Raw genomic sequence first — 447,353 nt, forward strand, 5'->3', positions numbered from 1 at the left:
CGCCGACCACGCAGGCCGGAATCGCCAGCAGCACCAACTGCAGCGCCATCGCGCTCAGGATGTCGCGCTGGCGCGCGCCCAGGCAGCGCAGCACCGCCACCTGGTCGATCCGACGCAGCGCGAAGCGGTTGGCCGCCAGCGCCGTGGCCACGCCGGCCAGCAGCACCGCCAGGAGCGCGGCAAGCGACAGGAAGCGGCCGGCCAGGTCGAACGCGCCGCGCACGCCGCGCTGCGCGTCGGCAATGCCGACGATGCGAAGGCCCTTGGCGCGCGGCTGCAGCCAGCCGCGGAAGTCGGCGATCGCCGCGCTGTCGCCGGCGAACATCATCCGGTACGACGCGCGGCTGCCCGGACCGAGCAGTCCGGCACGGTCCACGTCGATCCGGTTGACCAGCAGGGGCGGGGAGAGCTGCATCAGCTCGCCCGAGGTGTCCGGTTCGGCCTGCAGGATGCGGGTCACGGTCAGCGTTCCGGCGCCGAACTCCAGTGCGTCGCCCACCTTCAGCCCCAGCGCCTGCATCAGGCGCGGATCGGCGTAGGCTTCGCCGGCGGGCGGGGTACCGGCCACTTCATCCGGTGCCCCGGGCGCCCGGCTCACGCGCAGCTCGCCACGCAGCGGATAGCCGTCGCTGACCGCCTTGATGTTGGCCATCTGGCTGTCGTCGCCATGGAACAGCACGCTGGGGAAGCTGACCATGCGCGTGCTGGCCAGCCCGCGCGCGCGCGCTTCGTCGGCGAACGCCTGCGGCACGTCTTCGCGCCCGCCCAGGCCGAGGTCGCCGCCGAGCATTTCCGCCGCGCTGCTGGTCAGGGCCAGTGTGACCCGGTTGACCAGCGTGCCCACCGCCGTCATCACCGCCACGCCCAGCACCAGCGCGGCGAACACGGTCAGCAGGTCGCCGGCCAGGAACTCGCGGCGCAGCGCGCGCGCCGCATGCCGGATCACGTTCATGCGCGCACGCCGGCAGCGTCGACCAGGCGGCCGCCGTCGAGCTGGTAGATGCGTTCGCAGCGTTGGGCCAGGCGCAGGTCGTGGGTGACCAGCACCAGGGTGGTGTCGCTGGTCGCATTGAGCGCGAACAGCAGGTCGCTGATCTGCTGGCCGGTGGCCTGGTCCAGGCTGCCGGTGGGTTCGTCGGCGAACAGGATCCGCGGCCGCGCCACGAACGCGCGCGCCAGCGCCACGCGCTGCTGCTCGCCACCGGAGAGCTGGCGCGGGTAGTGCCGCGCACGATGGCCGAGCCCCACCTGTTCCAGTACCTCGCGCACCCGCGCGGCATCCTCGCGCCCGGCCAGTTCCAGCGGCAGTGCGATGTTTTCCTCGGCGGTCAACGCCGGCAGCAGGTGGAAGCTCTGGAACACGAAGCCGACCTCGCGCGCGCGCAGCTGCGCGCGCGCTTCTTCGTCCAGAGTGCCCAGGCGGGACCCGGCCAGGTCGATCTCGCCGCGGCTGGGCAGGTCCAGTCCGGCCAGCAGGCCGAGCAGGGTGGTCTTGCCCGATCCGGACGCACCGACGATCGCCACGCTCTCGCCTTCATGTACCGTCATGTCGATGTTGTCCAGTATGTGGACTTCACCCTCCGGGCCACGCGCGGATTTGCCCACGTTGTGGGCGGCGATGGCGACGGACGCGCTGCGGGGGGACAGGCTGTCGATGAGGATTCTCCAATGTACCGAGCAAGGATGGGCCATGTGGCCCGGATGATGTGGCTGCTGGCAGCATTGCTGCTGTTGCCTGCGCTGGCGTGTGCCAAAGGTGCCGATACCCGCAACGCGGTGCTGGTGGTCGGCGACAGCCTCAGTGCCGCCCACAATATCCCGGCCGCTTCCGGCTGGGTGAACCTGCTTCAGCAACGGGTCAACCAGCAGCTCAAACCGCCGCCGGCGGTCATCAACGCCAGCATCAGCGGCGAGACCACGGCGGGCGCGCTGACCCGCCTGCCGGCGCTGCTGGAAAAGCATCGGCCGTCGGTGGTGGTGATCGAACTGGGCGGCAACGACGCCCTGCGCGGGCTGACTCCGGCGCAGCTGCGCGGCAACCTGGAAAAGATGATCGTGGCCAGTCAGAAGGCGGGGGCCCGGGTGCTGCTGCTCGGCATCGACGTGCCGCCCAACTACGGCCCGGCCTACCGCGACCGCCTGCGCCAGGCCTACGCGGGGCTGGCCAGCCAGTACAAGGTGCCGCTGCTGCCGTTCCTGCTGGAAGGGGTCGCGCTGAAGCCCGGCCTGATGCAGTCCGACGGCCTGCACCCCACCGCCGCTGCGCAACCGCAGGTGCTGGACAACGTCTGGCCGCTGCTCAAACCCCTGCTGAAAGCGCCTGCGCCGTAACCTGTGAGCGGCTTCACATCGCGTCCACCGTCGATCCGGCATGTTTCACAAAGCTGAAGAAAGAGGGACTCCCATGCGTCAGACAAAGGAAACCTCCGGCCTGGTGCTGGTGGTCGAAGACAACCGCAATATCTCCGAAATGATCGGCGAATACCTGGAAGGCCGCGGCTTCGAGGTCGACTACGCCCAGGACGGTCTGGACGGCTATCGACTGGCTGCGGAAAACAGCTACGACGTGGTGGTGCTGGACCTGATGCTGCCGCGCCTGGATGGCATCGAAGTCTGCCGCCGGTTGCGCAACGACGCCCGCAAGTCGACCCCGGTGCTGATGCTGACCGCGCGCGACACGCTGGACGACAAGCTCACCGGCCTCGGTTTCGGCGCCGATGATTACCTGACCAAGCCGTTCGCGATCCAGGAGCTGGAAGCCCGCCTGCGCGCGCTGATCCGCCGCGAGCGTCGCCAGGTCGGTTCGGAAGTGCTGAAGGTCGCCGACCTGGTGCTGGACCCGGTCAGCATGCGCGCCACCCGTGCCGGTACCGAGCTGCAGCTCTCGCCGATCGGCCTGCGCCTGCTCACCATCCTGATGCGCGAATCGCCGCGCGTGGTGACCCGACAGGAAATCGAGCGCGAAATCTGGGGCAACGGCCTGCCGGACTCGGACACCCTGCGCAGCCATCTGTACAACCTGCGCAAGATCATCGACAAGCCGTTCGACCGTCCGCTGCTGCACACCGTGCAGAGCGCAGGTTACCGTATTGCCGATATCGCCCAGCCGATGAGCTGATGCGACACGATGCCCCGGCGCTTGCCGGGGCATCGCCGTTTTTGCACTGGACGTCGTAATGCCGCACGGTCTGCCGCGCAAGATCAGAATTGCCTTCATCCTGCAGGCCGTGCTCGCCAGCCTGGGCATCCTGCTGGGTGCATGGCTGGTCTCGCTGGTCATCAAGCATAGCCTGGTCAGCAGCGCATTGCAGGAAGAAGCCACCTATTTCTGGGACCTGCACGCGGCCTCGCCCGTGCAGCCGCCGCCGAACACGCGCAACATCCGCGGGTACCTGCTCGAAACCGGGCAGTCGGCATTGAGCCTGCCGGCCAACCTGCGCGAGCTTGCACCGGGCTTCCACGAACTGAAGGCCGACGACCAGCTGGTGCTGGTCGACGCGCGTCCGGAAGGCCGGCTTTACCTTGTCTTCCTGCGCTCGCGCGCGGAGATGCTGGCGTTCTGGTTCGGCATCGTCCCGGTGCTGCTGACCCTGCTGGCCGTCTATGGCGCCTCATGGGTCACCTACCGCGCCTCCAAACGGCTGGTCTCGCCGGTCAACTGGCTGGCGCGCCGGGTCTCGCGCTGGGATCCGGGCCACCCCGAAGCGTCCGATCTTGCCCCGGACAAGCTGCCGGCCGACATGCAGGGCGAAACCCGGCAGCTGGCCGCCGCACTGCACTCACTGGCGACCCGGGTCACCGCGCATGTCGCGCGCGAACGCAACTTCACCCGCGACGCCAGCCATGAGCTGCGCACCCCGCTCACGGTCATCCGCGTGGCCAGCGACATGGCGCTCGGCGACCAGGACATGACGCCGCGCCTGCGTCGCGGCCTGAACCGCATCCAGCGCGCCGGCCGCGACATGGAAGCGGTGATCGACGCTTTCCTGATCCTGGCCCGCGAAGCCGACGTGGAACCGCAGATCGAACTGTTCGACGTCAACGACATCGTGCAGTACGAAGTGGACAACGCCCGCGAACTGCTGGCCGGCCGCCCGGTGGAAATCCACGTGCACAGCACCGGGCCGGTGCAGCTGCACGCACCGCCGCGCGTGCTGCAGGTAGTGATCAGCAACCTGCTGCGCAACGCGTGCAGCTACACCGACGAAGGCCGCATCGACGTCGACGTGCTCGACGACCGCGTCGTGGTCCGCGACACCGGCATCGGCATGTCGCCCGAAGCGCTGTCGCGCGCCTTCGAACCGTTCTACCGCGCCGAACCCAGCCGCCCCCAGGGCACCGGCCTGGGCCTGTCGATCGTGCGCAGGCTCTGCGACCGGTTCGGCTGGAAAATTGGACTCAGCAGCGAGCCGGGCGTCGGCACGCAGGCGACGATTGCTTACCGTTGAGCCGCGGGTGAGGTAGGGGCGGTTCCCAAACGGCCGCCGACTCTGCCCGTCGGCACGGTGACGCATGGACCCTGACCGGACCTACGCTCTTCGGAGCCGGGCAGAGCCCGGCTCTACCGCGAGATTACGGGCCTTGCGATTGCCGGCACTGGACTTGCGAGGCCGACGCCTTGTGCCAGATCGCATAGCCTTCCGGCTGTATGTGCAGCTTGTCCTCGCGGAACTGCGACGCACGCGGCTGGCCGTCGTCGCCCAGCATCGGCGTGTTTACATCGGTGAAACCAGTCTTGGGCAGGTTCGCCAACGCCTTCTCGATCAACCCATTTGCTTCCACCAACGCAGGCAGCGACTGCGCGCGCCAGGGGCTCAGCTTGATCGGAATGCCTTCGACGATAGTCTTCGGCAGATCGCGGTTCACGCGCTGCACGAACTCCATCACCTCGTCGCGCAACTGCGCCGCGTCGCGGCTGCCGTCGAGGTGAGTGTCGCCGGCGCTGAAGAACACGTATGCACGGCAAGCACGTGACAGCGAAACGGTCGGCGTACCAGGTGCTGTCGCCCATCTCCTAAGTGCCGAAATCACGGTGACCCCTTTTTGTCCCCAAATGCTCATCCGCTCGACGCTTGGGTTGGGAACTTGCGCTCTGATTGGAGTCCTGGCGGGCAATTAAAACGTGGGATCGTCAAGTTCCGAAGTTGATGCCAGTCTCGCATGGAAGTTCGAGTCCCGGGTTTACCAATATTGCTGCTCAATGCAAATGGCGGCGTTGATTGTTTATTTCTATCAATTTTTATTTTGTGGAGTGACGCTCAATTAGTCGTGCATCTCTATCGTTAGGATCTAAATCGCGGATCCGGTGGTTCGCGTGTATTTGCTTTTTTTCTGACGAATTATTCTTGTGGAGGTTGCTCGGTGAACCTATTGAAATTTGTTGTAACCCCTGTAGTCGTGCTCGCTTTCGCTGCTGGAGCTGCCGCCGCTGGTCAGGGAGGGGAGCCTGTTTCTGATGAGATTGTCCTGGCTCAGTTAGAGCGAGGAGCGTATCCAGTAAAGCCGACGGCAATAATGGAGCGACGAAAAATTAACGGGCACTGGGGTGATATGTTTAGCGAGAACTCGACGTATGTCGGGGGCGGTGACTGGCCCGAGGGCGGGTTTATGAACAACATTGGGCTCATTGCCCGCCATCCTTTCGAAGGTGCAAATGCACTGTATCAGTGCATTTCGAAGGCTGCGAAGCGATGGAACTACTTCACCTCAAACGACAAGAATTGCGAGGGCCATTCAAAGCCAAAGAAGCGTGCACTAATTGGCTACCTCTATGCATATCATCACCCGGGAACCTCTCCGCTATATCGTTGCCGTCAGGATCTGCCTGAAAAGGTGGATCACTTCGATAGTACCTTGGAGAACTGTGAGGGCTACGGAAGCACGGTTAATGAGGGGATTCTCGGATACCTCTGGGCTTACTGATCATTACGCTCTTTCGTAATGGCGGCGTGGCTACGTCGAGATTCTTAACTTATTGTGCCCGACAGGAGGCGTGCCGTTACTTGGGTAACGGCACGCATTTTTGTAATGGGTGTTCATCGTCCCAAATTCTCGAAGGACACGTCTCGTCCGACTCAGGTGCACTGCACCTTCGGTGTCAACGCCTTGCGCCAGATAGCATAGCCCTCGGGCTGCATGTGCAGCATGTCTTCGCGGAACAGCGACGCGCGCGGCTGGCCGTCATCGCCCAGCATCGGCGTGTACACGTCGGTGAAACCGGTGTTGGGCAGCTTCGCCAGCGCCTGCTCGATCAACCCGTTCGCTTCCACCACCGCCGGCAGCAGTTGCGCGCGCGACGGACTCGGCTTGATCGAAATGACGTCCACCGTGGTCTTCGGAAGGTCGCGGTGCACGCGCTGCACGAACGCCACCACATCGTCGCGCACCTGTGCCGGGCTGCGGCCGCTGTTGAGATCGTTGTCGCCGGCGTAGAAGAACACCTTGCACGGCGCGTACGGCACCACGATCTGGTCCGCGTACCAGGTGCTGTCGCGCACCTCCGAACCGCCGAAGCCCCGGTTGAACACCTTCTGGCCCGGGAAATCCGCCGCCAGCGTGTCCCACATCCGGATCGACGAGCTGCCGATGAACTCGATGCCCCCGCGCGGCGGCGGATTGGCGGCGTCGGCCTTGGCGAAGGCGGCCATGTCCCCGGCCCAGGCCACGTTGGACACCTGCTCCGGTACCTGCGGCGGCGGGACCGGGGTGGTCTTCAGGGCGAGGGCGGGCAGGCTGGCGGTCAGCGCCAGGGCGAGCAGCAGCGGACGGGCGACGCGGTGGGTCATGCGGAACTCCTGAACGGGTACAACGTCATCTTAGGCGGGCAGGGGGTGGAGGGGTTGTCCGGGTGTGTCGGGAGCCGGCCGGCGGCCGGCACTACGGATGTGGGTGGCCGGTTCGACGGGACCTTCGGGTGGGTCCGGCCGCCCTGTGGCAAAATGGAGGATTGTCCGTCGCTTACCGCGCTGCCCATGACCCGTTGCCGTGCCCTGGTTCTGCCGTCGTGCCCCCTTGCCAGCCATGGAGCGTGCCTGCGTGGCTGACGAATTCGGGCACCTGCCGCGCGGCCCCAGGCGCATCTTCAAGGCGGCCGTCTGGTCCTGGCAGGGCCTGCGTGCCGCCTGGCTGCATGAGTCCTCGTTCCGGCTCGAGGTCTACCTGCTGGTCGTGCTCGCACCGTTGGCGCTGTGGCTGGGCCAGACCCCGGTCGAGCGTGCCCTGATGATCGGCTCGATGCTGCTGGTGCTGGCCATGGAACTGGCCAACTCGGCGATTGAAGCGGTGATCGAACGCTATGGCCCCGAATTCCACGAACTGGCCGGCCGGGCCAAGGACATGGGCTCGGCCGCCGTGTTCGTGCTGATGATGAATGTCCTGGTGTGCTGGGCCCTGGTCCTGGCACCGCGAATCTTCTGACGCGTCCGCGCGTCATTCCCCCCTTGTAAGGATGTATCCATGTTCCTCGAGCTGCTCTCCGATCCCAACGTCTGGTTGACCCTGCTGACCCTGAGTGCACTGGAAATCGTGCTCGGCATCGACAACCTGGTGTTCATCTCCATCGCCGTGAGCAAGCTGCCCGAAGAACGCCGCCCGTTCGCCCGCAAGCTCGGCATCGCCGTGGCCTGCATCACCCGGATCCTGCTGCTGGTGTCGCTGGCGTACCTGGCGCACATGCAGACCAACCTGTTCACCGTAGCCGGCATGGGCATTTCCATCCGCGACCTGGTGCTGATCGTCGGCGGCCTGTTCCTGATCATCAAGGGCGGCATGGAAATCCGCGAGCTGATCACCGGCGGCGAGGACGAAGACCCCACCACCACCAAGGCCTCGGCCGTGTTCGGCATGGTGATCCTGCAGATCGCCATCATTGACATCGTGTTCTCGCTGGACTCGGTGATCACCGCCGTCGGCATCGCCCAGCACGTGCCGGTGATGGTCGCTGCGATCCTGCTTTCGGTGGCCGTCATGCTGCTGGCCGCCAACCCGCTGGGCCGCTTCATCGACGCCAACCCGACCGTGAAGATGCTGGCCCTGGCCTTCATCCTGCTGATCGGCGCGGTGCTGATCCTGGACGGCCTGGACGTGCACGTGCCCAAGCCCTACATCTACGCCGCCATGGGCTTCTCGGTGCTGGTCGAGTGGCTGAACCTGCTGATGCGCCGCCGCGCGCTGGCCCACCACGTGCCGGGCGCCGGCAACTGGTAAGGGGTCTCCGGGTACCGACCCAGGGTCGGTACCCGACCATGACGGGGAATTAACCCCTATTCATGCCATTCTCCGGCCGCGTCCACCCCGATCCGGAGCCGGCCATGCGTACCTCCATCCGCCTCATGCTGCTGGTCCTGCTGGCCAGCCTGTTGTCTGGTTGTGGCTACAACGCGATCCAGCAGAAAGATGAACAGGTCAAGGCCGGCTGGTCCGAAGTCGTCAACCAGTACAAGCGTCGCGCCGACCTGATCCCCAACCTGGTGCAGACCGTGGAAGGCTATGCCAACCAGGAACGCCAGGTGCTGACCGACGTGACCAACGCCCGCGCGCGGGTCGGCCAGGTCAACGTCAACGCCGACGACGCCGAGTCGCTCAAGCAGTTCCAGCAGGCCCAGGGCGAACTCAGTGGTGCGCTGTCGCGGCTGCTGGTGGTGACCGAGAACTACCCGAACCTGAAGTCCGACCAGGGCTTCCGCGACCTGCAGGCGCAACTGGAAGGCACCGAAAACCGCATCACCGTCGCCCGTGGCCGTTACATCCAGCAGGTGCAGGACTACAACACCTACATCCGCTCCTTCCCGCAGCTGATCACCGCCAAGATCTTCGGCTACGCGGCCAAGCCCAACTTCACGGTCGAGAACGAAGCGCAGATCGCGCAGCCGCCGGCGGTGAAGTTCGGCTCGCAGCCGGCCGCGCCCGCGCCGCAGCCGCAGCCGCAGCAGGCCCCGGCGCAGTAAGCCATGAGCGTCCGCCCGCTGCTGCGTGCGCTGCTGCTGTGCTGCCTGTGCCTGGCCCTGCCGGCCTGGGCGCAGCGCGACGCCGCGATTCCGCCGATGGCCTCGCCGGTGGTCGACACCACCGGCACCCTGGACGCGGCGCAGAAGCAGGCATTGGAAGCGCAGGCCCTGGCCCTGCAGCAGCACAAGGGCAGCCAGCTGCAGATCCTGATGGTGCCCAGCACCCAGCCGGAAACCATCGAGCAGTACACCCAGCGCGTGTTCGAGCAGTGGCAGGTCGGCCGCAAGGGCGTGGATGACGGCGTGCTGCTGGTGGTGGCCAAGGACGACCGCAAGGTGCGGATCGAGCCGGGCTACGGACTGGAAGGCGCGATCCCCGACGCGATCGCCAACCGCGTGATCCAGGAATACCTGGCCCCGAAATTCCGCACCGGCGACTACGCCGGCGGCCTGGCCGACGGCACCGCCGCCCTCGTCAAGCTGGTCGACGGCGAGGCGCTGCCGGCGCCGGTCAGCGACAACCGCGCGCCGCGCGGCAACGGCAGTGACGGCTTCACCGTCGCCCTGGTGATCGGCTTCTTCGTCGGCACCTTCGCCCGCGCCCTGCTGGGCTGGCTGCCGCGCCCGGTCCGCGCGCTTCTCGGCGGCGGCGCGGCAGCGGCGGCCGCGTTCCTGTTCACCTCGCTGCTGCTGGCCAGCGGCCTGGCCGGGCTGATCGGCCTGTTCGTCGGCTTCTCCTCCGGCCGCGCCGGCCGCTTCGCCCGCAACACCGGCTGGGGCGGCGGTGGCTTCGGCGGCGGCAGCTGGGGCGGTGGGGGCGGGGGCTTTGGCGGTGGCGGCGGCTGGGGTGGTGGCGGTGGACGTTCCGGAGGCGGTGGCGCCTCGGGAGGCTGGTGATGCGCATCTGGCGCCACCTGTTCGCTCCCTCGTTGCACCGCACCTTCAGCGAAGACAAGCTGCAGGCCATCACCGACGCGATTGCCGCCGGCGAGCGCCGCCACGGCGGCCAGGTCATGTTCGCGGTGGAAGCCGACCTCCCATGGCTGGCGCTGTGGCAGGGCGTCACCCCGCGCCAGCGCGCCGAGCACGCCTTCGCGCAGCTGCGCACCTGGGACACCGAACAGAACAACGGCGTGCTGGTTTACCTGCTGCTGGCCGACCACGCCATCGAACTGATCGCCGACCGCGGCCTGCGCGGCCGGGTCGGCGAAACCCAATGGCAGGCGATCTGCGAACACATGCAGGGCCTGCTGCGCGCCGACGACCTGCAGCAGGCGGTGCTGCTGGCCATTGCCGAGGTCTCCGACGTGCTGGCCGGGCACTATCCGCCCGGCAGCGGGTCCAAGGCTGACGCCCTGCCCAATACCCCCCAACTGCTCGGTTGAGGTAACGCGGCACTGGGCCGAGAATAGCCGCTTACCTGCAAGGCGCCGCCCATGATCTATTTCCACGATATCGACCCCATCGCCCTTTCGCTCGGGCCGGTCAAGGTGCACTGGTACGGCATCATGTACCTGCTCGGCTTCACCGCCGCCTGGTGGCTGGGGCGCAAGCGCATCGCCGCGGGGCGCCTGCCGGGCGTGGACGGCAATGGATTCTCCGACCTGCTGTTCTACGCCATGCTCGGCGTCGTGGTTGGCGGCCGCGTCGGCTACATGCTGTTCTATGCCACCGCCGATTTCCTGCACAACCCGCTGCTGCTGTTCAAGGTCTGGGACGGCGGCATGAGCTTCCACGGCGGCCTGCTCGGCGTGCTGTTCGCCTGCTGGTACTGGTCGCGCAAGCACCGCCTGCACCTGTTCGACACCCTCGACTTCATGTCGCCGCTGGTCCCGCTCGGGCTCGGCTTCGGCCGCCTCGGCAACTTCATCGGCGCCGAACTGTGGGGCAAGTACACCGACGGCACCTGGGGCGTGGTCTTCCCCAGTGGCCTGCCGGCCGCCTTCAACGGCGTGGACATGGACACCCTGCGCACCCAGTTCGCCAGCGGCGCGCTCAACCCGTACGCCCGCCATCCCTCGCAGCTGTATGAAGCGCTGCTCGAAGGCCTGGTGATGTTCGCCGTGCTCTGGGCCGTCTCGGCCAAGCCGCGCCAGCGCTACCTCATCTCCGGCCTGTTCGCGCTGATGTACGGCGTGTTCCGCTTCGCCGTCGAATTTGTGCGCATGCCCGACAACGGCGTCTACCTCGCCTTCGACTGGTTCACCCGCGGCCAGCTGCTCAGCCTGCCGCTGGTGGCGCTGGGCGTGGTCCTGCTGGTCCTGTCGCGCCGCGCACCGGTCCTGCAGCCGGTGCTGCCGGTCGCACCGGCCGCCGCCGGGAGCAAGGCATGAAAGCCTACCTCGACCTGCTGCAGCACGTGCTCGAACACGGCACCGAAAAGTCCGACCGCACCGGCACCGGCACCCGCAGCGTGTTCGGCTGGCAGATGCGCTTCAACCTCAACGACGGCTTCCCGCTGGTCACCACCAAGAAGCTGCACCTGCGCTCGATCATCCACGAGCTGCTGTGGTTCCTGAAGGGGGACACCAACATCGGCTACCTCAAGGACAACCAGGTCCGGATCTGGGACGAATGGGCTGACGAAAACGGCGACCTCGGCCCCGTGTACGGCAAACAGTGGCGCAGCTGGGCCACCGCCGACGGCGGCAGCATCGACCAGATGCAGTGGCTGGTCGACGAGATCAAGCGCAACCCCGACTCGCGCCGCCTCGTGGTCAGCGCCTGGAACGTCGGCGAACTCTCGCAGATGGCGCTGATGCCCTGCCACAACCTGTTCCAGTTCTACGTGGTCGACGGCAAGCTCAGCTGCCAGCTCTACCAGCGCAGCGGCGACATCTTCCTCGGCGTCCCGTTCAACATCGCCAGCTACGCCCTCCTGACCCACATGGTCGCCCAGGCCACCGGCCTCGGCGTCGGCGATTTCGTCCACACCCTCGGCGATGCGCACCTTTACTCCAACCACTACGACCAGGCCCGCGAACAGCTCGCCCGCGAACCGCGCGCACTGCCCACCCTCTGGTTGAACCCCGAAGTGACCGACCTGTTCGGCTTCCAGTTCGACGACATCCGCATCGACGGCTACGACCCGCACCCCGCCATCAAGGCGCCGGTCGCGGTATGAAGCTGTCCCTGATCGTCGCCCTCGACCGCGACCATGGCATCGGCCAGGACAACCAGCTGCCCTGGCAGCTGCCAGACGACCTGAAGCGCTTCAAGGCCCTGACACTGGGCAAGCCGATCCTGATGGGACGCAAGACCGCGCAGTCGCTGGGCCGCGCGCTGCCGGGGCGGCCGAACCTGGTGCTGACCCGTTCGGGCGAAGTGCCGTTCGACGGCATGCAGGCAGTTGCGTCCATCGAAGAAGCAAAGCAGTTCGCCGCCGCCACGGGCGCAGACGAGTTGTGCGTGATCGGCGGCGGTGAAGTATTCCGCCTGGTCATGGCGCAGGCCACCGACATGCACCTGACGTGGGTGGATGCGCAGGTGAACGCGGATACGCATTTCCCGGAATTCGATGCGGAGCAGTGGGTGGAAGTCGCGAGAGAGCATCACCCCGCGGATGCAAAGCACGCGTATGCGTTTGATTTCGTGGATTACGCGCGAGACCGATAGCGCCGCGCGCTGAAAGATCAGACACGCATGGCGTGTCTCTACGCATGGCCACCGACCCACTATCGAGGGGTCGGCGGGGGTGGGTTTGAGGGGGCACGAGCCGCATGGATGCGGCGATGAGCCTACATGGATGTATTTACGGCGTCCCCCACAAACCCACACCCGACGGCCCCAGCCAGGGAACGCCTGCAGCGCACGGTTGTTCGCCTGAATCCAACAACAGCCGGGCAGAGCCCGGCTCTACGGATGCTGCGCAATCAAGCGCGTTACGCGGTGGTGGGCGAGCTGTCGCCGCCGCTGTTGCCAGCCGGCTCACGCGGTCGACGTGGCTGCTGCTGGCGCGGCCCTCGGTCGCGCTGCCCTTCGCGCGGACCGCGCGGCGGCCGCCCGCTCGAAGGGCCACCTTCATTGGAAGGGCGACGCGCCGGCGGACGTGGCGGCGTGACCGGCTTGGGCACATCGCGGCCCGGTACCTGCACCACGCGCAGCTCCTCCGTATCCAGCTGCAGCGCCGTCAGCTTCCCGCCCCACACCGCACCCGTATCGATCGCATGCACGCCCTGCGTGATCGTCAGGCCCAGTGCCGACCAGTGCCCGCACACGATCTTCAGATCGCGCTCCACCCGGCCCGGCACCTCGAACCACGGGTACAACCCCTGTTCCTGCGTGCCCGGCGTGCCCTTGTCCTCGATCCCGATCCGCCCGCGCGGCGTGCAGTACCGCATCCGCGTCAGCAGATTGATGATCGCCCGCGACCGGTCGTAGCCCGACAGCCCCGGCGACCACACCGGCTTGTCCCCGTACATGTTGCGAAACAGCTTGCGGTACCCACCGCCATGCAACTGCTGCTCCACCTCCCGCGCATGCTTCTCCGCCAGCTGCGTCGTCCACTTCGGCGCCAGCCCCGCATGCACCATCATCCAGCCCAGCTCACGGTCCACGTGCACCAGCTTCTGCATGCGCAGCCAGTCCAGCAGCACATCCCGGTCCTCCGCCTGCACGATCCGAAGCAGGTCCGGATTCACCTTGCGCTGCTCCTCCTCCGTGCGCGCACCCACCGCCAACAGCGACAGATCGTGGTTGCCCAGCACCACCACGCTGTGCTCCCGCAGCGAATGCACCAGCCGCAGCGTCTCCAGCGACTGACCGCCGCGGTTCACCAGGTCGCCACAGAACCACAGCGTGTCCACCGCCGGATCGAAGCGGATCTTCTCCAGCAGACGCTGGGTCACCTCATAACAGCCCTGCAGGTCCCCGATGGCCCAGACACTCATGCGTGCGCCTCCATCAGTGCAGCGTGCGCGGAATGGTCAACACGAACGGCGCGATCGGTGCAGCGAACTCGGTGCCATCGTCGGCCACCATGTCGTAATGCCCCTGCATCGTGCCATGTTCGGTTTCCAGCATGACACCCGACGTGTAACGGAAGTCTTCACCCGGGCGCAGCCGCGGCTGCTCCCCGATCACCCCGTCACCGTCCACATGCTCCACCCGCCCGTTGCCATCGGTGATCCGCCAATGGCGCGCCACCAGCCGCGCCGCAACGCGGCCGCCGTTGTGGATCCGGATCGTATACGCGAACGCAAAGCGCCCGTCTTCCGGCGTCGACTGCTCATCCAGGAAGCGCGGCGCGACCTCCACCGAGATCGCATACTGATCGGCGTCGCTCATGCCGACTCCGCGCGCGGCACATTGGCCAGCGCAATGAACTGCGCCACCTCCAGTTGCTCCGCACGTGCATCGCTGCGCACTCCCGCCGCCTCGAACTGCTCCGTCGTCACCACCCCGTTCAGTGCATTGCGCAGCGTCTTGCGGCGCTGCCCGAATGCCGAGCGCACCACCTCCGCGAAACGCTTCCGGTCCAGGATCCCGACCGTCGCCGGATCGCGCGGCACCAGCCGCACCACCGCCGAATCCACCTTCGGTGGCGGGCGGAACGCCCCCGGCGGCACCACGAACAGCGACGTCACCTTGCACCAGGCCTGCAGCATCACGCTCAGCCGACCATAGACCTTGCTGCCCGGGTCGGCCGCCATGCGGTCCACCACTTCCTTCTGCAGCATGAAGTGCATGTCGCGGATCACCGCCGCATGCTCCATCGCATGGAACAGGATCGGCGACGAAATGTTGTATGGCAGGTTGCCGACCAGCCGGATCTGCCCGTCGCCGGCCAGCGGCGTGAAGTCCACCTGCAGCACGTCGCGGTGCACGATGGTCAGCTCGCCCAGCGGCTCGGCCGCAGCGGTCAGCGGCGCGATCAGGTCGCGGTCGAACTCGATCACCGTCAGGCGCGGGTGGCGACGCAGCAGCGGCAGGGTGATCGCACCCTGGCCCGGGCCGATCTCGACCAGCCGGTCGTCGTCCTTCGGATTGACCGCCAGCACGATCTTGTCGATGTAGCTGCGGTCGGCCAGGAAGTGCTGGCCGAGCTGCTTTTTGGCCGGGGCGGTGAAGCCGGGCGCAGAGGGGGAGTGCGAAGAAGTCATGTCGGCATTTTACGTTGCCGGGCCAGCCGCGCGCACAGCGCCGTGGCGGCCAGCAGGCTGGAAGGATCCGCGATGCCGCGGCCGGCCAGATCCAGCGCCGTGCCATGGTCCACCGCCACCCGGGGGTAGGGCAGGCCCAGGGTGATGTTCACCGCCTGTTCGAAGCCGCTGTACTTGAGCACCGGCAGGCCCTGGTCGTGGTACATCGCCAGCACCGTGTCGAACCCGGCAAGCTTCTGCGGCAGGAACGCCGTGTCGGCCGGCAGCGGCCCGACCAGGTCCATGCCCTGCGCGCGCAGCCGCTCCAGCAGCGGAATGACCACGTCCAGCTCTTCACGGCCCAGGTGCCCGTCCTCGCCGGCATGCGGGTTCAGCCCCAGCACCGCGATCCGCGGCGCAGCGATGCCGAATTCGCGGCGCAGCGCGTCGTGCACCGTGTGCAGGACCGTCGCCAGCCCATCGGCCGTGATCGCATCGGCCACCGCGCGCAGCGGCAGGTGGGTGGTGGCCAGCGCCACCCGCACGATGTCGTTGGCCAGCATCATCACCACCTGCACGCCCGCCTGGTCGGCCAGCAGCTCGGTGGTCCCGCTGTAGGCGATCCCGCCCTGGTTGATCACCGCCTTGTGCACCGGCCCGGTCACCACCCCGTCCAGGCGCCCGTCCAGGCAGGCCTGGCCGGCCTGGAGCAGGGCATCGATCACCGCCCCGGCATTGGCCGGGTCGGTCTGGCCAAAGCGCGACGGCGTCGCATTGGGCACTGGGCACAACGGCAGATCGCCCGGCTGGCGGGCGATCGCGTCTTCAGGCAGCAGGTTCAGCGGAAGCGATAGCGCTGCCGCGGCCGACCGCAGCGTGTCCGGGTCGGCGAACGCCAGCAGCCGGCAATCGGTGCGCGGCTGCTGGATCAGGCGAAGGCAGAGTTCCGGGCCGATCCCGGCGGGCTCGCCCGGTACCAGAGCGAGCTGCGGGATCATCGGCGCGGGCCTCAGGGGTTGGTCGGCGCCGGGGCCGGAGCGGCCTGGCCGGGGGTAGCGATGCGCAGGTCCACGTACGCTTCGCCACGCAGTTCCTGCAGGTAGCGGTTGTATTCCTCTTCCAGCTTGCGACGACCGATGGTCTCGCGGATCTGGGCGCGCTTGTTGTCGGTGCCGGCGTCGGTCTGGCGGGTGCCTTCGCGCAGCACGATATGCCAGCCGGCATCGGTGCGGAACGGCTGGCTGACGCCGCCGTCGGTCAGCGCGGTGACCTGCTTGCCGAAGTCCGGACCGAACGCGTCGGCCGGGAACCAGCCGAGATCGCCGCCCTGGCCCTTGCTGTTGCTGTCTTCGGAAGACTCGCGGGCCACGGCCTGGAAGTCCGCGCCGCCGGCGATGCGCGCCCGCAGGGTGTCGGCCTTGGCCTTGGCGGTGGCATTGTCCTGCTGGTCGTTGACCCGCACCAGGATGTGGCGCGCGTGGTATTCGGTGATGGTCTGGCCGCCGGCGCTGGCGCTGGCGTCACGTACTTCAACCAGCTTGAGCAGCTGGAAGCCGCTCGGGCCACGCAGCGGGCCGACCACGTCGCCGGCCTTCATGCTGGTCATCATCTGCGCGAACGCGCCGGGGATTTCATCCAGCGAACGCCAGCCCAGGTCGCCGCCTTCCAGCGCGTTGGGGCTGTCGGAATAGCGCACGGCGGCGGCATTGAAGTCCAGCTCGCCCTTGTCCAGCAGGCCCTTCACGCCGTCGGCCTTCGTCTGGCCGGTGGCGATCTGCTCGGCGGTGGCGCCTTCCGGCAGCGCGATCAGGATGTGCGCCAGGTGGTATTGGGTACCGGCGGTGGCTTCCTGCTTCAGCGCGGCATCCACTTCGCCCTCGCTGACGCTGATGCGGCTCTGCGCGAAGCTCTGGCGCAGGCGCTGCACGGTGATTTCGTCGCGGACCGAGCTGCGGAAGTCATTGAAATCCAGACCGTCGGCGGCCAGACGCTGGCGCAGGGCGTCCAAGTTGGAACCGTTCTGCTGGGCGATCGAATTCAACGCCTGGTTCAGTTCCTGGTCGCTGACCTTGATCCCGCTGCCTTCGGCGCGGGCCACCTGCAGCTTGACCAGCACCAGGCGCTCCAGCACCTGCCGGTTCAGCACGTCATCGGGCGGCAGCTGGTTTTCCCGGCCTGCGTACTGGGCCTTGATGTTCTGCACGGCGCGGTCCAGCTCGCTCTGCAGCACCACGTCTTCGTCGATGATCGCGGCAATGCGGTCCAGCGACTGGGTCTGCTGGGCCAGCACCTGCAGCGGCGCGGAAACGGTGGTGACGGCGAGGACGGAAGCGAGGAGGACGGGAAGGGTCTTGGTCATGGGATCAGGTTCGGATCGTAGTCGTCGCGCGTGGGCGCACCGGTAGTGCTGGGCGGCACGAGATAGAGGTCGTCCCGGTAATAGCCGAGAATAGCACGGCGCAAAGTGCGGTCCGTGTTCTGGCCGATGGAGCTCAGGCCCTTGAGCACGAACTCGATCTGGAACGAATTGTTCAGCTCACCCTCGCGGTTGCGCACGTAGCGGCGGGCCAGGGCGCGCACGGCCAGGCAGCAGCTGTCCCACTGCACGCCGCCGATGATCTCCAGCGGCGCCTTGTCCTCCAGCGAGTAGTAGTAGCGGCCGACCACGCTCCAGGAGGCATTGATCGGGTACAGGAAGGACAGGTCGACCTGCTCGAGCAGGGTGCGCTCTTCCTTGGTCGCGGTTGCCGGCGCGGCCGCATTGATGCGGTAGCGGTAGGTCAGGTTGACGATGCCGTCGTTGGACATCAGGTAGCGTGCGCGTACGCTGGCCAGGTCCTCGCGCTTGTACTTGGGGTCCCACTGGTAGGTGGCGCCCAGGTTCCAGCGGTCGTTGATCGCATAGTTGGCGTCGGCGATCCAGGCCGACTTGCCCTGCTCGATCTGGGCCTGCTGGCCCGGCAGAGTGACCCGCGAATCGTCGAAGTACAGGATCTGGCCGATGCTGCCGGAGAAGCGCTCACGGCCGGTCTTCTGGTCGATGAATCGCGTGCTCAGCGCCATGGTCAGCTGGTTGGCGTCGTTCTGGCGGTCCGCACCGGTGTAGCGCGAATCGCGGAACAGCTGGCCCCAGCTGAAGGTGAAGTCGCGCGTGTCGAAGATCGGCAGGTCGCTTTGGTCGCGGTACGGCGTGCGCAGGTAGAACAGGCGCGGCTCCAGCGTATGCAGGAAGCCCTTGCCGCCGATGGTGGTCTCGCGGTCGAAGTACATGCCCGCGTCGAGGCTGGCGATCGGCACGCTGCGGTGCGGCGAGGTGTTGCCGCGCAGCTGGTCCGGGGTAAGGGTGCTCAGATCGACCTTCGCGTCGTTCAATGCCTGCAGGCGGGTCTGGTCAGCCAGACCCTGATCCAGCTCGTAACCGGTGTACCGATAGGCCAGGGTCGGGGTGACATACCACGCGGCGCCGGCGAAGGGCATGCTCACGAATGGCTTCACGTCCAGGCGCGAGCCGTTGTAATACGGCGTGACCACGCCGCTGTCGGCGTAGTCGTCCTGCTCGCCCAGCTTGCCGTCCACATCATCATGGGTAAAGCGCACCGCCTCGGCATACACACCCACGTCCAGCCACGGCAGCACCGGCTTCTCCCAGGTGCCGAACAGGCGCGGCTGGCGCGCGTAGGGCAGGGAAGCGTCGGTCAGGGTGTAGTCGGTGTTCTGCCAGCGGTCGGCCATCAGGCCGCCACTCCAGTTCTCACCCGTGCCGTAGATGCCGATCTGGCTCTGCAGCGAGGAGGTGGTCACGCCCAGCAGCTTGCTGGAGAAATCCTCGGTGTAGCGTTCGTCGGTGACCCAGGCCAGGTTGGCACGGGCCTGCCACGTCGAATTGATGTTGTGGTAACCCTCGAACTTGAACTCGCCACGGTCGCGGTCGCGCAGCTTGTCGTTCGGCAGGTAGGCGGTGTCCAGCTGGCCGCGGCCGCCATCGTACAGATAGCGGAACTCGTTGTCGAGCATCAGCCCGCGCTTGCTCATGTAGCGCGGGGTCAGCGTGTCGTCGTAGTTCGGCGCCAGGTTGAAGTAGATCGGCTGCGCGTAATCGAACCCGTTGCGGCCGGACATGCCCAGCTGCGGGTAGAGCAGGCCGGTCTGGCGGCGGTCGTCGATCGGGAACTTGAAGTACGGTGCCCACAGGATCGGCACGTTGCCGATCCGCAGCACGGCGTTGCGGGCGGTACCGAAGCCTTCGTCGTTGTCCACGTCGATCTGCGGCGCCGACAGCTTCCAGATCGGCTGCGAAGGGTCGCAGGTGGTGTAGGTGGAGCGGTGCATCTGCCCGACCGAGCCCTGCAGGTCGATCGAGTCGGCGCCGCCATGGCCGCGCCGCGAAACCAGCTGGTACTGGATGTCGCTGATCTTGTGGGTGTCCGACTCCTGGTTGCCTTCGGCCCGCTTGGCGGTCATCCGGATCGACGAGTCCTGGTAGCGGACATTGCCTTCGGCGATGTAGTTGCCGCTCTCGGTGTCGAAGCTCAGGTGGTCGGTGCCCAGGAACTGGTCGCCGCGCTTGAGCGCCACGTTGCCCTGGTACTGCGGCACGGTGCTGGTGCCGAACAGACTGTCGCCTTCGATATCGGTCGGTTGCTGGTCGCGGGTTTCAGCCGCGGCCTTGTCCGCCGGCGGGGCGTCCTGGAAGACGGGCAGGACGTCGGTGACCGGGCAGAGTCCCCAGTTGACCGGTTTCTCGTCGGCCATGGCCGGCAGGCAGATGGCGATGCTCAGGGGGAGGGGCAGCAGGCGGAGGGCTCGGCGCACGCGGGCTTCGGATTCAGGCGAAAACGGATCACAGCTTGCCCCATCCCTTGCATAGGGGCAATGAAGGGAAATTCCTACGAGGGGTTCAGGTTCATGGATCCAGCAGCGCCCCGACGTGCGCGACGCTGCATTCGGCCAGCGCCTGCAGGTCGTATCCGCCCTCCAGCATCGACACCATGCGGCCGGCCGCATGGCGACGGGCGAGCCCGCGCAGCTCGGCGGTGATCCAGGCGAAATCGTCGGTTTCCAGCATCAGGTCGGCCTGCGGATCGCGCAGGTGGGCGTCGAATCCGGCCGAGACCAGCAGCAGCTGCGGGCGGAAATCGTCGATCGCCGGCAGCATCTCGTCGGCCCAGGTGTTGCGGAAGCGGAAGCTGCCGCTGCCCGGGGGCAGCAGGATGTTGAGCAGGTTGCCGGCGCCACGGTCGCGGCGCAGCCCCGAATGCGGGAACAGGCCGGCCTGGTGGGTGCTGTAGTAGGCCACCCGCGGGTCGGCCGCGAAGATGTCCTGGGTGCCGTTGCCGTGGTGCACGTCGAAATCGACGATGGCGATGCGCTCCAGCCCATAGCGGTCGCGCGCATAGGCCGCGGCGATGGCGATGTTGTTGAACAGACAGAACCCCATCGCCGTGGTGGCGGTGGCGTGGTGCCCCGGCGGACGGACCGCGCAGAACGCCAGCGGGTCCTTGCCCAGCATCACCGCATCGACCGCCGCCACCCCGGCGCCGGCCGCATGCACGGCGGCGCTGGCCGAGCCGGGCGAGGTCAGGGTGTCCATGTCGAGCTGGCGCAGGGGTTCGGTCTGGGTGGCCAGCACCTGGTCGATCAGCGCGCTGTCGTGCACCCGCGCCAGCTCGCCGAACTTGGCCGGCGGTGCCTGGCGCCAGTCCAGCTGCGCCGGGAAGGCCGCGTGCAGGGCGTCGAGCACCACCTGCAGGCGTTGCGGGCATTCGGGGTGGCCCGGGCCGGGATCGTGCAGCAGACAGTCGGGATGGGTGAAAGCCAGCATGCGGACGGGGTTCCGGGGCGGTAGGGCGGCTCAGCCGTGGCGGCGGGCGTGCTGCCAGAGCACTTCGCCGTGGCCATCGGCGCGGGCCAGCACCCGGGCCAGCACGAACAGCAGGTCCGACAGCCGGTTGAGGTAGTGCAGCGCTTCGGCGCGGACGGTTTCAAGCCGCGCAAGGGTCACCGTTTCGCGCTCGGCACGGCGCACGATGGTGCGCGCCAGGTGGCAGCGCGCGGCCGCTTCGCCGCCGCCGGGCAGGATGAACTCCTTCAAGGCCGGCAACGTGGCGTTGTAATGGTCCAGCTGCTGCTCGAGCGCGCCCACATCGCTGGCCTGGATGGCGGCATGGCCGGGAATGCACAGCTCGCCGCCGAGGTCGAACAACTGGTGCTGCACCGTGGTGAGCAGCGTGCGCACGTCGTCGGGCAGTGCCACCGCCAGCAGCACGCCCAGCGCCGAATTGGCCTCGTCCACGCTGCCGAAGGCGTTGACCCGCGCCGCATCCTTGGCCACGCGGCTGCCATCGCCCAGGCCGGTGCTGCCGTCATCGCCGGTGCGCGTGTAGATCCGCGAAAGACGGTTGCCCATGCGCGCCGGTCTCAGCGCAGCGCGTCGCGGCGGGCCTGCTGCAGTTTGACCACCTGTTCGGTGGCCAGCTGCAGCGCGGCGGCCAGCCCGACATAGATCGCGGCGGTGCGCAGGTACGGCAGGAACCAGTCTGCATAGTTCGTCGCCCAGCCCTGCAGGGTGGGCGCGGCGACCACGTCGCTTGACCAGTAGAACCCGCTCTGCGCGAACAGATGGCAGACCGCAACGGCACCCACCAGCAGCGCGGCGCCCTTGGCCAGCGCGGTCCAGTCGGCGCCGGTATAACCCTGGCGCAGCCACGCGCCGCCGCCCCACATCGCGAAGTAGGCCGGCACCAGCAGTGCGGTACCCGGCGACACGCAGTAGTGCTGCCAGTAGCCGATGCCGCTGGCGCGGATCACCAGCACATCGATGACGATCGCCAGCACCATCAGCAGCGGGAAGGCCCAGCGCGACCAGCTGCGCAGGTGGAAGCCGCCGATGAAGAACACCGCCCAGGACGCGTCGGGGATGGCGGCGAAGTGATTGACCCGGGTCGCGGCCATCAGCAGCACGAGCACGAACAGGATGAAGGCGCGTTGGGCGGTCGGGGTCATGGGCACGGGCAGTGGTGGTCCAGCGTTCATTCTAGCGCCTGCCGCCACGGGGCGTTGCCGGCCTGCACGCACTATCATGGCGGCATGAGTGAACGTCATGACGTAGTGATCGTGGGCGGTGGGCTGGTCGGTGCCAGCCTGGGCATCGCCCTGGACCGGGCCGGCCGCGATGTCGGCCTGGTCGAAGCCGCTCCGGCAGGCGCGTTGCCGCCGGTGTTCGACCAGCGCAACCTCAGCTTCGGTGCGGCCACGGTCAACGCGTTGACCGCGCTGGGCGTGATGCAGCTGCTGGGCGCGGCCCCCGGCCCGATCACCCGCATCCAGGTCACCCGTGCCGGCGACTTCGGCCGCGTGCAGATGGACGCGGCGGAGTACCAGCGGCCGTGGTTCGGCCAGGTCGTGGTCGCCCGCGATTTCGGCCAGGCGCTGGAAGCGCGCCTGCAGGGCCTGCAGCACCTGACCCGCTACCGCCCGGCACGCTTCGTGCGGTTGGGCGCGGTCGAGGACGGCTACCGGCAGGTGGTCATCGCCGATGACAGCGGCGAGCGCTGCCTGCTGGCCCGGCTGGTGGTCGGCGCCGATGGCACCCGCAGCGGCGTGCGCGACGCGCTGGGCATCGAGGTGGACGAGCACGACTTCCAGCAGAACCTGTTCGTGGCCCGCGTCCGCGCCGCACGCGCGCCGGACGGCACCGCTTACGAACGGTTCACCGACACCGGCCCCACCGCGCTGCTGCCACGTGGCGACCGCCATTTCGGTGCCGTGCACGGCGTGGCCCGCGACCAGGCCGACGCGGTGATGGCGCTGGACGACGCGGCCTGGCTGGCGCGGCTGCAGCGGGCCATCGGCTGGCGTGCCGGTCGTCTGCTGGAGAGCGGGCCGCGCAGCGCCTACCCGCTGGTGCAGGTGCTGGCGCGCGGCCTGGTCGGCGAGCGTGCGGTCCTGCTCGGCAACGCCGCGCAGACCATCCATCCGCTGGGCGCACAGGGGTTCAACCTGGGCCTGCGCGATGCGCTGACCCTGGCCGAACTGCTGGAGACGGCGACCGACCCCGGCAGTGACTCGCTGCTGCAGGCGCACGTGGCGCGCCGCGAGGAGGACCGCCGCCAGACCATCGCCTTCTCCGGTGGGCTGGCCCGGCTGACCAGCAACCCGGCACCGCTGCTGCGGCCGCTGCGCAGTCTCGGCCTGATCGCCGCGCAGGCGACCTCGATGCAGTCGATGCTGGTCGGCGGAGCGATGGGCTTCCGCGGCGAGGTGCCGGCGCTGTGCCGTGGGGTGGGCGCATGAGCCGCCGGACCCGCGATGCGATCGTGGTGGGCGGCGGCGTGGTCGGTGCGGCCTGCGCGCTGGCCCTGGCCGATGCCGGGCTGGAGGTCACCCTGGTGGAAGGCCGCGAGCCGGCCGGCTGGCAACCGCAGCAGCCCGACCTGCGGGTGTACGCCTTCGCCCCGGACAATGCGCAGCTGCTGCGCACGCTGGGGGTGTGGCCGTCGGTGCTGGCGGCCCGCGCCTGCGCCTACCGGCGCATGCGGGTCTGGGACGCCGCCGGTGGCGACGAACTGCAGTTCGACGCCGACCGCCTGGGGCGTGAGCAACTGGGCTGGATCGTGGAAAACGACCTGCTGGTGGACCGCCTGTGGGCGGCGCTGCCGGCCGCCGGCGTGCAGCTGTGCTGCCCGGCACGGGTGGAGGCGCTGGAGCAGGACGCCGACGGCGTGCGCCTTCGCCTGGACGATGGCCGCCGGCTGGAGGCCACGCTGGCGGTCGCCGCCGACGGTGCCGACTCGACCCTGCGCCGCCTGGCCGGGCTGGAGGTCAGCCGCCAGGATTACGGGCAGCGCGGGGTGGTGGCCTATATCGACACCGAACAGGACAACCAGGCCACCGCGTGGCAGCGCTTTCTGGTAAGCGGCCCGCTGGCGGTGCTGCCGGCCGGCACGCACCGGAGTTCCATCGTCTGGACGCTGCCCGATGCCGAGGCCGAACGCGTGCTGGCGCTGGACGAGCCCGCGTTCAACGCCTCACTGACCCGCGCCTTCGCCGGCCGCCTGGGCGCGATGACGCTGGCGTCGCGCCGCGCCGCGTTCCCGCTGCGTCGCCAGCTCGCCCAGGCCTATGTGGCCGGCCGCGTGCTGACCCTGGGCGATGCCGCGCATGTGGTCCATCCGCTGGCCGGGCAGGGCGTGAACCTGGGCCTGCGCGACGTGGCCGCCCTGCACGCGCAGGTGCTGCGCGCGCAGCAGCGGCGGCAGGACTGGTCTTCGCCGGAGCGCCTGCAGCGCTGGGCCCGCGAGCGGCGCAGCGACAACACGGTGTCGGCCTATGGGCTTGACGCAATCAACACCATTTTCTCGAATGACGAGATGCACCTGACCCTGGCGCGCGGACGCGCGCTGGGGTGCGCAGGCAAGCTGCCGCCGCTGGTCTCGGCGTTGTGGAAGCGCGCCGCCGGGCTTTGAGCCCGGAATGATCGAAAACTGGAAGTGCAGCCGTTCGCGGCTGCGCAGACTTTGGCGCGGCTGGCTCCATCCGGGTATCCGGTGACACGCCGCGCCCTGTCTCTTTCCGGAAGCTCCGTCAATGAATCTCTCCACATTCGCTCATCGACTGGCGCCTTTTGCCAGGCAGACTGCACGCAAGCAGGATCCGGCTGTTGCTGAGAAGGACGCGATCAACCGCGCGCTGGGAACGGCGAAGGGCATCAGCGAGGTGCTGATGGTGGTCCGTAATCTCCCGCTCAGCCTGGGCAATCGTGCCTTCAAAGAGGAGTTGAACCTCCAGAGGTTCATCCGGCAGCTCGATGTGAGGCTCCCGAGCGAGCAGGACTACGCGGCGGTGGAAAAAAGCGTGCGCTGCATCGACCGGGACCTTGAAGGCATGGAGAAGATCCTGTGCCTCGAACAAGGCAAGCCGGGGAGCCGGAACCACAGCGACTATGTCCACATCCTCAACAGCAGGAAGCAGGGCATTCCATTGAAGGCGCTGATGCGCACGAAATGAGGCGCGAGCCCGTCAGTACGTGCTCGAAGTGATCGATTCCTGCAAGTGATCGCCCCCGGCGCCCGGGCAGACTGAACGGGCGTTGCCGCCCCGGTGTGGAGGGTCTGGCGATGCGGAACCGTCGTCCCAGACCCTGCGGAGCGCCATGACCTTTCCGATCCGTCCTGTATCACCGATCAGCGCCACGCAGCGGAGCATGCGCACACGGCAAGATCCCGAACTTGCCGCTGCGGCAATGGAGAAGAAGCCCAGCGAAGCGACCGCCCTGCTGGGCGAACTGCTCGATCGCATCGAAAACGAGGGAAGTCGGCCTGGCGTCAGCCACTTCATCGATCCGGCCGCAGAGGCAAGTGCCCAACTCAGCCGCTTCGTGGAGAGCGCCTCGAACGGTCCCCCGCCATCGCGGGAGAGTTTCGCCCGCCAGCTCATCTATGTTGGTGAGGTGGAGAAAAACCTGCGCGAACAACTGGGCGCCGCCAGGACCGACGAAAAGCGGGAAGAACTGCGCGAAGCGCTCCAGACGCTGGTGAAAGTGAAGCGCTTCCGCGGCGATTGAGGTAGCGTAGCGCCACGCCATGCGTGTCCTCGCGGCCTCCACACCCTCACATCACCACGCCAGAACCGTGATCTCCTCACGATCGTGATACAGCTGCTTGGCGCGCACGTTCAACGGGCGGCCGGCCTGGTCCTGGAACAGCTCCAGGCACAACCGGGTTTCGTCCCAGCGCTTCTTCATGGGCAGCTTCAGGTTGAAGATCGCATGCCGGCACCAGCCCTCGCGGAACCAGGTCGCCATGCGCTCGGCCACGCGGCGCGGCTGTTCGACCATGTCGCACACCATCCAGTCCAGCGGTGCCTCGGGTTGCCAGTGGAAGCCGTCGGCGCGCAGGTGCTCGACCAGGCCGGTTTCCAGCACGTGCTCGCGCAGCGGGCCGTTGTCGACGCTGATCACGTGCATGTGCTGGCGGGTCAGCACCCAGGTCCAGCCACCGGGTGCGGCGCCAAGGTCGGCGGCGCGCATGCCCGGCCGCACCAGTTGTTCGCGTTCGTCCGGGCTCATCAGGGTCAGCAGGGCTTCGTCCAGCTTCAACGCGGAACGTGAAGGCGCTTCGGGCAGCAGCTTCAGGCGCGGAATGCCCAGCGCCCACGGTGCGCTGTCGCGGGTGTCGGCGACGCACACGAACGCGTGGCGGCCGTCGACGAACACCACATGCAGTCGCGGCAGGGCGGTGTTGGGTTTGTCGGTGAGCAGGCCGGCCTTGCGCAGCGCCGGGCGCAGCGCATTGCCGAAGGCGCGGGCCAGGCCGGCCAGCGGCTTGCCTTCATCGGAATCGGGGTGTTCCACCCACATGTCGCCGAAGCGCTGCTGGCCTTCGAGCGCGGCCAGGATCGGGGTGATGCGGTCGGACGGATCCAGCTCGCGCAGTTCGGCCAGTACCACCAGCTTCTGCCGGGCGAAGATCAGCGACCGCCAGGGCAGCGCCTTCGACAGCGCGGCGCCTTCGTCGGTGGCGAACAGCACATAGCCGTCGTTGCGCTGCGTACGCGCGTAGCCGGGAATGTTGGCGTAGGCGGCGCGCTCGGACAGCTCACCGGCCAGTTCCGGCTCGAAGCCCTGGCGGCACAGGCACAGCAGGCCGCTCATCGACGCACGCCGGTGGCGCGGGAATCAGTAGTGCGCACCGTTGAGCTCCCCGTACTGGCGCAGGACCACGCGCGCGGCGTCGCGCTGGATGCCCTGCACGACCTCGATGCCCCGCTTGTTGAGTTCACCGACCCAGTCGGCCGGCAGCGGGCCTTCGTCGAACGCGGTGAGTTCTTCCACGTCCTGGGCGCTGGCGCCGATCAACAGGCGGTCGATGCCGGCCCAGACGGTGGCGCCGTAGCACTGGCAGCACGGCTGGGAGGAGGTCGCCAGGGTGATCGGGGAAAGCACGGCGTTCAGGCGCGGGGTCTGCAGGCGCTGCTGGGCCAGCATGTAGGCCATGTTCTCGGCATGCGCGAGCGAGGTGTTGTGCGGGACCACGCGGTTGACGCCGGCGGCGATGACGCGGTCGTCCGGACCGAACACCACGGCACCGAACGGGCCGCCGGTTGCTGCTTCGACGTTCAGGCGCGAGAGCTCGATGGCCAGCGCGACCTTGGCGTCGCCGCCGGGATAGGCACGGCCGAGGTCGATCTGGTCGTGGATCCAGGCGGGCAGGGTGAGATGGACTTGCGCGTACAGCATTGAACAGGCCTTTCGAATACGGTGGGGCTTACGCCGACCAGGTGTCGCGCAGGGTGACGCTGCGGTTGAACACGGGGGCGGCGGCGGTGTGGTCGCGGCGGTCGGCCACGAAGTAGCCCGTGCGCTCGAACTGGAACGACTGTTCGGGTTCGGCGGTCGCGGCAGCGGGCTCGACGTAGCCGGTGACGGTGCGGCGCGATTCCGGGTTGAGGTAGTCGCGGTAGGTCTTGCCTTCGGATTCGTCGTCCGGGTTGGGCACCGAGAACAGGCGGTCGTACAGGCGGATCTCGGCCGGCACGGCGTGTACGGCACTCACCCAGTGGATGGTGCCCTTGACCTTGCGGTTGGCACCTTCCATGCCGGGGCGCGATTCGGGGTCGAGCCAGCCGCGCAGTTCGGTGATGGTGCCGTCGGCGTCCTTGATGACCTCGTCGCAGCGGATGATGCCGGCGCCGCGCAGGCGCACTTCGCCACCGGGTACGAGGCGCTTCCAGCCCTTGGGCGGGACTTCGGCGAAGTCTTCGCGCTCGATCCAGAGTTCGCGTGCGAATGGGACCTCGCGGTTGCCGAAGGCTTCATCCTTGGGATGGTTGGCGAACGCAAGCGTTTCGGTGTGGCCGTCGGGCAGGTTGGTCAGGACCAGCTTGACCGGGTCGACCACGGCCATGCGGCGCGCGGCGGCGCTGTCGAGGTCTTCGCGCAGGGCGCCTTCGAGCACGCTGAAGTCGATCAGCGAGTTCTGCTTGCTGATGCCGACGCGTTCGGCGAACAGGCGCATGGCGGCGGGGGTGTAGCCGCGGCGACGCAGGCCCTGCAGGGTCGGCATGCGCGGGTCTTCCCAGCCGTCGACGAGCTGTTCGGTGACCAGCGCCATCAGCTTGCGCTTGCTCATCACGGTGTAGTTGATGTTCAGGCGCGAGAATTCGATCTGGCGGGGCTTGGCGGCTTCGCGCGGCAGGCCGCGTTCGACCAGCGGTGCGGTCAGGGCGTCGTCATGGGCGAAGTCGACGTTGTCCACGCACCAGTCGTACAGGGGGCGGTGGTCTTCAAATTCGAGGGTGCACAGGGAGTGGGTGATGCCTTCGAGGGAATCGCCCAGGGCATGTGCGAAGTCGTACATGGGGTAGATCGGCCAGGCATTGCCGGTGTTCTGGTGTTCGACGTGCTTGATGCGGTACAGCGCGGGGTCGCGCAGGTTGATGTTGCCGCTGGCCATGTCGATCTTTGCGCGCACGGTACGGGCGCCGTCCGGGAACTCACCGGCGCGCATGCGGCGGAACAGGTCGAGGTTTTCCTCGACGCTGCGGTCGCGCCACGGCGAGGGGCGGCCGGGTTCGGTGAGGGTGCCGCGGTAGGCGCGCACTTCTTCGGCGGAGAGGTCGCAGACGTAGGCCTTGCCGTCGCGGATCAGCTTTTCGGCGGCCAGGTAGTAGGCGTCGAAGTAGTCGGAGGCGTGGCGCAGTTCGTTCCATTCAAAGCCGAGCCAGCGCACGTCGTCCTGGATGGCGGCGACGTACTCGGGGTCTTCCTTGGCGGGGTTGGTATCGTCGAAGCGGAGGTTGCAGACGCCGGCGAACTCACCGGCGATGCCGAAGTTCAGGCAGATCGATTTGGCATGGCCGATGTGCAGGTAGCCGTTGGGCTCCGGCGGGAAGCGGGTCTTGATGCTCGGGTGCTTGCCGCTGGCCAGGTCCTCACGCACGATCTGGCGGATGAAATCGCGCTTTTCGTGGGTGTCGGCGGTGGCGTCGGTGGGGGCGGCGGTAAGCTCGGACATGATGCGCTGGCGTAAGGCAAAGAGACGCACAGTCTAACGCGTCCGCGTTGGACGTAGTGCCGGCCGCCGGCCGGGGTATGCGCCATCGCATGCGCGCTGCCGCCCCACGGTTGGCTGCGCAAACCGTGGGCCCCTTCTTACCAGCACCCAGACCCCCGCCGCTTCGCGGCCGCCCCCTGACTCAGGGGGCTGTCCTCCAGACCCTTACCGGTGAAATTCCGGCCCGCCGGGTTCATGCCTGCGGAGTATGCTGGCCCCAACTTTGCCCGGAGGCCCGCCCATGCACGTGATCTACCAGGCCGACAACCTGTTCGACGCCCATCTGGTCAAGCATGCGCTGGAGGATGCGGGCATTCCGGCGTTCGTGTTCGGCGAGCAGCTGCTTGGCGGGATGGGCGAGCTGCCGCTGTTCGGGGTGCTGCGGGTCTGTATTCCCGACCTGGCCAGGCCGGAGGCGGAACAGATCGTGGCGGGGCTGGACTTGGGCGGGGCGCCGGACGACCCCATATTCGACGGTGACGAAAGCGCCGGCCTGTTGCCGGCCTAGGAGACCGCCATGTTGGGAATTTCCACTCTGCTGGGCATTGGCGCGTTCAAGCAGCGCCTGCCGCGCGCGGAAGAGGCCCTGCCGGGCCGCGAGCACCCGCTGCCGCTGCACAACCAGCATTACGTGAACAGCCATCCGCTGAAGGACGGTTTTGCGGGCCTGGAGCGGATCCGTTTCGCAATGGGCTGTTTCTGGGGTGCGGAGCGGAAGTTCTGGACGCTGCCGGGGGTGTATTCGACGTCGGTGGGTTATGCGGGCGGGAGCACGCCGAACCCGACCTATGAGGAGGTCTGTTCGGGCATGACCGGGCACACCGAGATCGTGGAGGTGGTATTCGACCCGGCGATCATCAGCCTGGCTCAGCTGCTGCAGGTGTTCTGGGAAAACCATGATCCGACCCAGGGCATGCGCCAGGGCAACGACACCGGCACGCAGTACCGCTCTGCGATCCACGCGACCAGCGAGGCGCAGTATGCGGCGGCCGTCGCCAGCCGTGAGGCCTACCAGCAGCGCCTCTCCGAGAAGGGGTACGGTGCGATCACCACCGAGATCGCGTTCCCGGCGCCGGAGTACTACTACGCCGAGGATTACCACCAGCAGTATCTGGCCAAGAATCCGAACGGCTACTGCGGCATCGGCGGCACTGGCGTGAGCTGCCCGATCGGCGTGGACGCCTGATATCTGGATTGGGCTGGATTGCCTACCCTTTGGATCGCCGGATTACCTGCACTCCGGATCCCCGGATTACCTGCACTCCGAATCCCCGGATTGCATGAACCCCGGTAGAGCCGGGCTCTGCCCGGCTGCTGTTGGATTCAGGCGAACAGCTGCAGGGTGCGCGGTTTCCCTGGCTTGGGCCGCCCGGTGCCGGTTTGCGGGGTCGCCGTAAACCCATCCATGGAGGCTAAGCGGACGCCATCCATGGCGCCGATTCCCCCGCAAACCGACCCCGGTCGACCCTTTGACAGTTGGCCGGTGGCCACGGGAAACGCGGATGCCGGGCAGAGCCCGGCACTACTTACCGCATACGACCATGTATGGGGGCGGCCGCCGGGTAGCCCCCGGAGGGACGCTAGAAAACATGGATGTTTTCTAGCAGCCCCCATGGATGGGTTCACGGCGTGTCCCGGAGCGGGGCTACCCGGCGGCCGCCCCTGCACGTAACACTGAGACGCTGCCTTACGCGCGAATCCAAAAAAAGAACGGGACGGCTGCAATGACTGCAACCGTCCCGCTTCTACTCTCGAAATTACTGGATTACAGCCGTTCGCGAATCGTCTGGCGCAGCGCTTCCAGATCCTTCGCAAACGCATCGATACCGGCAGCCAGCTTTTCAGTAGCCATCGGATCCGCAGCCAGGTCGGCAGCAAACTTCGCCGCATCGATCGGCGCTACCGACACCGACTCCGCCGCACCGGCCACCAGCTTGCGGGGAAGGTCGCCGTGGTCGGCGTCGAGCTTTTCCAGCAGGTCCGGGGAAATGGTCAGGCGGTCGCAGCCGGCCAGCGCTTCGATCTGCGCGGTGGAGCGGAACGAGGCGCCCATCACCACGGTCGGGGAGCCGCGGCGCTTGAATTCGGCGTACACGCCGCGCACGAACACCACGCCGGGGTCGGCGTCGATGTTGGCCGGGGCCTGGCCGTTGGCCACGTACCAGTCGAGGATGCGGCCGACGAACGGCGAGATCAGGAACGCGCCGGCTTCGCTGCAGGCCAGCGCCTGGGTCGGGTTGAAGATCAGGGTCAGGTTGCAGTCGATACCCTCGGCCTGCAGCTGGCGGGCGGCTTCCACGCCTTCCCAGGTGGCCGCGATCTTGATCAGCACCTTGCTGCGCGGCACGCCGGCCGCTTCGTACATGGCGATGAACTGGCGCGCCTTGGTCACCGTCGCCGCGGTGTCGTGGGCCAGGTCGGCATCGACTTCGGTCGAGACGCGGCCGGGAACCAGCGTGCTCAGCAGCGTGCCCACGCCCACGGTCAGGCGGTCGGCCACGGCGTGCACCACGGTCTCGCGCTCGCCGGACTGCTCGCGGCCCCAGGCCAGCTCGCGCTCGATCAGCTCGGCATACACCGGCAGGTCCAGGGCCTTCTTCACCAGGGTGGGATTGGTCGTGCAGTCGACCGGCTTCAGGCGCTTGATGGCCTCGTAGTCGCCGGTGTCGGCGACCACCACGGACAGTTCGCGCAGCTGTGCAAGTTTGGACGGGGTTGCAGTACTCATTACGGCTCCTGGAACGTTATCGGGGCCCTGCGCGATGCGCGGCAGGGACGATCAATGCTTGGGCGGATTGTGGACGGCGGTCACCCGCAGGCGCAATTTGCGGCCGCCAGGTGCGTCCCAGTCCATGGTCTGGCCGACCGCCAGGCCGAGCAGGGCGGTGCCCACCGGCGCGAGGATCGAGACCTTGCCCTGGTCGACGTCCGCTTCGCGCGGGTACACCAGGGTCAATTCGTGTTTTTCGCCCTGCAGCTCATCTTCGCACTCGACCCGCGAATGCATCATGACGACGCCCTCGGGCATCTGGTCACGGTCGACGACGGTCGCGCGCTCGAGCTCGTGCGCCAGGGCTTTGCCGGCGGGGCTCTGTTCTACAGCGGGGGATTCAAGCATGGCTTCGAGCTGGTTCATGTCGAAGCTGGAAACGGTAATGGACGGCGGCAGGCCGCTGGCGGTGGACATCTGAAACTCCTGTGGCGTGTGGAAGACCCATGCAAAAGGCGGCGCCTGCTGGCACCGCCCTGGCCTATTGTGCGGCGTATCCGCAGCGGATGCGACTGTCCCGCCGGGGCCGGTTCAGGGGGGGCGGTCAGGCCTGCGCGTGCAGGACACGCGGCGGGGCCGGGTCGCTTTCGTCGCGGTCCAGCGTGAACAGGGCGTCGGGCAGGCGCTTGAACTGCTCGGCCAGCTGCTGCAGGAACTCGGTCATGGCCGAGCTGCGCCGCCAGACCATGGCGATGCGGCGGCTGGGCCGGTCGTCGCCCTCGAAGTCGAGCAGGGCGATGTTGGTCGAGCGCGGGACGGGCGGCTTCACCGACAGGGTCGGCAGCAGGGTGATGCCGACGTCGGCGGCGACCATCTGGCGCAGCGTCTCCAGGCTGGTCGCGCGGAATTCGGACTTTTCGTTGGCGCCGAACAGGCGGCAGACCGCCAGCGCCTGGTCGCGCAGGCAATGTCCGTCTTCCAGCAGCAGCAGCTTGTGGGTGGACAGTTCCTGCACGTCCAGATGGAGCCGGCGCGCGAGCGGGTGCTGCCCGGAGACCGCCAGCAGGAACGGTTCTTCGAACAGGAACTCGGCGTGCAGCTGGTCGTCGTCCAGCGGCAGCGCCAGCAGCGCTGCGTCCAGGCGTCCGTCGCGCAGGCGGTGCAGCAGCTCGTCGCTCTTTTCCTCGACCAGCAGCAGCTCCAGCTGCGGGAAGCGGGCGCGGATGTTGGGGATCACGTGCGGGAGCAGGTACGGGCCCAGCGTCGGGAAGATACCCAGGCGCACCGCGCCGGCTTCCGGGTCGACGCTGCGCCGCGCGGCTTCCTTCATCTGTTCGATCTCGGCCACGATGACGCGCGCGCGCGCCGCCGCCTCCACCCCGGCCGGGGTCAGCATCACCTTGCGGGGGGAACGCTCCACCAGCGGCAGGCCCAGCTCATCCTCGAGCTTCTTGATCTGGGTCGACAACGTCGGCTGGCTGACGAAGCAGGACGCCGCCGCGCGACCGAAGTGGCGATGGTCGGCCAGCGCCACCAGATATTTCAGATCACGTAGGTTCATTTCCTTGTACCTCTAAACGGTAATGGACCGGGTGATGGCGTGGTTTACCCAGCAGGCAAAAGGGTCCCCGGCGAACCGGGGACCCCGACGTTTCAGGCAGCTTCGGCGACAGCGCCGCTGCTCTTGGGAACGTTGGTGCGTATCAGGTGATCGAAGGCGCTGAGCGCCGCGGTCGAGCCTGCGCCCATGGCGATGATGATCTGCTTGTAGGGGACGGTTGTGCAATCACCTGCGGCGAATACGCCCGGAACACTGGTCTGGCCACGGTCGTCAATGACCACTTCTCCGCGTGGCGACAGCGCCACCGAATCCTTCAGCCATTCGGTATTGGGCAGCAGCCCGATCTGCACGAACACCCCCTCCAGTTCCACCCGGTGCGCGTCGCCGCCCACGCGGTCCTTGTAGACCAGGCCGTTGACCTTCTGGCCGTCGCCCAGCACTTCCTGGGTGAGTGCGCTGGTAATGATGGTGACGTTGCCGAGGCTGCGCAGCTTCTTCTGCAGGACGTCGTCGGCACGCAGTTTGTCGTCGAACTCCAGCAGGGTCACATGCGTCACCAGACCGGCCAGATCGATTGCCGCTTCCACCCCGGAATTGCCGCCGCCGATCACCGCCACGCGCTTGCCCTTGAACAGCGGACCGTCGCAGTGCGGGCAGTAGGCCACGCCCTTGTTGCGGTACTGGTCTTCGCCGGGCACGTTCATCTGGCGCCAGCGCGCACCGGTGGACAGGATCACCGAGCGCGACTTCAGCGACGCGCCGTTCTCGAGCTTGATCTCGACCAGGCCGTCGTCGCCTGCCGGCACCAGGGCACTGGCGCGCTGCAGGTTCATGATGTCCACGTCGTACTCGCGCACGTGCTGTTCCAGCGCCATCGCCAGCTTGGGGCCTTCGGTTTCCTTGACCGACACGAAGTTCTCGATCGCCATGGTGTCCAGCACCTGGCCGCCGAACCGCTCGGCGGCCACGCCGGTGCGGATGCCCTTGCGCGCGGCGTAGATCGCGGCAGCGGCGCCAGCCGGGCCACCCCCGATCACCAGCACATCGTACGGTGCCTTGGCGGCGATCTTCGCGGCATCGCGCTTGGCCGAACCGGTGTCCAGCTTGGCCACGATCTGTTCCAGGCTCATGCGGCCCTGGTCGAACACTTCACCGTTGAGGTACACGGTGGGCACGGACATGATCTGGCGCGCTTCGACTTCGGCCGGGAACAGCGCGCCGTCGATCGCCACGTGCTGGATGCGCGGGTTCAGCACCGCGGCCAGGTTCAGTGCCTGGACCACGTCGGGGCAGTTCTGGCACGACAGCGAGAAGTAGGTTTCGAACCTGAACTCGCCTTCCAGGCCCTGCACCTGCTCGATCACCTCGGCGGTGGCCTTGGAGGGATGGCCGCCAACCTGCAGCAGGGCCAGCACCAGCGACGTGAACTCGTGGCCCATCGGTAGCCCGGCAAAGGCCAGGTGGATGTCCTGGCCCGGGGTGGTCAGGGCGAACGAGGGGGTGCGCTCGGCGCCATCGCGGCGCACGTCCAGGCTGATCTGGCTAGAAAGGCCGACCAGGGTCTCGAGCAGCTCCAGCATTTCCTGCGACTTGGCGCCGTCGTCGGCGTGCGCGGTGATCTGGATCGGACGGGTGACGCGTTCCAGGTAGGTCTTCAGCTGGGACTGGAGGTTGGCATCCAACATCGAAAAACTCCTTGATTCAGGCAAAGGAACGGCGTCGACGTACCGTTACGGTACATCTGGGCGACGTGGGGGAGAACCCAAGCCGGCGCGGCGGGCACCGGCTTGGGTTCACCCCCACTCCCGTCGGAACGGGAATGGGGATGGGCTGTTGCTTTAGATCTTGCCGACCAGGTCCAGCGACGGGGTCAGGGTCTTTTCGCCTTCCTTCCACTTGGCCGGGCAGACCTGGTTCGGGTTGGCGGCGGTGAACTGGGCAGCCTTCAGCTTGCGCAGGGTCTCGGAGACGTCACGGGCGATCTCGTTGGAGTGGATCTCCAGGGTCTTGATCACGCCTTCCGGGTTGATGATGAAGGTGCCGCGCAGCGCCAGGCCTTCTTCTGCAATGTGCACGCCGAAGGCGTTGGTCAGCTGGTGGGTCGGGTCGCCGACCAGCGGGAACTGGGCCTTGCCGACGGCCGGCGAGGTTTCGTGCCACACCTTGTGCGAGAAGTGGGTGTCGGTGGTGACGATGTAGACCTCGGCGCCGGCCTTCTTGAACTCGGCGTAGTGGTCGGCGGCGTCTTCGATCTCGGTCGGGCAGTTGAAGGTGAAGGCGGCCGGCATGAAGATCAGGACGGACCACTGGCCCTTCAGGGTGGCGTCGGAAACCTTGATGAACTCGCCGTTCTGGTAGGCGTTGGCTTCAAACGGCTTGATCTGGGTGTTGATGAGCGACATCGAATTTCCTCGTGGTGAAGGGGGATGGGTGAAGCGACCAACACAGGTTAGCGGCTTGCTTCCGATAAGGAAAATGCATTGATTCCATCAAATCGATAGGCACAGTCTATTGAAATGGGCTGATCCGCGAATGAACGGTGCGACGGTTTCAGGGCAGAAGGCTTGCGCTGCAAGGGTTCCTGGAAAATCCGGGGCGTCAGCGCTGATAGCCATTGCTTATCCGTGTGATGGCCAGGCTGAACAGACTTTCAGGAGGGCGGGCACGCTGCAACACCGTGTCGCGGTGGTCGGGCGATGCCGTCATTGGCCTACACTGCGCCCCCACCATCACCCAGGCCCGACATGACCCTCGCCCCCCAGGAGATCCGCCAGCTGCTCGCCGACGCTGCCCGCGACCTGCCGGGGGTGGAGGGCCGGCATGAGGCCGAGCTGCTGCTGCTGCACGTGCTGGGGCGGGAGCGTGGCTGGCTGTTCGCGCACGCGACGGACCTGATCGACCCGGCCAGCGCGGCGGCCTTTGCGGGTCTGTTGCAGCGCCGCCTGGCGGGTGAGCCGGTGGCCTACCTGCTGGGCCGGCGCGGGTTCTGGACGCTGGACCTGGCGGTCAGTCCGGACACGCTGATTCCGCGCCCGGAAACGGAGCGGCTGGTGGAGCTGGCGCTGGAGCGGCTGCCGGAAGACACGCCATTGCGGGTGGCCGACCTGGGCACGGGCAGCGGGGCGATCGCGCTGGCGCTGGCCCGCGAGCGGCCGCAGGCGCGGGTGCTGGCGACGGACATGAGCGCGGGGGCGCTGGCGGTGGCGTCCGGCAATGCGCGCGCGCATGGGCTGGACAATGTGGCGTTCCGCGAGGGCAGCTGGCATGCGCCGCTGGCGGGGGAGCGTTTCGATCTGATTGCGAGCAACCCGCCGTACATCGCCAGTGGCGATCCGCACCTGGTGCGGGGGGACCTGCGTTTCGAGCCGGCCAGTGCGCTGGCGTCGGGCGACGATGGACTGGACGACATCCGGGTGATCATCGAGGGCGCGCAGGCACACCTGCTGCCGGGCGGCTGGCTGCTGCTGGAGCATGGCTGGGACCAGGGCGGGGCGATCCGCGCGCTGCTGGATGCGGCGGGGTTCGTGGAGGTCGACACGGCGGTGGACCTGGAACAGCGCGACCGGGTGAGCCTGGGCCGGCGGCCGGCAACGTTAGAATGATGGACCGCTGCGGCTGGTTGCCGGGCGGGCTGTCATTCCACCTGGAGCTCTGCCCATGCGCACGCTGTATCCCGCGATCACCCCTTACGACGTTGGCAGCCTGAAGGTCGACGACCGGCATACGCTGTATTTCGAGCAGTGCGGCAATCCGCACGGCAAGCCGGTGGTGATGCTGCATGGCGGCCCGGGCGGCGGCTGCAGCGACAAGATGCGGCAGTTCCATGATCCTGCGAAGTACCGGATCATCCTGTTCGACCAGCGCGGTGCGGGCCGTTCGACGCCGCATGCGGACCTGGTGGACAACACGACGTGGGACCTGGTGGCGGACATCGAGAAGCTGCGCGAGCACCTGAAGGTGGAGCGCTGGCAGGTGTTCGGCGGAAGCTGGGGGTCGACGCTGGCGCTGGCGTATGCGCAGGCGCATCCGCAGTGCGTGACCGAGCTGGTGCTGCGCGGGATCTTCATGCTGCGCCGCTGGGAACTGGAGTGGTTCTACCAGGAAGGGGCGAACCGTCTGTTCCCGGATGCGTGGGAACACTACCTGGCGCCGATCCCGGCGGTGGAGCGGCACGATCTGATTTCGGCCTTCCACCGTCGCCTGACCAGCGACGACGAAGCGACGCGGTTGGCGGCGGCGAAGGCATGGAGTGTGTGGGAGGGGGCGACCAGTTTCCTGCACGTGGATGCGGACTTCGTGAACAGCCATGAAGACCCGCGCTTCGCGCTGGCGTTCGCACGCATCGAGAACCATTACTTCGTCAACGGCGGTTTCTTCGAGGTCGAAGAGCAGCTGCTGCGCGACGCGCACAAGATCGCCGACATCCCGGGCGTGATCGTGCACGGCCGTTACGACGTGGTCTGCCCGCTGCAGAACGCCTGGGAACTGCACAAGGCGTGGCCGAAGTCGACGCTGGAAATCAGCCCGGCGTCTGGACACTCGGCATTCGAAGCGGAAAACATCGACGCGCTGGTGCGCGCGACGGATCGTTTTGCAGGTTGATTGCGGCTTTGCTTGAAATCGCGGTAGAGCCAGGCCCTGCCTGGCTGCTTTTGGGATCGCACCGCACCCGTGTCGCCGGGCTCTGCCCGGCTGCTGTTGGATTCGTGCGAACAGCCGTGGGTTGCGGGGTTTCTCTGGTCAGGGCCGTCGGGTGCGGGTTTGTGGGGGACGCCGTAAATACATCCATGTAGGCTCATCGCCGCATCCATGCGGCTCGTGCCCCCTCAAACCCACCCCCGCCGACCCTCCGAGAGTGTGTCGCGGGCCACGGGAAATGCGGGTGTGTCGACCGATGGTCGACACGAATGCGTGCTTTGACGGTTTACGGCTGACACGCATGGCGTGCCACTACGAGGCGGGCATGCTCCGGTAGGGTTGGTTCCCAAACAACCGCCATGAACCAATCAACGTGCGGTTACGCATGAAAATTGAACGAATCAACGCGTCGGCCAACGGCCGACATCGGCGTTTCCCCAGGCCACCGGCCAACTGTCAAAGGGTCGACCGGGGTCGGTTTGCGGGGGGCTGAGCCGCATGGATGCGGCGACGCAGCCTACATGGACGTACTTGCGGCGACCCCGCAAACCGGCACCGGGCGGCCCAAACCAGGGAGCCGGTGCGCCTGCGGCTGTTCGCCTGAATCCAACAGCAGCCGGGCAGGGCCCGGCTCTACCGCAGATCGATTCCCGAGCAATCAACAGCGACTACAGCGCAGTCAACCGAGGTTCCAGCGCACCAAACACCCGCGCCAACCGCTCGGCCCACGCGTGCTGCCCGGCCGCATCCGCAATCAGATCCTGCCGGATCTCCAGCTCCACATGCACCAGCCCACGGCCTTCGCCGTGCACCGGCACCGCGTAATCGCTGGTGCTGCTGACCGAGTAGGGTTCGTTGTCGCCCACCACCAGATCGCCTTCATCGCGCAACGCCTGCAACAGCGCATGCGCGAACCGCGTGTCGCGGTGGTACAGCACGCCCGCATGCCACGGGCGCTGCATGCCGTTCATCGCCGGCGTGAAGCTGTGCATCATCACCAGCAGGGTGGGGCGGTGCGCGCTTGCGCGCGCTGAAAGTTCCGCCTCGATGCGCGCGTGGTACGGCGCATGGATCGCGTCGATGCGCTGCTGGCGTTGCGCATCGGAAAGACCCGCATTGCCGGGAATCACCGTGCCATCGCTGACCTCCGGAATCAGCGTGGGCGACGCCAGTGGCCGGTTGCAGTCGATCAGCAGGCGCGAATACGTCTGCTCGATCGCCCACGCATCCAGCCGCTCCGACAACGCACGCGTGACCCCGGCGATCCCGATGTCCCAGCCGATGTGGCGATCCAGCTCCGCCTGCGGCAAGCCCAGGCCTTGCAGCGAACGTGGCACCTGCTGGCCCGCATGGTCGGCCAGCACTACATACGGCGAAGCGCCCTTGGCCCGGTGGATGGTGTAGATCGCCGGATCCTCGCTGCCCAGCAGCGCCGGCAGCGCCTGCTCGCCCGAATCAGCCACGGGGCGTGCCGTCCAGGTGGTGCTCGATCATCCACAGGCCCGCCCACAGCTTCGCGTCCAGCTGGTAACCCTGGCCCATCTTCTCCACCAGCCACGCCGCCGCGCGGGCGCGCGGAATCTCGTGCACCGTGATGTCTTCGCTGGCATCGCCACCGCCTTCGCCCACCTTGCGCAGGCCGGTGGCGCGCACGAACGCGATCTTCTCGCTGCTCGCGCCCGACGAGGTCGGCCCGATCATCAGCACCTCCGCGTGTTCCGCAGTCCAGCCGGTCTCTTCCTCCAGCTCGCGCACCGCAGACACTTCAATCGTTTCGCCCGCATCGATGTCGCCGACCAGCCCGGCCGGCATCTCGATGGTCCTCGCCTGCAACGGCACCCGGAACTGTTCCACGAACAGTACGTTGTCCTCCGGGGTGACCGCGATGATGATCGCCGCCAGCCCACCGGCGTGGGTGCGCTCGCTGTATTCCCAGCTGCCGCGCACCACCATGCGCTGGTACTTGCCTTCGTAGACGACCTTCGGGGCTTGCGTGTTGGGACTCATGCGAACTCGCTGGCAGGTGAGGAATGGTCGGACAGGCCGGCCGCCGCGAACAGCCGGCGCCGGGTCAGCGGGCCGAAGCGCAGCGCGTCGCACAGGCCCTGCAGCATCTGCGCGTCGGCGCTGGCGCGGCTGAAATCGGCCTGCGTCGCGTCCAGCGGCGCGTCCAGCGCGATCGTGGTCAGCTGCCGCCACAGCAGCGCGTGCTCGCGCTGCTCGCGCAGCCGCACCGCCATCTGCGCCGCGCCGCGCAGGCGCAGGAAGGGCACTTCGTCCAGTCGCTCGTACAGGATGTCCAGGCTGCCGAAGTGGGCCAGCAGCACCGCGGCCGACTTCGCACCGACCCCGGTCACGCCCGGGATGTTGTCCACCGCATCGCCGCACAGCGCCAGGTAGTCCGCGATCTGGTGTGCATGCACGCCGTGGCGTGCCTTGACCCCGGCCATGCCCCAGCGCTGGTTGCGCGCGTAGTCCCACTGTTCGTCATGCTCGAACAGCAGCTGCGAAAGGTCCTTGTCGGCCGAGACGATCACCCCGCGCATGCCCGCCGGGCGGCGCGCATGCAGAGCGCTGCCGATCAGGTCGTCCGCTTCGTATTCGTGGTGGGCCAGCACCGCCAGGCCGAGCGCGCTGCACAGGGCCTTGCAGTGCGCGAACTGGCGGCGCAGCGCCTCCGGCGCCGGATCGCGGTTGGCCTTGTACGCCGCATACAGGCCATGCCGGAAGCAACTGTCCAGCGCCTCGTCGAAGGCGATGGCAATGTGCTGCGGGCGCTCGCGCTCGAGCAGGTCGAGCAGGAACCGGGCAAAGCCGTGCACGGCGTTGGTCGGCCAGCCCTGCTGGTCCTGGAACTCGTCGGGCATCGAATGCCAGGCGCGGAAGACGTACAGGCTGGCGTCGACCAGATACAGCGGCGTGCGCACGGGAACGAGGTCGGACACTCAGCCCACCCAGTCGTGCAGCAGCGCGGCCGGATCCGGGCGCTCGCGCTCGGGGACCTCGATCAGCGGCGTGCCGATATGGATGAAGCCGGCGATGCGCTCATGTTCGGCCAGGCCCAGGTGGGCATGCACGGCCGGGTCGAAGGCCATCCACGCGGTCAGCCACTGCGCACCGAAGCCCAGCGCCTGCGCGGCCTGGAGCAGGGCAAAGCAGACGCAGCCGGCGGTCATCAGCTGCTCCTGCTCGGGCACCTTGGGGCTTGGGGTGGGGCTGGCGATGACAGTGATGATCAGCGGAGCGTGCGAAAAGCGCTGGCGGTCCTTGTCCACCTGGGCCTCGGACGCGGTCGGGTCGCGCTCGCGGCTGCGCCGGGCCAGGAACTCGCCCAGGCTGTGGCGGGCGTCGCCGGCAATGCGCAGGAAACGGAACGGGACCCGCTTGCCGTGGTCGGGCACGCGTACGGCCGAGGCCAGCATCCGCTGCAGGGTCGCCGGGTCCGGTCCGGGGGCGCCCAGTTGCAGGGCGGGGACCGAACGGCGGGCGTCCAGGGCGTGCAGCGCGGGGGAGTCGAGCATGGGGTCGTAGGTCAGGCGTTTGGAGTGCCCTGAGTATAGTCGCGGCGGTTTGTGACACCGCTTTGGGGCATCTCCGGCCCATTTGCGACAAAGTGTGATGAACCGCACTTAATTAATGGCACTCCTTCAGATCCCTGTACTCGCTTCCCACCGGCGCTGGCCTTACGATACGAGGCCTGTCAGTACCCCGGTCATGAGGTTGAAAGTGCGGACTGAATCACTGTCCCGCACGGGCGGGCGGTCCTACCATCCGTGTGCTGGCGTCTTGGGGACGCCCGCTCCGGTCTTATCCATGCTGCATCCTGTACCAGCGAGGGTGGGGAGCCTTTTCGCATGATCGCCACGCCCACCAATCCGGGGCAACCGGGTCGCGACCCGGCGCTGTTGAAGCTTGCGCGCGAGGCCGCCCTGCCGGGCCTGGCCGAGTCGTTCGCGACCGTGCTGGCCCGCTTCGACGACGTGCTGTTCGACCGGGCCGGCACCGCCGGTGCGTCGCAGCTGCTGTTCCTGGATGGCATGCGCGAACTGCGTCGGCGCCGCGAGGAGATCGTGGCCGGGTTCCGTGGCCACCTGGCCCAGGCGTGGGAGGCGCTGGAGCGCGGCGAGCCGCTGTCGGCCGAGGCGACCCTGGCCGGCCAGGTCGAGGAAGGGCTGAGCCTGGTCCCCGAGCATGTGCTGGAATCGCGGCTGGCGGTGCGCAACTTCGCCACCGTGCTGCTGCGCGACTGGAAGCCGGTGCTGGGCCGGCTCGACCGCCGCCTGGGCTGGATCGCCGGCGGCTTGGAGCTGGATGCAGACAGCAATCCGATCAGCCCCGAACATATCGGCGTGGCCATCCATGAGGCGTTCGCCGTGTGCGAACTGGCCCCGGAAGTGCGCCTGGTGCTGATCAAGCTGTGCGAGCGCGACCTGCACGGGCCGATCGGTAAGCGTTACGAGAAGCTGGACGAACAATTGGCTGCTGCGGGGGTGATGCCGCAGATGGCCGCACCGCGTCGCGCGGCGCCGCGCCCGCCGTCGCCGCGCCAGGAGCTGGATGATCTGGTCGACGCGCTGGAAAACCAGCAGGCGGCCGCCGACGACGGCGCGGCTCCAGCCTGGGCCCAGCGTTTCGCCAACCGCTGGGCGGCGAGTCGCGGGCGCATGCAGTCGGCGCAGGCGGCGCACGAGCAGGCCGGCGATGGCGCCGATGGCATGAGCGGCAACCAGGGCATGCTGCTGGAGGCGCTGCATGAGCTGCTGCAGCAGACCCGCCATGTGCGCGAGGACGCGACGTCGGCGGCCAGCGTGGCGGTGGGGCAGCAGCGGCCGCTCAGCCAGCGCGAGATGATGTCGGTGCTGTCGCTGCTTCAGGCGACGCCGAGCGCGACGCTGCGCGCGGCGATTGGCGAAGATGGCGAGTCGCTGGCGCAGCGGCTGAAGAGCGAGGTGCTGTCCGGGGCGACCCGGCTCGGGGTGGATCCGGCGCAGGCGCGCCTGGATCCGCAGGACGAGGACGCGATCGATCTGGTCGGGATGCTGTTCGACGTGATGCTGGACGAGCGCGACCTGGAAGGGCGTTCGCGCGAGCTGATCGGTCGGCTGGTGGTGCCGTTCGTGAAGGTGGCGATGCTGGACCGCCGGATGTTCGTGCAGAAGACCCACCCGGCGCGCAAGCTGCTCAATTCGCTGGCCGAGGCCTGCGAGGGCAACACGGGCGAGAGCCAGGCCGAGCGCGTGCTGATGGGCAAGGTCGAGGAAATCATCGAGCGGCTGGTGGCGGAGTTCAACGAGAACCTGGCGATCTTCCTGACGCTGGAAGAGGAGTTCCGCGATTTCCTGACCCAGCATCGGCGCCGCATCGAGATTGCGGAGCGCCGCGCGGCGGAGACGCAGCGCGGGCAGGAAAAGCTGGAGGTGGCACGGACACGTGCGGCCTCGGAACTGGATTGGCGCATTGCGGATACGACGCTGCCGCAGGCGATTGGCGAGTTCCTGCGCCAGCCGTGGCAGCACCACCTGACGCTGGCGGTGCTGCGCGAGGGCGACGACGGTGCGTCGGTGAGCGAGGCGCTGGCGTTGGCGGACGGGGTGCTGGAAGAGGTTTCCGAGGCGCGCCGGCATGTGGTCGGCAAGCCGTGGCTGCAGGCGTGGCATCCGGTGCTGCGCAAGGTGTTCGCGAGCGTGGGTGTGCATGCCGACGGTGCGAGTGCGGCGATCGATACGCTGCACGATACGCTGCAGTCGATCGCCGAGTCGCGGCCAGAGCTGGAGCGTGCGCTGCCGGAGCTGCCGCAGGTGGTGTTGCCGGCGCCGCCGGCGGCGGAGAGCGCGGGGGTGGAGCTGGGCGGGAAGGTCGATGTGACCGATTTCGACAATGCCGATGCGGACCGCTTCCGTGGCCTGGAAATTGGCAGCTGGCTGGACTTCGTGGACAAGGACGGCAAGGTGCAGGCGGGCAAGCTGTCCTGGGTGAGCCCGATCTCGTCGCGCCTGCTGTTCGTGAACCGCCGCGGGGTGCGCTTCTGCGTGGCGTCGCCGGAAGAGCTGGCGGTCATGGTGCGCCTGGGTCGCCTGCGCGCGCACATCGACGATGGCGCGTTCGACAGTGCCATGCAGGGTGTGATCGACCGTCTCGACACCAAGGGCGCTACGGTTCACTGACGGTTCTGCGCCAAGAGCCGAGAGCCTTGGTTTGCAGGTTTCGCCTGGCTTGGGCCGGCAGGGGTGGGTCGGAGGCCCTGGGTAGAGTCGGTTCCCAAACGACTGCCGACCACGCTTGGCGCCCCGGTAACGCATGACCCTGATCGAAATCGCGCTCTTGCCGTTGCCACTCCCCTCAGACCCCGCATGCGGTTAGGATCGACCTCTATTCCGCTACCCGGGGTCGTGCATGGCTGTCGAGGTGTTGGTGGTTCGGGAACGTGCGTCGGGCGAACGGCGCGTGGCGATGACGCCGGAGACGGCGCGCAAATTGATCGCGCGGGGCGCTACCGCCTGGTTTGAACCGGGTGCAGGTCGCGCGGCGGGATTTCCCGATGCGGCGTATCTGGAGGCCGGTGCGCAGCTGGCCGATGACGCTCGACTGGGCGTGGCCGATATCGTGCTGTGCGTGCAGCCGCCGGAGACGGCGCGGTTGTCGCAGCTGAAGAATGGCGCCGCGCTGGTTGGCATGCTGCAGCCACAGGCCGATGCCGAACGGGCGGGGATGATCCAGTCGCGTGGGCTGCAGGCATTCCCGCTGGAGCGCTTGCCCCGCACCACGCGTGCGCAGTCGATGGACGTGCTGAGTTCGCAGGCGGGCATGGCCGGCTACAAGGCCACGCTGATCGCGGCGCAGCTGGCGCCGCGCTTCTTTCCGATGCTGACCACGGCGGCCGGTACGATCCGGCCGTCGCGGGTGCTGGTGGTGGGGGCGGGCGTGGCGGGGCTGCAGGCCATTGCGACGGCGCGGCGGCTGGGCGCGCAGGTGGAGGGGTTCGATGTGCGGCCGGAAACGCGGGAGCAGATCGAGTCGCTGGGCGGCAAGTTCCTTGACCTGGGGGTCAGTGCGGTGGGCGAAGGCGGCTATGCGCGGCCGTTGACCGACGAGGAGCGCGCGGAGCAGCAGCGCCGGCTGGGCGAGCACCTGCGGCTGGTGGACGTGGTGATCTGCACGGCGGCGGTGCCGGGTCGGCCGGCACCGAAGATCGTGACCCGCGCGATGGTGCAGGGCATGCGCCCGGGCAGCGTGATCGTGGACCTGGCGGCGGAGACCGGCGGCAACTGCGAGGCGACGGTGCCGGGCGAGACCGTGGACGTCGATGGGGTGGTGGTGGACGGGCCGGTGAACCTGGCCAGCCAGGGCGCGGTGCATGCCAGCGAGATGTATGCGCGCAACCTGTACAACTTCGTCGCGCTGTTTCTGAAGGACGGCGCGGTGGCGTTTGATTGGGACGATGAGCTGCTGGCGAAGACGCGCTGGGTGGCGGGGTGACGGTGCAGCCACGCAGGGCGTGGCTCTACCGGTAGATTCACGCCCTGCGTGGATGCACTCCCAATCAACGCGGCAACGCCGGCGGCGGCACGTCCTTCACCGGATTGGCCTTCAACCACTCCTGCCGCTGCTCCGGGGTCATCTTTTCCCACCGTGCGCGCAACGCGTCGCGCTGGGCCGGGGTCATCTGCCGCATCTGGGCGAACAGCGCACGCGCCTGTTCGCGCTGCTCCGGGCTCATGTTCTCGAACCGGTGGCGTCCGCGCCGGGCCAGCTCGCGCTGTTCCGGGGTCATGTCCTGCCAGCGCTGGCCATGCTGCAGCATGCGTTCGCGCTGCGGCGGGGCGGCGTTGTTCCAGCGGTCGCGCACCGGCGCGACCAGCGCTTCACGCTGCTGCGGGGTGAGCTTGTCCCATTCCGGCAACGCCGAAGTCTGGGCCCAGCTGGCTGCGCTCGACCAGAGCAGCACCAGCGCCAGGATCAGTCGCGGTTTCATGTTCACTCCATTGCCAGGTCGGTGGCGCCCAGCCACACGTACATGTCGGGATTCTCGTCGAGCAGCGCGTCGCTGTCATCGGCAAGCGTGGCCGCCACCTGCACCGGCGGTGCCAGCGGCGGATGGGCGGTGAAGCTGATGCCCAGGCCCAGCGCGACCACCAGCGAGGCGGCGGTGGCCAGCCACCAGCCGTGGTGGCTCGGGCGCTGCGACGCATGCCGGGCAGCGCGCAGGCGGGCCAACGTGGTCGGCGACAGCTGGCTCACGGCCTGCGCGTGCAGCTGCTGCAGGGCGGCGTCATCGGGAAGGCGGGAAGACATGGGGCGGCTCACAGTTCGATCTCCAGATGCAGCTGCAGCGCCTGCCGGGCGCGCGAAAGATGGGTTTTTACCGCGCCCTCGCTGCAGCCCATGGCCGCTGCGGTGGTGGCGCCGTCCAGCTGTTGCAGGACGCGCAGGCTGAAGGCCTCGCGCTGCCGGGCGGGCAGCGCGCGCAGAGCCTTGACCAGCGCGGCGTACTGGTCGCGTTGTTCATGCGCCTGGGCCGGGCCCGGGCCGGGGTCGGCCCAGTCGATGTCATGCTCGGCACCGGCGTCGTCGCTGCTGCGCCAGAAGCGCAGGCGGAAGCTGCGGCGGCGCTGCAGGTCGACCACGCGGCGGCGCAGGATGCTCCAGAACAGCGGCGACCACTCGGCGGCCGGCTTTTCCCGGTAGGCCAGCATGCGCAGCATCGCGTCCTGCACCGCATCCAGCGCGTCGTCGCGCTGGCGCAGGCCGGCTTCGGCGAAGCGGAACGCACGCGGGCCGATCCCGGCCAGGAAGGCGTCCAGCGACACCGGCAGCGCGGCGTCGGCATCGTCGGGCAGGGTCGGCAGGGAAGGGCTCACCAGCACAGGGTAGCGCTCGCGCAGGGGGGACACGGTGAGAACGTGCCGGCGCGGCATCGGTTGACCGCGCCTGCAGAACGGTTCAGCGCATGGTTATGATGCAGGGACGGGAAGACCGCCTGGGAGAGAGACTGCAATGAGCGACGGGTTCGTGGCGTTGTACATCTTCATGCTGGCCGCGATCGCGGGCCACGTGATCATTTCGCGGGTGCCGGTGATCCTGCACACCCCCCTGATGTCCGGGTCCAACTTCATCCACGGCATCGTGCTGATCGGCGCGATGGTGGTGCTGGGCCACGCGCAGACCCCGCTGGAGAAGATCATCGGCTTCATTGCGGTGGTACTGGGCGCGGGCAACGCCGCCGGCGGCTACGTGGTGACCGAACGCATGCTGGACATGTTCAAGCCCAGCCAGAAGCGCGACAGCGGGGAGAAGGCGCCTTGAACGTCTCCACCGCGCAACTGCTGCAGTGGCTGGTGCAGGTGAGCTACCTGGTCGCCGCCACGCTGTTCCTGCTGGGACTGCAGCGCATGGCCTCGCCGATGACCGCGCGCAGCGGCATCCGCTGGGCCGGGCTGGGCATGCTGATCGCCACCGTGGCCACCTTCTTCCTGCCCGACCTGCACAACGTGCCGCTGATCCTGGCGGCGGTGGCGATCGGCACCGGCGTGGCCTGGTGGTCGGCCAAGCGCGTGGCGATCACCGACATGCCGCAGATGGTAGCGCTGTACAACGGCATGGGTGGTGGCTCGGCCGCGGCGATCGGCGCGGTGGAACTGCTGCGCTTCTCGTTCCTGGGCAACCGCGATACCACCCATTGGAGTGAGCAGGCCATTGCCGAGCTGGCCGCGCGCCAGCCTTCGGCCACGGTGCTGGCGCTGGCCGTCATCGGTTCGGCCATCGGTGCGGTCTCGCTGTCCGGTTCGATCATCGCCTGGGCCAAGCTGGACGGTCGCCTCGATCGCCGCGTGACCTTCCCCGGCCAGCAGGCGTTCAACCTGGTGGTGGCGCTGGCCATGGTGGTGCTGGGGATCTGGGCGGCGGTGAGCCTGAGCCCGGTGGCGATCATCAGCTTCTTCGTGGTCGCGCTGGCACTGGGCGTGTTGATGACGCTGCCGATCGGCGGCGCCGACATGCCGGTGGTGATCTCGCTGTACAACGCGTTCACCGGCCTGGCGGTGGCGTTCGAAGGCTATGTGCTGGGCAATGAGGCGCTGATCATCGCCGGCATGATGGTCGGTGCGGCGGGCATCCTGCTTACCCGGCTGATGGCCAAGGCGATGAACCGGCCGATCAGTGGCGTGCTGTTCTCCAACTTCGGCGGCGGGGGCACCGCGCAGGAAATCAGCGGATCGCAGAAGCCGATCGAGGCCAGTGACGTGGCCGCGCTGATGGCGTTTGCCGAACGGGTGGTGATCGTGCCGGGCTACGGCATGGCCGTGGCCCAGGCCCAGCACAAGGTGTGGGAACTGGCGCAGCGGCTGATCGAGCGCGGGATCAAGGTGAAGTTCGCGATCCACCCGGTGGCCGGGCGCATGCCCGGGCACATGAACGTGCTGCTGGCCGAAGCGGGGGTGCCGTACGACCTGATCGCCGACATGGACGACATCAATCCGGAGTTTCCCAACACCGACGTGGCGCTGGTGATCGGCGCCAACGACGTGGTCAATCCGGTGGCGCGCACCGACCCGGCCAGCCCGATCTACGGCATGCCGATCCTGGACGTGGTCAACGCGCGCAACGTGGTGGTGATCAAGCGCGGCAAGGGCACCGGCTTTGCCGGCATCGAAAACGCGCTGTTCTACGCCGACAACGCGCGCATGCTGTACGGCGATGGCGCAGGGGCGGCAAGTGCGCTGGTAAGCGAGCTCAAGGCCCTCGACGGAACCCATTGACGGTGGTGCCGGCCGGCGGCCGGCACCACGCGATGCTGGATTCGTGCAGAGCCGGCCGGCGGCCGGCACTACCGGGTTACTTCGCCACCCACCAAGCGACCACCAGCGCTACACCGAGCCACAACCACTCGCCGACCCCGTTCGCGAGCTGGATCAGGGTGGCGGCCATGAACGGGCCCATGCGCAACGCTGAATTCCACGGATCCAGGCCCAGCGAGCCGCCCAGGTAGGCCGAGGCGATGCCCCAGTTGGCCGCCAGCGCGACCACCAGGGTGAACGCCACGGTCAGGCCGACCCGCAGCGGACCGGCCTGCAGCCGGCCCAGGCGCAGCATGAAACCCAGCTCCAGCGCGGCCAGTACGGCCATCCAGCCGACCTGGCGACCGCTCAGCAGGGCGATGACCAACCAGGCCAACGTGGCCGTGACGACTCCAAGCAGCAACAGCGGGGGCCAGAGCCAGTAGGCGGACCTGGCGGGCGCGGACGTGGGCGACATGCATTCTTCCTTTGGATCGCCACAGGATACCGGCTTGCGGGGTGACCGGCGCGTGGGCGGCCGCTGGGCTAAAATAGCCACCTTGCGGGAATTGGCCGCGACCCCATATCGATCCACATGTACTCCCGTAGCAGCGAACCCGTCCACTTCGAACGCGACTGCGAGGCCGTCATGGTCCCGCAGGGCGAAACGGTCACCCTGCCGGCCGGCAGCTATGGGTACATCACCCAGGCACTGGGCGGCAGCTACACCGTGTTCGTCGAAGGCAATCTGTTCCGCATCGCCGGCAAGGACGGCGACGCGATCGGCAAGGAACCGCCGCCGGCGCTGGAACTGCCCGCCGACGCCTCCGACGAGGAGGTCGAAAAGCTGGTGTGGCAGCAACTGCGCACCTGCTTCGACCCGGAAATCCCGTTCAACATCGTCGACCTCGGCCTGGTATACGAAGTCGAGCTCAAGCACCTGGACGATGGCCAGCGCGAGGTCGACATCAAGATGACCCTGACCGCGCCCGGCTGCGGCATGGGCGACATCCTGGTCGACGACGTGCGCAGCAAGCTGGAAATGATCCCCTCCGTGGCCGAAGCCGATGTCGAACTGGTGTTCGACCCGCCGTGGAACCAGCACATGATGTCCGAAGCGGCCCGGCTTGAAACCGGCATGCTGTAATTGATGTGCTCCCCGTAACCAGAACAGGAATCATCCGGTGTCCCAGTCTTCCGTGAACTTCACCACCACCCGTTCCGCCCACCCGCGCAGCAGCGAGGAGCGCGAGCGCATCCTGGCCGCGCCGGGGTTCGGTCTGCACTTCACCGACCACATGGTGGAAGTACGCTGGGACAAGGACACCGGCTGGCATGACGCCAGCGTGCGCGCCTACGGCCCGCTGCAGCTGGACCCGGCCGCTGCGGTGCTGCATTACGGCCAGGAAATCTTCGAAGGCATCAAGGCCTACCGCCACGCCGACGGTTCGATCTGGACCTTCCGCCCGGATGCCAACGGCCGCCGCCTGCAGCGCTCGGCGCAGCGCCTGGCGCTGCCGGAACTGCCGGTGGAGATCTTCGTCGAATCGCTGAAGCAGCTGATCGCGGTGGACGCCAGCTGGGTGCCGTCGGCCGACGAATCCAGCCTGTACTTCCGTCCGTTCATGATCGGCGATGAAGCCTTCCTCGGCGTGCGTGGCGCGCAGAAGGCCGGTTACTACGTCATCGCCAGCCCGGCCGGTCCTTACTTCGCCAAGGGCGTGGCCCCGGTGGCGATCTGGCTGTCCACCGAATACGCGCGTGCGGCCAAGGGCGGCACCGGTGCGGCCAAGTGCGGCGGCAACTACGCGGCCTCGCTGCTGCCGCAGCAGAAGGCGCAGGCGCAGGGCTGCTCGCAGGTGCTGTTCCTGGATCCGGTCGAAGGCAAGTACCTGGAAGAACTGGGCGGCATGAACGTGTTCCTGGTCTACAAGGACGGCACCCTGGTGACCCCGGAACTGTCCGGCAGCATCCTGGAAGGCATCACCCGCGAAAGCATCCTGCAGCTGGCCCGCGACCGCGGCATGAAGGTGGAAGAGCGCAAGGTCAGCATCGACGAGTGGAAGCAGGGCGTGGCCTCGGGCGAGATCGCCGAGGTGTTCGCCTGCGGTACCGCGGCGGTGGTCACCCCGATCGGCCAGCTCAAGGGCGAAGGCTTCTCGGTGGGCGACCTGAGCGCGCCGGCCGGTGAAGTGACCATGTCGCTGCGCAAGGAACTGACCGACATCCAGTACGGCCGCCTGCCGGACCGCCATGGCTGGCTGGTGCGCCTGGACGGCTGATCCAGCGATCCCGTGATGAATAAGAGGCCCGCCTGGTGACAGGCGGGCCTTTTGTTGGGGATCGTCGAGCAGCCACGCAGGGCGTGGCTCTACCGCCTCCGTCCAACGCGAATCGTGCGAGCCGTGTCCGTCACCCCTGTGAACCGTGTCCGTCACCGGTAGAGCCACGCCCTGCGTGGCTGGAGCCTTCCCGATAACCCCGCATCAGAACGATCAAAACCCACCTAACCCATTGTTGCGCAAACAATGTCTTGCCAATGACGCACAAGACAGTGACGCAGGACACGAATTACACGCGCATTGACCATTTCCCTACCCGAAAGTTTCTTCACATTCACAAACCCTTGACCCGAAAAGTCTCAGATCGAACTTTTCACAACCCTGAAAGCGCGCTGAAACATTGTTGCGGCAGGGCCGAACCACTAGCGTCCGGGGTCGGGCGGTTGCACAGGGGAAACCGATCCGTCTTCCAGGTTCGATACACGCCGTCTTTCATCGCGCTGCATCGAACCCACCTCGCCGCATCGACGGCTCCTCACGACTTGAAGGGAATTCCGATGTCTCATGATTCGCAGCGTCTGCGTCAGCGTGCAGTGGTTGTACTCGGTGGTTCTGTTCTTTCGACCCTGCTGCTGGCCGCCCCGGCGTTTGCCGGCGACGTGCAGCTCAGCGGCCTGGCCTCCGCGCCGACCCATCAGCGCTTCATCGTGAAATACAAGGACGGCGCCACCGACGTGGCGACCCCGAGCGTACTGGCCAGCTCGCTGAAGGCGGCGGCCGCCGCCGTTCCGGCCGCCCAGGGCCGCGCGCTGGGCCTGCAGAAGCTGCGCACCCTGGCCATCGGCCCAACCGTGGTCAAGGCCGACCGCCCGCTGGACGCAGCGGAATCGGAACTGCTGATGCGCCGCCTGGCCGCCGACCCGAACGTGGAATACGTCGAAGTCGACCAGCTGATGCGCGCCACGTTGACCCCCAATGACGCCCGCCTGTCCGAGCAGTGGGGCTTCGGCACCAGCAACGCCTCGATCAACGTGCGTCCGGCCTGGGACAAGGCCACCGGCACCGGCGTGGTGGTGGCCGTGATCGACACCGGCATCACCAACCATGCCGACCTCAACGCCAACATCCTGCCCGGCTATGACTTCATCAGCGACGCGGCGATGGCGCGCGACGGCGGTGGCCGCGACAACAACCCCAACGACGAAGGCGACTGGTACGCCGCCAACGAATGCGGCGCCGGCTATCCGGCCTCCAACTCCAGCTGGCACGGCACCCACGTGGCCGGCACGATCGCCGCGGTGACCAACAACAGCACCGGCGTGGCCGGTACCGCGTACAACGCCAAGGTCGTGCCGGTGCGCGTGCTGGGCAAGTGCGGCGGCTACACGTCCGACATTGCCGATGCGATCGTGTGGGCCTCTGGCGGCACCGTCAGCGGCGTGCCGGCCAATGCCAACCCGGCCGAAGTGATCAACATGTCGCTCGGTGGCGGCGGCACCTGCTCGGCCACCTACCAGAACGCGATCAACGGCGCGGTGTCGCGCGGCACCACCGTGGTCGTGGCTGCCGGCAACAGCAACACCAACGTGTCCTCGGCGGTCCCGGCCAACTGCGCCAACGTGATCGCGGTGGCGGCCACCACCTCGGCCGGCGCGCGCGCCAGCTTCTCCAACTACGGTGCCGGCATCGACGTCTCAGCCCCGGGCCAGGCGATCCTGTCCACGCTCAACACCGGCACCACGGTACCGGGCAGCGCCTCCTACGCGTCGTACAACGGCACCTCGATGGCGGCCCCGCACGTGGCCGGCGTGGTCGCGCTGGTGCAGTCGGTCGCGCCGACCGCGCTGTCGCCGGCGGCGGTTGAAACCCTGCTCAAGAATACCGTCCGTCCCCTGCCGGGCGCGTGCAGCGGTGGCTGCGGTGCGGGCATCGTCGACGCCGATGCGGCAGTGACCGCAGCGCTGGGTGGGACCAACCCGAACCCGGGCAACGGGACCCTGCAGAACAACGTGCCGGTCACCGGCCTGGGCGCGTCCAGCGGTGCGTCGCTGGCCTACACGGTCGCAGTGCCGGCGGGACGTTCGCAGCTGAAGGTGACCATTGCCGGTGGCTCGGGTGACGCCGACCTGTACGTGCGTTCGGGCAGCGCCCCGACAGACACGGTGTACACCTGCCGCCCGTACCTGAGCGGCAACAACGAAACCTGCACGATCACCGCTCCGGCGGCGGGTACCTGGCATGTGCGGGTGAAGGCGTACACCACCTTCTCCGGCGTGACCCTGACCGCGCAGTACTGAGGATGAAAAAAAGGCCCCGGCACTGCCGGGGCCTTTTTCATGGACGCGCGATCATGCGTCTTCGAATCGGTTGGCTGCCACGTTCTTGCGAACGTGTTCGGGGTTCCAGATGCGGCCGTTCATGGCGATGTACACGCCCGGCTGCAGCGACTGCACCGCGCCGATCGCGCAGCCGATGTTGAACTCGGCATCCGAACCACGGAAACGGGCCGGGCTGAGTGCGCCGGTCATCACGATGGTCTTGTCGGGAATGCTCTTGAGCACGCGGCCGGTCTGCACCATCGAATCGGTGCCGTGGGTGACCAGCACGTGGCGGGTCGGCTGCGCGGCGATGGTGGCGCGGATCAGCTCGCGGTCCTCGTCGCTGATGTGCAGCGAGTCCTTGCGCAGGATCGGGATCACGTTGAAGCGGAAGGTCACGCCCAGTTCGCGCAGGATCATCCCGATCTGCGGATCGCCGATCTGGTAGTCCGACTTGTCGTCGAAGTAGATCTTGTCGATCGTGCCACCGGTGGTGATGATCAGTAGTTCTTCCATTGCCGCAATCCTGGTGTGAGCGTGAGCCGCGCGGAACAGCCCGCGCCAGGCCGCCATGATACCGCGCGGCATCAGCCCTTCGGGCCGAACCGTTTCCGCAGCCCCGGTGCGCTCGACACTCCGATCACCGCCAACGCCAGCAGAAGCTCCGCCCAGGCCCAATGCGCGGTCTCCGGGTGGCTCCAGGCGCTCATCACGCCATGGCTGAACCAGAACAACGCCAGCACGCCCACCCAGAACGGCGCCTTGCCGCGGCCCAGCAGAACCCCGATCGCCAGCAGCAGCGGCGGCAGGGTGAAAACCAGCTGGCTGGCCAGCCAGTGCCGGTCCTGCGCGAACCACACCGCATACACCGCCGCCAGCGCGAGCAGCACGGCGGCCAGCATCCCCCTCTGCGCGCGCGGGCTCATCCCAGCCGCCGTGCGATATCGGCCACGCGCCGGCCCAGCGCGCGGGCCAGAACCGCTTCGTCCTCGCTCGGTACCGGGTTGTCGTCCGCGCCGGCCACATGGCTGGCGCCATAGGGCGTACCACCGGTCGTGGTGTGGCTGAGCGCCGGTTCCGTAAAGGGAATGCCCACGATCAGGCAGCCGTGGTGCAGCAGCGGCACCTGCATCGACAGCAGCGTGGACTCCTGTCCGCCGTGCAGCGACGCGGTCGAGGTGAACACCCCGGCCGGCTTGCCGGCCAGGGTGCCGTTGACCCACTCGGCGCCCAGCCCGTCCAGGAAATGCTTGACCGGCGCGGCCATGTTGCCGAACCGGGTCGGACTGCCGAGCAGCAGGCCGCTGCATTCGGCCAGGTCCTCCACGCTCACGTACGGGGCACCGTCTTCGGGCACCGGCGGTCGCGCGGTCTGGGTCACTGCCGCCACCGGCGGCACCGTGCGCAGGCGCGCGCTCATGCCCGGCACTTCGCCGACGCCACGCGCGATCTGGCGCGCGAGCCGCGCCACCGAACCGCCGCGGCTGTAGTACAGCACCAGAATCTCCGCCATCTTGCTTCCGTTGTGACCCATCCGGCCCGCAGTATGGCATTGCCTCCACCCGGCTTCAGGTACGCTTGCCTGGATGGAACCCCTGGATACCCTCAATCTCTGGTTGGAACGCGGGCGCGACCGGGCCCGTACCGCCAGCTTCGGTCGCTTCCTGTGGCGCCGCTTCCTGGACGACCGCCTGTTCCAGGCCGCCGCCTCGCTGGCCTACACCACGGTGTTCGCGCTGGTGCCGCTGGCGATCGTGGTGTTCGGGGTGCTCTCGGCGTTCCCGGTGTTCGACCGCTGGAGCGACACGCTCAGCGACTACGTGTTCTCCAACTTCGTGCCCAACGCCGCGCGCGCCGCTGAAGGCTACCTGCGCCAGTTCTCGGCCAGTGCCGGCCAGCTCACCGCCGCCGGCTTCATCGCGCTGGTGGTGTCGCTGCTGATCACCCTCAACAGCGTGGAAGAAACCTTCAACCAGATCTGGCGGGTCAGCTCGACCCGGCCCAAGCTCACCCGCTTCCTCGTGTACTGGACCGTGCTCACCCTGGGCGCGATGCTGGCCGCCGCCTCGCTGGCGGTCTCGGCGCGGGTGTTCGCGCTGCCGCTGTTCGGCACCAGCGAGGGCCGCCTGCTCGCCGACGCCTCGTTGACCATCGCCCCGATCCTGATCGAGTTCGTCTGCATCATGCTGGTGTACCGGGTGGTCCCGCACCACACGGTGAAGTGGCGTCACGCCATTCCCGGCGCGATCCTGGCGGCGGTGATGCTGGAGCTGGTGAAGTGGGGCATGGGCGCCTACCTCGGCAGTTTCCAGTCCTACCAGAAGCTCTATGGCACGGTGGCGTTCGTGCCGATCCTGCTGCTGTGGATCTACCTGTGCTGGGTCTCGGTGCTGCTCGGTGCCTCGCTGGCCTCGTCGATCGCCGCCTTCCGCTACCAGCCGGCCGACCTGCGCCTGCCCACCGGCTACGAGCTGTACGGCCTGCTGCGCCTGATCGGGCGCTTCCACCAGGCCCGCGTGGACGGACGCGGCCTGGACGAGGATGAAGTGCTGCGGCTGGAGCCGATGCTCACCGACTCGCTGCTGCAGAGCATGCTCTGCGACCTGGAAGCGATCCGCGTGGTGCGCCGCGACGAACAGGGCGAATGGCTGCTCGCGCGGGACCTGGACAAGCTCACCCTGGCCGACCTCTACGAATCCACGCAGCTGCGCATTCCGGTCAAGGAAGCTTACCTGCCGTACCGCGACGACAGCCTGGGCATTGCCTCGGTGGCGGCGCTGGACGCACTGCGCCTGCCCCTGCGCGAGTTGCTCAAGCGCCGCGTCAGCGACATCTATACCCCCCACGGAGATACGCCATGACCGCCAAGCCCCTGCTGCTTGCGCTGGGCCTGCTGGCCCTGGCCGGCTGCAACAAGCCCGCCCCGCAACCGGAAGCCGCTGCGCCCGCACCGGCGCCGGTGGCCGAACCGGCTACGCCGGCCGACAGCGCCAGCCCCGACCTGGAGCGTGCCACCGCCGAGCAGCCGCGGCTGGTGCTGCCGGCCCTCGATGGCAGCACCTACGACCTGGCCGCTCACCGTGGCAAGTGGGTGGTGGTGAACTTCTGGGCGACCTGGTGCGCCCCGTGCCGCAAGGAAATGCCCGAGCTGTCGGCGCTGCATGCGATGCGCGAGCAGATCGAGGTGGTCGGCCTGGCCTACGAGGACATCGACCCGGCGGAGATGAAGGACTTCCTCAAGAAGCTGCCGGTGACCTATCCGATCGTGCTGGTCGACACCTACAACCCGCCGGAAGATTTCGCCGTGCCGCGCGGCCTGCCGATGACCTACCTGATCGCTCCAGACGGCAAGGTTGCCAAGCAGTTCCTGGGTCCGGTCACTGCGGCTGACATCGAGAAGGAAATCGCCAAAGGCGCGTAATCCGCGCCTTCAACCTTCGTCTTCGAATGCCCTGATCGGTTTCAACACGCCGAACTGTTCTTCATGCAGCTTGCCCTTCAGTGGCGGCAGCTCCGGTACCGGGTCGTCCACCTGGGTGTCGGGCAGGCGGTCGAGCAGGTTGCGGATCAGGCCCAGGCGGCCGCGCCGCTGGTCGTTGAAGTCGACCAGTGTCCACGGCGAGGCGTCGCGATGGGTAGCGCGCAGCATCGCCTCGCGAGCCTCGGTGTAGGCGGTGTACTTGCTGCGCGATTTGAGGTCCACCGGCGACAGCTTCCAGCCTTTCAACGGGTCCACGTGGCGCTCGGCGAAGCGTTCTTCCTGCTGCGCCTGGTCGACCGTGAGCCAGTACTTGAACAGCAGGATGCCGTCGTCCACCAGCAGTTTTTCGAACACCGGGGTTTGTTCCAGGAACGCGCGGTACTCCGTCTCCGAGCAGTACCCCATCACGTGTTCGACCCCGGCACGGTTGTACCAGCTGCGGTCCATCAGCACGATTTCACCGGCCGCCGGCAGGTGGGTGACGTAGCGCTGGAAATACCATTGCGTGGCTTCGCGCTCGGTCGGCTTGGGCAGCGCCACCACCCGGCACTGGCGCGGGTTGAGGTGTTCGGCGATGGACTGGATCGCACCGCCCTTGCCGGCGGTATCGCGGCCCTCGAACAGCACCAGCACGCGTTGCCCGGTGTGCTGCACCCAGCGCGCCATGGTGGTGATTTCCAGCTGCATCGGTTCCAGCAGTTCCTGGTAGGCCTTGCGCTTGAGCTTGCCCATGGGGACCTCGTGGCGGGACGGTGGACCTCAGGGTACACCGCGCCGTGTCAACGCCCCTGCCACCCGCGTTCCGTGGTCATGGCCTCGACCTGGGCGGTGAAATCAACCGCGAAACCCGTCATGTCGAACAGGCCGCTGTCTGCCCGCGCCTGCGCCAGTTTCGCGCGCAGCGCCGTCATCGCCCGCGGGTCGTTGCCGAGCGCGACCGCCGTGGCGACAAAGGCCGCGTCATCGGCAACGTTCAATTCCGCCAGCCCCAGATGATGGTTGAGCGAGCCGGCGACACGCGAGGCGAAGGTCGCGCCGGGAGCCGTCAGCACCGGGCATCCCGCCCACAACGCGTCGGAGGCGGTGGTATGCGCGTTGTACGGATGGGTATCCAGGAACAGATCCGCATGCTGGTACCGCGCCAGATACACCGGATGCGGCAGCTTCGGCATGAACACCAGCCGCGACGGGTCCACGCCGGCCTCGCGCGCGGCCGCCCGCAACCGCGCATCGGCGTTGCCCGGACCGGACAGCAACCACAGCACGCTGCCCGGTACGCCCTGCAGCACCGCGAAGGCGCGACGCATGCTGCGCGGGTTGAGCTTGTAACTGTTGTTGAAGCAGCAGAACACCACGCCCCGTTCGGGCAGGCCGCACGCCACACGGTCCGGCACCGCTTCCAGCACGCGGGTGTTGTCCGACGGCTGGAAGGCGCGTGGCAGGTAGCGGACCTGCTCGCTGAAGGCCGGTGCCAATGCATCGGGCAGCACGTAGCGGTCGGCGAGCACGTAGTCCATCCACGCCGCGCCGGAGGTGCCGGGATAGGCCAGCCAGGTCACCTGCACCGGGGCAGGGCGCATCGCCAGCACCGCCGGAGTGCCGCCGCCGCCCCAGCCGCGCAGGTCGAACAGCACGTCAACGCCCGCCGCGCGAATGCGCTCGGCGATGCCGGTGTGGGGCAGGGCAGATACATCGTGCAGCGTGCTGGCGGCCGCCTGCAGGCGCGCGCGGATCGCGCTGCCGTCATCGCGGTTGAGCGCGAACAGGTGCAGCTCCAGCCCGCCCAGCAGGCGCAGCTGCTCGAACAGCGCCACGGTCAGCAGGCCGGTCGGGTGCGCACCGAAGCCATTGGAGAGGAAGCCCACCCGCAGCGGACCCTGCGCGCGCACGCGCGTGGCCGGCAACGCGCGCACGCCGCTGGCAATACCGGCCGCGCGTTGCCGCGCACAGCCCAGTTGTTCGGCGGCACTGCTGTCTTCGTTGAGGAAGGCAAAGGGCTCGACTACCGCAGCGCCCTGCGCAACCGCCTGCCTCAGCTGCTGCGCCAGCGCGTCCAGCCCGCGCCAGTCGCACAGACGACGCTGCCAGTTGAGCAGCTGCGCGGTGATGTAGGGTTCGCCCGGCAGCAGCCGGTGCGCGTGCCGGTAGGCGTCAGCGGCCGCTTCGGGCTGGCCGGCGTCTTCCAGTGCATGGCCCAGCCACAATGCAATGCCCGGATGCTGCGGCACCAGGTTGGCCGCCTGCCGCAGCAGCGCGGCTGCTTCGTCGTGGCGGCCCTGCATCCAGCGGGTCCGGCCCAGCCGTGCCAGGGCCTCGGGATGGCCGGGGCGCAGCTGCAGCGCGCGTTGGGCAGCGAGGTCGCCGGCCCCGGTGTCCCCAGCTTCCAGCTCGGCATCGGCCAGCATCACCCAGGCAATGAAGTCCTGCGGCTGCCGTTGTACTGCCATGCGCAGCTGCGCGCGCTGCGGGTCCATGCTCACGCCCCGGCGGACAGCTGGGCCAGTTCGTCGGCCTGGTGTTCGTGGATCAGGCGTTCGACCAGGCCATCCATTTCGCCGGCGATGATGTTGGGCAGGTCGTACAGGGTCAGTCCTTCCACCCGGTGGTCGGTGATCCGACCCTGCGGGAAGCTGTAGGTCCGGATGCGCTGGCTGCGGTCGCCACTGCCGACCTGCAGGCGCCGGCTTTCCGCGGTCGCCGCAGCCTGCTTGCTGCGCTCGCTGTCGAGCAGCTGCGCCTTCAGCCGCTTCATCGCCTTGTCGCGGTTGGCGTGCTGGCTGCGTTCGGTCTGGCATTCCACTACCACGCCACTCGGCACGTGGGTAATCCGGATCGCCGACTCGGTCTTGTTGACGTGCTGGCCGCCCGCCCCGGAGGAGCGGAACGTGTCGACCTTCAGGTCGGCCGGGTTGATGACGATGTCATCGACCTCGTCGGCCTCGGGAATGATCGCCACGGTGGCCGCCGAGGTGTGGATGCGACCCTGCGATTCGGTGGCCGGCACGCGCTGCACGCGGTGGGTGCCCGACTCGAACTTGAGCTTGGAGTACGCGCCACGGCCCACCACGCGGGCCACGATCTCCTTGTAGCCGCCATGCTCGCCGGGGCTGTCCGATTCGATCTCGACCTTCCAGCCCTGGCGCTCGGCATAACGTGCGTACATGCGGAACAGGTCGCCGGCGAAGATCGCCGCCTCGTCGCCGCCGGTGCCGGCGCGCACTTCCAGGAACAGGTTGCCGTCATCGCGCGGGTCGCGCGGCACCAGCAGCAGGGCCAGGTCGTGGTCGAGCTGCTGCAGGCGCTCCTGCGCGGCGGCGATTTCCTCGTCGGCCAGCTCGCGCAGGTCGGGGTCGGCACGCATGGCCTCGGCCGCCGCCAGGTCGGCCAGCGCACGCGCTTCGTCGGCCAGGGCAGTGGCGATCGGCTGCAGCTGCGCGAACTCGCGCGAAAAATTGCGGAAGCGCTCGTTGTCGCCGACCACGTCCGGGTCGGCCAGCAGGCGTTCAAGTTCTTCGCGGCGCTCGGCCAGCGCTTCCAGCTTACGGCGCAGGGTCGGCGTCATCGGTCCTCTCAACAGCGTGGTGGTAGCCCGGCTTGGCCGGGAACAGGCGCTCGGCGGCGCGGGTCAGCTCAGTATCGCCGCTGAGCGCGGCCGCGCGCAGCGCGGCGGTCGGCGGATGCAGCAGGCGGTTGGTCAGGCCGTGCGCGAGCAGCTCCAGCACTTCTTCCGGCGACTTGCCGTGCGCCAGCTGCTGGCGGGCCTTGTCCAGCATCTCCACCCGGGTCGCTTCGCCATAGGCGCGCAGCTGCCGCAGTGGCGCCTGGTGCGCGCTGGCCTGCTGGGTCTCGACAAAGCGCGACACCTGCAGCTCGATGATCGCTTCGGCTTCGGCGGCGGCCTCGCGACGACTGCGGCGGTTGTCTTCCACCGCGCGCTCCAGGTCGTCCACGGTGTACAGGAAGGCGTCCTTCAGCTCGCCCACGCCGGATTCGATATCGCGCGGTACCGCCAGGTCGAACAGCAGCATCGGCTTGTGCCGGCGCGCGCGCAGCGCGGCGGCGACCTGGGCGGTGCCGATCACCGGCTCGCGCGCGGCGGTGGCCGAGAACACCACGTCGGCCTCGCCGAGGTGCCGGTCCAGCTCGCTCAGCGGCAGCGCCACCCCGCCGTGGCGGGTGGCCAGTTCCTGCGCATGGGCCAGGGTACGGTTGGCGATCAGCAGGCGCCGGACCCGGCCTTCGCTGAGGTGCCGGGCCGCCAGCTCGATGGTTTCGCCGGCGCCGACCAGCAGCACGGTGGAGTCTTCCAGCCGCGCGAACGAGTTCTGCGCCAGGCGCACGGCGGTGGAGGCCACCGAGATCGGATTGGCCCCGACCCGGGTGTCGGTACGGGCGCGCTTGGCGACCGAGAAGGTCTGCTGGAACAGCCGGTCCAGGCGCTGGCCGAGCAGTCCGTGGTCGCGCGCGGTGGCCCAGGCGTCCTTGACCTGGCCCAGGATCTGCGGCTCGCCCAGCACCATCGAGTCCAGCCCGGTGGCGACCCGGAACAGGTGGCGCACCGCATCGGCGTCGGCATGCTGGTACAGGTAGCCGTGCAGCTGGCCGGCATGGCGTTCCAGCCAGTGCGCCAGCGCCTCGGCGGAATCGGCCACCGCGTACAGCTCGGTGCGGTTGCAGGTGGAGAGCAGGACCGCTTCGGCCACCTGCGGGGTATCGCGCAGCGACGCCAATGCCTGGGGCAGGGCGTCGCCGCCAAAGGACGCGCGTTCGCGCAGCTCCACTGGCGCGGTCTGGTGATTCAGTCCGAGCACCCACAGGGTCATTGTTCAGTTGCTTGCGATAAGCTGCTGGCCATTCAAGTCGTCATTTTAAGGCCAGAAGCCCCCGATGCCCGCATTGATTCGCATCTCCAGCGTTCTGTTGCTGTCCCTGGCCGCCGCCAACGCCCTCGCAGCGGCCGTAGCGCCGGGCTCTGCCCGGCTGCCGACCTCCAAGGCGGCCACGGCCGAACCGGCCTCACTGACCCCGGTGATGGCCGGCGAGTTTGCCCTGCAGGCCGGCAAGCTGGCCGATGCCGCGCGCTGGTACCTGGAGGCGGCCGAGGCGGGCCGCGACGATGCCGGCCTGGCCGAACGGGCCACCCGCATCGCCATGCTGGCCGACGACGACAAGCGCGCCAGCCGTGCGCTGGCCCTGTGGGAAAAGCGCGCCCCGCGCTCGCTGGCCATGCGCAGCAGCGCCGCCGCGCTGGACCTGCGCAAGGGCGATGTGAAAGGCGCCCGCACCGAGCTGGCCGCGCTGCTGCGCGACCCGGACCCGCGCGGCTGGAAGTTCGCGCTGGCCGCCCTGGTCGGTGGCGGTCGCGACCCGGCCGCCGCGGCCGACGTGCTGGGCCAGCTGGTCGACGACAATGCCATCCCCAACCAGTTGGAGCCCTGGCAGGAATTCGGCCGCCTTGCCATGCGCATGGACCGCCCCGAGCTGGCCCGGCGCATGGTCGACGAAGTGGTGCGCCGGTTCCCCGGCGAACCGCGGGTGGCCTTGTTGAATGCCAGCCTGATGTTCCAGGCCGGCAAGGCCGACGAGGCGCTGGCCGCCCTGCGCGCGGTCGAGCCGCGCACCGTCGCCGACCCCGAGCTGCGCAACGCGGTGGCGATCGCCTACGACGCCATGGGCGATGCCAAGGCCGCCGAACGGGTGCTGTCGGTGGGCCCGCAGGACGTGCAGACCTGGGGCATGCGGGCCTCCCTGCTGGCCAAGCAGAAGGACGACACCGCGCTGCTGGCGCTGTACACCGACCTGTCGAAGCAGGCGACCAAGCCGGATCCGGCGCAGCGCCTCCTGCTCGGCAAGATCGCCGAGTACCTCAAGCGCCATGCCGAAGCGGTGGACTGGTACCTGAGCGTGCCTGGCGGCGAAGAGCGCGCCGAAGCGCGCCTGCGTGCGGCCAGTGCCGAATACGAACTGGGCCGCACCGACAAGGCGTTCGCCGGCGTGCATGCGCTCCAGTCCGACGCCAGCATCGACGACGAAGCGCGACGCGATGCCTACCTGCTTGAAGCCGAACTGCGCCAGCGCGGCAACGACCTGCCGGGCGAGCTCGACGCGCTGGCCCGTGGCCTGGCCGCCTACCCGGACGAGAATGCGCTGCTGTATGCCCGCGCGCTGGCCTGGGAGCGTCGCGACGACGTGCCGCGCGCCGAGGCCGACCTGCGCAAGATCCTGGTGACCGAGCCGGAAAACGTGGCCGCGCTCAACGCGCTGGGCTACACCCTGGCCGACCGCACCACGCGCTACCAGGAAGCGCTCGAGCTGATCGACCGCGCCCGCGTGGCCGAACCGGACAATGCCGCCATCGTCGACAGCTATGGCTGGGTGCTGTATCGCCTCGGCCGCAAGGAAGAGGCGCTGGTGCAGCTGCGCCGGGCCTGGACCCTGGCCAAGGACCCGGAAATCGCCGCGCACGTCGGTGAAGTGCTGTGGGTGCTCGGCCGCAAGGACGAGGCCCGCCGCTTCTTCGACGAGGCGCGCAGGCTGGACCCGGACAACCGTGCGCTGCAGCGCGTGATCGAGAAATACGGCGTATGAAGTGGATGTCGATGAAGGCCGCCTGCGCGGCGGCCCTGGCCCTGTCGTTGTCGGCCTGTGTGTCGCTGGACGCACGCAAGGCGCCGGCCGCACCGGAAGTGGTCAGTACCGTAAGTGCCGAAGCGGCGCAGGCCGAGGCGCTGCGGGTGGAGCAGGTGCGCGCCTGGCCGGCCTGGTCGTTCGAAGGCCGGGTCGCGGTCAGCAAGGGGCGCAATGGCGGCAGCGGCCGCATCGACTGGCGGCAGCAGGCGCGCCAGTACGTGGTGTCGCTCAGCGCGCCGGTGACCCGGCAGAGCTGGACCCTGACCGGCGACAGCGAACAGGGCGGCGGCCGGCTGGACGGCGTCGACGGCGGACCGCGCCAGGGCGCGGACGCGCAGCAGGTGCTGCTGGAGGCCACCGGCTGGGATATCCCGGTCAACCAGCTGCCGGACTGGGTACGCGGCCTGGTCGCCGAGGGTGCGAGCGCCGCCGGACAGGTCGATCGCGACGCGGAAGGGCGTCCGCGCCGCTTCCAGCAGATGGGCTGGGACATCCAGTACCTGGACTGGTACCCGGCCGAAGGCGACCGCCCGGTGCTGCCACGCCGGATCGAAGCGGTCAAGGGCGACGCCAAGGTGCGCCTGCTGGTGGACGGCTGGGTGCTCGACGCCCCATGAGCGCTGCGGACCTGAATGGCAACGGGGCATGGTGGCCGGCCCCGGCCAAGCTGAACCTGTTCCTGCAGATCACCGGTCGCCGGGCCGACGGCTATCACGCGCTGCAGAGCGTGTTCCGCCTGCTGGACTGGGGCGACCGGGTGCGGCTCGGCGTGCGTGAAGATGGAAAGGTGCGCCGTGACGGTCCCTCGGTGGCCGGCGTGGCGGAGGCCGACGATCTCGCCGTGCGCGCGGCGCTTCTGCTCAAAAAACATGCGAACGTCGCCCAGGGTGCTGACATCAGCATCGAAAAGCGAATTCCGGCCGGTGGCGGCTTCGGCGGTGGCTCGTCCGACGCTGCGACCGTACTGGTGGGCCTGAACCACCTCTGGCGCACCGGCCTGGACGTCGACACCCTGGCCGCACTGGGCCTGCAGCTGGGCGCGGACGTGCCGGTGTTCGTGCGCGGCCACAACGCCTGGGCCGAGGGCGTGGGCGAGCAGCTGACCCCGCTGGCCCTGCCGCCGGCCTGGTATGTGATCGCCGACCCCGGTGTCCACGTGCCCACCGCTGCGCTTTTCAGCTCGCCGGATTTGACGCGCGACGCCCCAGTGGCGAAAATAGCGGACTTCGCTTCCGGGTCTTTGCTCGGGAATGCGTTCGAGCCGGTACTGCGCCGTCGCGAACCTGCCGTAGAGGCAGTGCTCATCGCGTTGGACAGCATCGGCCGGGCACGACTCACCGGGTCGGGAAGCGGTTGTTTCGTCGAGTTCGACACGCGCGCTGCTGCAGAGCAGGGCCTGGCGGAGTTGCCGGAAGGACTGCGGGCATGGGTGGCTGCGGGCGTGGAGCGCTCGCCACTGCTTGATGTACTCGAGCGTTATTGATTTTGATGCAGGGGCGTCGCCAAGAGGCCCAAGGCACCAGGTTTTGATCCTGGCATTCGGAGGTTCGAATCCTCCCGCCCCTGCCACTTGCGGACGTCAACCGCGTATTCCAGCGCAGGCCTGCGCGGACACGGTTGATCGGCCGCAGTGTTGTCGCCAGTTCTCCGCCAATCGCTCCCGCCCGAGACCGCCATGATGCAAGAACACCCGAACCTGCTGGTATTTTCCGGCAACGCCAACAAGCGCCTTGCGCAGAGCATCTGCAAGGAACTGGGGGTCCGGCCGGGCAAGGCATTGGTGTCGCGTTTCTCCGACGGGGAAGTGCAGGTCGAAATCGAAGAGAACGTCCGCAAGCAGGACGTCTTCGTGATCCAGCCGACCTGCGCGCCGAGCGCCGAGAACCTGATGGAACTGCTGGTCCTGATCGATGCGCTCAAGCGCGCCTCGGTCAACAGTGTCACCGCCGTGGTGCCGTATTTCGGCTACTCGCGCCAGGATCGCCGCATGCGCTCCTCGCGCGTGCCGATCACCGCCAAGGTCGCCGCCAAGATGTTCAGCGCCGTTGGCGCCGACCGCGTCCTGACGGTGGACCTGCATGCCGACCAGATCCAGGGGTTCTTCGACATGCCGGTGGACAACGTGTATGCCTCGCCGCTGCTGCTCGCCGACATCTGGCGCGCCTACGGCACTGAAAACCTGATCGTGGTGTCCCCGGACGTGGGTGGCGTGGTGCGTGCGCGCGCCGTCGCCAAGCGTCTGGACGACGCCGACCTGGCGATCATCGACAAGCGCCGTCCGCGCGCCAACGTCTCCACCGTGATGAACATCATCGGTGACGTCGAAGGCAAGACCTGCGTGATGGTCGATGACATCGTCGACACCGCCGGCACCCTGTGTGCGGCTGCCGCGGCGCTGAAGGCGCGCGGCGCCCTCAAGGTGGCGGCGTACTGCACCCACGCCGTGCTCTCGGGCCCGGCGGTGGACAACATCAACAACTCCCAGCTCGACGAGCTGGTGGTGACCGACACCATCCCGCTGCGTGAAGAGGCGCGGGTGTGCAGCAAGATCCGCCAGCTCAGCGTGGCGGAAATGCTGGCCGAGACGATGCGCCGCATCGCCTTCGGTGAGTCGGTCAGCTCGCTGTACGTGGACTGAGTTTTTTCCGGCACGTCTGGTCGCGGACGTGCCTTTCACCGCCAAGCCATCCTGGCAAGGCAACAACTGGTAGAACGAAAATGTCGAAGACCCATGAAATCAAGGTCACCAAGCGTGAACTGCAGCGTAAGGGTGCGAGCCGCCGCCTGCGTCACGCCGGTGTGATCCCGGCCATCGTGTACGGCGGCAACGCCGAACCGGTCGCCATCAGCCTGGACCACAACGCTACCTGGCTTGCCCAGCAGCACGAGTGGTTCTACTCGTCGATCCTGAGCCTGAACCTGGACGGCCAGATCACCAAGGTCCTGCTGCGTGACATGCAGCGCCACCCGCACAAGCAGCTGATCATGCACCTGGACTTCCTGCGCGTGGACGAGAACCAGGCCCTGACCGCCAACGTGCCGCTGCACTTCATCAACGAAGACACCTCGCCGGCTGGCAAGGCTGCCGACGTCGTGGTCACCCACGAACTGAAGGAAGTGACCGTCAGCTGCCTGCCGAAGGACCTGCCGGAATCGATCGACGTCGACCTGGCCGACCTGAAGGCGGGCGACGTGGTCTACCTGTCGGACATCAAGCTGCCGAAGGGCGTTGAGATCCCGGCCCTGGCCCAGGGCAAGGACCACGACGACGCCATCGTCACTGCCAAGCACGGCAAGGGCGAAGCGGCTGACGAAGAAGCGCCGGCTGCAGAGTAATACCCATCGGTGCCTGCCTTCGGGCAGGCACCGTGCTGGAAGGGACAATGGCAGGATTGCGACTTATCGTCGGTCTGGGCAACCCCGGATCGGAACACGCCCGGACCCGGCACAATGCCGGGTTTCATTTCGTTGAGGCCCTGGCTGAGAAAGCGGGCGCACGCTGGAGCGTGGACAGCAAGCTGTTCGGTGAGACCGCCAGGGTCGACATCGCCGGCCAGCCGGTGTGGCTGCTCAAGCCCGCCACTTTCATGAACCTCAGTGGCAAGTCGGTCACCGCCGCACAGCGGTTCTGGAAGATCGAGCCGGAGGACACGCTGCTGGCGCACGACGAACTGGACCTGGCTCCGGGCGTGGCACGCCTGAAGTTCGACGGGGGCCACGGTGGCCAGAACGGCCTGCGCGACACCATGCGCCTGCTGGGCCACGGAAAATTCCATCGGTTGCGCATCGGCATTGGCCATCCCGGTCACAAGGACCGCGTGGTGGGCTGGGTGCTGGGACGCCCGTCCAAGGAGGACGAGATCCTGACGGCCCGTGCCATCGACGATGCGATCGACGTGCTGCCGCTGGCGGTGCAGGGCGATTACAACGAAGCCATGAAGCGGCTGCACACGCCGCGCTGACGCGAAACGGATTGGCCAAGCGGCGCGTGCGCCGTTTCACCAATCACTTTCACCCCAGAGGTTGTCAAAGATGGGTATCAAATGCGGCATCGTCGGCCTGCCCAACGTCGGCAAGTCGACCCTGTTCAACGCGCTGACCAAGGCGGGCATCGCGGCGGCCAACTTCCCGTTCTGCACCATTGAGCCGAACGTGGGCATCGTGCCGGTGCCGGATCCGCGCCTGAACGAGCTGGCGGCGATCATCAATCCGCAGAAGGTCATTCCGACCGCGGTGGAGTTCGTCGACATCGCCGGCCTGGTTGCCGGCGCGGCCAGCGGTGAAGGCCTGGGCAACAAGTTCCTGGCCCACATCCGCGAGGTGGACGCGATCACGCACGTGGTGCGCTGCTTCGAGCATGGCGACATCATCCACGTGGCGGGCAAGGTGGATCCGATCTCGGACATCGAGACGATCGACATCGAGCTGGCCCTGGCCGACCTGGACAGCGTGGAGAAGGCGCTGAACCGCGCCGAGCGCGCGGCCAAGGGCGGCGACAAGGATGCGGCGGCACGCAAGCCGGTGCTGGCCAAGCTGCAGGCGGCGCTGGCCGACGGCAAGGCTGGCCGTTCGGTCGGCCTGGACGAGGAAGAGAAGGCGCTGGTGCGCGATCTGTTCCTGCTGACGCTGAAGCCGGTGATGTACATCTGCAACGTGCTGGAAGACGGCTTCGAGAACAACCCGCACCTGGAAGCGGTGCGTGCGCACGCAGCGGCCGAGGGCGCGATGGTGGTGCCGGTTTCCGCGGCGATCGAGGAAGAGCTGTCGCAGCTGGACGACGAAGACCGCGACACGTTCCTGGCCGATCTCGGCCTGAGCGAGCCGGGCCTGAACCGCGTGATCAACGCGGCGTACAAGCTGCTGGGCCTGCAGACCTACTTCACTGCCGGCGTCAAGGAAGTCCGCGCGTGGACCGTGCGCAAGGGCGCCACCGCGCCGCAGGCGGCCGCAGTGATCCACACCGACTTCGAGAAGGGCTTCATCCGCGCCGAAACCATCGCGTATGACGACTTCATCAAGTACAAGGGCGAAGCCGGTGCCAAGGAAGCAGGCCGCCTGCGCCTGGAAGGCAAGGAATACCGCGTCCAGGAAGGCGACGTCCTGCACTTCCGCTTCAACGTCTGATCCGCGCCCGCGCAGATCGACCCGAACGCCCCGCCTCGTGCGGGGCGTTTGCGTTCTGGCCTGGACAATAATTCACCACGCTTCGAAACCATTGCAGCGCAGTCTTCAACGGAGTTGTCCACAGCAAACTCCCATGGCTTTCCACGAACGGTGTGGAAAACCCGTGCAGCTTCTGGACAAAAAATCACCACCGTTCGAGAGCGTTGCGCCGCGTGGCTTACGTGACTTGTCCACAGCAAACCCCCACTGCTTTCCACGCGTAGTGTGGAAAACCTGATCGTCCGCGAAGAGCAGCGTCTCAGTCGCTACGTGCAGGGGCGGCCGCCGGGCAGCCCCGCTCCGGGACACGCCGTGAACCCATCCATGGGGGCTGCTAGAAAACATCCATGTTTTCTAGCGTCCCTCCGGGGGCTACCCGTCGGCCGCCCCCATACAGGGTCGTGTGCGGTCGGAAGAAGCAGACACGCATGGCGTGTCCCTACGCGGATGGTCTGACGGCGAAATGGGGTTTCCCCTGGCCACCTGCCAACTATCGGAGGGTCGGCGGGGGTGGGTTTGAGGGGGCACGAGCCGCATGGATGCGGCGATGAGCTTACATGGACGTACTTGCAGCGTCCCCCACAAACCCGCACCCGACGGCACTGACCAGGGAAACCACACAGACGAGGGCTGTTCGCCTGAATCCAACAGCAGCCGGGCAGGGCCCGGCGACACGGTACAGCGTGCAACCCAAAAAAAAGGCCGCCGACAGATCTGTCAGCGGCCTTTCAAAACAACAAGGCTTACAGCGCAGTACCACCAAACTTATGCGTGTACTGCAGGTTGATCGTACGCCCCACCGTGTCGAACCAGGACACGTCGTAGTACGGGTACGGCGTGTAGGTCGCGTCCTTCGGCGGCATCTTGTTGAACAGGTTCACCACCGACAGCGACAGGCGCGAATGGTCGTCGAAGCGGTACTGCAGCGACAGGTTGTAGCGGTACGTCGCCTTCATCCACGGGCTGTCGCCGCTCTCCCAGTCGAAACTCTGGTCGTAGCTGTCGTAGGTCGGCAGCCTGCCCAGGCGCGACCCGTACAGCGTTGCCGACCAGGCCGCGTTCTCCCAGGTCAGGCTCGCACTGGTCTTCGTGCGCGGAATGTCGAACCCGCTGTTCACCGCGAACTGGTCCTCCACCACATCGCCCGCGAACTGCTGGAAATCGTGGCGCTGCACCCACGTATGGTTGCCGCTCAGGATGAAATCGCCGATCCCCGTGCCCAGCCGGTAGCGCACCCCCACGTCGATCCCGCGCGTCGTCTCCCGCGCGATGTTGATCGGGCTCACATGCACCCCGTACAGCCGCCCATCGTCGGTCCGCGTGACCCGGTTCACCGCGTCCACGCAGGTCGGCGACGCCGCGTCCGCGTCGCCCAGGCGGCAGGCCGCCTCGTCGCGCAGGATCGTGCTCACGTCCATGTCCTGCACCTGGTCGCGCATGTCGATGTCGAACCAGTCCACCGACAGGTCCAGCCCGATCGCCGGCGACCACACCAGCCCCGCACTCCACGACGTGCTGGTTTCCGGATCCAGCTGGCGGTTGCCCTCGCGCGTGCGGATCAGGTTCTCCTCGTAGTCCGAACAATCGTCCGCACCGTCCACCGCGCACGCGTAGTAATCGTTCGCGCTCGTCTCATCATTGCCCGGGCCCGCGTACACATAGTGCAGGTCCGGCGCACGGAACGCCGTGCCGTACGAACCGCGCACCAGCAACGTCTCGATCGGACGCCACTCGATCCCGCCGCTCCACGTCGCCTTGCCGATCGTATTGCCCGAATAGCGGTACTGGTCGAAGCGGCCCGCCACGCTCACGTTCAGCGTCTCGTGCAGCGGCAGGCGCAGTTCCGCCGCCGTCGCCCAGCGGTTGCGGCTGCCGTGGCCGTCCGAATCCTTCCAGCTGTAGTAGTAGTACTGCGTCGCCAGCGGATCCGGATTCAGCGCGTACGACTGGTTGCCGAACTCCGCCGTCGCCGCGAACCCGGCCTTGCCGCCCGGCAGCTCGAACAGCTCGCCGTTGGTCAGCGTCAACGCCGCCGTGTCCGTACGCGACTTCGGCGTATAGGTCGTGCGCGCCGCGATCGAATCGTATTCGGCGCGGCTCAGTGGCCGGTACAGGCGTGCCGGGTCCGCGTTGTAGATCGGGAAGCCGTCGTCGTCCTCGCCCAGCTGCGGGCCCAGGAACAGATCATTGGCCTTGGCCGCGATGATCTGCGGCCAGCGGATCGACGACTGGTACTGCGAATGGCTCAGCGACGCCTCGTAGTCCCACGCTGCGCCCAGCGAGCCCTTGAAGCCGGTGGTCACGCTGAAGGTCTTCTGCGTGCTGCGGATCATCCCCCTGTCCAGTCCGCCCATTTCCTCCGGCGAGAACTGGCGCTGCCAGAATTCCACCTGGTCGGTCGCCTGGTTGAAGAAGTAGCCGTCCTCGTTGCCGTCGGCCGCCATCAGGCCCCACTGGGTCACGTCGCGCATCAGCGCGATGTCGTGGTAGCCCAGCTGCACGTCCGCGAACCACTCCGCACCGTTGTCGAAGCCGTAGCGCAGCGACGCGTAGCCGTTGGCCCCGCGGCGCTTGCTCAGGATCGTGCCGTAACCGATCAAACGGTCGCTGCCGCAGTAGAACCCGTAGCGCGGCCGCTCCGCGTAATAGGTGCTGCCCTTGTTCTGCCCGGCCAGCGCATCGCAGGTGGCCTGGCCCGGATCCAGGTAGTCGTCGTTGTAGTCCGTGCGCAGGTAGGCGCGACGGGCCGCACGCGCGCTCTCGGTAGGTGCGTCCAGGGTCGAATCCTGCTGCGCACGCTCATACGCCCACAGTGGCGTCTGCGACTGCAGTTCCAGGCTGTATACCGCGCTGAAGCGTCCGCTGTCGAAGCCGCTGGCGATGCTCATGTCGAACGACTCGCCGCCGCCTTCGCTGGTGGTCCCCATGCGCACATCGACCGTGGTGCCATCGACCTGCTTTTTCAGGATGAAATTGACCACGCCGGCAATCGCGTCCGAACCGTAGATCGCCGACGCACTGCCGGTCAGGACCTCGATCCGCTCGATCATCCCCAGCGGGATGTTGGACACGTCGGTGAAGTTGCTGCGGCCCTGGAACGGCATCGGGAAATCGGCGATGCGCCGACCGTTGACCAGCACCAGGGTGTGGTTCGGGCCCAGCCCGCGCAGGTCGACCTGCTGCGCGCCCGGCGAGAAATCGGCACCGCTGGACGACTGCTGGCTCTGGGTCTCACCGCCGTTCTGGGTCATCGAACGCAGCACGTCCGGCACGCTGGTGAAGCCGTTGGCCTGGATCTGCTCGGCGGTGATCACCGTGACCGGCGCCGGTCCCTCGACCTGCGCGCGCGGGATGCGCGACCCGGTGACCTGCACCGTATCCAGCTGCTGCACCCCGGGAGCGGCCGGGGACTGCGCGGCCGCCGTTGCGGCCACGCCCATCAACGCCAGCTGGATCGACCACGCCATCGCCTGTTTACGCATGAGAATTCTCGGAAGAAAAGTGGGCCTCGAGGGAGGCCAAGACCCCCATTCACATTCGGTGGATGGGCGGCGCGCATTTAACGCCTTTTTTACGTAGGCCGCCAGTCGCCGGGCTTCAGGTAGCGCATGACGCGTCACCCATGACGAACAGGCGGTGCCTGCCGGGCCGGGGCTGGGCCATGATGGCCGCTTCACCCCTTGGTCCGGACTCTCCCTCATGCGCCTGCGCTCCGCCCTGCTGTTTGCCCTGTGCCTGTCTCCGACGGTGGCCCTGGCTGCCGATCCCGTCCTGGTCATCCATGGTGGGGCAGGGGTGCAGCGCAAGGATCTCTCGCCGGCCGAGGAAAAGGCCGCACGCGACGCCCTGCGCCTTGCCCTGCTGCAGGGTCACCAGGCGCTGGTCGCCGGCAAGCCGGCCCTGGAGGCGGTGACCGCAGCGATCACCGTGCTGGAGGACGCCCCCACCTTCAATGCCGGCAAGGGCGCGGTCTTCACCCATGACGGCCGCAACGAACTGGATGCCGCGCTGATGGACGGCGCCACCCTCAAGGCCGGCGCCGTGGCCGGGGTGCAGCGCGTGCGCAATCCGATCCTGCTTGCCGAAGCGGTCATGCAGCACTCCCCGCACGTGATGATGGTGGGGCAGGGCGCCGAAGCGTTCGCCACCCGCCAGGGCATGACGCTGGTCGATCCCGCGTACTTCCGCACGGAAAAGCGCTGGCAGCAGCTGCAGCGTGCGCTGAAGGAAGAAGCCAGCGGCCAGGCGCATGCCGACCTGGAGACCGCAAAGCACTTCGGTACCGTCGGTGCGGTCGCGCTTGACGCAGAAGGCCACCTTGCAGCCGGTACGTCCACCGGCGGCATGACCAACAAGCGCTACGGCCGGGTCGGCGATGCGCCGATCATCGGTGCCGGCACCTACGCCAACGCCACCTGCGCCGTGTCCGGCACCGGCTGGGGCGAGTACTACATCCGCACTGCGGCCGCGCATGACATCTGCGCACGCATGGAATATCTCAAGCAGGGACCGGAACAGGCAGCGCGTGACGTGATCAACACGCGCATCCCCGCGCTCGGCGGCGACGGTGGTGCGATCGTGCTCTCCGCCGATGGGCGCGCGGCCACGCCATTCAATACGCAGGGCATGTATCGCGGCTGGATCGGCGCCGACGGCGTGCCGCACGTGGCCATCTTCGACGATGAAACGCTGCCGCTTCCCGGCCAATAGGCCGTATTTGCGGCATTTGCGCGATTGGTGTGAAAAAATTCAAAAAGGTTGTTGACAGAACCCGCATTCACCCCCAAAATTCACGGCTCTTCCACCCCACACCGAAAACGCTTCGGCGCCAGGGACAGGGTGGTAAGGAGGGATACCCAAGCGGCCAACGGGGGCAGACTGTAAATCTGCTGGCTTACGCCTTCGGTGGTTCGAATCCACCTCCCTCCACCAGTTTCACGTAGTTTCAGTTGTGGCAAGAGCTTCCGTTGCGGGAGTAGTTCAATGGTAGAACCTCAGCCTTCCAAGCTGATGGTGCGGGTTCGATCCCCGTCTCCCGCTCCATTGAATGAGTTTGAATATATTCAAATTCGTGCCATAATTCAAAACTCGCTCACGTAGCTCAGTCGGTAGAGCACCTCCTTGGTAAGGAGGAGGTCGAAGGTTCGATTCCTTTCGTGAGCACCATCTAAGTGCCACCATTCAGACGATTTCGAGATAAGCAGCCATGGCCAAGGGTAAGTTCGAGCGCACCAAGCCGCACGTCAACGTCGGCACCATCGGTCACGTCGACCACGGCAAGACCACGCTGACCGCCGCACTGACCAAGATCGGTGCCGAGCGCTTCGGTGGCGAGTTCAAGGATTACTCCGCGATCGACGCCGCGCCGGAAGAAAAGGCCCGTGGCATCACGATCTCGACCGCACACGTCGAATACGAATCCCCGACCCGTCACTACGCCCACGTCGATTGCCCGGGCCATGCTGACTACGTCAAGAACATGATCACCGGTGCCGCCCAGATGGACGGCGCGATCCTGGTCTGCTCGGCTGCTGACGGCCCGATGCCGCAGACCCGCGAGCACATCCTGCTGTCGCGCCAGGTCGGCGTGCCGTACATCGTCGTGTTCCTGAACAAGGCCGACATGGTGGACGACGCCGAGCTGCTGGAACTGGTCGAGATGGAAGTCCGCGAGCTGCTGAGCAAGTACGACTTCCCGGGTGACGACACCCCGATCATCTCCGGTTCGGCCCGTCTGGCGCTGGAAGGCGACCAGAGCGACATCGGCGTGCCGGCCGTGATCAAGCTGGTCGAAGCCCTGGACACCTGGATTCCGGAGCCGGAGCGCGACATCGACAAGCCGTTCCTGATGCCGGTGGAAGACGTGTTCTCGATCTCGGGCCGCGGCACCGTGGTGACCGGTCGTATCGAGCGCGGCATCATCAAGGTCGGCGACGAAATCGAAATCGTCGGTATCCGTCCGGTCCAGAAGACCACCGTGACCGGCGTGGAAATGTTCCGCAAGCTGCTGGACCAGGGCCAGGCAGGCGACAACGCCGGTCTGCTGCTGCGCGGCACCAAGCGTGACGACGTCGAGCGTGGCCAGGTCCTGGCCAAGCCGGGTTCGATCAAGCCGCACACCACCTTCGAAGGTGAAGTGTACGTGCTGTCGAAGGACGAAGGCGGCCGTCACACCCCGTTCTTCAACGGCTACCGCCCGCAGTTCTACTTCCGTACCACCGACATCACCGGTAAGGCCAACCTGCCGGAAGGCACCGAAATGGTGATGCCGGGCGACAACGTGAAGATGGTCATCGAGCTGATCAACCCGGTCGCCATGGACGAAGGCCTGCGCTTCGCGATTCGTGAAGGCGGCCGTACCGTCGGCGCCGGCGTGGTCTCCAAGATCGTCGCGTAATCTGCAATACCGGCGGCAGCACAGCGCTGCCGGTCTCGCGAACGGCGGGCCGGGAACCTCGGTCCGCCTTCGCCGTCTAAGGGAAGGCAGTTTTCTAACGTACGCCAGTAGCTCAATTGGCAGAGCAGCGGTCTCCAAAACCGCAGGTTGGGGGTTCGAGTCCCTCCTGGCGTGCCACTTCTCCCTTCCAGCGGCCATGCCGCCTCAGCAGCCAGAGCCGGATGAACAGCAAGATCGAGCACACCAAGGACACCTCCACCGGGGGTGACATCGTCAAGTACGCCGCCGCAGTGCTCCTGGCACTTGCGGGTCTTTTTGCTTGGTTCTGGTTCGGTGCGCCCGAACATGCTGCCCAGAATGCCTGGTCCGGCCCCCTGCGTGGTCTGGGCGTCGCCGTTGGCCTGATTGCCGGCCTTGCGGTGTTCATGCTGACCTCCAAGGGTCGCGACACCCGCGAATTCCTTTCCGAATCCCGCTTCGAGCTGCGCAAGGTGGTCTGGCCGACGCGCCAGGAAGCCATCCGCATGACCTGGGTGGTGATGGTCGTGGTGATCATCCTCAGCCTGCTGCTTGGCGGTTTTGACTTCGTGATTCAGAAAGCGATCCAGTGGTTCCTGGGTCGATAAGGAGAAACCTGTGAAGCGTTGGTATGTTGTTCACGCCTATTCAGGCTTCGAAAAGTCGGTGGCGCAGGCCCTGCGCGACCGCATCGTCTCGCATGAGAAGCAGGACCTCTTCGGTGAAGTCCTGGTTCCGACCGAGGAAGTGATTGAAATGCGCGCCGGCCAGAAGCGCCGTTCCGAGCGCAAGTTCTTCCCGGGTTACGTGCTGGTCCAGATCGAGACCCACGAAGAGAACGGCATTCCGCGCATCGACAACGAAAGCTGGCACCTGGTCAAGGAAACCTCCAAGGTCATGGGCTTCATCGGCGGTACCGCCGATCGTCCGCTGCCGATCAAGGATTCCGAAGCCGAGGCCATCCTGAACCGCGTTCAGGAAGGTGTCGAGAAGCCGCGTCCGAAGGTGCTGTTCGAGCCGGGCCAGATGGTTCGCGTCACCGAAGGCCCGTTCAACGACTTCAACGGCGTCGTGGAAGAGGTCAACTACGAGAAGAGCCGCCTGCGCGTCTCGGTGCTCATCTTCGGTCGCGCCACCCCGGTCGAGCTCGAGTTCGGCCAGGTCGAAAAGGCCGTCTGACCCCCTTGGCGCCAATTCATACTGGCGCCTGAAAATCTGATATAGTGCGCGGCTTCCTGCCAGGAAGCTGGCAAAAGCATGGGGCCGCCGCAAGGTGGCCTTCTGCATGAATTCAAAACGCGATGCCGGGACGCGACATTCCCGGTCCGATGGGGAGCCTGTGGTCGCAAGGCGCTAGCACCCGGAGAGTATTCACATGGCAAAGAAAGTAGTTGGTTACATCAAGCTGCAGGTGAAGGCCGGTCAGGCCAACCCCTCGCCGCCGGTCGGTCCCGCGCTGGGTCAGCGTGGCCTGAACATCATGGAATTCTGCAAGGCCTTCAATGCCGCCACGCAGAAGCTCGAGCCGGGTCTGCCGGTTCCGGTGATCATCACGGCCTATTCGGACCGTACCTTCACCTTCATCACCAAGAGCACCCCGGCCACCACCCTGCTGAAGAAGGCCGCCGGCATTTCGTCCGGTTCCAAGCGCCCGAACACCGACAAGGTGGGCAAGGTCAGCCGTAAGCAGCTGGAAGAGATCGCCAAGGCGAAGGAACCGGATCTGACCGCCGCCGACCTGGACGCCGCCGTGCGTACCATCGCTGGTTCTGCCCGTTCCATGGGCCTTGTGGTAGAGGGTTAAGAAGATGGCACAGACCAAGCGTGAGAAGGCCATCAAGGCCGCCGTCGTCCCGGGCAAGGCTTATGCCTTCGAGGACGCGATCAAGATCCTGAAGACCGCCACCAAGGCCAAGTTCGTCGAGTCCTTCGACGTTGCCGTGCGCCTGGGCGTGGACGCCAAGAAGTCCGACCAGCAGGTCCGCGGTTCGACCGTGCTGCCGGCCGGTACCGGCAAGAGCGTGCGCGTTGCGGTGTTCGCCCCGGCCGGTGCCAAGGCTGATGAAGCCCTGGCCGCTGGCGCCGAAGCCGTCGGCATGGACGACCTGGCCGAGAAGATGCAGGCCGGCGATCTGAACTACGACGTCGTCATCGCGACCCCGGACGCCATGCGCGTTGTCGGTAAGCTGGGCACCGTGCTCGGTCCGCGCGGCCTGATGCCGAACCCGAAGGTCGGCACCGTGTCGGCCAACCCGGGCGAAGCCGTCAAGAACGCCAAGTCGGGTCAGGTCCGTTACCGCACCGACAAGGCCGGCATCATCCACTGCACCATCGGCAAGGCCGACTTCGCCGAAGACGCGCTGAAGTCGAACCTGCAGGCGCTGCTGCAGGACCTGATCAAGGCCAAGCCGGCCACCTCGAAGGGCACCTACCTGCAGAAGGTTTCGGTCAGCTCGACGATGGGCCCGGGCGTCACCGTCGACCAGTCGTCGCTGAGCCTGAAGTAATCGTTTCAAGCGGGTGCGTGGCCCAGGCCACGTACCCGTGACATTTGAAGGCAATCCGAGCGGGCCTGCCCGTGACGATAGCCGTCAAAGACCGCAGGGGCGGTGGGCGCAGGCCGACCGCTTAATCGATTCCCCCGGGAACCGCCCTGCGTAGATGGTGCCCTTCTGGAGTTTTTCTGGTTTTCGCACGTCTGGGTTCACCCAGGTTGGCCATCCAGGTCTAGAACGGCCCACCCTTGGAACATCGTCCCGATGTTCCCGGCGTCCAGGAGGGATGCCGCCCAGGACCGCACACGGCAGGAGCCGTAAGCGGAGTTCAATTGGAGGAGTGCAATGGCTCTCAATCTGTCCCAGAAGCAAGAAGTAGTCGCCGAGGTCGCGGAAGTCGCTGCCAAGGCTCACTCCTTGATTGCAGCACACTACGCCGGCACCACGGTCGCGCAGATCACCAAGATGCGCGAACAGGCCCGTAAGGAAGGCGTGTTCTTGAAAGTTGTCAAGAACACCCTGGCCGAACGTGCGGTGAAGGGTACTGAATTCGAAACCGCAGCGGCCAAGTTCACCGGCCCGATGCTGTTCGCGTTCTCGCTCGACGAGCCCGGCGCTGCCGGTCGCGTCATCAAGGAAGCTACCAAGACCAACGACAAGCTGCAGCCGCAGCTGGTTGTGATCGGTGGCGAAGTGTTCCCGGCAAGCCACGTTGACGTGCTGGCCTCGCTGCCGACCCGTGATCAGGCCCTGGCCATGCTGGCCCGCGTCCTGTCCGAGCCGGTCACGATGTTCGCCCGTGCCGTCAAGGCCGTTGGCGAGAAGCAGGAAGGTGGCGCTGTCGCCGCCGAGCCGGCTGCCGAAACCGCCTGAGTCGCTGTTTACGTGGTTCCTGACGGAACCTGAACCCAGAAAATTATCCAAAGGTATTCAAAATGTCCCTTACCACCGACCAGATCGTTGAAGCCATTGCCGCCAAGTCCCTGATGGAAATCATGGAACTGGTGAAGGCCATCGAAGAAAAGTTCGGCGTCTCCGCCGCTGCCCCGGTTGCCGTTGCCGCCGCTGGCCCGGCTGCTGCCGTTGAAGAGCAGACCGAATTCTCCGTGTCGCTGAAGAGCGCCGGCGACAAGAAGGTCGACGTCATCAAGGCCGTCCGCGCCATCACCGGCCTGGGCCTGAAGGAAGCCAAGGACCTCACCGAAGCCGGTGGCGTCCTGAAGGAATCGGCCACGAAGGAAGAAGCCGAGAAGATGAAGAAGGACCTGGAAGCTGTCGGCGCGACTGTCGAAGTCAAGTAAGCAGCTCCTTGCGTCGCCACCGAATCACGGCGATGCAGCAAAGGCTGGGGGCGTAAGCCCCCGGCCTTTGGTCGTTGTTGTTCTACCGGCCTCGGGCCGGCTACTTACCGGTCCCTGACCGGCAAGTTGGCAGTTGGAAGTAGCGGGAGAAGGCGTGCTGGTGCCGGCAATACCAGCGACTTCCAACTGACAATTTTCATGTTCCCTTCGGGTCGCGCCTGCATGGCGGGGCCCGCACAGCCAAGGTGAGACCCCATGACGTCATACTCGTTCACCGAAAAAAAGCGTATCCGCAAGGACTTCGGCAAGCAGCGCTCGATCCTCGAAGTGCCGTTCCTGCTGGCCATCCAGGTGGATTCCTATCGCGAGTTCCTGCAGGAGAACATCGATCCGGCCAAGCGCCGTGACCTGGGCCTGCATGCCGCACTGAAGTCGGTGTTCCCGATCGCCAGCTACAGCGGCAACGCTGCGCTGGAATACGTGGGTTACAAGCTGGGCGACCCGGTCTTCGACGAGCGCGAGTGCCGCCAGCGTGGCATGAGCTACGGCGCGCCGCTGCGCGTGACCGTGCGCCTGGTCATCTACGACCGCGAGTCGTCGACCAAGGCCATCAAGTACGTGAAGGAGCAGGAGGTCTACCTCGGCGAGATCCCGCTGATGACCGACAACGGCACCTTCATCGTCAACGGTACCGAGCGCGTCATCGTGTCGCAGCTGCACCGTTCGCCGGGCGTGTTCTTCGACCACGACCGCGGCAAGACCCACAGCTCGGGCAAGCTGCTGTACAGCGCCCGCATCATCCCGTACCGCGGCTCCTGGCTGGACTTCGAGTTCGACCCGAAGGACGCGCTGTTCACCCGTATCGACCGTCGCCGCAAGCTGCCGGTGTCGATCCTGCTGCGTGCGCTGGGCTACAGCAACGAAGAGATGCTGGCCGAGTTCTTCGAGATCAACACCTTCCACATCAATCCCGATGAGGGCGTGCAGCTCGAACTGGTCTCCGAGCGCCTGCGCGGCGAGACCCTGAACTTCGACCTGGCCGACGGCGACAAGGTCATCGTCGAAGCCGGCAAGCGCATCACCGCGCGCCACGTGAAGCAGCTGGAAGCCTCGGGTATTGCCGCCCTGGCCGTGCCGGACGACTACATCGTCGGCCGCATCCTGTCGCACGACGTGGTCGACGCCGCCACCGGCGAACTGCTGGCCCAGGCCAACGACGAAATCACCGACGAGCAGCTGCAGGCCTTCCGCAAGGCCGGCGTGGATGCCGTGGGCACCCTGTGGGTGAACGACCTCGATCGTGGTCCGTACCTGTCCAACACCCTGCGCATCGACCCGACCAAGACCCAGCTCGAAGCGCTGGTCGAAATCTACCGCATGATGCGTCCGGGCGAGCCGCCGACCAAGGACGCCGCGCAGAACCTGTTCCACAATCTGTTCTTCACCTTCGAGCGCTACGACCTGTCCACGGTCGGCCGCATGAAGTTCAACCGTCGTGTCGGCCGCAAGGAAGTCACCGGCGAAGCGGTGCTGTACGACCGCAAGTACTTCGGTGAGCGCAACGACGAAGAGTCCAAGCGCCTGGTCGCCGAGCACGGCGACAGCTCCGACATCCTGGACGTGATCAAGGTCCTGACCGAGATCCGCAACGGTCGCGGCGTGGTCGACGATATCGACCACCTGGGCAACCGTCGCGTGCGTTCGGTCGGCGAAATGGCCGAGAACGTGTTCCGCGTGGGCCTGGTCCGCGTCGAGCGCGCGGTCAAGGAGCGCCTGTCGATGGCCGAGTCCGAAGGCCTGACCCCGCAGGAGCTGATCAACGCCAAGCCGGTCGCCGCTGCCATCAAGGAGTTCTTCGGCTCCTCGCAGCTGTCGCAGTTCATGGACCAGAACAACCCGCTGTCGGAAGTCACCCACAAGCGTCGCGTCTCGGCCCTGGGCCCGGGCGGCCTGACCCGTGAGCGCGCCGGCTTCGAAGTGCGCGACGTGCACCCGACCCATTACGGCCGCGTCTGCACCATCGAAACCCCGGAAGGCCCGAACATCGGCCTGATCAACTCGCTGGCCGTGTACGCCCGCACCAACCAGTACGGCTTCCTGGAAACCCCGTACCGCAAGGTGCACGACGGCGTGGTCTCCGACGAGATCGAGTTCCTGTCGGCCATCGAAGAAAACGAATACGTCATCGCCCAGGCCAACGCCCTGACCGACGCAAAGAACACGCTCACCGAGCAGTTCGTGCCGTGCCGGTTCCAGGGTGAGTCGCTGCTGAAGCCGCCGGCAGAAGTCCACTTCATGGACGTCTCGCCGATGCAGACCGTGTCGATCGCAGCCGCGCTGGTGCCGTTCCTGGAGCACGATGACGCCAACCGTGCACTGATGGGCGCCAACATGCAGCGCCAGGCCGTGCCGACCCTGCGTGCGCAGAAGCCGCTGGTGGGTACCGGTATCGAACGCGCCGTGGCCCGTGACTCGGGTGTGACCGTGAACGCCCGTCGTGGCGGCGAGATCGTGCAGATCGACGCCGGCCGCATCGTGGTCAAGGTCAACGAAGTGGAAATCACCGACGCCAGCGACGCCGGCGTGGATATCTACAACCTGATCAAGTACACCCGTTCCAACCAGAACACCTGCATCAACCAGCGTCCGCTGGTCGAAGTGGGCGACGTGATCGCGCGTGGCGACGTGCTGGCCGACGGTCCCTCGACCGACATCGGCGAACTGGCCCTGGGCCAGAACATGCTGATCGCCTTCATGCCGTGGAACGGCTACAACTTCGAAGACTCCATCCTGCTCTCCGAGCGCGTGGTGGAAGAGGATCGTTACACCACGATCCACATCGAAGAACTGACCTGCGTTGCGCGCGACACCAAGCTGGGGCCGGAAGAAATCTCCGCCGACATCCCGAACGTGTCCGAGCAGGCGCTGAACCGCCTGGACGAGTCGGGCGTGGTGTACATCGGTGCCGAAGTGCGCGCCGGCGACATCATGGTCGGCAAGGTCACCCCGAAGGGCGAAAGCCAGCTGACCCCGGAAGAGAAGCTGCTGCGGGCGATCTTCGGCGAGAAGGCCTCCGACGTTAAGGACAGCTCGCTGCGCGTGCCGCCGGGCATGGACGGCACCGTCATCGACGTGCAGGTCTTCACCCGTGACGGCATCGAGAAGGACAAGCGTGCGCGCCAGATCGAGGAAAACGAGATCAAGCGCGTCAAGAAGGACTTCGACGACCAGTTCCGCATCCTGGAAGGTGCGATCTACGCCCGTCTGCGTTCGCAGATCGTGGGCAAGGTCGCCAATGGTGGTGCCAACCTGAAGAAGGGCGACACCATCTCCGACGCCTACCTGGACGGCCTGAAGAAGGCCGACTGGTTCGCGCTGCGCATGAAGGACGAAGACGCTTCGGAAGCCATCGAACGCGCCCAGAAGCAGATCCAGGCGCACGAGAAGGAATTCGAGCGTCGCTTCGCCGACAAGCGCGGCAAGATCACCGCCGGTGACGACCTCGCCCCGGGCGTGCTGAAGATGGTCAAGGTGTTCCTGGCCGTGAAGCGCCGCATCCAGCCGGGCGACAAGATGGCAGGCCGCCACGGCAACAAGGGTGTGGTCTCCAACGTGGTGCCGGTCGAGGACATGCCGTACATGGCCTCGGGCGAGACCGTGGACATCGTGCTGAACCCGCTGGGCGTGCCGTCGCGTATGAACATCGGCCAGATCCTGGAAGTGCACCTGGGCTGGGCCGCCAAGGGCCTGGGTCGCAAGATCCAGGGCATGCTCGAGGCCCAGGCCGCGATCAACGACCTGCGCAAGTTCCTGGACGAGGTGTACAACCACGACAAGACCCAGCACGCCAACCACGTCGACCTGACCCAGTTCAGCGACGAGGAGCTGCTGCGCCTGGCCGGCAACCTGACCGACGGCGTGCCGATGGCCACCCCGGTGTTCGACGGTGCCACCGAAGCGGAAATCAAGCGCATGCTGGACCTGGCCGGTCTGCCGAGCAGTGGCCAGACCCAGCTGTACGACGGCCGCACCGGTGAAGCGTTCGACCGCCACACCACCGTGGGTTACATGCACTACCTGAAGCTGAACCACCTGGTCGACGACAAGATGCACGCGCGTTCGACCGGTCCGTACTCGCTCGTCACCCAGCAGCCGCTGGGCGGCAAGGCGCAGTTCGGTGGCCAGCGCTTCGGTGAAATGGAAGTCTGGGCGCTGGAAGCCTACGGCGCGGCCTACACCCTGCAGGAAATGCTGACGGTGAAGTCCGATGACGTGCAGGGCCGCAACCAGATGTACAAGAACATCGTCGACGGTGAGCACGAGATGGTCGCGGGCATGCCGGAATCCTTCAACGTGTTGGTGAAGGAAATCCGCTCGCTGGCCATCAACATGGAACTGGAAGACAACTGATCGCGCAGGCGCGGCTGCCCCGGCAGCCGCGCCGCCGGCAGTGAATCGACAGCCCCATCGACAAGATTTCCTCCTTTCGGAGAAACACCATGAAAGACCTGCTCAACCTCTTCAACCAGCAGCGCCAGACGCTGGACTTCGACGCGATCAAGATCGCGCTGGCCTCGCCGGACCTGATCCGTTCGTGGTCCTTCGGCGAAGTGAAGAAGCCGGAAACCATCAACTACCGTACCTTCAAGCCGGAGCGTGACGGCCTGTTCTGCGCCGCCATCTTCGGGCCGGTCAAGGACTACGAGTGCCTGTGCGGCAAGTACAAGCGCATGAAGCACCGCGGCGTGGTCTGCGAAAAGTGCGGCACCGAAGTGACCCTGGCCAAGGTGCGCCGTGAGCGCATGGGCCACATCGACCTGGCCTCGCCGGTCGCGCACATCTGGTTCCTCAAGTCGCTGCCGTCGCGCATCGGCCTGATGCTGGACATGACCCTGCGCGACATCGAGCGCGTGCTGTACTTCGAAGCCTACGTGGTGACCGAGCCGGGCCTGACCGCCCTGGAGCGCCGCCAGCTGCTGACCGAAGAACAGTTCCTGCAGGCCCGCCAGGAGCACGGCGACGACTTCGACGCCGCCATGGGCGCCGAGGCCGTGTACGAACTGCTGCGCACCATCGACCTGCAGTCGGAAATGACCCGCCTGCGCGAAGAAATCGCCAGCACCGGTTCGGAAACCAAGCTCAAGCGCCTCACCAAGCGCATCAAGCTGGTCGAAGCCTTCCTGGAATCGGGCAACCGTCCGGAGTGGATGGTCATGACCGTGCTGCCGGTGCTTCCGCCGGACCTGCGTCCGCTGGTGCCGCTGGACGGTGGCCGCTTCGCGACCTCCGACCTGAACGACCTGTACCGCCGCGTCATCAACCGCAACAACCGCCTGCGCCGCCTGCTCGAGCTGAACGCGCCGGACATCATCGTGCGCAATGAAAAGCGCATGCTGCAGGAATCGGTCGATGCGCTGCTGGACAACGGCCGTCGCGGCCGTGCCATCACCGGCACCAACAAGCGCCCGCTGAAGTCGCTGGCCGACATGATCAAGGGCAAGCAGGGTCGCTTCCGCCAGAACCTGCTGGGCAAGCGCGTGGACTACTCGGGCCGTTCGGTCATCGTGGTCGGTCCGTACCTGCGCCTGCACCAGTGCGGCCTGCCGAAGAAGATGGCGCTGGAACTGTTCAAGCCGTTCGTGTTCGCCAAGCTGCAGCGTCGTGGCCTGGCCACCACCATCAAGGCCGCCAAGAAGCTGGTCGAGCGCGAAGAAGCCGAAGTCTGGGACATCCTGGAAGAGGTCATCCGCGAACACCCGGTCATGCTGAACCGTGCGCCGACCCTGCACCGCCTGGGCATCCAGGCGTTCGAGCCGGTGCTGATCGAAGGCAAGGCGATCCAGCTGCATCCGCTGGTCTGTACTGCGTTCAACGCCGACTTCGACGGTGACCAGATGGCCGTCCACGTGCCGCTCTCGCTGGAAGCCCAGCTGGAAGCGCGTGCGCTGATGATGTCCACCAACAACATCCTGTCGCCGGCCAACGGCGAGCCGATCATCGTGCCGTCGCAGGACGTGGTGCTGGGTCTGTACTACATGACCCGCGCCCTGGAAAACAAGAAGGGCGAGGGCATGGCCTTCGCCAACATCGCCGAAGTGAAGCGCGCCTACGACAACCGCGTGGTGGAACTGCACGCCAAGGTCAAGGTCCGCATCACCGAAGTGGTGACCGACGAGAACGGCGACAAGCAGAAGAAGAGCTCGATCGTGGAGACCACGATCGGTCGCGCCCTGCTGGCCGAAATCCTGCCGGAAGGCCTGCCGTTCGCGCTGGCCAACACCGAGCTGACCAAGAAGAACATCAGCCGCCTGATCAACTCCAGCTACCGCCAGCTGGGCTTGAAGGACACCGTGGTGTTCGCCGACAAGCTGATGTACACCGGCTTCGCCTACGCAACCCGTGCGGGCGTGTCGATCGGTATCGACGACATGCTGATCCCGGACGAGAAGCGCGGCATCCTCACCGAGGCCGAAGCCGAAGTGCTGGAAATCCAGGAGCAGTACCAGTCGGGCCTGGTCACCGCCGGTGAGCGTTACAACAAGGTGGTCGACATCTGGTCGCGTACCAATGAACGCATCGCCAAGGCGATGATGGACACCATCGGTACCGAGAAGGTGGTCAATGCCAAGGGCGAGACCATCGACCAGAAGTCGATGAACTCGCTGTACATCATGGCCGACTCCGGTGCGCGAGGCAGCCAGGCGCAGATCCGCCAGCTGGCCGGCATGCGTGGCCTGATGGCCCGTCCGGATGGCTCGATCATCGAAACGCCCATCAAGGCGAACTTCCGTGAAGGCCTGAACGTGCAGGAGTACTTCAACTCCACCCACGGTGCCCGTAAGGGTCTGGCCGATACCGCGCTGAAGACCGCGAACTCGGGTTACCTGACCCGTCGACTGGTTGACGTGGCGCAGGACGTGGTCATCACCGAAGTGGATTGCGGTACCACCGAAGGCCTGACCATGACCCCGATCGTGGAAGGCGGCGACGTCGTGGAGCCGTTGAAGGACCGCGTGCTGGGTCGTGTCGTGGCCGAGGACGTGTTCCTGCCGGGCAACGACGAAGATCCGATCGTGACCCGCAACACCCTGCTCGACGAAGCCTGGGTCGCCAAGCTGGAAGACGCCGGCGTGCAGAGCATCAAGGTGCGCTCGACCATCAGCTGCGAATCGGCCTTCGGCGTGTGCGCCAACTGCTACGGTCGCGACCTGGCCCGTGGCCACCTGGTCAACATCGGCGAAGCGGTCGGCGTCATCGCCGCGCAGTCGATCGGTGAGCCGGGTACCCAGCTGACCATGCGTACCTTCCACATCGGTGGTGCGGCATCGCGTGCGGCAGCCGTGGACAACATCACGGTCAAGACCACCGGTTCGGTGAAGTTCAACAACCTGAAGTCGGTCGAACACGCCAATGGTTCCCTGGTCGCGGTCTCGCGCTCGGGTGAAATCTCGGTGCTCGACGCGCACGGCCGTGAGCGTGAGCGTTACAAGCTGCCGTACGGCTCGATGATCGCGACCAAGGACGGCGACGCGGTCAAGGCTGGCCAGACCGTGGCCAACTGGGATCCGCATAACCACCCGATCGTTTCGGAAGTGGCCGGTTTCATCCGCTTCATCGACTTCATCGACGGCGTCACCGTCATCGAGAAGACCGACGAACTGACCGGCCTGGCGTCGCGTGAAATCACCGACCCGAAGCGTCGTGGTTCGCAGGCCAAGGAGCTGCGCCCGATCGTGCGCATCGTGGATGCCAAGGGCAATGACCTGACCATCCCGAACACCGATCTGCCGGCCCAGTACCTGCTGCCGCCGCGTTCCATCGTCAACCTGCAGGACGGCGCTGCCGTCGGCGTGGGCGACGTGGTCGCCAAGATCCCGCAGGAAGCGTCCAAGACCCGTGACATCACCGGTGGTCTGCCGCGCGTGGCCGATCTGTTCGAAGCGCGCAAGCCGAAGGATCCGGCGATCCTGGCCGAGCGTTCGGGCATCATCAGCTTCGGCAAGGACACCAAGGGCAAGCAGCGCCTGATCATCAAGGACACCGATGGTTCGGAACACGAAGAGCTGATCCCGAAGTACCGCCAGGTGATCGTGTTCGAAGGCGAGCACGTGACCAAGGGCGAAACCATCGTGGACGGCGAGCCGAGCCCGCAGGACATCCTGCGCCTGCTGGGTGTCGAACCGCTGGCGGCCTACCTGGTCAAGGAAATCCAGGACGTGTACCGCCTGCAGGGCGTGAAGATCAACGACAAGCACATTGAAGTGATCACCCGCCAGATGCTGCGCAAGGTCGAAATCACCGACCAGGGCAGCAGCAAGTTCCTGAATGGCGAGCAGGCCGAGCGCCAGCGCGTCATCGAGGAAAATGCACGCCTGACCACCCGCAACGAGCTGATCGCCCGTTTCGACCCGGTCCTGCTGGGCATCACCAAGGCGTCGCTGGCGACCGAGTCGTTCATCTCGGCCGCGTCGTTCCAGGAAACCACCCGCGTGCTGACCGAAGCTGCCGTCCGCGGCACCTCGGACAACCTGCGCGGCCTGAAGGAAAACGTCATCGTCGGCCGCCTGATCCCGGCCGGTACCGGCCTGGCCTACCACGCCAACCGTCGTCGCAACGCCTCCGGGCTGACCGAGTCGGAGCTGCAGACCCTGGCCGGCTCGCCGGTCGTGGCTGAAGCGGCACCGGTGGCCGCAGCGGTGGAAACCGCTCCGGAAGTCGATTCGACCGACGAGTGATGAAAACGGGGTAGGGCACGGCCGTTGGCCGTGCCTTCCCACCCGGCATCGGTGGCATTCCCGCCACCAATGCTGTAGGATGCCCGCCGGTCCTCGAAAGGGGGCTGGTAGACAACCTGAACGGGGGGTAAGGAGAAGGCGCCCCAGTAACGGCCCGGGATCAGGGCTGGCCTTCCGTGCGCGCGGTTGACCGCGTTTTCGGAGGGTTGCTACAATCGTCTGTCTCAGCAGGCCAGTTTTCACCGGCCTGCTTGCACATTTCCGCACTCATGGCCGTTTTTTCCCTCGGCCTCATCTCAGAAGAACTTACTGATGGCGACGATCAATCAGCTTGTCCGCAAGCCGCGGCAGGCAACCACTTACAAGAGCGCCTCCCCGGCTCTTGAAAAGTGCCCGCAGCGCCGTGGCGTCTGCACCCGTGTGTACACCACCACCCCGAAGAAGCCGAACTCGGCCCTCCGCAAGGTTGCCAAGGTCCGCCTGACCAACCAGGAAGAGGTCATCAGCTACATCGGTGGCGAAGGCCACAACCTGCAGGAGCACTCCGTGGTCCTGATCCGCGGCGGTCGCGTCAAGGACCTGCCGGGTGTGCGTTACCACACCGTTCGTGGTTCGCTGGACGCCTCGGGCGTTGCCAAGCGTCGCCAGGGCCGTTCCAAGTACGGCGCCAAGCGTCCGAAGAGCTAAGGGAAAGTACACATGTCTCGTAAAGGTAATACGCCGCAGCGCTCTGTCCTGCCGGATCCGAAGCACGGAAGTGAAACCATCGCGCGCTTCATCAACATGGTGATGCTGAGCGGCAAGAAGTCGGTCGCCGAAAAGATCGTCTATGGCGCCATGGACGTGATCAGCGAAAAGAACCCGAACTCCATCGAGCTGGTGCAGAAGGCTCTGGACAACGTGGCTCCGTCGGTCGAAGTGAAGTCCCGCCGCGTCGGCGGTGCGACCTACCAGGTGCCGGTCGAAGTGCGTTCGTCGCGCAAGATGGCCCTGGCCATGCGCTGGCTGATCGACTCGGCCCGCAAGCGTGGTGAGAACACCATGCCGAAGAAGCTGGCTGCAGAACTGCTGGATGCCTCGGAAAACCGTGGTGGCGCCATCAAGAAGCGCGAAGAAACCCACCGCATGGCCGAAGCCAACAAGGCCTTCGCCCACTACCGCTGGTGAGTTTGACGGCCTTGTAAAACAGGCACGGCAGCACCATTAAGGTGCTGCCTCGCGGCCCCAGAAAGGCTGCGCCAATCCGAAGGCCGCCGAAAGGCGGCGTTCGGCCATCCGAATTCCAAGAAATTGAGAGGCTCCCGTGGCCCGCACCACTCCCATCGAGCGTTACCGCAACTTCGGCATCATGGCCCACATCGATGCCGGCAAGACCACCACGTCCGAGCGCATCCTGTTCTACACCGGCAAGAGCCACAAGATCGGTGAAGTGCACGACGGCGCCGCCACCATGGACTGGATGGAGCAGGAGCAGGAGCGTGGCATCACGATCCAGTCCGCTGCGACCACCGCGTTCTGGAAGGGCATGGACAAGTCCCTGCCGGAGCACCGCTTCAACATCATCGACACCCCCGGACACGTCGACTTCACCATCGAAGTGGAGCGCTCGCTGCGCGTGCTCGACGGTGCGGTGTTCGTGCTGTGCGCCGTCGGTGGCGTGCAGCCGCAGTCCGAAACCGTGTGGCGCCAGGCCAACCGGTACAAGGTGCCGCGCATCGCGTTCGTGAACAAGATGGACCGTACCGGTGCCAACTTCACCAAGGTCGCCAGCCAGCTGCGCGCCAAGCTGGGTGCCGTTGCCGTTCCGATGCAGCTGCCGATCGGCGCCGAAGACAACTTCAAGGGCGTCATCGACCTGGTCAAGATGAAGGCCATCCATTGGGATGAAGCCTCCCAGGGCATGAAGTTCGAGTACCTGGACATCCCGGCCGACCTGAAGGATGCGGCTGAAGAAGCCCGTACCTTCATGATCGAAGCCGCGGCTGAAGCCAGCGAAGAGCTGATGGAAAAGTACCTGGGCGGCGAAGAGCTGGTCGAGGCTGAAATCATCAACGCCCTGCGTACCCGTACCCTGGCCACCGAAATCGTCCCGATGTACTGCGGTTCGGCGTTCAAGAACAAGGGCGTGCAGGCCATGCTGGACGGCGTGGTGCAGCTGCTGCCGTCGCCGATCGACGTGCCGGACGTGACCGGTACCGACGTGGACGACGAGACCGTTGCGCTGAGCCGCAAGTCCGACGACAAGGCACCGTTCTCGGCGCTGGCCTTCAAGATCATCACCGACCCGTTCGTGGGCGCGCTGACCTTCTTCCGCGTGTACTCGGGCACCCTGAATGCCGGCGACCAGCTGCTGAACTCGGTCAAGGGCAAGAAGGAGCGCATCGGCCGCATCCTGCAGATGCACTCCAACGATCGTGAAGAAATCAAGGAAGTGCTGGCCGGTGACATCGCCGCTGCCGTGGGCCTGAAGGACACCACCACCGGTGACACCCTGTGCTCGCAGGAGCACCCGATCATCCTGGAGCGCATGGTGTTCCCGGAGCCGGTCATCTCGATGGCCGTCGAACCGAAGACCAAGTCCGACCAGGAAAAGATGGGCCTGGCCCTCGGCCGCCTGGCGCAGGAAGATCCGTCGTTCCGCGTCAAGACCGACGAAGAATCCGGCCAGACCATCATCTCGGGCATGGGCGAGCTGCACCTGGACATCATCGTCGACCGCATGAAGCGCGAGTTCAACGTTGAAGCCAACGTCGGCAAGCCGCAGGTGGCCTACCGCGAAACCATCCAGATGGCCGACGTCAAGTCGGACTACAAGCACGCCAAGCAGTCCGGTGGTAAGGGTCAGTACGGTCACGTCGTGATCGAACTGTCGCCGATCACCGCTGAAGACCGTGCCGACCCGAAGATCGCCCCGAACATCAAGGACGACTTCCTGTTCATCAACGACATCACCGGTGGCGTGATTCCGAAGGAATTCATTCCGTCGATCGAAAAGGGCCTGCGCGAAACCATCACCAGCGGTCCGCTGGCTGGCTTCCCGGTCGTGGACGTCAAGGTGAAGCTGGTGTTCGGTTCGTACCACGACGTCGACTCCTCGGAAATGGCGTTCAAGCTGGCATCGTCGATGGCCTTCAAGCAGGGCTTCGCCAAGGCCAAGCCGGTGCTGCTGGAGCCGATCATGAAGGTCGAGATCGTGACCCCGGAGGATTACCAGGGTGACGTGATGGGCGACGTGAGCCGCCGTCGTGGCGTCCTGCAGGGTTCCGACACCACCGGTGACGGTTCGGCCAGCGTCATCAACGCGATGATCCCGCTGGGCGAAATGTTCGGTTACGCCACCTCGCTGCGTTCGCAGACCCAGGGTCGCGCAACGTTCACGATGGAATTCGACCACTACGAGCCGGCGCCGAACAACATCGCCGAAACCGTGATCAAGAAGGCCTGAGCGTAAGCTCAGGTCTTTACCTCCCTCTTTTCAAATTCAAGGTATACAACAATGGCAAAGGGTAAGTTCGAGCGCACCAAGCCGCACGTCAACGTCGGCACCATCGGTCACGTCGATCACGGCAAGACCACGCTGACCGCCGCACTGACCAAGATCGGTGCCGAGCGCTTCGGTGGCGAGTTCAAGGATTACTCCGCGATCGACGCCGCGCCGGAAGAAAAGGCCCGTGGCATCACGATCTCGACCGCACACGTCGAATACGAATCCCCGACCCGTCACTACGCCCACGTCGATTGCCCGGGCCATGCTGACTACGTCAAGAACATGATCACCGGTGCCGCCCAGATGGACGGCGCGATCCTGGTCTGCTCGGCTGCTGACGGCCCGATGCCGCAGACCCGCGAGCACATCCTGCTGTCGCGCCAGGTCGGCGTGCCGTACATCGTCGTGTTCCTGAACAAGGCCGACATGGTGGACGACGCCGAGCTGCTGGAACTGGTCGAGATGGAAGTCCGCGAGCTGCTGAGCAAGTACGACTTCCCGGGTGACGACACCCCGATCATCTCCGGTTCGGCCCGTCTGGCGCTGGAAGGCGACCAGAGCGACATCGGCGTGCCGGCCGTGATCAAGCTGGTCGAAGCCCTGGACACCTGGATTCCGGAGCCGGAGCGCGACATCGACAAGCCGTTCCTGATGCCGGTGGAAGACGTGTTCTCGATCTCGGGCCGCGGCACCGTGGTGACCGGTCGTATCGAGCGCGGCATCATCAAGGTCGGCGACGAAATCGAAATCGTCGGTATCCGTCCGGTCCAGAAGACCACCGTGACCGGCGTGGAAATGTTCCGCAAGCTGCTGGACCAGGGCCAGGCAGGCGACAACGCCGGTCTGCTGCTGCGCGGCACCAAGCGTGACGACGTCGAGCGTGGCCAGGTCCTGGCCAAGCCGGGTTCGATCAAGCCGCACACCACCTTCGAAGGTGAAGTGTACGTGCTGTCGAAGGACGAAGGCGGCCGTCACACCCCGTTCTTCAACGGCTACCGCCCGCAGTTCTACTTCCGTACCACCGACATCACCGGTAAGGCCAACCTGCCGGAAGGCACCGAAATGGTGATGCCGGGCGACAACGTGAAGATGGTCATCGAGCTGATCAACCCGGTCGCCATGGACGAAGGCCTGCGCTTCGCGATTCGTGAAGGCGGCCGTACCGTCGGCGCCGGCGTGGTCTCCAAGATCGTCGCGTAATCTGCTAGACTCTGCGCCCCGATGTTGCCTGGGTAGGGCATCGGGGCGTACCAAAACGGGAAAAGAGGCGCAGGACGCACCTCGTGTTCCCCAGACCAGGAAGGGTCGCGCCATTCAGGCAGTGTCAACAGGACCCCTGTTGACCGCCGCCTTGTATGCGCGCTATACTTTTTGTCTGGGCAGATCGGGAGACCGGTCTGCCTCGATTTTTGAGGTCTATGGAAAGATCTTGTCGCCGCGCAGGAATGCGCGGCGTCCGCATTCAGGATATTCATGGGACAAGGCAACCCAGAGGCCTTGTCCGTCGCTCTTTTAACGAAGGAACCCACCGTCATGGCGGACCAAAAGATCCGGATTCGGTTGAAGGCGTTCGATCATCGTTTGATCGACCGTTCGGCCAGCGAGATCGTAGAAACGGCAAAGCGGACCGGCGCGCAAGTGCGTGGCCCGATCCCGCTGCCGACCAAGATCGAGCGTTACACCATTCTCGTTTCCCCGCACGTCGACAAGGACGCGCGTGACCAGTACGAGACCCGCACGCACAAGCGCGTGCTCGACATCGTCGACCCCAACGACAAGACCGTGGACGCGCTGATGAAGCTCGAACTGGCTGCCGGCGTCGACGTTCAGATCAAGCTGACCTGAGGACTACGACCATGACGAAGAAATATTCGTTGGGCTTCGTGGGCCGCAAGGCTGGCATGAGCCGCGTGTTCACCGAAGATGGCCGCGCCATCCCGGTGACCCTGATTGAAGCAACCCCGAACCGCATCGCGCAGATCAAGACCGTCGAAGCCGACGGCTACAGCGCCGTGCAGGTGACCGTCGGCGCGCGTCGCGCTGCCCTGGTCAACAAGCCGGAAGCCGGCCACTTCGCCAAGGCGAAGGTGGAAGCCGGTCGTGGCCTGTGGGAATTCCGCGTTGAAGACGCGCAGCTCGGCGATTTCGCCGTTGGCGGCGAAGTCAAGGCGGACATCTTCGAAGTTGGCCAGAAGGTCGACGTCCAGGGTGTCACCAAGGGTAAGGGCTTCCAGGGCACCATCAAGCGCTACAACTTCCGTATGGGCGATGCAACCCACGGTAACTCGCTGTCGCATCGCGCGCCGGGTTCGCTGGGTCAGCGCCAGACCCCGGGTCGCGTTTTCCCGGGCAAGAAGATGTCGGGCCACATGGGTGCCGTGCAGCAGAGCACGCAGAACCTGGAAGTGGTCAAGGTCGACGTCGAGCGCGGTCTGATCGCGATTCGTGGCGCCGTGCCTGGCGCTGCGGGTGGTGACGTGATCGTGCGTCCGGCTAGCAAGGCATAAGGAGAGATGACGATGGAACTCGTTATCACGGGTAGCAACAACAAGGTCTCGGTCTCCGATGCCGTGTTCGGTCGCGATTTCAGCGAAGATCTGGTCCACCAGGTCGTCGTCGCCTATCGCAACGCCGGTCGCGCCGGCACCAAGGCACAGAAGACTCGCTCTGAAGTGGCTGGTACCACCAAGAAGTCGAAGAAGCAGAAGGGCGGCGGTGCGCGTCATGGCGCGCTGACGGCTCCGATCTTCGTCGGCGGCGGTGTCACCTTCGCGGCCAAGCCGCGCAGCTTCGAGCAGAAGGTCAACCGCAAGCAGTACCGTGCCGCCATGTGCGCGATCCTGTCCGAGCTGAACCGTCAGGGCCGCCTGACCATCGTGGAGTCCTTCGACGTCGAAGCGACCAGCACGAAGGGTCTGATCGCCAAGCTGGCCGGCCTGGAAGTGGGCAAGCGCCCGCTGATCGTCACCGAGGAAGCCTCCGAGCACCTGTACCTGTCCGCACGCAACGTTCCCTACGTGGAAGTGCGTGACGTCCAGGGCCTGGACCCGGTGTCGCTGGTCGGTGCCGACACGGTCGTCATCACCGCTGATGCGGTCAAGAAGGTCGAGGAGTGGCTGGCATGAACAGCAACGAAAAAATCTTCAGCGTGCTGCGTGCCCCGCGTGTCTCCGAAAAGACCGCGCGCCTGCAGGAACATTCCAACCAGTATGTCTTCGAGATCTCGAACGAAGCCACCAAGGCCGATGTAAAGGCCGCGGTCGAGCAGCTGTTCGACGTCAAGGTCGAAGCGGTCAACGTGCTGAACGTGAAGGGCAAGAACAAGTCCTTCCGTAACCGCAACGGCCGTCGCGGCGATTGGCGCAAGGCATACGTGCGTCTCGCCGATGGCCAGTCCATCGATGTAACGGCCAAGGCCTGAGGTACATCCCATGCCATTGATGAAATTCAAGCCCACTTCCCCCGGCCGCCGTTCGGCCGTGCGCGTGGTTACGCCCGATCTGCACAAGGGCGCACCGCACGCAGCGTTGCTGGAGCCGAAGAGCAATTCCGGTGGTCGTAACCACCACGGTCGCATCACCACCCGTCACGTGGGCGGTGGTCACAAGCAGCACTACCGTCTGATCGACTTCAAGCGCAACAAGGAAGGCATTCCGGCGCGCGTGGAACGCATCGAATACGATCCGAACCGCACCGCCCATATCGCCCTGCTGTGCTACGTCGACGGCGAACGCCGCTACATCATCGCACCGAAGGGCCTGAAGGCCGGTGACCAGGTGATCGCGGGTTCGGATGCGCCGATCAAGGCCGGTAACACCCTGCCGCTGCGCAACATCCCGGTCGGTACCACTGTCCACGGCATCGAACTGAAGCCGGGCAAGGGTGCACAGATCGCGCGTGCCGCCGGCGCTGCCGTGCAGCTCGTCGCTCGTGAAGGCGTCTTCGCCACCCTGCGCCTGCGCTCGGGTGAAATGCGCAAGGTGCCGGTCGAGTGCCGCGCCACCATCGGTGAAGTCGGTAACGACGAACACAACCTGGAAAAGCTGGGCAAGGCTGGCGCGAAGCGCTGGCGCGGTGTCCGCCCGACCGTTCGTGGTGCTGCCATGAACCCGGTCGACCACCCGCACGGTGGTGGTGAGGCGAAGGCCGGCCAGGGTAACCCGCATCCGGTCACCCCGTGGGGTGTCCCGACCAAGGGCTACAAGACGCGCAAGAACAAGCGCACCCAGCAATTCATCGTCCGCGATCGTAGGGGCTAATCGACCATGGCACGTTCACTCAAGAAGGGCCCGTTCGTCGATCACCACCTCGTCAAGAAGGTGGAGTCCGCTGCGGGTAGCAAGAAGCCGATCAAGACCTGGTCGCGCCGTTCGATGATCCTGCCGGAAATGGTAGGCATCACCATCGCCGTTCATAACGGTAAGAACCACGTTCCGGTGCTCGTCAACGAGAACATGGTCGGCCACAAGCTCGGCGAATTTGCCATCACCCGGACCTTCAAGGGTCACGGTGGTGACAAGAAGTCGGGCAAGTAAGGAGAGATGACAATGGAAGCGAAAGCAATCCTGCGCTCCGCGCGCATCTCTGCGCAGAAAGCCCGCCTGGTCGCTGACCAGGTGCGCGGCCTGCCGGCCGAGCGTGCGGTCAACCTGCTGAAGTTCTCGGACAAGAAGGCTGCCCACCTGATCAAGAAGGTGGTGGAGTCGGCTATTGCCAATGCCGAGAACAACCAGGGCGCCGACGTCGACGAGCTGAAGGTTCAGACCATCATGGTTGATGAAGGTCCGACCCTGAAGCGTTTCATGGCGCGGGCGAAAGGCCGCGGCACCCGCATCCTCAAGCGCACCAGCCACATCACTGTGGTTGTGGGCGCCGGCAAGTAAGCGGAAAGGAAAACACCATGGGTCATAAAGTTCATCCGATTGGTATCCGCCTCGGCATTTCCAAGGACTGGAACTCCAAGTGGTACGCCAACAAGGCCGAGTTCGCTGGTTATCTGGCGGCCGACCTGAAGGTGCGGGACATGCTGCGCAAGAAGCTCGCGCAGGCCGGCATCAGCAAGATCCTCATCGAGCGTCCGGCGAAGACCGCCCGCGTGACGATCCACACCGCCCGTCCGGGCGTGGTGATCGGCAAGCGTGGCGAGGACATCGAAAAGCTGCGCAAGGAAGTGAGTGAAATGATGGGCGTCCCGGCGCACATCAACGTCACCGAAGTGCGCAAGCCCGAGCTGGACGCACAGCTGGTTGCCGAGTCGATCGCGCAGCAGCTGGAGCGTCGCATCATGTTCCGCCGCGCCATGAAGCGCTCGGTCGGCAACGCGATGCGCCTGGGTGCCCTGGGCATCAAGGTCAACGTCGGTGGCCGCTTGAACGGCGCGGAAATCGCCCGTTCGGAGTGGTACCGCGAAGGCCGCGTGCCGCTGCACACGCTGCGTGCCGACATCGACTATGGCTTCGCTGAAGCCAAGACGACCTACGGCATCATCGGCATCAAGGTCTGGATCTACAAGGGCGAGGTTTTCGATTTCTCCCAGGTTGGCCAGGAAAAGCAGGACGACACCCCGTCGCGCAACGATCGTAACGATCGCGGCGACCGCGGTGACCGTCAGCGCCCGGCCCGTGAAGCGAGGTAACGACAATGTTGCAACCCAAGCGAACCAAGTACCGCAAGGTACACAAGGGCCGTAACGATGGCCTGAGCTGGAGCGCCAACGCTGTCAGCTTCGGCGAGTACGGCCTGAAGGCAACCGCCCACGGTCAGCTGACCGCGCGCCAGATCGAAGCGGCCCGCCGCTCGATCAGCCGCTACGTCAAGCGCGGTGGCAAGATGTGGATCCGAGTGTTCCCGGACAAGCCGATCACCAAGAAGCCCATCGAAGTCCGAATGGGTTCTGGTAAGGGCAACGTGGAATACTGGGTAGCCCAGATCCAGCCCGGCCGAATGATCTATGAAATTGAAGGTGTTGCAGAAGACGTGGCACGCGAGGCGTTCCGCCTGGCCGCTGCCAAGCTCTCCGTGACCACCACCTTCGTGACCCGGACGGTGATGTAATGGATATCAAACAACTTCGCGAAAAGTCGGCTGACGACCTGAAGTCCCATTTGGTTGACCTGCGTAAGGAGCAGTTCGCACTGCGCATGCAGCAGGTCACCGGGCAGCTGCCGAAGACTCACGAAACCCGCCGGGTGCGCCGCGAGATTGCTCGCGTCAAGACCCTGCTCGGCAGCACCAAGTAAGGATGGCCGCGATGAGCGACAATACTGAAAACAAGGCGCTGCGCACGGTCGAAGGCCGTGTCGTCAGCAACAAGATGGACAAAACGGTCACCGTGCTGGTGGAACGCCTGGTCAAGCACGCCCTGTACGGCAAGTACATCAAGCGTTCGACCAAGCTGCACGCCCACGATGCCGACAACACCTGCAACGAAGGTGATGTCGTGCGCGTGACCGAGATTGCTCCGATGTCCAAGACCAAGAACTGGCGCGTGGTGGAAGTCATCACGCGTGCGGCTCAATAAGGAGATCTGAATCATGATCCAGATGCAGAGCTACCTTGACGTCGCGGACAACTCGGGTGCCAAGCAGGTGATGTGCTTCAAGGTGCTGGGTGGTTCCAAGCGCCGTTACGCCGGCATCGGCGACATCATCAAGGTCACCGTGAAGGATGCGATCCCGCGCGGCAAGGTCAAGAAGGGTGAAGTGTATGACGCCGTCGTGGTGCGTACCCGCAAGGGTGTGCGTCGCGCCGATGGCTCGCTGATCCGTTTCGACGGCAACGCCGCGGTCCTGCTCAACAACAAGCAAGAGCCGATCGGCACCCGCATCTTCGGGCCGGTGACCCGTGAACTTCGTTCGGAGAAGTTCATGAAGATCGTCTCGCTCGCTCCCGAAGTGCTGTGAGCGACAGGAGATAATCATGGCTAACCGTATCAAGAAGGGCGACCAGGTCGTCGTCAACACCGGCAAGGACAAGGGCAAGCAGGGCGAAGTCGTCCGCGTCGACGGCGATCGTGTGATCGTCGCCAACGTGAACATCGTCAAGCGCCACACCAAGCCGAACCCGCAGGCAGGCGTTGCCGGCGGCGTGGTCGAGCGTGAAGCGTCGATCCATATCTCCAACGTGAACGTGCTCAACCCGGCTTCGGGCAAGGGCGAACGCGTTGGCTTCAAGGTGCTGGAGGATGGACGCAAACTGCGTGTGTTCCGCTCCAGCGGTGAGGCGCTCGACGCCTGAGGAATGTGAAGATGAGTTCCCGTCTCGAAAAGTTCTACCAGGACGAAGTGGTGCCGGCGCTGATGAAGCAGTTCGGCTACTCCAATCCGATGCAGGTTCCGAAGCTGGTCAAGATCACCCTGAACATGGGTGTGGGCGAAGCCGCGACCAACAAGAAGATCCTGGAAAACGCCGTGGCCGACATGGCCAAGGTCTCCGGCCAGAAGCCGATCGTGACCAAGTCCCGCGTGTCGGTGGCTTCGTTCAAGATCCGCGATGGCTGGCCGATCGGCTGCAAGACCACGCTGCGTCGTGCCAAGATGTATGAGTTCCTGGACCGCCTGATCAACATCTCGCTGCCGCGCGTGCGCGACTTCCGTGGTGTCTCGGGTCGTTCCTTCGACGGTCGCGGCAACTTCAACATGGGTGTGAAGGAGCAGATCATCTTCCCGGAAATCGACTTCGACGCTGTCGACGCGATCCGCGGCATGGATATCGCCATCACCACCACCGCCAAGACCGACGCGGAAGCGAAGGCGCTGCTCGCAGCGTTCAAGTTCCCGTTCCGTAACTGATACGTCGAGGATACCGAAATGGCAAAGACCTCCATGGTCAACCGCGACCTGAAGCGTGCGAAGCTGGCCCAGAAGTATGCCGGCAAGCGTGAAGAGCTGAAGAAGATCATCTCCAGCACGACCGCGACGTACGAAGAGAAGGAACAGGCCGTGATCAAGTTGCAGAAGCTGCCGCGCGATTCGTCGCCGAGCCGCCACCGCAACCGTTGCGAACTGTCGGGCCGTCCGCGTGGCGTGTACAGCAAGTTCGGCCTCGGCCGCAACAAGCTGCGCGAAGCCACCATGCGCGGCGACGTGCCGGGCCTGCGCAAGGCAAGCTGGTAAGGGATCACTCCCTGGAAGAGGGTGAACCCGTTCAGGTTCATCCTCTCTCGAAAGAGCCCGACGCAAGTCGGGCTCTTTTTGTCGTATACTCCCGGTCTTGCCTCGTCAGGGGCAGGGGGTAGAGCGGGGCTCTGCCCCGCTGAAGCAGGGGGCTCCGCCCGCTGGTTCATGTTCCAAGGGTCCTGGCCCATCCCAGATTTTCAAAAACAGCTAGATTTTCGCGAAAGCGGATATCGGTGCACTCAAAGGTATCGACTATGAGCATGACTGATCCCATCGCCGACCTGCTGGTACGCATCAAGAATGCGGCCGCGGTGGGCAAGCAGACGGTGAAGGCGCCGTCCTCCAAGATCAAGGTTGCAATCGCAGAAGTGTTGAAGGCCGAAGGCTACATCACCGACCTGCGCGTGACCAAGACCGAGAACAACAAGGCCGAGCTTGAAATCGTCCTGAAGTATTTCGAGGGCAAGCCGGTCATCGAGACCCTGAAGCGCTTCTCGCGTTCGGGTCTGCGCCAGTACCGTGGCAAGTCCGAGCTGCCGAAGGTCCTGAACGGCCTGGGCATTTCCATCATTTCGACCTCCAAGGGCATCATGACTGATGCGCAGGCGCGCCAGTTGGGCGTCGGCGGCGAAGTCCTGTGCTTCGTGGCCTAAGGCGAGAAGGAGAAAGTTATGTCCCGCGTAGCCAAGAAGCCGGTCAACCTGCCCAAGGGCGTTGAACTGAACATCCAGCCGGAATCCGTCAGCGTGAAGGGCCCGAAGGGCACCCTGTCGCTGCCGAAGGTTGCTGGCGTTGAAATCACCGTGGAAGACGGCGTTGCCACCCTGGCCGCCAACGACGCGAACCTGGTCCCGCTGACCGGTACCGTGCGCGCCATCCTGGCCAACATGGTCAAGGGCGTCACCGAAGGTTTCGAGCGCAAGCTCGAGCTGGTCGGCGTGGGTTACCGTGCTGCCATGCAGGGCAAGGACCTGAGCCTGTCGCTCGGTTTCTCGCACCCGGTCGTGTACGTGGCGCCGGAAGGCATCACCATCACCACCCCGACCCAGACCGAGATCCTGGTCCAGGGCGCGGACAAGCAGCTGGTGGGCGAAGTTGCCGCCAAGATCCGTGCGTACCGCAAGCCGGAGCCGTACAAGGGCAAGGGCGTGAAGTACTCCGACGAAGTCATCATCCGTAAGGAAGCCAAGAAGGCGTAAGGGCGAGTCCCTCTCTTCGAGGGAAGCATCCTGTCTTCAGCTTTCAAGGAACATACACATGAACAAGAACATCGCTCGCCTGCGTCGCGCCAAGTCCACCCGCGCGCACATCCGCATCCTCGGCGTGCCGCGCCTGTCGGTGCTGCGCACCGGTCAGCACCTGTACGCACAGGTCTTCACCGCCGACGGCTCCAAGGTGCTGGCTGCTGCCAACACCACCCAGGCCGACGTCAAGGAAGGCCTGAAGAACGGCAAGAACAGCGACGCCGCCGCCAAGGTCGGCAAGCTGGTCGCCGAGCGCGCCAAGGCTGCGGGCATCGAGAAGGTCGCGTTCGACCGCTCGGGCTACCGCTACCACGGTCGCATCAAGGCACTGGCCGATGCAGCCCGCGAAGGCGGCCTGCAGTTCTAAGGGATAAGGAAGCGGGGCAGGTCCCCGCTTCCGCCTGCCTGCCGGCACGGGCTGTGCCGGGCGACGTCCTTCTTCTGCAGGGGCGCTCGATCCACCGCTTCAACTCACAGCTATAAGCGGCCTCGAGCCGTACATACCCAATCAATCAAGGAATCAACATGGCAGAAGAACGTCAGCAGCGGGGTCGCGATCGCGACCGTAACCGCGAAGAGAAAGTCGACGACGGCATGATCGAAAAGCTGGTCGCGGTCAACCGCGTCAGCAAGACCGTCAAGGGTGGCCGCCAGTTCACCTTCACCGCACTGACCGTGGTCGGTGACGGCGCAGGCAAGGTCGGTTTCGGCTATGGCAAGGCGCGCGAAGTGCCGGTCGCCATCCAGAAGTCGATGGAGCAGGCCCGCAAGAACCTGGCCGACGTCGACCTGAACAACGGCACCCTGTGGCACCCGGTGAAGTCCGGCCACGGCGCAGCCCGCGTGTTCATGATGCCGGCCTCGGAAGGTACCGGTGTGATCGCCGGTGGTGCCATGCGCGCCGTCCTGGAAGCCGTTGGCGTCAAGAACGTGCTGGCCAAGGCCGTCGGTTCGCGTAACCCGATCAACCTGGTCCGTGCCACGCTGAAGGGCCTGACTGAAATGCAGTCGCCGGCCCGCATCGCGGCCAAGCGCGGCAAGAAGGTGGAGGATCTCAACCATGGCTAATGACAAGACTGTCAAGGTCCGCCTGGTGCGTGGCCTGCGTGGCTCCCAGTCGCGTCACCGCCTGTCGGTGCGTGCCCTGGGCCTGAACAAGCTCAACGATGTGCGTGAACTGAAGGACAGCCCGCAGGTTCGCGGTCTGATCAACAAGGTCCACTACCTCGTCAAGGTTGAGGAATAATCCAATGACCATGCGTCTCAATGAACTGAGCCCGGCACCGGGCGCCCGCACCGAACGCACCCGCGTCGGCCGCGGTATCGGCTCTGGCCTGGGCAAGACTGCCGGCCGCGGTCACAAGGGCTCGTTCGCCCGTAAGGGTGGCGGCAAGATCAAGGCGGGCTTCGAAGGCGGCCAGACCCCGATGCAGCGTCGTCTGCCGAAGATCGGCTTCCGTTCCAAGATGGCCAAGGACACTGCTGAAGTGCTGTCCTACCAGCTGGATCGCCTGGAAGCCGGTGAGATCGATTTCGCCGCGCTGCGCGCTGCGAAGCTGGTCCCGAGCACGGCCAAGAAGGCCAAGATCGTCATGAAGGGCGGCCTGACCAAGGCCTTCACCCTGAAGGGCGTCGCAGCAACGGCCGGTGCCAAGGCCGCGATCGAAGCTGCCGGCGGCAGCGTACAGGAGTAAGACATGGCGCAAGCTGGCATTGGTAACCTGGGCGGCGGGCTCGGCAAGTTCACGGAACTTCGCCAGCGTCTGCTGTTCGTCGTCGGGGCTTTGATCGTCTACCGCATCGGCTGTTATGTGCCGGTGCCGGGCGTCAATCCCGATGCCATGCTTGCGCTCATGGAGGCGCAGGGCGGCGGTATCGTGGACATGTTCAACATGTTCTCGGGCGGCGCCCTGCACCGTTTCAGCATTTTCGCGCTGAACGTGATGCCGTACATTTCGGCGTCCATCGTGATGCAGCTGGCGGTCCACATCTTCCCGGCGCTCAAGGCGCTGCAGAAGGAAGGTGAATCCGGCCGTCGCAAGATCACCCAATATTCCCGCATCGGCGCCGTGTTGCTGGCGGTGGTGCAGGGCGGCAGCATCGCGCTGGCGCTGCAGAACCAGCTGTCCCCGACCGGTGCGCCGGTGGTGTACGCGCCGGGCATGGGCTTCGTGCTCACCGCCGTGGTCGCGCTGACCGCAGGCACCATCTTCCTGATGTGGGTCGGCGAGCAGGTCACCGAGCGTGGCATCGGCAACGGTGTGTCGCTGATCATCTTCGCCGGCATCGTGGCCGGCCTGCCGGGCGCGGTCATCCACACCTTCGACGCGTTCCGCGAAGGCAACCTGCAGTTCATCCAGCTGCTGCTGATCGCGCTGGTGGTGCTGGCCTTCACCTTCTTCGTGGTGTTCGTCGAACGCGGCCAGCGCCGCATCACGGTGAACTACGCGCGTCGCCAGGGCGGCCGCAACGCGTACATGAACCAGACCTCGTTCCTGCCGCTGAAGCTGAACATGGCGGGCGTGATCCCGGCCATCTTCGCTTCCAGCATCCTGGCGTTCCCGACCACCCTGGCCATGTGGTCCGGCCAGGCCAGCTCGGCCACCTGGCTGCAGAAGGTCGCCAACGCCCTGGGTCCGGGTGAACCGCTGCACATGATCGTGTTCGCGGCGCTGATCACCGGTTTCGCGTTCTTCTATACCGCGCTGGTGTTCAACTCGCAGGAAACCGCCGACAACCTGAAGAAGTCGGGCGCGCTGATTCCGGGCATCCGTCCGGGCAAGGCCACCGCCGACTACATCGACGGCGTGCTGACCCGCCTGACCGCGGCCGGCTCGGCCTACCTGGTGATCGTCTGCCTGCTGCCGGAAATCATGCGCACGCAGCTGAACGCCTCGTTCTACTTCGGCGGCACCTCGCTGCTGATCGTGGTGGTGGTGGTGATGGACTTCATTGCGCAGATCCAGGCGCACCTGATGTCGCACCAGTACGAGAGCCTTCTGAAGAAGGCCAACCTGAAGGGCGGCAACCGCGGCGGTTTTGCCCGCGGCTGACAAGCCTGTTACACTTTCGTCTTCCTGACGTGATGGTCCTCCGCTTCGCGGACCTGGCCACACAAACGAAGGGCGGCCCCCGCAGCGGTTCCGGGTGGGGGTGAGATCGGGTGGTTCCGCGCTGGAGTAGCGCGGGCGGCACCGGCGGAAGGGCTCGCAAGGGTCCTTCCATCGAGGTCAACCTGGTCCGGCGCCGGAGCCTGGGCACACTCCCTGGGCCGGGTCCATGAAACCTTTCAGGTTTCACGGGCTTCCAAGCACACCGGAACCTTGTTAGTATTGCTGGTTCAATTTTTGATCCATCCCGCCGGAACCGCGCGCCTCCAAGGTGCGCTGTCGGCCATCACTCAGCTGGAGAACCGCGTCATGGCGCGTATTGCAGGCGTCAACCTGCCAGCCCAGAAGCATGTCTGGGTCGGGTTGCAAAGCATTTACGGCATCGGCCGTACCCGTTCGAAGAAGGTCTGCGACGCTGCAGGCGTGACCTCGACCACCAAGATCCGCGATCTGTCGGAGCCGGAAATCGAGCGTCTGCGCTCGGAAGTGGCCAAGTACATCGTGGAAGGCGATCTGCGCCGTGAAATCGGTATCGCGATCAAGCGCCTGATGGACCTGGGCTGCTACCGCGGTCTGCGTCACCGTCGCGGCCTGCCGCTGCGTGGTCAGCGCACCCGTACCAACGCCCGCACCCGCAAGGGCCCGCGCAAGGCGATCAGGAAGTAAGGGACCTAAGAAATGGCTAAGCCCGTCGCTAAGACCAAGAAGAAGATCAAGCGCGTCGTCACTGACGGCGTTGCCCACGTCCACGCTTCGTTCAACAACACCATCGTGACCATCACCGACCGCCAGGGCAACGCTCTGTCGTGGGCGACGTCCGGTGGCGCTGGCTTCCGCGGTTCGCGTAAGTCCACCCCGTTCGCTGCCCAGGTGGCTGCCGAGAAGGCCGGCCGTGCCGCGCTCGACTACGGCGTCAAGTCCCTGGAAGTCCGCATCAAGGGCCCGGGTCCGGGTCGTGAGTCGGCCGTGCGCTCGCTGAACAACGTGGGCTACAAGATCACCAACATCATCGACGTGACGCCAATCCCGCACAACGGGTGCCGTCCGCCGAAGAAGCGTCGCGTCTAAAGGAGCGATAAGAAATGGCTCGTTATATCGGTCCTACCTGTAAGCTCGCCCGCCGCGAAGGCGCCGACCTTTCCCTCAAGAGCCCGGCCCGTGCGCTGGACTCCAAGTGCAAGCTGGAGCAGAAGCCCGGCCAGCACGGCGCGACCGCCCGCAAGGGCAAGCTGTCCGACTACGCCACCCAGCTGCGTGAAAAGCAGAAGGTCAAGCGTATCTACGGTCTGCTGGAGCGTCAGTTCCGCAACTACTACAAGAAGGCCTCGACCAAGAAGGGCAACACCGGCGAGAACCTCCTGCAGCTGCTGGAAACCCGCCTGGACAACGTTGTCTACCGCATGGGCTTCGCTGTGACCCGTCCGGCTGCCCGTCAGCTGGTCTCGCACCGCGGTGTCACCGTGAACGGCAAGTCGGTCAACCTGGCTTCGTACCAGGTCAAGGCTGGCGACGCTGTTGCCCTGTCCGAGAAGGCTGCCAAGCAGCTGCGCGTGCAGGAAGCCCTGACTGTGTCCAGCACGCATGACCTGCGTCCGTCGTGGATCGAAGTCGATGCAGGCAAGTTCGCCGGCATCTTCAAGGCCGTGCCGGATCGTTCGGACCTGCCTGCGGATATCAACGAAGCGCTGATCGTCGAGTTGTATTCGAAGTAATTCACATTGGAGAGCCCCCGGCGACGGCCGGGGGTTCACTAGGAGAACCCGCAACATGACGGTTACCGCCAACCAGGTTCTGCGTCCTCGCGGTCCGCAGATCGAACGCCTTACCGACACCCGCGCCAAGGTCGTTATCGAACCCTTGGAGCGTGGTTACGGGCATACGCTGGGCAACGCCCTGCGTCGCGTGCTGCTGTCGTCCATCCCGGGCTTCGCCATCACGGAAGTCGAGATCGACGGCGTCCTGCACGAGTACACCACCCTCGAAGGCCTGCAGGAGGACGTTCTTGAAGTCCTGCTCAACCTGAAGGACGTGGCGATCCGTATGCACACCGGCGACAGCGCTACTCTGTCGCTGTCCAAGCAGGGTCCGGGTGTCGTGACCGCTGCCGATATCAAGGTCGACCACAACGTCGAGATCCTCAACACGGATCATGTCATCTGCCACCTGACCAAGGACACGGCAGTCAACATGCGCCTGAAGATCGAGCGTGGTTTCGGCTACCAGCCGGCGGCCGCGCGTCGTCGTCCGGACGAAGAAACCCGTGCCATCGGTCGTCTGGTCCTGGACGCCTCGTTCTCGCCGGTCCGTCGCGTCGCCTATTCGGTGGAAGCGGCCCGCGTCGAACAGCGTACCGACCTGGACAAGCTGGTGCTGGACATCGAAACCAACGGCACGATCGATGCCGAGGAAGCCGTGCGCACCGCCGCCGACATCCTCAGCGATCAGCTGTCGGTGTTTGGTGACTTCACCCACCGCGACCGCGGTGCGGCCAAGCCGGCCAACAACGGCGTGGATCCGGTGCTGCTGCGCCCGATCGACGACCTGGAACTGACCGTGCGTTCGGCGAACTGCCTGAAGGCCGAGAGCATCTACTACATCGGCGATCTGATCCAGAAGACCGAAGTGGAGCTGCTCAAGACCCCGAACCTCGGCAAGAAGTCGCTGACCGAGATCAAGGAAGTCCTCGCGCAGCGTGGTCTTTCGCTCGGCATGAAGCTGGAGAACTGGCCGCCGGCCGGTGTCGCCCAGCACGGCATGCTCGGCTGATCGAGTGTCACAGTTTTACCCCGCACCTTCGGGTGCGGGGGCTTTACCCGCAGCATCTCGCACCGACAGGCACCAGCCTGCGGTGACGGTCGGCCAGGAGGGCCGGCACCGGACCATCCGCAGTCCAAGCAGCAACGCCGGGAAGGCGACAGCGAAACCCAACCGATCCAACATTCTTTGAAGGAATACCCGTCATGCGTCACATGAAATCCGGCCGTAAGTTCAGCCGTACCAGCGCCCACCGCGAAGCGATGTTCAAGAACATGGCCGCGTCGCTGTTCAAGCACGAGCTGATCAAGACCACCCTGCCGAAGGCCAAGGAACTGCGCCGCGTCGCCGAGCCGCTGATCACCCTGGCCAAGGTCGACTCCGTCGCCAACCGCCGTCTGGCGTTCGCCCGTCTGCGCGACAACGAAGCCGTGGGCAACCTGTTCACCACCCTGGGCCCGCGTTACGCGAACCGTCCGGGCGGTTACCTGCGCCTGCTGAAGTGCGGTTTCCGCGCCGGCGACAACGCGCCGATGGCCTACGTGGAACTGGTTGACCGTCCGGCCGTTGCCGAAGCCGTCGAAGAATAATCTTCGACTGGCGGTACCCCAAGAATCATCGAGAAACCCGGCCTTGTGCCGGGTTTTTTGTTGGCTGCTGTTTGGTGCGTGCTACTGATTGCTGCGTAGAGCCGGGCGCTGCCCGGCTCGCTGTTGGTTTTTGGCGAACAGCTGCACGCTGATCGTTGCGTCGGTCCGGGCTCCGCCCGGTATGGGTTTGCGGGGTCGCCGCAAGTACGTCCTTGTAGGCTGCGTCGCCGCATCCATGCGGCTCAGCCCCCCGCAAACCCACACCGGGCGGCGCCCCCACAGTGCGTCGGTGTGCGTAGGGCCCATCGGCCGGGCGTGGGAGGTCGCGATCGTTTGGATGCCGGGCTGCGCCCGGCGCCTCTCCGCCAGGCGGCCGGGCAGGGCCCGGCTGCTCTTCCCCAACGAAGTAGGGCCGGGCGTGCCCGGCGTGCCTCAGATCGCGACCTCCCGCGCCCAGCCATTGGGCCCCATGCGCACCGACGCAACATTCGGGGCGGTGCCGGGGGTGGGTTTGCGGGGGAATGAGCGGCATGGATGCCGCGACTTAGCCTACATGGACGTACTTGCGGCGACCCCGCAAACCCACCCCCGGCGCCGCCGGGCACTGAACGTTTCGGCTGCGCGGCTGTTCGCCCAAAACCAACCGCAACAGCGCAGTCGGCAACCCCCGACCGACATACGGCAATCGTCTCCAAACCAACCCAATCACCACCCTGTTAATCTTGGCGCCTGGACTATTCACGAGTATCTGCAATGAATCCATTGCGCTGGAATTACCGCGCCCAGTTCCTGCTGGGTTTCCTGGTCTGCGCCGCCCTGCTGGGTTACGCGATCTGGCTGCAGTTGAAGATGGGCCTCGAGCCGTGCCCGCTCTGCATCTTCCAGCGCATCGCGTTCGCCGCGCTGGGCCTGTTGTTCCTGATCGGCGCACTGCATGGCCCGCGCGACCGGCCTGGGCGGATCACCTATGGCGTGTTGGCCTTCATTGCCGCAGCCGTGGGTATCGGCATTGCCGGGCGCCACGTGTACGTGCAGATGCTGCCGCAGGACATGGGTTCCAGCTGTGGGCCGCCGCTGTCGTTCCTGAGCGAAACCATGGGCCCGTTCGAAGTGTTCCGCACCGTGCTGACCGGTACCGGCAACTGCGGCAACATCGACTGGACCTTCCTTGGCCTGACCATGCCCATGTGGAGCCTGGTCTGGTTCAGCCTGCTGGGATTGTGGGCGCTGCTGGTCAGCTTCCGCCGCGTTGCCCGCCGCCACTGATTTTCTGTTGACCCCCTCGATTGACTGGATACTGCGATGACTGCCTCCGACCGCGCCACCCCCAACGCTTCCGTGCCGACCCACTGGTCGCCCGAGAGCTGGCGCGGCCGGCCCGCGCTGCAGATGCCGACCTATCCCGATCCGGTCGCGCTTGACGCCGCGCTGCATGAACTCAAGCGCCTGCCGCCGCTGGTGACCTCGTGGGAGATCCTCGCGCTCAAGCAGCAGCTCGCCGACGCCCAGGAAGGCAAACGGTTCCTCCTGCAGGGCGGCGACTGCGCCGAGAACTTCAGTGACTGCGAATCCACCACCATCTCCAACCGGCTCAAGGTCCTGCTGCAGATGAGCCTGGTGCTGGTGCACGGCATGCGCAAGCCGGTCATCCGCGTCGGCCGTTTCGCCGGCCAGTACGCCAAGCCGCGCTCGGCCGACATCGAGACCCGCGATGGCGTCACCCTGCCGAGCTACCGCGGCGACGTCATCAACGCGCCGGAGTTCAGCGAAGCCGCGCGCCTGCCCGACCCGCGCCGCATGCTGCAGGCCCACGCGCACTCGGCCATGACCATGAACTTCGTGCGCGCCCTGATCGATGGCGGCTTCGCCGACCTGCACCATCCCGAGTACTGGAAGCTCGACTGGGTACGGCACTCGCCGCTGGCCACCGACTACCAGAAGATGGTCTCCTCGATCGGCGACGCCGTGCATTTCATGGAGACCCTCTCCGGTGCGCAGGTCTACAACCTCAACCGGATCGACTTCTACACCTCGCACGAAGCCCTGCTGCTGCCCTACGAACAGGCGCTGACCCGCCAGGTGCCGCGCCAGCACGGCTGGTTGAACCTGAGCACCCACTACCCGTGGATCGGCATGCGCACCGCCGCACTCGATGGCGCGCACGTCGAATACCTGCGTGGCGTGCGTAATCCAATTGCGATCAAGGTCGGTCCGTCCGTGCAGCCCGACCAGCTGCTGCGCCTGATCGACGTGCTCAACCCCGACGACGAACCCGGCCGCCTCAGCTTCATCCATCGCATGGGTGCGGCGCAGATCGCCGAAAAGCTGCCGCCGCTGCTGGACGCCGTCAAGCGCGATGGCCGTCGCGTGCTGTGGGTGTGCGATGCCATGCACGGCAATACCGAAAGCACCAGCAACGGCTTCAAGACCCGTCGCTTCGACAACGTGCGTAGCGAAGTGGAACTGTCGTTCGACCTGCATGCCGCCGCCGGTACCCGCCTGGGGGGCGTACACCTCGAGCTGACCGGCGAAGATGTCACCGAGTGCACCGGTGGCGCGCGCGAACTGACCGAGCGCGACCTCGAGCGTGCCTATCGTTCTTCGGTGGATCCGCGCCTGAACTACGAACAGTCGCTGGAGATTGCGATGGCGATCGTGCGCAAGCAGGGGGGCGCGACGGCGTAAATGCCGCCGCGTGGCTGAAACTCCGGGTTGCCCCACGGACACGCGTGGCGTGTCCCTACATGACGATCATCCCGGTTCTGGCAACGTGGTTCCCGTATTTGAATCAATGCGGGAGCACGCATGCGAGTGGACTGGCAGATGGCCTCGGCGTACCTGTGGCCGATCGGAATCGCGCTGGCGGTGGGCATCACCGGGTGGTGGCTGCTGATGCTGTTGACCCGTCGGCTCAAAGGGCGCGACTACCGGCGTGCGCGCATCGCGCGCGTGATCAGTCGACCGCTCGCCTTCGCGCTACCGATGCTGGTGCTGATACCCGCACTGGAAGCCACCCCGCTAGACGGGCGCTGGCTCGACCAGTCCCTGCGCCTGCTGCATATCGGTCTCACCGCCTGTTTCATCTGGCTGCTGGTGCGCGCCGTGGCCGCCGGCGAACAGGCGATCCTGCGCGACAACCCGATGGAGGTCGCCGACAACCTGGAAGCGCGCCGCATCCAGACCCAGACCCGCGTGCTCAGCCGCGTGCTGATGGGCGCGATCATCCTGGTCGGCGCATCCATGGTGCTGCTCACCTTCCCGATGGTCCGCCAGATCGGCACCGCACTGCTGGCTTCGGCCGGCATCATCGGCCTGGTCGCCGGCATCGCGGCCAAGCCGGTGTTCGGCAACCTCATCGCCGGCCTGCAGATTGCGCTGACCCAGCCGATCCGGCTGGATGACGTGGTGATCGTCGAAGGCGAATGGGGGCGTGTCGAGGAGATCGGCAGCAGCTACGTGGTCGTCCGCATCTGGGACGAGCGGCGCATGGTGGTGCCGCTGACCTGGTTCATCGAGAACCCCTTCCAGAACTGGACCCGGCGCAGCGCCGACCTGCTCGGCACCGCCTTCCTGTGGTTGGACTACCGCGCACCGATCGTGGCGATCCGCGGCGAGCTCGAGCGCATCTGCAAGGGCGAGCCGCTCTGGGACGGCCGCGTCTGCGTCACCCAGGTCACCGAAACCAGCGAACACACCCTGCAGGTCCGCCTGCTGGTCAGTGCGCGTAACTCCGGCGACGCCTTCGACCTGCGCTGCATCGTGCGCGAACGCATGCTCGATTTCCTCGCACGCGAACACCCGCAGGCGCTGCCGCGCACCCGCGCCGAGCTGCTCGAACGCCCCGATCCGCCCACCCGCACCCCGCGTTCGCAACCGGCCGACGACGTACGCTCCCCGGGCGCCGAAGACGGGCCGCCGGCGGTGGTGCCGGTGGACGAAACCGTGGGGTGACGGTTACCGCGGGGTATCGTTGCCGAAAGTTGGCGGCTTCCGCGCCCGCGTACGCTGCTCGTAGTCGTACGCCAGCTCGATCAGCTTCGGCTCGCTCCACGCGGTGCCCATGAACAGCAGTCCCAGCGGCAGCCCGTTCACGTGCGCCATCGGCACGCTCAGGCTGGGATAGCCCGCCACGGCGGCGGCACTGTAGTTGCCACCGGGGAACGCGTCTGTCTCGCCGGTGCGGATCGGCCAGGCCGTGCCCGTGGTCGGTGCCACCAGCGCGTCCAGCTGGTCGGCCTTGAGCACCGCGTCGATCCCCTCGGGGCCGGCCAGGCGGCGCGCCTGGGTGCGCGCGGCGATGTAGGCGGGGCTGCCCAGCCCGTCGGCCTGCGCGGCGCTCTCCATCAGGTCCTGGCCGAACAGCACCAGTTCCTTGTCGGCGTGCTCGCGGTTGTAGGCGATGATCCCGTCCAGGTCGCGTACCGGCGCCTGGTGGCGGGTCAGGTAGCGCTGCATGCCCGCCTTGAACTCGTGCAGCAACACCACCTGTTCGGCCTCTTCCCACTGGCCCTGGGTCGGCAGCTGCACCGGCACCACCACCGCGCCGGCGTCGCGCAGCACGCCCACCGCATGCTGCAGGGCCGGGGCCACCCCGGGCAGCTGGTCCAGCGGGCCATGCAGCACCCCGATACGCGCGCCGCGCAGGCCGTCCGGGGTCAGTCGCGCGGTGTAGTCGTACACCGCCCGGCCGGGCATGGTGGCGGTCGCCGGGTCGGCGTCGTCGCGGCCGGCCATCGCGGTCAGCAGGGCGGCCGCGTCGGCCACGCTGCGGGTGATCGGGCCGGCGGTGTCCTGGCTGAAGGAAATCGGCACGATCCCGTCGCGACTGACCAGCCCGACCGTCGGCTTGAGCCCGACCACCCCGTTCATCGCCGCCGGGCAGACGATGCTGCCGTCGGTTTCGGTGCCCACCGCGGCGGCGGCCAGGTTGGCCGAGACCGCCACCGCGCTGCCGCTGCTGGAACCGCAGGGCGTGTAGCCGGGCCGGTACGGGTTGCGGGTCTGGCCGCCGCGCGCGCTCCAGCCGGAAATCGACGCGCTGGCGCGGAAGTTGGCCCACTCACTGAGGTTGGTCTTGCCCAGGATCAGCGCACCGGCCGCGCGCAGCCGGGTGACCAGGAAGGCGTCGTCGGGGCGGAACCCGGTCAGCGCCAGCGAGCCGGCGCTGGTGGCCATCGGGCGTGCGCCGATGTTGTCCTTGAGCAGCAGGGGAATGCCGTGCAGGGGCCCACGCAGCTGTCCACGGCGGCGTTCGGCGTCCAGCGCGGCCGCTTCCTTCAGCGCATCGGGGTTGAGCTCCAGCACTGCATTGAGGCGCGGTCCGGAGCGGTCCAGCCGGGCGATCCGCTCCAGGTAGGCGCGGGTCAGGGTGACGCTGTCCAGCTCGCCGGCGGCCATCGCGGCCTGCAGCTGGGTGATGTCGGTTTCCGCGTAGGCGAACGGCGTGTCCGCCGGCGCGGCCGCATGCGCCTGGTTGAACAGATGCGCAGGCGAGGGCGTGCAGCCCGCAGAGGCCAGGGCCAGGATCAAGGCAGTGAGTGGCAGGCGCATCCGTGTATCCCCGGTACCCGTGCTCAGGCTAACCAGCGCATGCCGCGCTTGGCAACTCTCAGGCCCGCGGGTGGGCCGGGCCATGGCGCTTGCGGATGTCGCGGGCGAGCACGCCGACCACGATGAGGTTGATCACCAGCACCGTCCACGAGGCCCAGCCCGGGTGGCGGATGATCGCGAAGATGTCGAACGGCAGGTAGATGCCGGCGGTGACGCAGCCCAGCCAGGAGGCCCAGGCCTTGGCGCGCCAGAGGCCCCAGGCCTCGAAAAGATGCAGGATGCCGTAGGCGACCATGGCGGCAGCGGCCAGGTGCACGGCATCGGGGCTGATCATGTTGAGCAGCGAGGGCAGGGTGCCGTGATCCGGGTCCAGGCTGAAACGCCGGATCAGGGCATTGACCCCATTGCGCAGCGGCTGTGGGCCGAGGACTTCCAGCCCGGTGGCAGCCAGCAGCGCCAGGACCGCCTTGCTGGCTTCCAGCAAGGCGATCAGGTGAAGCCCCGGATGCTTGTGAGGATCCGGGTTGTAGACGGTGTCGGTCACGAGGGTCCGATCAGCCGCGCGAGGCCTTCTTGCGGTCGCTTTCGGTCAGGAACTTCTTGCGCAGGCGGATCTCCTTCGGGGTGATCTCGACCAGCTCGTCGTCCTCGATGAAGTCCAGGGCCTGTTCCAGCGAGTACTTGATCGCCGGCGACAGCTGGATCGCATCGTCCTTGCCCGAAGCGCGCATGTTGGTCAGCGGCTTGGTCTTGATCGCGTTGACGGTCAGGTCGTTGTCCTTGGAGTGGATACCGACCAGCTGGCCTTCATACACGTTGTCGCCTTCGGCAGCGAAGAGCTTGCCGCGTTCCTGCAGCGGGCCGAGCGAGTACGCCGGGGTGGCGCCCGGGGCATTGGCGATCATCACGCCGTTGATGCGCTTGGCGATCGCGCCCTGTTCCTTCGGACCGTAATGGTCGAACACGTGGAACAGCAGGCCCGAACCCTGGGTCAGGGTCTTGAATTCGTTCTGGAAACCGATCAGGCCACGGGCCGGGATCTGGTATTCCAGGCGCACGCGGCCCTTGCCGTCCGGCTCCATGTTCTTCAGCGCGCCCTTGCGGGTGCCCAGCTTCTCCATGACGCCGCCCTGGTGCTGCTCTTCGATGTCCACCACCAGCTGTTCGATCGGCTCCATGGCCTGGCCGTCGATCTGCTTGATGATCACTTCCGGGCGCGACACGGCCAGTTCATAGCCTTCGCGACGCATGTTCTCGATCAGCACCGACAGGTGCAGTTCGCCACGGCCGGAGACCAGGAACTTGTCGGCGTCTTCCAGCTGTTCCACCTTCAGGGCCACGTTGTGGACCTGTTCGCGGTCCAGGCGGTCCTTGATCTGGCGGCTGGTCAGGAACTTGCCACCGGACAGGTCCTTGTTGCCGGCGAACGGCGAGTTGTTGACCTGGAAGGTCATCGAGATGGTCGGCTCGTCGACGGTCAGCGCCGGCAGCGCTTCCGGGGTTTCCGGGTGGCACAGGGTGTCGGAGATGGTCAGCTCCGGAATACCGGAGATGGCGACGATGTCACCGGCTTCGGCGGTGTCCTGCTCGATGCGCTCCAGGCCCAGGAAGCCCAGCACCTGCGCGACCTTGCCGTTGCGCTTCTTGCCTTCACGGTCGATCACCGCGACCTGCATGTTCTTCTTCAGGGTGCCGCGCTGGATGCGGCCGATGCCGATCACGCCCACGAAGTTGTTGTAGTCCAGCTGGCTGATGCGCATCTGGAACGGACCTTCCGGGTCCACTTCCGGCTTCGGCGCGTGCTGCATGATCGCTTCGTACAGCGGGGTCATGTCGCCGTCGCGCACGCTGTCTTCCAGGCCGGCGTAGCCGTTCAGGGCCGAGGCGTAGACGATCGGGAAGTCGAGCTGCTCATTGGTGGCGCCGAGCTTGTCGAACAGGTCGAAGACCTGGTCGATCACCCAGTCCGGACGCGAGCCCGGGCGGTCGACCTTGTTGACCACCACGATCGGCTTGAAGCCCATCGCGAAGGCCTTCTGGGTCACGAAGCGGGTCTGCGGCATCGGGCCGTCCATCGCGTCGACCAGGATCAGCACGGTGTCCACCATCGACAGCACGCGCTCCACTTCGCCGCCGAAGTCGGCGTGTCCGGGGGTGTCGACGATGTTGATGCGGTTCTTGATCCCGGTCCGCTTGTCTTCCCAGGTGATGGCCGTGTTCTTGGCCAGGATCGTGATGCCACGCTCCTTTTCCTGGTCATTGCTGTCCATCACGCGCTCGGCGAGCACGGTGCGCTCGGAGAGGGTGCCGGACTGCTTGAGCAGCTGGTCGACGAGGGTGGTCTTACCGTGGTCGACGTGGGCGACGATGGCGATGTTGCGAAGATTTTCGATAGACATGCGAAAGGGGGCCAGTCGGCGCCGGATTTGGAAAAAGAAGTCCATCATTATACGGCTTTCATGACAGAACGCGAAAAGGCCCGTCCGCGCATTCAGGTGGAGCCTCGGACGGACCCCCGGCACCGCCCGTTCATCCATCGTCGGGGATGCCCGATCTGCTGCCGGGTGTAGAATCAGGGGGCTCAATACACCCCCGAATTCCCAAGGATCCACATGTCCCTTATCGCTACCTTCGACACCACCCAGGGCCCGATCAAGGTCGAGCTGTTCGCCGACAAGGCGCCGCTGACCGTGGCCAACTTCGTGAACCTGGTCAAGAAGGGCTTCTACGACGGCCTGATCTTCCACCGCGTGATCCCCGACTTCATGATCCAGGGCGGCTGCCCGCAGGGTCGTGGCACCGGCGGTCCGGGCTACAAGTTCGAAGATGAGAAGAACGGCGTGAAGCACCAGGTCGGTTCGCTGTCGATGGCCAACGCCGGCCCGAACACCAACGGCAGCCAGTTCTTCATCACCCACATCAAGACCGATTGGCTGGACGGCAAGCACACCGTGTTCGGCCAGGTGCTGGACGGCCAGGCCATCGTCGATTCGGTCAAGCAGGGCGACGTGATCCATTCGATCACCCTGGAAGGCGACACCGACGCCGTGCTGGCCGCCCAGGCCGACCGCGTCGCGGAGTGGAACAAGATCCTCGCCGCCTGATCCACTCCCACACAGCTTTTTAGCAGAGGAAATCCCCATGAAAGCACCTGTTCGTGTTGCCGTGACCGGCGCCGCCGGCCAGATCGGCTACGCCCTGCTGTTCCGCATCGCCTCCGGCGAAATGCTCGGCAAGGACCAGCCGGTCATCCTGCAGCTGCTCGAGCTGCCGGTCGACAAGGCCCAGGCCGCCCTGCGCGGCGTGATGATGGAACTGGAAGACTGCGCGTTCCCGCTGCTGGCCGGCATGGTCGGTACCGATGACGCCGAAGTGGCATTCAAGGATGCCGACATCGCCCTGCTGGTCGGCGCGCGTCCGCGCGGCCCGGGCATGGAGCGCAAGGACCTGCTGCTGGAAAACGCCAAGATCTTCACCGCGCAGGGCGCGGCGCTGAACAAGGTGGCCAGCCGCAACGTGAAGGTGCTGGTGGTCGGCAACCCGGCCAACACCAACGCCTACATCGCCATGAAGTCGGCGCCGGACCTGAACCCGCGCAACTTCACCGCCATGCTGCGCCTGGACCACAACCGTGCGCTGAGCCAGCTGTCGTCCAAGCTGGGCAAGCCGGTCGGTGGCATGGAGAAGCTGGTGGTGTGGGGCAACCACAGCCCGACCATGTACCCGGACTACCGCTTCGCCACCGCCGACGGCGCCTCGATCGCCGATGCGATCAACGACCAGGAATGGAACGCCAACACCTTCATCCCGACCGTGGGCAAGCGCGGCGCGGCGATCATCGAAGCGCGCGGTTCGTCCTCGGCTGCCTCGGCCGCCAACGCCGCCATCGACCACGTGCGCGACTGGGTGCTGGGCAGCAACGGCAAGTGGGTCACCATGGGCGTGCCGTCCGACGGTTCCTACGGCATTCCCGAAGGCGTGATCTTCGGCTTTGCGGTCACCACCGAGAACGGTGAGTACACCCTGGTCAAGGACCTGCCGGTCGACGACTTCAGCCAGAAGTACATCGACAAGACCCTGGCCGAGCTGGAAGAAGAGCGCGCCGGCGTCGCCCACCTGCTGGGTTGATCGGTTCGCACTGCGAACGACGAAACGGGGACGCTTCGGCGTCCCTTTTTCATATCCGGCATACCATGGCGGCATGATCCACCTGCATTACCTCGATGACGCCCTGCTGGTCGCGGAAAAACCCGCCGGCCTGCTCTCCGTGCCCGGCCGCCTGCCGGAAAACCAGGACTGCGTGATCGCGCGCCTGCAGGCGCTGTATCCCGACGCATTGACCGTGCACCGGCTCGACCAGGTCACCTCCGGGCTGCTGCTGCACGCACGCGGCAAGGTGATGGAAGCGGCGCTGTCGGTGCAGTTCCAGCAGCGCCAGGTCGGCAAGCGTTACCAGGCGGTGGTGGAAGGCGTGCTGGACCGCGATGCCGGCGAGGTCGACCTGCCATTGATCGTCGACTGGCCGAACCGGCCGAAGCAGCGCGTGGACCATGAAACCGGCAAACCCGCACTGACCCGCTGGCAGGTGTTGGCCCGCGACCTCGAGGCAGGCCGCACCCGCGTCGAGCTCGAGCCGGTGACCGGACGCAGCCACCAGCTGCGGCTGCACATGGCCAGCCTCGGCCATCCCATCGTCGGCGACGTGCTGTACGGCGCCGCACCGGCCGCGCGCGTGTACCTGCACGCCTGCAGCCTGCAGTTCACCCACCCGTTGACCGGGCAGGCCATGCGCTTCGACTCGACCGTACCCTGGTAGTGCAGGCCGCCGGCCGGCAACCACGCACGCGTGCCGTACGACCAAGGTCGGACGGTCTGCCGGCTGCCATCGGACTATGCTCGATCCCATGGCTTTGTCTGGGAGGGCTGTCATGCGTTACGAAGATGTCTACCGCCGATCGGTCGAGGAACCTGAAGCCTTCTGGGCCGAGGAAGCGCACCGCATCTACTGGCACGTGCCGCCGCAACAGGTGCTGGACTACAGCAACCCGCCGTTCCGTCGCTGGTACGTCGGGGGCCAGACCAACCTCTGCTACAACGCGGTCGACCGTCACCTGGCCGAGCGCCCGGACCAGCTTGCGCTGGTGGCCATTTCCACCGAAACCAACGTCACCCGCGAAATCACCTATCGCGAGCTGTACCGCGAAGTGAACGCGTTTGCCGCGGTGCTGCAGCGCCTGGACGTGCAGCGCGGCGACCGCGTGGTCATCTATATGCCGAACATGGCCGAGGCGGTGTTCGCGATGCTTGCCTGCGCGCGCATCGGCGCGATCCACTCGGTGGTGTTCGGTGGTTTTGCCGCGCACAACCTGGCGCTGCGCATCGATGATGCCGCGCCCAAGCTGCTGATCGCCGCCGACGCCGGCAAGCGCGGTGGCAAGGTCATTCCGTACAAGGCCATGGTCGACGCGGCCTGTGCCGAAGCGCAGTCGCCGCCGCCGCATGTATTGATCGTGTCGCGTGGTCTGGACCCGGCCGAACCGAAGGTGCCCGGCCGCGACGTCGACTACGCCACCCTGCGCGACGAAGTGGGCGACCAGGACGTGCCGGTGGTGTGGCTGGAATCGAGCGAGCCCAGCTACCTGCTGTACACCTCCGGCACCACCGGCAAGCCCAAGGGCGTGCAGCGCGATGTGGGCGGCTATGCAGTGGCGATGGCGCAGTCGATGGAAACCGTGTTCGACTGCAAGCCGGGCCAGGTGATGTTCTCCACCTCGGACGTGGGCTGGGCGGTCGGTCATTCCTATAATGTGTACGGCCCGCTGATCGGCGGCTGCACCTCGCTGTTGTACGAAGGATTGCCGACGAATCCGGACCCGGGCATCTGGTGGGCGCTGTGCGAACAGTACGGCGTGCGCACGCTGTTCTCCTCACCCACCGCGATCCGCGTGCTGAAGAAGCACGACGCCGATTTCATCAAGCGCCACGACCTGGCCGCACTCAAGTATGTGTTCCTCGCCGGCGAGCCGCTCGACGAACCCACCGCGCACTGGATCAACGACGCGCTCGGCAAGCCGATCATCGACAATTACTGGCAGACCGAAACCGGCTGGCCGGCGTTGACCCTGCTGCCCGGCGTGGACCTCAAGCCGGTGCGTTTCGGATCGCCCGGTTTCCCCAATCTCGGTTACCGGATGAAGGTGATCGACGAGAACACCGGCGCCGAAGTGCAGCCGGGGCAGAAGGGCGTGCTGGTGATGGTGCCGCCGCTGCCGCCGGGCTGCATGAGCACGGTCTGGAACGACGACGCGCGCTTCCTGCAGAGCTACTTCAGCCACTTCAAGGAGCTGTTGTACAGCTCGCTGGACTGGGCGATCCGAGACGAGGACGGCTACACCTTCATCCTCGGCCGCACCGACGATGTGATCAACGTGGCCGGGCACCGGCTCGGCACCCGGGAAATCGAAGAGTGCATTTCCGGGCATCCGCTGGTGGCCGAAGCCGCGGTGATCGGGGTCAAGGACGAACTGAAGGGCCAGGTGCCGCTGGTGTTCGTCACCCTCAAGCAGGCCGTGGGCGAGGAGGGCGCCGCAGTGGTCGCCGAAATGATGCAGCGGGTCACCCAGAGCCTGGGCGCGGTGGCGCGCCCGGCGCACATTCACCTGGTCAACGCCCTGCCCAAGACCCGCTCCGGCAAGCTGCTGCGCCGCTCGCTGCAGGCCCTGGCCGAACACCGCGACCCCGGCGACCTGTCGACCCTGGACGACCCGGGCGCGCTGGACGAGATCCGACGCGCGCTGGGGCGCTGACGCCACGGGGCCCGGGCATGCAATGCCCGGGTCACCGGCCCTTGATGCGTTGCACCAACCCAATGTATGAACGTCGGTTAAGCTTCGGGGGCAATGTGCCGAACCTGCCGATGGCAGCTGCTCGGGGGAGTAGGCGATCGCAAGGGGGCGTACCTCCGGGCTCAGATGTCCGGGAAGGGCGTGGCAGCAGAAGTGGGACAGGGGGAATACATGGCGTACATCCATGCCAAGACGGCCGCTGGCCGTCAGGAAATCGAAGATCGTGCGCGTCGGCTGCTGCCGGGGCTGCGCTCCATTCTGCTGATGGTCGATGGTCAGCGTGATGACAATGAACTGACGGCCATGTTGCCGGGGCTGCGCGCGCCGGATGACGCGCTGCTGCAGCTGGCAGAGATGGGGTTGATCGAAGTGGTCGGCGGCGCGCTGGCGCCGAGCGCGCCGCGCGCGCTCACCGCCGGTCGCGAGCAGGACCCGCTGCTGTACAAGCAGCTGTATGACTGGATGAGCGAGTCGGTGCGAAAGCACCTGGGCCTGAAGGGCTACTTCATGCAGCTCAAGATCGAACGCTGCACCGACGCGGCCGGACTGGAAAAGCTGTGGCCGGACATGGCAGCGGCGGTGTCGAAGGCGAAGAGCCCGGCGCTGGCCAACCGCTGGATGGAGGAGACCCGCGCGTTGCTGCAGAGCGACGCGCAACCGGCCTGAAACGAACGAAGCCTCGGCTCACCGGGCTTCGTTCGCGGGGGCGCTTTATTGCAGGCCTTCGGCCTGCAGGACCGCCTTTACGCCCGCGTCGGCTTCCATGCGGGTCTTGAACGCGGCCAGGTTGTCCAGGCCGCTGAGGTCGATCTTGGCGGCAGCCGCCCAGCGCAGGGTGATGTAGAAGTACGGGTCGGCATAGCTGCGGAAACCGGCCAGCCACGGCTTGTCGGCGAGCTGGCGGTTGGCGGTTTCGAACAGGCCGCGCAGGCGCTTGCGGGCGGCGTCGCGGACCGCGTCGTACTGCGCTTCGTCGCCGATGAACTTGCCCGGCCCGAACAGCGGCGAGAACGCCGGGTGCACGTCCGAATTGACGAAGGCCAGCCAGCGGTTGGCTTCGGCACGCTGCTGCGGGCTGCCGTCGCCGGCCAGGCCGGCCTGCGGGTAGCTGTCGGCGATGTAGCCCATGATGGCCGAGTTCTGGGTCAGCACGAAGCTGCCGTCGACGATCGCCGGCACCGCGCCGGCCGGGTTGATCGCCAAGAACGCCGGGGCCTTCAGCGTGTCCTTGTCGAGCAGCTCCACCTCATAGGGCTGGCCGGTCCACTGCAGGGCGATATGGTCGGCGGTGGAGCAGGCTCCGGGCTTGCTGTACAGCTTCATGGGGAACTCCGTCGGATTGCGGGAAAAATGAACGGCCCACTATTCCAGAGCCGCCTCCGCATCCTCAACGGTATGGCCGTAACAGACCGTTACGACGCGCGTGGCTTGAGTTTCTGCACGCGATAGAAGGTGTGGTCGCCGATGGTGGCCACCTGGTAGGCGTTGCGCCAGCTTGGGTTGGCAATCGACAGCGCCGCGAAGTGGCTGGCCCCGGGCACGATCTCCTTGCGCTCGCCGGCCGGCAGGGCCCAGTTGCGCTCGGCATCGAAGGCCACGGTCATGGCTTCTTCCCAGGCGTCGCTGTTGGCCAGCTGGGTGCCGGGCGCGACGATGGTCGGGGCGAACTGCTTGCGCGCAGTCACCACCTTGCACATCGAGTCGCCCCACAGCCCGCTGTCCAGGCGGCGCAGTGCCACTTCCGCAACGGCTTGCTGGCCGCGCAGGGTCTGGTCACGCGCTTCGAGGTAGACGGTCGTGCTCAGGCACAACGAATCGGCGGCCGGCTGGGGCAACAATTGCGACAGCCAGAGTATCCAGGCCAGTTTCATGTATCTCCTTGCTCCGTATGGGCCGCACCTGGCTGTCCATCCGATCAACGGGACGGGGCGGGGGGTACGACTTGGCGTCATGGGGAGGCGGCCATCGGGGCCGCCCGTAAGCAGCTCCCGAAAGACGTGGGGGCCGCGCGCTCACTCGAACTGGGTGGTGAGCGGGAAAGTTGGCGCACGATAGGGGGGGATTTCGCAACGCATCCTGAACCGGAAAGCTTGACATTCAGGTTCAGGGGTGGGGCGGATAGTCGTATTCAGGTTCTACAGGCAGCCGGCCACAGGCCGGCTCTACCCAGGTCAAACGCGTGTCGTATCGGCAACCGGCCGGCACGTTACAAGTCAGCCGCCAACCGGCTGCCCTGGTTGATCGCGCGCTTGGCATCCAGTTCGGCGGCCACGTCCGCGCCGCCGATCAGGCGCGCGTCCACACCCGCCGCCTGCAGCGCCGCGTGCAGGTCGCGGCGCGGTTCCTGGCCGGCGCAGATCACCACATGGCTCACCGGCAGGGTCTGTTCCTGGCCGTCGATGCGGATCCGCAGGCCGCTGTCGTCCACGCCCAGGTACTCCACGCCGCCGAGCATCTTCACGCCCTTGGCCTTGAGCGTGGCGCGGTGGATCCAGCCGGTGGTCTTGCCCAGCCGTGCGCCCGGCTTGCCGGGGCTGCGCTGCAGCAGCCAGACCTTGCGTGCGGGGGCTTCCGGTTGCGGCCGGGCCAGTGCGCCCCGAGCCTCGAAGCTCGGGTCCACGCCCCATTCGGCCATCCAGCGCGCCGGGTCCAGGGCCGGAGACGGCCCCTCGTGGACCAGGAACTCGCCCACGTCGAAGCCGATCCCGCCGGCGCCGATGATCGCGGCCTCCGGGCCGACCTGCACCCGGCCCAGCAGCACGTCCAGGTACGTGACCACCTTGGGGTGGTCGGCGCCTGGGAAGTCGACCTCGCGCGGGCGGATGCCGGTGGCCACCACCACCGTGTCGAAGCCGGCCAGGGTGGCCACGTCGGCCTGGGTGTCGAGCTTCACGGTGACGCCGGTTTCCTCCAGCTTGTGCTGGAAGTAGCGCAGCGTTTCGTGGAATTCCTCCTTGCCCGGAATGCGCTTGGCCACGTTGAACTGGCCGCCGATCTCGCTGCCGGCATCGAACAGGGTGACCGCGTGGCCGCGCTCGGCGGCCACCGTGGCGCAGGCCAGCCCGGCCGGGCCGGCACCGACCACGGCGATCTTTTTCGGCGCGCTGGTCGGGCGGTACACCAGCTCGGTTTCATGCACCGCGCGCGGGTTGACCAGGCAGCTGGCGGTCTTGTTCTCGAACACGTGGTCCAGGCAGGCCTGGTTGCACGCGATGCAGGTGTTGATCGCCTGCGCACGGCCGGCGCGGGCCTTGTTGGCCCACTCCGGGTCGGCAAGCAGCGGGCGCGCCAGCGACACCATGTCGGCACCGCCGCCGGCGAGGATGCGCTCAGCCACGTCGGGCATGTTGATCCGGTTGGTGGCGATCACCGGCAGCTGCACATGCGGCTTGAGCTTGGCGGTGACCCCGGCGAACGCCGCGCGCGGTACCGAGGTGGCGATGGTCGGTACCCGCGCTTCGTGCCAGCCGATGCCGGAGTTGATCAGGGTGGCACCGGCCGCTTCGATGGCCTTTGCCTGCTGCACGATCTCGTCCCAGTTGCTGCCGTCTTCGACCAGGTCGACCAGCGACAACCGGTAGATGATGATGAAATCCGGGCCGCAGGCTTCGCGGATGCGGCGCACGATCTCCACCGCGAACTGCATGCGGCGGCGTGCATCGCCGCCCCAACGGTCGCTGCGCAGGTTGGTGCGCGGCGCGATGAATTCGTTGATCAGATAGCCTTCCGAACCCATCACCTCGACGCCGTCGTAGCCGGCCTCGCGGGCCAGCCGCGCGCTGCGCGCGTAGTCGGCGATATGCCGTTCCACCCCGCGCGAAGACAACGCACGCGGCGTGAACGGATTGATCGGTGCCTTCTTCTTCGACGGCGCCACCGACAGGGGATGGTAGGCATAGCGGCCGGCATGCAGCAGCTGCAGGCAGATCTTGCCGCCGTGGTCGTGCACCGCGCCGGTGAGCTGGCGGTGCGGGCCCACTTCCCACGGCCACGACAGCTTGCCGCCGAACGGCTTGAGCCAGCCGACCACGTTGGGCGCGTAGCCGCCGGTGACGATCAACCCGACTCCGCCCGCCGCGCGTTCAGCGAAGTACGCCGCCAGTCTGGGGAAATCGCGCGCGCGGTCTTCCAGCCCGGTGTGCATGGAGCCCATCAGCACCCGGTTGCGCAGGGTGGTGAAGCCCAAGTCGAGCGGGGCGAACAGATGCGGATAGGGGGTGGATTCGGCGGCTGGCGACATGTCGATACGCTTGCGTACGGAAGGCGGGCAGGGTGCCGCGAATGGCCCTCACGCGCAAGGGCCTGCGACACATCGGTAGCGCCGGCCGTTGGCCGGCCCTCGCATGACCTGGCGACCCCATGAGCCGGCCAGCGGCCGGCACTACGGTGAAACCCGGATCACCAGCCCTCCAATACGATCTTCCCGGTCACCCCACCGCCCTCCAGCAACCGGTGCGCTTCGCGCAGGTTGGCCGCATTGATCGTGCCCAGCGAGGTATGCGCGGTGCTGCGCAGTTCCCCGGCGTCGACCAGGCTCGCCACGCGGCTGAGGATGCGGTGCTGCTCGATCATGTCCGCGGTCTGGAACCGCGAGCGCGCGAACATGAATTCCCAGTGGATGCCAATGCACTTGGCCTTGTAGGGATCGCCGATCCGCAGCGGCCCGCGCGGTTCCACCACCAGTCCCACATGTCCCTGCGGGGCCAGCAGTTCGCCCAGCACCTCCCAATAGTGGTCGGTGTCGGCCAGGTTCAGCGCCACCTCCACCTGGGCGATACCGAGCGCCTGCAGCTGCGCCGGCAAGGGCTGGCGATGGTCGACCACATGGTCGGCGCCCATCCGTCGGCACCATTCCGCCGAATCCTCGCGTGATGCGGTGGCGACCACGGTGAATCCCGCGTGGCGCGCCAGCTGGATCGCGATCGAACCCACGCCACCGGCGCCGCCGATCACCAGCAGCGTCTGCCCGACGTGGTGTTGATCATCGAAGTGCAGCGGCATGCGTTCGAACAGCAGCTCCCACGCGGTCAGCACGGTCAACGGCAACGCGGCCGCTTCGGCGAAATCCAGCGTGGTCGGTTTGCGTCCGACGATCCGCTCATCCACCCACTGCAGCTGTGCGTTGCTGCCGGGGCGGGTGACATCGCCTGCGTAATACACCTCATCGCCCGGCGCGAAGGCAGTGACCTGCGCGCCGACCGCAAGAACAGTGCCGGAAGCGTCAAAACCGAGAATGCGCGGTGGCGACACCTCACCCGCACGCGGCGCACGCTGCTTGGTGTCCACCGGATTCACCGACACCGCGTGAACGCGCACGAGCAGGTCGTGCCCGTGCGGCGCTCCCGGTTCAGGAATGACGAGATCGCCCAGCGCGTCAGGGTCGTCGATGGGCAGGTAGCGGGTCAGTCCTACAGCGTTCATATCGGCTCTTGGAGAGGTGAAACACGTTCATCATAGGGACGCTTTCAAACCTGTTTTTGAGCTGAATCGCGACACACCGCCGAATTGCATCAAATACTGTAGCGAGTCGTTGAAATCTTTGGGAAAGTGCCCAAAACCCTTGTCATTGTTGGGCCTTGCGGAAATTCACCAACCTGTATAGGGTGCCTCCAGCTGGACCGGTGGAGGTCTGGCGGTCGATTTCACATGTTATGTGACCGTTAACATCGCCTTCACTCCCCTGAGCATAATGTTCGCGGCGGTGGCGTGCTGAATCGGCAGTCTTAACGACGCAGTAGTGCTGGCCCATGCCTCTACCGGTTTCATACCCCCGAAATAGGAGCTGTATTACATGAACAAGAAGATCCTCACTGCCGCGCTGCTGGGCGGCCTGGCGTTTGCCCAGGCAGCTTCGGCGCAGTCGTCCTTTGATGACCGCTGGTACCTGACCGGTTCGGCGGGCTTCAACTTCCAGGATAGCGACCGTCTGACCAACGATGCTCCGTTCGTGACCCTGGGCCTGGGTAAGTTCGTCAGCCCGAACTGGTCGCTCGATTTCGACCTGAACTACCAGAACCCGAACTTCGACGCCAACCAGGATCTGAACTGGAGCCAGTACGGCGCGTCGGTCGATGCCCGTTACCACTTCATCCAGGACGGCCGTGGCTGGAACCCGTACCTGCTGATGGGCCTGGGCTACCAGAAGTCGGAAGAAGAGTTCGACAACTTCCCGTCGCCGGACAGCCCGGGTGAGCGCAAGGACGGCAACTTCGCCGCCAAGGTCGGCGTCGGCCTGCAGACCACCTTCGAAAAGCGCGTTGCAGTCCGTGCCGAAGTGGCCTACCGCGGTGACTTCGACGACAAGAGCATCGCTGCTCCGGACGAAAGCTGGTTCGGCGACGTGCTGGCCTCGGTCGGCGTCGTGATCCCGCTGGGCCCGCCGCCGGCTGCCCCGGTTGTCGCTCCGCCGCCGGCTGCCCCGAGCTGCGCCGACCTGGATGACGACGGTGACGGCGTCAACAACTGCGACGACAAGTGCCCGGATTCGCAGCCGGGTCAGACCATCGGTCCGGACGGTTGCCCGGTGCCGGTCTCCATCGACCTGAAGGGCGTCAACTTCGACTTCGACAAGTCGAACCTGCGTCCGGACGCCGTGGCGATCCTGAGCGAAGCCACCCAGATCCTGGTGCGTTACCCGGACCTGCGCGTCGAAGTGGCTGGCCACACCGACCTGTGCGGCAAGGAAGACTACAACCAGAAGCTGTCCGAGCGTCGTGCGACCACCGTGTACAACTATCTGACCCAGAACGGCGTTGCTGCCAGCCGTCTGACCGGTCCGATCGGTTATGGCGAGAGCCGTCCGCTGGAGCAGACCCCGCAGACCTTCCCGGCCTGCAAGAGCGAGAAGAACCGTCGTACCGAGCTGAACGTCCAGAACTGATCGTTCGGGAACATCAGCCTCAGGACAGGGCCCGGCAATGCCGGGCCCTGTTTTTTTGTGTGCGTTCCAACAAATTGGAATTAAATTCAACAAGTTGCCGTATTCATTGAATGTGGGATCTTGAAAGCGGTTGTGGCGCTGTTAAACTCGGTGCGTCACCCTCTTTCCTGGATGCATCCCATGCTGCGTATCGCACTGGCCGCCGCCCTCGGCATGGCCCTGGTTCCCACCGCTTACGCAGCCGTGGATTGCTCGGCCACGGCTACCGCCGTAGCGCCGCTGCCGCTGCCGGCCACCGCGATCGCACCGGTCGCCAACGAGCTGTACATCCGCAACGTGCAGCTGGGCATGCCGGCGGGCGTGCTGACCTCCAACTTCGACCAGCAGCAGTCGCTGGACCGCGTGCTGCAGCGCCTGCGCATCGACGGCTGCCAGAACATCGCCAAGGCGATGCCGGGCGCACCGGCGGTGAAGCCGAATGATCCGGCCGCCTACAAGCCGCAGACCGAATTCGACAACACGCCGTGGCGCTTCGACATGAGCCAGAACGGCAAGCGCATGACCGCCGAGGAATTCGACGCCTGGATGAAGGCCAAGGGTGTGCGCGTGGTCAAGGCGCGCCCGGCACCGGCAGCTGCCGCCGCTCCGGCCCCGGCTGCCCCGGCTGAAACCAAGCCGGAAGGCAAGAAGTAAGACCCGCGCGCTGCGACCGATGAGCACCCGTCGGCCACCCGCGGCGCCTCCTGATCGACCACGCCGCGACCCGCGGCGTGCGTCCGCCCCGGCCAGAGCCGGCACCGCGCGCGCCCCCGATGCGCCGCGCCACGGGCTGGCGCGGGTACTGTCCAAGGCCGGGCTGTGCTCACGCACCGAGGCCGCGCGCTGGATCGCCGACGGCCGGGTCACGGTCGACGGCCGCACCATCAACAACCCGGAGTTCCCGATCGTCGACGGCCGCCATGTGGTCCGCGTCGACGGCCAGCCGCTGGGCAGCGCCCGGCGCATCCACATCATGCTCAACAAGCCGCGCGGACTGGTCACCACCGCGCAGGACGAGCGTGGCCGCGACACCGTCTACCGCTGCTTCGACGGTGCTGGCCTGCCGTGGCTGGCCCCGGTGGGGCGCCTGGACAAGGCCAGCGAGGGGCTGCTGCTGTTCAGCAACGATCCCGAGTGGGCGGCCCGCCTGACCGATCCGGAAACCGGGCCGGACAAGACCTATCACGTGCAGGTCGACGTCATTCCCGATGAGACCCAGCTGGCCGCGCTGCGCGCCGGGGTCGAGGACGACGGCGAGTTCCTGCGCGCACGCGCGGTGCGGTTGCTGCGCAGCGGGGAAAAGACCGCCTGGCTCGAAGTGGTGCTGGAAGAGGGCCGCAACCGGCACATCCGCCGCCTGCTGGCGGCCTTCCAGATCGGTGTTCTACGTTTGGTAAGGGTAGGGATCGGCCACTTGGCACTGGGGACGCTGGGCAAGGGCGCCTGGCGCGAGCTGCAGCCGCACGAACTGGAGTTGCTCCACACCACGGCCGGAAGTGCCGTGGTCGCATCGTAGTGCGTGGCCCGCTGGGGAGCGGGCGCACCACCGGGCAAGGGACGGCCTGTCGTTTACCGACTGACCACTACCGGGAGAAGTGTCATGCAAACCCTCGTCAATCGCCGCCCCGTGCTGGGCGGTGCATGCCTGTTGCTGCCAGCCTTGTTGCTGAGTGCCTGCAGCGGTCATAAACAGGCGGCCAGAACGACGCCGCCGGTCACCGACAAGGTGGTCGAGATCCAGTTGCCGGCCACTGAGCGCGACGGGCGCGGCGCCTACCGGTTCCACATGAGCAACGGCGAGAAGCGCATGACCGCCGAAGAGTTCGACGCGTGGATGAAGGCCAACGGGATTCGCGTGGCGAAGGGCAATCCGACCGCGACCACCCGGAACAAATGACGTAGAGCGGGGCTCTGCCCCGCTCCATGGTGCGCCGCCGTTACGCCTTGATCACACCCAGCTCCACGCCGATGCGGGTGAACGCATCGATCGCGCGGTCCAGGTGCGCGCGGGTGTGCGCGGCGCTGATCTGGGTGCGGATCCGCGCCTGGCCCTTGGGCACCACCGGGAAGAAGAAGCCGATCGCGTAGATGCCTTCTTCAAGCAGGCGCTGCGCGAACGTCTGTGCGAGCGGGGCGTCGTACAGCATCACCGGGCTGATCGGGTGCACGCCCGGCTTCACGTCGAACCCGGCTGCGGTCATCTTCTCGCGGAAGTACGCGGTGTTTTCCTGCAGGGTGGTGCGCAGGTCATCGGCGCTGGCCAGCATGTCGAAGGCCTTGATGCCGGCGGCGACCACGTGCGGCGGCAGCGAGTTGGAGAACAGGTACGGGCGCGAGCGCTGGCGCAGCAGCTCGATCACCTCGGCGCTGGCGGTGGTGAAGCCGCCCAGTGCACCGCCCATGGCCTTGCCCAGGGTGCCGGTGATGATGTCGATCCGATCCAGCACGCCCTTGACCTCGGCCGAGCCGCGGCCAGTGGCGCCGAGGAAGCCGGTGGCGTGGCATTCGTCGATATGCACCAGTGCGTTGTACTTCTTCGCCAGCGCGGTGATCTCATCGAGCGGGGCGATGAAGCCGTCCATCGAGAACACGCCGTCGGTGGTGATCAGCTTGGTGCGGCAGCCGGCGGCGTCGGCGGCCTGCAGCTGCGCTTCCAGGTCGGCCATGTCGCAGTTGGCGTAGCGGAACCGCTTGGCCTTGCACAGGCGCACGCCGTCGATGATGGAGGCATGGTTGAGCGCATCGGAGATGATCGCGTCGTTCTCGCCCAGCAGCGGCTCGAACAGGCCGCCATTGGCGTCGAAGCAGGCCGCGTACAGGATGGTGTCCTGCTTGCCGAAGAAGCCGGCGATCTGCTGCTCCAGCTGCTTGTGCAGGTCCTGGGTGCCGCAGATGAAGCGCACCGAGGCCATGCCGAAGCCGTGGCTGTCCAGCGCGTCCTTGGCCGCCTGGATCAGGTCGGGGTGGTCGGCCAGGCCCAGGTAGTTGTTGGCGCAGAAGTTCAGCACCTGGCGACCGTCGTCCAGGGTGATCTCGGCCGACTGCGGACTGGTGATGACGCGCTCGGACTTGAACAGGCCCTGGGCGCGGATCGCCTCCAGTTCCTCAACATAGTGCTGGGTGAGCGGGGCGGTCTGGGCGTCGGTCATGGCAGGCGGTCATCGGCACGGGAAAGCCGGGATTTTACCTGCCCGGGCCGTTGCCCGGGGCGGTCAGTGGTGGGACCCGGGGCAGGGCGGGCGCGCATCGGTTGCGCATGCAATTGTTGCAACGCAATATCAATCGGGTTAAAAATCCGTAAACTCCCCACCCCTTCACCCCCACCGTCTGGAGAGACCCGCATGAACCACGCCACGCGCCATACCGCCGCCGCTGTGCTCTGCGCCGCCCTGTTTGCCCCGTTCATCGCCAGCGCCCAGGACGAGGCCGAATCGCCGTTCAGCTGGAACGTGACGGGTGTGTCCGACTACGTGTTCCGGGGTGTCTCGCAGACCGATGAAGACCCGACCCTGCAGGCTGGCTTCACCTATACCTCGCCGGTCGGCCTGTACGCCGGCATCTGGGGCTCGGGCGTGGACTTCGGCGACGGCGGCCCGGATGCCGAGGTCGACTACTTCATCGGCTACGGCGTGGACGTCACCGACAACGTCAACTTCGACGTCATGCTCAACCACTACAGCTACCCGGGTTCCAGCGAGCTGGCCTATACCGAGCTGATCACCAAGACCAGCTTCGCCGAGCATTACAACGTGACCGTGGCCTACACCAACGACGTCTGGAACACCGACACCGACGGCTGGTATTTCGCTGCCGGCACCGAGTGGGCGCTGCCGCAGGAATTCAACCTGACCGCCAACGTCGGCCGCAACACCTTCAAGGACGAGATCGCCAAGGACTACACCGACTGGAACATCGGCGTGAACCGCACCTGGGGCCTGTTCACCCTGGGCCTGGGCTACTACGGCACCGACGGCAACGGCCGCGACAACAGCGGCAAGCTCGCCGACAACCGCGTCGTCTTCACCGTCGCCGTCGGGCAATAACACCTCCGGAACGGTTCCGTGGGCCGGCCAACGGCCGGCGCTACCGCAGCCGACGTAGTGCCGGCCGCCGGCCGGCTCCAAGCAAACCCAAAACGAAAAAGGCGCCCATTGGGCGCCTTTTTCTCAGTTCCAGCTCAATACAACCTTACCCGCCTTGCCCTGTTCCATCAGGTCGAACCCCTTCTGGAACTCGTCGATCGGCAACTGGTGGGTCATCACCTTGCCGAGCGGGAAGCCGGACAGCACCAGCTGGGTCATCTTGTACCAGGTCTCGTACATCTTGCGGCCGTAGATGCCCTGCACGGTCAGGCCCTTGAAGATGATCTTGTCCCAGTCGCAGCCGGCGCCCTTCGGCATGATGCCGAGCATCGCGATCTTGCCGCCGTGGTACATGCAGTCGAGCATGTCGTTGAACGCGCGCGGGTTGCCGCTCATTTCCAGGCCCACGTCGAAGCCCTCCATGTGCAGTTCCTTCATCACGTCCTTGAGCGAGGTGTTGGCCACGTTGACCACGCGGGTGGCGCCCATGTCGGCGGCCAGCTTCAGGCGGAAGTCATTGACGTCGGTGACCACCACGTTGCGCGCACCGATGTGCTTGCAGATGCCCGCGGCAATGATGCCGATCGGGCCCGCGCCGGTGATCAGCACGTCTTCGCCGATCACGTCGAATTCCAGCGCGCAGTGCGCGGCGTTGCCGTACGGGTCGAAGAAGGCGGCGAGTTCCGAGGGGATCTGGTCGGGGATCGGCCACAGGTTGCTGGCCGGCATCACCATGTATTCGGCGAAGGCGCCATTGACGTTCACGCCGATCCCGACCGTGTTCGGGCACAGGTGCGGACGGCCGCCACGGCAGTTGCGGCAGTGGCCGCACACGATGTGGCCTTCGGCCGAGACGCGCTGGCCGAGCTCGTAGCCGGTCACGCCCGGGCCGATTTCAGCGATGCGGCCGACGAATTCGTGGCCGATGGTCAGGCCCGGCTTGATCGTGCGCTGGCTCCACTCGTCCCACAGGTAGATGTGCAGGTCGGTACCGCAGATGGCGGTCTTCTCCAGCTTGATCAGGACCTCGTTCGGGCCCGGCACCGGCACCGGCACGTCTTCGAGCCAGATGCCCTTGGCGGCTTCGCGCTTGACCAGGGCCTTCATTGTTTGCTGCGCCATCGGGGTGGAGCTCATCTGGGGGGAAAGGCGGAATTATAGGGGGTGTGGGGGCGGGGGCATGTTGCGGTGCGTCCATGACGTTCGGCCGACGGGCCGTGTGGCGGACCCGGCTACAATCGGCGGTTCTTTCACCCAAGGGCCGCTCATGCGCTCGAATCTGCTTGCGTTTTCCGTCGTTGCCAGCCTTGGGCTGGTCCAGGCCGCCGCTGCCGCCGAGGGCATGTGGGTGCCGCAACAGCTGCCGGAGATTGCCGGGCCGCTGAAGCAGGCCGGCCTGAAGCTGTCGCCGGAACAGATCTCCGACCTGACCGGCGACCCGATGGGCGCGGTGGTCGCGCTGGGCGGCTGCACCGCCAGCTTCGTCTCGCCGCAGGGCCTGGTGGTCACCAACCACCACTGCGCCTATGGCGCGATCCAGCTCAACTCGACCGCCGAGAAGAACCTGATCAAGGACGGCTTCAATGCGCCGACCCTGAAGGACGAACTCAGCGCCGGTCCGAACGCGCGCGTGTTCGTGCTCGACCAGATCACCGACGTCACCGACCAGGCCAAGGCCGCCATTGCCGCCGCCGGCAAGGACCCGCTGGCCCGTACCCGCGCGCTGGAAGCGTTCGACAAGGCGCAGACCGCCGCCTGCGAGGCCGACGCCGGTTTCCGCTGCCGCCTGTACAGCTTCTCTGGCGGCAACACCTACCGCCTGTTCCGCAACATGGAAATCAAGGACGTGCGCCTGGTCTACGCGCCGCCCGGCAGCGTCGGCAAGTTCGGCGGCGACGTCGACAACTGGATGTGGCCGCGCCACACCGGCGACTTCTCGTTCTACCGCGCCTATGTCGGCAAGGACGGCAAGCCGGCCGCATTCTCGGCCGACAACGTGCCGTACCAGCCGAAGCACTTCCTGAAGTTCGCCGACCAGCCGCTGGGCGCCGACGACTTCGTGATGGTGGCCGGTTACCCGGGCCGCACCAACCGCTACGCGCTGGCTGGCGAATTCAATGAGACCGCCGACTGGTCCTACCCGACCATCGCCCGCCACTACAACGCGGTGCTGGACCTGATCGACAAGGCCGGCAAGGCCGATCCGGACGTGAAGGTGAAGTACGCCAACACGGCCGCCAGCATGAACAACGTGGCCAAGAACTACAAAGGCCAGCTGGAAGGCTTCAAGCGCATCGACGCCGCCGGCCAGAAGCAGGCCGAGGAAGCGGCCGTGCTGGCATGGCTGAAGAAGCAGGGCGCGGCGGGCAAGCCCGCACTGGCCGCGCACGCGCAGCTGGTCAAGCACCTGGACACCAGCCGCACCACCCGCGAGCGCGACCTGTTCGTCAGCCAGTTCAACAACACGTCTGCGGTCGGCGCCGCGCTGTCGCTGTATCGCCTGTCGATCGAGCGCGCCAAGCCGGACGCCGAGCGCGAAACCGGCTACCAGGAACGCGACCTGCCGACCCTGGAAGGCACCCTGCGCCAGATGGACCGCCGCTACGTGGCGAAGATGGACCAGCAGCTGCAGCAGTACTGGCTGAACCAGTACGCGGCCCTGCCGGCGGCACAGCGCAGCAACGAGGTGCTGAACCAGTGGCTGGCCGGCAGCGATGCCGCCGCCGTCGACGGCCTGGTCCGCAAGCTGTCGGGCACGAAGCTGGGCAGCCTGGACGAGCGCCTGACCTGGTTCAAGGCCGACCGCGCCGCCTTCGAAGCCAGCACCGACCCGGCCATCCAGTACGCGGTGGCAGCGATGCCGGCGCTGCTGAAGCAGGAAGAGCAGAAGAAGACCCGCGAAGGCGAATCGCTGCTGGCCCGCCCGACCTACCTGCAGGCCGTGGCCGACTACAAGAAGAGCCAGGGCGGCTTCGTCTATCCCGACGCCAACCTGTCGCTGCGCATCACCTTCGGCAATGTCATGGGCTACGGCAAGGACGGCGTGAACTACACCCCGTTCACCACGCTGGAAGGCGTGGCCGCCAAGGAAACCGGCGAAGATCCGTTCGACTCGCCCAAGGCGCTGCTGGACGCGGTCAAGGCCAAGCGATACGGCGGGCTGGAAGACAAGCGGATCGGCTCGGTGCCGGTCAACTTCCTCTCCAACCTGGACATCACCGGCGGCAATTCCGGTTCGCCGGTGCTTGACGCGCACGGCAAGCTGGTCGGCCTGGCCTTCGACGGCAACTGGGAATCGGTCAGCTCCAACTGGGTGTTCGACCCGGTGATGACCCGCATGATTGCGGTGGACAGCCGCTACATGCAGTGAATCATGCAGGAGGTGGCGCCCGCGCCGCAGCTGCTGAAAGAGCTGAACCTGACCCACTGATTCACCGAAGACCCCGCGGCCAAAACCGCGGGGTTTTTTCTTAGGTATCATGCGGTTCCCCCCACGATCGTTCACGCAATGTGAACGATTGCGACTGCCAAGGATCTCAAGTTCGCATGCGCATCCTGCTTGCCCGTCACGGTGAAACCCCGTGGAATGCCGAAGGCCGTTACCAGGGCCAGATCGATATCCCGCTGTCGCCGATCGGCGAAGCCCAAGCCCAGGCGCTGGGCGAACGCCTGAAGTCGGTGGACATCACCCGCGCCGTCGCCTCGCCGCTGTCGCGCGCGCAGCGCACCGCGCAGCTGGCGCTGGGCGCCGAACGGGCGCCGGTGCTGCTGACCGAACCGGACCTGCAGGAGATCGCCCACGGTGAGTGGGAAGGCCTGCTGGCCAGCGAAATCCATGAGAAAGACCCGTCGCGCCTGCAGGCCTGGCGGGAGGAACCGGACACCGTGCTGATGCCCGGCGGCGAATCGCTGCGCCTGGTGCTGGACCGCAGCTGGCGTGGCCTGGCCCGCGCCGCCGAAGGGTTGGGCGAGCACGACACCCTGCTGGTGGTGGCCCATGACGCGGTCAACCGGGTGATCCTGTGCCGGATCCTGGGCCTGCCGCTGTCGCGCCTGTGGACCTTCCGCCAGGCCCCGACCACGCTCAACCTGCTCGAAGGCGCCGACCTGGACAGCCTGGAAGTGGTGCGCCTGAACGACTGCGCCCACCACACGCCGTTCTTCGGTGAAGCCAAGCACCGCGCGCTGTAACCCCGACCCACACGATCCATCGCCATGAATACCGCCCGCCCGCAGACGCTCGCCGATTGGCTTGCTTACATCGAACAGCAGCACCCGGCCACCATCGACATGGGGCTGGAGCGCGTACGCACGGTCGCCACCGCCATGGGCCTGGGCCAGCCGGCGCCGCACACCATCGTGGTCGGCGGTACCAACGGCAAGGGCTCCACCGTGGCCTTCGTCGAGGCCATCGCGCGGGCGGCCGGCTGGAAGGTGGGCGCGTATACCTCGCCGCACTTGCTGCAGTACAACGAGCGTGTCCGCATCGATGGCGAGGACGCCTCCGACGCGGCCCTGGTCGCGGCCTTCAACGCGATCGAGGACGCCCGCGGCGATACCACGCTGACCTATTTCGAGTACGGCACGCTGGCTGCGCTGCACCTGTTCGCAGGCGCCGGGCTGGACCTGGCGGTGCTGGAAGTGGGGTTGGGTGGGCGCCTGGACGCAGTCAACATCGTCGACGCCGACGTCGCGATCATCACCACGGTGGACATCGACCACGCCGACTGGCTGGGTGAGGACCGCGAGGCCATCGGCGTGGAGAAGGCCGGCATCATCCGCGGCTGGAAGCCGGTGATCCTGGGCGAGACCGATCCGCCCTCGAGCGTGCTGGCGCGCGCCTATCTGCTGGGCGCCAATGCGATCCGGGGTGGCAGCGATTTCTTCGCCGACGTGATCGATGCGCAGGCATGGCGCTGGCGCGATGTCGGTTTCCGTATCGAGCTGCCGATGCCCTCGCTGCGCGGCCCGATCCAGCTGCGCAACGCAGCGTCGGCCATCGCCGCGCTGCGCGCGCTGGACAAGCCGCTGTCGCGCGCGGCGATCATCGACGGCGTGGCGCAGGCGCGCATCCGTGGCCGCCTGCAGGCGTTCGAGCGCGACGGGGTGGAAGTGCTGGTCGATGTCGGGCACAACCCTCAGGCCGCACGCGAACTGGCAACGTCGTTGAAGGTGGCGCCGCGAAGCGGACGCACGCTGGCTGTGTTCGCCGCGCTGCAGGACAAGGACGCGGTGGGCGTGGTCGAGGCCCTGGCCGACCGCGTCGATGCCTGGTACCTGGCCGGGCTCGATGGCGCGCGCGCGCAGAGCGCGACCGCATTGCAGGCACGCCTGGCCGATACCGCCGCTGCCGGCGCGTCCACGCACGCCAGCGTGGAGGTCGCGCTGCAGCAGGCGCTGGCAACTGCGAAGGCAGGCGACCGCGTGCTGGTGTTCGGTTCCTTCCATACCGCTGCACAGGCCGTGCAGTGGCTGGAACAGGCCCGCTGACGCGGGCGGCCGGCCACCTCGTTCAGTTGTCTTCGACGCCGCACCCGCGCGCGCCCGTATAATCGCCGTGGCATTCCGCCGCGCCGCCTGCCTGCCTTCCGTGGATACTCCTCTGAAACAGCGTCTGATTGGTGCCATCGTCCTGGTGGCGCTGGCCGTGATTTTCCTGCCCATGCTGGTCAAGGGCCCAGCGCCCGACAGTGGCGTGGCCAATGTTCCGATCAGTGCTCCGGATGCTCCGGCCGACGGCCAGTTCCAGACCCGCGAACTGCCGCTGGTAGCGCCCACCGGCGGGGCCACTGGCCTGCAGGGTGCGGCCAGCACCACCGCGCCGTTGCAGGACGCTGCCGCGCCGGCCGAAGCGGCCGTTGCCGACACCTCGCCCGCCGTGGCTGCGGGCAACTATGCGGTCAGTTTCGGCGCCTACGGCAGCCAGGCCGACGCCAATGCGGTCATCGCCTTCCTGAAGAAGGCCCAGCTGCCGGGCTTCAGCGAAGCGGCGATGATCAACGGCCGCCCGGCCTGGCGGGTCCGGGTAGGACCGTACGCCGACCGCGCGCAGGCCGAAGCCGCGCGCCTTGAGGCAGTGAAAGTTCGCAATGACGTCAAGGCCGAAGTGGTAACTCTGGACGCCGGTGCGAACAGCGCGGTGGCCACCGCGCCGACTCCGACCACCACCCCGGCCAGTCCGGCGCCGGCGGCGGCCTCCAGTGCCAGCGCCGCCCCGGCCGCCGCGGCAGTCAAGACCGAAGCGCTGCCGCCGGAGCCGGTGGCCGCCGCCAAGGCGGCGCCGAAGCCGGAAGCACCCAAACCCGAACCGAAGCCTGCCCCGGCCAAGCCGGAAGCACCGGTCGCGGCGACCAAGCCGGCCGTGGTGCCGGCGGCGCCGGCCGCCAGCAGCGTCGGCTTCGCCGTGCAGCTGGGCGCGTTCGGCCAGGCCAGCGACGCCAACGCGCTGCGCGACAAGGTCCGCGCCGCCGGTTTCAGCGCATTCGTGGAGCAGGTACGCACCGACAAGGGCACGCTCAACCGCGTGCGTGTCGGGCCGGTCGCCAACCGTGCCGAGGCGGAGAACCTCAAGGCCCAGGTTGCGTCGAAGGTCGGCGTGGCCGGCATGGTCCGGCCGCATCCCTGATGCGGCGCCATGACCTGACCGGAGCGCGGCATGCTTGATGTCGTGCTGCTGGCGGTAATCGGCATTTCCACCCTGCTGGGGCTGATGAAAGGCTTCGTCAGCATCGTCATCAGCACCCTGTCATGGCTGCTCGGCGGCTGGGCCGCACTGATGTTCGGGCGCAGCGCGGCGGCCTGGTGGTCGGCTCCGGCGGCGCCGGGCAGCGGCCATTACGTGGCCGGGTACCTCACCGTGTTCCTGCTGGTCATGGTCTCGGTCTGGGCGATCGGCCTGGTGGTCCGCCAAGCGGTCCGTTCGACCAGCCTGAACGGCGCCGACCGCATGCTGGGCGGCGGCCTGGGCGTGGCGCGCGGCGGCCTGATCGCCTGCGTACTGCTGCTGCTGGGCTCCTACACGCCGTTGACCCGTGAGCCGACCTGGCGGAATTCCTACCTGCGCGTCGCGCTGGACCCCGGCGTGGGCTGGATGCAGGCGCACATGCCGCGCATGCCGGACCTGCCGGCGCTGCCCGATCTGGACGCCATGCAGGGGCTGCAGGCCCTGCCTGCCGCGCTGCCGGAGGTGAACATGGCGCAACTGCCCGGCGTGGAGTTGGGCAAGCCGGGCGCGACAGGCGATAATGGCGTACTTGGCCAGTTGCTGGGTGGGCGCGGATGGCCGCGACCACTGGATGAGACCCCGCAGCAGGCGGTGGACCCCGCCGATGTGTGGGCCAACCAGGCACGACCAGGCTCCCCCCAGAACACCGATCCGGCGCTCGTGCGGCCGGACGACACCGGTCCGGCACGGAACGGTTCCCCCGGCCAGGCACGGCCACCTTCACAGTAGATGGGCCCAGCCCAGCGGAGATTCGCACCATGTGTGGCATCGTCGGTATTGTCGGCAACCAGAACGTCGCCGGGCAGTTGTATGACGGCCTGACCGTCCTCCAGCATCGCGGCCAGGACGCGGCGGGCATCGCCACCGCCGACGGCACCCGCCTGCGCGTGCAGAAGGCCAATGGCCTGGTCCGGGACGTGTTCGACGCCAAGACCATGTCGACCCTGGAAGGCCGGGTCGGCATCGCGCATGTGCGGTACCCGACCGCCGGTTCGGAAGGGATGGACGAGGCGCAGCCGTTCTACGTCAATTCGCCGTACGGCATCGCGCTGGCCCACAACGGCAACCTGATCAATACCGAAACGCTGCGCCAGCAGGTGTTCGAGCAGGACCGCCGCAACGTCAACACCGATTCGGACAGCGAAGTGCTGCTGAACGTGTTCGCGTTCGAGCTGGACGCCCAGCGCCAGCTGAGCCCGGAAGCGGCCATCCGTGCGGTGGCCGGCGTGCACCGCCGCTGCAAGGGCGGGTATGCGGTGATCAGCGTGGTATTGGGCCTGGGCCTGGTGGCGTTCCGCGACCCGCACGGGATCCGTCCGCTGGTGCTGGGCAAGCGCGCGCATGCCGAAGGCGATGAGTACATCGTGGCGTCGGAATCGTCGGCGCTGGACGTGCTGGGCTTCCAGCGCGTGCGCGATGTGCGCCCGGGCGAGGCGCTGGTGATCACCGCGCGCGGCGAGCTGTTCTCGGAGGTGTGCGCCGAGCCGGTCGAGCACAGTCCGTGCATCTTCGAGTACGTGTACTTCGCGCGTCCGGATTCGATGATCGACAACGTGTCGGTGCACAAGGCGCGCATGCGCATGGGCATCAAGCTGGGCGAGAAGATCCTGCGCCTGCGCCCGGACCACGACATCGATACGATCATTCCGATCCCGGATACCTCGCGCGACGCTGCGCTGGAAATCTCCAACGTGCTCGGGGTGAAGTACCGCGAAGGCTTCATCAAGAACCGTTACATCGGCCGCACCTTCATCATGCCGGGGCAGGGTGAGCGGGTGAAGTCGGTGCGCCGCAAGCTCAATCCGATCCACCTGGAGTTCCGCAACCGGGTGGTGCTGCTGGTGGACGATTCGATCGTGCGCGGTACCACCAGCCAGCAGATCGTGCAGATGGCGCGCGACGCCGGCGCACGCAAGGTGTACCTGGCCAGCGCGGCACCGCCGGTGCGTTACCCGAACATCTACGGCATCGACATGCCGGCGGCGGAGGAGCTGGTGGCGCACAACCGCAGCGTGGAGGAGATCGAGGCGCACCTGGGCTGCGACTGGTTGATCTACCAGGACATCGAGGACATGGAAGCGGCGGTGCGCGAGGGCAACCCGGAGCTGAAGTCGTTCGATTCGTCGTGCTTCAACGGGGTGTATCCGACCGGGATCGAGCCGGGCTACTTCGAGCGCATCCAGCAGCTGCGTTCGGACGACGCCAAGCACAAGCGCCGCGCCTGAGGCTTGGCGGTGAGTGCGAGCGTGCTGCAGGATGCGGCGGCCGGTGACCTGCTGCGCGCGGCGCAGCAGTGCATGGCGGAAGCCGATCCGCTGCGCAAGGTGGCGCTGACGCGGGAGTACGCGGGGCAGTATCGGGCGGGGCAGTTGAAGCTGGCGGCGGACGCACCGATGCCGGAGCCGATCCGGATGCCGGGTCGGCCAGCGCAGCTGCGACTGGTGCATCCGCGCGAGGTACCACGGCGTGGGTTGGGCAACGCGGAAGGGCGTGCGGCATTCATCCACGCGATCGCGCATATCGAGCTCAATGCGATCGACCTGGCCTGGGATGCGGTGTACCGCTTCCGGGGGCTGCCGTCGTCGTTCCATGCGGACTGGGTGGGGGTGGCCGACGATGAGTCGCGCCATTTCCTGTTGCTGCGCGAGCGGTTGCAGGCCTACGGGTTCGACTACGGCGATTTCGCGGCGCACAACGGGTTGTGGGAGATGTGCGAGAAAACGGCGCACGATGGCCTGGCGCGGATGGCGCTGGTGCCACGCGTGCTGGAGGCGCGCGGGCTGGACGTGACGCCGGGGATGATCACCAAGCTGCGCTCATCCAACGACCACGCGACCGCCGATGTGCTGGAGATCATCCTGCGCGAAGAGGTGGCACATGTAGCGGCGGGGACGCGGTGGTACCGCTGGTACTGTGCGCGCGAAGGGGTGGAGCCTCGCGCTCGGTTCATCGCGTTGTTGAAGGAACACGCGGGCGGTTATCTCAATGGTCCGTTCAATCTGGAAGCGCGTTTGCTGGCAGGGTTCGACGAAGAGGAAATGGCGGATCTGCTGGAGCAGGCGACCCGCCGGTAGAGCCACGCCCTGCGTGGCTGCATCCACCAGTCAAACGTTCCCCAACACCACGCGTTTCCCATCGTCCGTTGGCCGGTTGATGTAAAACAATCCCGGCCCTGGCCGATACGGCAGTTCCCGCGTGGCCTCGTCCGCTGCATACAACAACGCGGTGTCGCCCAGCGCATCGAAATTCCAATGCGCGGACTGCATCAGGTAGCGCTGTCGCAACAACGTTTCCTGCGCGGCATCCAATGCCTGCCCGGCCACCAGGCGCGTGGCAATCGGCTGCAGTTCCGTCGGCAACGCCAATGTCGGATCGGCATCCGGCGTGCGCGCCCACACCACGCCCGCCGCTGCGGCGCGTGCATGCACCAGGCGCAGTGCGATCAACTGGTAACGCCAGTCGATCTCGCGCTTGAGCACCACGGCGGCATGCGCGAACAGCACCCACTGCGGCAGCACGCTGTCGCTGCCGGCCACGCGCATCTGCTGCCAGCGGTGCCATACGTCGACCCAGATGCGGGCGTCATCCAGTCCGAGCGCGGCCTGCCAGCGTCGGCAGTCGGCCTGGGCGCGCGCGTACACCTGCGTGGCCTGGAGTACGCCGAGCGGCGGGGTCGTGGTGTCGGGCACGCCGTGATTGCGCAACCGTTGTCCCTGCGGCCGGGTCAGCAGTTTCGGTCCTTCGATGCGCTGGTCGTAGCCGCCGCCGATGTTGGCGTGTACGCCGGGCAGGGCGATTTCTTCATGCGCCGGTGCGACGGTGGTGAGTGCGAAGTAGTGGCGGTGTTCGTCGCGGGCGACGACCTGCACGACCTTGTCGGCGCAGCCGGGGGCGAGCACCACGCGGGGCAGTTCGTCGCGCTGCCGGGCATCGATGGCGACCACGGTGTCGAACAGGCCGACGAAGCGCACCGGGCGGGCGGTTGCGGTGGCGGCGGCGGTCCAGCCGGTGCGCCGCAGCTGTTCCTGCAGCCAGCTGCGGCCGTCGGCGGCGTTGAGGCGGTTGACCGCGTCGCGGGCGGAGGCGGCGCCGCGCGAGAAGCCGAACAGATCCAGGCGTACGCTGCCTACGAGCTGCGCGGGCAGGGTCCGTGCCAGGGCGCGCAGGGCCTCGGGCAGGCGCACGTCGAGCGCCTGGTGGACCTTGGCTTTCACACCGGTGGCGCCGATGCCGAAGGCCAGGCCCATCAGGTCGTCGTCCTTGCCGGTGCGGGTGCCGGCGCCTTCGATGTAGATCGCCAGCGACAGCAGGCCGGGCGTGGACGCCGCGCCATTGCGGTGGTCGGGGTAGAGCGCATGCAGGCGCGCGATGTTGGTCAGGCCGTTACTGAAACTGCTGGTCAGGCGGCTCTGGTAGGGCGAGGCGTCGTCGGCGAGCACGGCCGGCGCCGGTGCGAGCGGGGCGGGGGCGGCGCGGCCGGCGGGACGCGAGGCGTGCCGCAGGTTGTCGGCGTTGTTGCGGGTGCCGTCGAAGAACAGGCCGATCTGCAGCGTGACCGGCACGGGAGTGGTCGGATCGGGATGCCCAGCCATGCCTCGGTGTCCCCTGTCGATGCAGGCCAAAGGTAGCGCGAAAACGACACGAGCGCGACGTAACTGAACCGCTTCGGGTCGGGGTCACAGTTCCGACATGTGATCGAGGGCCTCTATTGAATTCACGCGACCGATTGGCGCCAGATGGTCACGCCTGCTGACAGGGGTGGCAGCGCGAACACGTTCCTTACTGAAGATCACTCATAGCGAGGCGACATGATGTCCAGTCCGATGAGAAAGACCGCAGTTGCGATCACGCTGTTCCTGGTCACCGTCGGCACGGCGGCGGCCGCGCCCCTGTTCGCGCCGGTCACGGTGTTGAGCCGTGCCAGTGCGGCCAGCCAGCCGGCCGCGCAGGCGGTGCTGGCGGCACCGTCCACGGCGGCGGTGCAGGAAGTCCGGGTCGATGCAGGCGCGGTGGTGGCCGGCCAGCGCCAGCTGGAGTTCGAGCTGCTGGGCACGCCGGTGCAGGCACTGCAACAGCGGGTCGAGAACCTCCCCGATGGCGGCAGCATCTGGTACGGCAGCCTGCGGGATGCGGGATCGAAGCTGACCCGCCAGGCGGGCGGCAATGACCCGGGCAATTCGGTGATCCTGGTGCAGTCCGGCGGGACGGTGACCGGATCGATCCGCAGGAACGGCACGCTGTACCGGTTGCGCCCGCTCAGCGACGGCCGCCACGTGCTGGTCCAGGTCGACGAGTCGCGGATGCCGGCCGAGCATCCGGCCGACTACAACACGCTGCCGAAGATCGAGATGCCGGCCAGTGAGCGTGCCGGCATCGCGGCCGCGTCGTCGGGCAGCCCGGCCACCATCCGCGTGCTGGTGGCCGCCACCAATGCAGCGGTGAGTGCCTACGGCGGCAACATGCAGCAGCTGGTGCAGCTGGCGGTGGCCGAGTCCAACCAGGGCTACACCAACAGCAACGTGGGCATCACCATGCAGCTGGCCGGCTACCAGGCCGTGGCGTATGCCAGACCGGCAACTTCAGCACCGACCTGGCGCGCTTCCGCTCCACCAATGATGGCTACATGGATGCGATCCACACCACCCGCAACAGCACGGCGGCGGACGTGGCGGTGTTGATCCTCAACAACAGCAGCTACTGCGGGCTGGCGTCGGGAATCGGTTCGACCGCGTCCAGCGCGTTCGCGGCGGTGTACTGGGACTGCGCCACGGGCTACTACTCGTTCGCGCATGAGATCGGCCACCTGCAGAGCGCCCGGCACGACATCGCCACCGACTCCAGCACCACGCCGTATGCGTATGGCCACGGGTATCGCTACCAGCCGGCCAGCGGCGCGCGCTGGCGCACCATCATGGCCTACGACTGCACCTCGGGCTGCCCGCGCCTGAACTTCTGGTCCAACCCCAACATCAGCTACAACGGGGTGCCGATGGGCATCGCCTCGAGCGCGGACAACCAGCGCGTGCTGGTCAACACCAAGGCGGCGGTCGCCGCGTTCCGGTAACGGACTCCGGGGCTGCGCGTCAGGCCAACGCGTCCAGGGTCCAGCCCTGTGGCGTGACGCGCAGTACCGAACCCTGTTCGTACCAGTCGCCGAGCACGATGCGCGTGCAGCTGCGGCCACCGGCCTGCAGGGTATGGATTGCAGGGCGGTGGGTATGGCCGTGGATCATGGTGTCCACGCCGTGCCGCACGAAGGTGGCGGTGACCTCGTCCGGGGCGACGTCGGTGACAGTCTCGAAGGTGGCGCGGTTGCCCTGCTTCATTTCCGACTGGCGGGCCTGGCTGGCATCGCGCGCCTTCTGTGCGAAGGCGATGCGCGCGGCCAGCGGCTGCGCCAGGAACTGCGCCTGGAACACCGGGTCGCGGGTCTGCGCGCGGAACTGCTGGTAGGCCACGTCGTCGGTGCACAGCAGGTCGCCGTGCTGGAGCAGCACCGGCTGGCCGTACAGGTCGATCACGCTGGGGTCGGGCAGGATCCGGAATCCGGCGCGGCGCGCGTAGTCGTCGCCGACCAGGAAATCGCGGTTGCCGCGGATGAAGTACACCGGCACCCCGGCTGCAGACACCGCCTTGAGCGCGTCGGCCACCGCGTCGGCGGCGGGCGAGGGGGTGTCATCGCCGATCCAGGCCTCGAACAGATCCCCGAGGATGTACAGGGCGTCGGCCTGCATCGCCTCGCGCTGCAGGAACGCCAGGAACAGCTCGGTGATGGCTGGACGGCTGGGGTCCAGGTGCAGATCGGAAATGAACAGCGTGGTCATGCCACGCATTGTATTCGGTTATCAAACCGGCAAAGGCAACCATTGCAGGCTCGCACCCGCCAAGGCCGTGGCTATGGCCGTCGCCGCCAGCACGTCACTGGGGTAATGCAATCCCAGGACCACCCGCGACACGCCGACCGCTGCGGTGAACGGCACCAGGAGCGGGGCCAGCCACGGGTAGTACGCCAGCGCCACGATGGTGAACGACACCGCGTGCAGCGTATGCCCGGACGGGAAGCTGAACTCGTCCAGCGGCGCCACCCAGGCGCGGATCCGCAGGTCGGCCGCGTAGGGCCGCGGACGCCTCGTCCAGCGCTTCAGGCCCTTGTACAGCAGCAGCGCCATCAACCCGGTGGCCGCCATGTGCAGCGACGCGCGCAGGCCGTCGAAACCGTCGACCAGCACCAGCGCGCCCATCAGGGCATACCAGAACACCCCGTCGCCGAGCCGGCTGACCACCGCGAATGCGCGGCGCACCCGACGGTGCCGGCAGTAGTCGTTGGCGCGGCGGCACAGGCGGGTTTCGCGCCCGCGCAGGGCTTCAAGCGGCGTGGTCCGCATGCGGCCTCCGGGCGTGGGCCAGTTCGGCAAGGAGGGCCTCGAACTCGGCCACCACCTGCTGCGGATGCAGTCGCTGCATCGCCACGGCGGCATTGCGGCCCAGGCGTTCGCGCGCGGCATCGTCGCCGGCCAGGCGCACGGCGGCGTCGACGAAGGCGGCATCGTCGTCGACCGCCACGCCGGTTTCATCGGTGCGCAGGTGCTCGCGCGCGGCACCGTAATCGAAGGCGACCGTGGTCACGCCGCTCGCCATTGCTTCCAGGGTGACATTGCCAAAGGTCTCGCTGCGGCTGGGGAACAGGAACAGGTCGCCACTGGCGAAGTGCCGGGCCAGCGCGTCGCCGCGCTGCACCCCGCAGAAGATGAAATCCGGGTTTTCATGCGCCAGCTTCCCGCGCGCCGGGCCATCGCCGACCCACACGAAGCGCGCCTTGGGGCGCACCTGCTGCAGGCGGCGGAAGGCCTTCACCGCCAGCGCCAGGTTCTTTTCCGCGGCAATGCGGCCGACGTAGATCGCGGCAAAGCCGGTGCCGTCGATGCCCCATTCCTCGCGCAGCGCCGGGTCGCGCCGCGTCGGCTCGAACTGGCTGCTGTCCACCGCGCGCGCGAGCAGGCGGACCCGGTCGAAGCCCTGGCCGGCCAGGAACTGCTGCAGCTCCTGGGTCGGCACCAGGGTCGCGTCGGCCTGGTTGTGGAAGCGGCGCATCCAGCGCAGTGCGGCGGCCTGCAGCCAGGCCACGCCGTAGTCGGGCAGGTACTCGTCGAACCGGGTGTGGAAGCCGGTGGCCACTGGAATGCCCAGCCGCCGCGCGGTGCGCAGCGCCGACCAGCCCAGTGGGCCCTCGGTGGCGATGTAGATCGCATCGGGCCGCTGCTGTTGCCACTGCCGGGCCAGCCGCTTGGGGGCCGGCAGGCCGAAACGCAGCCCGGGGTAGCGCGGCAGGCCCGCGCCCTGTACCAGCAGCGCGCCGCCGGCGTCGGTCTCATCGCCCTGGCGCGGGCGGACCAGGTCCACCTCGTGCCCGGCCGCGCGCAGTCCCTGCTCCAGGCCCTGTACGGTCAGGGCGACGCCGTTGACTTCGGGGGGATACGTTTCGGTGACGATCGCGTAGCGCATGGGAACCTCCCGGTTTGGCGCATGCTCGCGGGCGGCGATGTAGCCGACATGACGCGGCCATGACCAGCAGATGACGCCGTGACCGGGCACAAAAAAACCACGGCCCCGAAGGGCCGTGGTCATGTTCCATCACCCGCGGGGGGCGATCAGAAGCGCTGCTGGTACTTCATGTAGATCACGCGGCCGATGTCGTAGCCGCCGTAGTACGAGAAGGCCGAGTTCGGCTTGCTGTACATGATCGGACCCAGGCGGTCGAACACGTTGTTGGCGCCGACCGACACGGTGCCGTCCCACGGCAGGTTGTAACGGAACTGCACGTCGTGGAAGGTGACCGAGCCGCGCTCGTTGTAGTTGCGCGACCCCTTGTACCACGGGGCGTACTGGTTCGGATCCGAGCACTCTTCCGGGTACAGGGCGATGTTGGCGCACTGTTCCTTCACACCCGAGTAGTAACGCGCGGTCCAGCTCATGCCGAAGTCTTCGCGGTCCCAGCCCAGCACCAGGTTGGAACGGACGCGGAAGCCGCTGCCGATGCCGTTGGTGGTGGTCGGGACGACGCTGGCGTCGTTGGTCGAACGGTAGATGTTGCTGGACACGTAGGTGGTGGCCGAGTTCAGCGAGAACTTGCCGAACGCGGTATCCAGGCGGTAGCTCAGGTCCAGGTCGTAACCTTCGGTTTCCAGGAAACCGGCGTTGCGGTTGCCGAACTTCAGGTTGGTGACGATGCCGGTGACCGGGTCGCGATCGAAGCGGGTGCAGCGTGCGTCGATGCCCTGCTCATAGCAGTCGATCAGGATCTGGGAAGGCGTATCGGCAATGATGGTGTTGTCGATGCGGATCTTCCACCAGTCCAGCGAGGCGTTGAAGTTCTGGATGAAGCCGGGGCTCCAGACCAGGCCCAGCGTCTTGCTCTTGGAGGTTTCCGGGGTGAGGTCCGGGTTCGAGCCGCTGGTGAACGGCACCGGGGTGGCGTCGGTGGCCACGGTCACCGGCGTGCCGCCCTGGCGCAGCTGGCGGAACGTGGCGGCGTTGGCGATGTCACGCGAGCAGCGTGCGCGCACTTCGGCGCTGGTGCGCGAAGAACCGAACACGGTGTCGCACGGATCGCTGAACTGGGCGAAGGTTTCCGAACCGCCACCGAACAGGTCGTTGATGGTCGGGGCGCGGAAGCCCTCGGCCCAGGTGCCGCGCACCATCAGCGAATCGATCGGCTTCCACTTGAAGCCGAACTTGCTGTTGAGCGTGTTGCCGAAGGTGTCGTAGTCGGAGAAGCGGGTCGCGCCGTTGAAGGTCAGTTCCTTCGCGCCCGGCAGGTCGGCCAGCACCGGCACGTTCAGTTCCAGGTACGCCTCGTTGACGGTGTAGTCGCCACCGGTCGGGCCTGCGGCCAGGTTGGTGGTGGCACCGGTCTGGGCCAGCGGATCGGGCGTGTAGCGGCCGTCTTCCTTGCGGCTTTCAACGCCGAACGCGAAGCCCATGTCGCCGCCCGGCAGGGTGACGATGGAACCGGCGATGTTGGCGAAGAAGTTCTTCGAGGTGGTGCGGCCCTTGGTGACTTCTTCCGGGAACAGCCATGCCTGCAGCTCTGCATTGCCGTACAGGCCGTCCGCAGCGGTGGTGCCGTACGGAACCAGCGGGTTCCACGGCTTGCACACGTCGTAGCCGATCGGCGCGGCGGCGGTACCGCACTGGACCTTGCCGGTGGCGGTGTTCAGGAACGACGGGCCGACGCCGGCGGCGACGCGCGCCTTGTGCAGGTTGCCGGTGGCGATCGATTCCAGTTCGTTGCGGTTGTACTGGTAGCCCGCTTCCCAGTCGAAGTAGCGCTCGCCGATGTCGAACGAACCGTCGAACGAGGCCACCGCGCGGTAGGTCTTCAGTTCGCTGGTGGTCACGCGCGGCACTTCCCAGGTACGGCGGTTCCAGGCCACCGCGGTCGGGGTGGCGTAGCCGTGCTGGTTGCCGAACGGGTTGAAGTAGCTGTTGATCGACATCGAACCAACGCCGGCGGTGCTGGACTGCAGCGGGTAGCCGGCGATCTGGCGGGTCGACTCACGCTCGTTGTAGCCCAGCTCGGTGCGGAAGTTGATGCTGTCGGTGATCGCGAAGCGACCATCGAAGTACACCGAGTCGCGCTTGAGCGGATACATCACGTGCATCTGGTCGTTGGCGTTGCTCACGTCACCGGTGAACGGCGTGGTGTCGGTGCGGTGGTAGTTGCCCGGACGGGTCGGGTCGCTGCCACGGTTGAGCGAGTAGCCGCAGCCGGCGGTGGCCGTGCAGCCCGGGCCGCGCAGACCGGTGATCTGGCCGTACTGGCTGATCGTGGTCCAGTTGCTCGCGTCCAGCGGGTGGCGGTCGGTCATGCCGTACTGGCTGAAGCCGCGGTTGCGTGCCCACACGCCGTCTTCTTCGGAGTGCTCCAGCGCCAGGGTCAGCGACAGGCGGTCGTTGCTCCAGCCGGTGACCGCGTCGATACGGTCGCGCGCGCCGTCGCCTTCGCTGTACTGGCCGTGGTAGACGTTCACGGTGGTGCCGGTGACGTTGCTGCGGGTGATGATGTTGACCACGCCGGCCATCGCGTCCGAACCGTAGATCGCCGAGGCGCCGTCCTTCAGCACTTCAATCCGCTCCACCGCCGAGACCGGCAGGGTGGACACGTCCTGGTAACCGGAGGTGCTGATGCCCAAGCGCTTGCCGTTGACCAGCACCAGCGTGCGCTGGGTGCCCAGGTTGCGCATGTCGATGTAGGTACCGCCGGCATTCTCACCAGCGGTCAGCGCGTTGGCGCGGCTGATCGTCGGGCTGCCCATGGCGGTGACGTTCTGCAGGATGTCGGCCACCGAGCTGAAGCCCTGGCGTTCGATGTCGGTGCGGCTGATCGCAAACACCGGCTGGGCGGTCTCCACGTCAACGGTGCGGATGCGCGAACCGGTGATCTCGATGCGATCCAGGTTGGTGGGGCTCGGCGCGTCCTGTGCCATGGCCGGGGCGGCCACCAGGCCGGCGGTACCGGCGACCAGGGCATAGCGGATCGCCTGCCCCAGTACGTTGATGCGTGAAGTCATTTGGCTCTCTCTCTGGTTCAGAACTGAATCAAAAGAGGTCGGCGGGGTCCCAAGTCCCCGCGTCGCTCGAAAACCGTCCCAAGTGGGCCGGTGACTCGATCTTAGTCCCAGTCGTTAAGCCGATGTAAAGCTTTTTGCCAAAAATAATTCACCACCCCGTAACCAATGGGATGTATTACCTTGTAAATCAACAGATTGTGACAAAGCGCACCCATCAGGCGCTGTGTCCTGATGTATCGAAATGTATCGGGATGGTGCGGCGCGTCACGCAGATCTGCGCAACGCGGCGCGATTACGCCACGAAGGGGCGGAACAGGATGCCGAGTCCGGCCATGCCGTCGGTCTCGCCGATCAGGTCGGCGCGCAGAAGGGGGCGGGCGTCGATGTAGGCCTGCGGCAGGATCAGCGACAGGCGGTTGTCGTCCGCGCTCAGCTCCAGCGCCGGCATCGGGCTGTCTTCGTGGGCGCGGTTGAGCAGCACCGCCAGCCGGAGCAGGGCGGTCATGCGCCGGGCCGGCAGCAGCAGGCGCTCGGGCAGGGCGTCGAACGCGGACTTGGACACGTTGCGGCGGTGGCTGCGCACCAGCGCGGCCAGCAGCTGCTGTTCCTGCCGCGAGAAGCCGGCGATGTCCGAGTTCTCCAACACGTAGCTGCCATGCACGTGGTAGCCGCTGTGCGCGATCATCAGGCCCAGCTCGTGCAGGCGTGCGGCCCAGCCGAGCATGCGCGCGTCGTCGGGGTCCAGGTTCCATGCCTTTTCCACCTGGCCGAACAGGTCCATCGCGGTGCGCTGCACCCGGTCGGCCTGGACGGTGTCGATGCCATAGCGCTGGGTCAGGGCATCGACCGACTCGTCGCGCAGGTCGTTCTCGCTGGCACGGCCGAGGATGTCGTAGAGGATGCCTTCGCGCATCGCGGCCTTGCTGACCAGCAGCTTCTGCAGCCCCAGCGCGTGGAACGCCGCTTCCAGCACCAGGATGCCGCCGGCGATGATCGGGCGGCGGTCCGGCGACAGGCCGGGCAGGTCGATGTCTTCGATCCGCTTGGCCTTGAGCAGCTCGTCGCGCAGCTGCGGCAGCGCTTCGGCGGTGATCGCGCCCTTGCTCAGCTTCATGCTGGCGCAGATCTCGCTGATCGCCTTATGGGTGCCCGATGACCCCAGGGCCTCGTCCCAGCCCAGCGAACGGTACTTGGTGGCGAACTGCTGGAACTCCGCACCGATCTCGGTCAGTGCGTCCTTCCAGCGCTTCTTGCTCAGCTTGCCGCCGGGAAAGAAGCGCCGCGTGCTGGCAATGCAGCCGGCCTGCAGGCTTTCGCGCTCCAGGGTCTGCATGCCCTGGCCGATGATGAATTCGGTGGAACCGCCGCCGATGTCGATCACCAGCCGGCGCTGGTCCGGCTTGGGCGGCTGGGCGTGGGCCACGCCCAGGTAGATCAGGCGGGCCTCTTCACGCCCGCTGACCACTTCAATGGCATGTCCCAGCGCGGTTTCGGCCGGCATCAGGAAGGCTTGCGGCGAACGCAGCTGGCGGACCGTGTTGGTGGCCAGTGCGCGCACCCGCACCGGGGGAATGCCGCGGATGCGCTGGCCGAACCGGGCCAGGCACTCGAGCGCGCGCTGGCGCGCCTCGGCCGACAGGCCGCCCTTGCCATCCAGGCCGTCGGCCATGCGCACGGTCTCGCGCAGGCGGTCGACCACCCGCAGCTGGCCGAGCGTGTAGCGCGCGATGACCATGTGGAAACTGTTGGAGCCCAGGTCGATGGCGGCGAGCAGGTCGCCATCCTGCAGGGCGGGCGGTGTCGTGGAGGTATGCGGCATGGACGAATGGTAGCCGATGGCCTACAACCCGGCCATCAATGCCATCTGCGCCGAATGCGGGGGCTCGTCGTGGCCCGGCGTGCACTTGCGGTAGGTGCCGTCGGCCTGCAGTTCCCAGGCATTGAGGTTGTCGTCCAGGTAGTTCTGCAGCACGTCGCGGTAGACCTTGCGGGCCAGCTCCGGGTCCAGGATCGGGAAGCAGGTCTCGACCCGGCGCAGCAGGTTGCGTTCGAGCCAGTCGGCGCTGGCGCAGTAGAGTTCCGCAGCGCCGTCGTTGCCGAACCAGTACACACGACTGTGTTCCAGGAAGCGGCCGACGATCGAGCGCACCCGGATGTTGTCCGACACCCCGGGCACGCCCGGGCGCAGCGTGCAGGCACCGCGCACGATCAGGTCGATCTGCACGCCGGCCTGCGAGGCCGCATACAGCGCACGTACCACCTGCGCCTCGTTGAGGGCGTTCATCTTGGCGATGATGCGCCCGGGGCGGCCCTTGCGGGCCAGGTGCATTTCGCGCTCGATCCGCTGCAGCAGGCCGTCGTGCAGGGTGAACGGCGACTGCAGCAGGCGCTTCAGGCGGGTCCGCGGGGCCAGCCCGGACAGCTGCTGGAACAGCAGGTGCACGTCATTGCCGATGTCCGCGTCGGCGGTGATCAGGCTCAGGTCGGTGTACGCGCGCGCGGTGCCGCTGTGGTAGTTGCCGGTGCCCAAATGCACATAGCGGCGCAGCTTGCGGCCTTCGCGGCGCACGATCAGCAGCATCTTGGCGTGGGTCTTGTAGCCGACCACGCCGTACACCACCTGCACGCCGGCTTCCTGCAGGCGGTCGGCCAGGCCCAGGTTCGCTTCTTCGTCGAAGCGCGCGCGCAGCTCGACCACCACGGTGACGTCCTTGCCGTTGCGCGCGGCCAGGATCAGCGCATCGACGATCTGCGAATCCTTGCCGGTGCGGTAAAGGGTCTGCTTGATCGCCAGCACGTTCGGATCCACCGCCGCCTGCTTGATCAGGTCCAGCACGGCAGTGAACGCGTCGAAGGGGTGGTGCAGCAGCACGTCCTTGCGCGCCACCACCTCGAAGATGCCGTCGCTGTCGCGCAGCGTGCGCGGGCTCATCGGCGGGTACTTCAGTTCCGGGCGGGCCAGCAGGTCGTACAGCTGGATCACGCGGTTGAGGTTGACCGGACCGTCGATCTGGTACACCGCGTTTTCGGTCAGGCCGAAGTTCTGCAGCAGGGTGCGCACGATGTCGCGCGGGCAGTCCTGCGCGATCTCCAGCCGCACCGCCGGCCGGTAGCCGCGGTCGACCAGCTCGTCGCGCAGGGCCAGGGCGAGGTTTTCCACTTCTTCCTCGTCCACCACCAGTTCCGAATTGCGGGTTACCCGGAACTGGTACGCGCCCTGGACTTCCATGCCCGGGAACAGCTCGCCGACGAAGGTCGACAGCACCGAGGACAGGAACACGAAGGTCTGCGGGCCGCCCAGGGTCTGCGGCAGCTGGATGATGCGCGGCAGCGAGCGCGGTGCGCGCACGATGGCCAGGTGGCCGGCGCGGCCGAACGCGTCGGTGCCCTTGAGCACCACCACGATGTTCAGCGATTTGTTGAGGATCTTCGGGAACGGGTGCGACGGGTCCAGGCCCAGCGGCGACAGCACCGGCATGATCTCGTTGCGGAAGTACGCGCGCAGCCAGCGCTTCTGGCGGTGGTTCCACGAATGCCGACCCAGCACGTCGATGCCGGCCTCGTGCAGGGCCGGGCGCAGGGTGTCGTTCCAGCAGCGGTACTGCTGGTCCACCAGCTCGGCGGCGCGGTCATGGATGGCGCTGAGGATCGCCTGCGGGGTCATGCCGTCCGGTGCCGGCGGCAGGCCGAACTCCTGCGCATGGCGCACTGCCGCGGCGCGGATCTCGAAGAACTCGTCCAGGTTGGTGCAGGAAATGCACATGAAGCGCAGCCGCTCCAGCACCGGTACCTGCGGGTCCATGGCCTGGGCCAGCACCCGGAAGTTGAAGTCCAGCTGCGACAGCTCGCGGTTGATGTACAGCGCCGGGTCGCGCAGGTCATCGGTTTCCGCCGGCACGGCGATGGGAACGAGGCTGCTCATGCGGAAAAGTCTTCTGCGGAAGGAAGGAGGGCCGCGTCGGTGCGCTCGCGCACGTGGTCGGCATCGAAATGGCAGGAGAACGTGCTGCCCTTGCCGACTTCGCTCTGGATCTCCAGGCGGGCGTGGTGCAGGCCAAGGATGTGTTTGACGATCGACAGGCCCAGCCCGGTGCCGCCGCTTTCGCGCGAACGGCTGCTGGAGACCCGGTAGAAGCGTTCGGTCAGGCGCGGCAGGTGGGTGGCGGGAATGCCATAGCCGGTGTCACGTACCGCCAGCACGACGCCCTGGCCTTCGCGCGCCAGCTCCACCTCGACCCGGCCACCGGCCGGGGTGTAGCGCACCGCGTTGGTGACCAGGTTGGAAAACGCGCTGTGCAGTTCCTTGTTGGAACCCTGCAGGTCGACCCCGGCGTTGTCGATGACGCTGATCGTGTGGCGGCCCTGGCTGTGCGCTTCGGCTTCGCGGCGCAGCGTGGCCAGCATCGGCGCCATCGCCACGGTTTCTTCTTCGGTGTGTTCCTGCGATTCCAGCCGCGACAGGGTCAGCAGGTCTTCGACCAGCTGCGCCATGCGCTGCGACTGCTTGCGCATTTCTTCCAGCATCGGGCCGGTGCCGGGGAAATCCTCCGGCTCCATCATGTCCAGGTAACCGTGCACCACGGTGAGCGGCGTGCGCAGTTCATGCGAGACGTTGGCCACGAAGTCGCGGCGGACCTGCTCCAGCCGCAGCAGCTTGCTCACGTCGCGCGCGATCAGCAGCCAGTAGTCGGGCGAATACGGAATCAGGCGCAGGTTGAGGCGGATCGCCGGATCGACCGGCGAGGGCACGTCCAGGATCGGCTCGGCATTGCGGCCCCCGGCCAGCCAGTGGGCCAGCGGCATCGGCTGCAGCCGTTCGACCAGCGCCTCGCCGAGGTCGCCGGGATGGTGCAGGCCGAGCAGGGTGGTCGCCGATTCGTTGAACCACTGCACGCGCTGGCTGTTGCGGTCCACCACCACCACCGCGTCGGGCAGGGCCGCCGCGGCGGCGCGGTAGCTGCGCAGCATGTCCAGCAGGCGTCGCTTGCGCGTGCGCATTTCCAACTGGTTGCGGTAGAGCAGGCGGTCCAGTTCGTTCCAGACCCCGTTGCCGCCGCTCATGTCCCAGCGCTGGCGCGCGGTGAGCCGGCGCAGCACCTTGCGCAGCCGCCAGTAATGCCAGGCCAGCGCGCCGATCGAGGCCAGCGCGATGCACATCCAGACCTGCCCGGTGGCCAGGCCCACGAGCACCGCAGCCAGCAGCAGCACGGCCAGGGTCGCGAGCGTTTTCAGCCAGGCAGAACGGATGTGGCGCGGCATTGCAGTCTCGTGGTTCACGTGGACGTCGAGAAACGATACCCCGCGCCGCGTACGGTCTGCACCATGTTCTCCGCACCGAACGGTTCCAGCGTCTTGCGCAGGCGCCGGATGTGCACGTCGATGGTGCGTTCCTCCACGTATACGCTGCCGCCCCACACGTGGTCGAGCAGCTGGGCGCGGGTATACACGCGCTCGGGATGGGTCATGAAGAAGTGCAGCAGGCGGTATTCGGTCGGCCCGATCGGCACCGGCTGGTCGCCGGCGAACACGCGGTGCGCGGCGCCGTCGATGCGGATGCTGCCCACTGCCACGCTGCCGTCTTCATCGTCGTCGCGCGCGCGGCGCATCACCGCGCGGATCCGCGCCAGCAGTTCGCGCGCCGAGAACGGCTTGACCACGTAATCGTCCACGCCAGCTTCGAGCCCACCGACGCGGTCGTTCTCTTCGCCACGCGCGGTCAGCATGATGATCGGCACCTCGCGGGTGAGGGCCTCCTTGCGCCAGCGCCGGGCCAGGTCCAGGCCGCTGGTGCCCGGAAGCATCCAGTCCAGCAGGATCAGGTCCGGCACGCGGTCGGCGATGGCGGTCTGCGCCTCGCGGGCGTCACCGGCGTGAATGGGGTCGTAGTCGCCCTTGCGCAGGGCGAAGGCGACCATTTCGCGGATCGCGGGTTCGTCATCGACGATCAGGATGCGTTTCTGCACGTGCCCACCGTATTGCTCATCAGACCGGGATTGGGCCCAGTAGACTACGGTTTCATGACATGTTTGTGACCATGATGACGGGGCTGCAATCTTCACGTCATCTTTACGGAACCAACGTCCGGCCAACGGCCGGGGCTACCGTCGCTCGAGTTCGGGGTCATCTATGCCCTGGCGGCGCATTTCGAGCACGGTCGGGGTGATGCTCTCGATCCGGGCGTCGACCCGGGCGCGGCCCACGTAGTCCAGGTCCGAACGCTTCTTCAGCGCCTGCAGCTGGATCAGCGCCTGCTCCGGGCGGCCGTTCAGGAACGCCGCCTCGGCGTAGGCCTCGCTGGCGCGCAGGGTGTCGCCGGCCAGCTCACTGGCGCGGGCATAGCGCTGCTGGAACACCGGGTCGTTGCCGCTCTGGGCCAGCAGCGGGCGCAGCATCGCCTGGGCGCGCTGGCCGGCCTCGCGGCCGCCCTGTTCGTTGAGGATTTCCGCGTAGGTGAGGGCCACCGGCCGGCTGCCCGGGTGCTGGCGCAGCAGGGTGTCGAAGCGGGCATTGGCCTCGGCCTTCTGGCCGCTGCGCGATTCGGCCTCGCCCAATGCCAGCGCCACCCACAGGTTGTCCGGGTGGTCCTGCAGCAGCGCGGCCAGGTCGCGTCGTGCTTCGGTCGGATTGCTGTTGCGCAGCCGCGCCAGGGCCAGGCCGTAGCGTTGCGGTTCGGTCAGTCCGTTCTTCTGCGCGCGCTGCAGGTTCTGGTACTCGGTGGCGAGGTCGGCGGGTGTGTCGGCGCTGAGCACCCGCAGGCGTTCGCGGGCCCAGTCGAACTGGCCGCTGGCGCCGCGGCTGAGCGCGTTCACCGAGAACTGCATCGACGCCGGCAGCAGCGGGTTGTTGCGCTGGACGACCGGCTCGGACAGCGCCGGGTCGGTCGGATTCACCCGTTCCTGGCGGACCCCGCCGGGGACCTCGGTGGTCAGCAGCACCGTGTCCTTCTTCATCTGTTCGGCGCGGGCCTTGGCTTCGCTGATGCGGGTGGTGTTGACCGGGTGGGTCTGCAGGAAGTCCGGCACCGAGTAGCCGCCGGCATTGCCGCGCATGGAGGCCGACATGCGCTCGAAGAACCCGGCCATCGCGTCCACGTCGTAGCCGCTGCGGGCCAGGGTGCGGATGCCCAGGCGGTCGGCCTCGGACTCGTTGCTGCGGGTGTAGTTGATCTGGCGCTGCTGCATCAGCCCCATGCCCGAGGTGATCGCGGCCATGGTCGCATCGCCGGAGGAATTGCCGTCGGCCTGCTGCGCGGCCACCACTGCGGCCAGCATGCCGAGCAGGATCGGAATCTGGTCGCGCTGGGCCCGTTCCACCCCGCGCAGCACGTGCTGCTGGGTGACGTGGGCGATTTCGTGGGACAGCACCGCGGCCACCTCGTCCTCGCGCTCTGCGGTCAGCACCAGCCCGGCATTGACACCGACGTACCCGCCGAGGGTGGCGAACGCATTGATCTGGCGGTCGCGCAGCATGAAGAAGGTGTAGGACTGGCGGGGCTGGGCGCTGTTGGAGCCGAGCCGGGCGCCCATGGTCTGCAGCCAGTCGTCCACCAGCGGGTCGTCGAGCAGGTAACCGTAGTTGCGCAGCTCGCGCAGCATCATGCCGCCGTACTCGGCCTGGCGGGCCGGGGTCAGCAGCTCGCCGGCCGAGGAGCCGATGTCCGGCAGCTTGCTGTCCTGGGCCGACGCCCACGGTGCGGCCAGGGCCAGGGTCAGGGCGGCGGAGAGCAGCAGAGGGCGCAAACGGGTACTCCTGGAAGCGGTGGTTGAGTCACTGTGTTGCGGTGATGACATGGAATATCCGACGCAGGGCTACCATATACAGACAATCGTTCCGTTGTGGAGTTTCCCGTGAGCCAAGATGTCGCTTCCAACCCGGGTGGGACCCCCGCCATCACCATCTATTCGACCGCGGTCTGCCCCTACTGCGTGGCGGCCAAGAACTTCCTGAAGAGCAAGGGCCGCGAGTGGACCGAGGTCCGCATCGACCTGGACCCGGAAGAACGCCAGAAGATGATGGCCAAGACCAAGCGCACCAGCGTGCCGCAGATCTTCGTCGGTGAGACCCACGTGGGCGGTTTCGACGACATGATGGCGCTGCACCAGGCCGGAAAGCTTGAGCCGTTGCTGAACGGGGAGGGCGCATGAGCGCCGCCGACGACGCCGGCAAGGACCGGATCGCCGAGTTCACCGAGTTCCGCCAGCGCATGAACCAGCGCATCCTGGGCGAGCCCAACCAGGTGGTGCGGCGCTTCTTCGCGCTCGACACCCAGACCTACCAGGCCGGCGCGCTGGATGTGAAGACCAAGGAACTGCTGGGCCTGGTCGCCTCGATGGTGCTGCGCTGCGACGACTGCATCAGCTACCACGTGGCCCAGTGCAAGGACGCCGGGGTGACCCGTGAGGAGTTCTTCGAGACCTTCTCGGTCGGCCTGGTGGTCGGCGGCTCCATCGTGATCCCGCACCTGCGCCGCGCGGTGGACTTCCTGGACCAGCTGGAAGGCGGCGCCGCCGCCCCGGACGCCCACGAGCACGCCTGAACCGCCCCTTGGCCGTAGTGCCGGCCGCTGGCCGGCTCCTCGGAGTAGCCGGCAGCAAGGGGAGCCGGCCGGCGGCCGGCACTACCCGGTTGCCACCATTGGCTAACTTGGGGTCCAACACCGGGTAAGGCATAATTGCCGTTGAAACTTCCCTTGCGCCGGTGCTCCTGCACCTGCTTGACGGCGCTCCCCCTCGGTTCGGAAACAGATCAAATGACGCAGAAAATCACGGTCATCCGCGGTGACGGCATCGGCCCGGAGATCATGGACGCCACCCTGTTCGTGCTCGGCAAGCTGGACACCGGTTTTGAGTACGAAGACGCCGACGCGGGCCTGGTCGCCCTGGAGAAGCATGGCGACCTGATGCCGGCTTCGACCCTGGAGTCGATCGCGCGCAACAAGATCGCCCTGAAGAGCCCGCTGACCACGCCGGTCGGTGGTGGTTTCACCTCGATCAACGTCAGCCTGCGTCGCCACTTCGACCTGTACGCCAACGTGCGTCCGGCGGTGTCGTTCCCGAACACCAAGTCGCGATTCGGCGACGGCGTGGACCTGATCACCGTGCGTGAGAACACCGAAGGCGCCTACCTGGCCGAAGGCCAGGAAGTGTCGGCCGACGGCGAGACCGCGTTCTCCGGCACCCGCATCACCCGCAAGGGTTCCGAGCGCATCGTGCGCTACGCCTTCGAACTGGCCCGCAGCACCGGCCGCAAGAAGGTCACCGCGGTGCACAAGGCCAACATCATCAAGTCGACCTCGGGCCTGTTCCTGGCCGTGGCCCGCGAAGTGGCGGCCAAGTACCCGGACATCGAGTTCCAGGAAATGATCGTCGACAACTGCTGCATGCAGCTGGTGATGCGCCCGGAACAGTTCGACGTGATCGTCACCACCAACCTGTTCGGCGACATCATCTCCGACCTGTGCGCCGGCCTAGTCGGCGGCCTGGGCCTGGCCCCGGGCGCCAACATCGGTGAGAACGCGGCGATCTTCGAAGCCGTGCACGGCACCGCGCCGGACATCGCCGGGCAGGGCAAGGCCAATCCGTGCGCGTTGCTACTGGCGGCCGCGCAGATGCTGGACCATGTCGGCCAGACCGATAACGCCGAGCGCCTGCGCAAGGCGATCGTGGCTACCCTGGAAGCCAAGGATTCGCTGACCGGCGACCTCGGCGGCACCGGCAACACCATGGGCTTCGCCCAGGCCATCGCGAGCCGCCTGTAAGGGGTTCGCGACGGAACGAAAAGGGGCCGCTTTCGCGGCCCTTTTTTGTTTGCGGTTCCGTGGAGCCGGCCAGCGGCCGGCACTACGCGTTGATGCTTCGCCTCAACGCTGGTTGAGCTTGGACAGCAGCCGCAGGAACTCCACATACAGCCACACCAGCGTGACCATCAGGCCGAACGCGCCGTACCACTCCATGTACTTGGGCGCGCGCGCTGCCGCACCGTTTTCGATGAAGTCGAAGTCCAGCACCAGGTTCAGCGCGGCGACCACGACCACGAACAGGCTGAAGGCGATGCCCAGCCAGCTGGCTTCATGGATCACCGGCACGTTGATGTTGAAGAAGCTGAGCACGAACGAGGCCAGGTACAGCAGCGCGATGCCGCCGGTGGCCGCGACCACGCCCAGCTTGAAGTTCTCGGTGACCTTGATCAGCCCGCTGCGATACGCCACCAGCAGCGCGAACAGGGTGCCGAAGGTGAGCAGCACGGCCTGGAACACGATGCCCGGGAAGCGTGCTTCGAACACGGCGGAGATCGCGCCGAGGAAGAAGCCTTCCACCAGTGCGTACATCGGCGCGGTCACCGGCGACCATTCCTTCTTGAACACCGTGACAAGGGCGAGGACCAGCCCGCCGATCGCGCCACCGATGGCGTAGATCATCGCGCCCGGTGCGATCTGGCCGTCGACGCCGATGGTCTGGCTCCAGGCGAAGGCGGCGGTGATGACCGTCAGCAGCAGCAGGATGCCGGTCTTGTTGACCGTGCCGTTGATGGTCATCGCCTGGTCGGGCGAGGTTACGACCGAGCCACTGGCCAGGTCGAGGAAGGTCGACTCGGAAAGTGCGGGGTTGCCGCTGCGCATTGCCAATCTCCTTGAAGGGTAGGGGTCCGGTCCATCCGGTACTGTGCCGAGCATAGCGGATGTGAAAAAGTCCGTGAAAACCGTTGACAGATGGGTCGGCGATTCCCACAATAGCCGACTCTTTCGGGGGGAGCCTCGAGGGATGAAACCACCGGGGTATAGCGCAGTCTGGTAGCGCGCCTGCTTTGGGAGCAGGATGTCGGGGGTTCGAATCCCTCTACCCCGACCACGTCCCGCTGCTCAAACCGGGATGGGAATGCGACAATCCGGTCAGGGCGCCCGTAGCTCAACTGGATAGAGCACCGGCCTTCTAAGCCGGCGGTTACAGGTTCGATTCCTGTCGGGCGCGCCACTTGGCGCATGCGGCAGGTGTTCAAAAAGCGGTAGTGACGCGCCATGCGCGTCAAACGTTCAAAAGGTTTTCAGTGGTGGCTGTAGCTCAGTTGGTTAGAGTACCGGATTGTGATTCCGGTGGTCGGGGGTTCGAATCCCCTCAGCCACCCCACTGATTTGATGTATCCGATTCGCCGAAAGTGAATCGGGGTTGCAAAAAAAGGCGGAATCGTTACAATGATCGCCTGAGTTTTCAGGGCTGTTAGCTCAGTTGGTAGAGCAGTTGACTCTTAATCAATAGGTCCAAGGTTCGAATCCTTGACAGCCCACCAAGACAGAAGCCACCCGGTCACCCGGGTGGCTTTTTTCTTTCGCGTGTTCCGGCATTGCGTGGGACACGCCATGCGTGTCCTTCGCGATCCGTGATCGTTCATTCATACAAACCCCTTGCGCATTCCTGCGGCAGTGCGTCATAATTCGCCTCCCGATTTTCGGGCTGTTAGCTCAGTTGGTAGAGCAGTTGACTCTTAATCAATAGGTCCAAGGTTCGAATCCTTGACAGCCCACCAAGACAGAAGCCATCCGGTCAGCCGGGTGGCTTTTTTCTTGCCTGTAATCCGGGCATCGCGCGGGACACGCATGGCGTGTCGCTACGCCCGGACTCCCCCGTAGTGACACGCCATGCGTGTCCCTCCAATCCCGACCCTCCCGCAGCTATACTGCGCGTCCTGCGAAAGTGGCGGAATTGGTAGACGCCCTGGATTTAGGTTCCAGTGCCGCAAGGCGTGGGGGTTCGAGTCCCCCCTTTCGCACCAGGTACCGGGCATCGGCCCCGGACGGGATTGCCTGAACAGGCCTCTGATTGACGCTTCCGGCCGCATGCTGGCGGCGCTGGCCGTTATCGGCGAAACTACAGGGCTGCGGCGGGCAGGCGCGTCCACGACCCGCGTTCCCAACCCGTTCCATCCAATCACATCGTGCCGGGGGCGTGCCCACCGGTTGGCAGGAGTCAACATGCAAGCTTCGATCGAATCCACCGGCAATCTGGAACGCCGCCTGACCTTCTCGCTGCCGGAAGACCGCCTGCAGACCCACATCAGCGGCCGCCTGGGCGAAATCGCCCGTACCGCGCGCATCAAGGGCTTCCGCCCGGGCAAGGTGCCGGCCAAGGTGATCGAGCAGCGCTTCGGCCAGCAGGTCCGCAGCGAAGCCGTCGACGGCCTGCTGCGCGAAACCTTCGACGCGGCCATCCGCGAGCACGAGCTGCGCATCGCCGGCGCCCCGCGCATCGACAAGGGCGATGACGGCGAGTTCTCGTTCGTCGCCACCGTCGAGCTGGTGCCGGACTTCGGCGACGTCGACGTCAGCAAGCTGACCGTCGTGCGCCACACCGCCGAGATCAACGACGCCGACATCGACCAGATGATCACCAACCTGCGCGAACAGCGCCGCAGCTGGAGCCCGGTGACCCGTGGCGCCCAGGACGGCGACCTGGTCGCACTGGAAACCTGGTCGCAGGCCGGCGATGAGCGCCTGCCGGCCGAAGGCACCGAAAAGGGCAGCGTGGTGGTGGGCCAGGGCATGATGTTCGAGCAGATCGAACAGGGCCTGGTCGGCCTGGCCAAGGGTGAAGAGAAGACCTTGGACGTCGAATTCCCGGCCGACTGGCGCGTGCCGGCCCTGGCCGGCAAGCAGGTCAAGGTCACCGTCAAGGCGGTGGACGTGTCCGAGCCGGTACTGCCGGAAGTCGACGCCGACTTCATCAAGAGCTTCGGCGTGAAGGGCGGCGACGTAGAGCAGTTCCGCAAGGACATCCGCGCCAACCTGGAACGCGAGCTCAAGGGCGCGCTGATGAACCGCCTGCGCAAGGAAGTCGGTGAGCAGCTGATCGCCGCCTACGCCTCGGTGGAAATGCCGCCGCGCCTGGTCGACAACGAAGCCCGCGCCATGCTGGCCCAGCAGGTCGAGCAGATCCGCCGCAGCGGCCGCAACCCGGGCGAGATCCCGGCCGACGCCCACGAAGGCTTCAAGGACGCCGCCGCCAAGCGCGTGCTGGTCGGCCTGCTGGTTGGTGAAGTGGCCCGCCGCAACGACCTGCGCCTGGACCCGAAGCGCCTGAACGAAACCATGCGTCTGATTGCTTCGACCTATGAAGAGCCGGAACAGGTCATTGAGATGTACCGCAACGACCCCCAGCTGATGAGTGGGCTGCAGAACCGCGTGATGGAAGAGCAGGTGATCGACTGGATCGCCGAGCGCGCCCAGCACACCGAGCAGTCGCTGTCGTTCCAGGACGCCATCCGCCAGTAAGCGGGCGGCGTTTCATGCCCCGCGCCGCTGGCGCGGGGTGGTTTCCCCCAAATAGGTGCCTCAGAAATGGACAACCAAACCAAAGCCCTGAACATGGTTCCGATGGTGGTCGAACAGACCAGCCGCGGCGAGCGCGCCTATGACATCTATTCGCGCCTGTTGAAGGAGCGCCTGATCTTCCTCGTGGGCCCGATCGACGATCACATGGCCAACGTGGTGGTGGCGCAGCTGCTGTTCCTGGAAGCGGACAACCCGGAAAAGGACATCAGCATCTACATCAACTCGCCGGGTGGCGTGGTCACCGCCGGCATGGCGATCTACGACACCATGCAGTACATCAAGCCGGACGTGAGCACCATCTGCGTCGGCCAGGCCGCCTCCATGGGCGCGCTGCTGCTGGCATCCGGCGCGGCCGGCAAGCGTTACGCGCTGCCGAACTCGCGCGTGATGATCCACCAGCCGCTGGGCGGCTTCCAGGGCCAGGCCACCGATATCGACATCCACGCGCGTGAGATCCTCACCCTGCGTGCGCGCCTGAACGAAGTGCTGGCCAAGCACACCGGGCAGTCGCTGGAGACCATCGCGCGCGACACCGAGCGCGACAACTTCAAGAGCGCGGCCGACGCGGTGGCCTACGGCCTGGTCGACCAGGTGCTGGAGCGCCGTCCGGAAGAGTCGATCACCCCGGCCTGATGGCCTGTTTCCGCAGGGTCGGGCTGGACTGGCGTCCTCCCGGCCCTGTGTTATTCTCGAATCGAACCCCCGTTCAGCGGGTGGGGTAACTGGGTAAGCGAAGCATGAGCGAAGACCGCCAAGGTCGTTCCACGGACACCGGCAAGATCCTCTACTGTTCTTTCTGCGGAAAGAGCCAGCACGAGGTGCGCAAGCTGATTGCTGGGCCCAGCGTGTTCATCTGCGATGAATGCGTGGAGCTGTGCAACGACATCATCCGTGAAGAGCTCGAGGAAAAGGCGCAGTCGGCGCGCAGTTCGCTGCCCAAGCCGAAGGAAATCCTCGAAGTCCTCGACCAGTACGTGATTGGCCAGAACCGGGCCAAGCGCACGTTGGCCGTGGCTGTGTACAACCACTACAAGCGCATCGAGAGCCGCCAGAAGAACGACGAAGTCGAACTGGCGAAGTCGAACATCCTGCTGGTCGGTCCGACCGGTTCGGGCAAGACCCTGCTGGCCGAAACCCTGGCCCGCCTGCTCAACGTGCCGTTCACCATGGCCGACGCCACTACGCTGACCGAAGCCGGTTACGTGGGCGAAGACGTGGAGAACATCATCCAGAAGCTGCTGCAGAAGTGCGACTACGACGTCGAGAAGGCACAGCAGGGCATCGTCTACATCGATGAAATCGACAAGATCTCGCGCAAGAGCGAGAACCCGTCGATCACCCGTGACGTGTCCGGCGAAGGCGTGCAGCAGGCCCTGCTGAAGCTGATCGAAGGCACCGTGGCCAGCGTGCCGCCGCAGGGCGGTCGCAAGCACCCGCAGCAGGAATTCCTGCAGGTCGACACCAAGAACATCCTGTTCATCTGCGGCGGCGCGTTCGCCGGGCTGGACAAGGTGATCCAGGCCCGTTCCAACGACGCCGGCGGCATCGGCTTCGGGGCCAAGGTGAAGAGCTCCGAGCGCAAGCAGGAAGTGGGCAAGGTGCTGGCCGAAGTCGAGCCAGAAGACCTGATCAAGTTCGGCCTGATCCCGGAATTCGTCGGCCGCCTGCCGGTGGTGGCGACCCTGGAGGAGCTGGACGAAGCCGCCCTGGTCAGGATCCTGACCGAGCCCAAGAACGCCATCACCAAGCAGTTCAAGAAGCTGTTCGAGATGGAGCACGTGGAGCTGGAGTTCCGCCCTGACGCCCTGTCGGCCATTGCCCGCAAGGCGCTCAAGCGCAAGACCGGCGCCCGTGGCCTGCGCACCATCGTCGAATCGGTCCTGCTGGACACCATGTACGACCTGCCTTCGGCAGAAAACGTCAGCAAGGTGGTGGTGGACGAATCGGTGATCGAGCACAAGTCCGAACCGTACCTGATCTACCAGACCCCGCCGGCCCCTGAACAGAAGGCCGCAGGCGCTGAATAATCGATTCAAATACTTGAATTGATGGAGTTTTTTCAGAGCATCTTGCATCTGGACGCCGATGGCCCCATAACGGGGCCATCGGCTTTTTTGTATCCGGGCGAGGCTGCCCGGAGGCCATCCCCACCGTTCCTTTGGAGCCCTCATGGCCCGTTCCCCTACTGAGACTCTCGACCTGCCGGTACTGCCGCTGCGTGACGTGGTGGTGTTTCCGCACATGGTCATTCCGCTGTTCGTCGGCCGCGACAAGTCCATGCACGCGCTGGAGCAGGCGATGGAAGCGGACAAGCGCATCCTGCTGCTCGCGCAGAAGTCGGCCGAGACCGACGACCCGACCGCGGCCGACCTGTACCAGGTCGGTACCCTGGCCCAGGTCCTGCAGCTGCTGAAGCTGCCCGACGGCACCATCAAGGTGCTGGTCGAAGGCCTGTCGCGGGTCAACGTCACCCAGGTGACCGAGCGCAATGGCGCGCTGCAGGGCGTGGCTTCGGAAATCGAGTTGGACGAGTCGCGCGAACCGCGCGAGATCGAGGCGATCGCCCGCTCGCTGATGTCGCTGTTCGAGCAGTACGTCAAGACCAACCGCAAGCTGCCGCCGGAGCTGCTGCAGACCCTGGCCGGCATCGATGAGCCGGCGCGCCTGGCCGACACCATTGCCGCGCACATCAGCGTGCGCCTGGCCGACAAACAGCGCCTGCTGGAAACCCTGCAGATCGGCGAACGCCTGGAGATGCTGGTCGGCCTGGTCGACGGCGAGATCGACGTGCAGCAGATGGAAAAGCGCATCCGCGGCCGGGTCAAGTCGCAGATGGAAAAGAGCCAGCGCGAGTACTACCTCAACGAGCAGATGAAGGCGATCCAGAAGGAACTGGGCGACCTCGACGACGCGCCCGGCGAGCTGGAAGAACTGGCGCGCAAGATCGCCGATGCCGGCATGCCCAAGCCGGTGGAAACCAAGGCCAAGGCCGAACTCAACAAGCTCAAGCAGATGTCGCCGATGTCGGCCGAAGCCGCGGTGGTGCGCAACTACCTCGACTGGCTGCTGGGCGTGCCGTGGAAGAAGCGCACCAAGGTCCGCAAGGACCTGAAGGTCGCGCAGGACACCCTGGACGCCGACCACTTCGGCCTGGACAAGGTCAAGGACCGCATCCTCGAGTACCTGGCGGTGCAGTCGCGGGTGAAGCAGATGAAGGGCCCGATCCTGTGCCTGGTCGGGCCGCCGGGTGTGGGCAAGACCTCGCTGGGCCAGTCCATCGCCAAGGCGACGAATCGCAAGTTCGTGCGCATGAGCCTGGGCGGCGTGCGCGACGAAGCCGAGATCCGTGGCCACCGTCGTACCTACGTCGGCTCCATGCCGGGCCGCATCGTGCAGAACCTCAACAAGGTCGGCAGCAAGAATGCGCTGTTCGTGCTCGACGAGATCGACAAGATGTCGATGGACTTCCGTGGCGACCCGTCCTCGGCGCTGCTGGAAGTGCTCGACCCCGAGCAGAACAACGCGTTCAACGACCACTACCTGGAAGTGGACCTGGACCTGTCCGAAGTGATGTTCGTGGCGACCTCCAACTCGCTCAACATCCCCGGCCCGCTGCTGGACCGCATGGAAGTGATCCGGATCCCCGGTTACACCGAGGATGAGAAGCTCAACATCGCGATGCGTTACCTGGTGCCCAAGCAGCTCAAGGCCAACGGACTGAAGCCGGAGGAACTGGAGATCGAAGCCGACGCCATCCAGGACGTGGTGCGTTACTACACGCGCGAGTCCGGCGTGCGCAACCTCGAGCGTGAAGTGGCCAAGATCTGCCGCAAGGTGGTGAAGGAAATCGCGCTGGGCGGACCGGTCGCACCGGTCAAGCAGGCCAAGGCCGGCAAGAAGGTCGCGGCGAAGAAAAAGGCGCTGGTGGTGGTCAATGCCAAGAACCTGGAGAAGTACCTGGGCGTGCGCCGCTTCGACTTCGGCCGTGCCGAGGAACAGAACGAGATCGGCCTGGTGACCGGCCTGGCCTGGACCGAGGTCGGTGGCGACCTGCTGCAGATTGAATCCACGCTGGTGCCGGGCAAGGGCGCCATGATCCTCACCGGCCAGCTCGGCAATGTGATGAAGGAATCGGCCTCGGCCGCATTGTCGGTGGTGCGTTCGCGTGCCGAACGGTTGGGTATCGACGCCGACTTCCTGCAGAAGCACGACGTGCACGTGCACGTGCCCGATGGTGCTACGCCGAAGGATGGCCCCAGTGCCGGCGCCGCGATGGTGACCTCGCTGGTGTCGATGCTGACCAAGGTGCCGATCCGTGCCGAAGTGGCGATGACCGGCGAAATCACCCTGCGTGGTCGCGTCACCGCGATCGGCGGGCTGAAGGAAAAGCTGCTGGCCGCGCTGCGCGGTGGCATCACCACCGTGATCATTCCCGAGGAGAACCGCAAGGACCTGGCCGACATTCCGGCCAACGTCACCCGCGACCTCAAGATCATTCCGGTGAAGTGGATCGAAGAGGTGCTCGACCTGGCATTGGAAACGCCGCTGACGCAGCCCAAGCCGAAGAAGGATGGGCAACGCGTCACAGTGCGGAGCAAGGGCAAGACAGCTTCCACAACGCGCGTCAAGCACTGACGCGCGCTGTGGAATTCCCCGAAACCCGCGTCGTTATTGGCTTTTCAGCTTGCGCGGGTAGGGGTGCACTGGTATAAAAGCACCACTCGCAGGTCAGCAGAACGTTGATCGGTGCGAATCGAGAACTCACTGGTGTCCGGCCACGTTGCGGGTCGGATGCTTCACTGTCGAACATGCGGAATCCCCGCCAAAGGAGCTGTACAGAATGAACAAGACCGAATTGATCGACGCCGTTGCCGAAACCGCCGACCTGACCAAGGCCGATTCGGCTCGCGCCGTCGATGCCGTCATCGCTGCCGTCACCAAGGCCCTGAAGGGCGGCGACGCAGTGACCCTGGTGGGCTTCGGTACGTTCCAGGTGCGTGACCGCGCCGCTCGTACCGGCCGCAACCCGAAGACCGGCGACACCATCAAGATCGCTGCGTCGAAGAATCCGTCGTTCAAGGCTGGCAAAGCCCTGAAGGATGCCGTAAACTAAGCGGCTTGCTGGGGTGCTTAGCTCAGCGGTAGAGCGTCTCCTTTACACGGAGAGGGTCGGGGGTTCGAAACCCTCAGCACCCACCAGGCACCGCAGTAGAAAGTTTGAAATGTGGAGCGGTAGTTCAGCTGGTTAGAATGCTGGCCTGTCACGCCGGAGGTCGCGGGTTCGAGTCCCGTCCGCTCCGCCAGTTTCAACGAGGCCCCTGAGCGATCGGGGGCCTTGTTTTCTGCGACGATCCAGATCGTGGTGGAAGGCAGCAGAAGGTTTAAGTGCGGAGCGGTAGTTCAGCTGGTTAGAATGCTGGCCTGTCACGCCGGAGGTCGCGGGTTCGAGTCCCGTCCGCTCCGCCAGTTACAAAAAATCCTCGAAAAGCAGCATATCGGGGTGGGTTTTCTGAATATCTTCGGATATAATGAGCGCCTGCAAAGTTTCAAGCGCGGAGCGGTAGTTCAGCTGGTTAGAATGCTGGCCTGTCACGCCGGAGGTCGCGGGTTCGAGTCCCGTCCGCTCCGCCAATTCTTGAAGGCCCCTGGTGAAAACCAGGGGCTTTTCTTTTGCCTGTCGCCCGCCCCTGTTGGGGAGCGGCGCGAAGCGGGGTACACTGCCGGATTCGCCAATCGGGCCTTGATTTCTCCCATGCTGCAGAAACTTCGCGACAAGACCTCGGGCTGGATCGTTACCGTGATCCTGGGCCTGCTGATGATCCCGTTCCTGTTCGTGATCGACTCCAGCTATCTGGGCGGTGTCGGTGCGCAGAACGTGGCCAAGGTGGCAGCGCCGCCGACCTGGTGGCGTTCGGCGCCGTCGTGGTGGCCGATGTCGTTCCTGTGGCAGCACCATGAGATCAGTGCACAGGACTTCCGTACCCGCTTCGAACAGGCACGCCAGCAGGCGCGCCAGCAGCAGGGCGAGAACTTCGACCCGCGCGAGTTCGAAAGCACCGAAAGCAAGCTGGCCGTGCTCGACCAGATGATCGACGAACAGGTCGTGCGCCTGGCCGGCGAGCAGTCCGGCATCGTCATCGGCGACGCCCTGGTGCGCGAGACCATCGCCTCCATTCCGGCGTTCATCGGCGCCGATGGCAAGTTCAGCCAGGACCAGTACCGCCTGGCGCTGAGCACCGGCAATCCGCCGCGCACGCCGGCCCAGTTCGAAGCGCTGGTGCGCGAGAACATCCAGCAGTCGGTCATTCCGACCGCACTGCAGAACTCGGGCTTCGTCACCAGTGCCGAAGCGACGCGCATGATGAACCTGCTGGGGGAAACCCGCGACGTGGAAATCGCTGCGCTGCCGGAACTGCCGGCCGACACCGCCGACGTCACCGACGCACAGATCAAGCAGTGGTACGACAGCCACGGCAAGGATTTCCGCCAGCCGGAAACCGTGTCGCTGGAGTACGTGGAAATCAACGCCGCCAGCCTGCCGGCGGCCGCGCCGGCCGATGACGCGGCGCTGCGCAAGCGCTACGCCGACGAGAAGGCGCGGTTTGCCACGCCCGAAGCGCGCCAGGCGTCGCACATCCTGATCGCCGCCGACGGCAGCGACCCGGCCAAGCTCAAGGCCGCCGAAGAGAAGGCCACTGCGCTGGCTGCACAGGCCAAGGCGCCGGGCGCCGATTTCGCGGCGCTGGCCAAGGCCAATTCGGACGACACCGGCTCCAAGGGCACCGGTGGCGACCTCGGCTGGGTGGAGCGTGGCGCCATGGTCAAGCCGTTCGAAGACGCCCTGTTCGCGATGAAGGCGGGCGAGGTCAGCGCACCGGTCAAGACCGAGTTCGGTTACCACGTGCTGCAGCTGCGCGAGATCAAGGGTGGCCAGGAGCGTCCGTTCGAAGAAGTGCGCGACCAGCTGGCTGCCGAGCAGCTCAAGGCCGACACCGAAGGCGCGTTCTCCGAACTCAGTGGCCGCCTGGTCGACGAGGTCTACAAGAACCCGACCTCGCTCAAGAGCGCGGCCGACACGGTGAAGCTGCCGGTGCAGACCATCGGTCCGTTCAGCCGTGCCACCGCCAGCGGCATTGCCGCCAATCCGGCGGTGCTGCGTGCGGCGTTCTCCGACGTGCTGGTCCAGGACGGAACCGTCAGCGACCCGATCTCGCTCGCGCCGGACCACAGCGTGCTGATCCGCGTCACCGACCACAGCCCGGAACAGGCGCTGCCGCTGGACAAGGCGCGCGACCAGGTGATCGCCGCGATCCGCGCCGACCGTACCCGCCAGGCCTCGGAGATGGCCGCTGACGCGCTGCTGGCCAAGCTCAAGGCCGGTCAGACCCTGCAGGCGCTGGCGGCTGAAGAGAAGCTGCAGCTCAGCCCGCTGCCGGGCCTGCCGCGCACCCAGCCGGTGCCGACCCCGGAAATCAACAAGGCCGTGTTCGCCGCCCCGACGCCGACCGAAGGCAAGCCGAGCTACGGCAAGGTCGCCGTGCAGGACCGTTACGTGGTGTTCGCGGTCAACAAGGTGAGCCCGCCGAACCTGGCCGAGGTGCCGGCCGAGCAGCAGAAGCAGTTCCGCGACCAGCTCGACCAGGTCGACGGCATGGCCGCGGCCAAGGACTTCGTCCAGGCCCTGCGCAAGAGTTACAAAGTGCAGGTCGAGGAAGCAAACCTGTAAGCATCACGTAGCGCCGGGCTCTGCCCGGCCCACGGAAACAAGGAAGGCCCGGCAATGCCGGGCCTTCTGCGTTCTACGTGATTGGAATCGCGCTTCAATCCTCTACGCGCAGGACCGCCCCGGGCTTCAACACACTGCTGCCGCTGAGGTTGTTCAACGACAGCAGCGCCTTCAACGGCATTCCGTACCGCTTCGCGATCGTCCACGCCGACTCGCCGTTACGCACCGTATGCCGGCGCGCACGCGGGCGGTCCGCACTGGCCACCGTCCGGCTTGCCGTCAGCGCATCGGAACGCGGGCTGACCGTGTCGGCCACCTGCGCTTCCACCTGCGCCACCCTCACCGAGGTATCGGCCGGCGCATGCGTCGCCGGGGCCAGAACCGTCACCTGCCCACTGGGACGCCCCTTGCCGCTGGCCAGGGCCGGGTTGAGCCGGGCAATGCGGGCAGGATCCAGGGCGCGCTGTGCGGCCCATTGCTGCACGCTGGTGCCGGCCGGCAGGGTGTGGCCCTTCAGCACCGGCACGGTGCGGTCCAGCGAGGCCATCACGCCGGGCGAGGTTTCAGCGTCTTCCAGCACGCACGCCAGCGCGTGCAGCTTCTCGACATACGCGTAGGTGATCGGCGACAGCCCCGGCAGTGCCTGCGGGCGCGCGTTCTGCGCGTTCATGCCGGCCTTGCGCAGCGACTGCAGCACGCGGTACTCGCCCGCGTTGTAGGCCATGGTGGCCAGGCGCCAGTCGCCGCCGAACATTCCGTGCAGGGTCTTGAGATAGCGCACCGCGGCCTGGGTGGAATCGGCGGCCGAGAGGCGACCGTCGTAGCCGCTGGTCATCTGCACGCGGTGGTTCTTCGCGGTGCTGGCAATGAACTGCCACAGCCCGGCCGGGCCGCTGCCATTGCGGGCATTGGGCCGGTAGCCGCTTTCCACGAACGGGATCAGCGCGAATTCTGTGGGCAGGTCGGCCTTGCGCAGTTCTTCGACCACGTAGCCGAACAGCACTAGCGCATCGTCATCCTGGTTGGCCAGGCGCGACGGCGCATGTGCGAACTGCTTCTGCCAGCGCGGGCTGGTGGCCTCGGCATCGCAGGTCGGTTCGGCCAGGCCCTCGCGGAAGCTGGCGAAGATGTCCTGGCCGTTGCGGACCGAAGCGGGGGGCAGGGCAGCCGGATCCAGTGGCAGCTGCGAAAGCCCGGCCACGTTCTGCGACATTCCTGCACTCAACGACTGGGCGCCCGCAGTGCCGGCCAGGGCGATCGCCAGGCCGGCCGCGAGCGGCAACCATCGCCGACTCATGTTCGGAATCCGTCTTTCCAGCCCCTCAGACCCGCCAGGACATCGACTTCATCGGTAACGGGGCGGCCGAGGTGCTGGCTTACCGCAGCACGGACGGCGGGGGTATCGGTACGCAGGAACGGATTGCATTCCAGCTCGCTGGCCAGTGCAACGGGCAGCGTGGGGCGTTCATCGCGGCGCATGGCCAGGGCCTCCTCTTGGCGTCGCGCGAGCGCGGCGTTGGCGGGGTCGACATGCCGCGCGAAGACGGCATTTGACACGGTGTACTCATGCCCGCAGCACATCAACAGGTGCGGCGGCAGGGACGCCAGCTTCTTCAGGGATGCCAGAAGCTGGGGCGGCGTACCTTCGAACATGCGTCCACACCCCAGGCTGAACAGCGTATCGCCACTGAAAAGATGTTCAGCAGTGTGAAACGCGACATGCGAACGGGTGTGTCCGGGCACGGATACTACGTCGATCTCCAGCCCCAGTGCCTGAACGCGTTCACCCCCGGCGACCCGCTGGGTGGCCATCGGAATGCGCGGATCGTCAGGGGCCAGCACCGCAAGCCCGGGATACCGGGCCTGCAGCTCGGCCACCCCGCCGATGTGGTCGTCGTGGTGGTGGGTCAACAGAACGGTGTGTGGGCGCCAGTTCTGCTGCGTTGCCGCAGCCAGCACCGGAGAGGCCTGGCCGGGGTCGACCACGATCGCGCGGCCGTCGTCGGCGACCAGCGCCCAGATGTAGTTGTCCGCGAATGCGGGTAGGGCAGTCAGTCGCATAGAATTGGACCATGCCCGCCGCGCCGAGCCTCCGTCAAGCTTCAGTCGCATCCTGGTTTGATACTGAACCGGCGCAGGTGCTGCGCGAACTGGAGCGGCAGGCGCTGGAGCCGGCCTTGGCCTCGCACCCGGTGACTCCGTGGCTGTGGATCGCGCCGACCCCGTCCTGGCACAAGGGGGTGGAGCTGCCGGGGCAGGGCATGCGTCTGTACCGCACCTCCCGGGGCTACACCGGTGATGTCACCTGCGCGCTGCCGTTGCCGTTTCCCAGCGAAAGCGTCAACGCGATCGTGCTGCAGCACGTGACCGCACGCGATGCCGAGCAGCTGATCGCCGAATGCGAGCGGGTGCTGATGCCGGGCGGGCGCCTGTGGCTGTCCACGCTCAACCCGTTCAGCCCGTTCCGCCGCCAGTGGCGCCACCACGGGCTGGTGGTGCGCACCCCGCAGCGGTTGCGGCATACCCTGGAGCAGGCCGGGCTGGCCTGCGACGCGCTGGACTGGCTGGGCCCGATGTGGCGCGACCGCGCGCCGGGCCGGCGCAGCGTCGCGGCGCTGCGCGCGGCGTGCCTGTTCTCTGCCGAAAAACGCACCCTGGCCCTGCCAGGACCCAAGCCACTGCCGGTACGCCGCTGGCACGGCACCGTGGCGACCTGATCTGGAGTTGTATTGAAAACCATTGAAATCCACACCGACGGTTCCTGCCTGGGCAATCCCGGTCCGGGCGGCTGGGCCGCGTTGATGCGCTACAAGGGCCACGAGCGCGAGCTCAGCGGCGGCGAAGCGCACACCACCAACAACCGGATGGAACTGATGGCGGCCATATCCGGCCTGGAAGCGCTGACCGAGCCGTGCGAGATCGTGCTGTTCACCGACTCCCAGTATGTGCGCCAGGGCCTGACCCAATGGCTGCCGGGCTGGCTCCGCAAGAACTGGAAGACCGCCGGCGGCGACCCGGTCAAGAACCGCGACCTGTGGGAGCGCCTGCACGCGGCCACGCAGAAGCACAGCATCGACTGGCGCTGGGTGAAGGGGCATTCCGGCGACCCGGACAACGAGCGGGTGGACACGCTGGCGCGCGACGCCGCGATCCGTATCCGCGCCGGCGGCCCGGTACACTGAGCGCATGCGTCAGATCATCCTCGACACCGAAACCACCGGCCTGGAATGGCGCAAGGGCAACCGCATCGTCGAAATCGGCTGTGTGGAACTGCTTGAGCGCCGCCCGAGCGGCAACAACTACCACCAGTACCTCAAGCCCGACTGCGAGTTCGAACAGGGCGCGCAGGAAGTCACCGGCCTGACCCTGGAGTTCCTGGCCGACAAGCCGGCGTTCGCGCAGGTGGCCGAGGAGTTCCTCGCCTACATCGACGGCGCCGAGCTCATCATCCACAACGCGGCGTTCGACCTGGGCTTCCTGGATTACGAGCTGTCGCTGCTGGGCGACCAGTACGGGAAGATCACCGACCGCTGCACGGTCATCGACACCCTTAAGATGGCGCGAGAGCGCTATCCGGGGCAGCGCAATTCGCTGGACGCCCTGTGCAAGCGGCTGGGCGTGGACAACGCGCACCGCCAGCTGCATGGCGGCCTGCTCGATGCCCAGATCCTGGGCGATGTGTACATCGCGCTGACTTCGGGCCAGGAGGAAATCGGCTTCGGTTCTGCCGACGACGTCCGTCCCGGCAGTGCACAGGCGCAGGCGTTCGACACCAGCCGCCTGCTGCCGCGCCCGCGCGTGGTCGCCACCGTCTCGGAGCTGGAAGCGCACGACGCGCGCCTGGCCAAGCTGCGCAAGAAGGCCGGCCACGCGATCTGGGACGGCCCGAAGGTGGAAGAAGCCGTAGCCTGATCCTGTAGTGCCGGCCGCTGGCCGGCAACCCCCTAATTCAATGGCAACGCACAAGAATCGCCGTGATGTTGTCCGACCCACCGCCATCCAGCGCGGCGGCCACCAGCGTGTCCACGCATTCCTGCGCACTGGCGTCGTCGTAGGCCAGGGTGCGGGCGATGTCCTTGTCCTCGACCTCTTCGGTCAGTCCGTCGCTGCACAGCAGCAGCTGCATGCCCGGGCGTAGTTCGCCGGTGGTCGTGGCGACGTTCAGGTGCGCCGGGTCGGTCACCCCCAGCGCCTGGGTCACCACGTTGCGGTGCGGGTGGGCGCGGGCCTGTTCAGCGGTCAGGTTGCCCTGGGCGACCATTTCCTGGACCACGCTGTGGTCCTGGCTGAGCTGGGCCAGGCTGCCGTCGCGCCACAGGTAGGCGCGGCTGTCGCCGACCCAGGCCACTTCGTAACGGTTGCCCTGCACGCGCGCGGCGACCACGGTGGTGCCCATCGGCAGGCTGTCGTTGCGGCGGCGCGACGTGCGGATGATCTCCTCGTCGGCCACCCGGATCGCGTGCGCCAGGGTGGCGCCCTGGCGGATCTCGCGCACGATGGTTTCGCGCGCCAGTGCGCTGGCCACCTCGCCACAGGCGTGCCCGCCCATGCCGTCGGCCACCAGCCACAGTGCCAGTTCGCCGTCCCCGTAGTAGGTGTCCTCATTGAGGTCACGGCGCAGGCCAGGGTGGGTCAGGTGTCCGAATTCGATCATGGTCGCGCGCAGGCCAGGGAGTGTATTGCTGAGGGATAACGGCATGATCGCGGCCCTGCGGACATCCGGCAAGGCATCGATACAGAAGAAATTCATCGGCAACGGCGGAATGGCTTGCCGTCGGCGCGTCCTCACCGTATTATTCGCTCCCCGGTTCGCCGGGGACCATCTGGAGAGGTGGCAGAGCGGTTGAATGTACCTGACTCGAAATCAGGCAGGCGTTTATAGCGCCTCGGGGGTTCGAATCCCCCCCTCTCCGCCCGACACGCAAAAAAGGCCGCCCTTTGGGTGGCCTTTTTTGCGTGTCTGGCGGAGAGGGGGGGATTGCAACGGCGCGTAGCGCCGTTGCCCCCGCATGCTTCCTCTCCCCGTCCCTGTCGGGGCAGCCCCTCAACAGAGGGGCTTGCTTCTTTGGGTGGGTGCGCGGGTGCACATCTTTGCTGATGCGCTTTGCTGCGATGGGGTAGAGCCACGCCCTGCGTGGCTGATTTGCCCGGTAAACTCATTGCATTCCACTCAACGGCCACCCCCATGACCGCAGAAATTTCGGTTCCCGTCTCCTTTGGTGAGCTGCTCGACAAGATCTCGATCCTGCAGATCAAGTCGGAGCGCATCAGCGATCCGGCCAAGCTGGCCAACATCCGTGCCGAGCTGAGCGCGCTGGAGAAGACCTGGATGGCGCACCCGGCCGGGGTCAAGGACATCGCCAAGCTCCGCGCTGAGCTCAAGGACATCAACGAGAAGCTCTGGGATATCGAGGACAACATCCGCCTGAAGGACCAGGCCGGGGAATTCGATGCGGACTTCGTCGCGCTGGCACGCAGTGTCTATCTGAACAACGATGAGCGGGCGCGGATCAAGAAGGATCTCAATGGCGCGCTCGGGTCGCTGTTCGTGGAAGAGAAGTCGTACAAACACGCCAAGTGACTGCGTGAGGGGGAGGGCAACGCCTGGGCCGGCCAACGGCCAACGGCCGACGCTACCGTTGCTGCTGGTCCGTTACGTAGCGCTCGAAGGCGGCGATGCCGTCTTCCACGGTGATCAGCTGCATCACGTCGTCGAACTCGATCTTGGTGCCCCACTTGAGTTCGCTGGCGGGCTTGCCCAGGAACTTGCGCGCCGCGTCGTCGTAGCGGTCCACGCAGTAGCGACGGTCCGAGTAGGGGCCGCTGCGGTGAGGGTTGCTGGCGGCATGCAGGCCCAGCACCTTGGCGCCCATCGCGTTGGCGATGTGCATCGGCCCCGAGTCGGGGGTCATCACCAGCGCGGCGCGGGCGAGAAGGGCGGGCAGCTGCTTCAGCGTGTCCTTGCCCACCAGGTCCAGCGCCGGGGTCGCCAGCTGGGCCTGGATGGCGTCGGCCATGCCGCGCTCCAGCTCGCTGCGGCCACCGCACAGCACCACCCGCCAGCCGCGCGCCACCGCATGGTTGGCCACTGCCGCATAGCGGTCGGCGTACCAGTTGCGGCGCACATGGCTGGAACACGGCGAGATCATCAGCACCGGCCGGCCGTCGTCCTGCCACTGTGCCTGTGCCCATTCCACCGCCGCCGGTGGCACCGCCAGGTCCCAGCTGACGGTGGTCTGGCGGATGCCCAGCGGCTCGCCGAAGCTGCCGATCGCGTCCAGTACGTGGATGCCCGGGCGGTCGGGAATGCGTTCGTTGATGAAAAGCCCATGCAGGTCCTTCGAGCGCGCCTTGTCGTAGCCGATCCGGCGCGCCGCCGGCACGAAGGCCGACAGCACGTTGGCGCGGAAGGCCACCTGCATCTGCAGCAGCGCCTCGAAGCGGCCCGGCGGCAGCTCGGCGCGCAGGGCGCGCATGCCGGCCAGGCCGGTCTTCTTGTCGTAGGCATGGAATACGACGCCCGGCAGGCCGTCGAGCAGCTTGTGCCCGACCTTGTCGATGATCCAGTGCAGTTCAACGCCCGGCCGTGCCTGCTGCAGGGTCCGCACCAGCGGCACCACGTGGGTGACGTCGCCCAGCGCGGACAAACGCAAAAGACACAAGGAAGAGGACGCTGATGCCATGGTGTTGTTAGACTCGAAGGAATGGTCGCATTCGACGCCACTGAAGCACTGACGCCCTGCCGCGACGGACGCGGCATGGGGGCCATTCTGTTCGACCGCGAACGCCTGCGGCAAGCCGACATGAGCCTGTTCTCGCCTGCCCACTGGGGCGAACGGGCGCGGCCGGTGGGCGAGGGCGGCCGTGGCGGGGCCTTTTTCGTCGACGCGCCGTTCGGGCATTGCGTGCTGCGCCAGTACCTGCGCGGCGGCATGGCAGCCAAACTGAGCCACGACCAGTACCTGTGGCGCGGGGCCAACCGCACCCGCAGCTTCGCCGAGTTCCGCCTGATGCGCGCCCTGCGTGCGCTCAAGCTGCCGGTGCCGCAGCCCATCGCCGCGTTCTACATGCGCGACGGCCTGCGTTACCGCGCCGCGATCCTGATGGAACGGCTGGAAGGCGTGCGTTCGCTGGCCGACCGCGCGCTGGTGGCGGGGCGGGGCGCGCCCTGGGAAGAGACTGGGCGGCTGATCGCGCGATTCCACCGCGCCGGCCTGGACCATGCCGACCTCAACGCCCACAACATCCTGTTCGACGCCAACGGCCATGGCTGGCTGATCGACTTCGACCGCGGCGTGCAGCGCATCCCGGCCACCGCCTGGCGCGAGCGCAATCTCAAGCGCCTGCACCGTTCGCTGGTCAAGCTGCGTGGTGAGCGCAGCCATGAAGACGTCGAAAAAGACTTCGCGCGGTTGCGTCGTGCCTACGACCTGGCCTGGAACCGGGGGTACTGATGGACTGGTCGCTGCGGTTGATGGGGGTCGGCAACGCGTCGGCCGTGCAGCTCGGTTCGCCGATGGCGGTGATCGAGCGCGCGGGCCAGCCGTGGCTGACCATCGACTGTGGCGGCGAAGGCCTCACCGCATTCCTGGCGCAGTACGGGCGCATGCCCGACGCCCTGTTCGTCACCCACGTGCACCTGGACCACGTGGCCGGCTTCGAGCGGCTGTTCGTGGACGCGTATTTTTCGCCGGAACGTCGTGGCCGCATCCGCGTCTACGTGCCGGCGACGGTAGTGCCGCTGCTGCACCGGCGCGTGGCCGACTACCCGAACGTGCTGGCCGAAGGCGGCGCCAACTTCTGGGACGCGTTCCAGCTGATCGTGGTTGGCGATGCGTTCTGGCATGACGGTGTGCGCCTGGAAGTCTTCCCGGTGCGCCACCACTGGCCGGAAACCGCTTACGGCCTGCGCCTGCAGGGCGCCCTGGTGTGGAGCGGGGACACCCGCCCGATTCCGGAAATGCTGGCGCGCTTCGCGGCCGACAACGAACTGATCGCGCACGACTGCGGCCTGCACGGCAACCCGTCGCATACCGGCGTGGACGATCTGGAACGTGAGTATTCGCCCGAGCTGCAGGCGCGGATGATGCTTTATCACTATGCCAGCGAGGCCGATGGCGACGCACTGCGCGCGCGCGGACATCGCGTGGCGCTGCCGGGCGAGTGCGTCGTCCTGGCCACCCCGACCGCACCGACGCCAACGGCGTAACCGCCCCCTGAAACGGGTGACGGCCCCGCCGGCTGACCTCGGCGCCCGCGTCGATCGATACCGTTGCTGCCTTCCGGCCCTGGCGGGATTTTCGATCTAGCGTCGCGAGGGGCCGACGGGGCCGCCATAGAGACGTTGCACCGAAGTGCAGTCCACTAGTGTATCAGCAAACCCACGCCGACTAGAACCCGCGTAGCGACACGCCACGCGTGTCCCACGCACCGCCTGAATCCCCCGTATCCCACACCGCCCCCGGAACGCCCCCCAACCACCCCAATTGCTAGAATCCACCCCACACGTAGAGCGGGGCTCTGCCCCGCTGCAGGAGGACGGCCTCCCCCATATCGGGCAACAATCACCAGGACGACCTGGCCCCATAAGGAGGGCCCCATGGCCTGGATCTATCTACTCGTTGCCGGTGTACTGGAAGTCGTCTGGGCGTTCTCGATGAAGCAATCCGAGGGCTTCACCCGGCTCACCCCGTCCCTGATCACCTTCGCCACCATGGCCGCCAGTTTCTGGCTGCTCTCGCTCGCCATGCGCAGCCTGCCGCTCGGCACCGCCTACACCATCTGGACCGGCATCGGCGCGGTCGGCGCCTTCATCGTCGGCATCATCTTCCTCGGCGAGCAGGTCAGCGCGCTGCGGATCGGCGCCGCGGTGCTGATCGTCAGCGGGCTGGTGCTGATGAAGGTGTCGAGCAGCTGACGAAAACGCCGGCGGAAACAAACAAGGCCCCCGGGAGGGGGCCTTGTTTATGCGTCTCAACCGCGCGGCCTGCGTCATTTTGCAAGTCTTTGAAACGACTTCCGCTGCATCAGAGAGGATGGTTGAGCCTGACCTTGAGGTCCAAGGAAGGGGCATGCCTCTAGATGACAATGCCGCTGAGCTTATCCTGCAGCAACTACACAGAATCGAGCGCGGAGAGAGGGTGGGGCTCCTGGAAATCGGCGAGCTGACCTCGGCGCAATTTGAAGAAATCGTGCGCCTGAAACGAGAGCTGGGGCACGAGCCCCCTGGCAGTAGTCGCTTGGTGTACCTCGGTCGACACCACTACGACAGCCGTGTGCGCAGGGATGGTTACACGATCGGTGATCTGGTACTGCAGTTGGAAGCTGCGCTCGCCGAATCGTCAACAATAGAAATCGCCAAGCACATGACTGCCGTCGTAAGTGCCAGTGAGCGCGTCGATGGGTACGGAAACAGCGTTCGCGACCGCGCAATCCTTGAACTGCAGGCGCGCAAGCCAAGGGCAGAAGTCTATTCGGCAATTCCCAAGGGCGACAGAGTCAGCCCCCGAAACAAGCAAAGCCCCTGAAAGGGGCTTTGTTGAAGCGCCAATCCCCGGATAACGAAAACGGCCGGCGGCATTGGCGACCGGAAAAGGCTACCCCCAAGAGGACGCGTCTGCAAGCCCCCGATGAGTGGGAAACCCGTCGAACCAGCATCAGCGCTACGTCCATCAGCCCTTCAATGGTCGGGTATCCAGGATAGGTTGTGTCGCGTTCATCCCTGAAGCCAAATTTCCCACCAATCCGAGCGAAGCACTGAGCGCAATCAACGTCCGAATCCGGCCAGCAACCCTCCCCCGAAACGTGCACACTCGCGCTTTCCGCCCGGAGCTGCCCCGATGAACGACCTTCACGCGCGTTTCGAAGCACTGCACCACGCCAGCGAGCTGCTGGTCCTGCCCAATGCCTGGGACGCAGGCAGTGCCCGTCTCGCGCAGGAGAAGGGCGCGCAGGCGGTAGGCACCACCAGCGCCGCCATGGCCTGGTCCTGCGGGTACCCGGACGGCAGTGCCTTGCCGGAGGCAGCGCTGCTGCAGCGGGTGGCCGAGATCGTGCGGGCCACCTCGATCCCGATCACGGTGGATATCGAGAATGGGTACAGCGATGACCCGGAGCAGGTGGCGGCGCTGGCATCGAAGCTGGTGGAGCAAGGTGTGGTGGGTATCAATCTTGAAGACGGTGCGGGAGCGCCGGGGTTGCTGGTTGAGAAGATCAGCGCCATCCACCGTGCGTTGGCGGGCCGCCCGCTCTTCATCAATGCGCGTACCGATGTGTACCTGCGTGGCATGGCGGAGGGCGAAGCTGCCGTGCGGATGAGCGTGGAGCGGATGCAGGCTTATGCTGCCGCTGGGGCGAGCGGGGCGTTCGTGCCGTGCGTTGTGCAGCCTGCGGAGATGCGTGCGATGGCCGATGCGGTGCCACTGCCGCTCAATGTGATGTGGTTGCCGGGGTTGGTTGGGCATGCTGACCTCGTCTCTGCCGGCGTGCGCAGGTTGAGTGCGGGACCTGCGTTGTATGTGCATGCGTGGGCCGCGTTGGCGGGTGCGACGGAGGCCATGTTGGGTGGCGCGCTGGCGTGGCCGGAAGGGGCGCCGGGGTATGGGGAGTTGAACAGGCTGTTCGCGTGAACGGCGATGCGTAGTGACACGCCATGCGTGTCATCGGGGTGTGAGGCGAAGAGCTGACACGCGTGGCGTGTCACTACGAGAAGGGCGCGCTGCGCGCGGCGGTGCTTGTCCGGGCGTTTGGTCGAACTCGGGACGATGGTGGCCGTTTCATTGCCGGGGATTGCGGGGCCCATCCATGGGCCCCGCCCCTCCGCGCAGGCGCAGAGGGGCCAGCCATTCGGCTGTCCGGATTCGCTCCGGTCGAATCCGTCGAACCCGGCGTGGCTTCGATCACCCCCTCTCTCCGCCAAACCAATAAAAAAGCCGCCCCATGGGGCGGCTTCTTCATTGATCTGGCGGAGAGAGGGGGATCGGATCGACCCGAACCTAACCTCTTGACCCTGCAGCAGATCGCAAACCGGACAAGTGTCCTGTGTTGTGTCCCATGATTGTAGACGAACAGGTTCTGTCCGCGGTATCTCAAAGGTCCAGCATGTCACCATGGATTTGACTTCAAGTGAATCCTTGCTATGAATGTAGTTGGCCTTTGATGGGAGAGCACACGTGGAGTCTTGTAATGAGCAGGCGGGCGGCGACGTGCTAAAGCTCGCTAATTCTTCTGACGCACCCATTGACGACAACATTGTCGAATTATTCGAGGAGGTTTTTTCCTGGGATAAAGATCAGCTCACTTGGGTCCGCATTTGTTCGGGCCAACCTGCGTCGTTGATGGGGTGTAGGCTTTAACGGGGTGACTCGTTTGTAGCTTCTGGTCTGGCTGGGGCGTTAGCGCGAGAACGTCGCTCTGACACTTTGCCCAACGTTGCAGGGGTGGGGTTGGCTTGGTGTTTGGCTCGGGCGTTAGAGATAGGCTCATGGCTATCGAGCTCAAATCAGCAACGGTTTTTGCGATCCTCATAAAACCTGTTGTGGAGAAAGCTATAAGGTTGAGCGGCTCGGTGCCGCCTTCGCTGTCCTCGCAAAGGAAGTTAAGATAGTTTTGGAATTCTTCAGGTCCGAGACCTATTTCGAACCAATCAGTGCTCTGCTGCGTTCGCACGCCTAGCCTTTTCTCAAAGGCATAAGCCAAGGTAAAGGCCGCGCACGGATTGCCATCGGCTATTGTCAAATCAAAGCAACCCGCTGTCTTTTTAATGGTGGATGGGTCTGTGAGTCTGGATAAAGATCCGAGCGCTGTTTCGATGAAATAGGGGGACAAGCAGATTGATTCGATTGCGCTATCTTTGTCCTTGTCCTGCCAATACGCGAAATAGTGGCAGAGTGATGAGCGAAGCAGCATGTTAAACGCATTTTGTTGTGATAGCGGCTGGCTGTGATCAACTTCGGTGGCCGTCTTTATTAGCTTCTCATACGCATACTTGGCCCGCCGAATCTTGTCCTTCCCCCGCTTTCTTGGTCGCCACTCTGATGAGAACTCGCTCCTCTGGGACTTCGCTTCAAAGAGGAAAAACCTGCCGTTTAATGCCGTAGCTATATCGCCGGCTCTGCCTTCAGCGTTGCCCGCAAGATTGAATGTTGGATCGGGAATGGTGTCTTTAGTTAGCACCCATTGCGTATCTCTGATTCCGACTACTACAGATACTTCCCAAAGATCATCCATGGCCATATTCCTTATCTTGAAAGTAGAGTGGAAGTTGGTTTTTCAACTTGCAGCTCGATCATAGCAGCGAGCGGCCATTGTACCTGTTGCGAGATGTGGGAGGTCTATCCTGAGAGCTTTGCGTGGAGGACATATGGAAGCATTGGCAACCCACTCAGCAGGCCAAACACCCACGAGGCGCCTATCAGACTCAATAACGTCATGGTCCACCACTTCCACCAAGTGAACTAGTGCCCCTGCCCTAAGCCGCGCTCCTCAAACGGATACCGCAAAGCTGCCCTCCACGTTACGCGTGGGACCACGACCGGCCCGACGACGAGTCCGAAAAGTCCGAGGAATGCCGAGGCGGCGCGGCCCAGCAGGATGTGCCGTCCGATGGGTCATCAGCTAGCGCTAGGCGACGCGCGGGTAGTGCCGGGGAGAGATTCGTTCCACGTGCCTAAGGCGCTTTGGGAAGGTCAGCATCGGCTGACGGTCCAATCTTGAACAATACGTTTTTCTCGGGCCCATGGCCAAGAACGACCTGCCATCGAGTGAAACCGACGGAAATCTCCCCTGTAGAAGGAAGGTTGTCCTCCACGATTACGAAGTTCTGGCCTCGAAACTCATGGGATTTGGCGCAGACCGCCAAGCAAGTCCCCTTTCGTATCAGGTTGCCCAAGGCGACTTGTGTGTAGTCGGGGCTGAAGACACTGGTCTCATCCATCTCGATGCGCACCGAGGGATACGCTAATCCGATCCATCCATCCGCACCCTCCGATTCAAACCAGGAGAATTGACGGTGTCCGCTCAACACGAGGCAGGCGCTCTTCCCGCTCGGCGAGTTCCCGATGAGCAATGGTTCGTCCAAGTGCCTTCTGGGGAGGAGCAGCGAAAGCGGAGTGCAGGAGCTTGCACTTGCCACGTGAAACTCGCCTGTCGTAATCACTTCAGCGCCTCCTGGGATGATTGCTAGAGCTTTGAAGTGGCGCGATCAGTTGCTCCCAGAGAAGCTCTGCCGCGCCTTCCTGGGTAAGTTTTTGATCGCGATTGGAGCCGAACGCCGACATCCCCATGCTAGTAAGGAATAACGATTGGTCATCATGACCAACCGTGAGGGCCTCGTTGTAGGAGTTGCTGTCAAGCGTCTCGCCTTGCATGTAGTGAATGCCTCCGAGCATCCCGCCAAGGTAGACGGTTGCTCGAGCAACGTCGTGCCCGTCTTCGTAGATGGTGGCAAAGAATCGATTAGCGTCCACGCGCCGGAACGTGCCTTCATAGCCTGGATTGCGCCGTTGGAGTTCGCTCAGGGAATTCTCAAAGTGCTTGGCTATGTATTCAAAGGTCTCCGCTTTGAAGTGGTCCTTGTCACGCTGCGTGAAAGCTTTAGCCAATCGCAGATTGCTGGAGCGCGGTCCTGAGGTCGCTTCGGGACTGCGGTTGGCAGCTTCGGTTGGCATGGTGGGACGGGCAAGCAGCGGCGAAGATGAGGCGGGCACCCGATCCGCTTCGGTTACGCCTATCTTTCGTGCATGCTCAGCCGCAGCAGCGCGAACGGCCTTGGCCACTTGCAAGAAAGCTTCGTCCAGATCAGCCCATTGCTTTACGGGCTTGCCATCGGTTGGGGTAGCCATAAGCTTCCCAAAGGGGGCGTGATGCCATTCGCAGGCCCGCAAGATGACAGGGATGACGATTGCTTCGCCCGAGTCGTGCCTCTCCAGCGCACGCTTCATTTCCCGGTCATAGCAGTAAGGAGAGGCAAGGAAGTCGGGACTGACCAGCAGAAGAATGATGTCATCGGAGTTGATGTGCTCATCAATCGTCTTATCGATCTCCTGGCCGGCAACGATCCTGCGGTCGTGCCACGTTTCGATAGTCCCCTGATGCTTAAGCATTGCTAGCTGCTTTTCGAGCTGGTCGCGGAGTTCTTCGTCTGCGTGGCAATAGGAAAAGAAGACGCTGGGCAAGATCATGCTCCTTAGGGCGCTGGGGCGTAGTTTCGTGGGCTAGATTCTATCCAAATGTAGGCGATTCTGGTTCATGGCACAAAACGTGCCACCCCATCCCTGAATGTCGCTTTTAGGCGTCGCGTTAGGTGAGACCAAGGGGTGATCTAATGGGTCTCCAACCCAGTGGAGGTGTGACAATGAAAGACGGCATTTACCACGTGCGTTTCTCGTCGAACATGCAGGGCGTGGGTGAGGGTATCGCTGTATTCAAGGGGGAGGGCGTCAATGGTGGCGACTCTGGCTACACGTATTCAGGGTTTAAGCAGGGCAGTGGCGCTGGTTTTACAGCCAAGCTGACCATCAAGCGCTGGGATCCGGCCTCTGAATCTGTGTTCGGTGGACTCGACCAGTTCGAGCTCGATTTTCAAGGAATCGCAACGGCATCTGGCTTCATCGCTGAGGGCAGCATCGTTGGGCACTCAGAAGCTACGTTGACAGCAGAAGGACGCTATCTGGGCCCTGCGGCCTGACAGACCCCCAACAAGAAGGCCCCCAACTAGGGGGCCTTTTTTGATTCTGCGAATGCTTTTAGGCCTGCGTCAGGTGTGCGTAAAGCACGAAAAGGAACATTGGCAACCCACTCAAAAGTCCAAACACCCAGAAAGCGCCCATCAGCGTCAGCGGCGTCATGATCCACCACTGCCACCACGTAAAGCCCACATCGCGTGCCTGAGCTGCTCGGGCCTCGACCGGATAGCGAAGCGCCGCCTTCCGGGTTGCGCGTCGCGCCAAGAGCGGCCCGACGACGAACCCGAAAGGTCCAGTGAGAAGCAGGGCACCCGAATACCACCAGAAGAACCGGTCCCTGGGGGTCATCAACTTGCGGTCGACGGGCGCCGGTTGGCCGGAAAGGGGAGGCGGCGGAGCACTCATTTGGCGTAGGCCTTCCAGGTTCCCGACTCCTTGGCATACCGAAGATTTTTGCTGACCGGGACAGGCACCTGCTGGCCGCCAATGTCGATGGTCACCTTCCCCGTGGTGTCGCACCGATAGCCCGCCGTGTCCTGGGCCTCCACGCACCCGGTGAGCTGGAAGTCTTGGATGTTGGTGATCTGACCGGCTCCGCTCTGGGTAAGAAGGGAGGCCAATGCCTTTTCGGCATCGCTGCTGGAAGGCGGGCCGCCGCAGGCAGTCAGTGCAAACGCGGTCGCCAAGCCGGCGAAGGCAATCTTCGGTGCTTTCATAGTCATTCCTTGAGAGTTGAGCAGGGGCGGCGGTGGGCCGCCCTAGGGAATAAACGAACCGGTGGGCCGGTTTACCGGTCCCGGTTTCCTTCAGGCTTGAAGCCCGCAATCCACATGCGACCGTCCTTGAAGGGGGTCAGGAGCCCAGAAGCGCCGGGGTAGATGTCGGCGGTTTGGATAAAGCCGCTGACCCACGCCACGCGCAGCGCCACCTGGACAGCCTTGTCGGACACGCCAGGTCGGGAGACGTTGACCACGAACGGTTGGCTGGGCGGGGTGGGGCCAGAGGAGCGGGTTGCCCCGGTGTTGGGCTTACTGGGAGGCACGCGAACCCCCATCAACGTGTCCCGGCCCTTCCAGAGGGCCGAGGTGTTCAGCTCGGCGGAGTCGCCCAAGTCGTCCGTCTCGGTCAAGGCGGCATTGGCGCAGGTGCGGAAGGTCTCCGTCGTGGAGGCGCTGGCGCTGGTCCAGATCCTCGCCTCGACGGTCCAACAAGGAAGGGTCGTGCCCCATTCGGTGTAGGTCAGTGCCACCCGAGGCCAGTCGAGCTTCCCAAGTTGGGCTTGCTGGTGGTTGTCCTGCTTAAACAGACCAGGCAGCTTCCCCGCGCCGCTGACGGGCACGTAGATGGCCCCGCCATCCGCACTCGCGTTGGCCCCACCTTGGGTCGGTTTGACCCCCACCATCTGCTGCCCAGCGTCTTTCAGGCTGCTGCCCAGCTGCCGAAAGAATCCCGGTTTGTTGGGCCTTTCTTCCTGCTCGGGGTGGCTCGGCGCGGCTGCCCCTTGGGCGGTCAGCAGCAGTGCGGCCGCGAGGGCGGTGGCGATCCGTGTCTCGATCTTCTTCATGAAAACCCCTGTGGTTGGTCGGGAGGGTGCTACATTTCATGAAGAGTCTGCCATGCATTGAGGGACCACGTCATGCTGTCCACCCGAGTTTTCAACATCCGTTCACTTGCCCAGCACCGCCGCCCGTTCCCTGTTCGCCGCCCGCCTCAAACAGGCCCGAGAACTGCGCGGCATCGCCAGTCAGCGAGCGCTGGGGGTTTTGATGGGCCTCGATAAGAAGCTGGCCAGCAGCCGGGTCAATCGCTACGAGACCGAGGTCAGTGGCATCGACCTGGACGGGCTGGGGAAGTTGGCGGGCGTGCTTGGTGTCCCAATGGCTTATCTGGTCGCCGAAGACGAAGCGACGGCCGCCGTCGTGCTGGCGCTCTCCAAGCTCACGGCCAGCCAGCGCGTTGAGTTAGCAAAGCAGTTGAGCCAAGCGCAGTAGTCTTGCCTTCCCAGCCTGCTCGCGACACGCGTCCTGCGCTTCAGACTTTTTGATCAGCCGAAATCGGTGTGCAAGCGCCGCATGAATGTCGGGCGAAAGGCGGTCCGGGTATGATTTCGCTCTCACCTTCCACTGGCAGCCCATGCGCCTTACCAAGCTACAAATGGCTATCGGTCACTTGCAGGCGGCTTGTGAGCTGTATCTCGCAGATGCCCACCCGGCGAGCGTCGTGCTCTTGGCAGGGACAGCGGAAGACATGTTTCGGTGCCTCCCCGCGACCAACGACACCCCTGCCGTGGGTGAGCACATGCTGCAATATGCGAGGCAACTGACGACTCGCCCAGACCTGCGCTACCGTGAAATCGAGGACGACATGGTTGGCCTTCGCAATTCGGTCAAGCACGTCAATCGCGATGACGAATCCCACGTGGAGGTTGGTCGCAGCGACATTCACCGCTACTTGGTCGGGGCCCTTATGAATGGGTTTCGCTGCGGAGTGGAGCTCAGCGAATCGATGGTCGAGACGTATGTCCGCATCGTTGACGTCGACGATGGCCTGGAGCGCCCGACCGGTTAGGAATTAACCTTTGCAGGACGGGCCGGCCGCGCCTGCACCTGCTCATTCTTCCCGTATAGCACGGATGAGCTGGGTAAAGCGATAGGGCTTGGGAAGGTAGCGCACGCCTGGCGGGATGGGGGGGAGCTGCGCCTTTTGGAAGCCAGAGACCACCAGCACGCGGGCTTGTGGCTGGGTATTCACGACCTCGGCGGCCACCTCAAGACCAGAGACGCCTTCAGGCATGCAAACGTCGGTCACGACGACCTCGTATCGGGTCTCGCTTCGGAGCTTTGCGATCGCTTCGACCCCATTGCTGGCTGCGGTAACGGCGAAGCCCTGGCCCGCGAGGGCTTCCACAACAACCGACCTCAGGTCGTCCTCGTCTTCTACAAAGAGAACATTAATAGCCATTTCAGACCTCTTGAGCCGGGAAGCACAACGTGACCTGCGTGCCTTGGCCTGGCGTGCTGGCGAGCTGGGTGAAGCCCTTGGAGTGGGATGTGAAGCCGAACACTTGGCTGAGCCCGAGACCACTGCCACGCCCGACGGGCTTGGTAGTGAAGAACGGCTCAAACACGCGAGCTTGGTCGGCCAGGGAAATGCCTTCCCCATTGTCTGTAACGGCCACGCAGACGTAGGTCTGAAGCGCCGAATCCGGTCGAGACGGATCCCGTAGCTGCTGCGCAGACGCTGTGATCTCGATGTTCCCGCCGTGGGGGAGCGCGTCCCGGCTGTTGCACACCAGGTTAAGAATCGCCGCCTCCAACTGCGACCGATCCAACTCTAGGGCGGGAAGAGAAGCGGGGACGGCTGCGGACAGCCGAATGTTCCCGCCTGCTGCCCGCTGGAGGAGCGGCTGGATGTCCTCCAACAGACCCGCCAGCGTCAATTCCTCGGGCGCCAGCGCTTGGCCGCGGCCGAAGGTCAGCAACTGCCGGGTCAGCAGGGCACCGCGTTCAATGGCCCGCTGCGCGGTGTCCACCAAAGTGGCCAACGCGCCGTCCTTGACGCGAAGGCTGAGCAGATCAAGGCAGTTAGCGATGATGGTCAGCAGGTTGTTGAAGTCGTGGGCCAGGCCCAAGGTGAACTTGCCGATCGCCTCCATCTTCTGGGCCTGCAGCAGGCTCTGCTGCGCCTCCTCAAGCTGCTCCTGGGCCGTGTGCCGCTCGGTGATGTCGCGCGTGATCTTGGCGAAACCCAACAACTCGCCATTTTCATAAATGGGGTCAATCACGACACTGGCCCGGAATCGGGTCCCGTCCTGCCTTAAGCGCCACCCCTCATCGACATAGCGACCCTCGGTTGCAGCGGTTTGCAGGTTTCGCTGCGGCAGGCCTGCCTCGACCTCCTCGGGGAGATAAAACCGTGCAAAGTTGGTCCCTATGACCTCCTCGGCGAGGTAGCCCTTGATGCGCTGCCCGCCTGGATTCCAAGTGCGAATGACCCCCTCCGGGTCGAGCATGTAGATCGCGTAATCTGTGACAGAGTTCACCAACAGCGAAAACTGGCGCGATTCGTCGTTGAGGCCGTGTGGCGTGGTCGAACGTGGGGTCACTGGACATCCTCGGGTTGCCGCCAAGGTAGTGGCCGACTTGTAAAAAATTCGTAAAGAAGCAGGTTTGACGCTTCCTTCACCCAGTCCTTACACTAGGCTGTATGGGTCAGACTCCGGCGTTGCCCCCGACCTCACGCCTCAGTGGAGATCCACCATGCTGCTCCCTAACAAAAAGCTCCATGTCTTCCTGGTGGAGGATGAGCCGACGTTGATGGACGTGGTCGAGCAGACGATCACCCAGTTGGGCCACAGCGTGACGGAACGCGCCGAACGCTTGGAAGACGCGTTGAGCAAGGCCGCAGCAGGCGGGTTCGACGTAGCAGTGCTGGACGTCAACCTCAATGGCCAGGATTCTTTTCCGGTTGCTGACGCGCTGATCGCCCGAGGCATCCCCTTCGTTTTCACCACCGGCTTTGGTGCGAACAACTTGCCGGAGCGTTTCCAAGGCGGCTACCTCTTGGAAAAGCCGTTCAGGCTGCGCGACATCGGTCAGATGCTGGATCGCTTGGCGCAATCGCTCTAGCGGGGCGTCACCGCTGATCCTTCCTAGGCTTCGAGGGTGGACTGTCGATCCCACTCCGCAATCTTTGCGTTGCTGACGGCTTGGTGCGTGCCGCAATGTTCGCAGCGGACCAAGGTGCCTCCGGGCAGATGGACCAACGCATGGTCGTCTGAAGTGGACGCCCTGTCGCAGCGGCCGCAGTTCAGCGTGACCCCTGTCACACGATCCACGCCGCCGGCGGCATTGAAGACGGCCTCGAACCGCTCGATGCTAAATAATCCAATGGTGTTCATGCGCTGCCCCCTGTCTCAGTATCCGCAGCATGAGGGAACCCGGATGATTGGGGCGTTAGCGTAGTCATGAAGGGGCTGCACGGGGCCTTCACGCCGCACCCTCCATCACCGGACGTTTCTTAATAGGCAGGTAGGGTGGGGCTGTCGCTTTACCTGGAGTCCAACATGCCCCTGCGCGCCATCGCTTACGTCAGTGAAGCCGACCAGCCTTGGGAGCGAGCCGAGGTGGAATCCATGGTGGAGCGGGCAGCGGCGTTCAATGTCCAAGCAGGCGTAACGGGGATCTTGTTCTTCGACGGCCAACGCTATCTTCAATACTTCGAAGGGCCTGAGGATGGCGTCTCGGTCGCATATCAACGGATCCAGAGCTCGTTGCTGCACTCCAATGTCATGGAGCTCGCGCGGGGCCCCGTGGGGCGGCGCCTGGTGCCGTATTGGAGCATGCGGTGGCTGCTGGCCGACCCCAGCCACGTGCTAACGATGGTGAAAGCCGACTGGACGGGGTTCGTTCGCTCCGACGCGCGGCAGAACGACCCAGTCACGGCCATGGAGCACCTGCATCGTTACGTTCAGCCTTACATCGCCGGGGCGGTGGCTTAGCCGCTGAAGCCACCGCCGGACGAATCGTCGCCTTAGGCACCGCCCCGATTTGAAAAGATGCCTACACACCGGCGCCGCTCCCCGTGTGTTGCGAGCGGCGCCGAATGTAGCGAGCGTCATTTAAGGGGGGGCGTCGTCTGTTGGTAGGTGCCGATGGCCTCGCCTCCGCCGATTACATGGCCCTTGGCCGCTTCAAGCACTTCGTCTCTGCTCGCCCCGGGCTTCAGATCCAGCAGCGCATCCAGGGCCAGCAGCTGGAAGTGATAGTGATGCGGCGGATCGCCGACGGGGGGCTTAGGCCCAAAGTAACCAATCGAGCCGCGGCTATTTTTCCCTTGCAGCATGCCTGCAGGCTTCAGGAGGCGTGGGTCCGCGGGAAGGCCTTCGGGAAGTCCGTTGGCGGTCGCTGGGATGTTGTAAGCCACCCAATGCACGAACGGTTTGGGGTCCGCGGCGTCCGGGTCTTCCATGATCAGCACATACGACTTGGCGTTCGGCGCCGAGGCCCAGGACAGCGGCGGAGAGGCATCGTCGTGATAGGCGCTGAAGCGAGGGGGCAGCGGTTGGCCCGAGACGAAGCCCGACGACCGCACGTCCGTCTTTCCGACGTTCCCCACCCGTTGCAACGCCAAGGGAACGCCCGAGCCCGCTTGGACCTGGGCTGCTAAGACGTCTGCGGGAACGGTCTTGGGCGCAACAGTGGTTGACGGTGCTGCGCCGTAGCTCACGCGATAGATGACCCCATTGGCATCGTCACCCACCAGCAACGCACCGCCCTTGGTCATGGCCAACCCGACAGGGCGTGCGATGTGGGCCTTCCCGCCGTCGACCAGGAACCCGGTCAGGAACGGCTCAAATCCCACCGGTTTTCCGTTTTCGAAGCGAACCCGCACGACCTCGTAGCCCGAAGCCGGTTTGCGGTTCCAAGACCCTCGCATTGTCACGAACGCGTCGTCGCGATACGCGGCGGGGAACTGACCGCCGTTGTAAAACACGAGTTGCATCGGGGCCGCGTGGGCGGTGTAGCCCAGCACCATGGGCTCGCTCATCGCCGCCCATTGCTTCTTGCTGATCTGCCCCGGCGGCGTGCTTTGGGGGTTCTCCCCGCCTTTGCCCCAGATGTGGGGCCATCCGTATTGCTTCCCCTTTTGGATCCGGTTGAGTTCTTCGGGCTGCTCGTTGTCGCCCAAGTAGTCGATGCCGTGGTCCATCCCCCACAGCTCCCCAGTCTTCGGGTCCCAAGCAAAGCCAATGGTGTTGCGCAGCCCACTGGCGAAGATGGAGCGGGACTTTCCGTCTGGGGAAGAGCGGAGGAGGGTGGCGTGCTCCGGATTGGTCTCATTGCAGGCGTTACAGGATGACCCGACGCTGATGTAAAGCATCCCGTCCGGTCCAAACGCCAAGGTCCGATTGGGGTGCTGACCCCCGTCGGGCAGGTCACTGATGATGCGCTCCTCCGGCCCCAGCGTGCCGTCCGGACGGATAGGGGCGCGGTAGACATCATTCACCGTGGCCACATACAACATGCCATTGGCGACGGCCAAGCCGTGAGCGCCCGGCCGAGTGAAAACGACCTTGGGCTCTGAATCGAGCGTGCCATCCTCGTTCTGGTCCTCGAGAAGCAAGACATCCCCTTGGTCTCTGCGTGACACGTAAATACGCCCGTCGGGAGCAACGGCAATGATGCGGGGATTCTGGAGGCCTTGGGCTAAGGGGCGAACCTGAAACCCGTTTGGAACCTTCAAGGCCTGCATCCGGTTGGGCGTGGCGTCCACCTTGGCCGGCTTGAAGGTATGGACGCCAGCCTGCACGTCGGTGCCATCGCCCTGCTGGGCGAACACTGCGGGGGAGGAGAGAAGAAGCAGCAGTAGCGCAGATCGATTCATTGTCAGGTCCAGGCGCATCGGGGCATTCAGCTTCCGCCTGGGACGATCAACACCTCGAGAACAGGATGCATGCGCCGCGTTATGGGCGCTGCTGGCTCAACCAGGTTGGATTCCTGCCCTAACCCTTTTGCACTGCTCGCCCTCGCTTTGCCTTCACGGTGACCTCGCCCCACACACATGGGAGCAGCGTTAGGTTGAAGTTCCATCCACCTACGAGATTTGCCATGGCCGAACTTAAAGAGAACCTCCTGGACTGGCTGCGCGACGCGCATGCAATGGAGCAACAGGCGGAAACGATGCTCAAGGGCCAAGCCTCTCGGATCGAACACTACCCGGTGCTCAAGGCCCGCATTGAAGAACATATTCAAGAAACCATCGGTCAGCGCGAGTTGCTGGAAGGCTGCATCAGGCGCTTGGGCAGCTCTCCCTCCACGATCAAAGACGTGATGGGCAAGATGTCAGCGTTCGGCCAAGCCGTTGGTGGAATGACCGCCTCCGACGAGATCGTCAAGGGCGCGATGGCGGGGTATGTCTTCGAACACTTCGAAATCGCCTCCTACACTGCGCTCATCGCCGCCGCAAAAACGGCCGGCGACTCCGAAACGGTCCGGGTCTGCGAGCAGATCCTCGTGCAGGAAGAAGCCATGGCCGATTGGTTGGCCGCACACCTTCCGGAAATCACTGAGGAGTTCATGGTTCGCGACGCCACGCCCGGCGTCGAAGCCAAGAAGTAATCGGCCTGCGCATGCGCGCAAGCCACGTCCCAGCCATCGCTAGAGGACTACCCCATGTTTTTGCACCACAAGAAGCTGATGTATACCGTCCGGGTCGAGCGCTCTGACCCCGCCCTTGCGACCCTCATGTTGGAACAGTTCGGCGGCCCCCAAGGCGAATTAGCCGCCGCGATGCGCTACTTCACCCAAGCGCTGGGCGAAACCGATCCGGGAAGAAAGGACCTTCTCTTTGACATCGCCACCGAAGAGATCAGCCACCTGGAAATCATCGGCACCATCATTGCCATGCTCAACCAGGGGCCCAAGGCTGTTCAGTCCGAGGGCATGGCTGAGGTGGAAGACATGCGCAACCTGGGCGGGAACAGCACCAGTCACACGCAGCAGATCCTCTACGGGGGCGGCCCCGCACTTGTGAACTCAAGCGGCGTGCCGTGGAACGCAGCCTACATCGACTCCATTGGCGAGCCCACTGCGGATCTGCGATCGAACATCGCCGCCGAGGCCCGTGCCAAGATTGTCTACGAACGCCTCATCAACGTCACCGACGATCCCGGTATCAAGGATGCATTGCGCTTCCTGATGACGCGTGAGATCGCGCACCAGAAGTCGTTCGAAAAGGCGCTTTACAGCATTCGCCCCAACTTCCCGCCCGGAAAGATGCCCGGCGACCCCGCGTTCACTGATCTCTACATGGACATGTCTCAGGGAGAAGGCGACGCCGCCGGCAGCTGGAACAGCGGTGATCTGTGGGAGCAAGTCAGCGATCGCGACGCCCAGGCAGCGTTGGATGGCGGCGACGGCGATTGTTCTGTGGGCCTCTCTGAGCGGGAAAAACTTGCGCTGGAGGCAGTCAGCTTGCGCACGCTTTCGGATCCCGAGGAAGATCCGCTCACTGGCGCGGAACTGGCCACCGGGGAAGGCGCCGGAGCAACGAAGAGTCCAGCTAGGGAGCCATGAGCATGGTCGACTACAACGAGTCGGCCGGGTAGGCGGACCCCATGTGGACCCCGTCGAGCCAAGGCGTCGCATACGCTGCCTACCTAGGGTGGCTGGGCTTTGGTTTGGCGGATTTTACCATCCACCGCCGCGCCGCACTCCCTCAGACCTCCGGGGTCAGGGAGAGCGCGCTGCACGGCGTCCAAATATTCTTCGTGGGGATAGGGGTGCTGGTGTGGGCGGTGTTTGAGAGTTCATGGGCGGTCGCCGCACTATTGGGTGGACTGGCGGTCCTTCATGCGACAGCGGCCTTTGCAGACACGAAGGTTGCCGATGCGACCCGGCACGTGGCGCCCGTTGAGCAACACGTTCACAGCGTCCTGGACATCGCACCCTGGGGTTTTGCCGCCTTTACCGCTTTCACCGCTGACCCGACATGGGCACTGACGTGGGACAGCAAACCGATATCGGTCTGGGCAGCGCTCATCTTGCCGCCCGTTCCCCTGGTCCTCATGCCGTGGGTTGCAGAGTTTCGCGCCGCGCTTTTGGCGAGCCGCCTTCCCTGATGGACGCCGGCTGGTTCACAGCGCGGCAACGCGCGCTGTCCTAGAACGGCCTTTGGAACGAGTATCCGTGCTCTTCTGCGGTTCCAATCACTACAAGAGGATTCCAGCATGACAGACGACAAGAGCAAGGCCGGCGGCCCGGACCGCGACCGCATCAACGTCAACGAAGACTACGAACTTCAATACTGGACCAAGGCCCTGGGTGTCTCAGCGGACGAGCTGCGTGAAGCCGTTAAGGCAGTGGGGCCGACGGCCGCCGCGGTTCGGCAACACTTGGGCAAGTAGGCCGCCGCCATGTCCTTGGTCGAATACCGCCGCAAGCGCCGCTTTGATCAGACCAAGGAACCGGAGCCCGGCAAGGCGTTGCCAGCCGGGCAGCGGGCCATTTTTGTCGTCCAGCTCCACCACGCCAGCCGACGCCATTACGACTTCCGGCTGCAGGTGGGCGACGCCCTCAAGAGTTGGGCCGTCCCCAAGGGGCCCAGCTACGATCCCAAGGTCAAGCGGATGGCCGTGGAGGTCGAGGATCACCCCGTGGACTACGCTTCCTTTGAGGGCGAGATTCCCAAGGGCGAATACGGAGGCGGTCACGTGGCGCAGTTCGATCACGGCGTCTGGGCCACGAACGGCGACCCGGAAGCCCAGCTCGCAAAAGGGCACCTGCGCTTTGAGCTCTTCGGCACCAAGCTCAAAGGCGGCTGGCATTTGGTCCGCTCCGGCAAGCCCGCACGCCAGCCGCAGTGGCTGTTGTTCAAGGAGGACGATGCATTTGCAGGCGATCTGGAGGCAGACGATCTCCTGGCCGATGTGACAGCCGCACCTGCCGAAGATCTCAAGCGAGCGGGGGCGGGCAAGAGCGACAAAAAGAAGCTGACCGCTGTTCCGGCCAAGCGACCCCGCAAAAAGGACTGGGCGAAGAAGGCGTTGGCGTTGCCTGGTGCAGTGGTAGCAGAGCCTCCCGATGGGCCGTTCGAGCCTCAACTGGCCAAGCTCGGCGACGCGCCCCCGAAGGGGGAGCAGTGGGTGCATGAGATCAAATGGGATGGCTACCGCATCCTCGCAACGATCAACGACGGCGAGGTGCGCTTATGGTCCCGCAACGCCTTGGAGTGGACGGACAAGATTCCTGAAATCCGTGACGCCGTGGCCGCTTTAGGATTGAAGTCGGGGGCGCTGGACGGCGAGCTCATCGCCGGCAGCGGCACAAAGGAAGACTTCAACCTCCTTCAGGCCACCTTGTCCGGGGAGCGGCAAGGCACCCTGGCCTATGCGATGTTCGATTTGCTCCACATCGATGGGGTCGACATCGCCAATGCGCCCTTGCTGGACCGCAAGGCCCTCCTGCAGGCGCTATTGGAAGGATCTACCGGTCACTTGGCCTACAGTTCCCACATCGAGGGCGACGGCGAATCGGCGTATCAGCTAGCAGGCCAGCGCCATTTTGAAGGCATCATTTCCAAGCGGGCAGATCGGGCCTATCACGGAGGCCGAAGCGAGGACTGGAAGAAGACCAAGCAGCTGGCCAGCGACGAGTTCGCTGTAGTCGGTTACACGGCGCCCAAAGGCAGCCGCACGGGCTTCGGTTCTCTCCTGCTGGCCAAGCCCGACCCAAAGCATGGGTGGCTCTACGTGGGCCGCGTGGGCTCTGGATTTTCCGATGTCCTTATCAAAGATCTGACCCAACTTATCGGGCGAGCGGGTGGGAAGACCCCCACGGCCCACGTGCCCACGCAGGAGACGGACCTCCGGTCGGCGACCTGGTTCGCGCCCCGGTTCGTGGTGGAGGTGTTCTACCGCGGCGTCGGGGGGCAGCAACTCCTCCGTCAGCCCTCCCTCAAGGCGGTGAGGCGCGATAAAGACGTGGCCGACTTGATGGACTCGGACAGGGCTGGGGGGAGCACAGACGCTGGGAAAGGGACGAAATCAAACGCGGCTGGCAAAGCGAGCAAGAGCGCCCGGCGGCCAGCAGCGGCAACGGCCGGCGAGCCCCCGCACGCTACTAAGCTCTCCAGCCCCACCAAGGTGATATTCCCGGACATCAAGGCCACCAAGCAGGATGTCTGGGACTACTACACAGCAGTCATGGACCACCTGCTGCCCGAAATCATCGGCCGACCGTTGTCTATCATCCGTTGCCCCAGTGGAACCAGGAAACCGTGTTTCTTTCAGAAGCACCACACCGCAGGACTGGAGCTCGTGGACTCGGTTCGGCTCAAGGAGGACAGTGGCATCAACGCGCACTACCTGGTCGTGAGGGACGCGCCCAGCCTGCTGGAGCTGGTGCAGTTCAACGCGCTGGAGTTCCACCCGTGGGGCAGCCACGCAGAGGCGCCGGATCGGGCCGATCGGGTCGTCTTCGATCTCGACCCGGGCCCAGAGGTTCCGTTCTCCGAGGTCAAGAAGGCAGCGGTGGACATTCGCAAGCTCCTTGCGCAGCTGGAACTGGAGTCGTTCCTGCGCGTCTCCGGCGGCAAAGGACTGCATGTGGTGGTGCCGTTGAACCCCGGGTGCGACTGGGACCTGACCAAGCGCTTCGCCAAAGGGTTTGCAGAGGCGCTGGCCCAATCTGAGCCGACTCGGTTCCTGGCGACCTCAACCAAGAGCCTGCGGAACAAGCGCATCTTTGTGGACTACCTTCGAAACGGGCGGGGGGCGACGGCGGTCGCTTCTTATTCCCTGCGCGGCCGGCCAGGTGCTCCGGTGGCCCTGCCGCTCGCCTGGAGCGAGCTTGCCAAGTTGAACCGTGCAGATGCCTTCACCATGAAGGACGTGCCAGCGCGGTTGAGGCGTCGCCGCAAGGACCCTTGGGCGGACATCAACACGATCCAGCAAAACCTTGCCCGGTGGGCACAGGAAGATTGATCCACCGCGGCGCATCTGCAGATTTATGGAGACACCAATATGCGACGAACCATCCTCTGTGCTACCGCAGCGCTTGCTCTTTCAGCCTGTGGTGGCGGCAACACCGAATCCAGTGTGCGCGCCCCTGGCGCCGAGGAGACGGCAAAAACCAAGGCCTTGGACGCTGGGGCTGCCATCCTGCAGGACCGACCGCCGATCGACGCCATCAACGCCTACCTGGATGGCTTCCATTTCTACAATGGCCAAATGAGCGTCCAGATGGAGGCCCATCACTACTGCTCCATCCTCAACGAAGATGTCATTCAATGCACGATCTACGACGGCAACGTAAAGGACGCCAAGCTGATGGGTGTCGAATACATCATCAGTGAAGCGTTGTTTGCCGGCCTACCCGAGCAGGAAAAAGCGCTCTGGCACAGCCACGTCCAGGAAGTGAAATCCGGGCAGCTGATCGCGCCGGGTATCCCTGAGGTTGCCGAGCAGGAACTCATGGAGAAGCTCATCCGGACCTATGGAAAGACGTGGCACACGTGGCACACGGACTTGGACAAGGACCTACCGCGAGGCATGCCGCAGTTGATGATGGGCTTCACGGCCGATGGTCAGGCGGATCCTGCCATGGTGGCCGCTCGAGATAGCCGGCTCGGCGTAAGTAGCGACGAGAAGCGCAAACAACGTGCCGAGATTGCGGCGCCCGCAATTGCTCCAGGCGCAGATGCTTGGCAAAAGGGGACGGTGATCCAGATCGAGGATCCGGCTGGTGGCCATCTTCACGGCCGGGAGAGGAAAGCCAGTGAGGTGGTGGTCCCGGACCAAAACGCGACATCCAAAGGGTCGGACACAAAGCAATAGCGGTGCTTTCTCTGGCTCTGCCCGAGAAGACATCCAGTTGGGCTAAAACGGCTGATTGGCCGCAATGCTCGCCATTACCTGACGTGTGGAGTGCACGGTGACTCCCCCGGTGTGGCGGAGGACGTTGAGGGCGGCCGATCGTCGGTGGGGCAGGGACGCGGTGGCGTCCGAGACGACGACGGATGGCAACTCGCGCGAGTTTGCATCCAATGCGGTGGCGAGCACACACGAGTCGAGCGCCATGCCAACGAGGACCAGCTGGCCCACGTCGAGCTTCGCGAGGAGGACGGCCAATGGTGTGGCGAGGAAGGCGGAGTGCTTGGGCTTCAGGACGGTGTAGTGATCCGGGCCTGAGAACAGCAGTTTGGCGATCTGACCGGGCGCGCCATCTTCATGTCGGCAAACCTCGGCGAGCTGGTGGAAGCCGCACTTCCAGTCGCCAAAATTGTCGTTAGCGTAGATCACCGGCCAGTCTTTTTCGTCAAAGGCCTCCCGAATCCGTCGGACCTTCCGCGCCGCTTGGAGCGCTAGGGGGGCCAGTTGTGGTCCGTCTGGGAAGTCGAAGCGTGAGAAGAGGTCGATGATGAGAAGGGCGGGGCGGGCCATCTCAATCCCCGGTCTGAGAGTGAGGGGCCTCCAACGCTTTGGACTGGGGCGAATCCTTTTGGCGCAGGAAGATCGACAGGATCACCAGGGCAAGGACGGCCAAGAACTCGCTCTGCCAGTTCTGCATCGACTCGAACCAGAAGTCGCTGCTGAAAAGGTGCTCGGTGAAGGTGGGAGGCAGGAGCCCGCTCAGCCGATCCTCGGCCGATTTGGCCTCCCAGCTGCCCACCGCATGAAGCGAAAAAGAAACGAAGAAGAGGGCGAAGAACGCGATTGCCAAGGAGTGGCTGTAAAGGGCTTTCCAGAGCCCGCCCTTGAGCACGGGAAGAGGGGTGGGGCCGGGTTCGATACGGGTCTCCTCTTCCTCAGGGTCCAGTGGCCTGGACTCGGCAGAGCCCTGCTGGCGGAGGCGGACGGTCAGCAGCACATACATCCCCATTTGGAGGAACTCGCTTTCCCAGTTCTCAAACGTGGCGCTGATGAAGTGGCCCGACGACAAGTAGCTCCACAGCCCGATGGAGGCGACCCCATGCTGGTTAAGTTCCTCGTTGTAAACGTGCCACCCGGTCAGGGCCTGGGCCGCTAGGAACACGGCCATCAGGCCAAAGAGCACCAACGATAGACCGTTTCGACGCCACATCTTTCCGCTCCTAGAAAAGACGGGCCCGAAGGCCCGCCAGAACTTACTTCGACTTGGCCGCGCTCTGGTTGCCTCCTTGCTCAGCGAGCAAGGTGAGCTTCTCGTCCGTGGCCTTTTCTTCTTCCAGCGTCTCCAGCAGGTAGGGCAGGGCGTCCTTGTAGCCCAGCTGCTTGGCCAAGGCGGCAATCGTGCCGTAGGACGCGATTTCGTAGTGCTCGACCTTCTGGGCACCACCAATGAGGGCGGCGTCGCGCACCGGGCCCTTTTCGATTTCTTCAATGACTTCCTTGCCTTCTTCAACCAGGCCTTCCATGGCGGCGCACTTGATGCGCTTGAGGCGAATGCCGAGCACCTCCACCACCTGATCGATGCGTTCGATCTGGCCCTGGGTCTCTTCCAAATGCGTTTCAAACGCAGCGGCCAAGTCCGGGTTCTCTGCGGCGCGGGCCAGGCGGGGAAGGGCCTTGGTCAGCTGCTTCTCGGCGCTGTAGATATCCGACAGCTCGTGCACAAACAGTTCTTCTGCGGTCTTGATTGCCATGCAAGGCACCTTCGTTCAGGGGATCGGATACCTACCATGCGCCTGCCTTGGAGCAAGAAGCGTGAAGGTTTGTGCTCAGGTGGAAGTGCGTCGTCACCCGGGAATCGGGACGCCACTCAAGCGGCTTTCCTCCACTGCGTTGATGAGGGAGGTGATGGGGTAGGGTTTGGAGAAGAAGGGCGCCCAACGGTGGTCAGCGGGGAGCTCTGAAGGATTGGAAGCGGAGGCAAAGACGTAGGGCACCCTTGCTGTGCGCAGCTCGTCTGCGACCTCCTTTGCATTCCCTCCGAAAATCCCCCAGTCGAGCACTGCGGCAGCCAGGGCACCTCTCCCGATGCGGACCTTTGCATCCCTTACGGTTCGCACGAGGTGCACATCATAGCCAGCCATGACGAGGACTTCTTTGAGAAGCGGAGCCAAGTCCAAGTCATCTTCGAGCACTAGAAGGTTGCCGTGGACTGCGGGATAGGCGTGGATGGAAGACATGGGAGCGTTACGAATGGGTTCTCTGGACCCTAAGCCTCAACGCGTGATCGGGATCTCAAGAAGCCGTCCCGAGCGTGGGCGGCACCGCCGTCCGGAAGGCCCGATCGGCCTTTGCCAGTGTTGGCACCTCCCTGGGGCGGCTCCGGTCCCTAGCAAAGACCACAGCGCAAATGCCGCGTTCAGTTCGCTCGCAAACGCTAGTGATATGGACGCGCAGGGCCTCTCGCCGATTGTAGGCGCGTCAGAGGCCGGTAATGGGCGGGACCTTCGGAAGGTCAGAGGGCTGCGAACGGCTCACAGCCAGCCCCCAAGGTAGGGCCGTCAGGGCGCGGGAATGGGCCCGCTGAACCCAGTGGGGAACCTATCCATGAAGTCAACGAACGTTTGCCCGGCAACAGCCTGCCGGGAAGCGCAGTTGGGACACTCGACCACGGTGCCGCCGTCGGGGAGGTTCACCAGAGTGGGCGGACAGGTGCCCATGAAGTTCTGGCCGCAGTGGGTGCATTGAGCATACAACCAGTGCACCTTGACCGCTTCCGGTCCGGAAGCCGTCAGGCCGTTGCAATCCACCTCAAATAAATAAAAGGAACCGATATTCGGCATGTCGAACTCCTGTCGTCCCAACAAGAGAAATGGCGCTGAAAAGCTCACACGGGGATAAAATCACGACCTAATCAGAGGCCGCACGGTCGACTGGATCCTCAGGACTATCCTAAACCCATCTTCACGCTGGGTCCAAGTTTACCGCCGCAGTATGGCGCTATGGACATGCCTCTAACGTGCACCACGGGTGTCACCATTACTCTTTATCAGGAAGAGGGCAGCTGTGCGCTGGATATTGGAGAGTTGCCGAATACCGCGCCCAACGACGACGAGTTGCTGTGGGTCGATCTCTGCGGGACCAGCGACGCGGACGTGGAGCGGGTCTGGCAGGCCTTGGGTTTGGAGCATGGGGCGTTGCCGACAGGTCCAATCTCGACCAACCCTAAGCTTGAGAAGTTTGCTAACCATTTCATGGCTCGGGTGGTTGCGGTGCTGCCCGGTCAGAACCTGAACTTTAAGGGCGCGGTCCTGACTATCGTCGCGGGGGATAACTTTGTCGTAACGCACCACGTGGACGACATTGATTTCTTGGCGGACATGCGAGTCCGTGAGCCGGAGACCGTTTGCGACATCGGTTGCCTAGGCGAAGCGAGTTTCGTGGCTGCCCTGCTGGATTGGCACCTTTCGACCTATTTTTCCGCAGTAGCGCTGTTTGAGGTCGAGATCGAGCGCCTGGAGAGCCGCATCTTGTCCGATAAGCCGCCGGGCCGGTCGGCGTTGCCTCAGCTGTGCGCGCTTCGGGGTGCCGCCTCGCGCTTGCGGCGGATGCTTGCACCGCATCGGGTGGTCTTCGACGGGCTCTCCCGGCCGGACTTCGTGCCCGACGGGGCCGAAGAAGTGGCCCGGCATCTAAGCGAGCTGGACGACCGCTACGAACGAGCGTTGGACGTGGTGGAAAACGCCCGGGAGCTGGTTGTGGGCAGTTTCCAGCTCTTCAGCACCCAGACCGAACTCCAAACGAACGAGCGCATGAAGCTGCTGACCTTTGTTACTGTTGTAACAGGTCTGTTGGCGGTCATCGCCGGCGCCTTGGGCATGAACTTCGACGCGAACTTCTTTAGCCTGAAAACCGAGGGCTTCTGGATCGCAGTGGCGGCGATGGTAGGGCTTGGGCTCATGTCCATTGTTGTTGGCCGCAGACGAGGGTGGTTGTAGTAATACTCCGTAGGAAATATGGGCGACCTCGGCCCTCACGCTCCCTGGGGTCGGAATGGAGATGGGAGCGCCTAGACAGCGCTGGACGTCACGCGAGGGGGTCGGGCCTTGAGTCGATGGCACGCAACGTCGCCGGTCCCCTGCCTTCGCCGCCAGAGGAAGCAAGCTACTATCGGGCTCATCCTGGCGGCACGGGACCGGTTCGCTGCCGTCGACGCCAAGCCAAGACTTGGCCTATGACCGCCGTGAGCAGCAGCAGGGCATTGGTCACGACAAACACGGTCGAACCCAAGAGCGCACTGTAGATCGTGAACAAGGTTGACGCGGTCATCTGACCGACAAACAGCCACTTGGAGACGGTTTCGGGGTGGGGCGACTGCCACTGTTTGATCATCTGCCGGACCAGCGTGGCGATGAGCACGACGGTTGCGGCCCAGCCAAGAACATCAGGATGCATGACCGTTCATCCCACCCTTTGGTCGGAAACCGTCGGCTCGACTTGGTCGCCTGTCCGGCGCTTGTGCGGCTCCTCAATAATTTGCTTGTTGAGAATGCGAACCTCACCCACCATCAGTAGCCGCATGTCGCGCACGATGTAATCGGCCAGCGCATCGTCAGTGATGTCGTCCCCGGGAATGTCCAAGCGGAAGCCTTGGCCTTGGATGCCCCCGCCGTTGCTGAAATCGATCTCGAAGTCAAAGCAGACCCGCTTTTCCATGTTGTTTTCCTTAGTTAGGCAACTAGTTCGATGCCAAGGGCGGCCCCGGGTGGTCGGCACACCGCCGGTTGCAGGAGCGAGCTGCTCCGGCGGTTCCAGACATCCTATCGCCATGTTTAACATGATCGGGAGCCGCCCACTCGAGCGATGTGAACGTCGACGACAAAGGACCCGTTGTTCTTCGCGGGCTAGGGCCATGGTTTTGTGGCGAAGCGACGGTAGGAAGCGGGTTGGCTCCAGACACAACGTCATCGTCTTCACGCCATGGGTATTGAAGGGAGACGGCACGCGGTGCAGACTGGCCTCCAGCCGGTGCAGCCGGCGGTGACAGCTTTACCAGGTCAGAGAGGCAGAAAGGTGGCGGTTGCAGATGCTCCAGACGCGTTTCACAGCGTAACGCTGTCCGTTGATGGGGCAACGTATACTGCTGACCTTTGGAGGGCCAATGGTTCTCAATGGCGACTGCTCGCAGTAGAAGTCCACGGGTTGCCTCCCGTGCAACCCGCTCGAAAAGATTATCCTTCTTGCCAGTCGTCCCTTGAAGCCGCTGAGCGGATCGCTCAGGATGTTTTGAGCGATGCTCCAGCCATCCAGGCGTTCGCCCAGCACAAGGAACGCCGGAGGACTTGAAGGCCGCAGAGCAGTTCTAGGAGTGCCATGGTTGCCCAAGTGACTGGCAGCCGAGGCTGGTATCCGACGCCGGTCGCACCTGGGCGGGCTGACGTGCTCCCAAGCAGCGCTGAAGGATGGCTCGCGTGATGTCAGGGGAAGCCGCTGCTGCCTAACTTCTCTCTCGTTTCCTGCGGTCGTAGAGCTTCATGTCCGCCCTGTTGATGGTGTCTGCCACCGATTCCAAGGGCCGCCCGATCGCGCAACCGCCCGAGAAGCAGATCGGAGCTTCGCCAGCACGTTCTTGGTAGACCTGCTCCAATACTTGGAGACGGCGCATCGTTGCGCCTGGCACGAACACCAGGAACTCATCGCCCCCGAGTCGGACCACTGCCTCTTCGCCCTCGAGTGGAGCCGAGAGAAACGCGACGAAGTCCACCAGGACTTTGTCGCCGCGCGCGTGCCCTTGGGTGTCATTGACCTCTTTGAAGTGGTCCAAATCGAACACCAAGCATCCCCAGCCGTCGAGCTGCCGGGTGGCCAATTCACTTAGGTAGCGGCGGTTGAAGGCGCGCGTGAGTGGGTCACGGGTTGCCAAGTCATGAAGTTGCTTTTCCTGGATGTGCTGCGTGGTGATGTCTTGGGCATGTCCGAGCACGTAGGGCGGATCGGCCTCGGTGTCCAGCACGTTGTGATAAGCCCAGACCCTGCGAGAACCGTCGTGTGCCACCAGTTCCATTGTCCCCGAGTCGCTGGCGTTCTCCGCGATGCGCTTCAGGTAGTCCTCAAACGAGGCACGTTTTTCTTTCGGGATCACCTCTACTAGGCGTCGGCCAATCAACGCGCCTTCGGGCATGCCCAGCGAGTGCGACGCGGCAGGATTAACCGAGGTGATGGTCCCGTCGAGCGAGTGCGTGCAGATGAGGCCCAGGCTGTGCTGGAACAGCCGCCGGTAACGTGCCTCACTGCGACCCAGGGCTTCCAGCGCAGTCCGCTGCTCGGTAACGTCTTGGATGGCTCCTATCAAGCGTCCGCCGCCTTCCGTGTCCTCCCGCTGACCCACGACATGCACCCAGATGCGCTCTCCGGTGGCCTTGCTGGAGGGCAGGATCAAATCCATCGGGGTCCCAAGCCGCGTGCATTCGGTCAAGGCCGACTCCAGGCGTTGGCGGGCCGGGGTCGAGTAAAACGCCACCGCCGCGTCGAAAGAGGGTTTTGCATCTTCTGCCACGCCGTGAATAAGGTGAGTCTCCTTGGTCCATTTCAGCGCATTGGTCGCCAGTGAAAGCTCCCAGCCCCCCACCTTCGCCAATGAGTTGGTGCGCTCCAAGAAGAGCTGGCTCCGCTGAAGTCGGCGTTGCAGCGCATGGGCTTCTGTGACCCGCTCGAGCAACCTGGCCCGCTGCTGCATACCCACCGCAGCGGCTTGGGCCAGGCAAGTCAAGGCTTCGGCGTTCGCTTCGGAGATTTTTCCCGGCTCAGGGCAGATAGGCACAGCGTCCCTACGCTCTCGCCTTTTGCGCTAATGGGGGCGCCGACATAGTGCCGGACGAACGGCGGCCCCACGACTAAGGGGTTGTTCGCGAACCGGGGGTTCTCGATGGCGTCCTCGACCTCGAACAGCACGTCGGACTGGACCGCCCAAGTGCAAAAAGAGATGGCCCTCGGGGGTTCCTGCACGCCCGACAGTCCCGTTTCCGATTTGAACCATTGCCTGTCTCCGTCGACCAACGAGATGAGGGCGATGGGCATCCCTGTCATCGTTCGAGCGGCTTGGGTCAGTGCATCAAAGAAAGGCTCCGGATCGGAGTCCAGGATTCGCAGGGAATTGAGCGTGGAAAGGCGTTCCGCCTCGATCATCGCTTTGGTCCTCATGAGATCAGTTCTCACTCAGCCAAAGCTTACGATCCTTCGGGGCCCAACGAAGTGAACGGCGCGTGCGGACCATTCAGGATCGGTGACCCGACCGCCCGTCGCCATGACCAATCCCAGGCGAAGCGGACCCCGGATTGGCGCGTTGGCAACCCATGTGAGCCCGTCCACGCCTCAATCATTAGAGCTTCGACCCAAAAAGCTGCGCGCCGATCAGTCCTCAATCCGCCCGCCTCTCTTGAAAAAGCAAGATTTCTTTCCGAACGCTTGCGATTCCCTCGCTAAAAGCACGCTTGTAGCTGTCCGAGTATTCACCTAGGCCCACCGGTCCTTGACCGTCTGTCCCTTCCTCGTAGATGTCCAGCGCCGCGAGTAGGCTCGTGGGATCGGTGTGGGTGGCAATGGAGAGTCGCAACGAGACCTCCAGCGCCTTCAAGTGTGCCAAGGTGATCTCGAGCTGTCCTTCGATGCCGCGAATACGCTCCTGGATAAGATGCAGGTTTGAAAGATCCATCGTCCTTAACCAAGTGTTGTTGTTTCTATGGTAGCAGCGGGTAACGGCTGAGAGCCTGCCTTCTGTCCTTGGCCTTTGACCACCGCGTCATCGCCTGCAGCATCGTCGCCAAAAAACGGGGGCTGAGGCAGCCGCGCTAACGGTAATACGCTTGCTTCGTTCGGGGCCACCGATCAAAACGTTTGCCCTTTCTAGGTCAATAAGGAGCGGGTCGCACGGAACTCAACGTCGTGGTTCCCCATCACGGGGTTGACGTTTGAATGAACCGAACTTAAAGTTCCATGACGAGCGCGAAGGGCGGCAGGGGGTCGCCAGCTGTTTGCATGCTCTTGTCAGTGAATGTTGTTGTGCTACGCCTCGTGGTGATTCAACGGCGAATTAGCGGCGCTTCTTTAGTGGTGGTCGCGCTGTGCTGAGGGAATGGTGGAATGCACGAATGGACGCCTCGGCGTCCATTCTTGTATCCAGCCGTAGTCGCCCACGCGCTCTTGCACCGTTTCACCGCCCACGGCTCTTCGCCCCTACGGCGGTTGGAAGCCTAGAATGACTCAGTGGGTTGCGACTCGATCCTGCGCTTATTCGTTAGGTTTTCAAAGACCCGCGCGCAGGAGGGAACTTTGCCGATGCCTGGCTTGTGCTGCGGTGGCCCATCAGAATCGTCCCTGAGGAGCCAGCCAAGCGTGCGCGGCTTCAGGGACGATTCCCCGATGGTGGGCAGCGATCCCTCGCCTTGGCAGGGCCGCAATCTTGGAGCGGTGCTCGTTGGCCTTTGCACTAACCGCTCGTAGTCTCGCCGGCGTCGCCTCGCCAAGGAAACACCTCACTCGCTTTAGTTAAAGCGGCGCTCAGGTGCTCCGGGCGCATGGGCCGAGCGAGCGCATACCCCTGAATCTCGTCGCACCCCAATGCTTTCAAGCGGCCTACTTGTTCAAGGGTTTCCGCTCCCTCGGCAACGGTCACATACCCCAGATCCTGGGCGAGGCGCACGATGGCTTGGGCTTTCAGGAAGGCCCGCTCGTCTTCGACAATGTTGTCTATCAACGATTTGTCGAGCTTGAGGGTATGGATCGGCAGTTCGGTGAGGTAGCCAAAGTTGCTATAACCGCTGCCAAAATCGTCAATCGCTACTCGAACGCCAGCGGCAGCCAGTTCCGAGATTTGCTCACCCGGCAGCGAACTCGCTCTTAGCCATTCGCCTTCAGTGATCTCCACCTCCACATCAGCCGGCGCAAGGCCTTTGCCTTCAATCATCGCCAGAATCTGGGCAGCGGCCCCTGCCTTCGCCAGATCCTTCACCGAGAGGTTGATCGAAAGGCACAGCTCGATGCCGCTTCGCTTCCAAATCGCAAGCTGTTCAAGCGCGTTGGCCAGGACCCAAGCGGTGACGCTGCCGATGAGGGCGGTGCGCTCGAAGACTGGAATGAACTCGGCGGGGCTCACCGGTCCCAGTTGAGGATGGTTCCACCGAATCAGGACCTCTGCGGACCGGGGGCTCAAGTCGGAAAGTTGAAACCGGGGCTGGTAGACGAGGTGGAAGTCCTGCTGGCGCAAGCTGCGTTCGGCGTCGGCGGCCAAGCGGTAGCCACGGCGCAAACTTTCGTCTCTTGTTTCCGAATACCAACAGACAAGGCCTTGGGAGGAAATGGCCGAATGCAAGCCGATAAGAATCTTTCGGATGACATCCTGGGCCTCGTCCACCCCCAGGTCGACGGCGCACGCGCCTGCGTGGAACATGGGTGCCATCGGGACGGCGCCCGCCATCAGGGGCCGGATCATCCGCTTCTGGATCTCGGTGAGCAACGATTCGAGATCCTCAGGCCCTGGCAGGTCGACCAGGAAGGCGAACCGTGTGACGCCCACGTGGTAAACGTCCGCTATCCCGTCTAGGCCCAGTTTCAGGCGCACGCCGGCACGTCTTATCAGCGCTTCCAGCGGAGGCATGCCAAGAACTTGTCCGGCCTCGTTTGCGCGGGGAATGTCCAAGATGTCCACCAAGACGGCATACATGCGCTTGCCAGGCTCGCGCCGTGCAAGGCTTGCATAGTCGATGGCGAACTGGTGCCGGTTCGGCAGCCCGCTGACCGGCTCGCGCCGGCCCGACAATGCTCGGAGCTCAAGTTGATGCATCACGCTTTGGCCGAGCGTCTCCAACTGCCGTCGATCAGCGTCAGAGAACTCTCGGGGCACCGTGTCCATGACACAAAGCGCGCCAATGGCAATTCCGTTTTGGGCCATCAATGGCGCACCCGCATAGAAGCGCAGATGGGGCGGTTTGATGACCAAGGGGTTGTCCCGAAACCGCGGGTCCTCGCGCAGGTCAGGGACGACCTGGACTTGATCGGAGCCGATGGTGTGAGAGCAGATCGATTCGCGGATATGGGTCTCCGCCATCGGTAGGCCGAGGCGAGAAATCAACTTTTGCTTGTCGACCTCAATCATTGAGACGAAGGCGACCGGGGCTTCAAACGTGTAGGCAGTCAGTTCTGTCAACCTATCCAAGGACACGCCCGCAGCTTCGTCCAACGCCTGCAGGTTGCTTAGGGCGGTCAATCGTTCTTCGGTTCCAGTAGGAGGCATGGGCTAACGCGTTCTGGGACAGGATCAGATTACGCCCTAACCAGAAGGCGTGTCATCGGTATCGGCTGCCGCAGCAGCATCTACAGGGGAGGCCCGATCCACTCCTGAAGCGTTCAGCGCCTTTCGCTAGTGCCGACGGCTTAACCCGCTCTCTTTGCCGAAGCATCCGAGGAGAGTTCGGCCTCCAAGCTCAATCGGCATGAAATACCCGCGCCCCTACAGCTTGAACAGCGCCGCTCCAGGTGAACATCCTGCGCGCCGACGTGGCATAGTAGAGCGACCCCGAGGTCCGCCAACTTCGGGCAATCCTAAGTGATGCAGTCACTTGCGATGCCGGGACTCGCCATAGCTGACGGAACACTAGTGTTCTTCCATGGTTGAGTCGACGCCCCCGATTGGGGCATCGTCGTGACCGGTTTTTTTATGGACCCACGTTGCCTGCGTGCGGCACCCGCCGGCGATCAACCGCCATCGCCGCCTGTTCAAGTTTCCTTCCGCGTGGGTTCGGGCGTAACCTGAGGAGAGAGGCAGGAGCAGAGCAAGTGGTTCAGTCGGAACAAATCGGAAAACGGTGGTTGAGCTTTCGTCTTCGTAGCGGTCAGTCGATTGCGCCTGGCAAGCTTAAAGAGGCCTGGTCTTACGCGACGCAAACCAGCCGCTGCGCTGTGAGGCGCGATGTTTTGGGCAGCAGTTCCTGCGTTTACGGCCTTTACGCGCCGGAGCGGTTGGCCTCACCGCGCAGTGCTGAGCTGCGAATGAGGGACTTTCTGACCAAGGAGGGCTACGTGTTCACCATGAGCACGATCCCGCGAGACGGGGTCACGCTCGAAGACGTGGCGAAGAAGTAGCTCAATTGCCCTCCCTCGGCGCTGGGGGCGTTCAAACATGAATCCTTCAGAAGGGCATCTTGCTGACCAATGCCTGGGGTGTAGATTCGCTAAGAGCCTTGGGAGTCGCTATGGCAAGCAAGCGGATCGTCAGTTGCGTCACCTTATCCCCTGACACGACGTCTGCGCGTGCCGGAATGATCGGGGGTTTTCATCCGGACGGGCGCTGGTGGTCATTGTCCGCCGACGCGGCCATGGCGGGCATTGAGCGGGGCGAGTGGGCGTTCTACGTGGAGGTGGCCACGGGACTTGTCCCGGTCACAGTTAGAGGCACCGGGACCGGCGATCGATACCTGAGTGCGGACAGCGATGGCGCAGGCACCGACCCCTTAGCGTCGTTGCAGAAATGCCCGCGGTAGCCGGCGCTCCGCGAAGATCCTTTTGATAGGGGCTTGGCCCTTGTGGTTGGGCACAGTGGCACGGTTGGAACGATGGGCCACTAATCGTTGATTTTTGGCTTTGGCGACCCGTTTTAGTGCAGTCGCTCCGATCTAGTAGGGCTATTTCTCTGCTGCTGTTGCGACGCCTAGGCGCCGTCCCACGCACCCGTGCCCTGAAGCATTTAGCTAAGTAGCGATGGTGTCTCCCAATGCAGCGGGTTTCGCAACGGATTCGTTACCTACAACGGCCTACTGTTGCTCATCGGCCTCACGGTGATGCCGACTATCGGAGACAGCCATGAGCAACCAGAATCAGCCGAACACCAATCCTGATCAGGATGAGCAGGACAAGAAGAACCAACGGGACAGTGACGAGCGGCGCCAATCCCAAGGACAGGAGGGCCGGGAGGAGGACTCCGAGAGCGTCCGTGACCTGGGGGGCAGGGAGGACGAAGAGGCGGAGTGAGGCTTGCTTTCGAAGGGCCAGAAGAGCCCGGCCTGAGGCCGGGCTCTCTCGTTTAGATGCCGAGCTTTGGTCTAGGTGCCGCAGCCGGTCGCTGGGTCCGTGTCTTGCACGTCCGAAGGTTCATCGACGGCCGAGTCCGCCAACGGCGGCGGCTGTGGGGGCAGACGGCGGCAGAGCCAAAGTGCGAACAGTGCGTTGTCGACGGTCGGGGTGACCTTCGTCCCCGAGCGCGCCTCCGCCTCCAACGTATCCAGGAACGACGTCCCAGCATTGAACTGCTCAACGGACGGGTGAAACCGGTGTGCTGGAGCCAACAAGGAAACCGGATCGATTCCTGACCCCTCGCAAAGCAAGGAGAGGAAAGATGCTTTGCCTGCCTCGGTCATGCCGGTGACAGGGGGCTTGGACGGGTGAAGCCACATCAATCCCAGCGAAGTCAGTCGAAGCAATCGCCCGGGGGAGGGGCGAAATCCCTGGGCTGCCATGCTGAGGTCCGCCAACAAATCCAGCCGCGTTTGAAGGTCCATGAGCTCCTGCCCTGATCGCCTGCCACACCGGGCAATGTGTCACCTCACTGCGGTGCATTCAAGCGCAGGGGCCCCGCATCCCCACGATGAGATGGCGCGGACGCGATCCTATTGCCGCAGCTTGGCTCGATGCAGATGGAGCCACAGCCCCAACGCACACAGAGCGGCCGTGACCGACGGAAAGAGCAACGTGAGGAACCCCAGTCGATGGAAGGCGATAGCTGCAACCACCCCGCCCACTGAGAAACCCACCAACACCAGCCCCCACATGCCTAGGCGACGGCGGGGAGCAGGGTTCCCTCGGCAGATCTGACCAAGAACGAGGCCAAAGTCAGTAAAGAATCCGGTCAGATGCGTGCTTCGGATGGCGGAGCCGCTGTAAAAAGAGGTCATGGCGTTTTGCATCCCACAGCCTGCAGCAGCAAAGCAGGCACCGAAACCGGTGCCGCCGGCCAGTAGGGCAGCCGCGACGGCGAAGAACGCGGCCTCCACGACCAGGAGTGCCACGTAGGCGACAGAAAGGCTGCGGTCTCGAAGCAGCGTGCCGGCACCGAACGAGCCGGCGACGAACCCGGCCACTACCGCGAGCAGCTGCTGAGCAGCGTCCCAGTTGCGACCTTCGAGCGCAATGCTCTGAAGGGTCACAGTCCCTGTCATGTGGCTGAAGGCCTGATGTTCATACCCCAAATAGCCGACCGCGTTGACCACGCCGGCTGCAAAGGCAAGCAGGCCGGTTCCGACCCACACGATACGAGGCACTTCTATGCCCACGAGACGACTCCTGTTCAATGAATGGGGCCGGCCCTCATCGGTGATGCCAGTGGCATGTTGCTTGCCATCACCTGGTGCGGGGGCGACTGGGCTGCCTGGTGAGTATAGAATCTTCACAGGCCCATCTTGGGCTGAGTGGGTTGGATAGGAGATGTGGTGATGGATGCGTTGCCGAAAGCCGTTGCGCTGGGGTGGGGCAAGCTTTACATGACCGTTCCCGAGTTCCGCGAAACGTTTAGGCAGATGATGTCCGCGGTTGATCAGTTGCCGTCGACCCTTGTCGAGAGGGGGCGGGCGCTGGACTACCCGCCCTTACACCATGCATGCCGATCGGGCGATTTGGAGCTCGTAGAGGCGCTCTTGCAGGCAGGAATCGGCGCGAACTCCTATCCCTACACGGAAGACGAGACGGATGAGCCTCCGTTGATTTGGCTGATCACCGCAGACGCGTTGGGCACCGACACCAAGATCGCCGTGGCCGCGCTTCTGTTGAGCTTCGGGGCAGACTTGGAGGAGGGGGAGGCGCTGGCCTTCGCCATGGAGTCCAACGATCCATTGTTCGCGGACTACCTGAGGCGATCAGCGCAGCGCTGACCCGTCTCCGATGCGCGTGCCCCAGCGCTTTGCCGCCAGTAAGGGCTAAGCCGTTAGGATTTTGTTGCAGCAGCCCGAGGCCACCCTTGAATGGTTTAACGAGATTTCTTTTCACGCCATTCACGCGCCCGCGAGCAAATTGCTCTCAACGACGGGGGAGACGCCACCCTTCAGGGGTGTCTCCAAGAGGAAGGAACCCGGATATTGCAGGTGACCCAGCAGGTGTTGGAGCATGGCGCGGGTCATGCGCTCGATACCCTGCAGCTTACTTAAGTGGACGAGAGCGAGCCAATGCCGCCGCTGACCGTCACGAGGCGCTTAGGTGGGTCGCAGAAGTGCAGCGGGGGCTGCCACCTGCGTATCCGGGAGGCCGCGCGTTTTCGCTCAACCTATCGTCCGCACAAACATAGAGTGCACGTTAGAGTTCGGGGCACTCACCCCGTGGCCTTTTCGCCACGCGTTGGTTCCACCGCTGACCCTCATGAAAACTGACTTCCCCTCACCTGAAGAGTATGCGGCCGAACGACCCCGTCATGGGGCGCTGCAGGTCTTGGATGTCCAGTCCCTGCAACACGAGGTCACTGGCTCATACCGAAACCAGGTCTTGCTGGAGTTCAACGACAGCTGCATTCGGATGGCGGTTTTCCATGGGGAGTATCGGTGGCATCTGCATCCCGACAGCGACGAAGTCTTCTTGGTCGTCGAGGGCGAGCTCCACATTGATTTGGGCTCCGGGCCTGGATTCGCACTCGGACCGTGGCAGTGCGTCACTATTCCTGCAGGCACGGTGCACCGAACGCGCGCTGTGGGTCGCACGGTCAACTTGACCATGGAGGGACGGAGCGCGCGCACCGTCTTTGTGGACGGGCTTGAGCTCCCTTAGCCGCTTGACGCGTCGGTATGCCGCAATCGCTTCGACGGTGAGAGACACCGCCTTCTGTAGGGCCGTTCGTAGATTGGGAAGGCCCAGCACGGTATTTTTACTGAGTTGTTCAAGTGACGGTGATGCAAGGGCACTCGTCGGAAAAGATGCGTCAGCAACGTTGTGGGCGACTTGCGCAGTGAGCGCTCGCCCAAGCCAAGCTTGCAACGCTTCACCGAATCCCTGGCGCCTCGCTCAGTATCGCAGCGCCCGGTAACGCCCCTGGACGGGATGGCGCCGCTGCGTCACCTCCTGCCATACAGTCCGACGGAGGGCGACGAATGACCGTGGGAAACATCTCACCAGCATCAGACGCGACGAAAGAGCATGCGCAACCGCCTTCCCTCGGCAGAGAACGCGGCTGCTAACGCGCAAACTCCTCTCCTTTCTCCCAGCGCCCGGCCACGGGTCTAAGGACGCACCGGGACTCTGCATCCACCACGGCCGCAGTGACACCGGCGGTCAACAGAGACACCACGCTAAGGCATGTGTCCCGCTCGTCAAAGGTCTCGCGGGCATCGATCAGCACCACGCCCTCTCGCGTCTTGAGCCTCCAGCGCCAACCGCTGCTTCCCGTGAGATGCGCCCAAATACCGCGCGCACGATAAATCTCGATATACACCCACTTCCCCTGTGGAAACGCCTATAAGCAGTGTAGCAACGGTTCACCTGAGCGGTAGATGCCCTTCGGCATAGGCCTAAGCTGAAATGTTCAGTCAGGGGATCAAAGACGAATGCCCCTTACACCTGTGTCCCTGGGCGGCCGACCTCTCCTCGTCTATCGCGGCATCGAGCCTCTTGCTTACGTCGGATTGACAGGCCGGCCGCGGTTCTTAGACTGCCTTTTTGGATTTGCAGGACGAGGGACTCGGTGGATTATAGGAACGTAGAGCCGGAGGAGGGCACCCGCTGCTTGGGTCCAGTCACCTCAGACGATTGCCTTTTCAACGCTGATCCCCTCTATTCCTCGAGCAAAGACGCAGACTTTGTGCATTCAGTCAGGCGCAAGTTGCCGCGCAGAGGCCGCAGCGCCTCCGATGCCTATGCGGACCTCGCCGCAGTCATGCCCGCTTGGTTTGACGTGCTGATGCGCGTTCGCAACGCCGGCATGAAGGCGGTGGGAATGAAGGACCTAGGCTCTCTCGGCGCGGTCAGTCGGAATGCGCCGGTGTTGCCAGGGCACCGCGCCGGAATTTTCACAGTGCTGTCCTCCAATGATGACTGTTTGCTGCTGGAGGACAACGACAGGCACTTGAGAGTTCAGCTCGCACTGCGGTGGGGCTCCTCGTTGAACCAAGATGAGTTGATCATCTCGACCGTTGTGCACGTCCACAACGCGTTCGGTAGGGCCTACATGGTCCCCGTAGCCCCAACACACCGTCTGATCATGCCATTGCTGCTTGGTCGGCTTGGCGGTCAATGAGCCCGGTCTTTGTCTTAAGTGTGGGGTCGGTTGCTGCTACCCATTGGGTGTTGCATGACGACGCGGCGTTTATCCAAACCGGTATCTAATCGGCCCATGCCTTGCGATCCGTCTGCCACGAACGCGCTGACCATCTGGACCATTGGCCATTCCACTCGGCCTTGGGAGACGTTTTTGCAGCTCCTTGCCGAACATGGGATAACTGCGATCGCAGACGTGCGCCGGTTTCCAGGCTCGCGCCGCCATCCATGGTTTGCATCGGAGCAGATGGCGAGCGCTTTGCCGGTTCTCGGTGTGGAGTATCAGTGGATTCCGGAACTGGGTGGTCGGCGCAAGGTGCAACCCAATTCGCCGAATGGGGCATGGGATACCGCCGCCTTCCAAGGCTATGCCGACCACATGGCGTCGTCCGAGTTCGCCAAGGGACTGGAGAAAGCGCTAGCGCTGGCGGCGACAAACCGCACTGCGCTCATGTGCGCAGAGGCACCTTGGTGGCGCTGCCACCGGCGCCTTATTTGCGATTTGCTCACGCACCGAGGTCATGAGGTCTTGCATATCGTGTCGAGCGCTGAGCCCAAACCCCACCCGCTGAACCCGATGGCGCTTGGGGTGGGGCAGGATCTCATCTATCCGCCGGCGCAGGCTGCGTTGTTCTAAGACGACTTCGCGCCCGGTAGAAGGGAAAGCACGTGTAATGACGGGGCAGTGGTGGCGGATGGGGATAGTGAACATCCCAAGTTCTCTCCCTATAACTTCCCCAGAGAAAAAATTTCGTTAGCGCATCGCCCCGCCTCGCCACTGCTAGATGCCTATTGCAACGCTGAAAGCTACGCGAGGAGGGCGACCGCGAAGAACGAGAGAGTGTGGGGAACGCCGCAATCGCACGGGCTAACGCGACTTCCGGCTGAGCGCGTATTTCAGGACAGGAAACTAGGGCTCACCTATTCTCGGGGCGGTTCGATGGGGGAGTGATAGCTGGAGCGAAAGAGCGGAGATTGAAGTTGGCAATCACTTCAATGCTGCCCGTCGTGCGGCCGAGCTGCTGTTGGAGCTGGGCGATGTCGAGGCTCTCATCTTGAAAAGGAGCGGCAGCCAAGCTGGCGCGGATGAGGCAGGGATGCGCGGATCTCTCCGCGCACAGGCGCTGGATGTGCGATCGGGCTCTTGAATAGGGTGAGAAATCGCCTCTGCTCTTGTAGTTTTTGCTTTGAACGCCGGGAGAGGGCGGCGCGGGTTCTTGAGGAGGCTTGGGAGCGCGAAAGGCTCTCCAAAGCTCGGCATTTTTGTGCGCGATAACCATCTGAGTGAACTGATGACTTGCTTGCAAGGCGGGGCCGAATCTGCCGCTCGCATCGGCGACCACGACCTGCATGAGCGGTGTAAGGGAGGGTAGTTCAGCTACTGCGATCTCGGGATCAATTAGCAGCCATCCTGAGGAATCGTTTTGGGCCCCTCTCTTTAACAAGGGCAATACGGGCTCCGACTCGCCTGGAAGCGGATACTTCGTCTTAGAGCGGTCACGGTCCAGTTCCTTCTTGTAGGCAGATCCAAGTTTGCTTAGGGGAACGCAGACCGGCTCGCCCAAGGTGTAGATGAGGTAGTGGATCCAGCTCAAGCCCCCAAGCTCTCCAACAGTAGCGGGGTCCGTTCCGGCTTCCTGGAGTAGCTTAAGAACCTCCTTAGACTGCTTGGCGGTGTAGGCTTCCCCCTTGCTGAGGGCTTGGATGCGCCGACCGGTCTCAGCGAGCACGAAGATCTGAGCGTCGCGCGTTGTCCCATCTTCGCGATCTTTGGGGATTCTATTTAAGTCGGCATACCAGCTACTAGGCTTGGGTCCGCTGCTAACATCGAAACTTGATTTCTTAGCTTGGAAAATGATCAAGCGTGCCTGGCCCGATGGGGGGAGCAGGCACAACGCAAAGTCCGCGCCGCTACCGGGCTCCGTGACCTTCATGTCTGAGCCCCGATTCTTGCTAAATGAACCCCACCAAATCGGGCTCTGATTATCCTTATACAAGCCGGACTGAGCGAGAAGGTTGCTTGAGGCTGCAATGGCACCCATAAACGCGCCAGTGAACGTCTCCTCGCTTTCAGTGTTGAGACGACAGAGTCCTTCCAGTGTGTCGACAGCGGCGGCGAGCGAAGCGTTTAGCAGAGAGGGGGTTGTCATCCAAGAGTCCTCCGTGGGGAAGACCCATAGTATGCCTAGGCGGAGGCGCTTATCAGCAGTCTATCCAATGCGGCTTCTGCCCTTGCGACAAAGCAGAAGCCGGACCTTCGGTCGTTCCAGATCTGATCAAAATCGCTCTGCCAAGTTTCAGGGAGGTGGTCCGTGGAAGGTGGGGGCAGGTCCTCGAACATCTCCTTTAGAGATCCTGTCGAGGTATCTGGATAGTTAGCCAAAGCACTCAGCAAGTTCTTGCGCTCTTCTGGGCTGGAACTCTCAAAGCGCACAACGAAGCGCTTCACTTTGCTCTCGATGCTTAGTCGTTCGGCGGCGTAGTCCATCCACTCCAGCCACAGCGCGCCAAGCGATGGGAAAGTGCGTTCATCCAGGGGGAGATTTGGCGCAGCAACTTTCCAGCCTCTGCTAGACCGGAGATCGGCAGGACTGATATGCAAGCCGTATTGCAAGAAATAATGGGCCGTTTCTTCGGCGCTGGGAATCCGCATGGGAATCTCGGGGGTGGGGTGACGAACACTAGATCAGGTAATCAGATAGTCAACCCCTTGGGCGGCCCAGATCTTGGCTTCTAAGGCTCTGCCTGAGCGAGCATTGGCATGCAGAGTCTCGATCTTTGACGCGGGGCGCTCTGCAGCGCCCCTGCCATTCCCGCACTCGTCTCACTGCTTCTTCCTCATGGATAGAACTTCCTCGGGTCAGCCAGCTGCGCCTTGAACTGCCCTGTCTTGTAGGTGGGAAGCTCGACATCCGGGCGATACTGGTCAAGCACGGCGATCTGCTTCGTTCGTGCCAACGCCGGCTTTTTATGGAAATACGCTTCATGCAGCACCGGCACCTTCTTGCTGATGGAATGCCCGGTCACGAGTGCGATGTCTTCGTCGGCTACTCCCTTGTGGTGGAGCTCTGTGGCAATGGTATGGCGGAAGGCGTGGAAGCCGACGCCTTTTCCGAAGCCTAGGCCCTTCATGTAAGTGCTGAACTGGCTCAAGATGCCTTGGCTGTATCGTGCGTTCGGCTCTCCCGTGTCACGACGAACACCCGCGGAAAGGTGTGGGAAGAGCCTGTGGTGCCCGCACGCTCGGATGTCCTCCACGAACGCCAGAAAACCTGCATCCAGCAGCGGCTGTGGGATGGGAAGCGTCCGGATAGCGGCTTTGCCTTTTAGGCTTTGGCGGCTTCGATTCCTGTCCTTGTGGCTAAGGTCGGCATCAACCGTCTTCTGGATGCGGATGCACCACACGCCACTCTCCTGAACCACGTCTGCCAACTTGAGCTGAGCCACTTCGTTGATGCGTGCCCCGGTGTAAAGTCCAATCATGGGAACCCACCACCGATGAGGCGCTTTCATCGCCCAGGGGATGAACGTCTGGGGCGCGAAGATCCGCTGGAGATCTGCCTCATCGAACAAGCGTTCGGCCTTGTCCGGGTCAACCACTAAGTCCTTCTTCACCTCGGCAAAGAACTTCATTGGGGAGCCCGGGATCGCTTTGGCATCCTCTAGGCGCCCGAAGAACGTGACCAAAAAGCGACGGTGTTTCTCAACGGTTGCGCGCGCCGGTGGGTTGACGTGCAGTCGTTTGCCTTCTGTCACGGCTTGCTCGAAGGTCCAGCCGCGATAGACGGGGTTGGAGAAGAACAACGGTGGCGTCCAGCGCATCAGTTCCCAAAGGCGATATATGTGGGTGTGATCAATGCGAGAGACGGGGATGTCGCCGCAGGCCATCTGAAGCAGCTTGAGGGTGCGGGTTGTGGCTTCGATGGTGTCGCGCACCAAGCCCATGCGCTCGCGGTCTGCCAAGTAGTCTCTGATCTCTACTGACAGCAGACGAGCAGGAGCAGCGATGGGAAGCGGTTCTGGATAGCGCGTTGCGTTCTTGCCCAGACGTGCCCGCCGGGCGCGTTCGCAGGCATCGTTGATGATTTCCTGGGCGTGGATGGCGGCCTCACGTCCGCTGACAATCATCTCGCCGATGCGGACCCGACCGATGCGAACATTGGTGAGCGTGAGCGTGCCGGTGGAGTCCGACAAATACGATTTGAGGTAGTGCTGAGTGGCGTTGTTCACTGCGTTGCTTCCATCTGAAAGATGGAAGTAGGGATACGACAGGCTGCAAAATCGTCAATCGAATTTCGAGACTTTTTGCAACGCCTCAGGCCTCGCCTGGGAGGGCCCTTTTCGGCCCGGCCGCGGCGCGATCATTCCGCCGGTCCATTTGTGGAAACCGCAATGAAAACAAAGGTTTGAGAGAATGGTGGGGCGAATTTCTCGGAGTCATTACCGTACTGTTTAACTGACATAAACTAACGAAGCGCACTCTGAATATGAATGTAGGATAAACGCCGCCGTCTCTTTGTTAGGTTTAATTCCCACTTTTCTTATGCTTTCGTGGCCATCAGATGGTGGTAGGGAGAGACGACATGGCTAAAAACGAACAGACAAGCCCCAAGGCAGCAAAGGCTGCGAGTGATGTTTTGCGTGACGCTCGAACCAGCAGCAAGTCTAAGACGGCAGCCGGGTCAGCTTTGAGCCAGGCCCCCGACAAGGGGAAGAAAGGAAAGAAGTAGTTCCACGGACCGGCATCAGTCGGTGCCGGTGTCTTTCAGGCGCCAAAGCCAGGGAATCACGATGAGTGAGATTGCATCGGTTCGGCCACGGTCGGTTGGCTGGCCGGGTTTGAATCTTGACGAGCACCAGTGGCCTGACACTGTTCGCTTCCTTCCCTACTGGGGAGACCTTTACTGGGATGGCATAGACGGCCAGCGGATCCTCCTGCTGGGCGAATCGCACTACCGAAAAGAGGGGATGAGCGACTCGCTGGAAGTAACCAGGCCGTTCACCAGGGATGTTTTCCGTGGGATGGCGGAGCCCATCCGGCACACCGACGACGGACCCTTCTTCAAGGCCCTGGATTCGGCGCTCACTGCTGACGGGAAGCCGGACGCCCAAGACGCAGCCGACGCCTGGAAGCGGGTGGCCTTCGCGAACCTCTCTCAGGCCTTCGCAGGGTCTCAAGCGAATCAGCGCCCCCGGAACGAAGAGCTCCTGGCAGGCGGCGACGTGTTGGTGGAGGAGATACTTCCAACACTCAAGCCCACCGTTGTCCTGGTTCTGGGCCAGACCACGTGGAGACTTCTCCCCCACGGCAAGCGAGAAGAGGGCCTGCCCCCATTTCTGGCGCGCGATGTGAATCGGCTCAATGGCCGTCGGCGCTATATCGAGCGCCGGGACATCTGGTCGCTCGACTACACGGGAGGCTCAGCCCTCATGACCTGGGTCTATCATCCTTCCTGGAACATCGACACTTGGCAAGACCGGGCCTTGGCGCTGCATCATCTTATCGACCAAGCCAATGGACGGTAACAATCGGCTGGGACGACGTGAGCAGGGCAGGTTGCGGTTACATACGTCCTGAAGCAGACCGTTACCGTCCGCTCATTTCAAGACGTCGGTGACGCCAGCCACACCTCATGCTGGCGTCCTCCATGCGTCCAGCCATTGAGCTAAGCTCTGGCAGAGGCATGGCCAAGGAGAGAAGGTGACCACTTTTCGGGTATACGACATCGTGTGGAGCGTGGAGGGCGCATCGGGGGATCTTCCGTCTGAAGTGGAGATTGCCTGCACCGACATAGCGTCCATCCCTGACGCTCTATCCGACGTCTACGGATGGCTGGTGACGGACTACAAAGTGGGTGAGTCGCCAGAGGCTGCGGGTCCAACCTTAGCTCCACTCGAATAGGCGACCTCATCCTGCGCGACGCGGGTGGGGAAGGACAAGGACGAAACAGGGGGTTAGATGAGCATTGTTGCGTATCGCGGCGGGAAGCAAATCACGGACGAACTGGAGTTGCAGGCTTATCTCGCATCTCTTTTGCGACTGGAGAACGTGGGTCTGTTGTTGGGGGCTGGGGCATCGTGCTCCGCTGGTGGGCAAACGATGAGGACTTTGTGGACTAGCTTCCTGGCAAGAAATTCGACCAAGGCAGATTGGCTTTTTGCCCAGAAGTTCATCACGGAGGACGAAAAGAGATTGCCGCTGCCTCCTCCTCCGCTCCCGCCGGGCGCTGTGCCGATCCCGCCCAACCCGTTTATCCCGGTCCCCACTGCAAGCCTGCCAAACTTTGAAGTCCTCTTAGACAGGCTTGAAATCGCAATCTTGGAATGGGAGCGGCAGCTCAGTCCGCAGCTCGCTGAAGCGCAAGAGGTCAGGACGGCTCTCTTCAGATCAGTCGTATCGGCAGCGACGCTAAAGGAAGAGTGGTGGGAGTCGCCCTTGGGAGCCGACTTGGCTGACGAGCTCCGTGCCCACCGCTCTATCCTCCAGAAAATCACTGCCGCACGACAGCCCGGCCAGCCCGCGCCATGGGTATTCACCACCAACTATGACTTAGCAATCGAGTGGGCAGCGGAGTCGGTTGACCTTCAGATCATCAACGGCTTCTTGGGCGTGCATAGCCGCCGCTTCTCACCCCAGAGCTTCGACCTCGGGTTCCGCAACGCCCAGGCCAAGGGAGAAGCTCGTTTCGGCGTCTACAACATCTACCTAGCCAAGCTCCACGGCTCGCTGACTTGGAAAGAGGTTGACCACAACTTGTATGAGGTGCCGGCGTCTGAGGCTTGGCGCGATATTGATGAGTTCTTGACCGGCTTCACTGACAAGCTGAGCTACTTAGTCCTTCCGCGTGCAGCCAAGTATCTTCAGACCGTTGGATATGTCATGGGCGAACTGCTGCGGCGATTCGCGGAGTTCATGGCACGCCCGCAGACTGCGCTCATCATCAATGGCTACGGCTTCGGCGATGAGCACATCAACCGCCTCATTCGCTCCGCGTTGCTCAATCCCACGCTCCAGGTGGTTGTGTATCTCCCAGAGTTCAAAGGAGACCCTGCGAGGGCGGAGCTCCCACAGACCGTGCGGAGACTGCTGGCCCTGCAAACCCCTCGACTGACTATCGTAGGTGGCGGCGCCAGGGCCTATACCAGCGCATTGGCAGCCGATCTCCCTGACCCGACGGTCTATGACCAGGAGCTGGCAGATCTGCGCAGGCGACTGATGGCTGAGAAGCCCGACGCGCCAGAGGAAGGTTTCGCATGAGAAGCCGTCAAGCCGTAGGCTACGTTGTCCAAATCGATGGCGTGGACATCACGCTGAACCTGATGGATGTCCATAGGGGGCAGTTGGCTGCTCACGTGCATGGCGTCTCGGTCGTCACTGAAGTCGGCAGCCTCCTGGGGATTGAATCCGGCGGGCGCCTGCTGGTTATGAAGGTTCAATCCCTGTCGTTTGCAGAGCCCAAAGAGGTTCACCGAGTCGGACTTTCGGGGACTTCGGTGTCCTCCGAGCCCTTGCGTCACCTTACGGGCTTGGTGGTCGGTCGACTGCGCCGCGATTCTGGACGACTAACGTTCGTGTCGGATTCGCTTTCCTCGCCGGCACTCGGTGCTGAGGCCTTCCCGCTCACCGACGACGAGCTCTCATCGATCTTGGGGGGCGACGCAGCCACGCCTGCGGACATCCACTTAGGGGATGACCTCCGAGGTGGCGGCCGTCTGACCATTGATCTACAGAATTTAGTGTCTAGGCATGTGGCGGTGCTCGGCAGCTCAGGGCAAGGCAAGAGCTGCTTTACGGCTGCGGTGCTCCAGCAGATCGCGAAGATGCCTAAGGCGCGCGTCGTCATCTTCGATATCAACGGTGAATACGAAGACGCCTTCCCCGCCAGCAGCTACCCTCCGAATGCCATCAAGGTCACTCGGATCGGTGGGTCGGATTCGGACAGCTACCGCATCCCCTACTACGCATTGGGTCGCCTTGGCCTGCAACGTCTTTTGTTGCCAAGTGACAAGACTCAACGGCCCGCCCTGACCTTTGCCTTAGACCATTTGAACAAGATTAAGTGGTTTGCGTCTTCTAAGGGTGCAGGCCTAGAGAGCGACACACAGGCTTCGCTCTTTGATGACTGTAGAGGCGACAGGGTGTTGGATGCTCAAGCCATTATTCAATGCCTAAGAGCAGGAACGGCTCCCGTCGCCTCAGCATGGCCGCCCATGCAGGCGATGGGGCCGCTGATAGCAGATAGCCACGCCATTTCGCCAAGCAACAAAGGATTGGAGCGCAATGCCTGGAACTACGGCAACATCTCTCCCCTCATTACACGCATTGCCCGCTTCACTGACGATGAGATGTTTAAAGATGTCGTTGACGTGGCGGGAGGCGCGGGCTGCGGCGGCCCACTCAGCTGGCGCAACGAGTCAAAGGCGGTCGTGGAAAGACTATTTGGCGGTGATGAGGTCGACTGGCGGGTGCACATCGTTGACCTCCGCCGTGTATCTCATGACCTGACCCCCTTTGTCCTGGGTGCTGTTTTGGAGCTCTATGCATTTGAGCTCTTTAGTCGTGGCCAAGAGAACAAACGAGAGACCCTGTTGGTGCTGGAGGAGGCGCACCACTACCTACGCCAGATGGGAACCGGCGACGAGGCCGTGAACAACGCCTTGGCATATGAGCGCCTAGCCAAAGAGGGGCGCAAGTTCGGGCTGGCGCTCTGGTTGAGCACCCAGCGCCCCTCGGAGATCTCTCCAACCGTGCTTTCGCAGTGCAACACCTGGGTGTCCTTCCGGCTGTCGTCGGAGAAGGACCTTTCGGCCATTCAGTCTGCCAGTGAGTGGGCGGACAAACGGGAGGTCCGGCGCATCGCCGGTCTAGCCCGTCAGAATGCCTTGGCCTTTGGTGGCAGCCTACAGTTGGCTACCCTGATCCGGGCTCCGACTGCGGACCCGCTGCCTCGTTCGGAGGACGGGCGGTTCAACCAATGGGCTGATAGTCTCGACGACGGGCTCGACGTAAACGAATTCTTGTAGGGTGGCTAGGTCCAAGTAGCAGTAAGCATCAGAGGCAAGGCAACGTGGATCATTTCGAAGGGGTAGTTCTAGACTTCCTGCGGGCTGACCGCAGGCTTTTCGTCAATCCTCAGTGCTGCATTCAGTTGAATCCGGGCAGTAATCCGGACACCAGCGGGCCCCACTGGTATTGCGACGCGGTCGCTGTGAACGTCCGGGACCGGGCTGCCTACCTATGCGAAATCTCCTATGCGGCCCGCCTACCAACCCTCCTGAATCGGTTGAGGAGCTGGGACGAACACTGGGAACGCCTGCGGACAGCCCTAGCCAGGGATTGCGGTATCCCAGCCGATTGGACGGTTCGGCCGTGGCTGTTCGTGCCTAACGATCGCTTAGAGCGCTTGCGTTTGGGCACTGCTGCGCTATCACTGATGCCAGATCCGCGGATAACAGCCCTGGAGGAGGTCCTCCCTTGGCGCTACCGATCTTGGGACCGTGGAGACTACCTGGATTCTGGCCGTGACTGACTTCAATCTCCAAGCGCCTAGCTTTGCTTTGCTCCAGGCTCCCATGGTCTGTTGGAAGTGTGGCTTAGAGACCGTGGTCACTGCGATCTGGGTTCCTCGCCTCAAAGAGCTCGATGAGGAGGGCGAACTGGAGGTTGCTGATGCTGCTGTTCTTCAATACGTCGAATCTCTGGATCCTGCCGTTGCGGCGGTCATCGTCCAAGACGCGCCGCTCATGCGTGTCGGACAGTCGCAGACGGCCGGCGTCAAGTATTGGGCTAACCATTGTTCCCACTGCGATGCTCTCCAGGGCGACCACCACGTGATGGGGGTCGATGGCCCCTTCTTTCTCCAGTCTCGAGATGAGCTGTCGTCGCTGACGGTCCACCCAGCGGGCATGGGCCTTAGGGCCGCTGCCGGTTACTCGGAATCGGGCTGGATGAGCTGGGTCTCTAGACTGTTGGGAGACAGCCCGTGAAATCTTGGCATTGGGCTTTTGCGCCAATCGTTGACTTTGCATCTGTGCGATTGTTTCTCGTCACTGAGGAGTAAAGACGATGACGGAGTTCCCGAAAGGACCCTTTGACGTTGTTGACGATTTGTTCGGAACTTATCGAGGCTGGACCGAGGAGTTGAAGAGGGCGACTGAACCTGCGCTGCGGGTCCAGAGACAACTCCACGATCACCTGGAGCGTTTTCGAACTGAATTCAACGCCTGGTCTGAGAACCCGGCGACGAAGGAGATGGTCGAGACCCTGCGCAAGACTCTCATTTTGGTGGCGGAGTTCCCAGGTCGGTTCCAGACACAGCTGTTGAGGCTAGCTCAGCATGGTTGGTATATCGATCCTGAGATGCCGCTGACAGGCATTCGCTCGCTCAATGATGCGTTCGAGGGTGGAGCGGCTGACCAAGCTAGTGCGGAGCTTGAGAGCTATTTTCGGCAGAACCTCGATGTGATCGAGGAGAGACTTCTGAGCCGGCACCCGAAGAGGGCACATGTTCTAGCGGCCGCGTTCAACGCGCACCGTTTGGGGAACTACCTGTTGAGTATTCCAGTGATGCTCAGTCAGGCCGATGGAATTTCCCATGATGAGCGGGGGCGGCAGCTGTATACCACCCGACAGACTAAGGGGATGGGAGGGCTTATCGACGGCCTAGAGACCAGCGATTTGAATCGCCACCTTTGGGAGGTGTTTCGCACCCAGTCCCCCCTTTCTTCGGCAATCGACACCCTGCCGGCGGACTTCTCGGGTCTAAACCGGCACAAAGTGCTTCATGGCATGGACTACAGCTATGGCTCGGAAACGAACGCTCTGCGGGCGGTTTCCTTGTTGAACTTTGCGAGCTTTGCCTTGGCGGACAGAGGAGGCACCTTAGAAGGCGGAAACTGAGCCAGGCTAGGCTTCTTCTGCGGTAAAGTAGGCGGGTCCTTGATCCACTTGACAAGCGTAAATGTTTCATGGAACATAGCTGTTCGCCCCATGTGCGCCGGTTCTACAAGCTATGTAGGAGTAGGCGCTTCACGAGAACCTCTCTACAGCTTCCAAGGTTGCGAGCGAGATGAGGTTGGCTTGTTGGCTGAATACTTTGCGCGGCGCTGCTAAATGCTCGTCTACCTCAGTATGGCTACCAAGGACCATGAGGCATGTTGAGAGGAAAGACTCTCAGTGGCGAGCATCCTGTATGGCTTTGGCCGGCGCAAGCCGGCCAACTGCTTTTTAGCGGACCGCATCATTGGGCGCAATGTTCAAATGAGATTTCTTTGCGGTCATCCAGTCGCGTGGGAGGTGGCAGTTGTGAAGTTCAGCAGAGAGCTTCGACTGGCTTAGTCGTGTGCAGTCGTAATGAAAATGCGGATCATATGTCACGCCTAAGCGCTTAAAGGCTGCAATCACACAATCGTCCGGATGGCCTTCTGTTTCGGGGTGGGCGGATCCGTGGCGATCATTTCCAGGCGCTCGGAACCTAATACCTGCATTGTTTGTAAAGACAGTCTGCGGCGGCTTTCTGGTCCAGTCGAGGGTAGGCGGAAACCTGCGCTCAAAATCCGCAACCAGCTCGCGAATCGTAGCGGTAGGGTCGATGGCGTCTAGAATGCCATTACTGACGTTGGATAGTAGGTTTGAGATTTCATTAGCCTCGAAGTTCTGCAGGGGTAACAGAAGGGGGGTCTTGTTTGAGCGTTCGGTGAACTCTTTGCGTAGGTGGGGCAGCGCTCGCTTAACTTTCTTTGTTGATTCGACAAGAGCTGTTACTAGGTCTTGTCTATTTTGCTCGCGCTCAGTTACTGAGCCGTATTGAAAGGTCCATGCGGCTCCTGTTGCGAAAAAGTTTGGGAAAAGGCCGTCTCTCAGGATGGTCGAATTAATCGTGTCGTTCTCAATATATATAACTGAGTAAGAATATTCTGACTGTTTAGCCTTGTCTTTCCTTATCCGGTCGGCGAAAAACTGCATGATGGCTTTCGCGTCTTTAGCTAGATACTGGTGTTGATTATTCTTGAGCCCTCGACCGTAGAACTCCGTGTCGGAGCCTGTGATGGTTCTTGCTCTGCGCTGTATGAAATCAAAGTCTGCGTGCGGAATCCCCGTATAGCAAATGATATGCTTCATGCATTGGAGTCTCTCAGGGTTGCGACAACATCAAGCGGAAGCTGAACCCGGCTGAGCTGATCTTGCGAGAGAGACTTGATCATCAAGTTTAGGACTGACTCTACCTTGCTGTGGTTTTGGCGCTCGAGAATTCGCATGATTTCCAAGCCTTGGGACTCAGACCAGCGCTGGATGCTGGCCCACACTTCAGACGCATGTTGACCTGCCGTAAGTGATCCTCTTGGTATCACATACTGACCTTCTATGAGGAGGTTGGCTTCATCAATGCTGTCCTGTTCTTTCCTATCCATAAATCTGAAGGGGGAGAGTGTGACCTCTCTTCGCCGGTTTGATGATATTTCCTTGGTGAAGGCATGCCAAACGGGCGATGGCATCCGAGGAATTATCGTTTTGGGTTTCGTATCCGCATCTGTAGCATTGTTTTTAGCCGGATCTTCCTCCTTCCCTTTCGGATAGACTTCCCAGGTTAACAGGACGCCAGGTCGTTCTCGGATAGCATATTTGTCATCAAACGCCTGTTTTATCAGCTCCCCCATTTTTCGACCCTTCAGAATCGCCTTGACATCTTCGCCCCGTGCGCTCAGTTGATGGCCTACGTTCGCCAAGGCTATTGGCTTTTTAAAGGTTGCCCAGTGCGAGTCGATTATGTTGGAGATAGCCTCAGCTTCGTGCGGCTCTAATGCATTTGTCATGATGAGTTCTCGTTACAGGTGGTTCGTATGGGCGACTTTAGGATATCCAATGTTCGACCAGGTTTGACATGTCAGTGGAAAGCTCTTGCTCACCTCTCCATGCGGACGAAGCGGGGTGAACCAGCTGCGCACAGGCGAATGATGCCCGCTCTCCGACCAAAAGCAAGAGCGCACTTAGGCATCCTGACGGATGCGTGCGCCAAGGGCTGCGCCCCTGGAACCCCAAGCCTCTGCGAGGCTTGCCAAAAGCAGAAGCTGGTCCATAAAGACTCCTGTTTCCTAGGAGTTTTCATGGCCATCTACCACACCGCAGTTAAAACCTTTAGCCGAGCCAAGGGGCAATCGGCCGTCGCCGCAGCCGCCTACCGGGGCGGGCTTCTGCTTGCCGACCTCATCACCGGGCAGCAGCACGACTACCGCCGCAGGAGCGGCGTCGTTGAGACGTTCTGCCTCGCGCCCCCTGACGCCCCCGACTGGGCGCTGGTGCCCGGCGAACTCTGGGCGGTCGCGGAGGCCGCCGAGCGTCGCAAGGACTCGACGGTGGCGCGTGAGTTCGAGCTCTCGCTGCCTCATGAGCTCTCCGACGAGCAGCGGGCGCACCTCGCGTTCGCCATCGCTGAAGCATTGGTCGACCGATACCAATTCGCGGTCCAGGCGAGCATCCACTCTCCGGGCACCCCAGACGGGCTCAACCACCACGTTCACGTCCTTGCCAGCACGAGGCGCATTGGACCTGAGGGCTTTGGCGAGAAAACGAGGGAGCTAGATGGCGGGGCCTCGGGGAAGTCCCAGGTCCAGTGGGTCAGGGAAATGATCGCTGAGACCACGAACGCTCACCTAGAGGCCGCGGGCCTGGCTGTGACCATCGACCATCGTAGCTTGGCCGAACAAGCCCGATCGGCCGCCGACCGAGGGGATGAGCTCCAAGCCGCCGCCCTCACCAGGGAACCCACCAAGCACCTGGGCAAGTCGGCCACAGCGCTGGCACGCAAAGGTCAGGAGAGCCGCCTTGCTCTCGAAAACGAGACCATCGAAGCGAGCAACCAAGAGCAGCTGGATATGCTGTCCCATCAGGCAGGGCGAGATACGAGCCCGCTAGCCAGCCAGACGACCGGTCGCGAGTGGGGCTCCAGGGCGTCGGTGCCCCACTTGGCGCCGGGCCTGGAAATCCGGGGCGTCTCAGGGATTCGTCTCGCCCAAGTCATCGGCCGGCACCGGGAGGGCACTGAAGCAGAAGAGCCGATCAGTCTTACCGAGCGCATTACGCAGGCATTGCGGGATCTTCAGGACATCGCCCGCGTCAGGGCGGATCTCTCCTTGCACCGGATCCGAGCCGGCTTGGAGTGGGCTCGGGACGCACTGGCTGATGTAGGGGAAACCGTGGCCATCCGCCAGTGGTTAACAAAAGCAGTGCTTCAGGTTCGAGCCCTGAGAAACGCCGTCATTGGACGATCCATGCGCCTGCTGGCGTTGGGACGCGCACAGCGGTTGCATCACATCGCCCAGCAGGAGTGGGAGCGATTCAACTCCGATTACCCACTCGGCTCTGCTTGCTACTCTCGCCCAGAGTGGATAAGGCGCCGGGAGCGCCGCCTGTCCGTCCTAGAGCAACGGACCAAAGAGCTTGAAAAAGCGAGGCTTCGTGGATCAGATGGGGCTCTGGCAGAGGTGGATGCCGACGTTGTCCGCCGTGCCTCCGAGCTAGAGAGCTTGGCCTCACCGGGCGAACTACTACCACAGCAGCAGGAACTGACTCACATCGAAGAGCAGCAGGTGCTGCCGACCGCGAAGCCAAAGCCCCCAGCCTTGCACTGAAAGAAAGAGCCCCGCTTGAGCGGGGCTTTGTCTTTTAGCGGGGAGACAGTCCAGGGAAGGGCTGCCGAGCGGCCTGAGGAGTTGGGGCGGGGGGAAGTCCGCGAGATTTACGCCATTCTTCTTGAGAGGGAAACGTTGGTGGGACTTGGGCTCGGTCCACCGCAGCAGCGCGTGGGGCCGAGCGGCTCCCGCTACTGGGAACATAAGCGTGCTGCACCTGCCCAGCGGGAGAGGCGGCGAAGCGACGCATCAGCAGGGCTGCAGCATCGAGCGCGTGTTGAATATCGGCTTCCCGGTCAGCGATGTCGCGCGTCCCACTCTGCGCCATCAGAGCGGGAAGGAGGCGACTGGCGATTCGAAGTTCTACGTTGGCGGGCATTGAGGGTCCATGTGTGGAAGGTCCCCACATCGAAGCAGCGATGTCGAAATCCGCAAGGGAGGGAATCTGCGCTGGTTCACAAATATCGAAGTTGCCTTCCAACGCCTAGGCTTGGCCCAACCCTGTGCGCGATCATCTCTTGCGAAAGGGTGGGCAGTCCTGGAAAAGCGTAATCAAATGCCGGTGCGCTGCTTGTTAACCCGCAATGCGGGCGTCCAAGCCAGCGTGCTCTCTGAGCAAGTAGAGCAGCCCGCCCCCATCAATAAGCTCGATGGGCTTGTCCTTGGCAAAGTCAAACGCAGCCGTGCCATAGCCACTCGTGCAGACCAAGATGCCCTTGCTTGCACCCTCGTTAAGCATCGTTCCGTAGAGATCTCGGACCGCGCTCACGCCGACTGTGTCCTTGTAGCGTTTCGCTTGGATAACCACCTTGCCCCCCAACACAGGTCGAGTGTCGAAGGCCACGGCATCCACACCCCCGTCTCGGGAGCTACGGGTCAACTTGGTATCAAGTCCCATCTTGCTAAAAAGATTGGACACTAGCGCTTCAAACTCGCCTGGAGTCAAGTCCAGTAGGTTCGGGCGGGATTCCAATCCAGACAGCACATCCGACTGTGCGATGAAGCGCTTGTCGACCATGTTGAACTCGACGATTGGCTTGATGGCTTGCAACTCGTCAGGCCTATTCGAGACCTGGGCGCCAAGGTTGCGAAGGCAGGCGACCTTCTCAACGCGCTCGAGCCGCAGTTGCAGGAAGGCGGCCTTGGTCGCGCGGACCGACACCACGGGAACGCGGACCTCTTGCCCTGTGGTGGGGTCGTGCGCATCGACCACCCCATTGAAAGTCACCAATCCTAAGGCATCCGCTTGGTCGGCTTCGAACGCCTCGTGCAGTGTGCGCAACGTGATCGAGGCGATGATGTCCTGGTAGAGCGCTTTGATGTCGCTCGCCTTACGCGCCTTGGCGTCGATAGCATCCCGGGTCTTGACGTAGCGGTAGTCGGCCTCCGTGGGCACGACCGAAAGCTCGGGAAGGTCGTATTCGATGACCAGTTCCTTCGACGCCTCTGCATACGCGAGCTTGAATCTTTGAGGGAATCCCTCGGTTGGGTATTCCGAGCGTGCCAAAACCATGTCGTTGTAGGCCACGACGGCATCAGGTTCATGGGCCAAGTAGGCGCGTTGGAACTCGTCAATTTCCCCGTTTCGGCGGGCCACATCCGCCTCGTAGAGGGCGCGCGCAGCTTCGTGCTGGGCACGCAGGTCAGCCAGCTTTTGCTTCTTTAGCGTCTCTGCCTGTTGGAACTGGTCCAGGACTTGCTGGTGCGCCTGTTGCGCCGCCGCCATTGCCGCCCCGTGCTTCTTCCCGGCTCCCGGCCAAAAGCGGGCAAGGCCCGTCGGTGGGACGAGCTCGACAGCGGCTGGTGCGAAGCCGGGCACCAACTCCCTCGGCACCTCAAAGGTGGGGTGTGAGGCGGTGTGACGTAGGCCATCGAAACTGATGGCGTCGTTCACCGAAAGGGTATGGCCGAGTAAGCCCTCAAGTTCCTGTAGTCGGTCCCTGAGTTCGGCATTGAGGTCATCGACCTCGGTCTGCCGGTCTTCAAGGTATCCCGCTTTGGCTTGGCGGGCTGCCTCCCTTTCCGTCAACTCGGAGGCGCGAATCTTACGCAGCACCTGGGCTGCGGCCATACGCTCATGGCGCTCCAGCTGCCTTTGCTGCGTCGCCTGCATCCGCTGTTTCCGTTTGGTTTCTCGCTCCGCCGCTGCGGCCGCCCGGCCGGCTGCCCGCAAAAACCCCTCTAAGCCGCTTCGCCGTCCCATACAACCTCCTAGTTACGAGCACTCGAATTGACTAATAGTTCACTCGTTGCCGCTGGGTATTCTCGCTGAATCTAGACGCTCAGAAGGCTCCTCAGGACAGGCAGGTTCAGTCCATACGACAGCACTGACAGACCGGGCGAAACGTCCTTGAGCCCTTGCAGCTTTTCCCGTGCCGTGAAGCTGCGGCTGTAAGTCGCATGGTGCTCGTCGTCCAGTTCATGGCCCACCAGTTGGGCCCGGAGTTCGGAGACCACGCCAGCGCCTTGAAGCTCCTGAATCAGTGTTTTCCTGAGAGAATGGAAGCCCCTTTTTGCCTCCGGCCAGTTGGCCCCGACCTTTTCCAGGTGCCGGCCAAAGGCCTTGGTGATCCAGTTGCCTGCCCCGTTTTTTGCGTTCGCCTTCGCGGCAGGGAAGAGCCTTGGGGCCTTGTCGGCGCGCAGGGTGTCCACCCAATCCAAGAATCCCAGCTCGATGAGGTCCGGATGCACGGGGATCGTGCGCAGGCTGACCTCGGTCTTCACCTTTTGATGTTCGCCCTCGTCAGAAATCCTAATGCAGGGCAGGCCCTCCACCGCGAAAACGTCCTCGACCAGGAGCTGGCCGACCTCTGAGGCCCGGGCACCCGTGTAGAGACCCAGCAGCGAGGCCCAGCGGGCGGACAATGCCAGCTCCTCAAACGCGGCCGGCGCAAACAATGCTTGGATCTGGTGGGCATCGTAGGCCTTGAAGCCAAACTTCTTCCGAGCGCGCTTTTCCCGGGTCGAATAGGTGACGTGGCCGGAAGCCGGGTTGTCGCCCTTGGGGTAGTGGCCGGAGGCCATCGCCCACTCGAAAAACCCGCCCTTGCCCCCGATATAGGACTGTTTATTGGTAAGGGTGGGGGTGGCTGCGCCGCCATCTCGCATGAACTGATACCAGCGGGCTAAGTCGGACCTGGTCAGTGAGTGCAGCTTGCTCTTGTCGCCCAGGAAGGACACCAGCGCCTCGATGGCGGTCTTCTTGATGGTGTAGGTCTTGGGCAGGCAGCCGGGTTGGATGCTGGCCAGCCACCCGTCGCGAGCCTTGCCCAGGGTGATGGTCTCCACGGCAGGCTTGGTTACCCGACGGGCCACCGGCATGGGCGGCACGCCCTCGTGGATCAACTCGCTCAGCGCACTGGGCTGGGAGGCCGAAAGCTCCATCATCTGCCGGTAGAGCGTCACGTCCTCGGGGGTATCGATTTGCCAATGCTCAGTCACCGTCCCGTCGGCTGCCTTGGTCCGGTTCAACGTTAGCTTTTGGAGCGGGTCACAACCGGTCAGGCGATCTAGAAGCGCTCCAATGTCTTCGTCCTTCGTTCCCATGCGTTGTTCCCTCAACACGTCGAAGGCTTGAGCATAACGCGCAGCCAGGCCGAGGGCGCGCAGCTGGGCCACGGCCAGCTCGGACGTGCGAAGGGTGCGTTTGAAGATGCGTCGGCCAATCATGGCCTGAAGATCGGTGGGGACCCGTTGCCGGAACGACCAGAGCCCAGTGGGTGAGCGAACAAGATGGTGTGGGATGCGCATCGTGAGATGTGTCCCGATTTGTGTCCTGCATCCGGTCACCCCAGAAAAGCAAAACCCCCTGAAAAATCAGGGGGTTTGCGTTGTCTGGCGGAGAGAGGGGGATTCGAACCCCCGAAGCGCGGTTTAGACGCTTACACACTTTCCAGGCGTGCTCCTTCAACCACTCGGACACCTCTCCGGACCTGCTGCGAACCCGCTGCAGGGGCGCAGATTCTAGCCGGGGAACGTGCGATGCACAAGCACCTTCACGCAGGGGCAGGGGGGCTGGACAGGCGTGGCACAATGGACGTCCCGATGAAGACGGTGGCCTGATGTCCTATCTCGTCCTTGCCCGCAAGTGGCGTCCGAAGCGTTTTGCCGAGCTGGTGGGCCAGGAACACGTGGTCCGTGCGCTCAGCAATGCGCTGGACAGCGGCCGGGTGCACCATGCGTTCCTGTTTACCGGCACCCGCGGGGTCGGCAAGACCACCATCGCGCGTATTTTCGCCAAGTCGCTGAACTGCGAGCAGGGCACCAGCGCCGACCCGTGCGGCCAGTGCCCGGCCTGCCTGGATATCGACTCCGGGCGCTATATCGACCTGCTGGAAATCGACGCCGCGTCCAATACCGGCGTGGACGATGTCCGTGAGGTGATCGAAAACGCCCAGTACATGCCCTCGCGCGGCAAGTACAAGGTCTACCTGATCGACGAAGTGCACATGCTCTCCAAGGCGGCATTCAATGCGCTGCTGAAGACGCTGGAAGAGCCGCCGGAACACGTGAAGTTCCTGCTGGCCACCACCGACCCGCAGAAGCTGCCGGTGACGGTGCTGTCGCGCTGCCTGCAGTTCAACCTGAAGCGCCTGGACGAGGACCAGATCCAGGGCCAGATGACCCGCATTCTCACCGCGGAAGAGATCGAGTCCGATCCGACCGCGATCGTGCAGCTGGCCAAGGCCGCCGACGGCAGCCTGCGCGACGGCCTGTCGCTGCTGGACCAGGCCATCGCCTATGCCGGCGGCGCGCTGCGTGAAGACGTGGTGCGGGCCATGCTGGGCACGGTCGACCGTACCCAGGTGGCGGCGATGCTGGACGCGCTGGCCGACGGCGACGGCGTACGCCTGCTGCAGGTGGTGGCCGCGCTGGCCGAGTTCTCGCCCGACTGGAGCGGGGTGCTGGAAGCACTGGCCGAGGCCCTTCACCGGATCCAGGTGCAGCAGCTGGTGCCGGGCGCGCAGGCCGACGGCGAGGGCATCGATGCTGCCGCCTTTGCCTTGCGCCTGCGCCCGGAAGTGGTCCAGCTCTGGTACCAGATGGCCTTGGGCGGCCGCCGCGACCTGCACCTGGCGCCGAGCCCGCGCGCCGGCTTTGAAATGGCGGTGCTGCGCATGCTCGCGTTCCGCCCGGCCGCCGCCGTGCCGCCGGTGCCGCGTGATCCGGGTGCCGGTACCGACGCGGGCGCCGGCTCGCGCGGGAGCGAGCAGGGCGGCCTCGCCGCTGCGCCGGCTGCCGTGGCGGCGCCAGTCGCTGTGCCTGCACCGGTGGCCGCCGCAGCGCCCGTCGTTGCGCCTGCAATGGCGGTGGCGCCTCTCGCGCCGACCCCTGCACCGGTCGTGCCGAAACCGACACCTGCATCGATGGTCGAAGCGGCCGCCGATGACGACCTGCCGCCGTGGCACCAGGCCGGCGCCGACGAGCGCGACGAGGCCCTGGCGGTGGAACTGGCCTGCCCCGACGCGGCCATGGCCGCGCCCTGGGAAGCGCCGCCGGTTCGACCGGCAGCGCCGGCTCCCGCCGCAGCACCCATGCCGCCGCAGCGCCCGCAGGGTATTTCCCTGACGCCCGCGTCGGCGAGTGCTCCGTCTGCCCCGCAGGGCGGCACGGTCGCCCTGACCTCGGCCGAAACCTGGCTGGAGCTGGTCGCCCAGAGCCAGCTGAATGGTCCCTCCCGGCAGCTCGCCGCGCACGCGGCGTTCGTCGGATTCCAGCACGGTGTCTTGAAACTGGCGGTATCGCCCGGATTTGAGTACCTGTGTTCGGACCGATCGCTGGCGGCCCTGACCGAGGCGCTGTCTGGCCCGCTCGGAACGACCCCGAAGATCGTGATCGAACATGGCAACGCCGAGGCCGAAACGCTGCACCAGCGTTCCGACCGCCAGCGTGGCGAACGACAGCAGGCGGCCGAAGCCGCCTTCATGGCCGACCCGTCGGTGCAGCTGCTGATCCAGCAGCATGGCGCGCGGGTCGTGACCGATTCCATCCGTCCTTTTGAAGAGTAAGACGACATGCGCGGCAACATCGCCCAACTGATGCAGCAGGCCCAGAAGATGCAGGAAAACCTGCAGAAGGCCCAGGAAGAACTCGCCAAGCTGGAAGTCACCGGCACCGCCGGCGGCGGCATGGTCAGCGTGACCCTGACCGGCGCCAAGGAGTGCCGCAAGGTGCGTATCGATCCGTCGATCCTGTCCGATGCGGAAATGACCGAAGACCTGGTGGCGGCCGCGTTCAACGACGCCTCCAACAAGATCGACGCCGAATCCAAGAACCGCATGGGCTCGGCCACCGCCGGCATGCAGCTGCCGCCCGGCATGAAGCTGCCGTTCTAAGCGTGAGCCTGCCCCTGCTCGAGCAGCTGATCGAGGCCTTCCGGGTCCTGCCGGGGGTCGGCCAGAAGACCGCCCAGCGCATGGCCTACCACGTGCTCGAACGCGAGCGCGACGGTGGCCAGAAGCTGGCCGAGGTGCTGGCCAAGGCGATTGAACGCATTGGCCACTGCGCGCAGTGCCGCGACTTCAGCGAAACCGAGGTCTGCGCGGTATGCGCCAATGGCAGCCGCGAACGCCAGCAGCTGTGCGCGGTGGAATCGCCGGCCGACCGCCTGGCGATCGAAACCGCCACCGGCTTCCGCGGTGTCTACTTCGTCCTGCAGGGGCGGTTGTCCCCGCTGGACGGAGTGGGCCCGCGCGAACTCGGGTTGGACCAGCTGGAAGCGAGACTGGGGCAGGGCGAGGTGCAGGAGCTGATCATCGCCACCAGCGCCACCGTTGAAGGCGAGGCGACCGCGCACTACCTAGCGCAGCTGGCCCGCGCCCACAAGGTGCGGCCGAGCCGGCTGGCGCAGGGCCTGCCGCTGGGCGGCGAGCTGGAGTATGTGGATCGCGGCACGTTGTCGCATGCATTCGGTAGCCGTACCGAAGTCGAATGACGAGGGAACTCATGAGCCAGGACACCCTGTTCGGAAAGATCATCCGCCGCGAGATTCCGGCCACCATCGTCTATGAGGACGATGAGGTGCTGGGCTTCAAGGACATCGCGCCGCAGGCGCCGGTGCACGTGCTGTTCATTCCGAAGAACGACGCCATTCCCACCCTCGATGACGTGCAGCCCTCGCAGGCGCACCTGATCGGCAAGCTGGCGATGGCGGCGGCCGAATACGCCCGCTGCGAAGGTTTCGCGCAGGACGGCTACCGCATCGTGATGAACTGTCGCGAACATGCCGGGCAGACGGTGTTCCATATCCACCTGCATCTGTTGGCAGGGGCGCAGCTGGGCCACTTCGGGACCTGAAAAAAAAACGCCGCTGGAAAGCGGCGCTTTTTCTGAATCGTTTACCACCAGCCCCAGCCGCGATAGCCCCAGCCCGGACCCCAACCCGGGCCCCACGGGCCGTACGGGTAGACGGGTACTACATCGACCTGGCGCTGTTCCGGCCACAGGTAGATCACGTCGGCTTCCAGCTTCGGCAGGCGGTAGTCGTAGTCGCCGATGCGGGTGTTTTCGTAGCCGGCGATCTTGCCGATGAAGGTCACGTCACGGCCTTCCTCGAACACGGCCGGGTCGTAGAAGCCGGCGCGGCAGGCCACGAAGCGGCCGTCGCTGGCGTCGTTGGACGAGGTGTTCGGGCGGCCGCTGCCGTTGAGCGGGCGCGACAGCAGCTGGAAGCAGGTCTGGCCCTGGCCCGGCGTGGTTTCGATGATGCGGCCGCCCCAGCGCACCGGCGTACCGACCTGCTGGGTGGCGACCGAATCGCGCGGGCTGACCACGCTGAACTGTCCCTGCAGCGGTTTGGGGGCCGTGGCACAGGCGGCCAGCGCCAGCGACGCGGCAAGGGGAAGCAGGATCTTGACGTTCATGATGTTGCTCCAGTGGACGGGCGATGCCTGTGCAGGTCACGCACGAGAGAAGGGTCGAGCTTTGCGCCAGCGTAGCGCGCCTGAACGAAACGCTGGCTGAGCGAAATCAGCGCCGGGTCGGGGCGCTGCCGGTGGACGCGCTGCGCCCAGTCCGTGGCGGTTTCTGCAGGTTCCCTGGCCAGGTCATGCCGCGCGTAACGCCGCCCCAGCCGGTGCCAGGCCCGCAACAGCGGATCGCGCTCGCGCTCCCCGCGGGCCAGCAGCCATGCCATCCAGCCTAGCGCAGCGCCTGCGAAGGCAATGAAAATGCCGATCAGTTGCGCGGGCTCTAGTTTGTCGACGCCCAGCGGGCGAAGCAGCTGCTGCTGGCGGTTGGCGTCGAACGACAGCACCAGGTCGTTCCAGCCGCGGCGGAGGAAGTCCCCGACCTGTCCCAGTTGCAGCCAGCGGCCTTCGAGGGTCGTGCCGGCGCCGCTGCCCAGGCGGTCTTCCAGGGTGTCGTAGATGCGTTCCGGCGCCACCGCGGCGGTGGGGTCCACCCGCACCCAGCCGCGTTGCGGCAGCCACACTTCGGCCCAGGCGTGCGCGTCCATCCGGCGTACCACGAAGTACCCGCCGTACGGGTTGCGCTGGCCGCCGGCGAAGCCGGTCACCACCCGCGCCGGAATGCCGGCATTGCGCATCAGCACCACGAACGACGAACTGAAGTGCTGGCAGTAGCCGGCCTGCTGGTCGAACAGGAACTCATCCACGCTGTCCCGTCCCGGCGCCTCGGTGGAGAGGGTGTAGGCGAACGTTGAGCGCACCCACTCCAATGCGCGCGACACGATGGCGGCATCGTTGTCGCCCGCATCCTGGCGCCACTGCCGGGCCAGCGCCGCCGTGCGCGGATTGAAGCCGGGCGGCAGCTGCAACGCGACCTGTCGCTGGAAGGTGGTAAGCGGTTCGATGTAGCGGGCCGCCGGCGCCGACTGCAGGCGCCAGCGGGTCAGCGATGAAAGGCTCTGGGTGCTGCGCAGGCTGTAGTCGGCGCCGAGCATGGCGCCGGCCGGCGCGTGCAGCGGCAGGTCCAGTGCCACCAGTTGCCGACGATCGGTGGGTTCGTAGTCGATCTGGTATTCCCACTGCGGCGCCGCGCGGGTCACCGGCGCGGGCGGGCGGCGGTCGCTGTAGGGATCGCGCTCCCAGCGGCGGCCGTCGAAGTGGGTCATTACCGGGCCGCGCCAGTAGCGCTGTTCCGGGGCCGGCACGGCGCCGAAGAAGGTCACCCGCAAGGCAGGTGCATCGTCGGCCATCAGGTCCAGCCACTCCGACGGGTCCATGCTGTCGGACAGGCCGGGCTTGCCCACTGCGCGCTCGGGCAGGCCCCACAACGGCTCGCTGAGGCGCGGGAATAACCAAAATGCGGCGAGCGCCAGCGGCAGGCCCAGCGCGAGCAGTCGGCCGACGCCGCGCAGTTGGCCGCGCAACGGTGCGTTCGGTGCCCCGCCTTCGGCGCGCGCCAGTCGCTGCAGGGTCAGCAGGGTGGCCAGCGCGGCCAGCACGGCCAGGCCCATGGTCAATGGGCCCTGGTCGAGCAGGAACGCCGCAAACGGTGCGAACAGGGCAAAGCCGAGCAGGCTGCGCGCGTCACGCAGGCTGCGCAGTTCGCTGGGCTTGAGCGCCAGCATCGCCGCCAGCAACGCGCAGCCGGTGTCGCGGCCGGGGCGGGCGCCCAGCTGCCAGTACACCGCCGCCAACATGCCCAGGACCAGCAGCACCCGCACCGGTACCGGCAGCACGCGCGGGCCCGAGGCCAGGGCGGTGATCACCGCGACCACGGCGAACACGCCGGCCAGCAGCGGCGGCAACTGCAGCAGCAGCGGGAGCAGGGCCAGTGCCCCGCTGGCCAGGGTCCAGCGCCGGGTGGCAGGCGCGAGCAGGGACGCAGGAAGGTCAGCCATGGGGCATCAGCGCGAGGGCGCGTTGGCAGAGGTGGTGGTGGCTGCTGCCCTGGCCAGGACCCAGTTCGGGCTGGCCCGGCAGCTTCAGGGTGTAGCGGCGGCCTTCGCGTTCGGCCAGGTCGACCCAGCGCGCCAGCCGCGCGATGCGCGCTTCGCCGGGCAGCGGCGCGAGCTGTCGCCAGTCGAGCAGGATGTCCACGCCGACCGGCTTTTCATACTCGCGTACCAGCAGGGTGTCGCGGCGTGCCGAATGTTTCCAGGCGATGCTGCGCGGCGCATCGCCGGCGCGGTACGGGCGCAGCTGGTGCAGCTCATCGCCGCTTGCATGCACGCGCGTGTGCAGGGGATCGCCATCGCCTTGGGGAAGTGGCGGTGCCTGCGTTTCGGGCGCGGCATAGACCAGCAGCGGCGCGTCCGGCCACACCCACGACCACGCGCGCACCAGGCCCAGCGGCTGCGTGGTCGACAGACGGATGCGCTCCAGGTCGAGCCAGCCCCGTCGTTCGGTGGGAAGCGGCAGGTCGACTTCGATCTGGTCGGTATCCACCAGGTGTCCGTAAGCGTCCGCATTACCCAGCGAGACCACCAGGCCACGGCGTGCACGGGTGTCGGCCCGCGACAGGTTGATGCGCAGTCGCATCGTGGCGCCGGCTACCACCGGCTCGGCCGACACCGCGTCGATCTGCAGGCCGGACAACTGCAGGTGCGCACTGAAAGTACTGGCGATGGCCACCGCAGCCAGCAGCAGGGCCAGCAGCAGGGCTGGATTGTTGTTGTAGTTCAACGCACCGAGCAGCATCGCGCCGAGCAGCACGGTGACGAACAGGCCGAAGCGGGTCGGCAGCACGTAGATGCGCCGCCGTCCCAGCCGCTGCGGCAGGCTTTCGGGCAGGCGCGGCCGCGTGAACGCGCGCGCGCTGTCCGACAGTACATGTTTCAGGCGGTCTCCCCAGCCGCTGCGCACTCAGTCCACCGCAACCGTCTGCAGGATGGCGCGGGCCAGTGCCGGTCCGCTGCTGGCCTCTGCTTCGGGCACCAGTCGGTGGCCGGCCACCGCAACGAACAGGGTCTGCACGTCTTCGGGCACCACGTGGCCGCGGCCCAGCAGCAGGGCATGCGCCTTGGCCGCGCGCAGCAGCGCCAGGCCTGCGCGTGGCGACAGACCGACCCGCACGCCGGCATGCTGGCGGCTGCGCGCCAGCAGCGACTGCACGTACTGGATGAGCGCTTCGCTGGCATGCACCTGGTTCACCGCGTCGCGCAATGTACGCACCTGGTTGTCGTCCAGGCAGGCGGTGGCCTGTGCGATCAGGTGGCGGCGGTCGGTGCCGCGCAGCAGTTCGCGTTCGGATTCCGGATTGGGATAGCCCAGCGCCAGCCGCAGCAGGAAGCGGTCCAGCTGCGAGTCGGGCAGCGGGAACGTGCCCGACAGGTCCACCGGATTCTGCGTGGCGATCACGAAGAACGGATCGGGCAGCGGGTGGGTGACGCCGTCCAGGGTGACCTGCTGCTCGGCCATGGCTTCGAGCAGCGCGCTCTGCGTACGGGGCGGTGCGCGGTTGATTTCGTCGGCCAGCAGCACGTGGGTGAAGACCGGGCCGGGGTGGAACTGGAACTGGCGCGTGGTGGCCTCGTAAACCGAGACGCCCAGCACATCCGCGGGCAGCAGGTCCGAGGTGAACTGCACGCGCTGGAAGCCCAGTCCCAGGCTGGAGGCCAGTGCGTGGGCGAGGGTGGTCTTGCCCAGGCCGGGCAGGTCTTCGATCAGCAGGTGGCCGCCGGAGAGCAGCGCAACGAACGCCAGCCGGACTTCATGGGCCTTGCCCAGCACCAGTCCGTTGACCTGGTCCTGTGCATTCTGCAAAGCCTGTCGCAGATCTTCGGGTAGCATGGCGGGCACGCGGGGCGAATTTTCCATGTCCGTCTCGTGTCGATGATTCTTTCGATTCTATAGAGCAATGCAGGGCGAACAACGCGCACGCACAATTTTTCTGGTGTTGTGGACGCTCATCACGGCTGTGAAGCTGGTGGTGGCTGCGCGTCTGCCCTTGTTCGTGGACGAAGCATTCTATTGGCAGGAAGGTCAGCACCTTGCGATGGCCTACTCGGACCTGCCCGGGCTGACCGCGTGGCTGGCGCGCCTGGGCGTGGAGCTCGGTGGCAATCACGTGCTGGCATTGCGCCTGCCGTTCCTGGCGATCGGGGCGATGCTGCCGTGGCTGGTATCGCGCATCGCCACGCGTTGGTTCGGTGCGGTCGCCGGCTGGCAGGCCGGCAGCCTGACCGTGCTGATGCCACTGTCGGCGACGCTGGGCATGCTGGCGGTACCGGATGTGCCGATGGCACTGGCGGCGGTGTTGTGCCTGGACGCCGGCGCGCGGTTGTTGCGCAACGTGGACGCCGCCGCTGCGGTGAAGTTGTCGCTGGGGCTGGTGATCGGCGCGCTCAGCCACTACCGCTTCATCGGCGTGATCGTGGTCGGCTTCATTGCCCTGATGCTGCTTCCGCAGGGACGGCGCACGCTGCGTGATCCGCGCGTGTGGGTGGCGCTGGCGGTGGGCGTGATGGCGTGGCTGCCGCTGGTGGCGTGGAACGCGGACAACCAGGATGCAGGACTCAAATTCCAGGTCGTGGATCGCCATCCCTGGGCCTTCCAGTGGAGCGGGCTGTGGTTCCTGGTGATCCAGCCGATGCTGGTCACCCCCATCCTGTGCATCGCGATGTGGAAAGTGGCGCTGGCCGGCACGCGTCCGGGGGGCGGTGCGCGTGACCAGTGGCGGTACTTCGGCCTGGTGGGGGCGGTATCGACGCTGGCAATCTTCATGCTGGGGTTCTTCACCGACGTCGAACGCATCAGTTTCCACTGGCCGCTGCCGGGTTACCTGGCCCTGCTGGTGGCGGTGCCGGTCGTGCTCAATGGCTGGCCGCGCTGGCTGCGCCGCACCGGCTGGTGGCTGGCCGGTGCCGGGCTGGCGCTGGCCTTCGGTTCCTACCTGGTGGCCTCCAGTCCTGACCTGCGCGCTACGCTGGCCGGCAACAAGTTCTACCCGCGCAATTTCGCAGGCTGGGCACCGCTGGCGGACGAAGTACGCGCCGAGTTGGCCGGCATGCCCGCTGGTACCCGCCTGCTGGCCGGCAATTTCAAGGTCGGCGCGGAACTGGGCTTCCAGTTGCGCGACCCGCGCATCGAAGTGCTGCACCATCCGCTCAACGACAAGCACGGGCGCACCGCGCAGCTGGGCTTGTGGGGCCTGCTGCACGATGGCGAGCGCGACGCACCGATGCTGCTGGTGCTCTCGCCGAGCGACCAGCGCTACCGCGACCTGCTGGAGCGCTACCACGACATCTGCCGGCAGGTCGGTCCGCTGCCGCCGCCGCGCGTGGTCAGCCAGGATCACGGCTACCAGCGCTTCCTGCTGTTCCAGTTGCCGGCCAAGCGGGTCGAAGGCCCCTGCGTTACCCCGGCGATGGCCTGGGTGGATGCGCCCGTGCAGGACGAAGTGGTGGGCGACAGCTTGCAGGTGCGTGGCTGGGCCTTCAAGGATGGGGTGGGGCTCTCGCGCGTGGAACTGCTGATCGACGGCAAGCCGGTCGGCGATGCGGTGTACGGGCGGGCCTACGACATCCGGGCGGCCTGGAAAATATCCACCGACCCGCAGCATCCCAACGTGGCATTCGACGCTACGCTGGACACGCGCCAGCTGGCGCCCGGCCGCCATTGGCTGGGCATGACGCTGTATGGCCGGGACGGCAGCGTGGAGCGGTGGCAGGAACAGTCGTTCACCGTGCCCGCGCGCTGAGCCGGGTCAGGGCAGGGTGTAACCGGCCTGCCGCAGCAGCCCGGACAGCGCGATCAGCGGGAGGCCGACCAGCGCGGTGGGATCGCGATTGTCGATCGCCTCGAACAGGGTGATGCCCAGGCCTTCGCACTTGAAGCTGCCGGCGCAGTCCAGCGGTTGTTCCGCAGCCACGTAGCGGGCGATCTCGTCCGTTGCCAGGGGCCGGAACCGCACCTCGGTCAGGTCGCAGGCCTCCAGCACCTGCCGGTCGCGGACCAGGCAGATCGCGGTGTGGAAGGCCACGGTCTGCCCGGACATGGCCGCCAGCTGTGCATGGGCACCGGCGACGTCGCCCGGCTTGCCCAGCGGGCTCCCATTCAGGTCGGCGACCTGGTCCGAGCCGATTACCCAGCGCCCCGGGTGGCGGGCCGCCACCGCCTCGGCCTTGGCCCGTGCCAGCCGCACCGCCAGGGCGCGCGGCGCTTCGCCGGGGGCCGGGGATTCGTCCACCTCCGGGCGGGCAGTGTCCAGCGGCAGGCCCAGCCGTTCCAGCAGTTCGCGGCGGTAGCGGGAGGTGGAGGCCAGCAGCAGGGGAAGCATGCGACAATACCGGGGCAGCAGGGGTGGGCGAACTCTACGGCATTTGACAACGGCCGATGGCGTCCTTAACATTCAGCGGCTTATGTCCGCGAACGTGCCCGAAACGCTGGATGCCTGGCGGATGGTCGCAGCACGAAGGTGCTTTGACGGTCAGGTAGAACTGGCAAAATTGCCCCGCCTGGAAGGCCTTGTCGCCGATTCCGAAGGAACGTGCAGTTATGCGCTGGAATTCGGCCACGACGAGATCCTCAAGGTATCCTATGTGGACCTGTCGATTGATACCGCGTTGCCGCTGACCTGTCAGCGCAGCCTGCAGCGCTTCCTGCTGCCGGTGTCGATCAAACAGCGGCTTGGCTTGATCCGCAACGAAGACGAAGAGTCGGCGCTGCCGGAAGAGTACGAAGCGCTGCTGGTGCCGGAGGATGGCCAGCTGCGTCCGCTGGACCTGGTCGAGGACGAGTTGGTCCTGGCCGTCCCCGTGGTACCGCTGTCGCCCGAGGGCGAGGCGGTCAACCGGGACTGGGCACCGACCGAAGAAGAACAGAGCAAGGCCAATCCGTTCGCGGCGTTGGCGGCGCTGAAGAAACCCTAGAAACAATTGCAGCCGGAGTGTCGTCGGCGGCTGCGGCGAAAGCGAAGTGTGCTGGGCGCTGGCGTCCTGCGCGACGATACGACGAAGCAAATCGAACCGAGTTTGGAGCAATCCCATGGCTGTGCAGAAATCCCGTGTTACCCCGTCCCGCCGCGGCCAGCGCCGTTCGCATGACGCCCTGAGCGCCAAGCAGCTGTCCACCGACCCGACCACCGGCGAAGTGCATCTGCGTCACCACATCACCGCCGACGGTTTCTACCGTGGCAAGAAGGTGATCGCGACCAAGTCGAACTCGGCCGTCGAAGAAGATTGATTCGTGAGGGCCGCTGTCCGTCGGGCAGCGGCCTTTACCTTTTACAGGAATTGCAATGAGCAAGCGGATCTACTCGAGGATCGCGGGCACCGGTAGTTATTTGCCCGAAAAAGTGTTGACCAACCAGGATCTGGAGAAAATGGTCGACACCAGCGATGAGTGGATCCAGACGCGCACCGGAATCCGTGAGCGGCACATCGCCGCCGATACGGAAACCACCAGCGACCTCGGCTACCACGCCGCGCTGCGTGCGCTGGAAGCGGCCGGCGTCGACGCGTCCCAGCTCGACATGATCGTGGTGGGTACGACCACGCCCGATCTGATCTTCCCCTCCACCGCGTGCCTGATCCAGGCCAAGCTCGGTGCGAGTGGCTGCCCTGCCTTCGACGTCAACGCTGCCTGTTCGGGCTTCGTGTTCGCGTTGGGCGTGGCCGACAAATTCATTCGTTCCGGTGATGCACGCCATGTGCTGGTCATCGGTGCGGAAACCCTGACCCGTATCGTCGACTGGAACGACCGCACCACCTGCGTGCTGTTCGGCGATGGCGCGGGCGCGGTGGTGCTCAAGGCCGACGAAGACACCGGCATCCTGAGCACCCACCTGCATTCGGACGGCAGCAAGAAGGAACTGCTGTGGAACCCGGTCGGCGTCTCGGCCGGCTTCGGCGAGGGCGAGGAAGCCCGCGGCGCGATCCTGATGAAGGGCAACGACGTGTTCAAGTACGCCGTCAAGGCGCTGGACTCGGTCGTCGACGAAACCCTCGACGCCAACGGCCTGGGCAAGGCCGACCTGGACTGGCTGATCCCGCACCAGGCCAACCTGCGCATCATCGAAGCCACCGCCAAGCGGCTGGACATGTCGATGGAGCAGGTGGTGGTCACCGTCGACAAGCATGGCAACACCTCCTCGGCCTCGGTGCCGATGGCGCTGGACGTGGCGGTCCGCTCCGGGCGCGTGCAGCGCGGCCAGCTGCTGCTGCTGGAAGCTTTCGGTGGCGGCTTCACCTGGGGTTCCGCCCTGCTGCGTTATTAATGCGTTAAGCGGTTGTCCCTCTCCGAACGGCCCCGATGGGGCCGTTCTGCATTTTGCGGAGTTGCATCATGGTCGAGCAGATCGTCATCCACGGCCAGCGTGCCTGGCTCAAGCAGTACGGCCAGGGCAGCCGCGCAGTTGCGCTTGCCCTGCTCAATTTCGTTGCCCATCGTTTCCAGCTCGACGCGCTGCGCCCGCCGCCGCACCGGGGCGGGGACGCCGCACGTGAAACCGAGGCGCGCCGCCTGGCCGAACTGCAGGCCCAGGGTGTGAACGTGCCTGCCGTACTGGGTGCCGGCCGCGCCTCGCTGGTGCTGGGCGACAATGGCAGCTCCTTCAATACCTGCCTGCGCCAGGCCGATGCGGCCGGCCGCGACGCCCTGGTCTCGGCGGCAATGCAGGCCATCGCCGCCGCCCATGCCAAGGGCGCGTATTTCGGCCAGCCGCTGCCGCGCAACCTGACCTGGGACGGCCAGCAGATCGGCTTCATCGATTTCGAGGAGGACCCGCTGGAAGTGATGGACCTGGCGCAGGCCCAGGCACGTGACTGGCTGATGTTCGGATATGGCGTGGCCAAGTATTACGAAGACCGCCCACAGCAGCTCCAGGCCCTGATGGCAGCGGCCATGGACGGGGAACAGGCGCCGGTGCTGGCCCATGCCCATGCGGTGTCCGGCCGCCTGCAGCGCCTGGCCCGCTACAGCATGAAGATGGGCCGTTCGGCGCGCGCATTGGCGCACGCCATCCTGATCGTGCACGGCGCCACCACGCTGGGCATGCTGATGCTGGTGGCGATCTGTTTCGACTTCTTCAGCGACGGCGACCTGGACATCCTGCAGCTGTTTGTCTGAGCCCTCAATACGCGCCAGTACAGACGAAGGGCGCTAAACCCCCTTATCATTCGCCGTTCGTTTTTTGCAGGCGGATTTCCGCGTGACCGATTCCAATCTCGCTTTCGTGTTCCCCGGGCAGGGCTCGCAGTCGCTGGGCATGCTGGCTGAACTGGCTGAACTGCACCCGCAGGTGCGTGAAGCCTTCACCGAAGCCTCTGATGGCGCCGGCGTGGACCTGTGGGCGCTCTCGCAGGGCGGCCCGGAAGAGATGCTCAACCGCACCGAATACACCCAGCCGGCCCTGCTGGCCGCCAGCATCGGCGTGTGGCGCGCATGGCAGGCCGTGCACGGCGCACAGCCGGTGGTGCTGGCCGGCCACAGCCTGGGCGAGTACACCGCGCTGGTCGCAGCCGGGGCCCTGTCCCTGCGCGACGGCGCCCACCTGGTGCGCCTGCGCGGCCAGCTGATGCAGGACGCCGCACCGACCGGCGTGGGCGCCATGGCGGCCGTGCTCGGCGCCGAGGACGCGCTGGTCAAGGAAGTCTGTGAACAGGCGTCCGGCAGCCAGGTGGTGGTTCCGGCCAACTACAACTCGCCCGGCCAGATCGTGATCGGTGGCGACGCCGAGGCGGTCGACCGCGCCCTGGCCCTGCTCGCCGAAAAGGGCGTGCGCAAGGCGGTCAAGCTGGCCGTGAGCGTGCCCTCGCACACCCCGCTGATGCGCGAAGCCGCCAACCGCCTGGCCGAAACCATGGCCGGCCTGGACTGGCGCGTGCCGGCCCTGCCGGTGGTGCAGAACGTCGACGCGCGCGTGCACGACGGAATCGATGCGATCCGCAGCGCCCTGGTCCAGCAGCTGTACCTGCCGGTGCAGTGGACCGGCTGCGTGGAAGCGCTGGCCGCCCGTGGCGTCACCCGCGTGGCCGAATGCGGCCCCGGCAAGGTGCTGACCGGCCTGATCAAGCGCATCGACAAGAGCCTGGATGCGCGCACCCTGTCCACGCCCGCCGACTTCGAGACCGCCCGCGAAACGTGGGCTGCCTGAAGCATTTCGTTCGAGGATATTGAGCATGAGCAAGCCCCTTCAGGGTGAAATCGCACTGGTCACCGGCGCCAGCCGTGGCATCGGTGCGGCGATCGCCGACGCACTGGCCGCGCAGGGCGCGACCGTCATCGGCACCGCCACCACCGACGCCGGCGCGGCTGCCATCGGCGAGCGCCTGGCGGCGGTGGGCGGCCACGGCCGCGCGCTGAACGTGACCGACCCGGCCGCGCTGGACGCCGTTCTGGACGGCATCGCCAAGGAATTCGGTGCGATCACCATCCTGGTCAACAATGCCGGCATCACCCGCGACAACCTGCTGCTGCGCATGAAGGACGAGGACTGGCAGGCCATCCTCGACACCAACCTGACCAGCGTCTACCGCACCTCCAAGGCGGTCATCCGCGGCATGATGAAGGCGCGCAAGGGCCGCATCATCAATATCGCCTCGGTGATCGGCGTGACCGGCAATGCCGGCCAGGCCAACTACGCCGCGGCCAAGGCGGGCATCATTGCCTTCTCCAAGTCGCTGGCCAAGGAAATCGGCTCGCGCGGGATCACCGTCAACGTGGTGGCCCCGGGCTTCATCGACACCGACATGACCAAGGCCCTGCCCGAAGAGCAGCGCACCGGCCTGGTCAAGTCGATCGCGCTGGAACGCCTCGGCGAACCGGCAGACATCGCCAACGCGGTGGCGTTCCTGGCCGGTCCCTCGGCCAGCTACATCACCGGCGAAACCCTCCATGTGAACGGCGGCATGTACATGCCGTAAGCATGTGGTGCAGGGACTGCGCCGCAAGTGGTTGATCCAAATGGAATTTTGCAGAAATGCAAGGCGCCTGCGGTTTCCACTACACTATCCAACGGCCATCGCCACAATGATGGCGTCACTTTTGAACCACTACTCCATCTGGAGCGATATCCAATGAGCACCATCGAAGAACGCGTCAAGAAAATCGTCGTCGAACAGCTTGGCGTCAAGGAAGAAGAAGTCACCCAGAATGCATCGTTCGTCGATGACCTGGGCGCCGACTCCCTGGACACCGTTGAACTGGTGATGGCGCTGGAAGAAGAATTCGAGTGCGAGATCCCGGACGAAGAAGCCGAAAAGATCAGCACCGTCCAGGCTGCGATCGACTACGTCAAGGCGCACGTCAAGGCGTGATGTCGGGCGGCTTGCGCGCGGTCGTGGTGCTTACCGCCACCGCGTGCAGTTATCCCATGGGGCCGCGCTTGCGGCCCTGTGTTTTTGTTCAGGAGAATCTGCAATGAAGCGTCGCGTCGTCGTTACCGGCATGGGCATGGTCTCGCCGTTGGGCAATGATATGGCCACCAGTTGGAAGGGCATCACCGAAGGCCGTTCCGGCATCGGTCCGCTGACCAACGTTTCGCAGTCCTACCTGGACCGTTTCACCACCAAGATTGCAGGTGAGGTCAGGGACTTCGACATCACCGCCGACAACGAACAGTTCGGCAAATTCCGGGTCAGCGGCAAGGATGCCAAGAAGATGGACCCGTTCATCCATTACGGCCTCGGTGCCGCCTTCATGGCCTTGAACGATTCGGGCCTGGAGATCACCGACGGCAACGCCGAGCGCGTTGGCGCCATCGTCGGCGCCGGCATCGGCGGCCTGCTCGGCATCGAAGAGCAGACCATCGAGTTCCACGAGGGCAAGAAGATCTCGCCCTTCTACGTGCCCAAGACCATCATCAACATGCTGCCGGGCCAGCTCAGCATCATCACCGGCCTGAAGGGTCCGTCGTTCTCGGCGGTGTCGGCCTGTGCCACCTCGAACCATTCCATCGGCACCGCGATGCGCATGATCCAGTACGGCGACGCGGACGTGATGGTGGTGGGCGGCGCCGAGCGCGGTTCCTCGCCGACCGCACTGGGCGGCTTCTGCGCGATGAAGGCCATGAGCACCCGCAACGATGCCCCGGCCGAAGCATCGCGCCCGTGGGACAAGGACCGCGACGGCTTCGTGCTCGGCGACGGTGCCGGCATCCTGATCCTGGAAGAGTACGAACACGCCAAGGCGCGCGGCGCGAAGATCTACTGCGAGCTCGCCGGTTTCGGCGCCAGCTCCGACGCGTACCACATGACCGCGCCGAGCGAGAACGGCGAAGGCGCCGCGCGCTGCATGACCATGGCCCTGAAGGACGCGGGCGTGAGCCCGGAGCAGGTCGGTTACCTCAACGCACACGGCACCTCCACCCCGCTGGGCGACCTGGGCGAGACGATGGCGATGAAGACCGCCTTCGGCGACCACGCCTACAAGATGATGGTCAGCTCCACCAAGTCGATGACCGGCCACCTGCTCGGCGCGGCCGGCGGCGTGGAGGCGATCTTCTCGGTGCTGGCGCTGCGCGACAACATCATTCCGCCGACCATCAACCTGCATGAGGCGGGCGAAGGCTGCGACCTGGACTACGTGCCCAACACCGCACGCGAGGCCAAGGTCGACGTGGTGATGTCCAACGGTTTTGGCTTCGGCGGCACCAACGGCACGCTGGTGTTCAAGCGCGTCTGAGCATGGCCGCGTAACCTGCTTCACCACCCGGGCCGCCTTCATGGGCGGCCTCGGTGCATCTGGGGCCGGGCCCCGCACTTCAACCTGCCGAATCCCTCGCCATGTTCCAGACCCGTCCACTGCCCGCCACCACCGACCTTCCCGCGTTGCAGCGCGTGGCCCCGCAGCGCTACCCGCTGCTGATGGAGTCCACCGCCAGCAACAGCGCGCAGGGCCGCTGGGACCTGCTGCTGATGGCCAGCGGCCCCTCGCTGGCGCTGCAGGCCGACGGCGTGGTGCGCGACCACCATGGCAACGCCCACGCCGGTACCTTCCTGGAGGTGCTGGACCGGCACTGGCAGGCCGCGCGCCTGCCGCGCGAGGAGACCGGTCTGCCGTTCCGTGGGGGCTGGGCGCTGATGCTCGACTACGAACTGGCCGGCCAGATTGAAACCGTACTGGCGCTGCACGCGCGCGCCGACGGCCTGCCTTCCGCACTCGCACTGCGCTGTCCTGCTGCGGTGCTGCACGACCGCGTGCTCGGCGAGTATCACGCCGTGTGCGAAACCGGCTGCGAGGCACTGCTGGACGTCCTGCAGGCCGACCTCGACGCCGCCGCCATGCAGGCCCCGCTGCCCGCGTGGCAGCCCCCCGTGCAGATGGACGAAGACGCACCCGCGCGGTTCACCGATGGCGTGGCGCGGGTCATCGACTACCTGCGTGCCGGCGACGTGTTCCAGGTCAACCTCTCACGCCGCTGGCTGGCCAAATTCGATGCCGACCTTTCGCCGCACGCCCTGTACGCCCAGTTGCGCGTGGCCAATCCTGCGCCGTTCGCCGGCCTGTTCATCGCGCAGGGCAGGGCCGTGGTCAGCTCCTCGCCGGAGCGGCTGGTGAGCGTGCACGGCGACGACGTGCAGACGCGCCCGATCGCCGGCACCCGCCCGCGGTTTGAAGGCGACGATGATGCCGAACGCATCCGCGAACTGGTCGGCCATCCCAAGGAGCGCGCCGAACACGTGATGCTGATCGACCTGGAACGCAACGACCTGGGCCGCATCTGCACCGCCGGCAGCGTGGAAGTGGACGAACTGATGAGCGTGGAAAGCTACGCCCATGTGCACCACATCGTGAGCAACGTGCGCGGCCGCCTGCGCGCGGGCGTGACCCCGGGCCAGGTGATTGCAGCGACGTTCCCGGGCGGCACCATCACCGGCTGCCCCAAGGTGCGCTGCATGCAGATCATCGCCGAGCTGGAACAGACCGCACGCGGCGCCTACACCGGCGCGTTCGGCTGGCTGAACCGCGACGGCGACCTGGACCTGAACATCCTGATCCGCACCGCCGAGGTGGCCGGCAGCACCGCTGCGTTCCGCACCGGCGCCGGCATCGTGGTCGATTCGGACCCGGTCAAAGAGCTGGACGAAACCCGCGCCAAGGCCCGCGGCCTGATGCGCGCGCTCGGCCGCCCGGACTGACCCGGGGTATGCTGTAAGACGGCACCGTGGTCGGCCGCGTAGAGACACGCCATGCGTGTCCCGCGCGAAAATGATTCACCCGATACAGCCACGCCCTGCGTGGCCGCACCACCCACACGAGGTATGCATGGCTGGCGTAAAACGAGGTTGTCTAACCGTCCTGGCGATACTGCTGCTGGGCGCAGCGCTCCTGGCCGCCGCCGGCGCATGGTTCTGGCATTCCCAACGTGGTTTCGCCGACGCCCCGATCACCCCGGCGCAGACCAGCGTCGTCATCGCCCCGGGCGATGGCCTCGCCACGGTCGTGCGCAAGCTGCGCGAGGCCGGCGTGGATGAAGGCAACGACACCCAGTGGCAGCTGCTCGCACGCCAGCTCGACGCCGCCGGCAAGCTCAAGGTGGGCGAGTACGCCCTCGATGCGAAGCTCACCCCGCGCGAACTGCTCACCCGCATGCGCCAGGGCCGCACCCTGCAGCACCGCGTCACCATCGTCGAAGGCTGGAACATCCGCCAGCTGCGCGCCGCGCTCAAGCGCGCCGAGCCGCTGATCCACACCACCGATGACCTCGACGATGCCGCGCTGATGAAGGCGCTTGGCTTCCCCGGCCAGCATCCGGAAGGTCGCTTCCTGCCGGAAACCTACGTCTACCAGCGCGGCGACAAGGACGTGGACGTGCTCAAGCGCGCCCACGCCGCGATGGAAAAGGAACTGGCTGCCGCCTGGGAAAGCCGCGCCGACGACCTGCCGTTGAATTCCCCGCACGAACTGCTGATCCTGGCCTCGATCATCGAAAAGGAAACCGCGCTGCCCAGCGAGCGTCCGCAGATCGCCGGCGTGTTCGCCCGCCGCTTGAAGATGGGCATGCGCCTGCAGACCGACCCCACCGTCATCTACGGCATCGGCAGCAGCTACGACGGCAACATCCGCAAGCGCGACCTCACCACCGACACGCCGTACAACACCTATACCCGCACCGGCCTTACCCCGACCCCGATCGCCATGCCCGGCCGCGACGCCCTGCAGGCCGCCGCACGCCCGGCCGCCGGCGACGCGCTGTACTTCGTAGCGGTGGGCGACGGCAGCGGCGCGCATGTGTTCTCGTCCAGCTACACCGACCACAACGCGGCGGTGGCGCGCTACCTGCAGCAGCTGCGCCAGCAGCGCGCCCAGCAGCAGGCCGCACCGCAATGAGCACCGCACTGCATCGCCACCCGCACTTCATCAGCCTCGAAGGCGGGGAAGGGGCGGGTAAGACCACCGCGCTGAACGCCATCGTGGATGCGCTGGCCGCACACGGTCACAACGTCCTGGTGACGCGCGAACCCGGAGGTACGCCGGTGGCCGAGCGCCTGCGCTCAATGGTGCTCACCCCCGACGCCGAGATCGCCGGCGAGACACTCAGCGCCGAAGCCGAACTGCTGCTGGTCTTCGCCGGCCGCGCCCAGCACGTGCGCAGCGTGATCCAGCCGGCCCTGGACGAGGGCCATTTCGTGCTCACCGACCGCTTCACCGATTCCAGCTACGCCTACCAGGGCGGCGGACGCGGGCTCGACCCGGCGTGGATTGCCGAGCTGGAGCGCCGCGCCGTGGGCCTGCTGCCCGGCCTGACCCTGCTGCTGGACGTGGACGTCGCGGTGGGCCGCGCCCGCGCCAGCGGCCGCGAAGAAGGCCCGGACCGGATCGAGCGCGAGCAGGACGATTTCTTCCAGCGCGTGCGCGCCGTGTTCCGCCAGCGTGCAGCGGCCGATCCCAACCGCTTCCGGCTCATCGATGCCAGCCAGGACCAGGCCGGCGTGGCCGCCCAGGTCGTGACGGCCATCAATAAGTTCCTCGGCAAGGAGGGTGGCAATGGCTGAGTTCTCCCCCTGGCAGCAGCGCGCCTATGACCAGACCATCGCCGCGCTCGACGCCGGCCGGCTCGGCCACGGCCTGCTGATCTGCGGCCCTGCCGGGCTGGGCAAGCGCGAGGTGGCGCTGCGCATGGCCACCCACGTGCTGACCCGTGGCGAGCCGGCCGCGGCCCAGCGCAGCGCCCAGCTGATCGCCGCCGGCACCCACCCGGACCTGCAGCTGGTCTCGTTCATCCCGAACAAGTCCGGCGACAAGCTGCGCACCGAGATCGTGATCGAACAGGTGCGCGAGATCTCGCAGAAGCTCGCGCTCACCCCGCAGTACGGCATCGCCCAGGTGGTGGTGGTGGACCCGGCCGACGCGATCAACCGCGCCGCCTGCAACGCCCTGCTCAAGACCCTGGAAGAGCCGCAGCCCGGCCGCTACCTGTGGCTGATCAGCAGCGACCCGGCGCGCCTGCCAGCCACCGTGCGCAGCCGTTGCCAGCGCCTGGAGTTCAAGCTGCCGCCGCGCGAGGAAAGCCTGGCCTGGCTGCAGGCCCAGGGCCACAGTGAGGCCAGCGCCCGCGAAGCGCTGGACGCCGCCCGTGGCCACCCCGGGCTGGCCGATGACTGGTTGCGCAATGACGGGCTGGCCCTGCGCCGGCAGGTCGCCAGCGACCTGGAAGCGCTGGTGGCCGGGCGCTCCGGCGCGGTAGAGCTGGCCCAGCGCTGGACCGCCGACGACCATGCGGCGCTGCGGCTGCGCCATGCTGCCGATCTCGCATTGGCCCAGGCCACCGGCGGTGGCTTGACCGATCCGGAACGATTGCACAAGCTGGGCGCCTGGTTCGACGCCGCCAACCGTACCCGCGATCTGTTGCGCACCACCGTGCGCGCCGACCTGGCGGTGGTGGAATTGTTGTTGGCCTGGAACAAGGTCAACGAGCGGCACGCAAAGGGGAATAGAGCATGAGCGCCACCAACGCCCGCCAGGGCATCCTGTCGCTGGCCGTCAAGGACAAAGCGGCGCTGTACAGCGCCTACATGCCGTTCGTGAAGAACGGCGGCATCTTCGTGCCCACGCCCAAGCGTTACTTCCTGGGCGACGAGGTGTTCCTGCTGCTGACCCTGCCGGACTCCAGCGAGCGCCTGCCGGTGGCCGGCAAGGTGGTCTGGGTGACCCCCGCAGGCGCGCAGGGCAACCGCGCGGCGGGCATCGGCGTGCAGCTGGCCGACGGCCAGGAAGGGGAGAACGTGCGCAACAAGATCGAGACCGCGCTGGCCGGCACCCTGAACTCGGACAAGCCCACGCACACGATGTGAAGAAATTCACCGAAACCCGTTGACGTGAAAAAATGCTGCCCTATAATGAGCAGCTCAGCAGCATTGGGCGGTTAGCTCAGCGGTAGAGCATCGCCTTCACACGGCGAGGGTCGCAGGTTCGAAACCTGCACCGCCCACCACGATTCAAACAAGAAAGCCTCCGGAAACGGGGGCTTTTTTGCGTCTGGGCGGTGCGTGATGCAGGAAGCGCGCAGAAGGTTGCAATGACCAACGGGAGTTCTGTGCAGGCGCCACGCAGTACAGTATTCAGCTCAGACAAGGCACTGACTTTCGAAGGGAGGCACCGTGTTCGGACGCATCGGCAGTGTGTTGGTTCTTGGGCTTTGCAGCACCATCGCGCTGGCCGCAACGCCGGCATACACACCCAGCTTCCATCCAGACCAGTTGAAGGACCCGCCGGTGGGTCGTCCCAACCAGGTGCTTGTATTGGGCTCGCCCCATCTGTCCGCGCTGCCCAAGTCGTTCGCGCCCGATCAATTGGAGCCGCTGTTGTCGCGGCTGGAAGCCTGGAAGCCTGAAGTGATTGGAGTTGAGGCCGTCTCTGGCCTGCAGTGCGACTTCATGCGCCGAAATCCCGCTCGCTATGCCGAAAGCGTCACGAGCTACTGCGTGGACACGGGTCCGGCGCAGGCGGCTACGGGGCTGGACGTCCCGGCGGCGAACGCTGAGGCCGAGCGGCTGCTGGCATCGTGGCCGACTTCGCCGAGCGCGGCGGATCGGCGACGGCTGGCCGCGGTATGGCTGGCGGCGGGGGAGCGCAACTCCGCAGTGGTGCAGTGGTTGCGCCTGCCCACGGGCGAACGGACTCCAGCCGATGGTTTGACTCCGGAACTCGTGGCGTACCTGGACAAGCGCCTGCAGGGGCGTGACGAATCCGTCCTGGTCGCCGCAACGCTGGCAGCGCGACTGGGGCTGGAGCGGGTCTGGGCGGTAGACGATCACACCGCCGACTCACCCACGCCCAAGGCGCTCGAGAAGGCCTCGGGCGAGGCGATCATGAAGGCGTGGGACAACCCCTACACCAAGGCGCGTGCCGAGGCAGACGCGGTGCTCGAGGCCAACCTTGGAAAGCCCGGCGCCATGCTGGCCCTGTACCGCAACTACAACGCCCCGGAAGCTGCGCTGCAGGCCTTCCACAGCGACTTCGGCGCTGCGCTGATGGAACCGTCTCCGCAACAATTCGGACGCGGCTACGTGGGCTACTGGGAAACCCGCAACCTGCGCATGGTGGCCAACATCCGCGATGTGCTGGGCCAGGCGCCCGGCAAGCGCCTGCTGGCCATTGTCGGCGCCTCGCACAAGGGCTATTACGAGGCCTATCTCAACCAGATGCACGATGTGCAGTTGGTGGACGCGGGAGACGTCCTCCGTTGAAGTCGGAGGCCAACTGCGACAAGCCATTAGGTGGGGCCAATCAAACCTTCTGAAATCGAAGAAAGAAACGATTTCCCCTTATTCCTTGCATGCTGCAGTGTGTCTCTCGAGATCTGGCAACGACGATGTGAGAGTTCCATGTGCAGCATTTCAGGACCGGAAGACACCTATAGGAAGCTGGTCCAGCAGACAGAAGGAAACTGGTTGCGCGGTCTCATAGCGTTTGCACTACTGGAAGAGCAGAAAATCGAATGGATGCGACACATGGAGTCCACATCTGGCGCACTGCCAACAGGTGACCAGGTAAGACGCTGGTACCAGCATCAACCTGAGTCCGCGTTGCGTCGCGTGCAGGGCGCGGCAGAAGTGGTCCTGAACGAGTACAGCGACGCTCTGACTGAGTCGATTGAGAAAGGCTATCGAAAAGAAGTTATCGATAGGGTTGTCATTTCGACGATCCGGTCCAGCAAGAAGTTCTGGCCGACGTTCATCGCCAACATCGCCGCTGGGTGTGTGGCCGCGTTGTTGTTTTCTTCATTGCTGGTACTTTTGACGATAATCGTATTTCGCGATCCGTCCCCCATAGCGATGATCAAGCAGGTTCAGGAGACCTACGATGGCAAGCAATAGAATCGCGGAGCTTGTAGCAGCGGCTGCGGCCGAACTGCTCAACGACCCAACCAGAAGCAAAGCGGCGATGACGGCCGCAGGGCTGGACATTACGCAGCGACGCACGATCACGGAGGACACGCCTGTGGTCCGGGCGGCGATTTTCCGGATTCTTCGGGATCCAGCACGGAGCAAAGCGGCCATGACAAAGGCCGGACTCACCTTGACGGGTCGTCCCAGGCGCTGAGCCGTTGTCGCTGATGCGCCACAGCCTTTGCGGGACTGCCACGGAGCAGGAAGGCGAAGCGCTGCACGAGGAGGTATTGGCCTGGCTGATCGGAGGCACAGACGCAGCGGGTTGACAGGGCCCGTACGAGTTGGGAGATTCGCGCCATGGACCTGATCCGCCTGCTGCGCTCCCTTGAAGAGTTCCTGTACGAACTGGTCGGCTGGCTGGTGTTCTATCCGCGCACGTTCCTGCGGATCATCGTCCGCCCTGCGCGGATGGCGCTCTACACGCAGGAAGAGCTGCGCAAGCCGCTCGAAGCGCGTTTCCAGGCCACCATCAGTCCCGTGCTGATGCTGATCCTGACGGTTGCCCTGGCCCACGCGATGGAGCTGGCCTCGCGCGCGGCGGTGCCCACGCTGCAGTCGCCGGTAGGGCGCATCCTGTTCGGCAGCGAGGAAGGCATCATGCTGACCCGCTCAGCGATTTTCTGTGTTTACGCGCTGGGCGCCGCGCTGGGAACCTTGAGACAGCAGAAGATCCCGGTGACCCGCGAAACCCTGCGTGAGCCGTTCTCCATCCAGGCCTTCCTGGCCTGCCCGTTCGTGCTGGCACTGGCGCTGGGCGAGCTATTGCTGCGCTGGCCGGGCGACGCGTGGGTGGGGCCGGGCGTGGCAGTCCAGGCGGTAGGCATCCTCTGGTATCTTTGGGCGCGCGCGGCAGCTTATCGCGCGTTGAACACGGCGAGCTGGGCGAAGGCGTTCGGGTTGGTACTGGCCTCGTTCGTGGTCACCACGGTGGTGGTGCTGGCGGTGGCGATGATGGTGCTGGTCTAACCGGCTGACGCGGTCTCACTCACCGCTCAACAACAGCCGCGCCTGCGACTGCCATCCACCGATGAACAGGTCCGGTTTGCCGTCGCCGTCCAGGTCTCCGCGTGCCATGCTCCAGCTGCGGCCTACGGTCTCCGAAGGAATCACGGCCGACGTGACATCGGCAAAATTTCCCTTTCCGTCGTTCTGCCAGGCGCGGACCTGCAGCGGCTTGAAGCCCGGCACCTCGATGGCGCTCACCACCAGATCGGGGTGACCGTCCTGGTTGAAATCGACGACGGTGCCGCCCCAGCTGGAGAACCGGTGCTTCGGTAGGCGCGCGGCGGTTTCATCCTTGAAGCGGGCGTTGCCCTGGTTGATCAACAGCCGGGTCTGTGGGTCTTTGTCCCAGTCGCGGTTGTTGCTGGTCAGGTTGAAGAACACCAGGTCCAGCCGTCCGTCGCCGTTGGCATCCAGCGCGTGGACTTCGCGGGTCTCGGTCGGAATCTGCCGGCCAAGCCGGTCGGTGGCGTCGCTGAAACGGCCCTTGCCGTCGTTCAGCAGCAGGCGGTTGACCGGATCCTGGCTGGCGATGGCCATGTCCAGGTCGCCGTCGCCGTCCAGATCGGCCAGCACGATTCCCTGCGCCTGCACGTCGATGCGCGGCAGGTGCGTGCGAGTGGCATCGATGAAATGGCCAGGACGTGCCGGGTCGTTCAACCACAGGAATGGCTGTGCGACGCCGGTTTTCCCTTCGGTGGTGTTGCCGATGACGATATCGGGAAGGCCATCGCCATTCACGTCGCCGACCGCCACGCCGTTGGCCTGGCTGGTAGCGGGCAGGCGCTCGCTCACGCGTCTGAAGCCACCCTTGCCGTCACCGAAGTACAGCTGGTGCTGTTCGGTGTCCTCGGCGATGAACAGCACATCGGCGTGGCCGTCGCGATCAAAATCCGCGACGCGCACATGTTCATGGTCGCCGGTAATCGAGCCGAACACGTCGGGCGAATGGCGGAGCTTGCCGGTGCCGTCGTTGAGATACAGCCGGTTCGCGCCATTCTCCACTGCGACTGCCACGTCCAGGTCGCCGTCACCGTCCGCATCCAGCATCGCACCGTCCAGCGCGTGCAGCGCTGCGTCGGTGGGTACGTGGGTCGCGGTGACGTCGGTGAACGTCGTGCGGGTGGCTTCAAGCGGTGCAGCGCCGGCGGTGCGCGCCACGCTGCAGAGCGTGGCCAGGATGAGCAGGGGCATCGATGGGGACATTCGGTAACCGCTCCGTATCGGACGATCAGGTGCGCGCTGGCGCCATCGGCTGCATCAGCCCGGGAATGCCGGGAAGCGCTCGTCGGGGTGGTGCTTCTTCCATTCGGTGTGGGCCACGGTGCCTTCCCAGGCCAGGAACGACTGCGGAACGCGGCCGCGGCCCGACCACGTCTCCTGGCTGTGCGGCAGCCAGTAACGCGGCGCCCGCTCCTGCTTTGGCGCTTTGGGCGTCCTTGCGGCCCTGGGTGCCGGGGGCGCGCCCTCGCGGCCTACCAGTGCCTGGATCCTGCGCTGCTGCTCGGGGCTGAAATCCGCGTAGCTGGTGCTGAGCAGCACGGTGACGCGCTCATACGCCTCCTTGGTGGCGGCCCGCAGCAAGGCGTGCGGGGACGGGGAGGCGGATGGCGTGCGGGGCATGGGATTCCTGGAAGGGGAACAGACCGGGGCACGATAGCAAATGCAGGTGTGATCCATCTGCACGGATACCTCTTTCGGGTCATGCGCGTCAGCCGGAACAGGTCCCCAATGACGGCGGCCTGATCGAACGCTGGAGGCGACCGGTGCAGCTGCTCTACGCGACGTTCCCTGACCGCATGCCCGGGGTGGGCCTGCTCCTGCTGCGCCTGATGGTGTCGTCGATGCTGGTCTGGCCTTGGGGCCTGCGCGTCTCGCTGCCGCACGGCGATGTGCTCGGCTGGGCCTGGATGGCGGCGCTGCTGATCGTGCTGGGCAGCCTGCTTCCGCTGGGGATCCTGGCGGCGGTGTTCGTCGCCTGCCTCGATCCCGGGCTGCAGGGCTGGCCGGCCGGCGGACTGCTGGCGAGCCTGTTGCTGCTGGGCCCCGGCGCTTACTCGGTAGATGCAATCCTGTTTGGTCGGCGGGTGGTGGAGTTGCCCCCGTCGCAGCGCCGTCGCCGCAGCCGGCCAGAACGGGGCGATCACCCGAAAGAGTAGGCAGGCACCCCGCCGATCGGGGCTGTGGCCGCACGCGGTGCAGCGGCAGCATACAAGGCAACTTCGGCGAGGGTTCCCCCCGTGCACACCAACCCTGCGGCACGCGCGGTCGAGCGCGGCGTGGACTACATCGAAGCCAATCTCTGCGAGCCATTGCAGCTCAGCGCGATTGCCGAAGCCGCCTGCATGAGCCGCTTCCACTTCGCGCGCATGTTCCGCGAGCAGACCGGGCTGAGCCCCATGGAATACCTGCGCATGCGCCGGATCGAGCGTGCCCGGCAGTTGCTGCACGCCGACGGCCAGCGCATCGGGCAGATTGCCAGCGAGCTGGGCTTCTACGACCAGAGCCATTTCGTCCGCTGGTTCCGGCGCAGCCTGGGATGCACGCCATCGGCATACCTGCAGGACGCCCGCGCCGACCGCCCCTGCCAGTAGGCGTTTTTGTATGATGGTGCATGCGTTGGCGCAGCGCCGCGCGCGCGGGCAGGGGGGCGATGATGACGTACATACTTCGAAGCCTTCTCTGTGCCTTTCTACTGCTCATTGCCGGTAGTTCGGGCGCGCTGGACCCGGCGCGCGCGGTGGGGCAGTTCCACCACACCGCATGGACCGTCAACCAGGGCGCGCCGGGCCAGGTCACTGCACTGGCGCAGACGGCAGACGGGTATCTCTGGCTGGGTACCGAGATCGGTCTGTACCGGTTCGACGGCGTGCGCTTCACGCGTTTCGCGCCCACCGGCACCGAGGCGTTTCCCGCCACCAGTGTCTCCACCCTGTATGCGCCCCCCGGCGGCGGACTGTGGGTGGGCTTCCGCTATGGCGGCGTCAGCCTGATCGAGGGTGGCCACGTGCGTCATTACGGGCAGGCCGAAGGGTTGCCGACCAGCACCGTGTACCGCTTCGCCGAAGACGGCAGCGGTCGCTTGTGGGCGGCTACGTTCACCGGTCCGGTCATGCTGCACGCACGCCGCTGGCAGCGCCCACCCGCAGCGATGGCCTATCCAGGGCGCCAGGGACGCACCCTGTTCACCGACCGCGACGGCACGCTGTGGGTCGCCACCGAAAACGGCATGGTGGTGCTGCGCCGTGGCGCTGCCACGTTCGAGCGCGTGCCTGCCGTGGTCGGGCGGGTCAGTCAGATCGCGCAGGCGCCGGACGGCGCGATCTGGGTCGCCGAAGCTGACGGTGGCGTGCGCGCGTTGGCGGCGCCGGGCACTGCATCGCCCAACGCCCAACCGGACGCACCGGCTGCATCGGCCGGCCTGCTGTTCGACCGCGACGGTGTGCTCTGGGCCACCACGCTCGGCACCGGGCTGGTACGTCGTTCACCGGCCCGTGCAGCCGAGGGATTTGAATCCTTCCGCCGTAGGGACGGACTCAGCTCCGACTACCTGCAGCCACTGCTTGAAGACCGTGAAGGCAACCTTTGGGTGGGCAGCAGCCGTGGCCTGGACCGCTTCCGCCATGCCAACCTGGTGCAGGTTCCGATGCCGGAAGGCGCGCAGGATTTCGCCATCGCAGCCGACGGCGATGCGCTGCTGGTGGGGACGCGCAACCACGCCCTGCAAAAGGTGCAGATGGATTCGCGGCAGTCCCTGCCGTTGCGCTCGGCGATCACCGCGATGCACCGCGACGCTGAAGGCGGCACCTGGCTGGGCGGCCCTGAGGGTCTGTGGCGCCTGCATGGCGGACACTTCGAAGAAGTGTCCGGCCTGCCGGTGGCGCTGCGCTCGGGGGTGCAGGCGATTGCGACCACGCCCGACGGTGCGGTCTGGCTGTCGTTGAACACGCCGGGGCTGCACCGGTTGTACCAAGGCCGCTGGACGCATCTGCAGGACATTGCCGACCTGCCGTCGAACGGTTCGCCGCTGGCGATGCAGGTCGACGCCGGCGGGCGCCTGTGGTTGGGTTTCGCGCGCAACATCGCAGTGGTCCTGGAGCACGGCAAGGCAGTCACGCCCTGGACCGGGGAGCCGCTGGACGTGGGCAATGTCACTGCGCTGTTCGAAGACGCGCACGGCATGTGGATCGGCGGGGAGCGCGGCCTTGCGCGGGTGAGCGGGGGCCGACTGCGGAACGTGTTGGTGGATGTGCGCGAGGACCTGCGTGGGATCAGTGGCATCGTGGCCGACGCGGAGGGCGATGTGTGGTTCAACGGTGCGCGCGGCGTGGTGCGGGTGCGTGCCGGCGACGTCCCCGGCCTGTTTGGCGGGCACGGCAGCCCGCGTTACGAACGCTTCAACGCGCTCGACGCGCTGCCGGGCATTGCCGCCCAGTTCCGACCCCTGCCGACCGCGGCCCGTACCGACGACGGACGCTTGTGGTTTGCCACCACCAGCGGCCTGGTTTCCATAGACCCACGGCAGATCGTGCGGAATCCGGTGGCGCCGCCGGTCGAAGTGCTTTCAGTCACCGTGGACGGTGCGGCGGTTCCCATCCGCGACGGCCAGGTGCAGCTGCCGGCCGGCCCGCGTAACCTGCGCATCCGCTACACGGCGTTGAGCCTGTCCATTCCCGAGCGCGTGCGCTTCCGCTACCAGCTGGACGGGCTCGATTCGCAATGGATGGAAGGCGCAGCGCGTTCGGCGCTGTACAACGCGCCGGGATCCGGACGCTACGTGTTCCGTGTCCGGGCCAGCAACAACGACGGCGTGTGGAACGAGCAGGGCGCCGAGCTGGTGGTGACGGTAGCGCCGCACTACTGGGAAACCGGCTGGTTCCGGGTGCTCTGCGTGGTGGCTGCAGCCGCTCTGCTGTGGCTGCTGTACCTGGCCAGGTTGCGCCAGCTCGCAGCGCGCATCCGCACGCGCCTGGATGAGCGGCACCGCGAACGCGAGCGCATCGCACGTGAACTGCACGACACCCTGCTGCAGAGCACGCAGGGCCTGATCCTGCGGCTGCATGCGTCCAGCCGCAAGCTGGCGCCGACCGATCCGGTCCGGCAGGAACTGGAAGCGGCGATGACCATGGCCGAGCGGGTCGGTGCCGACGGACGCGAGCGCGTGCGCGGCCTGCGTGGCGACGTGGACCACGCACGCGACCTGGGCGCTGCGCTGATGGCGGTACTGGACGAGTCGCATGGACTGGATACCCCGGTGGTGCGCCTGGTGGTGGAAGGCACGCCACGGCCGATGCAGCGCTGCGCCAGCGAGGAGGCGTACATGATCGGCCGCGAGGCGATGCTCAATGCGTTCCGGCATGCGAAGGCGGGCACCGTGCAGGTGTCGCTGGGGTATGGGCGGCACGCCTTCCGGCTGCGCGTGGATGACGACGGCATCGGGTTCAGCCAGGAGGCGGGCACTGCCGAAGGGCATTGGGGCCTGGCGGGCATGCAGGAGCGTGCCGCACGCGCCGGGGGCACCGTGGCGATTCGCTCCGGTCGGCCGGGGTGCGGTACCGGCATCGACCTGCAGATTCCTGCGGCATTCGCCTGGGAATCGCCGTACCGACCGGGCTTTGCCGGGTTGCGCGACCGCGTGCGCACCGCGTTGAAACGCCTCCGGCCCGCGGCGCGGGGATAAAGCGCAACGTCGTACAAGCCTGGCGGTCGGCAGGTCTGGTTCCATGTGCGCTGCCATCCCTGAGAAGGACGCACCATGCCCCCACGCCAGCAGGACACGCTGACGCTCACCCGCCGCCAGGTGCTCCAGGTGGGCGCCTCGGCGCTCGCCGTGATGGCGCTCCCGGCGTTTGCAGCAGCACGCACCTCGTCCCCCACACCGGAAACCACGCACATGTCCGAAAACTTCGTCACCACCAAAGACGGCGTCCGCATCTTCTTCAAGGACTGGGGCCCGCGCGACGCGCAGCCCATCGTCTTCCACCACGGCTGGCCGCTGTCCTCCGATGACTGGGACGCGCAGATGCTGTTCTTCGTCCAGCACGGCTACCGCGTGATCGCGCATGACCGTCGCGGCCACGGCCGTTCGGAACAGGTCAGCGACGGCCACGACATGGACCATTACGCCGCAGATGCCTCGGCCGTGGCCGAGCACCTGGACCTGCGCAACGCCGTGCACATCGGCCATTCCACCGGCGGCGGTGAAGTCGCGCGCTATGTCGCGAAGTTCGGCCAGCCGCAGGGCCGCGTCGCCAAGGCCGTGCTGGTCAGCGCCGTACCGCCGCTGATGCTGAAGACCGCGTCCAACCCGGGCGGCCTGCCGATGGAAGTCTTCGACGGCATCCGTGCCGGCGTGGCCGCCAATCGCGCGCAGCTGTTCGTGGACTTCCCGACCGGCCCGTTCTACGGCTTCAACCGCCCCGGTGCCACCATTTACCCGGGCGTGATCCAGAACTGGTGGCGCCAGGGCATGATGGGCAGCGCCAAGGCCCACTACGAAGGCATCAAGGCGTTCTCGGAAACCGACCAGACCGACGACCTCAAGGCGATCACCGTGCCCACCCTGGTCCTGCATGGCGACGACGACCAGGTGGTGCCGATCGCCGACTCGGCCGAGCTCTCGGTGAAGCTGCTCAAGAACGGCACGCTCAAGGTCTACAAGGGCTACCCGCACGGCATGCTGACCACGCATGCGGACGTGATCAATCCGGACCTGCTGGCCTTCATCAAGGGCTGATGCACCCCAGGCACGCGGGGCTTCGGTCCCGCGTGCCATGCTATAAGCCCTCCATCAGACAGCTGATTGGAGTGGTCATGCCCGCACTTGCCCTGCTGATTGCCACCGCCGCCGCCGCAACTACGGGGCCTTCGATGCCCGATGCCGAGACCATCGCCGCAATTGAAGCGACCTGTTTCGACTATGTGGATGGTCAACTGGAAGGCGACCCGGCGCGGGTTGCCCGATCGCTGCACCCTGACCTTGCAAAGCGCATGGTGCTGGGGGAGACGCCGGACGAACGGCTTGGCCTGCGCCGCATGAGCAGGGAAGAGCTGGTGGGGCTGACCCGGCAGGGCGCCCTGAAAACGCCCAAGGACCAGTGGGATCGCAGCTGCCGCGTGCTGGACGTCACCGACAACGCCGCTTCGGTCCGCTTGGAGACGCCCTGGTTCGTTGACTATTTCCATATGGGCCGCTTCGGCGAACGGTGGATCATCGTAAACGCCCTGTGGTATTCCAAGCCCAAACCTCCTGCTGCGCCGTAACCCCACCCACGGACAGGAGTGTCTGCAGTGGATGCAATCCGATCGAAGATGGGCAGCGCGCTCCGGACCACGGCCACGGTCTTGCTCTGGTCGGTGCTCCTGTTGTTTGCCGCTGAATTCCTGCTGGCCGTGCATGGCAAGTACCACGCACTGGATGGCCCGGCCTACGCGCGTTTTGTGGATCGGCATGGCTGGCTGTGGCTGCACCTTGGCGGCGGCGCGGTCACCCTTGTGTTGGGTGCGTTTCAACTCGTTTCACGCTGGTGGCGCGGACGGCGCGTGCTGCATCGCCGCCTGGGACAGGTTTACTTCGTTGGGATGCTCGCCGCCAGTGCGGCCGCTGTTGGCCTGATCGCCACTACACCGGCCCCACTCTCGATCCGGATTGGTTTCGCGGCCACTGCATTGGCCTGGTTGGTCACTGGCCTTCTCGCACTGCGGGCCATCCACGCCGGCCGCGTGCTGCAGCACCGTGCATGGATGGTGCGGAACTATGCTGTCACGCTCGCACCGGTCCTGTTCCGGCTGTTGCTGCCGCTGGCCATCGCCTCGGGCTTGCAGCCTGATGGCGCCCTCATCTCGGGACTGCTCTGGGCGAGCTGGATGGTTCCGCTGGCTGTTGTTCAAGTGGGTCTGCGAATCACCAGGTCACCTGCCAGGCCAGCAGGGACGCCATCGCCTGCCACGCGTTGAGTCCGGCAGTGCGATACCCGGCGCGTATCGCGGTCGCCTGAAACTCGTATTGGCCGTGCAAGGTGGACCACCCTGATCCTGTCGGGATGCAAAGGCAAGACGGTGTTTCATTCGAGGGGCAGGTGGGACTGGTGACCGGCGCGGCCAGTGGGCTGGGGCTGGCGTACAGCCGCCTGCTGGCGCAGCGCGGGGCACGGGTGGTCATGCATGACGTGGGCGCCGGGCTGGATGGTCAGGGGCATGACCCGCATCGGATCGACGCCACCGTGGCGCTGCTGCGTGGCACCGGGCTGGACGTTCATGCCGCGCACGCGGTCATCGACGAGCGCGAAGGCTGCCGGGCGCTGATCGCCGGCATCCTGTCGCGGCAGGGCCGGATCGACTTCATCATCCACAACGCCGGTTGGGTGGAGTACCAGCAGATCGATGCGCTGCAGGAAGACCACTTCGATTACATGATGACCATCGCAGCCAAGGCGCCGCTGTGGCTGGCCGAAGCAGCCTGGGTGGAGATGAAGGCATGCCACTATGGCCGCATCGTGCTGACCACGTCCGATCGCGCGCTGTATCCCCAGTACGTGCAGAAGGGGCTGGCCGCCTATGCTGCGGCGAAGATGGCGGCGGTAGGCATCGTCAACGTACTGGCCGCCGAGGGCGCGCCACACAACATCGTGGTCAACGCGATCTCGCCGGTCGCCAAGACCCGCATGTGGGGTGTTGAAGGAGAGCCCGACGAGCTGCACCCGGACGCGGTAGCGCCGGGCGTGGCGTTCCTGGCATCCACGGCATGCCGCGAAGGGGGCTGGATCCTGCGCGCCAGCAACGGGCAGTTCCATGCCACCCGCAGTGTGGAAGCAGAGGACGTGGCCTATCCACGCGACCTGCGTGCCACGACGGCGGAAAGCATCGAGGACATCGCCACGCAATGGTCGCGCATCGCCCGACCGGCGGTGGAACCGCGCAGCTGAGCCTCCACGCGTCATACTGAGCCCATGGTCGATCTCCGTCTGCTCCGCCAGTTCGTCGCCGTTGCCGAGGAACTGCATTTTCATCGCGCCGCCGCGCGGCTGCACATGTCGCAGCCACCGCTGACGGCGGCGATCCGCCGGCTGGAGGAGGAGATCGGCAGCGAACTGATCCTGCGCGGCAACCGTACGCTGGGACTTACCGCGGCAGGGGCGGTGTTGCTGGAAGAAGCGCGGTTGCTGCTGCAGCAGGCCGACCGTGCGCTGCTGGCGACCCAGGACGCCGCTGCCGGTCGCACCGGAAGCATCCGCCTGGGCTATGTGGGAAGTGCGTTGTACGGTCGCCTGCCGGAAGTGATCCGCAACTTCCGCCAGGCCCATGCGGACGTACGCCTGGAACTGATTGAAGCGACCTCTGCCCGCCAGATCCAGATGCTGCGCGAAAAGCGCCTGGACGTGGGCGTGGTCATTCCACCGGTATTCGACGCCGAGGATATGCAGCTGCAGCGCTTCGACACGGACCGCCTGGCGATTGCGCTGCCACGCGCGCACCCGTTGGCGCAGGGAGATGCCGTGACCATCGCCGAACTGGCCGATGAACCTTTCGTGCTGTGGCCCGCGCGCGAGGGCAGGGGCTTCCACTCACAGGTGGTGCGGTTGTGCGCGGCCGCCGGGTTCACCCCGCGCGTGGTGCAGGAAGCGCACGGCATGCACGCGGTACTGTCGTTGGTAGCGGTGGAAGCGGGCATATCGGTGGTGCCGGCCAGCATGGTCGGCTTCCGCAGCGAAGAGGTCGCGTACCGGCATCTACAGGGAGACGAGGCCGGATTCGAGCTTCACCTCTGTGTGCGCTCGGACGAATCGCTGCCGGCGGTGAGGCTGTTCCTGGATCGCAGCTGACGACGCAGCGTCAGCGGGTCCGCTTCACCCAGGCCCGCACCACCAGCCCGATCAGGGCGGCGAACACCGCCCATGACACCACATCGAAGATCCCGTCGCCGATCAGCGCACTGACCAGCCCCAGCACGCTCGCTGCGGCGATCCAGGCCGGGGCGGTGAACGGGCTGCCGTTCGGTGTGGAAGGGCGGCTCATGCGGTACCTCCGATCTTCTCGGCGCGCTCGATCTCGGCCACCCGCGCCTCGGTGCTGCCGCGCTTGAACCACAGGTACAGACCGCTGACCAGCACCGCGATGGTGAGCAGGTCCAGCAGCGCCCAAAGGATCTTCAGCGGCAGCTTCCCGTAGTCGCCGAAGTGCAGCGGCTGGCTGAGCAGCAGCACGCTCATATAGGTGGGCAGCTGCGGTTGCGCGGTGAGCTCGCCGCTGACCGCGTCGATCAGCACCGGACGGTACAGGCGCCCGGTGAGCGGGGTGTTGCCCTGCATGAACACGCCATAGTGGTGGTCGCCGCTGTAGCCGGTGCCGGGGAAGCTGACGAAGGCCGGGCGCATCTCCGGCTCGGCGGCGCGCGCGGTATCCACCGCGGCCTGAAGGGAGGCGAGCGTGGTCGGCCGCGGCTGGCCGGCGTAGCGGGCCGCGAACTCACCCAGCTGTTCGCTCTGCCAGGCGCTTTCCAGCGGTTTGGCAATGGTGTTGATGGCGCCGGTGATGCCTACCACCAGGGCCCAGCCGAGGGTGACCACGCCGATCACGTTGTGCAGGTCCAGCCAGGCGAGGCGGCGGCTGCGGCCGGTGCGCAGGGTGCCGAAGCGCTGGCGACGCATGAAGGGTCCGTACAGCACCAGTCCGGAAATGATCGCCACCGCGAACAGCAGCCCCATCGCCCCCATGAACAGCATGCCGGGCAGGCCCAGGAACAGGTCGGTGTGCAGGCGCAGGATGAAATACATCACCCCTTCGTTGAACTGCGCGGCCGGCACCACGGCGCCGCTGCTGCTGTCCAGCAGGGCGGTCTTCATCTGCGGCGGCGGGGTGTCGGCGCGCTCACCGGTGTTTACGTACATCGTGTTCGCTTCCGGGTCCCAACCCACGAACAACGGTACGTTGCCCGGGTACTGGGCCAGCGCGGTCTTGACCTGTTCGTCGTAATCGCGCGCCGGTCCGGGGCTGGCCGTCTGTTCCGCATGCGGCTCGAGCAGGTGGTCGATCTCCTCGCCGAAGATCAGCGGCAGGCCGGTGATGCACAACAGCAGCAGGAACAACGTGCAGATCAGGCTGGTCCACTTGTGGACCAGGAACCAGGCTTTGATGGTGGAGCGTTGCATTGAGTTCTCTGGCGGCGGCTGGAGAGGTGTAGGTTTGCGGTTGCCGGCCAGCGGCCGGCACTACGGTAATGCGTCGATGTACGGTGATGATGTAGTGCCGGCCGCTGGCCGGCATGCCGTCAGAACCGATAGCTGATCGTTCCGGTCACGGTACGCGGATTACCGGTGAAGCAGTCGCCGAAGTTGCGGCACGGCGCGAAGTACTTCTTGTCCGACAGGTTGGTGATGTTCAACGCCATGGTCCAGTCGGTCACCTGGATTTCAGCCAGCGCATCGACCAGCGTGTAGCTCGGAGTGCGGATGAAACCACCGAAGCCCAGCGACTGGGTATTGCCCACGTAACGACCACCGATGCCCAGGCGCAGGCGCGACACGTCGTCGATCTGGAAGCCCTTGGCCACCCACAGCGAGGCCAGCTCCTGCGGCGTGTCGTTGAGGCGCTGGTTCACTTCCATCTCGAAGTTGCTCCTGGTCACCTTGGCGCGGTTGCGCGAATAGGCACCGGTCAGCGTGATGTCGTGCGCGAATGTGAACTGGCCCTCCAGTTCGACGCCCTTGGACTCGATCTCGCCGGTCTGGACCACGTTCAGCGGATTCTCCGGGTCATTGGTCTGGCGGTTGGTCTCGGTGATGCGGTACGCCGCGACGGTGACCAGCATGTTCGCGGCCGGCTGCCACTTCACGCCACCTTCCCACTGGTCGCCCTGCATCGGCTTGAACGCGTTGCCGTAGATATCCTGCCCGGTGACCGGCAGGAACGACTCGCTGTAACTGATGTACGGCGACACCCCGGCGCCGATCTCGCCGATCAGGCCCGCGCGCCAGGTGGTGGCGTTGTCGGTCTGGCTCGGCAGGCCTTCGGTCTTGCTGCGCGCATGGTCGCGGCGCGCGCCCAGTACCAGCGAAACACGGTCGGCCCAGCGGATCTGGTCCTGCAGGTACACGCCCAGCTGCGTGGTCTGCTGGTCGGGCAGGCGGTTCCAGCCGTTGATGGTCACGCCGGTGGAGACCGGGGTGTAGATGTCGATGGGGGTCGGGGTCGCATCCAGCTGCAGCGCGTCCTCGCGGTAGTCGCTGTAGTCCACGCCGGCCAGCAGCATGTGCTGGAAGGCACCGGTGGCGAAGTCGAACTGCACCGCGGTGTCGCTGGTCAGCGAGCGCACGTCCGGACGCACGCCGTAGGCGTTGCGGTTGACCACGCGCTTGTCGGCGTCGATGAACGGGTCCAGTGGATTGCTGTAGGCGTCCGGGTACAGCTCGCGGAACTCGGTCTTGCCATCCAGGTAGCGCACCGAGGAGCGCAGGCTCACGCTGTCGTTGAAGCGATGGTCGAACAGCGCGGTCACGCTGTACACGCGCGAATCGAGCGTGTCGAAGTCCTTGTCGCCCAGGAAGGTGGACGGGTCCAGGCGCGGCGTGCCGGCCGGCGCGTGCAGCGTGGCCACCACCGGCAGGAACTGCTGGCTCGAGGCGGTCTTGTCGTGCTGGTAGCTGGTCAGCACGGTGAGGTTGGTGCGCTCGCCGCGCCAGCTGATCGAGGGCGCGATATAGATGCGGTCGTCGTCGATCTCGTCGGTCTGCATGCCGCTGTCGCGGACCAGGCCGACCACGCGGGCGGCCACGGTGCCGGCCTCATTGAGCGTGCCGCCGATGTCGCCCTGGAACTGCTTGCGGTCGAAATTGCCGAGCTGCACGCCCACTTCGCCGCCCATGTCGGTGTAGGTGGGGCGCTTGGTCATGGCGTTGATGATGCCGCCGGTCGCGCCGGCGCCGTACAGCACCGAGGACGGGCCACGCAGCACTTCCACGCGCTCCAGGCCGTACACCTCGGTACGCGCCAGCGGGCTGAAGCCGTAGCTGCGGCGCAGGCCGTCCAGGTACTGCACCGGGTCCAGCCCGCGCACCGTGCTGCCGTCGCTGCGGGTGTCCAGGCCATAGGCGTCCGCGGTCACGCCGGCGCTGTAGCGCAGGGTCTCCTGAAGGTTCCGCGCCCCCCGGTCGGTGAACAGCTCGCTGGTGATCACACTGATCGCCTGCGGGGTCTGGGTCAGCGGGGTGTCGGTCTTGGTCGCGGTGCTGGCGCGGTCGGCGACCACGCTGACCGCATCCAGGGTACGCGCGGTGCTGGCGTCCTGGGCCTGGGCCACGGCCGACGCCAGCAGGGTGGGAACCAGCAGCAACAGGGGCGAGCGGCGCGACAGGGCAGGCATGGGCGGGATTTCCGGGAGTGAGGGCCCGGATTATCGGGAGGTGAGGATGCGAACGCAAATGACTCTCAGCTTCAAAAGTGCCCCGCGCGGCTTCATCTGCCTGAAACATCCCCTGCACGGTCCGTAGTCGGCCACCCGCCTAACGTGGACCGTCCCCACGCCGCTGATGGAGACGCCCATGAATACCCTGCAGACCGCCGCCCGGGCGATGCGCAATGGCCTGGAAGAAATGGCGGCCCTGCTGGTCGGGGAACGCGCCGAAGACCTGCGCCGCGACGATACCGCCGCCCCCGGGGTCGGCATCCCCATGCCACGCCGCCTGCCCCTGCGCCGGGCGTTGCCGCGGGCGCGCAAGGGCATGGCGCCCTGGCAGAAGGTCGGGGCGCCGCGCCGTAGCTGAACAGGCAAACAGGTTGCACACATCGGGTTGTGGCTAACTAGCGCCCCGACCAACCGACGGACCGATGTGTGAAGAGTGCAGGACGATGGGTGCTGGCCATGCTGATGCTGGCGGCAGCGCTGTGGGTGGCGGGACTGTTGGCCTACCAGTTGCCTGGACCGGGCTGGATCAAGGGCGTGGCGTTGCTGGCATGGGGTGGGTTCGCGCTGGCCACGGCGGTTGCAGTGGGCCGGGCCCGGGCCGGTCGTTGGCCGGGGCCGATATTTCTCGCCATGCTCGTCCTGTGCGGAGTCTGGTGGCTGCTGCTCAGCCCGAGCCAGGACCGGGTCTGGGCAGACGATGTCGCGCAACGCCTCAAGGTCGTCGATTTCGACGGTACCCGCGTTGTGCTGGACAACGTGCGCAACTTCACCTGGCGCAGCGAAGACGACCATGACGTGCGCTGGGAGCGCCGCGAATACGACCTGGACCAGCTGCGTTCTGCCGATCTGGTGATGTCGTACTGGATGGGGCCGCTGATCGCGCATACGCTGGTGTCATTCGGGTTCGCCGACGGCCGCCAGCTGGTGTTTTCGCTGGAGATCCGCAAGGAGCGTGGCGAATCGTTCTCCGCGCTGGGCGGGTTCTTCCGCAAATTCGAGATGACCCTGGTCGCGGCCGAGGAAACCGATATCGTGCGGGTGCGCAGCAACGTGCGCGGTGAGGACGTATACCTGTATCGCCTCAAGGGCATGACCCTGGAACAGCTCAAGGGCCTGTTCGTCTCCTACCTGGGCGAGGCGCGCAGGCTGGATGCCGCACCGGCGTTCTACAACACGTTGACCAGCAACTGCACCACCATCGTGTACGAGCTGGCGAAACAGATCGCGCCGGGACTGCCGCTGGACTACCGGCTGCTGGTGTCGGGCTACTTCGCCGAATACGCGCGCGACCTGGGGGTACTGACGCCCGACGTGGACTTCGCCACCTTGAAGGCACGCGGTCGCATCACCGACCGTGCGCGCGCTGCCGGTGACGACCCGCGCTTCTCCGCGCTGATTCGCCAGGGCGTGCCCGGCATCGACGCGGAGCCGCAGCGATGAGCCGCTGGCTGCGCCGCAGCGCTCCCTTGCTGGCCCTCGTTCTTTCGCTGCTGCTGTCCAGCGGCTGCGCGATGGTGACCATGAAGCAGGTCTCGCCGACCGACTACCTGGCCAACAAGCGCGGCGACGTGCTCACCTCCGGCCGCTTCAGCATGGCCTCGCAGGAAACACTGAGCGTGATCGGGCTGGACGTGTCGCTGTGCGAGAAGGACGTGGTGGCCTGCGAGAAGACCCTGAAGGACACCCGCGACCTACCCGAGGAACAGCGGTTGTCGGCGCTGTCCGAGCTGTGGGTGAAGAACGCGCTCGAGCTGACCCCCAAGCCGAAGGACCGGGACAAGACCCCGATGTCCGAGGCGGCGCTGGATGCCTGGCTGGAAGCCGCGCGCTATGCCTACGCCTACCTGTTCTTCAGCGGGCGCACGCCGTCCGACCGCGCCTTCGAGGATCGCCAGACCCAGGTGCGCGACTACTACAACTATGCCGCCGAGCAGACTGCCACGCTGGTGTTCAAGCGCAGCCGCGAAAGCGCGCTGGAAGGCGAAGACTACAACGCTGCCGTGGCCGGTGAGCGCTGGACGCTGACCTCGGACTTCGACCAGCTCCGCCTGACCAGCATTCCCACCACCATGGTATCGGCCTCGTCGGTGAGCTTTGCAGGGCTGCGCAGCACCTACCGGCGCGACGGCTTCGGTGCCGAGCTGGTAGTGGTGATGGACCCGCCCAAGCTGATCGCACCGGTAGACGGCGAGAAGGTGCAGATCCCGCAGTACAGCGAAATGTCCTCGATCAACGCCACTGCGCTGCTGCGCTTCAAGGGCGACACCCTGCAACAGGTGCTGGACACCACCCAGGTGCTATTCGACGTGTACTCGCCCGAGTCCACCGAAAGCGTGGAGCTGCATGGCGAGAAGGTGCCGCTGGCCGGCAACTTCACTGCCGCGTACGGCATGTGGCTGGCCCAGTCCGGCTTCGCCACGCAGTCGCTGCGTACGTTGTTCGGGCTCAGCGAGGGCATCGCCGAACCGCACATGTACCTGATGCAGCCGTGGGACCCGAACCGCCGCATCATCTTCATGCTGCATGGCCTGGGCAGCAGCCCGGAAGCGTGGGTCAACGTGGCCAACGAGATCCTGGGCGACCCGGAGCTGCGCCGCCATTTCCAGGTCTGGCAGGTGTACTACCCGACCAATGCGCCGATCGCGCTGAACCGTTATGAGATCGACCAGGCGTTCAACAACACGCTGCGCCACTTCGATCCCAGCGGCAACGCGCCGGCATCGAAGGACATGGTGTTCATCGGCCACAGCATGGGCGGCGTGCTGGCGCGCCTGCTGGTCACCAGTTCCGGTGAGACGCTGTGGGACCAGCTGCTGGCCAACTACGACCTCAAGGGTGAGCGGCTCAAGCGGGTGCAGGCCAAGCTGGGCCCGCTGCTGCATTTCGACGCCGAACCGAACGTGGAGCGGGCCATCTTCATCGCCGCCCCGCACAAGGGCACCGATATTGCCGGCAATCGGGTGGGACGTTTCATCGGCCGCCTGGTGCGCCTGCCGATCACGCTGCTGGGCAAGTTCGAGGACGTTTTCCAGACCCTGCAGCAGGCCGAAGTGCAGTCGGCGCAGGCGACCAAACTGCAGATCCCCAACAGCATCGACAACCTCAAGGCCAGCGACCCTTTCGTGAAGGCGTCCTCGGCGCTGCCGATCATGCCGGGCCTGAAGTACCACTCGATCATCGCCCAGCGTAAAGCCAGCGTGCCGCTGGAACGGTCCGACGATGGGCTGGTGCCGTACTGGAGCGCGCACCTGCCGGGTGCGGTGTCGGAGAAGGTGATCATCTCCGGTCACAGCGTGCAGGAGACCCCGCAGGCGGTGTTGGAGATCCGGCGGATCCTGCGCGAGGATCTTGAGGCGATGGATGGAAAAACCCCGTAGAGCGGGGCTCTGCCCCGCTGCACGCGGCGCCGGCTCCGCAGCCACGCAGGGCGTGGCTCTACCGGGGTGTCATACGCGCCTTGCGACCACAACGCTGGCGGCAGCCAGCAACAGCATGATCGCGAACGTCTGCAGGTAACCCAGGGTTACGTCCACCGACAGCATCCACGCGAACAGCGATCCGGACACGGCCAGCGTGGTGGCCACGGCCAGCGCTTCGCTCAGCTGCAATGCCGAGGTGTTGGCGCCCTGCTGCGCAGGCGGTGACAGCGACAGCGTCAGCACCGACAGGCTCGGATAGATCAGGCCCATGCCCAGCCCGGTCAGCGTCCACCCGGCCAGCGCCAACCACAGCGGAACGCCGGGCTGGATCGCCAGCGCGGTGCCGATGATGCCGGCGCACATCAGCAGCGCACCGGCACCCAGCAGGGTTCGCCGCGACATGCCCTGGCCCTGGTGGCCCTGGAACCAGGAACCGCTGAACCAGCCCAGTGCGCCCAGGCTCAAGGCCACCCCGGCCAGCAGCGGGCTCAGGCCGCGTTCGCGCTGCAGGAGCAGCGGCAGGAACGCTTCGCAACCGAAGAACGCCGACGCCGCGATCCCGCGCAGGGCGATCACGCTGGGCAGGCCGCGCCGCAGCCGCAGCGTGCCCTGCGGCAGCAGTTTCCAGCTGCACAACGCCAGCAGCGCGATGGCCGGCAGCAGCAATGCCAGCGCCGGCCAGCCGACCTGCTGACCGCCCACGTACAGCAGCAGCGCGCCCAGTGAGGCACCGATCGCCCAGCGCACCACGCTGCGGTTGGATCCGACGCCAACGGCCAGTGGTGGCACCGCGCGCAGCGCCGGCCGCAGCAGCAGTGCGGCCGGAATGGCCAGCAGCGGCACGCCCAGGAACACCCAGCGCCAGCCCAGGTGCTGCACGATCAACCCGCTGATCGCCGGACCGATCAACGACGGCACCACCCAGCCGGCCGAGAACGCGGCGAACACGCGCGGGCGCAGCGACTCGGGGAAGGTGCGGCCCACCAGCACGTACAGCGCCACCGAAATCGCGCCCGCGCCCAGCCCTTGAAGCAGGCGGCCCAGTACCAGCACCGGCATGTGCTGTGCGAAACCGGCGACCAGCAGGCCAGCTATGAAACAGGCCAGGCCCAGCCACAGCGGGCGCGCCGGGCCCAGCCGGTCGCTCCAGCGTCCGGCCAGGGTCATGCCGATCACGCTGGTGGCCAGGGTGCCGCCGAAGGCGAGTGCATACAGGCGCAGCCCGTCCAGGTCGTGGGCGACGGTGGGCATGGCGGCGGCGACTGCGAGCGCTTCGAACGCATGCAGGGAGACCAGCGCCACCATGCCGACGGTGGTGGCGCGGTAGCGCGGCGAGAGGATCGACGGGGGTGCGTCGGTGGCGGGCAGTGAAGCGACATCGGAAGACATGTGCAATCCAGGCAACGAAGGTGCGTGGCGCTTGCAGCGCGCCACGAGGTGCCGCACGATGACACCTGAACCAAGGTTGAGGTCAAGCAGTGATCGCGCAGGAGCTGAGTGTAGGCGAGGTGGCACGGCGCAGTGGCGTGGCGGTATCGGCGCTGCACTTCTATGAACGCAAGGGATTGATCCGCAGCCTGCGTACTGCCGGCAACCAGCGGCGTTTCAGTCGTGACGTGCTGCGCCGGTTGGCGGTGATCCGCGTGGCGCAGCGGGTGGGCATGCCGCTGGAGGCGGTGGCCCATGCCTTTGCCGCGCTGCCGGAAAACAAGACGCCGACGCGTGCCGAGTGGGGGAAGATGTCGGCGCTGTGGCGCGCCGAGCTGGACCAGCGGATCGAGGAATTGCTGCTGCTGCGCGACCAGCTCACCGATTGCATCGGGTGCGGGTGCCTGTCGTTGAAGCGGTGCCGGTTGGCCAATCCCGGCGATGCGCTGGGCGAGCAGGGGGATGGGCCGCAACGTTGGGGGTAGTGGCTGCGGCCAGCACCGCTTGGGACACGCATGGCGTGTCTCTACGCGGAACGCCCGCTGCGTAGCGACACGCCATGCGTGTCCCACGCGGTGCTGGTACGTCCGACCCGCTCAATCGTTCGCCGCAGACAACGTCTTCCCCCGCTCGGTAGCGGCATCGATCGCCCGCCCGACCATCGCTTTGAAACCGTCGGCCTGGAAACTTTCGATCGCCGCCTGCGTGGTGCCGTTCGGCGAGGTCACCCGGCGCCGCAGCTCGGCCGGGGCTTCGCCTGACTCTTCCAGCATGCGGCTGGCGCCCAGCAACGTCTGCACCACCAGCGTGCGTGCGGCCTCCGGTGCCAGCCCCTGCGCGATCCCGGCTGCTTCCATCGCCTCGGCCAGCAGGAACACATAGGCCGGGCCGCTGCCGGACACCGCCGTCACCGCGTCCATGCGCGCTTCGTCGTCGATCCACACCGTGCGCCCGGCACTGGCCAGTACGGTGTCCGCCAGCGCGCGCTGCTCCTCGCTGACGCCGTCGGTGGCGAACAGGCCGGTGACCCCCGCGCCGAGCAGCGCCGGGGTGTTGGGCATCGCGCGCACCACCGCGCCATGGCCGCCCAGCCAGCGCGCCAGCTGCGCACTGGTGATGCCGGCGGCGATGGAGACCACCAGCGGCTGCAGGCGCGCAGCAGGCTCGGCCAGCGTGGTGCAGACCTCGCGCAGGACCTGGGGCTTCACCGCCAGCACCCACACCGCGCCCTGTGCGGCAGCGTCGGCAGCATCGCCGTAGGTGGCGACCCCGAATTCGGCGCTGAGCTGCTCGCGCAGGGCGGCGACCGGTTCGGCCACATGGATCTGGCCGGGCGCCGCGCCCTGGCGGACCAGCCCGGCAATCAGGCTGCGGGCCATGTTGCCGCCGCCGATGAAGGTGATGGGAGCAGTCGTCATGAAGGGTCCTTGTTGGGGGAGGGGCGGGCGCCGAACAGGGCGGTGCCGACCCGGACCATGGTCGCGCCATGGGCTATGGCCTCGGGGTAGTCGCTGCTCATGCCCATGGAAAGGGTATCCACCTGCGGATAGCGCGCGGCCAGCCCTGCAAACAGCCCGTGCATACGCTCGAACGCCTGCTGGCGGCGCGCGGCGTCCGGCCAGGGCGCGGGAATGGCCATCAGCCCGCGCAGGCACAGCCGCGGTTCGGCCGCGATGGCGGCGGCGAGTGCCGGCACTGCGTCCGGCGTGCAGCCGTGCTTGCTGTCTTCGTCGTCGATATTGACCTGCACCAGCACGTTCAACGGCGCCAACGTGTCCGGCCGATGCGCGGCCAGGGCCGCCACCAGCTTGGGCCGGTCCACGCTCTGCACCCAGTCGAAGCGTTGCGCGGCCAGCTCGGCCTTGTTCGACTGCAGGTGCCCGATCAGGTGCCACTCCAGTCCCAACGGCGCCAGCGCCTCGATCTTGGCTACCGCTTCCTGCACGTAATTCTCGCCAAAGGCGCGCTGGCCCTGTGCCGCCAGTGCAGCCACCGCCTCGGTCGGCTGGGTCTTGGACACCGCCAGCAGGCGCGGGGGTGGCCGCCCGGCGGCCGTGGCCGCGTTGTGCAGGTTCAGCAACAGGGTGGGCAGGGGCAGGGCGGTCACGGGCAGGTACTCAAGGGACAGTTTCCCGGCGGATCAGGGAGGCTATACTGCCGACCGGGGAAAGATCCTTCCAGTCGCAGCAGTCTATGGGGAGTAGCAGCGTATGGATATCGCCGAACTGTTGGCGTTTTCCGTTAAGAACAAGGCGTCGGACCTTCATCTGTCGGCAGGCCTGCCGCCGATGATCCGCGTCGACGGCGATGTCCGTCGCATCAATATTCCGGCCCTGGACCACAAGCAGGTCCATGCGCTCGTTTACGACATCATGTCGGACAAGCAGCGCCGCGATTACGAGGAATTCCTCGAAGTCGACTTCTCGTTCGAGATTCCCAGCCTGGCGCGCTTCCGCGTCAACGCGTTCAACCAGAACCGTGGCGCCGGTGCGGTGTTCCGTACGATTCCGTCCGAGGTGCTGACCCTGGAAGACCTGGCGGTGCCGCCGATCTTCCGTGAGCTGATCGACCAGCCGCAGGGCCTGATCCTGGTCACCGGCCCGACCGGTTCGGGCAAGTCGACCACGCTGGCGGCGATGATCGACCACATCAACAAGAACGAATACGGCCACATCCTCACCGTCGAGGATCCGATCGAATTCGTGCACACCTCGCAGAAGTGCCTGATCAACCAGCGCGAAGTGCACCGCGACACGCACGGCTTCAACGAAGCGCTGCGTTCGGCACTGCGTGAAGACCCGGACATCATCCTGGTGGGCGAACTCCGCGACCTGGAAACCATCCGCCTGGCGCTGACCGCGGCCGAAACCGGCCACCTGGTGTTCGGCACCCTGCATACCAGTTCGGCGGCCAAGACCATCGACCGCATCATCGACGTGTTCCCCGCCGGCGAAAAGCCGATGGTGCGTTCGATGCTGTCCGAGTCGCTGCGCGCGGTGATTTCGCAGGCGCTGCTGAAGAAGGTTGGCGGTGGCCGTACCGCCGCGTGGGAAATCATGGTCGGCACCCCGGCCATCCGCAACCTGATCCGCGAGGACAAGGTGGCGCAGATGTACTCGGCGATCCAGACGGGCCAGCAGATGGGCATGATGACCCTGGACCAGCACCTGCAGGACCTGGTCAAGCGCAGCCTGATCACGCGCAACCAGGCCAAGGAATACGCCAAGGACAAGCGCATCTTCGAATGATGGTAGCGCCGGGCCCTGCCCGGCGGGTAGCGCTGGGCTCTGCCCAGCGGGTAGTGCCGGCCGCCGGCCGGCTCCAGGCAATCTTCGGAGCACACCGCAATGAACACCACCAGCACCACCATCGACTTCACCTCGTTCCTCAAGCTGATGGCGCACCAGAAGGCGTCGGACCTGTTCATCACCGCCGGCATGCCGCCGGCGATCAAGGTCAACGGCAAGATCTCGCCGATCACCCAGACCCCGCTGACGCCGCAGCAGAGCCGCGACCTGGTGCTGAACGTGATGACGCCGGCGCAGCGCGAAGAGTTCGAAAAGACCCACGAGTGCAACTTCGCCATCGGCCTGTCCGGTGTCGGCCGCTTCCGCGTGAGCTGCTTCTACCAGCGCAACCAGGTCGGCATGGTGCTGCGCCGGATCGAAACGCGCATTCCCACCGTGGAAGAGCTGAGCCTGCCGCCGATCATCAAGACGCTGGCGATGACCAAGCGCGGCATCATCCTGTTCGTGGGCGCTACCGGTACCGGTAAATCGACCTCGCTTGCAGCGATGATCGGCTACCGCAACCTGAACTCCACCGGGCACATCATCACCATCGAAGACCCGATCGAGTTCGTGCACAAGCATGAAGGCTGCATCATCACCCAGCGCGAGGTCGGCATCGACACCGACAGCTGGGAAGCGGCGCTGAAGAACACCCTGCGCCAGGCGCCGGACGTGATCATGATCGGCGAAGTGCGTACCCGCGAAGGCATGGACCACGCCATCGCGTTTGCCGAAACCGGCCACCTGGTGCTGTGCACCCTGCATGCCAACAACGCCAACCAGGCGATGGACCGCATCATCAACTTCTTCCCGGAAGACCGCCGCAACCAGCTGCTGATGGACCTGTCGCTGAACCTGAAGGGCGTGGTCGCGCAGCAGTTGATTCCGTCGCCCGACGGCAAGTCGCGCAAGGTCGCGATGGAAATCATGCTCGGCACCCCGCTGGTGCAGGATTACATCCGCGACGGTGAGATCCACAAGCTCAAGGAAGTGATGAAGGAGTCGGTGCAGCTGGGCATGCGCACCTTCGACCAGAGCCTGTTCGAGCTCTACCAGGCCGGCGAGATCAGCTACGAAGACGCGCTGCGTTACGCCGATTCGCAGAACGAAGTGCGCCTGCGCATCAAGCTGTCGCAGGGCGGCGACGCGCGTACGCTGTCGCAGGGCCTGGACGGGGTGGAGATTTCCGAAGTCCGCTGATACTGCGGGTCCGGAAAACGGGGCGCGCGCGGTGCAATGCCGGCGCGCCCTTGCTGTACGTGGTGCTTCAAGGGGCCGGCACCGTGCCGGTAGCACTGTTACCGTAGAGAAGAATGCACATGGAATTGCATGATCCGTACCGCGCGCCGGCCACGTTTCCGACGCCTCCTGCCTTGCCGCGCGCCGTGCCTGACGCCGGAGCGTACGCCCAGCCGATCTCCGACGCGGCAGCCTATTACTCTCCTTCGTCCATGAAGATGGTGACGCTGTCGCTGACCACGCTGGGGCTGTACCCGGTGTACTGGTTCTGGCGAAACTGGCAGGCGATCAAGCGCGAGACCGGGGGAACCCAATGGCCCTGGGCGCGCGCACTGTTCTCGCCACTCTGGGCGTACCTGTGTTTCAGCCAACTGCGCGACGCCGCCAGCAATCGTCGGCGCGACCTCGCGTTCGCGCCGGGCCTGCTGGCACTGACCTACTTCCTGCTCAACCTTGCCAGCCGCCTGCCAAACGCCGGGTGGTTGCTGGCCCTGTTCGCCTTCGTGCCGCTGCTGCCGGTCAACAGCCTGCTGCGTCGCTACCACCAGGACGAACGGGTGGACATGGCGCAGATGGACCGGTTCAGTGCGCTGCACATCCTGGTAACGGTCGTCGGCGGTCTGTTCCTGCTGCTGCTGTTCATCGTCATGGCGATGAACCCGGAGGTCAGCCGCTAGTCGGTGGTCGAGCGCACGACCCACGGTCGTGCGCTGTCCCGGCCGCTGCCTGTCGATTTCCGCCCCGCAGGTTCGTCGTACCAGATGAACCCACCTGCGAGGAAACGGTCATGAACGACACCGCCCCGGTCAAAGGCCCCGCGTCTTACTTCCCATCCATTGAGAAAACCTATGGCCAGCCGGTCGGCCATTGGCTGGCTCTATTGGCTACCCAGGGCGGGCTGAAGCACATGGCGCTGGTCGGCTTCCTGAAGGAGACGCACGGACTGGGCCACGGTCATGCCAATGCGCTGGTGGCCCACCACCTGAAGGGGCAGCGGGACTAGGGCCCGGCCGAAACCGGCCAGATACGGCAGATTGTTGCGGAACTGAATCATTTCACCTGCAACTGTCACGCCAATCGTGTCTAATACCGCTCCCCACGAGTCTGGCCCCACCCCCATGTCCCTTGAATCCCATGGCCCTGCGCCGTGCGACGACGCTGACGGCCATCTGGTCACCGCCGGCCCGCTGACCCCGCCACCGGACAGCGCGGGCACCCTGGCCGACGAGAAAGCGCTGCGCCATTCGGTCGCCGAGGACGTGCAGGGCATGATCCTGGCCACCCTGGTGGCCTCGCTGGGCCTGGCGATTTTCGCCAAGGGCGGGCTGATGATCGGCGGCATGGCCGGGCTGGCGTTCCTGGCCCACTACGCCTTCGGCTGGAACTTCGGCGTGGTGTTCGTACTGGTCAACCTGCCGTTCTACTGGGTGGCGGTACGCCGCATGGGGTGGGAGTTCACCCTCAAGACCTTCGCTGCGGTTACCGCCTGTGGCGTGCTCGTCGACCTGCTGCCGCGCTGGGCCGACTTCGCCCACATGAGCTCGCTGTACTCGGCGCTGGTCGGCGGCGCGCTGGCCGGGCTGGGCATCCTGTTCTACATCCGCCACCGGGCCAGCCTGGGCGGCATCGGCATCCTGGCGGTATACCTGCAGCGCACCCGTGGCTGGAGCGCCGGCAAGGTGCAGATGTCGTTCGACACCCTGCTGATGGGCGTGGCGTTCTTCGTGCTCTCGCCGGACAAGGTGCTGTACTCGGCGATCGGCGCGGTGGTGCTCAGCCTGGTGCTGATGTTCAACCACCGCCCGGGCCGTTACATGGGCGTCTGAGCCCGCAATTTCGCCAAACGCTTGTAGACGGGGCAATCCTTGGCGTGCGCCCCGGGCAGATACCCCAGGCTCATCAGGAACTCGCCGGTGATCTCACCGCCGGTGAAGCGGAAGGTCTTCTTGAACAGCTTTACCCACTCGGCCTTGTCGCGCGGGTGGTGCGCGTCCAGCCAGGCCGCGAAACTGCCGTGGCTGGCCCGCAGCTGCTGGATCACCTGGGCGTTGTGGATCGCCGCATGCACCTTGAGCCGGTTGCGGATGATGCCCGGGTCGTTGAGCAGGCGCTCCACCTCGCGCTCGCCGTAGGCCGCCACCGTGTCCACGTCGAACTGGTCGTAGGCCGCGCGGAAGCCTTCGCGCTTCTTCAGGATGGTTTCCCAACTCAGCCCGGCCTGGTTGATCTCCAGCAGCAGGCGCTCGAACAGCTCGCGTTCGTCGCGCTGCGGGAAGCCATATTCATGGTCATGGTAGTGACCGTGCACCGGGTGGCCCGGGGCGATGAGGCAGTAACCGCTCATGGGGAGTCTTCTTCTGCAAGGGGCGCTTCGAAGCCAAGTTTACGACCGCCGTCCACGCAGCGGGTGGTGGCTCACGCCCGTGTCAGGGCGCACCGGGTAGAATGGCCACATGTCCACGCTGCCCACTACGCTTGCCCATCACCTGCTGGTCGCGCTGCCGTCGCTGACCGATCCCACCTTTGCACGCACGGTGGCGTTGATCTGCCAGCACGACGAAAACGGCGCCATGGGGGTGCTGGTCAACCAGCCTTCCGAGTACACGCTGGGCGATGTGCTGGCACAGATGGATATCCAGACCGACGATCGGGTGCTGCGCGACCAGGTGGTGCTCAATGGCGGCCCGGTCCATCCCGAGCGCGGCTTTGTCATACATGACGACGCCAGCGGCTGGGATTCCAGCCTGCAGGTGGGCCAGGGCGTGTACCTGACCACCTCGCGCGACATCCTCGAAGCCATGGCCCGCGGCGAAGGCCCGCGCCATGCGCTGGTCACGCTGGGCTGTGCCGGCTGGACCGAAGGCCAGCTGGAAGCGGAGATCGCCGACAACAGCTGGCTGACCGTGCCGGCCGACGCCGAGCTGCTGTTCAACACCCCGCTGGAGCAGCGCTGGCAGGGCGCGGCGTCGCGCATCGGCGTGGACCTGTTCCGCCACACCGACTACAGCGGCCATGTCTGAGCCGGCCACCATCCGCCGCGACGGCACCGTACTCGGCTTCGACGTCGGTTCGCGCCGGATCGGCGTGGCCATCGGCAGTTCGTTCGGTACCCATGCCCGCGCCATCGCGGTGGTGGACGTGCACGGCAACGGGCCGGACTGGGCTGCGGTCGAGCGCCTGATCAAGGAATGGCGGCCTGATGGCCTGGTGGTGGGCGACCCGCTCACCCTGGACGGCCAGGACCAGCCCAACCGCAAGCGTGCGCAGGGCTTCGCCCGCCAGCTGCGGGAACGTTTCAAACTGCCGGTGGTGCTGGTCGACGAGCGTTCCAGCTCGGTCGAAGCCGCGCGCCGGTTTGCCGTCGAGCGCGCCGAAGGCCGCAAGCGTCGCCGCGACGCGGCCACGCTGGATGCGGTGGCCGCCGCGGTCATCATCGAACGCTGGCTGTCTTCGCCCGACGACGCCACCCCCGTTTCCTGACCCCCAGACCCCTCCCATGACTGCCTCGCAACTCGATTCCGAAGGACGCCTGCGCCACCTGCTGACCCTGGAAGGTCTGCCCCGCGAAACCCTGCTGCAGCTGCTCGACCGCGCCGGCCAGATCCGCGACGCAGCGGTGGGTCGGGTCGGCAACAAGCGCCATGTACTGGCCGGTTCCGCGGTGTGCACGCTGTTCTTCGAACCCTCCACCCGCACCCGCAGCTCGTTCCAGCTGGCCGCGCAGCGGCTGGGTGCGGACGTGCTGAACTTCGATGCTTCCACCTCGTCTACGCGCAAGGGCGAAACGGCCTGCGATACGTTGAAGAACCTGGAAGCGATGGGCGTGCGTGGCTTCGTGGTGCGGCATCCGGACGACGGCGCGGTCGCCGAGCTGGCGGCAGCGGCCGGCGAGGGCACGGCGCTGATCAACGCCGGTGATGGTCGCAGCGCGCACCCCACCCAGGGGTTGCTGGACATGCTGACCCTGCGCCAGGCCAAGGGCGGCGATTTTTCGAAGATGAAGGTGGTGATCGTCGGCGACGTGAAGCATTCGCGCGTGGCCCGCACCGACCTGCACGCACTGCGCACGCTGGGCGTGGGCGAAATCCGCGTGTGTGGCCCGCAGTCGCTGCTGCCGGACGACGAGACCCTGAAGGGCTGCATTGTCGGCCAGGATTTCGACCAGATGCTGGAAGGCGTCGACGCGCTGATGATGCTGCGGCTGCAGCGCGAGCGCATGGAAGAAGGCCTGGTGCCGTCGATCGAGCAGTACCACGCCGAGTATGGCCTGAACGTCGCGCGCCTCAAGCGCGCCGGCCAGGACGCCGCCGTGCTGCACCCGGGCCCGATCAACCGTGGCGTGGAAGTCACCGACGAAGTGGCCGACGGCCCGCAGTCGTGGGTGCTGCGCCAGGTCGCGAACGGCGTCGCGGTGCGGATGGCGGTGCTGGAAACCCTGCTGGCCTGACCGCAACGTAACGGGAAATCCGCTGTAGTGCCGGCCGCTGGCCGGCTCCAAGCGGTGCCTGCCAGCAAGCGAACCTCAACGCCTGCGATGTCTCTTCAACATCCTCAGCAAGTCCCCCGGCGTCGCACCGTCGCGCGACCAGCCGCGATGCGACGCGACCACCTTCCCGTCTTTCATTACATGAAAGGTAGGCAGCGCAGTCAGATCCATTCCGACCCATTGCGAGTTGCGTAGCGCAACATGCATTGGCGTCGCGGGAAATTTTGCGTTCCACTGTTCCAGTTCGTCCAGCTCCAGAGTGCGGCCCGCCGGCTGCATCCACACGACTCGCCTCCCAGCCAGCAGTCGCTGAACCTTCGGATCCTCCTTCAGCTTTTCTGCAGCCCGTTGGGCGACGTGGCATCCCGCAACGACGACCATGTCCACGGTAGCGAGATCCAGGCGTCGAGAGCGTAGGCGGCCGTTGATCAGCACCAGCGTGGTCACCACTCCAGACGGCGATACAGGCTCCTCTGACGCCTGGACTTCATCGGTCAGCTGCATGCGGCCAAGCCATTCAGACGAGCGGTTCTCTGCGTGCAGTTCCTCCAGAAGATTCGTTGCTTCGGGGTCAATCGCTGCCTCATTCATGTCGGCGACAACGGATTCCGCCAAGGTAACTACTGGAAGCGGAAGATTCTGGGAGGTTGCATTGGCGTAGAAGGAGAGCGTATCCAATGCTTTCAATTGGGCTCGACGCTGAGCAATTGTCGCGGTCTTCCGCCTTGTCGTGATCTCAGTTGAACATGCGAGTGCCTGGGGCGCGATCAGTGCATGGATATCGATTGCCTCCAAGCTTCGGGTTTCGTCACTGCCTGCGATTCGGTTTACCGCTGCACATCCTTGGACAGAAGTCCTATCCACCTCCGTCTCCGAGCTATGTGCATGGGCCATGCAGCTGAGAAGCGATGCGATCAGGCAAAGCGATGAGCTTGGTAATCCTTTAGGCACGGTTGCAGTCCTCAAAAACACGCCCCAGCGGGGCGTGCTGAACCTCGTTCGAGAAGTCAAAACGGCTCGCAGGACGAGGGGCAGACGCTGCCCCGCGTGGCACGGCAGTGTTGGCGGTGAGGAACTGGTTGAGCTCGTGCCGGGAGCGGATGACTGCTGAAGCAACATCGATGGACTGCTGTTCTTGTTCGAGGATGCGTTTCGTGGTTACTACGTCAGTTTCAGGAGCGGCGTACGCAGCGGAGGAAGTGAGGCAAAGCAACAGAACGACAGCTGTGATTGCGGTTTTCATGGGAATTTCTCGATGGGAAAGTGGATCAGCGCTGATCGCAACTAACCTATCGCTGTCCCTCTGGCGGGGAAATCGGACCATGGCGTTTTGAGGGATGGGGAAATGCCTGGCTTAAGGTAGGGCTGTGCGGTGGCTGTTGAGCCGGCCAGCGGCCGGCACTACAGGAGGGCGGGTATTGTGAGGAGCCGGCCGGCGGCCGGCACTACGTGTCGAGGGGCCATTTGCACCATGCGTGGGGGTATTCGCCCAGTTTCCCGGTGATGCCGGCGCGGACGGGGTTACCCAGGATGTACATGACATGGTCGCGGAGCGAACGGTCAGAGCGAAGGGCGTGGTCGTGGTAGCCGGATTGCCAGAATGCGCCGCCGCGTCGATGCATACGGTTCAGCGCCAAGCCCGTTGACGATTTGAATCTGCGGGCAACATTGCACAGGGGTTCGTTGCAGAGCTCGAACATCCAGTGGACGTGATCGGGCATGACGACCCATGCGAGCGAGCTGACGTAGCCGCGGTCGCTAAGATCATGCAGGGCGTTCATGACAATGGCGGCGGATGCAGGGTCGTCGAACCAAGGGCGGCGTCCGCAGCAAACGGTGGTCAGGACGTAGGTGTGCCCAATGAGCGATATCCGTCCGCGGCGTAGTTTTGAGGAGCTCATGCAGCATCTTGGAATGCGCCAGATGCTCGGTGTCAGCGGGATTTCAGCCGAAGGGACGTAGTCCGATGGCTACATGGACCGTAGTGCCGGCCGCCGGCCGGCTCTTCCCGAGGTTGGATTGCGAGGAGCCGGCCAGCGGCCGGCACTACGGGGGGGGCATGCACTTCGTGGAGCCGGCCGGCGGCCGGCACTACCGCCGCTGCGCGAACAGCCATTTCCACATCGCCGCATCCGCGTACGTCGCGTCCCACGCGTTGTGGTTGCCCTGCGGGTACTCGGTGTAGCGCACGTCGGCGGCACCGGCCTGGTCAAATGCTGCCTTCAGGCGCCTGTCGTCGTCGGGCAGCACCACGTCGTCTTTCGCGCCATGGAACATCCAGATCGGGGTCCCCTTGAGCTGTGAGGCCATGGCGGCATACGGATCGGCTTCACCGGCCACCGATTCGACCAGCAGCGTTGTGCGTACCGCACGCGGGGCGAGCACTGCGCCGCAGACCGGTACGATCGCGGCGAAGCGGGTGGGGTGGTCCAGGGCGATGTTCCAGCTGCCGTAGCCGCCCATCGACATGCCGGTCAGGTACTGGCGCTGCGGATCGGCGCCGAATTCTGCGATGGTCGCGTCCAGCGCGGCAAGCGCGATGCGGTTGTTGATGCCCGACCACTCTTCGTCCTCCGGCACCTGCGGCAACACCACCAGGGCGGGGAAGTCGCGGGCGTGGCTGCGCAGGTGCGGGCCCAGGCCGGCCTCGGTCTGCTTCACGCCGTCGCTGCCGCGTTCGCCCGAACCGTGCAGGAACAGCACCACCGGCAAGGCCCCGCGCTGCGCGGCCGCGTTGGCGGGAACGAACACCTGGTAGCGCGAGGTTTGCCCTTCGACCGTGACCGAGCGCTCGACGAAGTGCCCCTTGTCCGAAGCTCGGGTCGACGCACATGCGCTCAACACCAGCATTGTCAGCATCGCCCACCACCACCCACTCGCCCTTCGTGCCATTGCCTGTCCTCGACTGGAATCGTTTTCAGTCTAGGCGCGCGTGGGCCGGTCGGCATCTTGCAGTGCATCAGTCGGGGCGTGGGACCGACGCCAGGATCTCGAGCTGTTCAATCGCCTCGGGGTGGCCATCGGCCGCTGCGGCCTGCACCTGGGCCAGGCTGGGATGCACCACCAGCAGGATCGGGTTCTCGCACACCGGGCAATCGAACTCCGCCTCGTCTTCGTGCAGTTCCATCGACATCTGGCGGGCAGTGCCTTTCCATTCGCAGGCAGGGCAGCTATGCAGCTGGTCGCGCCAGCCGGCGGCGAAGTAATTGTCGAGGGTCAGTGCCATGCAAACTCCGCTCAGTGCAGCAGGATCAGGGTGGCCAGGCCCAGGAAGCTGAAGAAGCCCATGACGTCGGTGACCGCAGTGACCACCACGGTGCCGGCGACGGCCGGATCCACGTTCATGCGCTTGAGCAGCAGCGGCAGCAGCACGCCGGCCAGCGCCGCAGCGCAGAAGTTGATGATCAGCGCCAGGGTGATGACCAGTGACAGCAGGAAGCTGTTGAACCACAGGAAGGCGATGATGCCGACCACGGTGCCGATCAGGGTGCCGTTGATCAACGCGACCCGCGATTCCTTCCACAGCAGGATGCGCGCGTTGCTCTGGCCGACCTGGCCGAGCGCGATGCCGCGCACCATCAGGGTCAGCACCTGCACCGCCGCGTTGCCGCCCACGCCGGCGACGATCGGCATCAGCACCGCCAGCGCTACGACTTTCTGCAGGGTCAGCTCGAACTGGCCGATCACCGTGGCCGCCAGGAACGCGGTACACAGGTTGATGCCCAGCCACACCACGCGACCGCGCACGGCACGCTTGATCGGTGAGAACAGGTCTTCTTCTTCGTCCAGGCCGGCCGCGCCCAACGCCTGGTGCTCGGCCTGCGAACGGATGATGTCGACCACGTCATCGATGGTGATGCGGCCGAGCAGGATGTTGTTGTCGTCGACCACCGGCGCCGACACCCAGTCATGGTCGGAGAACTGCCGGGCCACTTCGTCGGCGCTTTCGCCCACGTCGATGGCCGGTTGCTCGTCGTCGATCAGGCGGTTGATCGGGGTGCTGTCTTCGTGGGTCACCAGCGACGCGAGCGACAGCCGGCCCAGGTACTGGTGGCGGCGGCTGACCACGAACAGGTGGTCGGTGTGGTCGGGCAGCTCGCCGCGCAGGCGCAGGTAGCGCAGCACCACGTCGACGTTGACGTCGGCGCGCACGGTCACCACGTCGGGGTTCATCAGGCGGCCGGCGCTGTCCTCGGGATAGGACAGCACCTGCTCGAGCCGTTCGCGGTTCTCGCGGTCCATCGACTTGAGCACTTCGTCGATGACCGTGTCCGGCAGGTCTTCGACCAGGTCGGCCAGGTCGTCGATGTCCAGGTCTTCGACCGCGGCGATGATCTCGTCGGGGTCCATGTCGGCCAGCAGGCTTTCGCGTACTTCCTCGCCGACGTGGACAAGCACTTCACCGTCGTCTTCCGGGTCGACCAGGCCCCACACCACCTCGCGCTTGCCGGGCGGCAGCGACTCCAGCAGGTTGCCGATCTCGGCCGGCGCCAGCGTGTTGACCAGGCGGCGCACCGGCCCAAGCCGCCCGCTGTCCAGTGCATCGGACAACAGACGCAATTGGCGCGCCGTCTTGTCGTGGCGTACGGCTTCGGCCATGCACAGCTCCCGCGGAAATCAAAAAGGCCGCTATCCCGTACAGGATGCGGCAAGAGGGGTGGTCACCGCGTCATTATCGCTTGGATGGATGACAAATCGGTAGGGACGTAGTGCCGGCCGCTGGCCGGCTCTGCACGATGCAGGCAGCACGAGGAGCCGGCCGGCGGCCGGCACTACGGGTTGCTTTCGATCCAGCGCTCTATGCTGCGTCGGTCACGGGCGGCCAACAGTTTCGGCGCGGCGGCCTGCAGTTCGCCGAGGTCGCTGTCGCGCACCGCGCGTCGCACTTCCAGCAGGGTGCCCGGGTGCAGGCTGAACTCGGTCAATCCCAGCGCCAGCAACAGCCGTGTCATGCGCGGGTCGCCGGCGATCTCGCCGCAGACCGCAACCGGCACGTCGTGCTCGCGGCCCACCCGCAGGATGTGCGCGAGCAGGCGCAGCACCGCCGGGTGCAGCGGCGAATACAGCTCGCCGACCGCTTCGTTGTTGCGGTCGGCGGCCAGCAGGTACTGCACCAGGTCATTGGTCCCCACCGACAGGAAGTCGACCAGGTCGATGAAGCTCTCCAGCGCGATTGCCGCGGCTGGCACTTCGATCATGGCGCCGAACGGAATGTGCTCGGCTACTTCGTGGCCCTCGGCACGCAGCAGCTCGGCCTGCTTGGCCAGGCGCCGGCGAACCGCCCGTATTTCCTCGCGCGTGCTGACCATCGGCAGCAGGATGCGCAGCTTGCCGTAGGCCGAGGCGCGCAGGATCGCGCGCAGCTGGGTGTCGGCGACTTTGGGCCGGGCCAGCGAAAGGCGGATCCCGCGCAGGCCCAGCGCCGGGTTTTCCTCATTGCTCAGGGTCAGGCCGGTGCGGTCAGCCTTGTCCGCGCCCAGGTCCAGGGTGCGGATGGTCACCGGCCGTCCGCTCATGCCAAGCGCGGCGTCGCGGTAGGTTTCGAACTGTTCCTGTTCGTCGGGCAGCTCGTCGCGCTGCAGGAACAGGAACTCGGTGCGGTACAGGCCCAGCCCGTGCGCGCCCAGCGCGTGCGCCTCGGTGACGTCCTCGCGCGACTCGGCATTGGCCAGCAGCGCGATGGTGACGTTGTCGCGGGTACGGCTGGGCTTGCTGCGCAGGCGGCCGAGTTCGCGCTGCTCGCGGGCCTGCTCGCGCAGTCGCGCGCGGTAGTCGCGCAGGTCCAGCGGCAGCGGGTTGACCGTGATCTGTCCGGTACTGCCGTCGATGCCGAGCACGTCGCCGTCGGCGATCTTCTGCAGCGCATTGGGCACGTTGACGATCAGCGGCAGGTGCAGGCTGCGCGCGAGGATTGCGCTGTGCGACAGCGCACTGCCGGCGGCGGTGACGATGCCGACCACGCCGTGCGCCTGCAGCTGGGCCAGCTCGGACGGGGCGATGTTGTCGCAGACCAGGATTTCCCCGGCCAGGCCCTTCACGTCGGGCGGTCGCTTGTGCAGGAAGGCGTGGATGCGGCCGATCACATGGTCCAGGTCGTCCATCCGGCTTTTCAGATAGGCATCGTCCATGCCATCGAAGACCTTGGCCAGGCGATCGCGCTGCACCCGCAGCGCATAGCCGGCGCTGTACGGGCCACTTCGGATCAGCTCATCCAGGCCGAACAGCAGCTCGGGATCGTCCAGCAGCAGCGCATGCAGGTCGAGAAACTCGCCCGCCTCCTGGTTCAACGCACCATGCAGGCGCTGACGCAAGTCGTGCATCTCGGCACGGGCGGCCTCGACGGCCTCGTGCAGCCGCTGCAGTTCGCCTGGCACCTGGGCCGGCGTGATGCGTTGCTCGGCCACCTCCAGGGCGTGCGGCAGGCGTACCCGGGCGCGGCCGAGGGCATTGCCACGCGAGGCCCCGTGGCCGGTCAGCAGCAGGGCGCCGGACGCGGTCCGTGCCGTGCTGGAACCTGATCGCGACGGTGGCCCCGGCATGCTCAGCTGTCCTCGTCGAAGCGTCGCTCGAACAGGGCCACCACGGCGTCCATGGCAGCAGTTTCGTCTTCGCCGTCGATGCGCACGGTGACCGGAGTGCCCTGGCCGGCAGCCAGCAGCATCACGCCCATGATGCTCTTGGCGTTGATCTCGCGGCCTTTGGCGGCCATGGTCACATTGCAGCGGAACGGGGCCAGCACCTGCACCAGCTTTGCAGTGGCGCGGGCGTGCAGCCCCAGGCGGTTGGATACGGTGAGTTCACGTTCAAGCATCGTCGACAATCGCTCCATTGCGAGTGCCCGCCGCCGCAGTGGCGGGCAGTTGATCCAGTCCCTGTTCCGGATAATTCATCACTCGCAACAACATCGGCAGGCTCAGCGCCGAGACCCGGCGTGCCGGGGTGCCCAGGCGGGCCAGCTGCGCTGCCAGATTGCTCGGGCTGGCGCCATACAGGTCGGTCAGGATCAGCACACCTTCTCCGCTGTCGACCCGTCGAAGGGCGGCCGAGGCGAGCGGGAGCAGGACATCCAGGTCTGCGTCGAACGGTACTTCGAAAGCTTCGGTCTTCAGCGGCAGGTGCCGCAGCAGCCGGGTCGCCACGTCCAGCAGGGACGTGCCTACACCGGGATGAGTTACAAGGAGAATGCCACAGGTCATTGTCGAACGTTAACATCCCAAGATGAATTGGGGATACACCACGGGAGCAACGGACCGTTGGTCCGTTGACTCAATCCAGCTCGCGGTGGAACGTGGCCACTTCTTCCCAGCCCTGGTCGCGCGCATGCCGGGCCAGGCGCTCGGCCAGGTACACCGATCGGTGTTTGCCACCGGTGCAGCCGAACGCCACGGTGACGTAGCTGCGGGTGTCGTTGCCGAGGCGGGGCAGCCAGGTGTCCAGGAAGTCGATCAGCTGGGCCACGTACCGCTGCACGTCCGCCTGCTCGTCCAGGTACTCGCGCACCCCGGCTTCGCGCCCGGACATCGGCCGCAGCTCGGGGTTCCAGTGCGGATTGGGCAGCACGCGGGCGTCGAACACGAAGTCGGCTTCGGCCGGCACGCCGCGCTTGTAGGCGAACGATTCGAACAACAGCGAGAGCTTGTTGCCGTGGCTCAGTGCGAATTCGGTCACCACCTTGCGGCGCAGCTGGTGCACGTTGAGCGCGGTGGTGTCGATCACCGCATCAGCGGCGCGGCGCAGCGGCGCGGTCAGTTCGCGTTCGCGTGCGATCGCCTCGGGCAGCGACAGGCCGAGCTGGCTCAGCGGATGCCGGCGCCGGGTGTCGGCATAGCGCTTGAGCAGGGCTTCATCGGTGGCGTCGAAGAACAGCAGCTGCGCGTCCAGCCCGGCCGCCAGCGCGTCTTCGCGCCAGTGCGAGAGCTGGCTCAGGTCGCTCTGGCCACGCACGTCGATACCCACCGCGAGGCGGCGCGGGGCGTCGGCGTCATGACCGGCCAGCAGGCTGCGCACGAAGTCGGGCAGCAGGTTGATCGGCAGGTTGTCAGAACAGTAGTAGTCCAGGTCTTCGAAGGTCTTCAGCGCGACCGTCTTGCCGGAGCCGGACAGGCCGCTGACGATGATCAGGGTGGCGGCGGTGGGGGCCGGGGTGCTCATGGCGTGCGGCGCTCCAGCAGGTTGCTGTGGCGGGCGATGAACATCGCGGCCGGGTCGATGCCCTTGGTGCGCAGGATATGCAGGCGGGTGGCCGCTTCGGTCAGCACCGACAGGTTGCGCCCGGGCATCACCGGCAGGGTGATCAGCGGCACGTCCAGGTCGAGCACGTGGCGGGTGCCGGAATCGCCGGTCAGGCGATCGTAGCCATGGGGGGTGGGTTCGGTCATGGGCTTGGTCAGGTGCACGATGAGCCGAAGGTACTTGTTCTTCTTTACCGCCGTGTCACCGAACATCTCGCGCACGTTGAGCACGCCCAGGCCGCGCACTTCGAGCAGGTCCTGCAGCAGCTCCGGGCAGGTGCCGTCGAGCACGTCGGGGGCGATCTGGGTGAATTCGGGGGCGTCGTCGGCCACCAGCCGGTGGCCGCGGCTGAGCAGTTCCAGCGCCAGCTCGCTCTTGCCCGAGCCCGCCTCACCGGTGATCAGTACGCCGATCGAGTAGATCTCCATGAACACGCCGTGCAGGATCACCCGCGGCGCCAGGGTGCGGGCCAGGTGGTAGGACAGGTGGTTGAGCAGCTCGTGGCCGCGCTTGGGCGAGATCCACAGCGGGGTCTGCGACTCGTCGGCGGCCGCGCGCAGGTCTTCCGGGCAGGGCTGGTTGCGGGTGATCACCAGCGCCAGCGGGTGCGACTGCATGATCCGCTCGATGGTTTCCCAGCGCTGGCGCGAATCCAGCGAATCCAGCCAGGACAGCTCTTCGGTGCCCAGGATCTGCACCTTGTTGGGGTAGATCGCGTTGAGGTAGCCGGCCAGCGAAGGGCGCCGCGAGACCGTGTTGCCGGCCTCCAGCTCGCGCCGCTCGCCCTTCTGCCCGGCTACCCAGCGCAGGCCGAGGCGGTCGCGTTGCTGTTCGAACAGTTCACGGGCGGTGATGCTGGTGTTCATGCGGCGCTCGCCGGCGGGGGGAATTCGATGACCTGGCGCAGGGTCGCCGCGTCGCGCGCTTCGCGCAGCGCCTGGCGGATGGCCGGCTCGGAAAACAGCTCGGCCAGCTCGGACAGCAGCATCAGGTGTTGATGGGTGTAGTGGCTGGGCACGGCGATGGCGAATACCAGGTCCACCGGCTCGTCGCCGCCGAAGTCGACCGGGGTCTCCAACCGCAACAGGGCGCCACGCGGGCGCTCGAGCAGCGGCGCGCGGCCGTGCGGAATGGCGATGCCGTGGCCGATGGCGGTACTGCCCAGCGACTCGCGCTCGCGCAGGTTGGCATACAGCAGGTCGGCATTGGCTTCGCGGCAGGCCAGCAGCCGGGCGGCGGCCTTCAGCACACTGTCGCGATCGGCGGCCGGCAGCACCTGGGTGCGCACGGCCGCCAGTAGATCAGTCAAAGGCATGTTGGGGGGAGAGCGGTGGCGTCAGCCGCCATTGTCGCCCAAGGGCGCCGGAACCGGGGCATGCAGGTGCTTTTTTTCCTTGTGCTTGATCACCAGCCGGTCCAGCTTGTCAGCGAGAAGATCGATCGCGGCATACATGGTCTGGCCGCCGGCTTCAGCGTGAAGAGTCTGCCCGGGGATGTTCGCGCTGGCATCGACGTGATGCTCGTTCTTGCGCAATGCCAAGGTCACTTTGACCTCGCAGTGGCGGTCGAAATGCTTGCCGATCCTGCTGAGCTTTTCTTCCACGTAGTTGTGCAGGGCCGGGGTCACTTCCACGTCTTTGCCATACGTTTCGATTTGCATCGGTCTTCTCCTCTTCGGATGTGCCAATGAACCTTGCCGCCAGGCGTGTGAGCGTCAGGCGATGCGGACTCGTTCGTGCGAGGCGGAAATGTTCATGGCTTCACGATACTTCGCCACGGTGCGCCGCGCCACCGGTATTCCGGAGGTCTTGAGCAGGTCAGCCAGCTTGGCGTCAGAAAGCGGCTTGCGCGGGTTTTCGTCGTCGATCAGGCGTCGGATCATGGCCTGGATGGCGGTGCTGGAGGCCTCGCCGCCGCTATCGGTGTCGATCCCGGAGGCGAAGAACGCCCGCAGGGCCAGGGTCCCGCGCGGGGTCCGCACGTACTTGCGGGCGATGGCGCGGGAAATGGTCGATTCGTGCAGGCCCAGCTCGCCGGCCACCTCGCGCAGGGTCAGCGGGCGCAGGGCCTGTTCACCGAACTCCAGGAAGGCGGCCTGCTGCTGCAGCAGGCAGCGCATCACCCGCAGCAGGGTCTCGCCACGGGCTTCCAGGCCCTTGAGCAGCCAGCGCGCCTCCTGCAGGTGGGCGCGCAGGTAGCCGGCGTCGCTTTCGCCGCAGCGGCGGATCATCTGTTCATAGCCCCGGTGGATGACCACTTTGGGTCCGGCGTGGCCGGCCAGGGCCGCCCGCCAGCTGCCGTTCTGGCGCCAGACCACGCAGTCCGGGACCACGTAGCTGTCGTGGGCCAGGTCGCCGATCTGGGTGCCGGGGCGCGGGTCCAGCGAGCGCAGCAGCTGCACGGCGGTCTCCACCGCATCCACCGGCTCGCGCAGCTCGTGGGCAATGCCGTTCACGCCGCTGCGCGGCAGGCGCTCCAGCGGGCCGTCGGCGATCCGCCGGGCCAGCGCCAGGCCGGGGGTCTGCGGGTCCAGCACGTCCAGCTGCAGCTGCAGGCATTCGCCCAGGCTGCGCGCGCCGACCCCGATCGGGTCGAAGCGCTGGATCTGGTGCAGGACGGTGAGGATCTCGGCGTCGTCGGCATGGATGGCCGGGAGCAGGGTTTCGGCGATGGTGGCCAGGGGCTCGCGCAGGTAGCCGTCCTCTTCCAGTGCGTCGATCAGGGCCGCGCCGATGCTGCGGTCGCGCCGGGACAGGTGCGAGAGGTGCAGCTGCCACAGCAGGTGGTCGGCCAGGCTCTCGGTCTCGGCCACGCGCTCGGCGGCGCTGCCGTTGTCGTCATCGTCGAAGGAACCGCCACTGCCGCCGCTGCTCCAGTCGCTTTCGCCGGGCGCCCAGTCGTCGGCGCCGTCGGTGCGGGCGTCGCGCTCGTCGGTGCGCTCGGCCGCTTCGGCCGGGCGCTCGTCGCTGCCGGGTGCGGCCTCCAGGCCCGGCTCGGCGTTCTCGGCCCAGTCCAGCAGGGGATTGGTTTCCACCGCCTCGGCCAGCTCCAGCTCCAGCTCCGTGGTCGACATCTGCAGCAACTTGATCGCCTGACGCAGCTGCGGCGTCATGACCAGTTGTTGCCCCAGCGATGTCTGCAGCCGTGCTTTCATGCCTGTGCCGAACGGAGGGAAGGCGATGCAGCGGCCGGCGGGTCAGAGCTTGAAGGTCTCTCCAAGGTAGACACGGCGGACGTCTGCGTTCTCGAGGATCGCGGCTGGTGCCCCCTGCGCCAGTACGCTGCCTTCGTTGAGGATATACGCGCGGTCGCAGATTCCCAAGGTCTCGCGCACGTTGTGGTCGGTGATCAGGACCCCGATGCCGCGCTGCTTGAGGTGGGTGACGATGCGCTGGATCTCGCCGACCGAGATCGGGTCGACGCCGGCGAACGGTTCGTCGAGCAGGATCAGGCGCGGTTTGGCGGCCAGGGCCCGGGCGATCTCGCAGCGGCGGCGCTCGCCACCGGACAGGCTGGCGCCCAGCTGGTCGGCCACGTGGCCGATCTGCAGTTCGTCCAGCAGCGAATTCAGCTCCTTCTCGCGGCCGGCCTTGTCCAGGTCCTCGCGCAGCTCCAGCACCAGGCGCAGGTTGTCGGCCACGGTCAGCTTGCGGAACACCGACGGCTCCTGCGGCAGGTAGCCCACGCCCTGCTTGGCGCGGGTGTACATCGGGTCAGCGGTGATGTCCTTGCCGTCCAGCACGATGCTGCCGGCGTCGGCCTCGACCAGCCCGACGATCATGTAGAAGCAGGTGGTCTTGCCGGCACCGTTGGGACCGAGCAGGCCGACCACTTCACCGGCATCCAGGGTCAGGCCGAATTCCTTGACCACTTCGCGCTGCTTGTAGCGCTTGCGCAGGCCTTTGGCGACGAGCATTACTTCTTGCTCCCGGCGGCGGGGACGGTGGTCTTGGCGGGCGCTGCCGGCTTGGCGGCCGGGGCCGCGCCCTTGTTCTTGGGCGGAATGACCGTGCGCACGCGGCCGGCTTCACCGCCGCCACCACTGTTCATTTCGCCGGTACGGGTGTTGTAGACCATGCGCTGGCCGCTGTTGGTGCCCTGCGCGCTGACCACTTCGTAGTTGCCGGTCAGGGTGATGATTTCGCCCTTGATGTCGTAATCGATGTTGTCGGCGCGTGCATTCATCATGCTGCCGTCGTCCAGCTGCTGCTTCATGGTGGCCTGCTTGCCTGTGAACACGGCACGCACCGCCTCGCCATCCTTCATGTGGACCTGGGCCTGGGCGGCGCGGATGTCCAGCGTGCCCTGCTGGATGACGACGTTGCTGGACAGGGTGATGATGCCATCGCCCAGGAACGAGCCGGACTGCGCGCCGGACTCGATGGTCATTTCCTGGTTTCGGTCGCTGCTCTTGGCCTGCACGGCAACGCTGGGCACGGCCAGGCACAAGGCGAATACGGCGGCGTAGAAGATCTTCATGACGTGGGGCTTTCCTGCCTGATTCGGGGGAACGGCCAGTGCCGTCGCTGGAACATCGGAGCGGGTCATTGGCGGGGCGTGTAACGGGTCTTGACCTGGCTCAGGAACTGATAGGTCTTGTCGCTGGAGTTCAGGGCGAAGCCTACCCCGGACTGGATCATGCCCGGCCGGGTCAGGGTGACCAGGCCGTCGGAGGTGGCCCGGTTTTCGTTGGGGAACACGTCCAACTGCTCGGTGCGGAAGGTGGTCGGCGGCACCGTCGGCACGCGCGGGCTGTCGCCACTGACGTTGCCGGTCAGGCGCAGCGTTTCGCCGTTGGCGCTGACCCAGCCGGTGTCGCTGCGCAGTTCCCAGTGGTTGCCGTCGCGGTCGGGCAGCAGGAACAGGGGGGTCTGGATGGTCATCGTCTCATCGCTGCGGGTGCGCTCCAGCAGCGGCGCGCGCAGCGTGGTCGACTCGCGGCCCTGTTCGTCCAGCGCGACGATCTCGAAGTCGTGCAGCACGTAGTCGCGGCTGGCGTCGTCGCCGGTCGCCTCCGGCGCCTTGTCGCGGTCGCGCAGCAGCGCCCAGCCGCTGAGCACGGCGGCAACCAGCAGCAGGCCCCCCAGTGCGGTACGCAGGTTCATGCGCCGAACCTCGCCAGCACCGCATCCACGTGGCCCTGCGCGGCCAGCAGCACGTCGCACAGCTCGCGCGCGGCACCGCGGCCGCCATCGGCACGGGTCTGCCAGTGCACGCGTTCGGCGATCCAGGGGTGGGCGTTGGCCGGGGCCACCGCCAGCCCGACCGCGCACAGCGGGGCCAGGTCGGGCAGGTCGTCGCCCATGAAGGCGACCTGGTCCAGGCCGATCCCGTGCTGTTCGCACAGCACCCGCACGCTGGCCAGCTTGTCGCCGACCGCGATCTGGGTGTCGATGCCCAGGTCGGCGCCGCGCTTGAGCGCCGACAGGCTGTTGCGCGCGGTGATCAGCACGGGGTGGATGCCGTGCTGCTGCAGCAGTTTCAGGCCCAGTCCGTCCTGCACGTAATACGCCTTGCTCTCGTTGCCGTCACGGTCGTAGTAGAGCCGACCATCGGTGAGCGTGCCGTCCACGTCGAAACAGGCCAGCCGGATACGGCCGGCGGCGGCATGCAGGTGGGACGGGAAACCGGGCAGCGGGGAATAGGGCATCAGGTACGCAGGTCAGCTGAATGGAGGAGTGCCACTGTGGTTTAAACCACCCGGGCCCGCAACAGGTCATGAATGTTGAGTGCGCCGACCGCGCGGCCGTCGCCATCGACCACGATCAGGCCGTTGATCTGCTGGGTTTCCATGACCCGGGCCGCTTCCACCGCAAGCTGGTCGGCGCCGATGGTGCGCGGGGTCCGCGTCATCACATCGACGATCCGCGCGCTGCGCACGTCCAGGTCGCTGTCCAGGGCCCGGCGCAGGTCGCCGTCGGTGAACAGCCCGACCAGGCGCTGGTCGGCATCGACCACGGCGGTCATGCCCAGTCGCTTGCGGCTCATTTCGACCAGGGCCTCGCTCAGGCTGGCGGTTTCGCCCACCTTGGGCAGTTCATCGCCGCTGTGCATGACGTCGGTGATGTGCAGCAGCAGGCGCCGGCCCAGGCTGCCGGCCGGGTGCGAGCGGGCGAAGTCGTCGGCGGTGAAGCCGCGCGCGTCGAGCAGGGCCACGGCCAGGGCGTCGCCCATCGCCAGCGAGGCGGTGGTGCTGGAGGTCGGGGCCAGCGCCAGCGGGCAGGCCTCGGCCGGCACGCTCACGTCCAGGTGGACGTCGGCGGCCAGCGCCAGCGACGACCCGGGGCGGCCGGTCATGGCGATCAGGCGGTTGCCCTGGCGCTTGAGCACCGGCAGCAGCATCAGCACCTCGTCGGATTCGCCCGAATAGGACAGCGCCAGCACCACGTCGGCCTCGGTGATCATGCCCAGGTCGCCGTGGCCGGCTTCGCCGGGGTGCACGTAGAAGGCCGGGGTGCCGGTCGAGGCCAGGGTGGCCGCGATCTTGCGGGCCACGTGGCCGGACTTGCCCATGCCGGTCGCCACCACGCGGCCGCGGCTCTCCAGCACCAGCTGGCAGGCCCGGCTGAAGTCGTCGCCGAGCCGCCCGGCTACCGCGGCAAGGGCGTCGCGCTCGATCTCGAACACGCGGCGGCCGCTGGCGACCAGCGCGGCCGGGTCGGTCGATGAGGGGGGCAGGGGCGATACAGCCATGCGGGCGCCACGCGTGAGAGTAGAATGAGCGCACATTTTATTAGGAAAGCCCGTTGGACGCCGAGACCATCCGCAATTTGATCGAAACCGGCCTGCCGGGCGCCCGCGCGGACGTGCAGGGCGACGACGGCGTGCATTTCGAGGCCACCGTGGTCTGCGACGCCTTTGCCGGCAAGCTCCCCCTGGCCCGCCACCGCATGGTCTACGCCACCTTGGGCGATCTGATGGGCGGAGCGATCCACGCGCTGGCGCTGAAGACCGTGACCGCGGCCGAAGCGGCGAAGTAATCGGCCGACCGCCCGCACCACCCCCATTTCCATTCCCCCTTCCTATCTGCAGGTTCCATGGCCAAGATCGTAGTGACCGGCGGCAAGCCGCTGCACGGTGAAGTGAACATTTCCGGCGCCAAGAACGCCGTCCTCCCCATCCTGTGCGCGACCCTGCTGGCCGATGCGCCGGTGGAGATCACCAACGTGCCGCACCTGCACGACGTGGTCACCACCGTGAAGCTGCTCGGCGAGCTCGGCGCCAAAGTCACCATCGACCAGGGCACGCTGTCGCGCGGCAGCGCGATCGTGGTCGACCCGCGCACGGTCAACCAGCACGTGGCACCGTATGAGCTGGTCAAGACCATGCGCGCCTCGATCCTGGTGCTGGGCCCGCTGCTGGCCCGCTTCGGCGAGGCCGAAGTGTCGCTGCCCGGCGGCTGCGCGATCGGCTCGCGTCCGGTCGACCAGCACATCAAGGGCCTGCAGGCGCTGGGTGCGGAGATCGTGGTCGAGAACGGCTTCATCAAGGCCCACGCCAAGCGCCTGAAGGGCGCGCACTTCACCTTCGACATGGTCAGCGTGACCGGTACCGAGAACGTGCTGATGGCCGCCGTACTGGCCGAAGGCACCACCGTGCTGGACAACGCGGCGATGGAGCCGGAAGTCACTGACCTGGCGCACTGCCTGATCGCGCTGGGCGCGAAGATCGAAGGCCTGGGTACCGCACGGCTGGTGATCGAAGGCGTCGAGCGCCTGTCCGGTGGCCGCCACGAAGTGCTGCCCGACCGCATCGAAACCGGCACCTTCCTGGTCGCCGCGGCGATGACCGGCGGCAAGGTCACGGTCAACCGCGCGCGCCCGAACACCATGGACGCGGTGCTGTCCAAGCTGGTCGAAGCCGGCGCGACGATTGAAACCACCGACGACAGCATCACCCTGGACATGCACGGCAAGCGGCCGCGTGCGGTCAACCTGACCACCGCACCGTACCCGGCGTTCCCGACCGACATGCAGGCGCAGTTCATGGCGCTCAACTGCGTGGCCGACGGCGTGGGCGTGATCAATGAAACGATCTTCGAAAACCGCTTCATGCACGTCAACGAACTGCTGCGCCTCGGCGCGGACATCCAGGTCGAAGGCCACACCGCGATCGTGCGCGGGTCCGAACAGCTGAGCGGTGCGCCGGTGATGGCCACCGACCTGCGCGCGTCGGCGTCGCTGATCCTGGCCGGGCTGATGGCCGAGGGTGATACCACCATCGACCGCATCTACCACCTGGACCGTGGCTACGAGAACATCGAAGAGAAGCTGTCTTCGCTGGGCGCCACCATCCGGCGCGTCGCATGATCCTGCGCGGCCAGTTCACCCGCCGCCGCAAGGCGCTGCTGATCCTGGTGCTGGTAGTGCTGGGCTGGCTGGGCTACGCCTGGTACGCCGATATCGCGATCACCCAGGGCCTGGAGCAGCAGGACATGGACTGGAACGGCGATGGCACGGTCAGCCGCACCGAGGTGCTGCAGTCGTTCTACGCCGTTGGCGTGACCAAGACTGAAGAAGGCAACCGCCACTGCCGCGCGTTCTACTGGCGCAGGACCAATGAGCAGATCCGCGTGGACTGCAAAACGGTCTTCCAGGCGGACACGCCGGCGAAATGAAACAAGGCCCGCAGATGCGGGCCTTGTTTTTTACGGCTACTTGAACGATTTGATGGTCAGGTCGAGTGCGTCCTTGCCACCTTCGCGCTGCAGCAGGCGCACCGGCACGGGCATGTCCTTTGCCACCCAGGCAATCAGTTCCTTGTTGCCGTCCACGCGCGACACCTTGGTGGCGTTGTAGGTCTTGCCGCCGACGGTGATGTTTTCAGTGCCGGCGACCTTGTAGGTCATCGGCTTGATCCGGCCCTCGTCGACCATGCGGTAGGTCAGCGGCTTGCCGGCGGCGAAATCGCGGGCGATGGCCAGGTTGATCAGCAGCGCGTCCATGTCGCCGGCCTTGAGCGCGACGGGACCGGCACGGTCCGGCTTGATGTCGCCGGTCCAGGTCGCCTGCTTCTTCGACCAGTCATAGTTGGCCTGCACGTTGCGCTTCTTCACCAGCAGCAGCGATTTGTCCTGGCTGCTGAGCGGACGCAGGACGCCGTTGGCTTCGTCGAAGGTGGTGTTCTGGCTCAGCGTGGCCAGCTGGTTGCTGACATCCAGGCTGTACTGCCATTTGTTGCCGTCGACCTGCTTCAGGGTCATCTTGCCGGGCGCCTGCATGCCCATGTAGTTGGCCTGGTACTCGGCGGTGAACGGCTGCAGCGCCAGCGCGGGCAGGCTGACAACCGCCAGCGCACCGGCAGCAACCCAGGACAGGGGGCGGGAGAGGATGGTCATGCTCAGACTCCTTGGTATTCGATCAGGCGCAGGTCGATCCGATCCTGACCGTCTTCGCGTTGCAGGATGCGCACCGGGGTCGGAACCCCGTTGGCGATCCAGAGGATGGTTTCGTCATTGCCGCCGTTGGTGCGATACACCCGCAGCGCGTTGTAGGTCAGCTCGCCGACCTGGACGTTCTCGGTTTCCGGCGCGGCCTGGTAGTCGTGCTGGCGGACCCGGCCCACATCGACATAACGGTAATGCATCTGCTGGCCCGGGCGCGCGTCGCGCATGATCGCAAGGTTGATCAGCAGCGCGCTCTGGTCGCCCGGCTGCAGTGGAATGGGTTGGGTGCGTTCCTTCTTGAGGTCGCCCAGCCACTGGGCGGTGCCGGCCTTCCAGTCGTAAGTACCGGTGACCTTCTTGCCCAGGAACAGGCCCTTGCGCACGGTGGCCTGGCTGAGCGGCACATACGTCGTGCCCTGCTTCTCGAACACCGTGCTCTGTTCCAGGTTCAGGCCCAGCACGCTGGCAAAGCCCTTCCGGCCCACCACCTGCATGTCCACCCGCCACTGGTCGCCCCCGGTGTGGGTGACGCGCATGGTGGCATCACCGGCTTCCTTGCCCTTGTACAGGGCCTGGTAGGTGGCGGTGAACGGTTCCAGCGGGGGCGGTTCCCATGCGGCCGGCGGCGGCAGCACGGTCAGTTCCGGCGCGGGCGGCGTCACGGGTGCGGGCGTTTCCTGCGCCTGGGCGATGGCCACGGTGCAGAACAGGGACGCAAGCAGCAGCACGGGCTTGGACAGGGTCTTTTTCATACGCGCGCAGGTGCGGGGGAGTGGGGAGGATGCCAGCGCCCGGGTCAGCAGCGCGTGTGCGCCAGCGCTAACGGGTAAGCATTCCGGCGCAATCTAGGCGCAGCGGACTGAACAGGGGGTTGCCATCGACCTCGAGCCGTCCCTCCCGTTCAGCTACGCGGCCGGCCACCAGCCACTGCAGGCTGGCGATCAGCAGGGGGTGCTCGACGACCAGCACCCGCTGGGCCAGCGCTTCGTCGGTGTCCCCGGGCAGCACCGGCACCCGGGCCTGGGCCAGCACGGTGCCGGCATCCAGTTCGGGCACCACGAAGTGCACGCTCGCCCCGGCTTCGGCATCACCGGCCTCCAGCGCGCGCGCGTGGGTATGCAGGCCCTTGTACAGGGGCAGCAGCGACGGATGGATGTTGATCAGGCGCCCGCTGAAGCGCTGCACGAAGGCCTCGCCCAGGATGCGCATGTAGCCGGCGCAGACCACCCAGTCCGGCGCGAACCCGGCCAGCGCATCGCCGAGTGCAGCATCGAACGCGGCGCGGTCGACGTACGCCTTGGGCGACTGCGCCCAGCGCCGCTCCGGCGGCACTTTGGCCAGCGCCGAGGCATCGGGCTTGTCGGACAGCACCGCCACCACCTCAGCGTGCAGTGACCCGGCGGCAATCGCATCCACGATCGCCTGCAGGTTGCTGCCACGGCCCGAGGCCAGTACCGCGATGCGGCTGCGCGGTGGGAGGGCAGACACCACGGGGTGCCTCAGCCGATCCGCACGCGCTCGGTGCCGCTGGCGGCGGTGACCTTGCCGATGGTCCACTGGGCCAGGCCCTGGGCTTCGACGGCCGCCGCAACGGTGGCGACCTGGTCCGGGGCGACGATCAGCACGAAGCCGATGCCGCAGTTGAAGGTGCGCCACATTTCGCTGTCGGCGACGGCGCCTTCCTTCTGCAGCCACTGGAACACCGGCGGCAGGGTCCACGAAGCGGCGTCGATATCCAGGCCCAGGCCTTCGGGCACCACGCGGATGATGTTCTCGGTCAGGCCGCCACCGGTGATGTGGGCCATGCCGTGGATGGCCGGGCCGTGCGCCTTGAGCAGGGCCAGGATCGGCTTGACGTACAGGCGGGTCGGGGCCATCAGCGCGTCGACCAGCTTGACCCCGCCTTCCAGCTCCAGATCGGCCGGCTGGCCGGCGCGGTCGTAGATGCGGCGGACCAGCGAGTAGCCGTTGGAGTGCGGGCCGGAGGACGCAATGCCGATCAGCACGTCGCCTTCGGCCACGCTGGCGCCGTCCTTCAGCTCGCTCTTTTCCACGCCGGCCACGGTGAAACCGGCCAGGTCGTATTCGCCCGGGGCGTACATGTCGGGCATTTCAGCGGTCTCGCCGCCGATCAGCGCGCAGCCGGCCTCGGTGCAGCCGTTGGCGATGCCGCCGACGACCGCTGCGGCGGTGTCGATGTCCAGCTTGCCGGTGGCGAAGTAGTCCAGGAAGAACAGCGGCTCGGCGCCCTGCACCAGCACGTCGTTCACGCACATGGCGACCAGGTCGATGCCGATCGTGTCGTGGCGGCCCAGCTGTTGTGCCAGCTTCAGCTTGGTGCCGACGCCGTCGGTGCCCGAGACCAGCACCGGTTCGCGGTACTTGCTGGACAGGTCGAACAGGGCGCCGAACCCGCCCAGGCCACCCATCACTTCCGGCCGGAAGCTGCGCTTCACCAGCGGCTTGATGCGCTCGACCAGTTCGTTGCCCGCGTCGATGTCGACGCCGGCGTCGCGGTAGGTCAGGGGGGAGGGGTTGGACGGGGAATTGGTCACGGGCGTCGGGCTGCGCTGGGGTGAAAGCGGGATTTTAACAGGCCACGTTGGCGCGCAGGCCCTATTCGGGCAACAATTCCCCCCGGATACGCTCAATGGAAGTCCTGATGCGCCGCAGCCTCTTTGTAATGATGTTCCTCGCGCTGTGCCTGCCGGTGGCCACGATGGCCCAGAGCGGCCTGCGTACCGAAGGCGACGTGGCCACCGCCAGTGGCGCCTACGAGGCCGAAGTGCCGGTCAACAGCCAGGGCGAGGCCGACCGAAACGGGGCCCTGGCCCGCGCATTGGGTAACGTGCTGGCCAAACTGTCCGGCGACCGCAGCGTGATGACCCGCCCGGGCGTGATGCAGGCCCTGCGTGACGCCAAGAACTACGTGGCCAGCTACGACTACCGCCAGGACCAGAGCACCTCGGCCAGCGGCGCCCCCAGCTACCGCACCATGCTGGTGGCCCGGTTCCGCCAGGACGACGTGGACGGGCTGATTTCGGCGCTCGGCCTGCCGCTGTGGCCGCAGCCGCGGCCCAAGCCGGTGGTCTGGCTGGCCATCGACGACGGCAGCGGCCCGCGCTTGGTGACCGTGCAGCAGGCCAACGCGGCCCGGCCGCTGCTGAACCGCGCCATCGAGCGGGGCTACAAGCTCGGCCTGCCGACCGGCAGCGCCGCCGAGCAGGCCCTGGTCGGTGCGATCTGGCGCCAGGACACCGCAGCGGTCGCCCGCGCCTCGTCGCGCTATTCCCCGCCGATGCAGCTGGTCGGCAAGCTGTACCGCGACAAGACCGGGGGCTGGGTGGCCGACTGGGTATTCGTGGATGGCGGCCGGGAACTGAACAAGTGGACCACCAATGACAGCGACGCCCGCCGCGCCATGGCCGGTGGTGCTGACGGTGCCGCCGATGCGCTGGTGCGCCGCTACGCCAAGGCCGGTGCCGCCACCGGCGCGGCCGGTACCTACACCATCGTGGTGACCGGGCTGAACAGCGCCGAGGACTACCTGCGCCTGGCTGCCGGCCTGCGCGAGAGCCCGGTGGTGCGCAACATCACCCCGGTACGCGCCTCGGGCAACCGCCTGGAGCTGGCGCTGGAGCTGACCACCGGCCTGCCCGGGCTGAACCGCATGCTCGGCGAGAACGGCGTGATCGTGCCTCTGGCGCCGCTGCCGGTGCCGATCGACGAAGATGCCGCCCCCGGCACCCCGCCGCCCCCGGCCAGCAACGAGTACCGCCTGCGATGATCCTCACCCCGGAAGCCGAGATCGCGCAGTTCCTGCGCCGTATCAAGTACATCCTGTTTGCACTGGCGGTCGGTTGGGTGGTGTGGCTGCTGGCCCCGATTCTGACCCCGTTCGTGCTGGCGCTGGCGCTGGCCTGGCTGGGCGACCCACTGGTCGACCGGATCGAGGCCACCGGCCGGTCGCGCAACACCGGCGTGGTGCTGGTGTTCCTGGCCATGGTGCTGGTCATCACCGCCGCGCTGCTGATCCTGGTGCCGATGATCGAACGCCAGATCTCGACCCTGATCGCGGCTATTCCGCAGGTCCAGCAGTGGCTGATGCAGAACGCCATTCCCTGGTTCGAGCAGAAGACCGGCATGGAAATCATGCCGTGGCTGGAACCGGACCGGCTGATCGACTGGGTGCGCAGCCACTGGGAACAGGCCGGCGGCGTTGCCAAGACCTTCTTCGGCTACGTGTCGCGCTCGGGTTTTGCAATGGTGACCTGGGTGGTCAACATCCTGCTGCTGCCGATCCTGGCGTTCTACTTCCTGCGCGACTGGGACAAGCTGGTCGAGCGCGTGGCCTCGACCATTCCGCGCAACCACGTGGGCACCATCACCAAGCTGGCGCGCGAGTCCAATGACGTGCTCGGGGCCTTCATCCGTGGCCAGTTCCTGGTCATGGTGGCGCTGGGCCTGATCTACGCGATCGGGCTGTCGCTGGTGGGCCTGAAGCTGGGCCTGTTGATCGGCCTGGTCGCCGGCCTGATCAGCTTCATTCCGTACCTGGGCGCCACCACCGGCATCGTCATGGCGGTGCTGGCCGCGCTGGTACAGGCGCAGGGCTTCGACCTGAAGCTGCTGATCCTGGTCGGCGTGGTGTTCACCGTGGGCCAGCTGCTGGAAAGCTACGTGCTCACCCCGCGCATTGTCGGCGACAAGATCGGCCTGCACCCGGTGGCGGTGATCTTCGCGGTGATGGCCGGTGGCCAGCTGTTCGGCTTCCTCGGCATGTTGCTGGCGCTGCCGGTGGCGGCGGTGAGCAACGTGCTGCTGCGCTATGCGCACCTGCGTTACCGCGAGAGCGAGCTGTATGCCGGTGAGCCGAACGCGATCGTGATCGAAACGCACGTCGACCGGCAGACCGTGATCATCGACACGTCCAAGGGCCAAGACCTGAAGTGAGTGTTGTCCCGCAGCTGCCGCTTGCCCTGCGCTACCCGCAGGACGAGCGACTGGAAACCTTCATCGGCGCACCCGACGGTGCGCTGGCGCAGCTGCGCGCGATCGCCGTGGGCGCGGACCAGCACTGGGTGTACCTGGAAGGCGCGGCCGGCACCGGCAAGACGCACCAGGCGCTCGCGATGTGTTCGCTGGCCGAACAGGCCGGGCGGCAGCCGACCTACCTGCCGTTGAAGGCGGTGGTGGGGCGCACCCGCGCGGCGCTGGAATCGCTGGAAGGTCGCGACCTGGTCGCGCTGGACGGGCTGGATGCGGTGGCGGGGCATCGCGAGGATGAAGTGGCGCTGTTCGATTTCCACAATCGTGCGCGCAGTGCGGGCATCACGTTGTTGTACACCGCCCAGCACGCGCCTGACCGGCTCGGGCTGGTACTGCCGGACCTGCGCTCGCGCCTGCAGCAGTGCGTGCGCGTGGTGCTGCAGCCGCTGGACGACGAAGGCCGCGCCGCGGTGCTGCGCGAGCGCGCGGCTCGGCGCGGCTTGTCGATCGATGAAGCGGCCATCGAATGGCTGCTGACCCGGACCGGCCGCGAGCTGGGCAGCCTGGTCAGCCTGCTGGACTGGCTGGACCGCGAATCCCTGGCCGCGCAAAGGCGGATCACCGTGCCGTTTCTGCGGCAGGTGGTGGAAGAGGGTTCGCATCGGTTGTAAACGGGGAACTGCGGGATGGCTGCCTTGGTAGGGTCGCATCCCGATCGACTGCCGGTAACCTGGCAACGATCATTTGGGGCATGAACCCGAATCAAAATCGGCTTCGGGCCGGGTCATGCGTTCGTCGTGCCGATCACCGATACGTGCGGTCGTTTGGGAACCGACCCTACCGAGCCCTCACAGTGTTCGCGAGAGCTCCCTATCCAGCGCCGCCAATCGTTCCGGGGTGCCCACATCGGTCCAGCGCCCGTCGTGATGCTGACCGGTTACGCGGCCCTGTTTCATCGCATGCCGCATCATCGGCGCCAGGCCGAACTGCGGCGGGGTGGCTGCCGCACCTTCGGTGGGGCCGATGACCTCGCGCCAACCATTGAGGATGGTGGAGCGGAAGATTCCCACGCCCGCATAGGTCAGCCGCGGCGCATCGCCCACGTCACTGACGCGCCCATCGGCATGCAGGATGAAATCACCGCGCGGGTGCTGCACGGGGTTGTCGACCAGCACCAGATGCGCATCGCCTGCGGGGGCGCGGGGAAGACGGGCGAAGTCCACATCCGTCCACACATCGCCGTTGACCACCAGGAACGGTGCGTCGCCCAGCAGCGGCAATGCGTTGAAGATGCCGCCACCGGTTTCCAGCGGCACCGCGCCTTCGTCGACGAAATGCAGGCGCAGTCCCCAGCGGCTGCCGTCGCCGAGCGCTGGTTCGAACTGGTCGCCCAGCCACGAGGTGTTGATCACCACCTCGTCGAACCCCGCCGCTGCCAGCCGTTCCAGATGCCACACGATCAGCGGCTTGCCGCCGGCCACCAGCAGCGGCTTGGGCGTGGTGAGCGTCAGCGGACGCATGCGTTCGCCCTTTCCGGCGCTGAAAATGATCGCCTTCATGCGCGGCTGGACACCGGCAGCGCCAGTGCCGCCATCGCGGGTTTGATCCGCTCCTGCAGCAGCGTGTTCAACCCGGCCAGTTCCGGGTGGCGCGGCAGCACTTCGTCCAGGTAGCGGATGAAGCGCGGTGCGTCGGCGAAGTAATGACCCTTGCCGTCGCGGTCGCGCAGGCGCACGAACAGGCCGAGGATCTTCAGGTGGCGCTGCACGCCCATCCAGTCCGCATCGCGCAGGAACTGCGGCCACGGGCGTACCGGCAACCCGGCGGCCAGCGCCTGCGCGTGGTAACGCGCCAGCCAGGCGTCCACTTTCTCCAGCGGCCAGCTCAGGAACGCGTCCTTGAACAGGCTGACCGGGTCATAGGCGATCGGCCCGCGCACCAGGTCCTGGAAATCGAGCACGGCCGGGCCGGGCTCGACCGGCATCAGGTTGCGCGGCATGAAATCGCGGTGGGTGAGCACCTGCGGCTGCTGCAGCGCGTTGTCCATCAACCGGCGGTGCACCCACTGCAGCTGTTCCACTTCGCCGCAGTCCAGTTCCAGGCCCAGGTGGCGTTGCAGGAACCATTCGTCGAACAGGCCTGCATCACGCTGCAGCAGCGCTTCGCCGAACGACCCCATGCCCTCCGGCACCGGGATCGACTGCAGGCGGATCAGCTGCGCGAACGCGGCGTCGAACCAGGCGTCGGCGTTGTCGTCATCGATATGCCGGGCCAGGGTTGGGCCGCCCAGGTCTTCCAGCAGCAGGAAGCCCTGCTCCTCATCGCGGGCCAGCACCTGCGGCACGCGCACGCCATGGGGTTCGAGCAGATCGTGCATGCGCAGCCACGGACGCACATCTTCCAGCCCCGGAGGCGAGTCCATCACGATGTGGCTGCCGTGCGCGCTGGTGGCACGCCAGTAGCTGCGGAAACCGGCATCCACCGAGGCCCGGTCCAGGTGCAGCTCAGGGTCGCCCAGCGCGGTGGCGGTCCACTGCTGGCGGAGTTCGGCGCGCAGGGGGTCGGAAGCAGGATCGTTCATGGACAGGTACGTCGAAGCGGCGCCGGGTGGCGCGTGTGGAAGGAAAGGGGAGGGGTATCAGCGTTTGCCGCTGAACAGCCGGAGCACGGCCAGTACGGCGATCGCACCGAGGATGGCGCCGACGAAACCGGCGGGTTCACCGCGCGAGTACCAGCCCATGTACTGGCCGAACCAGCCGGCGACCAGTGCGCCGACGATGCCGAGCACGATGGTCAGCAGGCAGCCCATGCGGTTGTTGCCGGGCATGAAGAAGCGCCCGAACAAGCCGACGATGAAACCGACCAGGATGATGTAAAGCCAGCTGGTGCTGCCGAACAATCCGTCCATCGTGTGATTCCTGCAGGAGATGGACGCAGCCTATCAAAAGGCTGCGTCCCTCCGCGTCTACCTCTCAACAGCAACCATGCCCACCGTGGCGGGTACCGCTGTCGGCCGCCACCGGCGAACCGCTGGTCTCGCCGCGCAGGCTGGCCGCGTAATGCTCGCTGATCACCTTGGACACGCATGCGGTCACGCGCTTGCCCATCGGAATGTGCAGGAACTCGTTCGGGCCGTGTGCGTTGGAATGCGGGCCCAGCACGCCGGTGATCATGAACTGCGCACCCGGGAACTTCTCGCCCAGCATGCCCATGAACGGGATCGAGCCGCCTTCGCCCATGTACATCGCCGGCTTGCCGAAGAAGGTCTGGCTGGCATCGTCGATGGCCTGGGTCAGCCACGGCGCCATCGCCGGCGCGTTCCAGCCCGACGAGGCCTTTTCCAGGTCCAGCTTCACTTCCGCGCCGTTCGGCGGGTCGCGCAGCAGCGCTTCCTTCAGCAGCTCACCGCAGGCCTTGCCGTCGGCGGTCGGCGGCAGGCGCAGCGACAGCTTCACGGCGGTATGCGGGCGCAGCACGTTGCCGGCCGAGGCCAGCGGCGGCATGCCGTCCACGCCGGTCACCGACAGCGCCGGGCGCCAGGTGCGGTTGAGCACCAGCTCGGTCAGGTCTTCGTTCATCGGGCGCAGGCCGTCGACCATCGGGAACTTCTCGAAGATCTCGGTATCCACCACCTCGGCGGCGCGCTTGGCCTGGGCCTGGCGCTCTTCCGGAATCTGCACGTGCATGCCGTCGAGCAGGATGCGGCCGGTGTTCTCGTCCTCGATGCGCGAGAGCAGCTGGCGCAGCAGGCGGAAGCTGGACGGCACCACGCCAGAGGCGTCGCCGGAATGCACGCCTTCGTTGAGCACCTTCACCGAGAAGTTGCCGCCGGTCAGGCCGCGCAGCGAGGTGGTGCACCACAGCTGGTCGTAGTTGGCGCAGCCCGAATCCAGGCACACCACCAGCGACGGCTTGCCGATGCGGTCGGCCAGGTGGTCCACGTAGGCCGGCAGGTCGTAGCTGCCCGATTCCTCGCAGGCTTCGATCAGCACCACGCAGCGGGCGTGCGGCAGGTTCTGCGCCTGCAGCGCGAGCACCGCAGCCAGCGAGCCGTAGATGGCGTAGCCGTCATCGGCGCCGCCGCGGCCGTACAGCTTGTCGCCGCGCAGCACCGGCAGCCACGGACCCAGGTCGTCGTCCCAGCCGGTCATTTCCGGCTGCTTGTCCAGGTGCCCGTACAGCAGCACGGTGTCGTCGCCGGTTTCGGCGCCGGTGGCGGGAATTTCCAGCAGCAGCAGCGGCGTGCGGCCTTCCAGGCGCACCACCTCCACCTGCAGCCCCGGCAGGTTCTGGGCCTTGGCCCAGCTTTCCATCAGGGTGACGGCCTGCTCCATGTAGCCGTTTTCGACCCAATTAGCGTCGAACATCGGCGATTTGTTGGGAATGCGGATGTATTCGACCAATTGCGGAACGATCTCGCTGTCCCACTTGTCATTGACGAATTGGCCGAGCTTGGCGCTGTCCATCAGGTAACTCCGAGTGCATGTGGCTGATCCCGCCATTCTACGCCTGAGCGAGGGGTAGGGATTTCCCTACACGACGTCAGGTATTTAGCTGGCTGTGTGAAGGTGATGTCGACGATAGGCTGTGTGCATGTGGCGAGGGACACTGATTGCTCCGACGGGATGCCGGCAGCAGAGGGGTCCGAAGTCACAGGGAGCTACACGGTGGGGCCTTGGTTTTCGTGGAAGGCGCTGGTGCTGGGACTGATGTTGGCGGGAACCGTTTCGGCGGCCGACCGGATCGACATCAACACCGCCGACGCGTCGACGCTGCAGCAGGGATTGACGAACGTGGGGCCCAAGAAGGCCCAGGCGATCGTCGCGTACCGGCGACAACACGGACCTTTCCTCCGGGTCGAGGACCTGGCACGGGTGAAAGGGATAGGGACAGCAACGGTCGAACGGAATCGACGACGGATGACGGTGGGGGCCATGAAGGCGCCCACGGTGGCACCGCCCAGGAGGGCAGCGCCGACACCCGTTCCAAGGCGCTGACGTAACAGGATGGGTCGCGACCGGCATGACGTCGGTCACGGTGGCCAGGCAGGAGCCGGCCGCCACGACAGCCGCACGGAGGCGGCACGCACGGACGCAGCGCGGAAGGACTGGCGCGGATCCACCAGGACGGTGGCATCCAGACCCGGGAAGGGGAGGGATGGCGGAACAACATACGGCCGAGTGCAGGGAGCATGGCCGGCACCCACACTGGGCAGGACGCACAGGGGGAAGGCGGGATGCCGACAAGGACGTGACGATTGCCCGGTCCGCACAGGGATGTGTGACCGGGCAATTTCTTTGTATGCTTCAAGTGTTGGTGAAAGGGTCCTAACGCATTCACCCTTCCTCGGCGCGAGCTGGGGGTCCTCAGACACGGCATGGCAAGGATGTTATGCAACAGAGGAGCGCGCAGTTCACACTGCTTGACCTGTTGAGCACCGGCGTCAACTTCGGCGTGTACCGGCCCTCGGCATGTTGAAGAGGACTGCCCTTCTCATCGGCGTCCTCACGATGGTGCGGGCATGCGTAGTGGCATCGGTGGTGCTCGCCTGGCAAGGCTACTGCTTCGAGCAGCGGCGTTTCGTGCCTGCTCAGGAAATCGAACGTGCCGCCATCGAGAGCCTACTTGCCAGCTACCCGCCAAGCGTGGAATTAGCCCGCCAGCGGCAGCCGGACGGCAATCTGGCCGTGACTTATGGTCCACCATCGCATCCCATGATGTTTGCCGGCGTCGACCATTTTCTCGCTCTCAATCCCGGCGCATGCCAAATGGTCCCACGTGGATGGGAAGGTCATGCCCCTTCACAGGTTTCCCGTCTTCTCGGCACTGAAACCTTCATCGTTCGCCTACGCTACCCCGTCCGCTTCTACGAGAACGGAAGGCTGCGTGCGGTGCCGGATGAACACTTCGTATCCGTTAACCGGTGCGGCGAGGTCATAACACCCTGAGCCGAGCCGGTGTCCGCATGAGCGCATGTCCACAATGGACGCCTTCTCCGATGAAAACCATCCTCTCCCTGGCGGCGGGTCTCACACTTCTTCTGATTGCCCTGTCCGGGTGGCATCGTATTGATATGGCGGGTCGCGGCTACTGCTTCGAGCAACAGCGCGTCCTGGCTGCAGAAGAGATCGAACGGGCAGCCATTCTGCATGAGCTGAAGAAGTTTCCGCCCAGCGTGCCCGTAAAGACAGAATGGCTTGGGGAAGGCCGCAGCGTGCAGACTTGGGCCGTGCCCAGAAGTGCCGAACCCTTTTCCGGCGTGGACGACTATCTCTCCAGAAACCCCGGAGGGGTTCAGATCGTGCAAGGCGGAGCCCATGCACGTGCTGCGGGGCTACTGTCGCGTCTGATCGGAGACGAGTTCTACATCGTCAGCCTGCGCTATCCCGTGCGTTTCTCTGAAGACGGGAAGGCACGCACCATTCCCCACGAAGGTTTCGTAATCGTCAGCCGGTGCGGCAAGGTCGTGGCGGTCAACGCCGATGATCGTTTCGCCAACCGCGGAGTCTGGGTATGTTGAAGAAGACGGCGTTGCTGATCGGCGGTCTAGGGTTGGTGCGGGCAAGCGTGCTGGCCGTGGTCGTGCTCGCCTGGCAAGGCTACTGCTTCGAACAGCGGCGTTTCGTGCCTGCTCGGGAAATCGAACGTGCCGCCATCGAGAGCGTACTTGCCAGCTATCCGCCAAGCGTGGAGTTGGCGCGCTGGCGGCAGAAGGACGGCAACCTGAGCGTGACCTACGGCCGGCCATCGCACCCTGTAACGATTGCCGGGGTTGACCATTTCCTGACGCTCAATCCTGATGCATGCCAGATGGTCGCTCGCGGGTGGGAAGGCCATGCTCCTTCGCCCCTAACCCGACTTCTGGGCTACGAAACCTATATTGTGCGCCTGCGCTACCTCGTCCGCTTCTACGAGAACGGAACGCTTCGCGCGGTGCCGCATGAAAGGTTCGTATCGGTCGATCGGTGCGGACGTGTGGTAAGCCTGTGACTACACCGAACACGCCTATCGGGCATCATGTAGCGACACGCCATGCGTGTCCTCGACCCACCCGAAGGAAGGCAACATGCCCACACGCCGCACGCTGCTGAAGCACATCGCCGGATCGCTTGTCGCCGCCCTGGTACTTCCCGCCTGGGCTGCACCCGAACCTGCCGGCCCTACCGACCTCAAGCCCGGCCAGTTCCTCTGGCATCCGGAGATTTCCCCGGCGGGTCCGATCGTGCTGGTGGTCAGCCTGGATGAGCAGCGCGCCTACGTGTACCGCAACGGCATCGCCATCGGCCTGAGCACGATCAGCTCGGGCAAGCCCGGGCATGAAACGCCCACGGGCGTGTTCACCATCCTGCAGAAGGACAAGGACCACAAGTCCAACCTCTATAACAGCGCGCCCATGCCCTACATGCAGCGCCTGACCTGGGACGGCATCGCGCTGCACGGCGGCAACCTGCCCGGGCACCCGGCCTCGCACGGCTGCGTGCGCTTGCCGCAGGCGTTCGCGCAGAAGCTGTTCGGCGAAACCCAGCGCGGCGACACCGTGGTGGTGGCCGACGCCAAGAGCGCGCCGATGACCCTGGCCTATCCGGCGGTGCTGGCGCCGGTGAACAGCACCGGCAAGGCGCTAGTCGAGACCACCGATGCGCCGGACCACTACTGGAATGACGGCGCGGCGCCGGCGGGGCAGGTCGGCATCCTGGTCAGTCTGCACGATCAGCGGCTGTACGTGCTGCGCGATGGCGTGCTGATCGGCGAGTCGCGGCTGGAAGCCAAGGCGCTGCCCGCGTTCGAGGGCACCACCCTGTTCGTGATGCAGCAGGGGTATTCGGACGTCGCCAGCCCCCTTGATTCGACCCAGAAGCTGCACAAGTGGACCGCCTATCCGCTGCTGGGGCAGAGCGCGGGCAATGCCAGCCCGGACCTGCTGGCCACGCCCAGCCTGCCGATGGCGCTGCCGCCGTCGTTCGCCGCGCAGCTGTACAAGGCGTTGGTGCCCGGAACCACGTTGCTGGTGACCAGCCTGCCGGCGGTACGCCCGGTGGCAGATGAACAGAACCTGCAACCGGTATTGGAATCCGACGCGGCTGGAGCCACCTTATAGGGATGGCCTATCGGATTCCGCTTTCGCTCTTGGGTGTGTTGACGCTCGCAATTCCGCATGCGGCTTGTGGCGCCGGTCGTCGACCGGCGTTACCGGCAGACCAGATGGCCGAGATGATGGCGCGGGCGGCGCCCAATGCCGACCGCAAGGTGCTGAAGCTGGCGGCGCAGGCGATGACCTGCGCGCTGCGGCGGCCGGAGCTGGGGATCGACCCGGGCCGTCTGAGCGTGATCGATTATTCGCGCCCGTCCACCGAACAGCGCATGTGGGTGTTCGACCTGGCCCGGCAGAAGCTGCTGTTCGAGGAATGGGTCGCGCATGGCCGCAATAGCGGCAGCAATGCCACCGAGCGCTTCTCCAACCGCGACGGCAGTTTCATGTCCAGCATCGGCGCGTTCAAGGCGAAGGAAACCTACATGGGCGGCAACGGCTATTCGCTGCGCCTGGACGGTCTGGAACCGGGCTTCAATGACAACGCCCGCGACCGCGCCATCGTCATCCACGGTGCGCCGTACGTGAACCCCACCATCGCGCGCCTGCAGGGCCGGCTCGGACGCAGCCTTGGCTGCCCCGCCGTGCGCCTGACCGTGGCGCGACCCCTGATCGACAGCCTGCAGGGCGGGGCGATGGTATTCGCCTACTACCCGGATAAGGACTGGCTGGCGCGCTCGAAGCTGCTCAGCACCGACTGCGGCTGAGGCACAATGGCGGCATGTCGACCGCCCCTGACCTGAGCGCTGCCACGCGCGTCATTCCGAGTTTCGAGTACCGCCGCGAGCGCTGGCGCAACGGCCTGGGCTGGACGCGCGAGATCCTGCGCGTGCCGGACAGCGACGACTGGCAGGTGCGGCTGTCGATCGCGGAGATCGAACAGGACGCGGCGTTTTCGTCATTCCCCGGCATCGAGCGCGAGCTGGTGCTGCTGCGCGGTGAAGGGCTGCGGCTGCGCTTCGCCGACGGCGCCGTGCACACGTTGCTGCCGCCGCACGACCGGCTGCGTTTTGCCGGTGAAGCACAGGTCAGCGGCGAGCTGGTGGACGGGGTAACGCACGACTTCAACCTGATGTGGCGGCGCGACCAGGTCGACGCCGAACTGCTGCACCGGCCGCTGGTGGGGAGCATGTTTTTCTTCGCCGAGCCCGGCACCGCGTGGGCAATCCATCTGCTAGCCGGGCAGGCGAGGTTCGAAGGCGAGCCGGATCTGCCGGCGTTGGAGCAGGGCGACACGGCGTGGTTGGCGGCGGGGGCGCGCAAGCGCTACGCACTGAACGGCGGCGGTGAAATCCTGGCAATCCGTTTGAAAAGCGCTTAATACACGTCCCGGCGATAGCGGCCTGCCACGATCAATGCTTCCTTGCCGTCGCGGCCCAATGCCTGTTCGATCACCGCGTCCACCGCCGGGGCCATGCCCTGCAGGCTGCCGCAGACCAGGATCGTGGCGCCGTCGCGGACCCACTGGCGCAGCGTGTCCAGTTCGGCCAGCAGGCGGTCCTGCACGTAGCGGTGCGTACCGCCGTCGCGGCTGAAGACCGTGTCCAGCTTCGCGATCATGCCGTCGCGCTGCCAGCGCTGGATATCCTCGCCGAAATGGAAATCGTGCGCGGCAGTGCGCTCGCCGAACAGCAGCCAGTTGCGGCTGGCACCCAGCTCCACGCGTGCGCGCAGGTGCGCGCGCAGGCCAGCGATGCCGGTGCCGTTGCCGATCAGGATCAACGGAACGTCCGCCGACGGCGCATGGAAATTCGGGTTGCTGCGGAAGCGCAGGTCGATGCGCCCGCCGAGCTGCGCGTAGTCGCACAGCCACCCGCTGCCCAGTCCGGGCGTGCCGTCCGGTCGTAACAGCCGGCGCAGCAACAGCAGCACCTGGCCTTCAGCCGGCGTGCTGGCGATGGAGTACTCGCGGTGCGGCAGCGGTTTGAGCGCGGCTACCAGCGCGGCGTCATCGGCGGGAACCGAGTCCGGCAGCACCGGCAGGTGCGAGTGCGCCAGCCAGTCATGCAGCGACCGGCCTTCGACCATCGCGGCACCGTCGCGCGCATGTCGGGCCAGCCATGCATCGACGTCGGCCGCGCCATGCTGCGGCCCGATCTCGACCACGTCGCCGGCCTGCCACGGCGGCAGCACGCCATCGGCGGGCACCAGCGCGACCTGCCAGGTGGCCGCGCCCGGGCTGCCCGCATTGACCTGCGCGCGTGCGCGCAGCTGCCAGGGCTGGTACTGCGCCGGCGCCCAGTCCGGCAGGTCGGTGGCGTTGCCGCCGAGCTGGCCGAGCAGTTGCTGCCAGTGGCGCAGCGCGGCCGGGTCGGCGTTGTCCACTTCCACGGTATCGAACAGCGGGTGCGCACCGTGCTGGCGCAGCCAGGCGTCGAGCTGGTGGCCGAACGCGCAGAAGTGGCCGTAGCTGCGGTCCCCGAGCGCCAGTACGCCGTACTGCAGGTGCGGCAGTGCCAGCGCCTGCGGCATCACCCGCCGCAGGAAGGGCAGTGCATGATCGGGCGCATCGCCCTCGCCGGTAGTGCTGGCGATCAGCAGCACGCGCGTTGACTGCTGCAGCAGTGGCGCATCGACCTGATGCAGGCCGCGCACCCGCACGGACATGCCGGATGCACGCAACACCTCGGCGCTGCGTTCGCACAGCTGCTGGGCAAAGCCTGTCTGACTCGCCCAGACCAGCAGCAGTGGCGCCTGCCCATTGTCGGCAACCGCGTCATCACGCGTGCGGCCGCGCCACCACAGCAGGGCGCACAGCGCAGCGTAGGCGGCGATGCTGCCGCCCGCCCAGCGCCAGTGCGAGGCCAGCGGCGCGGCGCGCCACCAGTCCTCCTGCAGGTGCAGGCGCAGCAGCAGCCACGCCAGCAGCGCCAGCACGATCATCACCGCGACATTGCCCAGCACCGCGCGCGACGGGCTGCGCTTCATGCGGCCTCGTCCTGTTCGGCGAGCAGGTGCGCGAACGATTCGCTCAGGTGTTCTTCAACACCGTGCTTGGTTCGGGTGATGAAGCGCGCCGCCAGCCCATGTGCGTTGGCGAACGCAAGGCCTTCGTCGGCGCCCATTACGGTCAGGGCGGTGGCCCAGCCGTCGGCCTGCATGGCCTCACGTGCCACTACCGTGACCGCAGCGGAGGCACGGCTGACCGGTGCGCCGACGCGCGGGTCCAGGGTGTGGCTGTACTGCGCGCCATCCGCGCTGAATTGATGCCAGCGGTCGCCGGAGGTGGCTACGGCAAGGTCATCCAGCGCGAGTACGCGTGGAGGATGTGGCAGTTGTGCTTCTTCTTCGGGACCGGCTTCGACCAGCACGCGCCACGGGTGGCCGTCCGGCTTGCGGCCGTAGCCGTGCAGTTCGCCGCCCACTTCGACAAGCGCTGCGTTAATGCCCTGCGTGCGCAGCCAGCGGCTGACCAGGTCGACCGCGAAACCCTTGGCGATGGCGGAAAGATCCAGTTCCAATCCGCCGGGTTGCAGCAGCGCGGCGTCTTCCAGTTGCAGGCGCTGCCAGCCACAGCGGGCGCGGGTTGCAGCCAGCAGCTCCGCATCCGGTACACGCTGCGCATGGGCCTGGGCACCGAAGCCCCACAGGGCCACCAGCGGCCCTACCGTGGGATCGAAGGCGCCAACGCTGCGCGCGGCGATATCGAGTGCGCAGCGCATGACCTCGGCGAACAGGTCCGGCAGCGGGACCGATGTTCCGGCCGCTGCGCGATTGACTCGGGAGATGTCGCTTGCCGCTTCCCACGTGCTCATCTGTGCCACCACGGTGTCCAGCTGCGCCTGGATGCCCGCGTGCAGCGGGTGCAGGTCGCGCGTGGGCGAGGCAGTCAGTTTTACCTGCCAGGTGGTGCCCATGGTGTGACCACCCAGGCTGGCGATGTCGTGGGGCACAGACGTCATGGGGTTACTGCGGGAGCACTTCCAGCGTGGCCACGTAGTTCAGGCGGCGGCTCCTGGCCTGCTTCAGCGTGGTCTTCTTGTCCTCGCTGCTGGTTTCCAGCCAGTACATGCCGGCTTCCGGCCAGGTCACGCTGATCTCGCCGTTCTTGTCGCTGGTGACCTTGATCTCGTCCTGGGCGTTGCGATAGCGCGTACCGCCGCGCGTGATCTCGAATTCCAGCCCGGCGCGCGGCTTGCCGTCGACCAGCACGCGGAACTTCGCTTCCTCACCGGAGAACAGGTCATTGGGGTGGCCCAGCGCGACCAGCTCGATGCCGACCTTGGTCGGCGCCAGCGCGGTGGCGTTCGGGGTGCCGTTGGTGACGAAGGTTTCGATGCGGTTGACCGACTGGCTGACCTGCAGCTTCTTCGCCTTCTTCGGCACTTCGGTGGCGAAGGTCGCCGCTGTGCCGCGCCAGCGCTTGGGCTTGCCGTCTTCTTCCCAGCTGGCCGACAGGCCGTTGTTGACCGAGGCCAGGCGGTAGGTGCCCTGCTGGGTCAGTTCGACGTCGAATACGCTGCGGAACTTGCCGGTGGAGGCGTTCTGCGGCTGCACGGTGGTGCCGTCCGGCGCGGTGATGACCAGGCTTTCCAGGCGCAGCGGCACGTGGTTGAAGTAGAACAGGTCATTGGACACCGCCGCATCGACGGTGATCCAGGGGTGCTCACCGGCGATGACGGTCTGCGACGGCTGCAGCCAGGCCTTGTGGGCGAGGGCGGAGAACGGAAGGGCGGCGGCCAGGGCGGCGGCTAGCACGAGCGAGCGCTTCATCAACAACTCCATGACGGGAAAAGGGCGCCCTCCCACGGGGAAGGGCGGCGGGAAGATCAGGGCTTGGTCGACAGCGTGACCAGGCCCAGCTCGGTGCTGCCCTGGGCCTTGCCGGTCTGCGGCGCGGTCGCCGGCCACGTGAAGGGAACCTTGAGCAGCTCGCGGCCGCCGACTTCGCGCACGGCTTCCACCACCAGGGTGTAGTTGCCCGGTGCGAGCGACTTCAGGGCGGGCTGCTTGTCGGTGAACGACAGCGCATGGGTACCGGCCGGCTTGGTCGGGCCGGTCACGCCGTCCACCGGCACCTTGAGTTCGCGACCGCTCTTGCGCCACCACTGGCGCAGGTCGGGCAGCCACTTGGTGCCGTGGCCTTCGCTGTTGCCGGTCTGCTGGTACCAGACCGCCAGGTTGGCCGCGACCTTCTGGTCGGCACCTTCCAGCCACACCGCCACATACGGGCGGTGGTACTCAGCCACGTTGAGCTTGGGCACCTCGACGTTGATGTCCAGGGTGGTGGCGTAGGCCGGCGAGGTGGCCAGCAGGCCGCTCAGGGCGATGGTGAGGGTGACGCGCATGGTGCGGCTCCGGAAGGGTGGGGACAGGCGGATCAGTGGATCAGGATCAGGGCGATCAGCAGCGGCACCATCAGGCCGAGCCCGACCAGCGGCCAGGTCATGCGCCGTTGGCGGGCATGCAGGTGCAGCAGGAACAGGCCGGTGATGCAGAACACCAGGCAGGCCGCCGCGAAGATGTCGAGGAACCACCCCCAGGCCGGCCCTGCGTTGCGACCCTTGTGCAGGTCGTTGAAGTAGGACACCCAGCCACGCGAAGTGGCCTCGTATTCCACCGCACCGCTTTCACGGTCGATGCTCAGCCAGGCGTCGCCGCCGGGGCTGGGCATGGAGAGGTAGATTTCCTCCGGCGACCACTCGGCCGGGCGGCGGCCGACGGAAATGCCCAGTTCGCGATCCAGCCAGCGCGCGGTGGGGCGGGGCACTGGGGCGTTGCCATCGGTGCGGTCGCCGAGCTGGCCGAGCAGGTCGGCCGGCAGTTCCAGTTGGCGGTTCACCACCTGGGGCGTGGCTTCGATTTTGGCCGCGTGATTCAGCGTGATTCCGGTTACGGCAAACAACAGCATGCCGATCAGGCACACCGCCGAACTGATCCAGTGCCATTGATGCAGGGTCCGGAGCCAGAAGCCCCGGCTCTGCTGCTGCTGCACGGCGGTGGAAGGAGCGCTGGTGGCCACGGTCACAGAAGAAAGAGCGAGTAGCGAATTACACCATTGATGAGAATGGTTCGCAATTGTTGGGTTCGGGTCCGGTAGCGCCGGCCGTTGGCCGGCCCGCGTGGTGACGGGTTCATGCGGGCCGGCCAACGGCCGGCGCTACCGGGACGAGCCCGCCCGTGGGCGGGCAACGCTCAGAACTTCGCGTTCAACGAAATCCAATAACTCCGACGCTGGTCCTTGGTGGCGTAATCATCAACGCAATTGAACTCACTGTCGTTCAGCAATACACACGACTGCGACACAAAATCCTTGTCGAACAGGTTGTTCACCCGCGCGTTGACGGTCAGCCACTGGTTGATGTCCCAGCTGCCGCCCAGGTGGAAGATCGTGTAGTCCTCGTAATACCGCACCTGCGAATTGCTCACCCCGCCGACGTTGGTCACCAGCGTGTCGCGGTAGCGGTCGTAACGCCCTTCGCCGATCAGCGACAGGCTCACCGCGTCGTTGATCTGCCAGTTGAGGCTGGCGTTGGCCATATGCTTGGCGGGATTCCCTGCGATGGGCTGATCATCTGCAATACCACTGGTCTGCTCGGACTTCGTATACGTGTAGTTGCCGCGCAGCTGCACGCTTTCCAGCAGGTCCACATGCGCCGCCGCTTCCACACCACGCGTCTCCGCGGTATCAATGTTCACGCTCTGGCTGAAGGTGCTGTACCCCAGCGCCGCCCAACCCGGACCGACATCCACGCAGTACCCGCCACCGGCCGGTGCCACTTCGCAGTTCGGGAACGTGCCGCCACTGGCGATCTTGTCGTCGAACTTGTTGAGGAAGCCGGTGACATTGAAGCCCCAACGCTCACCCTCGTAGTACGACGCGATCTCGTAGTTGGTGCTGGTTTCCGGCTGCAGGTTGGGCGAGCCCACCAGCGGCAGCACGCCCTGCCCACCGAAGCCGGTCACGCCAGGGAACAGCTGGTCCGGGCGCGGGGTCTTGTAGCCGGTGCTCACGCCGCCCTTGAAGGTCCACGCATCGCTGGCGTTCCACACCAGGTAAGCGCGCGGGCTGACATGGCTGCCGAAGATGTTGTGGTCGTCATAGCGCACGCCCACGATGGCGGTCAGTGCTTCGGTCAACGCCCAGTTGTCCTCGGCGAACACCGACCACATGCGGTGCTTTTGCTTGACGTTGTCGCGGTAGCCCGCGCCGTCCATGCCGAACACGCCGTCGATCATGTCGGTATCGGTGTACTGGCCGCCGAGGGTCAACTTGTGCGCATCGAAGCTCATGTCCAGCATCGTGTCGAGCACGTAGCCTTCCAGCTCCATCGTGCGCATCGGGCGCGGCAGGAAGGCTTCCAGGCGCGCCATCTCGGTCGGGTTCAGCGCCGACAACCCGTTGCGGGTGCCGGCCGCGCAGTTGTTGGCCGCGCCGGTGCGACGGCACACGTCGTTCCACAGGGTCTGCAGGTTGGCGCGTTCGTCCAGGGTCAGCGGCAGCGAACGGCCGAGGTTGTTGCTCTTGGTCTGGGTCTGCGTGGTCTGCCAGGTACCGAAGGAATAACGGCCCTGGTGGCTCAGCGCCAGCTGGTCGCGCTCGTAGCGCTGGTAGGCGGTGTAGCCCACGCGCGGCTGCACCACGCGGCGGGTGACGGTGCCGGTGCCGTTCGGGTTCGGGATGGTCGCGTTGCCGACGCGCCACAGGCTGGCCAGGCTGTCGAGGGTGCCGGTCTGGCCTTCGCTGTTGTCGTACTTCTGGCGCGAGACGTCGTAGTCCAGCGACAGGTCGTGGTCGTCGTTGATCGACCAGCTCAGGCGCAGGCCGGTGTTCCAGTTGGTGTTGGCCACCGCCTTGCCGCCACCGCCGAAGCCGATGCTGCGCTCCCACAGGGTGCCGTCAGGCAGGGTCAGCGCCTCCCATTCCGGGTTGGAGGCCTTGGCGTCGTAGTAGCTGCCACGCACGGCCACGTCCAGCCGTTCCTTCACCAGCGGGCCGGTCAGGTACACATCGGTGGTGCGTGCGTCGCCGAACTGGTCGTCCTGCTGCACGGTGAAGCCCTGGGTGACCGACCCGTGCCAGCTGTCCTGGTTGCGCCGGGTGATGATGTTGATCACGCCGCCCATCGCGTCGGACCCGTACAGGGTAGACATCGGGCCACGCACCACTTCGATGCGTTCGATCGCATCCAGCGGCGGCAGGTAGGCGAACTGGCCACCGCCGAAGTTGTTCGGATACAGCTGGCCCACGTTGCTCTGACGACGGCCGTCGATCAGCACCAGGGTGTATTCGGACGGCATGCCGCGCATGGAGATGGTGGCGCGGCCGTTCTTGTCGGTGGTTTCCATGCCGACGTCGATGCCTTCCACGTCGCGCAGTGCATCGACCAGGCTGGTGTAGGGGCGCTTGCTGAGTTCTTCGCGGCTGACCACGCTGATGCTGGCCGGGGCGTCGGTGATCTTCTGTTCGAAGCCCGAGGCAGTGACCACCACCTGGTCCAGGGTCTTGGGGTCGCCGGCGGCGGCGCCACTGGCGAAGGCAGGTGCGCTGAGCGCGCCAAGCAGGGCGACGCTGAGCGTGCAGCGGGACAGGGACGTGCGACGACGATGGCGCTGGGCCATGGGAGTTACCTCGAAAAGGATGCGAACGCAGGAACACCGCGGCCGGCGGCCGCAGCGGAAATGGAAAAGTCAGCGGAATGCCCGCAGTGCGGGCGGTGCGGCAGGACCAGCTGCTGGTGTGCGCACCAAACGGTGCGGCAGCCGGGATCAGCCCTGCGGCGGTGCCTGCCCGCGCTGCACACGCAGGCCGGGGGCCGCAGGCAGCGGCGTGGGTGGGGCGGAATCGATCGACGGCGCGCGCTGCGGTGGCAGCTCGGCCAGAGTGGCCATCAGGGCGTCGAGCGATTCGGTGAGCGGGGTGGACGGCATGCGCGGCGGCAGTGCCGCCGGCGTGGCAGCGGCCATGCGGCGCGGCTTGGCCGGTGTTTCTTCCTGCAGGCGGTTTTCACCGGGGCTGCGTTCCTCGGCCGGCAGCTGCAGCACCAGCGCGGCGGTGCCGGGCAGGTGCGATTCAACCAGAGGCAGGGCGCCGAACAGCATCGAGAGCAGCGCCAGCCAGCCAAGCACCGTCGCCAACGCAGGGCGCTGCCCGCGCACGGCGGGGGCAAAGCTGCGGTGGTGGTGCGGATGGCGCAAGACGGATTCCCTGTCGATGGCGTCGGGGTTCCGGCGCGGCGGGAATTGTAGGTAGCGTTTGTCACAAACGCAAATAGGAATGGTTTACATCAGCCGCGCAGGGCGTGGCTCTACCGGTCCGTTGACCTGGCGGTAGAGCCACGCCCTGCGTGGCTGATCGCGGTGCTCAGGTCTCGCTCCAGCGCCGCAGCAGGTTGTGATACACACCCGTCAACTGCAGCACCGCGCCCGGATCAGCCCCGGTGACCCGCAGCTTCTCGATCGCCCCATCCATTTCCAGCAGCATCCGCCGCGCGCCGTCATCCCGCACCATGCTCTGCACCCAGAAGAACGAGGCGACCCGCGCACCGCGGGTCACCGGGTTCACCTTGTGCAGGCTGCTGGACGGGTACAGCACCAGGTCGCCCGCCGGCAGCTTTACGTCATGCTCGCCGTAGGTGTCGCTGATGACCAGTTCGCCGCCGTCGTACTCCTCCGGCGCGTTGAGGAACAGCGTGCACGAGACGTCCGAGCGCAGGTGACTGCGCTGGCCGTCCGTACCGGTGATCATCACCGCGCCATCGACATGGAACCCGTACTCGCCGCCGCCCTGGTAGCGGTTGAAGCGGGGCGGCAGGATGCGCAGCGGCAGTGCAGCGGCGAAGAACAGCGGGTGCCGTTCCAGCGCCGCCAGCACCATCCGCCCCAGTTCGGCCTTCAGCGGCGACGCGTCGGGCAGCTGCTGGTTGCGTTTGACCTGCGCGCCCTGCACGCCCACCGTCTCGCGGCCATCGGCCCAGTCCGCCGCCGCCAGTGCGCGCTGCAGGTGGGCCAGTTCGTCGGCAGTGAGGACATCGGGGACGTGCAGCAGCATGGCAGGGTCCTGGCGGGGATCAGAAGCGGAAGTCGGCGCTGAACAGCACGCTGCGCGGAACGCCCGGGGTGTAACGGTAGCCGCTCTTGTTGATCGCGGCCACATACTGCTTGTCGAACAGGTTGTAGGCGTTCAAACGCAGCACCAGGTGGTCGTTGATCGCGTACGAGGCGACCGCGTCATACACCGTGTACGACTTGGTGAAAGCCGGCGTACCGACTGCACCGTCGGTGCCGCGATGCATCTGGCCCGCGTAGCGTACGCCACCGCCCAGGGTCAGCCCGAACGGGAAGGTGTAGCTGGTCCAGCTGGTGAAGGTCGCGCCCGGGGTGTAGGTCAGGTTGCGGGTGCCGTCGGCGGCCACGTTGGCGCCTTCTTCCACTTCGGTGTCCAGGTGGCTGTAGCCGGCCGACACCGACCAGTTGTCGGTGATGCGGCCCACGGTGGAAACTTCGATGCCCTGCACCGACTTCTTGCCGGTCTGGGTCGGGTTGCCGGCGTCGTCCAGCACCTGGGTGTTGATCTCGTTGCTGACCTCGGTCCTGAACAGCGCCACGTTGAAGGCCAGCGCGTCCTCCAGGAATGCCCACTTGGTGCCCACTTCCAGGGTCTTGGCCTTCTGCGGGTCCAGGCTGGGGTTGTCGGCGCTGCTGGCCGAGCTGCTCAGCTGGAAGTTGCTGCCGCCCGGGGGCTGCTGCGACAGCGCGTAATTGCCGTACAGGCTGACGATGCTGCCCACCTTGTACACCGCGCCCAGCTTCCAGTTCAGCAGGGTGTCGCTGTGCTCCAGCGACGGGTTGGCGAGTACCGTGCCGACCGGACTGCTGCCGCACGCCGGGCCACGCCCGCCGCATACGGCCGCACTCTGGTACTCGGTCTTGTAGTGGTCCGCGCGCAGACCGGCCGTGACCAGGAAGCTCTCGGTGAAGTGCAGGGTGTCGAACAGGTACACCGACGAGGTGGTGGTCTTGCCGCGGGTGTCGGCGCCGTTGTGCGCCCAGGTCAGGCCGGTGGCATTCCAGTCCGGGTTGTACAGGTTGGCAGCCGACCAGGTGGTGCCGTTGGTGGCGGCCTGCCCGAAGGTCTTGAGCTCTTCGCGGGTGAATTCCAGCCCGGTGCTCAGGTTGTGCGCGATGGCACCGGTGTTGAAGTCCGCGCGCAGGTTGAGCTGGTCGGTAAGGATGGTGTTCTGCTGGTCCTTGAAGGTCGGCAGGCTGCGCGCGATCGTGTAGGTGTCCAGGTTGTTGCGGTCGGTGTAGCGGATGTTGCCGGTCGGGGCGCCATTGGCACCGCGCGTGCCGGTGCCCATGAACGCGGTCAGCAGGTAGTCCTGGTCGGTACGGCCCCAGCGCGCGGTGTTGGTTAGCTGCAGGCCGTCGTTGAAGTCGTGTTCGATCCGGAACGTGGCCATCTTCGCGGTGACATCGTCATGGTCGGCGCGGGTGCCGTAGAAATTTTCCGGGTTCACGGGGTGGCCGGCCAGCTGTTCCAGGGTCGGCTGCGGGGTCCAGCCCGGCAGGCCCAGCGTCGGCACGCCGCCGTCGGGCACGTTCTGCTGGTCCACGTACAGCAGGTTGAGGATGTAGCGGGTGTTGCTGTCCAGCCCGAACACCAGCGACGGCGCGATGCCCCAGCGCGAATTGTTGACGTGGTCGCGGCCCGGCTGGTCGCTGTCCTGCCACATGGCGTTGAGGCGCAGCGCGCTGCTGGCGCCCAGGGCCTGGTTCCAGTCGGCGGTACCGCGCAGCTGGCTGTCGCTGCCCGCGGAGAGGGTGCCGCTGACCGCGTCATGCAGGTTGGCCTGCTTGCTCACCATGTTGATCGAGCCGGTCGGTGCCGAGCGGCCGTTGTCGGTGCCGGCCGGACCCTTGGACACTTCCACCTGCTCGGTGTTGAACACATCGCGCGAGATCGACCCGACGTCGCGCACACCGTCCACGAAGATGCTGCTGGAGGTGTCGAAGCCGCGCATGAAGATGCTGTCGCCGGTGTTGGTGTTGCCGTTCTCGCCGACATAGAACGTGCCCACGCCCGGGCTGTTGCGCAGTGCATCGGTCAGGGTGGTCGCGCCCTGCTGGGTGAACAGGTCGCGGGTGATGACCTGGATGGTCTGCGGGGTGTCCTGCAGCGGCTGGGTGAACTTGGGCGAGGCGACCTTGTCGGCCTTGAAGCCGCGCGTGGCCAGCACGTGCACCTGGTCCAGCGTCTGCGCCGTGGTGTCGTTGGACTGGGCCTGCGCAGCCACGGGCAGCACGGCCAGGCTGAGGCCGGTCACCAGGCTGGCGGTGGCCAGGCTGGCGGCGCTGCGGGCGGGGGAGGAGTGCTTGCGGCTCTTGATCATGGTGGTTGAAGACCTGGAAACGGATGAAGGGAAGCCGCGTACACGCACGAGGGGATGCGCGCACGCAGGAGCATGGACGGTCGATCGGATACGGAAAGAGGTCGTGCGGACAGCAGTCAGCGGCGCGCGCGGCAGCAGGCCCGCGCGGCGGGTCGATTAGGCGCGGACGGGAGGCGCCTGGGACGGGTGCGAGCGCAGCGGGCGCGCCGGCAGGGAGAACGGTGGCGGAACAGCAGGCGTCGCGGTACTGCCTGCACCGGACAGCAGGCGCAGTGTCCAGACCGGCGCGCCGGTTTTGCCGGGTCGACCGGTTTCCGCTTCCTTTTCGCCGGCCACGCAGGCATGCACGGCGGCGTTGAGTCGGCCGGGCATGGGGGCGCCGGATTGACTGTGGTCTTCGCCTGATGCGGCGCGGACCCCGGGCCCTGCCGATCCGGCCGCCGCATCCAGGCCCGGCCAGCCGATGAAGGCGGCAAGCAGGCAGAACATCGCCGCTGCAGTCAGCAGCAGCGGGGTCCAGCGGGCGGGGGCGGCGTCTCGGGCGGAAGCCATGAGGCGGGGATCGGTCAGGCCGGGGCGGCGAAGAACGCTAAATTAACAGAAACAATAATGATTCGCATCCGCGATCATGTCGTCATCATCCCCGTTCTGGCACTGAACAGGGGTGGATATCGAAAACTGTGGACTCAGTCGCGGTCGTCGCGGGTCCAGACCGCGTCGTGCTCCCGCTTCACCGGGAACTTCGACACCGGGCTGTAGGCCGGTGCGCACAGGGCGCGGCCGTCACGCACGTCGAAGCGCGCGCTGTGCAGCACGCACTCGATGCTGCCCTCGGTGGTGTCGAAGGTGCCCGAGGACAGCTCGAACTCCTCATGCGTGCACTGGTCTTCCAGCGCGTACAGCTCGCCGTCCAGGTTGAACACCACGATCGGCGTGCCGGTGACCTCGTCGAAGGTGCTCTTCATCTCGCCCGGCAGCAGCTCGGCCGTGGCGCAGACGAAGGTCCAGGTCTCGCTCATGCGTGTGCCGCCAGCGGCTTTTCCAGCACTTCGAAGCGCAGGTCATCGCGCTTGGGAATGCCGAAGCGCTCGTCGCCGTAGGGGAACGGCTTCTTGATCCCGGTGCGCTGGTAGCCGCGGCGCTCGTAGAAGGCGATCAGCTCGTCGCGGATGTCGATCACCGTCATCTGCATCACCGGCACCGCCCATTCGCGCGCGGCATGCGCTTCGGCGGCGTCCATCACCTGCTTGCCGATGCCGCCGCCCTGCTGGGCCGGGTCGACCGAGAACATGCCGAAGTAGCCCTTGCCCTGGTCATCGGCGACGTGGGCGCAGGCCAGCAGCTGGCCGTCGCGTTCGGCCAGCAGCACGGTGCTGCGCGGGCGCTCGATATCGGCCTGCAGGCCGGTGGCGTCGATGCGCGCGCCGTCCAGCATGTCTGCTTCGGTGGTCCAGCCGGCGCGGCTGGCGTCGCCGCGGTAGGCCGAGGTGACCAGGGTGATCAGGGCGGGAATGTCGGCCAGCGTGGCCGCACGGAAGGTCAGGGTGCTCATGCCGTCATTCTAGTGGCGGCTGCCAGTGGCGGGTAGTTCGGCGGCGCGGGCTCAGCGGATGAAGAACTCGACCGGGAATGACAGTTCCACCGGCGCCGGCCGGTCGTCCGGGACGGCCGGCAGCGGTTCGGCGCGGCGGAAGGTATCCAGCGCGGCCTGGTCCAGCATCGCGTACCCGGAGCTCGTCTCCACCGACAGCGCCAGCAGGTGTCCGTCGCGGGACAGGCTGACCCGTACCTGCACCACGCCTTCGTGGCGGCGCGCGCGTGCGGCATGCGGGTAGCGGCGGAAGCGCTCCAGTTGGGCCATGACCCGGCCTTCCCAGCTGTCGCGACCGGGCGTGGCTTCGCTCGGGCCGGGCGGCAATGGCGGGCTGGGCGGTGAGGCGGCAACGGAGGCCTGTTGCTGCAGTGGCGCAGGAGGGTCGGTTCTGGGCTGCGGCGGAGTAGGCGGCGGGATGACCCAGTTGGCGGCGTCTCGCGGCGGCGTTTTCGGAAGATCGCGCGGCGGCTCGGGCTTCTGGTGCTGTACGGCGGCGGCCATGCTTGGCGTGGGCGCGATGATGTCTTCCAGCGGCACCTGGGGCGCGCGCGGAGGCAGCAGGAGGAGCTGGGTGCGGTCGGCGGGTGGAGGCACGAGCGGGCGCGTGCTGCTGGTGTGGCTCCAGAGCAGGAGTGCCAGGGCGGCTGCGTGGGCGAGTGCCGTGATGGTCGCAGCGAGTGCTTGGGCGTGGCGCTCGAAAAACGGGACTGCTGCGACCGACGACATTCGAGATCATTAATGAGAAGAGTTCTCATTATTGCACGAGCCATTCCCGGCATGGAACGTTGAAGCATCGGGAGGGCCGGCCAGCGGCCGGCGCTACCGGTAGTCGGTCGATTCGGTGGTGCGGTCGATCAACGGTAGCGCACGACCGTTGGTCGTGCGGCCCCGGCTCAGCCGAGCAGCTTGCGTACCTTGTTCAATGCGGCGATGAAGCGCTCGATTTCGGCGTGCGTGTTGTAGAACGCCAGCGACGCGCGGCAGGTGGCCGCTACGCCGTAGTACTGCAGCAGCGGGTGCGCGCAGTGCTGGCCGGAGCGGATCGCGACGCCTTCCAGGTCGAGCAGGGTGGCCAGGTCGTGGGCATGGGCGCCTTCGATCAGGAAGGAGACGACCGCCGCCTTGTCCGGGGTGGTGCCGAACATGCGCAGGCCGTCGATCTTGCCGAGTTCTTCGGTGAAGTGCGCAAGCAGTTCGCCTTCGCGCGCTTCCACGTGCTCCAGGCCCAGCGACTCCAGATAGTCCACTGCTACGCCGAGGCCTATGAAACCGGCAATGTTCGGGGTGCCGGCTTCGAACTTGTGCGGGGCATCGCTGAAGACCGTGCCTTCGAAGCTGACTTCCTTGATCATCTCACCACCGCCGAGGAAGGGCGGCATGGCATCGAGGTGCTCGCGCTTTGCCCACAGCGCGCCGGTGCCGGTCGGGCCGCACATCTTGTGGCCGGTGATGGCGTAGAAGTCGCAGCCGATGGCGGCAATGTCGACCTTGCGATGCGGAACGGCCTGCGAGCCATCGACCACGGTGATGATGCCGCGCTTGCGCGCTTCACGGCAGATCTCGCGGACCGGGTTCACGGTGCCGAGCACGTTGGAGACGTGGGCCACGGCGAGCAGCTTGACCTCGGGGGTCATCGCCTTGCGCAGCGCGTCCAGGTCGAGCGCGCCCTCGGGGGTGATCTCGGCCACGCGGATGGTGGCGCCGGTGCGCTGGGCGACGAGCTGCCACGGCACGATGTTGGCGTGGTGCTCCATGCGCGAGACCAGGATCACGTCGCCGGCCTTCAGGCGCGGCAGCGCCCACGAATAGGCCACCAGGTTGATCGCGAAGGTGGTGCCGCTGCACAGCACCAGCTCGCTGGCGCGCACGTTGAGGAAGCGCGCCAGCTTGGTGCGCGCGCCCTCGTAGGCGTCGGTGGCCTCAGTGCCCAGCGCGTGTACCGCGCGGCTCACGTTGGCGTTGTAGCGCCGGTAATACTCGTCCACCGCGCCGATCACCTGCACCGGCTTCTGTCCGGTGTTGGCGTTGTCGAAGTACACCAGCGGCTTGCCGTGTACTTCCCGCATCAGCAGCGGGAAGTCCAGGCGCACGCGGTCCCAGTCGGGCGCGACCGCTGTATCGGTCGCCGGACGCGGGGTGGAGAGGTTCATGCCACGCCTGCCTTGGCCAGCGCGACGTCGAGCTGGCGGCGCAGCTGCTCGGTCAGGCGCGCGTCGAGCATGTTCAGCGGCTCATGGCAGAACGCGGCGCTGAGCAGCTGCTGTGCCTGCTCGGCCGGCAGGCCGCGCGAGCGCAGGTAGAACAGCGCGTTGGCGTCGAGCTGGCCCACAGTGGCGCCGTGCGCGGCCTTCACTTCATCTGCGTCGATCACCAGCGTGGGCTGGGTGTCGATCTCGGCGTCGGCCGAGAGCAGCAGGTTCTTGTTGGAGAGGTTGGCATCGGTGCCATCGGCGCCGGCCCGGATGTGGATGCCGCCGTGGAAGACCACGCGGCTGCGGTTGGCGGCGACGCCGCGCCAGACCATTTCCGAGGCGGTGTCGCGCGCGATGTGCTCGATGCCCAGGCGGGTGTCCACATGGCGGCGGCCATTGCCGAGCAGTACGCCATTGGCGGTGAGCTGGGCGTTGTCGCCTTCCAGGCGCACGTTGAGTTCATGGCGGCTGAGCGCGGCGCCCAGCTCCAGGTCCACGCGGCGGTACTGCGCGTCGCGGGCCAGCACGGCGTCGGTGCGCAGCAGGGTGGTGGCGCGGGCGCCGTCGGCCTGCACACGGGCATGCGAGAGCACCGCGTTCTTGGCCAGGTGCACGTGCACCAGGGTGTTGCCGAAGTGCGCAGCGTCGCCCAGGTCCAGGTGGTGTTCGACCACGCCGAGGGCGGCGCCGGCGCGCAGCTCGATCAGGTGGCGATGGTGCCAGGCCAGGTCGGCGGCACCGGCGGCGCTGATGAAGACCAGCTGCAGCGGTGCTTCCACCTGCACGCCGTCGTCCACGCGCACCAGCACGCCTTCGTCGGCCAGCGCGGCGTTGAGCCGGGCGAAGATTTCTTCGCTGCGCTCGAAGCGGCGGCCAAGGAAGCGCAGGGCGTCGTCACCGGCGTGCAGCGCGGTAGACAGGGTCTGGACCTGCACGCCGTCGGGCAGTGTGGTGAGGTCGCTGTGCGCTTCGGACGGGCGGCCGTTGACGAACACCAGCCGCGGCGACGGGATGTCGGCCAGCAGGGCAGGGTCGATCTCCGGCGCGGCCAGCGGCGCCGGCTGGAAGCTGCGGCGTTCCAGCTGGCGCAGCGAGGTGTACTTCCAGGCTTCGCTGCGCGGGCCGGGCAGGCCGGCCTGCAGGGCCGCGTCGAGCTCGGCGCGGCGCGCGTCGCTGCCGCAGAAACCGGCGGCTAGGGAATCCAGCAGGGCGCTCATCAGACCGCTGCCTCCGGCACCACGCGGTCCTTCAGGAAGTGGTAGCCGTGCGCTTCCAGTTCCAGGGCCAGCTCGGGGCCGCCGCTCTGCACGATCTTGCCGTCGGCCAGCACGTGCACCACGTCCGGCTTGATGTAGTCGAGCAGGCGCTGGTAGTGGGTAATCACCAGGAACGAACGGTCCGGCGAGCGCAGCGCGTTGACGCCGTCTGCCACGCTCTTCAGTGCGTCGATGTCCAGCCCGCTGTCGGTCTCGTCCAGGATCGCCAGCTTCGGTTCGAGCACGGCCAGCTGGAAGATCTCGTTGCGCTTCTTCTCGCCACCGGAGAAGCCTTCGTTGACGCCACGGTGCAGCAGTTCGTCCTTCAGGTGCAGCACGGCGAGCTTCTGGCGCACCAGCTTGAGGAACTGCATGGAGTCCAGTTCTTCCTCTCCGCGCGCCTTGCGCTGGGCGTTGAGCGCGGCGCGCAGGAAGTAGGTGTTGTTCACGCCGGGGATTTCCACCGGGTACTGGAACGCCAGGAACAGGCCGGCGGCGGCGCGTTCTTCCGGGGCCAGCTCGAGCAGGTCGCGACCTTCGAACTGGATGCTGCCTTCGCTGACGTCATAGCCATCGCGGCCGGCCAGCACGTTGCCCAGCGTGGACTTGCCGGCGCCGTTGGGGCCCATGATGGCGTGCACCTGGCCCGGCTTCACGTCCAGCGAGAGGCCCTTGAGGATTTCCTTGTCGCCGATGCGGGCGTGGAGGTTGTCAATCTTCAGCATGATACGAATCCGGGTAGTGCCACGCCCTGCGTGGCAAAAATGTAAATCAAAGGCGCGGCAGATCAGCCCACGGAACCTTCAAGGGAAACTTCCAAAAGCTTCTTCGCTTCCACCGCAAACTCCATCGGCAGTTCGCGGAAGACCTGCTTGCAGAAGCCATCCACGATCATCGACACCGCGTTTTCCTGGTCGATGCCACGCGCGCGGCAATAGAACAGCTGGTCGTCGGAAATCTTCGAGGTGGTGGCTTCGTGCTCCACCGTCGCACTCGGGTTCTTGACCTCGATGTACGGGAAGGTGTGCGCGCCGGAGGTCTTGCCGATCAACAGCGAGTCGCACTGGGTGTAGTTGCGCGCGCCGTCGGCATTCCGGTCGACCTTGACCAGGCCGCGGTAGGTGTTCTGGCCACGGCCGGCGCTGATGCCCTTGCTGACGATCTTGCTCTTGGTGCGCTTGCCGATGTGGATCATCTTGGTGCCGGTGTCGGCCTGCTGGCGATGGTGGGTCAACGCCACCGAGTGGAACTCGCCCACCGAGTCGTCGCCCAGCAGCACGCAGGACGGGTACTTCCAGGTGATCGCCGAACCGGTTTCGACCTGGGTCCAGGTGACCTTGCTGCGCGCGCCACGGCATTCGGCACGCTTGGTGACGAAGTTGTAGATGCCGCCAACGCCGTTTTCGTCGCCCGGGTACCAGTTCTGCACGGTGGAGTACTTGATCTCGGCATCTTCCAGCGCGACCAGCTCAACCACTGCGGCGTGCAGTTGGTTCTCATCGCGCATCGGCGCGGTGCAGCCTTCCAGGTAGGACACGTACGCCTTGTCCTCGCAGACGATCAGGGTGCGCTCGAACTGGCCGGTGTGGCCGGCGTTGATGCGGAAATAGGTGCTCAGTTCCATCGGGCAGCGCACGCCCTTGGGAATGAACACGAAGCTGCCGTCGGAAAACACGGCCGAGTTCAGCGCGGCGAAGTAGTTGTCGCCGACCGGCACCACGGTGCCCAGGTACTTCTGGACCAGTTCCGGGTGCTCCTTGATGGCTTCGGACATCGAGCAGAAGATCACGCCCTTTTCGGCCAGTTCCTTGCGGAAAGTGGTACCGACCGAGACCGAGTCGAACACCGCGTCCACCGCCACGCCGGCCAGCTTGGCGCGCTCGTGCAGCGGCACGCCCAGCTTGTCGTAGGTGTCGAGCAGTTCCTTCGGCACGTCGTCCAGCGAGGCGTACTTCGGGCCCTTCGGCGCTGAATAGTAGCTGAGCGCCTGCAGGTCGATCGCGGCGATCTGCAGCTTGGCCCAGTTCGGCATCGGCATGGTCAGGAAGTGGCGGTAGGCGTCCAGGCGCCACTGCGTCATCCACTCCGGCTCGTCCTTCTTGGCCGAAAGGGCACGGATGGTGTCCTCGTCCAGGCCGGGCGGCAGCGAGTCCGATTCGATCTCCGTGATGAAGCCGGCCGAATACTTGCGGCCGAGCTGCTCATGGATCTCGCGGTTGGGGGTGTCGCCGGGGGCGACGGTGTCGAGGGTATCGGTGGCCATGGGGGCTGCCTGTGGATCAGGAGACGACATCCGCCGCGATCACGCGGCGGGGGGCGTCAACAAGGGGAAGAGGGGGCAGGATCTGCGCCAGGCTGACCTTGCGCAGTGCGTCGGACACCACGTCGTTGATCAGCCGCCAGCTGCTGCGCGCGCCGCACTGCAGCTCGCGTCCGCACTGGCTGTGGTCGTGCGCGCACTCGGTCAGGCCCAGCGGGCCCTCCATGGCTTCGACGATCTCGAACAGGCTGATCTGGTCGGCGGCGCGGGTCAGCCGGTAGCCGCCGCGCACGCCGCGCAGGCCTTCGACCAGGCCGGCCTGGGCCAGCGGCTTGAGCAGCTTGCTGACGGTGGGCGGCTCGAGGCGGGCATATTCAGCCAGTTCGGTCGCACTGAGCACCTCGCCCGGGCGCGCGGCAAGGACGGTCAGGACGACGGTGGCGTAATCGGTGAGCTTGGTGACGCGGAGCATGGGGAGGGCAGAGCCATAAAGCGGACTGAAATTGTACGCTTTTATGCGCGGGCATCCAACCCGTCGTGTTCAGGTAGGCATCATCACGACTATTAAGCGAGAATCGACCATCCCAACGTAACGGCCAGCCTGATGCCCAAGAAGATCCAAGCCCGCAAATCCTCGATCCACGGCAATGGCGTGTTCGCGCTGGCGCCACTGAAGAAGGGCGAACGGGTCATCCAGTACAAGGGCCTGCTGCGCAGCCACGCCGATGTGGACGCCGATGATACCGGGGATGTGGAGAGCGGTCACACCTTCCTGTTCACCCTGAACGACGACTATGTGATCGACGCCAACTACAAGGGCAACGATGCGCGCTGGTTGAACCACAGCTGCGACCCGAACTGCGAGGCGGTGATCGAGGAAGCCGAGGGCGACAACCGCCGCGAGGACAAGGTGTTCATCGAGGCGATCAAGGACATCGAGCCGGGCGCCGAGCTGACCTACAACTACGGCATCACCCTGGCCGAGCGCCACACCGCGCGCCTCAAGAAGATCTGGGAATGCCGCTGCGGCTCGAAGAAATGCACCGGGACGATGTTGCAGCCCAAGCGGTAAACGCCAAGGGCGTTTGCCGTTTGGGCGTAGTGCCGGCCGCTGGCCGGCTCCACGCAAATCTGGCCGAAGGAGGAGCCGGCCAGCGGCCGGCACTACGTCGGTGGGTTCCGGTTATTTTCCGAGAACCCCTGCCGGCACCATCGCACCAAGGTCCTGGTTGAAGGTCACCACCAGCCTGCCGTTCTGCACCTGGGCCGACTGCACCTGCAGCGCGCCGAGCAGGGCGCCCACGGTCGGGTCGATTTTGTAGATCGGCTCGCGGCGGGCGTAGTCGGTCAGGATCACGTTGAGCAGCTCGCGGGTGCGCGAGTCCAGCCGGCCACCGTTGTTGGCCGGGGTGAAGTCGTCCACGGTCGGCTGGTCCAGGTGGAAGCCCTGGGTCTGCGCGTCATAGCGCAGGCCGCTGCTCAGCTTGACCTTGCCCAGCGGGGCGGGCGCACCGCCGGCGGTGGCCACCGCCACGTCCATGCCCAGGTCCAGGCGGTTGCCCTGCGGCAGGGTCAGGGTCGGGTGGCTCATGGTCATGGCGATCAACCCGCCCAGCGCGTTCTGGGTGCGCGGGAAGCTGCCATCGAGGTACTGCTGGACGTCGGCGGCACCCACCGACAGGTTGCGGCCGGAAATGCTGGGGGCGGCCTGTGCGCCGACGGCGGCGGCAATCAGGACGGTGCAGGCGGCAAGGCGGGCGAACGCGGGGCGTAGCTTCATGGGAGCAGGCGCAGGGTTGGGATGACCACACGATAGCGGGTCTGGATGAATCGGTGCTTCATGGCTGGCGCCAGAAGCATCCACGCAGGGCGTGGATCTACCGTCGCCCGTTCAGTGCACTACGGGTTGCAGGGAAGCGCTGTGGATTTCCCAGCCGCTGCCGTCGGGGCGCGGTTGCAGGCGGTACCAGCCGTGGAAGACGAAGGTCCCCGTACCGGTAATCGCGCGGACCCGCACGGGAACCTCGCGCAGGCGCGAGGGCTGTTCGGTGTCGCGGGCAATGGGACTGTCGGTGTCGATCCGCAGGTTGCGCAGGTCGGCGATGTCGCGCAGCAGCGCGTCGTCGGGGCGGGAGCTCGTACGACCCCCGCTCCAGTAGGCGTCCGAGGCGCTGCGGTCGCGGTTGAGCAGGGCATACACGTAGTTGCGCACGGTAGTGCCTTCGTCCGCGGCGCCGGGTGCCACTGCGCTGAGGGTCGGCGACGCCACGCTGGAGAGCGTGCCTTCCGCAGGCGGCGTTGCATCCGCCGCCGGCGTTGCGTGGGCGAGGGGAGCGGCATCCGGCCGCGCGCCATCGGCGACCGGGTCGGGCTGGCATGAGCACCCTGCAAACAACAGCGGCAAAAGAAACACGACTCGACGCATGGCGCACTCTCCCCGGTGAAGGGCAGAGTGTAGCGGTGCTTCAGGGCGCGCGCTGGATGCCGTCCAGCGCGGCAAGTACGTGGTCGAGCTGCGGCTGCAGTGCGGTCAGCGGGTGGCTGGGCTGGTCGGCGTAGCGCTGCGCCAGGTCGTGCAGCAACTGGGTGGCGACGATCGCCGCAGCGCGCTCGTCGCCGCTCAGGCCGGTCTGGCGGCGGGCCACTTCCAGCAGCCGCATCCAGTCCTGCTGGGCGCGGTGTTCCAGTTCGATGGTGCAGCGTCCGCTGCACTGCAGCCCGTCCTTTTCGATCGGGGTAACGGTGATGCGATAGCGTTGCGAGGGGCTGGCCATGGCGGTGCACTGTGGGGGGGGGATGGGTCCACCTTAGGCGTGGCGACGGGCCGGGGCGACAGGCGCGGCCGCACGCAGTGTTCCACCTTGTGCGTTCCGCTTTTGCGCGGATCCTGCGTGCAGCCCGTGGCGGCAGGGTCTGCACCGGCGGGCCGGGTGCCGCCGGGGTTTGGCAACGCTGTGTTTCGCTGTTTGTGCGGTGCCCCAAAACGAGGACGGGACGGCCAAGGCCGTCCCGTCCGGGTGCTGCAGGAAGCGCGCAGATTACAGCGCGGCGTCCTTGAGCTTCTTGAGCGGACGCACCTTCAGCTTGGTGGTGGCCGGCTTGGCGGCGAACCACTGCTCTTCCTTGGTGAACGGGTTGATGCCCTTGCGCTTCGGCTTGGCAGCAACGCTGACGGTGGTGATCTTCAGCAGGCCCGGCAGGGTGAAGCTGCCTGCGCCCTTCTTGTGCACCGAGGAGGCCACGGCGGTTTCCAGCGAGGCGAGCACCGCGCGGACGTCCTTGGCGACAACGCCGGAGGCTTCTGCGATGTGTGCAACCAGGCCGGACTTGGTCAGCACTTCCTTGATCGGCTTCGGAGCTGCCGGCTTTGCGGCGGCCTTCGTAGCGACTTTCTTCACTGCCTTCTTCGGGGCAGCCTTCTTAGCGGTCTTTGCCATGGTTTCCTGTTCCGTGATCGGTTGGTTGGGTGGTCGCGCCGAACCCATCGGCAAGCGAAATGTAGGGCAACAATGCGGCGCCGCCAATAGGCAAACGCATAAAAATTCGGCTTTTCTGCAAATTCGATTACCGCAGTGCATCAGGACATGCCCGGAAATGCGGTCGCTGCACCCTGTTTTGACGGGTCCAACGCCAGGGGGGCGCGGCCCAGGGCGGCCAGACACGGCGCTAACGGCCGACCGTCTAGGCTGGTGTTGCCATTCACCCACAGAGGAAGAACCGATGGGCATTTCGCGTCACGCCACCGCGCACTGGGAAGGTGACCTCAAGACAGGCAAGGGACAATTGAGCACGCCGCAGAGCGGCCTGCTGGACAAGACCCGCTATGCCTTCAGCAGCCGCTTCGGCGACGAAAAGGGCACCAACCCGGAAGAACTGATCGCCGCCGCGCATGCCGGCTGCTTCACCATGGCGCTGTCGGCCAAGCTCACCGAAGCCGGATTCGTGCCGACCTCGCTGGACACCGAGGCCAAGGTCGACCTGTCGATGGAAGGCGGCCCGCAGCTCTCGCAGATCACCCTGAAGGTCAAGGCGGTGGTCCCCAACATCGACGCGACGCAGTTCCGCGCGATCGCCGACGACGCCAAGCAGAACTGCCCGGTGTCCAAGGCATTGAGTGCGGTGCCGATCAGCCTGGAAGCCGAATTGGGCTGATGGGTGTTCTGGGGTGCTGGTAGAGCCACGCCCTGCGTGGCTCTAACGGCCTTCGGTCCATTACCAGGTGATCGTTCCTTCGATTACGGTCTGTACCTGGCCGCCGGACCAGACCTCGCCCTCCGCGTCCACATGCAGCGTCAGCCGCGCATCATGGCCCACTTCGCGGCCTTGGCTCACCACATAGCTTCCCCCGTGCCCCGGCAGCGCATCGCGGCTGTCCAGCCACGCCGCCAGCACGGCATTGGCCGCACCCGAGGCGGCGTCTTCAAAGCGGCGACCGTTGCCGACGAATGCGCGGACCGCCAGGTCGTAGTCGCCACCGGCAGCGCGCGCGTAGGCGAACACGCCCATGCTGTCGGTGCTTTCGGCCAGCGCCGCGACCGCGTCCCAGTCCGGCGACAGGGCGCGCAGCGCGGCTTCGTCGGCCAGCGCCACCACCCACCAGCTGCGGCCGCCGGACATGCGCGCCGGCGGGAGGTCGCCCAGGGACCAGCCCGCCAGCGCGGCCTGCAGGCGCGGGTCGCCCGCAGTGGTGATTTCCGCCACCGCCGCGGGTGGGGTGCGGATCGCGATGCTGCGCGCGGCGCCTTCGCCCACTACCCGCAAGGGCAGGGCGCCGGCAATGCCGTCCTGTACCAGCACGCCGTCCACCGGCGTGGCCAGGCCGGCGTCCAGCACGGCGTGCGCGGTGCCGACGCTGGGGTGGCCGGCGAACGGCACTTCCTTCTGCGGGCTGAACATGCGGATGCGATAGCTGGCACCGGACGCCTGCGGGGCGAATACGAAGGTAGTTTCCGGCAGCCGGGTCCAGCGCGCGATCGCCTGCATGCGGGCGTCGTCGAGGCCTTCGGCGTCCAGTACCACGGCCAGCGGGTTGCCCGCGCCGGGATAGGGGGAGAACACGTCAAGCTGGAGGAAGCGGCGGGCAGTCATGGCAGGTCGGTCAGGCAGAACGGTCGGGCAGCTTAACAAGGCCGGCCGGGTCTGACGGGGGCGGCGCGTTGGCATAGAATCAGAGGTTCGGCCCGGCGTGCCGGGTCGATCCCCCCACTACCTACCCATTCCTACCTCCATGTCAGCTTCCCCCCTTGTCGATCGCTGGATCGTACTGAAGTTCGGCGGCACCTCCGTGTCGCGTCGTCACCGCTGGGACACGATCGGGAAGCTGGCGAAAAAACGTGCGGAAGAAACCGGCGCGCGCGTGCTGGTGGTGGTCTCGGCCCTGTCCGGGGTCACCAATGAGCTGACCGCGATCGCCGATGGCGCCGCCGACAGCCGCGCCCGCGTGGACGCGCTGGTGGCGCGCCACCGCGAGTTCCTGGCCGAACTGGCGCTGGACGCCGGCACCCTGGACGCGCGCCTGGCTGCATTGCAGGGCCTGCTGGACGACCCGCGTGCGGCCACCCGCCCGCTGGACTGGCAGGCCGACGTGCTCGGCCAGGGCGAGCTGCTGTCGTCCAGCATCGGCGCCGCGTACCTGCGCGCCGGCGGCCTGGATTTCGGCTGGATGGACGCGCGCGAGTGGCTGCAGGCGCTGCCGCCGGAGCCCAACCAGAGCGACTGGTCGCAGCGCCTGTCGGTGAACTGCCAGTGGCGCTCGGACGCCGGGTGGGCCGCCGGTTTCCGCGCGCAGCCGACCCGCATGCTGATCACCCAGGGCTTCATCTCGCGCCACGCCGACGGCGGTACCGCCATCCTCGGCCGTGGCGGTTCGGACACCTCGGCGGCGTACTTCGGTGCGCTGCTCGGCGCCAGCCGGGTGGAGATCTGGACCGACGTGCCGGGCATGTTCAGCGCCAACCCGAAGGACGTGCCCGACGCGCGCCTGCTGACCCGCCTGGACTATTACGAAGCGCAGGAAATCGCCACCACCGGCGCCAAGGTGCTGCACCCGCGCTCGATCAAGCCGTGCCGCGACGCCGGCGTGCCGATGGCGATCCTGGACACCGAGCGCCCGGAACTGCCGGGCACCAGCATCGACGGCAACGCCGCGCCGGTGCCGGGGGTGAAGGCGATCAGCCGCCGCAATGGCATCGTGCTGGTGTCGATGGAAGGCATCGGCATGTGGCAGCAGGTCGGCTTCCTGGCCGATGTGTTCGGCCTGTTCAAGAAGCATGGGCTGTCGGTGGACCTGATCGGTTCGGCCGAAACCAACGTGACCGTGTCGCTGGATCCGTCCGAGAATCTGGTCAATACGGATGTGCTGGCCGCGCTGTCGGCCGACCTGTCGCAGATCTGCAAGGTCAAGATCATCGTGCCGTGCGCGGCGATCACCCTGGTCGGGCGCGGCATGCGCTCGCTGCTGCACAAGCTGTCGGACGTGTGGGCGACCTTCGGGCGCGAGCGCGTGCACATGATTTCGCAGTCGTCCAACGACCTCAACCTGACCTTCGTGATCGACGAAGCCGACGCCGACGGCCTGCTGCCGATCCTGCACGCCGAGCTGATCGACAGCGGCGCGATGCCGGTGGAAGAGGGCGAGGTGTTCGGCCCGCGCTGGCGCGAGATCGCCGGCACCATCCGTCCGCGCGAAACCGCCTGGTGGCGGGGCCAGCGCGAGCACCTGCTGCACCTGGCCCAGGCTGGTACGCCGCGTTACGTGTACAACCTGGCCACGGTCCGCGCGCGTGCGCGGGCGCTGGCGGCGATCAAGCCGATCGACCAGCGTTACTACGCGATCAAGGCCAACAGCCACCCGGCCATCCTGGAACTGCTGGAGCAGGAAGGCTTCGGCCTGGAGTGCGTCTCGCACGGCGAGCTCAAGCATGTGTTCAACGTGCTGCCGACGCTGTCGCCGCGCCGCGTGCTGTTCACCCCCAGCTTCGCGCCGCGTGCGGAGTATGAAGCGGCGTTCGCGCTGGGCGTGACCGTGACCCTGGACAACGTGGAAGCGCTGCAGCGCTGGCCCGAGCTGTTCCGCAACCGCGAGCTGTGGCTGCGCGTGGACCTGGGCCGTGGCGAAGGCCACCATGCCAAGGTCCGCACCGGTGGCAAGGACTCCAAGTTCGGCCTGCCGATCGCGCGCGTGGACGAGTTCGTGCGCCTGGCCACCGACCTGGGCACTCGCGTGGTCGGCCTGCATGCGCACCTGGGCAGCGGCGTGGAAACCGCGCAGCACTGGCGCCTGATGTGCGACGAACTGGCCGGCTTCGCGCGCCGCATCGGCAGCGTGGAAACCATCGACATCGGCGGCGGCCTGCCGATTCCGTACAGCGCCGATGACGAGCCGTTCGACCTGGAGGCGTGGGCCGTAGGCCTGGCCGAGGTCAAGGCCGTGCACCCGGCGTTCCGCCTGGCGATCGAACCGGGCCGCTACCTGGTGGCGGAGTCGGGCGTGCTGCTCACCACCGCCACCCAGGTAATTGAAAAGGACGGCGTGCGCCGGGTCGGGCTGGATGCGGGCATGAACACGCTGATGCGCCCGGCGCTGTACGACGCCTGGCACGACATCGAAAACCTCAGCCGCCTGGGCGGGTACTCGGAGGCGATGTTCGACGTGGTCGGGCCGATCTGCGAGTCCAGCGACGTGTTCGGCAAGCGCCGCCGCCTGCCGGCCACCACCGCGCCGGATGACGTGATGCTGATCGCCGATGCCGGCGCCTACGGCTACGTCATGGCCAACACCTACAACCAGCGGGAGCTGCCGCGCGAGGACGTCATCGACGATGTGCCCTGAGCGCCGCCCGCTGTTTTCCCTCATGCCCCACCGGACCCACCATGACTGCTGCATTCGATAAACACCAGGTTGCCTGCTTCCGCTTCGTCCGCTGCGACCTTGCCGCGGACACCGGCGTGGCGCAGCTGGTCTACGCCTTCGACAACGGCCCGGAACTGGTCGAGACGGTCACCATTCCCGGCGCACCGTTCGTGCTGGAAGGGGCCCGTGCCGAGGCGGTGCAGCGCGCGCTGCGCCTGCTGCACCTGATCGCCGGCGTCAGCTATTACAAGGCGGGCGTGCCGGAGCAGGTGCGGATCGACAGCTACACGGTCGACGCCGATACCGCCGCGCTGGTGGAAACGGTGTACCTCAACGGCCTGGGCGAATTCGCCTACCGCAACGGCCTGAACCTGCGCGGGCGGTTCCGCCTGCCGGTGGACGGGGAAGCGGTTGCCGCGCCGGCGGTGGGCCTGCGCGGGCACGCGCTGGTGGCCATCGGCGGCGGCAAGGATTCGCTGGTCAGCATCGAAGCGCTGCGCACGCTGGGCATCGCCGAGACGGTGACCTGGATCGGTGGTTCGCAGCTGATCCGGGCCTGCGCCGAGCGCACCGGCCTGCCGATGCTCAACATCGGCCGCACGCTTGCGCCGGAGCTGTTCGAGCTCAACCGCCAGGGCGCCTGGAACGGGCATATTCCGGTGACCGCGGTGAACTCGGCGATCATGGTGCTGGCCGCGCTGCTGCAGGGCGTGGACCAGGTGGTGTTCTCCAACGAGCGCTCGGCCAGCTATGGCAGCCAGATCCCCGGCACCGGTGAAGTGAACCACCAGTGGTCCAAGGGCTGGGCGTTCGAGCAGGCCTTCGGCGAGCACCTGCAGCGCCACGTGGCCGCCGACCTGCAGTACTACTCGCTGCTGCGGCCGCTGTCGGAGCTTGCGGTGGCGCGGCAGTTCGCGAAAACCGATTACTACGACGCGCACTTCTCCAGCTGCAACCGCAACTTCCACATCCTGGGCGAGCGCCCGGTGAACCGCTGGTGCGGGGTGTGCCCGAAGTGCCACTTCGTGTTCCTGGCGCTGGCGCCGTTCATGCCCAAGACCCGGCTCGTGCGCATTTTTGGCCGCAACCTGCTGGACGATCTGGAGCAGGCCGGCGGTTTCGACGCCCTGTTGGAGTTCCAGGACCACAAGCCGTTCGAGTGCGTGGGCGAAGGCCGCGAGTCGCGGGCGGCGATGGCGACCCTGGCCGCGCGCCCGGAATGGAACGAGGACGCGCTGGTGAAGCGCTTCATCCACGAGATCCAGCCGCAGCTGGACGGCGCCGAGCTGCAGATCGAACCGCTGCTGGTGCTGGAAGGCGAGCACCGCATTCCGGCGGCGATCTGGGAGCGCCTGCGTGCGAATTTCGCAGCTTGAGGGCAAGCGGGTTGCGCTGTGGGGCTGGGGGCGCGAAGGACGTGCTGCGTTTTCGGTTCTTCGGCAACGCCTGCCCGCGCTTGAACTGACCCTGTTCTGCCCCGAGGCCGAGGCCGCCGCTGCGCGTGCCGAAGCCGGCAGCGCGCTGCAGGTGCGTTCGGACGTGAGCGGCGATGCGCTGGCCGGGTTCGAGGTGGTGATCAAGTCGCCGGGCATCAGCCCCTACGGCGACGCCGCGATGGCGGCCGCCGCGCGTGGCACGCAGTTCATCGGCGGCACCTCGCTGTGGTTTGCCGAGCACGCGGATGCCGACGGCACGGTGCGCGACACCGTGTGCGTGACCGGTACCAAGGGCAAGAGCACCACCACCTCGCTGCTGGCGCACCTGCTGCGCGCCTCCGGGGCGCGCACCGGGCTGGTCGGCAACATCGGCCTGCCATTGCTGGAAGTGCTCGATCCGCAGCCGGCGCCGGCGTACTGGGCGGTGGAGCTGTCCAGCTACCAGACCGGCGAGGTGGCGCGCAGTGGCGCGCACCCGCAGGTGGCGGTGGTGCTGAACCTGTTCCCCGAACACCTGGACTGGCACGGCAGCGAAGCGCGTTACATCCAGGACAAGCTGGCGCTGGTGACCGACGCGGCGCCGCGGATCGCCGTACTCAATGCGGCCGATCCGCACCTGGCCGGGTTGTCGCTGCCGCGCAGCGAAGTGGTCTGGTTCAACCAGCCGCAGGGCTGGCACATGCGCGGCGAGATCGTGTATCGCGGCGACCAGGCGGTGTTCGACACCGCCAACACGCCGTTGCCGGGCCGCCACAACCGCGGCAACCTGTGCGCGGTGCTGGCCGCGCTGGAAGCACTGGGCCTGGACGCGGTGGCGTTGGCCCCGGCGGTGCAGGATTTCCGCCCGTTGCCCAACCGGCTGCAGACCATCGGCACGCGTGACGGCCTGCGTTTCGTCAACGATTCGATCAGCACCACCCCGCACGCCAGCCTGGCTGCGCTGGAGTGTTTCGCCGGCCAGCGCATCGCGCTGCTGGTGGGCGGGCACGACCGGGGGCTGGACTGGCAGGACTTCGTCGCGCACATGGCGCACGACGTGCCGCCGGTGGAGATCGTGACCATGGGCGCCAATGGGCCGCGCATCCATGCGCTGTTGCAGCCGCTGGCCGATGCCGGCCGGTTCGGCCTGCATGCGGCAGGCGACCTGGATGAAGCGGTGCGGCTTGCCTGCGCCGCGCTGGGCGGGCAGGGCGGGGTGGTGTTGATGTCGCCGGGCGCGCCGAGTTTCGGGGTGTATAGGGATTACGTCGCCCGCGGCCGCCATTTTGCCGAACTGGCGGGGTTCGATCCGGAGCAGATCACCGCGATCCCGGGGATCGGGATCGCCTGATCGGGCACCGCGAAGCCACGCAGGGCGTGGCTCTACCGGGCGTCACATCGCATGTGGTTACATGGCGCTTTCCCGGAAGGAGCAGGCGCATGAAGCAGCAATGGCGGTGGGGTGCGGCACTGGTGCTGGGCATGACGGCGTTGCCGGCGGTGGCCGCGATGCAGGCCAAACCGGTCGAATGGCAGCATGAAGGCACCACCTTCAGCGGTGTGCTGGTCTACGACGACGAAGACAACGACAAGCGCCCCGGCCTGGTCATGGTGCCGAACTGGAAGGGCGTGAACGACTCCGCCATCGCCAAGGCCAAACAGCTGGCGGGCGACGACTACGTGGTGCTGGTCGCCGACGTGTACGGCAAGGGCGTGCGCCCGAAGACCGATGCCGAGGCGGGCCCGGTGGCGACCAAGCTGCGCAACGACCGCCCGGTGCTGCGCGCCCGCGCGTTGAAAGCGCTGGAGGTGCTCAAGGCCCAAGCCGGCAATGCGCCGCTGGATGCCTCGAAGATCGGCGCGGTGGGCTTCTGCTTCGGCGGCACCACGGTGCTGGAGCTGGCCCGTGCCGGCGCGCCGCTGGCCGGCGTGGTCAGCCTGCATGGTGGTCTGGGTTCGCCGCTGCCGGCCAAGGCCGGTGACACGCACCCGTCGGTGCTGGTGCTCAACGGCGCCGACGACAAGAGCGTCAGCGCGGAAGACATCGCCGGTTTCCAGCAGGAAATGAACGCGGCCAAGATGGACTGGGAATTCACCAACTACAGCGGCGCGGTGCACTGCTTCGCCGAAGCCGACGCCAACAGCCCGCCGGGATGCGTGTACAACGAGCGTGCGGCGAAGCGGGCGTGGAAGAGCCTGGACAGCTTCTTCGAAGGCCTGTTCGACAAGCGGTAATCGGAATCCGGAAAACCGGAACAACGGAAACCGTAGTGCCGGCCGCCGGCCGGCTCCACGCGGTGCCGGCATCGTGCAGAGCCGGCCGGCGGCCGGCACTACGCGTCAATGCGATTTAAGCCAATGCTGGCAGCGTTCGATCAATGCGAGCGCTGCACCGCGTACCTGGCCAGGCCGCGCAACGCAGCCACGGCATCGTTGTCCGCCAACCCATCCAGCGCGCGCTCGGCGGCCTCGGCGTATTCCTCGGCACGCTTGCGGCTGTACTCCAGCCCACCGGTGGCATGGATCGCAGCCAGCACTTCGGGCATCGCCTCGGCGTCGCCGTTCTGCACGATCTCACGCAGACGCTCATGGGTAGCCGTATCCGAATGGGCCATGGCGTGGATCAGCGGCAGGGTGGCCTTGCCTTCGGCGAGGTCATCGCCCAGGTTCTTGCCCAGCTCGTCGGCATTGGCCGAATAGTCCAGCACGTCGTCGGCAATCTGGAACGCGTAGCCCAGGTGCATGCCGTAGTCGTACAGGGCCTGCTGGGTGGCCGCGTCCACGCCGCTGGCCAGCGCGCCCAGCCTGGTGCCGGCGGCAAACAGCACCGCGGTCTTGCGCTCGATCACGCGCAGGTACGCAGCCTCGTCCGTATCCGGATTATGCACGTGCAGCAGCTGCAGCACCTCGCCTTCGGCGATCCGGTTGGTGGTGTCGGCCAGGATCTGCATGACCGGCATGCGGTCCAGTTCCACCATCAGCTGGAAGCTGCGCGAGTACAGGAAGTCGCCCACCAGCACGCTGGGCGCATTGCCCCACAGTGCATTGGCGGTGCTGCGGCCACGCCGCAGGCTGGACTCGTCGACCACATCGTCGTGCAGCAGGGTCGAGGTGTGGATGAACTCGATGATCGCCGCCAGCTGGTGGTGCTCCGGGCCGGCCCGGCCGACCGCGTGGCCGGCCAGCATGACCAGCATCGGCCGCAGGCGCTTGCCCCCGGCGGAGATGATGTGGTCGGCGATCTGGTTGATCAGCACGACATCCGAAGACAGTCGGCGGCGGATCAGTGCGTCCACGGCGGCCATGTCGGGCGCGGCGAGCGACTGGATCTGGGGCAGGCCCAGCGCGGGGCGGGTGTCTTCGATGGTGGTCATGCGGTCTGACTTTCAGGCTTGGGCGGAATTATAGGCGGTGCGGACGTATTCCGCCCGCGAAGGCGTCCGGCGGCCGGGGAGGGCGTGAATACGTATGCATGTGGCGCCACCGCCAAGGGCCCCCCGCTAAGCTTGTCGGGTACGTTCTGGCCCGGAGGGGGGCCCCTCGATGTCGCAGACTCCATGGTGGCGCGGTGCCGTCATCTATCAGATTTACCCGCGCAGTTTCCTCGATGCCAACGGTGACGGCGTGGGCGACCTGCCCGGCATCATCGAGCGCCTGGACTACGTCGCTTCGCTGGGCGTGGACGCGATCTGGATCTCGCCGTTCTTCACCTCGCCGATGGCCGACTTCGGCTACGACATCGCCGACCACCGCGACGTGGACCCGCTGTTCGGCACCGTGGCCGACTTCGACCGGCTGCTGGCCAAGGCGCATGCGCTGGGCCTGAAGGTGATGATCGACCAGGTGTTCAGCCATACCTCGATCGAGCACGCCTGGTTCCGCGAGAGCCGCCAGGACCGAACCAATCCCAAGGCGGACTGGTACGTGTGGGCCGACCCGCGCGAGGACGGCACCCCGCCCAACAACTGGATGTCGATCTTCGGTGGCGTGGCCTGGCAGTGGGAGCCGCGCCGCGAGCAGTACTTCCTGCACAACTTCCTGGCCGACCAGCCGGACCTGGACTTCCACAACCCGGCCGTGCAGCAGGCGACCCTGGACTACGTGAAGTTCTGGCTGGACCGGGGCGTGGACGGCTTCCGCCTGGATTCGATCAACTTCTGCTTCCACGACAAGGACCTGCGCGACAACCCGGCCAAGCCGCTGGAAAAGCGCCTTGGCCGTGGCTTCAGCGCGGACAATCCGTACGCCTACCAGTACCACTATTACAACAACACCCGGCCGGAGAACCTGCCGTTCATCGAGCGCCTGCGCGGGCTGCTGGACCAGTACCCGGGCGCGGTCAGCCTCGGCGAGATCTCGGCCGAGGACTCGCTGGCGACCACCGCCGAATACACCGCGCCGGGCCGCCTGCACATGGGCTACAGCTTCGAGCTGCTGGTGAAGGACTACAGCGCAGCCTACATCCGCGACACCGTGTCGCGGCTGGAAGCGACCATGACCGAAGGCTGGCCGTGCTGGGCGATCTCCAACCACGACGTGGAGCGCGCGGTGACCCGTTGGGGCGGCCACCCGGCGCAGCCGCGCCTGGCCCGCCTGCTGGTGGCGGTGCTGTGCTCGCTGCGCGGTTCAATCTGCCTGTACCAGGGCGAAGAGCTGGGCCTGGGCGAAGCCGACGTGCCATTCGAAGCGTTGCAGGACCCGTATGGCATCACCTTCTGGCCGAACTTCAAGGGCCGCGACGGGTGCCGCACGCCGATGCCGTGGCTGGACGCGCCGCTGGCGGGGTTCACCACGGGCGAACCGTGGCTGCCGATTCCGCAGGACCACCAGGTGCGTGCGGTTGCGGTGCAGGAGCATGACCCGCATTCGGTGTTGAACGCCTTCCGCCAGTTCCTGGCCTGGCGCCGGACCATGCCGACGCTGCTGCTGGGCGACATCCGGTTCCTGGAGACGGCCGAGCCGGTGCTGATGTTCGAGCGCACGCATGGGGAGGAGACCCTGCTGCTGGCGTTCAATCTCTCGGCCGAAGTCACCACGGTGGCGCTGCCGGAAGGGCAGTGGCACGCGTTGCACGTGCCGGGTCCGGATGCGGGCCAGGCAGAAGGTACCCAGCTGCAGCTGCCGGCCCAGGCGATGTACTGCGCACGGCGCAGCTGATTTGCGATTTCCGGTGGTATTGAGGGGCGGGACCGCAGGGTTCCGCCCCTTTTTTTCGTGCGTTCGAAAAGCAGCCACGCCCTGCGTGGCTGCGCGACGCGCCCAACAAAAAACCCGCTGCTCGCGCAGCGGGTTTCTCGTTCGTGCTTCTACACCGGGATCAGAACTTGTAGTTCACACCCAGCATGTAGGTCCGGCCCCACTCGATGTATTCCAGCGGACGGTCCTTGGTACCCGCGTAGGTACGGTACGGCTCGTTGGTCAGGTTGCTTCCCTGCAGGAGCAGGGTCAGTCCATGCAGGCTGCTGCTGTCGGCGAAGGTGTAGCTGACCTGCGCGTCGGTCACGTTCTCGCCGACCACGTAACGCAGGGTGCGGTTGCCGTTGAAGTTGCCAATTTCACCGATGAAGTCCGAACGACGGCGCTGGCTCACGCGTGCTTCAAAGCCGTTGCGCTCGAAATAGGCGGTGAAGTTGTACACGCGCTCGGACAGGCCCGGCAGGCTGATCGGATCGCTACCCACGCTGGAGGCGCTTTCCGGGTCCAGGATCTTGATGTCGCTGTCGTTGAAGGTCGCGCTGGCCTGCACGCCGAAACCACGCAGCGGGTCGGCAATCATTTCCAGCGGGAACGAGGCGGTCAGTTCCAGGCCACGCAGGGTGCCGCCTTCGCCGTTCTGCGGCGCCGAGAACGTACCGATGGTCTGCACCGGCGCAATCATCCCCGGCGGCGGCACGTAGTTGGCCAGCAGGTTGCTGAAATCGTAGTCGTCCACCGACTGGGTGTAGACGTAGCTCTTCAGGTCCTTGTAGAACACCGCGGCCGCCAGGTACGCCTTCTCGCCGAAGTACTTCTCGTACGAGAGGTCGATGGCGTTGGCGCGCCACGGATCCAGCAGCGGGTTGCCGCCGCTGCCGCCCGGCTTGCCGGTGGCGGTGTCCACGCCGAACTCCAGGCCGGCGCGCATCTGGTCCACGCGCGGACGCGCCACCTGCTTGGCCACCGCGAAACGCAGGGTCTGCTGGTGCGGGAACATGAAGGCCAGGTTCAAGCTCGGCAGCCAGTCGGTGTAGGTCTTGCCTTCGTCGATCGGCAGCACTTCCTGGCCGGCCGGGCGCGAGCGGTCGAAGTAGTTCGACTGCGAGCTCTGGTCGGTGCGGATCATCTGCACGCCGACGTTGCCGCGTACGCCCACCTCACCGATATCGGTGTTGATGTTGGCACGCACCCACGCGGTGGTGGTCTTTTCCTGCACCACCCACGACTTCGGGATCAGGTAGTCCAGGTTGGTGACCGGGTTGAACACCATGTAGCGGTCGACCGCAGCCGGCACGTTCCAGGCCGGGATGTAGCCGATGCCGGCAAAGCCCAGGTTGACCGGCCGGTACTGCAGGTCGCTGCCGACGTTGGCGTCGCCCTGCGCGCCGAGCAGGATATTGCCTTCGGCCTGGGTTTTTTCCTTGCGGCGGTCGGCGTAGTTCACGCCCACGTCCACGTCCTGGAACCAGGACATCGATTCGGGCAGGTTGAACGTGCCCTGCAGGCGCGCACCCTTCAGGCGGTCTTCAACCTGCGGCACCTTGCCGTAGCCCGAGCCGTAGATGGTGTTGGTCAGGTACAGCGCTTCGGGATTGGAGTAATCCAGGCCCGGGCGGATCTGCGAGAAGCCATTCGGGTTGACGGTCAGCCCGATGGTGTCCAGCTGCGGCATCGGGGTGAGCTGCAGGTTGTTCTCCAGGTTCAGCTCGTCGCGGGTGGCCTTGGAGTAGTTCACGTCGGCGGTCAGCTTGAAGCTGTCGAAGGTCAGCTCGTTGTTCCAGCCGAACGCATCGATCTTGTCTTCGCGCTTGTTGTACATGCCGCGCACCAGCGGGTACACGCCGCTGGCGGTGCCACCGGTGAAGGTGCCGTTGCCGTTGACCTGCGGGTTGCTGATGAACAGCCCCGGGGTATAGCCGCCGTTGTAGTTGCTGAGGTTGACCTCGAACTGGTTGGCGGTGTCGATCTGCTCGGCTTCGGTGTGGAACAGGTCCAGGGTGCTGGTCCACGTGTTCGACGGGCGGAACTGCACGGTGGCCATGTAGCCGTCGCGCTTGGCGTTGCCTGTACGGCGCAGCGCCTTGATGCCGTCGGAGAACGCGGTGCCCGGCGCAACGCCCGGGCGGTTGCCCTGGTCGGTCTGCTCGGTGGTCCACGGCTCGTACAGGCCGACCTGGTTTTCCTGGATCGGGTTGTCGCTGTGCGCGTAGCCGATCGCCAGGCCCCAGGTGTTGTCGGCGAACTGGTCGATGTAGCTGGCGCTGAAGCGGTTGCCGAAGGCGTCCACGTTGGCGGCCTTGCCCAGCGAGTTCTTCGAGTAGCGGCCGCTCAGCGCGATCACGCGTTCGCTGAAGGCCAGCGGGCGCACGGTCTGCATGTCGATGGTGCCGGACAGGCCCTGGCCGACCAGCGCCGCGTCGGGGGTCTTGTACACGGTCACGCCGTTGACCAGCTCGGACGGGTACTGGTCGAACTCGACGCTGCGGTTGTCGCCGGTGCTGACCACTTCACGCCCGTTGAGAAGGGTGGTGGCGAAGTCCGGGGACAGGCCGCGCACGCTGATCACCTGGGCACGGCCGGCCACGCGCTGTGCGGCCAGGCCGGGCAGGCGGGCCAGCGACTCGGCGATGCTGACATCCGGCAGCTTGCCGATGTCTTCGGCCGAGATCACTTCGACCACCGAGGTGGCGTCCTGCTTGATCTGGATGGCGTTCTCGATGCCACGGCGGATGCCGGTGACCTGCACGGTGTCCAGGTCGGTGGCGGCGGTACCGGCCGGCGGCACGGTGCTCGACGTGGTGGTGGACTGCGCCGACGCCAACAGCGGCGTCAGGGCGACGGCCAGCGCGATACTCAGCGCGCTGCGCTTGCGATTCAACATTTTCCCCTCCCAGGCAATGTTGCCAAACATGTTGTGATCAACGGCGATGCGTTGCCGCAGGTGTCATGGCGCGGTGGCCGTTGACTGCGTGGCTATGGTAGGCAGCGCGCCTCCGGCGTGAATCACCCTGCATACGTATTCAATGGATATGCAGGGGTTTGAAAGCGATTACATGGGGCTGAACCGGATGGCCTGGCCGCCGCCCGGTGCCAGCACGATGGTCAGGGTGTCGGCGCTGGTCACCTCGCGGGTTTCGCGGGCGAATGCGAACGGGTTGCGCTGGTAATCGGCGCCCTCGCCATCGCGGTAGATCTCGGCCCGATACCGCACCCCCGGCTCCAGGAACGACAGTGGTACCGGCAGCGCGCGGCCGTGTTCGTCGGTGATGCTGCCCAGGAACCAGTCGCGGCTGTTGCGGTCCTTGCGCGCGATGGTCACGTAGTCGCCGACCTCGCCATCCAGCACCCGGGTGTCGTCCCAGTCCACCGCCACGTCTTCGATGAACTGGAACGCCTCACGGTGCTGTTCATAGTGTTCAGGCAGGTCGGCGGCCATCTGGATCGGGCTGTAGATCACCACGTACAGCGCCAGCTGGCGGGCCAGCGTGCTCGGAATGGCCTGTCCGTGGCGGCCCTTCAGGCTGAGGATGCCCGGGGTGTAGTCCATCGGCCCGGACAACATGCGGGTGAATACCAGGTTGACCTCATGCTCGGGCGGGTTCGGCGGCTGCCCCCACGCGTTGTATTCCATACCGCGCGCACCTTCGCGCGAGATCCAGTTGGGGTAGGTCCGGCGCAGGCCGGTGTCCTTGATCGGCTCATGCGGGTTCACCGCGATATGCCGCTTCGCTGCCTCCTGTACCACCTTCAAATGATGCCGGGCCATGAACTGGCCGTCGTGCCACTCCCGCCACAGCGGGCCGCCGGCCGGGTTGCGGCGGTCGACCTGGCCGTCGTCGCAGACGTAGCCGCTCTTGAACGAGTCCACGCCCAGCCGCGCGTACAGGTCCAAGGCGGCGCCGAGCTGGTCTTCGTAATGCTCGATCGCACAGCCGGTTTCATGGTGGCCGATCAGGTGCACGCCCTTTTTCGCCCCGTAGGCCGACAGCGCGTCGATGTCGAAGTCGGGCGTGGCCCGGGTGAAGTCGAAGTCGTAGCCGTTGCCGACCCAGTTGCCGTCCCAGCCCGGATTCCAGCCTTCCACCAGCACGCCGCGGAAGCCGTGCTTCGCGGCGAAGTCGATCACCTTCTTCGTCTTGGCCGTGGTCGCGGCATGCTTCGGGCCGGTTGCCCAGCTCTCGCTGTCCAGGTGCATCGACCACCACACGCCCAGGTACTTGGACGGTTTGACCCAGCTCACATCGCCCAGCACGTTGGGCTCGTTGAGGTTGAGGATCAGGTTGGACTCGACCAGGCCGCCGGCCTGGTCGCTGATCTGCAGGGTGCGCCACGGCGTGCTGAAGGGCAGGGTACGGCGTACCTTCCAGCCCTCCGCGGACGGCGACAGCTGCGCGCGCAGGCGCTGGCCGTCGGTACGGCGCAGCCACATGCCGGCGTAGTCGACCAGGGCGGCTTCATGGATCGCCACGTGCAGGCCGTCGGTGCTGCGCAGGGTCAGCGGCGTGTGCGCCACCGGCACCTGGTCCAGCGGGGTGCGCTGGTACAGGTATTCGTAATGGATCGGCTCGCCGGCGGGAATCCACCACGCAGTGGATTCGGGGGCGATGGCGAACTCGGTCAGCTCGTCGTCGATGATCGCCTCGCGCAGGCCCGGTTGTTCCGGGAAGTGGTAGCGAAAGCCCAGGCCGTCGTCGTAGACGCGGAACACCACGTCCAGCCGGCGCTTGGCGCCACTGCGTTCGCCCAGCTGCACGGTCACTTCGTTGTAGTGGTTGCGCACGCTTCGGCGTTCGCCCCACGGCTGTTCCCAGGTGTCGTCGACACTGCGCGTGTCCTGCCCCAGCAGTTCCAGGTCGCGGTCGAGGCGGCCGTCGCGCAGCTGGAAGCCCAGCTTCGACTCGGCCACCACGGTCTGGCCCAGGCGCTCGACCCGGTAGCTCGGGTTGCCACCGTCGAGCTGCAGCGACACCTTCAGCACCTTGCCGGGCGAACTGGCACTGGCCACGGTGACCGGTTCAGCGTGCGCACCCACCGCGCAGAACAGCAACGACATGGCCAGCCAGGCCAGCGGACGGGGCGCACGCAACGCGCGCGGCAACGCAACAACCAAAGGCATTTCCCCTCCCAGGGCAGCCGGAACCTGCCCCGGACTATAGCCACGCTGTCCGCCGCATCACCGCGCCAGGCCATGAATACGTATGCAAGCGGGCGGCAACCGGCGCGTCTCGCCTACCATGCAGGCAGGCACCCTGGGAGGGGGCCGCGACGACAGCGCTCCGGCACTGTTGAACCACACCGCGTGCAAGAAGGGAGGAAGGCAGACGGGCACACGCCGGTCGGCCGCTTTTCGATGCTGAAGACGATCTGCCTGACCGCTGCCCTTGGGGCGGCGCTGTTGTCCACCGCTGCTGCGGCGGACCTCACTTTCGATGGCCGCAGTGCGCGCGCCAGCGCCGCCGCCGATGGCAGCTTCACGCTGCTGGCCGATGGCAGGCCGGTGGCGATCGCCGCCCAGCCGATGCGCAGCCAGACCGGCAGCGTGATGTTCGACGCCTTGTTCGCGCTCGCCCAGCAGGAAATGGCGGCCAACCGCGTGGATGCGATCCGCGACCCGGCCTTCAACTTCGGCAAGCCGGTCGACTGCGAATGTTTTGAAACCGGCGAACGCTGGCCCTACGTGTGGACGCGTGATGTGAGCTTTGCGGCCGATCTGGCACTGGCCCGGCTGGATCCGGTGCGCACCCGCCAGTCGCTGCAGTTCAAGCTCTCCAAGGCCCGCGACGGCCACACCCCGGGCCTGTTCGTGGCCCAGGACACCGGCTCGGGCGGCAGCTGGCCGATCAGCAGCGACCGCGTGGTGTGGTTCCTGGCCGCGCGCGACCTGCACGACAATGCCGTGTTCACCGAGCAGACCTGGCAGGCCCTGCAGGCCACGCTGGCGAAGGACCGCGCGATGGTGTTCGACCCGCGCACTGGCCTGTACCGGGGCGAGACCTCGTTCCTGGACTGGCGCGAACAGACCTACCCGGACTGGACCCGCCAGGACGTGCGCTTCATCGGCGACTCCTTCGCACTGTCGACCAACGTGCTGCACTACCAGGCGCTGCGCCTGGCCGAGCGCTTTGCACGCGAGCGCGGCGATGCCCGCGCCACCGAGTACGCCGCGTGGGCCGATGCGCTTGCCGGGGAGATCGACGCACGCTTCTGGCGCGAAGATGCCGGCATGTACATGAGTTACATCGGCGAAGCCGCGCACCCCGTGCCTTACGCCAAGTACGACCTGCTCGGCATTTCGCTGGGCGTGCTGGCCGAGGTGTTTCCGGCCGACCGTGCCCGCCGTGCGCTGGCCAACTACCCGTATGTAGAGGGCGGCAGCCCGGTGGTGTGGCCGCAGGAAGCGCAGCAGCCGATCTACCACAACCGCGCGGTGTGGCCGTTCGTGAGCGCCTATTCGCTGCGCGCTGCCCGCAAGGTGGGCGATGCCACCCGCATCCAGCGCGAGATCGAATCGCTGATGCGCGGCAGCGCGCTGGCCGGTTCGAACATGGAAAATTACGAGATGCGCACCCTCGCGGTGCACGTCGACGAAGGCGCGCTGAGCGGCCCGGTGGTCAACTCCCCGCGCCAGCTGTGGTCGGTCGCCGGTTATCTCTCGATGGTGCTGGAAGGCGTGTATGGCGTGGAAGCCGACGGCAGCGTAACGCCCCAACTGCCAACCGCCCTGGTCCCGCAGTTGTTCGGCACCCGCACGAGCATCGAACTCAACGACGGCACGACCACCTATGTCCTCCAGCGCCCCGAAACACTGGAAGGCACCCTGCTGGTCGCCGGGAGCGTGAAGCGCAACGCCAACACGGTCACCGTGAAACTGCAACCGCGCGCGGCCGACCTGCATCCTCATGCGGCGGCCCCGCAACCGCGTAGCGACACGCCACGCGTGTCCCAAGCGACCCCCACCGAAGCCAGCGCCTTCGCCCCACCCACCCCAGCGGCACCCGTAGTCGTCGCCCAACAGAACGCCTGGATCACCATTATCCCGGCCAACCATCAGCTCTGGCTGGACGGCAAACCCGCAGCGGGCGCCTCCACCCAAACCCTCGCCATCGACGGCCACCAGCACTGCTTCTCCCTGACCCGTCGCGAAGGTGTATTGGAATCCCTGCACAGTCCCATGACCTGCGTCGGCCCGCAGCACACTCTGGCCGGCGCCACGAATTGGACATGGACCGCACCCGAACCCACCCGCGTCCGCCTGCGCCTGCGCTACGACAACCCCAACGGCCCGATCAACACCGGCGTCACCGCTGCGGTGAAGCAGCTGGCCGTGCAGTGCACTGGCCATTCCCCGCAACGCGCCACCGTGGTGATGCCGCACAGTGTCGGCCCGCAGGACTCCACCGCCGCCGAATTCGACCTGCCCAAGGGCAGCTGCACGTTCACCCTGGAACCGGGCTTCAACATGAGTGCACTGGAACACTTTGCCCAGTACAACGGCGGCAAGGGCGGGCGCGACGGCGTGCTCAATGCGGCCAACGTCCGCGCGCTGCTGCTCGCGCCCGTTGCCGGTAACGTGGAGGCCGCACGATGAGCCGCCCCGCCAAGCCGACCCTGTCGTTCTGGCAGATCTGGAACATGTGCTTCGGCTTCCTCGGCATCCAGTTCGGTTTCGCCCTGCAGAACGCCAACGCGAGCCGCATCTTCGAAACCCTGGGCGCGCCGATGGACGCGGTTCCCGGGCTGTGGATCGCCGCGCCGCTGACCGGCCTGCTGGTACAGCCGATCATCGGCTATCTGTCCGACCGCACCTGGACCCGCTGGGGCCGACGTCGTCCGTACTTCATGATCGGCGCGGTGCTCACCACGCTGGCCCTGCTGGTGATGCCGAACTCGCCCACGCTGTGGATCGCCGCCGGCACGCTGTGGGTACTGGACGCTTCCATCAACGTCTCGATGGAACCCTTCCGCGCCTTCGTCGGCGACAAACTGGCCCCGCGCCAGCGCCCCACCGGCTACGCGATGCAGAGCTTCTTCATCGGCGTGGGTGCCATCGTCGCCAGCTTCCTGCCCTTCATCCTCGCCCACTTCGGCGTGGCCAACACCGCCCCGGCGGGCGAGATGCCGCCCACCGTGCGCTACGCGTTCTACTTCGGCGCGGTGGTGCTGCTGGCTTCGATCGCGTGGACGGTGTTCAGCACCCGCGAGTACTCGCCGGCCGAGCTGGCCAGCTTCGACGACGCCGAGCCGCCGGCGGTGCACCAGTCCGCGCCGCTGGCCGGGCCGCCGCCGCTGCTGCAGATCGGGGCGTGGATCGCGCTCGGCCTGGCGCTGGCCGCCGCCATCGCCTGGCGCGACGGCGACAAGATGCTCTACGTACTGGCCGGGCTGTGCATGGGCTACGGCCTGCTGCTCGGCGTGGCGAGAATGCTGCCCGGCCCGCACATGCTCGCCACCATCGTCGGCGACCTGCGCAGCATGCCGCGCACCATGCGCCGGCTGGCCTGGGTGCAGTTCTTCTCCTGGTTCGCACTGTTCGCGATGTGGATCTACACCACCGCAGCGGTGGCCGGCACCCACTTCGGTTCGACCGATCCGGCCTCGGCTGCCTACAACGAAGGCGCCAACTGGGTGGGCGTGCTGTTCGGCGCCTACAACGGTTTCGCCGCGCTGGCCGCGTTGCTGATCCCGCTGATGGTGCGCTGGATGGGCCTGCGCCTGAGCCACCTGGTCAACCTGTGGCTGGGCGGCCTGGGGCTGATTTCGCTGATGCTGATCGACGACCCGAAGTGGCTGTTGCTGTCTATGGTCGGGGTCGGCTTCGCCTGGGCCTCGATCCTGTCGCTGCCGTACGCGCTGCTGTCCGACAGCGTGCCAGCGGCCAAGATGGGCGTGTACATGGGCCTGTTCAATTTCTTCATCGTCATTCCGCAGCTGGTTGCGGCCAGCGCGCTTGGATTCATGCTGCGCCTGTGGCTGGGCGGCGACCCGATGCATGTGCTGGCGCTCGGTGGCGCCAGTCTGCTGGTTGCCGGGCTGTGCGTGCTGCGTGTTCCGTCCCACCAGGAGGTTGTCTGATGCCGTGCCGTTCGCGTTTGTCGCTGGGTCTTTGCTTCGCCCTGATGGCCGGCAGTGCCGTTGCCGCGCCGCGCCCGGAGTACGTGGGTACGCTCGAGCCGTTCGCCAGCGACGCGGTCTACTTCGTGGTTACCGACCGTTTCGTCAACGGCGACCCGTCCAATGACCACCGCGACCAGGGCGGCAAGCACCGCACCTTCGACATTCCAGTGCCCTGCCCAGACAAGGTGGACGGCAACATCGGCTACCTGGGCGGCGACTTCCGCGGCGTGCTCGACAACGCGGACTACATCCGCAACCTCGGCTTCGGCGCGGTCTGGATCACCCCGATCATCGACAACCCGGATGAAGCCTTCACTGGCAGCAAGCCGATCAGCTGCACCAGCACCCTGACCGACCGCGGCAAGACCGGCTATCACGGTTACTGGGGCATCAACTTCTACAAGCTCGACGAACACCTGCCGAGCAAGGACCTGGATTTCGCCGGGCTGACCCGTGGCCTGCACGATGCCAAACTGAAAGTGGTGCTGGACATCGTCGGCAACCACGGCTCCCCGGCGTGGACCATGCCGGTCAGGCAACCGCAGTTCGGCCAGATCTTCGACAAGGACGGCACGCTCATCGCCGACCATGAGAACCTGCCGCCGCAGCAGCTGGACCCCAGGCACAACCCGCTGCACGCGTTCTATAACAACATCGGCCCGGTCGATTCGGCCAAGGGCTCGATCTTCGACGGCAACCTGGCCGAGCTGGGCGACTTCAATCAGGACAATCCGGCGGTGATGGACTACCTGGTCGGCGCCTACCTGCAGTGGACCGCGCAGGGCGTGGATGCGCTGCGCATCGACACCATCGGCTGGCTGCCGCATCCGTGGTGGAACGAATTCGTCAAGCGCATCCGCGCCGAACACCCGGGCATGTTCATGTTCGGCGAAGCGTTCGACTATGACGCGGCCAAGATCGCCGAGCACACCTGGCCGGCCAACGCCAACGTGAGCGTGCTCGACTTCCCGCTGCGGGGCGCGATGTCCAGCGTGTTCGGCAAGGAGCAGAAGGGCTTCGAGGCGCTGGCCGAGCCGCTGCACCTGATGGGTGGGCCGTATGCCAATCCGTACGAACTGATGAGCTTCTACGACAACCACGACATGGCGCGGCTGGATGCCACCGACGACGGCTTCATCGACGCGCACAACTGGCTGTTCACGGCGCGCGGCATTCCGGTGCTCTACTACGGCTCGGAAACCGGCTTCATGCGCAGCCGCGCTGAACACGCCGGCAACCGTGCCTACTTCGGCCAGCCCCGCGTGGACGCCGCGCCGCAGAGCCCGATTTTCGGGCCGCTGCAGCGCATCGCCACGCTGCGTGAAGCCACCCCGGCGCTGCAACGCGGGCTGCAGGTCAACGAGCGCCTGCAGGGCGACGAAGCGGTGTTCTTCCGCGTGCTGCAGCATGGCGACACCGCGCAGACCGCGCTGGTGCTGCTGAACAAGGGCGAGGCCGCGCGCAGCATCGAAGTGAGCCGGTACCTGCAGGCAGGTACCTGGCGCGATGCGCTGGGGCAGGGGAGCGTGACGGTGAAGAACAGCCTGAAGGCTGAAGTTCCCGCCCACGGGGTGAAGGTGTACCTGCTGGATGCGCCGGTAAAGCAGAAGGCGCTCGAAGCCGAGCTGAGCCGCGCGATGGCGGACCAGGCAGCCCGAACCCAGCGCCTCCGGTAGAGCCGGCCCCTGGCCGGTTGCACCGGGTAAAATGGCGAGATGACCGATCTCGCCCCCCAGAATCCGCTCGAAACCCTGCTCAAGTCCGCCATGGACGGGCAGGTACCGGTCCCGGCCTTCATGAAAGCCTTCCTGGCCTCGGACGTGGTGCTGCTCACCGGCAGCCTGGTCACCGTCGATGGCAGCGGTTTCGATCCGCTGCTGTTTGCCATCAACAGCGTCATGCACGTGGCGGTGTTCACCGATGAGGTACGCGTCGGTGATTACCCGCAGGAAGCCCCGCATATGATCCGCATGCGCATGATCGAGGTGCTCAAGCGCGTACCGGGGGGCTACGGCGTAGTGGTCAACCCGGGCACGTCACTCGGCCTTGAGCTGTCCTGGCAGGGCATCCAGGAAATCCTCAAGGATTTCGCCTGAGCAGGCACTGCAGTGTGCCCGTCCACATCGCTTTGACCTGCATGAACATGGTCGCAGCGTGACGGCTCGTAGAGCCTGCGATCACACAAATCCTACACAGAACCCGTTGCTAGACTCCCCCCGTCAAACAGGGTGGACTCATATGCAGACACAGTCTTCGCGTGTCACTACCGGAGTGCTGGGCCTCGATACCGTCATCGGCGGTGGCCTGCCGCAGGGAAGGTTGTACCTGCTGGAAGGGCCACCGGGCTCGGGCAAGACCACGTTGTCGCTGCAGTTCCTGCTGCAGGGGCTGAAGCAGGGCGAGCGTTGCCTGTACATCACCCTCTCGGAAACCGCAGAGGAACTGCGTGAGGTTGCCAGTGCGCACGGCTGGTCGCTGGACGGCCTGCACCTGTTCGAACTGGGTTCGGCCGAGGATGCGCTGGGCAATGGCCGCCTGCAGTCGGTGCTGCACTCCTGGGAAGTGGAGCTGGATGAAACGGTCAACCTGATCCAGGCCGAGGTGGACCGGATCCGGCCCAGCCGGGTGGTCTTCGATTCACTGTCCGAGCTGCGGCTGCTGGCCCAGGACTCACTGCGCTACCGACGCCAGATCCTTGCACTCAAGCAGTATTTCGCTCCGCAGAGCGCCACCGTGATCCTCGTCGACGACCTGACGTCGGGCGCGGATGATCGCGACGGCCAGTTGCACAGCCTGTGCCACGGTGTAATCTCGCTGGAGCGGCTGACCCTGGATTTCGGTCCCGCCCGACGCCGGCTGCAGGTGCAGAAGCTGCGTGGCGTCAACTTCATCGCCGGCTACCACGACATCGCGATCCGCACCGGCGGCCTGGAAGTGTTCCCGCGCCTGATCGCATCCGATCATCATGCGGACTTTGCCGAGGCAACGCTGGCGAGCGGCATCACGGAGGTCGACAACCTGCTGGGCGGCGGCCCGCTGCGAGGCACCAGCACGCTGCTGACCGGCCCGGCCGGCAGCGGCAAGACCAATCTGGCCCTGCAGTACGTCTGGGCTGCCTGCACGCGCGGCGAAAAGTGCTGCATCTTCGAGTTCGATGAGCGCGTGGGCACGCTGCTTGCCCGCGCCAAGGCGCTGGGCATCGACCTGGAGCCGCATATCGCCAGCGGACGCCTGGAAATCATGCAGATCGACCCTGCCGAGATCTCACCGGGCGAATTCTCCTGGAACGTACAGAAGGCCGTGGAGGAACGAGGCTGCAGCGTACTGGTGATCGACAGCCTCAACGGCTACGTCGCCGCCATGCCGCAGGAAAAGCAACTGATGCTGCAGCTGCATGAGATGTTGTCCTACCTCAACCAGAAGGGCGTGGCCACGTTCCTGGTCAACCCCCAGCACGGGCTGGTGGGCACCATGTCCACCGGCAACCTCAACGTGTCCTACATCGCCGATGCGGTCGTCCTGTTCCGCTTCTTCGAAGCGCAGGGACGCATCCGCAAGGCCGTTTCGGTGATCAAGAACCGCGGAGGCGCCCATGAAGACACCATCCGCGAGCTCAAGATCAACCGCCAGGGCATCGCCCTGAGCGGCCCGTTGAAGGAGTTCAAGGGCATCCTCACCGGCACTCCGGAGTTCGTCGGCGACTCGGCCTCGCTGCTGAGTCACCCCTATGCGGGATGACTGTCGCGGTGGCGTGGTGCATATCGTCGCGCCGTTCGGGCGCGATGCGGCCAGCATGGCCTCGGTGCTGGATGCCGCCGGCCTGAGCACACGCGATGCGGGCAGCCTGGAAGACCTGGCGGCGGCCCTGGACGACCAGGCTGGCGTGGTCCTGATCACCGAAGAGGCATTGGCGACCGGTACCGATGCGCTGCTGGCGGCGTTGGAAGACCAACCCAGCTGGTCCGACCTGCCGGTAATCCTGCTGCGTTCGCCGCGCGCGCATCGGCGGTCACCGTTGCCGATCCTGCTGCCGCAGACCATCAACGTGGTCGAGCTTGACCGCCCGCTGGGCGGTATTTCGCTGCTGAGCGCCGTGCAGGGCGCGCTGCGCGCACGCCAGAAGCAGTTCCTGGTGCGCGACCAGATGCGCGCGCTGGCCGACAGCCGCAGCGCGCTGGCGCGCAGCGAGTCGGAGCTGCGCCTGATCGCCGATGCGATGCCGGTGCTGATCGCCTTTGTCGATCGCAGCATGCACTACCGCTTCGCCAACAAGGCCTACGAGACGTGGTTCGACCTGCCGGTGGGCGAGGTGATCGGCAGGCACATCGGCGATGTCGTGGGCACGCGGGTGTGGGAAGAGCGGCAGCCGATCATGCAGCGGGTGCTGGCCGGCGAGGAACGCGTGTTTGAAGTGAGCTGGCCCACCCGGGACGGGCGCCGCCGCGACTGCGAGGTGCGCTACTCGCCGCGCCGGGCAACGGATGGAACCGTGGACGGTTTCCACGTATTCGTGACCGATATCACGGCGGCGAAACAGGCGCTCGAGGCCAGCGTTCAGCACGCGCTGGAGCTGGAAACGCTGGTGGCCGAGCGCACCCGTGAGCTGGAAGCACAGATGGCCGCGCGCGAAGCCAGCGAGGCCGCGCTGCGCCAGTCGCAGAAGATGGAAGCCATCGGGCAGCTCACCGGCGGCATCGCCCACGACTTCAACAACATGTTGACCGGCATCCTCTCGGCCCTGGACATCATCCGCATGCGGGTGGAGATGGGACGGGTGAACGACCTGGAACGCTTCCTGGACGCAGCCACCACATCCAGCCAGCGCGCGGCCGCGCTCACCCAACGACTGCTGGCGTTTTCCCGGCGGCAGTCGCTGGACGCACGCCCGGTCGAGGTCAACGCGCTGGTCGATGCGATGCAGCCGCTGCTGCGCAGCTCGCTTGGCGAAAGCGTGCGCATCCGCACCGAAGTCGCCACCGCGCCGCTGCACGCCACGCTGGACAGCAACCAGTTCGAAAGCGCGCTGCTGAACCTGGCCATCAACGCGCGCGACGCCATGCCCAACGGCGGCGAACTGGTGCTGCGCGCGTTTCCATTGCACCTGGCCGAAGGCGAGCGTGCCACCGTGCCGGCCGGCCACTACGCCGTGGTGGCGGTGTCCGACACCGGTACCGGCATGCCACCGGAAGTGATCGAGCGCGCCTTCGAGCCGTTCTTCACCACCAAGCCGATCGGAAAGGGCACCGGCCTGGGCATGTCGATGGTGTATGGCTTCATGCAGCAGTCTGGCGGACATATCGACATTGCCTCGGAGACGGGGCAGGGCACCACTATCTCGCTGTTCATCCCACTGGTGGACGAAGCGGCCGACGAGACCGCCGCCCAGGTGTCATCCCCGGTTGCCAAGGGCGACGGCCAGTCGATCCTGGTGGTCGAGGACGACCCGCAGGTGCGCATGCTGGTGACCGTGGTGCTGGAGGACCTGGGCTACGCGGTGCAGGTGGTGGGCGATGCCGACGGCGCCCTCCCGATCCTGTCCTCGTCCCGCAGGATCGACCTGCTGGTCACCGACGTCGGACTGCCGGGCCTCAACGGGCGCCAGCTGGCCGAGATCGCCCGACAGTCCCGCCCTGAGTTGCCGGTGCTGTTCATGACCGGCTACGCCGAGAAGGCGCAGGAGCGCGCCGCGTTCCTGGACGAAGGGATGAGCATGATCGCCAAACCCTTTCCGCTGGAGGCGTTCAGCGACGCGGTTCGGGGAGCGCTGGCGACAGCCGGATAGACGACTCGCGCAGCACCAGTTTCACTGGAATGCTCTGACTTTCCACCGGGTCGCCCTGGATCAGCGTCAGCAACCGCTCCACCAGCAGCTGCCCCGCCTGCTTGGTGTCCTGCTGCACGGTAGACAAGGTCGGCGAGACCGACGCCGCGAGCGGAATGTCATCGAACCCCACCAGCGCCACGTCCTGCGGAACTCGCAGGCCGTGTTCGCGCAGGGCGCGCATGGCGCCGATCGCGATCAGATCGCTCGCAGCGAACACCGCATCCATTCCGCCACCCTGCGTCAGGAGCGCCTGGCAGGCTTCATATCCCGATTGCTCGGTGGTGATCGCATCGAACTGCAATCCTGGATCCGCCACCATCCCGCGCGCGGTGAGTGCCGCCACGTGCCCCCGATAGCGCTCCTCGAACTCGGGGTAATGGCTGGAGGCGTGGCCGACAAACGCGATGCGCCGGCAACCCTGGTCCAGCAGGTGGGCGGTGATGTCGAAGCCACCCTGGAAGTTGTCGCAGCCGATCGACACCCCGGGCTGGTCCGGCAGCGCCGCGCCCCAGCGCACGAAGTGGGTGCCCTGTTCGACCAGACGCTGCAGCCGCTCGCGCGACTCGTGGTAGTCGCCATAGCCGAGCAGGATGATGCCGTCGGCCTTGTTGCTGTCCTCGTAATCGGCCTGCCAGTCGGTGGACAGCTGCTGGAACGACACCAGCAGGTCATAGCCGCGCAGCGCGCAGGCACGGGTGATCGAGCCCAGCATGGCGTGGAAGAACGGGTTGATCAGCGAATCGTCGTTGGTCGGGTCTTCGAAGAACAGCAGGGCCAGCGTGCCGGCATTGCGCAGGCGCAGGCTGGAGGCGTTCTTGTCCACCTTGTAATTCAGCTCCCGGGCGATCCGCAGGATCCGCTCCCGGGTCTCCGGGTTGACCATCGGGCTGCCCCGCAGCGCCCGCGACACGGTCGGCTGGGACACCCCGGCCAGGTGGGCGATGTCCAGGGAGGTGGCTTTGCCGCGGATGGTCATGGAAGGCAGGGCTTGGACGACGGAAGCCATGATGCCATGGCCATGCCGGGCCCGGGCGGTGGCGCCTTGTAGGCCTTGTCCTATAAGGGTCGGGCCGAAATCGGAGGATCAGCAGGGGCATCCCCGACAGGGCCCGGGCGCACGGCGGTGATAGAATGCGTCGTTCAGTCATCCCTCGGACAACCGAAGAGCACCCTATGGCGCGCGGCATCAATAAAGTCATCCTGGTCGGCAACCTCGGCAACGACCCGGACGTGAAGTACACCCAAGGCGGCATGGCGATCACCCGCATCAGCCTGGCCACCACCAGCGTCCGCAAGGACAAGGATGGCAACCAGCAGGAGCGCACCGAATGGCACCGCGTTGTCTTCTTCGGCAAGCTCGGTGAAATCGCCGGTGAATACCTGCGCAAGGGCAGCTCGGTCTACGTCGAAGGCAGCCTGCGTTACGACAAGTACACCGGCCAGGACGGCGTGGAGAAGTACTCCACCGACATCATCGCCGACGAAATGCAGATGCTCGGCGGCCGCGGTGAAGGCGGCGGCGGTGGTGGCGGTGGCGGCAACTACGGCGGTGACCGTCCGCAGCGCCAGCAGGCCCCGCGCCAGGAGTACGGCGGTGGCGGCGGTGGCGGTGGTCAGCGCGGCGGTGGCAGCGGTGGTGGCTACGGCCAGCAGCAGCGCCCGCAGCAGCCGCAGCAGTCGGCTCCGCCGATGGACGACTTCGCAGACGACGACATTCCGTTCTGATCGAAGCGAATCAAAAGGCCCTTGCATTGCAAGGGCCTTTTTTGTGCCGTCCACGTGGAAAAGCGTTATGAACATGCGTCCTCTCCAAACCGAGCGTGACTCCTGCAACCTTGGAGAGCTGGACCTTGGCGAGTCGTTCCATGGCCTATCCAAGCCTGAACCGTTGAACGCGCAGCGGATTGTCATTGGCCGATCCGGTCTTGCCGATTCGGATCCAATGGGCTGACCAAGGGCCTTCTCTTGTCTGGATATATATCAGCACAGCATTAGTGATATTCCACTATTGCACTTTTTCTATCACCCGGCCTGACGTACGTTGCCCATTCTTATCGTGACTGGGTGCGCCATGAAGCCAACCGTACTGCCTCTGCGCGTTCGCGTTGCCACCGTTCTGCTCGCTTCCACCGCGCTCGTACCGATGGCAATGGCATCCGCACGCGATCCCCTTCAGATCGAATCACAAGGCAGCGTCATCGCCGGGGGAGCGGTGCACACCCAGGCAGGCGCCTTCGATCCGCTCACGCCGACCAAGCCGGACGGGCAGACCTATCACGGCGATCACGTCTACGCCTTCTACCAGGTTCCGGTGGGCGCCAAGCCCCTTCCGATCATCATGTGGCACGGTGCGGGTCAGTCGTCCAAGAGTTGGGAGACCACCGCAGACGGCCGCGAAGGCTTCCAGAACCTGTTTCTCCGCCGCCACTTCACGACGTACCTGATCGACCAACCCCGTCGGGGGAAGGCTGGCCGCAGCATGATCGAAGCGACAGTGAAGCCGGTTCCCGATGAGCAGATGTGGTTCAATCAGTTCCGCATCGGTTTCTGGCCGAATCGCTTCAAGGACAGCCAGTTCCCCGGCGGCGAGGAGGCCCTTGATCAGTTCTTCCGCTCGATGACGCCCAACACCGGTCCGTTCGATGTGCAGGTGCTCTCTGATGGCGTGGCGGCCCTGCTGCAGAAGACCGGTCCGGCGATCCTGTTCACTCACTCACAGGCAGGTGGGCCGGGATGGATGACGGCGACCAAGAGCCCGAATGTACGCGCGATCGTCGCGTTCGAGCCAGGCAGCAGCTTCGTCTTCGCAAAGGGCGATGCGCCGGCGCCGATTCCCAGTGCGTTCGACACTGTTTCGGCCACCGAGGTGTCGCCCGAGGCATTCAAGGCATTGACCCGGATCCCGATCCTGGTCCTGTACGGCGACAACATTCCTGAAACGCCGGTCCACCTGCCTGCCTTGGACAGCTGGCGCGCGCGGCTGGAAATGGCCCGGCTGTGGCGCGATGCCGTCAATCGGCAAGGCGGAGATGTAACGCTGGTCCACCTGCCGGATGTGGGAATCCGCGGCAACAGCCATTTCCTGTTTTCCGACATGAACAATATCGAGATCGCGGATCTGGTGGGCGACTTCCTGAAGAAGAAGGCGCTGGATCGTTGAGCCACGGAGCGACGGCATGAAATTTCCTTTTCTGGCTTGGATCAGTACCTCCGTCCTGGCCTTTGCCGGCGACGCAGCGGCCAGCCCCGACGAACACGCAAGGCAACGGGTGACGCCTGCAGGAACGCAGGCGGCCGTGTATGGCGCACCGGAAAACTTCACCGGGCGCGTTCGCGTGGATCCCTTGTTCGGGGCGGAGCCGGCGATTTCCGCATCCGGGGCCTACGTGACGTTCGAGCCCGGAGCGCGTTCGGCGTGGCACACCCACCCGGCCGGGCAGCGGCTGGTCGTAACCGCGGGAACGGGCTTGACGCAGGAATGGGGCAAGCCCATCAAGGTCATCCGCGAGGGTGACGTGGTCGTGTGCCCGCCGGGCGTGAAACATTGGCATGGCGCCGGTCCTGGCACTGCCATGACTCATCTTGCCGTTACCGGCGTCGTTGACGGCAAGAGCGTGCAGTGGCTGGAGAAGGTGAGCCAGGAAGAGTATGAGCGTCATGCGCCTGCCACGGCGCCGTCGGTTCAAGCGGATTCGGTGCTGTCACCAAAGCGCAGGTCCATTCCCGTGATCGGCGCCGCTGCCGCGAGCGGCGACCCGGTTCGACTGCGCCATGCCATGAATCAAGGCCTGAATGCCGGCCTTTCAGTAAGCGAGGCCAAGGAGGTCCTGGTCCAGCTGTATGCCTATGCCGGTTTCCCGCGCAGCTTGAATGCCCTGGGTGAGCTGATGAACGTGGTGGACGCGCGCAGGCAACAAGGCGCGCATGACCTGGCGGGTCCGAATCCAACCGGCCCACTTGCCCAAGGCGCCGAACTTCAGCGGATCGGGCGTGAGAACCAGACACGCATATCCGGGCGGCCCGTCGATGGACCGGTCTTCCAGTTCGCACCCGTGATCAATGACTACCTGCAGGCGTACCTGTTCGGCGCGATCTTCGAGCGCGACACGCTTAGCTGGCAGGACCGCGAACTGGCGACCGTGGGAATCCTTTCCACGATGCCGGACGTTACGGCCCAGCTGCGCTCGCACATCGCCGCGAGTCTTCGCGTGGGCCTGGAGGTCGAGCAGCTGCGTCGGTTGGCAGGGTCGCTCGACGACGCCGGCATGTCCGAAGCAGGCCAGCGGGTGGATGCCGCGATCGATTGGCATCTTGCCCAGAACGCTTCCGGATGACCTCACGGGTCGTGGCGCAAGGCGTCTCGAACCAACGTGAACGCCGGTGACGTCTGCCGCCGGCTGGGGTAGTACAGGTGATAACCGGGGAAGGGCGGGCACCAGTCCGCCAGCACCCGGACCAGTCGTCCGCTCGCGATGTGCTCCAGCACCAGGTCCTCCGGCATGTAGGCCAGGCCCAGTCCATTCAACGCAGCATCCAGTCGCATGGCGATGTTGTTGAACACCAGCTGGCCTTCGACCCGGACCTTCAGTTCTTCGCCTTTCTTCTCGAATTCCCACGCATAGATGCCACCGTAGGTCGGAAGCCGGATGGTGATGCAGTTGTGCTGCATCAGGTCGCGCGGTGTCTTCGGGCGCGGTCGACCCTTGAAGTAGGGGGGTGATCCCACCACGGCCATGCGCAGGTCCGGCCCGACCCGCACCGCGATCATGTCCTTGGCCAGCTGCTCGCCCAGGCGGACGCCGGCGTCATACCCTTCGGCCACGATGTCGGTCAGTCCGTAGTCGACGATGATCTCGATATGCAGGTCCGGGTTGTCGGGCAGCAGACGGGCCAGTGCGGGACGCAGCACGGTCACCGCCGCGTGCTCGCCGGCGGTAATGCGGACCTTGCCCGCGGGCTTGTCCCGATAGGCGCTGAGCAGGGCCAGCTCCGTATTTATCTCCTCGAAGCGCGGCGCCACGACGCGCAGCAGGCGTTCCCCGGCTTCGGTGGGCGAAACGCTGCGCGTGGTGCGCGCCAGCAGGCGCACGCCCAGGCGCTCTTCCAGTTGCCGGATGACGCGGCTCAACGCGGGCTGCGACATACCGAGCTTGGCGGCAGCGCGGGTAAAGCTGCGCTCCCGGGCCACGAGGGCGAACAGTGCCAGCTGGTCATAGTTCTCGGTGATCATTCATGCGTTCACGGTATGAACCATATTCGATTATGCCATCTAGTGGCGGCGTCCGAGGAGGCCTACATTGGTTTCCAACAGCCGAACAGATGGCGAGGGCAACATGAAAAAGCGTGTACTTGGACAAGCCGGACTTGAAGTTTCGGCGCTTGGCTTCGGCTGCATGGGCTTGAGCCACGGCTATGGCCCGGCGGTCGACAAGCGCCACGGCGTTGAGCTCATCCGCGCCGCGTTCGAGCGCGGGGTCACCTTCTTCGACACCGCCGAAGCCTATGCGCGGGGCGACAACGAAATCCTGCTGGGTGAAGCAGTAGCGCCGTTCCGGAACCAGGTGGTCATCGCGACCAAGTTTGGATTCAAGAACGGCGATCCCACGCAGGGACCGGACAGCCGGCCCCAGCGGATCCGCGAAGTGGCGGACGCAGCGCTGAAGCGATTGGGTACCGACGTCATCGATCTGTTCTACCAGCATCGGGTAGACCCTGCCGTCCCCATGGAAGACGTAGCAGGGACGGTGAAAGAGCTCATCGCCGAAGGCAAGGTCCGTCACTTCGGTCTTTCCGAAGCCGGCGTTGCGTCCATTCGCCGTGCGCATGCGGTGCAGCCGGTGACGGCACTCCAGAGCGAGTATTCGTTGTGGTGGCGGGAACCGGAGCAGGACGTGCTGCCGTTGCTGGAAGAACTGGGCATTGGCTTCGTGCCGTTCAGTCCCTTGGGCAAAGGATTCCTCACCGGCGCCATCGGTGCCGGGACCACGTTCGGCAGCGATGACTTCCGCAGTTCGGTGCCGCGCTTTTCTTCTGAAGCGTTGGGCGCGAATCAGGCGCTGCTGGAGCTGCTGGCCGAGCTGGCCACGCAGAAGGGCGTCACGCCCGCGCAGATGGCGTTGGCGTGGCTGCTGGCGCAGCGGCCGTGGATCGTGCCCATTCCCGGCACCACCAAGCTGCACCGGCTGGAAGAGAACCTCGCCGCTGACAACGTGACCTTGACGACAGGGGATCTGGAGCGCATCGCAACCGCGCTGGGCCAGGTCACCATCAGCGGCGCGCGCTATTCGCCCGCCGCGCAACAGCTGATCGATCGCTAGAGGAGTCTGTTCATGGCGGTTCCCCAAGACCCTTCACGCAGGGCAGTCGTCGCCGCGCTGGCAAGCCTGCCCTTGGGTGGCGCAGTGCCTGCCGGTGGCGAAGCGCCGGAGAACCGGATGAACGGCTCGGCGACATTGGTGGCGTACTTCTCGCGGTCGGGTAACACCCGTGTCGTAGCGGGGCTGATCCAACGTGCCTTCGGTGCAGATCTGTTCGAGATCCAGCCGGCCGTGCCGTACCCGGACGAGTACCTGGCCACGGTAGAGCAGGCACGCCAGGAACGGGACCGCGGCATCGAGCCCGCCCTTGAAGCCACGATCGCCACGATCCGCAGCTACGAGACGGTCTACCTGGGGTTCCCCATCTGGGGAGAAACCGCGCCACCGGTGATCCGATCATTTCTTTCCCGCCACGATCTTTCTGGCAAGACCCTTATTCCCTTCGTCACCCATGGGGGCTATGGCCTGGGCAGCAGCAGGGCAGTGGTCGCCCGCATGGCGCCCGAAGCGAACCTGCAGAAGGAGTTCCTGATGCAGGCCGACCAGGAGCGCCAGACGATGGAGCGTGTAAACCAGTGGCTGCAACGCAGTCGATGATGCGAGGACACTGGTATGAAAATGCGCAAGCTGGGACAGGGACTGGAGGTCTCTGCATTGGGCCTGGGCTGCATGGGCATGAGTGCCAACTACGGGCCGGCGGCCGACCCGGTGGAGATGATCGGGCTGATCCGTGCGGCGGTTGAGCGCGGCGTAACCCTGTTCGATACGGCCGAGGTCTACGGCCCCTTCGCGAATGAAGAGCTGGTCGGCCGGGCCCTTGAGCCCGTCCGCGACCAGGTGGTGATCGCCACCAAGTTCGGCTTCGATCTCGACCCTGCTACAAAACAGCGCAGTGGGGGCACCAACAGCCGACCGGAACACATCAAGGCGGTAGCGGAGGCAAGTCTCAAACGCTTGCGCACTGATCGTATCGACCTGTTCTATCAACATCGCGTTGATCCCAACGTGCCCATCGAGGACGTCGCCGGTGCGGTCAGGGATCTCATTGCCGAAGGCAAGGTCAAACACTTCGGCCTGTCTGAAGCGGGTGTCGACACCATTCGCCGCGCGCATGCGGTGCAGCCGGTCACCGCGGTGCAGAGCGAGTATTCGATGTTCTGGCGCGGCCCGGAGCATGAGCTGCTGGGTGTGCTGGAGGAACTCCAGATTGGCTTTGTTCCGTTCAGCCCACTGGGTGCTGGATTCCTTACCGGCAAGATCGACGAACACACTACGTTCGATCCCAGTGACTTCCGGAACATGGTGCCGCGTTTCTCGCCGGAGGCCCGCAAGGCGAACCTTGCACTGGTCGATGTGGTGTCCGCCGTCGCAACCGCCAAGGGCGCTACGCCAGCGCAGGTGGCACTGGCGTGGTTGCTCGCACAGCGGCCGTGGATCGTGCCGATTCCGGGGACCACCAAGTTGCATCGCCTCGAAGAAAACCTGGGCGCGGTGGAGGTTTCGCTGAGCGACGCCGAGCTTGCCACCATCAACGCCGGACTATCGGCGCTGGACGTTGTAGGCGAGCGCCTGCCCGAGGGCGCTCTGAAAATGACGGGCCTCTGACCCGACGGCTTGGTTGCTGCAGCCCATTCCCGATCAACATGGAGAGAGTGCGATGAATCGTCCGTCCGATATACCCGATACCCAGCGTCGCCAGATGCTGTTGGGCGCGGCAGTGGCGGGCCTTGCGCCGCTGCTGTTGTCTGCATGCGGCAACGCCGCAGGCGACAGACAGGCAGGCAGCCAGGGAACCGCCCCGGCCAGCACGGCCAGCACCGCCCCTGTTGCCCGGCGCCGCCTGGGGCCCATCGAAGTCTTCCCCATCGGCCTGGGTGTCCAGTGGAACCCGGGGAAGGGCACCGATGTGGCGAATGACCTGTATTCCAGCAGCACCGACCGGGCTGCCGGCATCGCGCTGATCCGCCGCGCGGTCGACCTCGGCGTGACGTTGTTCGATACCGCCGAGGTCTATGGTCCGTTCTTCTCGGAAGCGCTGCTCGGCGAGGCCCTTCAGGGCGTCCGGGACAAGGTCGTGGTGGCGACCAAATTCGGTTTCGACGTCGATCCGGACACCGGCGAGCGTCGCGGCAGTACCAACAGCCGGCCCGAACATATCCGCAAGGTCGTCGAAGCGCAGTTGCGACGGCTGCGGACGGACCGTATCGATCTCCTGTACCAGCACCGCGTCGACCCGAACGTGCCCATCGAAGACGTCGCGGGGACGATGAAGGACCTGGCTGCGGAGGGCAAGGTGCTGCACTACGGCTTGTCCGAGCCCGGTTTGCAGACGATCCGCCGCGCGCATGCGGTTCATCCTGTTGCGGCCATCCAGAACGAGTTCTCGATGTTGTGGCGCGGACCTGAAACCAGCGTGCTGCCCCTGTGCGAAGAGCTGGGCATCGGCTTCGTGCCGTGGAGCCCGCTCGGTATGGGGTTCCTTGCCGGCATGGTCAATGCCCGCACGCACTTCGGAGAAGGCGACTTCCGTGCAGCGGTTCCGCGCTTTGCGTCAGAGGCGCTGGCCCAAAACATCGTGCTGGCCCGACTGGTCCAGGAATGGGCGCTGCGCAAGAGCGTGACACCGGCGCAGCTGGCGCTGGCCTGGCTGTGTACCGTCAAGCCATGGATCGTGCCGATTCCTGGAACCACCAACATCGTGCATCTCCAGCAGAACGTCGCAGCGGCGTCCGTTTCGTTTACCGATGCCGAACTTGCAGAGCTGAACGCCGCATTGCAGGCGATCCACATCGAAGGGGAGCGCCTGCCGCCGCCTGTGTTGAACGCGACGGGTGTTGAGGCCCCCGCCAAACGTTGACGGGACCTCAGGACCGCCTACAAGCAGAGCGAGCCTTTCCAAAAAGCCCCGTTCACGGGGCTTTTTGTTGTGCCTTGCAGCATGCATTTTTTTCGTGCACTGCGACTTGCAATGAATCGATTCGCTACTTTATGGTGCAATCGATTGCATTGCCCCGAATTGTTGCGTTTGATACCGGTTGGGAGGCCGGAGTGCGAATGTCCGACCGTTCGATTGGATCGATCCAAGTTTCGCGGCTCTCGCGACGGGATGCGTTGCGCATCGCCGTCGCCGGAAGCTTGGGTCTTGGCGCTTCTGGCGTGCTGCCGGCGCTGGCCGCCGCCGCGCCGCTCAAGGGCAACATCAAGCATTCGGTCGCCCGTTGGACATTCCCGCAACAGTCGGTCGCCCAACTCTGCCAGACGGTAAAAGGCATCGGCTTCGCCGCCATCGATCTGGTCGGCCCGGAAGACTGGCCCACGTTGAAGGCGCATGGGGTGTACAGCTCCATGTGCAATGGCGCGGAACTGGGGCTGACCAAGGGCTTCGCAGGCGCCCAGTTCCACGAGGAACTGGTAGCGCGTTACACACGGCACATCGACCTCGTCGCCGATGCCGGCTATCGCAACCTCATCTGTTTCTCCGGCAACCGCAACGGCATGGACCCGCAGGAAGGCCTGGCGCATGCCGAGGCCGGGCTCAAGCGCATCCTTGGCCATGCCGAGAAGCGCGGCGTGGTGCTGGTGATGGAGCTGCTGAACTCCCGGGTCGATCATCCCGATTATCTGTGCGACCACTCCGCATGGGGCGTGGAACTGTGCCAGCGGCTTGGTTCGGACAACTTCGGCCTGCTCTACGACATCTACCACATGCAGATCATGGAGGGCGACATCATCGCCACCATCGGTCGGGATCATGCGCATTTCAAGCATTACCACACCGCGGGCGTACCTGGCCGACACGAGATCGGGGACCAGCAGGAACTCAATTATCCCGCCATCTGTCGCGCGATCCGCGACACCGGTTTCGATGGGTATCTGGCGCAGGAATTCAGCCCTGTGTCCGCCGATCCCGTCGGTTCGCTGCGCGAGGCGATCCGCCTCTGCGACGTCTGAAACGATATCCACCAAGGTGAAGTAGAACCCATGGCAGACAATCATTACGACGCCATCGTTGTTGGCTCGGGAATCAGTGGCGGTTGGGCGGCAAAGGAACTGACCGAGAAAGGCCTCAAGGTGCTGATGCTCGAACGCGGGCGCAACATCGAGCACGTCAAGGACTACGTCAATGCGATGAAGGAACCGTGGGATTTCCCGCATCGCAACCGGCCGACCCAGGCGATGAAGGTGGATTTCCCGGTGCTGATGCGCGATTACGGCCTGGCCGAGAACCTTGAGGGCATGTGGGCGGACGAAAAAGAATCGCCCTATGTCGAGACCAAACGCTTCGACTGGTTCCGTGGCTATCACGTGGGCGGGCGCTCGCTGATGTGGGGGCGGCAGAGCTATCGCCTGTCCGACCTGGATTTCCAGGCCAACCTCAAGGAGGGCATCGCCACCGACTGGCCGATCCGTTACGCCGACATCGCGCCGTGGTATGACCACGTGGAGAAGTTCGCCGGCATCGCCGGCACGCGCGAAGGGCTGGACGTGCTGCCGGACGGGGAGTTCCTGCCGCCGATTCCGCTCAACATCGTCGAGAAGGACGTCGCGGCGCGGATCAAGCAGGCATTTGGCGGCACCCGCCACATGATCCACTCGCGCACCGCGAACATCACCCAGCCCAAGCCGGAGCAGGGCCGCGTCAACTGCCAGTATCGCAACAAGTGCATCCTCGGCTGTCCGTTCGGCGCCTACTTCTCCACCCAGTCGGCGACGCTGCCGGCGGCGATGAAGACCGGCAACCTGACCCTGCGGCCGTTCTCGATCGTCAAGGAAGTGCTGTACGACAAGGACCGCAAGCGCGCACGGGGCGTGGAGGTCATCGATGCCGAGACCGGCCAGACCTATGAGTACACGGCGAAGGTGATCTTCCTCAACGCCTCCTCGTTCAACTCGACCTGGCTGCTGATGAACTCGGCCACCGACGTCTGGGAAGGCGGGCTGGGATCGTCGTCCGGCGAGCTCGGGCACAACGTAATGGACCATCACTTCGGCGCAGGCGCTTCTGGTCGCGTAGAGGGTTACGACGACAAGTATTACTTCGGGCGTCGTCCCTGCGGTTTCTACATTCCGCGCTTCCGCAACGTGGCGGCCGACAAGCGCGGCTACACGCGTGGCTTCGGATACCAGGGCGGTGCCAGCCGCAACGGCTGGTCGCGCGAGATCGCCGAGCTGAACATCGGTGCCGACCTCAAGGAAGCGCTGACCCTGCCGGGCGACTGGCGGATCGGCATGACCGGGTTCGGCGAGATGCTGCCGCACCACGACAACACAATTCGCCTTGATCCGGAACGCAAGGACAAGTGGGGGTTGCCGGTGCTGGCCATGGACGTCGCCCTGCGCGCGAACGAAAAGGCCATGCGCAAGGACATGGCCGCCGATGCCGCCGAGATGCTGGAGGCTGCCGGGGTGAAGGACGTGGAGATGCACGACAACGATTACGCCCCGGGCAAGGGCATCCACGAGATGGGCACCGCCCGCATGGGCCGTGACCGCAAAAGCTCGGTTCTGAACCAGCACAACCAGGTCTGGGACGCGCCGAATGTCTACGTGACCGATGGCGCCTGCATGACCTCCAGTGCCTGCGTGAATCCGTCGCTGACCTACATGGCGCTGACCGCGCGGGCAGCGGACCATGCGGTGCGCGAACTGAAAGCGGGGAACCTGTAATGGACCGTCGCGACCTCCTGAAGATGATCGTCGCCGCCACTGGCGCGGCGATGGTGGGCCTGCCTGCGCTGGCCGGTGGGAAATCGCCGGGCGCGGGGAGCGCCTCGTTCTCTGCCACCGACATCGCCACGCTGGATGAGATTGCCGAGACCATCCTGCCGCGCACGAAGACGCCGGGTGCCAAGGAAGCGGGGACCGGCGCATTCATGGCGACCTTCGTTGCCGACTGCTACACGGACCGCCAGCAGGCTGCGTTCCATGCAGGCCTGGCGGACATCGACAAACGCGCCGGCGGCCGCTTCGTCTCGCTCGCGCCGGACGCCCGCGCCGCGCTGCTGCGCGAGTTGGATGCAGAGGCGAAGAAGCGCAATGTCGACGTCAGCTCAACCGGTGAGGTGGACGCGTCCGAGGCGACGCCGCATTACTTCACGATGATCAAGCAACTGACCATCTTCGGTTTCTTCACCTCGAAGGTGGGCGCGACCGAAGTGCTGCAGTACGTTGCGGTACCGGGTCGCTATGACGGCGACCTGGCCTATGCCCCCGGAACCCCCGCCTGGGCGACCGGCTGATGGAGTGCAAAGACACGATGACCCGACCCCTGTTGATGGCGGCCTGCCTGCTGGCCGCTGCCCCCGCGTTCGCGCAGTCCAGCGGCGACCCCGCACGCGATCCGACCAGGACCGAAGTGTGGACGCACGTGCCTGCGGTCGTGGCCACGCCGGTGGGCGGTGCGCCCTCCGATGCGATCGTGCTGTTCGACGGCAAGGACACCTCCGCATGGGAGTCGGAGCAGGGTGGCCGCGTGCCATGGACCGTTGCCGACGGCGCGATGACGGTGGTGCCGGGCAGCAAGGGCATCCGGACCACGCAGAAGTTCTGCGACATCCAGCTGCACGTGGAGTGGCGCACGCCCACGCAGACCCAGGGCTTCGACGGCCAGCACCGGGGCAACAGCGGCATCTTCCTGCAGGAAGTGTATGAGCTGCAGGTGCTCGACAGTTACAACAACCCGACCTATCCCAACGGGCAGGCGGCATCGCTGTACAAGCAGGCCATTCCGCTGGTGAACGCTTCGCGTGCGCCGGGGCAGTGGCAGGCCTACGACATCATCTGGAAGGCGCCGCGCTTCTCGGCCGGAGGCGGACTTACCTCGCCCGCGCGCATCACCGTGCTGCACAACGGCGTGCTGGTGCAGGATGACACCGTGCTGTCGGGCAAGACCGAATACATCGGCGCCCCTTCCTACCCGGTTCATGGGTGCGCACCCATCTACCTGCAGGAGCACGATTCAAAAGTCAGCTACCGCAACATCTGGGTGCGCGCGCTGTAACGCTCGCGCACCCCCGGCGCCGGCTTCCTATTTGACGAGGAAGCTGGCGATGTCGTTGATCTCCTGCGGCGACAGCTGGGCAAACGGCGGCATCAGGCCGCCGCCCTTGGTGATCTTCTCCTTGATCTGTGCAGGCTGCAGGCGCTTGCCGATGTCGGTGAGCGCGGGGAACGTAGGCGGAACGCCTGCGCGCTCCGCCCCGTGACACGCGACGCAGTGGGTGGCGTAAAGCTTCGCACCGGCCGCAGGATTGTCTTCGCACCACGCGGCACTGGCCAGCGTCGACCCACAGATCAGTACAGCCACGGTCAGAATCGTTTTCAAGCAGAACTCCTTCGCGTACTAGCGCTGCGCACGCGCCGTCAGGTGGGCACGCAGATAATCGGCCCCGGCCTGGATGGCCTTGGCCGGATCGTGCGGTTGGTCGTGTTCGACGATGTACCACTGCACGCCGTCCGCCGCAGCTGCGGGCAGGATCGCGTTCCAGTCCAGCACGCCTTGGCCGACAGCGGCGAAGCCACCTTCGTCTTCGGCCTCGCCCTTCGGTGCGTTGTCCTTGGCATGGACGGCGAACAGGCGGCCCTTGAATTTGCCCAGCATCACCACCGGGTCATGCCCTGAACGCTGCACCCAGGCCAGGTCGAGCTCGGTCTGCAGGTCGGGGCCGGCGGCGGCGAACAGCAGTTCAAGGCCGGTCTTGCCGTTGAAGTCGACCAGCTCGAAGTCGTGGTTGTGGTAGGCCAGGCGCATGCCCTGTGCGCGCACCCGCTTGGAGATCTGGCCCAGTTCCGTGCCCAGGGCCGTCCAGCCTGCGGCATCGGTGGGGCGATCCTTCTGGTCCAGGTACGGCACCACCAGCACGGTGTTGCCGATCGCGCGGTTGAAGGCGATGGCAGCGTCCAGGTCATTGCGCAGGTCGGCCAGCTGAACGTGCGATGAGATCGCCTTGATCGCGTAGCGGTCCAGCAGCTGCTTGAGCTCCGCCGCGCTGACGTTCTGGGTGCCCACCGTTTCCACCGCGTGCACGCCCGCGTCGTGGACGATCTTCAACTGCTGGTCAAGTGAGCCTGCATTGCGCAGCGTGTACATCTGCACCGCGATGGGCGGTTGCGCACCGGCCGGGTCGCCTGCGAAGGCGGGCAGGGCGACCATCATCATCAGCGCGAACGTTGCAGTCCTACGTGCAGCAATCTTCATCCGGATGTCCTCAGGGAACTCAATCGATGGCGGTCCAGGCACGGGACCTGGCCGAGGCGATGACGCGGTCGACGATCAGCGCCGAGCGCGCGCCGTCTTCAAAGGTGGGCAGGCCCTCCGGGCGTTCGCCGTGGATGGCGGCATAGGTGTCGGCGACGAACGCCTCGAAGCAGTGGCCGTAGCCCTGTGCATGCCCGGGCGGCAACACCGAGAGTCGCCGCTGCTCGGCACTGCCGGCGCCCGGGCCGCGCACGAAGATCTCCTCGCGCTGGTCGGGTCGGCCGATCCACAGCCGCTCGGCGTCTTCCTGGTTGAAGGCCACGCTGGCGTTGGCCGCGTCGATCTCGAACCAGAGGCGATTGTGGCGGCCCGCCGAGACCTGGCTGACCGTCAACGAGGCCAGCGTTCCGGCGCCCGTCTTGAACAGTGCCGCCGCCACGTCCTCGCTGGAGACCGCCTGCATCGCGCCGCTGGCGGCGGGCGTGGTGAAGATCTGTCCACCGCCCGCGCCGCGCTCGCCGATCACGGTGGCAAACGCTGCGCTGACGTCGACGAAGCGCTCACCGCTCACCCATTCCACCAGGTCGCACCAGTGCGAGCCGATGTCGGCGAACACGCGCGAGGTGCCGCCCAGTGCCGGGTCCACGCGCCAGTTGTTGCTGGCCGGGTCCAGCAGCCAGTCCTGCAGGTAGCTGCCATGGATCAGGTGCAGCGGCCCCAGCTCGCCCTGCGCGACCCGTGCGCGCGCCTCGCGGACCACCGGGTGGTAGCGGTAGACGAACGGGACGGTGGCCACGCGCCCGCTGGAGGCGGCCAGCGCCGCCAGCACCTGGGCATCTTCCAGTGTCGTCGCCAGCGGCTTCTCGCAGATCACGTGCTTGCCGGCTTCCAGCGCCGCCTGCGCCATGGCGCGGTGCAGGTGGTTGGGGGTGCAGACGTGCACGACCTGCACCTGCGGGTCGGCGACCACCTCGTCGATATCGCGGTAGCCACGCGGCAGATTCCACGCACGCGCCACCTCGGTGGCGCGCTCCGGCGACGAAGCGGCGACCCCGCGGACCTCCGCGCCCGCGAGCAGGGCCGCGCGGTGGTGCACCGCGCCGATCATGCCGGTGCCGACGATGGCGATTCCAAGCTTGGGCATCGGGGGCGGTCCTCAGTTCGTGGCGGGCGAGGCCGCCACCGCCGGGCGGTCGCGGAACAGCGCCAGGAAGGCGATCAGCACCACCAGCGCAACGCCGGCGGGGAACAGCCAGATCTGCTGCCAGTCCGGACCGGCCGCCGTGGTGTAGTGCTCGACCACCGCGCCGGACAGGAACGTGCCGATCAGCATGCCCACGCCATAGGTGGCCAACGTGATGAAGCCCTGCGCGCTGCTGCGTGCGTCCGGGCCGGCATGCGCGTCGGTGTAGATCTGGCCGGTGACGAAGAAGAAGTCATAGCAGATGCCGTGCAGCACGATGCCGATCACCAGCAGCGAGAAGCCGCCACCCGCATCGCCGAACGCGAACATGACATAGCGCACCACCCACGCAGCCATGCCGACCGCCAGCATGGTCTTGACCCCCAGCCGCACGAACAGGAACGGCATGGCCAGCATCAGCAGCACTTCGGAGACCTGGCCCAGCGACTGCAGGCCGGCCGCGCCGCGCACGCCGAGGTCGTTGAGGTAGGGGTTGGTGAAGTTGTAGTAGAACGCCAGCGGGATGCAGATGGCGATGGAGGCGAGGAAGAACACCAGGTACGAGCGCGACTTCAGCAGCTTCAGCGAATCCAGTCCCAGGACCTTTCCGAGGCCGGCATCACGCTGCTGTGCCAGCGGCGGCGTATGCGGCAGGGTGAAGGCGTACAGGCCGAGTGCCAGCGACGCCATCGCCGCCATCTGGAAGGTCAGCTCCAGTCGATGCGCCTGTTCCCAGCCCAGCCAGCCGATCAGCACGCCGGCCACGATCCAGCCGATGCTGCCGGCCACGCGCACCGGGGGAAATTGCTTCTCAGGCGATTGCATGTGGCGCATCGCCACGCTGTTGGCCAGTGCCAGCGTGGGCATGAACAGCAGCATGTAGCCCATCACGCAGGCGAAGAACGTGTTGAAATCCGTTGCCGTGGAGGCCAGCCACATCAGCACTGCACCGGCCAGGTGCAGTACGCCCAGGATGCGCTGCGCGGCGAAGTAGCGGTCGGCCACCAGGCCGACCAGGAATGGCGCGACGATGGCGCCGATAGACTGGCTGAGGAAGGCGGTCGCGACCTGGCTGGCGCTGGCCTTGAGCGGACCCTGCACCAGGTACGTACCCAGGGTGACGAACCAGGCGCCCCAGATGAAGAACTGCAGAAACATCATCGCGCCCAAACGCGACATGGTGTGCTTCATGACGTGCCCTCCCGGGGCGGTAATGGCTCAGATTCCGAGCATGCGGCGCAGTGAGTGGGGATCGGTGCCGCCCTCGGCAAAATCGTCGAAGGCGCGTTCGGTGACGCGGATGACGTGGTCGCGCACGAAGGCGGCACCTTCACGCGCGCCGTCTTCCGGATGCTTCAGGCAGCACTCCCACTCCACCACCGCCCAGCCTGGGAAGTCGTACTGTGCGAATTTCGAGAAGATCGCCTTGAAGTCGATCTGGCCGTCGCCGAGCGAACGGAATCGCCCGGGCCGGTCGATCCAGTCCTGGTAGCCGCCATACACGCCGCTGCGCGCGCTCGGGCGGAACTCCGCGTCCTTGACGTGGAAGATGCCGATGCGCGGGTGGTAGCGGTCGATGAAGCCCAGGTAGTCGATCTGCTGCAGCAGCAGGTGGCTGGGGTCGTACAGCATCTTCGCGCGGGGATGGTGGTCGACCACCTCAAGGAAGCGCTCGAAGGTCGCACCGTCGTGCAGGTCCTCGCCCGGGTGGATCTCGAAGCACAGGTCCACGCCGCAGGCGTCGAACGCGTCGAGGATGGGGCGCCAGCGTCGGCCGAGTTCGGCGAAGGCTTCCTCCACCAGGCCCGGCGGGCGCTGTGGCCACGGATAGAGGTACGGCCAGGCCAGCGCGCCGGAGAAGGTGGCATGTGCTTTCAGCCCGAGGCGCTGGCTGGCCTTCGCGGCAAGCAGCAGCTGCTCCACCGCCCACGCCTGGCGGGCGGCGGGATCGCCGCGCTTGTCCGGTGGCGCAAAACCGTCAAACAGGCTGTCATAGGCCGGATGCACGGCGACCAGCTGCCCCTGCAGGTGGGTGGACAGCTCGGTGATCTGCAGGCCGTGTCCGGCCAGCATGCCGGCGAGGTCGTCGCAGTAGTCCTGGCTGCGCGCAGCTTCGGCCAGGTCGAACAGATGCGGCGCGCCGGTCGGCACCTGTACGCCAGAATAGCCCAGGCCGGCCGCCCAGCCGGCCAGCGTGTCCAGCCGATCAAACGGAGGTGTGTCGCTGATGAACTGCGCCAGGAACAGCGCCGGACCCTTGAGCGTCTTCAATGGGATTCGCCCGCGATGCAATCGATTGCATTACCCTAGCAGGGACTTCCGGAAATCCCGTTGTGCACTGCACAGCGGCAACCACACCTGACGCCATGGCCACCATCTACGACATTGCAAAACACGTGGGCGTCTCCGCCGGCACCGTATCGCGCGCGCTCTCGCGGCCCGACAAGGTGCTGCCGGCCACGCGCACGCGCATCGAACAGGCGGCCCTCGCACTCGGCTATGTGCCCAACACCGTGGCGCGTACGCTCAAGACCCAGCGCAGCGGCAAGCTGCTGGTAACCGTGCCGGACATCGCCAATCCGTTCTTCGCGCAGATCCTGCAGGGCGCCGAGGACGCGGCGCAGGCGGTGGGCTACGCCGTGCTGCTGGGCGACACCCAGCACCTTCCCGAGCGCGAGGAGCGTTACGCGCAGATGCTCCGCCGCAACGAGGCCGACGGCCTGATCGTGCTGGGCCATCGCCTGCCGCCGACCGCGCGCGAGATCGTGCAGCAGCAGGGCGTCGCTGCGCCGGTGGTCAATGGCTGCGAGTTCGACCCCGCACTGGGCATTCCCAGTGTGCACATCGACAACGCGGCTGCCGCGCGCGCGGTCATGGAGCACCTGTATGGGCTGGGGCACGAACGGATCGCGGTCGTGGGTGGGCCGCCGGACAACCCGCTGCATCAACAGCGGCTGGAAGGCGTTCGCAGCGCCGGCAAGGCACGTGGCCGCTTGCGCAGCCTGAGCGTGGTGCCGGGCGACTTCTCGGTCGAGTCCGGGCATGCCGCTGCGCATGCGCTGCTGGACGGCGCGCGCCCCACCGCGATCTTCTGCTTCAGCGACCAGATGGCGCTGGGCGCGCTGGCGGCGTGCCGGGAGCGGGGCGTGCGCGTGCCGGAAGATCTCTCGATTGTCGGCTTCGACGATCTGGCATCATCCAGCTATCTGTCGCCGCCGTTGACGACCATCCGGCAGCCGATGCGGGAGATTGGCGTGCGCGCGGTCAAGCTGCTGCTGGCCATCATCGAAGGGGTGGACGTGCCGCTGCAGCAGACGCTCGAATTCAGTTTGATGGTGCGGGGATCTACCGGGGTGTCGAAGGGCTGACGTCAGCTCCTGCGCATCAGGATCATCTTCTCCTGGGTCATGTCGCGCATGGTGTACGGAATGCCGCCGGTGCCGTAGCCGGATTCGCGGCGGCCTGCGAACGGCATCCAGTCGGTGCGGAACGCGGTGGGGTCGTTGATCATCACGGCCGAAGCATCCAGGCGGTTGGCGGCGCGCATCGCGATGTCGATGTCCTGCGCGAAGATGCTGGCCTGGAATGCAACGGGCAGGGCGTTGGCGCGCGCGATGGCATCGTCCAGGTCGGCGTAACGGTATACCGCTACCACCGGACCAAAGACTTCCAATGTGGAAATGCGTGCGTCGGCGGCGGGATCGAGAAGTACCGTGGGCTGGTACGTCGTCTCTGAAAGGCGTTCGCCGCCGGTCGCCAGCGTCGCGCCACCCTTGACCGCTTCATCTACCCACTCCGCAACCCGATCTACTTCGCGGGGCTGGATCAGCGGGCCCACTTCGGTGTCCTTCAACGTGGGATCGGCGGTGCGCAGCTTTTCCACGCGGGCGATCAGCCGCTCGGTGAAGTCATCGGCGATGGCGTTGTGCACGAAGATGCGCTGCGTGGACACGCAGACCTGCCCGGCATGGTAGTAGCCTCCCTTCACGACGGGCTCGATGATCTTGTCCAGGTCGGCGCTGCGGTCGACGATGGCCGGGGCCACGCCCCCGTGCTCCAGCGCAGAGCGTGCGCCATGGGCAAGCTTGGCATGCAACGACCAGCCGACCCGTGCCGAGCCGATGAAGCTGAAGAAGGCCACGCGCTTGTCCGTCGCCAGCGCTTCGGCCAGTTCGTTGCCGTCGGGCAGGAAGGTCTGGCACCACGGTTCGGGCAGGCCCGCCTCGTGCGCAAGTGCGACGAACTCCAGGCAGGACAGGGGCGTGGCACTGGCGGGTTTGATGATGACCGGGCAGCCCACCGCAATCGCCGGCGCCACCTGGTGCACGATCAGGTTAAGCGGATGATTGAATGCCGAGATGGCGGCGACAATGCCGATCGGCTCCCTGGTGGTGAACGCCCACCGGTTCTCCGCCGCGGCCGAGAGGCCCATGGGGATTTCGCGGCCTGCAAAGTTGCGAAGCTCGTCGGCGGCGTTGTGCACGCCGTCGATGGCGCGGGTGGTTTCCACGATGGCATCGGGCAGCGGCTTGCCGCCTTCGCGCGCGATCTGCAGGGCAAGGTGATCGCGCCTTGCGTCCATCAATGCGGCCAGGCGGCGAAGGATGGCGATGCGCTGATGGGGCGGCAACCAGCCGTCGCGGTCCTTGAAGACGCGGGCGGCGGCCTGAAGCTTGTGCTCCAGCGCTGCAGCATCGTCGGTAGCGACTTCTGCGATCTGCGCGCGGTCAAACGCCTGTACGACCTTCAACATGGTGGAGCTCCTCGAAACGGTTTGGCCTACCGGCATTCAACGTCGGGCGTGCGGTTGCGCAGCTCGTCGACCAGTACGCGGGTATTTTCGGAATAGTCGATGGGCACGTCGATCAGATGCACGCCGCCACCGGCGAAGGCGGCTTCAATGGTAGGCACAAGCTCGGCGACCGCGCTCACCCGTGAGCCCTTCGCACCATAGGCCTCGGCATAGCGCACGAAATCGGGATTGCCAAAACGCATGCCGAAATCCTCGAACCCATCGACCGCCTGCTTCCAGCGGATCATGCCGTAGGCGCTGTCATTGAGGATCACCACAACCAGGTTCAGTCCCAGTCGCACGGCGGTTTCCATTTCCTGCGAGTTCATCATGAAGCCGCCGTCCCCGCATACCGCCATGACACGGCGCTGCGGGTACAGCATCGACGCCATCATCGCAGAGGGCAGGCCGGCGCCCATGGTGGCCAGGGCGTTGTCCAGCAGCAGCGTATTGGCCACGTGGGTGCGGTAGTTGCGCGCGAACCAGATCTTGTACATGCCGTTGTCCAGGCACACGATGCCATCGTCGGGCATCACCTCACGCACGTCGTGCACCAGGCGCTGCGGGGTGACCGGAAAGCGGTCCTCCTCGGCGCGGTCGTTGAGACGGGTGAGAATCTTCTGGCGCAGCTCGGTCATCCCCTCGTCGGGCGACAGTTTGCCCTCCAACTGCGCGGCCAGCGCCTCCACTGCGCTGCCGACATCACCGATCACTTCGATGTCAGGGTGGTACACCTGTTCGACCGTCGCCGACTGGAAGCTGAGGTGGATGACCTTGGGGCCGCCGGCGTCCTTCATCAGGAATGGCGGCTTCTCGATCGTGTCGTGGCCGATCGCCAGGATCACGTCCGCGCGTGCAATGGCTTCGTGCACATAGTCGCCTTCGGAGAGCGCGGCAGTGCCCATGTACAGGTTCGAGCCACCGGTGACGGCACCCTTGCCCATCTGCGTATTGAAGAAGGGCAGGCGGGTGCGGCCCACGAAGCTGGACAGCGCGTCAGCCAGATGCGGTCGGCTGCAGGCAGCACCGATCATCACCAGTGGACGCTTTGCAGCCAGCAGCGCCGCGGCCGCCCGTTCGAGCGCGGCGGGGTGGGCGAGCGGGCGTTCCAGCGGATGCACCGGAACGACGGCGACGTCCTTTACCTCTTCGCCGGCGATGTCTTCCGGCAGCTCCAGATGGACCGGCCCGGGCCGGTCTTCCATGGCGACGCGGAACGCATCACGCACCATGCTGGGGAGCGCCTCCGCATTGACGATCTGCCGCGTCATCTTGGTCAACGGCTTCATCGAAGCAACGATGTCCACGATCTGGAAGCGTGCCTGCTTGGCGCTCATCACTGCCTTCTGGCCGGTGATGAGGATCATCGGCATAGCGCCGAGATGGGCATAGGCTGCACCGGTGGAGAAATTCAGAGCGCCCGGCCCCAGCGTGGCCAGGCAGACACCGGGACGCCCGGTAAGTCGCCCATGCGTGGCGGCCATGAACGCGGCAGCCTGCTCATGCCGGGTCAGCACCAGTTCGATCCGCGAGGTTCGCAGCGCTTCGAGGAAGTCGAGGTTTTCCTCGCCGGGGACGCCGAAAATCCGATCGACACCTTCATTCTCAAGCGCTTCAACCAACAGGGCAGCACCGTTGCGCATCGTTCGGTTCCTCATGGATGGAGTCGTACACACTGCAAGCCACTTCGATGCTAGCAGGCACGCACTACCGCATCCCTTCACGCACGCCCGGTGCAGCCGCAATCACCAGTTCCATCGCATCCCGACCTTCGCATCCCATGCGTCGAAGGTCCGGTTGAAGCTCTTCTGGTAACCGACGTTCGCATAGGTACTGGTGGACGCGCCCAGCTGCCAGGTCATTCCTGCATTCAGCTGCCACCAGGTGCCCTGCAGGTCGGCCTTGAATGGCACGTAGCCTTCCGCGGAGGAGAATTCGGTAACCGGCTGGCCGCGGAATTCATGCCAGACATTCAGCCGCAACCAGCCACTGAACAGGCGCCGGATGCCGTTGTCGGTCGGCTCCAGCGTCCAGGTATCGGCCCAGCGCAGCCCCAGCCGCGCGGCGAGTGAGTCCATGTCGTCGAAACGGATCATCGCCGCCGGGTCTGCGTTGCTGTCCTTGTCGATGCGCTGGTAGATCACCTGTGCCTGGGGTTCGAACACGCGGGTGTCGTTGCCGTCCTGGCGGAATGGATAGCCTCCCTCGAGGGAGACGCCCCAGCCGAAGGTGTCGCGGTCCAGCAGCAGGCCGTTGGAGGAACGCGACTTGCCTTTGCCCCAGCTGCCCTGCCACACCGCGTCCAGGTACTGACCCTCTTCCCAGTAACGCGTCCAGTACAGGCCGAGCGAGGTGGCGCGCACTTCGTTGCGCCCGGCAAGGTTGCCGTCGTAGTGGATCACGTCGCTGCGCATGCGGCCTTGGCCCAGGTAGAAGCCGGCGTGGTCGCGCAGGCCATTTTCACGCTCGACCGCGTACGCGTCGGTGCCGGCCTGGATGGCGAGGATGTCGTAGTCGTAGCGGGGCGCGCCTTCATACACACCGCGGCGGCGGCCTTCGGCGTCGCCGTTCTCGCCGATCACGCGCACCCAGGCGCCATTGAAGTAATCGTCGCCGCGCAGATCGGCGCGTGCGCGCAGCTGTTCCTGCTCGCCCACGCGCTCGTGCAGGTTGCCCAGCGTGGCCCAGCCGTAGCGCAGCGCGATCGCCGGCAGCGCGGTGTACAGCGAAACCTCCGCGCGATAGTCGGGCACGGGCTCGGGACCCGGCTCGGGCGGGTCCGGTGGCGTGGGTGGGGTCGGGGTCGGAGCAGGCGGCACCGGGATCGGCGGTGGCTCCGGATCCGGGATGGGATCGGGGGCCGGGTCCGGCGCTGGCGGTGCCGGCGGCTCAGGCTCGGGCGGTGGCGGCACCGGGGTGGGGGGATCGGGTGTCGGCGGTACCGGGTCAGGCGGCGTCGGCGTGGGGGCGGGGCATGGCGGGGAGGGCGCCGACGGGTCGCTGCAGTCCAGCGCGGAGCGCAGGAACCAGTCGTCGCCGGTGCCGGGCGTGTCGCCGCCCCGATAGAGCCGGTAGTTGTAGGGTCCCGCCAGCAAGGCTACCGCCTGGGTAAACGCATTCGGCGCGGAGGTGGCACCGTCCAGGGCCACCACCACGCGGATGCCGTCGCCGCGGGTCAGCGCGCCGGGGCCACCTGTGTTGGTGAATTCCAGCAGGCTCTGGCCGCTGGCGCTGCCGCCCTCCAGTATCAGCTGGTCGGTCGGTGAATCGTCTTCGCCCAGGTAGGTGTTGAGTGCAAACACGCTGCCACTGCCACCCATGTAGCTGCCGGTGTACAGACGCTTGTAGAGATCACCGGTCATCGGCGTGAACGCGATGCGCCCGTTGTTGGTGACAAGCTGCGAGACGGTAGACGTTTCCGGAATGATCCAGCTGCTGGTGGCATCCACGTCGACGTTGGTGATGTTCCACGCGGCGCCGGTCCACTGCGACTGGTTGGCCAGCGCGATGTTGGCTTGGCTGGCTGAATCCGCTTCTGCCAGCCCTTGCAGGACGCTGCGGTCGGCATTGAGTTGCACCAGGGTGGGCAGTGCCGGCCCGCTGCTGCCCTCGGCCGACAGCAGGCCCTGCACGCCGGCGACGCGCGCGCCGTCGCTGGCGCTGAACAGCAGCGGGCCTTCGGCGATGATCGCCCAGCGGTCGCTGGCCAGGCTGCCCCCCTGCAGGCTCACTGCATGCGCGAAACCGCCCGAGGCGTTGTTTGAATACAGGCCGTAGGCGCTGCCGGTGGTGGTGACGGTGCTGTTGACCAGTGCGATGGTGTTGTCGCGGGTAACCTGGCCGGCGCCGCCGTTGTAGCTCCACTGGTAGATCGCAACCAGCCCGTTGTCGTTGCGCAGCGAACTGTTGGTCGCCGCGACCTGCGCGTTGTTGTAGGTCTGCAGGGTGGTGCCGCGCGTGCCCGTGGTGGTGACGGTGTCGCCGCTCAGGGTGATCGTGCTTGGCACGCTGCCGTTGTAACCGGCGTACAGCCCGTAGCCGTTGGCGGTGGGATTGCTCCAGGTCGTCCCGGTACTGTTGAGGGTGCCACCCTGCACCAACGCACCCGCGCGCTGCGAGGCACCCGATACGCTTCCGAAAATCGTGGTCGTGGCCATCGACGAGGTCGGGCCCGGCGAAAATGCGTAGGACTGCCCGTTGTTGTTCGAGGAGACCGTGACCTGGCTGCCGCCGGTCAGTGTCAGCGCCGACCCGCTGCGCACCCAGGCCCCAAGCCCCACACCGGGTCCACTGACCACCAGGTGGTTCAGGCTGGCCGATCCACCGTTGGTGGCAACCACGGCAGTGCCGGATGAGCTGGTGGTCACGGTCGAAGCGAAGTTCATGCTCAGGTCCGACAACGGCGCGGCGTTGGCGCCGCCGTCCACAGTGAGCCCGACCGAACTGGTGCCCGTGAAGGTGAGCGCAATGGGCGCGCTGGCCTGCAGTTGACCGCCGCCATACAGGTAGATGCCGAGTGCGCCATTGTTCTGGAACGTGATCGGAAGCGCGCCGCTGACTGCGATGCTGGCGGATGGACCCTGCACGCCCAACCCGACCCGGTTGGTAGCGCCTCCTACGAACAGACGGTTTCCACCGGCAATTTCGGCGCGACCGGTTCCTTCGACGCCTACGCCATCGCCACCGCCTGGTGCCAGCAGCGGATCGTTGTAACTGGTGTTGGCAATGCGCACGTTTCCCGCCGTGACGCCGGCCAGGCGCCCGTTGGTGGTGCCGATGTTGCCACCGTTGACGATGATGCTGCCGCCGTCCGCGAACAGGGCGGCGCCGCGGTTCGTGAACACGTTCAACCCATTTGGCGCTGCGATCGTGCCGTTGGTAGCGTGCAGGCCACGACTGTTGCCGGTGCGCACGACAATCGCACCGGGCGATGCGCCGGCCTGCATGTCCAGCACCACATCGCCCCCGTTGGCGAGTACGCCATCGGTGGCGCCGGCGCTGGTGTCGATGGTGGTGTTGCCCACGACCGTGGTGGTGCCCGTGGTGGCGGTGAGCGTCGTGGTGCGGGCGCCGGGCCCCACAGTGGCCTGTGCGGCGCATTCTTCGACCAGGCAGGCGTGGCCGAGTGCGAGCGCGATGCTGGTGGCGAGGGCGTGTCGAATCAGGTTCATGGCGGCACTCCTTTGCAGGGTTCCATGGTCCCGTGCGCGGCTGCCACGGGCCTCCGCAAAAGCACCGTTGATCTCTCGGTACTTCTACTGCGTCAGCGGCGACGGTTTCCGGCTGAACGGCAGCCATCGCGTCTGCGCGCAGTTGCGCGGACATGATCCAGGTCAAGAGGCGCCGGCCGGCACTGCCTAGGCTCTGCTCACCCTCCTGGAGCCTTGTCATGAATTCGTATCGCATTGCCCGCCCCAACCGCCGCGCGCTGTCACTGGCCTTGATGAATGCGCTTGCCGCTACCGGCCTGGCGACCTTTGCCGCCCCCGGCGTCGCACTGGCCGACGGCTGCCAGCTGTACAGCGTCAACGGCCACATCTCGTGCTATCTCAACTCCAATGGCAGCGCAGGCTCGCCGGCGGGAAGTTCCGGCTCGGACCCGATCTTCGACGACAAGAACGGTTACACCGGCGGACCCGGTGGCCCGGCAGCGGACATCAACCTGGTGGTGGGATTGAACCCCACGCTGTACGACTACTCCGCCTACAACAGCAAGAACCAGTTGCTGCTCGCCTCTTCGCCGATCAATTCGGTGAGCATCGGTGGCGCCGGTGCGCAGGGCTCGGATGCCACGGCAGGCGGGTTCGACAAGGTCGGCGGCAACGGCGGCCTGGGCAACAGCGGTGGCGCGCTGACCGTCTCGGTGGGGCCGCAGGTCACCTCGCTGTCGCAGGACACGGTCAACGGCATCAGCGGCATCACCCTGATCTCGCTGGGTGGCGAAGGCGGCGCGGCCGGCAAAGGCAACATGAGCGGTGAAGACGGCACCTCCGGCGTGGGCGGCGTGGGCGGCAGCATCAACGCGACGCTCGATGGCTACACGCATTCGAACTTCCGCAGCGTGCTGGTGTCGAGCCAGGGCGGCGCAGGCGGCCGTGGCCGGGATTACGGCACCGGGCTGAATTCCCAGGGCGCCGACGCGACTGACGGCATTGGTGGCAACGGTGGCACGGTCACCGCCAGCTTCACCAACACCAGCAACAACGCCAACAACGGCTTCGTGGGCACTGCCGGCGTGATGGTCCAGAGCGTGGGTGGCAACGGCGGCAACGGCGGCTCCGCCGAGGATGTGGACGGTTCGCAGGGCGGCGATGGCGGCTTGGCCGGCAACGGCGGCAACGTTGGCGTCACCGTGGCGTCGAACGTGATCATGGTGGAAACCGGCGACAACGACGCGGCGTTGCATGTGCTGTCGCAGGGCGGCGCCGGCGGCCAGGGCAACAGCTCCGGCGGCTCCGGTGGCAACGCGGGCGCTGGCGGCAATGGCGGCAATGCCAGCCTGGTCATCGATGGCAGCGCCGGCAGTGGCGGTGCCATCGCCGCCAACGGCACCTACGCGCCTGCGGTGCTGGTGCAGTCGCTGGGCGGCAATGGCGGCGACGGCGGTACGCCCTCGCAGTTCGTGATCGGGCCCAACGGCGGTTCCGGTTCCGATGGCGGTACCGCAGGCACGGTGTCGGTGACCGGCAGCGGCCTGCTGGCACGCACCGGCTCGTATGTCGACCCGACCGACTTTGAAGGGTCACCGGGCGTGCTGGCGCAGTCGATCGGCGGCGGCGGTGGCTCCGGTGGCGTTTCCAAAGGAATTTTCGCAGTGGGTGGCGAAGGCGCAAACGGCGTGAACGGCAACAGCGCCACCGTTGCGCTGCAGTCGAACGTGGAAACCTTCGGGTTCGGTTCGGACGGCCTGGCGGTGCAGTCCATCGGCGGCGGTGGCGGCAAGGGCGGCGACGCCAGCGGCGACAGTGTCGGCCTGCAGTACGTGATCGGCGGTTCGGCCGGTGGCGGTGGCGACGGCTACAGTGCGTCGCTGACCAGCCAGGCCGGCAGCACCGTGCTGACCAACGGCGTGCACGCGCCCGGGCTGCTGTCGCAGTCGATTGGTGGCGGTGGCGGCCAGGGCGGTTCGGCCTACAGCAAGTCCACGTCCGCCGGTTTCGGTGCCTCGATGGCGGTCGGCGGCAGCGGTGGCGCCGGTGGCGATGCCTGCGGCAGCGGCTGCACCGGCACCCTGGCCCAGAACGACGGGCGCATCGGCACCGACGGTTCGGACAGCTACGGCATCCTGGCGCAGTCCATCGGCGGTGGCGGCGGTGCAGGCGGTGCGTCCACCGCCAAGTCGAAGGTCTACGCCGCCGAAGACGTGAGCATTTCGCTGAGCGCCTCGCTCGGCGGTTCCGGTGGCCAGGCCGGCAGTGGCGGCCTGCTCACCGCCACCAACACCGGCCTGGTCACCACCGGTGGCCAGGGCGCGGTCGGCATGCTCGCGCAGTCGATCGGCGGCGGCGGCGGTGCCGGTGGCGACTCGTCGTCGGCCTCGACCGCCACCGGTGGCGAGTTCGACATCAGTGCTTCGATGGCGCTGGGCGGCAAGGGCGGCACCGCCGGTGACGGCGGCGCGGTGACGGGGACCAACAGCGGCCTGGTGCTGACCACCGGGGAATCGGCAGCAGGCCTGCTGGTGCAGTCGGTCGGCGGTGGTGGTGGTGCTGGTGGCACGGGCGATGGCCAGGCCTCGGCGACCGGCGGTGAAACCAAGATATCCACCACGCTGACCATGGGAGGTACCGGTGGCGCCGGGGGCGATGGTTATGCGGCCACCGCCAACAACATCAACGGCTCCATCATCACGCTGGGCGACGGTGCGTTCGGCATTGGCGCGCAGTCGATCGGCGGTGGCGGAGGCGCAGGCGGCGGTGCTGCCGGATCGGCCAAGGGCGAGTACGTGGCCACCGTGACCATGGGCGCAAACGGCGGCAAGGGCGGCAACACGTACCACACCGATGGCAACGGCAATGAGATCGACGGCGTGTCGGTGCACAACGACGCAACGTCCACGGTGGTGACCTTCGGTGCAGACGCCAACGGCATCGTGGCGCAGTCGATCGGCGGCGGTGGTGGCGTCGGCGGCAAGGCCGGCTCCAACATCGCCAGCAGCAAGTCCGACGGCGCCGGTGGCAACAAGGGCAGCAACGCGGGCACCGCGACCAGCACGCTCACCGCCGCCTACGATGCCAACGGCACGGCGGCGCTCAATGACTATCTGGGCCTCAACAACGCAGTCACCTTTACCAACAGCCTGCTGGCCGACAGCGCTTCGCAGGTGGCGGCGCGTTCGCGGTTGGCAGCCGTAAGTGACGGCGACCTGGACGACGACCTCAACGACGCCGCCGAGTCGAAAGGCGAGACCGACGATGACAACGAGTCCACCAGCATCCAGCTCTCGGTCGCGCTGGGCGCCTCCGGCGGCAGTGGCGGTACGGCGGGCCTGGTCACGGTGACCAACGACGGCGGGATCGCCACGCTGGGCAACCACGCCGACGCGATCCTGGCGCAGGCCGTCGGCGGCGGTGGCGGCAAGGGCGGCGCGGCCAGCACCGCCTCGACCAACGACTACAGCGGCAACCTGTCCGTGGGTGGCTCGGGTGGCGGAGGTGGCTACGGTGGCCAGGTGATCGTCAACAACACCGGCGCGATCTACACCAAGGGCGCGCTCGCGGCAGGCATCGTGGCCGAATCGATTGCCGGCGGCGGTGGCGTCGGCGGCGTGTCGGCGTCCTCGGTGAAGGCCAGCAGCAAGAACTCCGGGGACGACGACGCCAACGATGGCGCGTTCAAGTCGATCTCGCTGTCGGTCGGCGGCAATGGCGGCGCCAGCTACGACTCCGGGCAGGCCAAGGTGACCAGCAGCGGCGCGATCTCCACGGCGGCGCACGATTCCAGCGGCATCATCGCGCAGTCCATCACCGGCGGTGGCGGTATCGCCAAGACCCTGGCCAGCGACCTGGAAGGCGCCGGCGGCAGCGCCAGCGTGAAGGGGGGCGACTACGACGTCATGTTCAAGTTCGGCGGCAGCGGCGGTGAAGCCTCCGGCGGCAGCGGCCTGGTCAATGTCACCACTGCAACGGGCGGCTCGATCACCACCAAGGGCGACAACAGCCACGGCATCCTGGCCCAGTCGATCAGCGGTGGCGGTGGCCTGCAGCTGGGTGGCACGGTCAGCGGCAGCACGGTGGCCGACTTCTTCGGCTCCGGCAAGACCACCGGTAGCGTCAACAATGACGGCGTGAACAGCCCGACCGCCGGCAACAGCGGCCTGTCGGTAACGGTGGGCGATGCGATCAGCACCGCCGGCGCCAACGCGGTGGGCGTGCTGGCACAGTCGATCGGCGGGGGCGGCGGCCTGGCCGGTGGGATTGCCGGGCAGACCAACCTGGCGGCTGCACCGCAGTACTTCAGTGGGAGTCGCAATGCCTCGGGCAACGGCGGCGTGATCAATGCCACCGTGGACGCCGGCGCGTCGATCAGCACCACCGGCAACAATGCTCCGGCGATGCTGCTGCAGTCGCTGGGCGGCGGCGGTGGCCGCGTCATCACCGACAACGCGATCTACATGGGCAGCGCCGGCGGTACCGGCACCGGCGCGGCAATCACTGCCACGATCAATGGCACGGTATCGGCCACTGGTTCGGGCTCGGCCGGCATCGTCGCGCAGAGCATGGGCGACAGTGCCTCCAACGCGCCGATCAGCATTACCATCGCCTCCACCGGCAAGGTCACTGCCGGCCAGCAATCGGTGGCCACCTCGCCCAATGGCGGCTCAGCCGGCGTCTACATCGACCATGGCGGTACCGGCAAGAACGGAAGCAACGGCACGCCGGTGGTCAACACGGTCACCAACAACGGCACGCTGTACACCTACGGTTCGCAGACCAACGCGGTGGCGGTGTACAGCACCGCCGGCGATACCCAGGTGATCAACAACGGCACCATGGGCGGCGACGTGCTGCTCACCAATGGCGGCGGCACCGGCTGCTTCACCAACAACGGCACCTTCAACGCCGGCGACAGCGTCACCGTAGGCAAGTGCGGGGTGACCAACAACGGCGTGATGGACATCCGCGCCACGCCGCTGGCAGTGCAGGGCAACCTGCTCAACAACGCCGGCGGTCGCATCGTCGTGGCCGCGGACTTCTCCGGCAAGGCCGCCACGCCGTTGACCGTGGACGGCGACGCGACCATTGCCGGTACGGTCGAGGTACGCCCCACGCTGATGCGCCGGAACACGGTGACGCTGGCCAGCGCCACCGGCACCCTGCAGCTGGATCCAACCCTGGCGGCGGTGCGCAACGACCACCTGTTCGACTACCGCTTCGACACCGACGGACAGAACCTGCGGGTCACCCCGAGCGCGCTGTTCAGTGCCCAGGCGGCGGGCATGGGCGCCAACAAGCGCGCGGTCGGCAACAACCTGCAGTCGATCTTCGACAGCGGCGCGGCGATGGATACCGGCTTCACCCGGTTGAGCAGCGTGGCCGACGGCGTCGAATACGAGCGCAGCCTGGCGGCGATGTCGGGCAAGGCACTGGGTGCCTTCGGCGCGTATCGGGTCAGCAGCAGCCGCGACTTCGCCGTGAACCTGTATGGCGGCTGCTCCAGCGCGCCGGTGGCCAGCAAGAGCACCGACAGCTGCGGCTGGGGCCGGGTGATCGCCAATGGCGCGGAGCAGAAGGAAACCAACGACGCGCTGGGCTACAAGGTCGACGCATCGGCGTTCCAGGCCGGCGGCCAGCTGCAGCTGTCGCCCGACCTGGCCCTGACCGGTTCGCTGGCCTATGAGAACAGCCGCCTGCGCGACGCCGACGGCAGCGCACGGGTGAATGGCGACGCGGTGCTGGGCGGGGTGGGGCTGCTGTACGACGCGGGCAGGATGGAACTGTCCGGCGGGCTGGACGCGGCATCGGGCAAATACCGCTCCACCCGCGACGTGTCGGTGGCCGGTTTCGATGATGAAGCCAACGCCAGTCCGAAGCAGTGGCAGGCCGGTGCGCACCTGCGTGCGGCGTACAGCGTGCCGGTAGGCCATGAGGGCTTCATGCGCCCGTTCGTGGAAGGCCATGCCATCCGCGTGGACAACAAGGCATTCACCGAAGACGGCAATTCGCCGTTCCGCCTGGCCGTGGAGGGCAATGCAGAAACCGCGCTGATCGGGGTGGTGGGTGTCGAGCTCGGCAACAGCGTGCACTTCAACAACGGCATGACGCTGCGCCCGTTCGCCAGCGCTGCGGCCGAGTTCAGCAACAACCGCGACTGGACCACCACTGCGCGCTTCGCCGACCAGCCGCAGAGTCAGTCTTTCGATGTCACCACGGCGGGGCCGGGCACGATCGGTCGCTTCGCGGTAGGTGCCGATCTGTATGGCTCCAACCACCTCAACCTGTCGCTGCAGTACGTGAAGGAAGTGGGCCAGGGCTTCGATGCCAACACCGGGCTGGCGCGCCTGACGTACAGCTTCTGACAGTAGAAATACTGGCGCGCTCTGCGTAGAAGTCAGCATTGGCCCGGTGGTGCTGCCGGGCGATGCTGTCAGGGTCGATCCGCAAGGAGCAGTTCCATGGCAACAGCACGTGCAAAGAAGGCGGCGCCCAAGGCGTCGCCTGCCGCGAAGAAGGGGCCCACTTCCGGCGGCGCCAAGCCAGGAAAGCCCGGCAAGCGCCCCAACATCCTGGTGATCTGGGGCGATGACATCGGCATCAGCAACCTGAGCTGTTACAGCCATGGATTGATGGGCTACCAGACCCCGAACATCGACCGTCTCGCGCGCGAAGGCATGATGTTCACCGATTCCTACGGCGAGCAGTCCTGCACCGCAGGGCGCTCGTCCTTCATCACCGGCCAGAGCGTGTACCGCACCGGGTTGTCCAAGGTGGGCCGCCCCGGCGGCAAGGAGGGCCTGCAGCCCGAAAGCGTGACCATCGCCGAGCTGCTCAAGGAGCAGGGCTATGCCACCGGCCAGTTCGGCAAGAACCACCTGGGCGACCTGAACAAGTACCTGCCCACGGTGCACGGCTTCGATGAATTCTTCGGCAACCTGTATCACCTCAATGCCGAGGAAGAGCCGGAAATGTACGACTACTTCCCGGAGCAGGACTTCCCCAACTTCCGCAAGCAGAACGGTCCGCGTGGCGTGCTGCACTGCTGGGCGCAGGACAAGGACGACCCGACCGACCAGCCGCGCTGGGGCAAGGTAGGCAAGCAGAAGATCAAGGACACCGGGCCGCTGACCAAAAAGCGCATGGAGACCTGCGACGACGAGTTCGTGGCGGCGGCGCAGAAGTTCATCCGGCGCCAGCATGAGGACGACCAGCCGTTCTTCGTCTGGTTGAACACCACCCACATGCACATGTTCACCCACACCAAGAAATCCAGCCTCGGCCAGGCCGGACGCTGGCAGTCGCCGTACCACGACACCATGATCGACCACGACCGCAACGTGGGTCAGATGCTGGACCTGCTGGACGAACTGGGCATCGCCGAAGACACCCTGGTGCTGTACTCCACCGACAACGGCCCGCATCGCAACTCCTGGCCGGACGCCGGCACCACGCCGTTCCGCAGCGAAAAGGACACCAACTGGGAAGGCGCGTTCCGCATTCCGCTGCTGGCGCGCTGGCCGGGGAACATCGCGCCCGGGTCCATCGCCAACGGCATCGTGCAGCACCACGATTGGCTGCCCACGTTCCTGGAAATGGCCGGTGCGCCGCAGGTGGTGGAGGAACTGAAGACCGGCTATACCGCCAACGGCAAGACCTTCCGCAACCACATCGACGGGACCAGCCTGCTGGGATATCTGACCGGCAAGGAGAAGGAAAGCCCGCGCAAGCTGTTCATGTACTTCAGCGACGACGGCGACGTACTGGCGATGCGCTATGACAACTGGAAGGTCGTGTTCATGGAACAGCGGTGCCGGGGCACGATGCAGATCTGGGCCGAGCCGTTCACCACGCTGCGATTGCCCAAGTTGTTCAACCTGCGCACCGACCCTTACGAGTACGCCGACATCACCTCCAACAGCTATTACGAGTGGTTCCTGTACCACGACTACCTGCTATTCGCGGCCTTCGGCATAGCCGACCAGTTCGCCAAGACCCTGGTCGAGTACCCGCGCGTGCAGGAGCCCGGGAGCTTCACCATCGATGACGCGCTGGCCAAGATGAGCGCGATGTCGTCGAAGGACTGAGCCGCAGGGGCGGCTCAGCCGCCCCTGTACGGTCGACCCGGCGGCGCCGCCTTGCTGCGGCGCTGTTCGGTGCGGCGCTCCTGATAGCGCTGCATACTGAGCTGCAGCTCTTCCAGCGCATCGCCCGGCAGCCACAACTGGCGGGTACCTCGGGTCATTGCGGTGTACGCCGCGCGCACCGGATTGTGGGGGTACTGGCGGGTGAATCCCGTGCGGAAGCAGCAGCGCGACATCGCCACGTTGGCAAATTCGGCATTCTTGGCGTGCTCCACCAGCATCAGCTGCAACGCTGCGTCGTGGAAGGGCAGCAGGCGCTCCATAAGCTCCACGAATCGTTCGCGGTTGTAGCCGCGCATGAACATACGCGGGATCTGCGCCAGGTCCTGTTCCTCGCACTCGGCCAACAGGTCTTCCCAGCGCTGGCTGCTGCCACCGTGCGCGGTAAGCTCGCGATAGGCTTCCGCGCCCCGGGTGACCTCGCGGCCAAGCGTGGCCAGCGAATCGGGATGGATGGAGAAGGCGGCGCCTGCTGCGGCCAGTCGCTGCGCCTCTTCCAACAGCCGCCATGGGCTGCCGTAAATGCGTGCGCCCGAGACCGGTACGTCGCTCCACGCGGTGTAGGTGCTGGACAGCGTCGGCTGGTCCGCCGAGCCGACGAACGGCGCTTCGTAGCGGTTTCCGGGATCCAGCGCCAGCGTTTCGTTGACGAGCTGCTCCACCAGGCGCCCCTGGCGGACCGACTGGTCGATCTCCAGCGTCATGCCGGTGGCGAAGCGCGGGGCGTGACCGACCAGGCGCTGGTTGGGATCGCCCAGGCTGATCACCGCGCCTTCGTAGCTGGAAAGCAGGGCTTTCCACGCCGGACTCAGATCGTGGCCTTCGTCGATCAGCAGGGTGCCCCAGGTGGCCGGCACGCTGACCTGGTGCAACGCCAGCCACTTGCCGATGTGGTCGACGTTGACGCTGAGCAGCGCATGGCGCTGCAGCTGCGGGTCGAACATGCTTCGCCAGACGTGCTCCGCTGCTGCCATCAACGCAGCGCTGTCGATCACGGTCCACGGCACCGCGCGCGCGAAGTGCCGCGGCGCAAGCTGCAGGGTCGTCGAACGGCACCAGGTGGCAATGCCTTCCAGCGCGATGCGCAGCACGCTGGCGGGCGCGAAAGAGCCGATGGATTGCAGCTCGATCCGTGCGGCGATGTCGCGCAGCGCGTGCTTGCTGATCTGGAACACGGGTCGCCAGGCGGTACGTAGCAGGCCGCGGCGGAACGCGTCACCGGCGACGTGGTTGGCGAATGCGATCTGCGAAACCACCTGCACCGGCAGCGCCGCGCTGAGCCGTTGCCGGAACGCCTGCACCTGGCCGGCACGCGGGGCGATGTAGGTGTAGCGACGCGCGCCGCTGTCCAGCAGCTGCAGGATCAGGTGGGTCTTGCCGGCGCCGGCGTAGGCGTCCAGGTCGATGTGCTCGTGATCGTTGGCGATGATTGCGCGCAGCGCACGCGCCTGTTCCTGGGTATAGGAATGCGTCCGCTCCACGAACGCGGGTGCGCGCTGGCTGTCGTCGGCCACGTGGCCTTCTTCGGCATACGCAGCCTCGGTGGCAAAGCGCAGTGTGTGCGGCTCCAAGGTGACCTGGCTGTCGGCCTGGAATGCATCCACCGGATAGGCGTCGGGCGAGGCCTGCGCGTAGCGCGCCACCACTGCGTCCGGGCCCAGCACCACGCCCTGCGCGGCTAGACCGTGCAGCCAGTCGTCTGCAGTGGGAGGCAACGCACTGCGCAGCGCCTGGAACTGACCGACAGCTGCGTCCGGCTGGGCCACGAACAGCGCGCACGCGTCATCGAGCAGCCGGGTCAGGGCGGCGGGATGGTGTGGGCGCTGCTGGCACAGCGCAGCGGCGAACAGCCCGGCGCGTTCCAATGCCGTTGTAGGAACGGCGCCAGACTCCAGGAATGCGCCCAGGTCCGTTTCAGTCAGCGGCAGGGCATAGGCGGGCGAGGTCACAGCAGCATGCTCAGTACGGATGCGCCTTGCCACAGGCCAGCACGTGGTTGTAGTCGCTGGACATGCACTGATAGAAGGCGCGCTTGTTGCCCTCGGCCGCGCTGCAGTCGGCCTGGGTCAGCTGCGGCAGCAAGGCGCGCAGCGGTGCGGCCGCCTTGTTGAACTGTTCGGCCGGCATATAGCCGCCCGCGACGTTCTTTGCGCCGACTTCGAGCATTGTCTCCACCCCGTAGCGCGCATTCTCCACCGCCTTGGTGCAGTCCAGCTCGGCCGGGTACTTCTGTACTTCCAGCAGGGCCTGCGCCATCTCGTTGGCGTCGGCGATGGCCTTGGCGCGAGGGTCGGCAACGGGCGAGGGCTCGGCGGCCCCGGCGGCAGCGGAAAGCGCGGTCATCAGCACCAGGCAGGTCAGGCGGGGAAACGTCGGCACGCGGTGGATCCTTCGGGCAGCGGGGCGGTCTGGGTCACGATGATACCGTGCGGCCCAGACCTGCTCCTGCCCGACCCGTTACTGCGCGCTGGCCACGGATGTGTTCCGGCGTGCCTCCGCCTCGGCCTTCATCGTCCGCCACCACGGCCTGCCCGCATGGGGCGCCGACAGGTCCAGGCGCTCGCCCATCTCCGGGGTGGACAGGGCGATGCCGCGTTGCGCCGCCAGTGCACTGACCCGCTCGAAGGGCTCTTCCCAGCGGTGCATGGCCAGGTCGAAGGTACCGTTGTGGATCGGCACCAGCCACTTGCCGCGCAGGTCCTGGTGGGCCTGCACGGTCTGCTCGGGCTGCATGTGCACGTAGGGCCACTTGGCGTCGTAGGCGCCGGTTTCCACGAACGCCACGTCGAACGGCCCGTAGCGCTCACCGATCTTCCTGAAGCCGTCGAAGTAGCCGGAGTCGCCGCTGAAGAACACGCGCAGGTCGTTGTCGATGATGACCCACGAGCCCCACAGCGTCTTGTTGCTGTCGCGCAGTCCGCGGCCGGAGAAATGCTGGGTGGGGGTGAGTGCGAATCGCACGCCGTCCACCTCGGTTTCCTGCCACCAGTCGAACTGGCGCACCTTGTCGCGCGGCACGCCCCAATCGACCAGGCGGTCCCCCACGCCCAGCGGGGTGAGGAACACGCCCACGCGGCTGGCCAGGAACTTCACCGTCGCGCGGTCCAGGTGGTCGTAGTGGTCGTGCGAGAGCAGCACGCCGCGGATCGGCGGCAGGTCTTCCAGCGCGATCGGCGGGGCGTGGAAGCGCTTCGGCCCGATCCACTGGAACGGCGAGGCGCGCTCTGAGAACACCGGGTCAGTGAGCCACCAGCCGCCACGCAGCTTGATCAGCAGGGTCGAGTGGCCCAGCCGGTACACGCTGCGATCCGGGGCTTCGGCCAGCGCCTGCGCGGTCAGCGCATGCACCGGCGTGGCGACATCCGGCACGGTGCCGGTCGGGCGGTTGAAGAAGAACTCCCAGAACAGCTTGATCGTGGCGCCCAAAGATTCCTTGGGCTTGGCCACGACGTTGGTGAACTGGTCGTCCGCACGCTGCGGCGACGTTTCATAGGAGGCGATAGGCACTTTAAGGGTCATCCCGATCAGAACGGCAAGGGCGAAGGCGACAGCGAGAAAGGACAGAATGCGCATGCGTCTCCAGAGGCTGGTGAGGTAGGTGAGTGCGTAAGCACTCACTTAAAAAACGCAAAAAAATCATCGCTGGATGCCCTTCCAGAACAGGTCGAATCCCGCCTGCTGGAGGACCTCGCGCTGTTCCGGCTGCGCCGCCATGGCTTCCAGCGTGGTTTCCAGCAGGGTGATCAGCACCCGACCCAGATAGAACGACAGCCGCTCCGGATCCACGTACCGGGCCAGGCTCGCTTCCAGGGTCTGCAGGGTGGTGCCGAACAGGCCGGCGCAATGGGTGCGGGTGCAGTCGGTGATCCGCTCGGACACCTTGAGCTGGCGCAGCGCCATGCGGTCCACCGGATGCGCCGCGCCCCAGACCAGCAACGCCTTCCACACATGCAGCAGCTGCCCGCGGACCTCGGCGTCGGCCGGGAAGCTGCCGCCCACAGCCAGCGCCAGGCGCTCTTCAAGCCGCACGAACAGCGCGTTGAGCAGCACGTCCTTGGTCTCGAAGTACGTGAACACCGTGCCTTCGGCCACCTTGGCCGCCTTTGCGATCTGCGCGGTCGACGCACCCACGCCCTGCGCCGCCACCAGTCGGGCGGCGGCATCAAGGATGGCGGTACGTTTTGCGTCGCTGAGCGGGCGGGCCATGGAAACATTTAGTTGAGTGGTCGCTCATTTATAGGCGCCTCCGCAGTCCAAATCAACCCCGCCTCCCCGCTGACAACGGCGTTCGTTCAGGCACTATAGGCGGGGTAGCGCCGGGCTCTGCCCGGCCGAGGGAAACCCATGGCCACCTCCAGCACCCATGCAGCCCCGCGCCTGCTCGCCGGCGGGAACCCCCAGATTCCCAAAGGCGAGGGCGACGCCCCCGTGCAGGCGTGGATCGCCGCAGTACCCGGCTGGAAGCAGCAAGCGGCACGGCAACTCGACGCCCTGGTCGTGGCGGCCATTCCAAAGGTCCGCAAGGCAGTGAAATGGAACTCGCCGCTGTACGCGGTCGAAGGCAAGGAGGGCTGGTTCCTGAGCATGCACTGCTACGCGCGCTACATCAAAGTCGCGTTCTTCCGGGGCGCGTCGCTCGACCCGATGCCGCCGGAATCCTCCAAGAGCCAGGACACCCGCTACCTGCACGTGTTCGAGGACATCCCGCTGGACACGGCTCAGTTCACCCGCTGGGTGAAGCAGGCCAGCCGGCTTCCCGGCGAGCGCATGTAGGCCGCTGCCGGAACCCACCTTTCCACGCGCCTGCGGTGGCAGACGCAACCAACTTCGGCAAAGATGGTGCGCTGCACGATCGCCCCGCGCGTCCGTGCATCCCCCATTGAAGATGGAACTGCCTGTGCTGAGTGTTGTTGGAGTGGTGCTTGCGTTGTACGTGGTGTGGCGGCTGATCTGGCCGCTGCGGGTGCCGGTCTCGCTGCGGGGGCCATTGGGCCTGCTGGTGCTGGCCTTGGCGCTGCACCATCGGATCGTGGCGCGGTTTGCCGGCACCATGGCGTCCCCTGAAATTCCCAAGGCTGCCATTGCGGTGCTGGCCAGTGGATTCACCGCACTGCTGCTGGTGGCGGTCTTCCTGCTGGTACTGGACGCGCTGCTCCTGCTTTCGCGCCTGCTGGGCCAGCCGCGCATCGCCGACGCATTGCGTCGCAGCTGGCTCCGTCCAGCCGCCGGTGTGCTCGCCCTGGCGCTGGGCATCTACGGCGTGCAGCAGGGCATGGCCGTACCCAAGGTGCGGCAGGTCGACGTCGCCATCGCCGGGTTGCCTGCCGCCTTTGACGGCTACCGGGTACTGCAGCTCACCGACATCCACGCCAGCCGCCTGCTCACCGGCGACTGGGTCACCCAGGTGGTGGCCGAAAGCAACGCGCAGATACCGGACCTGGTGGTGATCACCGGCGACCTGGTCGACGGCAGCGTGCGTGCGCGCTCCAACGACGTGCGCTCGCTGGGCCAGCTGCAGGCACCTGACGGCGTGATCGCCATCACCGGCAACCATGAGTACTACGGCCAGTATGCGCAGTGGATGCAGGCCTTCCGCGGTCTCGGCATGCAGGTGCTGGAAAACAGCCATACCCGGGTCACCCGCAACGGCAGCTCGCTCACCATCGCCGGTGTCACCGACCCGGTGGCCGCGCGCTATGGCCTGCCTATGCCGGACCTGAAGGCCGCGCTGGCCGGGGCGGATCCCAAGGATCCGGTGATCCTGCTGGATCATCGACCGAACCAGGCCGCTCCCAACGCCGCACAGGGCGTGAAGCTGCAGCTGTCCGGGCATACCCACGGCGGGCACATCGTGGGCATGGACCAGCTGGTGAAGCGCGCCAACGGCGGCTACGTCTCGGGCCGTTATGAAGTGAACGGGATGACTTTGTACGTCAGCAACGGCGCCGGGTTGTGGCCAGGGTTCGCCGCCCGTATCGGCGTTCCGTCGGAAATCACCGTGTTCACCCTGCGCCCAACCGTCACCACCCCGTAACACGCAGCGCTTACCTTGCGCCGCACTTCAGGGGTGGGGCGGCACAGTGGCCGAGCAGGCAAGAGGGCGGCTGGCGCGGATGTTCGAGCAACATGCGCCGGTGCTTCGGGGCTTCTTCGTGCGCCGGGGGGCGCGACAGGACGCCGAAGACCTGGTGCAGGAGACGTATCTGCGTCTGCTGCGTGCGCATGCGGGGCCTGGCGAGTCGATCGCCAACCCCGAGGCGTACCTGTTCACCGTCGCGCTGAACCTGGCGCGTGAGCAGGCCAGCCGCAGGCGCTGGGCCACGTTGCCGATCGAGGACATCGAACAGCTGGGCCAGGGCCTGGCCAGCGGGGAATGCGTGGAAGACGCCGCCGAACGCGAACAGCGCCGCCAGCGCCTGCAGGCACTGCTGGGAACGCTGCCCGAACACACCCGCGCGGTGCTGGTGATGCAGTACCGCGACGGGCTGAGCTACAAGCAGATCGCCGAGCGCATGGGCGTCTCCCCGCACATGGTGAAAAAGCACGTGGTGCGCGGGTTGTCGGTGTGCCGACGCGCGATGGGCGATGAGGAGGCACTGCGATGAGCAGGCCCACGCTGCACCCCGCCGCGCTGACCCAGGCCGCCGCGCACTGGCACGCGCTGCAACGACAGGGCGACGTGTCGCCTGCGCAGCAGCGCGCCTTCCTGGACTGGCTGCTGGTCTCGCCCGAGCATCTGCGCGAGTACCTGGCCATCAGCGAAACCGCCGGTGCGCTGGGCGAGGCGCTGCGCGCGATGCCCGACGACCTGGACGTCCTGCTGGCCACGCCGGTGCCGCGCAGCGCCGACGACAACGTGGTGCAGCTGCCCGTGCGTGGCGCGACTGCGACCGCGCCGCCGCAGCGTCGCAGGCGCCGTTTGCCGGGCCTTGCCGCAGCCGCTGCGCTGGTGATGGCGGTCGGCATCGGCACGCCGATGGCTTGGCCGCGCACCAGCCATTACGTTGCCGCGCACGGTCAACCGCAACAGATCCGGCTGAGCGACGACAGCCTGGTCCATCTCGATGCCGACAGTGAACTGTCAGTGCGCATGAGCCTGTTCGCGCGCCGGGTGGAACTGGAGCGCGGACAGGCCAGTTTCGTGGTTGCACCGGGCCGACGCCCCTTCGCGGTGCATGCCGGCGGGCTGAAGGTGACTGACATCGGCACCACCTTCGACGTCTCGCTGCAGCGTGAGCAGGCCCGCATCGCGGTCAGCGAAGGCCGGGTGCAGGTGCGCGGCGACAGTGGCCGTGGCCGCCTGCTGGCCGACCTCTGGGCAGGCAAGGTTGCGCAGGTCGACTACCGCGACCAGCGCGTGCAGATCCTCGACGAAGACGCGGCCAGCATGACCGCCTGGTGGCAGGGCCGCGTGGTGTTCCGCGACGAACCACTGCGCGACGTGGCCGACCGCTTCAACCGGCGCAACACGCAGCGCCTGCGGGTCAGCGACGACGCCGGCATGCTGCGCATCACCGGCAACCTGCGCGCCGACGACCTTGGCTCGCTGCGCGCCTTCCTCGACCAGCAACCGGCATTGCAGACCTCGCAGCAGGGCGGCCTCATCGATGTGCGGATGCGCACGCCTGGCTTCGACGCTGTCAAAAAAAATTCATCGAAATAACGGTGCCCGATCCGCGCACTGCGGCCTCGTAGTTGGGGAAAGCCACCGCCATTCCCTCACTGGATCCCACGATGCGCCGCACTCTGTTCCTTTCGATCGCCCTTGCCCTGCAGGCCACCGCGACCACCGCTGCTGCCGAACCCACCCGTGTTTCCGCCGAGGCCATCGCCTCGCAGCCGCTGGACCGGGCGCTCAACGCGCTGTCGCGCCAGACCGGGCTGCAGTTCGTCTACAACACGCAGACTGCCGGCAACCCGCGCACGCCGGCGGTGCCGGCCGGGCTGTCCGCCGATGCGGCACTGGGCCGCCTGCTCGCCGGTACCGGGCTGCGCTACCGCTATCTCAACGAAACCACCGTGACCATTGAGTCGGACGCGGTCGGTACCGAGCCGAGCTCGGGCATGGTCACGCCGATGGCCGTGGCAGGCACCGACGCCGCACCGCTGCAGGCCGCCGCCACTGTCGAAGGCGTCAATCCGCAGAACCTGGAAACCATCCAGGTCACCGGCAGCTACAGCCGCAGCCTGGAGCAGGCGGTTGACCTGAAGCGCACCAACATCGGCTTTTCCGATTCGATCGTCGCCACCGACGTGGCCGACTTTCCGGAGCAGAACCTCGCCGAAGCGCTGCAGCGCGTTCCCGGCGTGACCATCGAACGCAGCAAGGGGCTGGGCACCAAGGTCAATGTGCGCGGCCTGCCGTCGGAGTACACGATGGTCTCGATCAACGACCTGGCGACCGCGTCGGGCAGCGGTGGCCGCGACGTCGAGTTCGACATGTTCGCCTCCGAGATCATCCAGCAGGTCACGGTGCAGAAGTCGCCGACCGCTGCCGACGAGGAAGGTGGCATCGCCGGTTCGGTGAAGATCAGCACCGCGCGCCCGTTCGACTACAACGAGCGCAAGCTGGTGGTGTCGGCCGAAGCCGCGCACAACAGCATCTCCGAAAAGGTGGACCCGCGCTTCGCGTTCCTGGCCGCCGACACCTGGGGCGACTGGGGCGGCCTGGTGTCGTACTCGCAATCCAAGCGCACCAACCGCACCGATTCCACCTCGGGCATCAATTTTCGCCCAATGTCGCGCTTCCTGAGCGCATCCGGCACCCGCGGCACCCAGGCCCAGGCCGTGCTGGCGCGCGACGCCGGGGTCAACATCGTCAACCGCAACAATACCGACGAGACCAACCTGGTGGTGTTCCAGGACAAGGTCGGCGACCGCGTGTACCTCAACGAGCAGGACAAGTGGGGCGCCACCGCCTCGCTGCAGTACAAGCCGAGCAGCAGCTTCAGCCTGACCTTCGATGCGATGCTCGGTGGCTACGACGCGACTGAAGACGAATACGACGCGGCGGCGTACTCCGCCTCCAGCCGCAGCACCCTGGACACCATCCACGAGTACGACGCCACCACCCTGTCCGAGTACGGCATGGTGGTCCTGCGCGATGTCTCCTACACCGCCACCCAGCACGAGATGCTGAGCAAGGAGCGGATCAACAAGACCGACTACAGCCAGTACAGCGTCGCCATGGACTGGAAGGGCCAGGACTGGTACGTGGACGCGATGGCCGGGTACTCGGGCGCAGAAAAGACCTCGGACTATTCCAACCTCAAGCACGTCGCCTATGCGCCGTCGCGTACCCGCTGGACCGGGCGCAGTGGCGAGACCGTTCCGAGCACGCCGGGCGGCTTCGACATGTACAACGCGTCGGACAAGTACCTGTTCGAGGCTTATGAAACCACCCTGGAGAAGGTGGATGACGACAAGTATGCCGCCCAGGTCAACGTGACCCGGATGCTCGACCTGGCGTTCCTGCCGGCACTGCGCGACATCAAGTTCGGCGGGCGCTACACCGATCGCTCCAAGCAGCGCCAGTATGGCGAGCTCAAGATCACCGGCCCGTTGGCGGGCAGCAGCGCGTGGGTCAATACCCGCACGATGGCAGACAGTCCGCTGCAGTCGATCGGCGACATCGTTCCCGGCGGCGCCTACACCATCAAGGACCTGGACTGGCAGCAGATCTCCAACGGGTACGCGCGCAGTGCGTTCCGCTACGACGGCTTCTATACCCCGTTCGACGCCGGCCAGTTCTACCAGGTCGACGAGAAGGTGATGAGCCTGTACGCCATGGCCGACTTCGCGTTCGACATCGGCCACGTGCCGGTGACCATCAACGCCGGTGCGCGTTACGTGGACACCAAGGTCAACTCGTTCGGCTACCACCCGATCCAACGTCCGGACGGCAGTACCGGCTACACCGACACCCCGGTCTCCAAGGACGGCAGCTACGACGACCTGCTGCCCAGTTTCAACATGACCGCGGAACTGTCGCAGGGTCTGCTGCTGCGCGCGGCGGCCTCCAAAGTGATGATGCGCCCGGCGCTGACCGATATCGCCTACAAGCGCACCGCAAGCTGGGGCTCGTACCGCTTCACCGACGGCAATCCAGAGCTGAAGCCGACTTACGCCAAACAGTGGGAAGTGGGCCTGGAGAAATACCTGGACAACGGTGCGCTGTTCGCCGCGTCGTACTTCCGCAAGAACATCGATGGCGTGGTGATCAACTCGCTCACCGGCGTGGTCGAAGACGTAGCGGTGTACAACGCCAACGGCACCTTGAACGGCATCTTCGACTTCGACGTGTACCAGCCCGTGAACGCCAAGGGCTCGTACCAGGTAGACGGCGTGGAGCTGGTCGCGCAGCTGCCGCTGGGCATGTTCACCCCGGTGTTGGAAGGCTTCGGCATCAATGCCAACTACACCATGCTGGACAGCTCGCTGGCCGGTGAGTCCGACCTGGGCATCCGCACCCCGATGCCGGGCCTGTCCGAGAAGACCTGGAACTTCACTGCCTACTACGAGAACGACCGATTCGACGCGCGCGTGTCCTACAACCACAAGGACGAGTACGTGGAGTCGATCGGCTATGACATGTACCCGATCTGGCGCGATGCGTATGGCCAGATGGACGTGTCGATCGGCTACCGGATCACCGACAACATCAAGGTCAGCCTGAAGGGCATCAACCTCACCAACGAGATCACCAGCGGCTACACCATGGACCCGTCGTTCCCGACCATGTACGAGGCCTCCGGCCGCCGCATCAGCCTGGGCCTGCGTGCCGACTTCTGATTGATCTCCCCCTGCCTGTCGCCGCGCGGCAGGCAGGGGCCTGCAAGGAACCTTCATGCGTACTCTTCTCCTGCTGGCGCTGCTTGCGCCGGCCCTGGCCAGTGCGGCCAACACGGACCCCGACGCAGGCCGCGACTGGCAGCCCGGCGACCATCATGTCCACAGCGAATGGAGCGTGGACTGGGACCGCAGCACCACGCCGCCTACGCCGATCCGTGGCGGCGACTCGTCCTACACCCGTACCCGCAACGCACAGCAGGCGCGCCACTTCGGCCTGCGCTGGATGGTGCACACCGACCACGGTGGTCCCGGACATTCGGCGGTGACCCGCGACCATGCGTATCCCGCATTGCTGCAGGCCCGTCGCGACGTGCCCGACCTGATCCAGTTCAACGGCATGGAGTTCGACGTGCCGGCCGGTGAGCATGCTTCGCTGATCGTTGCGCCCGGTCCGAAGGAAGGCGAGCAGTTGTTCGCCATCGAGCGCGACTACAGCCGCGGTGAGCCGCTGCAGGAAGGCAGCCGCGATACCCATCAGCACATGCTGGATGCGCTGACCCACATGCGCGGCCTGCAGCCGCTGCCGTTGATGCTGGTCAACCACCCCTCGCGCACTGCGACCGGGGCAGGGCAGTGGGGCGAAGTGACGCCGGCCGAGCTGATCGCGTGGCACGCCACGGCACCGCAGGTACTGGTCGGCATGGAAGGCGCACCCGGCCACCAGGCCACCCGCACCGAGCGCGGCCTGTACCGCAATGCGGCGGCGCCGACCTTTGGTGGTTTCGATCAGATGACCACGCAGGTGGGCGGCGTGTGGGACCGGATGCTGGCCGCCGGCACCCGGTTCTGGATCACCGCCAGCTCCGATTCGCATGTGAACCAGCGCGATGGGGGCAGCGATTTCGACCCGGGCGAGTACAGCAAGACCTACGTGTGGGCACGGCCGGAGGCAGATGACATCCTGGGCGGCGTGCGGGGTGGCCGCATGTTCGCCGTCACCGGCGACCTCATCGATGCCATGGCGTTCAGCGTGCAGGCCGCAGACGGCGGCGCGGTGGCGCGGATGGGCGATGCGTTGGCGATCCCGGCAGGCAAACCGATGCGGATCCAGCTGCGCGTGCGCCGACCGGAAGCGCCCAATGCGATGGGCCAGCACCCCGCGCTGCAGCAGATCCAGCTGATCGTCGGCAGTGGCGGTGCAGATGCACCGAAGATGCAGACCCGCCGATTCACCGCGAAGGAGTGGACCCGGGAAGGCGCGTGGTACCAGGTTGCGTGGGAGCTGCCCGCACCGGCCGGCGGCGGTTTCGTGCGTGCACGCGGCAGCAACACCGACGAGCCCACGCCGCTGGCCGACATCAAGGGCGAGGACCCCTGGCAGGACCTGTGGTTCTATTCGAACCCGGTGTTCATCACGCGGTGAAGGCCGCGCCAGCAGGCGTGCACGGGGTGGTCACGGCGGCGCGCTGACCCTTGGAGACATCACCTCCCGCGAGCCGCCGATGACCACCCTGACCCTGCATGACCTGGCCAAGAAGATGGCCGGCATCGACTTCACCATGCTGCAGACCTTCGCCGACAACGGCGAGATCGCCGGCCGGCCGATGAGCAACAATGGCGATGTCGACTACGACGGCGACAGCTGGTTCTTCGCTCTCGACAGCACCGACATGGTCCGCGAACTGCAGGCCGAACCCAAGGTCGCGCTCAGCTTCACCGGCAGCAAGGGCCTGCTCGGCAAGCCGCCGCTGTTCGTGTTCGTGCAGGGCAAGGCACGCCTCGTACGGGACAAGGAGGTCATGCGCGAACACTGGCAGAAGAGCCTCGAGCGCTGGTTCGAGCAGGGCATCGAGACCCCTGGTCTGGTCCTGATCCATGTCCACGCGCACCGCATCCACTACTGGGACGGCGAAGACCAGGGCGAGATCCGCGTCTGAGCCCATGCCTGCCATTGTCCGCCCGTTGATCGGCTGTGCCGGCTGGTCCATCCCCAGCCGGTACGCCGATCTGTTCGGGCCGGGCGACAGCATGCTGGCACGCTACGCCACCCGATTCCCGGTGGTGGAGATCAACTCCTCCTTCTATCGTCCGCACAAACCCGCGACGTACGAGCGCTGGGCGGCCACGGTGCCCCCCGCGTTCCGCTTCTCCGTGAAGCTCCCGCGCACCATTTCCCACGATTCGGGCCTGGTCGGGGTGGGCAGTTTGCTGGATCGTTTCCTTGATGAATCCCTGGGGCTCGGCGCCAAGCTGGGCGGGCTGCTGCTGCAGCTCCCGCCGTCGCTGGCACTGGATCCGCGCCGGGCCGCCAGCTTCTTCCGCGCACTCCGCCGACGCACCGCCGTGCCGCTGGTCTGCGAACCCCGGCACGCCAGCTGGTTCACTGCACCTGCCGATGCGCTGCTGCTACGCCACGATGTTGCGCGCGCAGGCGTGGACCCTGCACGGGTACCGTCGGCCGCGCATCCAGGCGGCGCGTCCTGTTGGCGCTACTGGCGCTGGCACGGATCGCCGCGCATGTACTACAGCGACTACGGCGAAACTGCGCTCGTCGGCCTGGCCGATCAGATGGGGGCGGTGGCAGCGTCGCCGCCGTGGGTCATCTTCGACAACACAGCGCACGGCTTCGCCGTTGCCAACGCTGCACGCCTTCAGGAGCTCACCGCCGATGCCTGAGGGCCCTTCCATCGTCATCCTGCGCGAGGCTGCGGCGAAGTTCCGTCGGAAGACCGTACGCCGCGCCATCGGCAACAGCAGCCTGGACCTGACCCGAATGGAAGGCCGGCGGGTACTGTCCCTGCGCAGCTGGGGAAAACACTTCCTTATCGAGTTCAGCGGCTTCAGCCTGCGCGTGCACATGCTGATGTTCGGGAGTTACCGCATCGACGAGCGCAAGCCCGCGCCGCCTCGTGTCTCGTTGCAGTTCGACAACGGCGAGCTCAACATCTACGCCTCTTCGCTGAAGTACATCGAAGGACCGCTGGACGATACCTACGATTGGCGCACCGACGTGATGAACGACGCGTGGGACCCCCGCTTGGCGCGGCGCCGCCTCAAACTGCAGCCGGAGACGCTGGTCTGCGATGCGCTGCTCGACCAGGACCTCTTCGCCGGGGTTGGCAACATCATCAAGAACGAAGTGCTGTTCCGCCAGCGCGTGCACCCCGAGTCGCGGATTGGCGACCTTCCGCCGCGAGTGCTGGGCAGGGTCATCACTGACGCACGTGAGTACAGTTTCAGATTCCTTGAGTGGAAGCGTGCCTTCGAGCTGCGCAACCACTGGCAGATCCACACGAAACGAACGTGTCCCAATTGCGGCGGGCCGGTCTCAAAGACCTATCCAGGCAAAAGCAAGCGGCGCACGTTTTTCTGCCCGAACTGCCAGGTCCGTTACTGAGCCGCCTGCCGGTGACGCCGTGACGACACGGCGTGGAGGCCGGATGGCCTAGGCTGCGGCCCCATGACCAGCCAAGCCTCCGCTGCGCGCTCGAGCGCAACAGCGCCCCACGCAGCTGCTACCGCCGCGACACCGACCCGCTCGATGATCGTGGCCGGCCTTTCCACCGTGGTGGAATGGTACGACTTCACCCTCTACCTGTACCTGGCGACGGTGCTGTCGCGGGTGTTCTTCGGCGGGGGCGAGAATGCGCTGCTGGCGACCTTGGCCGGGTTTGCGGTGTCCTACCTGATGCGTCCGCTGGGCGCACTCTGTTTCGGCCACCTCGGCGACCGCTTCGGGCGGCGCTACATGCTGCTCGCCTCGATGGCATTGATGACCGTGGCGATGCTGGCCACCGCCATGCTGCCCACCTTCGACAGCATCGGCACCACCGCAGGCGTGCTGTTGCTGCTGCTGCGCTGTGTCATGGCGTTCTCGGTGGGCGGCGAATATACCGGCGTGGTCGCCTACCTGCTGGAATCGGCACCGCTGCGCAGGCGCGGGCTCGTCACCTCGCTGGCGTCGGCCGCGAGTGAGGTCGGGGCGCTGCTCGCGGTTGCACTGTCGGCGCTGACCGTTGCCCTGCTCAGTACCGCGCAGCTGGACGGCTGGGGCTGGCGCATTCCCTTCTTCGTCGGTGCCGCCTTGGCCGGCGGCATCCTGCTGGCGCGCTCGACCATGCACGAGTCGCCCGAGTTCGAACGCCAGGTGGCGGCCGGCACGGTGCCGACCTCGCCGATCCGCGATACCTGGCGCTTCCACCGTGGGGCGGTGGCCCGCACCTTCGCCATTTCCGCGCTGGGGTCGATCACTTACTACGTGGGCATCACCTACGTGCCCGCGTTCCTCGGCTCGGTCAGCGACATCGGCGAATCTCAGGCGCTGTGGCTGTCCACGGGTGCTGCGGTCGCGGTGATCCTGGTGACGCCGATGGCCGGCGCGCTGTCGGACCGGGTAGGGCGTCGACCCGTGTTGATCGGGCTGGCCCTGCTGTCCGCCCTGTTGCCGTTGACCATGTTCGGCGTGATGGCCAGCGGTACTGCAGTGCAGATCGGCCTGGCCGCCGTGGTGCTGGCGTGCCTCGCTGGCGGCGTCAGTGCAGTGGCCGCACCGGCCACCGCCGAGCAGTTCCCGGGCGAAGGCCGGCTCAGTGGGCTTGCACTGGGTGTGACCATGGCCACTGCGTTCTTCGGCGGCGCCACGCCGCTGATCGCCGAACTGCTGGTGCGCCACACCGGCTGGGCCGCAGCGCCAGGCGCGATGATCGCCGCGGTGGCGCTGCTGGTGTTGCCGGTGATGTGGGGGCTGCGCGAAACCCGCCCGACCTGACGCCGGGCGGGCCCCGCTCTACGCGTGTTGGATGGTCAGAACTTCCAGCGCAGGCTGGCCGACACGAACCGCGGCTCGCCGTAGTTGTTGTAGTCCAAGTTCGCCCAGTAGGTCTTGTCCAGCGCATTGCGCACGTTGAGCGACGCGGTCCAGCTGTCATTGATCGCGTAGTTCGCGTGCAGGTTCACCAGCATGTAGGCCGGCTGCTTCACCGTGCGCGTGCCACCCAGCGGGTAGGGGATGTTGTAGCCCTCCACCTCGCTCTGCCAGGAGAACCCACCGCCCACGGTCAGCTTGTCCAGCACGCCGGGCAGGCGCACGCTGGTGTTGAGCTGCAGCAGGTCTTCCGGCGGATTCGCGTACAGCATGTCGGTGGCGGCGCGGGTCACCTTGACGTGGGTGAAACCGGCATTGACCGTCCAGCCCGGCATCACTTCGCCGTTGATGTCCATTTCCCAGCCGCGCGCCTTGGTGCCGTTCACGCCGATGTAGGCCGAGCTGCCATCGCTGAGGCTGCCGTCCGGCACGCTCATGTCGCGCACCGCGTAGTTGTCCTGCTTGGCTTCGAACACCGCGGCATTGGCGGTCAGGCGGCCGTCGAACCACTGGGTCTTCAGGCCGGCTTCCAGGTTGGAACCCTGCACGGGGGCCAGCAGGTTCTCGTTGCGGTCCTTGTAGTTCTGCGGGTTGAAGATCTCGGTGTAGCTGCCGTAGACCGAGACGTTGGGGTTGATGTCGTACACCAGGCCGACATACGGCGTGACTTCGTCGCTGACCTTGTAGGCACCGCTGGTGGCGGTGTACGCACCGGCGGCGTTGTACGCACGGGTAAGGGTTTCCCAACGGCTCAGGCGCGCACCGGCGATCAGCGAGAGCGGATCGGCCAGGCGCAGGCGGGTGGCAAGGTAGAAGCCGCTCTGGGTGGTGTGGGCGACGCGACGGGCGCCAGTGCGGCTGTAGGTGACTTCGGAAATGTCGCCGTCCCACGTGTACACGTTGGGAATGTAGTAGCAGCGTTCGGTGCCGCAGCGGGCCCAGTCGGTCGGGTAGCGCAGTGCGATGGTGTTGGTGGTGCCTTCGAGGTCGGACCACTGCGCGCCGACGGTGAGGTCGTGCTCGCGGCCGAACAGCGGGAAGGTGCCGCTGAGGTAGGCGTCGACGTTGCGGCGGGTGTCTTCGGAGTCGCCGGCGGCGGCGCGCAGGAAGATGCCGGCGCCGGTGTCCGGGTTCGGGTTGCCGGTGCCGTACAGGCGCACGTTCTGCACGTTGCCGCGGGTGTAGGCGGTGTTGATCTTCAGCAGCCAGTTCTCGCCGAAACGCTGCTCGAGGTTGGCGAAGGCGGTGCTGGTTTCGCGCTTCCAGTAGCTCCACTTCGGCGACAGGTTGGTTCCGCGCGGGAGGTGGGCGAAGTTGCCCTGGCTGTCGAAGAACGGCACGGTGCCCCAGGTGGAGCCGTACGGGTTGTTGTCCTGGGTCTGGTAGCCGACGGTGACGGTGGTGCTGTCGGTGAGGTCGCCTTCGAGCACGGCCATGCCGGCCATCTTGTTTTCGTCGTAGCGGTCGTAATACAGCCCGCGGTCGGTGTAGGCGGCGACCACGCGGCTGCGGAAGCGGCCGTCGGAGGTCAGCGGTGCGTTGACGTCGGCTTCCATGCGGCGGAAGTCCCAGCTGCCGGCGCTGACCGCGAAGGAGGCATCGAAGTCCTTGCCCGGACGCTTGCGCAGCAGGTTGACCGTGGCCGAGGGAATGCCGGCGCCGCTGAGCAGGCCGTTGGCGCCGCGGATGACCTCGATGCGGTCGTAGAAGGCGGTGTCGTATTCCTGGTTGGTCGAGCCGCTGTAGGTGGGGATGCCGTCGACCTGGAAGTCGGTGATGGCAAAGCCACGGGCGTAGTACAGCGGACGCTGGGTGTCGTAGAAGGACACGCTGACGCCGGTGACGTTGCGCAGGACATCGTTGATGCTGAAGAGGGCTTCGTCCTGGATCCGCTGCAGGCCGAGCACGGTGGAGGACTGCGGGGTCTCCTGCAGGCTGATCGGCAGGCGGGTAGTGCTGGAGGGCGCACGCTGGGTGCTGACCACGTTCACCTTGTCCAGGGTCTTGGCATCGCCAGCGGCATCAGCGGTCTCGGCCAGGGCGAGCGGCGAAGCCAGCGACAGCACGGCCAGGACAGCGAGGCCCAGCGGGGCGCGACGGACGGAACGGGAGGGCAGGGAACGGAAGGACTTTTGCGGTCTCAGTGGGCAGGGGGTGCACAACGGGACGCAAATGTAAATCGTTCTCATTCGAATTACAATAATTTAACGCGACGGACCGGCAACAAAAAACCGGCCAGAGGCCGGTTTCCGTAGAGCGGGGCTCTGCCCCGCTGCCTTTACGCTTTACTCGCTTACAACGCCTGCATCTCCTCATTGGCGTTGCGCTTTTCCGTCACCGGCGCCGGCGGGGTCAGCATCACCGCCGGGCTGGTGCCCTCCGGCACGTCCAGGAACGGCAGGCGCAGGGTGTCACTGGTCTGGCGGCGGATCTCGTTGGTCAGCGCAGCGCTGTCGTTGAGCTTGCGCCCGTAGGACGGCACGATCTCGCGCAGGCGGGCTTCCCAGCCGGCGGCCATCTGCGCGGGGAAGGCCTTCCTGAGCAGGTCGAGCATGATCGGCGGCGAGGTCGACGCGCCCGGCGAGGCGCCGAGCAGGGCGGCCAGGGTGTGATCCTGGTCGGTGACGATCTCGGTGCCGAACTGCAGCACCGCGCCCTTTTCGGGATCGCGCTTGATGATCTGCACGCGCTGGCCGGCGGTGACCAGCTTCCAGTCTTCGCGTTTGGCGTTGGGGAAGTACTTGACCAGCTCGGCCTGGCGGTCGTCGTCGTTCAGGCGCGCCTGGCCCATCAGGTACTTCACCAGGTCCAGGTTTTCCATGCCCACGTCGAGCATGCCGGCCACGTTGTTGTGGTTGACCGAGGAGTACAGGTCGAACCACGAGCCGTGCTTGAGGAACTTGGTGCTGTACAGCGCGAACGGGCCGAACAGGACCACCGGCTTGCCGTCGAGCTTGCGTGCGTCCAGGTGCGGCACCGACATCGGCGGCGAACCGGTTTCGGCCATGCCGTAGGCCTTGACGCTGTGGCGGCCGGCGATCTCCGGCGACTGGAAGGCGAGGAACTGGCCACCGACCGGGAAGCCGGCATAGTTCTTCGATTCGGGAATGCCCGAGAGCTGCAGCAGCTTGAGCGCGGCACCGCCGGCGCCGATGAACACAAACCGCGACTTGAGGGTGGACTCGGTTCCGGCGTTGAGGTCCTTGACCGTCACGTTCCAGGTCTTGTCGTCGTTTTGGCGCAGCGCCCGCACTTCGTGCTCCAGGTGCAGGCTGAAGTTCGGATTGCGCTGCAGGCCTGCGGTGAGCTGGCGGGTGATGACGCCGAAGTTGACGTCGGTACCCAGCGGCATCCAGGTCGCGGCGACCTTCTGGTTCGGGTCGCGGCCTTCCATCAGCAGCGGGGCCCACGCCTTGATCTGCGCGGGGTCTTCGGAGTACTGCATGCCGTAGAACAGCGGGTTCTTCACCAGCGCCTGCTGGCGCTTGTGCAGGTAGGCGATGTTGTCATCGCCCCATACGAAGCTCATGTGCGGCGTGGCGTTGATGAAGTCCGAAGGCTGGCTCAGGCGGCCTTCCTTCACCTGGTGCGACCAGAACTGGCGCGAGATCTCGAACTGCTCGGCAATGCCGACCGCGCGCTTGGTCTCGATGCTGCCGTCGGGCAGTTCCGGGGTGTAGTTCAGTTCGGCGAAGGCCGAGTGCCCGGTGCCGGCATTGTTCCAGCCGTCCGAACTTTCCAGGGCAACGCCATCGAGGCGCTCGAACACCTGGATGTTCCAGTCCGGCTGCAGTTCCTGCAGGAAGGTGGCCAGGGTGATGCTCATGATGCCGCCGCCGACCAGGACCACGTCCACCGGCTTGTCGTTGCCGGCGGCCGGTACCGAGCGCTGGGTCAGCGGCCAGTACAGGAAGACGGCGGCGGCGATCAGCAGCAGGGCAAACAGGGCGAGGACGAGCTTCGCGAATTTCCTGCGACCTTCGGAACGCGGCGGGGCGCCGTCCGAAGGCGTTCCAGACGATTTCGTCATGGGAATTCTCTTCATTGGGGAGAGGGGCAGGATGCCGACGCTTCCGAGTCGAAGCGTGAAGAAACAAGCACTTGAACGCATCCAGACGTCCATTTTAGCCCGTTCCGGTACGAATTTGGTGCAACGCAGCATCCGTTCGCTGTGCCACGCCCGGTCAGTCGATTCCCATCGTGAAGTATTCAGCGAGGAAGTAGCCGGTCTGGTAGAGCAGGGCGAAGATCGCGAGACCCAGGTGCCAATGTCGTGATCGGCTTGCAATGCCCAGTCCTGCGATCAACAGCATGATCCCGGTGTGCACCGGATAGGCCTCGCCCAGCATCTGCCAGCGGCTGTGGCCCTTGATCGCGGTATCGCCCAGGTCGAGCAGGGTCACCAGCGCCAGCATGCCGAAAAAGCCGGCGCGCCGCTGCAGCAGGTACTGCTCGTAGCTGCCGTACTCGCGCAGGTCGTCCGGGAACAGCAGCACGCACAGCATGTACCAGCTGGCGCAGTAGCCGATCACGAACAGGTACAGGCCGAAGGTCCACTCGCGCACGCTGGCCAGGCGGAACTCCCACCACCAGAAGGTCACCACCGACACCAGCGTCCACAGCACCCAGCACAGGTGGATGCCCGACCAGCCACCGCGCCGGGCCGGGTGCTCGATGATCGAGGCCAGGCCCTTTACCAGCGTGGTGATGCTCAGGCCGAGGATGATGCTGAGCACCACCCGGAGATGCAGGTAGACCGGATCCGATTCCATTGCCACCCCCAGCACGTTGGCCCGATCGTGCCAGATCGGAGGTCCATCCGCGTCAACGCCGCTTCCGCACCAGGGTTGCCGACGCTGCCAGCACTGCCCTGGTCAGCAGCGCCATGGTCTGTACGTCGCCCTTCCAGTGCTGCCAGTACAGGGGCACGTCTTCCCAGGCGCGCGGTTTCATCAGCACCAGCCGCCCGGCTTCCAGGTGGCGCTTGACCAGCGGCAGTGGGTTCATGGTCCAGCCCAGCCCGCCCAGGTTGGCCTGCACGAAGGCGCGGGTGGAAGGAATCCACCAGGTCGGCGCGGTCATCGGCAGCTCCTCGCCGGCCAGGCGGCGGGCAAAACGCGCCTGCAGATCGTCCTTGCGGTTGAACACCAGCACCGGCGCCTGGGCCAGCGACTGGGCGTTCACCCCCTTGGCGAAGTACTTCTCGTGGAACGCCGGGGTGCAGGTCGCTGCATAGCGGATGCTGCCCAACGGGTGGATCTGGCATCCCTGCACCGGCTCGTCCAGCGTGGTCACCGCGCCCAGCACCGCGCCCTGCCGCAGCAGCGCCACGGTGTGGTCCTGGTCTTCCAGGCGCAGGTCCAGCGTGGTGCCGGTCTGCTCGGCAAAACGCAGCGCGGCGTCGGTGAACCAGGTTTCCAGGCTGTCGTGGTTGACCGCCACGGGAATGCTGGCGTGGGGCAGGTCCTCGTCGGCGATGCCCATCCGATGAAGGGCGTCGTGTTCCAGTAGTGCGGTCTGCTCGGCCAGCTGCACCAGTACCTGGCCCTCCGGGGTCGCCACCGCCGGCGAAGCGCGTTTCACCAGCAGCCGGCCGACCCGGTCCTCGAGCGCCTTGACCCGCTGCGAGACCGCAGACGCGGTGACATTGAGCGACTGCGCGGCACGGTCGAAGCTGCCTTCGCGGATCACCGCCGCCAGGGCGCGGAGCTGGGCATGGTCGATACGCATCGTCTTAAGTTCCGCTAAAGATGGTTAAGTAAGTTTAGCTCTACTTTTTCATGTTGCGGCGCGACAATACGCGCCATCCGGTGCTGTACGCCTTGGCGAGGCACCGCCCCCCGCACTACAGGTGGCAACCATGTTCTCCTTCATTTCCGGCGGCCCCGGTCTGGCCGCGTGGTTCAGTGGCGCCGCCGCCGGCATCGGCCTGTTCGCCGTGGTCGGCGCGCAGAGCGCCTTCATCCTGCGCCAGGGCATCCTGCGCAAGCACATCGTTCCGGTCGTGGCGACCTGCGCGGCGATCGATGCGATCTTCATCTTTGCCAGCGTGGCCGGCCTGAGCACGCTGACCCGCGCGCTGCCCTGGCTGACCACCGTGGTGCTGTGGGGTGGCGTCACCTTCCTGGCCTGGTACGCCTGGCAGTCGGCACGCCGCGCGCTGGCCGGTACCGGTGGCATGCAGGTGGACGACAGCGACAACAGCTCGCGCCGCGCGGTGCTGACCGCCGCGGTCGGCTTCTCGCTGATCAACCCGCATTTCTGGCTGGACATGATGGTGATCGGCTCCATCGCCGACAACTTCGGCAATGCGCGCATGGCCTTCGCCGCCGGCGTGGTCACCGCCAGCTGCCTGTGGCTGACCGCACAGGGGCTGGGCGCGCGCATGCTGGCGCCGTTGTTCACCAAGCCGAAAACCTGGCGGATCCTGGACGGCACCATCGCCGTGATCCTCTCCATCCTGGCCCTGAGCCTGGCGTTCCGCGGCGTGCATTGATCTCTCTCTCTCTCTCCGTCAATGCACGTCTAAATGGCACCGCTCGCGGTGCCATTTTCTTTTCAGGGCCGTTCCAGAAACCGGATGACGGTACTGGTCTGGCGCGGGGCGATCTGTCTACACTCCGCCATCACGGACAAGGTGTCCGGACCGAAGGGGGAAGGATGAAGTACTCGAAGTGGGCGGCGCTGGCCGTCCTGGCTGCGTTGTCTGGTTCGGTCGGGCAGGCGTCCGCCGCCGAGGTGAACCTGGACCATTACCTCAAGCGCGATACCTTCAACGACATCAAGCTGTCGCCGAGTGGCCAGTACTACGCCGCCACCATCCCGATGGAGGACCGCACCGGCGTGGCCATCCTGGACCGGGAGGCCGGCAAGGTGGTCGGCTCGTTCATGCCGCCGAAGAACAACCACGCCAGCAGTTTCTACTGGGTGTCCGACGACCGCGTGCTGATCGGCCTGGCCGAGAAATTCGGCTCGCTCGACAAGCCGCAACCCACCGGTGAACTGTATTCCCTGAGCGCCAGGAGCGGCCGCGGCGACCTGCTGGTCGGCTACCGGGTCGAGGGCGCCGGGCCGGGCACGCGCATCCAGCCGAAGAAGGTCGAGGCAGTGGCCGCGTTCCTGATCGACTCGATGCCGCAGGAAGAACGCAACGTGCTGGTCACGGTGTGGCCGTTCTCCAGCGATCCGTACACGCGTGTCGACCGCTTGGACGTGACCAGCGGGCGCCGCCAGACCGTGGCGCGCTCGCCGGTGCGCAATGCCGATTTCGTCAGCGACCCAAGCGGGCAGATCCGCTTCGCGCACGGCGCTGGCAGCGACAACATCAACAAGCTGTACTACCGCGGCGTGACCGGCGAAGACTGGAAGCTAGTCAACGACGAAGCCGTGTCCAAGCGGATCGAAACCGCGCTTGGCTTCTCCGAAGATGGCCAGACCGCGTATCTGCAGGTCCAGCAGGCCGACGGTCCCGACGCGATCGTAAGCTGGGACCCGGCAACCGGGAAGCGCGCCACCCTGCTGCGTGACCCGGTGGTCGACCCCGAGCAGCTGCTGTACCGCCCGGGCACCCGCGTGCCGGTCGGTGCGCTGTACATGGGCGACAAGCCGCGCACCCGTTTCTTCGACGACGCGTCGGCCGACGCCCGCCTGTACCGCAGCCTGGAAGCCGCCTTTGCCGGCGAAGGGGTGTTGATCACCTCCAGCACCCGCGACGGTCGGCTGGTGCTGGTGCAGACCTGGTCGGGCGGCAATCCCGGCGATTTCTACATCTTCGACACCGTCGCCAAGTCGGCCGAGCACCTGATCAGCCGCAGCGGCTGGGTCGATGCGGCGCGCAGTGCCAAGGTCACGCCGTTCGCGTTCAAGGCCCGCGACGGCATGGAACTGCACGGCTATCTGACCGCGCCCACCGCCTCGGGCACGGCCAAGCCGCCGATGGTGGTGGTGCCGCACGGTGGCCCGTTCGGCGTGTTCGACGACGGCAGTTACAACAGCGAAGCGCAGATGCTGGCCGACGCCGGCTACGCCGTCCTGCAGGTCAACTTCCGCGGTTCGGGCAACTTTGGCCGCGCCTACCGGCAGGCGGGCGCGCAGCAGTGGGGCGGCACCATGCAGGACGACGTCACCGACGCCACCCGCTGGGCGATTGCCCAGGGCCACGCCGACGCGTCGCGCATCTGCATCTACGGCGCCAGCTACGGTGCCTATGCCGCGCTGATGGGCGCCGCGCGCGAACCGGGGCTGTACCGCTGCGCGGCCGGCTACGTCGGGGTCTACGACCTGCCGATGATGCATACCACCGGCGATATCCAGCGCAGCGGTTCGGGCAGCACCTACCTGAAGGAATGGCTGGGCAGCGCCGCCGAGGTGGCCGCGGTGTCGCCGGTGAACCTCGCCGATCGCATCAAGGTCCCGGTGTTCCTGGCCGCCGGCGGCGAAGACGAGCGTGCCCCGATCCAGCACACCAAGCGCATGGAGACGGCGCTGAAGAAGGCGGGGGTGCCGGTGGAGTCGCTCTACTACGACACCGAAGGCCACGGCTTCTACACCGACCCGCACCGTCGCGAGTACTACGGCAAGCTGCTGGCGTTCCTGTCGCACAGCTTGGGCGGCAAGACCGCCGGAGCAGCGCCGGCGTCGCCCTGAGCGGACACCACGACGATGGACAGGCGGCACCTGCGGGTGCCGCACCAGGAGGGGATGGATGCGCATGACATTCATGGCCGCGCTGCTGGGCACAGGCGCTGCACTGCTGTCGGCCAGTGCCGGTGCGATCGACCTGGACCGGTTCCTGCGCGAGGACGCGTTCGGCACGCTCAAGATTTCCCCGGACGGCACTTACATCGCGGCGACCATACCGCTGGAGGACGCCACCGCCGTGGCGATCATGGGAAGCACTGACATGAGCCTGGTGGGCTCGTTCCGGCCGCCGCGATACAGCCACGCCGACACCTTCGACTGGGTGAGCGACCAGCGCCTGGTCATCGGCCTTGCACAGAAGGCCGGTCGGCTCGACCGGCCGCAGCCGACCGGCGAGCTGTACGGCATCAACGCCGACGGCAGGGGCAGCGACCTGCTGGTGGGCTATCGGGTGGGCGGCTTGAATGAAAGCCAGGTCGCTGCGTTCCTGACCGACGAGCTGGCCGGCGACGACCGCAACGTGCTGATCGCGGTGTGGCCCTTCGCCGACAATCCCTTTACCCGCATCGAGCGCATGGATGCGGTGACCGGGCGCCGGCTGGTGGTGGCGCGGTCGCCCGTGCAGCGTGCCGAGTTCACCACCGACAGCACCGGCGAGGTGCGCTTCGCACTCGGTGCCGGCGCGGACAACGTAGGCAAGCTGTACTACCGCGCCCAGCGCGGCGAGGACTGGGTGCTGGTCAACGACGTGTCGGTCAGCCACCATGCGGAGCGTGCGCTGGGGTTCAGCGCGGACGGCAGCCTGGCCTATCTGCAGGTGGAACAGCCCGAAGGGCCCGATGCCATCGTCAGCTGGAACCCGCAGAGCAACGAGCGCCGGCAGCTGCTCCGCGACGACACCGTGGACCCGGGCCTGGTGATCTACCAGCCCGGCACCCGCGTGCCGGTGGGGGCGCTGTACTACGGCGACGTACCGCGCGCGCGCTTCTTCGACGACACCTCCAGCACCGCGCGTCTGTACCGCACCCTGCAGGCCGCCCTGCACAACCCGGTGTATGTGACGTCCAGCACCCGCGATGGGCGCACCCTGCTGGTGTATGCCTGGTCGGGTCGCAATCCGGGCGACTTCTACCGCTACGACACGGTCAACCGCACCGCCGCGCTGGTTGCCGGCAGGAACGGCTGGATCGATCCGTCCAGCAGTGCGGAGGTGCGCCCGGTGGCACTGACCGCGCGCGATGGGCTGAAGCTGCATGGGTTCCTGACCGTTCCGAAAGGCAGGCAGGCCGGCAGGCTGCCGATGGTGGTGGTGCCGCATGGCGGGCCTATCGACGTGTTCGATGCCGGCGACTACCAGAGCGAGAACCAGCTGCTGGCTGCGGCAGGGTACGCGGTGCTGCAGATCAACTTCCGCGGCTCGTCCAACTACGGGCGTGCGCATGCCCAGGCGGGACGGCTGCAGTGGGGGCTGCGCATGCAGGACGACGTCACCGACGCCACCCGTTGGGCCATCGCCGAAGGCATTGCCGACGAGAAGCGCATCTGCATCTACGGGGGCAGTTACGGGGCGTATGCGGCCATGATGGGCACGGTGCGCGAACCGGGGCTGTACCAGTGTGCGGCAGGGTACGTGGGTGTCTATGATCTGCCGATGATGTTCGAGCGCGGCGACATCCAGAACCAGAAGTCGGGTATGAACTACCTGCGCAACTGGCTGGGACCGGTCGAGGGCCTGGCGGCACGTTCACCGGTCAACCTGGCCGACCAGGTGCGGGTGCCGGTGTTCCTGGCTGCGGGCGGCGAAGACAAGCGCGCGCCGATCCAGCACACGAAGAAGATGGAAGCGGCGCTGCAGCGTGCCGGCAGCCCCGTGGAAAGCCTTTACTTCAAGACCGAAGGGCACGGCTTCTACACCATGGAGCACCGCCGCGAGTACTACACAAAACTGCTCGCGTTCCTGTCGCGCAGCCTGGGCGGGGAAACCGCGACAACGGCAACGCCCGCGCAACCGTGACCGGTGGCGCGGGCGTTTTCCACGTTACGTGAGGGCGATCAGAACGCCATCTGCAGCTGCATCTGTGCCTGCACGTCGCGGACCCCGAGCAAGCGCTCGGCCATGACCGCGCCACCCAGGTTGGCGCGGCGGTAGCGGTAGTCGGCCCCCAGCATCATCCGGTAGTCCATGCCCGTGGGGGCCTGGCCCGGTACCACGAAGGCGTGGTCGCCGGCGCCGTGCAGGGTGGCACTGCGCGCGCTGGCGCGATGCGCCATGGAGCCAAACAGGGCAGCATCGCCACGCAGCGTCCAGCCGTTGCCCAGGCGGCCGCTCACCGAGCTGCCCAGTTCCAGCTGCATGCCGCTGCGGGTGCCGGCACCCACAGACAGGCCCAGGGCATCGGCACCCACCTCATGGAACGCGCCTTCGCGCGCATGCCACGCCGACGCGCCAAGCCGCGGCTGCCAATGCAGGCCGGCCGCCGCCACCTCGGTGCTGAGCGTGCTGCCCAGCCGCACGCGCGACAGGGCACGTTGGCTGTGCGCGCTCATGCGCGTGCTGCCCCAGTGCAGCTGGCGTTGGCCGTCGGTCTGGTGCCATTCGTTGCCGAGCGTGTGCTGGAGGGTGAACGCACCCAGCGACTGCGCCATGCCGATACCGGCAAAGCGCGACTGCGAACGGGTCTGGCCGCCGTCGGTGGAGAAGTCCGAGCCGAGCAGGCCGGTGCTCAGCTGCAGCTGCCGGCCACCGCCCAGCGACATCGCCATCTGCATGCCGGTGCCCACGCCCTGCACGCCGGAGGCGCTGGCAGAACCTGGACCGAACGCCAGCATGCGGTAACCGCTGGCCGGCGTGGCGCGGGCCAGGCTCGACCAGAACGCATCGCCGTTGGCGGTCAGGCGCATGCCGGCCATGGCCAGGCCGGCACCAGAGAGCTGGTTGAGCGCGTGGTTGAACTCGGCGCCGCTGGCCACTTCCAGGCTGTGGTACAGCGCATTGTTGGCGTAGCCTGCTTCCAGCGCGGCGGCAATGCCGTGGCCACCGGCATCGGCCAGATCGCGGTAGTCGTTGCGGGTCATCACCACGTCGACGTTGCCGGCGGCGTCGCGCTCGGCCTGGGCCTGCCAGACCACGGTGGCGCTGCTGATGTTCTGCTCGCCGCCGTCTGCGCCCACGAACACCTTTTCCAGTCGGATCTGCGAGGCGTCGGTGCCGCGGGTGAAGCCGGTATCCACGTGCACGTCGGACAGTTCGCCGCCTTCATGCAGCACCATCTGCCCAGCGCTGCCGTCGGCATTGGTGCCAACGGTGTAGCCGCTGATCCCGCGCGGCGCCTGCCAGCCCAGGTCCGGGGCAGGGCGGTCGGCGTCCTGGGTGGGCAGGTCGGCGTGGACACCGCTGCCGGCGCCGAACACGTTGACCTGGCCGTTGTTGATCAGGCGGCCGCCGCCGTTCGCGCCCATGCGGAACGCGTGCGAGTTGTCGGCGTGGATGTTGATCACCCCGCCGCGGCGGTTGTTGAGGGCGGCCGAGCCGTCGGACTGCATCGCCACCATGTTCTGGCCATTCTGGCCGCCGGCCACGCCCAGGTTGATCACGCCGTCGTTGATCAGCGTGGCGCCGCGCGCGCCGGACATCGCCACCGCGCCGTCGCCGGTGACGGTCAGGGTGCCCTGGTTGAGCAGGGTGGCGTGGCTGCCTTCGGCATGCATCGCCGACTGGTTGCGCGCGTTGCTGGTGATGCGTCCTCCGACGCGGTTGACGCCGCTGCTGGCGTGGCTGTCGGCGACCAGGGTCAGCACGCGCGCGTTGCCGTCCAGCGTGATCTGGCCATGGTTGTCGAAGGCTTCGATCGGATCGCGCTCATTGCCCACCCGCGCGGTCACCGCATGTACCAGCGCGCCCTGGTTGAGCGTGCCGCGCGCGGTAACGGTGCCATGGTTGTCGAACTCGGCCATGCCGCCCAGCGCGAAGCCGCCGCCATCGACCAGCAGGCTGGCATTGCGGCGGCGTTCGCCGTTGTCGAACTCGCTTTCACCGCTCAGGGTCACCACGGTGTCGCGCAGCTCCATGCTGCCCAGGTTCTCGATATCCGAATCGCCGTCGATGCGGATGCTGGCGCCCTGCGCGACCAGGGTGCCGTGGTTTTCCAGGCTGCCCTCGCGCTGCAGGTGCAGCTGCCCCTGCAGTTCCAACCGCCCGTAATTGTCCAGCTCGCCGTCGTTCTCCAGCAGCAGGCGTGCGGCCTGGCCGATGCGCAGGGTGCCGGTGTTGCGCAGCTCGCCGTCGTTGCGCACCGCCAGGGTGCCAGCGCTGATGTGCAGGGTGCCTTCATTGCGTGCGTTGCCGACCACGCGGGTTTCCACGTTACGGTCCCAGGTGACGTCGCTGCCGGGCGCCGCCAGGTGCTGGTTGCCACCGTACTGGCCGCCTTCGCTGCCGGGCGGCAGGCCGCCACCGCCACCGCCGCTGCCACCGTCGCTACCGCTACCGCCGCCACCACCACCACCGGCTGCCGCAGCAGCGCCGCCGGCCAGGGCCACGCCACCCAGCAACCAGGCGCTCATGCCGCGCGACTCGCCGTCACTGTCGCCGCTGTCATCGCACTGCAGGTGGTCGGGCGTGCGCTCGCAGTCGACGTCGTCGTCGGCGTAGGCGGGCGCGGCAAGGGAACTGCACAGGGCAAGTGCGACAAAGACGGCCAACGGCCGACGGGCAGGAACAGCGGGTGACATTGGAAACTCCATGGACGCATCGGGGAAAACGTGCAGCTGCGTCGGGCAGGTCTGCACGTAGGAACGCCATGGTGGTCAGCCGCGGTGTGGCTGTATCTACAACTTGTTTCAACGCCCGCAAAGTGTGACTGGGTCGGATGGTGTTAAGAAGTGTTTATGTGCAGGGGTGCAACACCCGTGTCACTTCACCCCGTGCATCATCCGCTTCAACAACGGCGACCCCGCCAGTGCCACGGCGGCGCAGCCCAGTCCGATCCACATCAGCAGCCAGAACAGGTGCTCGTAGCTGGCGGCGGCGCTGGCGATGTTCATGGTTTCGCCTTCGGGCACCTCGATCGCGGCGAGCTTGCCGAACAGCGCGGCCAGCGTTTCGGAGAACGCGGTGGCCAGGAACCAGGTGCCCATCATCAGGCTCACCACGCGCGGCGCGGCCAGCTGGGTGACCGCCGACAGGCCGACCGGGGACAGGCACATCTCGCCGATCTCCAGCACCAGGTAGGCCAGCACCAGCCACCACACACTGGCCATCTGCCCGGTCGCGCCGACCTGCTGCGCGGCCAGTGCCAGCGGAATGAAGGACAGCGCACCGAACACCAGGCCCAGCGACGATTTGACCGGCTTGGAGGGATCCAGCCGACGCTTGTCCAGCCACGCCCAGAGCGCGGCGAACAGCGGTGCCAGCACCACCAGGAACAGGCCGCCCAGGTAGGTCAGCGAACCGGCGGTCTGCGGAATCACCAGGCAGTCGCGGATCAGCATCACCAGCATCAACGCGACGATGGCGATGAACAGGTTGCGCGGCGCGGTCGAGCCGGGGTTGCGCTCGGACAGGCGTGCGGCCGCCACGAAGCCAAGCGGGGCCAGCAGCAGCGAGGCGATCGACCACGGCAGCGGCGTGCCGCCCTGGATCACCAGTGCGGGCACCAGGTCCTTGGTCAGCATGCGGTCGGTGAAGGTCACCCAGGAACCGTAGGTCTGCTCGTACAGGGTGAAGAACACCAGCGCCATGAAGATCAGGGCCATCAGCGCGATCATCTGCTGGCGCTGCACCGGGGTGCAGCGGGTGCCGGTGAACCAGGCGAACCAGACCAGCACCGCGCCGAGCACGACGATCATCAGCATCAGCGCCAGGCTGATTTCGCCACCGAGGGCGAAGGCGCCGTTGGCCGCCGCCCACATCAGGGCGGCCACCGGCACCACGCCGAGCACGGCGGCAACGTAGATCAGCCATTCGCGGCGCAGGCCGAACACCGGCTGGCGCAGCGCCACCGGGTCGGTGGGTTCGGCGTGGCCCTGCAGGTACTTCTGGCCCCACAGGAACATCACCAGGCCGACCACCATGCCGATGCCGGCCGCGCCGAAACCGTACTTCCAGCCATAGGCTTCGCCGAGGAAGCCGCACACCAGCGAGGCGAACAGCGCACCGAGGTTGATGCCGGCGTAGAACAGCGAGAAGCCGGAATCGCGGCGCGGATCGTTTTCGGGATAGAGCTTGCCGACGATGGTGGAAATGTTCGGCTTGAGGAAGCCCACGCCCATGATGATCAACGCCAGCGAGAGGTAGGTCACCCCGAGCGCGGCGTTGTCGCGTACCACTTCGCCGTTGATGCGCGTGGCGGCGTGGCCTTCGAAGGCCATGCCCAGGTGGCCCAGCACCAGCAGCACGCCACCGAACACCACGGCCTTGCGCATGCCCAGCCAACGGTCGGCGAGCAGGCCGCCGAACACCGGAATGCAGTAGACCAGGCCGCCGTAGGCGCCGAGCAGGTCAAGCCCGGCCTTGTCGCCGAACAGGTGGTACTTGGTCAGGTACAGCAGCAGCAGCGCCTTCATGCCGTAGAAGGAGAAGCGCTCCCACATTTCGGTGAAGAAGCAGACGTAGACGCCTTTCGGGTGACCGAGGAAATCGTCGGAAGCAGGCTGGGCAGTGGTGGTCATCGGGCCGAAGGCGACAAAACAGGGCGCGATTATCACCGTTCGGACCGCGCGCAGCCACGCCAGTGATATAACATTACAAGTCGCCTTGCCCGTCCCGGCGACCGACCTTGCCGATCACGGCGGATCGGGCATGCCATTCGGCACGGGTTGCCTTGTTTTGGCTTGAACGCTAGGTTTGACAGGATTTTTTGCCAACAGGGGCATCCATGAACAACAACGACGCTGCGCCCAAACAGCTCACGCTCCGCGCGGTGGTGCTGGCCATCGTGCTGGCGGTGATCCTGTCGGCGGCCAACGCCTACCTGGGTCTGTTCGCCGGCCTGACCATCGCCACCGCGATCCCGGCGGCGGTGATTTCGATGGGGGTGCTGCGCCTGCTCGGCGGCGGCACGATCCTGGAGAACAACATCGTGCAGACCGGCGCCTCGGCCGGTTCGTCGATCGCTGCCGGCGTGATCTTCACGATCCCGGCGCTGGTCATCATGGGCTATTGGCCGGACTTCAAGTACTGGTGGGTGCTCGGCATCGCCGGCCTGGGTGGCCTGCTCGGCGTGCTGTTCTCGGTGCCGCTGCGACGTTCGATGATCGTCGAAGACCCGCTGCCGTTCCCGGAAGGCAAGGCCGCGGCCGAAGTGCTCAAGGCCGGTGAGAACCCGGGCCCGGGCCTGAAGATCCTCGGCCTGTCGGCGGTGATCGGCGCGGTGGTGAAGGTGGCGGCTGCAAGCGGCATGCGCCTGATCCCGGACGCCTGGGCGACCTCGGCGTACGTGGGCAGCTCCAAGGTCACCGCCTTCATCGGCACCAACCTGTCGCCGGCGCTGCTGGGCGTGGGCTACATCGTCGGCCTGAACGTCGGCATCGTGGTGGTGTCCGGCTCGATCCTGACCTGGCACATCGCCATTCCGCTGTACCAGGCGTTTTTCCTCGACACCGATCCCGGCCTGGCCGCATCGATCGCCACCGCCTCGTCCACCGACGCGGCGTTCGCCATCTGGAGCGCGAAGATGCGCTACCTGGGCGTGGGCGCGATGCTGATCGGCGGTATCTGGACCCTGATCTCGCTGCGCAAGTCGCTGCTCAATGGCGTCAAGAGCGGTTTCGCCGCGGCTCGCAAGAGCGGTGGCCCGGTCGTGGCGCACACCGAGCGCGACCTGCCGATGAAGTGGATGCTGGTGGCGCTGGTGGTGTTCACCCTGCCGCTGCTGGCGCTGTACCAGGCCATCGTCGGCCAGTGGCACGTCTCGATCCCGATGACCATCATCATGATCGTGGCCGGCTTCCTGTTCGTCTCGGTCTCGGCCTACCTGGCCGGCCTGATCGGCTCGTCCAACAACCCGGTCTCGGGCATCACCATCTCCACCATCCTGTTCGCCTCGGCGGTGCTGGTGGTGCTGCTGGGCAAGAGCGGCCTGACCCCGGTCGGCATCGGCGGTGCCCCGCTGGGCGCGGTGGCGGCGATCATGATCGGCGCGGTGGTGTGCTGCGCCGCAGCAGTGGGTGGCGACAACCTGCAGGACCTCAAGGCCGGCTACATCGTCGGTGCCACCCCGTGGAAGCAGCAGCTGATGCTGGGCATCGGCGCGTTCTCGTGCGCGCTGATCATGGCCCCGGTGCTGAACCTGCTGGCCACCGCCTACGGCATCGGTGCGCCGACCGCCGAGCATCCCAACGCGCTGGCGGCCCCGCAGGCCAACCTGATGGCCTCGGTGGCCAAGGGCCTGTTCGGCGGCCAGCTGCCGTGGGACTTCATCGCCATCGGTGCGGGCATCGGTGCGGCCATCATCGCCTTCGACAGCTGGCTGAAGGCGCGTGGTTCGCGCTTCCGCGTGCCGGTGCTGGCCGCGGCCATCGGTATCTACCTGCCGCTGGAACTGATGGTGCCGATCTTCCTCGGCGGCCTGATCTCCTACCTGGTCGAGCGCTTCCACAAGGTGCGTGCCGACGACGAAGAAGGCCGCGACCGCGTGCACAAGCCGGGCGTGCTGTTCGCCGCCGGCCTGATCACCGGTGAGGCGCTGATGGGCATCGCCATTGCGATCCCGATCGTGGCCAGTGGCCGCGCCGACGTGCTGGCGGTGCCGTTCAGCCTGCCGGCCGCGCAGTGGATCGGCCTGGCCGTGCTGTTCCTGGTGGGCTGGCTGATCTACCGGACCGGCAAGAAAGCCCATTCGGTCTGATCCGGCCGCTGATTGAACTCGACAAACCCCGCTCCGGCGGGGTTTGTTTTACCCATGACGTGTGGCCTTTGCACCGAGGGCATTTGCGACATTACCATCGGCGTTTTGCCGTTCCGCGGAGAACCCGATGAAGCTTCGTTACGCCCTGTTGCCGTTGTGCCTGCTGACCGCGCTGCCGTCGCTGGCTGCGACGCGTGGCCTGGATGTGCGCGACATGATCGCGCTGGATCGGGTTTCGGCCCCGCTGCTGACCGCCGATGGCGGCAACGTGGTGTTCGCCAAGCGCGTGCTCGGCAGCGACAGCAAGGCGAGCACCGGCCTGTTCATCCGCAACCTGCGTACCCGCGATGCCGCGCCGCCGAAGCCGCTCACCCCGGCCGGCTGGAACGTCAATTCGGCCGCGCTCTCGGCCGACGGCCAGACCGTGTACTTCCTCAGCGCCAAGGGCGGCAGCCAGCAGTTGTACGCGATGCCGCTGGCCGGCGGAGCGCCGCGCCAGCTGACCGACTTCGCGGTGGACGTGGACAGCTACCAGATCTCGCCGCAGGGCGACCGCGTGGCGTTCAGCGCCGGCGTGTTCCAGGACTGCGGTTCGGACCTGGCCTGCACCAGCAAGAAGCTCGACGCACACAAGGCGCGCAAGAACACCGGCGAGGTGTTCGACAGCCTGTTCGTGCGCCATTGGGACACCTGGAACGACGGCCGCCGCAACACCCTGTTCGTGGCCCCGCTGCCGACCGGCAAGGCGGCCGCAGTGAAGGGCGCTTCGGCGATCAGCGCCACCCTGGCCGGCGATGCGCCGTCCAAGCCGTTCGGTGGCAATGACGATTTCACCTGGGCACCGGACGGCAAGTCCGTGGTGGCCAGCATCCGCGTAGCCGGCCGCGAAGAGGCCTGGTCGACCAACTTCGACCTGTACCGCCTGGACGCCGACGGCAAGCAGGCGCCGGTCAACCTGACCGCCGCCAACCCGGCCTGGGATGCCGGCCCGGTGTTCAGTGCCGACGGCAACACCCTGTACTACCGCGCCATGAAGCGCCCGGGCTTCGAAGCCGACCGCTTCGGCGTGATGGCAATGGATCTGGCCTCGGGCAAGACCCGCGAAATTGCGCCGGGCTGGGACCGTTCGGCCGGCGAAGTGGTGCTGTCCGAAGATGGCAAGAGCTTCTACACCGCGGCCGATGACCTCGGCGAACACCGCCTGTTCAACATCGACATCGCGACCGGCAAGCCCACCGTGGTGGCCGAGGGCGGCAGCATCGGTTCGCCGGTGATCGCCGGTGGCACGCTGGCGTACACGAAGAACAGCCTCAAGAGCGGCGACCAGATCGTGGTGGCCGGCGTCGACGGCAGCAGCCCGCGCGAGATCACTCCGAGCGCGAGCCAGATGCTGCCGGACGTGGCCTTCGGCGACTACGAGCAGTTCCAGTTCAAGGGCTGGAACAACGAAACCGTGCACGGTTACGTGGTCAAGCCGTACAACTACCAGGAAGGCAAGCGCTATCCGGTGGCGTTCCTGATCCACGGTGGCCCGCAGGGCAGCTTCGGCAACGGCTGGAGCTACCGCTGGAACCCGCAGACCTACGCGGGCCAGGGCTACGCCGTGGTGATGATCGATTTCCACGGGTCCACCGGTTACGGCCAGGCGTTCACCGACGCGATCAGCCAGCACTGGGGCGACCGCCCGCTGGAAGACCTGCAGAAGGGCTGGGCGGCTGCGCAGAAGCAGTACCCGTTCCTCAACGGCGACAAGGCCTGTGCGCTGGGCGCCAGCTACGGCGGCTTCATGGTCAACTGGATCGCCGGCAACTGGAACGAGCCGTGGAAGTGCCTGGTCAACCATGACGGCGTGTTCGACCAGCGCATGATGGGTTACGCCACCGAAGAGCTGTGGTTCACCGAGTGGGAGCAGGGCGGCACGCCGTTCGCCAAGCCGGAGAACTACGAGCGCTTCAACCCGGTCAACCACGTGGCCGACTGGAAGAAGCCGATCCTGATCATCCACGGCCAGCTCGACTTCCGCATTCCGGTCGAACAGGGCCTGGGTGCGTTCACCGCCGCGCAGCGCCAGGGCATCGAATCGAAGTTCCTGTACTTCCCGGACGAGAACCATTGGGTGCTGAAGCCGCAGAACAGCGTGCAGTGGCATGACACGGTGAACGGCTGGTTGAAGCAGCACATCGGCAACTGATTCTTCGGCGCATCAAACCGTAGCGCCGGCCGCTGGCCGGCTCCACGCGATATCGGGAGCCGGCCAGCGGCCGGCACTACGATCCGTTGCACCCATCGAGAACCCCCTGCATGCCCCTGATCCAGAACGACATCGTCGTCTTCGGTTTGATCGCCGCTACCCTGGGCGCCGTGTTCTGGACCGCCTCGCGCGAGCAGGGGCTGTGGAAGCGTTTCTATACCTTCGTGCCGGCGCTGCTGCTGTGCTACATGATTCCCGGCGTCTACAACACGATCGGGTTGATCGACGGGCAGAACACCCGCCTGTACAACCCGGTCGCGCGTGACATCCTGCTGCCCGCCGCGCTGGTGCTGTTGACCCTGGCGGTGGACATCAAGGGCATCCTGCGGCTGGGCCCGAAGCTGATCGTGATGTACCTGGGCGCATCGTTCAGCATCATGCTGGGCGCGGTGGTGGCCTTCATGCTGATGAAGTGGGTGCATCCGGAAACCGTGGCCGGTGATACCTGGTCGGGCATGGCGGCGCTGGCCGGCAGCTGGATCGGCGGTGGCGCCAACATGCTGGCGATGCGCGAAGTGTTCGACGTCAACGCCACCACCTTCGGCCAGTTCGCGGTGGTGGACGTGGGCGTGGGCTATGTGTGGATGGCGGTGCTGATCTTCCTGGCCGGGCGCGCGGCGACGATCGATGCGCGCACCGGGGCCGATACCTCGGCGATCGACGAACTGAAGCTGCGCATCGAGAAGTTCCAGGCCGAGCACGAGCGGGTGGCCAGCCTGACCGACCTGATGCTGATCGTGGCGGTGGCGTTCGGCACCGTGGGGCTGTCGCATGCGATTGCCGGGCCGGTCTCGGCCTGGTTCAAGGGCCATGTGGCGTGGGCGCCGCAGTTCAGCCTGGACGCGCCGTTCGTCTGGGTGGTGGTGATCTCCACCACCTGCGGCCTGGCGTTGAGCTTCACCAAGGCGCGCAACCTGGAAGGGGCAGGCGCTTCGAAGCTGGGTTCGTTGCTGCTGTATTTCCTGATCGCCTGCATCGGCATGCAGATGGACCTGCTGGCGCTGCTGCAACGCCCGTGGCTGTTCGCGCTGGGGCTGATCTGGATCGCGGTGCATATCGCGCTGCTGCTGGCACTGGCAATGGCGTTGAAGGTGCCGTTCTTCTATTTTGCGATTGGTTCGCAGTCGAACATTGGTGGGCCCGCGTCGGCACCGGTGGTGGCGGCCGCGTTCCATCCGTCGCTGGCGCCGGTGGGTGTGCTGCTGGGGACGATGGGGTATGCGACGGGCACGTACCTGGCGTACATCGTGGGGATTACGTTGAGGGCCTTGGCCGGGGCGGGGTGATTACGCGCCCAACAGCCCGCGTTCAACCAACCACGCCCTGGCATCTTCGGCATCCTGCTCGAACCACGCCTGCGTCGACCCCAACCGATACGTGTATCCCCACGCATCCATGTCGGCCATCAACTGCGTGCTGCCCACGCCGGGCAACTGTCCGGCCAGCACGATCTGCAGGTAGCAGGTGGCGTCTTCTTCCGGAACCGAATCGGTCGCATCGGTGTGCACCAGCGCACGCCGCTCCGGCGGCAGCACGATCAGGTGGCAGGCTTCGTGCAGCATCGAGTGCACGGGGGTGTCATTACGCACGTACACGTCGCTGGCGATGATGCCTGCTTCAGGCTCGCCCCAGTAACTCCCGGGAATCGGTGCGCCATCGGCCACGCGGTGCAGCCGCAGCGCGTGCCGGTCCAGCAACGCCACGGCGTCGTTGAAATCGATGTCGCCCACGCGGGTGACCTGCGGTTCTGCTTCGGCGGTGGCGGTCATGGCGTGTGCGTCGTGCGCCCCTTCCCGGCCGGGAAGGGGCCTTGAGATGAATTACTGCTGCGGGCCTTCCGGCAACGCCACCGAAATGTCCAGTACGTCGTGCTCACCGTCCTTGACCAGGTCCACCTTGACCGCGTCGGCGTCGATGTTCACGTACTTCTTGATCACTTCCAGCAGCTCGCGCTGCAGCAGCGGCAGGTAATCCGGGCCGCCGCGGTGGCTGCGTTCCTGCGCGATGATGATCTGCAGGCGGTTCTTGGCCGTTTCGGCGGTGGTCTTCTTGGTCTTGAGGAAATCGAACAGGCCCATGCTTACCCTCCGAACAGCTTGCTGAAGAAGCCCTTCTTCTCCACCGAGGTGAAGCGCATCGGGCGCTCTTCGCCGAGGATGCGGGCAACCGCATCGCCGTAAGCCTGGCCAGCGGCCGATTCCGGATCCAGGATCACCGGCTCGCCCTTGTTGGAGGCGTTCAGCACGTCGCCCGATTCGGGGATCACGCCGATTGCCTTCAGCCCGAGCACTTCTTCCACGTCGGCAATGCTGAGCATCTCGCCGGTTTCCACGCGGGCCGGGCTGTACCGGGTCAGCAGCAGGAAGGCCGGCACGTTCTGGCCGGATTCGGCCTTGTGGGTCTTCGAGTCGAGCAGGCCGATGATGCGGTCCGAGTCGCGCACCGAAGACACTTCCGGGTTCACCACCACCACCGCGCGGTCGGCGAAGTACATCGCCAGGAAGGCGCCCTTCTCGATGCCGGCCGGCGAGTCGCAGATGATGTAGTCGAAGCCGTCGGCGGCCAGGTCCTTGAGCACCTTGCCCACGCCTTCCTGGGTCAGCGCGTCCTTGTCGCGGGTCTGCGAGGCAGCCAGCACGTACAGGTTGTCGAAGCGCTTGTCCTTGATCAGGGCCTGCTTGAGGGTGGCTTCGCCGTGCACGACATTGACGAAGTCGTACACCACGCGGCGCTCGCAGCCCATGATCAGGTCGAGGTTGCGCAGGCCGACGTCGAAGTCGATCACCGCCACCTTCTTGCCCTGTTTGGCCAGGCCGCAGGCCAGGCTTGCGCTGGAAGTGGTCTTGCCGACGCCGCCCTTGCCGGAGGTGACTACGATGATTTCAGCCAAAGGACTTCTCCTGATGATTCTGTTGGGTTGCTGCGTCAGTCCAGCGCAGCGATCTTGATCTGGTCCTGTTCCAGCCAGACCTGCACGGCCTTGCCGCGCAGGGTGTCCGGGACATCGTCCAGTACCTTGTAATGGCCGGCAATGGCGACCAGTTCAGCGTGGAAGTCACGGCAGAAAATACGCGCCGTGGTATTGCCCTGGGCACCTGCCAGGGCGCGGCCCCGCAGCGTACCGTAAATATGGATGCTGCCGTCGGCAATCACCTCGGCACCGGCGCCAACCGTGGCCATCACGGTCAGGTCGCAGTTCTCGGCGTACAGCTGCTGGCCCGAGCGGACGTTGCTGGTCTGCATGCGGCCGGGTTGCGGCGCACCGCCCGTGGCGGCCGGCGTGGCCGGGGCCGGGGCGGGCTCAGCGGCGCGCGGGCGGCGGGCCGGTTCCGGGGCCGGCGCAACCGCCGCCACCGCCGGCTCGGCCTCGGCGCGCTCGTACTGGGCGCGGAACTTGGCCAGCAGCGGCAGGCCCAGCTGCTGCGAAAGCAGGTCGGTTTCGTTGCTGCCGTAGGCCAGTGCCACCGGCAGCACGCCGGCGCTGCGCAGGCCATCGAGCAGGGCCTGCGCGGTGGCCACGTCGGGCATCTGGCTCAGCCCGCCGAAGTCCAGGATCACCGCGGCGCGGCCGAACAGCTTCGGCGCGCGGGCCACGCGGTCGTGCATTTCACGGGTGAGGCGTTCCACATCGAGCGTGCGGATGCGCAGGTTGGCGATACCCACCTGGCCGATCTTCAGCTCGCCGGCCTGTTCAAAATCCATGTTTGCCGCCACTTCAGGTCCCCGTCGGTCGAGGCGCGCGCTGCAGCTCGCGACGGTGGCCCACCCAGGGCACGTCGGGCAGCGCATCGCCGTAGGTGTCGTGCACCCATTGGTAACTGCACAGGTCCTTGAGCAGCATGCTGGCGCGCACGTCCACGTGCGGCATGTTGTTCTGGCCGACCTCGCGGAAGCCGAAGCTGCCATGGAACAGCAGCGCCGCGTCGGCGCCATGGTCCAGGAACACTTCGCAGGTCAGCTGCGGGTAGCGCAGTTCGGCAAAGCTCTGGGCATCGGCATAGAACGCCCGGCCCACGCCGCCGCCGCGGCGGCGGCTGGCCACCACGATGCGGTCGATATAGAAGAATTTGCGGGTCAGGTGCTGCTTGAACCAGGCGAAGTTGCTGCTGTCGTGCTGGCTGTCGCTGCCGAAGCCGATCAGGAAGCCGGCCAGGTTGCCGTCGCGCTCGGCGACGCGGAAATACTCAGCGGTATCGAAAAACAGGCGCAGCCGGGCGGCATCCAGCGGAAGGATGGCCAGGCCGGCGTTGTTGTTCAGGGCCAGGACGGAATCGAGCTCGTGCTCGCGCACGTCGCGGATGACAATCGACATTGTGACTCCGTGGGGTAACGCGGTTGGCCCCTCGCGGGACCCTGCCGCCGATTATTACATGGGTGGCCGGGCAGGGCACAGGCCGGGCATGACTTCTGCCGGGGTGCAGCGGCACAGGTTCAGCCTAAGATGCCCCCATGTTGGGATACCTCAGCCAAACCCGAGTACTGCGACTGGCCGGCCTGTTTACCTGGGTCATGCTGGGCCTGCCGCTGGTCTATTCCCAGTACGAAGCGCTGGTCCGGCGCGGCGGTGGCATGGACCTGCCGACCGCGCTGCTGTTCGTGGCCTACTTCGCGTTCGGTGGCGGCTACCTGTGGCTGACCCGTGGCCTGCGCGACGGCGGCGGCCATTCGGCCTGGTACGACCGCGCCATCCTGGTCCTGCTGACCATTTCGGCCCTGGCAGTGAGCTTCCTGAGCGGCTCGGGGCTGGGCAGCATCCTGATGATGGTCGCGGCCGGGGTCATTCCGTGGATGCTGCCGGCCCGGTTCGGGGTGATCTGGCTGCTGGTCAGCCAGCTGGCGGTGGCCCCGGTGTACTACCTGTTCCTGCCGTTCTCGCTGTTTGAGGCGGTCATGCAGTCGTTGCTGTATGGCGGCTTCTCCATGTTCATCTTCGTGACCAGCCTGGTCGCCCGCCAGCAGACCGACGCCCGCGAGGAGCAGCGCCGGCTCAACACCGAGTTGCGTGCCACCCGCGTGCTGCTGGCCGAAAGCGCTCGGGTCAATGAGCGCACCCGCATTTCCCGCGAGCTGCACGACCTGCTCGGCCACCACCTGACCGCGCTGAGCCTGAACCTGGAAGTGGCCGGGCACATCACCGAGGGCCAGGCCCAGGAACACGTGCACCAGGCCCATACCCTGGCCAAGCTGCTGCTCACCGACGTGCGCGAGGCGGTCAGCCAGCTCCGCGACAGCGGCGCCATCGACCTGGCCGCGGCGCTGCGCCCGCTGACCGAGCAGGTGCCCTCGCTGGACATCCATCTGGACATCGAAGAGCCGCTCAGCGTGGAAGACCCCGAGCAGGCCCACGTGCTGCTGCGCTGCACCCAGGAGATCATCACCAACGCGGTGCGCCATGCCCGCGCGCGCAACCTGTGGATCCAGGTGCAGCGCGAACCGCCTGGCCAGGTGGTGGTGCATGCGCACGACGACGGGGTCGGCGCCGACGGCATCGTGATCGGCAACGGCTTGCGCGGGATGCGCGAACGCCTGCAACAATGCGGCGGTGAGCTGCAGATCGAAACCCACCGGGGTCAGGGCTTCCGCCTGCGCGCCTCGGTCCCCGGCGTGCCAGTGCTGATGCTGGGTGCCATCCTGGAAGGAGTGCGTTGATGATTCGCGTCTGCCTGGTCGACGACCAAACCCTGGTGCGGCAGGGGATCCGCTCGCTGCTGGCACTGGACGACGGGATCGAGGTGGTGGCCGAGGCGGCCGATGGACGCCAGGCCGTCGACCTCATCCCCACGGTCCGTCCGGACGTGGTGCTGATGGACATGCGCATGCCGGTGATGTCCGGCCTGGAAGCGCTGCAGCACCTGTCGCGCACCGGCCAGCTGCCGCCGACCATCATCCTGACCACCTTCGACGACGACCAGCTGGTGCTGGCCGGGCTCAAGGCCGGGGCCAAGGGCTACCTGCTCAAGGACGTGACCCTGGAGCAGCTGGTGGGCGCCATCCGCACCGTGGCCGACGGCGGCTCGCTGGTGCAGCCGGCGGTCACCCAGCGCCTGCTGTCCGGCCTGGAGCACATGCGCAACGAGTTCGTGAGCCTGGACCGGCCCGACCCGCTGACCGACCGCGAGACCGAGATCCTGCGCCTGATGGCCAGCGGTTTCTCCAACAAGGAGATCGCCAACTCGCTGGGCGTGGCCGAGGGCACCATCAAGAACCATGTCTCCAACATCCTGTCCAAGCTGGGCGTGCGCGACCGTACCCGCGCGGTGCTGAAGGCATTCGAACTGCAGCTGGTGTGAAGGCCTACGAATATTGAAAATGAACGCCAGTTGAAAGCCTTGCTGGGCAAGGCCTGTGGCCGACGCGGGCGGCCCATTTGCCGATACCGGCAAATAAATATCGCGCGGGGCCACGTGCGGGCCCACCTGATGCGCTATCTTTCCGCTCCTTGCCTCAAAAAACCGCTCCCGGTATGGAAACCGGTGCGCCAATCCTGATCCATAACACCCGCGAAGCCTGCTAGGATTGGCGCTTCGCTTCAATCAACCCGGCCGTGGGATCGGCCCCGGAGACTCCTGAATGACCCGTATTATCGAGTTCCTGATCGCCTTGGGGATCGTGGCTGGCCTGTTCGTCATCATTGGCGTTGTGCTGCCGGGCGAGCGTCACATCACTGAAAGCATCGAGACCAACCGCAAGATGACGATCGTGTATGACACGGTCAACAGCCTGCGCCGCTTCAAGGACTGGAACCCGCTCGTGCTGCGCGATCCCGCCGTTGAACTGAAGCTCTCCGGCCCCGCTGCCGGCGTCGGTGCCCGTCTGGACTTCAACTCCAAGGAGCCGTCGCTGGGCCAGGGCAGCTGGGAGATCACCGAGTCCGAGCCGAACAAGCGCGTGGCCATTGCCATCGATGACGCCACCAAGGGTCACGACAAGAAGACCAGCTTCACCCTCGAGCCGACCGGCAAGGGTGGCCGCAACGTCAAGATCACCCAGGACTACAGCGTCAAGTACGGCTTCAACCTGTTTGGTCGTTACGCGGGCCTGTACGTCAGCCGTCACGTCGGTGACGACCTGAAGCTGGGTCTGTCGCGCATGGCCAACATGCTGGCCACCGTGCCGAACATCGACTACCGCACCGCCGAAGCCCCGCTGACCGACCTGGCCATCATCGATGCCCCGGCCGAAGACCTGCTGGTGGTCACCGCCGGTAACGTCGATCGTGGCGAAGGCACGATCACCAAGTCGATCAAGGACAACCAGGAGTGGATCAAGCGCGTGATGGAGGCCAATGACCTCGAAGCCGCCGGTCCGTTCCGCATCATCACCACCGACTTCGGTCAGGAAAAGTACGCCTTCGACGTGGCCCAGCCGGTCAAGAAGAAGGGTACCGAAGGCGCTTCGGCTGAAGCCCTGACGGTGAAGATCGACGGTGGCGCCCCGGTCAAGTACGTGCACGTCGCACCGCACCGCACCGCGCATGCGAAGTACACCGGCCACATGGCTGGCCTGGATATCGCCCGCAACGCCCTGCGTGCCTGGGCCGTGACCGGTGGCAACGAAGTGATCGACCGTCCGTACGAGTCCTGGAACGCAGGCGTTGAGAAGTCCTTCACGCCGGAAGCGACCTACGACATCTACTGGGCCGTCAAGTAATCCGACGGTTGCCGTGATGTAACGCAGAACAGAAAACGCGCCGCTTCCTGCGGCGCGTTTTTTTTTGGAGGATGCAGCATGCTCAACCTGGAACGACGCGCGCGTAAACCTTCGCTGCTGGCCTGCCTTGGCGGCTTGCTGGCGGCCACTGCGGTAGGCCTCTCGGCCTATGCATCGCACGGCATCGCCGAGCCGTTGGCGCAGTCGCACGTGAACACTGCCGCGCTGTTCGCGTTCGGCCACGGCGTGGCCCTGGCGGTGCTTGGTCCGACCCAGCAGAACGCGGTCGGCAAGCTGGCGCTGTACGTGTTGCTGCTGGGCACGCTGCTGTTCTCCGGCAGCCTGGTGGCCGGCGCGCTGTGGAAGCTCAGCACCGGGCTGGCCCCGGTCGGCGGGACCGCGCTGATGCTGGGCTGGGCGGTGTACGGCTTCAACGCACTGAGGCGCTGAGATGCCGCGCTTCCGCCGTGGGTTCGACGTGGACGAGGCGCACGACTGGCTCTCACGGCGCGACCGTCGGCTGGGCACGTGGATGAAGCGCCTGGGCCCGATCGAGCCACCGCCGGGCTGGGCGCGCAGTTTCGACCCGGTGGACGCGTTGGCCCGCGCGATCCTGTTCCAGCAGCTCAGCGGCAAGGCCGCATCGACGATTGTAAGACGGGTGGAAACGGCGATCGGCAGCACCCGCCTGCACGCGGACACGCTGTCGCGCATCGACGATGCCGGCCTGCGCACCTGCGGCGTGTCCGGCAACAAGGCGCTGGCCTTGCGCGACCTGGCCCGGCGTGAAGCCGCAGGCGAAGTACCGGACCTGCGCCGGATGTCGGTGATGGAGCACGACGCCATCGTAGAAGCGCTGGTGCCGATCCGCGGCATCGGCCGTTGGACGGTGGAGATGATGCTGATGTTCCGCCTCGGCCGGCCGGACATCCTGCCGATCGACGATCTCGGCATCCGCAAGGGCGCCCAGCGCGTGGACAAGGCCGAGGTGATGCTGACGCCGAAGGAACTGGCGCTGCGCGGCGAGAAGTGGGGGCCGTTCCGGACCTACGCCAGCCTGTACCTGTGGCGGATTGCCGATTTCAGCGAAGTGCCGAAGACGGCGACGAACCGGTCGCAGGATTGATCGGCTGCGGTGACGGTCCGCGCAGCCACGCAGGGCGGGGCTCTACCGGGGTGACGCGCATTGTCGGGGTGCAGCCGTACCGGTCTCCGGAGGGTAGAGCCACGCCCTGCGTGGCTGGTCACCGGCGCCAGCACCAATGCCAGGGCTCGTAGACAATCCCATGCGGATTGCCGCGCGGATAACTCATCTGGAACCCATGCGTCCCGGCATGCTGCTGCAACCACGCAAACGCCGGCGTCGCCTCGAAACTCTCCTCGGCAGGCGGTTCACCGGGTGCACTGATGTCCAGCGCCCGCCCGCTGTGATGTTCGCTGTAACCCGGCGCGGCGTTGACCTGCAGGATGTCCGCCACGTCAAGGCCGCGCGTACGCTTCCGTTCGAAAATGCCCAGCTGGTAATCATGGCTGCGATAGCCGGAGATCGCTTCCAGTACCACGCCTTCGCGCGCGGCATGCTGCTGCATGCGCTGCCAGCCCTGCGCCGCACCCTGCTGCAGCCAGAGCGGTCGGCGATAGCGATCGAAGCCGGCGAGTGACAGTCGCGCAGGCTCGGCTTCCAGCACCAGCCCGGTGTCGTCTTCATAACGCTCCGCGTCGATGCCCAGTTCCTCCAGCCGCGCCTGCAGTCCGCTCAGTGGCAGCAGGTCATCGGTCGCGTGGGCGCGATGCGCGCCACCCAGGGCCTCATCAAGGGCGTCCAGCGCCTCCTCGATGCCCGGCTCGCGCATCAGGTGCGGCACCAGCGGCAGCAGCCCGTGCGCGGTGGCGGCGGCCAGGTACTGGCCGTCGCGCTTGCGCCGCAGCACCCAGCGGGCCCTGGCCAGCGCCCGCGCGTCGGCGTTGCTGCGCGCGCGCAGCAGGCCACCGGGCCACAGTTCGACGTCAGTGGTGTTGATCAGCAGGGCAGGGTATCGGCGCATGCGCCCAGCTTAGCGCGTGGCCTGCGCGTTCAGCGCATCCAGCAGCGCACGCGGGTTTTCCGGGCTCAGCAGCAACGCGCTGCCGTCGCGCAGCGGCAGGTGCAGCACCCGGCTGGCGTCGGTGACCAGGCAGAACACCTTCTTCCCGCCACTGCGGTAATGGCCGGACTGGAAGCCGGGCATGCCGAAGCCGTTGATCTTGATGCCGGGCTTGAACTCGGCGTGCTCGGCCAGGTCCACGATGCGGGCCCGGTCCAGCTGCAGTGCCGACACCGCCGTGCGCCGCCGGTAGAAGGTGGAGGTCACCACCAGTTCGGTGCCCTGCAGTTCGATCCTGCGGCGGAAGAACGCCCAGGTAAGCACGCCGCTGACCAGCAGCAGGAACGGCAGGGTGATCGCCAGATCCATCGGGGTGCGCTGTGCGGACTGCAGCGTGGTCGCCACGATCATCACCGCTACGCCCAGCATGGGCAGCCACAGCCAGAGCAGGCGCCAGACCGGGGCGGGGGCGACTGCGAATTCCCTGCGGGTGTCCGGGTGGGCGTTCATGCCTGTTCCTTGATCCACGCGGCGACATCGTCGATCAACGTCGGCGACACCGTACCGGCAGCGCGGTATTCCTCCAGAGAACCGGGGCCTTCGCCGGCGATGCCCAGGTGGTTCAACGCCGGGTAGCGGTGGAAGCGCGCCTTCCGCCCTTCCGGCAGGCCCTGCGTCCAACGCTGCCAGTCAGCGTCCACCACCTGGAAGTCGCGCCCGCCCTGCAGCAGCAGGATCGGCTGCTTCAGCTTCCGTGCGTCGGCAACCGGGTCCACCGCGTCGAACGCGCGCCAATAGCTGGCCGGCTGGCCGAGCGGCAGTTCGCTCGCGGCCACGACGGCGGTGCTGCGTGCGGCGGTGATCTGTGCGTCCAGGCGATCCAGCGCGGCCTGCTCGTCGGCGCTGATGCGGCCGTCCTGGTTGAACAGGTAGCGGTTCTGTTCGGGCAATAGGGTCAGCAGCGAGCGTGCCGGTGCCGACCACAGCACCACGCCAGCCACCTTGCCCGAGCGCGCGGCAATGCGCGGGGCGAGCATGCCGCCCTGGCTGTGGCCCATGACGTATATCTGCTTCGGGTCGATGCCCGGCGTCTTGGCCAGTAGGGCGACGGCGGCGACTGCGTCGTCGGTGGTTTCATCGTCCATGGTGTAGTCGCCGCTGAAATCCTGCGGCCGGGCGTGGGTGCGCTTTTCATAGCGCAGCACCGCGATGCCCTGCGCGGCCAGGCCACGCGCCACGTCCAGGAACGGGCGGTTGGCGCCGATGGTTTCATTGCGGTCCTGCGGACCCGAGCCGTGCACCAGCACCACGGCGCGGAACGGGCCTGCGCCGTTGGGCAGCGCCAGGGTGGCCGGCAGCGGCCCCTTGCCGGCCACGATCTGCAGCTCGCGCTCGGTGTAGGTGGCTGCGGCAGGCGGCGGCGGTGGCGGGGACGCTGCGGCTGCTGCCGGTTGCAGGAACAGGCCTGCGACGCGCCCCTGGGCATCTACGGCGATGGTGGCATTGACCGCGCCGTTGCCGAACTGCAGCGGTTGCTGGACGACCTGCATGCCCTGCTGCTCGACCACGCGCGCCGCGCCGCGGCTGCGCAGCCCGCCGAGCGACTGCCACAGCGCCTGCAGCGACGCGGCGGGTGCGGCCTTGGCCATTTCCGGCGTGAACATGGCTTCGGCAGCGGCCATGTCACCGGCGTCCAGCCGGTCCAGCAGCTGGCTGGCGGTCTGCTGGGGCGTGGCAGCGCTTGCCGCCACTGCGACCGACGCCAGCATCCACGCGACCAGGTGCCTGCTCCAGGTGCGCATCTCAGCTCTCCTTCTTGAAGAACAGCAACGCCACGCCCATCGGGGTGCCCTGCAGTACGTTCACCAGCTCCCAGCCGAGTTGGCCCTGGCGGTTCATTTCGGCCTGCAGGTCTTCAGGCTTCAAACCGGTCCACGAGGGCTTCACTTCCACGGTCAGGTACGTCCAGCGCTTGCTCATTCCTTGCTCTCCGGATCAGGTGCGGGTTTGGGAAGGCGTCCAGCCTTGCGCAGTGCGTCGCGCAGCACGTACTCGATCTGCGCGTTGAGGCTGCGCAGCTCGTCGTCGGCCCAGCGCTGCGCCGCCGCCAGCACGTCGGCATTGATACGCAGCGGGTAGGCTTTCTTCTCACTCATGCTCAGTACAACGAACCGGCGTTGACGATCGGCTGGGTGCCGCGGTCGGAGCACAGCACGGTGAGCAGGTTGCCGACCATCTGCGCCTTGCGCTCTTCGTCCAGCTGCACGACGTTGTTCTTCTGCAGTTCGGACAGGGCCATTTCGACCATGCCGACCGCGCCGGCTACGATGCGGGTGCGTGCGGCGATCACGGCGTTGGCCTGCTGGCGCTGCAGCATGGCCTGGGCGATTTCCGGAGCGTAGGCGAGGTGGCTGATGCGGGCGTCGAGTACCTGCACGCCGGCGTCGGCCAGGCGTTCGGCCAGTTCGTCCTTCAGGTGCTGGGAGATCTCGGCGGCATGGCTGCGCAGCGAGAGCTGGCCTTCTTCATGCTGGTCGTACGGGTAGCTGGTGGCCATCGCGCGCAGCGCCGATTCGGACTGTATGTGCACGAAGCTTTCGTAGTCGTCGACGTTGTAGACCGCTTCGGAGGCGTCCACGACCTGCCAGACGATGACGGCGGCGATCTCGATCGGGCTGCCATCCAGTTCGTTGACCTTGAGCTTGCCGCTTTCGAAGTTGCGCACGCGCTGGCTGACCTTCTTCTTGCTGAAGAAGGGGTTGTTCCAGCGCAGGCCGTTGTCCTTGACGGTGCCGACGTACTTGCCGAACAGGCTGAGCACGGCGGCCTGGTTGGGCTGGACGGTGTAGAGGCCGGTCAGGCTGAACAGGGCTGCCAGGCCGAGCAGCAGGCCGCCGACGATCAACAGCGGGTTGACGTTGCCGCGCTCCACCCCTGAGAAGAACAACCATGCAGCCACCGCCAACAGGGCCAGGACGGCCAGCAGGAAGGGCAGGCCGGAGAGCGAGCGGACAGGCTTTTCTTTCATGGCGGGGCATCCTTTGCGGGTGGTTTTGGATAGTGATATCAGATTGATATCACATCTGCAACCGGCAAGATCCTACAATGCGTTCCCGCCCCCGATGTCCGGAACGCACCATGATTACCCTCGGCACCCCGCTGTCCCCCTCCGCCACCCGTGTCCTGCTGCTGGGCTCGGGCGAACTGGGCAAGGAGGTCGCCATCGAGCTGCAGCGGCTGGGGGTGGAGGTGATCGCGGCGGACCGGTACGAGAACGCGCCGGCGATGCAGGTGGCGCACCGGTCGCATGTGATCGACATGCTGGATGCGATGGCGCTGCGGGCGCTGATCGCGGCGGAGAAGCCGCACCTGATCGTGCCGGAGATCGAGGCGATCCATACCGAGACGCTGGTGCAGCTGGAGCAGGAAACCGGGCAGCGGGTGGTGCCGACGGCGCGCGCGGCGCGGCTGACGATGGACCGCGAGGGCATCCGGCGGCTGGCGGCGGAGACGCTGGGTTTGCCGACCTCGCCGTACCGGTTCGTGGATACGGAGGCGGAGTACCGGGCGGCGGTGGCGGCGATCGGGCTGCCGTGCGTGGTGAAGCCGGTGATGTCGTCGTCGGGCAAGGGTCAGAGCACGCTGCGCGGCGAGGACGATATCGCGGCGGCGTGGGAGTACGCGCAGACCGGCGGTCGGGCGGGTGCGGGGCGCTGCATCGTGGAGGGGTTCATCGATTTCGATTACGAGATCACGCTGCTGACGGTGCGGCATGCGGGCGGGACGTCGTTCTGTGCGCCGATCGGGCATTGGCAGAAGGACGGGGACTATCGGGAGAGCTGGCAGCCGCAGCCGATGTCGCGGGCGGCGCTGGCGCGTGCGGAGGAGATTTCGCGGGCGATCACCGACGACCTGGGCGGTTGGGGGTTGTTCGGGGTGGAGTTGTTCGTGAAGGGCGACGAGGTGTGGTTCAGCGAGGTGTCGCCGCGCCCGCACGACACGGGGCTGGTGACGCTGGCGTCGCAGGAGCTGAGCGAATTCGCGCTGCATGCGCGGGCGATCCTGGGCCTGCCGATTCCGCTGATCCGCCAGAGCGGTCCGTCGGCGTCGTGCGCGATGCTGGCGCACGGCGAGGGCGTGCCGGTATTCGGCAACGTGGAGGCCGCATTGGTGCATCCGGACACGGCGTTGCGCCTGTTCGGGAAGCCGAGCGTGCATGGGCATCGGCGCGTCGGGGTTACGTTGGCGCGCGGCGCTGATGTTGACGAAGCGCGGAAGATTGCGCGTGAGGCGGCTGAGGCTATTTCGATCGAGTTGCGCGCCTAAAGCGTTGGCGTTTCTGTTGTTACGTGCTGGGGCGACCGTCGGGCAGCCCCGCTCCGAGACACGCCGTGAACCCGTCCATGGGGGCTGCTAGAAAACATCCATGTTTTCTAGCGTCTCTCCGGGGGCTACCCGCCGGTCGCCCCCGATGGAATGCGTGTTGCGGATGGAAACGGCGGCCGACCGAATGCATCGATTGTCATGACGCCGGTAGGGTTGGGTCCCAACCAACCGCACGCACACATCCCGCGCCCGGTAACGCATTCAAACAATCGAAACTTCGCTTTTACCGCACGTCCACCCACACCA

Annotated in this window: 430 protein-coding genes, 18 tRNA genes, 1 other RNA gene and 3 pseudogenes (2 of these 452 running past the window's edge); 261 read left to right on the top strand and 191 right to left on the bottom strand. The window is 66.0% G+C overall.

The genetic code is table 11. The features are described from left to right. Positions 1-952, bottom strand: the beginning of a protein-coding gene (locus PDM28_RS03520) for an ABC transporter permease (protein WP_311183840.1). 1,532 nt of this gene lie to the left of the window's left edge; only the first 952 of its 2,484 coding nucleotides appear in the window; the start codon lies at positions 950-952; the stop codon falls past the left edge of the window. After that, complete coding sequence (locus PDM28_RS03525) at positions 949-1,548, bottom strand: ABC transporter ATP-binding protein (RefSeq protein WP_311183841.1); 600 nt, start codon at positions 1,546-1,548, stop codon at positions 949-951. Before PDM28_RS03525 ends, PDM28_RS03520 begins: the two co-directional genes overlap by 4 nt. Positions 1,549-1,668: 120 nt before the next feature. Here PDM28_RS03525 and PDM28_RS03530 point away from each other — a divergent pair, with 120 nt between their 5' ends. The 3 genes from PDM28_RS03530 to PDM28_RS03540 all read left to right on the top strand — a co-directional run bounded on the left by PDM28_RS03530 (position 1,669) and on the right by PDM28_RS03540 (position 4,448). Continuing rightward, a complete protein-coding gene (locus tag PDM28_RS03530) occupies positions 1,669-2,331 on the top strand; it encodes an arylesterase (RefSeq protein ID WP_216362405.1) in 663 nt (220 codons plus the stop codon). 73 nt (positions 2,332-2,404) lie between these two features. Continuing rightward, positions 2,405-3,118, top strand: coding sequence for a response regulator transcription factor (locus tag PDM28_RS03535; protein WP_019182442.1), 714 nt, complete (start codon positions 2,405-2,407; stop codon positions 3,116-3,118). A 58-nt stretch (positions 3,119-3,176) separates the two neighbouring features. Continuing rightward, positions 3,177-4,448 (top strand): sensor histidine kinase, encoded by a 1,272-nt coding sequence (locus PDM28_RS03540; RefSeq protein WP_311183842.1) that lies wholly within the window; start codon positions 3,177-3,179, stop codon positions 4,446-4,448. 124 nt (positions 4,449-4,572) lie between these two features. On the opposite strand, the pseudogene PDM28_RS03545 reads toward PDM28_RS03540, so the two are convergent. Further along, positions 4,573-5,014 (bottom strand): annotated as a pseudogene (locus PDM28_RS03545) (SGNH/GDSL hydrolase family protein); the annotation flags it as partial. A gap of 347 nt (positions 5,015-5,361) precedes the next feature. Between PDM28_RS03545 and PDM28_RS03550 the strand changes: the two are divergent. Then, positions 5,362-5,922, top strand: coding sequence for a hypothetical protein (locus tag PDM28_RS03550; protein ID WP_311183843.1), 561 nt, complete (start codon positions 5,362-5,364; stop codon positions 5,920-5,922). A gap of 152 nt (positions 5,923-6,074) precedes the next feature. Here PDM28_RS03550 and PDM28_RS03555 read toward each other — a convergent pair whose 3' ends face one another. After that, positions 6,075-6,785: an SGNH/GDSL hydrolase family protein gene (locus PDM28_RS03555; RefSeq protein ID WP_311183844.1), complete on the bottom strand. Its 711-nt coding sequence runs from the start codon at positions 6,783-6,785 to the stop codon at positions 6,075-6,077. 250 nt (positions 6,786-7,035) lie between these two features. Here PDM28_RS03555 and PDM28_RS03560 point away from each other — a divergent pair, with 250 nt between their 5' ends. The 8 genes from PDM28_RS03560 (at position 7,036) to PDM28_RS03595 (ending at position 12,560) form a co-directional block, all read left to right on the top strand. Next, on the top strand, positions 7,036-7,416 hold the full coding sequence (locus tag PDM28_RS03560) for a diacylglycerol kinase (RefSeq protein WP_102946487.1): 381 nt from the start codon (positions 7,036-7,038) through the stop codon (positions 7,414-7,416). Positions 7,417-7,455: 39 nt separating this feature from the next. Then, a complete protein-coding gene (locus PDM28_RS03565) occupies positions 7,456-8,205 on the top strand; it encodes a TerC family protein (protein WP_102946416.1) in 750 nt (249 codons plus the stop codon). A gap of 104 nt (positions 8,206-8,309) precedes the next feature. Continuing rightward, a complete protein-coding gene (locus tag PDM28_RS03570; RefSeq protein ID WP_311183845.1) occupies positions 8,310-8,945 on the top strand; it encodes a LemA family protein in 636 nt (211 codons plus the stop codon). A 3-nt stretch (positions 8,946-8,948) separates the two neighbouring features. Continuing rightward, the gene (locus PDM28_RS03575) at positions 8,949-9,842 is read left to right on the top strand and encodes a TPM domain-containing protein (protein ID WP_311183846.1); all 894 of its coding nucleotides are present in this window, start codon (positions 8,949-8,951) and stop codon (positions 9,840-9,842) included. Continuing rightward, positions 9,842-10,330, top strand: a complete 489-nt coding sequence (locus tag PDM28_RS03580; RefSeq protein WP_311183847.1) for a TPM domain-containing protein — start codon at positions 9,842-9,844, stop codon at positions 10,328-10,330. Before PDM28_RS03575 ends, PDM28_RS03580 begins: the two co-directional genes overlap by 1 nt. 51 nt (positions 10,331-10,381) lie before the next feature. Then, positions 10,382-11,278, top strand: a complete 897-nt coding sequence (gene lgt / locus PDM28_RS03585) for a prolipoprotein diacylglyceryl transferase (RefSeq protein ID WP_311183848.1) — start codon at positions 10,382-10,384, stop codon at positions 11,276-11,278. Next, positions 11,275-12,069, top strand: a complete 795-nt coding sequence (locus tag PDM28_RS03590; protein WP_102946421.1) for a thymidylate synthase — start codon at positions 11,275-11,277, stop codon at positions 12,067-12,069. The genes lgt and PDM28_RS03590 overlap by 4 nt, the downstream gene beginning before the upstream one ends. Further along, a complete protein-coding gene (locus PDM28_RS03595; RefSeq protein WP_311183849.1) occupies positions 12,066-12,560 on the top strand; it encodes a dihydrofolate reductase in 495 nt (164 codons plus the stop codon). Before PDM28_RS03590 ends, PDM28_RS03595 begins: the two co-directional genes overlap by 4 nt. A gap of 266 nt (positions 12,561-12,826) precedes the next feature. On the opposite strand, the gene PDM28_RS03600 is transcribed toward PDM28_RS03595, so the two are convergent. From PDM28_RS03600 to PDM28_RS03640, 9 genes are all read right to left on the bottom strand, one after another. Beyond that, on the bottom strand, positions 12,827-13,834 hold the full coding sequence (locus tag PDM28_RS03600) for a symmetrical bis(5'-nucleosyl)-tetraphosphatase (protein WP_311183850.1): 1,008 nt from the start codon (positions 13,832-13,834) through the stop codon (positions 12,827-12,829). 13 nt (positions 13,835-13,847) lie between these two features. After that, positions 13,848-14,231 carry a Co2+/Mg2+ efflux protein ApaG gene (apaG, locus tag PDM28_RS03605; protein WP_311183851.1) on the bottom strand — a complete coding sequence of 128 codons (384 nt, stop codon included), beginning with the start codon at positions 14,229-14,231 and terminating at the stop codon, positions 13,848-13,850. Next, the gene (rsmA, locus tag PDM28_RS03610) at positions 14,228-15,046 is read right to left on the bottom strand and encodes a 16S rRNA (adenine(1518)-N(6)/adenine(1519)-N(6))-dimethyltransferase RsmA (protein ID WP_311183852.1); all 819 of its coding nucleotides are present in this window, start codon (positions 15,044-15,046) and stop codon (positions 14,228-14,230) included. The genes apaG and rsmA overlap by 4 nt, the downstream gene beginning before the upstream one ends. Next, positions 15,043-16,023, bottom strand: coding sequence for a 4-hydroxythreonine-4-phosphate dehydrogenase PdxA (pdxA, locus tag PDM28_RS03615; RefSeq protein WP_311183853.1), 981 nt, complete (start codon positions 16,021-16,023; stop codon positions 15,043-15,045). The genes rsmA and pdxA overlap by 4 nt, the downstream gene beginning before the upstream one ends. Before the next feature lie 11 nt (positions 16,024-16,034). Next, positions 16,035-17,384, bottom strand: coding sequence for a peptidylprolyl isomerase (locus PDM28_RS03620; protein WP_311183854.1), 1,350 nt, complete (start codon positions 17,382-17,384; stop codon positions 16,035-16,037). Continuing rightward, entirely contained in the window at positions 17,381-19,837 is a 2,457-nt protein-coding gene (lptD, locus tag PDM28_RS03625) for an LPS-assembly protein LptD (protein WP_311183855.1), read from the bottom strand. The genes PDM28_RS03620 and lptD overlap by 4 nt, the downstream gene beginning before the upstream one ends. A 91-nt stretch (positions 19,838-19,928) precedes the next feature. Next, complete coding sequence (locus PDM28_RS03630) at positions 19,929-20,846, bottom strand: histone deacetylase family protein (protein ID WP_311183856.1); 918 nt, start codon at positions 20,844-20,846, stop codon at positions 19,929-19,931. Between the two features lie 30 nt (positions 20,847-20,876). Further along, positions 20,877-21,431, bottom strand: coding sequence for a cob(I)yrinic acid a,c-diamide adenosyltransferase (locus PDM28_RS03635; protein WP_311183857.1), 555 nt, complete (start codon positions 21,429-21,431; stop codon positions 20,877-20,879). Positions 21,432-21,442: 11 nt separating this feature from the next. Next, entirely contained in the window at positions 21,443-22,027 is a 585-nt protein-coding gene (locus PDM28_RS03640; RefSeq protein ID WP_311183858.1) for a hypothetical protein, read from the bottom strand. An 84-nt stretch (positions 22,028-22,111) separates the two neighbouring features. Here PDM28_RS03640 and ubiH point away from each other — a divergent pair, with 84 nt between their 5' ends. The 4 genes from ubiH (at position 22,112) to PDM28_RS03660 (ending at position 25,586) form a co-directional block, all read left to right on the top strand. After that, positions 22,112-23,317: a 2-octaprenyl-6-methoxyphenyl hydroxylase gene (gene ubiH / locus PDM28_RS03645; protein ID WP_311183859.1), complete on the top strand. Its 1,206-nt coding sequence runs from the start codon at positions 22,112-22,114 to the stop codon at positions 23,315-23,317. Beyond that, a complete protein-coding gene (locus tag PDM28_RS03650; RefSeq protein WP_311183860.1) occupies positions 23,314-24,489 on the top strand; it encodes a UbiH/UbiF family hydroxylase in 1,176 nt (391 codons plus the stop codon). Before ubiH ends, PDM28_RS03650 begins: the two co-directional genes overlap by 4 nt. Positions 24,490-24,610: 121 nt before the next feature. Next, a complete protein-coding gene (locus PDM28_RS03655) occupies positions 24,611-25,030 on the top strand; it encodes a hypothetical protein (protein WP_311183861.1) in 420 nt (139 codons plus the stop codon). Positions 25,031-25,175: 145 nt separating this feature from the next. Continuing rightward, the gene (locus tag PDM28_RS03660; RefSeq protein WP_311183862.1) at positions 25,176-25,586 is read left to right on the top strand and encodes a hypothetical protein; all 411 of its coding nucleotides are present in this window, start codon (positions 25,176-25,178) and stop codon (positions 25,584-25,586) included. A 51-nt stretch (positions 25,587-25,637) separates the two neighbouring features. Here the strand turns inward: PDM28_RS03660 and rlmM are convergent, their stop codons facing one another. Genes rlmM through PDM28_RS03675 form a run of 3 tightly spaced genes read right to left on the bottom strand, consistent with a single transcriptional unit; the run spans position 25,638 to position 29,037 of the window. Continuing rightward, positions 25,638-26,675, bottom strand: a complete 1,038-nt coding sequence (gene rlmM / locus PDM28_RS03665) for a 23S rRNA (cytidine(2498)-2'-O)-methyltransferase RlmM (RefSeq protein WP_102946436.1) — start codon at positions 26,673-26,675, stop codon at positions 25,638-25,640. Between the two features lie 24 nt (positions 26,676-26,699). Beyond that, a complete protein-coding gene (locus PDM28_RS03670) occupies positions 26,700-27,260 on the bottom strand; it encodes a nucleoside deaminase (protein WP_311183863.1) in 561 nt (186 codons plus the stop codon). Positions 27,261-27,288: 28 nt separating this feature from the next. Continuing rightward, a complete protein-coding gene (locus tag PDM28_RS03675) occupies positions 27,289-29,037 on the bottom strand; it encodes a glutamine--tRNA ligase/YqeY domain fusion protein (protein ID WP_311183864.1) in 1,749 nt (582 codons plus the stop codon). Positions 29,038-29,317: 280 nt separating this feature from the next. On the opposite strand from PDM28_RS03675, the gene PDM28_RS03680 reads away from it, so the two are divergent. Both PDM28_RS03680 and msrA read left to right on the top strand, forming a co-directional pair. Then, positions 29,318-29,584, top strand: a complete 267-nt coding sequence (locus tag PDM28_RS03680) for a putative signal transducing protein (RefSeq protein ID WP_311183865.1) — start codon at positions 29,318-29,320, stop codon at positions 29,582-29,584. A gap of 27 nt (positions 29,585-29,611) precedes the next feature. Continuing rightward, the gene (msrA, locus tag PDM28_RS03685; protein WP_311184638.1) at positions 29,612-30,262 is read left to right on the top strand and encodes a peptide-methionine (S)-S-oxide reductase MsrA; all 651 of its coding nucleotides are present in this window, start codon (positions 29,612-29,614) and stop codon (positions 30,260-30,262) included. A gap of 579 nt (positions 30,263-30,841) precedes the next feature. Here msrA and PDM28_RS03690 read toward each other — a convergent pair. From PDM28_RS03690 to ahpC, 5 genes are all read right to left on the bottom strand, one after another. Continuing rightward, positions 30,842-31,804, bottom strand: coding sequence for a transaldolase (locus PDM28_RS03690; RefSeq protein ID WP_102946440.1), 963 nt, complete (start codon positions 31,802-31,804; stop codon positions 30,842-30,844). Positions 31,805-31,855: 51 nt separating this feature from the next. Beyond that, positions 31,856-32,263, bottom strand: coding sequence for a nucleoside diphosphate kinase regulator (gene rnk, locus PDM28_RS03695; RefSeq protein WP_070209499.1), 408 nt, complete (start codon positions 32,261-32,263; stop codon positions 31,856-31,858). Between the two features lie 127 nt (positions 32,264-32,390). Continuing rightward, a complete protein-coding gene (locus tag PDM28_RS03700) occupies positions 32,391-33,347 on the bottom strand; it encodes a LysR substrate-binding domain-containing protein (RefSeq protein WP_311183866.1) in 957 nt (318 codons plus the stop codon). A gap of 92 nt (positions 33,348-33,439) precedes the next feature. Further along, on the bottom strand, positions 33,440-35,032 hold the full coding sequence (gene ahpF / locus PDM28_RS03705; protein ID WP_311183867.1) for an alkyl hydroperoxide reductase subunit F: 1,593 nt from the start codon (positions 35,030-35,032) through the stop codon (positions 33,440-33,442). Between the two features lie 153 nt (positions 35,033-35,185). Next, the gene (gene ahpC / locus PDM28_RS03710; RefSeq protein ID WP_102946444.1) at positions 35,186-35,749 is read right to left on the bottom strand and encodes an alkyl hydroperoxide reductase subunit C; all 564 of its coding nucleotides are present in this window, start codon (positions 35,747-35,749) and stop codon (positions 35,186-35,188) included. A gap of 342 nt (positions 35,750-36,091) precedes the next feature. Between ahpC and prmC the strand changes: the two genes are divergently transcribed. Continuing rightward, on the top strand, positions 36,092-36,949 hold the full coding sequence (gene prmC / locus PDM28_RS03715) for a peptide chain release factor N(5)-glutamine methyltransferase (RefSeq protein ID WP_311183868.1): 858 nt from the start codon (positions 36,092-36,094) through the stop codon (positions 36,947-36,949). 55 nt (positions 36,950-37,004) lie between these two features. After that, positions 37,005-37,949 (top strand): prolyl aminopeptidase, encoded by a 945-nt coding sequence (gene pip / locus PDM28_RS03720; protein WP_070209494.1) that lies wholly within the window; start codon positions 37,005-37,007, stop codon positions 37,947-37,949. Between the two features lie 704 nt (positions 37,950-38,653). Here pip and PDM28_RS03725 read toward each other — a convergent pair. From PDM28_RS03725 to PDM28_RS03740, 4 genes are read right to left on the bottom strand one after another with little or no spacing between them, the layout of a single operon-like run. Further along, positions 38,654-39,448: an N-formylglutamate amidohydrolase gene (locus tag PDM28_RS03725; protein WP_311183869.1), complete on the bottom strand. Its 795-nt coding sequence runs from the start codon at positions 39,446-39,448 to the stop codon at positions 38,654-38,656. After that, on the bottom strand, positions 39,441-39,992 hold the full coding sequence (locus tag PDM28_RS03730) for an NUDIX hydrolase (protein WP_311183870.1): 552 nt from the start codon (positions 39,990-39,992) through the stop codon (positions 39,441-39,443). The genes PDM28_RS03725 and PDM28_RS03730 overlap by 8 nt, the downstream gene beginning before the upstream one ends. Then, the gene (locus tag PDM28_RS03735) at positions 39,989-40,930 is read right to left on the bottom strand and encodes a 5'-3' exonuclease (protein WP_102946448.1); all 942 of its coding nucleotides are present in this window, start codon (positions 40,928-40,930) and stop codon (positions 39,989-39,991) included. Before PDM28_RS03735 ends, PDM28_RS03730 begins: the two co-directional genes overlap by 4 nt. Continuing rightward, entirely contained in the window at positions 40,931-41,506 is a 576-nt protein-coding gene (locus PDM28_RS03740; protein WP_311183871.1) for a nitroreductase family protein, read from the bottom strand. Between the two features lie 333 nt (positions 41,507-41,839). Between PDM28_RS03740 and PDM28_RS03745 the strand changes: the two genes are divergently transcribed. Further along, the gene (locus PDM28_RS03745) at positions 41,840-44,149 is read left to right on the top strand and encodes a DUF1631 domain-containing protein (protein WP_102946450.1); all 2,310 of its coding nucleotides are present in this window, start codon (positions 41,840-41,842) and stop codon (positions 44,147-44,149) included. Positions 44,150-44,378: 229 nt separating this feature from the next. Continuing rightward, complete coding sequence (locus PDM28_RS03750) at positions 44,379-45,461, top strand: NAD(P) transhydrogenase subunit alpha (RefSeq protein ID WP_311183872.1); 1,083 nt, start codon at positions 44,379-44,381, stop codon at positions 45,459-45,461. Positions 45,462-45,525: 64 nt separating this feature from the next. Here the strand turns inward: PDM28_RS03750 and PDM28_RS03755 are convergent, their stop codons facing one another. The 3 genes from PDM28_RS03755 to PDM28_RS03765 are packed head-to-tail and all read right to left on the bottom strand — an operon-like array spanning position 45,526 to position 46,900. Beyond that, positions 45,526-45,957 carry a DUF3106 domain-containing protein gene (locus PDM28_RS03755; RefSeq protein WP_311183873.1) on the bottom strand — a complete coding sequence of 144 codons (432 nt, stop codon included), beginning with the start codon at positions 45,955-45,957 and terminating at the stop codon, positions 45,526-45,528. Positions 45,958-45,959: 2 nt separating this feature from the next. Continuing rightward, on the bottom strand, positions 45,960-46,277 hold the full coding sequence (locus tag PDM28_RS03760) for a hypothetical protein (RefSeq protein ID WP_311183874.1): 318 nt from the start codon (positions 46,275-46,277) through the stop codon (positions 45,960-45,962). 8 nt (positions 46,278-46,285) lie between these two features. Further along, positions 46,286-46,900, bottom strand: a complete 615-nt coding sequence (locus PDM28_RS03765) for an RNA polymerase sigma factor (protein ID WP_311183875.1) — start codon at positions 46,898-46,900, stop codon at positions 46,286-46,288. A gap of 79 nt (positions 46,901-46,979) precedes the next feature. On the opposite strand from PDM28_RS03765, the gene PDM28_RS03770 reads away from it, so the two are divergent. Both PDM28_RS03770 and PDM28_RS03775 read left to right on the top strand, forming a co-directional pair. Next, complete coding sequence (locus PDM28_RS03770; protein ID WP_070209342.1) at positions 46,980-47,288, top strand: NAD(P) transhydrogenase subunit alpha part 2; 309 nt, start codon at positions 46,980-46,982, stop codon at positions 47,286-47,288. Next, complete coding sequence (locus PDM28_RS03775) at positions 47,285-48,739, top strand: NAD(P)(+) transhydrogenase (Re/Si-specific) subunit beta (protein ID WP_311183876.1); 1,455 nt, start codon at positions 47,285-47,287, stop codon at positions 48,737-48,739. Before PDM28_RS03770 ends, PDM28_RS03775 begins: the two co-directional genes overlap by 4 nt. Positions 48,740-48,815: 76 nt before the next feature. Here PDM28_RS03775 and PDM28_RS03780 read toward each other — a convergent pair whose 3' ends face one another. After that, complete coding sequence (locus tag PDM28_RS03780; RefSeq protein ID WP_311183877.1) at positions 48,816-49,235, bottom strand: hypothetical protein; 420 nt, start codon at positions 49,233-49,235, stop codon at positions 48,816-48,818. A gap of 117 nt (positions 49,236-49,352) precedes the next feature. Here PDM28_RS03780 and sufT point away from each other — a divergent pair, with 117 nt between their 5' ends. The 3 genes from sufT (at position 49,353) to PDM28_RS03795 (ending at position 53,336) form a co-directional block, all read left to right on the top strand. Beyond that, complete coding sequence (gene sufT / locus PDM28_RS03785) at positions 49,353-49,904, top strand: putative Fe-S cluster assembly protein SufT (RefSeq protein WP_311183878.1); 552 nt, start codon at positions 49,353-49,355, stop codon at positions 49,902-49,904. 37 nt (positions 49,905-49,941) lie between these two features. Beyond that, positions 49,942-51,039: a branched-chain amino acid aminotransferase gene (locus tag PDM28_RS03790; RefSeq protein ID WP_311183879.1), complete on the top strand. Its 1,098-nt coding sequence runs from the start codon at positions 49,942-49,944 to the stop codon at positions 51,037-51,039. A gap of 557 nt (positions 51,040-51,596) precedes the next feature. Beyond that, complete coding sequence (locus PDM28_RS03795) at positions 51,597-53,336, top strand: S8 family peptidase (protein ID WP_311183880.1); 1,740 nt, start codon at positions 51,597-51,599, stop codon at positions 53,334-53,336. Positions 53,337-53,387: 51 nt separating this feature from the next. Here the strand turns inward: PDM28_RS03795 and PDM28_RS03800 are convergent, their stop codons facing one another. From PDM28_RS03800 to wrbA, 3 genes are all read right to left on the bottom strand, one after another. Beyond that, the gene (locus PDM28_RS03800; RefSeq protein WP_102946459.1) at positions 53,388-53,873 is read right to left on the bottom strand and encodes an asparaginase domain-containing protein; all 486 of its coding nucleotides are present in this window, start codon (positions 53,871-53,873) and stop codon (positions 53,388-53,390) included. Positions 53,874-53,944: 71 nt separating this feature from the next. Further along, a complete protein-coding gene (locus PDM28_RS03805) occupies positions 53,945-54,283 on the bottom strand; it encodes a DUF2069 domain-containing protein (RefSeq protein ID WP_311183881.1) in 339 nt (112 codons plus the stop codon). Beyond that, entirely contained in the window at positions 54,280-54,870 is a 591-nt protein-coding gene (gene wrbA / locus PDM28_RS03810) for an NAD(P)H:quinone oxidoreductase (RefSeq protein WP_311183882.1), read from the bottom strand. Before wrbA ends, PDM28_RS03805 begins: the two co-directional genes overlap by 4 nt. 73 nt (positions 54,871-54,943) lie before the next feature. On the opposite strand from wrbA, the gene PDM28_RS03815 reads away from it, so the two are divergent. Both PDM28_RS03815 and PDM28_RS03820 read left to right on the top strand, forming a co-directional pair. Beyond that, the gene (locus tag PDM28_RS03815) at positions 54,944-56,218 is read left to right on the top strand and encodes a YihY family inner membrane protein (RefSeq protein WP_102946461.1); all 1,275 of its coding nucleotides are present in this window, start codon (positions 54,944-54,946) and stop codon (positions 56,216-56,218) included. Then, complete coding sequence (locus tag PDM28_RS03820; protein ID WP_311183883.1) at positions 56,215-56,778, top strand: TlpA family protein disulfide reductase; 564 nt, start codon at positions 56,215-56,217, stop codon at positions 56,776-56,778. The genes PDM28_RS03815 and PDM28_RS03820 overlap by 4 nt, the downstream gene beginning before the upstream one ends. Positions 56,779-56,787: 9 nt before the next feature. Here the strand turns inward: PDM28_RS03820 and ppk2 are convergent, their stop codons facing one another. From ppk2 to hemA, 4 genes are read right to left on the bottom strand one after another with little or no spacing between them, the layout of a single operon-like run. Then, positions 56,788-57,570, bottom strand: coding sequence for a polyphosphate kinase 2 (ppk2, locus tag PDM28_RS03825; RefSeq protein ID WP_311183884.1), 783 nt, complete (start codon positions 57,568-57,570; stop codon positions 56,788-56,790). A gap of 47 nt (positions 57,571-57,617) precedes the next feature. Beyond that, entirely contained in the window at positions 57,618-59,318 is a 1,701-nt protein-coding gene (locus tag PDM28_RS03830) for an O-linked N-acetylglucosamine transferase, SPINDLY family protein (RefSeq protein ID WP_311183885.1), read from the bottom strand. Further along, complete coding sequence (prfA, locus tag PDM28_RS03835) at positions 59,315-60,400, bottom strand: peptide chain release factor 1 (RefSeq protein ID WP_102946465.1); 1,086 nt, start codon at positions 60,398-60,400, stop codon at positions 59,315-59,317. The genes PDM28_RS03830 and prfA overlap by 4 nt, the downstream gene beginning before the upstream one ends. Beyond that, a complete protein-coding gene (gene hemA, locus PDM28_RS03840) occupies positions 60,378-61,661 on the bottom strand; it encodes a glutamyl-tRNA reductase (protein WP_102946466.1) in 1,284 nt (427 codons plus the stop codon). The genes prfA and hemA overlap by 23 nt, the downstream gene beginning before the upstream one ends. 64 nt (positions 61,662-61,725) lie before the next feature. Between hemA and PDM28_RS03845 the strand changes: the two genes are divergently transcribed. From PDM28_RS03845 to ychF, 8 genes are all read left to right on the top strand, one after another. Next, the gene (locus PDM28_RS03845; protein WP_311183886.1) at positions 61,726-63,426 is read left to right on the top strand and encodes a tetratricopeptide repeat protein; all 1,701 of its coding nucleotides are present in this window, start codon (positions 61,726-61,728) and stop codon (positions 63,424-63,426) included. Beyond that, a complete protein-coding gene (lolB, locus tag PDM28_RS03850; protein ID WP_311183887.1) occupies positions 63,423-64,085 on the top strand; it encodes a lipoprotein insertase outer membrane protein LolB in 663 nt (220 codons plus the stop codon). Before PDM28_RS03845 ends, lolB begins: the two co-directional genes overlap by 4 nt. Beyond that, positions 64,082-64,951, top strand: coding sequence for a 4-(cytidine 5'-diphospho)-2-C-methyl-D-erythritol kinase (ispE, locus tag PDM28_RS03855; protein WP_311183888.1), 870 nt, complete (start codon positions 64,082-64,084; stop codon positions 64,949-64,951). Before lolB ends, ispE begins: the two co-directional genes overlap by 4 nt. 9 nt (positions 64,952-64,960) lie before the next feature. Then, positions 64,961-65,037, top strand: a tRNA-Gln gene (locus PDM28_RS03860). 109 nt (positions 65,038-65,146) lie between these two features. Continuing rightward, complete coding sequence (locus tag PDM28_RS03865; RefSeq protein WP_026070235.1) at positions 65,147-66,106, top strand: ribose-phosphate diphosphokinase; 960 nt, start codon at positions 65,147-65,149, stop codon at positions 66,104-66,106. Between the two features lie 80 nt (positions 66,107-66,186). After that, positions 66,187-66,804, top strand: a complete 618-nt coding sequence (locus PDM28_RS03870) for a 50S ribosomal protein L25/general stress protein Ctc (protein WP_102946470.1) — start codon at positions 66,187-66,189, stop codon at positions 66,802-66,804. A gap of 47 nt (positions 66,805-66,851) precedes the next feature. Next, positions 66,852-67,430: an aminoacyl-tRNA hydrolase gene (gene pth / locus PDM28_RS03875; protein ID WP_311183889.1), complete on the top strand. Its 579-nt coding sequence runs from the start codon at positions 66,852-66,854 to the stop codon at positions 67,428-67,430. A 70-nt stretch (positions 67,431-67,500) separates the two neighbouring features. Further along, positions 67,501-68,592 (top strand): redox-regulated ATPase YchF, encoded by a 1,092-nt coding sequence (ychF, locus tag PDM28_RS03880; protein ID WP_102946472.1) that lies wholly within the window; start codon positions 67,501-67,503, stop codon positions 68,590-68,592. 782 nt (positions 68,593-69,374) lie between these two features. Here the strand turns inward: ychF and PDM28_RS03885 are convergent. Further along, a complete protein-coding gene (locus PDM28_RS03885; protein ID WP_311183890.1) occupies positions 69,375-72,113 on the bottom strand; it encodes a TonB-dependent receptor plug domain-containing protein in 2,739 nt (912 codons plus the stop codon). A 217-nt stretch (positions 72,114-72,330) separates the two neighbouring features. On the opposite strand from PDM28_RS03885, the gene PDM28_RS03890 reads away from it, so the two are divergent. The 48 genes from PDM28_RS03890 to PDM28_RS04125 all read left to right on the top strand — a co-directional run bounded on the left by PDM28_RS03890 (position 72,331) and on the right by PDM28_RS04125 (position 110,830). Further along, complete coding sequence (locus tag PDM28_RS03890) at positions 72,331-73,341, top strand: isoaspartyl peptidase/L-asparaginase family protein (protein ID WP_311183891.1); 1,011 nt, start codon at positions 72,331-72,333, stop codon at positions 73,339-73,341. Positions 73,342-73,477: 136 nt separating this feature from the next. Then, positions 73,478-73,563, top strand: a tRNA-Tyr gene (locus PDM28_RS03895). Positions 73,564-73,600: 37 nt separating this feature from the next. Continuing rightward, a tRNA-Gly gene (locus PDM28_RS03900) sits at positions 73,601-73,674 on the top strand. A 47-nt stretch (positions 73,675-73,721) separates the two neighbouring features. Then, positions 73,722-73,797, top strand: a tRNA-Thr gene (locus PDM28_RS03905). A gap of 40 nt (positions 73,798-73,837) precedes the next feature. After that, positions 73,838-75,028, top strand: coding sequence for an elongation factor Tu (tuf, locus tag PDM28_RS03910; protein WP_311183892.1), 1,191 nt, complete (start codon positions 73,838-73,840; stop codon positions 75,026-75,028). 101 nt (positions 75,029-75,129) lie between these two features. Next, positions 75,130-75,205 (top strand) — tRNA-Trp (locus tag PDM28_RS03915). 44 nt (positions 75,206-75,249) lie between these two features. Further along, entirely contained in the window at positions 75,250-75,654 is a 405-nt protein-coding gene (gene secE / locus PDM28_RS03920) for a preprotein translocase subunit SecE (RefSeq protein ID WP_070209098.1), read from the top strand. A gap of 10 nt (positions 75,655-75,664) precedes the next feature. Further along, entirely contained in the window at positions 75,665-76,225 is a 561-nt protein-coding gene (gene nusG, locus PDM28_RS03925) for a transcription termination/antitermination protein NusG (RefSeq protein WP_311183893.1), read from the top strand. 196 nt (positions 76,226-76,421) lie between these two features. After that, the gene (rplK, locus tag PDM28_RS03930; RefSeq protein WP_070209096.1) at positions 76,422-76,850 is read left to right on the top strand and encodes a 50S ribosomal protein L11; all 429 of its coding nucleotides are present in this window, start codon (positions 76,422-76,424) and stop codon (positions 76,848-76,850) included. Positions 76,851-76,854: 4 nt separating this feature from the next. After that, positions 76,855-77,553: a 50S ribosomal protein L1 gene (rplA, locus tag PDM28_RS03935; RefSeq protein WP_070209095.1), complete on the top strand. Its 699-nt coding sequence runs from the start codon at positions 76,855-76,857 to the stop codon at positions 77,551-77,553. A 333-nt stretch (positions 77,554-77,886) separates the two neighbouring features. Further along, positions 77,887-78,414 (top strand): 50S ribosomal protein L10, encoded by a 528-nt coding sequence (gene rplJ, locus PDM28_RS03940; protein WP_070209094.1) that lies wholly within the window; start codon positions 77,887-77,889, stop codon positions 78,412-78,414. 62 nt (positions 78,415-78,476) lie between these two features. Next, positions 78,477-78,842, top strand: coding sequence for a 50S ribosomal protein L7/L12 (gene rplL / locus PDM28_RS03945; RefSeq protein ID WP_102947318.1), 366 nt, complete (start codon positions 78,477-78,479; stop codon positions 78,840-78,842). A gap of 255 nt (positions 78,843-79,097) precedes the next feature. Continuing rightward, entirely contained in the window at positions 79,098-83,252 is a 4,155-nt protein-coding gene (gene rpoB, locus PDM28_RS03950) for a DNA-directed RNA polymerase subunit beta (protein WP_311183894.1), read from the top strand. Between the two features lie 89 nt (positions 83,253-83,341). Next, positions 83,342-87,577, top strand: a complete 4,236-nt coding sequence (rpoC, locus tag PDM28_RS03955) for a DNA-directed RNA polymerase subunit beta' (RefSeq protein ID WP_311183895.1) — start codon at positions 83,342-83,344, stop codon at positions 87,575-87,577. 312 nt (positions 87,578-87,889) lie between these two features. Next, positions 87,890-88,264 carry a 30S ribosomal protein S12 gene (rpsL, locus tag PDM28_RS03960; protein WP_025879344.1) on the top strand — a complete coding sequence of 125 codons (375 nt, stop codon included), beginning with the start codon at positions 87,890-87,892 and terminating at the stop codon, positions 88,262-88,264. 12 nt (positions 88,265-88,276) lie between these two features. Further along, a complete protein-coding gene (gene rpsG, locus PDM28_RS03965; protein ID WP_068849450.1) occupies positions 88,277-88,744 on the top strand; it encodes a 30S ribosomal protein S7 in 468 nt (155 codons plus the stop codon). Positions 88,745-88,880: 136 nt separating this feature from the next. Next, a complete protein-coding gene (gene fusA, locus PDM28_RS03970; protein WP_102947315.1) occupies positions 88,881-91,022 on the top strand; it encodes an elongation factor G in 2,142 nt (713 codons plus the stop codon). Between the two features lie 51 nt (positions 91,023-91,073). Continuing rightward, the gene (gene tuf / locus PDM28_RS03975; RefSeq protein WP_311183892.1) at positions 91,074-92,264 is read left to right on the top strand and encodes an elongation factor Tu; all 1,191 of its coding nucleotides are present in this window, start codon (positions 91,074-91,076) and stop codon (positions 92,262-92,264) included. A 333-nt stretch (positions 92,265-92,597) separates the two neighbouring features. Continuing rightward, entirely contained in the window at positions 92,598-92,909 is a 312-nt protein-coding gene (gene rpsJ, locus PDM28_RS03980; RefSeq protein ID WP_010341589.1) for a 30S ribosomal protein S10, read from the top strand. A gap of 11 nt (positions 92,910-92,920) precedes the next feature. Then, positions 92,921-93,571, top strand: coding sequence for a 50S ribosomal protein L3 (gene rplC / locus PDM28_RS03985; protein WP_102944250.1), 651 nt, complete (start codon positions 92,921-92,923; stop codon positions 93,569-93,571). 12 nt (positions 93,572-93,583) lie between these two features. After that, positions 93,584-94,189 carry a 50S ribosomal protein L4 gene (gene rplD / locus PDM28_RS03990; protein ID WP_102944279.1) on the top strand — a complete coding sequence of 202 codons (606 nt, stop codon included), beginning with the start codon at positions 93,584-93,586 and terminating at the stop codon, positions 94,187-94,189. Continuing rightward, positions 94,186-94,485 (top strand): 50S ribosomal protein L23, encoded by a 300-nt coding sequence (rplW, locus tag PDM28_RS03995; RefSeq protein WP_070209011.1) that lies wholly within the window; start codon positions 94,186-94,188, stop codon positions 94,483-94,485. The genes rplD and rplW overlap by 4 nt, the downstream gene beginning before the upstream one ends. A gap of 10 nt (positions 94,486-94,495) precedes the next feature. After that, positions 94,496-95,323, top strand: a complete 828-nt coding sequence (gene rplB / locus PDM28_RS04000; RefSeq protein WP_102944249.1) for a 50S ribosomal protein L2 — start codon at positions 94,496-94,498, stop codon at positions 95,321-95,323. Between the two features lie 6 nt (positions 95,324-95,329). Further along, a complete protein-coding gene (rpsS, locus tag PDM28_RS04005; RefSeq protein WP_102944248.1) occupies positions 95,330-95,599 on the top strand; it encodes a 30S ribosomal protein S19 in 270 nt (89 codons plus the stop codon). Positions 95,600-95,611: 12 nt separating this feature from the next. Then, positions 95,612-95,947, top strand: a complete 336-nt coding sequence (rplV, locus tag PDM28_RS04010; RefSeq protein WP_017355410.1) for a 50S ribosomal protein L22 — start codon at positions 95,612-95,614, stop codon at positions 95,945-95,947. 17 nt (positions 95,948-95,964) lie between these two features. Then, positions 95,965-96,699: a 30S ribosomal protein S3 gene (gene rpsC / locus PDM28_RS04015; protein ID WP_068849461.1), complete on the top strand. Its 735-nt coding sequence runs from the start codon at positions 95,965-95,967 to the stop codon at positions 96,697-96,699. A gap of 5 nt (positions 96,700-96,704) precedes the next feature. Further along, positions 96,705-97,118, top strand: coding sequence for a 50S ribosomal protein L16 (rplP, locus tag PDM28_RS04020; RefSeq protein WP_070209008.1), 414 nt, complete (start codon positions 96,705-96,707; stop codon positions 97,116-97,118). Continuing rightward, positions 97,118-97,303: a 50S ribosomal protein L29 gene (gene rpmC / locus PDM28_RS04025; RefSeq protein WP_070209007.1), complete on the top strand. Its 186-nt coding sequence runs from the start codon at positions 97,118-97,120 to the stop codon at positions 97,301-97,303. The genes rplP and rpmC overlap by 1 nt, the downstream gene beginning before the upstream one ends. Before the next feature lie 11 nt (positions 97,304-97,314). Further along, complete coding sequence (gene rpsQ / locus PDM28_RS04030; protein WP_102944278.1) at positions 97,315-97,584, top strand: 30S ribosomal protein S17; 270 nt, start codon at positions 97,315-97,317, stop codon at positions 97,582-97,584. Between the two features lie 13 nt (positions 97,585-97,597). Continuing rightward, entirely contained in the window at positions 97,598-97,966 is a 369-nt protein-coding gene (gene rplN, locus PDM28_RS04035) for a 50S ribosomal protein L14 (RefSeq protein ID WP_010483978.1), read from the top strand. A gap of 16 nt (positions 97,967-97,982) precedes the next feature. Beyond that, entirely contained in the window at positions 97,983-98,300 is a 318-nt protein-coding gene (rplX, locus tag PDM28_RS04040; protein ID WP_017355416.1) for a 50S ribosomal protein L24, read from the top strand. 11 nt (positions 98,301-98,311) lie between these two features. Then, a complete protein-coding gene (gene rplE, locus PDM28_RS04045; RefSeq protein WP_102944277.1) occupies positions 98,312-98,854 on the top strand; it encodes a 50S ribosomal protein L5 in 543 nt (180 codons plus the stop codon). Positions 98,855-98,872: 18 nt separating this feature from the next. Next, positions 98,873-99,178, top strand: coding sequence for a 30S ribosomal protein S14 (rpsN, locus tag PDM28_RS04050; protein ID WP_102944247.1), 306 nt, complete (start codon positions 98,873-98,875; stop codon positions 99,176-99,178). A gap of 257 nt (positions 99,179-99,435) precedes the next feature. Beyond that, positions 99,436-99,834 carry a 30S ribosomal protein S8 gene (rpsH, locus tag PDM28_RS04055; RefSeq protein ID WP_017355419.1) on the top strand — a complete coding sequence of 133 codons (399 nt, stop codon included), beginning with the start codon at positions 99,436-99,438 and terminating at the stop codon, positions 99,832-99,834. A gap of 18 nt (positions 99,835-99,852) precedes the next feature. Further along, positions 99,853-100,380, top strand: coding sequence for a 50S ribosomal protein L6 (rplF, locus tag PDM28_RS04060; RefSeq protein ID WP_102944246.1), 528 nt, complete (start codon positions 99,853-99,855; stop codon positions 100,378-100,380). A gap of 52 nt (positions 100,381-100,432) precedes the next feature. Continuing rightward, complete coding sequence (gene rplR / locus PDM28_RS04065; RefSeq protein WP_171966879.1) at positions 100,433-100,792, top strand: 50S ribosomal protein L18; 360 nt, start codon at positions 100,433-100,435, stop codon at positions 100,790-100,792. 158 nt (positions 100,793-100,950) lie between these two features. Further along, positions 100,951-101,493, top strand: a complete 543-nt coding sequence (gene rpsE, locus PDM28_RS04070) for a 30S ribosomal protein S5 (protein WP_102944245.1) — start codon at positions 100,951-100,953, stop codon at positions 101,491-101,493. Continuing rightward, on the top strand, positions 101,486-101,671 hold the full coding sequence (gene rpmD / locus PDM28_RS04075) for a 50S ribosomal protein L30 (RefSeq protein ID WP_102944244.1): 186 nt from the start codon (positions 101,486-101,488) through the stop codon (positions 101,669-101,671). Before rpsE ends, rpmD begins: the two co-directional genes overlap by 8 nt. 4 nt (positions 101,672-101,675) lie before the next feature. Continuing rightward, positions 101,676-102,119: a 50S ribosomal protein L15 gene (gene rplO, locus PDM28_RS04080; protein ID WP_102944243.1), complete on the top strand. Its 444-nt coding sequence runs from the start codon at positions 101,676-101,678 to the stop codon at positions 102,117-102,119. Positions 102,120-102,122: 3 nt separating this feature from the next. Beyond that, positions 102,123-103,478 carry a preprotein translocase subunit SecY gene (gene secY, locus PDM28_RS04085; protein ID WP_102944242.1) on the top strand — a complete coding sequence of 452 codons (1,356 nt, stop codon included), beginning with the start codon at positions 102,123-102,125 and terminating at the stop codon, positions 103,476-103,478. Between the two features lie 366 nt (positions 103,479-103,844). After that, positions 103,845-104,201, top strand: a complete 357-nt coding sequence (gene rpsM, locus PDM28_RS04090; RefSeq protein WP_017355426.1) for a 30S ribosomal protein S13 — start codon at positions 103,845-103,847, stop codon at positions 104,199-104,201. Between the two features lie 12 nt (positions 104,202-104,213). Continuing rightward, positions 104,214-104,603 carry a 30S ribosomal protein S11 gene (gene rpsK / locus PDM28_RS04095; RefSeq protein ID WP_017355427.1) on the top strand — a complete coding sequence of 130 codons (390 nt, stop codon included), beginning with the start codon at positions 104,214-104,216 and terminating at the stop codon, positions 104,601-104,603. A gap of 14 nt (positions 104,604-104,617) precedes the next feature. Beyond that, the gene (gene rpsD, locus PDM28_RS04100; protein WP_070208999.1) at positions 104,618-105,247 is read left to right on the top strand and encodes a 30S ribosomal protein S4; all 630 of its coding nucleotides are present in this window, start codon (positions 104,618-104,620) and stop codon (positions 105,245-105,247) included. 55 nt (positions 105,248-105,302) lie between these two features. Next, positions 105,303-106,301: a DNA-directed RNA polymerase subunit alpha gene (locus PDM28_RS04105; RefSeq protein ID WP_068849481.1), complete on the top strand. Its 999-nt coding sequence runs from the start codon at positions 105,303-105,305 to the stop codon at positions 106,299-106,301. 194 nt (positions 106,302-106,495) lie between these two features. Then, entirely contained in the window at positions 106,496-106,879 is a 384-nt protein-coding gene (rplQ, locus tag PDM28_RS04110) for a 50S ribosomal protein L17 (RefSeq protein WP_070208998.1), read from the top strand. A 753-nt stretch (positions 106,880-107,632) separates the two neighbouring features. Continuing rightward, positions 107,633-108,145, top strand: a complete 513-nt coding sequence (locus PDM28_RS04115; RefSeq protein ID WP_311183896.1) for a disulfide bond formation protein B — start codon at positions 107,633-107,635, stop codon at positions 108,143-108,145. A gap of 36 nt (positions 108,146-108,181) precedes the next feature. Continuing rightward, positions 108,182-109,564 (top strand): class II 3-deoxy-7-phosphoheptulonate synthase, encoded by a 1,383-nt coding sequence (locus PDM28_RS04120; RefSeq protein WP_311183897.1) that lies wholly within the window; start codon positions 108,182-108,184, stop codon positions 109,562-109,564. A gap of 120 nt (positions 109,565-109,684) precedes the next feature. Then, positions 109,685-110,830 carry a mechanosensitive ion channel family protein gene (locus tag PDM28_RS04125; protein ID WP_311183898.1) on the top strand — a complete coding sequence of 382 codons (1,146 nt, stop codon included), beginning with the start codon at positions 109,685-109,687 and terminating at the stop codon, positions 110,828-110,830. Positions 110,831-110,833: 3 nt separating this feature from the next. Here the strand turns inward: PDM28_RS04125 and PDM28_RS04130 are convergent, their stop codons facing one another. The 3 genes from PDM28_RS04130 to typA are packed head-to-tail and all read right to left on the bottom strand — an operon-like array spanning position 110,834 to position 114,828. Beyond that, on the bottom strand, positions 110,834-112,429 hold the full coding sequence (locus PDM28_RS04130) for an amidase (RefSeq protein WP_311183899.1): 1,596 nt from the start codon (positions 112,427-112,429) through the stop codon (positions 110,834-110,836). 58 nt (positions 112,430-112,487) lie between these two features. Next, positions 112,488-112,973: a DUF2127 domain-containing protein gene (locus PDM28_RS04135; RefSeq protein WP_311183900.1), complete on the bottom strand. Its 486-nt coding sequence runs from the start codon at positions 112,971-112,973 to the stop codon at positions 112,488-112,490. Between the two features lie 10 nt (positions 112,974-112,983). Further along, positions 112,984-114,828, bottom strand: coding sequence for a translational GTPase TypA (typA, locus tag PDM28_RS04140; protein WP_070207582.1), 1,845 nt, complete (start codon positions 114,826-114,828; stop codon positions 112,984-112,986). Positions 114,829-115,041: 213 nt separating this feature from the next. Between typA and PDM28_RS04145 the strand changes: the two genes are divergently transcribed. The 5 genes from PDM28_RS04145 to PDM28_RS04165 all read left to right on the top strand — a co-directional run bounded on the left by PDM28_RS04145 (position 115,042) and on the right by PDM28_RS04165 (position 119,940). Further along, positions 115,042-115,533 carry a peptidylprolyl isomerase gene (locus PDM28_RS04145; protein ID WP_070207581.1) on the top strand — a complete coding sequence of 164 codons (492 nt, stop codon included), beginning with the start codon at positions 115,042-115,044 and terminating at the stop codon, positions 115,531-115,533. Positions 115,534-115,570: 37 nt separating this feature from the next. Continuing rightward, positions 115,571-116,557 carry a malate dehydrogenase gene (locus PDM28_RS04150; RefSeq protein WP_070207580.1) on the top strand — a complete coding sequence of 329 codons (987 nt, stop codon included), beginning with the start codon at positions 115,571-115,573 and terminating at the stop codon, positions 116,555-116,557. A gap of 73 nt (positions 116,558-116,630) precedes the next feature. Beyond that, complete coding sequence (locus PDM28_RS04155) at positions 116,631-117,245, top strand: RluA family pseudouridine synthase (protein WP_311183901.1); 615 nt, start codon at positions 116,631-116,633, stop codon at positions 117,243-117,245. Positions 117,246-117,357: 112 nt separating this feature from the next. After that, positions 117,358-119,235 carry a propionate--CoA ligase gene (gene prpE, locus PDM28_RS04160; RefSeq protein WP_102944233.1) on the top strand — a complete coding sequence of 626 codons (1,878 nt, stop codon included), beginning with the start codon at positions 117,358-117,360 and terminating at the stop codon, positions 119,233-119,235. Positions 119,236-119,445: 210 nt separating this feature from the next. After that, positions 119,446-119,940, top strand: a complete 495-nt coding sequence (locus tag PDM28_RS04165) for a hypothetical protein (protein WP_102944276.1) — start codon at positions 119,446-119,448, stop codon at positions 119,938-119,940. Positions 119,941-119,985: 45 nt separating this feature from the next. Here PDM28_RS04165 and PDM28_RS04170 read toward each other — a convergent pair whose 3' ends face one another. The 4 genes from PDM28_RS04170 to PDM28_RS04185 all read right to left on the bottom strand — a co-directional run bounded on the left by PDM28_RS04170 (position 119,986) and on the right by PDM28_RS04185 (position 124,695). Then, complete coding sequence (locus PDM28_RS04170) at positions 119,986-120,597, bottom strand: glutathione S-transferase family protein (protein ID WP_102944232.1); 612 nt, start codon at positions 120,595-120,597, stop codon at positions 119,986-119,988. Positions 120,598-120,686: 89 nt separating this feature from the next. Next, positions 120,687-121,145, bottom strand: coding sequence for a cell wall hydrolase (locus PDM28_RS04175; protein WP_070207575.1), 459 nt, complete (start codon positions 121,143-121,145; stop codon positions 120,687-120,689). A 335-nt stretch (positions 121,146-121,480) separates the two neighbouring features. Continuing rightward, entirely contained in the window at positions 121,481-123,514 is a 2,034-nt protein-coding gene (locus PDM28_RS04180; protein WP_311183902.1) for an oxidoreductase, read from the bottom strand. Between the two features lie 158 nt (positions 123,515-123,672). Continuing rightward, positions 123,673-124,695 carry a zinc-binding alcohol dehydrogenase family protein gene (locus tag PDM28_RS04185; protein ID WP_311183903.1) on the bottom strand — a complete coding sequence of 341 codons (1,023 nt, stop codon included), beginning with the start codon at positions 124,693-124,695 and terminating at the stop codon, positions 123,673-123,675. A gap of 370 nt (positions 124,696-125,065) precedes the next feature. Here PDM28_RS04185 and PDM28_RS04190 point away from each other — a divergent pair, with 370 nt between their 5' ends. The 4 genes from PDM28_RS04190 to PDM28_RS04205 all read left to right on the top strand — a co-directional run bounded on the left by PDM28_RS04190 (position 125,066) and on the right by PDM28_RS04205 (position 128,090). After that, a complete protein-coding gene (locus PDM28_RS04190) occupies positions 125,066-126,154 on the top strand; it encodes an OmpA family protein (RefSeq protein WP_102944229.1) in 1,089 nt (362 codons plus the stop codon). 180 nt (positions 126,155-126,334) lie between these two features. Further along, a complete protein-coding gene (locus PDM28_RS04195) occupies positions 126,335-126,847 on the top strand; it encodes a hypothetical protein (RefSeq protein WP_311183904.1) in 513 nt (170 codons plus the stop codon). Between the two features lie 19 nt (positions 126,848-126,866). After that, a complete protein-coding gene (locus PDM28_RS04200; protein WP_311183905.1) occupies positions 126,867-127,709 on the top strand; it encodes a pseudouridine synthase in 843 nt (280 codons plus the stop codon). A gap of 84 nt (positions 127,710-127,793) precedes the next feature. After that, positions 127,794-128,090 carry a hypothetical protein gene (locus PDM28_RS04205; RefSeq protein ID WP_102944227.1) on the top strand — a complete coding sequence of 99 codons (297 nt, stop codon included), beginning with the start codon at positions 127,794-127,796 and terminating at the stop codon, positions 128,088-128,090. A 40-nt stretch (positions 128,091-128,130) separates the two neighbouring features. Here the strand turns inward: PDM28_RS04205 and kbl are convergent, their stop codons facing one another. Beyond that, positions 128,131-129,342 carry a glycine C-acetyltransferase gene (gene kbl / locus PDM28_RS04210; RefSeq protein ID WP_311183906.1) on the bottom strand — a complete coding sequence of 404 codons (1,212 nt, stop codon included), beginning with the start codon at positions 129,340-129,342 and terminating at the stop codon, positions 128,131-128,133. A 192-nt stretch (positions 129,343-129,534) separates the two neighbouring features. On the opposite strand from kbl, the gene PDM28_RS04215 reads away from it, so the two are divergent. Next, positions 129,535-130,236, top strand: a complete 702-nt coding sequence (locus PDM28_RS04215) for a TorF family putative porin (protein ID WP_311183907.1) — start codon at positions 129,535-129,537, stop codon at positions 130,234-130,236. 123 nt (positions 130,237-130,359) lie between these two features. Here the strand turns inward: PDM28_RS04215 and tdh are convergent, their stop codons facing one another. Then, complete coding sequence (gene tdh, locus PDM28_RS04220) at positions 130,360-131,382, bottom strand: L-threonine 3-dehydrogenase (RefSeq protein WP_070207587.1); 1,023 nt, start codon at positions 131,380-131,382, stop codon at positions 130,360-130,362. 160 nt (positions 131,383-131,542) lie between these two features. On the opposite strand from tdh, the gene PDM28_RS04225 reads away from it, so the two are divergent. The 7 genes from PDM28_RS04225 (at position 131,543) to PDM28_RS04255 (ending at position 140,073) form a co-directional block, all read left to right on the top strand. Continuing rightward, positions 131,543-133,645, top strand: coding sequence for a S46 family peptidase (locus tag PDM28_RS04225; protein WP_311183908.1), 2,103 nt, complete (start codon positions 131,543-131,545; stop codon positions 133,643-133,645). Positions 133,646-133,821: 176 nt separating this feature from the next. Next, complete coding sequence (locus PDM28_RS04230; RefSeq protein ID WP_311183909.1) at positions 133,822-134,466, top strand: histidine phosphatase family protein; 645 nt, start codon at positions 133,822-133,824, stop codon at positions 134,464-134,466. Between the two features lie 24 nt (positions 134,467-134,490). Further along, on the top strand, positions 134,491-135,765 hold the full coding sequence (gene folC, locus PDM28_RS04235) for a bifunctional tetrahydrofolate synthase/dihydrofolate synthase (RefSeq protein WP_311183910.1): 1,275 nt from the start codon (positions 134,491-134,493) through the stop codon (positions 135,763-135,765). Between the two features lie 100 nt (positions 135,766-135,865). Then, the gene (locus PDM28_RS04240; RefSeq protein ID WP_311183911.1) at positions 135,866-136,900 is read left to right on the top strand and encodes an SPOR domain-containing protein; all 1,035 of its coding nucleotides are present in this window, start codon (positions 135,866-135,868) and stop codon (positions 136,898-136,900) included. 30 nt (positions 136,901-136,930) lie between these two features. Continuing rightward, the gene (locus PDM28_RS04245; RefSeq protein ID WP_102944220.1) at positions 136,931-137,728 is read left to right on the top strand and encodes a CvpA family protein; all 798 of its coding nucleotides are present in this window, start codon (positions 136,931-136,933) and stop codon (positions 137,726-137,728) included. Between the two features lie 29 nt (positions 137,729-137,757). Next, a complete protein-coding gene (gene purF / locus PDM28_RS04250; RefSeq protein ID WP_070207561.1) occupies positions 137,758-139,224 on the top strand; it encodes an amidophosphoribosyltransferase in 1,467 nt (488 codons plus the stop codon). Positions 139,225-139,296: 72 nt separating this feature from the next. Next, positions 139,297-140,073: a ferritin-like domain-containing protein gene (locus tag PDM28_RS04255; protein ID WP_102944274.1), complete on the top strand. Its 777-nt coding sequence runs from the start codon at positions 139,297-139,299 to the stop codon at positions 140,071-140,073. Between the two features lie 30 nt (positions 140,074-140,103). On the opposite strand, the gene PDM28_RS04260 is transcribed toward PDM28_RS04255, so the two are convergent. Then, positions 140,104-141,591, bottom strand: coding sequence for a phospholipase effector Tle1 domain-containing protein (locus PDM28_RS04260; RefSeq protein WP_311183912.1), 1,488 nt, complete (start codon positions 141,589-141,591; stop codon positions 140,104-140,106). A gap of 216 nt (positions 141,592-141,807) precedes the next feature. On the opposite strand from PDM28_RS04260, the pseudogene PDM28_RS04265 reads away from it, so the two are divergent. Beyond that, positions 141,808-143,063: pseudogene (locus PDM28_RS04265) on the top strand (zinc-dependent metalloprotease). Positions 143,064-143,082: 19 nt separating this feature from the next. On the opposite strand, the gene lpxH reads toward PDM28_RS04265, so the two are convergent. The 9 genes from lpxH to PDM28_RS04310 form a co-directional block, all read right to left on the bottom strand. Beyond that, the gene (gene lpxH / locus PDM28_RS04270) at positions 143,083-143,823 is read right to left on the bottom strand and encodes a UDP-2,3-diacylglucosamine diphosphatase (protein WP_311183913.1); all 741 of its coding nucleotides are present in this window, start codon (positions 143,821-143,823) and stop codon (positions 143,083-143,085) included. Between the two features lie 21 nt (positions 143,824-143,844). Then, positions 143,845-144,384, bottom strand: coding sequence for a phosphatase PAP2 family protein (locus tag PDM28_RS04275; protein WP_311183914.1), 540 nt, complete (start codon positions 144,382-144,384; stop codon positions 143,845-143,847). Next, complete coding sequence (locus PDM28_RS04280) at positions 144,365-145,501, bottom strand: glycosyltransferase family 4 protein (RefSeq protein WP_102944215.1); 1,137 nt, start codon at positions 145,499-145,501, stop codon at positions 144,365-144,367. Before PDM28_RS04280 ends, PDM28_RS04275 begins: the two co-directional genes overlap by 20 nt. A 146-nt stretch (positions 145,502-145,647) precedes the next feature. After that, entirely contained in the window at positions 145,648-148,569 is a 2,922-nt protein-coding gene (locus tag PDM28_RS04285; RefSeq protein ID WP_311183915.1) for a TonB-dependent receptor domain-containing protein, read from the bottom strand. Positions 148,570-148,861: 292 nt separating this feature from the next. Next, positions 148,862-150,388, bottom strand: coding sequence for an exopolyphosphatase (gene ppx / locus PDM28_RS04290; protein WP_102944213.1), 1,527 nt, complete (start codon positions 150,386-150,388; stop codon positions 148,862-148,864). A gap of 21 nt (positions 150,389-150,409) precedes the next feature. Continuing rightward, positions 150,410-152,491 (bottom strand): polyphosphate kinase 1, encoded by a 2,082-nt coding sequence (gene ppk1, locus PDM28_RS04295; protein WP_311183916.1) that lies wholly within the window; start codon positions 152,489-152,491, stop codon positions 150,410-150,412. Then, positions 152,488-153,828: a phosphate regulon sensor histidine kinase PhoR gene (phoR, locus tag PDM28_RS04300; RefSeq protein WP_070209462.1), complete on the bottom strand. Its 1,341-nt coding sequence runs from the start codon at positions 153,826-153,828 to the stop codon at positions 152,488-152,490. Before phoR ends, ppk1 begins: the two co-directional genes overlap by 4 nt. A 14-nt stretch (positions 153,829-153,842) precedes the next feature. Further along, complete coding sequence (gene phoB / locus PDM28_RS04305; RefSeq protein ID WP_068849561.1) at positions 153,843-154,532, bottom strand: phosphate regulon transcriptional regulator PhoB; 690 nt, start codon at positions 154,530-154,532, stop codon at positions 153,843-153,845. Between the two features lie 135 nt (positions 154,533-154,667). Then, a complete protein-coding gene (locus tag PDM28_RS04310) occupies positions 154,668-156,308 on the bottom strand; it encodes a M48 family metalloprotease (protein WP_311183917.1) in 1,641 nt (546 codons plus the stop codon). A 108-nt stretch (positions 156,309-156,416) separates the two neighbouring features. Between PDM28_RS04310 and grxC the strand changes: the two genes are divergently transcribed. From grxC to PDM28_RS04325, 3 genes are all read left to right on the top strand, one after another. Beyond that, entirely contained in the window at positions 156,417-156,713 is a 297-nt protein-coding gene (gene grxC / locus PDM28_RS04315) for a glutaredoxin 3 (protein WP_311183918.1), read from the top strand. Beyond that, positions 156,710-157,105, top strand: coding sequence for a carboxymuconolactone decarboxylase family protein (locus PDM28_RS04320; protein ID WP_311183919.1), 396 nt, complete (start codon positions 156,710-156,712; stop codon positions 157,103-157,105). The genes grxC and PDM28_RS04320 overlap by 4 nt, the downstream gene beginning before the upstream one ends. 213 nt (positions 157,106-157,318) lie before the next feature. Beyond that, the gene (locus tag PDM28_RS04325; protein WP_102944208.1) at positions 157,319-158,326 is read left to right on the top strand and encodes an isocitrate dehydrogenase; all 1,008 of its coding nucleotides are present in this window, start codon (positions 157,319-157,321) and stop codon (positions 158,324-158,326) included. Between the two features lie 102 nt (positions 158,327-158,428). Here PDM28_RS04325 and PDM28_RS04330 read toward each other — a convergent pair whose 3' ends face one another. Next, complete coding sequence (locus PDM28_RS04330) at positions 158,429-159,187, bottom strand: Bax inhibitor-1/YccA family protein (protein WP_311183920.1); 759 nt, start codon at positions 159,185-159,187, stop codon at positions 158,429-158,431. Between the two features lie 152 nt (positions 159,188-159,339). On the opposite strand from PDM28_RS04330, the gene PDM28_RS04335 reads away from it, so the two are divergent. The 16 genes from PDM28_RS04335 to PDM28_RS04410 all read left to right on the top strand — a co-directional run bounded on the left by PDM28_RS04335 (position 159,340) and on the right by PDM28_RS04410 (position 169,616). Further along, positions 159,340-159,416: transfer RNA gene (locus PDM28_RS04335), tRNA-Pro, on the top strand. Positions 159,417-159,462: 46 nt separating this feature from the next. Next, positions 159,463-159,539 (top strand) — tRNA-Arg (locus tag PDM28_RS04340). 76 nt (positions 159,540-159,615) lie between these two features. Then, a tRNA-His gene (locus tag PDM28_RS04345) sits at positions 159,616-159,692 on the top strand. 84 nt (positions 159,693-159,776) lie between these two features. Continuing rightward, positions 159,777-159,852, top strand: a tRNA-Lys gene (locus tag PDM28_RS04350). Positions 159,853-160,013: 161 nt separating this feature from the next. Continuing rightward, positions 160,014-160,089: transfer RNA gene (locus PDM28_RS04355), tRNA-Lys, on the top strand. A gap of 161 nt (positions 160,090-160,250) precedes the next feature. After that, a tRNA-Leu gene (locus PDM28_RS04360) sits at positions 160,251-160,335 on the top strand. 199 nt (positions 160,336-160,534) lie between these two features. Further along, on the top strand, positions 160,535-161,830 hold the full coding sequence (gene tig, locus PDM28_RS04365; protein ID WP_102944206.1) for a trigger factor: 1,296 nt from the start codon (positions 160,535-160,537) through the stop codon (positions 161,828-161,830). A 66-nt stretch (positions 161,831-161,896) separates the two neighbouring features. Further along, a complete protein-coding gene (clpP, locus tag PDM28_RS04370; protein WP_102944205.1) occupies positions 161,897-162,523 on the top strand; it encodes an ATP-dependent Clp endopeptidase proteolytic subunit ClpP in 627 nt (208 codons plus the stop codon). A gap of 104 nt (positions 162,524-162,627) precedes the next feature. Continuing rightward, the gene (clpX, locus tag PDM28_RS04375) at positions 162,628-163,917 is read left to right on the top strand and encodes an ATP-dependent Clp protease ATP-binding subunit ClpX (protein ID WP_070209521.1); all 1,290 of its coding nucleotides are present in this window, start codon (positions 162,628-162,630) and stop codon (positions 163,915-163,917) included. A 142-nt stretch (positions 163,918-164,059) separates the two neighbouring features. Further along, a complete protein-coding gene (gene lon / locus PDM28_RS04380) occupies positions 164,060-166,525 on the top strand; it encodes an endopeptidase La (RefSeq protein ID WP_311183921.1) in 2,466 nt (821 codons plus the stop codon). Between the two features lie 205 nt (positions 166,526-166,730). Then, on the top strand, positions 166,731-167,003 hold the full coding sequence (locus PDM28_RS04385) for an HU family DNA-binding protein (RefSeq protein WP_070209523.1): 273 nt from the start codon (positions 166,731-166,733) through the stop codon (positions 167,001-167,003). A gap of 11 nt (positions 167,004-167,014) precedes the next feature. Further along, positions 167,015-167,089 (top strand) — tRNA-Val (locus PDM28_RS04390). Positions 167,090-167,116: 27 nt separating this feature from the next. Continuing rightward, positions 167,117-167,193 (top strand) — tRNA-Asp (locus PDM28_RS04395). A gap of 86 nt (positions 167,194-167,279) precedes the next feature. Beyond that, positions 167,280-167,356: transfer RNA gene (locus PDM28_RS04400), tRNA-Asp, on the top strand. 88 nt (positions 167,357-167,444) lie between these two features. After that, positions 167,445-167,521: transfer RNA gene (locus PDM28_RS04405), tRNA-Asp, on the top strand. Positions 167,522-167,642: 121 nt separating this feature from the next. Then, entirely contained in the window at positions 167,643-169,616 is a 1,974-nt protein-coding gene (locus PDM28_RS04410; RefSeq protein WP_311183922.1) for a peptidyl-prolyl cis-trans isomerase, read from the top strand. Positions 169,617-169,710: 94 nt separating this feature from the next. On the opposite strand, the gene PDM28_RS04415 is transcribed toward PDM28_RS04410, so the two are convergent. Together PDM28_RS04415 and gloB are read right to left on the bottom strand one after the other, a co-directional pair. Next, a complete protein-coding gene (locus PDM28_RS04415; protein ID WP_311183923.1) occupies positions 169,711-170,913 on the bottom strand; it encodes a lytic transglycosylase domain-containing protein in 1,203 nt (400 codons plus the stop codon). Next, positions 170,910-171,677 carry a hydroxyacylglutathione hydrolase gene (gene gloB, locus PDM28_RS04420; RefSeq protein ID WP_102944202.1) on the bottom strand — a complete coding sequence of 256 codons (768 nt, stop codon included), beginning with the start codon at positions 171,675-171,677 and terminating at the stop codon, positions 170,910-170,912. The genes PDM28_RS04415 and gloB overlap by 4 nt, the downstream gene beginning before the upstream one ends. A gap of 11 nt (positions 171,678-171,688) precedes the next feature. Between gloB and PDM28_RS04425 the strand changes: the two genes are divergently transcribed. Genes PDM28_RS04425 through dnaQ form a run of 3 tightly spaced genes read left to right on the top strand, consistent with a single transcriptional unit; the run spans position 171,689 to position 173,528 of the window. Further along, on the top strand, positions 171,689-172,333 hold the full coding sequence (locus tag PDM28_RS04425) for a methyltransferase domain-containing protein (protein ID WP_311183924.1): 645 nt from the start codon (positions 171,689-171,691) through the stop codon (positions 172,331-172,333). A gap of 12 nt (positions 172,334-172,345) precedes the next feature. Then, positions 172,346-172,798, top strand: a complete 453-nt coding sequence (gene rnhA / locus PDM28_RS04430) for a ribonuclease HI (protein WP_102944200.1) — start codon at positions 172,346-172,348, stop codon at positions 172,796-172,798. 4 nt (positions 172,799-172,802) lie between these two features. After that, a complete protein-coding gene (dnaQ, locus tag PDM28_RS04435; protein WP_311183925.1) occupies positions 172,803-173,528 on the top strand; it encodes a DNA polymerase III subunit epsilon in 726 nt (241 codons plus the stop codon). Between the two features lie 37 nt (positions 173,529-173,565). Here dnaQ and PDM28_RS04440 read toward each other — a convergent pair whose 3' ends face one another. Further along, positions 173,566-174,270: a PP2C family protein-serine/threonine phosphatase gene (locus tag PDM28_RS04440; protein ID WP_070207962.1), complete on the bottom strand. Its 705-nt coding sequence runs from the start codon at positions 174,268-174,270 to the stop codon at positions 173,566-173,568. A gap of 171 nt (positions 174,271-174,441) precedes the next feature. Between PDM28_RS04440 and PDM28_RS04445 the strand changes: the two genes are divergently transcribed. Beyond that, a tRNA-Ser gene (locus PDM28_RS04445) sits at positions 174,442-174,529 on the top strand. A gap of 272 nt (positions 174,530-174,801) precedes the next feature. Continuing rightward, positions 174,802-175,197: a DUF6165 family protein gene (locus tag PDM28_RS04450; protein WP_102944198.1), complete on the top strand. Its 396-nt coding sequence runs from the start codon at positions 174,802-174,804 to the stop codon at positions 175,195-175,197. Between the two features lie 52 nt (positions 175,198-175,249). Here the strand turns inward: PDM28_RS04450 and PDM28_RS04455 are convergent, their stop codons facing one another. Further along, on the bottom strand, positions 175,250-176,299 hold the full coding sequence (locus tag PDM28_RS04455) for a glycosyltransferase family 9 protein (RefSeq protein WP_311183926.1): 1,050 nt from the start codon (positions 176,297-176,299) through the stop codon (positions 175,250-175,252). A 21-nt stretch (positions 176,300-176,320) separates the two neighbouring features. Here PDM28_RS04455 and PDM28_RS04460 point away from each other — a divergent pair, with 21 nt between their 5' ends. Then, on the top strand, positions 176,321-177,070 hold the full coding sequence (locus tag PDM28_RS04460) for a 3-deoxy-D-manno-octulosonic acid kinase (RefSeq protein ID WP_070207959.1): 750 nt from the start codon (positions 176,321-176,323) through the stop codon (positions 177,068-177,070). Beyond that, complete coding sequence (locus PDM28_RS04465; protein ID WP_311183927.1) at positions 177,070-177,825, top strand: MBL fold metallo-hydrolase; 756 nt, start codon at positions 177,070-177,072, stop codon at positions 177,823-177,825. The genes PDM28_RS04460 and PDM28_RS04465 overlap by 1 nt, the downstream gene beginning before the upstream one ends. A gap of 22 nt (positions 177,826-177,847) precedes the next feature. Here PDM28_RS04465 and ffs read toward each other — a convergent pair. Then, an RNA gene (gene ffs, locus PDM28_RS04470) (signal recognition particle sRNA small type) lies at positions 177,848-177,944 on the bottom strand. A gap of 271 nt (positions 177,945-178,215) precedes the next feature. Here ffs and PDM28_RS04475 point away from each other — a divergent pair. The 3 genes from PDM28_RS04475 (at position 178,216) to PDM28_RS04485 (ending at position 180,244) form a co-directional block, all read left to right on the top strand. After that, positions 178,216-178,533 carry a DMT family transporter gene (locus PDM28_RS04475; RefSeq protein ID WP_102944195.1) on the top strand — a complete coding sequence of 106 codons (318 nt, stop codon included), beginning with the start codon at positions 178,216-178,218 and terminating at the stop codon, positions 178,531-178,533. 43 nt (positions 178,534-178,576) lie between these two features. Continuing rightward, complete coding sequence (locus PDM28_RS04480) at positions 178,577-179,143, top strand: hypothetical protein (RefSeq protein WP_311183928.1); 567 nt, start codon at positions 178,577-178,579, stop codon at positions 179,141-179,143. Positions 179,144-179,455: 312 nt separating this feature from the next. Further along, complete coding sequence (locus PDM28_RS04485; protein WP_311183929.1) at positions 179,456-180,244, top strand: isocitrate lyase/PEP mutase family protein; 789 nt, start codon at positions 179,456-179,458, stop codon at positions 180,242-180,244. A gap of 667 nt (positions 180,245-180,911) precedes the next feature. On the opposite strand, the gene PDM28_RS04490 is transcribed toward PDM28_RS04485, so the two are convergent. Both PDM28_RS04490 and PDM28_RS04495 read right to left on the bottom strand, forming a co-directional pair. Further along, entirely contained in the window at positions 180,912-181,844 is a 933-nt protein-coding gene (locus PDM28_RS04490) for a hypothetical protein (protein WP_311183930.1), read from the bottom strand. A gap of 929 nt (positions 181,845-182,773) precedes the next feature. After that, complete coding sequence (locus tag PDM28_RS04495) at positions 182,774-183,796, bottom strand: toll/interleukin-1 receptor domain-containing protein (RefSeq protein WP_311183931.1); 1,023 nt, start codon at positions 183,794-183,796, stop codon at positions 182,774-182,776. Positions 183,797-183,969: 173 nt separating this feature from the next. Here PDM28_RS04495 and PDM28_RS04500 point away from each other — a divergent pair, with 173 nt between their 5' ends. Next, positions 183,970-184,302 carry a GrlR family regulatory protein gene (locus PDM28_RS04500; RefSeq protein ID WP_311183932.1) on the top strand — a complete coding sequence of 111 codons (333 nt, stop codon included), beginning with the start codon at positions 183,970-183,972 and terminating at the stop codon, positions 184,300-184,302. Between the two features lie 58 nt (positions 184,303-184,360). On the opposite strand, the gene PDM28_RS04505 is transcribed toward PDM28_RS04500, so the two are convergent. The 3 genes from PDM28_RS04505 to PDM28_RS04515 form a co-directional block, all read right to left on the bottom strand. Next, a complete protein-coding gene (locus PDM28_RS04505) occupies positions 184,361-184,705 on the bottom strand; it encodes a hypothetical protein (protein WP_311183933.1) in 345 nt (114 codons plus the stop codon). Continuing rightward, complete coding sequence (locus tag PDM28_RS04510; RefSeq protein WP_311183934.1) at positions 184,702-185,016, bottom strand: hypothetical protein; 315 nt, start codon at positions 185,014-185,016, stop codon at positions 184,702-184,704. Before PDM28_RS04510 ends, PDM28_RS04505 begins: the two co-directional genes overlap by 4 nt. A 71-nt stretch (positions 185,017-185,087) precedes the next feature. Then, complete coding sequence (locus PDM28_RS04515; RefSeq protein ID WP_311183935.1) at positions 185,088-185,864, bottom strand: hypothetical protein; 777 nt, start codon at positions 185,862-185,864, stop codon at positions 185,088-185,090. A gap of 130 nt (positions 185,865-185,994) precedes the next feature. On the opposite strand from PDM28_RS04515, the gene PDM28_RS04520 reads away from it, so the two are divergent. Both PDM28_RS04520 and PDM28_RS04525 read left to right on the top strand, forming a co-directional pair. After that, positions 185,995-186,291 (top strand): helix-turn-helix domain-containing protein, encoded by a 297-nt coding sequence (locus PDM28_RS04520; RefSeq protein WP_311184639.1) that lies wholly within the window; start codon positions 185,995-185,997, stop codon positions 186,289-186,291. 142 nt (positions 186,292-186,433) lie between these two features. Then, complete coding sequence (locus tag PDM28_RS04525) at positions 186,434-186,868, top strand: hypothetical protein (RefSeq protein ID WP_311183936.1); 435 nt, start codon at positions 186,434-186,436, stop codon at positions 186,866-186,868. A gap of 42 nt (positions 186,869-186,910) precedes the next feature. Here the strand turns inward: PDM28_RS04525 and PDM28_RS04530 are convergent, their stop codons facing one another. Then, positions 186,911-187,261: a response regulator gene (locus PDM28_RS04530; RefSeq protein WP_311183937.1), complete on the bottom strand. Its 351-nt coding sequence runs from the start codon at positions 187,259-187,261 to the stop codon at positions 186,911-186,913. A gap of 1 nt (position 187,262) precedes the next feature. Beyond that, a complete protein-coding gene (locus tag PDM28_RS04535) occupies positions 187,263-188,405 on the bottom strand; it encodes a two-component system sensor histidine kinase NtrB (protein ID WP_311183938.1) in 1,143 nt (380 codons plus the stop codon). A 154-nt stretch (positions 188,406-188,559) separates the two neighbouring features. On the opposite strand from PDM28_RS04535, the gene PDM28_RS04540 reads away from it, so the two are divergent. Beyond that, positions 188,560-188,928 carry a response regulator gene (locus PDM28_RS04540; RefSeq protein WP_311183939.1) on the top strand — a complete coding sequence of 123 codons (369 nt, stop codon included), beginning with the start codon at positions 188,560-188,562 and terminating at the stop codon, positions 188,926-188,928. Between the two features lie 23 nt (positions 188,929-188,951). Here the strand turns inward: PDM28_RS04540 and PDM28_RS04545 are convergent, their stop codons facing one another. Then, entirely contained in the window at positions 188,952-189,200 is a 249-nt protein-coding gene (locus PDM28_RS04545; RefSeq protein ID WP_311183940.1) for a hypothetical protein, read from the bottom strand. 165 nt (positions 189,201-189,365) lie between these two features. Between PDM28_RS04545 and PDM28_RS04550 the strand changes: the two genes are divergently transcribed. Then, positions 189,366-189,800, top strand: coding sequence for a BLUF domain-containing protein (locus PDM28_RS04550; protein ID WP_311183941.1), 435 nt, complete (start codon positions 189,366-189,368; stop codon positions 189,798-189,800). Between the two features lie 116 nt (positions 189,801-189,916). Here PDM28_RS04550 and PDM28_RS04555 read toward each other — a convergent pair whose 3' ends face one another. Continuing rightward, on the bottom strand, positions 189,917-191,704 hold the full coding sequence (locus PDM28_RS04555) for a YbhB/YbcL family Raf kinase inhibitor-like protein (RefSeq protein WP_311183942.1): 1,788 nt from the start codon (positions 191,702-191,704) through the stop codon (positions 189,917-189,919). Between the two features lie 206 nt (positions 191,705-191,910). On the opposite strand from PDM28_RS04555, the gene PDM28_RS04560 reads away from it, so the two are divergent. The 6 genes from PDM28_RS04560 (at position 191,911) to PDM28_RS04585 (ending at position 197,636) form a co-directional block, all read left to right on the top strand. Beyond that, positions 191,911-192,420 (top strand): ferritin-like domain-containing protein, encoded by a 510-nt coding sequence (locus PDM28_RS04560; protein WP_311183943.1) that lies wholly within the window; start codon positions 191,911-191,913, stop codon positions 192,418-192,420. A gap of 54 nt (positions 192,421-192,474) precedes the next feature. Further along, positions 192,475-193,377 carry a manganese catalase family protein gene (locus PDM28_RS04565; RefSeq protein ID WP_070206334.1) on the top strand — a complete coding sequence of 301 codons (903 nt, stop codon included), beginning with the start codon at positions 192,475-192,477 and terminating at the stop codon, positions 193,375-193,377. A 41-nt stretch (positions 193,378-193,418) separates the two neighbouring features. Then, positions 193,419-193,922: a hypothetical protein gene (locus tag PDM28_RS04570; protein ID WP_311183944.1), complete on the top strand. Its 504-nt coding sequence runs from the start codon at positions 193,419-193,421 to the stop codon at positions 193,920-193,922. Positions 193,923-194,030: 108 nt separating this feature from the next. Next, positions 194,031-194,207, top strand: coding sequence for a DUF3606 domain-containing protein (locus PDM28_RS04575; RefSeq protein WP_311183945.1), 177 nt, complete (start codon positions 194,031-194,033; stop codon positions 194,205-194,207). 9 nt (positions 194,208-194,216) lie between these two features. After that, positions 194,217-196,784, top strand: coding sequence for a DNA ligase D (gene ligD, locus PDM28_RS04580; protein ID WP_311183946.1), 2,568 nt, complete (start codon positions 194,217-194,219; stop codon positions 196,782-196,784). Positions 196,785-196,823: 39 nt separating this feature from the next. Further along, positions 196,824-197,636, top strand: coding sequence for an OBAP family protein (locus PDM28_RS04585; RefSeq protein WP_311183947.1), 813 nt, complete (start codon positions 196,824-196,826; stop codon positions 197,634-197,636). Positions 197,637-197,678: 42 nt separating this feature from the next. Here the strand turns inward: PDM28_RS04585 and PDM28_RS04590 are convergent, their stop codons facing one another. From PDM28_RS04590 to PDM28_RS04610, 5 genes are all read right to left on the bottom strand, one after another. Next, positions 197,679-198,242 (bottom strand): cysteine hydrolase family protein, encoded by a 564-nt coding sequence (locus PDM28_RS04590; RefSeq protein WP_311183948.1) that lies wholly within the window; start codon positions 198,240-198,242, stop codon positions 197,679-197,681. A gap of 1 nt (position 198,243) precedes the next feature. After that, positions 198,244-198,882 (bottom strand): DUF6766 family protein, encoded by a 639-nt coding sequence (locus tag PDM28_RS04595; RefSeq protein ID WP_311183949.1) that lies wholly within the window; start codon positions 198,880-198,882, stop codon positions 198,244-198,246. 43 nt (positions 198,883-198,925) lie between these two features. Next, the gene (locus tag PDM28_RS04600) at positions 198,926-199,423 is read right to left on the bottom strand and encodes a YciE/YciF ferroxidase family protein (RefSeq protein WP_070206328.1); all 498 of its coding nucleotides are present in this window, start codon (positions 199,421-199,423) and stop codon (positions 198,926-198,928) included. 93 nt (positions 199,424-199,516) lie between these two features. Then, complete coding sequence (locus tag PDM28_RS04605) at positions 199,517-199,909, bottom strand: response regulator (RefSeq protein ID WP_311183950.1); 393 nt, start codon at positions 199,907-199,909, stop codon at positions 199,517-199,519. 321 nt (positions 199,910-200,230) lie between these two features. Then, positions 200,231-200,512, bottom strand: coding sequence for a hypothetical protein (locus PDM28_RS04610; protein WP_311183951.1), 282 nt, complete (start codon positions 200,510-200,512; stop codon positions 200,231-200,233). A gap of 159 nt (positions 200,513-200,671) precedes the next feature. Between PDM28_RS04610 and PDM28_RS04615 the strand changes: the two genes are divergently transcribed. After that, entirely contained in the window at positions 200,672-201,667 is a 996-nt protein-coding gene (locus PDM28_RS04615) for a magnesium transporter CorA family protein (RefSeq protein ID WP_311183952.1), read from the top strand. A 178-nt stretch (positions 201,668-201,845) separates the two neighbouring features. Here the strand turns inward: PDM28_RS04615 and PDM28_RS04620 are convergent, their stop codons facing one another. The 6 genes from PDM28_RS04620 to PDM28_RS04645 all read right to left on the bottom strand — a co-directional run bounded on the left by PDM28_RS04620 (position 201,846) and on the right by PDM28_RS04645 (position 207,930). Beyond that, positions 201,846-202,124, bottom strand: a complete 279-nt coding sequence (locus tag PDM28_RS04620) for a hypothetical protein (RefSeq protein ID WP_311183953.1) — start codon at positions 202,122-202,124, stop codon at positions 201,846-201,848. A 6-nt stretch (positions 202,125-202,130) separates the two neighbouring features. Further along, entirely contained in the window at positions 202,131-202,385 is a 255-nt protein-coding gene (locus PDM28_RS04625; protein ID WP_311183954.1) for a cyclase, read from the bottom strand. Positions 202,386-203,166: 781 nt separating this feature from the next. Further along, a complete protein-coding gene (locus PDM28_RS04630; protein WP_311183955.1) occupies positions 203,167-204,324 on the bottom strand; it encodes a sensor domain-containing diguanylate cyclase in 1,158 nt (385 codons plus the stop codon). A gap of 110 nt (positions 204,325-204,434) precedes the next feature. After that, entirely contained in the window at positions 204,435-204,854 is a 420-nt protein-coding gene (locus PDM28_RS04635; protein ID WP_311183956.1) for a GAF domain-containing protein, read from the bottom strand. Between the two features lie 232 nt (positions 204,855-205,086). After that, positions 205,087-205,380: a hypothetical protein gene (locus PDM28_RS04640; RefSeq protein ID WP_311183957.1), complete on the bottom strand. Its 294-nt coding sequence runs from the start codon at positions 205,378-205,380 to the stop codon at positions 205,087-205,089. A gap of 774 nt (positions 205,381-206,154) precedes the next feature. After that, positions 206,155-207,930 (bottom strand): EAL domain-containing protein, encoded by a 1,776-nt coding sequence (locus tag PDM28_RS04645; RefSeq protein WP_311183958.1) that lies wholly within the window; start codon positions 207,928-207,930, stop codon positions 206,155-206,157. 1,592 nt (positions 207,931-209,522) lie between these two features. Here PDM28_RS04645 and PDM28_RS04650 point away from each other — a divergent pair. Continuing rightward, entirely contained in the window at positions 209,523-209,690 is a 168-nt protein-coding gene (locus PDM28_RS04650) for a hypothetical protein (RefSeq protein ID WP_311183959.1), read from the top strand. 71 nt (positions 209,691-209,761) lie between these two features. Here PDM28_RS04650 and PDM28_RS04655 read toward each other — a convergent pair whose 3' ends face one another. Further along, positions 209,762-210,217: a hypothetical protein gene (locus PDM28_RS04655; RefSeq protein ID WP_311183960.1), complete on the bottom strand. Its 456-nt coding sequence runs from the start codon at positions 210,215-210,217 to the stop codon at positions 209,762-209,764. A gap of 108 nt (positions 210,218-210,325) precedes the next feature. Continuing rightward, the gene (locus PDM28_RS04660) at positions 210,326-210,988 is read right to left on the bottom strand and encodes a YoaK family protein (RefSeq protein WP_311183961.1); all 663 of its coding nucleotides are present in this window, start codon (positions 210,986-210,988) and stop codon (positions 210,326-210,328) included. Positions 210,989-211,147: 159 nt separating this feature from the next. On the opposite strand from PDM28_RS04660, the gene PDM28_RS04665 reads away from it, so the two are divergent. The 4 genes from PDM28_RS04665 to PDM28_RS04680 all read left to right on the top strand — a co-directional run bounded on the left by PDM28_RS04665 (position 211,148) and on the right by PDM28_RS04680 (position 214,584). Continuing rightward, a complete protein-coding gene (locus PDM28_RS04665) occupies positions 211,148-211,582 on the top strand; it encodes an ankyrin repeat domain-containing protein (RefSeq protein WP_311183962.1) in 435 nt (144 codons plus the stop codon). Between the two features lie 634 nt (positions 211,583-212,216). Beyond that, positions 212,217-212,465: a cupin domain-containing protein gene (locus PDM28_RS04670; protein WP_311184640.1), complete on the top strand. Its 249-nt coding sequence runs from the start codon at positions 212,217-212,219 to the stop codon at positions 212,463-212,465. A gap of 952 nt (positions 212,466-213,417) precedes the next feature. Further along, a complete protein-coding gene (locus tag PDM28_RS04675) occupies positions 213,418-213,927 on the top strand; it encodes a DUF2867 domain-containing protein (protein WP_311183963.1) in 510 nt (169 codons plus the stop codon). A gap of 54 nt (positions 213,928-213,981) precedes the next feature. Further along, entirely contained in the window at positions 213,982-214,584 is a 603-nt protein-coding gene (locus PDM28_RS04680; protein WP_425507633.1) for a DUF488 domain-containing protein, read from the top strand. Between the two features lie 280 nt (positions 214,585-214,864). Here PDM28_RS04680 and PDM28_RS04685 read toward each other — a convergent pair whose 3' ends face one another. The 3 genes from PDM28_RS04685 to PDM28_RS04695 all read right to left on the bottom strand — a co-directional run bounded on the left by PDM28_RS04685 (position 214,865) and on the right by PDM28_RS04695 (position 218,177). Next, positions 214,865-216,097, bottom strand: coding sequence for a hypothetical protein (locus PDM28_RS04685; RefSeq protein WP_311183965.1), 1,233 nt, complete (start codon positions 216,095-216,097; stop codon positions 214,865-214,867). A 35-nt stretch (positions 216,098-216,132) separates the two neighbouring features. Continuing rightward, on the bottom strand, positions 216,133-216,600 hold the full coding sequence (locus PDM28_RS04690) for a hypothetical protein (RefSeq protein ID WP_311183966.1): 468 nt from the start codon (positions 216,598-216,600) through the stop codon (positions 216,133-216,135). A gap of 185 nt (positions 216,601-216,785) precedes the next feature. Beyond that, positions 216,786-218,177, bottom strand: a complete 1,392-nt coding sequence (locus PDM28_RS04695; RefSeq protein ID WP_311183967.1) for a site-specific integrase — start codon at positions 218,175-218,177, stop codon at positions 216,786-216,788. 561 nt (positions 218,178-218,738) lie between these two features. Here PDM28_RS04695 and PDM28_RS04700 point away from each other — a divergent pair. The 5 genes from PDM28_RS04700 (at position 218,739) to PDM28_RS04720 (ending at position 224,847) form a co-directional block, all read left to right on the top strand. Further along, positions 218,739-219,473 (top strand): uracil-DNA glycosylase family protein, encoded by a 735-nt coding sequence (locus PDM28_RS04700; RefSeq protein ID WP_311183968.1) that lies wholly within the window; start codon positions 218,739-218,741, stop codon positions 219,471-219,473. Between the two features lie 433 nt (positions 219,474-219,906). Further along, positions 219,907-221,205: an SIR2 family anti-phage-associated protein gene (locus PDM28_RS04705; RefSeq protein ID WP_311183969.1), complete on the top strand. Its 1,299-nt coding sequence runs from the start codon at positions 219,907-219,909 to the stop codon at positions 221,203-221,205. Next, complete coding sequence (herA, locus tag PDM28_RS04710) at positions 221,202-222,971, top strand: anti-phage-associated helicase HerA (RefSeq protein ID WP_311183970.1); 1,770 nt, start codon at positions 221,202-221,204, stop codon at positions 222,969-222,971. Before PDM28_RS04705 ends, herA begins: the two co-directional genes overlap by 4 nt. A 498-nt stretch (positions 222,972-223,469) precedes the next feature. Next, on the top strand, positions 223,470-223,934 hold the full coding sequence (locus PDM28_RS04715) for a hypothetical protein (RefSeq protein WP_311183971.1): 465 nt from the start codon (positions 223,470-223,472) through the stop codon (positions 223,932-223,934). Positions 223,935-224,013: 79 nt separating this feature from the next. Beyond that, positions 224,014-224,847 (top strand): hypothetical protein, encoded by an 834-nt coding sequence (locus PDM28_RS04720; protein WP_311183972.1) that lies wholly within the window; start codon positions 224,014-224,016, stop codon positions 224,845-224,847. Between the two features lie 327 nt (positions 224,848-225,174). Here PDM28_RS04720 and PDM28_RS04725 read toward each other — a convergent pair whose 3' ends face one another. Together PDM28_RS04725 and PDM28_RS04730 are read right to left on the bottom strand one after the other, a co-directional pair. Further along, positions 225,175-226,068, bottom strand: a complete 894-nt coding sequence (locus tag PDM28_RS04725) for a hypothetical protein (RefSeq protein WP_311183973.1) — start codon at positions 226,066-226,068, stop codon at positions 225,175-225,177. Then, positions 226,065-226,760, bottom strand: a complete 696-nt coding sequence (locus tag PDM28_RS04730) for a hypothetical protein (protein WP_311183974.1) — start codon at positions 226,758-226,760, stop codon at positions 226,065-226,067. The genes PDM28_RS04725 and PDM28_RS04730 overlap by 4 nt, the downstream gene beginning before the upstream one ends. A 291-nt stretch (positions 226,761-227,051) precedes the next feature. On the opposite strand from PDM28_RS04730, the gene PDM28_RS04735 reads away from it, so the two are divergent. Together PDM28_RS04735 and PDM28_RS04740 are read left to right on the top strand one after the other, a co-directional pair. Continuing rightward, positions 227,052-228,575, top strand: a complete 1,524-nt coding sequence (locus PDM28_RS04735) for a MobA/MobL family protein (RefSeq protein ID WP_311183975.1) — start codon at positions 227,052-227,054, stop codon at positions 228,573-228,575. 208 nt (positions 228,576-228,783) lie between these two features. Then, positions 228,784-228,957, top strand: a complete 174-nt coding sequence (locus PDM28_RS04740; RefSeq protein WP_311183976.1) for a hypothetical protein — start codon at positions 228,784-228,786, stop codon at positions 228,955-228,957. Between the two features lie 192 nt (positions 228,958-229,149). Here the strand turns inward: PDM28_RS04740 and PDM28_RS04745 are convergent, their stop codons facing one another. From PDM28_RS04745 to PDM28_RS04755, 3 genes are all read right to left on the bottom strand, one after another. Beyond that, on the bottom strand, positions 229,150-230,688 hold the full coding sequence (locus tag PDM28_RS04745; protein ID WP_311183977.1) for a restriction endonuclease: 1,539 nt from the start codon (positions 230,686-230,688) through the stop codon (positions 229,150-229,152). Between the two features lie 161 nt (positions 230,689-230,849). Beyond that, positions 230,850-232,325 (bottom strand): DUF6538 domain-containing protein, encoded by a 1,476-nt coding sequence (locus PDM28_RS04750; RefSeq protein ID WP_311183978.1) that lies wholly within the window; start codon positions 232,323-232,325, stop codon positions 230,850-230,852. 85 nt (positions 232,326-232,410) lie between these two features. Continuing rightward, positions 232,411-232,503 (bottom strand) — tRNA-Ser (locus PDM28_RS04755). 133 nt (positions 232,504-232,636) lie between these two features. Between PDM28_RS04755 and dnaX the strand changes: the two genes are divergently transcribed. Genes dnaX through PDM28_RS04775 form a run of 4 tightly spaced genes read left to right on the top strand, consistent with a single transcriptional unit; the run spans position 232,637 to position 235,871 of the window. After that, a complete protein-coding gene (gene dnaX, locus PDM28_RS04760) occupies positions 232,637-234,583 on the top strand; it encodes a DNA polymerase III subunit gamma/tau (protein WP_311183979.1) in 1,947 nt (648 codons plus the stop codon). Positions 234,584-234,589: 6 nt separating this feature from the next. After that, the gene (locus tag PDM28_RS04765; protein ID WP_068849611.1) at positions 234,590-234,910 is read left to right on the top strand and encodes a YbaB/EbfC family nucleoid-associated protein; all 321 of its coding nucleotides are present in this window, start codon (positions 234,590-234,592) and stop codon (positions 234,908-234,910) included. A gap of 2 nt (positions 234,911-234,912) precedes the next feature. Next, positions 234,913-235,509 (top strand): recombination mediator RecR, encoded by a 597-nt coding sequence (gene recR, locus PDM28_RS04770; protein ID WP_311183980.1) that lies wholly within the window; start codon positions 234,913-234,915, stop codon positions 235,507-235,509. Positions 235,510-235,520: 11 nt separating this feature from the next. Beyond that, positions 235,521-235,871: a histidine triad nucleotide-binding protein gene (locus PDM28_RS04775; RefSeq protein ID WP_311183981.1), complete on the top strand. Its 351-nt coding sequence runs from the start codon at positions 235,521-235,523 to the stop codon at positions 235,869-235,871. 41 nt (positions 235,872-235,912) lie between these two features. On the opposite strand, the gene PDM28_RS04780 is transcribed toward PDM28_RS04775, so the two are convergent. Genes PDM28_RS04780 through PDM28_RS04795 form a run of 4 tightly spaced genes read right to left on the bottom strand, consistent with a single transcriptional unit; the run spans position 235,913 to position 240,298 of the window. Then, entirely contained in the window at positions 235,913-236,437 is a 525-nt protein-coding gene (locus PDM28_RS04780) for a Slp family lipoprotein (RefSeq protein WP_311183982.1), read from the bottom strand. Continuing rightward, positions 236,434-238,380 (bottom strand): transglutaminase TgpA family protein, encoded by a 1,947-nt coding sequence (locus PDM28_RS04785; RefSeq protein WP_311183983.1) that lies wholly within the window; start codon positions 238,378-238,380, stop codon positions 236,434-236,436. The genes PDM28_RS04780 and PDM28_RS04785 overlap by 4 nt, the downstream gene beginning before the upstream one ends. Next, complete coding sequence (locus tag PDM28_RS04790; RefSeq protein WP_102944273.1) at positions 238,373-239,320, bottom strand: DUF58 domain-containing protein; 948 nt, start codon at positions 239,318-239,320, stop codon at positions 238,373-238,375. Before PDM28_RS04790 ends, PDM28_RS04785 begins: the two co-directional genes overlap by 8 nt. Positions 239,321-239,344: 24 nt before the next feature. Further along, positions 239,345-240,298, bottom strand: coding sequence for an AAA family ATPase (locus PDM28_RS04795; protein ID WP_311183984.1), 954 nt, complete (start codon positions 240,296-240,298; stop codon positions 239,345-239,347). A 40-nt stretch (positions 240,299-240,338) separates the two neighbouring features. Between PDM28_RS04795 and PDM28_RS04800 the strand changes: the two genes are divergently transcribed. Continuing rightward, complete coding sequence (locus tag PDM28_RS04800; RefSeq protein WP_311183985.1) at positions 240,339-242,180, top strand: glycosyltransferase family 39 protein; 1,842 nt, start codon at positions 240,339-240,341, stop codon at positions 242,178-242,180. A 6-nt stretch (positions 242,181-242,186) separates the two neighbouring features. On the opposite strand, the gene PDM28_RS04805 is transcribed toward PDM28_RS04800, so the two are convergent. Then, the gene (locus tag PDM28_RS04805) at positions 242,187-242,759 is read right to left on the bottom strand and encodes a Maf family protein (RefSeq protein ID WP_311183986.1); all 573 of its coding nucleotides are present in this window, start codon (positions 242,757-242,759) and stop codon (positions 242,187-242,189) included. A gap of 82 nt (positions 242,760-242,841) precedes the next feature. Between PDM28_RS04805 and PDM28_RS04810 the strand changes: the two genes are divergently transcribed. The 17 genes from PDM28_RS04810 to PDM28_RS04890 all read left to right on the top strand — a co-directional run bounded on the left by PDM28_RS04810 (position 242,842) and on the right by PDM28_RS04890 (position 256,782). Continuing rightward, the gene (locus tag PDM28_RS04810; protein ID WP_311183987.1) at positions 242,842-243,351 is read left to right on the top strand and encodes a YceD family protein; all 510 of its coding nucleotides are present in this window, start codon (positions 242,842-242,844) and stop codon (positions 243,349-243,351) included. Between the two features lie 115 nt (positions 243,352-243,466). Next, positions 243,467-243,664 (top strand): 50S ribosomal protein L32, encoded by a 198-nt coding sequence (gene rpmF / locus PDM28_RS04815; protein ID WP_070207941.1) that lies wholly within the window; start codon positions 243,467-243,469, stop codon positions 243,662-243,664. A gap of 55 nt (positions 243,665-243,719) precedes the next feature. Next, entirely contained in the window at positions 243,720-244,697 is a 978-nt protein-coding gene (locus PDM28_RS04820) for a beta-ketoacyl-ACP synthase III (RefSeq protein WP_311183988.1), read from the top strand. A 68-nt stretch (positions 244,698-244,765) separates the two neighbouring features. Beyond that, positions 244,766-245,548 (top strand): BUD32 family EKC/KEOPS complex subunit, encoded by a 783-nt coding sequence (locus PDM28_RS04825; protein ID WP_102944184.1) that lies wholly within the window; start codon positions 244,766-244,768, stop codon positions 245,546-245,548. Positions 245,549-245,630: 82 nt separating this feature from the next. Next, positions 245,631-246,575 carry an ACP S-malonyltransferase gene (gene fabD, locus PDM28_RS04830; protein ID WP_102944271.1) on the top strand — a complete coding sequence of 315 codons (945 nt, stop codon included), beginning with the start codon at positions 245,631-245,633 and terminating at the stop codon, positions 246,573-246,575. A 25-nt stretch (positions 246,576-246,600) separates the two neighbouring features. After that, positions 246,601-247,344: a 3-oxoacyl-ACP reductase FabG gene (gene fabG, locus PDM28_RS04835; RefSeq protein WP_102944183.1), complete on the top strand. Its 744-nt coding sequence runs from the start codon at positions 246,601-246,603 to the stop codon at positions 247,342-247,344. Positions 247,345-247,497: 153 nt separating this feature from the next. Beyond that, the gene (gene acpP / locus PDM28_RS04840) at positions 247,498-247,737 is read left to right on the top strand and encodes an acyl carrier protein (protein WP_311183989.1); all 240 of its coding nucleotides are present in this window, start codon (positions 247,498-247,500) and stop codon (positions 247,735-247,737) included. A gap of 103 nt (positions 247,738-247,840) precedes the next feature. After that, positions 247,841-249,103: a beta-ketoacyl-ACP synthase II gene (gene fabF / locus PDM28_RS04845; RefSeq protein WP_070207937.1), complete on the top strand. Its 1,263-nt coding sequence runs from the start codon at positions 247,841-247,843 to the stop codon at positions 249,101-249,103. Between the two features lie 101 nt (positions 249,104-249,204). Beyond that, positions 249,205-250,560, top strand: coding sequence for an aminodeoxychorismate synthase component I (locus PDM28_RS04850; RefSeq protein WP_102944181.1), 1,356 nt, complete (start codon positions 249,205-249,207; stop codon positions 250,558-250,560). A gap of 127 nt (positions 250,561-250,687) precedes the next feature. After that, positions 250,688-251,752 carry an endolytic transglycosylase MltG gene (gene mltG / locus PDM28_RS04855; protein ID WP_311183990.1) on the top strand — a complete coding sequence of 355 codons (1,065 nt, stop codon included), beginning with the start codon at positions 250,688-250,690 and terminating at the stop codon, positions 251,750-251,752. Then, complete coding sequence (gene tmk, locus PDM28_RS04860) at positions 251,749-252,417, top strand: dTMP kinase (RefSeq protein ID WP_311183991.1); 669 nt, start codon at positions 251,749-251,751, stop codon at positions 252,415-252,417. Before mltG ends, tmk begins: the two co-directional genes overlap by 4 nt. Then, a complete protein-coding gene (locus tag PDM28_RS04865; protein ID WP_102944178.1) occupies positions 252,410-253,366 on the top strand; it encodes a DNA polymerase III subunit delta' in 957 nt (318 codons plus the stop codon). Before tmk ends, PDM28_RS04865 begins: the two co-directional genes overlap by 8 nt. Then, on the top strand, positions 253,363-253,716 hold the full coding sequence (locus tag PDM28_RS04870) for a PilZ domain-containing protein (RefSeq protein ID WP_070208345.1): 354 nt from the start codon (positions 253,363-253,365) through the stop codon (positions 253,714-253,716). Before PDM28_RS04865 ends, PDM28_RS04870 begins: the two co-directional genes overlap by 4 nt. 65 nt (positions 253,717-253,781) lie before the next feature. Next, positions 253,782-253,856: transfer RNA gene (locus PDM28_RS04875), tRNA-Val, on the top strand. Between the two features lie 166 nt (positions 253,857-254,022). Then, a complete protein-coding gene (locus PDM28_RS04880) occupies positions 254,023-255,111 on the top strand; it encodes a DUF5694 domain-containing protein (RefSeq protein WP_311183992.1) in 1,089 nt (362 codons plus the stop codon). A 138-nt stretch (positions 255,112-255,249) separates the two neighbouring features. Next, positions 255,250-255,741: a hypothetical protein gene (locus tag PDM28_RS04885; RefSeq protein ID WP_311183993.1), complete on the top strand. Its 492-nt coding sequence runs from the start codon at positions 255,250-255,252 to the stop codon at positions 255,739-255,741. 372 nt (positions 255,742-256,113) lie between these two features. Beyond that, positions 256,114-256,782, top strand: coding sequence for a hypothetical protein (locus tag PDM28_RS04890; protein ID WP_311183994.1), 669 nt, complete (start codon positions 256,114-256,116; stop codon positions 256,780-256,782). Positions 256,783-256,797: 15 nt separating this feature from the next. Here the strand turns inward: PDM28_RS04890 and PDM28_RS04895 are convergent, their stop codons facing one another. Next, on the bottom strand, positions 256,798-258,012 hold the full coding sequence (locus tag PDM28_RS04895; protein ID WP_311183995.1) for an FG-GAP repeat domain-containing protein: 1,215 nt from the start codon (positions 258,010-258,012) through the stop codon (positions 256,798-256,800). Positions 258,013-258,078: 66 nt separating this feature from the next. Beyond that, positions 258,079-258,441, bottom strand: a complete 363-nt coding sequence (locus tag PDM28_RS04900) for an H-NS family nucleoid-associated regulatory protein (protein WP_102944174.1) — start codon at positions 258,439-258,441, stop codon at positions 258,079-258,081. A gap of 143 nt (positions 258,442-258,584) precedes the next feature. Here PDM28_RS04900 and PDM28_RS04905 point away from each other — a divergent pair, with 143 nt between their 5' ends. The 8 genes from PDM28_RS04905 to PDM28_RS04940 all read left to right on the top strand — a co-directional run bounded on the left by PDM28_RS04905 (position 258,585) and on the right by PDM28_RS04940 (position 266,639). After that, positions 258,585-258,977 (top strand): hypothetical protein, encoded by a 393-nt coding sequence (locus tag PDM28_RS04905; protein WP_216362366.1) that lies wholly within the window; start codon positions 258,585-258,587, stop codon positions 258,975-258,977. A gap of 81 nt (positions 258,978-259,058) precedes the next feature. Then, the gene (locus PDM28_RS04910; protein ID WP_102944173.1) at positions 259,059-259,412 is read left to right on the top strand and encodes a helix-turn-helix transcriptional regulator; all 354 of its coding nucleotides are present in this window, start codon (positions 259,059-259,061) and stop codon (positions 259,410-259,412) included. Positions 259,413-259,474: 62 nt separating this feature from the next. Continuing rightward, a complete protein-coding gene (locus tag PDM28_RS04915; protein ID WP_311183996.1) occupies positions 259,475-262,498 on the top strand; it encodes a sensor histidine kinase in 3,024 nt (1,007 codons plus the stop codon). A gap of 213 nt (positions 262,499-262,711) precedes the next feature. Further along, positions 262,712-263,554, top strand: coding sequence for an alpha/beta fold hydrolase (locus PDM28_RS04920; RefSeq protein WP_253256613.1), 843 nt, complete (start codon positions 262,712-262,714; stop codon positions 263,552-263,554). A 77-nt stretch (positions 263,555-263,631) separates the two neighbouring features. Then, positions 263,632-264,081, top strand: coding sequence for a nuclear transport factor 2 family protein (locus PDM28_RS04925; protein ID WP_311183997.1), 450 nt, complete (start codon positions 263,632-263,634; stop codon positions 264,079-264,081). A gap of 27 nt (positions 264,082-264,108) precedes the next feature. After that, positions 264,109-264,774 (top strand): DUF2306 domain-containing protein, encoded by a 666-nt coding sequence (locus tag PDM28_RS04930; RefSeq protein ID WP_311183998.1) that lies wholly within the window; start codon positions 264,109-264,111, stop codon positions 264,772-264,774. Positions 264,775-264,860: 86 nt separating this feature from the next. Then, positions 264,861-265,742, top strand: coding sequence for an SDR family NAD(P)-dependent oxidoreductase (locus PDM28_RS04935; protein ID WP_311183999.1), 882 nt, complete (start codon positions 264,861-264,863; stop codon positions 265,740-265,742). A 24-nt stretch (positions 265,743-265,766) separates the two neighbouring features. Further along, complete coding sequence (locus PDM28_RS04940) at positions 265,767-266,639, top strand: LysR family transcriptional regulator (protein WP_311184000.1); 873 nt, start codon at positions 265,767-265,769, stop codon at positions 266,637-266,639. Positions 266,640-266,649: 10 nt separating this feature from the next. Here PDM28_RS04940 and PDM28_RS04945 read toward each other — a convergent pair whose 3' ends face one another. The 3 genes from PDM28_RS04945 to PDM28_RS04955 all read right to left on the bottom strand — a co-directional run bounded on the left by PDM28_RS04945 (position 266,650) and on the right by PDM28_RS04955 (position 270,175). Then, positions 266,650-266,832 (bottom strand): hypothetical protein, encoded by a 183-nt coding sequence (locus PDM28_RS04945; protein ID WP_311184001.1) that lies wholly within the window; start codon positions 266,830-266,832, stop codon positions 266,650-266,652. Beyond that, positions 266,829-267,965 (bottom strand): PepSY-associated TM helix domain-containing protein, encoded by a 1,137-nt coding sequence (locus PDM28_RS04950; RefSeq protein ID WP_311184002.1) that lies wholly within the window; start codon positions 267,963-267,965, stop codon positions 266,829-266,831. Before PDM28_RS04950 ends, PDM28_RS04945 begins: the two co-directional genes overlap by 4 nt. A gap of 119 nt (positions 267,966-268,084) precedes the next feature. Then, complete coding sequence (locus tag PDM28_RS04955; protein WP_311184004.1) at positions 268,085-270,175, bottom strand: TonB-dependent siderophore receptor; 2,091 nt, start codon at positions 270,173-270,175, stop codon at positions 268,085-268,087. 178 nt (positions 270,176-270,353) lie between these two features. Here PDM28_RS04955 and PDM28_RS04960 point away from each other — a divergent pair, with 178 nt between their 5' ends. From PDM28_RS04960 to PDM28_RS04970, 3 genes are all read left to right on the top strand, one after another. Beyond that, positions 270,354-270,575, top strand: coding sequence for a hypothetical protein (locus PDM28_RS04960; RefSeq protein ID WP_311184005.1), 222 nt, complete (start codon positions 270,354-270,356; stop codon positions 270,573-270,575). A gap of 104 nt (positions 270,576-270,679) precedes the next feature. After that, a complete protein-coding gene (locus PDM28_RS04965) occupies positions 270,680-271,657 on the top strand; it encodes an Lnb N-terminal periplasmic domain-containing protein (protein ID WP_311184641.1) in 978 nt (325 codons plus the stop codon). Further along, positions 271,654-273,594, top strand: a complete 1,941-nt coding sequence (locus PDM28_RS04970) for an esterase/lipase family protein (RefSeq protein WP_311184006.1) — start codon at positions 271,654-271,656, stop codon at positions 273,592-273,594. The genes PDM28_RS04965 and PDM28_RS04970 overlap by 4 nt, the downstream gene beginning before the upstream one ends. Positions 273,595-273,663: 69 nt before the next feature. Here PDM28_RS04970 and PDM28_RS04975 read toward each other — a convergent pair whose 3' ends face one another. Beyond that, a complete protein-coding gene (locus PDM28_RS04975) occupies positions 273,664-275,025 on the bottom strand; it encodes an MFS transporter (protein WP_311184007.1) in 1,362 nt (453 codons plus the stop codon). 89 nt (positions 275,026-275,114) lie between these two features. Here PDM28_RS04975 and soxR point away from each other — a divergent pair, with 89 nt between their 5' ends. Further along, entirely contained in the window at positions 275,115-275,549 is a 435-nt protein-coding gene (gene soxR, locus PDM28_RS04980) for a redox-sensitive transcriptional activator SoxR (RefSeq protein ID WP_172448035.1), read from the top strand. A 111-nt stretch (positions 275,550-275,660) separates the two neighbouring features. Here soxR and proC read toward each other — a convergent pair whose 3' ends face one another. After that, entirely contained in the window at positions 275,661-276,482 is an 822-nt protein-coding gene (gene proC, locus PDM28_RS04985) for a pyrroline-5-carboxylate reductase (protein WP_311184008.1), read from the bottom strand. Beyond that, entirely contained in the window at positions 276,479-277,171 is a 693-nt protein-coding gene (locus PDM28_RS04990) for a YggS family pyridoxal phosphate-dependent enzyme (RefSeq protein WP_425507634.1), read from the bottom strand. The genes proC and PDM28_RS04990 overlap by 4 nt, the downstream gene beginning before the upstream one ends. A 103-nt stretch (positions 277,172-277,274) precedes the next feature. Between PDM28_RS04990 and PDM28_RS04995 the strand changes: the two genes are divergently transcribed. From PDM28_RS04995 to PDM28_RS05015, 5 genes are all read left to right on the top strand, one after another. After that, a complete protein-coding gene (locus PDM28_RS04995) occupies positions 277,275-278,312 on the top strand; it encodes a type IV pilus twitching motility protein PilT (RefSeq protein ID WP_070208322.1) in 1,038 nt (345 codons plus the stop codon). Between the two features lie 99 nt (positions 278,313-278,411). Next, positions 278,412-279,554 carry a PilT/PilU family type 4a pilus ATPase gene (locus PDM28_RS05000; RefSeq protein WP_070206700.1) on the top strand — a complete coding sequence of 381 codons (1,143 nt, stop codon included), beginning with the start codon at positions 278,412-278,414 and terminating at the stop codon, positions 279,552-279,554. Positions 279,555-279,673: 119 nt separating this feature from the next. After that, on the top strand, positions 279,674-280,270 hold the full coding sequence (locus PDM28_RS05005; protein WP_311184009.1) for a hypothetical protein: 597 nt from the start codon (positions 279,674-279,676) through the stop codon (positions 280,268-280,270). A gap of 110 nt (positions 280,271-280,380) precedes the next feature. After that, positions 280,381-280,596, top strand: coding sequence for a DUF4287 domain-containing protein (locus PDM28_RS05010; RefSeq protein ID WP_311184010.1), 216 nt, complete (start codon positions 280,381-280,383; stop codon positions 280,594-280,596). Positions 280,597-280,711: 115 nt separating this feature from the next. Then, positions 280,712-281,419 (top strand): YitT family protein, encoded by a 708-nt coding sequence (locus tag PDM28_RS05015; protein WP_172448033.1) that lies wholly within the window; start codon positions 280,712-280,714, stop codon positions 281,417-281,419. Here the strand turns inward: PDM28_RS05015 and PDM28_RS05020 are convergent. Next, on the bottom strand, positions 281,404-281,937 hold the full coding sequence (locus tag PDM28_RS05020) for a DNA-3-methyladenine glycosylase I (RefSeq protein ID WP_102944159.1): 534 nt from the start codon (positions 281,935-281,937) through the stop codon (positions 281,404-281,406). The genes PDM28_RS05015 and PDM28_RS05020 overlap by 16 nt on opposite strands. 109 nt (positions 281,938-282,046) lie before the next feature. Here PDM28_RS05020 and PDM28_RS05025 point away from each other — a divergent pair, with 109 nt between their 5' ends. Genes PDM28_RS05025 through PDM28_RS05035 form a run of 3 tightly spaced genes read left to right on the top strand, consistent with a single transcriptional unit; the run spans position 282,047 to position 284,040 of the window. Next, the gene (locus tag PDM28_RS05025) at positions 282,047-282,613 is read left to right on the top strand and encodes a YqgE/AlgH family protein (protein WP_102944158.1); all 567 of its coding nucleotides are present in this window, start codon (positions 282,047-282,049) and stop codon (positions 282,611-282,613) included. Continuing rightward, positions 282,606-283,073: a Holliday junction resolvase RuvX gene (gene ruvX, locus PDM28_RS05030; RefSeq protein WP_070206694.1), complete on the top strand. Its 468-nt coding sequence runs from the start codon at positions 282,606-282,608 to the stop codon at positions 283,071-283,073. Before PDM28_RS05025 ends, ruvX begins: the two co-directional genes overlap by 8 nt. A 16-nt stretch (positions 283,074-283,089) precedes the next feature. Continuing rightward, the gene (locus tag PDM28_RS05035; RefSeq protein WP_311184011.1) at positions 283,090-284,040 is read left to right on the top strand and encodes an aspartate carbamoyltransferase catalytic subunit; all 951 of its coding nucleotides are present in this window, start codon (positions 283,090-283,092) and stop codon (positions 284,038-284,040) included. Between the two features lie 75 nt (positions 284,041-284,115). Here PDM28_RS05035 and PDM28_RS05040 read toward each other — a convergent pair whose 3' ends face one another. From PDM28_RS05040 to PDM28_RS05130, 19 genes are all read right to left on the bottom strand, one after another. Next, on the bottom strand, positions 284,116-284,874 hold the full coding sequence (locus PDM28_RS05040) for a hypothetical protein (RefSeq protein WP_311184012.1): 759 nt from the start codon (positions 284,872-284,874) through the stop codon (positions 284,116-284,118). Between the two features lie 148 nt (positions 284,875-285,022). Then, a complete protein-coding gene (locus tag PDM28_RS05045; RefSeq protein WP_311184013.1) occupies positions 285,023-285,322 on the bottom strand; it encodes a hypothetical protein in 300 nt (99 codons plus the stop codon). A gap of 202 nt (positions 285,323-285,524) precedes the next feature. Beyond that, the gene (locus PDM28_RS05050; protein WP_311184014.1) at positions 285,525-285,980 is read right to left on the bottom strand and encodes an REP-associated tyrosine transposase; all 456 of its coding nucleotides are present in this window, start codon (positions 285,978-285,980) and stop codon (positions 285,525-285,527) included. 190 nt (positions 285,981-286,170) lie between these two features. Beyond that, entirely contained in the window at positions 286,171-286,938 is a 768-nt protein-coding gene (locus PDM28_RS05055; RefSeq protein ID WP_311184015.1) for a carboxylesterase family protein, read from the bottom strand. Between the two features lie 100 nt (positions 286,939-287,038). Continuing rightward, a complete protein-coding gene (locus tag PDM28_RS05060) occupies positions 287,039-287,305 on the bottom strand; it encodes a hypothetical protein (RefSeq protein WP_102944153.1) in 267 nt (88 codons plus the stop codon). 11 nt (positions 287,306-287,316) lie between these two features. After that, positions 287,317-288,678: a magnesium transporter gene (gene mgtE, locus PDM28_RS05065; protein WP_070206690.1), complete on the bottom strand. Its 1,362-nt coding sequence runs from the start codon at positions 288,676-288,678 to the stop codon at positions 287,317-287,319. 173 nt (positions 288,679-288,851) lie between these two features. Further along, complete coding sequence (gene ptsP / locus PDM28_RS05070) at positions 288,852-290,618, bottom strand: phosphoenolpyruvate--protein phosphotransferase (RefSeq protein WP_102944152.1); 1,767 nt, start codon at positions 290,616-290,618, stop codon at positions 288,852-288,854. Positions 290,619-290,620: 2 nt separating this feature from the next. Further along, entirely contained in the window at positions 290,621-290,890 is a 270-nt protein-coding gene (locus tag PDM28_RS05075) for an HPr family phosphocarrier protein (RefSeq protein ID WP_102944151.1), read from the bottom strand. Then, positions 290,883-291,275 (bottom strand): PTS sugar transporter subunit IIA, encoded by a 393-nt coding sequence (locus PDM28_RS05080; protein ID WP_102944150.1) that lies wholly within the window; start codon positions 291,273-291,275, stop codon positions 290,883-290,885. The genes PDM28_RS05075 and PDM28_RS05080 overlap by 8 nt, the downstream gene beginning before the upstream one ends. A 70-nt stretch (positions 291,276-291,345) precedes the next feature. Further along, on the bottom strand, positions 291,346-292,230 hold the full coding sequence (rapZ, locus tag PDM28_RS05085) for an RNase adapter RapZ (protein WP_311184016.1): 885 nt from the start codon (positions 292,228-292,230) through the stop codon (positions 291,346-291,348). Beyond that, positions 292,227-293,177: an HPr(Ser) kinase/phosphatase gene (gene hprK / locus PDM28_RS05090; protein ID WP_311184017.1), complete on the bottom strand. Its 951-nt coding sequence runs from the start codon at positions 293,175-293,177 to the stop codon at positions 292,227-292,229. Before hprK ends, rapZ begins: the two co-directional genes overlap by 4 nt. Further along, a complete protein-coding gene (locus PDM28_RS05095) occupies positions 293,174-293,626 on the bottom strand; it encodes a PTS sugar transporter subunit IIA (protein WP_311184018.1) in 453 nt (150 codons plus the stop codon). Before PDM28_RS05095 ends, hprK begins: the two co-directional genes overlap by 4 nt. Before the next feature lie 21 nt (positions 293,627-293,647). Next, on the bottom strand, positions 293,648-293,971 hold the full coding sequence (gene hpf, locus PDM28_RS05100; RefSeq protein ID WP_311184019.1) for a ribosome hibernation-promoting factor, HPF/YfiA family: 324 nt from the start codon (positions 293,969-293,971) through the stop codon (positions 293,648-293,650). 54 nt (positions 293,972-294,025) lie between these two features. Beyond that, positions 294,026-295,465: an RNA polymerase factor sigma-54 gene (locus PDM28_RS05105; protein WP_311184020.1), complete on the bottom strand. Its 1,440-nt coding sequence runs from the start codon at positions 295,463-295,465 to the stop codon at positions 294,026-294,028. Between the two features lie 42 nt (positions 295,466-295,507). Further along, positions 295,508-296,227, bottom strand: coding sequence for an LPS export ABC transporter ATP-binding protein (gene lptB, locus PDM28_RS05110; protein ID WP_102944145.1), 720 nt, complete (start codon positions 296,225-296,227; stop codon positions 295,508-295,510). After that, positions 296,227-296,790, bottom strand: coding sequence for a lipopolysaccharide transport periplasmic protein LptA (lptA, locus tag PDM28_RS05115; protein ID WP_311184021.1), 564 nt, complete (start codon positions 296,788-296,790; stop codon positions 296,227-296,229). Before lptA ends, lptB begins: the two co-directional genes overlap by 1 nt. Positions 296,791-296,855: 65 nt before the next feature. Continuing rightward, positions 296,856-297,416 carry an LPS export ABC transporter periplasmic protein LptC gene (gene lptC, locus PDM28_RS05120; RefSeq protein ID WP_311184022.1) on the bottom strand — a complete coding sequence of 187 codons (561 nt, stop codon included), beginning with the start codon at positions 297,414-297,416 and terminating at the stop codon, positions 296,856-296,858. Further along, positions 297,413-297,961: a KdsC family phosphatase gene (locus tag PDM28_RS05125; protein WP_102944142.1), complete on the bottom strand. Its 549-nt coding sequence runs from the start codon at positions 297,959-297,961 to the stop codon at positions 297,413-297,415. The genes lptC and PDM28_RS05125 overlap by 4 nt, the downstream gene beginning before the upstream one ends. Before the next feature lie 41 nt (positions 297,962-298,002). After that, complete coding sequence (locus PDM28_RS05130; protein ID WP_102944141.1) at positions 298,003-299,004, bottom strand: KpsF/GutQ family sugar-phosphate isomerase; 1,002 nt, start codon at positions 299,002-299,004, stop codon at positions 298,003-298,005. A gap of 53 nt (positions 299,005-299,057) precedes the next feature. On the opposite strand from PDM28_RS05130, the gene PDM28_RS05135 reads away from it, so the two are divergent. The 3 genes from PDM28_RS05135 to PDM28_RS05145 are packed head-to-tail and all read left to right on the top strand — an operon-like array spanning position 299,058 to position 300,928. After that, entirely contained in the window at positions 299,058-299,291 is a 234-nt protein-coding gene (locus tag PDM28_RS05135) for a BolA family protein (protein ID WP_070206676.1), read from the top strand. Between the two features lie 57 nt (positions 299,292-299,348). Beyond that, complete coding sequence (gene murA / locus PDM28_RS05140; RefSeq protein WP_311184023.1) at positions 299,349-300,620, top strand: UDP-N-acetylglucosamine 1-carboxyvinyltransferase; 1,272 nt, start codon at positions 299,349-299,351, stop codon at positions 300,618-300,620. Beyond that, on the top strand, positions 300,617-300,928 hold the full coding sequence (locus PDM28_RS05145; protein WP_102944139.1) for a hypothetical protein: 312 nt from the start codon (positions 300,617-300,619) through the stop codon (positions 300,926-300,928). Before murA ends, PDM28_RS05145 begins: the two co-directional genes overlap by 4 nt. A gap of 36 nt (positions 300,929-300,964) precedes the next feature. Here PDM28_RS05145 and PDM28_RS05150 read toward each other — a convergent pair whose 3' ends face one another. The 4 genes from PDM28_RS05150 to purM form a co-directional block, all read right to left on the bottom strand. Continuing rightward, a complete protein-coding gene (locus PDM28_RS05150) occupies positions 300,965-301,648 on the bottom strand; it encodes a DUF3108 domain-containing protein (RefSeq protein WP_102944138.1) in 684 nt (227 codons plus the stop codon). 2 nt (positions 301,649-301,650) lie between these two features. Then, positions 301,651-302,448 carry a DUF3108 domain-containing protein gene (locus PDM28_RS05155; protein ID WP_311184024.1) on the bottom strand — a complete coding sequence of 266 codons (798 nt, stop codon included), beginning with the start codon at positions 302,446-302,448 and terminating at the stop codon, positions 301,651-301,653. A 67-nt stretch (positions 302,449-302,515) separates the two neighbouring features. Then, on the bottom strand, positions 302,516-303,184 hold the full coding sequence (gene purN / locus PDM28_RS05160; RefSeq protein WP_311184025.1) for a phosphoribosylglycinamide formyltransferase: 669 nt from the start codon (positions 303,182-303,184) through the stop codon (positions 302,516-302,518). A gap of 11 nt (positions 303,185-303,195) precedes the next feature. Next, entirely contained in the window at positions 303,196-304,221 is a 1,026-nt protein-coding gene (purM, locus tag PDM28_RS05165; RefSeq protein ID WP_311184643.1) for a phosphoribosylformylglycinamidine cyclo-ligase, read from the bottom strand. A 137-nt stretch (positions 304,222-304,358) separates the two neighbouring features. Here purM and PDM28_RS05170 point away from each other — a divergent pair, with 137 nt between their 5' ends. From PDM28_RS05170 to hda, 3 genes are read left to right on the top strand one after another with little or no spacing between them, the layout of a single operon-like run. Next, a complete protein-coding gene (locus PDM28_RS05170) occupies positions 304,359-305,483 on the top strand; it encodes a DUF2066 domain-containing protein (RefSeq protein WP_311184026.1) in 1,125 nt (374 codons plus the stop codon). Then, on the top strand, positions 305,480-306,649 hold the full coding sequence (locus PDM28_RS05175) for an AI-2E family transporter (RefSeq protein WP_102944134.1): 1,170 nt from the start codon (positions 305,480-305,482) through the stop codon (positions 306,647-306,649). Before PDM28_RS05170 ends, PDM28_RS05175 begins: the two co-directional genes overlap by 4 nt. After that, positions 306,646-307,356, top strand: coding sequence for a DnaA regulatory inactivator Hda (gene hda / locus PDM28_RS05180; RefSeq protein WP_311184027.1), 711 nt, complete (start codon positions 306,646-306,648; stop codon positions 307,354-307,356). Before PDM28_RS05175 ends, hda begins: the two co-directional genes overlap by 4 nt. Positions 307,357-307,533: 177 nt before the next feature. On the opposite strand, the gene murU is transcribed toward hda, so the two are convergent. The 4 genes from murU to PDM28_RS05200 all read right to left on the bottom strand — a co-directional run bounded on the left by murU (position 307,534) and on the right by PDM28_RS05200 (position 311,151). Further along, on the bottom strand, positions 307,534-308,244 hold the full coding sequence (gene murU / locus PDM28_RS05185; RefSeq protein WP_311184028.1) for an N-acetylmuramate alpha-1-phosphate uridylyltransferase MurU: 711 nt from the start codon (positions 308,242-308,244) through the stop codon (positions 307,534-307,536). Beyond that, positions 308,241-309,266 (bottom strand): aminoglycoside phosphotransferase family protein, encoded by a 1,026-nt coding sequence (locus PDM28_RS05190; protein WP_311184029.1) that lies wholly within the window; start codon positions 309,264-309,266, stop codon positions 308,241-308,243. Before PDM28_RS05190 ends, murU begins: the two co-directional genes overlap by 4 nt. Positions 309,267-309,323: 57 nt before the next feature. After that, positions 309,324-309,593 (bottom strand): GlsB/YeaQ/YmgE family stress response membrane protein, encoded by a 270-nt coding sequence (locus tag PDM28_RS05195; RefSeq protein WP_311184030.1) that lies wholly within the window; start codon positions 309,591-309,593, stop codon positions 309,324-309,326. A gap of 64 nt (positions 309,594-309,657) precedes the next feature. Further along, complete coding sequence (locus PDM28_RS05200) at positions 309,658-311,151, bottom strand: M20 family metallopeptidase (RefSeq protein ID WP_311184031.1); 1,494 nt, start codon at positions 311,149-311,151, stop codon at positions 309,658-309,660. A gap of 243 nt (positions 311,152-311,394) precedes the next feature. On the opposite strand from PDM28_RS05200, the gene PDM28_RS05205 reads away from it, so the two are divergent. From PDM28_RS05205 to PDM28_RS05235, 7 genes are all read left to right on the top strand, one after another. Beyond that, complete coding sequence (locus tag PDM28_RS05205) at positions 311,395-311,682, top strand: ComEA family DNA-binding protein (RefSeq protein ID WP_311184644.1); 288 nt, start codon at positions 311,395-311,397, stop codon at positions 311,680-311,682. A 474-nt stretch (positions 311,683-312,156) separates the two neighbouring features. Further along, entirely contained in the window at positions 312,157-312,633 is a 477-nt protein-coding gene (locus tag PDM28_RS05210; protein ID WP_311184032.1) for a hypothetical protein, read from the top strand. Between the two features lie 50 nt (positions 312,634-312,683). Further along, positions 312,684-313,205: a hypothetical protein gene (locus tag PDM28_RS05215; protein WP_311184033.1), complete on the top strand. Its 522-nt coding sequence runs from the start codon at positions 312,684-312,686 to the stop codon at positions 313,203-313,205. Next, positions 313,199-313,675 carry a hypothetical protein gene (locus tag PDM28_RS05220; protein WP_311184034.1) on the top strand — a complete coding sequence of 159 codons (477 nt, stop codon included), beginning with the start codon at positions 313,199-313,201 and terminating at the stop codon, positions 313,673-313,675. Before PDM28_RS05215 ends, PDM28_RS05220 begins: the two co-directional genes overlap by 7 nt. A gap of 76 nt (positions 313,676-313,751) precedes the next feature. Beyond that, on the top strand, positions 313,752-314,783 hold the full coding sequence (locus PDM28_RS05225) for a L,D-transpeptidase (RefSeq protein ID WP_311184035.1): 1,032 nt from the start codon (positions 313,752-313,754) through the stop codon (positions 314,781-314,783). A gap of 104 nt (positions 314,784-314,887) precedes the next feature. Then, positions 314,888-315,481: a murein L,D-transpeptidase catalytic domain family protein gene (locus PDM28_RS05230; protein ID WP_311184036.1), complete on the top strand. Its 594-nt coding sequence runs from the start codon at positions 314,888-314,890 to the stop codon at positions 315,479-315,481. Between the two features lie 14 nt (positions 315,482-315,495). Continuing rightward, positions 315,496-316,095 (top strand): HutD/Ves family protein, encoded by a 600-nt coding sequence (locus PDM28_RS05235; RefSeq protein ID WP_311184037.1) that lies wholly within the window; start codon positions 315,496-315,498, stop codon positions 316,093-316,095. Here the strand turns inward: PDM28_RS05235 and PDM28_RS05240 are convergent. From PDM28_RS05240 to PDM28_RS05325, 18 genes are all read right to left on the bottom strand, one after another. Further along, positions 316,092-317,702, bottom strand: a complete 1,611-nt coding sequence (locus PDM28_RS05240; RefSeq protein WP_311184038.1) for a sulfite reductase subunit alpha — start codon at positions 317,700-317,702, stop codon at positions 316,092-316,094. The genes PDM28_RS05235 and PDM28_RS05240 overlap by 4 nt on opposite strands. Then, positions 317,699-318,676, bottom strand: a complete 978-nt coding sequence (locus tag PDM28_RS05245) for an FAD:protein FMN transferase (RefSeq protein WP_311184039.1) — start codon at positions 318,674-318,676, stop codon at positions 317,699-317,701. The genes PDM28_RS05240 and PDM28_RS05245 overlap by 4 nt, the downstream gene beginning before the upstream one ends. A 4-nt stretch (positions 318,677-318,680) precedes the next feature. Further along, positions 318,681-319,487, bottom strand: coding sequence for a DUF4198 domain-containing protein (locus PDM28_RS05250; protein ID WP_311184040.1), 807 nt, complete (start codon positions 319,485-319,487; stop codon positions 318,681-318,683). Positions 319,488-319,543: 56 nt separating this feature from the next. Then, the gene (locus PDM28_RS05255; protein WP_311184041.1) at positions 319,544-320,062 is read right to left on the bottom strand and encodes a DUF2271 domain-containing protein; all 519 of its coding nucleotides are present in this window, start codon (positions 320,060-320,062) and stop codon (positions 319,544-319,546) included. Positions 320,063-320,094: 32 nt separating this feature from the next. Next, entirely contained in the window at positions 320,095-320,736 is a 642-nt protein-coding gene (locus PDM28_RS05260; RefSeq protein ID WP_311184042.1) for a PepSY-associated TM helix domain-containing protein, read from the bottom strand. A 173-nt stretch (positions 320,737-320,909) separates the two neighbouring features. Further along, positions 320,910-323,336, bottom strand: coding sequence for a TonB-dependent receptor domain-containing protein (locus PDM28_RS05265; RefSeq protein ID WP_311184043.1), 2,427 nt, complete (start codon positions 323,334-323,336; stop codon positions 320,910-320,912). A gap of 147 nt (positions 323,337-323,483) precedes the next feature. Further along, positions 323,484-323,912, bottom strand: coding sequence for a hypothetical protein (locus PDM28_RS05270; RefSeq protein ID WP_311184044.1), 429 nt, complete (start codon positions 323,910-323,912; stop codon positions 323,484-323,486). A gap of 166 nt (positions 323,913-324,078) precedes the next feature. Further along, positions 324,079-324,765, bottom strand: coding sequence for a Fe2+-dependent dioxygenase (locus PDM28_RS05275; protein ID WP_102944122.1), 687 nt, complete (start codon positions 324,763-324,765; stop codon positions 324,079-324,081). Between the two features lie 19 nt (positions 324,766-324,784). Then, the gene (locus PDM28_RS05280) at positions 324,785-327,106 is read right to left on the bottom strand and encodes a catecholate siderophore receptor Fiu (protein WP_311184045.1); all 2,322 of its coding nucleotides are present in this window, start codon (positions 327,104-327,106) and stop codon (positions 324,785-324,787) included. Positions 327,107-327,262: 156 nt separating this feature from the next. Beyond that, positions 327,263-327,658, bottom strand: a complete 396-nt coding sequence (locus tag PDM28_RS05285; protein ID WP_311184046.1) for a hypothetical protein — start codon at positions 327,656-327,658, stop codon at positions 327,263-327,265. Positions 327,659-327,792: 134 nt separating this feature from the next. Then, complete coding sequence (locus PDM28_RS05290) at positions 327,793-328,125, bottom strand: non-heme iron oxygenase ferredoxin subunit (RefSeq protein ID WP_311184047.1); 333 nt, start codon at positions 328,123-328,125, stop codon at positions 327,793-327,795. Continuing rightward, on the bottom strand, positions 328,122-328,658 hold the full coding sequence (locus tag PDM28_RS05295; protein ID WP_311184048.1) for a GNAT family N-acetyltransferase: 537 nt from the start codon (positions 328,656-328,658) through the stop codon (positions 328,122-328,124). Before PDM28_RS05295 ends, PDM28_RS05290 begins: the two co-directional genes overlap by 4 nt. A gap of 51 nt (positions 328,659-328,709) precedes the next feature. Next, positions 328,710-329,426, bottom strand: coding sequence for an energy transducer TonB (locus PDM28_RS05300; protein WP_311184049.1), 717 nt, complete (start codon positions 329,424-329,426; stop codon positions 328,710-328,712). Positions 329,427-329,593: 167 nt separating this feature from the next. Then, positions 329,594-330,850 (bottom strand): cysteine desulfurase, encoded by a 1,257-nt coding sequence (locus tag PDM28_RS05305; RefSeq protein ID WP_311184050.1) that lies wholly within the window; start codon positions 330,848-330,850, stop codon positions 329,594-329,596. After that, a complete protein-coding gene (gene sufD / locus PDM28_RS05310; RefSeq protein ID WP_311184051.1) occupies positions 330,847-332,109 on the bottom strand; it encodes a Fe-S cluster assembly protein SufD in 1,263 nt (420 codons plus the stop codon). Before sufD ends, PDM28_RS05305 begins: the two co-directional genes overlap by 4 nt. Further along, a complete protein-coding gene (sufC, locus tag PDM28_RS05315; RefSeq protein WP_311184052.1) occupies positions 332,109-332,873 on the bottom strand; it encodes a Fe-S cluster assembly ATPase SufC in 765 nt (254 codons plus the stop codon). The genes sufD and sufC overlap by 1 nt, the downstream gene beginning before the upstream one ends. Positions 332,874-332,935: 62 nt before the next feature. Continuing rightward, complete coding sequence (sufB, locus tag PDM28_RS05320; RefSeq protein ID WP_102944114.1) at positions 332,936-334,411, bottom strand: Fe-S cluster assembly protein SufB; 1,476 nt, start codon at positions 334,409-334,411, stop codon at positions 332,936-332,938. 16 nt (positions 334,412-334,427) lie between these two features. Beyond that, positions 334,428-334,880, bottom strand: a complete 453-nt coding sequence (locus PDM28_RS05325; protein WP_070206640.1) for an SUF system Fe-S cluster assembly regulator — start codon at positions 334,878-334,880, stop codon at positions 334,428-334,430. A gap of 132 nt (positions 334,881-335,012) precedes the next feature. Between PDM28_RS05325 and PDM28_RS05330 the strand changes: the two genes are divergently transcribed. Further along, positions 335,013-335,480 carry an SET domain-containing protein gene (locus PDM28_RS05330; protein ID WP_311184053.1) on the top strand — a complete coding sequence of 156 codons (468 nt, stop codon included), beginning with the start codon at positions 335,013-335,015 and terminating at the stop codon, positions 335,478-335,480. 111 nt (positions 335,481-335,591) lie between these two features. On the opposite strand, the gene PDM28_RS05335 is transcribed toward PDM28_RS05330, so the two are convergent. The 4 genes from PDM28_RS05335 to PDM28_RS05350 form a co-directional block, all read right to left on the bottom strand. Beyond that, positions 335,592-336,188, bottom strand: a complete 597-nt coding sequence (locus tag PDM28_RS05335) for a YceB family lipoprotein (RefSeq protein ID WP_311184054.1) — start codon at positions 336,186-336,188, stop codon at positions 335,592-335,594. 111 nt (positions 336,189-336,299) lie between these two features. Further along, positions 336,300-336,833: a hypothetical protein gene (locus PDM28_RS05340; RefSeq protein WP_311184055.1), complete on the bottom strand. Its 534-nt coding sequence runs from the start codon at positions 336,831-336,833 to the stop codon at positions 336,300-336,302. Positions 336,834-336,873: 40 nt separating this feature from the next. Continuing rightward, positions 336,874-337,182: a DUF3861 family protein gene (locus PDM28_RS05345; RefSeq protein WP_102944110.1), complete on the bottom strand. Its 309-nt coding sequence runs from the start codon at positions 337,180-337,182 to the stop codon at positions 336,874-336,876. Between the two features lie 264 nt (positions 337,183-337,446). Continuing rightward, complete coding sequence (locus tag PDM28_RS05350) at positions 337,447-337,845, bottom strand: HU family DNA-binding protein (RefSeq protein ID WP_070206701.1); 399 nt, start codon at positions 337,843-337,845, stop codon at positions 337,447-337,449. Positions 337,846-338,128: 283 nt separating this feature from the next. Between PDM28_RS05350 and PDM28_RS05355 the strand changes: the two genes are divergently transcribed. After that, entirely contained in the window at positions 338,129-338,560 is a 432-nt protein-coding gene (locus tag PDM28_RS05355) for an OsmC family protein (protein ID WP_070206635.1), read from the top strand. A 60-nt stretch (positions 338,561-338,620) separates the two neighbouring features. Here the strand turns inward: PDM28_RS05355 and PDM28_RS05360 are convergent, their stop codons facing one another. Next, positions 338,621-339,496, bottom strand: a complete 876-nt coding sequence (locus PDM28_RS05360) for a PhzF family phenazine biosynthesis protein (RefSeq protein ID WP_311184056.1) — start codon at positions 339,494-339,496, stop codon at positions 338,621-338,623. A 139-nt stretch (positions 339,497-339,635) separates the two neighbouring features. Here PDM28_RS05360 and PDM28_RS05365 point away from each other — a divergent pair, with 139 nt between their 5' ends. The 4 genes from PDM28_RS05365 to PDM28_RS05380 all read left to right on the top strand — a co-directional run bounded on the left by PDM28_RS05365 (position 339,636) and on the right by PDM28_RS05380 (position 345,910). Continuing rightward, positions 339,636-342,239: a bifunctional aspartate kinase/diaminopimelate decarboxylase gene (locus PDM28_RS05365; protein ID WP_311184057.1), complete on the top strand. Its 2,604-nt coding sequence runs from the start codon at positions 339,636-339,638 to the stop codon at positions 342,237-342,239. A 41-nt stretch (positions 342,240-342,280) separates the two neighbouring features. Continuing rightward, complete coding sequence (gene murL / locus PDM28_RS05370) at positions 342,281-343,636, top strand: UDP-N-acetyl-alpha-D-muramoyl-L-alanyl-L-glutamate epimerase (RefSeq protein ID WP_311184058.1); 1,356 nt, start codon at positions 342,281-342,283, stop codon at positions 343,634-343,636. Continuing rightward, positions 343,617-345,026, top strand: coding sequence for a UDP-N-acetylmuramoyl-L-alanine--D-glutamate ligase (gene murD, locus PDM28_RS05375; RefSeq protein WP_311184059.1), 1,410 nt, complete (start codon positions 343,617-343,619; stop codon positions 345,024-345,026). The genes murL and murD overlap by 20 nt, the downstream gene beginning before the upstream one ends. Positions 345,027-345,115: 89 nt before the next feature. Then, positions 345,116-345,910, top strand: a complete 795-nt coding sequence (locus tag PDM28_RS05380; RefSeq protein WP_311184060.1) for a dienelactone hydrolase family protein — start codon at positions 345,116-345,118, stop codon at positions 345,908-345,910. Between the two features lie 140 nt (positions 345,911-346,050). Here PDM28_RS05380 and PDM28_RS05385 read toward each other — a convergent pair whose 3' ends face one another. Beyond that, positions 346,051-347,049 carry a polyprenyl synthetase family protein gene (locus PDM28_RS05385; protein ID WP_311184061.1) on the bottom strand — a complete coding sequence of 333 codons (999 nt, stop codon included), beginning with the start codon at positions 347,047-347,049 and terminating at the stop codon, positions 346,051-346,053. Positions 347,050-347,218: 169 nt separating this feature from the next. Here PDM28_RS05385 and PDM28_RS05390 point away from each other — a divergent pair, with 169 nt between their 5' ends. Continuing rightward, a complete protein-coding gene (locus PDM28_RS05390) occupies positions 347,219-348,832 on the top strand; it encodes an alpha-glucosidase family protein (RefSeq protein WP_311184062.1) in 1,614 nt (537 codons plus the stop codon). 160 nt (positions 348,833-348,992) lie between these two features. On the opposite strand, the gene PDM28_RS05395 is transcribed toward PDM28_RS05390, so the two are convergent. After that, positions 348,993-351,752, bottom strand: a complete 2,760-nt coding sequence (locus PDM28_RS05395) for a TonB-dependent receptor (RefSeq protein WP_311184063.1) — start codon at positions 351,750-351,752, stop codon at positions 348,993-348,995. Between the two features lie 168 nt (positions 351,753-351,920). Further along, positions 351,921-353,987 (bottom strand): glycoside hydrolase family 97 protein, encoded by a 2,067-nt coding sequence (locus tag PDM28_RS05400; protein ID WP_311184064.1) that lies wholly within the window; start codon positions 353,985-353,987, stop codon positions 351,921-351,923. 234 nt (positions 353,988-354,221) lie between these two features. Here PDM28_RS05400 and PDM28_RS05405 point away from each other — a divergent pair, with 234 nt between their 5' ends. The 6 genes from PDM28_RS05405 to PDM28_RS05430 all read left to right on the top strand — a co-directional run bounded on the left by PDM28_RS05405 (position 354,222) and on the right by PDM28_RS05430 (position 363,767). Then, positions 354,222-356,459, top strand: a complete 2,238-nt coding sequence (locus PDM28_RS05405) for a glucosidase family protein (protein ID WP_311184065.1) — start codon at positions 354,222-354,224, stop codon at positions 356,457-356,459. Continuing rightward, a complete protein-coding gene (locus PDM28_RS05410) occupies positions 356,456-357,943 on the top strand; it encodes an MFS transporter (protein WP_311184066.1) in 1,488 nt (495 codons plus the stop codon). Before PDM28_RS05405 ends, PDM28_RS05410 begins: the two co-directional genes overlap by 4 nt. After that, complete coding sequence (locus PDM28_RS05415; RefSeq protein WP_311184067.1) at positions 357,943-359,661, top strand: alpha-amylase family glycosyl hydrolase; 1,719 nt, start codon at positions 357,943-357,945, stop codon at positions 359,659-359,661. The genes PDM28_RS05410 and PDM28_RS05415 overlap by 1 nt, the downstream gene beginning before the upstream one ends. Positions 359,662-359,700: 39 nt before the next feature. Further along, positions 359,701-360,081, top strand: a complete 381-nt coding sequence (locus tag PDM28_RS05420; RefSeq protein ID WP_311184068.1) for an SseB family protein — start codon at positions 359,701-359,703, stop codon at positions 360,079-360,081. Positions 360,082-360,223: 142 nt separating this feature from the next. Further along, positions 360,224-361,723: a DUF7125 family protein gene (locus PDM28_RS05425; protein WP_311184069.1), complete on the top strand. Its 1,500-nt coding sequence runs from the start codon at positions 360,224-360,226 to the stop codon at positions 361,721-361,723. Continuing rightward, positions 361,713-363,767: a PAS domain-containing protein gene (locus tag PDM28_RS05430; protein WP_311184070.1), complete on the top strand. Its 2,055-nt coding sequence runs from the start codon at positions 361,713-361,715 to the stop codon at positions 363,765-363,767. Before PDM28_RS05425 ends, PDM28_RS05430 begins: the two co-directional genes overlap by 11 nt. Here PDM28_RS05430 and PDM28_RS05435 read toward each other — a convergent pair. After that, entirely contained in the window at positions 363,727-364,785 is a 1,059-nt protein-coding gene (locus PDM28_RS05435; RefSeq protein ID WP_172448041.1) for a LacI family DNA-binding transcriptional regulator, read from the bottom strand. The two genes, PDM28_RS05430 and PDM28_RS05435, sit on opposite strands and share 41 nt — an antisense overlap. A 197-nt stretch (positions 364,786-364,982) precedes the next feature. Between PDM28_RS05435 and PDM28_RS05440 the strand changes: the two genes are divergently transcribed. The 4 genes and pseudogenes from PDM28_RS05440 (at position 364,983) to PDM28_RS05455 (ending at position 368,143) form a co-directional block, all read left to right on the top strand. After that, complete coding sequence (locus tag PDM28_RS05440; protein ID WP_311184071.1) at positions 364,983-365,534, top strand: single-stranded DNA-binding protein; 552 nt, start codon at positions 364,983-364,985, stop codon at positions 365,532-365,534. Between the two features lie 346 nt (positions 365,535-365,880). Beyond that, positions 365,881-366,969 carry an alpha/beta hydrolase gene (locus PDM28_RS05445; protein WP_311184072.1) on the top strand — a complete coding sequence of 363 codons (1,089 nt, stop codon included), beginning with the start codon at positions 365,881-365,883 and terminating at the stop codon, positions 366,967-366,969. Between the two features lie 16 nt (positions 366,970-366,985). Beyond that, positions 366,986-367,459, top strand: a pseudogene (locus PDM28_RS05450) ((R)-mandelonitrile lyase); the annotation flags it as partial. A gap of 45 nt (positions 367,460-367,504) precedes the next feature. Continuing rightward, positions 367,505-368,143 carry a carboxymuconolactone decarboxylase family protein gene (locus PDM28_RS05455; protein WP_311184645.1) on the top strand — a complete coding sequence of 213 codons (639 nt, stop codon included), beginning with the start codon at positions 367,505-367,507 and terminating at the stop codon, positions 368,141-368,143. 2 nt (positions 368,144-368,145) lie between these two features. Here the strand turns inward: PDM28_RS05455 and PDM28_RS05460 are convergent, their stop codons facing one another. Then, complete coding sequence (locus tag PDM28_RS05460; RefSeq protein ID WP_311184073.1) at positions 368,146-369,039, bottom strand: LysR family transcriptional regulator; 894 nt, start codon at positions 369,037-369,039, stop codon at positions 368,146-368,148. Positions 369,040-369,142: 103 nt separating this feature from the next. Here PDM28_RS05460 and PDM28_RS05465 point away from each other — a divergent pair, with 103 nt between their 5' ends. The 8 genes from PDM28_RS05465 to PDM28_RS05500 all read left to right on the top strand — a co-directional run bounded on the left by PDM28_RS05465 (position 369,143) and on the right by PDM28_RS05500 (position 377,126). Next, entirely contained in the window at positions 369,143-370,126 is a 984-nt protein-coding gene (locus tag PDM28_RS05465) for an aldo/keto reductase (protein WP_311184074.1), read from the top strand. A 12-nt stretch (positions 370,127-370,138) separates the two neighbouring features. After that, positions 370,139-370,723: a flavodoxin gene (locus PDM28_RS05470; RefSeq protein WP_311184075.1), complete on the top strand. Its 585-nt coding sequence runs from the start codon at positions 370,139-370,141 to the stop codon at positions 370,721-370,723. Between the two features lie 15 nt (positions 370,724-370,738). Beyond that, positions 370,739-371,731, top strand: coding sequence for an aldo/keto reductase (locus PDM28_RS05475; RefSeq protein ID WP_311184077.1), 993 nt, complete (start codon positions 370,739-370,741; stop codon positions 371,729-371,731). A gap of 52 nt (positions 371,732-371,783) precedes the next feature. Beyond that, a complete protein-coding gene (locus PDM28_RS05480; protein WP_311184079.1) occupies positions 371,784-372,983 on the top strand; it encodes an aldo/keto reductase in 1,200 nt (399 codons plus the stop codon). 197 nt (positions 372,984-373,180) lie between these two features. Further along, the gene (locus tag PDM28_RS05485; protein WP_311184080.1) at positions 373,181-374,077 is read left to right on the top strand and encodes a hydroxypyruvate isomerase family protein; all 897 of its coding nucleotides are present in this window, start codon (positions 373,181-373,183) and stop codon (positions 374,075-374,077) included. 30 nt (positions 374,078-374,107) lie between these two features. After that, on the top strand, positions 374,108-375,793 hold the full coding sequence (locus PDM28_RS05490; RefSeq protein WP_311184082.1) for a GMC oxidoreductase: 1,686 nt from the start codon (positions 374,108-374,110) through the stop codon (positions 375,791-375,793). Then, entirely contained in the window at positions 375,793-376,365 is a 573-nt protein-coding gene (locus tag PDM28_RS05495) for a gluconate 2-dehydrogenase subunit 3 family protein (protein WP_311184083.1), read from the top strand. The genes PDM28_RS05490 and PDM28_RS05495 overlap by 1 nt, the downstream gene beginning before the upstream one ends. Before the next feature lie 17 nt (positions 376,366-376,382). Then, on the top strand, positions 376,383-377,126 hold the full coding sequence (locus PDM28_RS05500; RefSeq protein WP_311184084.1) for a 3-keto-disaccharide hydrolase: 744 nt from the start codon (positions 376,383-376,385) through the stop codon (positions 377,124-377,126). A gap of 27 nt (positions 377,127-377,153) precedes the next feature. Here PDM28_RS05500 and PDM28_RS05505 read toward each other — a convergent pair whose 3' ends face one another. From PDM28_RS05505 to PDM28_RS05525, 5 genes are read right to left on the bottom strand one after another with little or no spacing between them, the layout of a single operon-like run. Further along, positions 377,154-377,450: a c-type cytochrome gene (locus PDM28_RS05505; RefSeq protein ID WP_311184085.1), complete on the bottom strand. Its 297-nt coding sequence runs from the start codon at positions 377,448-377,450 to the stop codon at positions 377,154-377,156. A gap of 18 nt (positions 377,451-377,468) precedes the next feature. Beyond that, positions 377,469-378,323, bottom strand: coding sequence for a sugar phosphate isomerase/epimerase family protein (locus tag PDM28_RS05510; protein ID WP_311184086.1), 855 nt, complete (start codon positions 378,321-378,323; stop codon positions 377,469-377,471). 19 nt (positions 378,324-378,342) lie between these two features. After that, positions 378,343-379,467 (bottom strand): Gfo/Idh/MocA family protein, encoded by a 1,125-nt coding sequence (locus PDM28_RS05515; protein WP_311184087.1) that lies wholly within the window; start codon positions 379,465-379,467, stop codon positions 378,343-378,345. Between the two features lie 12 nt (positions 379,468-379,479). Next, on the bottom strand, positions 379,480-380,697 hold the full coding sequence (locus tag PDM28_RS05520; protein WP_311184088.1) for a nucleoside permease: 1,218 nt from the start codon (positions 380,695-380,697) through the stop codon (positions 379,480-379,482). 27 nt (positions 380,698-380,724) lie between these two features. Next, positions 380,725-381,777, bottom strand: coding sequence for a sugar phosphate isomerase/epimerase family protein (locus PDM28_RS05525; RefSeq protein ID WP_311184090.1), 1,053 nt, complete (start codon positions 381,775-381,777; stop codon positions 380,725-380,727). A gap of 95 nt (positions 381,778-381,872) precedes the next feature. Between PDM28_RS05525 and PDM28_RS05530 the strand changes: the two genes are divergently transcribed. After that, positions 381,873-382,874 (top strand): LacI family DNA-binding transcriptional regulator, encoded by a 1,002-nt coding sequence (locus PDM28_RS05530; RefSeq protein WP_311184092.1) that lies wholly within the window; start codon positions 381,873-381,875, stop codon positions 382,872-382,874. Positions 382,875-382,876: 2 nt separating this feature from the next. On the opposite strand, the gene PDM28_RS05535 is transcribed toward PDM28_RS05530, so the two are convergent. The 3 genes from PDM28_RS05535 to PDM28_RS05545 form a co-directional block, all read right to left on the bottom strand. Further along, positions 382,877-384,259, bottom strand: coding sequence for an aldehyde dehydrogenase family protein (locus PDM28_RS05535; RefSeq protein ID WP_311184093.1), 1,383 nt, complete (start codon positions 384,257-384,259; stop codon positions 382,877-382,879). Positions 384,260-384,285: 26 nt separating this feature from the next. Beyond that, the gene (locus PDM28_RS05540) at positions 384,286-385,941 is read right to left on the bottom strand and encodes an acetolactate synthase large subunit (protein ID WP_311184646.1); all 1,656 of its coding nucleotides are present in this window, start codon (positions 385,939-385,941) and stop codon (positions 384,286-384,288) included. Between the two features lie 102 nt (positions 385,942-386,043). After that, positions 386,044-389,469, bottom strand: a complete 3,426-nt coding sequence (locus PDM28_RS05545; RefSeq protein ID WP_311184094.1) for an autotransporter family protein — start codon at positions 389,467-389,469, stop codon at positions 386,044-386,046. 218 nt (positions 389,470-389,687) lie between these two features. Here PDM28_RS05545 and PDM28_RS05550 point away from each other — a divergent pair, with 218 nt between their 5' ends. After that, entirely contained in the window at positions 389,688-395,816 is a 6,129-nt protein-coding gene (locus tag PDM28_RS05550) for a hypothetical protein (protein ID WP_311184095.1), read from the top strand. Positions 395,817-395,912: 96 nt separating this feature from the next. Beyond that, entirely contained in the window at positions 395,913-397,538 is a 1,626-nt protein-coding gene (locus PDM28_RS05555) for an arylsulfatase (protein ID WP_311184096.1), read from the top strand. A gap of 14 nt (positions 397,539-397,552) precedes the next feature. On the opposite strand, the gene PDM28_RS05560 is transcribed toward PDM28_RS05555, so the two are convergent. The 4 genes from PDM28_RS05560 to PDM28_RS05575 all read right to left on the bottom strand — a co-directional run bounded on the left by PDM28_RS05560 (position 397,553) and on the right by PDM28_RS05575 (position 401,801). Beyond that, positions 397,553-399,544, bottom strand: a complete 1,992-nt coding sequence (locus PDM28_RS05560; protein ID WP_311184097.1) for a hypothetical protein — start codon at positions 399,542-399,544, stop codon at positions 397,553-397,555. A 10-nt stretch (positions 399,545-399,554) separates the two neighbouring features. Further along, complete coding sequence (locus PDM28_RS05565) at positions 399,555-399,974, bottom strand: hypothetical protein (RefSeq protein ID WP_311184098.1); 420 nt, start codon at positions 399,972-399,974, stop codon at positions 399,555-399,557. 78 nt (positions 399,975-400,052) lie between these two features. Beyond that, positions 400,053-401,168, bottom strand: coding sequence for an MBL fold metallo-hydrolase (locus PDM28_RS05570; protein WP_425507635.1), 1,116 nt, complete (start codon positions 401,166-401,168; stop codon positions 400,053-400,055). Positions 401,169-401,231: 63 nt separating this feature from the next. Continuing rightward, positions 401,232-401,801 (bottom strand): TetR/AcrR family transcriptional regulator, encoded by a 570-nt coding sequence (locus PDM28_RS05575; RefSeq protein ID WP_311184099.1) that lies wholly within the window; start codon positions 401,799-401,801, stop codon positions 401,232-401,234. A gap of 138 nt (positions 401,802-401,939) precedes the next feature. On the opposite strand from PDM28_RS05575, the gene PDM28_RS05580 reads away from it, so the two are divergent. The 10 genes from PDM28_RS05580 (at position 401,940) to PDM28_RS05625 (ending at position 413,154) form a co-directional block, all read left to right on the top strand. Next, positions 401,940-402,368: a DUF1801 domain-containing protein gene (locus PDM28_RS05580; protein WP_311184100.1), complete on the top strand. Its 429-nt coding sequence runs from the start codon at positions 401,940-401,942 to the stop codon at positions 402,366-402,368. 112 nt (positions 402,369-402,480) lie between these two features. Continuing rightward, positions 402,481-403,629, top strand: a complete 1,149-nt coding sequence (locus tag PDM28_RS05585; protein WP_311184101.1) for a metallophosphoesterase — start codon at positions 402,481-402,483, stop codon at positions 403,627-403,629. A 79-nt stretch (positions 403,630-403,708) separates the two neighbouring features. Continuing rightward, positions 403,709-404,200: an RNA polymerase sigma factor gene (locus tag PDM28_RS05590; RefSeq protein WP_070206809.1), complete on the top strand. Its 492-nt coding sequence runs from the start codon at positions 403,709-403,711 to the stop codon at positions 404,198-404,200. Then, a complete protein-coding gene (locus PDM28_RS05595) occupies positions 404,197-405,258 on the top strand; it encodes a FecR family protein (RefSeq protein ID WP_311184102.1) in 1,062 nt (353 codons plus the stop codon). The genes PDM28_RS05590 and PDM28_RS05595 overlap by 4 nt, the downstream gene beginning before the upstream one ends. Before the next feature lie 71 nt (positions 405,259-405,329). Beyond that, the gene (locus PDM28_RS05600) at positions 405,330-408,386 is read left to right on the top strand and encodes a TonB-dependent receptor (protein WP_311184103.1); all 3,057 of its coding nucleotides are present in this window, start codon (positions 405,330-405,332) and stop codon (positions 408,384-408,386) included. A gap of 55 nt (positions 408,387-408,441) precedes the next feature. Continuing rightward, a complete protein-coding gene (locus PDM28_RS05605; protein WP_311184104.1) occupies positions 408,442-409,809 on the top strand; it encodes a CehA/McbA family metallohydrolase domain-containing protein in 1,368 nt (455 codons plus the stop codon). A 79-nt stretch (positions 409,810-409,888) separates the two neighbouring features. Further along, positions 409,889-410,323: a pyridoxamine 5'-phosphate oxidase family protein gene (locus PDM28_RS05610; RefSeq protein WP_311184105.1), complete on the top strand. Its 435-nt coding sequence runs from the start codon at positions 409,889-409,891 to the stop codon at positions 410,321-410,323. 4 nt (positions 410,324-410,327) lie between these two features. Beyond that, a complete protein-coding gene (locus tag PDM28_RS05615; protein WP_311184106.1) occupies positions 410,328-411,062 on the top strand; it encodes a DUF72 domain-containing protein in 735 nt (244 codons plus the stop codon). Next, positions 411,055-411,783: a DNA-formamidopyrimidine glycosylase family protein gene (locus tag PDM28_RS05620; RefSeq protein WP_311184107.1), complete on the top strand. Its 729-nt coding sequence runs from the start codon at positions 411,055-411,057 to the stop codon at positions 411,781-411,783. The genes PDM28_RS05615 and PDM28_RS05620 overlap by 8 nt, the downstream gene beginning before the upstream one ends. A gap of 144 nt (positions 411,784-411,927) precedes the next feature. Then, entirely contained in the window at positions 411,928-413,154 is a 1,227-nt protein-coding gene (locus PDM28_RS05625) for an MFS transporter (RefSeq protein ID WP_311184648.1), read from the top strand. Between the two features lie 35 nt (positions 413,155-413,189). Here the strand turns inward: PDM28_RS05625 and PDM28_RS05630 are convergent, their stop codons facing one another. From PDM28_RS05630 to PDM28_RS05645, 4 genes are all read right to left on the bottom strand, one after another. Further along, the gene (locus tag PDM28_RS05630; protein WP_311184108.1) at positions 413,190-415,439 is read right to left on the bottom strand and encodes a TonB-dependent siderophore receptor; all 2,250 of its coding nucleotides are present in this window, start codon (positions 415,437-415,439) and stop codon (positions 413,190-413,192) included. Positions 415,440-415,543: 104 nt separating this feature from the next. Then, on the bottom strand, positions 415,544-417,280 hold the full coding sequence (mqo, locus tag PDM28_RS05635; RefSeq protein WP_311184109.1) for a malate dehydrogenase (quinone): 1,737 nt from the start codon (positions 417,278-417,280) through the stop codon (positions 415,544-415,546). A gap of 154 nt (positions 417,281-417,434) precedes the next feature. Continuing rightward, a complete protein-coding gene (locus PDM28_RS05640; protein WP_102944064.1) occupies positions 417,435-418,022 on the bottom strand; it encodes a hypothetical protein in 588 nt (195 codons plus the stop codon). 52 nt (positions 418,023-418,074) lie between these two features. Beyond that, positions 418,075-418,980, bottom strand: coding sequence for a LysR family transcriptional regulator ArgP (locus PDM28_RS05645; protein ID WP_311184110.1), 906 nt, complete (start codon positions 418,978-418,980; stop codon positions 418,075-418,077). Positions 418,981-419,110: 130 nt separating this feature from the next. Here PDM28_RS05645 and PDM28_RS05650 point away from each other — a divergent pair, with 130 nt between their 5' ends. From PDM28_RS05650 to PDM28_RS05660, 3 genes are all read left to right on the top strand, one after another. Then, on the top strand, positions 419,111-419,746 hold the full coding sequence (locus PDM28_RS05650) for a LysE/ArgO family amino acid transporter (RefSeq protein ID WP_311184111.1): 636 nt from the start codon (positions 419,111-419,113) through the stop codon (positions 419,744-419,746). A 164-nt stretch (positions 419,747-419,910) separates the two neighbouring features. Then, on the top strand, positions 419,911-421,896 hold the full coding sequence (locus tag PDM28_RS05655; RefSeq protein ID WP_311184112.1) for an alpha/beta hydrolase family protein: 1,986 nt from the start codon (positions 419,911-419,913) through the stop codon (positions 421,894-421,896). Between the two features lie 58 nt (positions 421,897-421,954). Further along, positions 421,955-423,904, top strand: a complete 1,950-nt coding sequence (locus PDM28_RS05660; RefSeq protein ID WP_311184113.1) for an alpha/beta hydrolase family protein — start codon at positions 421,955-421,957, stop codon at positions 423,902-423,904. Positions 423,905-423,942: 38 nt separating this feature from the next. On the opposite strand, the gene PDM28_RS05665 is transcribed toward PDM28_RS05660, so the two are convergent. Beyond that, complete coding sequence (locus tag PDM28_RS05665) at positions 423,943-426,621, bottom strand: hypothetical protein (RefSeq protein ID WP_311184114.1); 2,679 nt, start codon at positions 426,619-426,621, stop codon at positions 423,943-423,945. Positions 426,622-426,801: 180 nt separating this feature from the next. Further along, positions 426,802-428,559 carry a peptide MFS transporter gene (locus PDM28_RS05670; protein WP_311184115.1) on the bottom strand — a complete coding sequence of 586 codons (1,758 nt, stop codon included), beginning with the start codon at positions 428,557-428,559 and terminating at the stop codon, positions 426,802-426,804. Positions 428,560-428,765: 206 nt separating this feature from the next. Here PDM28_RS05670 and PDM28_RS05675 point away from each other — a divergent pair, with 206 nt between their 5' ends. The 3 genes from PDM28_RS05675 to PDM28_RS05685 all read left to right on the top strand — a co-directional run bounded on the left by PDM28_RS05675 (position 428,766) and on the right by PDM28_RS05685 (position 434,273). Further along, positions 428,766-430,736 (top strand): OPT family oligopeptide transporter, encoded by a 1,971-nt coding sequence (locus PDM28_RS05675; RefSeq protein ID WP_102944056.1) that lies wholly within the window; start codon positions 428,766-428,768, stop codon positions 430,734-430,736. 127 nt (positions 430,737-430,863) lie between these two features. Beyond that, on the top strand, positions 430,864-432,927 hold the full coding sequence (locus PDM28_RS05680) for a prolyl oligopeptidase family serine peptidase (protein ID WP_311184116.1): 2,064 nt from the start codon (positions 430,864-430,866) through the stop codon (positions 432,925-432,927). A gap of 110 nt (positions 432,928-433,037) precedes the next feature. Further along, positions 433,038-434,273 (top strand): DUF819 family protein, encoded by a 1,236-nt coding sequence (locus PDM28_RS05685; protein WP_311184117.1) that lies wholly within the window; start codon positions 433,038-433,040, stop codon positions 434,271-434,273. Here the strand turns inward: PDM28_RS05685 and PDM28_RS05690 are convergent, their stop codons facing one another. From PDM28_RS05690 to PDM28_RS05710, 5 genes are read right to left on the bottom strand one after another with little or no spacing between them, the layout of a single operon-like run. Next, a complete protein-coding gene (locus PDM28_RS05690; protein WP_311184118.1) occupies positions 434,274-434,756 on the bottom strand; it encodes a hypothetical protein in 483 nt (160 codons plus the stop codon). Between the two features lie 51 nt (positions 434,757-434,807). Next, complete coding sequence (gene minE, locus PDM28_RS05695) at positions 434,808-435,065, bottom strand: cell division topological specificity factor MinE (RefSeq protein WP_070206828.1); 258 nt, start codon at positions 435,063-435,065, stop codon at positions 434,808-434,810. A gap of 2 nt (positions 435,066-435,067) precedes the next feature. Beyond that, positions 435,068-435,877 carry a septum site-determining protein MinD gene (minD, locus tag PDM28_RS05700; RefSeq protein WP_102944052.1) on the bottom strand — a complete coding sequence of 270 codons (810 nt, stop codon included), beginning with the start codon at positions 435,875-435,877 and terminating at the stop codon, positions 435,068-435,070. 35 nt (positions 435,878-435,912) lie between these two features. Beyond that, positions 435,913-436,689, bottom strand: coding sequence for a septum site-determining protein MinC (minC, locus tag PDM28_RS05705; protein ID WP_102944255.1), 777 nt, complete (start codon positions 436,687-436,689; stop codon positions 435,913-435,915). A gap of 13 nt (positions 436,690-436,702) precedes the next feature. After that, the gene (locus tag PDM28_RS05710; RefSeq protein ID WP_311184119.1) at positions 436,703-437,299 is read right to left on the bottom strand and encodes a GNAT family N-acetyltransferase; all 597 of its coding nucleotides are present in this window, start codon (positions 437,297-437,299) and stop codon (positions 436,703-436,705) included. 137 nt (positions 437,300-437,436) lie between these two features. Between PDM28_RS05710 and PDM28_RS05715 the strand changes: the two genes are divergently transcribed. The 5 genes from PDM28_RS05715 to PDM28_RS05735 all read left to right on the top strand — a co-directional run bounded on the left by PDM28_RS05715 (position 437,437) and on the right by PDM28_RS05735 (position 441,763). Then, positions 437,437-438,636 (top strand): sensor histidine kinase, encoded by a 1,200-nt coding sequence (locus tag PDM28_RS05715; protein WP_102944050.1) that lies wholly within the window; start codon positions 437,437-437,439, stop codon positions 438,634-438,636. Next, positions 438,636-439,277 (top strand): response regulator, encoded by a 642-nt coding sequence (locus tag PDM28_RS05720; protein ID WP_102944049.1) that lies wholly within the window; start codon positions 438,636-438,638, stop codon positions 439,275-439,277. The genes PDM28_RS05715 and PDM28_RS05720 overlap by 1 nt, the downstream gene beginning before the upstream one ends. Positions 439,278-439,557: 280 nt before the next feature. After that, positions 439,558-440,637, top strand: a complete 1,080-nt coding sequence (locus PDM28_RS05725) for a polyketide cyclase (protein WP_102944048.1) — start codon at positions 439,558-439,560, stop codon at positions 440,635-440,637. 78 nt (positions 440,638-440,715) lie between these two features. Continuing rightward, positions 440,716-441,087 carry a DUF423 domain-containing protein gene (locus PDM28_RS05730; protein ID WP_070206835.1) on the top strand — a complete coding sequence of 124 codons (372 nt, stop codon included), beginning with the start codon at positions 440,716-440,718 and terminating at the stop codon, positions 441,085-441,087. A gap of 1 nt (position 441,088) precedes the next feature. Next, positions 441,089-441,763 (top strand): DNA-3-methyladenine glycosylase family protein, encoded by a 675-nt coding sequence (locus PDM28_RS05735; RefSeq protein WP_311184121.1) that lies wholly within the window; start codon positions 441,089-441,091, stop codon positions 441,761-441,763. Between the two features lie 118 nt (positions 441,764-441,881). Here PDM28_RS05735 and PDM28_RS05740 read toward each other — a convergent pair whose 3' ends face one another. Genes PDM28_RS05740 through PDM28_RS05765 form a run of 6 tightly spaced genes read right to left on the bottom strand, consistent with a single transcriptional unit; the run spans position 441,882 to position 445,749 of the window. Next, positions 441,882-442,682, bottom strand: a complete 801-nt coding sequence (locus PDM28_RS05740) for a M15 family metallopeptidase (protein ID WP_311184123.1) — start codon at positions 442,680-442,682, stop codon at positions 441,882-441,884. Positions 442,683-442,691: 9 nt separating this feature from the next. After that, positions 442,692-443,231, bottom strand: a complete 540-nt coding sequence (locus PDM28_RS05745; protein ID WP_311184124.1) for a PH domain-containing protein — start codon at positions 443,229-443,231, stop codon at positions 442,692-442,694. Then, the gene (locus PDM28_RS05750; protein ID WP_311184125.1) at positions 443,228-444,523 is read right to left on the bottom strand and encodes an alpha/beta hydrolase; all 1,296 of its coding nucleotides are present in this window, start codon (positions 444,521-444,523) and stop codon (positions 443,228-443,230) included. Before PDM28_RS05750 ends, PDM28_RS05745 begins: the two co-directional genes overlap by 4 nt. Before the next feature lies 1 nt (position 444,524). Next, positions 444,525-444,701: a DUF4177 domain-containing protein gene (locus PDM28_RS05755; RefSeq protein ID WP_102944044.1), complete on the bottom strand. Its 177-nt coding sequence runs from the start codon at positions 444,699-444,701 to the stop codon at positions 444,525-444,527. Beyond that, positions 444,698-444,877 carry a type II toxin-antitoxin system antitoxin gene (locus PDM28_RS05760; RefSeq protein ID WP_070206839.1) on the bottom strand — a complete coding sequence of 60 codons (180 nt, stop codon included), beginning with the start codon at positions 444,875-444,877 and terminating at the stop codon, positions 444,698-444,700. The genes PDM28_RS05755 and PDM28_RS05760 overlap by 4 nt, the downstream gene beginning before the upstream one ends. A 2-nt stretch (positions 444,878-444,879) precedes the next feature. Next, positions 444,880-445,749 (bottom strand): SPFH domain-containing protein, encoded by an 870-nt coding sequence (locus tag PDM28_RS05765; protein WP_102944043.1) that lies wholly within the window; start codon positions 445,747-445,749, stop codon positions 444,880-444,882. A gap of 110 nt (positions 445,750-445,859) precedes the next feature. Between PDM28_RS05765 and purT the strand changes: the two genes are divergently transcribed. Beyond that, a complete protein-coding gene (purT, locus tag PDM28_RS05770; protein ID WP_311184126.1) occupies positions 445,860-447,047 on the top strand; it encodes a formate-dependent phosphoribosylglycinamide formyltransferase in 1,188 nt (395 codons plus the stop codon). A 283-nt stretch (positions 447,048-447,330) separates the two neighbouring features. Here purT and PDM28_RS05775 read toward each other — a convergent pair whose 3' ends face one another. Continuing rightward, positions 447,331-447,353, bottom strand: the 3' portion of a protein-coding gene (locus tag PDM28_RS05775; RefSeq protein WP_311184127.1) for an endonuclease/exonuclease/phosphatase family protein. Its footprint extends 1,183 nt past the window's final position; the window shows 23 of its 1,206 coding nt (coding positions 1,184-1,206); the start codon falls outside the window, past its right edge — the gene reads right to left on this strand; the stop codon is at positions 447,331-447,333.

This window comes from Stenotrophomonas aracearum (assembly GCF_031834615.1).
In the GTDB taxonomy this organism is placed as follows: domain Bacteria; phylum Pseudomonadota; class Gammaproteobacteria; order Xanthomonadales; family Xanthomonadaceae; genus Stenotrophomonas; species Stenotrophomonas aracearum.

Excerpts from the sequence above, each read along its gene's own strand:
- PDM28_RS05725 (WP_102944048.1), top strand. The coding sequence starts at position 439,558 with ATGACCCGTATTATCGAGTTCCTGATCGCCTTGGGGATCGTGGCTGGC.
- tdh (WP_070207587.1), bottom strand. The coding sequence starts at position 131,382 with ATGAAGGCCCTGGTCAAGCGCGAAGCCGCCAAGGGCATCTGGCTCGAA.
- PDM28_RS04105 (WP_068849481.1), top strand. The coding sequence starts at position 105,303 with ATGACGGTTACCGCCAACCAGGTTCTGCGTCCTCGCGGTCCGCAGATC.
- PDM28_RS05550 (WP_311184095.1), top strand. The coding sequence starts at position 389,688 with ATGAATTCGTATCGCATTGCCCGCCCCAACCGCCGCGCGCTGTCACTG.
- PDM28_RS05530 (WP_311184092.1), top strand. The coding sequence starts at position 381,873 with ATGGCCACCATCTACGACATTGCAAAACACGTGGGCGTCTCCGCCGGC.
- PDM28_RS04700 (WP_311183968.1), top strand. The coding sequence starts at position 218,739 with ATGAGTGAGATTGCATCGGTTCGGCCACGGTCGGTTGGCTGGCCGGGT.
- rpsG (WP_068849450.1), top strand. The coding sequence starts at position 88,277 with ATGTCTCGTAAAGGTAATACGCCGCAGCGCTCTGTCCTGCCGGATCCG.
- PDM28_RS04150 (WP_070207580.1), top strand. The coding sequence starts at position 115,571 with ATGAAAGCACCTGTTCGTGTTGCCGTGACCGGCGCCGCCGGCCAGATC.
- PDM28_RS04785 (WP_311183983.1), bottom strand. The coding sequence starts at position 238,380 with ATGGCTGACCTTCCTGCGTCCCTGCTCGCGCCTGCCACCCGGCGCTGG.
- PDM28_RS05325 (WP_070206640.1), bottom strand. The coding sequence starts at position 334,880 with ATGCTCCGCGTCACCAAGCTCACCGATTACGCCACCGTCGTCCTGACC.
- PDM28_RS04950 (WP_311184002.1), bottom strand. The coding sequence starts at position 267,965 with ATGCAACGCTCCACCATCAAAGCCTGGTTCCTGGTCCACAAGTGGACC.
- rpsQ (WP_102944278.1), top strand. The coding sequence starts at position 97,315 with ATGAGCGACAATACTGAAAACAAGGCGCTGCGCACGGTCGAAGGCCGT.
- PDM28_RS04725 (WP_311183973.1), bottom strand. The coding sequence starts at position 226,068 with ATGAAGCATATCATTTGCTATACGGGGATTCCGCACGCAGACTTTGAT.
- PDM28_RS04640 (WP_311183957.1), bottom strand. The coding sequence starts at position 205,380 with ATGGATCTTTCAAACCTGCATCTTATCCAGGAGCGTATTCGCGGCATC.
- PDM28_RS03890 (WP_311183891.1), top strand. The coding sequence starts at position 72,331 with ATGCGCCTGCGCTCCGCCCTGCTGTTTGCCCTGTGCCTGTCTCCGACG.
- PDM28_RS05595 (WP_311184102.1), top strand. The coding sequence starts at position 404,197 with ATGAGCAGGCCCACGCTGCACCCCGCCGCGCTGACCCAGGCCGCCGCG.
- PDM28_RS05540 (WP_311184646.1), bottom strand. The coding sequence starts at position 385,941 with ATGCGCAACGGTGCTGCCCTGTTGGTTGAAGCGCTTGAGAATGAAGGT.
- PDM28_RS05250 (WP_311184040.1), bottom strand. The coding sequence starts at position 319,487 with ATGAAGCGCTCGCTCGTGCTAGCCGCCGCCCTGGCCGCCGCCCTTCCG.
- rpoB (WP_311183894.1), top strand. The coding sequence starts at position 79,098 with ATGACGTCATACTCGTTCACCGAAAAAAAGCGTATCCGCAAGGACTTC.
- PDM28_RS03780 (WP_311183877.1), bottom strand. The coding sequence starts at position 49,235 with ATGTCGCCCACGTCCGCGCCCGCCAGGTCCGCCTACTGGCTCTGGCCC.
- PDM28_RS04610 (WP_311183951.1), bottom strand. The coding sequence starts at position 200,512 with ATGCCGAATATCGGTTCCTTTTATTTATTTGAGGTGGATTGCAACGGC.
- PDM28_RS04425 (WP_311183924.1), top strand. The coding sequence starts at position 171,689 with ATGCCCGCCGCGCCGAGCCTCCGTCAAGCTTCAGTCGCATCCTGGTTT.
- prmC (WP_311183868.1), top strand. The coding sequence starts at position 36,092 with ATGACCCTCGCCCCCCAGGAGATCCGCCAGCTGCTCGCCGACGCTGCC.
- typA (WP_070207582.1), bottom strand. The coding sequence starts at position 114,828 with ATGTCTATCGAAAATCTTCGCAACATCGCCATCGTCGCCCACGTCGAC.
- PDM28_RS05760 (WP_070206839.1), bottom strand. The coding sequence starts at position 444,877 with ATGAGTGAGAAGAAAGCCTACCCGCTGCGTATCAATGCCGACGTGCTG.
- rplL (WP_102947318.1), top strand. The coding sequence starts at position 78,477 with ATGTCCCTTACCACCGACCAGATCGTTGAAGCCATTGCCGCCAAGTCC.
- rpsD (WP_070208999.1), top strand. The coding sequence starts at position 104,618 with ATGGCTCGTTATATCGGTCCTACCTGTAAGCTCGCCCGCCGCGAAGGC.
- PDM28_RS04585 (WP_311183947.1), top strand. The coding sequence starts at position 196,824 with ATGCGACGAACCATCCTCTGTGCTACCGCAGCGCTTGCTCTTTCAGCC.
- PDM28_RS05730 (WP_070206835.1), top strand. The coding sequence starts at position 440,716 with ATGCTCAACCTGGAACGACGCGCGCGTAAACCTTCGCTGCTGGCCTGC.
- PDM28_RS04145 (WP_070207581.1), top strand. The coding sequence starts at position 115,042 with ATGTCCCTTATCGCTACCTTCGACACCACCCAGGGCCCGATCAAGGTC.
- PDM28_RS04525 (WP_311183936.1), top strand. The coding sequence starts at position 186,434 with ATGCGCCTTACCAAGCTACAAATGGCTATCGGTCACTTGCAGGCGGCT.
- PDM28_RS05605 (WP_311184104.1), top strand. The coding sequence starts at position 408,442 with ATGCGTACTCTTCTCCTGCTGGCGCTGCTTGCGCCGGCCCTGGCCAGT.
- PDM28_RS04225 (WP_311183908.1), top strand. The coding sequence starts at position 131,543 with ATGCGCTCGAATCTGCTTGCGTTTTCCGTCGTTGCCAGCCTTGGGCTG.
- rpsN (WP_102944247.1), top strand. The coding sequence starts at position 98,873 with ATGGCAAAGACCTCCATGGTCAACCGCGACCTGAAGCGTGCGAAGCTG.
- lptC (WP_311184022.1), bottom strand. The coding sequence starts at position 297,416 with ATGAACCTGCGTACCGCACTGGGGGGCCTGCTGCTGGTTGCCGCCGTG.
- PDM28_RS03670 (WP_311183863.1), bottom strand. The coding sequence starts at position 27,260 with ATGCTGTACGCGCAAGTCCATCTCACCCTGCCCGCCTGGATCCACGAC.
- PDM28_RS04485 (WP_311183929.1), top strand. The coding sequence starts at position 179,456 with ATGAACGACCTTCACGCGCGTTTCGAAGCACTGCACCACGCCAGCGAG.
- ispE (WP_311183888.1), top strand. The coding sequence starts at position 64,082 with ATGAGCGCTGCGGACCTGAATGGCAACGGGGCATGGTGGCCGGCCCCG.
- PDM28_RS04540 (WP_311183939.1), top strand. The coding sequence starts at position 188,560 with ATGCTGCTCCCTAACAAAAAGCTCCATGTCTTCCTGGTGGAGGATGAG.
- ahpF (WP_311183867.1), bottom strand. The coding sequence starts at position 35,032 with ATGTTGGATGCCAACCTCCAGTCCCAGCTGAAGACCTACCTGGAACGC.
- PDM28_RS05225 (WP_311184035.1), top strand. The coding sequence starts at position 313,752 with ATGCCCACACGCCGCACGCTGCTGAAGCACATCGCCGGATCGCTTGTC.
- PDM28_RS03765 (WP_311183875.1), bottom strand. The coding sequence starts at position 46,900 with ATGCCGCGCCGGCACGTTCTCACCGTGTCCCCCCTGCGCGAGCGCTAC.
- PDM28_RS04180 (WP_311183902.1), bottom strand. The coding sequence starts at position 123,514 with ATGTCGCCAGCCGCCGAATCCACCCCCTATCCGCATCTGTTCGCCCCG.
- rpsS (WP_102944248.1), top strand. The coding sequence starts at position 95,330 with ATGGCACGTTCACTCAAGAAGGGCCCGTTCGTCGATCACCACCTCGTC.
- rpsL (WP_025879344.1), top strand. The coding sequence starts at position 87,890 with ATGGCGACGATCAATCAGCTTGTCCGCAAGCCGCGGCAGGCAACCACT.
- PDM28_RS04200 (WP_311183905.1), top strand. The coding sequence starts at position 126,867 with ATGAGCACCCGTCGGCCACCCGCGGCGCCTCCTGATCGACCACGCCGC.
- rplQ (WP_070208998.1), top strand. The coding sequence starts at position 106,496 with ATGCGTCACATGAAATCCGGCCGTAAGTTCAGCCGTACCAGCGCCCAC.
- kbl (WP_311183906.1), bottom strand. The coding sequence starts at position 129,342 with ATGACCGACGCCCAGACCGCCCCGCTCACCCAGCACTATGTTGAGGAA.
- PDM28_RS05195 (WP_311184030.1), bottom strand. The coding sequence starts at position 309,593 with ATGGACGGATTGTTCGGCAGCACCAGCTGGCTTTACATCATCCTGGTC.
- PDM28_RS05535 (WP_311184093.1), bottom strand. The coding sequence starts at position 384,259 with ATGTTGAAGGTCGTACAGGCGTTTGACCGCGCGCAGATCGCAGAAGTC.
- rpsJ (WP_010341589.1), top strand. The coding sequence starts at position 92,598 with ATGGCGGACCAAAAGATCCGGATTCGGTTGAAGGCGTTCGATCATCGT.
- PDM28_RS04915 (WP_311183996.1), top strand. The coding sequence starts at position 259,475 with ATGACGTACATACTTCGAAGCCTTCTCTGTGCCTTTCTACTGCTCATT.
- PDM28_RS05610 (WP_311184105.1), top strand. The coding sequence starts at position 409,889 with ATGACCACCCTGACCCTGCATGACCTGGCCAAGAAGATGGCCGGCATC.
- PDM28_RS05545 (WP_311184094.1), bottom strand. The coding sequence starts at position 389,469 with ATGAACCTGATTCGACACGCCCTCGCCACCAGCATCGCGCTCGCACTC.
- PDM28_RS03595 (WP_311183849.1), top strand. The coding sequence starts at position 12,066 with ATGAAGCTGTCCCTGATCGTCGCCCTCGACCGCGACCATGGCATCGGC.
- PDM28_RS05355 (WP_070206635.1), top strand. The coding sequence starts at position 338,129 with ATGGGCATTTCGCGTCACGCCACCGCGCACTGGGAAGGTGACCTCAAG.
- PDM28_RS05495 (WP_311184083.1), top strand. The coding sequence starts at position 375,793 with ATGGACCGTCGCGACCTCCTGAAGATGATCGTCGCCGCCACTGGCGCG.
- PDM28_RS05675 (WP_102944056.1), top strand. The coding sequence starts at position 428,766 with ATGAACAACAACGACGCTGCGCCCAAACAGCTCACGCTCCGCGCGGTG.
- pip (WP_070209494.1), top strand. The coding sequence starts at position 37,005 with ATGCGCACGCTGTATCCCGCGATCACCCCTTACGACGTTGGCAGCCTG.
- rpsE (WP_102944245.1), top strand. The coding sequence starts at position 100,951 with ATGGCAGAAGAACGTCAGCAGCGGGGTCGCGATCGCGACCGTAACCGC.
- PDM28_RS03620 (WP_311183854.1), bottom strand. The coding sequence starts at position 17,384 with ATGACCAAGACCCTTCCCGTCCTCCTCGCTTCCGTCCTCGCCGTCACC.
- PDM28_RS05295 (WP_311184048.1), bottom strand. The coding sequence starts at position 328,658 with ATGAGCACCCTGACCTTCCGTGCGGCCACGCTGGCCGACATTCCCGCC.
- PDM28_RS04625 (WP_311183954.1), bottom strand. The coding sequence starts at position 202,385 with ATGGAAAAGCGGGTCTGCTTTGACTTCGAGATCGATTTCAGCAACGGC.
- rplA (WP_070209095.1), top strand. The coding sequence starts at position 76,855 with ATGGCACAGACCAAGCGTGAGAAGGCCATCAAGGCCGCCGTCGTCCCG.
- PDM28_RS03530 (WP_216362405.1), top strand. The coding sequence starts at position 1,669 with ATGTACCGAGCAAGGATGGGCCATGTGGCCCGGATGATGTGGCTGCTG.
- PDM28_RS05555 (WP_311184096.1), top strand. The coding sequence starts at position 395,913 with ATGGCAACAGCACGTGCAAAGAAGGCGGCGCCCAAGGCGTCGCCTGCC.
- murL (WP_311184058.1), top strand. The coding sequence starts at position 342,281 with ATGACTGCTGCATTCGATAAACACCAGGTTGCCTGCTTCCGCTTCGTC.
- PDM28_RS05745 (WP_311184124.1), bottom strand. The coding sequence starts at position 443,231 with ATGAACGCCCACCCGGACACCCGCAGGGAATTCGCAGTCGCCCCCGCC.
- PDM28_RS05230 (WP_311184036.1), top strand. The coding sequence starts at position 314,888 with ATGGCCGAGATGATGGCGCGGGCGGCGCCCAATGCCGACCGCAAGGTG.
- ppk2 (WP_311183884.1), bottom strand. The coding sequence starts at position 57,570 with ATGGGCAAGCTCAAGCGCAAGGCCTACCAGGAACTGCTGGAACCGATG.
- rplO (WP_102944243.1), top strand. The coding sequence starts at position 101,676 with ATGACCATGCGTCTCAATGAACTGAGCCCGGCACCGGGCGCCCGCACC.
- tig (WP_102944206.1), top strand. The coding sequence starts at position 160,535 with ATGCAAGCTTCGATCGAATCCACCGGCAATCTGGAACGCCGCCTGACC.
- PDM28_RS04545 (WP_311183940.1), bottom strand. The coding sequence starts at position 189,200 with ATGAACACCATTGGATTATTTAGCATCGAGCGGTTCGAGGCCGTCTTC.
- PDM28_RS04320 (WP_311183919.1), top strand. The coding sequence starts at position 156,710 with ATGAGCGCCGCCGACGACGCCGGCAAGGACCGGATCGCCGAGTTCACC.
- PDM28_RS05155 (WP_311184024.1), bottom strand. The coding sequence starts at position 302,448 with ATGAAAAAGACCCTGTCCAAGCCCGTGCTGCTGCTTGCGTCCCTGTTC.
- secE (WP_070209098.1), top strand. The coding sequence starts at position 75,250 with ATGAACAGCAAGATCGAGCACACCAAGGACACCTCCACCGGGGGTGAC.
- PDM28_RS05105 (WP_311184020.1), bottom strand. The coding sequence starts at position 295,465 with ATGAAAGCACGGCTGCAGACATCGCTGGGGCAACAACTGGTCATGACG.
- PDM28_RS05765 (WP_102944043.1), bottom strand. The coding sequence starts at position 445,749 with ATGAAAGAAAAGCCTGTCCGCTCGCTCTCCGGCCTGCCCTTCCTGCTG.
- PDM28_RS05580 (WP_311184100.1), top strand. The coding sequence starts at position 401,940 with ATGGCCACCTCCAGCACCCATGCAGCCCCGCGCCTGCTCGCCGGCGGG.
- PDM28_RS05650 (WP_311184111.1), top strand. The coding sequence starts at position 419,111 with ATGTTCTCCTTCATTTCCGGCGGCCCCGGTCTGGCCGCGTGGTTCAGT.
- rpoC (WP_311183895.1), top strand. The coding sequence starts at position 83,342 with ATGAAAGACCTGCTCAACCTCTTCAACCAGCAGCGCCAGACGCTGGAC.
- PDM28_RS03635 (WP_311183857.1), bottom strand. The coding sequence starts at position 21,431 with ATGGGCAACCGTCTTTCGCGGATCTACACGCGCACCGGCGATGACGGC.
- PDM28_RS04155 (WP_311183901.1), top strand. The coding sequence starts at position 116,631 with ATGATCCACCTGCATTACCTCGATGACGCCCTGCTGGTCGCGGAAAAA.
- PDM28_RS04865 (WP_102944178.1), top strand. The coding sequence starts at position 252,410 with ATGGCTGAGTTCTCCCCCTGGCAGCAGCGCGCCTATGACCAGACCATC.
- PDM28_RS04810 (WP_311183987.1), top strand. The coding sequence starts at position 242,842 with ATGTCCGCGAACGTGCCCGAAACGCTGGATGCCTGGCGGATGGTCGCA.
- purT (WP_311184126.1), top strand. The coding sequence starts at position 445,860 with ATGATTACCCTCGGCACCCCGCTGTCCCCCTCCGCCACCCGTGTCCTG.
- PDM28_RS03675 (WP_311183864.1), bottom strand. The coding sequence starts at position 29,037 with ATGTCCGAGCTTACCGCCGCCCCCACCGACGCCACCGCCGACACCCAC.
- PDM28_RS03770 (WP_070209342.1), top strand. The coding sequence starts at position 46,980 with ATGAGCGACGGGTTCGTGGCGTTGTACATCTTCATGCTGGCCGCGATC.
- sufT (WP_311183878.1), top strand. The coding sequence starts at position 49,353 with ATGTACTCCCGTAGCAGCGAACCCGTCCACTTCGAACGCGACTGCGAG.
- hpf (WP_311184019.1), bottom strand. The coding sequence starts at position 293,971 with ATGCAAATCGAAACGTATGGCAAAGACGTGGAAGTGACCCCGGCCCTG.
- PDM28_RS05210 (WP_311184032.1), top strand. The coding sequence starts at position 312,157 with ATGTTGAAGAGGACTGCCCTTCTCATCGGCGTCCTCACGATGGTGCGG.
- PDM28_RS03815 (WP_102946461.1), top strand. The coding sequence starts at position 54,944 with ATGGAACCCCTGGATACCCTCAATCTCTGGTTGGAACGCGGGCGCGAC.
- acpP (WP_311183989.1), top strand. The coding sequence starts at position 247,498 with ATGAGCACCATCGAAGAACGCGTCAAGAAAATCGTCGTCGAACAGCTT.
- PDM28_RS04655 (WP_311183960.1), bottom strand. The coding sequence starts at position 210,217 with ATGGACCTTCAAACGCGGCTGGATTTGTTGGCGGACCTCAGCATGGCA.
- PDM28_RS05470 (WP_311184075.1), top strand. The coding sequence starts at position 370,139 with ATGGCGGTTCCCCAAGACCCTTCACGCAGGGCAGTCGTCGCCGCGCTG.
- PDM28_RS03580 (WP_311183847.1), top strand. The coding sequence starts at position 9,842 with ATGCGCATCTGGCGCCACCTGTTCGCTCCCTCGTTGCACCGCACCTTC.
- PDM28_RS04635 (WP_311183956.1), bottom strand. The coding sequence starts at position 204,854 with ATGATCGAGGCGGAACGCCTTTCCACGCTCAATTCCCTGCGAATCCTG.
- phoR (WP_070209462.1), bottom strand. The coding sequence starts at position 153,828 with ATGCCGCGCCACATCCGTTCTGCCTGGCTGAAAACGCTCGCGACCCTG.
- PDM28_RS05500 (WP_311184084.1), top strand. The coding sequence starts at position 376,383 with ATGACCCGACCCCTGTTGATGGCGGCCTGCCTGCTGGCCGCTGCCCCC.
- PDM28_RS05720 (WP_102944049.1), top strand. The coding sequence starts at position 438,636 with ATGATTCGCGTCTGCCTGGTCGACGACCAAACCCTGGTGCGGCAGGGG.
- tuf (WP_311183892.1), top strand. The coding sequence starts at position 91,074 with ATGGCAAAGGGTAAGTTCGAGCGCACCAAGCCGCACGTCAACGTCGGC.
- rplE (WP_102944277.1), top strand. The coding sequence starts at position 98,312 with ATGAGTTCCCGTCTCGAAAAGTTCTACCAGGACGAAGTGGTGCCGGCG.
- PDM28_RS04780 (WP_311183982.1), bottom strand. The coding sequence starts at position 236,437 with ATGAACGTCAAGATCCTGCTTCCCCTTGCCGCGTCGCTGGCGCTGGCC.
- purF (WP_070207561.1), top strand. The coding sequence starts at position 137,758 with ATGTGTGGCATCGTCGGTATTGTCGGCAACCAGAACGTCGCCGGGCAG.
- PDM28_RS05130 (WP_102944141.1), bottom strand. The coding sequence starts at position 299,004 with ATGGCTGTATCGCCCCTGCCCCCCTCATCGACCGACCCGGCCGCGCTG.
- PDM28_RS04570 (WP_311183944.1), top strand. The coding sequence starts at position 193,419 with ATGTGGACCCCGTCGAGCCAAGGCGTCGCATACGCTGCCTACCTAGGG.
- PDM28_RS05220 (WP_311184034.1), top strand. The coding sequence starts at position 313,199 with ATGTTGAAGAAGACGGCGTTGCTGATCGGCGGTCTAGGGTTGGTGCGG.
- PDM28_RS05045 (WP_311184013.1), bottom strand. The coding sequence starts at position 285,322 with ATGAAAACCGCAATCACAGCTGTCGTTCTGTTGCTTTGCCTCACTTCC.
- PDM28_RS04925 (WP_311183997.1), top strand. The coding sequence starts at position 263,632 with ATGCCCGCACTTGCCCTGCTGATTGCCACCGCCGCCGCCGCAACTACG.
- PDM28_RS05035 (WP_311184011.1), top strand. The coding sequence starts at position 283,090 with ATGACTGCCTCGCAACTCGATTCCGAAGGACGCCTGCGCCACCTGCTG.
- PDM28_RS05380 (WP_311184060.1), top strand. The coding sequence starts at position 345,116 with ATGAAGCAGCAATGGCGGTGGGGTGCGGCACTGGTGCTGGGCATGACG.
- PDM28_RS04650 (WP_311183959.1), top strand. The coding sequence starts at position 209,523 with ATGAGCAACCAGAATCAGCCGAACACCAATCCTGATCAGGATGAGCAG.
- PDM28_RS05710 (WP_311184119.1), bottom strand. The coding sequence starts at position 437,299 with ATGTCGATTGTCATCCGCGACGTGCGCGAGCACGAGCTCGATTCCGTC.
- PDM28_RS03870 (WP_102946470.1), top strand. The coding sequence starts at position 66,187 with ATGTCGAAGACCCATGAAATCAAGGTCACCAAGCGTGAACTGCAGCGT.
- proC (WP_311184008.1), bottom strand. The coding sequence starts at position 276,482 with ATGACGACTGCTCCCATCACCTTCATCGGCGGCGGCAACATGGCCCGC.
- PDM28_RS04385 (WP_070209523.1), top strand. The coding sequence starts at position 166,731 with ATGAACAAGACCGAATTGATCGACGCCGTTGCCGAAACCGCCGACCTG.
- PDM28_RS03655 (WP_311183861.1), top strand. The coding sequence starts at position 24,611 with ATGAATCTCTCCACATTCGCTCATCGACTGGCGCCTTTTGCCAGGCAG.
- lon (WP_311183921.1), top strand. The coding sequence starts at position 164,060 with ATGGCCCGTTCCCCTACTGAGACTCTCGACCTGCCGGTACTGCCGCTG.
- PDM28_RS04415 (WP_311183923.1), bottom strand. The coding sequence starts at position 170,913 with ATGAGTCGGCGATGGTTGCCGCTCGCGGCCGGCCTGGCGATCGCCCTG.
- PDM28_RS05430 (WP_311184070.1), top strand. The coding sequence starts at position 361,713 with ATGCGGGATGACTGTCGCGGTGGCGTGGTGCATATCGTCGCGCCGTTC.
- PDM28_RS04495 (WP_311183931.1), bottom strand. The coding sequence starts at position 183,796 with ATGATCTTGCCCAGCGTCTTCTTTTCCTATTGCCACGCAGACGAAGAA.
- PDM28_RS05175 (WP_102944134.1), top strand. The coding sequence starts at position 305,480 with ATGATCCTCACCCCGGAAGCCGAGATCGCGCAGTTCCTGCGCCGTATC.
- PDM28_RS04130 (WP_311183899.1), bottom strand. The coding sequence starts at position 112,429 with ATGCGCCTGCCACTCACTGCCTTGATCCTGGCCCTGGCCTCTGCGGGC.
- PDM28_RS03660 (WP_311183862.1), top strand. The coding sequence starts at position 25,176 with ATGACCTTTCCGATCCGTCCTGTATCACCGATCAGCGCCACGCAGCGG.
- PDM28_RS04280 (WP_102944215.1), bottom strand. The coding sequence starts at position 145,501 with ATGCGCTACGCGATCGTCACCGAAACGTATCCCCCCGAAGTCAACGGC.
- PDM28_RS05145 (WP_102944139.1), top strand. The coding sequence starts at position 300,617 with ATGATCCTGCGCGGCCAGTTCACCCGCCGCCGCAAGGCGCTGCTGATC.
- PDM28_RS05010 (WP_311184010.1), top strand. The coding sequence starts at position 280,381 with ATGAACGACACCGCCCCGGTCAAAGGCCCCGCGTCTTACTTCCCATCC.
- PDM28_RS04215 (WP_311183907.1), top strand. The coding sequence starts at position 129,535 with ATGAACCACGCCACGCGCCATACCGCCGCCGCTGTGCTCTGCGCCGCC.
- tuf (WP_311183892.1), top strand. The coding sequence starts at position 73,838 with ATGGCCAAGGGTAAGTTCGAGCGCACCAAGCCGCACGTCAACGTCGGC.
- apaG (WP_311183851.1), bottom strand. The coding sequence starts at position 14,231 with ATGAGCGACGCCGATCAGTATGCGATCTCGGTGGAGGTCGCGCCGCGC.
- PDM28_RS04900 (WP_102944174.1), bottom strand. The coding sequence starts at position 258,441 with ATGCCCCGCACGCCATCCGCCTCCCCGTCCCCGCACGCCTTGCTGCGG.
- PDM28_RS03745 (WP_102946450.1), top strand. The coding sequence starts at position 41,840 with ATGATCGCCACGCCCACCAATCCGGGGCAACCGGGTCGCGACCCGGCG.
- dnaX (WP_311183979.1), top strand. The coding sequence starts at position 232,637 with ATGTCCTATCTCGTCCTTGCCCGCAAGTGGCGTCCGAAGCGTTTTGCC.
- PDM28_RS05570 (WP_425507635.1), bottom strand. The coding sequence starts at position 401,168 with ATGCGCATTCTGTCCTTTCTCGCTGTCGCCTTCGCCCTTGCCGTTCTG.
- PDM28_RS04970 (WP_311184006.1), top strand. The coding sequence starts at position 271,654 with ATGAGCCGCTGGCTGCGCCGCAGCGCTCCCTTGCTGGCCCTCGTTCTT.
- PDM28_RS04120 (WP_311183897.1), top strand. The coding sequence starts at position 108,182 with ATGACTGCCTCCGACCGCGCCACCCCCAACGCTTCCGTGCCGACCCAC.
- PDM28_RS04600 (WP_070206328.1), bottom strand. The coding sequence starts at position 199,423 with ATGGCAATCAAGACCGCAGAAGAACTGTTTGTGCACGAGCTGTCGGAT.
- PDM28_RS03630 (WP_311183856.1), bottom strand. The coding sequence starts at position 20,846 with ATGCTGGCTTTCACCCATCCCGACTGTCTGCTGCACGATCCCGGCCCG.
- fabF (WP_070207937.1), top strand. The coding sequence starts at position 247,841 with ATGAAGCGTCGCGTCGTCGTTACCGGCATGGGCATGGTCTCGCCGTTG.
- rplX (WP_017355416.1), top strand. The coding sequence starts at position 97,983 with ATGGCTAACCGTATCAAGAAGGGCGACCAGGTCGTCGTCAACACCGGC.
- folC (WP_311183910.1), top strand. The coding sequence starts at position 134,491 with ATGAATACCGCCCGCCCGCAGACGCTCGCCGATTGGCTTGCTTACATC.
- PDM28_RS05435 (WP_172448041.1), bottom strand. The coding sequence starts at position 364,785 with ATGACCATCCGCGGCAAAGCCACCTCCCTGGACATCGCCCACCTGGCC.
- PDM28_RS03885 (WP_311183890.1), bottom strand. The coding sequence starts at position 72,113 with ATGCGTAAACAGGCGATGGCGTGGTCGATCCAGCTGGCGTTGATGGGC.
- rpmC (WP_070209007.1), top strand. The coding sequence starts at position 97,118 with ATGGATATCAAACAACTTCGCGAAAAGTCGGCTGACGACCTGAAGTCC.
- PDM28_RS05735 (WP_311184121.1), top strand. The coding sequence starts at position 441,089 with ATGCCGCGCTTCCGCCGTGGGTTCGACGTGGACGAGGCGCACGACTGG.
- PDM28_RS04805 (WP_311183986.1), bottom strand. The coding sequence starts at position 242,759 with ATGCTTCCCCTGCTGCTGGCCTCCACCTCCCGCTACCGCCGCGAACTG.
- PDM28_RS04765 (WP_068849611.1), top strand. The coding sequence starts at position 234,590 with ATGCGCGGCAACATCGCCCAACTGATGCAGCAGGCCCAGAAGATGCAG.
- PDM28_RS05125 (WP_102944142.1), bottom strand. The coding sequence starts at position 297,961 with ATGCCCTATTCCCCGCTGCCCGGTTTCCCGTCCCACCTGCATGCCGCC.
- ychF (WP_102946472.1), top strand. The coding sequence starts at position 67,501 with ATGGGTATCAAATGCGGCATCGTCGGCCTGCCCAACGTCGGCAAGTCG.
- PDM28_RS05630 (WP_311184108.1), bottom strand. The coding sequence starts at position 415,439 with ATGAGAACGATTTACATTTGCGTCCCGTTGTGCACCCCCTGCCCACTG.
- PDM28_RS05425 (WP_311184069.1), top strand. The coding sequence starts at position 360,224 with ATGCAGACACAGTCTTCGCGTGTCACTACCGGAGTGCTGGGCCTCGAT.
- PDM28_RS04750 (WP_311183978.1), bottom strand. The coding sequence starts at position 232,325 with ATGCGCATCCCACACCATCTTGTTCGCTCACCCACTGGGCTCTGGTCG.
- PDM28_RS04185 (WP_311183903.1), bottom strand. The coding sequence starts at position 124,695 with ATGAACGCTGTAGGACTGACCCGCTACCTGCCCATCGACGACCCTGAC.
- PDM28_RS05235 (WP_311184037.1), top strand. The coding sequence starts at position 315,496 with ATGTCGACCGCCCCTGACCTGAGCGCTGCCACGCGCGTCATTCCGAGT.
- PDM28_RS04515 (WP_311183935.1), bottom strand. The coding sequence starts at position 185,864 with ATGAAGAAGATCGAGACACGGATCGCCACCGCCCTCGCGGCCGCACTG.
- PDM28_RS05445 (WP_311184072.1), top strand. The coding sequence starts at position 365,881 with ATGAAGCCAACCGTACTGCCTCTGCGCGTTCGCGTTGCCACCGTTCTG.
- rplD (WP_102944279.1), top strand. The coding sequence starts at position 93,584 with ATGGAACTCGTTATCACGGGTAGCAACAACAAGGTCTCGGTCTCCGAT.
- PDM28_RS05625 (WP_311184648.1), top strand. The coding sequence starts at position 411,928 with ATGATCGTGGCCGGCCTTTCCACCGTGGTGGAATGGTACGACTTCACC.
- PDM28_RS05750 (WP_311184125.1), bottom strand. The coding sequence starts at position 444,523 with ATGCGCACCTGGAGCAGGCACCTGGTCGCGTGGATGCTGGCGTCGGTC.
- PDM28_RS04230 (WP_311183909.1), top strand. The coding sequence starts at position 133,822 with ATGCGCATCCTGCTTGCCCGTCACGGTGAAACCCCGTGGAATGCCGAA.
- PDM28_RS05460 (WP_311184073.1), bottom strand. The coding sequence starts at position 369,039 with ATGATCACCGAGAACTATGACCAGCTGGCACTGTTCGCCCTCGTGGCC.
- PDM28_RS04745 (WP_311183977.1), bottom strand. The coding sequence starts at position 230,688 with ATGCAGGCGACGCAGCAAAGGCAGCTGGAGCGCCATGAGCGTATGGCC.
- PDM28_RS05190 (WP_311184029.1), bottom strand. The coding sequence starts at position 309,266 with ATGAACGATCCTGCTTCCGACCCCCTGCGCGCCGAACTCCGCCAGCAG.
- lptA (WP_311184021.1), bottom strand. The coding sequence starts at position 296,790 with ATGAAGATCTTCTACGCCGCCGTATTCGCCTTGTGCCTGGCCGTGCCC.
- prpE (WP_102944233.1), top strand. The coding sequence starts at position 117,358 with ATGCGTTACGAAGATGTCTACCGCCGATCGGTCGAGGAACCTGAAGCC.
- rplJ (WP_070209094.1), top strand. The coding sequence starts at position 77,887 with ATGGCTCTCAATCTGTCCCAGAAGCAAGAAGTAGTCGCCGAGGTCGCG.
- PDM28_RS05170 (WP_311184026.1), top strand. The coding sequence starts at position 304,359 with ATGCGCCGCAGCCTCTTTGTAATGATGTTCCTCGCGCTGTGCCTGCCG.
- lolB (WP_311183887.1), top strand. The coding sequence starts at position 63,423 with ATGAAGTGGATGTCGATGAAGGCCGCCTGCGCGGCGGCCCTGGCCCTG.
- PDM28_RS03590 (WP_102946421.1), top strand. The coding sequence starts at position 11,275 with ATGAAAGCCTACCTCGACCTGCTGCAGCACGTGCTCGAACACGGCACC.
- PDM28_RS05285 (WP_311184046.1), bottom strand. The coding sequence starts at position 327,658 with ATGGCTTCCGCCCGAGACGCCGCCCCCGCCCGCTGGACCCCGCTGCTG.
- PDM28_RS05015 (WP_172448033.1), top strand. The coding sequence starts at position 280,712 with ATGTCCCTTGAATCCCATGGCCCTGCGCCGTGCGACGACGCTGACGGC.
- PDM28_RS04560 (WP_311183943.1), top strand. The coding sequence starts at position 191,911 with ATGGCCGAACTTAAAGAGAACCTCCTGGACTGGCTGCGCGACGCGCAT.
- PDM28_RS04125 (WP_311183898.1), top strand. The coding sequence starts at position 109,685 with ATGCGAGTGGACTGGCAGATGGCCTCGGCGTACCTGTGGCCGATCGGA.
- PDM28_RS04965 (WP_311184641.1), top strand. The coding sequence starts at position 270,680 with ATGCTGGCGGCAGCGCTGTGGGTGGCGGGACTGTTGGCCTACCAGTTG.
- PDM28_RS05510 (WP_311184086.1), bottom strand. The coding sequence starts at position 378,323 with ATGAAGATTGCTGCACGTAGGACTGCAACGTTCGCGCTGATGATGATG.
- PDM28_RS04530 (WP_311183937.1), bottom strand. The coding sequence starts at position 187,261 with ATGGCTATTAATGTTCTCTTTGTAGAAGACGAGGACGACCTGAGGTCG.
- PDM28_RS04730 (WP_311183974.1), bottom strand. The coding sequence starts at position 226,760 with ATGACAAATGCATTAGAGCCGCACGAAGCTGAGGCTATCTCCAACATA.
- PDM28_RS04735 (WP_311183975.1), top strand. The coding sequence starts at position 227,052 with ATGGCCATCTACCACACCGCAGTTAAAACCTTTAGCCGAGCCAAGGGG.
- PDM28_RS04510 (WP_311183934.1), bottom strand. The coding sequence starts at position 185,016 with ATGAAAGCACCGAAGATTGCCTTCGCCGGCTTGGCGACCGCGTTTGCA.
- PDM28_RS05360 (WP_311184056.1), bottom strand. The coding sequence starts at position 339,496 with ATGACTGCCCGCCGCTTCCTCCAGCTTGACGTGTTCTCCCCCTATCCC.
- PDM28_RS04190 (WP_102944229.1), top strand. The coding sequence starts at position 125,066 with ATGAACAAGAAGATCCTCACTGCCGCGCTGCTGGGCGGCCTGGCGTTT.
- PDM28_RS04690 (WP_311183966.1), bottom strand. The coding sequence starts at position 216,600 with ATGCGGATTCCCAGCGCCGAAGAAACGGCCCATTATTTCTTGCAATAC.
- PDM28_RS04260 (WP_311183912.1), bottom strand. The coding sequence starts at position 141,591 with ATGGCTGGGCATCCCGATCCGACCACTCCCGTGCCGGTCACGCTGCAG.
- PDM28_RS04285 (WP_311183915.1), bottom strand. The coding sequence starts at position 148,569 with ATGACTTCACGCATCAACGTACTGGGGCAGGCGATCCGCTATGCCCTG.
- PDM28_RS05480 (WP_311184079.1), top strand. The coding sequence starts at position 371,784 with ATGAATCGTCCGTCCGATATACCCGATACCCAGCGTCGCCAGATGCTG.
- pdxA (WP_311183853.1), bottom strand. The coding sequence starts at position 16,023 with ATGATCCCGCAGCTCGCTCTGGTACCGGGCGAGCCCGCCGGGATCGGC.
- rpsK (WP_017355427.1), top strand. The coding sequence starts at position 104,214 with ATGGCTAAGCCCGTCGCTAAGACCAAGAAGAAGATCAAGCGCGTCGTC.
- PDM28_RS05475 (WP_311184077.1), top strand. The coding sequence starts at position 370,739 with ATGAAAATGCGCAAGCTGGGACAGGGACTGGAGGTCTCTGCATTGGGC.
- PDM28_RS04245 (WP_102944220.1), top strand. The coding sequence starts at position 136,931 with ATGCTTGATGTCGTGCTGCTGGCGGTAATCGGCATTTCCACCCTGCTG.
- rplC (WP_102944250.1), top strand. The coding sequence starts at position 92,921 with ATGACGAAGAAATATTCGTTGGGCTTCGTGGGCCGCAAGGCTGGCATG.
- PDM28_RS03755 (WP_311183873.1), bottom strand. The coding sequence starts at position 45,957 with ATGAAACCGCGACTGATCCTGGCGCTGGTGCTGCTCTGGTCGAGCGCA.
- PDM28_RS05665 (WP_311184114.1), bottom strand. The coding sequence starts at position 426,621 with ATGTCACCCGCTGTTCCTGCCCGTCGGCCGTTGGCCGTCTTTGTCGCA.
- PDM28_RS03540 (WP_311183842.1), top strand. The coding sequence starts at position 3,177 with ATGCCGCACGGTCTGCCGCGCAAGATCAGAATTGCCTTCATCCTGCAG.
- herA (WP_311183970.1), top strand. The coding sequence starts at position 221,202 with ATGAGAAGCCGTCAAGCCGTAGGCTACGTTGTCCAAATCGATGGCGTG.
- PDM28_RS05655 (WP_311184112.1), top strand. The coding sequence starts at position 419,911 with ATGAAGTACTCGAAGTGGGCGGCGCTGGCCGTCCTGGCTGCGTTGTCT.
- PDM28_RS05490 (WP_311184082.1), top strand. The coding sequence starts at position 374,108 with ATGGCAGACAATCATTACGACGCCATCGTTGTTGGCTCGGGAATCAGT.
- PDM28_RS04590 (WP_311183948.1), bottom strand. The coding sequence starts at position 198,242 with ATGGCCCGCCCCGCCCTTCTCATCATCGACCTCTTCTCACGCTTCGAC.
- PDM28_RS05265 (WP_311184043.1), bottom strand. The coding sequence starts at position 323,336 with ATGGCCCAGCGCCATCGTCGTCGCACGTCCCTGTCCCGCTGCACGCTC.
- PDM28_RS05350 (WP_070206701.1), bottom strand. The coding sequence starts at position 337,845 with ATGGCAAAGACCGCTAAGAAGGCTGCCCCGAAGAAGGCAGTGAAGAAA.
- PDM28_RS05075 (WP_102944151.1), bottom strand. The coding sequence starts at position 290,890 with ATGCTTGAACGTGAACTCACCGTATCCAACCGCCTGGGGCTGCACGCC.
- PDM28_RS05200 (WP_311184031.1), bottom strand. The coding sequence starts at position 311,151 with ATGGACAGCGCCAAGCTCGGCCAATTCGTCAATGACAAGTGGGACAGC.
- PDM28_RS05055 (WP_311184015.1), bottom strand. The coding sequence starts at position 286,938 with ATGCTGACAATGCTGGTGTTGAGCGCATGTGCGTCGACCCGAGCTTCG.
- PDM28_RS03845 (WP_311183886.1), top strand. The coding sequence starts at position 61,726 with ATGCCCGCATTGATTCGCATCTCCAGCGTTCTGTTGCTGTCCCTGGCC.
- PDM28_RS04455 (WP_311183926.1), bottom strand. The coding sequence starts at position 176,299 with ATGGCATCAGCGTCCTCTTCCTTGTGTCTTTTGCGTTTGTCCGCGCTG.
- rapZ (WP_311184016.1), bottom strand. The coding sequence starts at position 292,230 with ATGAGCACCCCGGCCCCCACCGCCGCCACCCTGATCATCGTCAGCGGC.
- PDM28_RS05485 (WP_311184080.1), top strand. The coding sequence starts at position 373,181 with ATGTCCGACCGTTCGATTGGATCGATCCAAGTTTCGCGGCTCTCGCGA.
- dnaQ (WP_311183925.1), top strand. The coding sequence starts at position 172,803 with ATGCGTCAGATCATCCTCGACACCGAAACCACCGGCCTGGAATGGCGC.
- sufC (WP_311184052.1), bottom strand. The coding sequence starts at position 332,873 with ATGCTGAAGATTGACAACCTCCACGCCCGCATCGGCGACAAGGAAATC.
- PDM28_RS04940 (WP_311184000.1), top strand. The coding sequence starts at position 265,767 with ATGGTCGATCTCCGTCTGCTCCGCCAGTTCGTCGCCGTTGCCGAGGAA.
- PDM28_RS05095 (WP_311184018.1), bottom strand. The coding sequence starts at position 293,626 with ATGCCTTTGACTGATCTACTGGCGGCCGTGCGCACCCAGGTGCTGCCG.
- ligD (WP_311183946.1), top strand. The coding sequence starts at position 194,217 with ATGTCCTTGGTCGAATACCGCCGCAAGCGCCGCTTTGATCAGACCAAG.
- PDM28_RS04935 (WP_311183999.1), top strand. The coding sequence starts at position 264,861 with ATGCAAAGGCAAGACGGTGTTTCATTCGAGGGGCAGGTGGGACTGGTG.
- murU (WP_311184028.1), bottom strand. The coding sequence starts at position 308,244 with ATGAAGGCGATCATTTTCAGCGCCGGAAAGGGCGAACGCATGCGTCCG.
- rsmA (WP_311183852.1), bottom strand. The coding sequence starts at position 15,046 with ATGACTTCTTCGCACTCCCCCTCTGCGCCCGGCTTCACCGCCCCGGCC.
- PDM28_RS04890 (WP_311183994.1), top strand. The coding sequence starts at position 256,114 with ATGGACCTGATCCGCCTGCTGCGCTCCCTTGAAGAGTTCCTGTACGAA.
- PDM28_RS03700 (WP_311183866.1), bottom strand. The coding sequence starts at position 33,347 with ATGAACCTACGTGATCTGAAATATCTGGTGGCGCTGGCCGACCATCGC.
- tmk (WP_311183991.1), top strand. The coding sequence starts at position 251,749 with ATGAGCACCGCACTGCATCGCCACCCGCACTTCATCAGCCTCGAAGGC.
- rpmD (WP_102944244.1), top strand. The coding sequence starts at position 101,486 with ATGGCTAATGACAAGACTGTCAAGGTCCGCCTGGTGCGTGGCCTGCGT.
- PDM28_RS03690 (WP_102946440.1), bottom strand. The coding sequence starts at position 31,804 with ATGAGTACTGCAACCCCGTCCAAACTTGCACAGCTGCGCGAACTGTCC.
- lgt (WP_311183848.1), top strand. The coding sequence starts at position 10,382 with ATGATCTATTTCCACGATATCGACCCCATCGCCCTTTCGCTCGGGCCG.
- PDM28_RS05300 (WP_311184049.1), bottom strand. The coding sequence starts at position 329,426 with ATGTCGTCGGTCGCAGCAGTCCCGTTTTTCGAGCGCCACGCCCAAGCA.
- PDM28_RS05365 (WP_311184057.1), top strand. The coding sequence starts at position 339,636 with ATGTCAGCTTCCCCCCTTGTCGATCGCTGGATCGTACTGAAGTTCGGC.
- PDM28_RS04550 (WP_311183941.1), top strand. The coding sequence starts at position 189,366 with ATGCCCCTGCGCGCCATCGCTTACGTCAGTGAAGCCGACCAGCCTTGG.
- ahpC (WP_102946444.1), bottom strand. The coding sequence starts at position 35,749 with ATGTCGCTCATCAACACCCAGATCAAGCCGTTTGAAGCCAACGCCTAC.
- rplK (WP_070209096.1), top strand. The coding sequence starts at position 76,422 with ATGGCAAAGAAAGTAGTTGGTTACATCAAGCTGCAGGTGAAGGCCGGT.
- PDM28_RS05660 (WP_311184113.1), top strand. The coding sequence starts at position 421,955 with ATGCGCATGACATTCATGGCCGCGCTGCTGGGCACAGGCGCTGCACTG.
- PDM28_RS03680 (WP_311183865.1), top strand. The coding sequence starts at position 29,318 with ATGCACGTGATCTACCAGGCCGACAACCTGTTCGACGCCCATCTGGTC.
- PDM28_RS05005 (WP_311184009.1), top strand. The coding sequence starts at position 279,674 with ATGGAATTGCATGATCCGTACCGCGCGCCGGCCACGTTTCCGACGCCT.
- PDM28_RS04705 (WP_311183969.1), top strand. The coding sequence starts at position 219,907 with ATGAGCATTGTTGCGTATCGCGGCGGGAAGCAAATCACGGACGAACTG.
- PDM28_RS05690 (WP_311184118.1), bottom strand. The coding sequence starts at position 434,756 with ATGACCGCCACCGCCGAAGCAGAACCGCAGGTCACCCGCGTGGGCGAC.
- PDM28_RS04505 (WP_311183933.1), bottom strand. The coding sequence starts at position 184,705 with ATGAGTGCTCCGCCGCCTCCCCTTTCCGGCCAACCGGCGCCCGTCGAC.
- PDM28_RS04800 (WP_311183985.1), top strand. The coding sequence starts at position 240,339 with ATGCAGGGCGAACAACGCGCACGCACAATTTTTCTGGTGTTGTGGACG.
- PDM28_RS05020 (WP_102944159.1), bottom strand. The coding sequence starts at position 281,937 with ATGAGCGGTTACTGCCTCATCGCCCCGGGCCACCCGGTGCACGGTCAC.
- PDM28_RS04165 (WP_102944276.1), top strand. The coding sequence starts at position 119,446 with ATGGCGTACATCCATGCCAAGACGGCCGCTGGCCGTCAGGAAATCGAA.
- ppx (WP_102944213.1), bottom strand. The coding sequence starts at position 150,388 with ATGCCGCATACCTCCACGACACCGCCCGCCCTGCAGGATGGCGACCTG.
- PDM28_RS05240 (WP_311184038.1), bottom strand. The coding sequence starts at position 317,702 with ATGAAGCGCAGCCCGTCGCGCGCGGTGCTGGGCAATGTCGCGGTGATG.
- PDM28_RS03570 (WP_311183845.1), top strand. The coding sequence starts at position 8,310 with ATGCGTACCTCCATCCGCCTCATGCTGCTGGTCCTGCTGGCCAGCCTG.
- PDM28_RS04205 (WP_102944227.1), top strand. The coding sequence starts at position 127,794 with ATGCAAACCCTCGTCAATCGCCGCCCCGTGCTGGGCGGTGCATGCCTG.
- PDM28_RS05390 (WP_311184062.1), top strand. The coding sequence starts at position 347,219 with ATGTCGCAGACTCCATGGTGGCGCGGTGCCGTCATCTATCAGATTTAC.
- PDM28_RS05755 (WP_102944044.1), bottom strand. The coding sequence starts at position 444,701 with ATGAGCAAGCGCTGGACGTACCTGACCGTGGAAGTGAAGCCCTCGTGG.
- PDM28_RS05335 (WP_311184054.1), bottom strand. The coding sequence starts at position 336,188 with ATGAAGCTACGCCCCGCGTTCGCCCGCCTTGCCGCCTGCACCGTCCTG.
- PDM28_RS05080 (WP_102944150.1), bottom strand. The coding sequence starts at position 291,275 with ATGACCTGTGGCATTCTCCTTGTAACTCATCCCGGTGTAGGCACGTCC.
- PDM28_RS05520 (WP_311184088.1), bottom strand. The coding sequence starts at position 380,697 with ATGAAGCACACCATGTCGCGTTTGGGCGCGATGATGTTTCTGCAGTTC.
- wrbA (WP_311183882.1), bottom strand. The coding sequence starts at position 54,870 with ATGGCGGAGATTCTGGTGCTGTACTACAGCCGCGGCGGTTCGGTGGCG.
- PDM28_RS04465 (WP_311183927.1), top strand. The coding sequence starts at position 177,070 with ATGGACTGGTCGCTGCGGTTGATGGGGGTCGGCAACGCGTCGGCCGTG.
- PDM28_RS04665 (WP_311183962.1), top strand. The coding sequence starts at position 211,148 with ATGGATGCGTTGCCGAAAGCCGTTGCGCTGGGGTGGGGCAAGCTTTAC.
- PDM28_RS03760 (WP_311183874.1), bottom strand. The coding sequence starts at position 46,277 with ATGTCTTCCCGCCTTCCCGATGACGCCGCCCTGCAGCAGCTGCACGCG.
- PDM28_RS04195 (WP_311183904.1), top strand. The coding sequence starts at position 126,335 with ATGCTGCGTATCGCACTGGCCGCCGCCCTCGGCATGGCCCTGGTTCCC.
- PDM28_RS04475 (WP_102944195.1), top strand. The coding sequence starts at position 178,216 with ATGGCCTGGATCTATCTACTCGTTGCCGGTGTACTGGAAGTCGTCTGG.
- PDM28_RS04825 (WP_102944184.1), top strand. The coding sequence starts at position 244,766 with ATGGTCGAGCAGATCGTCATCCACGGCCAGCGTGCCTGGCTCAAGCAG.
- PDM28_RS03600 (WP_311183850.1), bottom strand. The coding sequence starts at position 13,834 with ATGAGTGTCTGGGCCATCGGGGACCTGCAGGGCTGTTATGAGGTGACC.
- PDM28_RS04955 (WP_311184004.1), bottom strand. The coding sequence starts at position 270,175 with ATGCCTGCCCTGTCGCGCCGCTCGCCCCTGTTGCTGCTGGTTCCCACC.
- PDM28_RS05025 (WP_102944158.1), top strand. The coding sequence starts at position 282,047 with ATGTCCACGCTGCCCACTACGCTTGCCCATCACCTGCTGGTCGCGCTG.
- minE (WP_070206828.1), bottom strand. The coding sequence starts at position 435,065 with ATGGGCCTGTTCGATTTCCTCAAGACCAAGAAGACCACCGCCGAAACG.
- PDM28_RS04555 (WP_311183942.1), bottom strand. The coding sequence starts at position 191,704 with ATGCGCCTGGACCTGACAATGAATCGATCTGCGCTACTGCTGCTTCTT.
- PDM28_RS04995 (WP_070208322.1), top strand. The coding sequence starts at position 277,275 with ATGGATATCGCCGAACTGTTGGCGTTTTCCGTTAAGAACAAGGCGTCG.
- rplN (WP_010483978.1), top strand. The coding sequence starts at position 97,598 with ATGATCCAGATGCAGAGCTACCTTGACGTCGCGGACAACTCGGGTGCC.
- PDM28_RS05275 (WP_102944122.1), bottom strand. The coding sequence starts at position 324,765 with ATGCTGCTGCACGTCCCCGATGTCCTCACTGCCGACGAACTGGCCCAC.
- PDM28_RS04460 (WP_070207959.1), top strand. The coding sequence starts at position 176,321 with ATGGTCGCATTCGACGCCACTGAAGCACTGACGCCCTGCCGCGACGGA.
- sufD (WP_311184051.1), bottom strand. The coding sequence starts at position 332,109 with ATGAGCGCCCTGCTGGATTCCCTAGCCGCCGGTTTCTGCGGCAGCGAC.
- PDM28_RS03650 (WP_311183860.1), top strand. The coding sequence starts at position 23,314 with ATGAGCCGCCGGACCCGCGATGCGATCGTGGTGGGCGGCGGCGTGGTC.
- PDM28_RS05600 (WP_311184103.1), top strand. The coding sequence starts at position 405,330 with ATGCGCCGCACTCTGTTCCTTTCGATCGCCCTTGCCCTGCAGGCCACC.
- PDM28_RS05420 (WP_311184068.1), top strand. The coding sequence starts at position 359,701 with ATGACCGATCTCGCCCCCCAGAATCCGCTCGAAACCCTGCTCAAGTCC.
- PDM28_RS04775 (WP_311183981.1), top strand. The coding sequence starts at position 235,521 with ATGAGCCAGGACACCCTGTTCGGAAAGATCATCCGCCGCGAGATTCCG.
- PDM28_RS05515 (WP_311184087.1), bottom strand. The coding sequence starts at position 379,467 with ATGCCCAAGCTTGGAATCGCCATCGTCGGCACCGGCATGATCGGCGCG.
- sufB (WP_102944114.1), bottom strand. The coding sequence starts at position 334,411 with ATGGCCACCGATACCCTCGACACCGTCGCCCCCGGCGACACCCCCAAC.
- PDM28_RS03805 (WP_311183881.1), bottom strand. The coding sequence starts at position 54,283 with ATGAGCCCGCGCGCGCAGAGGGGGATGCTGGCCGCCGTGCTGCTCGCG.
- PDM28_RS03525 (WP_311183841.1), bottom strand. The coding sequence starts at position 1,548 with ATGACGGTACATGAAGGCGAGAGCGTGGCGATCGTCGGTGCGTCCGGA.
- PDM28_RS05715 (WP_102944050.1), top strand. The coding sequence starts at position 437,437 with ATGTTGGGATACCTCAGCCAAACCCGAGTACTGCGACTGGCCGGCCTG.
- PDM28_RS04850 (WP_102944181.1), top strand. The coding sequence starts at position 249,205 with ATGTTCCAGACCCGTCCACTGCCCGCCACCACCGACCTTCCCGCGTTG.
- PDM28_RS05330 (WP_311184053.1), top strand. The coding sequence starts at position 335,013 with ATGCCCAAGAAGATCCAAGCCCGCAAATCCTCGATCCACGGCAATGGC.
- PDM28_RS05255 (WP_311184041.1), bottom strand. The coding sequence starts at position 320,062 with ATGCGCGTCACCCTCACCATCGCCCTGAGCGGCCTGCTGGCCACCTCG.
- rplF (WP_102944246.1), top strand. The coding sequence starts at position 99,853 with ATGTCCCGCGTAGCCAAGAAGCCGGTCAACCTGCCCAAGGGCGTTGAA.
- PDM28_RS04170 (WP_102944232.1), bottom strand. The coding sequence starts at position 120,597 with ATGAAGCTGTACAGCAAGCCCGGAGCCTGCTCCACCGCCGACCATATC.
- PDM28_RS05340 (WP_311184055.1), bottom strand. The coding sequence starts at position 336,833 with ATGCGTCGAGTCGTGTTTCTTTTGCCGCTGTTGTTTGCAGGGTGCTCA.
- hprK (WP_311184017.1), bottom strand. The coding sequence starts at position 293,177 with ATGAACACCAGCATCACCGCCCGTGAACTGTTCGAACAGCAACGCGAC.
- PDM28_RS04615 (WP_311183952.1), top strand. The coding sequence starts at position 200,672 with ATGGACATGCCTCTAACGTGCACCACGGGTGTCACCATTACTCTTTAT.
- murA (WP_311184023.1), top strand. The coding sequence starts at position 299,349 with ATGGCCAAGATCGTAGTGACCGGCGGCAAGCCGCTGCACGGTGAAGTG.
- PDM28_RS05415 (WP_311184067.1), top strand. The coding sequence starts at position 357,943 with ATGCCGTGCCGTTCGCGTTTGTCGCTGGGTCTTTGCTTCGCCCTGATG.
- lptB (WP_102944145.1), bottom strand. The coding sequence starts at position 296,227 with ATGCTCGTCGCCAAAGGCCTGCGCAAGCGCTACAAGCAGCGCGAAGTG.
- rpsC (WP_068849461.1), top strand. The coding sequence starts at position 95,965 with ATGGGTCATAAAGTTCATCCGATTGGTATCCGCCTCGGCATTTCCAAG.
- PDM28_RS05615 (WP_311184106.1), top strand. The coding sequence starts at position 410,328 with ATGCCTGCCATTGTCCGCCCGTTGATCGGCTGTGCCGGCTGGTCCATC.
- PDM28_RS04575 (WP_311183945.1), top strand. The coding sequence starts at position 194,031 with ATGACAGACGACAAGAGCAAGGCCGGCGGCCCGGACCGCGACCGCATC.
- PDM28_RS05280 (WP_311184045.1), bottom strand. The coding sequence starts at position 327,106 with ATGATCAAGAGCCGCAAGCACTCCTCCCCCGCCCGCAGCGCCGCCAGC.
- mqo (WP_311184109.1), bottom strand. The coding sequence starts at position 417,280 with ATGACGAAATCGTCTGGAACGCCTTCGGACGGCGCCCCGCCGCGTTCC.
- PDM28_RS05405 (WP_311184065.1), top strand. The coding sequence starts at position 354,222 with ATGCTGAAGACGATCTGCCTGACCGCTGCCCTTGGGGCGGCGCTGTTG.
- PDM28_RS05150 (WP_102944138.1), bottom strand. The coding sequence starts at position 301,648 with ATGACCATCCTCTCCCGCCCCCTGTCCTGGGTTGCTGCCGGTGCGCTG.
- PDM28_RS04500 (WP_311183932.1), top strand. The coding sequence starts at position 183,970 with ATGAAAGACGGCATTTACCACGTGCGTTTCTCGTCGAACATGCAGGGC.
- PDM28_RS04490 (WP_311183930.1), bottom strand. The coding sequence starts at position 181,844 with ATGGATGATCTTTGGGAAGTATCTGTAGTAGTCGGAATCAGAGATACG.
- PDM28_RS05395 (WP_311184063.1), bottom strand. The coding sequence starts at position 351,752 with ATGTTGAATCGCAAGCGCAGCGCGCTGAGTATCGCGCTGGCCGTCGCC.
- rplW (WP_070209011.1), top strand. The coding sequence starts at position 94,186 with ATGAACAGCAACGAAAAAATCTTCAGCGTGCTGCGTGCCCCGCGTGTC.
- PDM28_RS05305 (WP_311184050.1), bottom strand. The coding sequence starts at position 330,850 with ATGAACCTCTCCACCCCGCGTCCGGCGACCGATACAGCGGTCGCGCCC.
- PDM28_RS04670 (WP_311184640.1), top strand. The coding sequence starts at position 212,217 with ATGGCGGTTTTCCATGGGGAGTATCGGTGGCATCTGCATCCCGACAGC.
- PDM28_RS04720 (WP_311183972.1), top strand. The coding sequence starts at position 224,014 with ATGACGGAGTTCCCGAAAGGACCCTTTGACGTTGTTGACGATTTGTTC.
- minC (WP_102944255.1), bottom strand. The coding sequence starts at position 436,689 with ATGGATTTTGAACAGGCCGGCGAGCTGAAGATCGGCCAGGTGGGTATC.
- PDM28_RS04410 (WP_311183922.1), top strand. The coding sequence starts at position 167,643 with ATGCTGCAGAAACTTCGCGACAAGACCTCGGGCTGGATCGTTACCGTG.
- rpsM (WP_017355426.1), top strand. The coding sequence starts at position 103,845 with ATGGCGCGTATTGCAGGCGTCAACCTGCCAGCCCAGAAGCATGTCTGG.
- PDM28_RS04275 (WP_311183914.1), bottom strand. The coding sequence starts at position 144,384 with ATGCGGACCACGCCGCTTGAAGCCCTGCGCGGGCGCGAAACCCGCCTG.
- ptsP (WP_102944152.1), bottom strand. The coding sequence starts at position 290,618 with ATGCCGGGGCCACCGTCGCGATCAGGTTCCAGCACGGCACGGACCGCG.
- PDM28_RS05440 (WP_311184071.1), top strand. The coding sequence starts at position 364,983 with ATGGCGCGCGGCATCAATAAAGTCATCCTGGTCGGCAACCTCGGCAAC.
- PDM28_RS03750 (WP_311183872.1), top strand. The coding sequence starts at position 44,379 with ATGGCTGTCGAGGTGTTGGTGGTTCGGGAACGTGCGTCGGGCGAACGG.
- PDM28_RS05050 (WP_311184014.1), bottom strand. The coding sequence starts at position 285,980 with ATGAGCTCCTCAAAACTACGCCGCGGACGGATATCGCTCATTGGGCAC.
- PDM28_RS05680 (WP_311184116.1), top strand. The coding sequence starts at position 430,864 with ATGAAGCTTCGTTACGCCCTGTTGCCGTTGTGCCTGCTGACCGCGCTG.
- rpsH (WP_017355419.1), top strand. The coding sequence starts at position 99,436 with ATGAGCATGACTGATCCCATCGCCGACCTGCTGGTACGCATCAAGAAT.
- clpP (WP_102944205.1), top strand. The coding sequence starts at position 161,897 with ATGGACAACCAAACCAAAGCCCTGAACATGGTTCCGATGGTGGTCGAA.
- PDM28_RS04960 (WP_311184005.1), top strand. The coding sequence starts at position 270,354 with ATGAATACCCTGCAGACCGCCGCCCGGGCGATGCGCAATGGCCTGGAA.
- PDM28_RS04975 (WP_311184007.1), bottom strand. The coding sequence starts at position 275,025 with ATGTCTTCCGATGTCGCTTCACTGCCCGCCACCGACGCACCCCCGTCG.
- PDM28_RS05590 (WP_070206809.1), top strand. The coding sequence starts at position 403,709 with ATGTTCGAGCAACATGCGCCGGTGCTTCGGGGCTTCTTCGTGCGCCGG.
- PDM28_RS03795 (WP_311183880.1), top strand. The coding sequence starts at position 51,597 with ATGTCTCATGATTCGCAGCGTCTGCGTCAGCGTGCAGTGGTTGTACTC.
- PDM28_RS03535 (WP_019182442.1), top strand. The coding sequence starts at position 2,405 with ATGCGTCAGACAAAGGAAACCTCCGGCCTGGTGCTGGTGGTCGAAGAC.
- PDM28_RS05585 (WP_311184101.1), top strand. The coding sequence starts at position 402,481 with ATGGAACTGCCTGTGCTGAGTGTTGTTGGAGTGGTGCTTGCGTTGTAC.
- PDM28_RS04450 (WP_102944198.1), top strand. The coding sequence starts at position 174,802 with ATGACCGCAGAAATTTCGGTTCCCGTCTCCTTTGGTGAGCTGCTCGAC.
- PDM28_RS05620 (WP_311184107.1), top strand. The coding sequence starts at position 411,055 with ATGCCTGAGGGCCCTTCCATCGTCATCCTGCGCGAGGCTGCGGCGAAG.
- PDM28_RS04255 (WP_102944274.1), top strand. The coding sequence starts at position 139,297 with ATGGCGGAAGCCGATCCGCTGCGCAAGGTGGCGCTGACGCGGGAGTAC.
- clpX (WP_070209521.1), top strand. The coding sequence starts at position 162,628 with ATGAGCGAAGACCGCCAAGGTCGTTCCACGGACACCGGCAAGATCCTC.
- PDM28_RS03555 (WP_311183844.1), bottom strand. The coding sequence starts at position 6,785 with ATGACCCACCGCGTCGCCCGTCCGCTGCTGCTCGCCCTGGCGCTGACC.
- PDM28_RS03820 (WP_311183883.1), top strand. The coding sequence starts at position 56,215 with ATGACCGCCAAGCCCCTGCTGCTTGCGCTGGGCCTGCTGGCCCTGGCC.
- ubiH (WP_311183859.1), top strand. The coding sequence starts at position 22,112 with ATGAGTGAACGTCATGACGTAGTGATCGTGGGCGGTGGGCTGGTCGGT.
- PDM28_RS04605 (WP_311183950.1), bottom strand. The coding sequence starts at position 199,909 with ATGTCTTCCATCCACGCCTATCCCGCAGTCCACGGCAACCTTCTAGTG.
- PDM28_RS04595 (WP_311183949.1), bottom strand. The coding sequence starts at position 198,882 with ATGTGGCGTCGAAACGGTCTATCGTTGGTGCTCTTTGGCCTGATGGCC.
- rplV (WP_017355410.1), top strand. The coding sequence starts at position 95,612 with ATGGAAGCGAAAGCAATCCTGCGCTCCGCGCGCATCTCTGCGCAGAAA.
- PDM28_RS05645 (WP_311184110.1), bottom strand. The coding sequence starts at position 418,980 with ATGCGTATCGACCATGCCCAGCTCCGCGCCCTGGCGGCGGTGATCCGC.
- PDM28_RS03865 (WP_026070235.1), top strand. The coding sequence starts at position 65,147 with ATGCAAGAACACCCGAACCTGCTGGTATTTTCCGGCAACGCCAACAAG.
- PDM28_RS05245 (WP_311184039.1), bottom strand. The coding sequence starts at position 318,676 with ATGACGTCTGTGCCCCACGACATCGCCAGCCTGGGTGGTCACACCATG.
- PDM28_RS05465 (WP_311184074.1), top strand. The coding sequence starts at position 369,143 with ATGAAAAAGCGTGTACTTGGACAAGCCGGACTTGAAGTTTCGGCGCTT.
- secY (WP_102944242.1), top strand. The coding sequence starts at position 102,123 with ATGGCGCAAGCTGGCATTGGTAACCTGGGCGGCGGGCTCGGCAAGTTC.
- mltG (WP_311183990.1), top strand. The coding sequence starts at position 250,688 with ATGGCTGGCGTAAAACGAGGTTGTCTAACCGTCCTGGCGATACTGCTG.
- rlmM (WP_102946436.1), bottom strand. The coding sequence starts at position 26,675 with ATGAGCGGCCTGCTGTGCCTGTGCCGCCAGGGCTTCGAGCCGGAACTG.
- PDM28_RS04330 (WP_311183920.1), bottom strand. The coding sequence starts at position 159,187 with ATGCGCAGCGGCAACCCCGCACTTTCCGAGTCGACCTTCCTCGACCTG.
- PDM28_RS05575 (WP_311184099.1), bottom strand. The coding sequence starts at position 401,801 with ATGGCCCGCCCGCTCAGCGACGCAAAACGTACCGCCATCCTTGATGCC.
- PDM28_RS05740 (WP_311184123.1), bottom strand. The coding sequence starts at position 442,682 with ATGCGCCGATACCCTGCCCTGCTGATCAACACCACTGACGTCGAACTG.
- PDM28_RS04870 (WP_070208345.1), top strand. The coding sequence starts at position 253,363 with ATGAGCGCCACCAACGCCCGCCAGGGCATCCTGTCGCTGGCCGTCAAG.
- PDM28_RS05685 (WP_311184117.1), top strand. The coding sequence starts at position 433,038 with ATGCCCCTGATCCAGAACGACATCGTCGTCTTCGGTTTGATCGCCGCT.
- PDM28_RS04945 (WP_311184001.1), bottom strand. The coding sequence starts at position 266,832 with ATGAGCCGCCCTTCCACACCGAACGGCAGCCCGTTCACCGCCCCGGCC.
- rplP (WP_070209008.1), top strand. The coding sequence starts at position 96,705 with ATGTTGCAACCCAAGCGAACCAAGTACCGCAAGGTACACAAGGGCCGT.
- fabG (WP_102944183.1), top strand. The coding sequence starts at position 246,601 with ATGAGCAAGCCCCTTCAGGGTGAAATCGCACTGGTCACCGGCGCCAGC.
- gloB (WP_102944202.1), bottom strand. The coding sequence starts at position 171,677 with ATGCGACTGACTGCCCTACCCGCATTCGCGGACAACTACATCTGGGCG.
- PDM28_RS03575 (WP_311183846.1), top strand. The coding sequence starts at position 8,949 with ATGAGCGTCCGCCCGCTGCTGCGTGCGCTGCTGCTGTGCTGCCTGTGC.
- mgtE (WP_070206690.1), bottom strand. The coding sequence starts at position 288,678 with ATGGCCGAAGCCGTACGCCACGACAAGACGGCGCGCCAATTGCGTCTG.
- PDM28_RS04565 (WP_070206334.1), top strand. The coding sequence starts at position 192,475 with ATGTTTTTGCACCACAAGAAGCTGATGTATACCGTCCGGGTCGAGCGC.
- PDM28_RS04685 (WP_311183965.1), bottom strand. The coding sequence starts at position 216,097 with ATGACAACCCCCTCTCTGCTAAACGCTTCGCTCGCCGCCGCTGTCGAC.
- rnk (WP_070209499.1), bottom strand. The coding sequence starts at position 32,263 with ATGTCCACCGCCAGCGGCCTGCCGCCGTCCATTACCGTTTCCAGCTTC.
- PDM28_RS03565 (WP_102946416.1), top strand. The coding sequence starts at position 7,456 with ATGTTCCTCGAGCTGCTCTCCGATCCCAACGTCTGGTTGACCCTGCTG.
- PDM28_RS04680 (WP_425507633.1), top strand. The coding sequence starts at position 213,982 with ATGACGACGCGGCGTTTATCCAAACCGGTATCTAATCGGCCCATGCCT.
- pth (WP_311183889.1), top strand. The coding sequence starts at position 66,852 with ATGGCAGGATTGCGACTTATCGTCGGTCTGGGCAACCCCGGATCGGAA.
- PDM28_RS03740 (WP_311183871.1), bottom strand. The coding sequence starts at position 41,506 with ATGCTCGACTCCCCCGCGCTGCACGCCCTGGACGCCCGCCGTTCGGTC.
- PDM28_RS04920 (WP_253256613.1), top strand. The coding sequence starts at position 262,712 with ATGTCCGAAAACTTCGTCACCACCAAAGACGGCGTCCGCATCTTCTTC.
- PDM28_RS03640 (WP_311183858.1), bottom strand. The coding sequence starts at position 22,027 with ATGACCCCGACCGCCCAACGCGCCTTCATCCTGTTCGTGCTCGTGCTG.
- PDM28_RS05215 (WP_311184033.1), top strand. The coding sequence starts at position 312,684 with ATGAAAACCATCCTCTCCCTGGCGGCGGGTCTCACACTTCTTCTGATT.
- PDM28_RS04795 (WP_311183984.1), bottom strand. The coding sequence starts at position 240,298 with ATGGAAAATTCGCCCCGCGTGCCCGCCATGCTACCCGAAGATCTGCGA.
- PDM28_RS05640 (WP_102944064.1), bottom strand. The coding sequence starts at position 418,022 with ATGGAATCGGATCCGGTCTACCTGCATCTCCGGGTGGTGCTCAGCATC.
- PDM28_RS04620 (WP_311183953.1), bottom strand. The coding sequence starts at position 202,124 with ATGCATCCTGATGTTCTTGGCTGGGCCGCAACCGTCGTGCTCATCGCC.
- rpmF (WP_070207941.1), top strand. The coding sequence starts at position 243,467 with ATGGCTGTGCAGAAATCCCGTGTTACCCCGTCCCGCCGCGGCCAGCGC.
- ruvX (WP_070206694.1), top strand. The coding sequence starts at position 282,606 with ATGTCTGAGCCGGCCACCATCCGCCGCGACGGCACCGTACTCGGCTTC.
- PDM28_RS04885 (WP_311183993.1), top strand. The coding sequence starts at position 255,250 with ATGTGCAGCATTTCAGGACCGGAAGACACCTATAGGAAGCTGGTCCAG.
- PDM28_RS03800 (WP_102946459.1), bottom strand. The coding sequence starts at position 53,873 with ATGGAAGAACTACTGATCATCACCACCGGTGGCACGATCGACAAGATC.
- ppk1 (WP_311183916.1), bottom strand. The coding sequence starts at position 152,491 with ATGAGCAGCCTCGTTCCCATCGCCGTGCCGGCGGAAACCGATGACCTG.
- PDM28_RS05290 (WP_311184047.1), bottom strand. The coding sequence starts at position 328,125 with ATGAGCGAGACCTGGACCTTCGTCTGCGCCACGGCCGAGCTGCTGCCG.
- PDM28_RS05345 (WP_102944110.1), bottom strand. The coding sequence starts at position 337,182 with ATGGCCAGCCCCTCGCAACGCTATCGCATCACCGTTACCCCGATCGAA.
- PDM28_RS05400 (WP_311184064.1), bottom strand. The coding sequence starts at position 353,987 with ATGCCTTTGGTTGTTGCGTTGCCGCGCGCGTTGCGTGCGCCCCGTCCG.
- PDM28_RS05060 (WP_102944153.1), bottom strand. The coding sequence starts at position 287,305 with ATGGCACTGACCCTCGACAATTACTTCGCCGCCGGCTGGCGCGACCAG.
- PDM28_RS03730 (WP_311183870.1), bottom strand. The coding sequence starts at position 39,992 with ATGAGTCCCAACACGCAAGCCCCGAAGGTCGTCTACGAAGGCAAGTAC.
- PDM28_RS05670 (WP_311184115.1), bottom strand. The coding sequence starts at position 428,559 with ATGACCACCACTGCCCAGCCTGCTTCCGACGATTTCCTCGGTCACCCG.
- PDM28_RS05410 (WP_311184066.1), top strand. The coding sequence starts at position 356,456 with ATGAGCCGCCCCGCCAAGCCGACCCTGTCGTTCTGGCAGATCTGGAAC.
- PDM28_RS04820 (WP_311183988.1), top strand. The coding sequence starts at position 243,720 with ATGAGCAAGCGGATCTACTCGAGGATCGCGGGCACCGGTAGTTATTTG.
- PDM28_RS04325 (WP_102944208.1), top strand. The coding sequence starts at position 157,319 with ATGACGCAGAAAATCACGGTCATCCGCGGTGACGGCATCGGCCCGGAG.
- lpxH (WP_311183913.1), bottom strand. The coding sequence starts at position 143,823 with ATGACCACGCTGTTCATTTCCGATCTGCACCTGGACCCCAGCCGTCCA.
- PDM28_RS04175 (WP_070207575.1), bottom strand. The coding sequence starts at position 121,145 with ATGAAACTGGCCTGGATACTCTGGCTGTCGCAATTGTTGCCCCAGCCG.
- rplB (WP_102944249.1), top strand. The coding sequence starts at position 94,496 with ATGCCATTGATGAAATTCAAGCCCACTTCCCCCGGCCGCCGTTCGGCC.
- PDM28_RS04440 (WP_070207962.1), bottom strand. The coding sequence starts at position 174,270 with ATGATCGAATTCGGACACCTGACCCACCCTGGCCTGCGCCGTGACCTC.
- hemA (WP_102946466.1), bottom strand. The coding sequence starts at position 61,661 with ATGACCCTGTGGGTGCTCGGACTGAATCACCAGACCGCGCCAGTGGAG.
- PDM28_RS05385 (WP_311184061.1), bottom strand. The coding sequence starts at position 347,049 with ATGACCACCATCGAAGACACCCGCCCCGCGCTGGGCCTGCCCCAGATC.
- PDM28_RS05205 (WP_311184644.1), top strand. The coding sequence starts at position 311,395 with ATGTTGGCGGGAACCGTTTCGGCGGCCGACCGGATCGACATCAACACC.
- PDM28_RS04115 (WP_311183896.1), top strand. The coding sequence starts at position 107,633 with ATGAATCCATTGCGCTGGAATTACCGCGCCCAGTTCCTGCTGGGTTTC.
- prfA (WP_102946465.1), bottom strand. The coding sequence starts at position 60,400 with ATGACGCCGACCCTGCGCCGTAAGCTGGAAGCGCTGGCCGAGCGCCGC.
- PDM28_RS04895 (WP_311183995.1), bottom strand. The coding sequence starts at position 258,012 with ATGCCCCTGCTCATCCTGGCCACGCTCTGCAGCGTGGCGCGCACCGCC.
- PDM28_RS05000 (WP_070206700.1), top strand. The coding sequence starts at position 278,412 with ATGAACACCACCAGCACCACCATCGACTTCACCTCGTTCCTCAAGCTG.